General features: G+C 72.9%; 427 protein-coding genes, 5 tRNA genes, 1 other RNA gene and 4 pseudogenes (2 of these 437 only partly in view). 264 read left to right on the top strand and 173 right to left on the bottom strand.

The window, feature by feature from the left end:
- Together EBO35_RS12715 and EBO35_RS12710 are read right to left on the bottom strand one after the other, a co-directional pair.
- A protein-coding gene (locus EBO35_RS12715) for an acyltransferase domain-containing protein (protein ID WP_122818036.1) crosses the window boundary here: on the bottom strand, window positions 1–1,160 show its 5' portion. Its footprint begins 25 nt before the window's first position; 1,160 of the gene's 1,185 nt are visible here — the first part of the coding sequence; the start codon lies at window positions 1,158–1,160; its stop codon lies beyond the left edge, outside the window.
- An 80-nt stretch (window positions 1,161–1,240) separates the two neighbouring features.
- Window positions 1,241–2,440 carry a PucR family transcriptional regulator gene (locus EBO35_RS12710; protein ID WP_241153684.1) on the bottom strand — a complete coding sequence of 400 codons (1,200 nt, stop codon included), beginning with the start codon at window positions 2,438–2,440 and terminating at the stop codon, window positions 1,241–1,243.
- A gap of 134 nt (window positions 2,441–2,574) precedes the next feature.
- Between EBO35_RS12710 and EBO35_RS12705 the strand changes: the two genes are divergently transcribed.
- Window positions 2,575–3,519 carry an alpha/beta fold hydrolase gene (locus tag EBO35_RS12705; protein ID WP_122818035.1) on the top strand — a complete coding sequence of 315 codons (945 nt, stop codon included), beginning with the start codon at window positions 2,575–2,577 and terminating at the stop codon, window positions 3,517–3,519.
- A gap of 84 nt (window positions 3,520–3,603) precedes the next feature.
- Here the strand turns inward: EBO35_RS12705 and aceE are convergent, their stop codons facing one another.
- The gene (gene aceE, locus EBO35_RS12700) at window positions 3,604–6,342 is read right to left on the bottom strand and encodes a pyruvate dehydrogenase (acetyl-transferring), homodimeric type (protein WP_241153683.1); all 2,739 of its coding nucleotides are present in this window, start codon (window positions 6,340–6,342) and stop codon (window positions 3,604–3,606) included.
- A gap of 232 nt (window positions 6,343–6,574) precedes the next feature.
- On the opposite strand from aceE, the gene EBO35_RS12695 reads away from it, so the two are divergent.
- The 9 genes from EBO35_RS12695 (at window position 6,575) to EBO35_RS12655 (ending at window position 16,404) form a co-directional block, all read left to right on the top strand.
- Window positions 6,575–7,015: a DUF3052 domain-containing protein gene (locus EBO35_RS12695; RefSeq protein ID WP_122818033.1), complete on the top strand. Its 441-nt coding sequence runs from the start codon at window positions 6,575–6,577 to the stop codon at window positions 7,013–7,015.
- A 43-nt stretch (window positions 7,016–7,058) separates the two neighbouring features.
- On the top strand, window positions 7,059–8,684 hold the full coding sequence (locus EBO35_RS12690; RefSeq protein WP_241153682.1) for an AMP-binding protein: 1,626 nt from the start codon (window positions 7,059–7,061) through the stop codon (window positions 8,682–8,684).
- Window positions 8,685–8,689: 5 nt separating this feature from the next.
- On the top strand, window positions 8,690–9,172 hold the full coding sequence (locus EBO35_RS12685; protein WP_122818031.1) for a peroxiredoxin: 483 nt from the start codon (window positions 8,690–8,692) through the stop codon (window positions 9,170–9,172).
- A gap of 265 nt (window positions 9,173–9,437) precedes the next feature.
- Window positions 9,438–9,509 (top strand) — tRNA-Val (locus EBO35_RS12680).
- 42 nt (window positions 9,510–9,551) lie between these two features.
- On the top strand, window positions 9,552–10,250 hold the full coding sequence (locus tag EBO35_RS12675) for a potassium channel family protein (protein ID WP_206422557.1): 699 nt from the start codon (window positions 9,552–9,554) through the stop codon (window positions 10,248–10,250).
- A gap of 114 nt (window positions 10,251–10,364) precedes the next feature.
- A complete protein-coding gene (locus tag EBO35_RS12670; protein WP_122818030.1) occupies window positions 10,365–12,653 on the top strand; it encodes an HAD-IB family hydrolase in 2,289 nt (762 codons plus the stop codon).
- The gene (locus tag EBO35_RS12665) at window positions 12,653–13,873 is read left to right on the top strand and encodes a zinc-dependent alcohol dehydrogenase (protein ID WP_164477949.1); all 1,221 of its coding nucleotides are present in this window, start codon (window positions 12,653–12,655) and stop codon (window positions 13,871–13,873) included. Before EBO35_RS12670 ends, EBO35_RS12665 begins: the two co-directional genes overlap by 1 nt.
- A 9-nt stretch (window positions 13,874–13,882) precedes the next feature.
- A complete protein-coding gene (locus EBO35_RS12660; protein WP_122818028.1) occupies window positions 13,883–15,463 on the top strand; it encodes a lactate racemase domain-containing protein in 1,581 nt (526 codons plus the stop codon).
- An 8-nt stretch (window positions 15,464–15,471) separates the two neighbouring features.
- Window positions 15,472–16,404, top strand: coding sequence for a lysophospholipid acyltransferase family protein (locus EBO35_RS12655; RefSeq protein ID WP_122818027.1), 933 nt, complete (start codon window positions 15,472–15,474; stop codon window positions 16,402–16,404).
- 144 nt (window positions 16,405–16,548) lie between these two features.
- Here the strand turns inward: EBO35_RS12655 and EBO35_RS12650 are convergent, their stop codons facing one another.
- Window positions 16,549–17,037: a MarR family winged helix-turn-helix transcriptional regulator gene (locus tag EBO35_RS12650; protein ID WP_127481298.1), complete on the bottom strand. Its 489-nt coding sequence runs from the start codon at window positions 17,035–17,037 to the stop codon at window positions 16,549–16,551.
- A gap of 19 nt (window positions 17,038–17,056) precedes the next feature.
- Entirely contained in the window at window positions 17,057–18,730 is a 1,674-nt protein-coding gene (locus EBO35_RS12645) for an MDR family MFS transporter (RefSeq protein ID WP_122818025.1), read from the bottom strand.
- Between the two features lie 173 nt (window positions 18,731–18,903).
- On the opposite strand from EBO35_RS12645, the gene EBO35_RS12640 reads away from it, so the two are divergent.
- A complete protein-coding gene (locus tag EBO35_RS12640) occupies window positions 18,904–20,448 on the top strand; it encodes an AMP-binding protein (protein ID WP_122818024.1) in 1,545 nt (514 codons plus the stop codon).
- A 15-nt stretch (window positions 20,449–20,463) separates the two neighbouring features.
- Here EBO35_RS12640 and EBO35_RS12635 read toward each other — a convergent pair whose 3' ends face one another.
- The gene (locus EBO35_RS12635; protein WP_122818023.1) at window positions 20,464–20,772 is read right to left on the bottom strand and encodes an antibiotic biosynthesis monooxygenase family protein; all 309 of its coding nucleotides are present in this window, start codon (window positions 20,770–20,772) and stop codon (window positions 20,464–20,466) included.
- Window positions 20,773–20,812: 40 nt separating this feature from the next.
- Between EBO35_RS12635 and EBO35_RS12630 the strand changes: the two genes are divergently transcribed.
- From EBO35_RS12630 to EBO35_RS12620, 3 genes are read left to right on the top strand one after another with little or no spacing between them, the layout of a single operon-like run.
- A complete protein-coding gene (locus EBO35_RS12630; RefSeq protein WP_122818022.1) occupies window positions 20,813–21,976 on the top strand; it encodes a Nif3-like dinuclear metal center hexameric protein in 1,164 nt (387 codons plus the stop codon).
- Window positions 21,925–22,716: a zinc ribbon domain-containing protein gene (locus EBO35_RS12625; RefSeq protein ID WP_241153681.1), complete on the top strand. Its 792-nt coding sequence runs from the start codon at window positions 21,925–21,927 to the stop codon at window positions 22,714–22,716. The genes EBO35_RS12630 and EBO35_RS12625 overlap by 52 nt, the downstream gene beginning before the upstream one ends.
- A 22-nt stretch (window positions 22,717–22,738) precedes the next feature.
- Window positions 22,739–23,959 (top strand): bifunctional RNase H/acid phosphatase, encoded by a 1,221-nt coding sequence (locus EBO35_RS12620; RefSeq protein WP_122818021.1) that lies wholly within the window; start codon window positions 22,739–22,741, stop codon window positions 23,957–23,959.
- Between the two features lie 57 nt (window positions 23,960–24,016).
- Here EBO35_RS12620 and yaaA read toward each other — a convergent pair whose 3' ends face one another.
- Window positions 24,017–24,796, bottom strand: a complete 780-nt coding sequence (gene yaaA / locus EBO35_RS12615) for a peroxide stress protein YaaA (protein ID WP_122818020.1) — start codon at window positions 24,794–24,796, stop codon at window positions 24,017–24,019.
- An 18-nt stretch (window positions 24,797–24,814) separates the two neighbouring features.
- Between yaaA and EBO35_RS12610 the strand changes: the two genes are divergently transcribed.
- Window positions 24,815–26,263, top strand: a complete 1,449-nt coding sequence (locus EBO35_RS12610; RefSeq protein ID WP_122818019.1) for an RNB domain-containing ribonuclease — start codon at window positions 24,815–24,817, stop codon at window positions 26,261–26,263.
- A gap of 9 nt (window positions 26,264–26,272) precedes the next feature.
- Here EBO35_RS12610 and EBO35_RS12605 read toward each other — a convergent pair whose 3' ends face one another.
- A complete protein-coding gene (locus tag EBO35_RS12605) occupies window positions 26,273–28,741 on the bottom strand; it encodes a SpoIIE family protein phosphatase (RefSeq protein WP_122818018.1) in 2,469 nt (822 codons plus the stop codon).
- Between the two features lie 293 nt (window positions 28,742–29,034).
- Between EBO35_RS12605 and EBO35_RS20220 the strand changes: the two genes are divergently transcribed.
- Window positions 29,035–29,163 (top strand): hypothetical protein, encoded by a 129-nt coding sequence (locus EBO35_RS20220; protein WP_263457631.1) that lies wholly within the window; start codon window positions 29,035–29,037, stop codon window positions 29,161–29,163.
- Between the two features lie 20 nt (window positions 29,164–29,183).
- On the opposite strand, the gene EBO35_RS19500 is transcribed toward EBO35_RS20220, so the two are convergent.
- Complete coding sequence (locus EBO35_RS19500; protein WP_164477947.1) at window positions 29,184–29,360, bottom strand: hypothetical protein; 177 nt, start codon at window positions 29,358–29,360, stop codon at window positions 29,184–29,186.
- Between the two features lie 118 nt (window positions 29,361–29,478).
- On the bottom strand, window positions 29,479–30,363 hold the full coding sequence (locus EBO35_RS12600; RefSeq protein WP_241153679.1) for an ArgP/LysG family DNA-binding transcriptional regulator: 885 nt from the start codon (window positions 30,361–30,363) through the stop codon (window positions 29,479–29,481).
- A 79-nt stretch (window positions 30,364–30,442) separates the two neighbouring features.
- On the opposite strand from EBO35_RS12600, the gene EBO35_RS12595 reads away from it, so the two are divergent.
- The 4 genes from EBO35_RS12595 (at window position 30,443) to EBO35_RS12580 (ending at window position 34,325) form a co-directional block, all read left to right on the top strand.
- Complete coding sequence (locus tag EBO35_RS12595) at window positions 30,443–31,072, top strand: LysE/ArgO family amino acid transporter (RefSeq protein WP_122818016.1); 630 nt, start codon at window positions 30,443–30,445, stop codon at window positions 31,070–31,072.
- Window positions 31,073–31,178: 106 nt separating this feature from the next.
- Window positions 31,179–32,909, top strand: a complete 1,731-nt coding sequence (locus EBO35_RS12590) for an FAD-dependent oxidoreductase (protein ID WP_122818015.1) — start codon at window positions 31,179–31,181, stop codon at window positions 32,907–32,909.
- Between the two features lie 46 nt (window positions 32,910–32,955).
- Entirely contained in the window at window positions 32,956–33,762 is an 807-nt protein-coding gene (locus EBO35_RS12585) for a hypothetical protein (protein WP_122818014.1), read from the top strand.
- Between the two features lie 26 nt (window positions 33,763–33,788).
- Window positions 33,789–34,325, top strand: a complete 537-nt coding sequence (locus tag EBO35_RS12580; protein WP_122818013.1) for a dihydrofolate reductase family protein — start codon at window positions 33,789–33,791, stop codon at window positions 34,323–34,325.
- 40 nt (window positions 34,326–34,365) lie between these two features.
- Here the strand turns inward: EBO35_RS12580 and EBO35_RS12575 are convergent, their stop codons facing one another.
- From EBO35_RS12575 to EBO35_RS19755, 10 genes are all read right to left on the bottom strand, one after another.
- Window positions 34,366–35,631: a glutathionylspermidine synthase family protein gene (locus EBO35_RS12575; RefSeq protein ID WP_122818012.1), complete on the bottom strand. Its 1,266-nt coding sequence runs from the start codon at window positions 35,629–35,631 to the stop codon at window positions 34,366–34,368.
- Window positions 35,631–36,089: a DUF350 domain-containing protein gene (locus tag EBO35_RS12570; RefSeq protein ID WP_122818011.1), complete on the bottom strand. Its 459-nt coding sequence runs from the start codon at window positions 36,087–36,089 to the stop codon at window positions 35,631–35,633. The genes EBO35_RS12575 and EBO35_RS12570 overlap by 1 nt, the downstream gene beginning before the upstream one ends.
- Window positions 36,090–36,117: 28 nt before the next feature.
- Window positions 36,118–36,513 (bottom strand): hypothetical protein, encoded by a 396-nt coding sequence (locus EBO35_RS12565; protein WP_241153678.1) that lies wholly within the window; start codon window positions 36,511–36,513, stop codon window positions 36,118–36,120.
- Window positions 36,510–37,922: an APC family permease gene (locus EBO35_RS12560; protein ID WP_122818010.1), complete on the bottom strand. Its 1,413-nt coding sequence runs from the start codon at window positions 37,920–37,922 to the stop codon at window positions 36,510–36,512. Before EBO35_RS12560 ends, EBO35_RS12565 begins: the two co-directional genes overlap by 4 nt.
- A 117-nt stretch (window positions 37,923–38,039) precedes the next feature.
- Window positions 38,040–38,837 (bottom strand): ceramidase domain-containing protein, encoded by a 798-nt coding sequence (locus tag EBO35_RS12555; protein ID WP_241153677.1) that lies wholly within the window; start codon window positions 38,835–38,837, stop codon window positions 38,040–38,042.
- Window positions 38,838–38,901: 64 nt separating this feature from the next.
- On the bottom strand, window positions 38,902–40,011 hold the full coding sequence (locus EBO35_RS12550) for a beta propeller repeat protein (protein WP_122818008.1): 1,110 nt from the start codon (window positions 40,009–40,011) through the stop codon (window positions 38,902–38,904).
- A 44-nt stretch (window positions 40,012–40,055) separates the two neighbouring features.
- The gene (locus EBO35_RS12545; protein WP_241153676.1) at window positions 40,056–41,930 is read right to left on the bottom strand and encodes a RecQ family ATP-dependent DNA helicase; all 1,875 of its coding nucleotides are present in this window, start codon (window positions 41,928–41,930) and stop codon (window positions 40,056–40,058) included.
- Window positions 41,931–42,348: 418 nt separating this feature from the next.
- Complete coding sequence (locus EBO35_RS12535; protein ID WP_206422556.1) at window positions 42,349–42,639, bottom strand: hypothetical protein; 291 nt, start codon at window positions 42,637–42,639, stop codon at window positions 42,349–42,351.
- A gap of 301 nt (window positions 42,640–42,940) precedes the next feature.
- Window positions 42,941–44,506, bottom strand: a complete 1,566-nt coding sequence (locus EBO35_RS12530; RefSeq protein ID WP_122818006.1) for a peptide chain release factor 3 — start codon at window positions 44,504–44,506, stop codon at window positions 42,941–42,943.
- 60 nt (window positions 44,507–44,566) lie between these two features.
- Window positions 44,567–45,082, bottom strand: coding sequence for a hypothetical protein (locus tag EBO35_RS19755; protein ID WP_206422555.1), 516 nt, complete (start codon window positions 45,080–45,082; stop codon window positions 44,567–44,569).
- 98 nt (window positions 45,083–45,180) lie between these two features.
- Here EBO35_RS19755 and EBO35_RS12520 point away from each other — a divergent pair, with 98 nt between their 5' ends.
- Complete coding sequence (locus EBO35_RS12520; protein WP_122818005.1) at window positions 45,181–45,756, top strand: GrpB family protein; 576 nt, start codon at window positions 45,181–45,183, stop codon at window positions 45,754–45,756.
- A gap of 27 nt (window positions 45,757–45,783) precedes the next feature.
- Here the strand turns inward: EBO35_RS12520 and EBO35_RS12515 are convergent, their stop codons facing one another.
- A complete protein-coding gene (locus EBO35_RS12515; RefSeq protein ID WP_241153675.1) occupies window positions 45,784–46,098 on the bottom strand; it encodes a methyltransferase domain-containing protein in 315 nt (104 codons plus the stop codon).
- 209 nt (window positions 46,099–46,307) lie between these two features.
- Window positions 46,308–47,678, bottom strand: a complete 1,371-nt coding sequence (locus tag EBO35_RS12510) for an NAD(P)-binding domain-containing protein (protein ID WP_122818004.1) — start codon at window positions 47,676–47,678, stop codon at window positions 46,308–46,310.
- A 226-nt stretch (window positions 47,679–47,904) separates the two neighbouring features.
- On the opposite strand from EBO35_RS12510, the gene EBO35_RS12505 reads away from it, so the two are divergent.
- Genes EBO35_RS12505 through EBO35_RS12495 form a run of 3 tightly spaced genes read left to right on the top strand, consistent with a single transcriptional unit; the run spans window position 47,905 to window position 49,783 of the window.
- Window positions 47,905–48,261, top strand: a complete 357-nt coding sequence (locus EBO35_RS12505; protein ID WP_241153674.1) for an ArsR/SmtB family transcription factor — start codon at window positions 47,905–47,907, stop codon at window positions 48,259–48,261.
- The gene (arsB, locus tag EBO35_RS12500; RefSeq protein ID WP_122818003.1) at window positions 48,258–49,388 is read left to right on the top strand and encodes an ACR3 family arsenite efflux transporter; all 1,131 of its coding nucleotides are present in this window, start codon (window positions 48,258–48,260) and stop codon (window positions 49,386–49,388) included. Before EBO35_RS12505 ends, arsB begins: the two co-directional genes overlap by 4 nt.
- A complete protein-coding gene (locus tag EBO35_RS12495; protein WP_122818002.1) occupies window positions 49,385–49,783 on the top strand; it encodes an arsenate reductase ArsC in 399 nt (132 codons plus the stop codon). The genes arsB and EBO35_RS12495 overlap by 4 nt, the downstream gene beginning before the upstream one ends.
- On the opposite strand, the gene EBO35_RS12490 is transcribed toward EBO35_RS12495, so the two are convergent.
- From EBO35_RS12490 to rnpB, 3 genes are all read right to left on the bottom strand, one after another.
- Window positions 49,672–50,502, bottom strand: coding sequence for an alpha/beta hydrolase (locus tag EBO35_RS12490; RefSeq protein ID WP_122818001.1), 831 nt, complete (start codon window positions 50,500–50,502; stop codon window positions 49,672–49,674). The two genes, EBO35_RS12495 and EBO35_RS12490, sit on opposite strands and share 112 nt — an antisense overlap.
- 232 nt (window positions 50,503–50,734) lie before the next feature.
- The gene (locus EBO35_RS12485) at window positions 50,735–51,397 is read right to left on the bottom strand and encodes a hypothetical protein (protein WP_122818000.1); all 663 of its coding nucleotides are present in this window, start codon (window positions 51,395–51,397) and stop codon (window positions 50,735–50,737) included.
- Window positions 51,398–51,868: 471 nt separating this feature from the next.
- Window positions 51,869–52,268: RNase P RNA component class A (gene rnpB, locus EBO35_RS12475), an RNA gene on the bottom strand.
- Window positions 52,269–52,316: 48 nt separating this feature from the next.
- Here rnpB and EBO35_RS12470 point away from each other — a divergent pair.
- Window positions 52,317–52,757 carry a tetratricopeptide repeat protein gene (locus EBO35_RS12470; protein WP_122817999.1) on the top strand — a complete coding sequence of 147 codons (441 nt, stop codon included), beginning with the start codon at window positions 52,317–52,319 and terminating at the stop codon, window positions 52,755–52,757.
- A gap of 12 nt (window positions 52,758–52,769) precedes the next feature.
- Here the strand turns inward: EBO35_RS12470 and EBO35_RS12465 are convergent, their stop codons facing one another.
- A complete protein-coding gene (locus tag EBO35_RS12465; RefSeq protein WP_122817998.1) occupies window positions 52,770–54,707 on the bottom strand; it encodes a vWA domain-containing protein in 1,938 nt (645 codons plus the stop codon).
- Window positions 54,708–54,914: 207 nt separating this feature from the next.
- Window positions 54,915–55,763, bottom strand: coding sequence for a type I methionyl aminopeptidase (gene map / locus EBO35_RS12460; RefSeq protein ID WP_122817997.1), 849 nt, complete (start codon window positions 55,761–55,763; stop codon window positions 54,915–54,917).
- Window positions 55,764–55,787: 24 nt separating this feature from the next.
- Here map (EBO35_RS12460) and EBO35_RS12455 point away from each other — a divergent pair, with 24 nt between their 5' ends.
- Together EBO35_RS12455 and EBO35_RS12450 are read left to right on the top strand one after the other, a co-directional pair.
- Entirely contained in the window at window positions 55,788–55,985 is a 198-nt protein-coding gene (locus EBO35_RS12455; protein ID WP_122817996.1) for a hypothetical protein, read from the top strand.
- Window position 55,986: 1 nt separating this feature from the next.
- The gene (locus EBO35_RS12450) at window positions 55,987–56,268 is read left to right on the top strand and encodes a hypothetical protein (protein ID WP_122817995.1); all 282 of its coding nucleotides are present in this window, start codon (window positions 55,987–55,989) and stop codon (window positions 56,266–56,268) included.
- Between the two features lie 150 nt (window positions 56,269–56,418).
- On the opposite strand, the gene EBO35_RS12445 is transcribed toward EBO35_RS12450, so the two are convergent.
- From EBO35_RS12445 to EBO35_RS12435, 3 genes are all read right to left on the bottom strand, one after another.
- Complete coding sequence (locus EBO35_RS12445) at window positions 56,419–57,609, bottom strand: PQQ-dependent sugar dehydrogenase (protein WP_122817994.1); 1,191 nt, start codon at window positions 57,607–57,609, stop codon at window positions 56,419–56,421.
- A gap of 41 nt (window positions 57,610–57,650) precedes the next feature.
- Complete coding sequence (gene panB, locus EBO35_RS12440; RefSeq protein ID WP_122817993.1) at window positions 57,651–58,514, bottom strand: 3-methyl-2-oxobutanoate hydroxymethyltransferase; 864 nt, start codon at window positions 58,512–58,514, stop codon at window positions 57,651–57,653.
- Window positions 58,515–58,625: 111 nt separating this feature from the next.
- Window positions 58,626–59,126 carry a VOC family protein gene (locus tag EBO35_RS12435; RefSeq protein ID WP_122817992.1) on the bottom strand — a complete coding sequence of 167 codons (501 nt, stop codon included), beginning with the start codon at window positions 59,124–59,126 and terminating at the stop codon, window positions 58,626–58,628.
- A 146-nt stretch (window positions 59,127–59,272) separates the two neighbouring features.
- Between EBO35_RS12435 and EBO35_RS12430 the strand changes: the two genes are divergently transcribed.
- From EBO35_RS12430 to EBO35_RS12400, 7 genes are all read left to right on the top strand, one after another.
- Window positions 59,273–60,031 (top strand): class I SAM-dependent methyltransferase, encoded by a 759-nt coding sequence (locus EBO35_RS12430; RefSeq protein WP_122817991.1) that lies wholly within the window; start codon window positions 59,273–59,275, stop codon window positions 60,029–60,031.
- 26 nt (window positions 60,032–60,057) lie between these two features.
- Complete coding sequence (locus EBO35_RS12425) at window positions 60,058–62,133, top strand: NAD(+) synthase (protein WP_122817990.1); 2,076 nt, start codon at window positions 60,058–60,060, stop codon at window positions 62,131–62,133.
- A 56-nt stretch (window positions 62,134–62,189) separates the two neighbouring features.
- Entirely contained in the window at window positions 62,190–63,530 is a 1,341-nt protein-coding gene (glnA, locus tag EBO35_RS12420) for a type I glutamate--ammonia ligase (protein WP_122817989.1), read from the top strand.
- A gap of 4 nt (window positions 63,531–63,534) precedes the next feature.
- The gene (locus tag EBO35_RS12415; protein WP_122817988.1) at window positions 63,535–66,525 is read left to right on the top strand and encodes a bifunctional [glutamine synthetase] adenylyltransferase/[glutamine synthetase]-adenylyl-L-tyrosine phosphorylase; all 2,991 of its coding nucleotides are present in this window, start codon (window positions 63,535–63,537) and stop codon (window positions 66,523–66,525) included.
- Between the two features lie 155 nt (window positions 66,526–66,680).
- On the top strand, window positions 66,681–67,316 hold the full coding sequence (locus EBO35_RS12410; RefSeq protein ID WP_122817987.1) for a TasA family protein: 636 nt from the start codon (window positions 66,681–66,683) through the stop codon (window positions 67,314–67,316).
- A gap of 92 nt (window positions 67,317–67,408) precedes the next feature.
- Complete coding sequence (locus EBO35_RS12405) at window positions 67,409–68,092, top strand: signal peptidase I (protein WP_206422554.1); 684 nt, start codon at window positions 67,409–67,411, stop codon at window positions 68,090–68,092.
- The gene (locus EBO35_RS12400) at window positions 68,070–68,438 is read left to right on the top strand and encodes an Hpt domain-containing protein (protein WP_122817986.1); all 369 of its coding nucleotides are present in this window, start codon (window positions 68,070–68,072) and stop codon (window positions 68,436–68,438) included. The genes EBO35_RS12405 and EBO35_RS12400 overlap by 23 nt, the downstream gene beginning before the upstream one ends.
- Window positions 68,439–68,448: 10 nt before the next feature.
- On the opposite strand, the gene EBO35_RS12395 is transcribed toward EBO35_RS12400, so the two are convergent.
- A complete protein-coding gene (locus EBO35_RS12395; RefSeq protein WP_206422553.1) occupies window positions 68,449–69,183 on the bottom strand; it encodes a response regulator transcription factor in 735 nt (244 codons plus the stop codon).
- 114 nt (window positions 69,184–69,297) lie between these two features.
- On the opposite strand from EBO35_RS12395, the gene EBO35_RS12390 reads away from it, so the two are divergent.
- Window positions 69,298–69,768, top strand: coding sequence for a hypothetical protein (locus EBO35_RS12390; RefSeq protein ID WP_122817985.1), 471 nt, complete (start codon window positions 69,298–69,300; stop codon window positions 69,766–69,768).
- 123 nt (window positions 69,769–69,891) lie between these two features.
- On the opposite strand, the gene EBO35_RS12385 is transcribed toward EBO35_RS12390, so the two are convergent.
- Together EBO35_RS12385 and EBO35_RS12380 are read right to left on the bottom strand one after the other, a co-directional pair.
- Entirely contained in the window at window positions 69,892–70,893 is a 1,002-nt protein-coding gene (locus EBO35_RS12385; protein WP_122817984.1) for a 5'-3' exonuclease, read from the bottom strand.
- Between the two features lie 101 nt (window positions 70,894–70,994).
- Window positions 70,995–71,231, bottom strand: coding sequence for a PspC domain-containing protein (locus tag EBO35_RS12380; protein ID WP_122817983.1), 237 nt, complete (start codon window positions 71,229–71,231; stop codon window positions 70,995–70,997).
- A gap of 252 nt (window positions 71,232–71,483) precedes the next feature.
- On the opposite strand from EBO35_RS12380, the gene EBO35_RS12375 reads away from it, so the two are divergent.
- Window positions 71,484–72,371: a sigma-70 family RNA polymerase sigma factor gene (locus tag EBO35_RS12375; RefSeq protein ID WP_241153673.1), complete on the top strand. Its 888-nt coding sequence runs from the start codon at window positions 71,484–71,486 to the stop codon at window positions 72,369–72,371.
- A gap of 22 nt (window positions 72,372–72,393) precedes the next feature.
- Here the strand turns inward: EBO35_RS12375 and EBO35_RS12370 are convergent, their stop codons facing one another.
- Window positions 72,394–73,131, bottom strand: a complete 738-nt coding sequence (locus tag EBO35_RS12370; protein ID WP_122817982.1) for an AfsR/SARP family transcriptional regulator — start codon at window positions 73,129–73,131, stop codon at window positions 72,394–72,396.
- A gap of 278 nt (window positions 73,132–73,409) precedes the next feature.
- Between EBO35_RS12370 and EBO35_RS12365 the strand changes: the two genes are divergently transcribed.
- The 3 genes from EBO35_RS12365 to EBO35_RS19495 are packed head-to-tail and all read left to right on the top strand — an operon-like array spanning window position 73,410 to window position 75,718.
- Entirely contained in the window at window positions 73,410–74,333 is a 924-nt protein-coding gene (locus tag EBO35_RS12365) for a manganese catalase family protein (protein ID WP_122817981.1), read from the top strand.
- Window positions 74,334–74,373: 40 nt separating this feature from the next.
- Window positions 74,374–75,441, top strand: a complete 1,068-nt coding sequence (locus tag EBO35_RS12360; RefSeq protein ID WP_122817980.1) for a putative manganese transporter — start codon at window positions 74,374–74,376, stop codon at window positions 75,439–75,441.
- A 34-nt stretch (window positions 75,442–75,475) separates the two neighbouring features.
- The gene (locus EBO35_RS19495; RefSeq protein ID WP_127481313.1) at window positions 75,476–75,718 is read left to right on the top strand and encodes a hypothetical protein; all 243 of its coding nucleotides are present in this window, start codon (window positions 75,476–75,478) and stop codon (window positions 75,716–75,718) included.
- On the opposite strand, the gene EBO35_RS12355 is transcribed toward EBO35_RS19495, so the two are convergent.
- On the bottom strand, window positions 75,626–76,330 hold the full coding sequence (locus EBO35_RS12355) for a hemerythrin domain-containing protein (protein WP_122817979.1): 705 nt from the start codon (window positions 76,328–76,330) through the stop codon (window positions 75,626–75,628). The two genes, EBO35_RS19495 and EBO35_RS12355, sit on opposite strands and share 93 nt — an antisense overlap.
- Window positions 76,331–76,462: 132 nt before the next feature.
- Between EBO35_RS12355 and EBO35_RS12350 the strand changes: the two genes are divergently transcribed.
- Window positions 76,463–76,951: a DUF4383 domain-containing protein gene (locus tag EBO35_RS12350; protein WP_122817978.1), complete on the top strand. Its 489-nt coding sequence runs from the start codon at window positions 76,463–76,465 to the stop codon at window positions 76,949–76,951.
- Between the two features lie 44 nt (window positions 76,952–76,995).
- Here the strand turns inward: EBO35_RS12350 and EBO35_RS12345 are convergent, their stop codons facing one another.
- Entirely contained in the window at window positions 76,996–77,715 is a 720-nt protein-coding gene (locus tag EBO35_RS12345; RefSeq protein ID WP_122817977.1) for a helix-turn-helix transcriptional regulator, read from the bottom strand.
- Window positions 77,716–77,906: 191 nt separating this feature from the next.
- On the opposite strand from EBO35_RS12345, the gene EBO35_RS12340 reads away from it, so the two are divergent.
- The 3 genes from EBO35_RS12340 (at window position 77,907) to EBO35_RS12330 (ending at window position 81,869) form a co-directional block, all read left to right on the top strand.
- Window positions 77,907–79,481, top strand: a complete 1,575-nt coding sequence (locus EBO35_RS12340) for a malate:quinone oxidoreductase (RefSeq protein ID WP_122817976.1) — start codon at window positions 77,907–77,909, stop codon at window positions 79,479–79,481.
- A gap of 112 nt (window positions 79,482–79,593) precedes the next feature.
- Complete coding sequence (locus EBO35_RS12335; RefSeq protein ID WP_122817975.1) at window positions 79,594–81,090, top strand: ABC transporter substrate-binding protein/permease; 1,497 nt, start codon at window positions 79,594–79,596, stop codon at window positions 81,088–81,090.
- Window positions 81,087–81,869: an amino acid ABC transporter ATP-binding protein gene (locus tag EBO35_RS12330; protein ID WP_122817974.1), complete on the top strand. Its 783-nt coding sequence runs from the start codon at window positions 81,087–81,089 to the stop codon at window positions 81,867–81,869. The genes EBO35_RS12335 and EBO35_RS12330 overlap by 4 nt, the downstream gene beginning before the upstream one ends.
- Before the next feature lie 11 nt (window positions 81,870–81,880).
- Here EBO35_RS12330 and EBO35_RS12325 read toward each other — a convergent pair whose 3' ends face one another.
- From EBO35_RS12325 to EBO35_RS12310, 4 genes are all read right to left on the bottom strand, one after another.
- The gene (locus tag EBO35_RS12325; RefSeq protein ID WP_122817973.1) at window positions 81,881–82,546 is read right to left on the bottom strand and encodes a hypothetical protein; all 666 of its coding nucleotides are present in this window, start codon (window positions 82,544–82,546) and stop codon (window positions 81,881–81,883) included.
- Between the two features lie 59 nt (window positions 82,547–82,605).
- Window positions 82,606–84,528 carry an aa3-type cytochrome oxidase subunit I gene (gene ctaD / locus EBO35_RS12320; protein WP_122819714.1) on the bottom strand — a complete coding sequence of 641 codons (1,923 nt, stop codon included), beginning with the start codon at window positions 84,526–84,528 and terminating at the stop codon, window positions 82,606–82,608.
- Window positions 84,529–84,616: 88 nt separating this feature from the next.
- Complete coding sequence (locus EBO35_RS12315) at window positions 84,617–85,303, bottom strand: alpha/beta fold hydrolase (protein WP_122817972.1); 687 nt, start codon at window positions 85,301–85,303, stop codon at window positions 84,617–84,619.
- The gene (locus tag EBO35_RS12310) at window positions 85,293–86,033 is read right to left on the bottom strand and encodes a GAF domain-containing protein (protein ID WP_164477946.1); all 741 of its coding nucleotides are present in this window, start codon (window positions 86,031–86,033) and stop codon (window positions 85,293–85,295) included. Before EBO35_RS12310 ends, EBO35_RS12315 begins: the two co-directional genes overlap by 11 nt.
- A gap of 210 nt (window positions 86,034–86,243) precedes the next feature.
- On the opposite strand from EBO35_RS12310, the gene EBO35_RS12305 reads away from it, so the two are divergent.
- From EBO35_RS12305 to EBO35_RS12270, 8 genes are read left to right on the top strand one after another with little or no spacing between them, the layout of a single operon-like run.
- Window positions 86,244–87,035 carry an enoyl-CoA hydratase/isomerase family protein gene (locus tag EBO35_RS12305; protein WP_164477945.1) on the top strand — a complete coding sequence of 264 codons (792 nt, stop codon included), beginning with the start codon at window positions 86,244–86,246 and terminating at the stop codon, window positions 87,033–87,035.
- Window positions 87,032–88,102 (top strand): 2,3-butanediol dehydrogenase, encoded by a 1,071-nt coding sequence (locus tag EBO35_RS12300; protein WP_122817969.1) that lies wholly within the window; start codon window positions 87,032–87,034, stop codon window positions 88,100–88,102. The genes EBO35_RS12305 and EBO35_RS12300 overlap by 4 nt, the downstream gene beginning before the upstream one ends.
- Window positions 88,103–88,107: 5 nt before the next feature.
- Window positions 88,108–89,271, top strand: coding sequence for an acyl-CoA dehydrogenase family protein (locus tag EBO35_RS12295; RefSeq protein WP_122817968.1), 1,164 nt, complete (start codon window positions 88,108–88,110; stop codon window positions 89,269–89,271).
- Between the two features lie 14 nt (window positions 89,272–89,285).
- Complete coding sequence (locus EBO35_RS12290) at window positions 89,286–90,833, top strand: acyl-CoA synthetase (RefSeq protein ID WP_122817967.1); 1,548 nt, start codon at window positions 89,286–89,288, stop codon at window positions 90,831–90,833.
- Window positions 90,830–91,600 (top strand): SDR family NAD(P)-dependent oxidoreductase, encoded by a 771-nt coding sequence (locus EBO35_RS12285; RefSeq protein ID WP_122817966.1) that lies wholly within the window; start codon window positions 90,830–90,832, stop codon window positions 91,598–91,600. The genes EBO35_RS12290 and EBO35_RS12285 overlap by 4 nt, the downstream gene beginning before the upstream one ends.
- A complete protein-coding gene (locus tag EBO35_RS12280) occupies window positions 91,594–93,561 on the top strand; it encodes an alpha-ketoacid dehydrogenase subunit alpha/beta (protein ID WP_122819712.1) in 1,968 nt (655 codons plus the stop codon). The genes EBO35_RS12285 and EBO35_RS12280 overlap by 7 nt, the downstream gene beginning before the upstream one ends.
- Window positions 93,558–94,310, top strand: a complete 753-nt coding sequence (locus EBO35_RS12275) for a hypothetical protein (RefSeq protein ID WP_122817965.1) — start codon at window positions 93,558–93,560, stop codon at window positions 94,308–94,310. The genes EBO35_RS12280 and EBO35_RS12275 overlap by 4 nt, the downstream gene beginning before the upstream one ends.
- Window positions 94,311–94,349: 39 nt before the next feature.
- The gene (locus tag EBO35_RS12270; RefSeq protein ID WP_122817964.1) at window positions 94,350–95,042 is read left to right on the top strand and encodes a TetR/AcrR family transcriptional regulator; all 693 of its coding nucleotides are present in this window, start codon (window positions 94,350–94,352) and stop codon (window positions 95,040–95,042) included.
- A 39-nt stretch (window positions 95,043–95,081) separates the two neighbouring features.
- Here the strand turns inward: EBO35_RS12270 and EBO35_RS12265 are convergent, their stop codons facing one another.
- Window positions 95,082–97,160 carry an acyl-CoA dehydrogenase family protein gene (locus EBO35_RS12265; protein ID WP_122817963.1) on the bottom strand — a complete coding sequence of 693 codons (2,079 nt, stop codon included), beginning with the start codon at window positions 97,158–97,160 and terminating at the stop codon, window positions 95,082–95,084.
- A 258-nt stretch (window positions 97,161–97,418) separates the two neighbouring features.
- Between EBO35_RS12265 and EBO35_RS12260 the strand changes: the two genes are divergently transcribed.
- From EBO35_RS12260 to EBO35_RS12225, 8 genes are all read left to right on the top strand, one after another.
- On the top strand, window positions 97,419–98,573 hold the full coding sequence (locus EBO35_RS12260; protein ID WP_122819710.1) for a thiolase C-terminal domain-containing protein: 1,155 nt from the start codon (window positions 97,419–97,421) through the stop codon (window positions 98,571–98,573).
- On the top strand, window positions 98,570–98,962 hold the full coding sequence (locus EBO35_RS12255; RefSeq protein WP_122817962.1) for a Zn-ribbon domain-containing OB-fold protein: 393 nt from the start codon (window positions 98,570–98,572) through the stop codon (window positions 98,960–98,962). The genes EBO35_RS12260 and EBO35_RS12255 overlap by 4 nt, the downstream gene beginning before the upstream one ends.
- Window positions 98,959–99,444: an FAS1-like dehydratase domain-containing protein gene (locus EBO35_RS12250; protein WP_122817961.1), complete on the top strand. Its 486-nt coding sequence runs from the start codon at window positions 98,959–98,961 to the stop codon at window positions 99,442–99,444. The genes EBO35_RS12255 and EBO35_RS12250 overlap by 4 nt, the downstream gene beginning before the upstream one ends.
- A complete protein-coding gene (locus EBO35_RS12245) occupies window positions 99,441–99,848 on the top strand; it encodes a hotdog family protein (RefSeq protein ID WP_122817960.1) in 408 nt (135 codons plus the stop codon). The genes EBO35_RS12250 and EBO35_RS12245 overlap by 4 nt, the downstream gene beginning before the upstream one ends.
- Window positions 99,838–102,093 carry an acetate--CoA ligase family protein gene (locus tag EBO35_RS12240; RefSeq protein ID WP_164477944.1) on the top strand — a complete coding sequence of 752 codons (2,256 nt, stop codon included), beginning with the start codon at window positions 99,838–99,840 and terminating at the stop codon, window positions 102,091–102,093. Before EBO35_RS12245 ends, EBO35_RS12240 begins: the two co-directional genes overlap by 11 nt.
- Window positions 102,090–103,205, top strand: coding sequence for a TAXI family TRAP transporter solute-binding subunit (locus EBO35_RS12235; RefSeq protein WP_122817958.1), 1,116 nt, complete (start codon window positions 102,090–102,092; stop codon window positions 103,203–103,205). Before EBO35_RS12240 ends, EBO35_RS12235 begins: the two co-directional genes overlap by 4 nt.
- A 25-nt stretch (window positions 103,206–103,230) precedes the next feature.
- On the top strand, window positions 103,231–105,228 hold the full coding sequence (locus EBO35_RS12230; protein ID WP_206422552.1) for a TRAP transporter permease: 1,998 nt from the start codon (window positions 103,231–103,233) through the stop codon (window positions 105,226–105,228).
- 249 nt (window positions 105,229–105,477) lie between these two features.
- Window positions 105,478–106,005 carry a hypothetical protein gene (locus EBO35_RS12225; protein ID WP_122817957.1) on the top strand — a complete coding sequence of 176 codons (528 nt, stop codon included), beginning with the start codon at window positions 105,478–105,480 and terminating at the stop codon, window positions 106,003–106,005.
- A 13-nt stretch (window positions 106,006–106,018) separates the two neighbouring features.
- On the opposite strand, the gene EBO35_RS12220 is transcribed toward EBO35_RS12225, so the two are convergent.
- Window positions 106,019–106,369, bottom strand: a complete 351-nt coding sequence (locus EBO35_RS12220) for a nuclear transport factor 2 family protein (protein WP_122817956.1) — start codon at window positions 106,367–106,369, stop codon at window positions 106,019–106,021.
- A gap of 112 nt (window positions 106,370–106,481) precedes the next feature.
- On the opposite strand from EBO35_RS12220, the gene EBO35_RS12215 reads away from it, so the two are divergent.
- Both EBO35_RS12215 and EBO35_RS12210 read left to right on the top strand, forming a co-directional pair.
- Window positions 106,482–107,255, top strand: coding sequence for a helix-turn-helix domain-containing protein (locus EBO35_RS12215; protein WP_122817955.1), 774 nt, complete (start codon window positions 106,482–106,484; stop codon window positions 107,253–107,255).
- Between the two features lie 165 nt (window positions 107,256–107,420).
- On the top strand, window positions 107,421–109,043 hold the full coding sequence (locus tag EBO35_RS12210; protein WP_122817954.1) for an FAD-dependent oxidoreductase: 1,623 nt from the start codon (window positions 107,421–107,423) through the stop codon (window positions 109,041–109,043).
- Between the two features lie 24 nt (window positions 109,044–109,067).
- Here EBO35_RS12210 and EBO35_RS12205 read toward each other — a convergent pair whose 3' ends face one another.
- On the bottom strand, window positions 109,068–109,880 hold the full coding sequence (locus EBO35_RS12205; protein WP_122817953.1) for a hypothetical protein: 813 nt from the start codon (window positions 109,878–109,880) through the stop codon (window positions 109,068–109,070).
- 176 nt (window positions 109,881–110,056) lie between these two features.
- Here EBO35_RS12205 and EBO35_RS12200 point away from each other — a divergent pair, with 176 nt between their 5' ends.
- A complete protein-coding gene (locus EBO35_RS12200) occupies window positions 110,057–110,392 on the top strand; it encodes a hypothetical protein (RefSeq protein WP_122817952.1) in 336 nt (111 codons plus the stop codon).
- A gap of 16 nt (window positions 110,393–110,408) precedes the next feature.
- Here EBO35_RS12200 and EBO35_RS12195 read toward each other — a convergent pair whose 3' ends face one another.
- The 3 genes from EBO35_RS12195 to EBO35_RS12185 all read right to left on the bottom strand — a co-directional run bounded on the left by EBO35_RS12195 (window position 110,409) and on the right by EBO35_RS12185 (window position 112,538).
- Window positions 110,409–110,990, bottom strand: coding sequence for a class I SAM-dependent methyltransferase (locus EBO35_RS12195; protein ID WP_122817951.1), 582 nt, complete (start codon window positions 110,988–110,990; stop codon window positions 110,409–110,411).
- Between the two features lie 80 nt (window positions 110,991–111,070).
- Window positions 111,071–112,045 (bottom strand): class A beta-lactamase, encoded by a 975-nt coding sequence (bla, locus tag EBO35_RS12190; protein ID WP_206422551.1) that lies wholly within the window; start codon window positions 112,043–112,045, stop codon window positions 111,071–111,073.
- Between the two features lie 79 nt (window positions 112,046–112,124).
- Complete coding sequence (locus EBO35_RS12185; RefSeq protein ID WP_241153672.1) at window positions 112,125–112,538, bottom strand: winged helix-turn-helix transcriptional regulator; 414 nt, start codon at window positions 112,536–112,538, stop codon at window positions 112,125–112,127.
- Between the two features lie 115 nt (window positions 112,539–112,653).
- Between EBO35_RS12185 and EBO35_RS12180 the strand changes: the two genes are divergently transcribed.
- The gene (locus EBO35_RS12180) at window positions 112,654–114,066 is read left to right on the top strand and encodes an MFS transporter (RefSeq protein ID WP_241153671.1); all 1,413 of its coding nucleotides are present in this window, start codon (window positions 112,654–112,656) and stop codon (window positions 114,064–114,066) included.
- Between the two features lie 82 nt (window positions 114,067–114,148).
- Window positions 114,149–114,469, top strand: a complete 321-nt coding sequence (locus tag EBO35_RS12175; RefSeq protein ID WP_122817949.1) for a cupin domain-containing protein — start codon at window positions 114,149–114,151, stop codon at window positions 114,467–114,469.
- Between the two features lie 31 nt (window positions 114,470–114,500).
- Here EBO35_RS12175 and EBO35_RS12170 read toward each other — a convergent pair whose 3' ends face one another.
- The 3 genes from EBO35_RS12170 to EBO35_RS12160 form a co-directional block, all read right to left on the bottom strand.
- On the bottom strand, window positions 114,501–114,854 hold the full coding sequence (locus EBO35_RS12170; protein WP_122817948.1) for a hypothetical protein: 354 nt from the start codon (window positions 114,852–114,854) through the stop codon (window positions 114,501–114,503).
- A gap of 78 nt (window positions 114,855–114,932) precedes the next feature.
- Window positions 114,933–115,412 carry an aminoacyl-tRNA deacylase gene (locus EBO35_RS12165; protein ID WP_122817947.1) on the bottom strand — a complete coding sequence of 160 codons (480 nt, stop codon included), beginning with the start codon at window positions 115,410–115,412 and terminating at the stop codon, window positions 114,933–114,935.
- Between the two features lie 50 nt (window positions 115,413–115,462).
- Window positions 115,463–115,729, bottom strand: coding sequence for a metal-sensitive transcriptional regulator (locus tag EBO35_RS12160; RefSeq protein WP_122817946.1), 267 nt, complete (start codon window positions 115,727–115,729; stop codon window positions 115,463–115,465).
- A 137-nt stretch (window positions 115,730–115,866) separates the two neighbouring features.
- Between EBO35_RS12160 and EBO35_RS12155 the strand changes: the two genes are divergently transcribed.
- The 5 genes from EBO35_RS12155 to EBO35_RS19490 are packed head-to-tail and all read left to right on the top strand — an operon-like array spanning window position 115,867 to window position 120,785.
- The gene (locus EBO35_RS12155; RefSeq protein ID WP_122817945.1) at window positions 115,867–116,166 is read left to right on the top strand and encodes a rhodanese-like domain-containing protein; all 300 of its coding nucleotides are present in this window, start codon (window positions 115,867–115,869) and stop codon (window positions 116,164–116,166) included.
- 8 nt (window positions 116,167–116,174) lie between these two features.
- On the top strand, window positions 116,175–117,572 hold the full coding sequence (locus EBO35_RS12150; RefSeq protein ID WP_122817944.1) for an MBL fold metallo-hydrolase: 1,398 nt from the start codon (window positions 116,175–116,177) through the stop codon (window positions 117,570–117,572).
- A 1-nt stretch (window position 117,573) separates the two neighbouring features.
- Window positions 117,574–118,398: a sulfite exporter TauE/SafE family protein gene (locus tag EBO35_RS12145; protein WP_122817943.1), complete on the top strand. Its 825-nt coding sequence runs from the start codon at window positions 117,574–117,576 to the stop codon at window positions 118,396–118,398.
- Between the two features lie 26 nt (window positions 118,399–118,424).
- A complete protein-coding gene (locus EBO35_RS12140; RefSeq protein WP_122817942.1) occupies window positions 118,425–120,569 on the top strand; it encodes an MMPL family transporter in 2,145 nt (714 codons plus the stop codon).
- 51 nt (window positions 120,570–120,620) lie between these two features.
- On the top strand, window positions 120,621–120,785 hold the full coding sequence (locus EBO35_RS19490; protein ID WP_164477943.1) for a hypothetical protein: 165 nt from the start codon (window positions 120,621–120,623) through the stop codon (window positions 120,783–120,785).
- A gap of 7 nt (window positions 120,786–120,792) precedes the next feature.
- Here the strand turns inward: EBO35_RS19490 and EBO35_RS12135 are convergent, their stop codons facing one another.
- Together EBO35_RS12135 and EBO35_RS12130 are read right to left on the bottom strand one after the other, a co-directional pair.
- Window positions 120,793–121,935, bottom strand: coding sequence for a hypothetical protein (locus tag EBO35_RS12135; protein ID WP_122817941.1), 1,143 nt, complete (start codon window positions 121,933–121,935; stop codon window positions 120,793–120,795).
- Window positions 121,932–123,215 carry an MFS transporter gene (locus tag EBO35_RS12130; RefSeq protein ID WP_122817940.1) on the bottom strand — a complete coding sequence of 428 codons (1,284 nt, stop codon included), beginning with the start codon at window positions 123,213–123,215 and terminating at the stop codon, window positions 121,932–121,934. Before EBO35_RS12130 ends, EBO35_RS12135 begins: the two co-directional genes overlap by 4 nt.
- Before the next feature lie 23 nt (window positions 123,216–123,238).
- Here EBO35_RS12130 and EBO35_RS12125 point away from each other — a divergent pair, with 23 nt between their 5' ends.
- The 4 genes from EBO35_RS12125 to EBO35_RS19750 all read left to right on the top strand — a co-directional run bounded on the left by EBO35_RS12125 (window position 123,239) and on the right by EBO35_RS19750 (window position 126,118).
- Window positions 123,239–123,820, top strand: coding sequence for a TetR/AcrR family transcriptional regulator (locus tag EBO35_RS12125; RefSeq protein ID WP_206422550.1), 582 nt, complete (start codon window positions 123,239–123,241; stop codon window positions 123,818–123,820).
- A gap of 309 nt (window positions 123,821–124,129) precedes the next feature.
- Entirely contained in the window at window positions 124,130–124,678 is a 549-nt protein-coding gene (locus EBO35_RS12120; protein WP_122817939.1) for a hypothetical protein, read from the top strand.
- 3 nt (window positions 124,679–124,681) lie between these two features.
- Window positions 124,682–125,290 carry a signal peptidase I gene (locus EBO35_RS12115; protein ID WP_122817938.1) on the top strand — a complete coding sequence of 203 codons (609 nt, stop codon included), beginning with the start codon at window positions 124,682–124,684 and terminating at the stop codon, window positions 125,288–125,290.
- A gap of 90 nt (window positions 125,291–125,380) precedes the next feature.
- Window positions 125,381–126,118: a hypothetical protein gene (locus tag EBO35_RS19750; RefSeq protein WP_122817937.1), complete on the top strand. Its 738-nt coding sequence runs from the start codon at window positions 125,381–125,383 to the stop codon at window positions 126,116–126,118.
- A gap of 257 nt (window positions 126,119–126,375) precedes the next feature.
- Here the strand turns inward: EBO35_RS19750 and EBO35_RS12105 are convergent, their stop codons facing one another.
- The gene (locus EBO35_RS12105) at window positions 126,376–127,617 is read right to left on the bottom strand and encodes an HNH endonuclease signature motif containing protein (RefSeq protein ID WP_164477941.1); all 1,242 of its coding nucleotides are present in this window, start codon (window positions 127,615–127,617) and stop codon (window positions 126,376–126,378) included.
- A 383-nt stretch (window positions 127,618–128,000) separates the two neighbouring features.
- Between EBO35_RS12105 and EBO35_RS12100 the strand changes: the two genes are divergently transcribed.
- Window positions 128,001–128,270, top strand: a complete 270-nt coding sequence (locus tag EBO35_RS12100; RefSeq protein WP_122817935.1) for a hypothetical protein — start codon at window positions 128,001–128,003, stop codon at window positions 128,268–128,270.
- A gap of 97 nt (window positions 128,271–128,367) precedes the next feature.
- On the opposite strand, the gene EBO35_RS12095 is transcribed toward EBO35_RS12100, so the two are convergent.
- The gene (locus tag EBO35_RS12095; protein WP_206422549.1) at window positions 128,368–128,961 is read right to left on the bottom strand and encodes a TetR/AcrR family transcriptional regulator; all 594 of its coding nucleotides are present in this window, start codon (window positions 128,959–128,961) and stop codon (window positions 128,368–128,370) included.
- Window positions 128,962–129,035: 74 nt separating this feature from the next.
- Between EBO35_RS12095 and EBO35_RS12090 the strand changes: the two genes are divergently transcribed.
- The gene (locus EBO35_RS12090) at window positions 129,036–129,752 is read left to right on the top strand and encodes an SDR family oxidoreductase (protein ID WP_122817934.1); all 717 of its coding nucleotides are present in this window, start codon (window positions 129,036–129,038) and stop codon (window positions 129,750–129,752) included.
- A gap of 63 nt (window positions 129,753–129,815) precedes the next feature.
- Here the strand turns inward: EBO35_RS12090 and EBO35_RS12085 are convergent, their stop codons facing one another.
- The gene (locus EBO35_RS12085) at window positions 129,816–130,691 is read right to left on the bottom strand and encodes a hypothetical protein (RefSeq protein ID WP_122817933.1); all 876 of its coding nucleotides are present in this window, start codon (window positions 130,689–130,691) and stop codon (window positions 129,816–129,818) included.
- 56 nt (window positions 130,692–130,747) lie between these two features.
- Here EBO35_RS12085 and EBO35_RS12080 point away from each other — a divergent pair, with 56 nt between their 5' ends.
- Genes EBO35_RS12080 through EBO35_RS12065 form a run of 4 tightly spaced genes read left to right on the top strand, consistent with a single transcriptional unit; the run spans window position 130,748 to window position 137,627 of the window.
- Window positions 130,748–132,013 carry an LssY C-terminal domain-containing protein gene (locus tag EBO35_RS12080; protein WP_122817932.1) on the top strand — a complete coding sequence of 422 codons (1,266 nt, stop codon included), beginning with the start codon at window positions 130,748–130,750 and terminating at the stop codon, window positions 132,011–132,013.
- Window positions 132,010–132,741 carry a DUF998 domain-containing protein gene (locus EBO35_RS12075; protein WP_122817931.1) on the top strand — a complete coding sequence of 244 codons (732 nt, stop codon included), beginning with the start codon at window positions 132,010–132,012 and terminating at the stop codon, window positions 132,739–132,741. Before EBO35_RS12080 ends, EBO35_RS12075 begins: the two co-directional genes overlap by 4 nt.
- A 13-nt stretch (window positions 132,742–132,754) precedes the next feature.
- Window positions 132,755–136,156, top strand: coding sequence for a bifunctional lysylphosphatidylglycerol synthetase/lysine--tRNA ligase LysX (lysX, locus tag EBO35_RS12070; protein WP_122817930.1), 3,402 nt, complete (start codon window positions 132,755–132,757; stop codon window positions 136,154–136,156).
- Between the two features lie 4 nt (window positions 136,157–136,160).
- Complete coding sequence (locus EBO35_RS12065) at window positions 136,161–137,627, top strand: basic amino acid/polyamine antiporter (protein ID WP_122817929.1); 1,467 nt, start codon at window positions 136,161–136,163, stop codon at window positions 137,625–137,627.
- A gap of 76 nt (window positions 137,628–137,703) precedes the next feature.
- On the opposite strand, the gene EBO35_RS12060 is transcribed toward EBO35_RS12065, so the two are convergent.
- Window positions 137,704–137,907 carry a cold-shock protein gene (locus EBO35_RS12060; protein WP_122817928.1) on the bottom strand — a complete coding sequence of 68 codons (204 nt, stop codon included), beginning with the start codon at window positions 137,905–137,907 and terminating at the stop codon, window positions 137,704–137,706.
- Window positions 137,908–138,386: 479 nt separating this feature from the next.
- Between EBO35_RS12060 and EBO35_RS12055 the strand changes: the two genes are divergently transcribed.
- Entirely contained in the window at window positions 138,387–138,827 is a 441-nt protein-coding gene (locus EBO35_RS12055) for a DUF309 domain-containing protein (RefSeq protein ID WP_122817927.1), read from the top strand.
- A gap of 121 nt (window positions 138,828–138,948) precedes the next feature.
- On the top strand, window positions 138,949–139,917 hold the full coding sequence (locus EBO35_RS12050; RefSeq protein ID WP_122817926.1) for an MsnO8 family LLM class oxidoreductase: 969 nt from the start codon (window positions 138,949–138,951) through the stop codon (window positions 139,915–139,917).
- A 27-nt stretch (window positions 139,918–139,944) separates the two neighbouring features.
- Here the strand turns inward: EBO35_RS12050 and EBO35_RS12045 are convergent, their stop codons facing one another.
- Genes EBO35_RS12045 through EBO35_RS12035 form a run of 3 tightly spaced genes read right to left on the bottom strand, consistent with a single transcriptional unit; the run spans window position 139,945 to window position 142,077 of the window.
- A complete protein-coding gene (locus tag EBO35_RS12045; protein ID WP_122817925.1) occupies window positions 139,945–140,550 on the bottom strand; it encodes a response regulator transcription factor in 606 nt (201 codons plus the stop codon).
- Window positions 140,547–141,647 carry a sensor histidine kinase gene (locus EBO35_RS12040; protein ID WP_164477939.1) on the bottom strand — a complete coding sequence of 367 codons (1,101 nt, stop codon included), beginning with the start codon at window positions 141,645–141,647 and terminating at the stop codon, window positions 140,547–140,549. The genes EBO35_RS12045 and EBO35_RS12040 overlap by 4 nt, the downstream gene beginning before the upstream one ends.
- Window positions 141,648–141,657: 10 nt before the next feature.
- Window positions 141,658–142,077 (bottom strand): DUF6069 family protein, encoded by a 420-nt coding sequence (locus tag EBO35_RS12035; protein WP_206422548.1) that lies wholly within the window; start codon window positions 142,075–142,077, stop codon window positions 141,658–141,660.
- Between the two features lie 220 nt (window positions 142,078–142,297).
- Here EBO35_RS12035 and EBO35_RS20215 point away from each other — a divergent pair, with 220 nt between their 5' ends.
- Window positions 142,298–142,432, top strand: coding sequence for a hypothetical protein (locus EBO35_RS20215; protein ID WP_263457630.1), 135 nt, complete (start codon window positions 142,298–142,300; stop codon window positions 142,430–142,432).
- A gap of 12 nt (window positions 142,433–142,444) precedes the next feature.
- Here EBO35_RS20215 and EBO35_RS12030 read toward each other — a convergent pair whose 3' ends face one another.
- Window positions 142,445–143,377 (bottom strand): NAD(P)-dependent oxidoreductase, encoded by a 933-nt coding sequence (locus EBO35_RS12030; RefSeq protein ID WP_122817923.1) that lies wholly within the window; start codon window positions 143,375–143,377, stop codon window positions 142,445–142,447.
- Window positions 143,378–143,465: 88 nt separating this feature from the next.
- Between EBO35_RS12030 and EBO35_RS12025 the strand changes: the two genes are divergently transcribed.
- The gene (locus EBO35_RS12025) at window positions 143,466–143,789 is read left to right on the top strand and encodes a winged helix-turn-helix transcriptional regulator (protein WP_122817922.1); all 324 of its coding nucleotides are present in this window, start codon (window positions 143,466–143,468) and stop codon (window positions 143,787–143,789) included.
- Between the two features lie 25 nt (window positions 143,790–143,814).
- On the opposite strand, the gene EBO35_RS12020 is transcribed toward EBO35_RS12025, so the two are convergent.
- Window positions 143,815–144,366 carry an SRPBCC domain-containing protein gene (locus EBO35_RS12020; protein ID WP_122817921.1) on the bottom strand — a complete coding sequence of 184 codons (552 nt, stop codon included), beginning with the start codon at window positions 144,364–144,366 and terminating at the stop codon, window positions 143,815–143,817.
- Window positions 144,363–144,740 carry an ArsR/SmtB family transcription factor gene (locus tag EBO35_RS12015; protein WP_122817920.1) on the bottom strand — a complete coding sequence of 126 codons (378 nt, stop codon included), beginning with the start codon at window positions 144,738–144,740 and terminating at the stop codon, window positions 144,363–144,365. The genes EBO35_RS12020 and EBO35_RS12015 overlap by 4 nt, the downstream gene beginning before the upstream one ends.
- A gap of 193 nt (window positions 144,741–144,933) precedes the next feature.
- Between EBO35_RS12015 and EBO35_RS12010 the strand changes: the two genes are divergently transcribed.
- On the top strand, window positions 144,934–145,626 hold the full coding sequence (locus EBO35_RS12010; RefSeq protein WP_122817919.1) for a response regulator transcription factor: 693 nt from the start codon (window positions 144,934–144,936) through the stop codon (window positions 145,624–145,626).
- 291 nt (window positions 145,627–145,917) lie between these two features.
- On the opposite strand, the gene EBO35_RS12000 is transcribed toward EBO35_RS12010, so the two are convergent.
- On the bottom strand, window positions 145,918–146,658 hold the full coding sequence (locus tag EBO35_RS12000) for an alpha/beta fold hydrolase (RefSeq protein ID WP_122817918.1): 741 nt from the start codon (window positions 146,656–146,658) through the stop codon (window positions 145,918–145,920).
- Between the two features lie 91 nt (window positions 146,659–146,749).
- Here EBO35_RS12000 and EBO35_RS11995 point away from each other — a divergent pair, with 91 nt between their 5' ends.
- Window positions 146,750–147,763 carry a helix-turn-helix transcriptional regulator gene (locus EBO35_RS11995; RefSeq protein ID WP_122817917.1) on the top strand — a complete coding sequence of 338 codons (1,014 nt, stop codon included), beginning with the start codon at window positions 146,750–146,752 and terminating at the stop codon, window positions 147,761–147,763.
- Here the strand turns inward: EBO35_RS11995 and EBO35_RS11990 are convergent.
- From EBO35_RS11990 to EBO35_RS11970, 5 genes are all read right to left on the bottom strand, one after another.
- Window positions 147,714–148,109, bottom strand: coding sequence for an SRPBCC family protein (locus tag EBO35_RS11990; RefSeq protein WP_122817916.1), 396 nt, complete (start codon window positions 148,107–148,109; stop codon window positions 147,714–147,716). The two genes, EBO35_RS11995 and EBO35_RS11990, sit on opposite strands and share 50 nt — an antisense overlap.
- Before the next feature lie 40 nt (window positions 148,110–148,149).
- Window positions 148,150–148,692, bottom strand: coding sequence for a TOPRIM nucleotidyl transferase/hydrolase domain-containing protein (locus tag EBO35_RS11985; protein WP_122817915.1), 543 nt, complete (start codon window positions 148,690–148,692; stop codon window positions 148,150–148,152).
- An 87-nt stretch (window positions 148,693–148,779) separates the two neighbouring features.
- Complete coding sequence (locus EBO35_RS11980) at window positions 148,780–149,070, bottom strand: (4Fe-4S)-binding protein (RefSeq protein ID WP_122817914.1); 291 nt, start codon at window positions 149,068–149,070, stop codon at window positions 148,780–148,782.
- Between the two features lie 2 nt (window positions 149,071–149,072).
- On the bottom strand, window positions 149,073–149,384 hold the full coding sequence (locus EBO35_RS11975) for a GNAT family N-acetyltransferase (protein ID WP_122817913.1): 312 nt from the start codon (window positions 149,382–149,384) through the stop codon (window positions 149,073–149,075).
- 39 nt (window positions 149,385–149,423) lie between these two features.
- On the bottom strand, window positions 149,424–149,798 hold the full coding sequence (locus EBO35_RS11970; RefSeq protein WP_122817912.1) for a nuclear transport factor 2 family protein: 375 nt from the start codon (window positions 149,796–149,798) through the stop codon (window positions 149,424–149,426).
- A gap of 217 nt (window positions 149,799–150,015) precedes the next feature.
- Between EBO35_RS11970 and EBO35_RS11965 the strand changes: the two genes are divergently transcribed.
- A complete protein-coding gene (locus tag EBO35_RS11965; protein ID WP_122817911.1) occupies window positions 150,016–150,390 on the top strand; it encodes a hypothetical protein in 375 nt (124 codons plus the stop codon).
- Window positions 150,391–150,413: 23 nt separating this feature from the next.
- Here the strand turns inward: EBO35_RS11965 and EBO35_RS11960 are convergent, their stop codons facing one another.
- From EBO35_RS11960 to EBO35_RS11950, 3 genes are all read right to left on the bottom strand, one after another.
- Entirely contained in the window at window positions 150,414–151,169 is a 756-nt protein-coding gene (locus EBO35_RS11960; RefSeq protein ID WP_122817910.1) for a YqjF family protein, read from the bottom strand.
- Window positions 151,170–151,298: 129 nt separating this feature from the next.
- Complete coding sequence (locus EBO35_RS11955; RefSeq protein ID WP_164477938.1) at window positions 151,299–153,086, bottom strand: FtsX-like permease family protein; 1,788 nt, start codon at window positions 153,084–153,086, stop codon at window positions 151,299–151,301.
- Window positions 153,087–153,145: 59 nt separating this feature from the next.
- Entirely contained in the window at window positions 153,146–153,889 is a 744-nt protein-coding gene (locus tag EBO35_RS11950; protein WP_122817908.1) for an ABC transporter ATP-binding protein, read from the bottom strand.
- 107 nt (window positions 153,890–153,996) lie between these two features.
- On the opposite strand from EBO35_RS11950, the gene EBO35_RS11945 reads away from it, so the two are divergent.
- Complete coding sequence (locus tag EBO35_RS11945; RefSeq protein WP_122817907.1) at window positions 153,997–155,250, top strand: sensor domain-containing protein; 1,254 nt, start codon at window positions 153,997–153,999, stop codon at window positions 155,248–155,250.
- Window positions 155,235–155,888 carry a response regulator gene (locus EBO35_RS11940; RefSeq protein WP_122817906.1) on the top strand — a complete coding sequence of 218 codons (654 nt, stop codon included), beginning with the start codon at window positions 155,235–155,237 and terminating at the stop codon, window positions 155,886–155,888. Before EBO35_RS11945 ends, EBO35_RS11940 begins: the two co-directional genes overlap by 16 nt.
- A gap of 166 nt (window positions 155,889–156,054) precedes the next feature.
- On the opposite strand, the gene EBO35_RS11935 is transcribed toward EBO35_RS11940, so the two are convergent.
- On the bottom strand, window positions 156,055–156,315 hold the full coding sequence (locus EBO35_RS11935) for a helix-turn-helix domain-containing protein (RefSeq protein WP_164477937.1): 261 nt from the start codon (window positions 156,313–156,315) through the stop codon (window positions 156,055–156,057).
- Window positions 156,284–157,264, bottom strand: coding sequence for an AAA family ATPase (locus tag EBO35_RS11930; RefSeq protein ID WP_122817904.1), 981 nt, complete (start codon window positions 157,262–157,264; stop codon window positions 156,284–156,286). Before EBO35_RS11930 ends, EBO35_RS11935 begins: the two co-directional genes overlap by 32 nt.
- Window positions 157,265–157,490: 226 nt before the next feature.
- Between EBO35_RS11930 and EBO35_RS11925 the strand changes: the two genes are divergently transcribed.
- The gene (locus EBO35_RS11925; RefSeq protein WP_241153669.1) at window positions 157,491–157,934 is read left to right on the top strand and encodes a GNAT family N-acetyltransferase; all 444 of its coding nucleotides are present in this window, start codon (window positions 157,491–157,493) and stop codon (window positions 157,932–157,934) included.
- Between the two features lie 219 nt (window positions 157,935–158,153).
- A complete protein-coding gene (locus tag EBO35_RS11915; RefSeq protein WP_122819693.1) occupies window positions 158,154–159,125 on the top strand; it encodes a pirin family protein in 972 nt (323 codons plus the stop codon).
- Between the two features lie 526 nt (window positions 159,126–159,651).
- On the opposite strand, the gene glnA (EBO35_RS11910) is transcribed toward EBO35_RS11915, so the two are convergent.
- Window positions 159,652–161,070 carry a type I glutamate--ammonia ligase gene (gene glnA, locus EBO35_RS11910; RefSeq protein WP_122817903.1) on the bottom strand — a complete coding sequence of 473 codons (1,419 nt, stop codon included), beginning with the start codon at window positions 161,068–161,070 and terminating at the stop codon, window positions 159,652–159,654.
- A 185-nt stretch (window positions 161,071–161,255) separates the two neighbouring features.
- On the opposite strand from glnA (EBO35_RS11910), the gene EBO35_RS11905 reads away from it, so the two are divergent.
- Window positions 161,256–161,672 carry an RDD family protein gene (locus EBO35_RS11905; protein ID WP_241153668.1) on the top strand — a complete coding sequence of 139 codons (417 nt, stop codon included), beginning with the start codon at window positions 161,256–161,258 and terminating at the stop codon, window positions 161,670–161,672.
- A gap of 59 nt (window positions 161,673–161,731) precedes the next feature.
- Complete coding sequence (locus EBO35_RS11900; RefSeq protein ID WP_122817902.1) at window positions 161,732–162,652, top strand: DUF6612 family protein; 921 nt, start codon at window positions 161,732–161,734, stop codon at window positions 162,650–162,652.
- Window positions 162,653–162,765: 113 nt separating this feature from the next.
- Here the strand turns inward: EBO35_RS11900 and EBO35_RS11895 are convergent, their stop codons facing one another.
- The 6 genes from EBO35_RS11895 to EBO35_RS11870 all read right to left on the bottom strand — a co-directional run bounded on the left by EBO35_RS11895 (window position 162,766) and on the right by EBO35_RS11870 (window position 168,184).
- Window positions 162,766–163,515 carry a DUF4191 domain-containing protein gene (locus EBO35_RS11895; RefSeq protein WP_122817901.1) on the bottom strand — a complete coding sequence of 250 codons (750 nt, stop codon included), beginning with the start codon at window positions 163,513–163,515 and terminating at the stop codon, window positions 162,766–162,768.
- A 44-nt stretch (window positions 163,516–163,559) separates the two neighbouring features.
- On the bottom strand, window positions 163,560–164,501 hold the full coding sequence (lipA, locus tag EBO35_RS11890) for a lipoyl synthase (RefSeq protein WP_122817900.1): 942 nt from the start codon (window positions 164,499–164,501) through the stop codon (window positions 163,560–163,562).
- Between the two features lie 33 nt (window positions 164,502–164,534).
- Entirely contained in the window at window positions 164,535–165,542 is a 1,008-nt protein-coding gene (locus EBO35_RS11885) for a hypothetical protein (RefSeq protein ID WP_122817899.1), read from the bottom strand.
- Window positions 165,539–166,477 carry an ABC transporter ATP-binding protein gene (locus tag EBO35_RS11880; protein ID WP_122817898.1) on the bottom strand — a complete coding sequence of 313 codons (939 nt, stop codon included), beginning with the start codon at window positions 166,475–166,477 and terminating at the stop codon, window positions 165,539–165,541. Before EBO35_RS11880 ends, EBO35_RS11885 begins: the two co-directional genes overlap by 4 nt.
- A 97-nt stretch (window positions 166,478–166,574) precedes the next feature.
- Entirely contained in the window at window positions 166,575–167,300 is a 726-nt protein-coding gene (gene lipB, locus EBO35_RS11875) for a lipoyl(octanoyl) transferase LipB (protein ID WP_206422547.1), read from the bottom strand.
- The gene (locus EBO35_RS11870; protein ID WP_241153667.1) at window positions 167,297–168,184 is read right to left on the bottom strand and encodes an alpha/beta hydrolase-fold protein; all 888 of its coding nucleotides are present in this window, start codon (window positions 168,182–168,184) and stop codon (window positions 167,297–167,299) included. Before EBO35_RS11870 ends, lipB begins: the two co-directional genes overlap by 4 nt.
- Before the next feature lie 76 nt (window positions 168,185–168,260).
- On the opposite strand from EBO35_RS11870, the gene EBO35_RS11865 reads away from it, so the two are divergent.
- The gene (locus EBO35_RS11865; RefSeq protein WP_164477936.1) at window positions 168,261–168,797 is read left to right on the top strand and encodes a hypothetical protein; all 537 of its coding nucleotides are present in this window, start codon (window positions 168,261–168,263) and stop codon (window positions 168,795–168,797) included.
- Here EBO35_RS11865 and EBO35_RS11860 read toward each other — a convergent pair.
- The 4 genes from EBO35_RS11860 to lpdA form a co-directional block, all read right to left on the bottom strand.
- Window positions 168,739–169,662 carry an alpha/beta hydrolase family protein gene (locus EBO35_RS11860; RefSeq protein ID WP_122817896.1) on the bottom strand — a complete coding sequence of 308 codons (924 nt, stop codon included), beginning with the start codon at window positions 169,660–169,662 and terminating at the stop codon, window positions 168,739–168,741. The genes EBO35_RS11865 and EBO35_RS11860 overlap by 59 nt on opposite strands.
- Before the next feature lie 68 nt (window positions 169,663–169,730).
- Entirely contained in the window at window positions 169,731–170,624 is an 894-nt protein-coding gene (locus tag EBO35_RS11855) for a TIGR01777 family oxidoreductase (protein ID WP_122817895.1), read from the bottom strand.
- Between the two features lie 110 nt (window positions 170,625–170,734).
- Window positions 170,735–172,507, bottom strand: coding sequence for a 2-oxoglutarate dehydrogenase, E2 component, dihydrolipoamide succinyltransferase (gene sucB / locus EBO35_RS11850; RefSeq protein WP_122817894.1), 1,773 nt, complete (start codon window positions 172,505–172,507; stop codon window positions 170,735–170,737).
- Between the two features lie 38 nt (window positions 172,508–172,545).
- A complete protein-coding gene (gene lpdA, locus EBO35_RS11845; protein WP_241153666.1) occupies window positions 172,546–173,925 on the bottom strand; it encodes a dihydrolipoyl dehydrogenase in 1,380 nt (459 codons plus the stop codon).
- Window positions 173,926–174,080: 155 nt separating this feature from the next.
- On the opposite strand from lpdA, the gene EBO35_RS11840 reads away from it, so the two are divergent.
- Complete coding sequence (locus tag EBO35_RS11840; RefSeq protein WP_122817892.1) at window positions 174,081–174,458, top strand: hypothetical protein; 378 nt, start codon at window positions 174,081–174,083, stop codon at window positions 174,456–174,458.
- A 5-nt stretch (window positions 174,459–174,463) separates the two neighbouring features.
- On the opposite strand, the gene EBO35_RS11835 is transcribed toward EBO35_RS11840, so the two are convergent.
- The gene (locus tag EBO35_RS11835; RefSeq protein ID WP_122817891.1) at window positions 174,464–174,844 is read right to left on the bottom strand and encodes a VOC family protein; all 381 of its coding nucleotides are present in this window, start codon (window positions 174,842–174,844) and stop codon (window positions 174,464–174,466) included.
- On the bottom strand, window positions 174,844–176,346 hold the full coding sequence (locus EBO35_RS11830; protein WP_122817890.1) for a leucyl aminopeptidase: 1,503 nt from the start codon (window positions 176,344–176,346) through the stop codon (window positions 174,844–174,846). The genes EBO35_RS11835 and EBO35_RS11830 overlap by 1 nt, the downstream gene beginning before the upstream one ends.
- Window positions 176,347–176,391: 45 nt before the next feature.
- Here EBO35_RS11830 and gcvT point away from each other — a divergent pair, with 45 nt between their 5' ends.
- The 10 genes from gcvT (at window position 176,392) to EBO35_RS11780 (ending at window position 186,143) form a co-directional block, all read left to right on the top strand.
- On the top strand, window positions 176,392–177,504 hold the full coding sequence (gene gcvT, locus EBO35_RS11825) for a glycine cleavage system aminomethyltransferase GcvT (RefSeq protein WP_122817889.1): 1,113 nt from the start codon (window positions 176,392–176,394) through the stop codon (window positions 177,502–177,504).
- A 3-nt stretch (window positions 177,505–177,507) separates the two neighbouring features.
- Window positions 177,508–177,762 (top strand): hypothetical protein, encoded by a 255-nt coding sequence (locus EBO35_RS11820; RefSeq protein WP_122817888.1) that lies wholly within the window; start codon window positions 177,508–177,510, stop codon window positions 177,760–177,762.
- A gap of 62 nt (window positions 177,763–177,824) precedes the next feature.
- On the top strand, window positions 177,825–179,318 hold the full coding sequence (locus EBO35_RS11815; RefSeq protein ID WP_122817887.1) for a hypothetical protein: 1,494 nt from the start codon (window positions 177,825–177,827) through the stop codon (window positions 179,316–179,318).
- 52 nt (window positions 179,319–179,370) lie between these two features.
- Window positions 179,371–180,231 carry a PhzF family phenazine biosynthesis protein gene (locus tag EBO35_RS11810; RefSeq protein WP_122817886.1) on the top strand — a complete coding sequence of 287 codons (861 nt, stop codon included), beginning with the start codon at window positions 179,371–179,373 and terminating at the stop codon, window positions 180,229–180,231.
- A gap of 41 nt (window positions 180,232–180,272) precedes the next feature.
- Window positions 180,273–181,082: a thymidylate synthase gene (locus tag EBO35_RS11805; RefSeq protein WP_122817885.1), complete on the top strand. Its 810-nt coding sequence runs from the start codon at window positions 180,273–180,275 to the stop codon at window positions 181,080–181,082.
- Complete coding sequence (locus EBO35_RS11800; RefSeq protein WP_122817884.1) at window positions 181,079–181,567, top strand: dihydrofolate reductase; 489 nt, start codon at window positions 181,079–181,081, stop codon at window positions 181,565–181,567. Before EBO35_RS11805 ends, EBO35_RS11800 begins: the two co-directional genes overlap by 4 nt.
- Window positions 181,568–181,617: 50 nt before the next feature.
- Complete coding sequence (locus tag EBO35_RS11795; RefSeq protein WP_122817883.1) at window positions 181,618–182,550, top strand: LLM class F420-dependent oxidoreductase; 933 nt, start codon at window positions 181,618–181,620, stop codon at window positions 182,548–182,550.
- A 175-nt stretch (window positions 182,551–182,725) separates the two neighbouring features.
- A complete protein-coding gene (locus tag EBO35_RS11790; protein ID WP_122817882.1) occupies window positions 182,726–183,472 on the top strand; it encodes a hypothetical protein in 747 nt (248 codons plus the stop codon).
- A gap of 83 nt (window positions 183,473–183,555) precedes the next feature.
- The gene (gene dapA, locus EBO35_RS11785; protein ID WP_241153665.1) at window positions 183,556–184,404 is read left to right on the top strand and encodes a 4-hydroxy-tetrahydrodipicolinate synthase; all 849 of its coding nucleotides are present in this window, start codon (window positions 183,556–183,558) and stop codon (window positions 184,402–184,404) included.
- A 53-nt stretch (window positions 184,405–184,457) separates the two neighbouring features.
- On the top strand, window positions 184,458–186,143 hold the full coding sequence (locus EBO35_RS11780) for a ribonuclease J (protein ID WP_122817881.1): 1,686 nt from the start codon (window positions 184,458–184,460) through the stop codon (window positions 186,141–186,143).
- A 75-nt stretch (window positions 186,144–186,218) separates the two neighbouring features.
- Here EBO35_RS11780 and EBO35_RS20300 read toward each other — a convergent pair whose 3' ends face one another.
- On the bottom strand, window positions 186,219–189,398 hold the full coding sequence (locus EBO35_RS20300) for a M4 family metallopeptidase (protein WP_122817880.1): 3,180 nt from the start codon (window positions 189,396–189,398) through the stop codon (window positions 186,219–186,221).
- Window positions 189,399–189,827: 429 nt separating this feature from the next.
- On the opposite strand from EBO35_RS20300, the gene EBO35_RS11770 reads away from it, so the two are divergent.
- The gene (locus tag EBO35_RS11770) at window positions 189,828–192,464 is read left to right on the top strand and encodes an FtsK/SpoIIIE family DNA translocase (protein ID WP_206422546.1); all 2,637 of its coding nucleotides are present in this window, start codon (window positions 189,828–189,830) and stop codon (window positions 192,462–192,464) included.
- A complete protein-coding gene (locus tag EBO35_RS11765; protein WP_122817878.1) occupies window positions 192,461–194,269 on the top strand; it encodes a helix-turn-helix domain-containing protein in 1,809 nt (602 codons plus the stop codon). The genes EBO35_RS11770 and EBO35_RS11765 overlap by 4 nt, the downstream gene beginning before the upstream one ends.
- 28 nt (window positions 194,270–194,297) lie before the next feature.
- Here the strand turns inward: EBO35_RS11765 and mgtA are convergent, their stop codons facing one another.
- Complete coding sequence (mgtA, locus tag EBO35_RS11760) at window positions 194,298–197,009, bottom strand: magnesium-translocating P-type ATPase (protein ID WP_122819685.1); 2,712 nt, start codon at window positions 197,007–197,009, stop codon at window positions 194,298–194,300.
- Window positions 197,010–197,147: 138 nt separating this feature from the next.
- Here mgtA and rimO point away from each other — a divergent pair, with 138 nt between their 5' ends.
- The 6 genes from rimO (at window position 197,148) to EBO35_RS11730 (ending at window position 205,818) form a co-directional block, all read left to right on the top strand.
- Window positions 197,148–198,620 (top strand): 30S ribosomal protein S12 methylthiotransferase RimO, encoded by a 1,473-nt coding sequence (gene rimO, locus EBO35_RS11755; RefSeq protein ID WP_122817877.1) that lies wholly within the window; start codon window positions 197,148–197,150, stop codon window positions 198,618–198,620.
- Window positions 198,617–199,228 carry a CDP-diacylglycerol--glycerol-3-phosphate 3-phosphatidyltransferase gene (pgsA, locus tag EBO35_RS11750; RefSeq protein ID WP_122817876.1) on the top strand — a complete coding sequence of 204 codons (612 nt, stop codon included), beginning with the start codon at window positions 198,617–198,619 and terminating at the stop codon, window positions 199,226–199,228. Before rimO ends, pgsA (EBO35_RS11750) begins: the two co-directional genes overlap by 4 nt.
- 116 nt (window positions 199,229–199,344) lie before the next feature.
- Window positions 199,345–201,996 carry a 5'-nucleotidase C-terminal domain-containing protein gene (locus EBO35_RS11745; RefSeq protein WP_122817875.1) on the top strand — a complete coding sequence of 884 codons (2,652 nt, stop codon included), beginning with the start codon at window positions 199,345–199,347 and terminating at the stop codon, window positions 201,994–201,996.
- A gap of 16 nt (window positions 201,997–202,012) precedes the next feature.
- On the top strand, window positions 202,013–204,877 hold the full coding sequence (locus EBO35_RS11740; protein WP_122817874.1) for an ExeM/NucH family extracellular endonuclease: 2,865 nt from the start codon (window positions 202,013–202,015) through the stop codon (window positions 204,875–204,877).
- Between the two features lie 86 nt (window positions 204,878–204,963).
- Window positions 204,964–205,464: a CinA family protein gene (locus EBO35_RS11735; RefSeq protein WP_122817873.1), complete on the top strand. Its 501-nt coding sequence runs from the start codon at window positions 204,964–204,966 to the stop codon at window positions 205,462–205,464.
- A gap of 36 nt (window positions 205,465–205,500) precedes the next feature.
- Entirely contained in the window at window positions 205,501–205,818 is a 318-nt protein-coding gene (locus EBO35_RS11730; RefSeq protein ID WP_122817872.1) for a helix-turn-helix domain-containing protein, read from the top strand.
- A gap of 30 nt (window positions 205,819–205,848) precedes the next feature.
- Here the strand turns inward: EBO35_RS11730 and EBO35_RS11725 are convergent, their stop codons facing one another.
- Genes EBO35_RS11725 through EBO35_RS11715 form a run of 3 tightly spaced genes read right to left on the bottom strand, consistent with a single transcriptional unit; the run spans window position 205,849 to window position 212,090 of the window.
- The gene (locus EBO35_RS11725) at window positions 205,849–206,640 is read right to left on the bottom strand and encodes a DNA-formamidopyrimidine glycosylase family protein (protein ID WP_122817871.1); all 792 of its coding nucleotides are present in this window, start codon (window positions 206,638–206,640) and stop codon (window positions 205,849–205,851) included.
- Complete coding sequence (locus tag EBO35_RS11720) at window positions 206,633–211,213, bottom strand: ATP-dependent helicase (protein WP_122817870.1); 4,581 nt, start codon at window positions 211,211–211,213, stop codon at window positions 206,633–206,635. The genes EBO35_RS11725 and EBO35_RS11720 overlap by 8 nt, the downstream gene beginning before the upstream one ends.
- 31 nt (window positions 211,214–211,244) lie before the next feature.
- A complete protein-coding gene (locus tag EBO35_RS11715; RefSeq protein ID WP_122817869.1) occupies window positions 211,245–212,090 on the bottom strand; it encodes an EamA family transporter in 846 nt (281 codons plus the stop codon).
- Between the two features lie 83 nt (window positions 212,091–212,173).
- Between EBO35_RS11715 and EBO35_RS11710 the strand changes: the two genes are divergently transcribed.
- Genes EBO35_RS11710 through EBO35_RS11700 form a run of 3 tightly spaced genes read left to right on the top strand, consistent with a single transcriptional unit; the run spans window position 212,174 to window position 214,712 of the window.
- Window positions 212,174–213,118 (top strand): ABC transporter ATP-binding protein, encoded by a 945-nt coding sequence (locus EBO35_RS11710; RefSeq protein WP_241153664.1) that lies wholly within the window; start codon window positions 212,174–212,176, stop codon window positions 213,116–213,118.
- Window positions 213,118–213,912: an ABC transporter permease gene (locus EBO35_RS11705; RefSeq protein WP_122817867.1), complete on the top strand. Its 795-nt coding sequence runs from the start codon at window positions 213,118–213,120 to the stop codon at window positions 213,910–213,912. The genes EBO35_RS11710 and EBO35_RS11705 overlap by 1 nt, the downstream gene beginning before the upstream one ends.
- Window positions 213,909–214,712, top strand: coding sequence for an ABC transporter permease (locus EBO35_RS11700; protein ID WP_241153663.1), 804 nt, complete (start codon window positions 213,909–213,911; stop codon window positions 214,710–214,712). The genes EBO35_RS11705 and EBO35_RS11700 overlap by 4 nt, the downstream gene beginning before the upstream one ends.
- 31 nt (window positions 214,713–214,743) lie before the next feature.
- On the opposite strand, the gene EBO35_RS11695 is transcribed toward EBO35_RS11700, so the two are convergent.
- On the bottom strand, window positions 214,744–215,262 hold the full coding sequence (locus EBO35_RS11695; RefSeq protein ID WP_122817866.1) for a GNAT family N-acetyltransferase: 519 nt from the start codon (window positions 215,260–215,262) through the stop codon (window positions 214,744–214,746).
- 70 nt (window positions 215,263–215,332) lie between these two features.
- Here EBO35_RS11695 and EBO35_RS11690 point away from each other — a divergent pair, with 70 nt between their 5' ends.
- From EBO35_RS11690 to EBO35_RS11675, 4 genes are all read left to right on the top strand, one after another.
- The gene (locus tag EBO35_RS11690) at window positions 215,333–215,881 is read left to right on the top strand and encodes a DinB family protein (RefSeq protein WP_122817865.1); all 549 of its coding nucleotides are present in this window, start codon (window positions 215,333–215,335) and stop codon (window positions 215,879–215,881) included.
- A gap of 64 nt (window positions 215,882–215,945) precedes the next feature.
- A complete protein-coding gene (locus EBO35_RS11685) occupies window positions 215,946–216,140 on the top strand; it encodes a DUF3046 domain-containing protein (RefSeq protein ID WP_122817864.1) in 195 nt (64 codons plus the stop codon).
- Window positions 216,141–216,199: 59 nt separating this feature from the next.
- On the top strand, window positions 216,200–216,997 hold the full coding sequence (locus EBO35_RS11680; RefSeq protein WP_122817863.1) for an S-methyl-5'-thioadenosine phosphorylase: 798 nt from the start codon (window positions 216,200–216,202) through the stop codon (window positions 216,995–216,997).
- The gene (locus EBO35_RS11675; protein WP_122817862.1) at window positions 216,994–218,037 is read left to right on the top strand and encodes an NAD-dependent epimerase/dehydratase family protein; all 1,044 of its coding nucleotides are present in this window, start codon (window positions 216,994–216,996) and stop codon (window positions 218,035–218,037) included. Before EBO35_RS11680 ends, EBO35_RS11675 begins: the two co-directional genes overlap by 4 nt.
- Window positions 218,038–218,053: 16 nt before the next feature.
- On the opposite strand, the gene EBO35_RS11670 is transcribed toward EBO35_RS11675, so the two are convergent.
- Window positions 218,054–219,394 carry a hypothetical protein gene (locus tag EBO35_RS11670; RefSeq protein ID WP_122817861.1) on the bottom strand — a complete coding sequence of 447 codons (1,341 nt, stop codon included), beginning with the start codon at window positions 219,392–219,394 and terminating at the stop codon, window positions 218,054–218,056.
- Window positions 219,395–219,473: 79 nt separating this feature from the next.
- On the opposite strand from EBO35_RS11670, the gene EBO35_RS11665 reads away from it, so the two are divergent.
- From EBO35_RS11665 to EBO35_RS11625, 9 genes are all read left to right on the top strand, one after another.
- Window positions 219,474–220,130 (top strand): glycosyltransferase family 2 protein, encoded by a 657-nt coding sequence (locus EBO35_RS11665; RefSeq protein ID WP_122817860.1) that lies wholly within the window; start codon window positions 219,474–219,476, stop codon window positions 220,128–220,130.
- Window positions 220,131–220,171: 41 nt separating this feature from the next.
- The gene (locus EBO35_RS11660; protein ID WP_122817859.1) at window positions 220,172–220,825 is read left to right on the top strand and encodes a TIGR04282 family arsenosugar biosynthesis glycosyltransferase; all 654 of its coding nucleotides are present in this window, start codon (window positions 220,172–220,174) and stop codon (window positions 220,823–220,825) included.
- Window positions 220,822–221,478, top strand: coding sequence for a methyltransferase domain-containing protein (locus EBO35_RS11655; RefSeq protein WP_122817858.1), 657 nt, complete (start codon window positions 220,822–220,824; stop codon window positions 221,476–221,478). The genes EBO35_RS11660 and EBO35_RS11655 overlap by 4 nt, the downstream gene beginning before the upstream one ends.
- Entirely contained in the window at window positions 221,475–222,635 is a 1,161-nt protein-coding gene (locus EBO35_RS11650; protein WP_122817857.1) for a molybdopterin-dependent oxidoreductase, read from the top strand. The genes EBO35_RS11655 and EBO35_RS11650 overlap by 4 nt, the downstream gene beginning before the upstream one ends.
- Window positions 222,632–223,066, top strand: a complete 435-nt coding sequence (locus EBO35_RS11645; protein ID WP_122817856.1) for a hypothetical protein — start codon at window positions 222,632–222,634, stop codon at window positions 223,064–223,066. The genes EBO35_RS11650 and EBO35_RS11645 overlap by 4 nt, the downstream gene beginning before the upstream one ends.
- 152 nt (window positions 223,067–223,218) lie before the next feature.
- Window positions 223,219–224,268 (top strand): recombinase RecA, encoded by a 1,050-nt coding sequence (gene recA, locus EBO35_RS11640; RefSeq protein WP_122817855.1) that lies wholly within the window; start codon window positions 223,219–223,221, stop codon window positions 224,266–224,268.
- A gap of 49 nt (window positions 224,269–224,317) precedes the next feature.
- Window positions 224,318–225,052 carry a regulatory protein RecX gene (locus tag EBO35_RS11635; RefSeq protein ID WP_122817854.1) on the top strand — a complete coding sequence of 245 codons (735 nt, stop codon included), beginning with the start codon at window positions 224,318–224,320 and terminating at the stop codon, window positions 225,050–225,052.
- Window positions 225,053–225,101: 49 nt separating this feature from the next.
- The gene (locus tag EBO35_RS11630) at window positions 225,102–225,866 is read left to right on the top strand and encodes a HipA family kinase (protein ID WP_122817853.1); all 765 of its coding nucleotides are present in this window, start codon (window positions 225,102–225,104) and stop codon (window positions 225,864–225,866) included.
- Window positions 225,863–226,246 (top strand): DUF3037 domain-containing protein, encoded by a 384-nt coding sequence (locus tag EBO35_RS11625; RefSeq protein WP_122819681.1) that lies wholly within the window; start codon window positions 225,863–225,865, stop codon window positions 226,244–226,246. Before EBO35_RS11630 ends, EBO35_RS11625 begins: the two co-directional genes overlap by 4 nt.
- Window positions 226,247–226,418: 172 nt before the next feature.
- Here the strand turns inward: EBO35_RS11625 and EBO35_RS11620 are convergent, their stop codons facing one another.
- The 4 genes from EBO35_RS11620 to EBO35_RS11605 form a co-directional block, all read right to left on the bottom strand.
- Window positions 226,419–227,162, bottom strand: a complete 744-nt coding sequence (locus tag EBO35_RS11620; protein WP_122817852.1) for a sirohydrochlorin chelatase — start codon at window positions 227,160–227,162, stop codon at window positions 226,419–226,421.
- A 127-nt stretch (window positions 227,163–227,289) separates the two neighbouring features.
- Window positions 227,290–228,039, bottom strand: coding sequence for a phosphoadenylyl-sulfate reductase (locus EBO35_RS11615; protein WP_122817851.1), 750 nt, complete (start codon window positions 228,037–228,039; stop codon window positions 227,290–227,292).
- On the bottom strand, window positions 228,036–228,227 hold the full coding sequence (locus tag EBO35_RS11610) for a hypothetical protein (protein WP_122817850.1): 192 nt from the start codon (window positions 228,225–228,227) through the stop codon (window positions 228,036–228,038). The genes EBO35_RS11615 and EBO35_RS11610 overlap by 4 nt, the downstream gene beginning before the upstream one ends.
- Entirely contained in the window at window positions 228,224–229,945 is a 1,722-nt protein-coding gene (locus EBO35_RS11605) for a nitrite/sulfite reductase (RefSeq protein WP_122817849.1), read from the bottom strand. The genes EBO35_RS11610 and EBO35_RS11605 overlap by 4 nt, the downstream gene beginning before the upstream one ends.
- Window positions 229,946–230,286: 341 nt before the next feature.
- On the opposite strand from EBO35_RS11605, the gene EBO35_RS11600 reads away from it, so the two are divergent.
- Window positions 230,287–231,729 carry a glycine hydroxymethyltransferase gene (locus EBO35_RS11600; protein ID WP_122817848.1) on the top strand — a complete coding sequence of 481 codons (1,443 nt, stop codon included), beginning with the start codon at window positions 230,287–230,289 and terminating at the stop codon, window positions 231,727–231,729.
- Between the two features lie 18 nt (window positions 231,730–231,747).
- Here the strand turns inward: EBO35_RS11600 and EBO35_RS11595 are convergent, their stop codons facing one another.
- Complete coding sequence (locus EBO35_RS11595; RefSeq protein WP_122817847.1) at window positions 231,748–233,415, bottom strand: acyl-CoA dehydrogenase family protein; 1,668 nt, start codon at window positions 233,413–233,415, stop codon at window positions 231,748–231,750.
- Window positions 233,416–233,433: 18 nt separating this feature from the next.
- Between EBO35_RS11595 and EBO35_RS11590 the strand changes: the two genes are divergently transcribed.
- The 4 genes from EBO35_RS11590 to EBO35_RS11575 all read left to right on the top strand — a co-directional run bounded on the left by EBO35_RS11590 (window position 233,434) and on the right by EBO35_RS11575 (window position 236,393).
- Complete coding sequence (locus tag EBO35_RS11590) at window positions 233,434–234,441, top strand: YihY/virulence factor BrkB family protein (protein ID WP_122817846.1); 1,008 nt, start codon at window positions 233,434–233,436, stop codon at window positions 234,439–234,441.
- Between the two features lie 80 nt (window positions 234,442–234,521).
- On the top strand, window positions 234,522–235,577 hold the full coding sequence (locus tag EBO35_RS11585) for a potassium channel family protein (RefSeq protein ID WP_122819679.1): 1,056 nt from the start codon (window positions 234,522–234,524) through the stop codon (window positions 235,575–235,577).
- A gap of 83 nt (window positions 235,578–235,660) precedes the next feature.
- A complete protein-coding gene (locus EBO35_RS11580; protein ID WP_122817845.1) occupies window positions 235,661–235,882 on the top strand; it encodes a hypothetical protein in 222 nt (73 codons plus the stop codon).
- A gap of 286 nt (window positions 235,883–236,168) precedes the next feature.
- Window positions 236,169–236,393, top strand: a complete 225-nt coding sequence (locus EBO35_RS11575) for a hypothetical protein (protein WP_122817844.1) — start codon at window positions 236,169–236,171, stop codon at window positions 236,391–236,393.
- A 9-nt stretch (window positions 236,394–236,402) separates the two neighbouring features.
- Here the strand turns inward: EBO35_RS11575 and EBO35_RS19480 are convergent, their stop codons facing one another.
- Window positions 236,403–236,576 (bottom strand): hypothetical protein, encoded by a 174-nt coding sequence (locus EBO35_RS19480; protein ID WP_164477935.1) that lies wholly within the window; start codon window positions 236,574–236,576, stop codon window positions 236,403–236,405.
- A 301-nt stretch (window positions 236,577–236,877) separates the two neighbouring features.
- Between EBO35_RS19480 and EBO35_RS11570 the strand changes: the two genes are divergently transcribed.
- The gene (locus tag EBO35_RS11570; RefSeq protein ID WP_122817843.1) at window positions 236,878–237,390 is read left to right on the top strand and encodes a DUF1269 domain-containing protein; all 513 of its coding nucleotides are present in this window, start codon (window positions 236,878–236,880) and stop codon (window positions 237,388–237,390) included.
- 128 nt (window positions 237,391–237,518) lie between these two features.
- On the opposite strand, the gene EBO35_RS11565 is transcribed toward EBO35_RS11570, so the two are convergent.
- The 3 genes from EBO35_RS11565 to EBO35_RS11555 are packed head-to-tail and all read right to left on the bottom strand — an operon-like array spanning window position 237,519 to window position 241,826.
- Window positions 237,519–240,965: an FUSC family protein gene (locus EBO35_RS11565; RefSeq protein WP_122817842.1), complete on the bottom strand. Its 3,447-nt coding sequence runs from the start codon at window positions 240,963–240,965 to the stop codon at window positions 237,519–237,521.
- 52 nt (window positions 240,966–241,017) lie between these two features.
- Window positions 241,018–241,395 (bottom strand): fluoride efflux transporter FluC, encoded by a 378-nt coding sequence (locus EBO35_RS11560; RefSeq protein WP_122817841.1) that lies wholly within the window; start codon window positions 241,393–241,395, stop codon window positions 241,018–241,020.
- Entirely contained in the window at window positions 241,392–241,826 is a 435-nt protein-coding gene (locus tag EBO35_RS11555) for a fluoride efflux transporter FluC (RefSeq protein WP_206422545.1), read from the bottom strand. Before EBO35_RS11555 ends, EBO35_RS11560 begins: the two co-directional genes overlap by 4 nt.
- 170 nt (window positions 241,827–241,996) lie before the next feature.
- On the opposite strand from EBO35_RS11555, the gene EBO35_RS11550 reads away from it, so the two are divergent.
- The 11 genes from EBO35_RS11550 to lhgO are packed head-to-tail and all read left to right on the top strand — an operon-like array spanning window position 241,997 to window position 253,037.
- Window positions 241,997–242,302: an urease subunit gamma gene (locus EBO35_RS11550; protein ID WP_122817840.1), complete on the top strand. Its 306-nt coding sequence runs from the start codon at window positions 241,997–241,999 to the stop codon at window positions 242,300–242,302.
- A gap of 2 nt (window positions 242,303–242,304) precedes the next feature.
- Entirely contained in the window at window positions 242,305–243,177 is an 873-nt protein-coding gene (locus EBO35_RS11545; RefSeq protein ID WP_122817839.1) for a cobalamin biosynthesis protein CbiX, read from the top strand.
- Window positions 243,178–243,229: 52 nt separating this feature from the next.
- Window positions 243,230–243,664 carry an urease subunit beta gene (locus EBO35_RS11540; RefSeq protein ID WP_122817838.1) on the top strand — a complete coding sequence of 145 codons (435 nt, stop codon included), beginning with the start codon at window positions 243,230–243,232 and terminating at the stop codon, window positions 243,662–243,664.
- A complete protein-coding gene (gene ureC, locus EBO35_RS11535) occupies window positions 243,664–245,388 on the top strand; it encodes an urease subunit alpha (protein ID WP_122817837.1) in 1,725 nt (574 codons plus the stop codon). Before EBO35_RS11540 ends, ureC begins: the two co-directional genes overlap by 1 nt.
- A gap of 8 nt (window positions 245,389–245,396) precedes the next feature.
- Window positions 245,397–246,125, top strand: coding sequence for an urease accessory protein UreF (locus tag EBO35_RS11530; RefSeq protein ID WP_206422544.1), 729 nt, complete (start codon window positions 245,397–245,399; stop codon window positions 246,123–246,125).
- 53 nt (window positions 246,126–246,178) lie between these two features.
- On the top strand, window positions 246,179–246,814 hold the full coding sequence (ureG, locus tag EBO35_RS11525) for an urease accessory protein UreG (RefSeq protein ID WP_122817836.1): 636 nt from the start codon (window positions 246,179–246,181) through the stop codon (window positions 246,812–246,814).
- The gene (locus EBO35_RS11520; protein ID WP_122817835.1) at window positions 246,811–247,830 is read left to right on the top strand and encodes an urease accessory protein UreD; all 1,020 of its coding nucleotides are present in this window, start codon (window positions 246,811–246,813) and stop codon (window positions 247,828–247,830) included. Before ureG ends, EBO35_RS11520 begins: the two co-directional genes overlap by 4 nt.
- A 43-nt stretch (window positions 247,831–247,873) precedes the next feature.
- Window positions 247,874–248,809: an urea transporter gene (locus EBO35_RS11515; protein ID WP_122817834.1), complete on the top strand. Its 936-nt coding sequence runs from the start codon at window positions 247,874–247,876 to the stop codon at window positions 248,807–248,809.
- Window positions 248,810–248,849: 40 nt separating this feature from the next.
- Window positions 248,850–249,680, top strand: a complete 831-nt coding sequence (locus EBO35_RS11510) for an ATP-binding cassette domain-containing protein (RefSeq protein ID WP_206422543.1) — start codon at window positions 248,850–248,852, stop codon at window positions 249,678–249,680.
- Window positions 249,677–251,770, top strand: a complete 2,094-nt coding sequence (locus tag EBO35_RS11505) for a YhgE/Pip domain-containing protein (RefSeq protein ID WP_122817833.1) — start codon at window positions 249,677–249,679, stop codon at window positions 251,768–251,770. Before EBO35_RS11510 ends, EBO35_RS11505 begins: the two co-directional genes overlap by 4 nt.
- 40 nt (window positions 251,771–251,810) lie before the next feature.
- Entirely contained in the window at window positions 251,811–253,037 is a 1,227-nt protein-coding gene (lhgO, locus tag EBO35_RS11500; protein WP_122817832.1) for an L-2-hydroxyglutarate oxidase, read from the top strand.
- A gap of 27 nt (window positions 253,038–253,064) precedes the next feature.
- Here lhgO and EBO35_RS11495 read toward each other — a convergent pair whose 3' ends face one another.
- Both EBO35_RS11495 and EBO35_RS11490 read right to left on the bottom strand, forming a co-directional pair.
- Window positions 253,065–253,535, bottom strand: coding sequence for a PPOX class F420-dependent oxidoreductase (locus tag EBO35_RS11495; protein WP_122817831.1), 471 nt, complete (start codon window positions 253,533–253,535; stop codon window positions 253,065–253,067).
- Window positions 253,536–253,673: 138 nt separating this feature from the next.
- A complete protein-coding gene (locus EBO35_RS11490) occupies window positions 253,674–254,582 on the bottom strand; it encodes a hypothetical protein (RefSeq protein WP_122817830.1) in 909 nt (302 codons plus the stop codon).
- Window positions 254,583–255,114: 532 nt separating this feature from the next.
- Between EBO35_RS11490 and EBO35_RS11485 the strand changes: the two genes are divergently transcribed.
- Window positions 255,115–255,525 carry a hypothetical protein gene (locus EBO35_RS11485; protein ID WP_122817829.1) on the top strand — a complete coding sequence of 137 codons (411 nt, stop codon included), beginning with the start codon at window positions 255,115–255,117 and terminating at the stop codon, window positions 255,523–255,525.
- A gap of 406 nt (window positions 255,526–255,931) precedes the next feature.
- Here EBO35_RS11485 and EBO35_RS11480 read toward each other — a convergent pair whose 3' ends face one another.
- Both EBO35_RS11480 and EBO35_RS11475 read right to left on the bottom strand, forming a co-directional pair.
- On the bottom strand, window positions 255,932–257,122 hold the full coding sequence (locus EBO35_RS11480; protein ID WP_122817828.1) for an acyl-CoA dehydrogenase family protein: 1,191 nt from the start codon (window positions 257,120–257,122) through the stop codon (window positions 255,932–255,934).
- The gene (locus tag EBO35_RS11475) at window positions 257,115–258,314 is read right to left on the bottom strand and encodes an acyl-CoA dehydrogenase family protein (RefSeq protein ID WP_122817827.1); all 1,200 of its coding nucleotides are present in this window, start codon (window positions 258,312–258,314) and stop codon (window positions 257,115–257,117) included. Before EBO35_RS11475 ends, EBO35_RS11480 begins: the two co-directional genes overlap by 8 nt.
- 282 nt (window positions 258,315–258,596) lie before the next feature.
- Here EBO35_RS11475 and EBO35_RS11470 point away from each other — a divergent pair, with 282 nt between their 5' ends.
- The 4 genes from EBO35_RS11470 to EBO35_RS11455 are packed head-to-tail and all read left to right on the top strand — an operon-like array spanning window position 258,597 to window position 262,172.
- Window positions 258,597–259,685 carry an ABC transporter substrate-binding protein gene (locus tag EBO35_RS11470; RefSeq protein WP_164477934.1) on the top strand — a complete coding sequence of 363 codons (1,089 nt, stop codon included), beginning with the start codon at window positions 258,597–258,599 and terminating at the stop codon, window positions 259,683–259,685.
- 2 nt (window positions 259,686–259,687) lie between these two features.
- Entirely contained in the window at window positions 259,688–260,548 is an 861-nt protein-coding gene (locus EBO35_RS11465) for a MaoC/PaaZ C-terminal domain-containing protein (RefSeq protein WP_122817825.1), read from the top strand.
- Window positions 260,545–261,417: an IclR family transcriptional regulator gene (locus EBO35_RS11460; protein ID WP_122817824.1), complete on the top strand. Its 873-nt coding sequence runs from the start codon at window positions 260,545–260,547 to the stop codon at window positions 261,415–261,417. The genes EBO35_RS11465 and EBO35_RS11460 overlap by 4 nt, the downstream gene beginning before the upstream one ends.
- The gene (locus EBO35_RS11455) at window positions 261,414–262,172 is read left to right on the top strand and encodes a crotonase/enoyl-CoA hydratase family protein (RefSeq protein WP_122817823.1); all 759 of its coding nucleotides are present in this window, start codon (window positions 261,414–261,416) and stop codon (window positions 262,170–262,172) included. The genes EBO35_RS11460 and EBO35_RS11455 overlap by 4 nt, the downstream gene beginning before the upstream one ends.
- A 53-nt stretch (window positions 262,173–262,225) precedes the next feature.
- Here the strand turns inward: EBO35_RS11455 and EBO35_RS11450 are convergent, their stop codons facing one another.
- From EBO35_RS11450 to EBO35_RS11410, 9 genes are read right to left on the bottom strand one after another with little or no spacing between them, the layout of a single operon-like run.
- Complete coding sequence (locus tag EBO35_RS11450) at window positions 262,226–263,680, bottom strand: aldehyde dehydrogenase family protein (protein WP_122817822.1); 1,455 nt, start codon at window positions 263,678–263,680, stop codon at window positions 262,226–262,228.
- On the bottom strand, window positions 263,677–264,753 hold the full coding sequence (locus EBO35_RS11445; protein ID WP_164477933.1) for a zinc-binding dehydrogenase: 1,077 nt from the start codon (window positions 264,751–264,753) through the stop codon (window positions 263,677–263,679). The genes EBO35_RS11450 and EBO35_RS11445 overlap by 4 nt, the downstream gene beginning before the upstream one ends.
- Window positions 264,754–264,800: 47 nt before the next feature.
- Window positions 264,801–266,081 carry an MFS transporter gene (locus EBO35_RS11440; RefSeq protein ID WP_164477932.1) on the bottom strand — a complete coding sequence of 427 codons (1,281 nt, stop codon included), beginning with the start codon at window positions 266,079–266,081 and terminating at the stop codon, window positions 264,801–264,803.
- A complete protein-coding gene (locus tag EBO35_RS11435; RefSeq protein ID WP_164477931.1) occupies window positions 266,078–267,613 on the bottom strand; it encodes an AMP-binding protein in 1,536 nt (511 codons plus the stop codon). Before EBO35_RS11435 ends, EBO35_RS11440 begins: the two co-directional genes overlap by 4 nt.
- 23 nt (window positions 267,614–267,636) lie before the next feature.
- Window positions 267,637–268,764 (bottom strand): thiolase C-terminal domain-containing protein, encoded by a 1,128-nt coding sequence (locus tag EBO35_RS11430; protein WP_122817818.1) that lies wholly within the window; start codon window positions 268,762–268,764, stop codon window positions 267,637–267,639.
- The gene (locus tag EBO35_RS11425) at window positions 268,761–269,195 is read right to left on the bottom strand and encodes a Zn-ribbon domain-containing OB-fold protein (protein WP_122817817.1); all 435 of its coding nucleotides are present in this window, start codon (window positions 269,193–269,195) and stop codon (window positions 268,761–268,763) included. The genes EBO35_RS11430 and EBO35_RS11425 overlap by 4 nt, the downstream gene beginning before the upstream one ends.
- The gene (locus EBO35_RS11420; RefSeq protein ID WP_122817816.1) at window positions 269,192–270,049 is read right to left on the bottom strand and encodes a MaoC/PaaZ C-terminal domain-containing protein; all 858 of its coding nucleotides are present in this window, start codon (window positions 270,047–270,049) and stop codon (window positions 269,192–269,194) included. Before EBO35_RS11420 ends, EBO35_RS11425 begins: the two co-directional genes overlap by 4 nt.
- Before the next feature lies 1 nt (window position 270,050).
- On the bottom strand, window positions 270,051–270,950 hold the full coding sequence (locus EBO35_RS11415; RefSeq protein WP_122817815.1) for an SDR family NAD(P)-dependent oxidoreductase: 900 nt from the start codon (window positions 270,948–270,950) through the stop codon (window positions 270,051–270,053).
- The gene (locus tag EBO35_RS11410) at window positions 270,947–272,011 is read right to left on the bottom strand and encodes an MBL fold metallo-hydrolase (RefSeq protein ID WP_164477930.1); all 1,065 of its coding nucleotides are present in this window, start codon (window positions 272,009–272,011) and stop codon (window positions 270,947–270,949) included. The genes EBO35_RS11415 and EBO35_RS11410 overlap by 4 nt, the downstream gene beginning before the upstream one ends.
- Window positions 272,012–272,132: 121 nt before the next feature.
- Here EBO35_RS11410 and EBO35_RS11405 point away from each other — a divergent pair, with 121 nt between their 5' ends.
- Window positions 272,133–273,065, top strand: coding sequence for a LysR family transcriptional regulator (locus EBO35_RS11405; protein WP_164477929.1), 933 nt, complete (start codon window positions 272,133–272,135; stop codon window positions 273,063–273,065).
- A gap of 655 nt (window positions 273,066–273,720) precedes the next feature.
- On the opposite strand, the pseudogene EBO35_RS20010 reads toward EBO35_RS11405, so the two are convergent.
- From EBO35_RS20010 to EBO35_RS11385, 4 genes and pseudogenes are all read right to left on the bottom strand, one after another.
- Window positions 273,721–273,894, bottom strand: a pseudogene (locus tag EBO35_RS20010) (LysR family transcriptional regulator); the annotation flags it as partial.
- 41 nt (window positions 273,895–273,935) lie between these two features.
- Entirely contained in the window at window positions 273,936–275,084 is a 1,149-nt protein-coding gene (locus EBO35_RS11395; RefSeq protein WP_241153662.1) for an acyl-CoA dehydrogenase family protein, read from the bottom strand.
- Between the two features lie 30 nt (window positions 275,085–275,114).
- Window positions 275,115–275,906, bottom strand: coding sequence for an enoyl-CoA hydratase/isomerase family protein (locus EBO35_RS11390; protein ID WP_122817812.1), 792 nt, complete (start codon window positions 275,904–275,906; stop codon window positions 275,115–275,117).
- 70 nt (window positions 275,907–275,976) lie between these two features.
- Window positions 275,977–276,930, bottom strand: a complete 954-nt coding sequence (locus EBO35_RS11385; protein WP_122817811.1) for an LLM class flavin-dependent oxidoreductase — start codon at window positions 276,928–276,930, stop codon at window positions 275,977–275,979.
- Window positions 276,931–277,045: 115 nt separating this feature from the next.
- Between EBO35_RS11385 and EBO35_RS11380 the strand changes: the two genes are divergently transcribed.
- The 7 genes from EBO35_RS11380 to EBO35_RS11350 all read left to right on the top strand — a co-directional run bounded on the left by EBO35_RS11380 (window position 277,046) and on the right by EBO35_RS11350 (window position 284,582).
- On the top strand, window positions 277,046–277,900 hold the full coding sequence (locus EBO35_RS11380) for an ABC transporter ATP-binding protein (protein ID WP_241153987.1): 855 nt from the start codon (window positions 277,046–277,048) through the stop codon (window positions 277,898–277,900).
- Window positions 277,897–278,769, top strand: a complete 873-nt coding sequence (locus EBO35_RS11375; protein ID WP_122817809.1) for an ABC transporter permease — start codon at window positions 277,897–277,899, stop codon at window positions 278,767–278,769. The genes EBO35_RS11380 and EBO35_RS11375 overlap by 4 nt, the downstream gene beginning before the upstream one ends.
- A gap of 91 nt (window positions 278,770–278,860) precedes the next feature.
- Complete coding sequence (locus EBO35_RS11370; protein WP_122817808.1) at window positions 278,861–280,066, top strand: acyl-CoA dehydrogenase family protein; 1,206 nt, start codon at window positions 278,861–278,863, stop codon at window positions 280,064–280,066.
- A 1-nt stretch (window position 280,067) separates the two neighbouring features.
- Entirely contained in the window at window positions 280,068–281,255 is a 1,188-nt protein-coding gene (locus EBO35_RS11365) for a thiolase family protein (RefSeq protein WP_122817807.1), read from the top strand.
- A gap of 41 nt (window positions 281,256–281,296) precedes the next feature.
- Window positions 281,297–282,064, top strand: coding sequence for an SDR family NAD(P)-dependent oxidoreductase (locus EBO35_RS11360; protein ID WP_122817806.1), 768 nt, complete (start codon window positions 281,297–281,299; stop codon window positions 282,062–282,064).
- Between the two features lie 62 nt (window positions 282,065–282,126).
- Window positions 282,127–283,425: an acyl-CoA dehydrogenase family protein gene (locus EBO35_RS11355; RefSeq protein ID WP_206422541.1), complete on the top strand. Its 1,299-nt coding sequence runs from the start codon at window positions 282,127–282,129 to the stop codon at window positions 283,423–283,425.
- 2 nt (window positions 283,426–283,427) lie between these two features.
- A complete protein-coding gene (locus EBO35_RS11350) occupies window positions 283,428–284,582 on the top strand; it encodes an acyl-CoA dehydrogenase family protein (protein ID WP_241153661.1) in 1,155 nt (384 codons plus the stop codon).
- 82 nt (window positions 284,583–284,664) lie between these two features.
- On the opposite strand, the gene EBO35_RS11345 is transcribed toward EBO35_RS11350, so the two are convergent.
- The 5 genes from EBO35_RS11345 to EBO35_RS11325 all read right to left on the bottom strand — a co-directional run bounded on the left by EBO35_RS11345 (window position 284,665) and on the right by EBO35_RS11325 (window position 290,509).
- Window positions 284,665–285,414, bottom strand: coding sequence for an IclR family transcriptional regulator (locus tag EBO35_RS11345; RefSeq protein WP_164477928.1), 750 nt, complete (start codon window positions 285,412–285,414; stop codon window positions 284,665–284,667).
- 76 nt (window positions 285,415–285,490) lie between these two features.
- Entirely contained in the window at window positions 285,491–286,534 is a 1,044-nt protein-coding gene (locus EBO35_RS11340) for an acyl-CoA dehydrogenase family protein (RefSeq protein WP_122817803.1), read from the bottom strand.
- Entirely contained in the window at window positions 286,531–287,760 is a 1,230-nt protein-coding gene (locus EBO35_RS11335) for an acyl-CoA dehydrogenase family protein (protein ID WP_122817802.1), read from the bottom strand. Before EBO35_RS11335 ends, EBO35_RS11340 begins: the two co-directional genes overlap by 4 nt.
- Complete coding sequence (locus tag EBO35_RS11330) at window positions 287,757–289,694, bottom strand: acetate--CoA ligase family protein (protein ID WP_241153986.1); 1,938 nt, start codon at window positions 289,692–289,694, stop codon at window positions 287,757–287,759. Before EBO35_RS11330 ends, EBO35_RS11335 begins: the two co-directional genes overlap by 4 nt.
- An 8-nt stretch (window positions 289,695–289,702) precedes the next feature.
- Window positions 289,703–290,509, bottom strand: a complete 807-nt coding sequence (locus EBO35_RS11325) for an enoyl-CoA hydratase/isomerase family protein (RefSeq protein ID WP_164477927.1) — start codon at window positions 290,507–290,509, stop codon at window positions 289,703–289,705.
- A 125-nt stretch (window positions 290,510–290,634) separates the two neighbouring features.
- Here EBO35_RS11325 and EBO35_RS11320 point away from each other — a divergent pair, with 125 nt between their 5' ends.
- Window positions 290,635–291,525: a LysR family transcriptional regulator gene (locus tag EBO35_RS11320; protein ID WP_164477926.1), complete on the top strand. Its 891-nt coding sequence runs from the start codon at window positions 290,635–290,637 to the stop codon at window positions 291,523–291,525.
- Here EBO35_RS11320 and EBO35_RS11315 read toward each other — a convergent pair.
- The gene (locus tag EBO35_RS11315) at window positions 291,454–292,356 is read right to left on the bottom strand and encodes a LysR family transcriptional regulator (protein ID WP_122817798.1); all 903 of its coding nucleotides are present in this window, start codon (window positions 292,354–292,356) and stop codon (window positions 291,454–291,456) included. The two genes, EBO35_RS11320 and EBO35_RS11315, sit on opposite strands and share 72 nt — an antisense overlap.
- Window positions 292,357–292,375: 19 nt before the next feature.
- The gene (locus tag EBO35_RS11310; protein WP_122817797.1) at window positions 292,376–293,164 is read right to left on the bottom strand and encodes a crotonase/enoyl-CoA hydratase family protein; all 789 of its coding nucleotides are present in this window, start codon (window positions 293,162–293,164) and stop codon (window positions 292,376–292,378) included.
- Window positions 293,165–293,389: 225 nt separating this feature from the next.
- On the opposite strand from EBO35_RS11310, the gene EBO35_RS11305 reads away from it, so the two are divergent.
- The 3 genes from EBO35_RS11305 to EBO35_RS11295 are packed head-to-tail and all read left to right on the top strand — an operon-like array spanning window position 293,390 to window position 296,692.
- The gene (locus EBO35_RS11305) at window positions 293,390–294,487 is read left to right on the top strand and encodes an ABC transporter substrate-binding protein (RefSeq protein ID WP_122817796.1); all 1,098 of its coding nucleotides are present in this window, start codon (window positions 293,390–293,392) and stop codon (window positions 294,485–294,487) included.
- Between the two features lie 19 nt (window positions 294,488–294,506).
- Entirely contained in the window at window positions 294,507–295,619 is a 1,113-nt protein-coding gene (locus tag EBO35_RS11300) for a CaiB/BaiF CoA transferase family protein (RefSeq protein WP_122817795.1), read from the top strand.
- Window positions 295,616–296,692 (top strand): LLM class F420-dependent oxidoreductase, encoded by a 1,077-nt coding sequence (locus EBO35_RS11295; RefSeq protein WP_122817794.1) that lies wholly within the window; start codon window positions 295,616–295,618, stop codon window positions 296,690–296,692. The genes EBO35_RS11300 and EBO35_RS11295 overlap by 4 nt, the downstream gene beginning before the upstream one ends.
- Before the next feature lie 446 nt (window positions 296,693–297,138).
- Here EBO35_RS11295 and EBO35_RS11290 read toward each other — a convergent pair.
- The 3 genes from EBO35_RS11290 to EBO35_RS11280 all read right to left on the bottom strand — a co-directional run bounded on the left by EBO35_RS11290 (window position 297,139) and on the right by EBO35_RS11280 (window position 297,422).
- Window positions 297,139–297,213: transfer RNA gene (locus tag EBO35_RS11290), tRNA-Val, on the bottom strand.
- A gap of 21 nt (window positions 297,214–297,234) precedes the next feature.
- Window positions 297,235–297,305 (bottom strand) — tRNA-Cys (locus EBO35_RS11285).
- A 44-nt stretch (window positions 297,306–297,349) separates the two neighbouring features.
- Window positions 297,350–297,422, bottom strand: a tRNA-Gly gene (locus tag EBO35_RS11280).
- 119 nt (window positions 297,423–297,541) lie between these two features.
- On the opposite strand from EBO35_RS11280, the gene EBO35_RS11275 reads away from it, so the two are divergent.
- From EBO35_RS11275 to EBO35_RS11260, 3 genes are all read left to right on the top strand, one after another.
- Window positions 297,542–298,318 carry an aminotransferase class IV gene (locus tag EBO35_RS11275; protein WP_164477925.1) on the top strand — a complete coding sequence of 259 codons (777 nt, stop codon included), beginning with the start codon at window positions 297,542–297,544 and terminating at the stop codon, window positions 298,316–298,318.
- Between the two features lie 20 nt (window positions 298,319–298,338).
- Window positions 298,339–298,410: transfer RNA gene (locus EBO35_RS11270), tRNA-Val, on the top strand.
- Window positions 298,411–299,337: 927 nt separating this feature from the next.
- Complete coding sequence (locus EBO35_RS11260) at window positions 299,338–302,109, top strand: ATP-binding protein (protein WP_317983481.1); 2,772 nt, start codon at window positions 299,338–299,340, stop codon at window positions 302,107–302,109.
- A 322-nt stretch (window positions 302,110–302,431) separates the two neighbouring features.
- Here EBO35_RS11260 and EBO35_RS11255 read toward each other — a convergent pair whose 3' ends face one another.
- The 4 genes from EBO35_RS11255 to EBO35_RS11240 form a co-directional block, all read right to left on the bottom strand.
- A complete protein-coding gene (locus tag EBO35_RS11255) occupies window positions 302,432–303,517 on the bottom strand; it encodes an SDR family oxidoreductase (protein ID WP_122817792.1) in 1,086 nt (361 codons plus the stop codon).
- A 171-nt stretch (window positions 303,518–303,688) separates the two neighbouring features.
- A complete protein-coding gene (locus tag EBO35_RS11250) occupies window positions 303,689–303,994 on the bottom strand; it encodes a UBP-type zinc finger domain-containing protein (protein WP_122817791.1) in 306 nt (101 codons plus the stop codon).
- A 98-nt stretch (window positions 303,995–304,092) separates the two neighbouring features.
- The gene (locus tag EBO35_RS11245) at window positions 304,093–304,461 is read right to left on the bottom strand and encodes a PadR family transcriptional regulator (RefSeq protein WP_122817790.1); all 369 of its coding nucleotides are present in this window, start codon (window positions 304,459–304,461) and stop codon (window positions 304,093–304,095) included.
- Between the two features lie 2 nt (window positions 304,462–304,463).
- Window positions 304,464–304,925, bottom strand: a complete 462-nt coding sequence (locus tag EBO35_RS11240) for a hypothetical protein (protein WP_122817789.1) — start codon at window positions 304,923–304,925, stop codon at window positions 304,464–304,466.
- A 217-nt stretch (window positions 304,926–305,142) separates the two neighbouring features.
- Here EBO35_RS11240 and EBO35_RS11235 point away from each other — a divergent pair, with 217 nt between their 5' ends.
- The 4 genes from EBO35_RS11235 to EBO35_RS11220 are packed head-to-tail and all read left to right on the top strand — an operon-like array spanning window position 305,143 to window position 308,987.
- A complete protein-coding gene (locus EBO35_RS11235) occupies window positions 305,143–305,364 on the top strand; it encodes a hypothetical protein (protein WP_122817788.1) in 222 nt (73 codons plus the stop codon).
- Between the two features lie 31 nt (window positions 305,365–305,395).
- Window positions 305,396–307,432 (top strand): threonine--tRNA ligase, encoded by a 2,037-nt coding sequence (gene thrS, locus EBO35_RS11230; RefSeq protein ID WP_122817787.1) that lies wholly within the window; start codon window positions 305,396–305,398, stop codon window positions 307,430–307,432.
- 5 nt (window positions 307,433–307,437) lie between these two features.
- The gene (locus tag EBO35_RS11225; RefSeq protein WP_122817786.1) at window positions 307,438–308,406 is read left to right on the top strand and encodes a glycoside hydrolase family 25 domain-containing protein; all 969 of its coding nucleotides are present in this window, start codon (window positions 307,438–307,440) and stop codon (window positions 308,404–308,406) included.
- 32 nt (window positions 308,407–308,438) lie between these two features.
- The gene (locus EBO35_RS11220; RefSeq protein ID WP_122817785.1) at window positions 308,439–308,987 is read left to right on the top strand and encodes an HIT family protein; all 549 of its coding nucleotides are present in this window, start codon (window positions 308,439–308,441) and stop codon (window positions 308,985–308,987) included.
- Between the two features lie 53 nt (window positions 308,988–309,040).
- Here EBO35_RS11220 and EBO35_RS19475 read toward each other — a convergent pair whose 3' ends face one another.
- A complete protein-coding gene (locus tag EBO35_RS19475; RefSeq protein WP_164477924.1) occupies window positions 309,041–309,178 on the bottom strand; it encodes a hypothetical protein in 138 nt (45 codons plus the stop codon).
- Between the two features lie 109 nt (window positions 309,179–309,287).
- Between EBO35_RS19475 and EBO35_RS11215 the strand changes: the two genes are divergently transcribed.
- The 12 genes from EBO35_RS11215 (at window position 309,288) to EBO35_RS11160 (ending at window position 321,704) form a co-directional block, all read left to right on the top strand.
- Window positions 309,288–310,103 (top strand): inositol monophosphatase family protein, encoded by an 816-nt coding sequence (locus EBO35_RS11215; RefSeq protein WP_122817784.1) that lies wholly within the window; start codon window positions 309,288–309,290, stop codon window positions 310,101–310,103.
- Between the two features lie 12 nt (window positions 310,104–310,115).
- Window positions 310,116–310,742 (top strand): phosphatidylinositol phosphate synthase, encoded by a 627-nt coding sequence (gene pgsA / locus EBO35_RS11210; RefSeq protein WP_122817783.1) that lies wholly within the window; start codon window positions 310,116–310,118, stop codon window positions 310,740–310,742.
- Between the two features lie 94 nt (window positions 310,743–310,836).
- Window positions 310,837–311,979, top strand: coding sequence for a metallophosphoesterase (locus EBO35_RS11205; protein WP_206422539.1), 1,143 nt, complete (start codon window positions 310,837–310,839; stop codon window positions 311,977–311,979).
- Between the two features lie 129 nt (window positions 311,980–312,108).
- On the top strand, window positions 312,109–312,876 hold the full coding sequence (locus tag EBO35_RS11200; protein WP_122817782.1) for a YebC/PmpR family DNA-binding transcriptional regulator: 768 nt from the start codon (window positions 312,109–312,111) through the stop codon (window positions 312,874–312,876).
- Window positions 312,877–313,119: 243 nt separating this feature from the next.
- Entirely contained in the window at window positions 313,120–313,644 is a 525-nt protein-coding gene (gene ruvC, locus EBO35_RS11195) for a crossover junction endodeoxyribonuclease RuvC (protein ID WP_122817781.1), read from the top strand.
- The gene (ruvA, locus tag EBO35_RS11190; protein ID WP_122817780.1) at window positions 313,641–314,237 is read left to right on the top strand and encodes a Holliday junction branch migration protein RuvA; all 597 of its coding nucleotides are present in this window, start codon (window positions 313,641–313,643) and stop codon (window positions 314,235–314,237) included. The genes ruvC and ruvA overlap by 4 nt, the downstream gene beginning before the upstream one ends.
- A 4-nt stretch (window positions 314,238–314,241) precedes the next feature.
- Window positions 314,242–315,330 carry a Holliday junction branch migration DNA helicase RuvB gene (ruvB, locus tag EBO35_RS11185; protein ID WP_122817779.1) on the top strand — a complete coding sequence of 363 codons (1,089 nt, stop codon included), beginning with the start codon at window positions 314,242–314,244 and terminating at the stop codon, window positions 315,328–315,330.
- A 201-nt stretch (window positions 315,331–315,531) separates the two neighbouring features.
- Complete coding sequence (gene yajC, locus EBO35_RS11180) at window positions 315,532–315,822, top strand: preprotein translocase subunit YajC (RefSeq protein ID WP_241153660.1); 291 nt, start codon at window positions 315,532–315,534, stop codon at window positions 315,820–315,822.
- A 2-nt stretch (window positions 315,823–315,824) separates the two neighbouring features.
- Window positions 315,825–317,552 (top strand): protein translocase subunit SecD, encoded by a 1,728-nt coding sequence (gene secD, locus EBO35_RS11175; RefSeq protein WP_122817778.1) that lies wholly within the window; start codon window positions 315,825–315,827, stop codon window positions 317,550–317,552.
- Window positions 317,552–318,808, top strand: a complete 1,257-nt coding sequence (secF, locus tag EBO35_RS11170; protein ID WP_122817777.1) for a protein translocase subunit SecF — start codon at window positions 317,552–317,554, stop codon at window positions 318,806–318,808. The genes secD and secF overlap by 1 nt, the downstream gene beginning before the upstream one ends.
- Window positions 318,805–319,368, top strand: coding sequence for an adenine phosphoribosyltransferase (locus EBO35_RS11165; protein ID WP_122817776.1), 564 nt, complete (start codon window positions 318,805–318,807; stop codon window positions 319,366–319,368). The genes secF and EBO35_RS11165 overlap by 4 nt, the downstream gene beginning before the upstream one ends.
- A 104-nt stretch (window positions 319,369–319,472) precedes the next feature.
- Window positions 319,473–321,704, top strand: a complete 2,232-nt coding sequence (locus EBO35_RS11160) for a RelA/SpoT family protein (protein WP_122819661.1) — start codon at window positions 319,473–319,475, stop codon at window positions 321,702–321,704.
- Between the two features lie 232 nt (window positions 321,705–321,936).
- Here the strand turns inward: EBO35_RS11160 and EBO35_RS11155 are convergent, their stop codons facing one another.
- A complete protein-coding gene (locus tag EBO35_RS11155) occupies window positions 321,937–323,226 on the bottom strand; it encodes a DUF349 domain-containing protein (RefSeq protein ID WP_164477923.1) in 1,290 nt (429 codons plus the stop codon).
- Window positions 323,227–323,337: 111 nt separating this feature from the next.
- Here EBO35_RS11155 and EBO35_RS11150 point away from each other — a divergent pair, with 111 nt between their 5' ends.
- The 20 genes from EBO35_RS11150 (at window position 323,338) to EBO35_RS11055 (ending at window position 344,911) form a co-directional block, all read left to right on the top strand.
- Window positions 323,338–324,036 carry an MBL fold metallo-hydrolase gene (locus EBO35_RS11150; protein ID WP_122817774.1) on the top strand — a complete coding sequence of 233 codons (699 nt, stop codon included), beginning with the start codon at window positions 323,338–323,340 and terminating at the stop codon, window positions 324,034–324,036.
- Entirely contained in the window at window positions 324,029–325,318 is a 1,290-nt protein-coding gene (hisS, locus tag EBO35_RS11145; protein ID WP_122817773.1) for a histidine--tRNA ligase, read from the top strand. Before EBO35_RS11150 ends, hisS begins: the two co-directional genes overlap by 8 nt.
- Entirely contained in the window at window positions 325,315–327,108 is a 1,794-nt protein-coding gene (gene aspS / locus EBO35_RS11140; RefSeq protein WP_122817772.1) for an aspartate--tRNA ligase, read from the top strand. The genes hisS and aspS overlap by 4 nt, the downstream gene beginning before the upstream one ends.
- Window positions 327,109–327,292: 184 nt before the next feature.
- Window positions 327,293–328,279 carry an ABC transporter permease gene (locus EBO35_RS11135; RefSeq protein WP_164477922.1) on the top strand — a complete coding sequence of 329 codons (987 nt, stop codon included), beginning with the start codon at window positions 327,293–327,295 and terminating at the stop codon, window positions 328,277–328,279.
- Between the two features lie 66 nt (window positions 328,280–328,345).
- Window positions 328,346–330,085 carry an ABC transporter substrate-binding protein gene (locus EBO35_RS11130; RefSeq protein ID WP_122817770.1) on the top strand — a complete coding sequence of 580 codons (1,740 nt, stop codon included), beginning with the start codon at window positions 328,346–328,348 and terminating at the stop codon, window positions 330,083–330,085.
- Window positions 330,086–330,192: 107 nt separating this feature from the next.
- Window positions 330,193–331,200 carry an ABC transporter permease gene (locus EBO35_RS11125; RefSeq protein ID WP_122817769.1) on the top strand — a complete coding sequence of 336 codons (1,008 nt, stop codon included), beginning with the start codon at window positions 330,193–330,195 and terminating at the stop codon, window positions 331,198–331,200.
- Window positions 331,197–332,294, top strand: coding sequence for an ABC transporter ATP-binding protein (locus EBO35_RS11120; RefSeq protein ID WP_241153659.1), 1,098 nt, complete (start codon window positions 331,197–331,199; stop codon window positions 332,292–332,294). Before EBO35_RS11125 ends, EBO35_RS11120 begins: the two co-directional genes overlap by 4 nt.
- Window positions 332,291–333,535, top strand: a complete 1,245-nt coding sequence (locus EBO35_RS11115; protein ID WP_122817767.1) for an ABC transporter ATP-binding protein — start codon at window positions 332,291–332,293, stop codon at window positions 333,533–333,535. The genes EBO35_RS11120 and EBO35_RS11115 overlap by 4 nt, the downstream gene beginning before the upstream one ends.
- 46 nt (window positions 333,536–333,581) lie before the next feature.
- Window positions 333,582–334,964 (top strand): replication-associated recombination protein A, encoded by a 1,383-nt coding sequence (locus tag EBO35_RS11110; protein WP_241153658.1) that lies wholly within the window; start codon window positions 333,582–333,584, stop codon window positions 334,962–334,964.
- Between the two features lie 11 nt (window positions 334,965–334,975).
- Window positions 334,976–335,473: a hypothetical protein gene (locus EBO35_RS11105; protein WP_122817766.1), complete on the top strand. Its 498-nt coding sequence runs from the start codon at window positions 334,976–334,978 to the stop codon at window positions 335,471–335,473.
- A complete protein-coding gene (locus EBO35_RS19745; RefSeq protein ID WP_206422538.1) occupies window positions 335,470–335,790 on the top strand; it encodes a DUF6167 family protein in 321 nt (106 codons plus the stop codon). The genes EBO35_RS11105 and EBO35_RS19745 overlap by 4 nt, the downstream gene beginning before the upstream one ends.
- Entirely contained in the window at window positions 335,790–338,468 is a 2,679-nt protein-coding gene (gene alaS, locus EBO35_RS11095; RefSeq protein ID WP_122817765.1) for an alanine--tRNA ligase, read from the top strand. Before EBO35_RS19745 ends, alaS begins: the two co-directional genes overlap by 1 nt.
- Before the next feature lie 4 nt (window positions 338,469–338,472).
- On the top strand, window positions 338,473–338,943 hold the full coding sequence (gene ruvX, locus EBO35_RS11090) for a Holliday junction resolvase RuvX (protein WP_122817764.1): 471 nt from the start codon (window positions 338,473–338,475) through the stop codon (window positions 338,941–338,943).
- Entirely contained in the window at window positions 338,940–340,130 is a 1,191-nt protein-coding gene (gene mltG / locus EBO35_RS11085; protein ID WP_122817763.1) for an endolytic transglycosylase MltG, read from the top strand. The genes ruvX and mltG overlap by 4 nt, the downstream gene beginning before the upstream one ends.
- 5 nt (window positions 340,131–340,135) lie before the next feature.
- Entirely contained in the window at window positions 340,136–340,945 is an 810-nt protein-coding gene (locus EBO35_RS11080; protein ID WP_206422537.1) for a shikimate dehydrogenase, read from the top strand.
- The gene (locus EBO35_RS11075; RefSeq protein WP_122817762.1) at window positions 340,942–341,646 is read left to right on the top strand and encodes a prepilin peptidase; all 705 of its coding nucleotides are present in this window, start codon (window positions 340,942–340,944) and stop codon (window positions 341,644–341,646) included. The genes EBO35_RS11080 and EBO35_RS11075 overlap by 4 nt, the downstream gene beginning before the upstream one ends.
- A gap of 40 nt (window positions 341,647–341,686) precedes the next feature.
- Entirely contained in the window at window positions 341,687–342,874 is a 1,188-nt protein-coding gene (gene aroC, locus EBO35_RS11070) for a chorismate synthase (RefSeq protein ID WP_122817761.1), read from the top strand.
- Window positions 342,871–343,386: a shikimate kinase gene (locus EBO35_RS11065; protein WP_241153657.1), complete on the top strand. Its 516-nt coding sequence runs from the start codon at window positions 342,871–342,873 to the stop codon at window positions 343,384–343,386. Before aroC ends, EBO35_RS11065 begins: the two co-directional genes overlap by 4 nt.
- The gene (gene aroB / locus EBO35_RS11060) at window positions 343,383–344,486 is read left to right on the top strand and encodes a 3-dehydroquinate synthase (RefSeq protein ID WP_122817760.1); all 1,104 of its coding nucleotides are present in this window, start codon (window positions 343,383–343,385) and stop codon (window positions 344,484–344,486) included. The genes EBO35_RS11065 and aroB overlap by 4 nt, the downstream gene beginning before the upstream one ends.
- On the top strand, window positions 344,483–344,911 hold the full coding sequence (locus tag EBO35_RS11055) for a type II 3-dehydroquinate dehydratase (protein WP_122817759.1): 429 nt from the start codon (window positions 344,483–344,485) through the stop codon (window positions 344,909–344,911). Before aroB ends, EBO35_RS11055 begins: the two co-directional genes overlap by 4 nt.
- 116 nt (window positions 344,912–345,027) lie before the next feature.
- Here the strand turns inward: EBO35_RS11055 and EBO35_RS11050 are convergent, their stop codons facing one another.
- A complete protein-coding gene (locus tag EBO35_RS11050) occupies window positions 345,028–345,252 on the bottom strand; it encodes a DUF7455 domain-containing protein (protein ID WP_122817758.1) in 225 nt (74 codons plus the stop codon).
- Window positions 345,253–345,661: 409 nt separating this feature from the next.
- Here EBO35_RS11050 and EBO35_RS11045 point away from each other — a divergent pair.
- From EBO35_RS11045 to EBO35_RS11030, 4 genes and pseudogenes are all read left to right on the top strand, one after another.
- Window positions 345,662–347,649, top strand: a pseudogene (locus tag EBO35_RS11045) (DNA gyrase/topoisomerase IV subunit B).
- Between the two features lie 32 nt (window positions 347,650–347,681).
- On the top strand, window positions 347,682–348,023 hold the full coding sequence (locus tag EBO35_RS11040) for a GNAT family N-acetyltransferase (protein ID WP_122817757.1): 342 nt from the start codon (window positions 347,682–347,684) through the stop codon (window positions 348,021–348,023).
- Between the two features lie 96 nt (window positions 348,024–348,119).
- Entirely contained in the window at window positions 348,120–348,770 is a 651-nt protein-coding gene (locus EBO35_RS19470) for an AMIN-like domain-containing (lipo)protein (RefSeq protein ID WP_164477921.1), read from the top strand.
- A gap of 71 nt (window positions 348,771–348,841) precedes the next feature.
- Window positions 348,842–349,567, top strand: coding sequence for a PASTA domain-containing protein (locus EBO35_RS11030; RefSeq protein ID WP_122817755.1), 726 nt, complete (start codon window positions 348,842–348,844; stop codon window positions 349,565–349,567).
- A 146-nt stretch (window positions 349,568–349,713) separates the two neighbouring features.
- Here the strand turns inward: EBO35_RS11030 and EBO35_RS11025 are convergent, their stop codons facing one another.
- The 4 genes from EBO35_RS11025 to EBO35_RS11010 are packed head-to-tail and all read right to left on the bottom strand — an operon-like array spanning window position 349,714 to window position 355,213.
- Window positions 349,714–350,208, bottom strand: coding sequence for a beta-class carbonic anhydrase (locus tag EBO35_RS11025; RefSeq protein WP_122817754.1), 495 nt, complete (start codon window positions 350,206–350,208; stop codon window positions 349,714–349,716).
- Window positions 350,209–350,229: 21 nt separating this feature from the next.
- Window positions 350,230–351,999, bottom strand: coding sequence for an MFS transporter (locus EBO35_RS11020; RefSeq protein ID WP_122817753.1), 1,770 nt, complete (start codon window positions 351,997–351,999; stop codon window positions 350,230–350,232).
- Window positions 351,996–352,721 carry an LppX_LprAFG lipoprotein gene (locus tag EBO35_RS11015; RefSeq protein ID WP_122817752.1) on the bottom strand — a complete coding sequence of 242 codons (726 nt, stop codon included), beginning with the start codon at window positions 352,719–352,721 and terminating at the stop codon, window positions 351,996–351,998. The genes EBO35_RS11020 and EBO35_RS11015 overlap by 4 nt, the downstream gene beginning before the upstream one ends.
- Window positions 352,722–352,726: 5 nt before the next feature.
- Complete coding sequence (locus tag EBO35_RS11010) at window positions 352,727–355,213, bottom strand: DNA gyrase/topoisomerase IV subunit A (RefSeq protein ID WP_122817751.1); 2,487 nt, start codon at window positions 355,211–355,213, stop codon at window positions 352,727–352,729.
- 87 nt (window positions 355,214–355,300) lie between these two features.
- On the opposite strand from EBO35_RS11010, the gene EBO35_RS11005 reads away from it, so the two are divergent.
- Genes EBO35_RS11005 through EBO35_RS10995 form a run of 3 tightly spaced genes read left to right on the top strand, consistent with a single transcriptional unit; the run spans window position 355,301 to window position 359,727 of the window.
- Entirely contained in the window at window positions 355,301–358,006 is a 2,706-nt protein-coding gene (locus EBO35_RS11005) for a bifunctional acetate--CoA ligase family protein/GNAT family N-acetyltransferase (protein ID WP_122817750.1), read from the top strand.
- Window positions 358,007–358,027: 21 nt separating this feature from the next.
- The gene (locus EBO35_RS11000; protein ID WP_122817749.1) at window positions 358,028–358,612 is read left to right on the top strand and encodes a DUF5998 family protein; all 585 of its coding nucleotides are present in this window, start codon (window positions 358,028–358,030) and stop codon (window positions 358,610–358,612) included.
- Window positions 358,609–359,727: an alkaline phosphatase family protein gene (locus EBO35_RS10995; RefSeq protein ID WP_122817748.1), complete on the top strand. Its 1,119-nt coding sequence runs from the start codon at window positions 358,609–358,611 to the stop codon at window positions 359,725–359,727. The genes EBO35_RS11000 and EBO35_RS10995 overlap by 4 nt, the downstream gene beginning before the upstream one ends.
- A gap of 182 nt (window positions 359,728–359,909) precedes the next feature.
- On the opposite strand, the gene EBO35_RS10990 is transcribed toward EBO35_RS10995, so the two are convergent.
- The gene (locus tag EBO35_RS10990; protein ID WP_122817747.1) at window positions 359,910–360,572 is read right to left on the bottom strand and encodes a thymidine kinase; all 663 of its coding nucleotides are present in this window, start codon (window positions 360,570–360,572) and stop codon (window positions 359,910–359,912) included.
- A gap of 43 nt (window positions 360,573–360,615) precedes the next feature.
- On the opposite strand from EBO35_RS10990, the gene EBO35_RS10985 reads away from it, so the two are divergent.
- Window positions 360,616–361,434, top strand: coding sequence for a sulfurtransferase (locus tag EBO35_RS10985; protein ID WP_122817746.1), 819 nt, complete (start codon window positions 360,616–360,618; stop codon window positions 361,432–361,434).
- A gap of 25 nt (window positions 361,435–361,459) precedes the next feature.
- Here EBO35_RS10985 and sepH read toward each other — a convergent pair whose 3' ends face one another.
- Window positions 361,460–362,404, bottom strand: a complete 945-nt coding sequence (sepH, locus tag EBO35_RS10980; RefSeq protein WP_122817745.1) for a septation protein SepH — start codon at window positions 362,402–362,404, stop codon at window positions 361,460–361,462.
- An 87-nt stretch (window positions 362,405–362,491) separates the two neighbouring features.
- On the opposite strand from sepH, the gene EBO35_RS10975 reads away from it, so the two are divergent.
- The 3 genes from EBO35_RS10975 (at window position 362,492) to EBO35_RS10965 (ending at window position 365,093) form a co-directional block, all read left to right on the top strand.
- Complete coding sequence (locus tag EBO35_RS10975; protein WP_241153656.1) at window positions 362,492–363,136, top strand: trimeric intracellular cation channel family protein; 645 nt, start codon at window positions 362,492–362,494, stop codon at window positions 363,134–363,136.
- A gap of 143 nt (window positions 363,137–363,279) precedes the next feature.
- Entirely contained in the window at window positions 363,280–364,254 is a 975-nt protein-coding gene (locus tag EBO35_RS10970; RefSeq protein ID WP_241153655.1) for an ATP-binding cassette domain-containing protein, read from the top strand.
- On the top strand, window positions 364,251–365,093 hold the full coding sequence (locus EBO35_RS10965; protein WP_122817742.1) for an ABC transporter permease: 843 nt from the start codon (window positions 364,251–364,253) through the stop codon (window positions 365,091–365,093). Before EBO35_RS10970 ends, EBO35_RS10965 begins: the two co-directional genes overlap by 4 nt.
- A 39-nt stretch (window positions 365,094–365,132) precedes the next feature.
- On the opposite strand, the gene EBO35_RS10960 is transcribed toward EBO35_RS10965, so the two are convergent.
- Together EBO35_RS10960 and EBO35_RS10955 are read right to left on the bottom strand one after the other, a co-directional pair.
- Entirely contained in the window at window positions 365,133–366,437 is a 1,305-nt protein-coding gene (locus EBO35_RS10960; protein WP_122817741.1) for a D-arabinono-1,4-lactone oxidase, read from the bottom strand.
- A 10-nt stretch (window positions 366,438–366,447) separates the two neighbouring features.
- Entirely contained in the window at window positions 366,448–367,662 is a 1,215-nt protein-coding gene (locus EBO35_RS10955) for an MFS transporter (RefSeq protein ID WP_122817740.1), read from the bottom strand.
- A gap of 65 nt (window positions 367,663–367,727) precedes the next feature.
- Between EBO35_RS10955 and EBO35_RS10950 the strand changes: the two genes are divergently transcribed.
- The 3 genes from EBO35_RS10950 to EBO35_RS10940 all read left to right on the top strand — a co-directional run bounded on the left by EBO35_RS10950 (window position 367,728) and on the right by EBO35_RS10940 (window position 370,158).
- Window positions 367,728–368,828 (top strand): ferrochelatase, encoded by a 1,101-nt coding sequence (locus EBO35_RS10950; protein WP_122817739.1) that lies wholly within the window; start codon window positions 367,728–367,730, stop codon window positions 368,826–368,828.
- A gap of 4 nt (window positions 368,829–368,832) precedes the next feature.
- Window positions 368,833–369,696, top strand: coding sequence for an inositol monophosphatase family protein (locus EBO35_RS10945; RefSeq protein WP_164477920.1), 864 nt, complete (start codon window positions 368,833–368,835; stop codon window positions 369,694–369,696).
- 171 nt (window positions 369,697–369,867) lie between these two features.
- Window positions 369,868–370,158, top strand: a complete 291-nt coding sequence (locus EBO35_RS10940; RefSeq protein WP_122817737.1) for a DUF4193 domain-containing protein — start codon at window positions 369,868–369,870, stop codon at window positions 370,156–370,158.
- Between the two features lie 120 nt (window positions 370,159–370,278).
- On the opposite strand, the gene EBO35_RS10935 is transcribed toward EBO35_RS10940, so the two are convergent.
- The gene (locus tag EBO35_RS10935; protein ID WP_122817736.1) at window positions 370,279–370,569 is read right to left on the bottom strand and encodes a DUF4235 domain-containing protein; all 291 of its coding nucleotides are present in this window, start codon (window positions 370,567–370,569) and stop codon (window positions 370,279–370,281) included.
- A gap of 9 nt (window positions 370,570–370,578) precedes the next feature.
- Window positions 370,579–371,079, bottom strand: coding sequence for a DUF3093 domain-containing protein (locus EBO35_RS10930; protein ID WP_241153654.1), 501 nt, complete (start codon window positions 371,077–371,079; stop codon window positions 370,579–370,581).
- A 37-nt stretch (window positions 371,080–371,116) separates the two neighbouring features.
- Between EBO35_RS10930 and dut the strand changes: the two genes are divergently transcribed.
- The 4 genes from dut to EBO35_RS10910 are packed head-to-tail and all read left to right on the top strand — an operon-like array spanning window position 371,117 to window position 373,347.
- Window positions 371,117–371,602, top strand: coding sequence for a dUTP diphosphatase (gene dut, locus EBO35_RS10925; protein WP_263457629.1), 486 nt, complete (start codon window positions 371,117–371,119; stop codon window positions 371,600–371,602).
- A 34-nt stretch (window positions 371,603–371,636) separates the two neighbouring features.
- Complete coding sequence (locus EBO35_RS10920) at window positions 371,637–372,263, top strand: DUF3710 domain-containing protein (RefSeq protein WP_122817734.1); 627 nt, start codon at window positions 371,637–371,639, stop codon at window positions 372,261–372,263.
- Window positions 372,260–372,613: an OB-fold nucleic acid binding domain-containing protein gene (locus tag EBO35_RS10915; protein WP_122817733.1), complete on the top strand. Its 354-nt coding sequence runs from the start codon at window positions 372,260–372,262 to the stop codon at window positions 372,611–372,613. Before EBO35_RS10920 ends, EBO35_RS10915 begins: the two co-directional genes overlap by 4 nt.
- Before the next feature lie 23 nt (window positions 372,614–372,636).
- Window positions 372,637–373,347, top strand: a complete 711-nt coding sequence (locus tag EBO35_RS10910; protein ID WP_122817732.1) for a DUF3159 domain-containing protein — start codon at window positions 372,637–372,639, stop codon at window positions 373,345–373,347.
- Between the two features lie 24 nt (window positions 373,348–373,371).
- Here the strand turns inward: EBO35_RS10910 and EBO35_RS10905 are convergent, their stop codons facing one another.
- Window positions 373,372–374,043, bottom strand: coding sequence for a potassium channel family protein (locus tag EBO35_RS10905; RefSeq protein WP_122817731.1), 672 nt, complete (start codon window positions 374,041–374,043; stop codon window positions 373,372–373,374).
- Window positions 374,044–374,048: 5 nt separating this feature from the next.
- Window positions 374,049–374,696, bottom strand: coding sequence for a potassium channel family protein (locus EBO35_RS10900; RefSeq protein ID WP_396954398.1), 648 nt, complete (start codon window positions 374,694–374,696; stop codon window positions 374,049–374,051).
- Between the two features lie 62 nt (window positions 374,697–374,758).
- Here EBO35_RS10900 and EBO35_RS10895 point away from each other — a divergent pair, with 62 nt between their 5' ends.
- Both EBO35_RS10895 and EBO35_RS10890 read left to right on the top strand, forming a co-directional pair.
- Complete coding sequence (locus EBO35_RS10895; protein WP_164477919.1) at window positions 374,759–376,804, top strand: APC family permease; 2,046 nt, start codon at window positions 374,759–374,761, stop codon at window positions 376,802–376,804.
- Window positions 376,801–377,973 carry a class I SAM-dependent RNA methyltransferase gene (locus EBO35_RS10890; RefSeq protein ID WP_122817728.1) on the top strand — a complete coding sequence of 391 codons (1,173 nt, stop codon included), beginning with the start codon at window positions 376,801–376,803 and terminating at the stop codon, window positions 377,971–377,973. The genes EBO35_RS10895 and EBO35_RS10890 overlap by 4 nt, the downstream gene beginning before the upstream one ends.
- 251 nt (window positions 377,974–378,224) lie before the next feature.
- Here the strand turns inward: EBO35_RS10890 and EBO35_RS10885 are convergent, their stop codons facing one another.
- Both EBO35_RS10885 and EBO35_RS20005 read right to left on the bottom strand, forming a co-directional pair.
- A complete protein-coding gene (locus tag EBO35_RS10885) occupies window positions 378,225–378,629 on the bottom strand; it encodes a hypothetical protein (protein ID WP_164477918.1) in 405 nt (134 codons plus the stop codon).
- Between the two features lie 146 nt (window positions 378,630–378,775).
- Entirely contained in the window at window positions 378,776–379,267 is a 492-nt protein-coding gene (locus EBO35_RS20005) for a DUF6174 domain-containing protein (RefSeq protein ID WP_241153653.1), read from the bottom strand.
- A 64-nt stretch (window positions 379,268–379,331) separates the two neighbouring features.
- Between EBO35_RS20005 and EBO35_RS10875 the strand changes: the two genes are divergently transcribed.
- Window positions 379,332–379,859, top strand: coding sequence for a hypothetical protein (locus EBO35_RS10875; protein ID WP_164477916.1), 528 nt, complete (start codon window positions 379,332–379,334; stop codon window positions 379,857–379,859).
- 357 nt (window positions 379,860–380,216) lie between these two features.
- Here the strand turns inward: EBO35_RS10875 and EBO35_RS10870 are convergent, their stop codons facing one another.
- The 3 genes from EBO35_RS10870 to EBO35_RS10860 form a co-directional block, all read right to left on the bottom strand.
- The gene (locus tag EBO35_RS10870) at window positions 380,217–380,768 is read right to left on the bottom strand and encodes a hypothetical protein (RefSeq protein WP_122817724.1); all 552 of its coding nucleotides are present in this window, start codon (window positions 380,766–380,768) and stop codon (window positions 380,217–380,219) included.
- A gap of 7 nt (window positions 380,769–380,775) precedes the next feature.
- On the bottom strand, window positions 380,776–381,207 hold the full coding sequence (locus tag EBO35_RS10865) for a hypothetical protein (RefSeq protein WP_122817723.1): 432 nt from the start codon (window positions 381,205–381,207) through the stop codon (window positions 380,776–380,778).
- A 92-nt stretch (window positions 381,208–381,299) separates the two neighbouring features.
- Entirely contained in the window at window positions 381,300–381,863 is a 564-nt protein-coding gene (locus EBO35_RS10860) for a dihydrofolate reductase family protein (RefSeq protein WP_122817722.1), read from the bottom strand.
- Window positions 381,864–382,091: 228 nt separating this feature from the next.
- On the opposite strand from EBO35_RS10860, the gene EBO35_RS10855 reads away from it, so the two are divergent.
- The 5 genes from EBO35_RS10855 (at window position 382,092) to EBO35_RS10835 (ending at window position 386,590) form a co-directional block, all read left to right on the top strand.
- Entirely contained in the window at window positions 382,092–384,908 is a 2,817-nt protein-coding gene (locus EBO35_RS10855; protein ID WP_122817721.1) for an aconitate hydratase, read from the top strand.
- Between the two features lie 63 nt (window positions 384,909–384,971).
- Window positions 384,972–385,151: a hypothetical protein gene (locus EBO35_RS10850; RefSeq protein ID WP_122817720.1), complete on the top strand. Its 180-nt coding sequence runs from the start codon at window positions 384,972–384,974 to the stop codon at window positions 385,149–385,151.
- A 19-nt stretch (window positions 385,152–385,170) separates the two neighbouring features.
- On the top strand, window positions 385,171–385,473 hold the full coding sequence (locus tag EBO35_RS10845; RefSeq protein ID WP_122817719.1) for a thiamine-binding protein: 303 nt from the start codon (window positions 385,171–385,173) through the stop codon (window positions 385,471–385,473).
- Between the two features lie 155 nt (window positions 385,474–385,628).
- The gene (locus EBO35_RS10840) at window positions 385,629–386,162 is read left to right on the top strand and encodes a DUF3105 domain-containing protein (protein WP_206422536.1); all 534 of its coding nucleotides are present in this window, start codon (window positions 385,629–385,631) and stop codon (window positions 386,160–386,162) included.
- Window positions 386,163–386,185: 23 nt separating this feature from the next.
- Window positions 386,186–386,590, top strand: coding sequence for a YjbQ family protein (locus EBO35_RS10835; protein ID WP_206422535.1), 405 nt, complete (start codon window positions 386,186–386,188; stop codon window positions 386,588–386,590).
- Window positions 386,591–386,606: 16 nt separating this feature from the next.
- Here EBO35_RS10835 and EBO35_RS10830 read toward each other — a convergent pair whose 3' ends face one another.
- A complete protein-coding gene (locus tag EBO35_RS10830; RefSeq protein WP_122817717.1) occupies window positions 386,607–387,629 on the bottom strand; it encodes a glycosyl hydrolase family 18 protein in 1,023 nt (340 codons plus the stop codon).
- Between the two features lie 32 nt (window positions 387,630–387,661).
- Here EBO35_RS10830 and EBO35_RS10825 point away from each other — a divergent pair, with 32 nt between their 5' ends.
- Genes EBO35_RS10825 through EBO35_RS10805 form a run of 5 tightly spaced genes read left to right on the top strand, consistent with a single transcriptional unit; the run spans window position 387,662 to window position 393,787 of the window.
- Window positions 387,662–388,090: an NUDIX domain-containing protein gene (locus EBO35_RS10825; RefSeq protein WP_122817716.1), complete on the top strand. Its 429-nt coding sequence runs from the start codon at window positions 387,662–387,664 to the stop codon at window positions 388,088–388,090.
- On the top strand, window positions 388,087–389,013 hold the full coding sequence (locus tag EBO35_RS10820; RefSeq protein ID WP_122817715.1) for an SMP-30/gluconolactonase/LRE family protein: 927 nt from the start codon (window positions 388,087–388,089) through the stop codon (window positions 389,011–389,013). The genes EBO35_RS10825 and EBO35_RS10820 overlap by 4 nt, the downstream gene beginning before the upstream one ends.
- A gap of 17 nt (window positions 389,014–389,030) precedes the next feature.
- Window positions 389,031–390,956 carry a 1-deoxy-D-xylulose-5-phosphate synthase gene (dxs, locus tag EBO35_RS10815; RefSeq protein WP_122817714.1) on the top strand — a complete coding sequence of 642 codons (1,926 nt, stop codon included), beginning with the start codon at window positions 389,031–389,033 and terminating at the stop codon, window positions 390,954–390,956.
- Window positions 390,937–392,241: a hypothetical protein gene (locus tag EBO35_RS10810; protein WP_122817713.1), complete on the top strand. Its 1,305-nt coding sequence runs from the start codon at window positions 390,937–390,939 to the stop codon at window positions 392,239–392,241. The genes dxs and EBO35_RS10810 overlap by 20 nt, the downstream gene beginning before the upstream one ends.
- 49 nt (window positions 392,242–392,290) lie before the next feature.
- Window positions 392,291–393,787, top strand: a complete 1,497-nt coding sequence (locus EBO35_RS10805; RefSeq protein WP_122817712.1) for an amino acid permease — start codon at window positions 392,291–392,293, stop codon at window positions 393,785–393,787.
- Between the two features lie 115 nt (window positions 393,788–393,902).
- On the opposite strand, the gene EBO35_RS10800 is transcribed toward EBO35_RS10805, so the two are convergent.
- Together EBO35_RS10800 and EBO35_RS10795 are read right to left on the bottom strand one after the other, a co-directional pair.
- Window positions 393,903–395,990, bottom strand: a complete 2,088-nt coding sequence (locus tag EBO35_RS10800; protein ID WP_122817711.1) for a 3-hydroxyacyl-CoA dehydrogenase NAD-binding domain-containing protein — start codon at window positions 395,988–395,990, stop codon at window positions 393,903–393,905.
- 1 nt (window position 395,991) lies between these two features.
- Entirely contained in the window at window positions 395,992–397,191 is a 1,200-nt protein-coding gene (locus EBO35_RS10795) for a thiolase family protein (protein ID WP_122817710.1), read from the bottom strand.
- 150 nt (window positions 397,192–397,341) lie between these two features.
- Here EBO35_RS10795 and EBO35_RS10790 point away from each other — a divergent pair, with 150 nt between their 5' ends.
- The 3 genes from EBO35_RS10790 to EBO35_RS10780 are packed head-to-tail and all read left to right on the top strand — an operon-like array spanning window position 397,342 to window position 400,027.
- Window positions 397,342–398,298 carry a PAC2 family protein gene (locus EBO35_RS10790; protein WP_241153652.1) on the top strand — a complete coding sequence of 319 codons (957 nt, stop codon included), beginning with the start codon at window positions 397,342–397,344 and terminating at the stop codon, window positions 398,296–398,298.
- Window positions 398,298–399,164: an acyl-CoA thioesterase gene (locus tag EBO35_RS10785; RefSeq protein ID WP_122817709.1), complete on the top strand. Its 867-nt coding sequence runs from the start codon at window positions 398,298–398,300 to the stop codon at window positions 399,162–399,164. Before EBO35_RS10790 ends, EBO35_RS10785 begins: the two co-directional genes overlap by 1 nt.
- Entirely contained in the window at window positions 399,161–400,027 is an 867-nt protein-coding gene (locus EBO35_RS10780; RefSeq protein ID WP_122817708.1) for an acyl-CoA thioesterase, read from the top strand. The genes EBO35_RS10785 and EBO35_RS10780 overlap by 4 nt, the downstream gene beginning before the upstream one ends.
- A 39-nt stretch (window positions 400,028–400,066) precedes the next feature.
- On the opposite strand, the gene EBO35_RS10775 is transcribed toward EBO35_RS10780, so the two are convergent.
- Both EBO35_RS10775 and EBO35_RS10770 read right to left on the bottom strand, forming a co-directional pair.
- Window positions 400,067–400,963 (bottom strand): MaoC family dehydratase, encoded by an 897-nt coding sequence (locus EBO35_RS10775; RefSeq protein ID WP_241153651.1) that lies wholly within the window; start codon window positions 400,961–400,963, stop codon window positions 400,067–400,069.
- Complete coding sequence (locus EBO35_RS10770) at window positions 400,956–402,290, bottom strand: 3-oxoacyl-ACP reductase (protein ID WP_122817707.1); 1,335 nt, start codon at window positions 402,288–402,290, stop codon at window positions 400,956–400,958. Before EBO35_RS10770 ends, EBO35_RS10775 begins: the two co-directional genes overlap by 8 nt.
- A 99-nt stretch (window positions 402,291–402,389) precedes the next feature.
- On the opposite strand from EBO35_RS10770, the gene EBO35_RS10765 reads away from it, so the two are divergent.
- Together EBO35_RS10765 and EBO35_RS10760 are read left to right on the top strand one after the other, a co-directional pair.
- Window positions 402,390–403,688: an acetyl-CoA C-acetyltransferase gene (locus EBO35_RS10765; RefSeq protein ID WP_122817706.1), complete on the top strand. Its 1,299-nt coding sequence runs from the start codon at window positions 402,390–402,392 to the stop codon at window positions 403,686–403,688.
- A gap of 31 nt (window positions 403,689–403,719) precedes the next feature.
- On the top strand, window positions 403,720–404,964 hold the full coding sequence (locus EBO35_RS10760) for a serine/threonine-protein kinase (protein ID WP_122817705.1): 1,245 nt from the start codon (window positions 403,720–403,722) through the stop codon (window positions 404,962–404,964).
- A gap of 33 nt (window positions 404,965–404,997) precedes the next feature.
- Here EBO35_RS10760 and EBO35_RS10755 read toward each other — a convergent pair whose 3' ends face one another.
- The 3 genes from EBO35_RS10755 to EBO35_RS10745 all read right to left on the bottom strand — a co-directional run bounded on the left by EBO35_RS10755 (window position 404,998) and on the right by EBO35_RS10745 (window position 407,903).
- Entirely contained in the window at window positions 404,998–405,678 is a 681-nt protein-coding gene (locus EBO35_RS10755; protein ID WP_122817704.1) for a TetR/AcrR family transcriptional regulator, read from the bottom strand.
- 398 nt (window positions 405,679–406,076) lie between these two features.
- Entirely contained in the window at window positions 406,077–407,579 is a 1,503-nt protein-coding gene (locus tag EBO35_RS10750) for an ATP-dependent DNA ligase (protein WP_122817703.1), read from the bottom strand.
- A 36-nt stretch (window positions 407,580–407,615) separates the two neighbouring features.
- Window positions 407,616–407,903 (bottom strand): DUF1905 domain-containing protein, encoded by a 288-nt coding sequence (locus EBO35_RS10745; RefSeq protein WP_122817702.1) that lies wholly within the window; start codon window positions 407,901–407,903, stop codon window positions 407,616–407,618.
- A 58-nt stretch (window positions 407,904–407,961) separates the two neighbouring features.
- Here EBO35_RS10745 and EBO35_RS10740 point away from each other — a divergent pair, with 58 nt between their 5' ends.
- The gene (locus tag EBO35_RS10740; RefSeq protein WP_241153650.1) at window positions 407,962–408,900 is read left to right on the top strand and encodes a DNA-3-methyladenine glycosylase family protein; all 939 of its coding nucleotides are present in this window, start codon (window positions 407,962–407,964) and stop codon (window positions 408,898–408,900) included.
- Window positions 408,901–408,921: 21 nt separating this feature from the next.
- Here EBO35_RS10740 and EBO35_RS10735 read toward each other — a convergent pair whose 3' ends face one another.
- Entirely contained in the window at window positions 408,922–410,184 is a 1,263-nt protein-coding gene (locus EBO35_RS10735; protein ID WP_241153649.1) for a phospholipase D-like domain-containing protein, read from the bottom strand.
- 90 nt (window positions 410,185–410,274) lie between these two features.
- On the opposite strand from EBO35_RS10735, the gene uvrB reads away from it, so the two are divergent.
- Window positions 410,275–412,401, top strand: coding sequence for an excinuclease ABC subunit UvrB (gene uvrB, locus EBO35_RS10730; protein WP_122817701.1), 2,127 nt, complete (start codon window positions 410,275–410,277; stop codon window positions 412,399–412,401).
- A 59-nt stretch (window positions 412,402–412,460) separates the two neighbouring features.
- On the top strand, window positions 412,461–413,192 hold the full coding sequence (locus EBO35_RS10725; protein WP_122817700.1) for a DinB family protein: 732 nt from the start codon (window positions 412,461–412,463) through the stop codon (window positions 413,190–413,192).
- Window positions 413,193–413,271: 79 nt separating this feature from the next.
- On the opposite strand, the gene EBO35_RS10720 is transcribed toward EBO35_RS10725, so the two are convergent.
- Window positions 413,272–413,853, bottom strand: a complete 582-nt coding sequence (locus EBO35_RS10720; protein WP_164477915.1) for a DUF1707 SHOCT-like domain-containing protein — start codon at window positions 413,851–413,853, stop codon at window positions 413,272–413,274.
- 50 nt (window positions 413,854–413,903) lie between these two features.
- Here EBO35_RS10720 and EBO35_RS10715 point away from each other — a divergent pair, with 50 nt between their 5' ends.
- Genes EBO35_RS10715 through EBO35_RS10705 form a run of 3 tightly spaced genes read left to right on the top strand, consistent with a single transcriptional unit; the run spans window position 413,904 to window position 416,080 of the window.
- Window positions 413,904–414,341 (top strand): VOC family protein, encoded by a 438-nt coding sequence (locus EBO35_RS10715; RefSeq protein ID WP_122817698.1) that lies wholly within the window; start codon window positions 413,904–413,906, stop codon window positions 414,339–414,341.
- Window positions 414,342–414,360: 19 nt separating this feature from the next.
- Window positions 414,361–415,647: an MFS transporter gene (locus EBO35_RS10710; protein ID WP_122817697.1), complete on the top strand. Its 1,287-nt coding sequence runs from the start codon at window positions 414,361–414,363 to the stop codon at window positions 415,645–415,647.
- 52 nt (window positions 415,648–415,699) lie between these two features.
- Window positions 415,700–416,080 carry an MmcQ/YjbR family DNA-binding protein gene (locus tag EBO35_RS10705; protein ID WP_241153648.1) on the top strand — a complete coding sequence of 127 codons (381 nt, stop codon included), beginning with the start codon at window positions 415,700–415,702 and terminating at the stop codon, window positions 416,078–416,080.
- A 13-nt stretch (window positions 416,081–416,093) separates the two neighbouring features.
- On the opposite strand, the gene EBO35_RS10700 is transcribed toward EBO35_RS10705, so the two are convergent.
- Window positions 416,094–416,783: an ion channel gene (locus tag EBO35_RS10700; RefSeq protein ID WP_241153647.1), complete on the bottom strand. Its 690-nt coding sequence runs from the start codon at window positions 416,781–416,783 to the stop codon at window positions 416,094–416,096.
- Between the two features lie 121 nt (window positions 416,784–416,904).
- On the opposite strand from EBO35_RS10700, the gene EBO35_RS10695 reads away from it, so the two are divergent.
- The 5 genes from EBO35_RS10695 (at window position 416,905) to EBO35_RS10675 (ending at window position 421,710) form a co-directional block, all read left to right on the top strand.
- The gene (locus tag EBO35_RS10695) at window positions 416,905–417,870 is read left to right on the top strand and encodes an NAD(P)/FAD-dependent oxidoreductase (RefSeq protein ID WP_241153646.1); all 966 of its coding nucleotides are present in this window, start codon (window positions 416,905–416,907) and stop codon (window positions 417,868–417,870) included.
- 125 nt (window positions 417,871–417,995) lie between these two features.
- Window positions 417,996–418,493 carry a pyridoxamine 5'-phosphate oxidase family protein gene (locus EBO35_RS10690; protein WP_122817694.1) on the top strand — a complete coding sequence of 166 codons (498 nt, stop codon included), beginning with the start codon at window positions 417,996–417,998 and terminating at the stop codon, window positions 418,491–418,493.
- 119 nt (window positions 418,494–418,612) lie between these two features.
- On the top strand, window positions 418,613–419,878 hold the full coding sequence (locus EBO35_RS10685; protein ID WP_122817693.1) for a glycosyltransferase family 4 protein: 1,266 nt from the start codon (window positions 418,613–418,615) through the stop codon (window positions 419,876–419,878).
- Window positions 419,865–420,593 carry a class I SAM-dependent methyltransferase gene (locus EBO35_RS10680; RefSeq protein ID WP_122817692.1) on the top strand — a complete coding sequence of 243 codons (729 nt, stop codon included), beginning with the start codon at window positions 419,865–419,867 and terminating at the stop codon, window positions 420,591–420,593. The genes EBO35_RS10685 and EBO35_RS10680 overlap by 14 nt, the downstream gene beginning before the upstream one ends.
- Window positions 420,586–421,710, top strand: a complete 1,125-nt coding sequence (locus EBO35_RS10675; RefSeq protein ID WP_122819640.1) for a prenyltransferase/squalene oxidase repeat-containing protein — start codon at window positions 420,586–420,588, stop codon at window positions 421,708–421,710. The genes EBO35_RS10680 and EBO35_RS10675 overlap by 8 nt, the downstream gene beginning before the upstream one ends.
- Here EBO35_RS10675 and EBO35_RS10670 read toward each other — a convergent pair.
- Complete coding sequence (locus EBO35_RS10670; RefSeq protein WP_122819638.1) at window positions 421,669–422,319, bottom strand: class I SAM-dependent methyltransferase; 651 nt, start codon at window positions 422,317–422,319, stop codon at window positions 421,669–421,671. The two genes, EBO35_RS10675 and EBO35_RS10670, sit on opposite strands and share 42 nt — an antisense overlap.
- 197 nt (window positions 422,320–422,516) lie before the next feature.
- Here EBO35_RS10670 and EBO35_RS10665 point away from each other — a divergent pair, with 197 nt between their 5' ends.
- Complete coding sequence (locus EBO35_RS10665; RefSeq protein WP_122817691.1) at window positions 422,517–423,020, top strand: hypothetical protein; 504 nt, start codon at window positions 422,517–422,519, stop codon at window positions 423,018–423,020.
- A gap of 9 nt (window positions 423,021–423,029) precedes the next feature.
- On the opposite strand, the gene EBO35_RS10660 is transcribed toward EBO35_RS10665, so the two are convergent.
- On the bottom strand, window positions 423,030–424,049 hold the full coding sequence (locus EBO35_RS10660) for an LLM class flavin-dependent oxidoreductase (protein ID WP_122817690.1): 1,020 nt from the start codon (window positions 424,047–424,049) through the stop codon (window positions 423,030–423,032).
- 84 nt (window positions 424,050–424,133) lie between these two features.
- Between EBO35_RS10660 and EBO35_RS10655 the strand changes: the two genes are divergently transcribed.
- On the top strand, window positions 424,134–424,703 hold the full coding sequence (locus tag EBO35_RS10655) for a flavin reductase family protein (protein WP_122817689.1): 570 nt from the start codon (window positions 424,134–424,136) through the stop codon (window positions 424,701–424,703).
- Between the two features lie 175 nt (window positions 424,704–424,878).
- On the opposite strand, the gene EBO35_RS10650 is transcribed toward EBO35_RS10655, so the two are convergent.
- Window positions 424,879–425,235, bottom strand: coding sequence for a DUF2537 domain-containing protein (locus EBO35_RS10650; RefSeq protein ID WP_122819636.1), 357 nt, complete (start codon window positions 425,233–425,235; stop codon window positions 424,879–424,881).
- Between the two features lie 104 nt (window positions 425,236–425,339).
- On the opposite strand from EBO35_RS10650, the gene EBO35_RS10645 reads away from it, so the two are divergent.
- Window positions 425,340–426,515 (top strand): hypothetical protein, encoded by a 1,176-nt coding sequence (locus EBO35_RS10645; protein ID WP_122817688.1) that lies wholly within the window; start codon window positions 425,340–425,342, stop codon window positions 426,513–426,515.
- A gap of 2 nt (window positions 426,516–426,517) precedes the next feature.
- Window positions 426,518–427,732, top strand: a complete 1,215-nt coding sequence (locus EBO35_RS10640) for a hypothetical protein (protein WP_122817687.1) — start codon at window positions 426,518–426,520, stop codon at window positions 427,730–427,732.
- 12 nt (window positions 427,733–427,744) lie between these two features.
- Here EBO35_RS10640 and map (EBO35_RS10635) read toward each other — a convergent pair whose 3' ends face one another.
- The 3 genes from map (EBO35_RS10635) to EBO35_RS10625 all read right to left on the bottom strand — a co-directional run bounded on the left by map (EBO35_RS10635) (window position 427,745) and on the right by EBO35_RS10625 (window position 430,595).
- Window positions 427,745–428,512 (bottom strand): type I methionyl aminopeptidase, encoded by a 768-nt coding sequence (gene map / locus EBO35_RS10635; protein WP_122817686.1) that lies wholly within the window; start codon window positions 428,510–428,512, stop codon window positions 427,745–427,747.
- The gene (locus EBO35_RS10630; RefSeq protein ID WP_122817685.1) at window positions 428,509–429,825 is read right to left on the bottom strand and encodes a sensor histidine kinase; all 1,317 of its coding nucleotides are present in this window, start codon (window positions 429,823–429,825) and stop codon (window positions 428,509–428,511) included. Before EBO35_RS10630 ends, map (EBO35_RS10635) begins: the two co-directional genes overlap by 4 nt.
- 92 nt (window positions 429,826–429,917) lie before the next feature.
- Window positions 429,918–430,595: an MBL fold metallo-hydrolase gene (locus tag EBO35_RS10625; RefSeq protein WP_206422799.1), complete on the bottom strand. Its 678-nt coding sequence runs from the start codon at window positions 430,593–430,595 to the stop codon at window positions 429,918–429,920.
- 190 nt (window positions 430,596–430,785) lie between these two features.
- Between EBO35_RS10625 and uvrA the strand changes: the two genes are divergently transcribed.
- From uvrA to EBO35_RS10565, 12 genes and pseudogenes are all read left to right on the top strand, one after another.
- The gene (gene uvrA, locus EBO35_RS10620) at window positions 430,786–433,755 is read left to right on the top strand and encodes an excinuclease ABC subunit UvrA (protein WP_122817684.1); all 2,970 of its coding nucleotides are present in this window, start codon (window positions 430,786–430,788) and stop codon (window positions 433,753–433,755) included.
- Window positions 433,756–433,801: 46 nt separating this feature from the next.
- The gene (locus EBO35_RS10615) at window positions 433,802–434,290 is read left to right on the top strand and encodes a Rieske (2Fe-2S) protein (RefSeq protein ID WP_122817683.1); all 489 of its coding nucleotides are present in this window, start codon (window positions 433,802–433,804) and stop codon (window positions 434,288–434,290) included.
- A 47-nt stretch (window positions 434,291–434,337) separates the two neighbouring features.
- Window positions 434,338–436,368 (top strand): excinuclease ABC subunit UvrC, encoded by a 2,031-nt coding sequence (uvrC, locus tag EBO35_RS10610; protein WP_122817682.1) that lies wholly within the window; start codon window positions 434,338–434,340, stop codon window positions 436,366–436,368.
- Complete coding sequence (gene rapZ, locus EBO35_RS10605) at window positions 436,368–437,237, top strand: RNase adapter RapZ (protein WP_396954325.1); 870 nt, start codon at window positions 436,368–436,370, stop codon at window positions 437,235–437,237. The genes uvrC and rapZ overlap by 1 nt, the downstream gene beginning before the upstream one ends.
- Window positions 437,238–438,206: a gluconeogenesis factor YvcK family protein gene (locus EBO35_RS10600; protein WP_122817681.1), complete on the top strand. Its 969-nt coding sequence runs from the start codon at window positions 437,238–437,240 to the stop codon at window positions 438,204–438,206.
- A gap of 93 nt (window positions 438,207–438,299) precedes the next feature.
- On the top strand, window positions 438,300–439,286 hold the full coding sequence (gene whiA, locus EBO35_RS10595) for a DNA-binding protein WhiA (RefSeq protein ID WP_122817680.1): 987 nt from the start codon (window positions 438,300–438,302) through the stop codon (window positions 439,284–439,286).
- A 112-nt stretch (window positions 439,287–439,398) separates the two neighbouring features.
- A complete protein-coding gene (gap, locus tag EBO35_RS10590) occupies window positions 439,399–440,394 on the top strand; it encodes a type I glyceraldehyde-3-phosphate dehydrogenase (protein WP_122817679.1) in 996 nt (331 codons plus the stop codon).
- A 2-nt stretch (window positions 440,395–440,396) separates the two neighbouring features.
- A complete protein-coding gene (locus tag EBO35_RS10585; RefSeq protein ID WP_122817678.1) occupies window positions 440,397–441,608 on the top strand; it encodes a phosphoglycerate kinase in 1,212 nt (403 codons plus the stop codon).
- 35 nt (window positions 441,609–441,643) lie between these two features.
- Window positions 441,644–442,418, top strand: a pseudogene (gene tpiA / locus EBO35_RS10580) (triose-phosphate isomerase).
- Window positions 442,419–442,494: 76 nt separating this feature from the next.
- Window positions 442,495–442,687, top strand: a pseudogene (gene secG / locus EBO35_RS10575) (preprotein translocase subunit SecG).
- A gap of 33 nt (window positions 442,688–442,720) precedes the next feature.
- Window positions 442,721–443,080, top strand: a complete 360-nt coding sequence (locus EBO35_RS10570) for an RNA polymerase-binding protein RbpA (protein ID WP_122817677.1) — start codon at window positions 442,721–442,723, stop codon at window positions 443,078–443,080.
- A 133-nt stretch (window positions 443,081–443,213) separates the two neighbouring features.
- Window positions 443,214–444,191, top strand: a complete 978-nt coding sequence (locus EBO35_RS10565) for a type IV toxin-antitoxin system AbiEi family antitoxin domain-containing protein (RefSeq protein WP_122817676.1) — start codon at window positions 443,214–443,216, stop codon at window positions 444,189–444,191.
- A 53-nt stretch (window positions 444,192–444,244) separates the two neighbouring features.
- Here EBO35_RS10565 and pgl read toward each other — a convergent pair whose 3' ends face one another.
- The 4 genes in view from pgl to EBO35_RS10545 are tightly spaced (each overlapping or abutting the next) and all read right to left on the bottom strand, a layout consistent with a single transcriptional unit that may run on beyond the window.
- The gene (gene pgl / locus EBO35_RS10560) at window positions 444,245–444,979 is read right to left on the bottom strand and encodes a 6-phosphogluconolactonase (protein WP_122817675.1); all 735 of its coding nucleotides are present in this window, start codon (window positions 444,977–444,979) and stop codon (window positions 444,245–444,247) included.
- The gene (locus EBO35_RS10555; protein ID WP_241153644.1) at window positions 444,976–445,887 is read right to left on the bottom strand and encodes a glucose-6-phosphate dehydrogenase assembly protein OpcA; all 912 of its coding nucleotides are present in this window, start codon (window positions 445,885–445,887) and stop codon (window positions 444,976–444,978) included. The genes pgl and EBO35_RS10555 overlap by 4 nt, the downstream gene beginning before the upstream one ends.
- A complete protein-coding gene (gene zwf / locus EBO35_RS10550; protein ID WP_122817673.1) occupies window positions 445,884–447,407 on the bottom strand; it encodes a glucose-6-phosphate dehydrogenase in 1,524 nt (507 codons plus the stop codon). Before zwf ends, EBO35_RS10555 begins: the two co-directional genes overlap by 4 nt.
- Window positions 447,404–448,107: the final stretch of a glucose-6-phosphate isomerase gene (locus EBO35_RS10545; protein ID WP_122817672.1), read on the bottom strand. The gene runs 946 nt beyond the window's last position; 704 of the gene's 1,650 nt are visible here — the last part of the coding sequence; its start codon lies beyond the right edge, outside the window; the stop codon is at window positions 447,404–447,406. Before EBO35_RS10545 ends, zwf begins: the two co-directional genes overlap by 4 nt.

The following is a 448,107-nucleotide window of genomic DNA, read 5'->3' as shown; positions in this document are numbered from 1 at the left end:
CGCAGCAGGGGCTGGCCGGGGGAGACCAGGTCGCCGTCCTCGACGAGCCACTCCACGACCTGCCCGCCGTGGGCGGCGGTGACGTGGATCCGGTCGCGCAGGCTGGCGACGTCCCCGACCGGGGCGCCGGCGCCGAGGGAGCCGGCGTCCGCGGCGTCCGCCGCGATGTGGAAGGTCCCCTTCGCGGGCGAGACCACCATCCGCCAGGTCGGGTTGGTGCCCATGTCGGACTCCTCGCCGTGCTTGTCGCAGAACGCGCGAGCGTCGTCGAGCTGGTCGGGGGTCTTCAGGGCGAAGGTCTCCACGCCCTTCAGGACGCGCTTGGCGATGCCGGTGAGAGTGCCGGCGGGCGGCATCTCGAGGATGCCGGTCACGCCGAGGTCGGCCATCGTCTCCAGGCACAGGTCCCAGCGGACCGGGCTGGCGATCTGGCCGACGATGCGGCGCAGCACGTCGCGGCCGTCGTGGACCAGGGTGCCGTCCCGGTTGGAGATCAGCCGGGTCCTCGGGTCGTGCACCGAGACCGAGCGCGCGAGCATGCCGAGGTGGTCGACCGCCGGCGCCATGTGGTGGGTGTGGAACGCGCCGGCGACGCTGAGCGGCACCAGCCGGGCCCGGGCCGGCGGCGCGGCCGCGAACGCCTCGAGCTGCTCGGCGGTGCCGGCGGCGACGACCTGGCCGGGACCGTTGTCGTTGGCAGCGGTCAGCCCGTGCTCCTCGAGGGCGGCGCGGACCTCGTCGCGGTCGCCGCCCAGGACGGCGGTCATCCCGGTCGGCGTGCGAGCCGCGGCAGTGGCCATCGCCTTGCCGCGCTCGCGGACCAGCACCATCGCCTGCTCGGCGGTGATGACGCGCGCTCCGGCGGCGGCGGCGAGCTCGCCGACGCTGTGGCCCGCGACGGCGCCGATCCGGGAGAACCCGTCGGTGGGGTGCGGGAAGAGCTCGAGCGCGGCCACCAGGGCGGTGGCGACCAGCAGCGGCTGGGCGACCTGGGTGTCGCGGATGGTCTCGGCGTCCGCCTCGGTGCCGTAGCCGGCCAGGTCCATGTCGGCGACCGTGGACAGCCAGGCGAAGCGGGTGGCGAAGGTGGGGTCCTCGAGCCAGGGCGTGAGGAAGCCGGGTGTCTGGGCACCCTGGCCGGGGGCGACGATGACGAGCACGGGCCCCACTCTGCCGGGACCGGACCCCGGTTCTCGCCTCCGCCGCGCACGAATCTCGGGCGGTGGTTGTTGTGGGAACCCTACAAATTCCGGGTGGAGCGCCCCGACTGGCGGCCGAGCACCAGCGCGATCTGGAGGATGAGGGCGTCCCGCGCCGCGGTGGGGGAGTATCCGGTCAGGTCGGCCACCTGGCGCAGCCGGTAGCGGACCGTGTTCGGATGCACGAACAGCACCCGGGCGGTGGCCTCGATCGACGACCCGGAGGCGAAGTACCCCGCCAGGGTCTCGATCAACGTGCCGCGGGCCTGGACGAGCGGCAGGTAGATCTCCTCGACGACGTGTCGGCGCGCGTGCCCGTCGCCGGCCAGGACCCGCTCGGGCAGCAGCTCGTCGCTGAGCACCGGGCGCGGGGCCTCGGGCCAGCCGGCCGCCGCGCGGTGCGCGGAGACCGCGCCGCGGGCCGAGAGATGGGCGGTGCCGAGGTCCGGCTCGACCGGTCCCACCACCACCGGCCCGTCGGCGAACAGGTCGGCGACGGCCAGTGCCGCCGAGCGGGCTTCGCCCACGCCGCCGAGAACCACGACCAGCCGGTCGCCCTGGACCGCGCACAGCGCGTCCATCCCGAGGCCCTGCGCACGGCGGCGTACCTCGTCGAACAGGTCGGTCTCGGTACGCCGGGCCGGTACGCCGCCGAGCACGACCGCGACGTCCCCGCGGGCGCTCCACCCCAGCGCGCTCGCCCGGGACAGCACCGCCTCGTCGGCCTCGGCGCGGAGCACGGCGTCGACGACCAGCGCCTCCAGCCGGGCGTCCCAGGCGCCGCGCTGCTCGGCGGCCCGGGCGTAGACCTCGGCGGTCGCGAAGGCGACCTCCCGGGCGTACCGGGAGACCGAGTCTCGTGCGTGCGGTGCGTCGGCGGTGTCGAGGAGCTGGTCGAGGCTGCCCTCGACCACGTCGATCGAGAGCCGGATCAGGTCGACGGTCTGCCCCAGCGTGATCGCGCCGGTGAGCGTGCGCGGCGCGGCCCCGAAGACCGAGGTGGCCAGGGCGCTGCCGTCCGGCTGGGCGCCGTCGGGGGTGATGCGGTACCAGTCCACGAAGCCCTTGATGCCCGCCTGGACGATCATCCCGACCCAGGAGCGCTCCTGGGCGCTGAGGTCGCGGAACCAGCCGAAGTCGGTCTCCATCCGGGCCATCGCGGTGGTGCTGAGCGCACCGGTGGCCCGCTGCAGCGCATCGGCGTTGCGGATCCGGGGCACTGCACTCGCGCGGGACGACACGGTCTGAGGTTAGACCGGTCCGGCTCGTGGCGCGGACCCTGACCGGCAGCGACCGGGACCGGACTCGCCAAGTCGCCCGGCGAACGCGCCGTCGTCTGGTTCAATCGCCCCACCACCGGCACAGGAGGCCCCAGGTGTCCGAGCAGTCCCACGAGGTCCGGTTCGCGACCGTCCACGGCCACCGGCGCGCGTACGTCCAGGTGGGCAGCGGGCCCGCGCTGCTCCTGCTGCACGGCCTCGGGTGCGACCACACCACCTGGTCCCCGGTGATCGAGGCCCTGGCCGAGCACCACACGGTGATCGCCCCCGACCTGCTCGGGCACGGGCAGTCGGACAAGCCCCGGGCGGACTACACGCTGGGCGGCTACGCCAACGGCATGCGCGACCTGCTGACCGTGCTGGGCATCGAGCAGGCCACGGTCGTGGGCCATAGCTTCGGCGGCGGCGTCGCCATGCAGTTCGCCTACCAGTACCCCGAGCGCACCGAGCGGCTGGCGCTCGTCGCGAGCGGCGGGCTGGGCCCCGAGGTGAGCCCGATCATCCGGGCGATCACGACTCCGGGCTTCCACCAGGCGATAGGGCTGCTGACGCTGCCCGGGCTGCGCCACCTCGGGACCACCGGGCTGCGGCTGCTGGCGGCCACCGGGGTCAAGCACATCCGCGACCTCGACGAGGTCGCCACGATCTACGACTCGCTCAAGGACCCCGCGGCCCGCACCGCGATGCGCCACGTGGTCCGGGGGGTGGTCGACTGGCAGGGCCAGGTGGTCACGATGGCGGACCGCGCCTATCTCACCGACGCGATGCCGATGGCGGTGATCTGGGGCCGCGACGACATGGTGCTTCCCGTCCAGCACGCCCACCAGGCCGCGACGCTGGCGCCCACCGCCCGGGTCGAGGTGATGGCGGACGCCGGGCACTTCCCGCACAAGGACCACCCGCAGCGCTTCGCCCGGATCCTCACCGACTTCATCCGGACCACCGAGCCCGCGTCGTACTCGCGGGCCCGCTGGCGCCGGCTGCTGGAGCAGGGCGCGGCCGGGACCCTCGCGCCGGTGCCGGCGGCCACCCCCGCCTGACCCTGGCGGGCCCGCAGGCCCCCTCACGCGACACTGCCCGGCTCCGACGATGCGTCGGAGCCGGGCAGTGTCGTGGTGGAGCCGTCAGGCGTCGCCGCCCTCCTGCTTGCGGTCGGCGACCGCTGTCGGGTCGTCGATGCGGTACGTCGCGAACGCCTTCTCGACCTGGGAGCGGTCGATCTGGCCGGCGTCGGCGAGCGCCTGCAGCGCCTGGACCACGACCGACTCGGCGTCGATGTGGAAGAACCGCCGCGCGGCGGGCCGGGTGTCGGCGAAGCCGAAGCCGTCCGCGCCCAGGACCCGGTAGTCACCGGGGACCCAGCGGGCGATCTGCAGCGGCACGGCCCGCATGAAGTCCGAGACCGCCACGACCGGTCCCTCGACGTCGATCAGCCGCTCCTCGACGTACGCCGTGCGCGGCTCCTCGGCCGGGTGGAGCAGGTTCCACTCCTCCGCGGAGATCGCGTCGCGAGCCAGCTCGTTCCACGACGTGACCGACCAGGTGTCGGCCTGGACGCCCCAGTCCTCGGCGAGCATCCGGGCGGCGTCCTGCACCCACGGCAGACCGACGCCGGAGGCCATCAGCGTCACCTTCGGGCCCTCGCCCGCCGCTGTCGACACCTGGTGCATGCCCCGCAGGATGCCCTCGACGTCGACGTCCTCGGGCTCGGCCGGCTGGGCGATCGGCTCGTTGTAGACGGTCAGGTAGAAGATCACGTTCTCGCCGTGACCCTCAGGCCCGCCCTGGCCGTACATCCGCTCCAGACCGCTGCGCATGATGTGGCTGATCTCGTAGGCGAACGCCGGGTCGTAGTGCACGACCGCGGGGTTGGTCGCAGCCAGCAGCGGGGAGTGCCCGTCGGCGTGCTGGAGACCCTCGCCGGTCAGCGTGGTGCGCCCGGCCGTGGCTCCGATCAGGAAGCCGCGGGAGAGCTGGTCGGCCATCGCCCAGATCGAGTCGCCGGTGCGCTGGAAGCCGAACATCGAGTAGAAGATGTAGAACGGGATCATGTACTCGCCGTGCGTGGAGTACGCCGAGCCCGCGGCGGTCGCCGAGGCCATCGCGCCGGCCTCGGAGATGCCCTCGTGCAGCATCTGCCCCTGCTTGGACTCCTTGTAGGAGAGCAACATGTTGCGGTCGACCGACTCGTACTGCTGACCGGCCGGGTTGTAGACCTTCGCGCTCGGGAACATCGCGTCCATGCCGAAGGTGCGGTACTCGTCCGGGGCGATCGGGACCAGCCGCTGGCCGATCTCCGGGTCCTTCATCCAGTCCTTGAGCAGCCGGACCACGGCCATGGTGGTCGCGACCGAGTGCTTGCCCGAGCCCTGCTTGAGCTCGGAGTAGACAGCGTCGCCGGGGAGCTTCAGCGGCTTGGCGCGCACGACCCGCTTGGGCAGCGACCCGCCGAGCTGGCGGCGGCGCTCGAGCATGTACTCGATCTCCGGGGCGTCGGCGCCGGGGTGGAAGAACGGCGCCCCGCCGGTCTCCTCGTAGGAGCGCTCCAGGTCGCGGTCGGAGATCGGCAGGTAGAGCCGGTCCCGGAACCGCTTGAGATCCGCGGGGGTCAGCTTCTTCATCTGGTGGGTGGCGTTCTTGCCCTCCAGCGCGTCGATCGTCCAGCCCTTGACGGTCTTCGCCAGGATCACGGTCGGCTGGCCGACGTGCTTGGTGGCGGAGTCGAACGCGGCGTACACCTTGCGGTAGTCGTGCCCGCCGCGCGGCAGCTTCTGGATCTGGGTGTCGCTCATGTGCTCGACCATCGCCCGCAGCCGGGGGTCACCGCCGAAGAAGCTCTCGCGCACGTAGGCGCCGTCCTCGACGGAGTAGGTCTGGAACGCGCCGTCGGGCGTGCTGTTCATCGAGTTGACCAGCACGCCGTCGACGTCGCGGGCGAGCAGGTCGTCCCATTCGCGTCCCCACACGACCTTGATCACGTTCCAGCCGGCGCCGCGGAATGTCGACTCCAGCTCCTGGATGATCTTTCCGTTGCCGCGCACCGGGCCGTCGAGCTGCTGGAGGTTGCAGTTGATCACCCAGGTGAGGTTGTCGAGCTCCTCTCGGGCCGCGACGCCGATGGCGCCGAGCGACTCGGGCTCGGCCATCTCGCCGTCGCCGAGGAAGGCCCACACCCGCTGGTCGCTGGTGTCCTTGATGCCACGGTTCTGCAGGTAGCGGTTGAACCGCGCCTGGTAGATCGAGTTGATGCCGGTCAGCCCCATCGAGACCGTCGGGAACTCCCAGAAGTCCGACATCAGCCGCGGGTGCGGGTACGACGGAAGGCCGGCGCCGGGCCCGTGCTGGACCTCCTGGCGGAACCGGTAGAGCTGCTCCTCGGAGAGCCGGCCCTCGAGGAACGCCCGGGAGTAGACACCGGGGGAGGCGTGGCCCTGGATGTAGATCTGGTCGCCACCGCCCGGGTGGTCCTTGCCGCGGAAGAAGTGGTTGAAGCCGACCTCGTAGAGGCTGGCGGAGGACTGGTAGGTGGCGATGTGCCCGCCGACCTCGAGGCCCTTGCGGTTGGCGCTGGAGACCATGACCGCCGCGTTCCAGCGGATGAAGGCCCGGATCCGGCGCTCGACGTCCTCGTCGCCCGGGAACCAGGGCTCGCGCTCCGGGGGGATCGTGTTGATGTAGTCCGTGGAGCGCAGGGCGGGGACGCCGACCTGCATCTGCCGGGCCCGCTCGAGCAGGCGCAGCATGATGTAGCGGGCCCGTTCGCGGCCGCGCTCCTCGGTCAACGCGTCGAAGGACGCGAGCCAGTCGTTGGTCTCGTCGGGGTCGATGTCCGGCAGCTGGGTCGGCAGGCCCTCGTGGATCACAGAAGGAACGCTGCCGGTGCGGGTGCCTGAAGGTGTGGGTGTTTCTTCGGTCACCCACTCATCGTTGCACGCGCCTCGGGTGGGGAAAATCTACCCGTCGGTAGTCCCATCTAGCGTGCGCGTGAGGTAATGGCTGTTGGACAGAGGTTGCGCCTCGCGCCCGACTCCGCTGAACTATCCCCACCGACCACCCGGACCTCGGGGGTCGACATCGAAGTGTCTGGAGGCCTCAGTGAGCTCGACCGCGGGTGGCGGGTCCACCCAGACAGGCGCCACCGAAAGTCCCGCTGCGAGGCTGGGCTTCAAGGCCGGCATGGTCATCCAGGAGCTCGGCTGGGACAACGACACCGACGACGGCTTGCGGGTCTCGATCGAGGACACGATCGACGCCGACATGGTCGACGGCGGCTACGGCAACGTGGTCGACGCGGTCCTGCTCTGGTGGCGCAAGGACGACGGTGACCTGGTCGACGGTCTCGTCGACGCCCTCACCGACCTCGTCGGCGGCGGCGCCATCTGGCTGCTGACCCCCAAGGTCGGCCGGGCCGGCGCCGTGGACCCCGCCGACGTGACGGAGGCGGCGCCCATCGCGGGCCTGTCGCAGACCACGACCGCGGCGGTCAGCAAGGACTGGGCCGCGACCCGACTCGTCGCTCCGAAGACTCCCGCCTGAGCGCACGCGCTCGTACTGCCCTCGACTGGACAGGATGGTCGCTGTGCTCACCACGCTCCGCTCACGGGCGTCCTCGGGCGCCACGGCCGTCCGGGTGCTGGCCGGCTCCGGGATCGTCCGTCCGTACTCGCCCCGGGTGCTGGCCGGCGTGCTCGGCACGCTTCGGGCGTGGGGCACCGGGCCGGCCGGCGGGTTCGCCACGGTCGCGCTGCGTGAGCCGGACCGGCCCGCGATCGTCGACGAGCTCGGCACGCTGACGTACGGCGAGCTGCACCGGCGGGCCAACGCGCTGGCCCGGGGCCTGGCCGACCTCGGCGTCGAGGCCGGGGACGCGGTGGCGCTGATGTGCCGCAACCACCGCGGCTTCGTCGAGACCAGCATCGCGGCGGCGCGGCTCGGGGCGGACCTGCTCTACCTCAACACCGCCTTCGCCGGCCCGCAGCTGGTCGAGGTGCTCGAGCGCGAGAAGCCGCGGGTCGTCGTCCACGACGAGGAGTTCACCGGGCTGCTCGCCGGGGCGGACAGCGGCCGGCGGGTGCTCGGCTGGGTCGACAGCGCCGCCGAGGACCTCGGCGAGGTCCCGAGCCTGGAGCGCCTCATCGACGCCCACGACGGCACCGACCTGGACCCCCCTGGACGACACAGTCGGATCGTGATCCTCACCTCCGGCACGACCGGCACGCCCAAGGGCGCGCCGCGCAAGGAGCCCGGCGTCGAGGCGGCGATCTCGCTGCTCTCCCGGATGCCGCTGCGCTTCGGCTGGCGCACCCACATCGCCGCACCGCTCTTCCACACCTGGGGCTTCGCGCACTTCGCGCTGGCGATGCTGCTCGGCTCGACGATGGTGCTGCGCCGCCGCTTCGACCCGGAGGAGGCGCTGCGGGTCGTCGAGGCGGAGCGGTGCGAGTCGCTCGTGGTGATCCCGGTGATGCTGCAGCGGATCCTGGACCTGCCCGAGGACGTCCTGCGCCGCCACCCGCTGCCGACCCTGAAGGTGGTCGCGGCGTCCGGCTCGGCGCTGCCGGGGGACCTCGCGCTGGACTGGATGAACCACTTCGGCGACCACCTGTACAACATCTACGGCTCCACCGAGGTCGCCTACGCCTCGATCGCCACGCCCGCCGACCTGCGGGCGGCGCCCTCATCGGCCGGACAGCCGCCGTGGGGGACCCGGGTGCGGATCTACGACGAGCAGGGCCGGCCGGTGCCGGCGGACACCTCGGGCCGGATCTTCGTCGCGAACACGATCCTCTTCGAGGGCTACACCGGCGGCGGCAACAAGGACATGATCGACGGCCTGATGGCGACCGGCGACGTCGGCCGCTTCGGGACCGACGGCCGTCTCTACGTCGAGGGCCGCGACGACGAGATGATCGTCTCCGGCGGCGAGAACGTCTTCCCCCAGGAGGTCGAGGACTGCCTGGCTCGCCACGACGCCGTCCTCGAGGTCGCCGCCGTGGGCGTCGACGACGAGCAGTTCGGCAAGCGGCTGCGCGCCTTCGTGGTCGTCAAGGACGGTCGGGAGGTGACCGAGGACGACCTCAAGGACTGGGTCCGGCAGAATCTGGCGCGATTCAAGGTGCCGCGCGAGGTGCTGCTGCTCGACGAGCTGCCGCGCAACGCCACGGGCAAGGTGCTCAAGCGCGAGCTCGCGCAGCGGGAGGAGTAGACGTCGTGCCGGACCGACCTGGCCTGTCCCTCGGGGGACCGGCCCCGGACTTCACCCTGCGCGACCAGTTCGGACAGGACGTCACGCTCTCGTCCTTCCGCGGCCGCAAGGCCGTCGCGATCCTGTTCTACCCCTACGCCTTCTCCGGCGTCTGCGCAGGCGAGATGGCGGGGATCCGCGACCGGCTCGACGAGTTCCTCACCTTCGACACCGAGGTCGTCGCGGTCTCCTGCGACTCGGTGTTCGCACTGCGCGCCTTCGCCGACACCGAGGGCCTGAACTTCCCGCTGCTCTCCGACTTCTGGCCGCACGGTGAGGTGGCGCGCGCCTACGACGTCCTCGACGAGATCAGCGGCAGTGCCCGCCGCTCGTCGTACGTCGTGGACCGCGCGGGCAACCTGCGCTGGTCGGTGCACAACGCGATGCCCGAGGGACGCGACCTCGACGAGCACCTGCGCCAGCTCGCCGCGGCCGCGGCCGCGGGCTGAGGCCCGCCCGCTGGCCTGTTGCCGCGGCGGCGGACTAGACCGATCGGGCACTCCTCGCCTGAATTCGACAGAAGCTCCTCGACGGCGCGCGGGGGCGTCCTAGTCTTCTCGCGTTGAACCGCCGGCGACCCGAGACGCCGGCGGTTCAACGTCCATTTTCGGACCTCTCGTCGGCCCGCCGGGAGCCCCGTCCGGGGCCGTTGCTCGCAGCCGGCCAGCGCCTCGTCTAGTCTGTGGGCCGCCCCGATCGAGCACGGTCGGGCCAGGGCGTATAGCTCAGCGGTAGAGCTCCTCGCTTACAACGAGGCGGTCGGGGGTTCGATCCCCTCTGCGCCCACCCCTGCACGCCGACCGGCGGCGCGTGCGTAGCATCCCGCCGGTGACGACGAACCCGACCCGCGTGGCGCGCTGGGAGCGCCGCGCCGAGGTGCCCCTCCTGCTGCTGGCGGTGGCCTTCCTGGTCGCCTACGCCTGGCCGGTCCTGGACCCCCGCCTCGACCCGGACCTGCGCTCCTTCCTGGACCTGGTCTCGTGGACGGTCTGGGCCGCCTTCGTCGTGGACTTCGTCGCACGCATCACGCTGGCCGAGGAGCGCGGGCCGTACGTGTTGCGGCACTGGTACGACGTGGCGCTGATCGCCCTGCCGATGCTGCGGCCGCTGCGACTGCTCCGGCTCCTGGCGTTCGCGCGCATCCTGCACCGGGCGGCGGTGAGCTCGCTGGTCGGGCGGGTCGGGGTGTACGTCGGCGGGACGGCCGTGGTCGCCATCGCGCTGGGCGCGATCGCGGTCCTCGACGCCGAACGCGCCGATCCCGGCGCCAACATCACGACGTTCGGCGACGCGCTGTGGTGGGCGACCACCACCGTGACGACAGTGGGCTACGGCGACTTCTTCCCGGTGACCTTCAGTGGTCGCGTGGTGGGGGTGACGCTGATGCTCGTCGGCATCTCGGTGGTCGGCACGGTGACGGCGTCGGTGGCGACCTGGCTGATCTCGAGCGTCGAGACCAAGAACCGGGCGGAGGCGGAGGCCCGGGCAGTCGAGGAGGGCGAGAGGGCCGGCACCCCGGGCGGGTGACTGGACCGGTGCCGGCTCGATGACCGGGCGCTGGACCCCGGGAGGCGCCGAGTGGACCGAGGGTGCACAATCGCCCACCAGGGGTGACCTGGAACACCCCCCGGAGGAGGAAGCATGGGTGGGGCGACGGTCGCCGAGCGGCTCGCTGGCCAGCACGTCCTGGTCACGGGTGTCACGGGGTTCGTGGGCGAGGCGCTGCTGCACCTGATGCTCACCGAGGTGCCCGGGTGCCGGGTCAGCGTGCTGGTGCGCCCCAAGCGCACGACCACGGGTGCCGCCCGGGTCGCCAAGCTCCTCGCCAAGCCGATCTTCGCCGCGCCGGTCGCCGACGCCGGCGGAGTCGAGGAGCTGATGGCCGCGCGGGTCGCCGTCGTCGAGGGCGACCTCGCCGACCCCCCGCCGCTGCCGCCGGGCCTGGACGCGGTCGTGCACTGCGCCGGTGACGTGTCCTTCGATCCGCCGGTCGACCAGGGGTTCCGCACCAACGTCGTCGGGACCCGGCAGCTGCTGGCCCGCGTCGACGAGGCCGCGGCGGCCGAGGGCGGCCGCGACATCCACTACGTCCACATCTCCACCGCCTACGTCGCCGGGCGGCGCCGCGGGCACGTGCCCGAGGCGCCGGTCGACCACGACGTCGACCTCGAGGCCGAGCTCGCCTGGGGGCTGGGCCAGCGGACCGCCGTCGAGCACCGCTCCCGCGGGGCCGACGAACTGACCCGCGAGCGCCGGCGGGCCGAGCGCGAGCACAGCCGGGCCGGGATGCTCACCGCGGCCGCCGCGACCGAGGAGGCCCGGCGGACCTGGGTCAAGAACGAGCTGGTGCGGATCGGCACCGAGCGGGCCCGCAGCCTGGGCTGGACCGACTGCTACACGTTCACCAAGGCCCTCGGCGAGCGGGTCGTCGAGTCCTGGGCGGCCACCCACCGCGCCTCGATCGTGCGGCCCAGCATCATCGAGTCCGCCCTGGAGCGCCCGTACGCCGGGTGGATCGAGGGCTTCAAGATGGCCGAGCCGCTGATCCTGGCCTACGGCCGCGGTGAGCTCCCCGAGTTCCCCGCCTCCGCCGACACCATCGTCGACATCGTCCCGGTCGACCACGTGGTGGCCGCGATCGTGGCCGTCCTGGCCCACCCGCCGCAGGCCGGCGCCCCGGCGTACTTCCACGTGGCCAGCGGCGACCGCAACCCGCTCACGTTCCGGGCCCTCTACGAGAACGTCCGCGGCTACTTCGACGCGCACCCGTTCAGCGCCGGCGACCGCGGTGCGGTCCGGCTGCCGGACTGGCGCTTCCCCGGCGCGCAGGCGGTCGAGCGGCTGCTGACCACCAGCGAGAAGGCGTATCGGGCCGCCGACTACGTCCTGGGCCACGCCCCCCGCAGCGACCGGGCCCGCGACCTCGCCCGCAAGCTGGACCAGCAGGGCCGCCGGCTGGCGTTCCTGCGCCGCTACCTCGACCTCTACCACGAGTACGCCCAGGCGGAGCTGCGCTTCTCCGACGCTCGCACCATGGAGCTCTACCGCTCCCTCTCGCCAGCGGACCAGGCGAGCTTCGGCTTCGACACCTCGGTCGTCGACTGGCAGGTCTACCTCCAGGACATCCACTGCCCGGCCGTCACCCGGCCGGTCCGCGAGCTCGACGAGCTGCGCGCCGCGCGGCGGCGGGCGAACCGCACCGGGCCCCGGGCCGTGGGGGAGAACCCGCGCACCGCGGCGTTCTTCGACATGGACGGCACGCTGCTCTCGTCGAACGTCATCGAGACCTACCTGTGGATGCGGCTGCGCGAGCTGTCGGGGACCGAGCGGTTCGCCGAGCTCGGGCGGATCGCCGCGCGGGTCCCGGCCCTGGTCCAGGCCGAGCGCCGCCAGCGCAGCGACTTCCTGCGCACGGTCTACCGCGAGTACGCCGGGGCGCGGCTGGCCGACCTCGACGCGATCGCCGACGAGCACCTCGCCAGCCACGTGCTCTCGCGGCTCTCCCCGGAGGCGGTCCGCCGGATCCGGCAGCACCGCGCGGCCGGCCAGCCCACCGTGCTGATCACCGGCGCCATCCGGCCGCTCACCCGCCCCCTCGCCCCGCTGTTCGACCACATCGAGGCCGCCGAGCTCGCCGTCGACGCCGACGGCATCTGCACCGGCCACCTCGCCAGCTCGCCGCTGGTCGGGGAGTCCCGGGCCGCGTTCATGCAGGGCTGGGCGGCCGAGCACGACGTCGACCTCGCCGGGTCCTTCGCCTACGCCGACAGCCACTCCGACCTGCCGCTGCTGGCGGCCGTCGGAAACCCGGTGGCGGTCCGGCCCGACGTCTCGCTCTACCGCCACGCCCGGCGCCAGCACTGGACGATCGTGGACTGGGCCAGCCCGTCCGGCTCGGCCCGCGTCCTCAACCCCGCCGGGAGCCGCTGATGATGCTCGCGCTGGAGATGTTCCGCTCGCTGCCGCGCACGGTGGCGGGCAAGGCCGTGGGGCGCCGGCTGCCCGGCATCCTCTCCGGGTACGCCGCGCCGCTGCGGCTGGTGACCCTGGACCCCCCGAAGGTCGACCGGCCCGGCTGGGCCCGGCTGCGCACCCGGCTCTCCGGCATCTGCGGCTCGGACCTCGGCGCCCTGTCCGGCCAGACCAGCCTGTACTTCTCAGCTGTCGTCTCGCTGCCGTTCGTGCCCGGCCACGAGGTGGTCGCCGAGCTGGTGGAGGACTGCGAGGACCTGCCCGCCGGCACCCGCGTCGTCGTCGACCCGGTGCTGACCTGCGCCGCCCGCGGTGTGGAGCCGTGCGAGGGGTGCGCGAGCGGGGCCACGAACCGCTGCTCGCGGATCACCGTCGGTCACCTCTCGCCCGGCCTGCAGACCGGCTTCTGCAAGGACACCGGCGGAGGCTGGGGCCAGCAGCTGGCCGCGCACCGCAGCCAGCTGCACCCGGTGCCGGAGGGCTACAGCGACGAGCAGGCGATCCTGATCGAGCCGATGGCCTGCGCGGTGCACACCGCGCTGCGAGCCGGAGTCCGGGAGAACGACCGGGTGCTGGTGAGCGGGGCCGGCTCGGTCGGCCTGTTCGCGACGTTCGCCCTGCGCCGGCTGACCGCCGCCGGCGAGATCGTCGTGGTGGCCAAGCACGCCCACCAGCGCGAGTTCGCCCAGGAGTTCGGGGCCACCGAGGTCGTCGCCCCCGGCGAGGTGCTGCGGCGGGTCCGGCGCAGCACCGGGGCGTTCCAGGTCCAGCCGGAGTTCTCCTCGCCGTACCTCCTCGGCGGGGTCGACGTCGCCGTCGACGCCGTCGGCAGCAGCCAGTCGCTGGAGACGGCGCTGCAGGCGACCCGCGCGGGCGGTCGCGTGGTGCTCTCGGGGATGCCCGCGCCCGCCGACCTCTCCGCCGCGTGGTTCCGCGAGCTCGAGGTCGTCGGCACCTACGCCTCGGCGCGCCACGAGCCGCTGCTGAGCGGACCGTACGCCGGGCGCAGCGCCTTCGACGTGGCCACCGAGCTGGTCGGTCACGACGCGGTGGCGCGACTGGCCAAGTCCGTGGCCGCCTATCCGCTGCACCGCTGGCGCGAGGCCCTCGACCATGCCCATTCCGCAGGCCGTCTCGGCACCGTCAAGGTGGCCTTCGACCCCCGCTCGTCCCAGTAGGAGATCCCCATGACCCGCCCTGGTTTCGTCCTCGAGGTCGACGACCGCACCCCGCCGCTGGTCGTCCACGAGGGTCTCGGCTTCCGGCTGGAGAGCTTCCCGCTCGGCACCCGGGTGGTCTACCCGCCGGAGTCCCTGCCGACGGTGCCCGACGTCGAGGCCGCGATCCGGGACGCGCTGCTGCACCCCGAGGACTCCGCGCCGCTGCCGGAGCTGCTCTTCGCCGGCATGCGGCTCACGATCGCCTTCGACGACCTCTCGCTGCCGCTGCCGAGCATGAAGGCCCCCGACATCCGGGGCCGGATCATCGAGCAGGTGCTGACCCTGGCGGCCGAGGCGGGCGTCGACGACGTCGAGATCGTCGCCGCGAACGCGCTGCACCGGCGGATGACCGCCGCGGAGCTGCGCCACATCGTGGGGGAGCGGGTGTTCCGCTCGTTCTACCCCCAGGGGCTGCTCTACAACTTCGACGCCGAGGACCGTGACAACCTGGCCCACCTCGGGACCACCGACCACGGTGAGGACATCGAGATCAGCAAGCGGGCCGCGGAGTCCGACCTGCTGGTCTACGTCAACGTGAACCTGGTCGCGATGGACGGCGGGCACAAGTCCGTCGGGATCGGGCTGGCGTCGTACAAGTCGCTGCGCCACCACCACAACCCCAAGACGATGGTGCAGTCGCGCTCGTTCATGGACCACAAGAAGTCCGCGATGCACCACTCGGCCTGGCGGATCGGCCGGGTCATCAAGGACCACGTGAAGGTCTTCCAGATCGAGACCACGCTGGACAACGACGTCTTCCCCAAGCCCTTCGACTTCTTCCAGAAGCGCGAGTGGGAGTGGGGGGTGCGCGACCAGGGCTCGATGCTCGCGGCGAAGCGCGGCCTCGCGGTCGCGCCGCAGAAGCTGCGGCACAAGCTCTTCCACGACATGCGCAGCGCCTACGGGCTGACCGGCATCAGCGCGGGCGAGGTCGAGGCCGTGCACGAGAAGACCCTGGAGCGGGTGCACCGCCAGCAGGTCGTGGAGGTCCAGGGCCAGTCCGACGTGCTGGTCCTCGGCGTGCCCTACCTGGGCCCCTACAACGTCAACAGCTCGATGAACCCGATCCTGGCCACCTGCATGGGGCTCGGCTACTACTTCAACTCCTACCGCCACCAGCCCGTCGTACGCCGCGGCGGCGCGGTGATCCTCTACCACCCGCTCAACGAGGGCTTCAACCAGCTGCACCACCCCTCCTACGTGGACTTCTACGAGGAGGTGCTGGCCGAGTCGACCGACCCGGCGGTGATCGGGGAGAAGTACGAGCAGCAGTTCGCCGAGGACGAGTGGTACCGCCACCTCTACCGGACCTCGCACGCCTACCACGGGGTGCACCCGTTCTACATGTGGTACTGGGCGGCGCACGCGATGGACCACGTCGACGAGGTGATCTGGGTGGGGGCGGACCGCAAGGTTGCGGCGCGGCTCGGCTTCCGCGCCGCCTCGACGCTGGCCGACGCGCTGGAGATGGCCTCGGGCACCGTCGGCACCAGTCCCTCGATCACCTACCTCCACAACCCGCCGCAGCTGCTCGCGGACGTGCGCTGAGGCCGGCCATGGGCAACTTCCTCAAGGACACCGCGGACGACGTCCGCACCGTCGCGCGCGGCTGGCGCTGGGGCCGGCGACCGCAGGTGCCGCGCTCGGCCGAGGCCTACGTCCCCGCCCAGCGCTCGACGGTCTTCCCGTCCGACTGGTCCCGGCGCCGGCCGGCGGTCGCGGCCCGGGAGGTCGCCCAGCGCGGGGCCCTGGAGCCGCTGTTCCGCTCCCAGGTGCGCACCCACGTCGAGGGGCTGGACATCCTGGACCAGCTCGAGGGGCCGGTCATCTTCGCCGCCAACCACGCCTCGCACCTCGACACCCCGCTGGTGCTGCTCTCGCTGCCCGACCGGTGGCGGCGGCGTACGGCGGTGGCGGCGGCGGCCGACTACTTCTTCGACACCTGGTGGCGCGCGGTCGGCTCCTCGCTGGTCTTCAACACCTTCCCGATCGACCGCCGCGGCGGGGCGATGGCCACGACTCCGGGGGAGGTGCTGGCCGACGGCTGGAGCCTGGTGATCTTCCCGGAGGGGACCCGCTCGCGCGACGGCTGGACCGGGACCTTCCGGATGGGGGCGGCCTACCTCGCCCACGAGCACGGCGTGCCGGTGGTCCCGGTCGCCCACCGCGGCACGTTTGCGGCGATGCCGCGCGGCCAGGGCTGGCCGAGCCCGGGCCGGCGCCAGCTGACGATCCGCTTCGGCGAGCCGCTGCGGCCCGCGGAGGGGGAGTCGGTGCGCGACTTCGCCCCGCGGATCAAGGACGCGATCGCGCAGCTGCTCGACGAGGACACCTCCACGTGGTGGGAGGCCAAGCGCCGGGCCGCGGCCGGGCGCACCCCCGACCCCGCTGGTCCGCAGGTCGCCCAGTGGCGGCGGGTGTGGGCCCAGTCGGAGTCGCCCGAGGTCGAGCGGCCGGAGACCGGGCCGCTGCGGGCCTGGCGGCGCTGAGGCTCCTGGGGCTGGTGAGGCTGGTGGGGTGCCGCCCCCGCTTGTAACGCGACGTTCGCTGCACTAGGCGCCCGTTGCAGCAGGCTCCTAGTGGAGCGAACGTCGCGTTACATGGGCCGGGGCGGCCCGGGCGGCGGCCGCCCTTCAGCCCGCGGGCGGCACCGGGGGGAACTCGTTGAGCCGGGCCAGCAGGTCGCCGAGCTGGCGCACCTCCGCCACGCGCCAGGCGGACACCCGGTCGTGCAGCAGCCCCCGCTGGCGCTCGGTGATGCCGACCAGCGACTGACGGGCGGCCTCGGTGAGCGCGACGAGCGCCACCCGCCGGTCGTCCGGGGCCGGGGTCCGGGTGACCAGCCCGAGATCCTCCAGCTGGGTCACGCTGCGGCTGACCGCGCCCTTGTCGGCGTGCAGCTGCTGGGCCAGCTCGCTCTGCGGCAGTGGCGCGCACTGCCGCAGCAGCACCAGGATCGTGAACCCCAGCGGGGTCAGGTCCGGGTGCACCAGCGCTGCATAGTCGCGCATCCGCCGGCGCGCCCCGGACATCAGCGTCGCGAACTGGCGCTCGACCTCGTCGACGGCGTCCTCCAGGCCACCGGCCGGTGACCGGGGCCCCACCCGCTCGGCGGGATCCACGGGGGTGCCCCGGTCGCGCTCAGTCCCGGAGGCGGCCGTCACCGGGGTGCTCCGGTCCGTTCTGCCCGGCGGCGGCCTCGGCGGTCGCCGCCACCGCCACGGCGGCGTCCTCGTCGCGGAGCTTCTCGTGGCGGGTCTGGGTGCCGAGCGGCAGGTTCGGCAGCAGTGCGACGGCGAGCACGGTGAGCAGGGCCATCGGCGTGGCGACCATGAAGATGTCGGCCACCGAGGCGCCGTACACGGACTCGACGATGACGCGGACCGGCTCGGGCAGGCTGCTGACCGCGGGGATGGTGCCGTTCTGGAGGGTGGCCGCCACCTCCTTGCCCTGGGCGCCGAGGGAGCCGAGGGCGGTCTGCAGGTCGCCGGCGCGCTCGGCCATGTGGGAGGTGACCTTGTTGCCGAGCACCGCGCCGAGGACGGCGACGCCGATGGTGCCGCCGACGGTACGGAAGAAGTTCACGCCCGAGCTCGCGACGCCGAGGTCGCGCGACGGCACGGCGTTCTGCACGACCAGCACGAGGTTCTGCATCACCAGGCCGACGCCCGAGCCGAGGACGAACATGTAGACCGAGACCAGCACGAAGTTCGTGTCGTACTCGATGGTGCCCATCAGGGCCATGCCGATCGTGAGCAGGACCGCGCCGCCGAGGACGTACGGCTTCCAGACACCGGTCTTGCTGATCTGGCGGCCCGCCAGCGAGGAGACCAGGAACAGCCCGGCCATCATCGGCAGGGTCATCAGGCCGGACGCGGTCGCGGAGGCGCCCCGGGCCAGCTGCATGTACTGGGAGAGGAAGACAGTGGTGCCGAACATCGCGACGCCCACGGCGAGGCTGCCGACGACCGCCCAGGTGAAGGTCCGGTTGCGGAACAGGGTCAGCGGGATCAGCGGCTCGGTGGCCCGCAGCTCGGCGGCCACGAAGCCGGCCAGGCCGAGCACTGTGCCGCCGACCATCCAGGCGGTGGTGGCGCTGCCCCAGGCGAAGGAGCTGCCGACCAGCGAGATCCAGATGAGCAGCGTGGACACCGAGGCGGAGAGCAGCACGATGCCGGCGTAGTCGATGCTGACCCGGCGCTTCGGCAGCGGGTGCAGGTGCAGGGTCTTCTGGATCATCACCAGCGCGACCGCGGCCACCGGGACCGCGACGTAGAAGTTGTAGCGCCAGCTCGCCGCGTCGGTGATCGCGCCGCCGATCAACGGGCCGCCGACGGTCGCGAGCGCCATCACGCCACCGAAGAGCCCCATGTACTTCCCGCGCTCGCGCGGGGAGATGATGTCGGCCATCACGATCTGGGTCAGCGCGCCCAGGCCGCCCGCGCCGATGCCCTGGACGGCGCGGCAGGCGATCAGCCACTCGCTGTCCTGGGCGAAGCCGGCGGCGGCGCTGGCCAGGATGAAGACCACCAGCGCCAGCTGGAGCAGCAGCTTGCGGTCGAAGAGGTCGGCCAGCTTGCCCCAGATCGGGGTGGAGACGGCCGTGGTGAGCAGGGTGGCGGTGACGACCCAGGTGTACGCCGTCTGCCCGCCGCCGAGATCCGCGAGGATCACCGGCAGCGAGGTGCTCACCACGGTGGTGGCGAGCATCGAGACGAACATGCCGAGCAGCAGCCCGATCAGCGGCTTGAGGGGATTCGTCGGCGTGGTGGCGCCGGCGTCCGCTGCGTCCGGTGCGGCAGCGAGGGTGGTCATGGTCCTCCGAGCAGGTGGTTGCGTTCCTACAATGGTTGTCGGACAACAACTTTAAGTTCGGCGGTGTTCCGCCGCTGCATCCGCGACGCTGTGAGTCCGCTCACCGGGCGACCGGCGTTCATTACAGTGACCCGGGTCACTTCGACCGCCGCCGTCCTCACGCAGGAGCTCCCGTGATCGTTCCGTTCAGCGTCGCCGACTTCATCGACCGAGCCGCGACCGTGTACGCCGATCGGGTCGGGGTCGTCGACGAGCCCGACCAGCCAGCGCCGTCCCTGGGGCGGCTGACCTACGCCGAGCTGGCCTCGCTGGCGCGCCGGCAGGCGGCGCGTCTCGACGAGCTCGGGATCGGGCCGGGGGAACGGGTGGCGTTCGTCAGCCACAACAGCGCCCGGCTGCTGGCGGCGTTCTTCGGCGTCTCCGGCTTCGGGCGGGTGCTGGTCCCGGTCAACTTCCGGCTGCGCCCCGACGAGGTGCGCTACATCGTGGAGCACTCCGGGGCCCGGGTGCTGCTGGTCGACCCCGAGCTCGACGAGGAGCTGGCGGGCGTCACGGCCGAGCACCGGTTCGTGCTCGGCGACGACGCGGCGCTCTACGCGCCCGAGGGAAGCGTGCCGGAGCCGTGGGAGCCGGACGAGAACGCCACCGCCTGCATCAACTACACCTCCGGCACCACCGCCCGCCCCAAGGGCGTCCAGATCACGCACCGCAACATCTGGGTCAACGCGGTCACGTTCGCGCTGCACGCCGGCGTCACCGACCGCGACGTCTACCTGCACACGTTGCCGATGTTCCACGCGAACGGCTGGGGGATGCCGTTCGCGATGACCGGGCTGGGCGTCAAGCAGGTAGTGATCCGCAAGATCGACGGCGCCGAGATCCTGCGCCGGGTCCGCGACCACGGCGTGACGGTGATGTGCGCCGCGCCCGCCGTCGTCGCGGCGGTGCTGGACGCCGCGCAGGCGTGGGAGGGCGAGATCCCCGGCCGCGACCGGGTCCGGATCATCGTCGCCGGCGCCCCGCCGCCCACCCGCACGGTGGCCCGGGTCGCCGAGGAGCTGGGCTGGGAGTTCATCCAGATCTACGGCCTCACCGAGACCTCGCCGCTGCTCACCGTCAACCGGTCCCGGGAGGAGTGGGACGACCTCACCCACGAGGAGCGGGCCGCGAAGCTGGTGCGCGCCGGCGCGCCCGCCCTCGGCGTACGTCTGGCGGTCTCGACCCAGGAGGAGAACGCCGGGGAGGTGCTGGCCCGCTCCAACGTGGTGCTCGAGGGCTACTGGGAGCAGCCCGACGAGTCGGCGCGGGCCCTCGCCGACGGCTGGTTCCACACCGGCGACGGCGGAGCCATCGGCGAGGACGGCTACCTGACGATCAGCGACCGCCGCAAGGACGTGATCATCACCGGCGGCGAGAACGTCTCCTCGATCGAGGTCGAGGACGTGCTCTTCTCCCACCCCGCCGTCGCCGAGGTCGCGGTGATCGGGGTGCCGAGCGAGCGGTGGGGGGAGACGATCAAGGCGCTGGTGGTGCTCGCCGAGGGCGCCAGCGCCACCGAGACCGAGCTGATCGCCTGGTGCAAGGACCAGGCGGCCGGCTACAAGGCCCCGACCTCGGTGGAGTTCCGTGACGAGCTGGCCCGCACCGCCACCGGCAAGCTGCAGAAGTTCAAGCTGCGGGCGCCGTACTGGGAGGACCGGGAGCGGCAGGTGAACTGAGCACCGGTACGGCGCTCAGGCGGTGGGCTTCACGTCGATGACGACGTCGAACTCCAGCAGCTGGGCGCCGGAGGCGACCGGCTTGCCGTGCTCACCGGAGTGGGCGGCGCGGGCGTCGCCGTCGCGCCAGGCGGCGAACGACTCCTCGTCGGCCCACTGGGTCACGACGAAGTAGCGCTCCTCGCCGGCGGTCGGGCGCAGCAGCTGGAAGCCGAGGAAGCCCGGGGCCGAGTCGACGGTGTGGGCGCGGGCGGCGAAGCGCCGCTCCAGCTCCTCGGCGGCCTGGGGCGGGACCGAGATGGCGTTGATCTTCACGACGGGCATGCTCCGAGCCTAGTCGCGCCCCGGCGCTAGCCTGACGCCCATGCCCACCCCCGAGCGCACCCTCCAGGACGTCGTCGACCTGCTGCACGGGTGGTATCCGCCCGCCACCGCGGAGGACTGGGACGCCGTCGGGCTGGTCCTCGGGGACCCGTCGGCGCGGGTCGGCAAGGTGATGTTCGCGGTCGACCCGACCGAGGCCGTCGCCGCCGAGGCGGCCGCCTGGGGCGCGGACCTCCTCGTGGTCCACCACCCGCTGTTCCTCAAGCCCGTGCACGGGGTCGCGGCGACCACCCCCAAGGGCCGCACCCTCGCGACCCTGGCCCGCGCCGGCTGCGCGCTGCTGACCGCCCACACCAACGCCGACCAGGCCGCCGGCGGCGTCTCCGAGGCGATGGCGCACGCCCTGGGCCTCAGCGACCTGGCGCCGATCCTGCCGACGCCGGCCACGCCGCTGGACAAGCTCACGGTCTTCGTCCCCGCCGACGCCGCCCAGGTCGTGCGGGCCACCCTCGCCGAGGCCGGCGCCGGCCGGATCGGCGACTACGACCACGCCTCGTTCTCCACCCCGGGTCACGGCCGGTTCCGGCCGCAGCCCGGCGCCCACCCCGCGATCGGCGAGGTCGGCGTCCCCGAGGTGGTCGAGGAGGAGCGGGTCGAGGTCGTGCTCGAGCGCCGGCTGCGGTCCCGGGTGGTCGCGGCGATGCTGCGCGCCCACCCCTACGAGGAGCCGGCGTACGACGTCCTCGAGCTCGCCGACCCCGGCCTCGCGTCCGGCGGGACCGGTCGGATCGGCACGGTGCCCCGCACCACGCTGGGCGAGTTCGCCGACACGGTCGCCGCGGCGCTGCCCCGGACCGCGCACGGCGTGCGGGTCGCGGGTGACCCGGACCGGCCGGTGCGCCGGGTCGCGCTGTGCGGCGGCGCCGGCGACTTCCTGCTCGACACCGTGGCCGGCACCGACGCCGATGTCTACGTCACCAGCGACCTGCGTCACCACCCGGCCGCCGAGTTCACCGAGCGCGGCGGGCCCGCGCTGGTCGACGTCGCGCACTGGGCCGCGGAGTGGACCTGGCTCCCCGTGGTGGAGGGTCGGCTGAAGGAGGCCTGGGGCGATACGGTGGGCACCAAGGTCAGCACGACGTGCACCGACCCGTGGACGTTCCGTCCATCCGAACAGAACAACGAGCCCAGGAGCCCGCGCTGAAAGCCGACCCGTTCGCCCAGCTCAAGCTGCTCGACGTCCAGGCGCTGGACGCCCGTGCCGACCAGCTGCGGCACCAGCGCAACCGCCTGCCCGAGATCGCCGAGATCGCGAGCCTCGAGCAGGAGCGCGCGCGGCTCGAGGACCAGGTGCGCGATGCCCGGATCGTCGTCGACGACCTGACCGCCGAGCAGACCAAGGTCGAGGCCGACGTCGAGGCCGTCCGCACCCGCCGCACCCGCGACCGCGACCGGATGGACTCCGGCGCGATCAGCAACCCCAAGGACCTGGAGCGGATGAGCCAGGAGCTGGTCTCGCTCGAGCGCCGGATCGGCACCCTCGAGGACGAGGAGCTGGAGGTCATGGCCCGCCTGGAGGACGCCGAGCGCGCCCTGCGCGAGCTCCGCGAGCGGGTGGCCGCCATCGACGAGCGGCTGGCCGAGCTGCTGGCCTCGCGCGACGAGAAGGCCGCCGCGATCGACACCCAGCTGCTCGACGTCGAGGCCGAGCGCGGCCCGTCGGTCGAGGCGGTCCCGGCGGACCTGCTGGCGCTCTACGACAAGCTGCGCACCGCCAAGGGCGGCGTCGGCGCCGCCGAGCTGCGCCAGCGCCGGTGCACCGGCTGCCAGCTGGGCATCGACCACGCCGAGCTGGCCGTGATCAAGGCCAAGCCCAGCGACGAGGTGGTGCGCTGCGAGGAGTGCTCGCGGATCCTGGTGCGCACCCCCGAGTCGGGTCTGTGAGCGCAGCGGACGGTCGGCTCCGATGACGTCCGGCCCCTCCCGGGTCGTCGTCGAGGCCGACGGCGGCTCGCGCGGCAACCCCGGCCCGGCGGCGTACGGCGCGGTGCTGCGCGACGCCGACACCGGCGAGGTGATCGCCGAGGACGGCGCGACGATCGGGGTCGCCAGCAACAACGTGGCCGAGTACTCCGGGCTGGTCGCGGGCCTGCGCCTCGCCGCCGAGCACGCGCCCGAGGCCGAGATCGAGGTCCGCATGGACTCCAAGCTCGTCGTCGAGCAGATGTCGGGCCGCTGGAAGATCAAGCACCCCGACATGGCCGCCCTCGCCGCGCAGGCCAACGCCCTGGCGCCGTTCGGCACGACGTACACCTGGGTGCCGCGCGAGCGCAACGGGTACGCCGACCGGCTCGTCAACCAGGCACTCGACGGCAAGCGGTCGGGCGTGACGGTCCTCGCCGACACCACCGACGAGGACTCGCTGATCGAGGAGATCGAGAGCCCGGCCGCCGCCGTCGAGGGCGAGCCGCCCGCCGCGGCGCAGTCCCGCGCCCGCGGCTGGTCGGCCAGCAGCAGCGAGCCGACCACGCTGGTGCTGGTGCGCCACGGGGTGACCGCCCACACCATCGAGAAGCGCTTCTCCGGCGGCCTGGCGAGCGCCAACCCCGGCCTGAGCGACGAGGGCCGTGACCAGGTCCGGGCCACCGCCCAGTGGATCGCGCCGATCGCCGAGCAGGTCGACGCCGTGGTCGCCTCGCCGGTACGGCGGACCCAGGAGTCGGCCGAGATCGTCGCGGAGGTGCTCGGCGCGAAGCTGCTCCTCGAGCCCGGCTTCGCCGAGATGGAGTTCGGCCACTGGGACGGGCTGACCTTCGGCGAGGTCGCCGAGCGGCACCCCGAGGAGCTCGACGCCTGGCTCGGGTCGCTGGACGCGGCGCCGCCGGGCGGCGAGTCGTTCCGGGTGGTCGAGGAGCGGGTGCTCGGCGGGCTCCAGCGGGTCCTCGACGAGCATGCCGGCCGGACCGTGGTGGTCGTCAGCCACGTCACCCCGATCAAGACACTGGTCGCGCACGCCGTGGACGCGCCGCTGGACGCGGTGTTCCGCATGGAGCTCTCGCCGGCGTCGGTCACCGTGGTGTCGTTCTTCAGCGGGGGCGTCGACGGCACCGAGCCGCGCACCTCGATGCGCCTCTACAACGCGCTGCCGCCCGGGAACGACGCGTTCGCGAACCCCGGCGCCTGGTAGCGACCACCGGTGGTCGAGCCGTGACGGCGCCCTGGCGCCTGAGCGGGTCGAGACCCGCTACAGCGCGGTGACGACCACGTCGAGCTGGGTGCCCTTCGGGGTGGCCGGGCCGGTCTCGACGTGCCAGCCCAGGTCGGTCAGCGCCGTGGCGAGGGCGGCCGGGGTGCGCGGGTCGGCGCCGGCCTCGAGCAGGGCCCGCACGATCCTGCCCTTGGTGGCCTTGTTGAAGTGGCTGACGACCTTGCGGACCCCGTCGGCCTCGTGCAGCACCCGGACCGTCGCGACCCGCGGCGCGAGCTCCGTCGGGGGCCGCCAGAACGCGGCGTACGTGCTCGAGCGCAGGTCGACCAGCAGCCCGCCACCGAGCTGCTCGGCCACCGCCGGCCCGAGGTGCCCGCGCCAGTGCGCGGCGACCGGGCCGAGTCCCGGCAGGGTGGTGCCGCCGGAGAGGCGGTACGCCGGGATCCGGTCGGCGGGGCGGACCAGCCCGAACAGGCTCGAGGTGATCGCGACCCGCGCGCCGAGCCGGCGCCGGGCGGCGGGGGAGAGCGACGCCGCGTCGAGCGCGTCGTAGAGCACTCCGGTGTACACCGCGTCGGCGCGGGCCGTCGGTGCCTCGCGCAGCCCGGCGTTGGCGAGGACCAGGTCGAGCTGGGTGGAGCCCACCCCCAGCACGTCGGCGGCCTTGGCCGGGTCGCCGGCGCACAGGTCGACCAGGGCGTCGAGGACGGCGCCGCGGGCGTCGGTCAGCACCGGCAGGCCGAGGGTGTCGAGGTCGAGGGGCTTGCCGCGCCGCGGAGCGGCCTTGCCCTCGCTGGGGGGAAGCAGGATCAGCACGGTCGCTATGGTGCCGGTATGCCCTCACACCGCGTGGTCCGGGTCCGTTGGATCGAGGACGGGGTGGCCGCGGCCACCCTGCGCGCCGGGGTCGCGCGGATTCAGGAGGAGCTCGGGGTGAGCCCCGACTTCCCGCCCGAGGTGGAGGAGGCGGCCGCCCGGGCGGCGAAGGAGCCGCGGCTGCCGGACCTGGACCGCACCGACCTGCCCTTCCTCACCATCGACCCGCCCGGCGCCCGGGACCTGGACCAGGCGCTGCACATCGAGCGCGCGGGCAGCGGCTACGTCGTCCACTACGCGATCGCCGACGTGGCGGCGTTCGTGCGGCCCGGCGACCCCGTCGACCTCGAGGCCGGGCGCCGCGGGGAGACGCTCTACGGCGCGGACTCGCAGGTGCCGCTGCACCCGCCGGTGCTCTCCCAGGACGCGGCCTCGCTGCTGCCCGGGCAGGTGCGTCCGGCCCTGCTGTGGACGATCACCCTGGACGCCGAGGGCGCCCGCACCGACGTCGTCGTCGAACGGGCCCGGATCCGCTCGACCGCGCAGCTGAGCTACGCGCAGGCGCAGGCCGCGATCGAGGACGGCTCGGCCGCGGAGACCCTGCGGCTGCTGGCCGAGGTCGGCCCGCTGCGCCTGGCCCGCGAGGCCGACCGGGGCGGGGTGTCGCTGCCGCTGCCGGACCAGGAGGTCGAGGTGGTGGGGGAGCAGTGGCGCCTGGACTTCCGCCGCCAGCTGCCCGTCGAGGAGTGGAACGCCCAGATCTCGCTGCTCACCGGCTTCAGCGCCGCCGCGCTGATGCTGCACGCCGAGGTGGGGCTGCTTCGCACGCTGCCGGCGCCGGACCCGCGTGACGTACGCCGGCTGCACCGCACCGCCCACGCGCTGGAGGTGGCGTGGCCCGCGGAGCTGGTCTTCCCCGACTTCGTGCGCACGCTGGACCCGGAGCGGCCGACCCACGCGGCGATGCTGGTGGCCTGCACCCGGCTGCTGCGCGGCGCCGGGTACGCCGCGTTCGACGGCGTGCTGCCCGCCGAGCCGCAGCACGCGGCCCTGGCCTCGGAGTACGCGCACGTGACCGCACCGCTGCGCAGGCTCGGGGACCGGTACGCCGGGGAGGTGTGCGTCGCGCTGTGCGCCGGGACCCCGGTGCCGGACTGGGTGCGCACGGCGCTGCCCGGACTCCCGGGCATCCTGCAGCGCTCCGCGCAGCGGGCCGCCCAGTACGAGCGGGCCGTGTTCGACCTGGTCGAGGCCGGGGTGCTGCACACCCGGGTCGGCGAGGAGTTCCTGGCCGTCGTCATCGACGTCGACGACCGGGACCCGCGTCGTGGCGAGGTCACGGTCGAGGACCCCGCGATCGAGGCGCGGGTCAGCGCCGAGACGGACCTGACGCTGGGTGCCGAGGTCCGGGTCCGCCTGGCGGTCGCGGACCCGGACCGGCGCGCCGTCGAGTTCGTGCTGGCCTGACCGGCCCGCTCAGACGACGCGGACCGCGACCAGCGCGACGTCGTCCTCGCGGCGGTCCGGCACCAGCCGGCGCAGCAGCTCGGCGCAGAGCGGGTCCGGGTCCTGCTCGTGGGCGCGCAACTCGACGAGCTGGTCCTGCAGCTGCAGCAGGCCGTCGTCGATGTCCTGGCCACGCCGCTCGACCAGGCCGTCGGTGAACAAGACCACGGTCGAGCCGCTGGGCAGCCCGATGAAGGTCTCGTCGCGCTGGGCGCCCGGGTCCAGCCCGAGCAGCAGGTCCGGCTCCTGGGACTGCAGGACGGTCACGGTGCCGTCGGGGTCGACCAGCATGGGGGGCGGGTGCCCGGCGTTCGACCAGCGCAGCATGGTGAGCCCGTCGGTGGGCTCGGCGTCGAAGCGGGCCACCACCGCGGTGGCCGTGGTGCCGAGCGCCAGCGTCTCCATGGCCTGGTCGACCCCGCGCAGCACCTCCGCGGGCGGCTCGCCCGCGTGCACGGCGATGCCGCGCAGCACGCTGCGGATCTGGCCCATCGCGGCGGCCGCGGCGACGTCGTGGCCCACGACGTCGCCGATCACCACGACCGTGCCGCCGTCGCGCTGCACGAACGCGTCGTACCAGTCCCCGCCCACCTGGGCGGCCTGGCCGGCGGACTCGTAGCGCACCGCGATGTCCAGGGACCGGGTCTGCGGCGGCTCGGTGAGCAGGCTGCGCTGGAGCCCCTCGGCGAGGTCCCGCTGCTCCCCGTAGAGCCGGGCGTTGTCGATGGCCAGGCCCGCGCGGCTCGCGATCTCGCGCAGGGTGCGCTGGTCGTCGTCGGAGAACGGGCCGCGCTCGGGACCGCGGAAGGCGCTGACCAGGCCCACGGTGCGCCGGCGTCCCGGCAGTCGGACGACCACCAGCGAGTCCGGGGCCAGCTCCTGTAGCAGGTCGCTGGCGGGCCCGGGCCGCAGGACGCCGCTGACGGCCTCGGCGGCTCCGGCATCGACGACGACCGGGTCCGGCGAGGCGAGGGCGCGGGCGATGAACGAGCCCTCGGTCAGTGCCGGGAGCCGGCGGGAGGCGTACTGGTCGACCAGCTGGCGCTGCTCCGGGTCGGCGTGCCACCAGCCCACGTCGCGCAGCTGCTGCTGCCAGTCGCCGGGGCGGTCCTCGACCAGCGTCACCACGCACCAGTCGGCCAGCTCCGGCACGACCACGCGGGCCAGCCGCGCGACGGCCTCCTCGGCGTCCAGGGTGTCGGTCAGGGTCGCGCTGACACCGGCCAGCAGCTCGCTGCGGCGCAGGGTCTGGTCGAGCAGCTGGTCGGAGAGACGGCGCGAGGTGATGTCGTTGAAGTAGACGCTCAGCCCGTCCGGGTGCGGCCAGGCGCGCACCTCGTACCAGGCGTCCAGCGGCGGCGGGTAGTAGGCGTCGAACGTCGCCGGCCGACCCGAGCTCATCGCATCGCGGTAGTGCGTCTCGAAGGTGCTTCCGACGGCCTCGGGGAACAGCTCCCAGATCACGCCGCCCACCATCTCCTCGCGGGGGGTGTCGAGCATCCGGCCGGCCTCCGCGTTGGCGTAGCTGAACCGCCAGTCCGGGCTGAGCTGGAAGAACGCCGTCGGCATGGTCTCCAGCACCCGGGCGAGGCGGGCCTCGCCGTCCTGGACCGCCGTGGTGTCGTACGCCGCGCCGAGCACCCGGACGGCGACGCCCTCCGGCCCGGCCAGGGCCCGGCCGCGGGCGGTGACCCAGCGCACGGCGCCGCCGGGGTGGATGGTCCGGTACTCGGCGGCGTACTGGCCGCAGCTCGCGATGGCCTCCTGGAACGCCTGCTGCACCCCGGCCCGGTCCTCGGGGTGGATGAGCTGCTCGAACTCCTCGACGGTGCCCCGGAAGGAGCCGCGCTCCCGGCCGAAGATCTCGACCAGACGCTCGTCCAGGTTCAGGACGCCCGTGCCCAGGTCCCAGTCGAAGATGCCGACGCCGGCGGCCTCGACGGCGAGCTCGCGCACGAGCCGGTCGTCCTCGTGGTCGGCGGAGGCCGCAGCGAGGTCGAGGTCGGCGACGATGATCGCGGCGAGATGGACGAGGACGGCGACCTCGTGCTCGCTCCAGGCGCGCGCCTCGCGGTCGAGCACGCACAGCGCGCCCAGCGGGGCCGTCCCCTCACGCAGGAGGGGTACGGCGAGGCAGGCACCCACGTCGCGGGAGACCACGGCGGGCTGGTCGGCGACGCGCGAGTCGGCAGCGGCGTCGGCGATCACGACCGGTGCGGCGGTCCGGGTCGCCAGGTCCGCCAGCGCGGCGGGAACCGGGGGAACCTGGGCGGGGCCGGTGAGCTCGCTCGCGGTCCCGGGACGTCGGACCGCCGGGTCGAGCACGGCGCAGGCCGAGGAGGCACCGAGCACTCGGACGGCGAGTCCGGTGACGCGGTCCAGCCACCCGTGGTCCGAACCTGCGGCTCGCGTTGGCGCCGCCGGGGGTCCTGCTTGCAACGTCGTCCTGCTCTCATCGGCCGTGCTGGATGGTCAGCAACGCCGACAGGTGGGGGCCAGGGGGTGGTGCCGTGGCTCCCAGCCTCCCACAGGTCTGGTTGGGCGCAGGGGCGGATCGCCCGATCGTCCCGCCGGCGAGGTGACGCAGGCCTCCGCATGCAATGACGCGGGCCTGGGGACTGGGGGCTCGCCGAAGCTGGAACCAGCTCCGGAGCGAGCATCGTGACTCGGCTGCGACATCAGCTCGTGACCACGCCTGACATGCCCCGACATCTGCGAGGAGCAGCCTGCGCATGACCGCCCCCACCCTCGAGCACAGTGCCGCCGGCGGGACCGGCCGGGAGGCCGACCTGCTGGCGTCGGTGCTGCTGTGGACGATCCCCCTGCTCGGCTTCGTTCTGGCGTTGCTCGGTCTGGGCTGACCCGCGGCTGGCGGCGGCCATCATCCCGTGGGCGCGCCCTGGTCCGGACGGACGGCGCCCTGTCCAGGGCTCGGTCGCAGGGCGGCGTGCACGATGATGAGCACCGCGATGACGAAGGTCAGCCCGGAGCCGCACAGCAGCAGCGCCAGCGCGATGACGAGGTCGACGCGGGGTGGAGCGAAGTAGGCGGCGATCATGGTGCCGGGTACCCCGCTCGCGCGCCGGAAACGCCGCCGATTTCAGCGCTCGCCGTCGGCGAGTGCCTCGGCGATGCGGCGCAGGCTGTCGCCGGCCCCGATACGGGGGACGCCTCGCTCAGGCGCGGCGGTGGGCCCGCAGGGAGCCGGTCGCGGCCCGGCGTACGGCGTCGCTGAGGTCGTCGAGCGCGGGCGTCGCCAGCCGCCAGCGCTGCCAGTGCAGGGCGACGTCGAGGGCGCTGGTCCCGGGGAGCCGGGCCAGGTCCCCGGCGCCCGCGGCCGAGGCGAACTGCGGCTCGGGGAGCAGGCCCCACCCCAGGCCGCTGCGGACGGCCTCCAGGAAGTCCGCAGTGCTGGGGACCCGGTGCACGACGGGAGGACGACCCACGCGGTGCGCGGCGAGCACCTGGTCCTGCAGCTGGTCCTTCTCGTTGAACACCACCAGCGGGATCGTGGACCAGTCGACGCCGCGGCCCCGGCGGTGCCGGTCCAGGAGGCGCGGCGCCGCCGCCGGGATGTACCGCAGCGCGCCGAGCGGCTCCACCGAGCAACCCTGCACCGGTCGCGGCTCCCGGGTGACCGCCGCCAGCACCTCGCCCCGGCGGAGCAGGTCGTGGGAGAACGCCTCGTCCTCGACGTGCAGGCGCACTGCCGTCCCGGCCCGTTCGGCGACGGCCGCCAGGACCGGGCGGAACCAGGTGGCCAGCGAGTCCGCGTTCACCGCGACAGCCAGGTCGACCACGTCGGCGTCCCCCAGGGCGGCGCCGGCCTCGGCGGCGAGCAGCCGCATCTGGCGGGCCAGCCGGACCAGCGGCGCCCCGGCCTCGGTGACCTCCACGGGAGCGGTGCGCCGCAGCACCACCTGGCCCGCGGACTGCTCGAGACCGCGCACCCGCTGGCTCACCGCGCTCGGGGTCACGTGCAGGCGCCGGGCCGCGGCCTCGAAGGAACCCTCCTCGGCGATGGTCAGGACGGTGTCGAGCTGGACCGGGTCGAAGCGCACCGTGTCAGTGAAGCAGAACTTCACCATCTGAAGGAACAGTTGCTGGCCTTCATCGACGCTCGCCCCTACGGTCGGAGGCGTGCTCTCGACCCTCGCCGCCGGCTTCCTGACCGGCGGCTCGCTCATCGTCGCCATCGGCGCCCAGAACGCCTATGTGCTCCGTCAGGGGCTGCTGCGCCACCACGTCGGGGCGGTGGTGCTCGTGTGCGCGGCCTCTGACGCCGTGCTCATCGTGGCCGGCGTCGCCGGGATCGGGGTGGTCGTCGAGCGCGCGGGGTGGGTCATCGACGTGGTGCGGTGGCTCGGGGTGGCGTTCCTGCTCTGGTACGCCGCAGCGTCGCTGCGCCGCGCCCTGGCGCCGGAGTCGCTGGACGCCGGAGCCGTCGGGGCGGCACGCGCCGAGCCGGCGCGCACGGTGGTGGGCCGGGCGGTCGCCCTGACCTGGCTCAACCCGCACGTGTACCTCGACACCGTCCTGCTCATCGGATCCATCGCGGCGACGCACGGGAGCGCCGGGAGCGGGCTGCTGGACGGGCGCTGGCAGTTCGCGGTCGGGGCCGTGCTCGCGAGCATGGCCTGGTTCAGCGGACTCGGCTTCGGAGCCCGGCTCCTGGCTCCGCTGCTCGCCCGGCCTCGGTCCTGGCAGGTCCTCGAGCTGCTGATCGCGGCGACGATGCTCCTGGTGGCCGCGAAGCTGGCGCTCGGGTAGCCGCCGGGCGGTTCCGCCGGCGTCGGTCCGAATTACCCCTCGCCGGGGGCAGGCCCCGGGAGTAGCGTGCTGAGCACCGACGAGGCTCTGCCGAGGAGGGGCGGCCATGGAGCACATCGACCCGGTCCTGCTGCTGGCCACCACCGACCCGGTGTCGCGCGAGGTGATGGGCGCCGAGCTGCGCCGCCGGTACGGCGGCGACTACGAGGTCGTCGTGTGCGCCGACTACGCGCACGCTCGCGCGATCCTCGAGGGACTGCGCCGGTGGGGACGACCCGTCGCCCTCGTGATCGGCTACTACGGCCCCGACGACCGGGACGGCCTGGACTTCCTGCGCCGCGCGTACGCCCTGAGCCCCTCGGCCAAACGGGCGGTGGCGGTCACCTGGGGCGACTTCGCCAGCGCCGCGCCGGTCTTCGCCGCGATCGCCCAGGGCCACGCGGAGCTCTCGCTGGTGCGGCCCGAACGGCGCCGCGACGAGGAGTTCCACGGTGCCGTCACAGACGCCCTCGACGACTGGCACCTCGCGCAGGGGCTCGGCTTCGAGGCGGTCCGGCTCATCGGCGAGGCGCGCGACGAGCGCACCCACTCGCTGCGCGACGCGTTCGGGCGCAACCACATCCCGGTCGGGTTCCACCCGACCGGCACCAGCTCCGCCCAGCGGATGCTCGAGGCGCTCGACCTCCACGACCCGGAGCTGCCCGTGGTCGTCCTGGCCTTCACCACCCCGCCGACGACACTGGTCAACCCGACCGACCTCGAGATCGCCGACGCCTTCGGGCTGATGGCGCCGCTCGCGCCCGACCGGATCTTCGACGTGGTCATCGTCGGCGCCGGCCCCTCCGGCCTCGCGGCGGCGGTGTACGCGTCCTCGGAGGGCCTCTCGACCCTGGTGATCGAGGAGCAGGCCGTCGGCGGGCAGGCGGGGACCAGCTCGCTGATCCGCAACTATCCGGGCTTCTCCCGCGGGGTGAGCGGGGCGCACCTGGCGTACCGGTCCTTCCAGCAGGCCTGGGCGTTCGGCACCGAGTACTCGTTCATGCGCGTGGTCGAGGGCCTGGACGCCGACGGGGCGCTGCACCGGGTGCGGATGTCGGACGGCAGCGTCGTCCGGGCCCGCAGCGTGATCGTGGCGACCGGGGTCGACTACCGCCGGCTCGGCGTCCCCGAGCTGGAGGACCTGCTCGGGCGCGGGGTCTTCTACGGCGCCGCGGTCTCCGAGGCGCCGTCGATGACCGGCCAGCAGGTGTGCGTGGTGGGCGGCGGCAACTCCGCGGGGCAGGCCGCCCTCCACCTGGCCCGCTACGCCCGGCACGTGACGCTGCTGGTGCGGGGCCCCAGCTTGGCCGCCAGCATGTCGGAGTACCTGATCGGCCAGCTCAAGGCGACGCGCAACCTCACGATCCGCTACCACCGGGGAGTCGTGGGGGGACGCGCGGCCGGCGGCTGCCTGGAGGCGGTCACGGTCGCCGACACCCGACCGACCGGCCCGGGGCCGGGGGCCCCGCCCACGGTCACCGAGGACATCGAGGCGTCGGGCCTCTTCGTGCTCATCGGGTCGACGCCGCGCACGGCGTGGCTGCCCGAGGCGGTGCAGCGTGACGCGTCCGGGTTCGTGCGCACCGACACGGGTCGGCCGGACGGCGGTCGCAGCCTGCCGCTGGAGACCAGCGTGCCCGGCGTCTTCGCGATCGGCGACGTGCGGGCCGGCTCGATCAAGCGGGTCGCGACCGCCGTCGGCGACGGGGCGACCGTGATCTCGGTGCTGCACGACTACCTGGCCGACGACGGGGTCCCGGTCACCCTGGGGGCGAGCGGTGACGCCGCCGTCGACTGACCGGGCGCCGGCGCCGGCGCCGCCCACGCCTGCGACGTCTCGGGCGTTGCGGCGCCTGCTGCTCCTGGCCGCCTTCCTGGTATTCCTCGCCGGCCTCCAGCTCTTCGTCTTCCCCGAGCGCACGGCCGACTGGTTCGCCTGGACCATCGCGCCCCCGATGACGGCGGTGTTCCTCGGCGCCGCGTACTGGTCCAGCGCGGTGCTGGAGGTCGCCGGCGCCCGCGCCGCGGACTGGCACCGGGCACGGGTGGCGGTGGGCAGCGTGCTGGTGTTCACGACCCTCACGCTGGTCGTGACGCTGGTGCACCTCGACAGGTTCCACCTCGGCGCCGAGCACCCGGCCGGCGCGCGGGCCATCACCTGGGGCTGGCTGGCGATCTACCTGCTGGTCCCGGTGGCGCTGTCGGTGGTCGGGGTGGTCGAGCTGAGGCGGGCCCGGACCGGGGCCGGGGCCGCGCCGGGACGTCGGCTGCCGGTGCCGCTGCGGTCCCTCCTGCTCGTTCTCGGGGTGGTCCTGGTCGGGACCGGGGTGGTGCTCCTGGTGGCGCCCGACACCGCCTCGACACTGTGGTCGTGGCCGCTCACCCCGCTCACCGCGCGCGCTGTCGGAGCCTGGCTGGTCGGGCTCGGCTGGGCGGCCGGGCACGCCGGGCTCATCGACGATGTCCTCGCCGTCCGTCCGGTCGGCTTCACGGGCGTGACCTTCGTGGTCCTCCAGGCGGTGGCGCTGGCCCGGTACGGCGAGGACCTCTCCTCGGGACCCGCTGCGGCGGCGTACGGCGTCGGGCTGGCCGCCATCGGCGTCGCGGCCGTCTGGATCCTGGCCCTCGGAACCGCGCGGCGCGGGCCCTAGGTCCGCGACGGAGAAGGAGGCCCACCGTGCGCGAGGTCGTGCTCTACACGCTGTTGTCCCTGGACGGCGTCGCCGAGGAGCCCGGGAACTGGATGTTCGAGGCGGACGACGGGGTCTTCGAGAACCTCGCCGGCGTGATCGCCACCCAGGACGACGTCCTGCTCGGTCGCGGGACCTACGACTACTGGGCCGGCTACTGGCCCACCGCCCAGGTCCAGCCGTTCGCCGACTTCATCAACGGCACGACCAAGCACGTCTTCACCTCCAGTCGGCCGGACCGGCCCTGGTCCACAAGCGTGGTGGCGGACGCCCCGCTCGTCCCGTACGTGGAGCGGCTCAGGCACGGTGCGGGACGTGACATCGGCGTCCACGGCAGCATCGGGCTCGCCCAGGACCTCCTCGCGGCCGACCTCGTCGACCGGCTCGAGCTGGTCGTCGTGCCCACGGTCGCCGGCTCGGGGCGGCGGCTGTTCACGGACACCGCCGACCTGCGTCGCCTCCACCTGGTCAAGACGGCGCGCTCCAGCACCGGCTGCGTCCTCCTCGGCTACGGACGCCGCTGACCGGCTCGCGCCCGGGCCCTCGGCGTCCCGCCGGTGACCGCTACCGGACCGACGGCGCGTTCGGGCCGACCCGCTCGGCCAGCCACGCCAGCCGCTGCGCGTCGTCGGGCGAGAGCGCGTCGGAGATGACGTGCGGGCAGACCCGGCCGTAGTAGTCGGTCACGGGTCCGTCGGACTCGCGCACCAGCATCCCGGCGGCCTCGTTGTCGATGACCCACGAGCCCAGCACGACGTGGTTGCCGTCGAAGACCGGCAGCTCGGTGTAGGCCTGGTAGACGAACCCCTCGGTGCCGTACGCCCCGGGCATGACCAGGTCCTCGAGGGCGTCGGCGAGGTGGATGCGGATGTTGTCGCCCTCGCGGCCGTGCAGCGGCTTGGCGACCCAGTTCTCCAGGTCGCCGGGGGAGTCGAAGTACGCCGGCAGCAGCAGCGGGTGGCCGGGGTTGCGCTCCCACAGCACCGGCAGCAGCGCCTTGGTGGAGAGCATCGCCTTCCAGGCCGGCTCGAACCAGTTCACCGGGCGCGCCTCGCGCTGCTCGACGAGGTGCCGTCCGAAGGCCTCGCCGAGCATCTCCTCCCAGGCGTAGAGCTTGAAGGCGTTGCGGACGGGGTAGTCGTTGACGTCGCGGAACTCGCGGGCGTCGGGGTTCCAGCCGACCTCGGCCATCGGGTGCGCCATCGTGGCGAACCCCGCCTGGACCGCGGTGTCCATCAGGTAGTGCGCGGTCATCTCCATCTCGCCGTCGTCGTAGCTCTCGCCCTCGCCGAGGTCGTAGAAGAAGTGCAGCTCGTTGCCGGTGGTGGCCCCGGAGGTGCGCAGCCGTTGCCAGCCGGCGACGAGCCGCTCGTGGACGCTGTTCCACTGGTCGAGCTCGGGCAGCCGGTCCTCGAGCCAGCGCCACTGGACGACGCCGGCCTCGACGAGCCCGGTCGGGGTGTCGCCGTTGATCTCGAGCATCTTGATCGTCCCGTCGGCGCCGTAGACGAGGTCGAAGCGGGAGTAGAGCGAGGGGTCCTGGCGGCCGATGGACCGCTGAACGACCTCCATCGTGCCCGCCGGGAGGCCCAGGCGCTGGTCGGTCATCGTGGCCGCCATGTGGCCGGCCGCGTCGAGGCACATCGCCCACAGCTCCTCGGTGGCGGCCTCCAGCGTGTTGACCTCGTCGCCGGTGAACTCATACCAGGCCGACTCGTTCCAGTACGGCCGCTTGGTCCCGTCGGGCAGCTCGGTGACGGGGAAGACGAGCCCCTGCTCGGTGACGATCCGCTCCCAGTCAGGACGCGGCTTGATCCGGTGGCGCCACATCAGGCGATGCTGGCGCAGACGATGGCCGCGACCGAGAGCGCGGTCGCGGAGGCGAGGTAGGCCAGCGGGCGGACCGGGCCGGGCTCGCACACGATCTGGCGCAGGTTCCCGGGCGTGACCGCGTCGATGGCGAAGAGCATGGCGGCGTTGAGCGCCACGCCGAGGATCCCGAAGGAGACCGTCCAGGCCAGCGCCCAGCCGAGGTCGGTGGCGCCGTTGGTCCAGATGGCGGTGAAGAGCACCAGCGCGTTGGAGACCATCCAGGCTGCGGCGACCAGGGCGGCGGAGCGCGACTGGAGGTGGACCGATGCCTTGCCGGAGTCGTCGGTGCCGTGCAGGTGGCTGCCGAGGTGGCCGGGGGTCACCAGGTCCAGGACGTAGTAGGCGACGATGAGGATGAGGCCGGAGACCAGCGCGTAGACGATGGCGTGCAGCAGGGCGTTGAGCAGGTCGTTCACTGGTTCTCCTGGTCGAGGTTCAAGGGGGTCAGGACGAGAAGCCGCGGCTGGAGCCGCCGAACCCGCCCTTGGTGGTCGTGGACTTCACGCTGGAGCCGCCGGTCGTGGGGAGCCCGCCGCGCTGGACGGTGCCGTTGAGCCCGGAGCCCCGCCAGGTCCCGCCGCTGGCCAGCCCACCCACGGCCGGGACCCGGGAGCTGGCGCCGAGGTAGTACCAGAAGAAGCCGGAGCCGACGCTGGAGCCGTTGTACTCGGAGTCGTCGTCGCACTCCTTGTCCTCGACCCGCTCCTGGGTCTCGGGGTCCACGCAGACCGCTGCGTAGTCGGCCGAGGACGCGCAGCCGGTCAGGCCGGAGGCCGCGAGGGCGGTGATGCCGATCGCGACGCTGGCAGAGCGCATGCGCCGGCGGGGCGTGGTGGTCATCGGTCCTGCTTTCGGATTGAGCGGTGGGTCAGGGTGAGGTACGCGAGGCCGGATCCCAGGACCACGGCGACGGCGGCCAGGGAGGTCGTCGAGCTGTCGCGCACGCTCAGGACGAGCGCTGTGGTGAAGGTACCCGCCGCGGTCAGCGGTAGGACCACCCGGCGCGCGGGGCGCTCGGCGCGGCCCCGCCGGCCGAAGTAGAACGGGACCGCCGCGCAGGTGAGCGCGTAGTAGGAGGAGACCAGCATCGCGGTGGCGGCGACCGAGTCGGCCAGGACCGCCTCGCTGGTCAGGACCAGGACGGCGTAGACGAACGCGGCCAGCGCGGTGAAGACCCAGGTCGCCACGGCGGGGGAGCCGTGGGAGCTGACGCGGGAGAGTGCGGGCGGCAGGTCGCCGCGCCGCGACATCGAGAACATGCTCCGCGCCGAGGGCAGGATGGTGGTCTGGGCGCTGGCCAGGGCGGAGACCAGGACAGCGCCGGCGAGCACCGTGCCCCCGGCCGACCCCATCAGGCTGGTCGCGAACACCGCGAGCACGTCGTCCTCACCGACCGCGGCCAGGCGGTCGACGCCGGCGTACGACGTCACGGCCCAGGCGAACCCGGCGTACAGCACGACCAGGACCGCCATCGCGGCCAGCGCGGCGCGGACCGGGGTGCCGGCGGGGTCGTGGGACTCCTCGTTGACCGAGAAGGAGGAGTCCCAGCCCCAGTAGAGGAACACCGCCACGAGGAAGGCCGCGACCACGCCCGAGGTGGTCAGGTCGACGCCCGCCGCCGGGGACCCCGCCGGAGACGCCGGGGCCAGCGGGTCGACCGCGGCGGCCCGGACGGCGAAGCCGACCAGCAGCACCGCCTCGACGGTGAAGAGGACCACCTGGGTGCGGGCGGCCAGCGTGATGCCGCGGCTGGCCAGTCCGGCCATCACCACGAGCAGGACGATGCCGGCGGCCGCCTGGGCGAGCCGGGAGTCGGCGAGGGCGTCCAGGCCGACCACTGTGTAGAGGTAGATGGCGGCGGCCTGCATCAGGTTGGTCATCACCAGCACGCAGGCGGCGATCACGACCCAGCCGCCGAGGAACCCGACCCGGCGCCCGAACGGCTTCGAGGTCCAGGCGTAGCAGGTCCCGCAGTCGGGCTCGGCGGCGTTGAGCTCGCCGAAGGCGAGCACGACCAGGACGACGGGCACCGCGGAGAGCGCCAGCAGCAGCGGGGTCGCCTCCGCGACCAGGGAGGCCAGGAGGCCGACCGTGACGGCCAGCGAGTACGCCGGCGCGGTGGAGGCGAGCGAGAAGACCGTCGAGACGGCGAGCCCGACCGACCGCGGGGCCAGCCTGCCGGGCTGCGGTGCCGCCCCGGGGAGGCGCTGCCCCGGGTGCGCCGGAGCCGCGGGCCTGGGCTCGGGCATCGGCGGTTCCTCGGGGTGAGTGGGCTGCGGCCGGCTCGTCGACGTCGGCTCGGCAGGCACCGCCCAGCCTAGTTGACGCCCGACGCGGCTGCGGGAGGGTTGGGGACGAAAGACCGCTCAGCCGTCCGCCGGCGACGGGGTGCTCGCCGGGCGGCGCTCGCTGGCCCACAGCCGGAACAGCAGGTACGCCGAGACGGCGCAGAGCAGGTGCCAGACAGCGTGCCCCTGCAGGATCGAGTGCGGGTCGCACCAGGCCCGCTTCGTGACGTTCCAGATCCCGAACGCCACCAGGATCGCGCCGAGCGCTCCGGCCCCCCAGCGCAGGTCCGTGCGCAGGTCGTCCGCGCTGCGTCGCCACAGCCGGACCTCGAGCACGACCGCCGCCAGCAGCAGCGCCGCGAACGCGACGTTGCCGGCGTGCTCGACGACCGGGACCTCGCCGGCGTACCGCCCGATGAGCTCGCAGAGCCCGACCAGGGCCACGAAGAGGGTGCCGAAGAACGACCGGCCGCGACCCGTCCACCGCATCAGGGCGTAGGCCGCGGCGAACGACGCGACCAGATACATGCTCAGCATGTCCAGGTCGCCGCCCGCCTCCGCCTGGGTGGCGTGCATGGCGGCGCTGGCGGGGCCGAGCAGCACCACGACGCAGGCGTACGCCGTGGCCAGGCCCCGGCTGTTCGGGCCCCGGCTGCTCAGGCCCCGGCGGGGGAGGACGTCGCCGAGCAGGTCGGCCCGGCCCGCGCGCCAGGCGACCAGGAGCCCGGCGACGACGAACCCGAGGTTGGAGAAGGTGTTGGCGGGCTGCTTCACGAACCCGTCGCGGGCCGCCTCGCAGAACCCGTCGCCGCGGCCCACGTCGGGTCCGAGCCAGCCCTGCCCGACCGCGAGCACGAGGAGGCCGGTCGAGACCACCGCCACGGCACCGGCGAGGGCGAGCGGGACCAGGGACCGGCGCGGCCGCCCCGGGCGGCGTCCGTCAGTGGGCGAGGCGGGCCACCCGGCCGCCGCCGCCGGCGGCCCAGCAGGAGCCGTCGGCGGTGCAGTCCAGGGCGTGGTAGCCGGTGCCGGTGACCCGGGTCCAGCTGCGGCCCTCATCGGTGCTGATGCTGGTGCCCCGCACCTCGCCGGACTCGCCGGTGACCAGCAGCGGGCGTCCGCGCAGCGGGAGGTACGCCGCGTCCTCGGCCAGGTGGGTCAGGTCGCCGGCGCTGCGCCAGACGGTGCCACGGCGGGTGGTCGCGACGGCGTCGACACCGTCGGCGGGGTCGGCGAAGTCCCCGCCCACGGCGACGCCCTGCCACGGCGTACGGAACGCCAGCGCGAACACGCCGGCGGACTCGCCCGCCGGGATCGTGGACTCGGTAGCGGTCCAGGTCCGGCCGAAGTCGGTGGAGCGGAAGACCCGGGCGGCGCCGCCGCCGGTCCCGAAGTACGCCGCGTGGCCGGCGGTGACCAGGCAGTCGCCGCTGGCGGCGAAGCCGAACTCGGTCGGGGCCTCGGGCATCCCCTCGTCGGGGAGCACCGACCAGGACCGGCCGAAGTCGCGGGTGGCGAGGATCCGGAACTTCCCGTCGACCGGGTCGCTCATCGCCAGGCCCCGGCGGCCGCCGGGATAGAAGGCCATGCAGTCGTAGAACGCGGCGGGGTCGTCGTTGACGAAGGACGTTCGCCAGCTGGCGCCGCCGTTGGTGGTCCGGTAGATCCGGGACGCCTCGCCCGGGCCGATCGCGAGGATCACCGCCTCCTTGGCGCTGCGGGCCTCGACGTCGCGGAACATCAGGCCCTCGGTGCCGGGCGGGCTCACGTCCTCCCAGTCCCGGCCGCCGTCGGTGGTCCGGAACACCCGCCCGGGGCCGCCCTCGGTGACGCTGCCGCCGCTCACCCAGGCCGTGCGGCGGTTCACCGCGTCCAGGCCGCGGAAGCCCTGGTCGGCGTCGAGCACGCTCTCGCGCCAGGACAGGCGGGGCTCCGCCCCGTGGCCGGGCGGGCTGTGCTGGCCCGCGGCGCCTCCGGCGTACGCCGTGCCGCCGAGGAGGGAGGAGCCCAGGAGGGCGGTGGACAGGAGGAGTGCTCCGAGTCGGGCCATGTCGGCACCCTTCCGCAGGGCGGGGGTCCTGTCCAGGGTCCCGGTCAGGCGCTTGGCGGCCGGCCGCCGGCCAGGACCGCGAGGACGGGGTCGCCCCAGCGGGCCAGGGTCTTCGGCCCGATGCCGGGGACGTCGACGAGCTGGTCGCGCCCGGTCGGGTTCTGCTGGGCGAGCGCCACCAGGGTCCGGTCGGGGAGCACGAAGAACGGCCGCAGGCCGAGCTCGCCCGCCCGGTCGCGGCGCCAGGCGTCGAGCGCGTCGTAGCGTCCGCGTGCGGCCGGATCGAGGTCGCCGAGGGTGGGGGCAGGGCTGGCGGTGCTGGTCCGGGTCCGGGCGCCGCGGCGGCCGGGCCGCTTCCTGCTGGTACGCCGGCGCCGGGCGGCGCGGGCGGGCCTGGGCTTCGGCGGCGCCGCGACCGGCCGGTCCCGGCGCAGCTCCACGCGGACCTCGCCGTCGAGCACCAGCGCCGCGCTCTCGGTGACCCGCAGTCCCTGGCGACCCAGCACGTCGCGGGTCAGGTGCCGCTCGGCCACCAGCTGCCGGGCCACGGCCGCCCAGCCCGGCTCCGGCGGCTCGGTCCCCGCCTCCTCGAGTACCTGGAGAACCTGCTCGAGGTCGGCCTGCTGCCGGCGCCGGCCGAGGTCGGCGACGACCGCGAGCAGCTGTCGGGCGGCGGGTGTGGCGTCGTACACCGCGGGCGGGTCCGTGCAGGCGTCGCAGCGCCCGCACCGCTCGGGTACCGGCTGGCCGAAGTAGCCGAGCAGGCGGGCCCGCCGGCAGCGCACCGTCTCGCAGAGCGCGAGCATCGAGTCCAGGTTCGCGCCCTGGACCCGGCGCTGGACGACCCCGCCGGGGGAGCGGGCGATGAACCGGCGCAGCTGTGCGACGTCGGCCGTCCCGTAGGCGAGCCAGGCCGTCGCTGGAAGTCCGTCCCGGCCGGCGCGGCCGGTCTCCTGGTAGTAGCCCTCCACCGACTTCGGCAGGTCCAGGTGGGTCACGAACCGGACATCGGGCTTGTCGATGCCCATCCCGAACGCGATCGTCGCGACCACGACCAGCGGCGACTCGTGCAGGAACCGGCGCTGGTTCGTGGTGCGGACCGCCGCGGGCAGGCCGGCGTGGTAGGGCAGCGCCGCCACCCCGTGGGCGGTGAGGAACCTCGCGGTCTCCTCGACGGAGCGGCGGGTGAGGCAGTAGACGATGCCGGAGTCGCCGGCGTGCTCGCGGGTGAGCAGGCCGAGGAGCTGCTGGTGGGGGTCGTTCTTCGCGACGATCCGGTACTCGATGTTCGGCCGGTCGAACGACGCGACGAACCGCCCGGCCCCGTCGGCGCCGAGGCGGAGCCCGAGCCGCTCGGCGATCTCCGCGGCAGTCGCCGTGGTCGCAGTCGCGGTCAGCGCGACCCGGGGCACCTCGGGGAAGCGCTCGGTCAGCCGCGCGATGGTCAGGTAGTCGGGCCGGAAGTCGTGGCCCCAGGAGGCGACGCAGTGCGCCTCGTCGATCGCGATCACGCTGATCGGGGCGCGACCGAGGAGCTCCAGGGTGCCGGGGGCGGCCAGCCGCTCGGGAGAGAGGTAGAGCAGGTCGAGCTCGCCGGAGGCGTACGCGCGGGCCACCTCGCGGCGCTCGTCGGGCTCCAGCGAGGAGTTCCAGGACGCCGCCCGCACGCCGCGCGCGGCCAGCGCGGAGACCTGGTCGTGCATCAGCGCGATCAGCGGGGAGACCACGATCCCGGTGCCGGGGCGGACCAGCGCGGGGACCTGGTAGCACAGCGACTTGCCGGCGCCCGTCGGCATCAGCACCAGCGCGTCCCGGCCGGCGACGACGGCCTCGACGACCTCGGCCTGCTGGCCGCGGAACTCCGGGAAGCCGAACGTGGTCCGCAGGACCTGCAGCGGGGTCAGGTCGGGGCGGTGCACGGGCCTACGGTCTCCTACCGCCGGTCGGTGACCGTCGCCGCCCCGCCTGGCCGGGTCCCGGAGACCACGAGCATCGAGCATGGCCCGACGAACCCGTCCGCCTGCCGGGGATCTCCTGCTCGCTGCTTCAGCAGCGCCTGGACCACCTGGACCACCTGGACCACCTGGAACGCAGCGTGGTGACCCGGGTCGAGCCGAGGCACGGTGTCGCCATGAGTACCGGCTGACACACCGGCCGGTCGTGACCTCGAGGGTGTGATCATGGCGGTCCGGGAGTGGGCCGTGTGCTGGATGTTCACCGAGCCGGAGCCCCGTGAGGTCGACCCCGTGCCGCTCACCTGGTGGATGTCGCGCCGGGTCGTGACCGCAGTCGGCTCGAGGCCGGGTCGGGCTGAGTCGTCCGGCTCTCGTACGTCGCCTACCAGCCGCGCCAGTCGAGGTCCGGCCACGGGCCGCGCTGCGGCCCGAACTTGTTGCGGCCCATGATCTCGGCGCCGATGTTGTGCTCGAAGTTCCGGGTCAGGTAGTCGTCCAGGCCCCGGCTCCCGCCGGGCTCCGTGCGCCGCGGCCAGCTGGCCGTCGCGCCGGCCCAGGCGAAGAGCCGCTCCGGCGCCGGCAGCCCGAACGGCTGCTCGAGGGTCTGGCCCTCGCCGGCGCCGATGCCGTCACTCGAGACGTTGAAGTTCTGAACTCGCAGGAGCTGGGTCACGCGTCCCCCTTCGTCGGGCTCGACGGTCGTCCGACTCCGGGTGCCGCGGGAACTCATCGGTGGTCTCGGCGCCGAGGTCGTCGAGAACCTCGCGGACGTGGGCACTCGGGGCGACGTGCTCCTGGGGGCGGCACCGTCGACTACGGGCCGGCTACTGGCCCAGCGCCCGGCTGCTGCGACAACAGCTGGTGGGGTCGGGGGGATTTCGGCGCTCGAATTCGTCCCGACCCCACCTGTTTCTCGGATCGGCCGACCTACCCCACCTGTTTTTTCGGCAGACGGGACGGGAGCGCGCAGCGGGTCAGCTGCCGCCGGCGGGCAGGGCCTCGAGCAGGATCTCCGGGTTGTCGCGGGCGGTGACGTTGGCGCGCCACTGGTCCACGAAGAGCGCGAGGTGGGTGCCGTCGGTGCGCTGGAGCACCTCGACGCCGCGCTTGCCCTTCAGGGCCGTGGCGCCGTCCGCGTCGGTACGGCGCGCGACCTGGTAGTCCAGGCGCGAGAACTTGATGGGGGAGTTGAACTCGTTCTTCATCCGCTCCTCGACCACCTCGAACTGCAGCGGGCCGACCGCGGCGAGCACCGGGCTCTGGTCGCCGCGCAGGTCGGAGCGGAGCACCTGGACGACGCCCTCCTGGTCGAGCTGCTCGATGCCGCGGCGGAACTGCTTGTAGCGGCCGATGTCGCCGGCGGTGGCCGACCGGAAGTGCTCGGGGGCGAAGCTCGGCACCGGCGGGTACTCGATCGGCGCCCCGTCGTACACGGTGTCGCCGACGCGCAGGGCCTGGGCGTTGACGAAGCCGATGATGTCGCCCGGCGACGCGTGGTCGACCGAGGCGGTGTCGCGGCCGAAGACCGACTGGGCGTACTTGGTGGCGAACGGGCGGCCGGTGGCGGCGTGGGTGAGCACCATGCCGCGCTCGAACTGGCCGGAGACCACCCGGGCATAGGCGAGCCGGTCGCGGTGGGCGTTGTTCATGCCCGACTGCACCTTGAAGATGAACGCGCTGAAGTCGTCGTCGACGTCGCGGACCGAGCCGTCGACGCCGGCGGTCGCGCTCGGGCCGGGCGCCAGCTCGAGCAGCAGGTCGAGCAGCTGGGCGACACCGAAGTTCTGCAGCGCCGAGGCGAACATCACCGGGGTGGACTCGCCGGCCAGGAAGCGCTTCTGGTCGTGGTCGGCGTCGTCGAGGGTGAGCAGCTCGTGGCCCTCCACGGCCTCGGCCCAGACCTCGGCGTCGGCGGCGTCGACCTCGGCGGCCGGCATTCGGCGCTCGGGGGCGATCGTGGCGCCGCCGGCGGTGCGGGTGTACTTGATGAACTCGCCGGTACGCCGGTCGAGCACGCCGCGGAAGTCGCCGGCCTCGCCGACCGGCCAGGTCAGCGGCGTCGGGCGCAGCTTGATCTGGCGCTCGATCTCGTCGAGCAGCCCCAGCGGCGACAGGCCGGGGCGGTCCCACTTGTTGATCACGGTGATCACCGGGATGCCGCGCAGCGCGCAGACCTGGAACAGCTTGAGGGTCTGCGGCTCCAGCCCCTTTCCGGCGTCGACCAGCATCACTGCCGAGTCGACGGCCGACAGCACCCGGTAGGTGTCCTCGGAGAAGTCGCTGTGGCCGGGGGTGTCGACCAGGTTCACCACGTGGTCGCGGTAGGTGAACTGCAGCGCGGCGGAGGTGATCGAGATGCCGCGGGCCTTCTCCATCGCCATCCAGTCGGAGACGGTCGCGCGCCGGTCGCCCTTGCCGTGCACGGCACCGGCCTCGGTGATCACGCGGGCGTGCAGCGCGAGGGCCTCGGTCAGGGTGGACTTGCCGGCGTCCGGGTGGCTGATGACAGCGAAGGTGCGGCGGGGGCGGGTATCGGCCACCCGCGCAACCTACCCGCTGGCCGGGCCGCGGACGTAATGCTGATGACGCGGTCCCGTGGGTCAGGAGCCTCGGCACCCCGGGTCAGCTCGAGCTTGAACAGGATCGCGGGCCTCGGGATGGTGCGGGTGCATGCGCGAGGTCGACGGGGCCCGCTCGCCTGCATCGGCGAGCCGCTGGCGCTGCTCGACGTGACGGGTCAGCCAGCCACGCCCCACGAGCACTTCGGCCTCCGCCGTCAGGTCGTCCTCCGGGCGGAGGTAGGACAACGTGGCCTCCCGCATCTCGGGCACGGTCATCGCCGCGCCGTCGGGGGAGATGTCGTTCGCCGAGAGATGGCGCAGCGACCAGAGCCGGGGCTGGTTTTCCCCCTTCTCGGCTCGGCGTCGGGCCCCTGCTCTCCCGTCATGGCGTATCCCTTCCTGGTGTCTCAGCGCCGGTGCCGGCGCGATCGGCAGGCGTTGCGACGACGGTAGGACCTCAAGTCTTGTTGAGGTCAAGCACTCGACGGCGAAGGCAAGCGCAAGGCCCTCGCCGACGGCGTCCTGCTCTGCTCCCGGCACCACCATCTGATCCACGACGACCGCTACCTCCACGCCCGGATGCCGAACGGCGACATCCGCTTCGCCGGGCGGCGTGAGTTGACCTGCACGCGGCGGATTCGTACGTTGCCCCGATGCCTCCCCGCCGTGATCCCACTCCCAGGCGACCCGACGTCACGGGGATCGAGATCGTCGGCGGGGTCGAGAAGCGCGACCTCGTCATCGCGGAGTACGACGCGAGCTGGCCGGTCAGCTATCGGGAGCACGCGTCACGAATCCGCGCGGCCCTGGGCGCGACGGCTCGGCAGCTCGAGCACATCGGGTCGACCTCGGTGCCTGGCCTGGCCGCGAAGCCGATCATCGACATCCTCGTCACCGTCGGTGACATCACCGCCGAGGAGGACTACCTCGACCCGTTGATCGCCGCCGGGTACGTCCTGCGGGTGCGCGAGCCTGGCCACCGGCTGGTCCGCACCCCCGAGCTGGACGTCCACGTCCACATCCTCCAGACGGGCGACAGTGCAGCGGAGGACTATCTGGTCTTTCGGGACCGCCTGCGCCGCGACGAGGGAGACCGCGGGTTGTACGAGCGGACCAAGCGCGCCCTGGTCGAGCGGGACTGGCCCGACATGAACGCGTACGCCGACGCCAAGACGGACGTGATCGCCGAGATCAGGGGCCGCGCCGGCCGCGCGTCTGAGCGCCCCTAGGGGCTGGCCTCGGTGCCGGGCCCGGGCTCAGCGCGGATCGGCCTCGTCCCGCTCGTGGTCCGCCCGATCCGGCTTGCGCCAGACCGAGACGAACCTCCCGGCAGGTGCCAGGTGGCGGGCTGCATTGCGGAAGCAGGCGACCTGCTCGGGCTGGGTCCGGAGGTTCCCGATGGTGTTCCAGACCAGGTAGACGAGCGAGAACCGCCCCGGGACCGCGGTCGTGGCCATGTCGCCGACCACGACCGGGATGTCGGTCCGCTTCGTGCGGAGCTCGTCGGCCATCGGCTGCGAGAGCTCGATGCCGCTCACCGCTACGCCCCGCTCGGCCAGCGGCACGGCCACCCGTCCCGTGCCGATCGCGAATTCCAGGGCCGGGCCGTCGCCGGCCAGATCGGCCAGAAGCGGAGTGCCGGCTCCAGGACGTCCGGGGCGAACATGAAGGCCGAGCTCTCGTCGTACGCCTGGGCCGTCTCGGCGTCCCACAGATCGCTGCTGGTCATGGTGGCAGCCTGCTCGGCGAGACGGGCTGTGCCCACCGAATTAGTCGGCGCCTAGGACGGAGCGCCGGAGGTGCCGAGCGTGATCAGCTGCGGCTCGGCCGGCCCGCAGCAGCCACCGCCGCTCCCGTCCGCCGCGTCGGCCGGCTGCTCGTCGAAGCTGCCGGACCCGCCGCAGACACCGGACTCCGGCAGCACGAGCTCGACGCGTGCCGCGGCCTCGTGGTCTCCGGCGATGGCCGCGACGACGCTGCGGGTCTGCTCGAAGCCGGTCAGTGCCAGGAACGAGGGCGCTCGTCCGTAGGACTTCATCCCGACCAGGTAGAGGCCCGGCTCGGGCTGGGCGAGCTCGCCGGCGCCGTGCGGGTAGACAGTGCCGCAGGAGTGGACGTTCGGGTCGATGAGGGGCGCCAGCCGGGTCGGGGCGGACAGGACCGGGTCCAGGTCGAGACGCACCTCGGAGAGGAACGACAGGTCGGGCCGGAATCCGGTGACGACGATGACCTCGTCGACGGCGTCGAGGGCCGTGCCGTCGACGCTGGTGAGGACGAGCGTGCCGTCCTGGGCCGGGGCGTCGGTGACGTCCGCGGTGCGGAAGGACGTGACGACCTCGACGTGGCCGGACTCGACGGCGGACCGGGCTCGGTCGCCGAGGGCGCCGCGGGCCTCCAGCTGGTCGTTGTCGCCGCCGCCGAACGCGTCGCCGGTCGCGGCGCGGCGTACCAGCCAGGAGATGCGGGTGCCGGGGTGGTCCTCGGCCAGGGCGGCGAGCCCGACGAGGGTGTTCTGCGCCGACGCGCCGGTGCCCGCGACCGCGACGTGCTTGCCGGCGTACCGCGCGGCGGTCGCGGGGTCGGTGAGGTCGGGGATGCCGTAGCGGATCCGGTAGGCGTGGGTGTCCTCGCCGATGGCCGGAAGGCCGTCCCCGCCCAGCGGGCTCGGGGTGCCCCAGGTGCCGGAGGCGTCGATGACCGCCGCCGCCTCCATCCGGATCCGGCCCCGGGCCGTCTGCACGTGGACGGCGAACGGGCTGTCCTCCCGGCCGGAGTCGACCATCCGGTCCCGGCCGCGCTTCGCCAGACCCACCACGCGGTGCCCGTACCGGATCTCGACCTCGTCGGTCGCGGCGAGCGCCTCGGCGAGCGGAGCGAGGTACTGCTCGGCCCAGGCCCGACCGGTCGGGTAGGACTGCGGGTCGGGCGCCGTCCAGCCGGCGGCGGCGAGGAGCTCGGCCGCGGCGGGGTCGACGAGCTCGGACCAGGCGGAGAACAGCCGGACGTGGCCCCACTCGCGCACGGCGGCGCCGGCGGTCGGCCCGGCCTCCAGGACGATGCTGGTCAGGCCGCGGGACCGGGCGTGGGCGGCGGCGGCGAGCCCGATGGGCCCGGCTCCGACGATCACGAGGGGCAGGTTGTCGCTCGGCATGGTGGCCTCTTTCGAACGCAGGACGGGGCTCGCGGACATCGAGGAGCGAGCCCTACTCATCGACAGTCGTCGATGTGCTGACCATAACCAAGAGATCGACGTGTGTCACTATTGACGCATGTCGATGTCTGGAACCGTTCGTGGTTCGTCCGACGCTCCCGAGGCCGTTTCCGAAGCCGTTTCCGAGAGCGCGCTGGCGTGCTGTACGCCGCTGTCGCGCGAGCCGATGACGGCCGAGCAGGCAGCCCAGGTGGCGCCGCTGCTCAAGGCGCTCGCCGACCCGGTGCGGCTGCGGCTGATGTCGATGGTGCTCTCGCACGAGGACGCCGAGGCGTGCGTGTGCGATCTGCTGCCTGCGTTCGACCTGTCCCAGCCGACGATCAGCCACCACCTCAAGGTCCTGCACGAGGCCGGGCTGCTGGACCGGGAGAAGCGCGGCATCTGGGTCTACTACCAGGCCCGGCCGGCGGCGATGCAGGCGATGGCCACGCTGTTCACGACCGCCGGGTTCACGACCGCCGGGTTCACGACCGCCGGCCTCGCGCTGCCCCCGAGCGCGCAGCCCGTGGGCGCCGGAGCATGAGCGACCTCTCCCAGGAGCGCGCTGGCACCCCTGAGTCGGCAGTGGCGGGGGAGGACGCCGCCGTACTCCAGCGGCTCTCGGTGCTGGACCGGTTCCTCCCGGTCTGGATCCTCGCGGCGATGGTGGCCGGCCTGGTGCTCGGCCGGACCGTCGAGGGGCTCGACGACGCGCTGTCGAAGGTCGAGGTCGGGTCCGTCTCGCTGCCGATCGCGATCGGGCTGCTGGTGATGATGTACCCGGTCCTGGCCAAGGTCCGCTACGACGAGCTCGGCCACGTCACCGGCGACCGCAGGCTCTTGGTCTCCTCGATCGTCCTGAACTGGATCCTCGGCCCGGCGCTGATGTTCGCGCTGGCCTGGCTGCTGCTGCCGGACCTGCCCGAGTACCGCACCGGGCTGATCATCGTCGGGCTCGCCCGCTGCATCGCGATGGTGCTGATCTGGAACGACCTCGCCTGCGGGGACGGCGAGGCGGCCGCGATCCTGGTCGCGCTCAACGCGGTCTTCCAGATCGTCGCGTTCGCGGGGCTCGGCTACTTCTACCTCGAGCTGCTCCCCGGCTGGCTCGGCCTCGACCAGACCGGGCTCGAGGTCTCGGTGTGGAGCATCGCCGCGAGCGTCCTGGTCTTCCTGGGCATCCCGCTGCTCGCGGGCTTCCTCACCCGCACGCTCGGGGAGCGGGCGCGGGGTCGGGAGTGGTACGAGTCCCGCTTCCTGCCGCGGATCGGCCCGACGGCGCTGTACGGGCTGCTGTTCACGATCGTCATCCTGTTCGCGCTCCAGGGCGACACGATCACCAGCAAGCCACTCGACGTCGCCCGGATCGCCCTGCCACTGCTCGCCTACTTCGCGATCATGTGGGGCGGGTCGTTCCTCCTCGGCTACCGGCTGCGGATGACGTACCGGCGGACGACCGCGCTCGCCTTCACCGCCGCCGGCAACAACTTCGAGCTCGCGATCGCGGTCGCGATCGGCGTCTTCGGGGTCACCTCCGGCGAGGCGCTCGCCGGAGTCGTGGGCCCCCTCATCGAGGTCCCGGTCCTGGTCGGCCTGGTGTACGTCGCGCTCTGGGCCCGGCGCCGCTTCTATCCGTCGGCCTCGCCCTCGCACGCCGGGGCCTCCCGATGACCGGCACCCCCGAGGTCCTCTTCGTCTGCGTCCACAACCAGGGCCGCTCCCAGATGGCCGCCGCGCTCCTGGACCATCACGCCGCGGGTCGGGTCCGCGTCCGCTCGGCCGGCTCCGAACCCGCCGACTCGGTCAACCGGGCGGTCGTCGCGGTGATGGCCGAGCTCGGCATCGACATCTCCCGAGAGCTCCCCAGGAAGCTCCTGACCGAGGACGTGGCGGCCTCGGACGTCGTCGTCACCATGGGCTGCGGCGATGCCTGCCCCATCTTTCCCGGGAAGCGCTACGAGGACTGGGCACTGCCCGACCCCTCGGGCCAGGGGCCGGACGCCGTCCGCGAGATCCGTGACGAGATCGATCGGCGGGTGCGGGAGCTTCTCGCCAGCCTGGTCTGACTCGGGCCGGTGCTCCGGGGGGTGGCAGGCGGTGAGGTCTCCTCGGCCAGCCGGACGAGGTATCCGGCCACGTCGTCGGGACGGCTCAGGTTGACGCAGTGCCCGCTGGCGATCTCGTCGGGCGCCACGAGGCCGAGACGCTCGGCGGCGACTCGCCGCTGGACCTCGGGAGGGATGAAGCGGTCGTGGCTCGTCACCAGGTACCGCACCTCGCCGGTCGGCCGCGCCGCTGGGGGACTGGGGGTGCTCCCGAGCCTCTCGCTGGTGGGTCGCTCCCGCGCCATCGCCTGGGTCGCGAGGTCGACGGGGACGTCGTGGTAGAAGGCGACCATCGGATCGGGACTGCCGGTGAGGCCGTCGTCGCGCCCGGCCGCTTCCTCCACCGCTGCGGACCACCCGACGTTCTCGAACCAGTCCGCCGGGGTCTCGCCAGGCTCGGGCACCATCGCCGCCACGAAGACCTGCAGCACCGGGGCCACCCGCTCGGCCGCGAGTGGCAGGACGAAACCGCCTGAGGAGTGCCCCACCAGCACCACGTCGCGGCCGCTTCCGACCGCGCGCACGATGGCCTCGGCGCAGTCCTCCCAGGTCGCGTCCTCGCGGTCCGTCGGCAGGTCCGGCGCGACCGCGTCATGGCCGCGCTCCCTGAGCGCCTGCTGGACGAGGTGCCAGGCCCAGCCGCCATCGCCCGAGCCGTGCACGAGTGCGAACGTCGCCATGTCGGTGAGACCCCGAGGTGCCGGGGGATTCATCGGCGGACAGGCCGGAAGTGGGCACCGGGCGGGGCGCAGAGTCCCCGGCCCTGGAGGACATCTGCACTACGCTCCGCGGGTGGCGACCAAGGCGTACGACGGACGATGGGTCGCCCGGGCCGTGGCACCCCGGCCCTCGGGTGCGGGGTCTTCCCGTTGCTGAACTCGTCGGCGTACTTCCTGGGTGCTGCCATGACTCTCATCCTTCGGTGGAATGAGCGCCTCCATCAGACCCGGCACGCGGCAGCTCGATGGTGATCTCGTCGCCGAGCCGGGCGTCATCGCACAGGTCGAGGTGGTCGCCGGACCAGAACTTGCCCGGGTCGTAGTAGTTCGACGGCCGGCTGCCGTCCAGCAGACCCATCGCGGTGTAGGTCGCTGCCACGACCTCGGCGCAGTAGGTCTCCTCGATGCCGGCAGGTCGCCGCAATCGGCCGCGCAGCCACCGGGCAGCCAGCGACGCCGTGGCCGGGAACGGGGTGCCCGCCATCTGGGCAACGGTCCGCAGGGCGGCGTCCTCCTGCGCACGGGTGACGGGGGAGTGGAGCTGTCGCAGCCACGCGTGCTGTTGGTACCGGCCCGTCCACTGCAGCACTGCCTGGCTGGCGTCGTGCAGCTGCGCCCCGCGGTGGTGGGTCCCTGTCCACACGTCCACGAGTCCCTGTCCGAGCTCGGCATGCCACATGAGCGGCGGCAGGTCGTCGAGAACAATCGTCATCCCCACGTGGTTGACAGGGGCGTTGGTGAGCGCCCGGATGGTCTGGTCAGCCGGGGACGTGCCGCGGAACAACCACAGGTCTCCGGTCCGAGTGGTGTCCAGTGCCTCGTCCAGGGCAAGGCTGTGGTTGCCTGTGCTGGCCAAGATGGAGGTGCTCCTGCCGTGTCGAAGATCTGGAAACTGGTCGGGTTGGCTGGGTTGGTCGGCGTCGCCGCCACCGGTGCGGCCGTCGCTCGCGACTCGCGTACCCGATCCCAGTTGAGCGCTGAGGAGGTGCGCGACCGGCTCCACGCCCGCTATGAGGACGTTGTGGCTGCGGGCGCAGACACTGAGGCACCCACCCCGGTGGGAGGCGCTGACCGCGAGCGTAGGCACTGGCTCCGAGGTGCGTGGAGCCGCCACGCCGGTCATTGGCGGGCAGGTCCGACACGGCGTGGACGCCGAGCGCCACGCTGACTGCGAAGCTCGCACCACGGCGTTCGAAGTAGCCGGCGAGCAGCAGCTGGACCACGACGGACGCCGATCCAGCGACAACCGACGGCCACGCATCCCGGTATCACCGCGCCTGCTCAGCCAACGACGGCATGCGCCTTGGCAGGTCAGAGGGGTGAAGTGCGGACGGGCTGGCCTGTAGGCCGGGTTCTGTCCCCGGGGCCCTTGCGGGCGTCCGGGGGGCGACCATCCATCTACGGCTGCCGTTGCCGGCAGCCTCCAGCGGTCTACCCGCGCACTCGGGCGGGCCGCCCTCGAACGTGCGCGCGTCGCGGCCGGAACCGCGACTTCTTGACCTTGCTCCGGGTGGGGTTTGCCTAGCCGATCCGGTCACCCGGATCGCTGGTGGGCTCTTGCCCCACCGTTTCACCCTTACCGCCCGGCAAGCCGGGAGGCGGTTTGTTTTCTGTGGCACTGTCCCGCGGGTCACCCCGGGTGGGTGTTACCCACCACCCTGCCCTGTGGAGCCCGGACCTTCCTCGGCGTACCCCGAAGGGTGCGACGCGGTCGCCCGGCCAGCCCATCCGCAGGGCAAGGATGACACACCGCGGCCCCGGCTAGGTTGGGCGCCATGGACGAGTTCGAGGAGCTGAAGGCCCCGCCGATCGTGTTCCCCGGCCAGCGGGGCCACGAGGCGGCGTACCGCACCGCCCACGACCTGCTCGCGCGCCGCGCGCCCGTGGAGGCGTTGGAAGTCATCGAGCCGGCGCTGGCCGAGGAGCCCGGCAACAGCGGGCTGCGCTCGCTGCGTGCCTGGGCCTACCTGATCCGCGCCCAGCTCGGGCGGGCCGAGGCGGAGCTGCGTGCCCTCGCCGAGGAGCGGCCGGACGACGACTGGGTGCACCACGCGCTGGGCCGGGCGCTGGAGCGCCAGTCGGAGTACGCCGCGGCGCTGCCGCACCTGCGCCTGGCCGCCGCGATGACCGGCGATCCCGAGCACGAGGTCGCCGTGCTCCGGGTCGAGCGGCGGCTGGCCGAGACCGGCGAGCGCTCCTTCGACGACCTCGCCTGACGGCGGCGCCGGTCAGCTCGCCGCGCGGCGGTGCCACAGGATGGCGGCCCCCGCCAGCGCGGCCAGCACCAGGACCCCGACACCGATCGCCACGGCAGCCCCGGGCCCGCCCTCGTCGCTGCCGCCGGCCGCGGCTTCGGCGCCGCCGTCCGCGTCCGCGTCGTCCGACTCATTGTCGGACGGGCTCGCCGAGTCGCCGGTCGCGGTGCCCTCGCCGTCGGCCTCGCCAGCACCGTCCGTGATGCTCCAGGTCGCCCCGTCGGCGTACGTCGGGCCCGCGGCGGGCTCGCCGATGACCTCCACGTTGAGGGTGAACGGGATCTCGAGGGTGTGGTCCTGCTTCTGCACGCTCACGCTGACGTAGTAGTCGCCCGCCGCGGTCACGTCCGCGCCACCGTTGAACTTCGCGCTGCGGATCTCCGACGGCGCGCGGCTGACTGCCGGGATCGCCGTCTGCAGGGTCGTGCCGTCGGCGGAGCCCAGCCACTCGGAGCCGTCGACGTAACCCAGCTGCGCCTGCAGCGGGTTGAACAGCGTCAGGTTGGCGCTCGGCGGGAACCGGCCGAACTGCTCGGCGAGCTCGCCGCCGGCCTCCGGGAACTCCACGCTGACCTGCGCCGCCTGCCCGAAGTCGAGCGGAACCTTGTAGAACAGCACCTCGCCGGGCACGACGGTGCTCGACCAGCTGCCCGTCTCGATCTCGGGGGCAGCGTCGAACGACGCTGCGCCCTCGACCTTCTGGACCGGCCCGCTCACGTGAGGGGCGGCGACCGACAGGTTGGCGAGCGCCGGGTCGCTGAAGCCGACCTCCTCGACCGGGGGCTCCTCGGTCACGACCAGGCCGAACGGCACCTCCTCGGTCCCGCCGCGCGCCCGGGAGACGGTCAGGACGTACTCGCCGGGCTCGTGGCAGCCCTCGACGTTCGACGAGCCGAGGTCCGCTCCGGCGGTCAGCTGGACGCCCATCACCTCACGCACGTCGATGGCGGTCCGGTTGGCGCTGGCGTAGTCGCAGCGCCCGGCGGGCCCGGTGACCTCGGCGATCACCCCGTCGAGGAACCCCGTCTCGCCCTGGGAGAGCGCCGCGACGCGCAGGGTGGTCCCGGCCGTCTCGCGGGTGAACACGTAGCTCTTCGAGTCACCCGACGCTCCGAGGGAGTCGACGTACTCGCCGACCGCGATCGGGGTCGGCGAGCTCTCGGGACCGCCGACGATCGGCTCGCCGGTCAGCGTGAAGGGCTGCACCGCGCGAGCCGCGACGCGGGTCAGGCGGCTCTCGATGTCCGCGGCGCTGTCGGCGTCGTAGTAGGTGCCGTTGCCCTGCTCGGCGATGCACTGCAGCTGCTGGCGGGCCTTGCCGGAGACCGACAGCCCGACCACGTCGATGCGCAGGTCGATGCCGGTCTTCTGCAGCTCTGCGGCCACCCGGCACGGGTCCGGGTCGCAGGTCGACTCGCCGTCGGAGACCAGCACGATCGACCGGGCGCCCTCGTCGCCGAGATCCTTGGCGGCCTCGGTGAGCGCGTGCGGGATCGGGGTCTCGCCGTACGGCTCGTAGGCGCCGACCGCGGCGCGCAGGGCGTCGCGGTTGCCGGTGCCGGGCTCGACCACGACCTGGCTGTCGGTGCACGAGCCCGGGTCGGTGCGCGAGAACACCTTCGCGCCGAAGACCCGGAGCCCCACCTGGGCCTCGTCCGGGAGGCCCTCGACCACCGTCGTGAGCGCCCTGCGGGCCGCCGCGATCTTGGTCTGGCCGCCGCCGGCCGGCTCGGCCATGGAGCCCGAGGCGTCCAGGAGCAGCATCATCCGGCCGTACCCGTCGTCCTCGGCGACCGCAGCGGCTGCGGCCGGGCCGGGTGCCGGGGCGGCGGCCGCGCCGACCGTCCCGGAGGTCACGGCGATCAGGAGTACGGCGAGGCCGGCCAGATGATGTCGGGGCTCGAGGCGCATGGCCTCGTCCTGCCCACAAGTCGATGCGGCGACACCTGGCGCCGGGGGACACGCCGGGGTCTGGCTCTGGCGTTCTGGTCTGACCCGCTCGTGGCAGCGGTGAGCCTGCCACCGTTCTCGTCGTGGAAACGGTGGCAGGCTCACCGCCAGGGGCCGGACGGCGTTCGAAACGGTGGCAGGCTCACCGCTGGGGTCAGGACGGCCGGCTCACGCCTCGGTGAGCACCTCGGCGCCGGTGGGGGTGACGACCAGCATGTGCTCGAACTGGGCGCTGGGACGCCGGTCGCGGGTGACGACCGTCCAGCCGTCGTCCCACATCTCCCACTCGTGGGTGCCGAGGTTCAGCATCGGCTCGATCGTGAACGTCATGCCGACCTCGATCAGGTCGTCGTGCTCCGGGTCGTCGTAGTGCGGCACGACCAGGCCGGAGTGGAACGACGTCCCGATGCCGTGACCGGTGAACTCGCGGACCACGCCGTAGCCGAACCGCTTCGCGTAGGACTCGATGACCCGCCCGATCACGTTGATCCGCCGGCCGGGCTTCACCGCGTTGATGCCCCGGCGCAGCGCCTCCCGGGTGTGCTCGACGAGCTGGCGGGTCTCCTCGTCGACGTCGCCGGCCAGGAAGGTGGCGTTGGTGTCGCCGTGCACGCCGTCGAGGTAGGCGGTGACGTCGATGTTGACGATGTCGCCGTCCTCGACGACCCGGCCGTCCGGGATGCCGTGGCAGACCACCTCGTTGACGCTCGAGCACAGCGACTTCGGGAAGCCGCGGTAGCCCAGCGTCGAGGGGTAGGCGCCGTGGTCGCAGAGGAACTCGTGGCCGATCCGGTCCAGCTCGTCGGTCGTGACGCCCGGGACCACGTGGGACCCCACCAGGTCGCGGCACTGGGCGGCCAGCCGACCCGCGACCCGCATCCGCTCGATGGTCCCGGTGTCCTGCACGTGGCTGCCGGTGTACGGCGTCGGCGCCGGGCGGTCGACGTACTCCGGGCGCGCGATGTGCGCGGGAACCGGTCGACGCGGCGAGATGGACGCGGGAGCCACGGGAGTCACGGTGCGGAAGTGTAGTTTCGGGCCATGAGTGACGGCGAGTTCTGGTTCTGCCTCAAGCACCACACGGTCGAGGGACGCGACGGGTGCCGCAACGCGGACCGGCTGGGTCCCTACACCACCGAGCTCGAGGCGAGCCGCGCCCTGGAGAACGTCGAGGCACGCAACGAGGCCTGGGACAACGACCCGGACTGGAACGACGACGCCGACGCTCCCCGCGACTGAGGTGGCGAAGTACCGCCCCTACAACCCCAACGCCACCTCGCCGTGGCCGTTCGTGGGCATGGCCGGGATGGCCGCGGTCTTCTTCCTGTACGCCGCCAGCTGGCTCGTCGCGCCCTGGTGGGGCGTGGCCGGGCTGCTGGCGCTGTGGCTGGTGCTGTTCGTCCAGGCCTGTCGCTGGTGGACGCCGCGGCCCACCTGGGTGCTCGCGGTGCCGGTGGTCGCGGGGGTGGCGTGGTTCGTCGTCATCCTCGCCGGTGCGGTCTGGGGTGGCTGGGGCGCCTGAGCGGGGGGCTCGACACGCTCGCTGCGCTCGCGGCTCGACCACCGGTTCGACCGCCGCGGCTCGCTGCGTTCGCGGCTCGACCACCGGTCGACCACCGGCTCGACCACCGCGGCTCGCCGCCGCCGGGGCACCTCGTCGCCCATCCGCGGCTCAGCGCGGGCTGACCCGCAGCACCTGGTCGCGGCCCTCGCCGTTGGCGGTCGTCACCAGCAGGTCGCCGTTCGGCGCGCTGGTCACCGACCGGAGCCGGCCGTACCGGCGCAGCGCCTGCGGGGCCCGCGCCGAGCGGAACCGGCCGCGCCGGTCGAACTTCAGGAACACCAGTCGCTGCCCCGCGAGCGCGGCCACCGCCAGGGTGCCGCGCAGGGAGCCCCACGCGCGACCGCGGACGAAGGTGCCGCCGCTGGTGGCGATCGTCGGGCGCCCCGAGCGCCAGCGCGCGCCCCGCTGCCGGCCGGGCAGGCGCTGGTCGGTCATCGGCACCGACTCGTTGTAGCCGGGGACCGGGTGCCACCCGTAGTCGCCGCCCTTGACCAGCAGGTTCACCTCGTCGTCGCGGAAGCTGCCGTGCTCGATCGACCACACCGAGCCGTCGCTGCGCTGGGCCAGGCCCTGGACGTTGCGGTGGCCGTAGGTCAGCACCAGGCGCTTGCGGCGCGAGGCCGAGCGCGCGTATGGGTTGCTCGGCCAGGCGCGTCCGGTGGTGCGGTCCACGCGCAGCGTCTTGCCGCCCAGCGAGCGCAGGTTGCGGGGGTTGCGGCCGACCGCGGCGTCGCCGGTGCCGATCACCAGGGCGCCGCTGCGCAGGATCAGCAGCCGGCAGCCGCCGTGCCGGCCGTTCCTGGTGGGGAGACCCTTGACCAGGGTCCGGAACCGGGCGGCGCGCCGGAGGTCGGCGTCCAGGCGCCAGGCGACCACCCGGATGTCGTGACGCCCGCCGCTGCGGCGGGCGCCCTGGCAGGTGTAGATGCGTCGGTTGGCGGCGAAGCCGGGGTCGACCGCCAGCGACATCAGCCCGGTCTCGTCCGAGCGCCACACCGAGCCGCTGGGGAAGTCGACGGCGCGCTGGCCGCCGTCGGCGTCGATCAGCAGCAGCCGGGCCCGGTCCCGCTCGGTGACCAGCAGCCGGCCGTCCCCGACCGGCTGGACGTCCCAGGGGATGTCCAGACCGCCGGCCACTCGACGTACGTCGAGGCCGGGGGCCCGGCGCACCTCGGGAGCCGGCGCCGACGTGGCTCGGTGCTCCGCGACCGGCGCCGCGGCCGACGAGCCGGAGGTTGGCGCGGCGACGAGCAGCCCGAGCGGAAGGACCAGGACCGAGGCGACCGCGAGCCTGCGCATCTCGCGACTCTAGTTCCGGGACGCACCCGGGGAAAGGGCCCTCAGAAGGTGTGCTCGGGCCCGGGGAAGGTGCCGGCGCGGACGTCGGCGGCGTACTCGCGGGCGCCCTCGAGGAGGACCGCATGCACGTCGGCGTACTGCTTGACGAAGCGCGCCATCCGCCCGGTGCGCAGCCCGAAGGCGTCCTGCCAGACCAGCACCTGGCCGTCGCACTGGTTGCCGGCGCCGATGCCGATCGTGGGGATCGCGAGCTCGCGGGTGACCTCGCCGGCGACGTCGCCGGGGACCATCTCCATCACGACCGCGAACGCGCCGGCCGCCTGGACCGCCTTGGCGTCGTCGAGGATCCGCTGGGCGCTCTCGCCGCGGCCCTGGACCCGGTAGCCGCCGAGGGTGTGCTCGCTCTGAGGGGTGAAGCCGATGTGGGCCATGACCGGTACGCCGCCGCGGGTGAGCCGCTCGATCTGGGGCGCCATCTCGGTGCCGCCCTCGAGCTTCACGCAGTGCGCGCCGCCCTCCTTCATGAAGCGCACCGCGGTGTCGTAGGCCTGCTCCGGCGAGCCCTGGTAGGACCCGAAGGGCAGGTCGCCGACGACCAGGGCCCGGTGCGCCGAGCGAGCGACCGCGCGGGTGAGCGGGAGCAGCTCGTCGACAGTGACCGGGAGCGAGGTCTCGTTGCCGAGGACGTTGTTGGAGGCGCTGTCACCGACGAGCAGCACCTCGATGCCGGCCTCGTCGAAGGTCTGCGCGGTGTACTGGTCGTAGGCGGTGAGCATCGCGAACCGCTCGCCGCGCTCCTTCATCTCCCGCAGGTGGTGGGTCCGGACCCGCTTCGCCGGGGACGCGGGCTTCGCCGCGCCGGTTCCGTACGGCGCGGTCTCCTCCGGGCTGGGCTGTGCGCTCATGTCGAGCTCTCCTCGGGTGTCATCTCGCAGCTCCCTGACGGAGTCCACGGACTCCGGTCAGGCTAGCCCCGGACAACCGGGAGAGCTGCTGTGAGGGTCCTCACCAGCGGCTCAGGCCCGGGTCGAGCTCCCGGCGGCGTCGGCCGCGGCCTCGAGGTCGGCCACCACGATCCGGCGCATCCCCAGCATCGCCTCCATCGCCGCGTTGGCGCGGGCCGGGTCGGGGTCCTGGAGCAGCGAGTACAGCCGGGTCGGCACGATCTGCCAGGAGAGCCCGAACCGGTCCTTGAGCCAGCCGCACATCGACTCCTCGCCGCCGTCCACGAGGCTGTCCCAGTAGTAGTCGACCTCGGTCTGGTCGGCGCAGTCGACCTGGAAGGAGACCGCCTCGCTGAACGTGAACTGCGGGCCGCCGTTGATCCCGTGGAACCGCAACCCGTCGAGGTCGAAGTCGGCGGCCACGACGGTGCCGGTCTCCCCGCGGCTGGCCTCGGTGTTGCGCAGGACGTTGCCGACGGAGGATCTCGGGAAGATCCGGGTGTAGAACGCCATCGCGGCCTCGAGATCGTCGTCGAACCACAGGCAGGGGCTGATCGTGCTGGTCGTGCTCATCGCGGTGCTCCTCGGTCCGGCCGGGCTGGTGCGCCGGCATGCACAGGGCCAGACTCCGATACGGACGAGAACTCATCGTCAACCCGGAACAGCCCGCCCTGCCCGCCCGATCCAGCCCGTCCTGGTCCAGTCTTGAGGAGGCCTGCATGTGGTGCGACGTCGCCGCGGAGAGCTACGACCGCTTCATGGGCCGGTACGCCGGCCCGCTGGCCGACCGGTTCCTGGACCTGGCCCGGGTGCGGCCGGGGCAGCGGGTGCTCGATGTCGGCTGCGGCCCCGGCACGCTGACGACCCGGCTGGTGGACCGGCTCGGCGCCGCCGCCGTCGCCGCGGTGGATCCCTCGCCGCCGTTCCTCGAGGCGGTCCGGGAGCGCTGCCCGGGGGTGGTCGCGCGCGAGGCTGCCGCGGAGGACCTGCCGTTCGCGGACGGCTCCTTCGACGTGGCCCTGGCCAGCCTGGTCGTGCACTTCATGGCCGACCCCGTCGCCGGGCTGCGGGAGATGGGCCGCGTCGTCGGCACGGGCGGCCTGATCGGCGCCAGCGTGTGGGACCACGCCAGTGAGACCGGCCCGCTCGCGACGTTCTGGTCGACGGTGCGCGAGCTCGACCCCGGGGCGACGACCGAGGCCGGCCTGGCAGGCGTCGCCGAGGGCGCGCTGGCGGAGCTGTGCGACGACGCGGGGCTGCGGGTGGTCGACGTCGACCGGCTCACGGTCACCGTCGGCTACGAGTCCTTCGCGCAGTGGTGGGAGCCCTTCACGCTCGGGGTCGGTCCGGCCGGCGCGCGGGTCCAGGCGCTGTCGGCCGACCACCGGGAGGCGCTGCGGGGCACGCTGGAACGGCGGCTCGGGACCGGGGCGTTCGAGGTCCGGGCCTCGGCCTGGACGGTGCTGGCCCGACCGTGAGCGGGCCCCGGCGTCCGGGCGTCCGCATGCGGAGGTCGGCGTCTGGGAAACTGCCCGCCGTGGACTTCTACAGCGCCTACGCCCACGGGTTCGCGCGGGTCGCCGCCTGCACGATGCCGATCGCGATCGCGGACCCGGCGACCAACGCCCGCACGGTGCTCGAGCTGGCCCGGGCCTGCCACGAGGACGCCGTGGCGGTGGCCGTCTTCCCGGAGCTGTGCCTCAGTGGCTACGCCCTCGACGACCTGTTCCTCCAGGACCCGCTGCTCGACGCGGTTCGGGACGCGGTCGCGGAGGTGGTCGCGGCCTCGGCCGACCTGACGCCGGTGCTGGTCGTCGGCGCGCCCCTGGCCCACGGCAACCGGGTGCTCAACACCGCCGTCGTCATCCACGGCGGCCGGATCCTCGGCGTCGCGCCGAAGTCCTACCTGCCCACCTACCGGGAGTTCTACGAGCGCCGCTGGTTCGCTCCCGGCGACGACATCACCGGCACCATCGTGCTGGCCGGTCAGGAGGTCCCGATCGGGTCCGACCTGCTCTTCGCGGCCACCGACGTGCGCGGCCTGGTGCTGCACGCCGAGGTCTGCGAGGACATGTGGGTGCCGGTGCCGCCCAGCGCGGAGGCGGCGCTGGCCGGCGCCACCGTGCTCGCCAACCTCTCCGGCAGCCCGATCACCGTCGGCCGCGCCGAGGACCGCCGGCTGATGGTCCGCTCGGCGTCCTCGCGCTGCCTGGCCGCCTACGTGTACGCCGCGGCGGGGCAGGGGGAGTCCACGACCGACCTGTCCTGGGACGGCCAGACGATGGTCTACGAGCACGGCGAGCTGCTGGGGGAGACCGAGCGGTTCCCCGACGGCCCCCGGCGTACGGTCGTCGACGTCGACCTGGACCGGATCCGCCTGGAGCGGCTGCGCACCGGCACCTTCGACGACAACCGGCGGGGCCTCGAGGCTCGCTCGACGGGCCGCGGCTTCCGCACCGTCGAGTTCCAGCTCGCCCCGCCCGGCGGGGATGTGGGCCTGCGCCGCAAGGTGGACCGGTTCCCGTTCGTCCCGGACGACGCCGAGCGGCTGGCGCAGGACTGCTACGAGGCCTACAACATCCAGGTCTCCGGACTGGAGCAGCGGCTGCGCTCGATCGGCCAGCCCAAGATCGTGATCGGCATCAGCGGCGGCCTGGACTCCACGCACGCGCTGATCGTGGCCGCGAAGGCCATGGACCGCCTCGGCCGGCCCCGCACCGACATCCACGGGTTCACGCTTCCGGGCTTCGCCACCGGCGAGACCACCAAGGGCAACGCGTGGCGGCTGGCCGAGTCGCTCGGCATCACGATGGAGGAGCTGGACATCAAGCCGGCCGCCGGCCAGATGCTCGCCGACCTCGGGCACCCGTACGCCGCCGGGGAGGAGGTCTACGACGTCACGTTCGAGAACGTCCAGGCCGGCCTGCGCACCGACTACCTCTTCCGACTCGCCAACCACCGCGGCGGCATCGTGCTCGGCACCGGAGACCTCTCCGAGCTGGCGCTGGGCTGGTGCACCTACGGCGTGGGCGACCAGATGTCGCACTACACGGTGAACTCGGGGATCCCCAAGACGCTGATCCAGCACCTGATCCGCTGGGTGATCAGCACCTCCCAGTTCGAGGCGGAGACCGACAAGGTTCTCGAGGAGATCGTGGACCAGGAGATCACCCCCGAGCTGATCCCGACCCGGGAGGACCAGCTGCCGCAGTCCACGGAGTCCTCGGTGGGCCCGTACTCGCTGCAGGACTTCACGCTCTTCCACGTCCTGCGCTACGGGCACCGCCCCGCGCGGATCGCGTTCCTCGCCTGGCACGCCTGGCGCGACGCAGAGGCGGGCAGCTGGCCGCCGAACTTCCCCGAGGACCGCCGCGTCGCCTTCGACCTCGGGGAGGTCCGCGGCTGGCTGGACGTGTTCATCCGCCGGTTCTTCGCCAGCCAGTTCAAGCGCTCCGCGCTGCCGAACGGACCCAAGGTCAGCGCCGGCGGCACCCTGTCCCCGCGCGGGGACTGGCGGATGCCGTCCGACGCCAGCCCGGCCGCCTGGCTCGCCGACCTGGAGCGGGTGCCGCAGCGCTGATCCTGCGCCCGCGGGCGCGGCCGCGGGGCCGCGGGGCTGTGCCCTAGGCTGCCGCCATGGGCAAGCAGGAAGACTTCGTTCTCCGGGCGCTCGAGGAGCGTGACGTCCGGTTCGTCCGGCTCTGGTTCACCGACGTCCTCGGGTTCCTCAAGTCCGTGGCGGTCGCGCCGGCCGAGCTCGAGGGCGCGTTCGCGGAGGGCATCGGCTTCGACGGCTCCGCGATCGAGGGCTTCGCGCGGGTCTTCGAGTCCGACATGCTCGCGATGCCCGACCCCTCGACGTTCCAGATCCTGCCCTGGCGCAGCGGCGACGGCCCGTCGACGGCGCGGATGTTCTGCGACATCTTCATGCCCGACGGCTCCCCGTCGTACGCCGACCCGCGCTACGTCCTCAAGCGCACCCTGGGCCGGGCCGCCGACAAGGGGTTCACCTTCTACACCCACCCCGAGATCGAGTTCTACCTGTTCAAGGACGTCCCGGTCGCCGGGGCGGAGCCGGTGCCGGTCGACCGCAGCGGCTACTTCGACCACACCGCCCAGACCCACGGCGCCGACTTCCGCCGCGAGGCGATCACGATGCTCGAGGCGATGGGCATCTCGGTGGAGTTCAGCCACCACGAGGGCGGCCCGGGCCAGCAGGAGATCGACCTGCGGTACGCCGACGCGCTGAGCACCGCCGACAACATCATGACCTTCCGCACCGTGGTGCGGGAGGTGGCGCTGAGTCAGGGCGTGTGGGCCTCGTTCATGCCCAAGCCGTTCACCACCCATCCCGGCTCCGGCATGCACACCCACGTCTCGCTGTTCGAGGGCGACCAGAACGCCTTCCACGAGCCGGGCGCGGAGTACCAGCTCTCCAAGGTCGGGCGGCAGTTCATCGCCGGCCTGCTGCGCCACGCCAACGAGATCAGCGTGGTCACCAACCAGTGGGTGAACAGCTACAAGCGGATGATGTTCGGCGGTGAGGCGCCCTCCTACATCTGCTGGGGCCACAACAACCGCTCCGCGATGGTCCGCATCCCCATGTACAAGCCCACCAAGGGTCAGTCCACCCGGGTCGAGGTGCGCAGCCTGGACGCCGCCAGCAACCCCTACCTGGCGTTCGCGGTCGTGCTGGCCGCCGGCATGAAGGGCATCGAGGAGGGCTACGAGCTGCCCCGCGAGGCCGAGGACGACGTCTGGTCGCTGACCGAGCGGGAGCGCAAGGCACTCGGCATCCAGCCGCTGCCGCGCAGCCTGTCCGAGGCGATCAGCGTCGCCGAGGACTCCGAGCTGCTGGCCGAGACCCTCGGCGAGCACGTCTTCGACTTCTTCCTGCGCAACAAGCGCGCCGAGTGGGACGAGTACCGCGGCCAGGTCTCCGCCTTCGAGCGCGACCGGATGCTGCCGGTGCTCTGATCCGGTGACCAGGCGCACCGCGAAGAGCACACTGGCCCGGCTGGGGTTCGTCGACCCCGACACGGCCGCCGACACGCTGCAGCGCCTCGGCGCCCACGTCGACCCGCTGCTGGAGTTCCTGGCGCTGACCGCGGACCCCGACGAGGCGCTGCACGGCCTGGCTGCCCTGGCCGAGCAGGTCGAGGACCCGGACGCGATGCTCGCCGAGCTCGCCGACGACGAGGGCACCGCGATGCGGCTGCTGGGCGTGCTCGGCGCCAGCCCCGGCCTGGCCGAGCACCTGTGCCGCCACCCCGAGCACCGCCACGAGCTGGCCGACCCCACCCTGGGCTGCACCCGCCCGCCGGCGTTCGCCGTGCGCGAGGACCTGCTGCGCGCGGTCGGCGCCGACCCGCACGACCCCGAGCCGACGGCCACCCACCCGGACGCCGAGGCCGTCGACGCGCTGCGGGTGGAGTACCGCCGCCTGCTGCTGCGCCTCGCGGCCCGCGACCTGGCCCACGGTGTCGGCGTCGACGACGTCGCCGCCGAGCTCTCCGACCTGGCCGCCGGCACCCTCGAGGCCGCGCTCGCCATCGCGCGGCAGCGGGTCGGCGAGCCGGCCCGGCAGGTCCGCCTGGCGGTGGTCGCGATGGGCAAGTGCGGCGGGCACGAGCTGAACTACGTCTCGGACGTCGACGTGATCTTCGTGCACGAGCCGGTGCCGGGCCCGGACGGCGAGGTCGACGAGGCCGCCGTGCTGCGGGCCGCGACCCAGCTGGCCAGCCACCTGATGCGGATCTGCTCGGAGAACACCGGCGAGGGCACGATCTGGCCGGTGGACGCCGCGCTGCGTCCTGAGGGCAAGGCCGGACCGCTGACCCGGACCCTGGCCAGCCACCGCGGCTACTACGAGCGCTGGGCCAAGGCCTGGGAGTTCCAGGCCCTGCTCAAGGCGCGCCCGGTCGCCGGCGACCGCGAGCTCGGCGCGGCGTACGTCGAGATGGTCGCCCCGATGGTCTGGAGCGCGGCCGAGCGTGACGGGTTCGTCGAGCAGACCCAGGCGATGCGCCGCCGGGTCGTCGACCACATCCCCGCCAAGGAGGCCCAGCGCCAGCTCAAGCTCGGCTCCGGGGGGCTGCGCGACGTGGAGTTCGCCGTCCAGCTCCTCCAGCTGGTGCACGGCCGCGCCGACGAGCGGATCCGGGAGCCGGCCACGCTCAGCGCGCTCGCCGCGCTCACCCGCGGCGGATACGTCGGGCGCGAGGACGGCGAGGCGCTGCACGAGGCGTACGCGTTCCTGCGCACCCTCGAGCACCGCATCCAGCTGCACCGGCTGCGGCGTACCCACGTGGTGCCGCCCGACGAGGCCTCGCTGCGCCGCCTGGGCCGGAGCATGGGCATGCTGCGCAGCCCGGTGGAGAACCTGCAGAAGACCTGGGAGCACCACCGCCGCGAGGTCCGCCGGCTGCACGAGAAGCTGTTCTACCGGCCGCTGCTCTCGGCGGTCGCCGCCATCCCCGGCCACGAGATCCGGCTCTCGACCGAGGCGGCCAGCAAGCGGCTGGCGGCGCTCGGCTACCTGGACCCGGCCGGCGCGCTGCGCCACCTCGAGGCGCTGACGAGCGGCGTGTCCCGCCGGGCGAACATCCAGCGGGCCCTGCTCCCGGCGATGCTGGCCTGGTTCGCCGAGGGGCCGGACCCCGACGCCGGGCTGTTCGGGTTCCGCCGGCTCAGCGAGTCGCTCGGCGACAGCCCGTGGTACCTCGCGACCCTGCGGGACGAGGGCGAGGTCGCCCAGCGCCTGGCGCACGTGCTGGCCACCTCCCGCTACGCCACCAGCCTGCTCGAGCGCGAGCCGCAGGGGGTGCGGATGCTGGGGGAGGACCTGGTCCCGCCCCGGGCCGACGCGGTGGTCGAGGAGATGCTGGCCTCCGCCCGGCGCCACGACGAGACCGACAAGGCGGTGCGCTCGATCCGCGCCATCCGCCGTCGCGAGCTGTTCCGGATCGCCGCGGGGGACGTGCTCGGCCTGATCGACGTCGCGGACGTCGGGCTGGGGCTCACCCGGCTCACCGACGCCACGCTGGAGGCGACCCTGCGCATCGCCGGGAGCGCGGTGCGGGCGGCCCGCGGCCTGGATGCGGCGCCCACCCGGATGGCGATCGTGGCGATGGGTCGCTACGGCGGCTTCGAGCTGTCCTACGGCAGCGACGCCGACGTGCTGTTCGTGCACGAACCGATGCCCGGGGCCGACCCGGCCGCGGCCGCGACGTACGCCCAGGCGGTCGCGAACGAGGTGCGCCGGCTGCTGGCGGCGCCCGGGCCCGACCCGGCGCTCGTGGTCGACGCCGACCTGCGCCCCGAGGGCAAGCAGGGGCCGCTGGCGCGCACCCTGGACTCCTACGCGGCCTACTACGCGAAGTGGTCGAAGGTCTGGGAGGCCCAGGCCCTGCTGCGCGCCGACGCCGTCGTGGGCGACCCGGACCTGCGTCGGCGCTTCGAGGAGCTCATCGACCCGCTGCGCTTCCCGGCCGGCGGGATCTCCGCCGACGAGGTCATGGAGGTGCGCCGGATCAAGGCGCGCGTCGACCGCGAGCGGCTGCCCCGAGGCGCCGACCCGCAGACCCACCTCAAGCTCGGACCCGGGGGACTGGCCGACATCGAGTGGACCGTCCAGCTGCTGCAGATGCGCCACGCGGGCCAGGTCCCGGGGCTGCGCACCCCGCAGACCCTGCCGGCGCTCGCCGCGGCCCGCGAGGCCGGGCTGGTCGCGGACGAGGACGCCGACGTCCTCGAGCAGACCTGGCGCCGGGTCAGCAGGACCCGCAACGCGGCCACGCTGGTGCGCGGCAAGCCCAGTGACCAGGTGCCCCGCGACCCGCGCGAGCGCGCGGCGGTGGCCCGGATCCTCGGCTATCCGGCGGGCGAGTCCGAGGCGATGGTCAACGACCACCTGCGCCACACCAGGCTCGCCCGAGCCGTCGTCGAGCGGGTCTTCTGGGAGGACCAGTGAGCGCCTGAGGGTCTTGTGGAACCCCTTGGGAATTCCTTGAGGAAACGTCGGGCATTCGCGGCCGCTGCTCTTGATGTGCGACCGGCAATGTTCGGGTCATCAAGGAAGCAACCCGCCGGGGACAACGGCGGGACACCCCCCGAAAGGTCCCCCTCATGCGCAACGTCGCCCGCTCCGCCACCACCACCAAGATCGCCGCCTCCGTCGCCCTCGTGGCCGGCACCGCAGCGGTCGCCGGGCTCGGGACCTTCGGTGCCTTCACCTCCACGACCACCGCGACCCAGGCCGTCGGCTCCGGCAAGGTCGTCATGAACATGTCCGCCCAGGCCGGTCAGGGCTTCGAGGTCGCCACCACCAACCTGGTCCCCGGCGACACCGTGCAGCGTGCGGTCACGCTGACCCGCGAGGCCGGCAGCGAGAAGTTCGGCTCGGTCAAGCTGACCACCACCGCCGGCGCCAACGCGACCAAGCTCGTCACCGACGAGACCGCGGGCCTGCAGCTCTCGGTCGACCAGTGCACGACCCCCTGGACCAAGGCCGCCAACTCCAAGGTCCTGACTTGCACCGGTGCCCCCGCCAACGTGACCTCGGTGCTCGCCAAGCGGACCGTCCTGGGCCAGAACGTCGACCTGAACGGCGTCCTCGCCAAGCTGAACGCCGACGCGACGCCGTCCGCGAACCTGCGCGTGACCCTGGAGCTCCCGACCGCTGCCGACAACACCTTCCAGAACCTCTCGGACACCGTCACCTTCACCGTCGACGCCACCCAGCGCGCGGGCGAGGCCCGCTGAACCTGCTCCACCCCGCCTGACCCGATCGGCCCGCACCACAGCACCTGCGCGACCACATCCCCCCGCCCCCGCCCCTGACCTGGAGGTACGCCGTGAGCGTGCTCGCCCCCACCCTCGTCGGACGCCACCGCGCCGCCGAGCCGGTCCGCGCCCCGCGCGCGATCCGGCCCGCCGCGGCCGGGCACGCGCCGTCGCGCCGGGCGCCGGGCGGACCGGGCCGGGGGGCCCGCCGCATCGCGCGGGTCGCCACGAACGTCGCGGTCGGGCTCGCGCTGCTGGCCTTCCTCGGGCTGGCCCTGGGGCCGCACGTGTTCGGCTACCGGACCGCCACGATGCTCACCGGCAGCATGGAGCCGATGATCTCCCCGGGCGACGTCGTGGTCACCGCGCCCAAGCCCGCTGCCGACCTGGCCGTCGGCGACGTGGTCACCTACCAGATCCCGATCGAGGACCGCCGCGTCGAGACCCACCGGGTCACCGAGGTGGCCCGCGACGCAGCGGGGGTCGTCAGCTTCCGCACCCAGGGCGACGCGAACGCGAACGTCGACCCGTGGACCGCCGTCGTCGACGGTGACACGGTCTGGGAGGTTCAGGCGGTCGTGCCCCGGGTCGGCCTCGTGATCCAGGCCATGCGCGCCCCGGTCGTGCAGCACGGCGTGCTGTGGATCGCGCTGGTCGCGTGCCTGCTGCTCGGGCTCCAGCGGATCTGGGGGATCAGCCCCGGCTCCGAGGAGCAGGACGACGAGACCTCAGGTGCCTCGCGGACCCGGGCCTGACGTCGTGCTCGACACCGACGTCCTGACCCGCCTGGCCGTCGACGTCGACGACCAGGCGTTCGTGGTCGGCTTCGTCGCCAAGTACCGCGGCCTCCTCGACACCCGCATCCGGCGGATCACCGACGCCCTCGCCGCCGCGGACATCGCTGCCGCCATGGAGGCCGTGCTCAGCCTCAAGGTCTCCTCGACCACCGTCGGGGCGCACGAGCTGGCCGAGCTGGCCGCGACCCTCGAGCGCGAGGTCCGTGCCGGCGAGATGGCGGTGGCGCGGCTGCGGTCCACCGCGCTGCCCGCCGCCGCGGCGCGCGCCGACCGAGCGCTCGCGGCGTACCTGCCCGGCGCCTGAGCGCCCCGGCTCAGGCCGGGGACTCCATGCGGTAGCCGACGCCGCGGACGGTGCGGACGAACTTCGTCACCTTGTCCTCGCCGAGCTTGCGGCGCAGGTTGCCGACGTGGACCTCGACGAGATGGGTGTCGGAGGCCCACTCGGTCTCCCACACCGAGCGCAGCAGCGCCTCCCGGCTCCACACCCGCGTCGGCGTGCGCATCAGCTCGGTGAGCAGGTCGAACTCCGTGCGGGTCAGCGACACCTCGGTCTCGCCCTTGAACACCCGCCGCCCGTCGACGTCGACGCGCAGCGGGCCGTGCTCGAGCACCTCGTTCGCCTCGTCGGCCGCGATCGTCGCCGCGGCCACCGGGGCCGGGCCCCGGCGCGGCCGGCGGAACATCGCGTTGACCCGGGCCTTGAGCTCGTGGACGTCGAAGGGCTTGGAGATGAAGTCGTCGGCGCCGGTCTCGAGCCCGATCAGCCGGTCGATCTGGTCGTCGCGCGCGGTGATCATCACGACGTAGGCGTCGCTGAACTCCCGGATCCGCCGGCAGGTCTCCATGCCGTCGATGCCGGGCAGGCCGAGGTCGAGCGTGACCAGGTCGGGGTCGGTGCTGCGGACCAGGTCGACGGCGACCGTCCCCGAGTCGACGGAGGCGACCGTGAAGCCCTGCGTCGCAAGCGTGAACTCGATCAGGTCCCGAATGTCCTCATCGTCCTCGACCACCAGCGCCCGGCGCTCCGGACCTACCGCATTCCCCATGGCTGCATCGTGCCAGACCTTGCCAGGTTCTTGAGGTTCCCCCGGGGTGGGCTTGAGACCCGGCGACCAGACTGGGACACCTGACCCCCTCCGGCCCCCCCACCAGGAGAACCGATGTCCCCCCGCACCGACAGCTGGCGCCGTGCCGTGACGCTCGCCCTGGTGGCGACGCTGCTCGTGCTCGTGCCCGCCGTGGCGTCGGCCCGGTTCGGCTCCAGCGACGCGGACGGCCTGCGGGTCGGCACTGCCACGATGGTCGCGCCCGCCGGGGTCACGGGGACCTACAAGTGCGGCGTGTCCGGCCTCGTCACCGAGACCCTCGACATCGAGGTCGACGGCTTCACCGACGCCGGCCCGGCCGGCGCGACCTACCAGTACACGCTGCGATCGCGCGGGGCGACCCTCCACTCGAGGACCTCGGCATCCAAGGAGCAGGAGCTCGAGGGTCGCCAGACCAACGACGTGATCGCCACCCAGTGGGAATTGGACGTCGTCGCGAAGGTCGGGAACTGGACCAGCCCGCCGGCGACGGTGACCATCGACTGCCCGTGGACCGGCATCACGCTGAGGCGGATCGCCTTCTGACGTCTCGGCACCCAGGCAGCCCGCCTCCGATGCCGCGGGCTGCGTGAGTCCGGGATCAGAGGCGGGACGCTGAGTGCCTGGCGACGTTCTTCCCGGTTCCGCGCGTGCGCAAACCTGGTCCGGTCAGGGGCGGCCGGACCCGGCCGGCTCGGTCAGCACCCGCATGGCGAGGTGAGTCGTGGCGCCGACGCCCAGGAAGTCCACGACCCGGGCAACCCGCTCGGGGTCCAGCGGCAGCAGGCCGGGGGAGCCCGGCACGTCGGGGGTCAGGCCGAGCTCGAGGTCGGTGCGCCCGGACATGATCGAGAGGTTGAAGTCGTAGCGCTCCCGGGCGCCGGGGGCGGTGAGCCGCTTGAGCATCGCGGCCGCCATCCGCCGGGCGCCGGTCTCCGCGCACCACGAGTCCAGGGTCGCGACCAGGTTCTCCCCGCCGCAGTGCTCGATGTCGGCCCAGACCGCCCGCATCGACCCCATCTCCCGCAGCAGGATCGGCGCGGTCTTCTCGCCGATGCCGGCGACGCCGGGCAGGTTGTCGCTGGCGTCCCCGCGCAGGGCGGCGAACTCCAGGTACTGGTGCGGGTCGACGCCGTACAGGCGGTGCAGGCGGGCGGGATCGAGCAGCGGTGAGCCGCTGATGCCACCGTCGATGACCCGCAGCACCTTGGTGTGCGCGCTGATGTTGGCGAAGGAGTCCCGGTCGGAGGTGACGAGCACGCAGTCCCAGCCGTTCTCACCGGCCCACGCCGCTGCGCTGGCGTTGACGTCGTCGGCCTCGAGCCCCGGTGGGGTGACCGTGCGGAAGCCGAGGGCGTTCAGCAGGGCGTCGGCCCGCTCGAGCTGCTCGACGAGGGTGGCGTCCTTGACGGCCCGACCGGCCTTGTACGCCGGGTAGAGACCCTCGCGCACCGAGGTGCTCCGGTCGTCGAGGCCGAAGATCAGCGCGTCCGGGGCGAACTGGTCGATCGCCTCCAGGATCTGGCGCAGCATCCCGTGCAGGGCCCAGGCCGGCCGGCCCTGGCGGTCGCGCAGGTCGGTGTGCGCGCGGGCGTGGTGGTTGCGGTGCAGCAGCGAGGGTGCGTCGACGGCGAGCAGGAGGCGGCGCTCGCGGGGAGGTGGGGTCTGCATGGCCGGGCCCATCCTAGGGCCGGGCCGGGCCCGGCCGGGCGCCCCTGGGTCGGTACCGGGTCAGTACCGGGTCAGTACCGGGGTCAGTACCGGGGTCAGAGTCAGTACCGGGCACTCCAGCCCAGCGAGTCCTCGGACGGCATCAGGATCCACAGGATCGGATAGACCAGGATCTGGCTGCCCGGCACGACCATCAGCACCAGGACGAACAGCAGCCGGGCCACCCACGGGCTCAGCCCGAGCCGGCGGCCCAGGCCCGAGCACACCCCGGCGATGACCCTCTCCTCGCGCGGGCGGACCAGGCCCCGCCTGCCGATGCTGGCGCGGATGTCGTTCATCGTGGGTCCTTCCGTGGTGGGGAGCCGGGACCACCCCGGCACCTCCAGTCTGCGTCCCGAGCGGGCCGGCGGCCATCCGGGACGCCCCCGGTCCGACCCGGACCCCGAGGGCAACCGGTTCAGACCACTGCGGCCGGCATAGCCCATCTGGGCTATGCGAAATGGAGGACACACCACCCACGCGGCTCATTTGCGTGAGGAGTCCGACCGAACGCCTTCCCAGCGCACCCGGATCGATGGCGCAATCGTCGGGTGATTCCCCCCATCGCCCCCCTGCCGTCCCCCGCGGCCTCGGCCGCTGCCGACCGGTTGGCGGTCGACCATGTCCCGCTGGTGGCTCATCTGGTCCGCGAGACGATGAGTCGGGTTCCCTCGCATGTGGATCGTGATGATCTGCGTTCGGCGGGGTTGGCGGCGCTGGTGTTGGCGGCGCGGGCGTTCGAGGCGGAGCGGGGGGTGCCGTTCGCGCGGTATGCGAGCACCCGGATCCGGGGCGCGATCATGGATGAGCTGCGGTCGGTGGACTGGGCCTCGCGGTCGGTGCGGCGTCGTGGTCGTGAGGTCGAGGAGGCCCGGAACCGGTTGGCGGTGACGATCGGGCAGCTGCCGGACAATGCGGCGGTCGCGGCGGCGTTGGGGATCGAGGCCGAGGAGGTCACGGCCTCGGACGAGGACCTGACGCGGGCGAGCGTGTTGTCGTTGCAGGCCACGGTCGAGGGGCCGGAGGGTGCCGCGGGGTCGCTGGCCGAGGCGCTGGTCTCGGCGGGTCCGACGCCGGAGGCGTTGGTGTTGCACCGGGAGCGGTTGCAGTATCTGGGTGAGGCGATCGCGGAGCTGCCGGCGCGGCAGCGGGCGGTGGTCGAGGGGTACTTCCTGGCGGAGCAGCCGATGGCGGAGATCGCCGAGGAGCTGGGGGTCAGCGAGTCGCGGGTCTCCCAGATCCGGGCCGAGGCGATGGTGATGCTGCGCGACGCGTTGAACGCGGCGTTGGATCCCGAGCAGCTGGCGCCGGTGGCGAAGCCGGGTGGGTGTGTGGCGCGTCGTCGTGATGCCTACATCACCGCGGTCGCGGAGCGGCACGCTGCCGCGCGGCCGGTCGCCGTCCCCGACGCCTCCCGGCCGGCACCCCGCACGGCCTGATCCGTGCGAGCCCGCCGGGAGCTCAGGCGTCGATCGGCCGGCCGAGCAGGGGCGCGAGCAGGCGGCGGATCGCCGGGGAGGGGGAGATGCCCAGCTCGCGGGCGAGCAGTCGTCGGTAGCTGTCGTACTGGCGCAGCGCCTCGGCGTGGTTGCCCTCCGCGAGGTGGACCTCGATGACGCGCCGGTGCGCACTCTCCCGCAGCGGCTCGGAGCGAACGGCGCCGAGGCCGGCCGCGAGGGCGTCGTTGAACCGCTCCCGCTCCAGGAGGGCATGGGCGCAGCGTTCCAGCGCGTGCAACCGCTGCTGCCGGTAGCTCTCCTGCTCCACCGGCAGCCACTCCTCGTGCCACGAGGGCAGCAGGTCCCGGGTCAGCGGTCCCAGGTCCGCGAGCAGCTCGACCGAGGGGGTCTCCGGACCGCACAGCTGACCGGCGAGCTCCTCGCCGTCCCACACGTCGACCCGCAGGTCCGGCGACAGCCGGACCTGGGTCGCGGTCCCGATCACCAGGACCCGCCCCCGTGGTCGGGGCAGGCGCCACAGCACCGAGCGCAGCGTCGAGGTGGCGCGCCCCGGTGCGGCGTCGGGCCACAGCCGTTCGGCCAGGGCAGCCCGTCCGACCGGTCGCTCGCGGTGGCACACGGCGAGCAGCGCGAGCAGGCGCTGGGCCGGGGCGGCGACCGGCAGCTCCTCGCCGGCGAAGGTCAGCGCGAAGTCGCCCAGCAGGCCGAGCCGCGCGGCCGGGGCAGAGGTGTGCTCCATGACTCCTCCGGAGCGGTGGGGTGGTTGAGGGCTGACCGTTGCTGGTTCCCTCGACGGAGGCGCCCATGCACCCGGGCGCGACGACGCCGTGACGCCCCGGGGACGGCCACGCGACGGGGCGGTCACGCCGCCGGTGCGCCGTCCAGCACAGCGAGGCGACGTGCGCGACCACGCACCGGCGCACACCGCAGCCCACGGCCCGGCGACGCCCGGACGGAAGGGTCATCGCCGTCCACACCAACCGGGGCACGCAGCCACCGGACGACGGAAGGCGAGTCATGTTTCGACACAGCGAGCAGCTGCAGTACAACGTCCGGCCCGAGCGCCCCGACGCGCTCTTCGCGGCCAAGCTCCAGGAGCTGGTCGGCGGCCAGTTCGGCGAGATGACAGTGATGATGCAGTACCTGTGGCAGGGCTGGAACTGCCGGATCCCCGGCAAGTACAAGGACATGATCCTCGACATCGGCACCGAGGAGATCGGCCACGTCGAGATGCTCGTGACGATGATGGCCCGCCTGCTCGAGGGTGCGCCCGCGGAGACCCAGGCCCAGGCTGCCGCCGCGAACCCCGCCCTCGCGGCGGTCCTCGGCGGCCAGAACGTGCAGCACGCGATCGTCACCGGCGGTGCGGCGATGCCCACCAACAGCCAGGGCGTGCCCTGGAACGGCGGCTACATCGTGGCCAGCGGCAACCTGCTCGCGGACTTCCGCTCCAACGTGGCGGCGGAGGCACAGAGCCGGCTGCAGACCGCTCGGGTCTACCAGATGACCGACGACCCGGGCGTCAAGGACACCCTGCAGTTCAACCTGGCCAGGGACACCTTCCACCAGCAGCAGTGGCTGCTGGGCATCGAGCAGCTGATCGAGGACGGGTACACCGACGGGATCGAGGACTCGCTCGCCGCGGAGGAGAAGACCGAGCCCGGTCGGACCTTCTACAGCTTCCACGAGGGCAGCACCGCCGGCGAGGGCCGCTGGGCCCAGGGGTCGACGCTCATCGGCGGCCACGAGATCTCCTTCGAGCAGGGCCGGCCCCTGTCCGACGACATCAACGACGTCCCGGCCCCCGACCCGCTGCTGTTCGCCACCTATGACGGCAGCAAGGGCCCGGGCAAGCCCGGGACCGCGGGCGGCGCGTTCGTCCAGGGCGCGGAGAACCTGATGAGCAAGGCCAAGGAGAAGCTCACCGGCGGCGACAGCTGAGCGCCGGAACCGTCCGTGGACCGCACTCCGGGAGGGCATCGTGACCGAGCTGATCCTTCGTCCGCTCGCCGACGCGTTCATGCAGGTCGGCGTCTTCGTCGCCCTGCTGGTCGCGCCGTTCGGGTGGGCGAGGTATCGCTGGGGCCACCGGCTCGACGACGCGTTGCTGCGGCATCGCCGGCTCGGGCCGCTGGTCGCCGCGGCGCTCACGATGCCTCCCGGGTGCGGCGGCGCCATCATCGTGATGGCGCTCTACTCCCGCGGCGCGGTCTCCTACGGCGCGGCCATCGCCGCCCTCGTCGCCACCATGGGCGACGCGTCCTGGGTGCTGCTGGCGGCGGACCCGGTCCTCACGATCCAGCTCAAGCTGCTCCTGCTCGGCACCGGCGCGGCGGCTGGGTACGTCGTCGACGCGCTGGGGATCACGCCGGCCCGGCGTGCGGACTCCCGAGACCGGACCCCGCAGCCGGTGCCGGCGCCCGTCCTCGGGTCAGCGGTGCTGGCCCGCCCGGCCACCCGGCTCCACGAGCTGGGGGCACTTCCCGCCCTGCTGTGGCTGCTGCTCGGCACCGGCGCCACGGTCAGCGTGCCGGTGACCTTCCAGCTCAGCGATCCTGCGCACCTCTACCTCGCGCTGGGCCTGCTCGGCACGGGGGTGGCCGTGGTCGCGTTCGTGCGCGGCCGCTGCCGGCTCGCCGACGACGACACCGGCACCGCTCACCCGACCTCGATGGCGCAGGTGCTGCGCCACGGAGGGAACGAGATCGCGTTCGTGACCGTATGGGTCGCGGTCGCCTACGTCGGGTTCTCGCTCTTCACCCACGTGACCGGGTTCGACGGCTCCCAGCTGCCCCTGCACGGGCTGGTCGGGGTGCTCGTCGGCGCCACGGTCGGGCTGATCCCCGGCTGCGGGGTCCAGATCGTGTTCACCGGCATCTTCCTCGCCGGCGGCATGCCGTTGCCGACGCTGGTCGCCAACACCATCAGCCAGGACGGCGACGCGCTGCTGCCGCTGCTGGCCCTCGAGCACCGCGCCGCGCTGCTGGCCACGGTGCTCACCACCATCCCGGCGATGGCCGTCGGGTCCGCGCTGCTGCTGCTGACCTGACCCGGCCCCACCGCGTCCCTGGAAGGAAGCCACCATGCATCTCCCCGGACTCACCACCACCCGGCTGCACCTGCTGATCGCGCTGGCCGCGCTGCTCACCGGCACGACGTACGGCGTGCTGGCCGCGGTGACCGTGCTCGCCGTCACCGGCCTGCGGCACCACGCCCAGTCCCACCTCGAGACGTCAGTCCCGGGAGGTGCTCGGGTCCTCCCCGCGACGCAGCACGCCCCAGTGCTCGACGCGACCGGCCGCTCCCGCGAGCGTCTGGCTGGTTGAGGACAGTCGCGGACGCCACTGCTCCGGAGCCCGCCGGGAGGTCGACTCGACCGCGTCGCGGCTGCGGTCCAGCACGGTCAGCGGCAGTGCCGCCAGCGCATTGCCCGGCGGACGGCGGGAGACGACCGGGTGCGGGCGGGTGGGGGCGGTGCGTCGCACCGCCTCCCAGGCGACTCCGAGCTGGCGCAGGCGGCGTACGTCGAGCCGGTCCTGCAGCCGGGGGAGGAGCTCGTCCTCCTCGTCGCGCACGTCCTCGCGCAGCACCGTCACGAGCCGCTGGATCAGCTGCGCGCGGTGCTGCGGATCGGTCTCGGTCTCCAGGTCGGTCCACAGGTCGTTGACCTCCTGGTGCTCCTGCTCCACCTGCAGGGTCAGCTGCTCGCCGTCGGGCAGCCGCCGCCGCAGCGTCGGCCAGATCACCGACTCCTCCGCGAACGCGTGCGGGAACACCAGCCGGGCGATGCTGTGCAGGACCCGCTCCTGCTCCTCGCCGGTCGTGTCGAGGAGCTGCTGGAGCAGCTCCTCGAGCCGTACGTGGTCCCGCTTCTGACGGTGCAGGATGCTCCAGGTCCCGCCGAGCTCGTCGACGGTCTGGTCTGCCAGAGATCGCATGGCGCCGCGGTACCCCGGTCCGGACCGGGCATGTTCGACCGCCGGACGAGGGCAGGGATTGGCCGGGCACCGCCTGGATACCGGGCCGCCCCTCCACCACCCCCGACCACCCCCGACCATGAGGAGCCGGCGATGACGAGCAGCGCAGAGAGCCCGCACCAGGGTGAGGCGGGCCTCACCGCGGGAGAGAAGCTGGCCCGGAACCTGGCAGCGGGGACCGGCGCGGTCTTCCTGCTGGTGGGCATCCTCGGCTTCGTGCCCGGCATCACCACCAACTACGACTCCCTCGACTTCGCCGGGCACCACAGCCGGGCCGAGCTGCTCGGGATCTTCCAGGTCTCGGGGCTGCACAACCTGCTCCACCTCGCCTTCGGGATCGCCGGTCTGGCCCTGGCGCGCAAGGCGACGGCGGCGATCGGCTACCTGGTCGTCGGCGGCGTCCTGTACCTGGGCCTGTGGATCTACGGCCTGGTGGTCGGGCACGACAGCTCGGCGAACTTCGTGCCGGTGAACTCCGCCGACAACTGGCTGCACCTGGTCCTCGGCGTCGCGATGGTCGCGATGGGGCTGTGGGCCCAGCGCACGCTGCGTGGCGGCGTCGGGAGCCAGACGGCCATGTGAGGGCCAGATGAAGGTCCTATGAGGGCAGGAGGCGCCGAGCCGGCCTACCTCGTGGGGGACTGGTCGGTGTCGAAACCGTGGCGCATGCCCCAGGCGACCGCCTGGGCGCGGCTGGTGACCCCGATCTTGCGGTACGCCGTGCGGATGTAGGTCTTCACGGTGTTCACGCTCAGGTACGCCTGCCGGGTGATCTCCTCGTTGGTGAGGCCGCGGGTGATGAACGTGAGCATCTCGGCCTCGCGGGCGCTGAGCCCGTGGTCCTGGCCCGGCCAGGACCTCATCGCTCCTTCGTTATCGGCCCCGTCGGCCCCGTCGGCCCCCTCAGCCGCTGCTGGCCAGGGCGCCGGTGGCCGGCCCTCGTACACCGCGACGATGCCGGCGACGAGCTCGTCGGCGGTCATCCCCTTGCTGAGGTAGCCGGCCGCCCCCCGTCGGCGAGCCTCCTCGGCGGAGTACGCCCGCCAGCTGTAGACGATGACCAACGCGTCGTTGTTCACCACGATCTGTCGAAGCTTGTCGTCGTGCTCCGGCAACCGGCCGAAGGTGTCGTAGAGGACCACGTCGACGTCGTCGGCGACCTCGCGCGCGGTCGTGAGCTGCACGACCTCGACCTCCTCGTGGCCGGCCAGCATCGCCGCGATCCCGTGCAGGACCAGCTCGTAGTCGTTGGAGAGCGCCACCCGGATCGGGCGGGTCCGCCCACCGGAGGATCCGCCTGCGGATGGGGCGGGTCGGTCGGTGGCGGTGTTGTCGGACTCGAGCATCGGGATCCCTCCTGGTCCGAGCGTGTGGCCAATATCGCACTTCTCGAGGGCAGGTGTCGGCCGCCGACGGAGCTACTGATGACATGTGATTGTCCCCTGCGCGCCGGCAGGCGCGGGGGGAGGGGCTCGACCCCGACGAATTCAGGCCGGTTCGCACCACGACCGGACACTGCGACAGAGGAGATCGTCTCGTGAACCGGACCGCCACCAAGAAGGCTACCCAGCGCGGCGACGCGGCGGCCGGTCAGTTCGACTACGACGTGCTCCTCGTGGGCGGCGGCATCATGTCGGCCACGATGGCCACGCTGCTCAACCAGGTCGAGCCGGCCTGGAAGGTCGGCATCGTCGAGCGTCTCGACGACCTCGCCCAGGAGTCGTCCGGGCCGTGGAACAACGCCGGCACCGGCCACGCGGCGCTGTGCGAGCTGAACTACACCCCACAGCGCCCCGACGGCAGCGTCGACGTCACCAAGGCGATCAGCATCAACGAGCAGTTCCAGCTGACCCGCCAGGTGTGGGCCTTCCTCGTCGAGAACGGCCAGCTGCCCGACCCGTCCTCGTTCGTGCACCCGGCCCCGCACCTGAGCTTCGTGTGGGGCGCCGAGAACGTCACCTACCTGCGCAACCGCTACGACGGCCTGCGCGAGAACCCGCTCTTCGCGGGGATGGAGTTCACCGAGGACCCCGAGGTCCTGGCGGACTGGGCCCCGCTGCTCATGGCCGGCCGCGACCGCACCGAGCCGGTCGCCGCGACCCGCTCCCTGGGCGGCACCGACGTCGACTTCGGGTCGCTGACCCGGCAGCTGATCGCGGGGCTGCGCGACCGTGGCGCCCTGGAGCTCGAGGTCGGGGTGGAGGTGCGCCGGCTCACCCGCGTCGACGGCGGATGGCGGGTGCGCGGCAAGAACCTCGACGGCTCCGGCCACTTCGACGCGACCGCCCGCTTCGTCTTCGTCGGCGCCGGCGGCCAGGCGCTCACCCTGCTCCAGCGCTCCGGCATCCCGGAGATCCGTGGCTTCGGCGGGTTCCCGGTCAGCGGCGAGTTCTGGCGCACCACGAACCCCGAGCTCGTGGCCCGCCACCAGGCCAAGGTCTACGGCAAGGCCGCCGTGGGCGCCCCGCCGATGTCGGTGCCGCACCTCGACACCCGCGTCGTCGACGGCCGGCCCAGCCTGATGTTCGGGCCGTACGCCGGGTTCAGCCCGCGGTTCCTCAAGAACGGCTCGCTGTTCGACCTGCTGCGCTCGGTGCGCCTGCACAACCTGGTGCCGATGCTGCAGGTGGGCGTGCGCAACCTGAGCCTGGTCGTCTACCTCGTCCAGCAGCTGCTGGCCAGCAAGAAGACCCAGCTCGCCGAGCTCCAGGCGTTCTATCCCGACGCCGACGCCAAGGACTGGGAGAAGATCACGGCCGGCCAGCGGGTCCAGGTGATCAAGCGAGTGCCCGGCAAGGGCGGCGTGCTCCAGTTCGGCACCGAGGTGATCGCGGCCTCCGACGGCTCCATCGCGGGGCTGCTCGGCGCCTCGCCGGGGGCCTCGACCGCCGTTCCGATCATGCTCGACGTCATGGCGCGCTGCTTCCCCGACCGCTTCGAGGACTGGCGTCCCGCGCTGGAGAAGATGATCCCCAGCTACGGCACCGAGCTGTCCGCCGACCCGGCCCTCGCAGCCGAGGTCCTGGGGCGGACAGCGCGCGTCCTCGGTCTCGACGACACCCCGGTGCTCGGCTCGCTGACCGGCCCGGGCGCGGCGCCGGCCGCCTCCTAGTCCACAACCTCGACCCGGACGGTGCCTTCGGCACCAACCCCGACCCGGACGGTGCCTGCGGCACCCGCCGGGGTACCGGGCTGCGCCCCAACCCCCCGACCGTGAGTGACCCATGAGACCCGGACCCCGATCACCACGGCTGCTGTGGGCGTTCCTGCTGCTGGTGGGCGTCGTCGGGATGCTGCTCGCATCCGGGTCGCCGGTGGCCGCGCAGGAGCAGGACGAGCGCCGGGTGGTCCGGGTCGGGACCGAGGGCACGTACCCGCCCTTCAGCTTCGTCGACCCGCGCACCGGGGAGCTCACCGGCTACGACATCGAGGTCATCGAGGCGGTCGCGGACCGCGCCGGATGGGACCTGGAGTTCGTCCGGGCCCGGTTCGACGCGCTGTTCCCCGCGCTGGACGCCGAGCGCATCGACGTGATCGCCAACCAGGTCACCGTCAACCCCGAGCGGGAGGCGCGCTACCTCCTCAGCCGCCCGTACACGTACTCGCGCGGCGTGATCGTCACGGCCGCGGACACCGACGACATCACCTCGCTGGAGGACCTCGAGGGCCGCACCACCGCCCAGACCGAGACCAGCAACTGGGCGCAGGTGGCTCGCGACGCGGGCGCCCGGGTGCAGTCGGTCGAGGGGTTCGCCCAGACCGCTGAGCTGCTCGCGCAGGGTCGGGTCGACGCCACCGTCAACGACAACATCGCCGTCCTCGACTACCTCGCCTCGACCGGGTCGGACGAGATCAAGATCGCCGGCGAGATCGAGGGCGAGCAGGGCGAGCAGGCGCTGGTGTTCCGCCAGTCCGAGACCGCGCTGCACGCGGAGGCGAACCGCGCCCTGGAGGAGCTCGCCGACGACGGAACACTCGCGGAGATCTCCGAGGAGTACTTCGGCGCGGACGTCTCGGTCCCCGATGGCGGCGACGTGGACCTCGGGGGGTCCGACACCGGCCGCAGCCGCTGGGACGTGGTCCAGGACGCCGCCTGGCCGATGCTGCGCGGCACCATCAAGGGCACGATCCCGCTCACGATCGTGAGCTTCGTGCTCGGGCTGGCCATCGCCCTGGCGGTGGCCCTGGCGCGGCTCTCGCCGTCCCGGCTGCTGACCCTGCCCGCCCGGTTCTACGTCTCGGTGATCCGCGGCACCCCGCTGCTCGTGCAGCTGTTCATCGTCTTCTACGGGCTGCCGCAGGTCGGGGTCAAGATGCCCAGCTACGTGGCCGCCTGCCTGGCGCTCAGCCTCAACGTGGGCGGCTACGGCGCCGAGATCATCCGCTCCTCGATCCTCGCGGTGCCCCGCGGCCAGCTCGAGGCGGCACGCACGATCGGCATGGAGTACTGGCAGGCGCTGCGGCGCATCATCCTGCCGCAGGCGGCGCGGATCGCGGTCCCGCCGCTGTCGAACACCCTGCTCTCCCTGGTCAAGGACACCTCGCTGGCCTCGCTGGTGCTGGTCCCCGAGCTGTTCCTGGAGGCCCAGGTCGCCGCGGCGCTCAGCACCGAGTACCTGCCGCTGTACGCGCTGGCGGCCCTGTACTACTGGGTCGTCTGCTACGTCGTCTCGCTCGGCCAGGGCCGGCTCGAGCGCCGGCTGGGGAGGTACGCCGTATGACCACGCCCGGGACCGACCGCGCGCTCGTCGACGTGCAGGGCCTGACCAAGTCCTTCGGTGGCCAGCCGGTGCTCCGCGGGGTCGACTTCACGACCGCTGCGGGAACCGCCACTGTCATCCTCGGCCCGTCGGGGTCGGGCAAGACCACCGTGCTGCGCTCGCTCAACGCCTTGGAGCTCCCGGACGCCGGGCGGGTCCGGATCGGGGAGGCGTCGGTCGACTTCGGGGCGCTGCCCTCGGGCCGCGCCGACCAGCGCCGGGTGCTGCGAACGCTGCGGGCCCGCAGCGGCATGGTCTTCCAGTCCCACCACCTGTTCCCGCACCGGACCGTGCTGGGCAACATCATCGAGGGGCCCGTCCAGGTGCAGGGCCGCCCGCTCGAGGAGGCGGTGGCGGACGCGCGCGCGCTGCTGGCTCAGGTCGGCCTGGCCGGGCGTGAGGACGCCTATCCGGCCGAGCTCTCCGGCGGACAGCAGCAGCGGGTCGGCATCGCCCGCGCCCTCGCGCTGCGCCCCGACGTACTGCTGCTCGACGAGCCGACCTCGGCGCTGGACCCCGAGCTGGTGGGGGAGGTGCTCGGCGTGATCCGGGACCTCGCGGAGCAGGGCTGGACGCTGGTGATCGTCACCCACGAGGTCCGCTTCGCCCGCGACGTCGCCGACCAGGTGCTGTTCCTCGACGGCGGCGTCGTGGCCGAGCGCGGCGGCGCGGAGGTCCTCACCGATCCGCAGGTGGAGCGGACCCAGCAGTTCCTGCGGCGGGTGCTCGAGGCCCGCTGAGCCGGACCGGCTCAGGCCCGGGCGCGGACCCGCTCGGAGAGCCGGACGGCGGCGTGCAGCACCAGGTCGGCGGTCTCCGGGTCTGCCACGGCCCGCTCCGGGACCAGGCCGCCGAGCAGGGCCGCGGGCTGGGTCAGCCAGGTCCAGGCGTGCCAGGGGTCCATTCGGGCCGCGAGCAGCGGGTCGAGCACCGGCACCAGGTCGGGGCGCGGCTCACCGTCCGCGGTGAGCTGGAAGGCGGGGACGAGCGTGCGCTCGTCCGCGGCGACGACGAGCAGGCGGCGCTCGGCGTTGGTCTTGTGGACCCAGAAGCGGGTGGCCTCGACCGAGGTGCCGCGCAGCCCGGCCAGCGTCTCGTAGGTCAGCCACGGGCTGGCGAGCAGCACCTCGCGCACCCGCGCCCGGCGCGCGATCTGCACCAGCGGGACGGGTACGGCGTGCCGCGGGTCGGAGCCCTCGTGGTGCAGGAGCCGGTCGAGCTGCTCGAGCTGGTCGCGGGTCAGCGGCTTGCGGGTGCCGGGGTCGGTCCACACCGCGCGGCCCTGCGGGTCCCGGTCCAGCGTCGGCAGCCCGGCCTCGGCCAGCGCGGAGGCCAGCCCCAGCTCCTGGAGCCAGTCGGCGAGCCGCTCGCCCAGGTCGGCCGGGTGCTCGTCGTGTGCGCCGTCCCCCGAGGTCATGGTCCCAGCCTGCCGCACCGACGCGCGGGGACCGACTGCGGGTCCTCGGGCGCGGGTCCTCAGCCTCGGGACATCCAGATGCCGACGACGAGCATGGCGAGCAGGCCCACCACGACGGCGCCGAGCACGTAGAGCGCAGTGGAGAACCGCTTCCACGGCCCCTGGCGGCTGGTGGGCCCGTCGCCGGACTCGTCCCCGGTGGCGGTTCCCGTCTGCTCACCGGTTCCGGGGACGGCCGGGGCGCCGCCCACCTCCTCGGTGAGGTACTCGCGCCGGCCGGCCTGCTCCGGGGCGTCGGCGACGCCCTCGCCGCCGTCCGCCTCCTCGGCGGGGTTCTCGTCGAGCTCCAGCAGCGCGACTCCCGGGTGGTGGAGGTCGAAGGCGGGCGACTCCGAGCGGATCCGCGGCAGGTTGTGGAAGTTGTGCCGCGGCGGCGGGCTGCTGGTGGCCCACTCCAGGGAGCGGCCCCAGCCCCAGGGGTCGTCGACCCCCACCTGGGGGTGACGCTGGGAGACGTAGAGGTTGTAGAAGAACGGCAGCATCGAGAGGCTGAGCAGGAACGCGCCGACGGTGGAGATCTGGTTCAGCAACGTGAAGCCGTCCTGGGGCAGGTAGTCGGCGTAGCGACGCGGCATGCCCTCGACACCGAGCCAGTGCTGGACCATGAACGTGGTGTGGAAGCCGACGAAGAGCAGCCAGAAGTGGATCTTTCCGAGCCGCTCGTCGAGCATCCGGCCGGTGAACTTCGGCCACCAGAAGTAGAACCCGGCGAACATCGCGAAGACGACGGTGCCGAAGACGACGTAGTGGAAGTGCGCGACCACGAAGTAGGAGTCGGTGACGTGGAAGTCCAGCGGCGGGCTGGCCAGGATGACTCCGGTGAGACCACCGAACAGGAACGAGACCAGGAAGCCGATCGACCACAGCATCGGGGTGTCGAAGGACAGAGATCCCCCCCACATCGTGGCGATCCAGTTGAAGAACTTCACGCCGGTGGGCACCGCGATGATGAAGGTCATGCCGGAGAAGAACGGCAGGTTCACCGCGCCGGTGACGAACATGTGGTGGGCCCAGACAGCCACCGAGTACAGCGCGATCGCCAGCGTGGCGCCGACCAGGCCGACGTAGCCGAAGATCGGCTTGCGGCTGAAGACCGGCAGGATCTCGGAGACGATGCCGAAGAACGGCAGCGCGATGATGTAGACCTCCGGGTGCCCGAAGAACCAGAACAGGTGCTGCCACAGCAGCGGCCCGCCGTTCGAGGTGTCGAAGACGTGCGCCCCGAGCTGGCGGTCGGCCTCCAGGGAGAGCAGCGCGCCGCCGAGGATCGGGAAGGCGATCAGCACCAGCAGGCTGGTGATCAGCGTGTTCCAGGTGAAGATCGGCATCCGGAACATCGTCATTCCGGGGGCCCGCATGCAGATGATCGTGGTGACGAAGTTGACGGCACCCAGGATCGTGCCGAGGCCGGCCAGGTAGAGGCCCATGATCCACAGGTCGCCGCCCACCCCGGGCGAGCGCACCGCGTCGGAGAGCGGGGTGTACGCCGTCCAGCCGAAGTCGGCGGCGCCCTGCGGGGTGAGGAAGCCGGAGGCCGCGATCAGTCCGCCGAAGAGGTAGAACCAGTAGCTGAGCATGTTCATCCGCGGGAACGCCACGTCCGGCGCCCCGATCTGCAGCGGCATGATCACGTTGGCGAAGCCGAAGAACAGCGGCGTCGCGAACAGCAGCAGCATGATCGCGCCGTGCATGGTGAACAGCTGGTTGTAGACCTCGTCGTTGACGACCTGGTTGCCCGGGAAGGCCAGCTCGCTGCGGATCACCAGCGCCAGCAGCCCGCCGACCAGGAACCAGATGAACGCGGTGCTGAGGTAGAGCTTGCCGATCAGCTTGTGATCGGTCGTCGTCATGATCCGGACGAGCGTCGTCCCCAGCGGGCGCCGAGGAGCGGTGGTCGAGCGGTAGGTGGTGGTGGCGACCATCAGCACTCCATCGCGATCGGCAAGCCGGGAACGTGAGCGGAAACACATGCGGGTATCCCTGCTCAGGCGCTCCAAACCTGGGGTGCGGTCACCAGGCCTCGGTCAGCGCCGCCGCCAGGCGCGCACCGTGCGTCAGCGGCACCATGTGCGCGCCGGCGTCCAGGGTGACCGACCGCGCCCGGCCGGGGGCCGCCGCGACGAGCTCGTCGGCCCAGTCCTGCGGACAGATCCGGTCGTGGCGGCCGCGGACCACCAGGACCGGGGCGTGGACCTGGCGGACGACCGTGCGCAGGTCCTCGCGACGGGCGTGGTCCATGGTGCGTGCGATCCAGGCCGGCCCGGTGGTCGCGTAGGTGCGCGCCAGCACCGGGACCTGGCTCGGACGCTCCCAGCCTGCGGTGCGCAGCCAGCGTCCGGCCATCCTGGGCCAGGTCCCGGCGCGCGGGTCGGTCATCGGGCCGACCAGCACCAGGGCCGAGACCAGCTCGGGCGCCTGGAGGACCGCGTGGGCGACGATCCCGCAGCTGGCTGAGTGCGCGGCCAGGACGGTCGGGCGCGCGGGCCTGCGGCGCAGCGCGTCGACCAGGACCGCGGCGAGCGCCTCGGGTCGCAGGTCGGCGCCCCGTGCGGGACGCACGCCGTACCCGGGCAGCTCGAGCACCGCCTGCTCCCGGCGCGAGCCGGCGGCCCGCAGCGCCTGGAGGGTCGGTCGCCAGCTGGCCTCGTTGAGCCCCAGCCCCGGGACGCAGACGAGCCGAGCGCCCTCAGCCGTCATCGCCGCGCTGCTGCCCGGTCTCGGTCTCGGTGTCGGTCTCAACGACGATCCGCGCCAGCGCGGCGACGCTGACCCCGGCGTGCTCGGCCGCGATCGCCAGCCGGCGGCGCGCGACGGCGTCGCTCACGCCCGTCTGGCGGGCGATGACCTGCACCGCCGCCTCGACGACGTCCTGGTCGTGCAGGTGCCCGGCGGTGGCCTCGGCGGCGCGCCGGGTCGTGAAGGCCAGGTCGGCGTTGGTGACGGCGCCGGCCGCCACCGCCCCGAAGATCGCGGCCAGCTCCTCGTGGTGGCCGTCGAAGGCGGTCGGTGAGGAGGCATAGAGGTTGACGCTGCCCGCGACCCGGCCCCGGACGACCTGGGGAAGGCTCAGGGTGCTGCGGATCCCCTCGGCAGCGGTCGCCTGGGCGAACAGCCGCCACCGCTGCTCGTCGAGCACGTCGTCGGCCCGGGCGTGCTGGGGTGACGCCAAGGTCGCCGTGTCCAGGCACGGGCCGCCCGCGGCGTACTGGACGGCGTCGAGCAACGCGGCCGGGCCGTCGGTGGCGACGACCGTGAAGCTGACCTCCTCGGCGTGCCGGGTGATGCTCACGCTGACCAGGTCGGGCACCACCGCCCGGGCCTCCTCGGCGAGCTCGGTGAGCGCCTCGAGGAGGCCGCCGGCCTGGCCGCGCGCCTCCAGGTGGCGGGCTGCCTGGACCGTCTCCGGAATGGGCTCCATCGGCGTCATGTCTGCGTCTCCTCGGGCGGGCTCGGCGGCAAGTACCCAACGGGTGGCCCGGGGCAACCTCGCCGCGGCTCCACGGCCCGCGTCCGACCGACTGGTCGGCAGAACGCGGGGGCTTAAGAAATGCAATCGCCAACCCTTGTGGTGGGAGCGGACCATTTAATAGACTGATCGGACCAATTAATCGAAAGTGCCGCTCTCGAGGAGGATGTTGTGACCCCAATCCCCACCCGAGCCGCGGCGGTGACCTACGCGGCCGCCGACGACGTCGGCACCGTGACACTCGGCGAACCTGGCCGCGTCTTCGTCCTCGACGGGGCCGCCGTGGACGCCCTGGAGTCGGCCGTCGACCAGGTCGAGCGGGATCGGCCGTGCTGTCTGGTCGTGGTCGGCGGCGGCCGGGTCTTCTGTGCCGGTGCGGACCTCGAGGAGCTCGCCCGCCTGGATCCGCCCGCGTTCGGGTCCTGGAACGAGCGACTGGCCCGCGTGGCGACCCGGCTCGCCGAGCTCCCGATGCCGGTCGTCGCCGCACTGAACGGTGCCGCCCTGGGTGGTGGCCTGGAGCTAGCCCTGGCCGCCGACCACCGGATCGCTGATCCGGCCGCCAGCGTCGGCCTGCCGGAGGTAGGTCTGGGGTTCATGCCAGGCGCCGGGGGAGTGCGGCGCCTGACTCGCCTGCTGGGCCCGCACCGGGCCCGGTGGCTGATCCTGCGCGGAACCCGGCTGTCGGCCGCTGAGGCGCTCGAGGCCGGGCTTGTCGACGAGATCCACGCCGACCCACCGGCCCGGGCCCACGAGTTCGCCGAGGAGTTCCGCGGCACGTCCGCAGCCGCTCTCGCGGCGGTCAAGCGAGCCGTCGACACGGCGTACTCGCCCGACGCCCACGCCATCGAGCAGGAGCTGATCGGGGCCCTGTTCGACACCGACGCCTGCCGGCAGGCGATCGCCGGTTTCGTGGCCGCCCGCAGCCGCAGGCGGGCCACCGCCGCGACGGGCACCCGATGAGGGCGCTGCGCTGGCACGGGCCGCGGGACCTGCGCCTGGAGGACGTCGCGCAGCCCACGGCCGAGCCCGGCCGGCTGGTGGTCGAGGTGGCCCTGTGCGGACTGTGCGGCACCGACCTGCACGAGTACGCGCACGGACCCTCGATGATCCCGCGCGGGCCGCACCGGCTGACCGGCCAGGAGCCTCCGGTCACCCTCGGCCACGAGTTCGTCGGTCGGGTCGGGGAGATCGACGAGAGCGACCGCGTCGCGGCCGAGGCGGCCGGGCTCCGCGTCGGCACCCGTGTCGTCGTGGATCCCACGGTCCGGTGCGGGGCCTGCCGGTGGTGCCGGGTGGGCCAGTACCAGCAGTGCCCGGCCAGCGGCTCGATCGGGCTGGCCGTGGACGGCGGGTTCGCCTCGCATGTGCGAGCGCCGCTCGGCAACGTCCACGTCGTGCCGGATGCGGTGCCCGACGAGCTCGCCGCCGTCGCCGAGCCGCTGGCCGTGGGCCTGCACGCGGTCACCCGCGGAGGGGTCCGGCCGGGGGACAACGTGCTGGTTCAGGGCGCCGGGCCGATCGGCTTGGCCTGCGTGCTGTCTGCCCGCGCCGCGGGCGCAGGTCAGGTTTTCGTGTCCGAGCCGAGCCCGGCACGGGGGCGGTTGGCCACCGAACTCGGCGCCGACGTCGTACTGGACCCCACGGCGAGCGACGTACGCCGCGAGGTCTTCCTCGCGACCGGCCGCGTGGGCCCGGACGTCGTCCTCGAAGCCACCGGGGTGAACGCCGTCGCGGTGGCCTCGGTGGACACGGTGCGCCGCGGCGGCACGGTGGTGATGGCGGGCATCGGCGGTGCCGACCTGACCCTCGACGCCCGCAAGATCGTGCTCTACGAGCGCACCGTGCGCGGCTCCCTTGGCTACAGCTACGACATCCCCCGCGTGCTGGCGCTGATGGCGGCCGGCCGCCTCGACCCCCGTCCGATGATCTCCGGCGTGGTTCCCCTCGCCGACGGGATCGCCGCCTTCGACGCGCTCCTCGCGGACCGAAGCTCCGGAGCCAAGGTGCTCCTCCAGCCCGAAAGGTGACCCAGATGGACCACGAGCTCGATCCCGAACTGCGCGCGCTGCGCGAGATGTGCACCGCCTTCGCCCAGAAGGAGATCGCCCCGCACGCCGCCGAGTGGTCGCGCGTCGGGGAGGTGCCGCCGCAGTTGTTCCACGCGATGGGCGACCTGGGCCTGATGGGCATGCTGATCGACCCCGAGCACGGCGGGTCCGGCGCGGGCTACCTGGCCTACGTCACCGCCATGGAGGAGATCGGCCGCGCCGACCAGTCCGTCGCCGCGGCGTGGAACGCCCACTCGACGATCGGCTCGCTGCCACTGGCGTCCTTCGGCTCCCCGGAGCAGAAGGAGCGCTGGCTGCGCCCGCTGGCCGAGGGACGCGCGCTGGCGGCGTTCGGGCTCACCGAGCCCGGCGCGGGCTCCGATGCCGCCGGCATCACCACCCGGGCGCAGCGCACCGCCGAGGGGTGGGTGATCAACGGGACCAAGATGTTCATCAGCAACGCGGGCACGCCGATCAGCCAGGGCGTCACGCTGCTGGCGCGCACGGGCGAGCCGGGCAGCCGCGAGTTCGGCGTGTTCTACGTCCCCACCGGGACCCCGGGCTACCGGCAGGGCCGCAAGCTCGAGAAGCTCGGGTGGCACGCGCTCGACACCCGGGAGCTGGTCTTCGAGGACTGCGTCGTCGCCGAGGACCACCTGATCGGGGACGCCGGCGCCGGACTCCAGCAGTTCCTCGCCGTCCTCGACGGCGGCCGGATCAGCGTGGCGGCGCTGTCGCTCTCGCTCGCCCAGGCCGCCCTGGACCTCGCCCTGGCGCACGCCGCCGGCCGCCGCCAGTTCGGGCGGCCGATCGCGGACTTCCAGGCCGTACGCCACCACCTGGCCACGATGGCGACCGAGGTCGCCGCCGCCCGCGGCCTCGTCTACCGCGCCGCCTGGCTGGCGGACCAGGGACTCTCGTTCTCCCAGGAGGCGGCCATGGCGAAGCTGTACGCCTCGGAGGTCGCCAACCGCGCCGCCAGCACCAGCGTGCAGATCCACGGGGGCTACGGCTACATCCTCGAGTCCGAGATCTCCCGGTTCTTCGCCGACGCCAAGATCCTCGAGATCGGCGAGGGGACCAACGAGATCCAGCGCGACGTCATCGCCCGAGACCTGCTGCGCAGCGCCGGCCCGCGCTCCGCCTGACCGAGGAGCCAGCCGTGGAGAACCTTGCCTTCACCCTCGACCACCACGCCGCGACCCGCCCGGACAAGGTGGTGCTGACGCACGGCGCCACCACCCGCACCAACGCCGAGCTGCTCGACCGCGTGCACGCCCTGGCGGCCGGACTGGCCGACCTCGGCGTCGGCGTCGGCGACGTCGTCGCGATCCTGCTGCCCAACCGGGTGGAGTTCTTCGAGACCATCTACGCGACGAACCGGCTGGGGGCGGCGTTCCTGCCCCTGAACCTGCGGCTCTCGCCGGCCGAGTGGTCCTACATCCTCGGCCACGCGGGCGCCCGGGTGGTGGTGTGCGACGCGGAGCTCGCTCCGCACCTGGACCTGCTGGCCCTGGAGCTCGACACCCTCGAGCACGTGCTGGTCGTCGAGGGCGGCGCGGGGGAGCGGACGCAGGTCGGCGAGGAGGCCAGCTACGAGCGGCTGGTCGAGCGCCGGGCCGGCGCCCGGGTGCCGGTCGTGGACCTGCCCGGCGACGCCCTGCAGCGGCTGATGTACACCTCGGGGACGACGTCACGGCCCAAGGGCGTGATGATCAGCCACCGCAACTTCATGTACAAGAGCCTGGGCATGCTGATCCTGCTCGGCTGGAGCGAGCGGGACATCGCGCTCGTGAGCGGCCCGCTCTACCACGTCGGCGCCTTGGACATGGGCGGCCTCACGGCCCTGCACGCCGGAGGCTCGCTGGTGTTGCAGACCAGGTTCGAGGCCGGAGAGACCCTCGACCTCGTCGAGAGGCACCGGCCCACCACGGTCTGGCTCGCCCCCGCGATGGTCAACGCGCTGCTCCAGCACGAGCGGGTGGCGACCTCCGACCTGGGATCGCTGGAGACCATCCTGAGCGGCGGGGAGAAGATGCCCGAGGCCCGGCTCGCCCAGATCCTCGACCTGATGCCCGACGTCTGGTTCGCCGACGCTTACGGGCTCACCGAGACGGTCTCGGGCGACACCTACATGACCCGCGACCACATGCGCGGCAAGCTCGGGTCGGTCGGCCGGCCGGTCCCGCACCTGCAGCTCCGCGTCGTCGACGAGGACCGGGACGTGGCGCCCGGCGAGGTGGGCGAGGTGGTGCTGCGCGGACCCAAGGTCTTCGGCGGCTACTGGCGCGACCCGGAGGCCACCGCGGCCGCGCTGCGCGGGGGCTGGTTCCACACCGGTGACCTCGGCCGTCTCGACGCCGACGGCTTCCTCTACATCGAGGACCGGATGAAGGACATGATCGTCTCCGGAGGAGAGAACATCGCCTCCCCCGAGGTCGAGCGCGTGCTCTACGAGCACCCCGACGTGGTCGAGGCCGCCGTGGTGGCCATGGCCCACGAGCGCTGGGGGCAGGTCCCGCGGGCGTTCGTCGTGGTCCGCGACGGGGCCGGTGTCGGGGCCGACCAGCTCCGGGAGTTCTGCCTGGAGCGCCTGGCCAGGTTCAAGGTTCCACAGCGCTTCGACATCCTCTCCTCGCTGCCCCGGACCCCCAGCGGCAAGGTGCTCAAGCGCGAGCTCCGCGACGCCACGACCGGGAGCCAGCGATGAGCGCGGCGGGACAGGCGCCCGCCGTGCGCCTCGACGGCAAGGTCGTCTGGGTGACCGGCGCCAGCCGCGGGCTGGGTCGCTCGGTCGCGACCGGCCTGGTGGCGGCGGGGGCGCAGGTAGTGCTCAGCGCGCGCAGCGCCGAGGACCTCGACCGGCTGGTCGCCGAGCTGCCGCGGGACTCGTGCTCGCCGATCGCGCTCACGGTGGACGACGAGCCGGCCGTGGACGCGGCGGTCGAGCAGATCGTGGCCCGGCACGGACGCCTGGACGGACTGGTGAACGGCGCCGGCATCAGCCCGACGTTCACGCCGGCGGTGGACGTGGCCGCCGCCGACTGGCGCCAGGTGCTTGGGGTGAACCTGACCGGCACCTTCCTGTGTGCCCGTGCCGCGGGCCGGCAGATGCTCGCCCAGGGCTCCGGCTCGGTCGTCAACGTCACCTCGGTGCACGCCCGGCAGGGCTTCGAGCGCATCGCGGCGTACGCCGCCAGCAAGGGCGGGGTGGAGGCGCTGACCCGGGTGCTCTCGCTGGAGTGGGCCACGGCGGGGGTGAGGGTCAACAACCTCGCCCCGGGCTACTACGACACCGACCTGAGTCACGGGCTGCTGGAGAGCCGGTGGGGGGATCGGATCCGGTCCCGGACGCCGATGGGCAGGACCGGCCTGCCCCACGAGCTGGTGGGAGCCGCGGTGTTCCTGCTCTCGGACGCCGCCTCCTTCGTCACCGGCAGCACGCTGACCGTGGACGGGGGGTGGTCGGCATGGTGAGCCTTGCCGCCGAGGACCTGGTCGAGATGTACCGCCGGATGGTCCGCATCCGCCGCTTTGAGGAGCAGACCTCGGCGCTGTACCGCGACACCGAGGTGCCCGGCTTCGTGCACCTCTCGATCGGGCAGGAGGCCTCCGCGGTGGGCGCCTGCTGGCCGTTGCGGCGTACCGACGGCATCACCTCGACCCACCGCGGCCACGGGCACTGCATCGCCAAGGGCCTGGACGTGCAGGGGATGTTCGCGGAGCTGATGGGCAAGTCCACCGGCACCTGCGGGGGCCGGGGCGGATCGATGCACATCGCCGACCCGGGCCTCGGCATCTACGGGGCCAACGGCATCGTCGGCGCCGGCCTGCCCATCGCCACCGGCGCCGCCCAGGCCGCGCGTCTGGACGGCGACGGGGTCGTGGTCGCGTTCTTCGGCGACGGCGCCGTCGCGCAGGGCATGTTCCACGAGGCCCTGAACCTGGCCGGGGTGTGGAACCTCCCGGTGCTCTTCCTGTGCGAGAACAACCACTACTCGGAGTTCTCACCCGAGGCCAGCCAGCACCGGGCGCCGCTCGCGGCGCGGGCCGCCGGCTATGGGATGGAGCACCACCTCGTCGACGGCAACGACGTGGTGGCGGTCGCGGAGGCCACGTCCCGCCTCATCGAGGCGATGCGCGCGGGCAGCGGGCCGTGCATCCTCGAGGCCGACACCTACCGGTGGCACGGCCACTACGAGGGGGACCCGCAGCGCTACCGCACGCCCGAGGAGCTCACCACCTGGCAGGGGCGTGACCCGCTCGTGGTCGCCCGCCGGCGGCTCGCCGAGGCCGGCGTCGAGGAGGCGACGGTCCGCGGCGTCGAGGATGAGGTCGAGACCGAGATCGAGGCCGCGGTCGCGCAGGCGCGGCTGGACCCCGAGCCCGAGCCGCTCAGCCTGACCGACTTCGTCTACGCCGAGCGGGCCGCGGTGGCCGAGCCGGCGGAGGTCTCTGCCGACGCCCCGGTCTTCAAGACCATGGCGGCCGTGCGCCAGGCGATCGAGCACGAGATGCTCGCCGACCCCTCGGTCTACGTCGCCGGAGTTGACGTCGCGGCCGGCGGCAACGTCTTCGGGCTGTTCCGGGGGCTGGCCGAGGCGTTCCCCGGCCGGGTCCTGGACACCCCGATCTCCGAGAGCGCGGTGCTCGGCTCGGCGGTCGGCGCGGCGATGGCGGGCAAGAAGCCCGTGGTCGAGCTGATGTACATGGACTTCATCGGGGTCTGTTTCGACGCGCTGCTCAACCAGGCGGCCAAGCTGCGGTTCATGACCGGAGGGCGGGCGCCCATGTCGCTCGTCGTGCGCACCCAGTTCGGCGCCGGCCGGTCCTCGGGCAGCCAGCACTCGCAGAGCCTGGAGGCGCTGCTAGCCCATGTGCCGGGACTGACCGTGGTGATGCCCTCGAACCCCACCGAGGCCTACGGGCTGCTGCGCTCGGCGATCCAGGACCCGAACCCGGTGGTGTTCGTGGAGAACCGGCTGCAGTACGGCATGAAGGGACCGCAGCCGCCCGAGGACTACCGCGTGCCGCTCGGCAAGGCCAGGGTGCGCCGCCCCGGCACCGACGTGACGGTGGTGTCCTACTCCCGACTCGCGGTGGAGGCCGAGGCGGCCGCCGACGAGCTGGCCGCCGAGGGCATCTCGGCCGAGGTCATCGACCTGCGCACGGTGATGCCGCTGGACCGGGAGACCATCCTGGAGTCCGTGCGCCACACGCACCGCCTGGTGATCGTGCACGAGGGCGTCATGGACTTCGGGGTCGGCGCCGAGATCGCGGCGATGGCGGCCAACGAGGGATTCTGGTACCTCGACGCCCCCGTGGTGCGGGTCGCCCCGCCGGCGATGCCCGCGCCGTACGCCCCGGCGCTGGAGAAGCTGTGGCTCCCGGACCGCGCGGTGATCGCCGACGCGATCCGGCGGGCGGTGCAGGTGTGAGCGCTGTCCAGCAGGCGCCGCTGGCCGCCCGGCAGCCGCAGCAGCCGCCGACCGAGGGCGACCAGCGCCCGGTGACGCCCTGGGTGCGGGCCCGGGCACGGGCGTTGGGGGTGGCCCTGGACCCGCTGCGGGCACGTGGCGCGGGCCGGGTCACGGTGGCCGAGGTGGAGGCCGCCGCCGCGGCCTCCACCTCGGCGACGTCGGACGTCACCGGGGACCACCGGCACCCGGAGGACGTGTCCTGCGGCGCCACGATGGCCGAGCTGACCCTCGACGCGGCGGCCGGCGCGGGGGAGGTCGCGCACGCTCTGCTGCGCGCGCTGAAGGAGCTCGGGACGCCGCACGCCGTCCGGCTCCGGCACGCCGACGGTGCGGCCTCGCGGTGGCTCGACGCGGCGGAGGCGGGAGACCTCAGCCCGGAGGGGCTGGCCTCTCGACTGCCGGTCTCCACCTGCCCGGCCGGCTCAGCAGCCGAAGGCCGGAACGGCCTGGTGCTCCACGACCTGGCCGGCACCGGCATCCGCCGGGCCGCGCCCGCCGTGGAGCCCGGGAACGTGGTCGCCGTCCTCGGTGATGCCGAGACGGCGGTGCGGCCGGTGTCGGTCGACGGCCATCTGGCGCTGGTGCCGGTGACGACCCGCACCCTTGTTCTCTTCGCCAGCCCCGGCGGGGTCGACGCATTACGCTGGGCCCGGGTGTTCTCGGCCTCGGGTGACCACCTGATCGCTGGAGCGCCGGCCCGGTCCTGACGGCTGGTGGACGGGTTGGACGGACGAGGGGGACGGGACATGGGTCGACCGCCGGGCCACGGCGTCGGTTTCGAGGCGCGTCGCGAGGAGATCATCGACCTGGCCGCCCAGCTCTTCGCCGAGCAGGGGTACGCCGCGACCGGCACCGCCGAGCTCGGCCGTCGGGTCGGGCTCGCCAAGGGCGCGCTCTACCACTACATCGGGTCCAAGGAGGACCTGCTGGTCGCGATCCAGGAGCGGGTGCTCACCCCGCTGGTCGAGTCCGCCCGCGCCGTCTCCGGGCTGGGCCTGGACCCGGTCCTGCGGCTGCGGTTCATCTCCGACGTCCTGATGGAGACGATCCTCGGCCGGCTTGACTACATCTGGGTCTACGAGCACGACTACCGGCACCTGGGGTCGGCGAACAAGGAGCGGTTCCGGGGTCGGCGGCGCGAGTTCGAGTCGATCATCCAGACCTGCATCGCCGAGGCGGTCGAGGCCGGGACCTTCCGTCGGAACATCGACCCGCGGCTGGCGACGCTGCAGTTCCTCAACCTGCACAACCACACCTACCAGTGGATCAAGCCCGGCGGCACCTGGTCGGCGGCGGACCTGTCCGCGGCGTACTGCGAGACCCTGTTCCGGGGCTGGGGCGCCGACGTCGACACCGAGGCGATGGGGGAGCAGGTCGACCGGCTGCGGCACCTGTCCCAGTGGCACCGGGGCCCAGCGAACCAGCGCCCGTCCGCCTGACCCGCACCGCCTGGACGGTTCGGGTCAGGCGGCCGGGGCTCAGCGGGGCAGGCCCAGCCCCCGGGCCACCAGGCCGCGCAGGATGTCGTTGGTGCCACCGCCGATGACCGACTTGCTGGCCATCAACAGGTGGTGACTGAAGGCGCCGTGGCTGACCGGCTGCTCCGCGGACTCCCCGAGCAGGCCGGTCGGGCCGAGCAGGCGTTGGGTGGTGACCGCGAAGTCGACCGCCAGCTCCCCGGCGCACACCGCGGCCGCGGGCGCCTCCAGCCGACTGCCGCCGTTCGCGGCGATCGCGTCGACCGCCTGGCGGACCAGGACGCGCGCCCCCTGGAGCCGGGTGGCCATCCGGGAGAGGTCGGCGCGCGCTGCGGAGCCGGCCGCACCCAGCAGCCGCTCGTCCGAGCGCGCCAGTGCGAGGAGGTCGTCGAGCTGGCGGTGCATGGACGCCGTCACCGCGGCCATCGAGGTCCGCTCGCCGGCCAGGGCGGTGTTGATCACCGCCCAGCCGCCGCCGACCTCCCCGACCCGCAGGTCGTCGCTGACCCGGACGTCGTCGAGGAAGACCGAGCAGGAGATCTCCCCGGCCTGGGACCGGTGTTCCTGCACGGTCACGCCCGGCGAGTCCATCGGGAGCAGGAAGATGGTGATGCCGCGGTGCCGCAGGCTCGGGTCCGGGTCGGTGCGCGCGGCCAGCCACATCCAGTCCGAGCGGTGCGCGCGGGTGGTCCACAGCTTCTGGCCGTTGACCACCCACTCGTCACCGTCGCGCTCGGCCCGGGTGCGCAGCGCCGCGAGGTCCGAGCCGGTCTCCGGCTCGGAGTAGCCCAGGCAGAACCGCAGCTCGCCGTCACGCATCATCGGCAGGAAGCGCGCGCGCTGGGCGGGCGTGCCGTGGTCGGCGACCGCCTTGCCGAGGAAAAGCACGGCGTTGAGCGAGACGTACGCCGAGACCCGGTGGTAGCCCATCTCCTCGATGAACACGGCCTGGTCGTGGGCGCCGCGGCCCTGGCCGCCGTGCTCCTCGGGCAGCGTGAGGCCGAGGAAGCCGGCCGCGGCGATGCTGCGCACGGCCCGCGGGTCGTCGACATGGGCCTGCCGGGTCCGGCCGATGATCCCCTTGCGGGCGAAGTGCTCGCGCACCTGCTCCCGGAACGCGGCCGCCTCCGGGGTCCGGTCCAGCGCCGGCAGCGAGCCGCCGGCGAGCAGCCGGTCGGCGGCGGAGTCCCCGACCGGGGTGGCGAGGACGGCGAGGTCGGCCAGCACCCGGCGGAACAGCCAGGGGGCTGCGGACTCTTCGAAGTAGCCGATCGCGCCGAGTGTGTGCTGGGCGCCGAACTGGATCTGCGGCGCGGAGAGCACGACGTGCTCCTCGGCGAGCCGGGCGCCCAGGCGCCATCCGGGATCGCCGGACTGGTAGAGCCGCACCGCCTCCTCGACCAGCAGTCGGGCCGCCGTCGCCTCGATGTGCAGGGTCGCCAGCCGCTGCTGCACGGCGCCGAAGGTGCCGACCGGGCGACCGAACTGCTCACGGTGGCAGGCGTGGTGCACGGCCATGGCCAGGGCGGCCTCGGCGGCCGCGAGCGCGCGGGCGGCGAGGCCGAGCCGGACCACGTCGCGGGCCCAACCGGCCTGGGTCGGGTCGCAGGGGTGGGCCTCGTCGAGGGCCAAGGAGGCCTCGGACCAGGCCGGGGCGGCGACGCCGTCCTGGGGGCGCGCCTCGCACAGCGGCACCAGCCGGGGCGCGTCGTCGAGCAGCAGGACGTGGGTCGCGGCGCTGCCGGCCTCGACGAGCACCCGGTCGGCGCCCAAGGCCACGACCGGGCGCACCTCGCCCTCGGCGATGGCGGCCGCCAGCAACTCGTCGGCCACGAGTCGCCGCGCCACGAAGGCGTCGACCAGGGGCAGCGGGACGGCGACCTGCCCGCAGGCGCGGGCGGCCCGCAGCACCGCGTCCAGGGCGTCGAACTCCTCGAGGGCCAGCCAGCCCTCCTCGGCGGCGACCCGCCACAGGGCATCCAGGTCGCGCCCCTGCGGATCCCCGGCGTCGGGCCACAGACGGCCCAGGTGTCCCCGGACCCCGGCTTCGAACGCGTCGATGTCTTCGGCGGACAGCATGGGGCTCCTCTGGGTATGAATAGACCGGTCGGGCTAATTAACGCCGAGGCGACTCGTCGGCGTCAAGGAAGGTGACGACCTCTCGAGGCGGCTCGCGCCCGTCGCGCCTGCTCTCTGGGCAGTCGGCGGTGGGCTGCTGATGCTGTGCAACTGTGGAGAATTCTGGACCGCGGCATTGACATGACGCATTTCACACAGCAGATTACTCCCGTAATAGACCGATCGGTCGGAACAAGATACGTGCCGAAGGAGGTGCCCGTGCTCGCTCGCAGCGCCTGTCTCGCCGGAGTGGGACGCACCGAGTTCAGCTCGGACAGTGGTCGGTCCACCGGCCGGCTCGCCCTCGAGGCCACCGTGGCCGCGGCCACGGACGCCGGGATCGACGTGGCCGAGATCGACGGTGTGGTGCCGTACCCGATGGGGCCCAGCTGCGAGGACCTGATGGGGCTGCTCGGGCTCACCGGGGTCCGGTTCACCGCCGTGGCCCAGATGGGCGGCGCCAGCGCCCTGGCCGGCCTGCGGCTGGCCGCGATGGCCGTCGAGGCGGGGGCCGCCGAGAACGTCGTAGTCTTCGTCGCCCGCAACGGTCGTTCCGGAACCGGCATCGCCCAACGGGTCAAGCAGCTCGCCGGGCAGGAGTTCCGGCTGGGGTTGGAGTACCCGCACGGGCTGAGCACCCCGGCCCAGTGGTACGCGCTGCTGTGCCGGCGCTACCTCCACGAGTTCGGCCTCTCCCGTGAGGTGCTCGGCACCGTCGCGACCACGATGCGCGCCCACGCGCAGTTGAACCCGCACGCCCAGATGTACGGTCGCCCGCTCACGATGGCGGACTACCTGGCGGCCCCGATGATCGCGGACCCCTACCTGAAGTTCGACTGCTGTCTGGAGACCGACGGCGCCGCCGCGGTCCTGGTGACCACCGCCGAGCGGGCCGCCGACGCACCGCACCCGATGGTCCGCGTGCTCGCGGCCACCGAGGGGCGTCCCGCGCCCGCCGACGACCTGGCGAACCGCGAGGACCCGTTCTCGGTCGGCCTGACCAGCGCCGCTCCGGAGGCGTACGCGCGAGCCGGTGTCGGCCCGCACGACGTCGACGTGGCGATGATCTACGACTGCTTCACCTTCGAGGTCGTCCAGCAGTTGGAGGAGGCCGGGTTCTGCGAACGCGGCACCGCCGGCGACTTCGTCCTCGGCGGCAACATCGCCCTCGGCGGCTCGCTCCCGGTGAACCCGCACGGGGGGCTGCTCTCGGAAGGTCACGTCGCCGGGCTCAACCATGTCGTGGAGGCCGTCACCCAGTTGCGCGGCACCGCCGGGGAGCGGCAGGTGGTCGGTGCGGAGATCGCCGCGGTCACCGGGTGGGGCGACCTCGGCGACGGCGCCTTCGCCCTGCTGGCCGGGGACGCCCGATGAGCGCGCTGGCGCCGTACACCGCGGGCCTGGCCGACGGCCGGCTGCTGGTGCCGACGTGCGCGGCATGCGCGCGGTCCTGCTGGCCGCCGCGCGACGTGTGCCCCCGCTGCCACGGCGACGCCCTCGCCTGGGACGTCGCTCCGCCGACCGCGACCCTCTTCACCTGGACCGTCGTCCACCGCACCCCGCTGCCGGCCTTCGCCGACCTCACGCCGTACGCCGTCGGCGTGCTCGCCCCGGAGGGCCTCGGCATCCGGCTGATCGGCCGACTCGCCGCCGACCCCGAGAAGCTGGGGATCGATTCCCGCTGGCGCTGGCAGGTCGAGACGGGCCCGGACGGGTCCCCGGTTCCGCTGTGGCACCCCACGAGCACGAAGGAGGACCGATGAGCCTGCTCGCCCCCGAGGCGGCGGCGGAGCTGGGCCGCTCCCAGACCTACCGCCCCTACCTCGTCACCGACGTGGACATCGCCAAGTACTGCCACGTGATGGGCATCGAGGACCCCGTCCACCTGGACCCCGAGGTCGCCAGGCGCCGGGGCCACCGCGACGTGGTCGCCCCGATCGGCTACCACATGGTGATCCGGCACGCGCTGCCCAACATCGTGCCGATCGGCGAGCTCGCGGCCGACGGCGGCAGTCCGGACATGACCCCGCCCAGCTCGGCGACCCGTCGGATGGCGGGGGAGACCACCGTCGAGTTCCTCGACGACCTCGTGGCCGGGGACGGCGTCGTCGTCACCAAGACCCTCTCCGGGCTGCGGGAGAAGGAGGGCCGCTCCGGTCCGCTCGCCTTCGTCACCTACGACCTCGAGTACGCCGTCGCGGGCACCCCCAAGGTCCGGGAGACCTACGTGCGGATCCTGCGATGAGCGCCGTCGCGCCCCAGGTGGGCGACACGCTGACCCCGATCTCGTTCCTCGCCGACGAGGTTCGGCTCTTCTGCTACTCCGCGGTGACCTGGAACCCCCACCGCGTGCACTACGACGCGCCGTACACGACCGGCGCGGAGGGCTATCCCGGGCTGCTGGCCCAGGGCCCGATGCTCGGCGGCCTGCTGCTGCGCTGCGCCCAGGAGTGGATCGCCGGGCGGGGCCGCATCGTCGCCACCCGCTACCGGTCCTCCGCGCCGACGTACGCCGGGGCGCAGCTGACCTGTACCGGCACCGTCTCGGCCCGGGATGGCCGGCGCGTCGTGGCCGACCTGGCCGTCACCACCGCCGACGGCACCACCACCTGCTCAGGAATCGTGGAGTTCGAGATCGATGACCACTGACCTCCATCCGCAACGGGACCACAGCCGGGACATCGGTGAGGACGCCGGGCGCGACGTCGGCGTGGCCGCCCTGCTGGACCCCCGGTCCATAGCGGTCGTCGGTGCCTCGGCCGACCCGGCGAAGCTGTCCGGGCGCCCGGTGGCCTACCTGAAGAAGTTCGGCTACGCCGGCCGGATCATCCCGATCAACCCCGGCCGCGAGGAGATCCAGGGGCTGCCCTGCTTCCCCTCGCTCGAAGAGGTCGACGGCGAGATCGACCTGGCGCTGCTGATGACCCCGGCCGCGCTGGTGCCGGAGACCGTCCGGGCGGCGGGCCGAAAGGGCGTGCGCTGCGTGATCGTCGCCGGCTCGGGGTTCGCCGAGGTGGGCGAGAGCGGCGCGGCGCTGCAGCGCGACCTCGAGGCCGCCATCGCGGAGAGCGGCGTGCGGGTCCTCGGCCCCAACTGCCTCGGCGTCATCGGCTTCGGCAACGGCGTGGTGCCGACCTTCACCCCGATGCTCGCCGAGCGCGAGGACTTCCCGGTGGGACCGGTCGGCTTCGTCAGCCAGAGCGGCGCCGTGGGCACGTTCCTCATGGACGAGGTGCACACCCAGCGCATCGGCATGTCCTACTACGTCGCCACCGGGAACGAGACCGACCTCTCGGTCGCCGAGGTGCTCGGCGGCCTCCTCGACGAGGGCTCCTCGAAGGTGCTGCTGGCCTACCTGGAGGGCTCCGCGGACGGGGCACGGCTGATGGACGTCGCCCACCGCGCGCACCGCGGCGACGTCCCGCTCGTGGTGCTGAAGTCCGGAAGGTCCGCCGCCGGCTCGCGCGCCGCCGGCTCGCACACGGCCGCCCTCAGCGGCGACGACGCAGTCTTCGACGCGTTGGTACGCCGCGCCGGCGTGGTGCGCGTGGACTCCCAGGAGGAGCTGCTCGAGGCCGCGCAGGTCTTCAGCACCGGACGTCGGGCCCGGGGTCGCCGGCTGACGGTGATGTCGGAGTCCGGAGGTGCCGGGGTGCTGATGACCGACGCGGCCGTCGCCCGCGGCCTGGTCGTCGACCCGTGGGAGGAGCCGTGGCTCTCGCGGCTGGACGCCCTGCTCCCGTCGTACGGCTCGGCCACCAACCCGGTGGACCTCACCGCGGCCCTGATCACCGACCAGTCCTCGCTCAGCGAGGCGCTCGACCTGGCCGCCGAGCACCCAGACACCGACCTGATCTGCGTGCTCGTCGGGAACGCGGACTCCTTCGCCGAGCCGCTCATCGCCCAGATCCAGCGGGTCTTCCAGAGCACCGACAAGCCGATGGCCGTCGTGTGGTCCGGCGGCGGCGGAGAGCCGCGGCGGCGGCTGCGGGAGCTCGGCATCCCGTGCTTCACCGACCCCAGTCGGGCCGCCCGGGCGCTGAGCTGGGTGGCCGACCACTCCCTGCGTGCGCCGCTGCCGACCCCCCGGCGCCCCTCGGACGTGCGCGCCGGGCAGGTGCGCGAGGTCCTGGCCGCGGCGCGGGCCCGCGGGTCGCTCACGCTCAGCGAGGCCGAGTCCTCGGCCGTGCTCGCGGCGTACGGCGTCCCGATGGCGACCGCGGTCGTCGCGGCCACCCCGGACGAAGCGGTCGCCGCGGCCGCCGGGATCCCGGGTCCGTGCGTGCTCAAGGTGCTCAGCGACCAGGTCGCGCACAAGAGCGAGCTCGGCGGGGTCCGGCTCGGCCTGGAGCCCGCCGCGGACGTGCGGGCCGCCGCCGAGGACCTGCTGCGGATCGGTCGCGCCGTGGCGGACGACGCCCGGCTCCTGGTCCAGCCGATGGAGTCCGGTGAGGCAGAGCTGATCGTCGGCGGCCGCGTCGACGACGGCTTCGGCCCCGTGGTCCTGGCGGGGCTTGGTGGCATCCTCGTCGAGGTCCTCCAGGATGTGCGGCTCGGGCAGGCGCCCCTGGACCGGGCCTCGGCCGAGCAGCTGCTGCGCTCCCTGGCCGGCGCGGCGCTGCTCGACGGCGTCCGCGGCCGGGCCCCGGTGGACGTCGCCGCGGTCGCCGAGGTCATCGAGCGGCTGTCCTGGTTCCTCGCCGACTTCGCCGACGAGCTCGCCGAGGTCGACGTCAACCCGCTGCTGGTCCGCGAGGCCGGCAGCGGCGCCGTGGCCGTGGACGCGCTCGTCCTGCTGCGCCCGCCATCTCTTCCCGACCCGGCCACCCCAGCCGAGCCAGCCAAGCCAGCCAAGCCAGCCAAGCCAGCCAAGCCAGAAGGAGACAGGTCATGAAGAAGCGCTCGGCCCTGATCGGAGTCGGTGCAGCGCTCGCGCTCGCCGTGACCGGCTGCGGCTCCTCATCCTCCGCAGGCGGGGGATCCGGCCAGGTGATCATCTCCACCTACGGCACCGGCACCGCGACGTACGCCGACATGGCAGCCGTGGCGAACGCGATGACCGAGGTGAGCGGCACCAAGACCCGCATCATCACCTCCGACACCAGCACCGGGCGGATGATGCCGCTGGTCAAGGGCACCGCGCAGTTCGCGCGGACCGGCGACGAGTACATCTTCGCCTTCGAGGGCGACCACGAGTTCGCGACCGAGGCATGGGGCCCGCAGCCGATGCGCGTCGTGTGGGCGCCGACCCTTCCCGCGTCGTTCGTCGTGCGCTCGGACTCGGGGATCACCACGCCGGCCGACCTCGCGGGCAAGAAGATCCCCGAGTTCACCTCCAACCCGTCGGTGAACAGCAAGGTGGACTCGTTGCTCGCGGCCGGCGGACTGACCCGCGACGACGTGAAGGTCGTCAACGTCGAGTACAGCGCGCAGGCCGAGGCCCTCAAGGCCGGCAAGGCCGACGTGATGTTCTCCTCAGTCGCCGCGTCCACGCTCTTCGAGCTCGAGGGCCAGACCGACATCCGGTGGATCGAGCTGGATGCCGAGGACGAGGAGATGGTCGCGGCGGTGCAGGAGAAGTCGCCCTCGGTGGAGCTGGCCGAGTTCACCGACGGCGCCGCACAGCAGGACGGCCAGTCCGATGTCGGGTTCTACTACCCGATGCCGGTCGTCGCCACCTCCGAGACCTCCGCCGAGGCGGTCCAGGACGTCGTGAGCGGCATCGTGGACTCCTTCGACAAGTACGAGGACTCCACCTCCACGACCCCGCTGTGGAGCATCGACGAGGCGAGCCTGGTCCCGGCGCAGGTCCCGTTCCACGAGGGGCTGGTCGAGTTCCTGACCGAGAAGGACGTCTGGACCGAGGAGGCCCAGGCCCGGCAGGACGAGCTGCTGGCGCGGGAGAAGGAGCTGGCCGCGGGCTGGGACGAGGTCTCCGAGGACGCCTCGGAGTCCGAGCTCGCTGAAGCGTGGGCCGAGTGGAAGTCCGAGAACCTCGCGGGCTGACGCCCGCGAGCGAGGAGTGGTGGCGATGATGCACAGGTTCTGGCAGGGCGTCGCCTTGGTGCTCACCGTGGCGGGCGTGCTGCTGGTGCTGTGCTGGGCGTTCGTCTGGAGCCCCTTCGGGCACAGCCTCCAGCGCAACGAGTACCTGTTCCTGGTGCTCGCGGCGTTCCTGCCGATGGTGTTCATCTTCCGGCGGGTCCGCAAGGTGGCGCCGGAGACGGCGCCCGCCCCGGACGGGTCGGCCCCGCCGGAGGTGGCCCTGCACGAGGCGCCGCCGCCGCTCCTCGCAGTTCCGTGGTACGACGCGGTGCTCGCCGTGCTGACCTTCGGCATCAGCATCTACCTCGCGGTGCACGCCCAGGAGATCGCCGAGACGGGCTGGGACTACTCGGCCCCGACGCTCGGCCTGGTCGTGGCGTACGTGCTGTGGGTGCTGGTCCTGGAGGTGCTGCGGCGTACCGCCGGCCTGGTCGTCACGGTGATCGCCGGGCTCTTCTCGATCTATCCGATGTTCGCGGCGAACATCCCGATCGGCTTCCTCTCGGGCATCCAGTTCGATTCCGACGGCGCTGCGCTGATGCACGTCTACGGCTCCGAGAGCATCTTCGGGCTGCCGCTGCAGGCCGGGGCCACGGTGCTGGTGGGCTTCATCCTGTTCGGGATCACGTTGCAGCGCACCGGCGGCGCCGACTTCTTCATCGACATCTCCCGCGCGATCTTCGGATCCTCGCGCGGCGGAACCGCCAAGGTCGCGGTGAGCAGCTCCGCGGCCATGGGGATGATGAGCGGCAGCGCGGTGTCCAACGTGCTGACGACCGGCCCGATGACGATCCCGGCGATGAAGAAGGCCGGCTATCCGGCCCTCTACGCCGGCGGCATCGAGGCGACGGCCGCGTCCGGCGGCTCGATCACCCCGCCGATCATGGGCACGGCCGCGTTCATCATGGTCTCGTTCGTCGGGGTGCCGTACTCCGAGATCGCGCTGGCCGCCGCGATCCCCGCGCTGCTGTTCTACCTGGGCATCTTCGTCCAGGTCGACGGGTACGCCGCGCGGAACCGGATGCGCGGCGAGCCGCGGGACAGCCGGCCCCGGATGGGCGCGACGCTGCTGGCCGGATGGCCCTACGTGCTGGCCCTGGTGGTGCTGACCCTGCTGCTGGTCGTCCGCCAGGAGGAGACCCAGGCGCCGTTCCTCACGGTGCTGGTGCTGCTGGTTATCGCCGCGCTGCGGCGTACCAACCGGCTGACACTGGCCCGGGTGCGGGACCTGGTCCTGGAGTCGGGCCGCTCGATCGCCGACATCATCGGCATCATCGCCGGGGTCGGGCTGATCGTCGGCGGTCTCTCGATGTCCGGCGTCTCGCTCTCGCTGTCCCGCGAGCTGGTCGCCGCAGCGGGGGACAACCTCTACATCATCCTGGTGGCGGGCGCCATCACCAGCCTGATCCTGGGCATGGGCATGACGATCTCGGCGGTCTACGTCTTCCTCGCCATCGTCATGGTGCCCGCCCTGGTCACCCTCGGCGTCAACGAGATGGCGGCGCACCTGTTCGTCATCTACTGGGCGGCGGCGTCCTACATCACCCCGCCGGTGGCCCTGGCCGCGTTCGCGGCGGCCGGGATAGCCCGGACCGCACCCATGGCGACCGGCTTCATGGCGATGCGCCTCGGCATGGTCAAGTATGTCGTGCCATTCGCGTTCGCGCTGAACCCGGCACTGGTGGCGCAGGGCTCGGCCCGCGAGGTCCTGACCGCACTGGGGCTGGCGATCGTCGGCATCGCGGTCCTGGCCGCCGCGTTCGAGGGCTGGATGCCGCTGATCGAGAGAGCGATGTCGATCCCCGAGCGGATCGTCGCCGGCGCGGCCGGCATCCTGATGCTCTCCCACGACGGCCGGATCGCCGGCGCGGCCGCGGGCGCCGCGGTCCTGCTCGCGCTCTGGCTGCGAATTTATCGCGACGCCCACACAGGCGAGGGCATCGTGCCCGAGGACCAGCCTGATCCCGTCGGCAGGCCGACATAGAGGCCGGCGTTCCGGCGCCTATCGAGCCGCGCGGCTGCCAAGTCGGGACGGACGCCGCGCACGAGGATCACGGACAGGAGGAGCGCCACCAGCCGGCCGGGCGGTGGACGTGGACAGGCACACGCCTGGGGGAGACGGCCCAAGAGATCTCGGCGACCTGCCCAGGGCGGCCCGCTGGCCCCTTCAGGGTGGTTCTCCTCCTGGCGAGCGGGGCGGGCTCTGGACGGGGCGTCTGGGTACCGACAGCCCATGTGGCGACGAGTGATCTGGCAGGGACTGGTGTCCGGCGCCATCGGGGTGAGCGTGATGACTGTCGGCGAGAAGGTGGAGCAGCGGCTCACGGGGAGGCCGGACTCGCACGTGCCGGGGCGGGTGCTGGAGCGCCTGGCCGGTCTGCCCGAGCGGCCCGGCCGCCAGCCGCGTGCGATGAACCTCGCGATGCACTACGGGCAGGGCATCGTGCTGGGGGTGGTCCGCTCGCTGATGGCCCAGGTCGGACTGCGCGGGCCGCTGGCGTCGGCGAAGTTCACGGTGGTGCGGCTGACGAACGACCAGATCCTCGAGAATGCCACCGGCGTCGGCGCGCCCCCGCAGACCTGGCCCCGGGCCGAGCTGGTCGTGGACGTCCTGCACAAGGGCGTGTACGGGTTCGTGACCGGCCTGGTCGCCGACGCCCTCGCCGCGCGCAACGGCCCCGGCCCGGGCCAGCGGCACGCCGCGATGGTCCCGGGCCGGCACGCCGACGTCGGCCCGCTGCCGCGGGACGACCGGGCCTAGCCGCGCGAGGTCCTCACGCCGGCACCCGGTCCAGGAAGCCACGGACGTCCTCGATCCGCCCGTCCTCGTCCAGGACGACGACGTCGAAGCCGATCACCACCGGCTCCTGACCCGCCGGGCCCAGGCCCCAGGAGAACCGGAGCTGGCGGTGGTGGGCGTCGACCGCGGAGAGGCGGGTCAGGACACCGCCGGGGAACTGGGCGCGGACCCCGTCGATGAGGCCGCTCAGGGCGGCATGTCCGCGCACCTCGGCCAGCGGGTCGACGTACGTCACGTCGGGTGACCAGTGGGCGGCCAGCAGGCGGTCCCGCTCGGGCCCCTCGGCGTTCCAGGTGGCGACGTACTGCTCGACGATGTCACTCATGTTGGGCTCCTTCGCACTCGGTTGGGGCCACCGAGCCTTCCGCCGGCCGGGTCCGGCGGTCCATGACCTCACAGGTCATGGCGGGTCGGCCGGGCGGACCTAGGCTGCTGGCATGACCGCGACCCTGGAGGCGACCGACGTCGGTGCCCTGCTGCGGATCTGGCGCGAGCGCCGCCGGTACAGCCAGCAGGAGCTCTCGAACCGGTCGCGGGTCAGCACCCGCCACCTGAGCCGGGTCGAGACGGGCCGGGCCCGCCCGACCCCCGCCATGGTCCTGCACCTGGCCGACCATCTCGACGTGCCGCTGCGCGAGCGCAACCGGCTGCTCCTCTCGGCGGGGTACGCGCCGCGCTACCAGGACCACCGGCTCGAGGACCGGTCAGTCGCCGCGGTCCTCGAGGGGCTGCGGCACCTGCTGGACGCGCACCTGCCCTATCCGGCCCTGCTGCTGGACACCTACTGGGACATCGTCGACGCGAACGCGGCCGTCGACGCGCTGCTGGCGGGCTGCGACCCGGCACTGCTGGAGCCGCCCGTGAACGTGCTGGAGGTCTGCCTGGCCCCGGGTGGCCTCGCGGCGCGGATGCGCAACCACGCCGAGTGGGCGGCGCACCTGTACCGGCAGGCGGTGCACCGCGCCGAGCACACCCACGACCCGCGCCATCGGGAGCTCGTGGCACAGGTCGAGTCCTACCTGGGCCGGACGCCAGGTCTGCCGGAGTCGACCGGCCCGGTCCTCGCCCTGGAGCTGGACACCGCCGCCGGGCCGCTGCGGTTCTTCAGCACCTCGGCGCGGCTGGACACCGCGACCGACGCCACCCTGGAGGGCCTGCACCTGGAGACCTTCCTCCCGGCGGACGCCGCGACCCGGGAGGCGCTCGGCTGACCTGGCGGAGCCCCATAAGGCCGCGAGACAGAGAAAGAGAGAGGGGCCCTGCCCCTCTCCCTCTTCAACGTATAGACCAGCGGGGGGCTTGCCGCAAGCCCCCCATGCGGCCGCAGAATCGCCGGCCGTGGCGCTGCACGGGTGCCGCGGAAGGGAGTCACAGGGATGGATGCGGACGTGATCGTGGTGGGCGCTGGGCCCACCGGGCTGCTGCTGGCGGTGGAGCTGCGGCGGGCGGGAGTGGGCGTGCTCGTGCTGGAACGGCACCGGCGGATCCGCCAGGTGGCGAAGGCCGGCGGCCTGAGCGGCCAGATCCTGGACCTGCTGCGGCTGCGGGGCGACCTGGCGCGGTTCGAGGCGGCCAGCACCGCGCCCCGGCCGGCGCCGATCTTCCCGTGGGGCGGCATGCACGTGGACCTCACCCGGCTGCCGGACCCACCGATGGCGGCGCTGCCGCTGCCGCAGCCCCTGCTCGAGGGGGTGCTCGACGGATTCGCCCGGGAGCTCGGCGCCGAGGTCCGCCGCGGGCACGAGGTGGTGGGGCTGAGCCAGGACGCCGAGGGAGTGACGGTCGAGGTCAGCGGCCCCGACGGCCCGGCCCGGATGCGCGCGGCGTACGTCGTCGGCTGCGACGGGTCCCGCAGCCGGGTGCGGGACCTGGTCGGGATCGCGTTCCCCGGGACGACGTACCCGGAGGTCCAGCGGCTGGCCGCGACCACGATGCCGGAGTCGGTGACCCAGGCGGAGGACGGCGGGCTGGAGGTGGCCGGCGTGGGCTCGATCGGCTTCGGCTTCACCCGCACCGAGCGCGGGGAGTTCGCCACGGGGTCGGCCGACCCCGCCGTGCTGGGTGTGTACACCAGCGAGGAGGAGTCCACCGACTACGACGACGACGAGCCGATGACCGTGGCGGAGGTGCGCGCCAGCGTGCGCCGCGTGCGCGGGATCGACCTGCCGATGGGGGACCCGATCCGGCTGACCCGCTTCACCTTCCACGCGCGCCAGGTCGAGCGGCACCGGGTTGGGAGGGTGCTGCTGGCCGGCGACGCCGCCCACCTCTTCCCGTCCCCGGGCGCGGCGCTCAACGTCGACCTGCTCGACGCCGTCAACCTGGGCTGGAAGCTGGGGGCCGTGGTCGGCGGCTGGGCGCCGGAGGGCCTGCTGGACAGCTACGACGAGGAACGCCGCCTCGCGGCCGCGCGGACGATGCTGCACACCCAGGCGCAGATCGCCCTGCGCCGCGGCCACGACGCCGCCGCCCAGGCGCTGCGGGAGCTGGTCGGCGGGCTGCTCGTCGACGAGCAGCCGCTGCGCCGGCTCGGGTCGATGATGGCCGGCTCCGACGTCCGCTATCCCCTCCCGGGGCACGAGCGGCACCCGCTGGTGGGGACCTTCGCGCCCGACCTGGCCCTGGTCGGTGATCCGGGGCCGGGAGGTCTCGCGGGGCTCGACCTGCGGGCCCGGCCCGTCCTCCTCGACCTCGCCGACCGCGCGGACCTGCGCGACGTGGCCCGGGAGTGGGAGCACCGGGTCGACCTGCACAGTGTCGACCTGCACAGTGTCGACCTGCACAACGTCGACCTGCACAACGTCGACCTGCACAGCGTCGTGGCCCAGGACCGCCCGGCCGACGCCCTGCTGGTCCGCCCGGACGCCCACGTCGCCTGGGCGGCGGGCGTCGACGAGCCGACCGGAACGGCCGTGGACGCGCTGCGCGAGGCGCTCGCCCGGTGGTTCGGGGCCGGCCGCACCGAGGGGGCCCCGCGCGAGCGGGTGGTGGCGGAGTGACGGTCGGCGGCGCCGCCGCGGCACTCACCCGCAACCGAGGGGCTCGACCAGGCGCGGCAGCAGCTCGACAGCGTCGGGGCCCGCGCCGAGGTAGGCGCGCGAGCGGTCCGCCGCGAGCCAGAGCCGGTCCCGGCCGCGGCGGAAGCCGGAGTCGACGGCGTCGGCGGGCAACGTGGTGCGGGTCAGGTACGGCTCGGCGACGAGGTCGCGCAGGGCCGGCTCCCGGACCGGGCCGCGAATGAAGGTCGGCCCCTCGGGATAGCGCCCCAGGCTGACGAAGGTCAGGTGCTGCCAGCCGCAGTGCTCGGCGCCGCGGAACACCTGGAGCCGTCGGGTCGGCACGATCCGCCCGCCGGCGTCGGTCCACACCTCGCGACCGAGCCGCTCGACGATGTCGGCGGGCAGCTCGACGATGTCGCACGTCGCCCAGGACTCGGCGTACCAGCCGTTCCCGCCGGTCCCCTCGGCCCCGAGCCCGTCGCGCACGATCAGCGCCGCCTTGGGGACCCCGGCCACCTCCACGACGTAGAGCACCCGGTCCTCGGACTCGGCCGCGACGACGACGTCGTCGGCCTCCAGCGGCCACAGGCCCTCGCTGGCCGCGGTCCGGACCGCCCCGGCGGCGGTGTCGGCGGTGGCTCCCTCGACGTACACGTCCCCGCGGAAGGAACTCCCGGTGCCCCAGGCCTCGCAGTCCACGACGTCGCCGGCGGCGCCGGCCCGCGGATGGCGGCCCTCGCCCTCGGGCAGGTGCAGCGGACCGTCGTACGACGTGGAGGCCGGCGGGTCCGGCTGGTCCGGCTGGCCGCAGGCGGCAAGCACCAGCAGCGGGAGCATTATCGACACCAGCAGCGGGGGAGTGCGCATGGACCTGGGACGCTGCGACCTGCGGACCGGTTCCTCGACAGCGTCGCCGGCGCAGCGCTCGGTGGCGCCAAACGGCGTGGCTCGCACCCGTGCGCGCGCCATACGGTGACCCGACCACCGGGAAGGAACCGACGGGGAGGTACGCGATGATCCTGCGTCGCTGGCGAGGAGCCGTCCGGGCGGAGGACGCCGAGGCGTACCTCGCGCACCAGGACGAGACCGGTGTGCGTGCCTACCGGGAGACGCCGGGCAACCTCGGCGTGCTGGTGCTGCGCCGGCCGGTGGGCGACCTCGTCGAGGTGGTCACGCTGTCGCTGTGGAACTCCATGGACGCCGTGCGCCGGTTCGCCGGGGACCAGCCGGAGGTGGCCGTCTTCTATCCGGGCGACGACGACCTGCTGGTCGAGAAGGACCTGCACGTGGACCACCACGAGGTGGTGGACGCCGACCTGGACCGGGCCCTGCAGCTCCGGGCGGAGTGAGCCGCGAACGAGCAGGTCAGGCGAGGATCGACTGGTAGTAGGCGAAGCGCTGTCCGCCGATGACGCCTTCGTCGGTGACCTTCAGCCAGTCGTGGCGCTCGAAGGTCTCGCGCTGCACCTCGCTGAGGTGGAGGAACACGCACCGGAACGGCGCGTCGGCCCGGTCCGCGCGGATCTTCGCGAGCACCCGGTCCAGCACGAAGTGCTCGAAGGGGTTGAACAGATAGGCGCAGGTGACGTCGCGGTAGTCGTAGGTCACCGCGTCGGCGACCACCGCCTCCACGGGGGACCGGGCGCCGCGGAGGCGCCGGACGTTGGCGGCGGCGACCCGGATGATCTCGGGGCTCAGGTCGAGGCCGATCACCCGGCCCACCTGCCGGCGGGCGGCCAGGCAGATGACCCGGCCCTTGCCGCACCCGATGTCGACCAGCACGTCGTCGGGGCTCAGGTCGAGACCGTCCAGCATCGTGGCGACGGTCGGGTAGTCGGCGGACGCGGCATGGCATCCGTCCGGGATGTTCGTCTGAACGATCCCTTTCGTGTCGACACGCAGCAGCGCGTCGTAGCTCATGTTGCGAAGGCGCCCGCCGAGACTCATGGATCGACGGTGATCGACCACGGCTGCTCAGGCCAGGGCCCGGTGCCCTCTTTCCCCAGTGTGCGGTACGGGAGTGGCGCTCAGCGGAGCGCTCCGATCACGGCTCGCGCCGCATCCGCGATCAGGTCGTCGTCGTAGTCGGCCTCGGGCTGACCCCGGTCGGAGAAGACGGCCACCACGATCGGGGAGCGGCCGGGCGGGTGGACGACGGCGATGTCGTTGCGGGTGCCGTAGCCGCCGGCACCCGACTTGTCAGCGACCCGCCAGCCGTCCGGGACACCCGCCTCCACCAGGGTGTCGCCGGTCGCGTTGCCTCGCATCCAGCGCAGCAGGGTGCGCCGGTCCGCGGTGTCGAGGGCGTCGTCGACGGCGTACGCGCGCAGGACCTGCGCGAACGCGCGCGGGGTGGTGGTGTCGCGGGGATCGCCCGGCGTGGCCTCGTTGAGCGCGGTCTCCCTCCGGGCGGCGACCGTGACGTCGTCGCCGAGCGCCTCCAGGGTCCGCTCGAAGCCCGCCGGGCCACCCAGCTCCTCGAGGAGCAGGTTGCCAGCGGTGTTGTCGCTCTCGCGGACCGCCGCCTCCGCGATCCGCCTCAGGGAAAGCCCGGTGCCGACGTGCTGCTCGGTCACCGGCGAGTGCGCGACGAGCTCGGAGGCGTCGTACCGGACGACGTCGTCCAGCCGGTCCGGCCCGGACCCGGCCAGGACGGCGGCCGCGCTCAGGGCCTTGTGGGTCGAGGCGTAGGCGAAGCGCTCGTCGGCCCGGTGCTCGACGGTCGCGCCGCTGCCGGTGTCGACGGCGAAGACCCCGAGCCGCGCGGCGTACCGCTCCTCGAGCGCGTCGAGCTCGGCGGCCGGGTCCCCGGACGGGGGAGCGGTCTCGGTCGACGGCGCCGCGCTGTCGGAGGTGGCGCGGTCCGGCGTGCCCGCACGATCCTGGGACGGCTGGTCCGTCGAGCACGCGCCGGCCGCCGCCACGAGTACGCCGGACGCCAACGCGGCCAGGTGGAGGCGGGTCCGTGCCCGCCGGTGGTCGGTCGGGTTGCGGCGAAACACGGCGCTCCTCGGGATCGGTCGACACGGTTCTCGGGGCTGACAGTGTGGCCGAGCCGGACCCGGCTGCCGGAACTGCCCCTCAGCGACCGGTGCGCTCGTCGAACTCGGCGCGGGCGTGGGCGATCTGGTGCTGGTGCTCCTCGGTCCAGTGCACCAGGGGCTGGATGATGTCGAGCAGCGTGCAACCCAGCGCGGTCAGCTGGTACTCCACCCGGGGCGGCACCTCCGGGTGCACGGTGCGGCTGATCAACCCGTCGCGCTCGAGGTGGCGCAGGGTGACCGTGAGCATCCGCTGGCTGATCCCGTCGATCTCCCGACGCAGCTCGTTGAACCGCATCGTGTGCCGCTCCAGCAGCGCGATGACGAGCAGCGACCACTTGTCCGCGATCCGATCGAGGATCTGACGCACCTCGCAGCCCTCGCGGACGTCCCACTGGAAGGCGTCCGGGCAGCCGCACTCGGCGTGCTCGGCGCGCTCGGCGACGTGGGTCACCTTCCGGGAACCGGGTGACTTCGAAGTGCCTACTTCCGCCATCGCTCCATCGTCCTCACGATGGAGGGCAGTTACAAGCGGTAACTGAGAAACGAACCAGAACTGGGAGGGCGCCGTGGCGAACCGGTCAGTGGAGACAGCTGTCGATCGGGCGAGCACGCCCCGGGCCTGGGGTCTGCTGATGGTGGTCTGCGGGGCACTGTTCCTCGAGGGCATCGACATCGCCATGCTCAATGTCGCCGTGCCGGTGATCGCGGCCGACGTCGGCCTGAGCGCCGGCGCGGCGCACTGGGTGATCAGCGCCTACGTGCTCGGCTACGCCGGGTTCATGCTGCTCGGGGGACGGACCGCCGACCTGGTCGGCCGGCGCCGGGTGTTCCTGGTCGCGCTGAGCGTCTTCGTCGTGTTCTCCGCACTCGGAGGACTGGCGGACGTGGACTGGGTGCTGGTCCTGGCTCGGTTCGCGACCGGGGTCTCGGCCGGGTTCCTGACGCCGGCCGGGTTCAGCCTCGTGGCCACCACCTTCCCCGAGGGGCCGCTGCGCGACCGGGCGCTGGTCGTCTACGGCTCGGTCGGGGCGGCGGGCTTCGTGCTCGGCACGGTCGCGGGCGGCGTGCTCGCGTCGGCGAGCTGGCGGCTGGTGTTCTTCGGCCCCGCCGTTCTCGGGCTGCTCCTGCTGGGAGCCGGCGCTGCCCTGATCAGGCCGGACGAGCAGAGCCCCACACCCGGCGGCTTCGACGTCGGGGGCGCCGTCACCGCGACGGCCGGGATGGTGGCGGTCGTCTACGCGGTGATCGCGGTCGGCGAGGGGGGCGGGCTCGGCCCGGCTGGCCTCGCCGTCGCAGCGGCCATCGTGCTGCTCGGGGCCTTCGTCGCGATCGAGTCCCGGCACCGCTCGCCGCTGTTGCGCCTGGGCATGCTGCGCGAGGGCCTGCTCCTGCACGTGAGCATCGCCGGGCTGCTCTTCATGGGCGCCTTCTTCGGGTTCCAGTTCGCTGTCACGCTCTACCTCCAGGACCTGCGCGGCTGGAGCCCGCTCGAAGCCGGCCTCACGTTCGCGATCATGGGACTCGACCTGGTGGCCGCGCCGCTGCTGACACCGCCGCTGGTCAGGTGGTTCGGTGCCGCCCGGGTGATGACCGTCGGTTTCGTGGCGGCCGCCGTCGCGTTCGGGCGCCTCGTCCCGCTCGGGGACGACTGGTCCTACGTCGACTTCCTGCCCAGCCTGCTGCTGGTGGCCGCGGCGTTCGCCCTCGTGTACGGGCCGCTCACCTCACTGGCCGCCGAAGGGGTGCCGGAGTCCGAGCAGGGTGCCGCCGGCGGCGTCGTCTACACGGCGTTCCAGTTCGGCGGGGCGCTCGGACTCGCGGGCGTGACGGTCGCGCTGAACGCCGGGCACGCCGACGGTGCCGTCCTCGGCGACTACCAGCGCGCGCTCATCGTGCCGACGCTCGCGGCGGTCGCAGCGGTGGTCGTCGGGGTGCTGGCTGTCGTCCGGCGCCGGCAGGACGGGACGACCGGGGGGTGACCGGGGTGAGGTGGCCGGAAATCGTCCCGAGGTGTCCGGAAGTCGTCTGGTTCCCGGCAGCACCCTCGGTGAAGGTGGCTGCATGGACCCCTTGCTCAGCGCCCAGCTGCTAGCCGATCTGCCTCCGGTGGAAGTTGCCCCGGGGGTGGTGCGGCGCTCGCTGTTCTCCTCCGATCGCCTGACGGCATGGGTGATCGACTTCGAGCCGGGCTCCCGCTGGCCGGAGGTGGACCACCACGGCGAGGAGGAGCGGTACTTCGTGCTGTCCGGCGAGCTGATCGAGGACGGGCAGCGCATCCCGGCGGGCAGCTACGTCAGATGGGCGGCGGGCTCCAGCCATCAGCCCTCCTCGGAGGTGGGGGCCCGGATCCTCGGTCACAACGTCGTCGGACATCCCGCCTAGGGCGCCGTCCGGTCGGCCCGGACGCCCCGCCTCAGCGACCGGTGACCGCGTCGCGCAGCTCGGCTGCCTGGTCCTGGGGGTGCTCGACGGCGACCAGCACCTCGCCGTACCGCTGCCCGTCGAGGGTGAGCCGGAGCGCGGGCCGCCCGGACCGCACCGAGACGAGGGTCTTCCGTCGGCCGCGCCAGGTCCCGATGGCCCGGTGCCGGGGCAGGGCGTAGCCGGGCGCCCGGATCCCGCGCAGCGCCGCGAACCCGTCGGGCACCACCTCGACCGACGTGACCGCCGAGAGCGGCACCTCCAGGTCGCGCAGGAGGCCGAGGACCTTCTCCGTCCGGGTGAGGGTGAGGCGGAGGGACTGGTCGTTCACCGAGAGCGTGGGCACGCCGTGAACGTTCGCGGCCCCGACCAGAGGTGTCAACTCGCCGCGGGGCCGGAACCGAGGCGGTAGGTCAGCACCCGTTCAGGCCGGGTCGGTCACGTCCGCGACCTGCGCGTGCAGGTGGGCGATCACGTCGTCGGCAGCCACGGTCGCGGCGACGCCGTGGGCTCCGGCACCGATCGAGATCGTGCGGCCCACGATCCGCTCGTCGGCGACCACCGGCAGCGCGGTCGCGGAGCCGAACGGCGTGATGGTGCCGCGCTCGTAGCCGGTCACCTCCCGCGCGGCCTCGGCGTCGGGCATCGACATCCGGTTGACGCCCAGGAGCGCGCGGAGCTTCGGCCAGGAGATCTCCCGGTCGCCGGGCACGAGGACGAACAGGTGGTCGCCCGCCCCGCGGCGTACGACCATCGTCTTGACGATCGCCCGGGGAGGGACGCCTCGTCGCTCCGCCGCCTCGGCGAGGGACCGGACCCTGCCGTGCCGGGTGACAGTGTGCTCGATGCCGGCCGCGGCCAGGGCCCGCAGGGCGGGGGTGTCGTCCGACGGCTCGCGGTCCATGGAGCGACCCTACGGGCCGCGGTGTCGCAGGGGCCGAGCGGCGGATTCCATTAGGCGAGCGCCAGGAAGAGCTTCTCCATCTTCTTCACGTCCACGCCGTCCAGGCCCTCGTCGCTCGTCGCCAGGCACTGCTGCAGACCGGTGGCCACGATGGCGTAGCCGGCGCGGGAGAGCGCCTTGTTCACGGCGGCCAGCTGGGTCAGCACCGACTCGCAGTCCGAGCCCTCCTCCATCATCCGGATCACGCTGGCCAGGTGCCCGTTCGCGCGCTTCATGCGGGTGATGATCGCCTTGATCTCGGTGGGCTCGAGCTCCATCGGGGTTCCCTTCCAAGCTGCGTGGGTCGTGCGGGGGCGGTGCCTCTTCCGTCGATGCTACAACCCCCTGGGGGGATATGCTTCACTGGAGCATGTAACCCCCTGGGGGGATATGTGGAGCCGATGAGGAGAAGCACATGAGAGAGATCGACATCGACCAGCTCGCCACAAAGATCGACCGGGCGGCCGTGGTCGACGTGCGGGAGCCCGCGGAGTACGCCGAGGGTCACGTCCCCGGCGCGGTGAACATCCCGATGGGCCGGCTGACCGACCGGCTGGGCGAGCTGGACCGGGACCGCCCGGTGTACGTCGTGTGCGCCTCGGGCAACCGCAGCAGCGCCATGGTCGACGTCCTGACCGCCGCCGGCTTCGACGCCGTCAACGTCGCCGGCGGCACCAGCGCCTGGGTCCGCTCCGGGCGCCCGGTCGAGAGGTGAGGCGCGCGATGGCCGACCGCACCCTCACCGTGCGCACGATCGAGACCCCGTCGCTGGGCGACCGGACCTACGTGGTCCACGACGGCGACGTGGCGTTCGTGATCGATCCCCAGCGCGACATCGACCGCGTCCTGGAGATCCTCGAGGCCGACGGCGTCCGGCTGAGAGACGTCTTCGAGACGCACATCCACAACGACTACGTGACCGGCGGGCTCGCCCTGGCCCGGGCCACCGGCGCGACGTACCACGTCAACGCCGCGGACGAGGTCGGCTTCGACCGCACCCCGATCGAGGACGGCGAGGTCGTCGACGTCGGGTCCCGGATGGCGGTGCGAGCGATCGCCACGCCCGGGCACACCTTCACCCACCTCTCCTACGCGCTGACCGACCGCGCGGAGCCCTACGCGGTCTTCACCGGCGGCTCGCTGCTGTACGGCGCGACCGGGCGCCCCGACCTGCTCGGGGCCGAGCACGCCGACGCCCTGGCGCGCCACCAGCACGCCTCCGCCACCCTGCTCGCCGAGGAGCTCCCCGACGACACCGAGGTGTTCCCGACCCACGGGTTCGGGTCGTTCTGCGCGGCCAGCCAGTCCGCGTCGACCTCCTCGACCATCGGCCGGGAGAAGCTGTCGAACCCGGTGCTGACCCAGGACGAGGAGACCTACGTCCGCGACCTCCTCGATGGCCTGGGCGCCTGGCCGGCGTACTACGCGCACATGGGCCCGGCCAACGCCGCGGGGCCCGACGCACCCGACCTGTCGCTGGTCCAGGAGGCCGACGCCGAGGAGCTGCGCCGGCGGATCGAGGCGGGGGAGTGGGTCGTCGACCTGCGCCACCGCACCGCGTTCGCAGCCGGGCACGCGCCGGGCACTCTCAACTTCGGCCTCGACGGCGGCTTCGCGACCTACCTGGGCTGGCTCATCGACTGGGGTACGCCGGTGACGCTGCTCGGGGAGAGCGCCGAGGACGTCGCGACCGCGCAGCGGGAGCTGGCCCGGATCGGCATCGACCGGCCCGCCGCGCAGGCGACCGGCGGACCGCGGAACTGGACGAGCGGAGAGCTCGCCCGCTTCCCCACCGGCACCTTCGCCGAGCTGGCCCAGGTGCTCCACCACCGCGACGTGGTGGTCCTCGACGTCCGCCGCGCCGACGAGCATCGGGACGCCGCCCTCGAGGGGGCACTCAACATCCCGATCCACGAGCTGCCCCGGCGGTTGGCCGAGGTGCCGGCGGGCGAGGTGTGGGTGCACTGCGCCAGCGGCTACCGCGCCGCGGTCGCCGCGTCGTTCCTCGCCGCCGCGGACCGGACACTGGTCGCGGTCGACGACGCCTTCGAGAACGCCGCGGCGGTCGGCCTGCGCCTGGTCCGCCGCGCGGACCGAGCCGAGAACGGCTCGCAGCGCTGAGATGACGCTCGTCCTCGCCGTAGCGGCCGGCGCGCTGATCGGACTGTCCCTCGGCGCCCTCGGCGGTGGTGGCTCGATCCTCGCCGTGCCGGTGCTGGTCCACCTGCTCGGCCAGTCGCCGGCGCAGGCGACGACCGGCTCGCTGGTCGTCGTCGGCGTGACCTCCCTGACTGGCGCGGTCGCCGCCCACCGGGCCGGGCACGTGCTGCTCGGCCGGGGCGTCGCGTTCGGGGCCGTCGCGATCGGCGGCGCAGCGGTCGGGGCCCGCGCCTCGGCGTACGTCGCGCCGGACCTGCTGCTCGCGGCGTTCGCCGTCCTGATGCTCCTCGTGGGCGGCCTGATGGCCGGCCGGCTGCTGCGGCACCGCCGCGGCCGGAGGCCCCAGCACGCCGCGCGACCCCGGCTCGACGACCCGATCCTCACGTTCCGCCCGACCTTCACCTGCCAGTGCCCGCGGGCGCTCCAGGTGCTCATCACCGCCACCGTCGTCGGACTGCTGACCGGCTTCCTGGGCGTCGGCGGCGGCTTCCTCGTCGTCCCGGCGCTGCTGCTCGCTCTCGCCCTCCCGCTGGAGTACGCCGCCGGCACCTCGCTGGTGGTCATCACGATCACCAGCGCCGCCGCGCTCGCCGTCCGCGCCGAGGCCGGCGCAGCTCCCGCCTGGGCGCCGGTGCTCGTGCTGACAGCGGTCTCGGCGCTGGCCGCGGTGGTGGGGGCGCGCCTGGCCGACCGGCTCGACACCGACCGGCTGCAGGCGGCCTTCACGGTCCTCGTGCTCGGCGTCGCGATCTACACAGCTGGCCGAGCGCTGCCCGCGCTCCTCTGATCACCTACTCAACGAAACGGAACACGATGAGCACCACCCCCACGGGACCACTCGGCCGCCTCGGCGTCTGGGTCACCGATCACGCCAAGCTGGTCACGATCGTGTGGCTGCTGGCCATCGTCGGCCTCGGCGCCTTCGCCCCGCAGGTCGAGCAGAAGCTCTCCGGGGCCGGCTGGCAGGCCAACGGATCCCCGTCCGTGCAGGCCCGGGAGCTGGCCCGCGAGCACTTCGGCGGCAATGCGTCCTCCGCGATCCAGGTCGTCGTACGCGCCGACGAGGGTCCCGTCACCGAGGGTGACGGCAAGGAGGTGCTGGCGTCGGTCACGCGCATCCTCGAGGAGGAGCCGCGGATCGCCGACGTGATCGCACCGATGCCGGGCGCGACGCTGTCGCAGGACGGCTCCACGGGCATCGTGCTGGCTGGCGCCGGCGCCGACACCAACGAGATGGTCCGGGTCGCGACCGACCTCAAGGGCGAGCTCCAGGGGCTCTCGACCGACACGGTCGAGGTCAACCCGACCGGTTCCTCCCTGCTGTGGAGCGACTTCAACGAGGCCAACCTCGACGCCATGCTGAAGTCCGAGCTGATGTCCTGGCCGGTGACGCTGGCCATCCTGGTGCTCGCGTTCGGGGCCCTCGTCGCTGCGGGCCTGCCGCTGCTCCTCACCCTCGCTGGCCTCGTCGCCTCCGCGGGCTCCCTGGTCCTGATCAACGAGCTGGTGCCGGTCTCGATCTGGGCGATGAACTTCGCGATGATGTTCGCGCTGGCGCTCGGCATCGACTACGCCCTGTTCCTGGTCGTCCGCTACCGCGCTGCCCGGGCGGCGCGGCACGCGAGCTCCGCGGTCGAGGAGCGGGCGGAGCGCCAGCGGGCGATCGCGCAGACGATGGACACCGCTGGCAAGGCGGTGCTCTTGTCCGGCCTGACGGTGCTCATCTCCCTCTCGGCGGTGATGATCGTGCCGTCGCCGTCGTTCCGCTCGATGGCGGGCGGCATCATGCTCTCGGTCGTCTTCGTGCTGGCCGCGACCCTCACGCTGCTGCCGTTGGTCCTGTTCCGGCTCGACGACCGGATCAACAAGCTGGCCCTGCCGTGGGCGCGTTCGGGCGAGCACCGCTCCGCGCGGTTCGCGGCCTGGGGCGAGCGCCTGTGGAAGCGACCCCTGGTCTGGGGTCTCGCCTCGGTGGTGATCCTGCTCGCGCTCGCTGCGCCGGTCCTGGGACTCAAGACCGCCATGCCCTCGATCAAGGTGCTCCCCGAGGACGCCTCCGCCCGGATCGGCTACGACCAGGTCCAGCTGGCCTTCGGCGAGGGTGCCCCCGGGACGCTCCAAGTGGTCGTGGACGCCGACGAGGCGGACACGACCCGACAGACACTCGGAGCCGACTCCGGGATCGCCGCCGTGATGGCGCCGATGCCGGCTGCCGACGACAGCGGACTGGTGCTGGTCCAGGCCGTCCCGACCGTCGACCCCTCGGACCCGGAGCTCGCAGAGACGGTCGAGCGGCTGCGGGCCGACCTGCCCGGGTCCGCGCTCCTGGGCGGTGCGCCGGTGGAGAACCTCGATCTGAAGACCCAGCTCGACGAGTCGACCCCGGTGGTCGTCGCCGTCGTGCTCGTCCTGGGGTTCCTGCTGCTCCTGGTGGCACTGCAGGCGCCGCTGATCTCGCTGCTGGGCACGCTCGCGAGCCTGTTGTCGACCGCGGCGGCCTTCGGCGTCGCCCGGCTGATCTTCCAGGAGGGTCACGGCTCCAGCCTCCTCGGCTTCGAGTCGCAGGGGTTCCTGGACGCCTGGGCCCCGGTGTTCTTCTTCGCGATGATCTTCGCCATTGCGATGGACTACACGGTCTTCCTCCTGGCCTCGGCGAAGGAGCACTTCGAGCGGTCCGGGGACCCCAAGGACGCCATGGTCGGGTCGCTGGCCCACTCCGGGCGGGTGATCTTCGCCGCCGGTGCCGTCATGGTCGCCGTCTTCTTCACTTTCGCCCTGTCCGGTCCGATCCCGCCCAAGGAGATGGGAGTCGTCCTCGGGGTCGCGGTGCTACTGGACGCGTTCCTCGTGCGGTTGGTGCTGCTGCCCGTCCTCCTGCGACTCACCGGCAAGGCGGCGTGGTACTGCCCCGCCTGGCTGCGGAGGCTGCTCCCCACCATCACCTTCGCCCACGACTGAGCCCTGCACTCCCGCCGATCCCGACCATCCACATCCACGAGGAGATCCACCATGTGTCGACCCACCACCTGCCGCACCTGCGCGAAGACCACCTGGGCCGGCTGCGGCCAGCACGTCGCCCAGGTCAGGGCGATGGTCCCGGCGAGCCAGTGGTGCCCCGGGCACCCCCGGGAGGAGGGGCGGGGCGGCTGGCTGCGTCGGCTCCTGGGCCGCTGAGCCGGACTCAGCCGCGCCGGAACGGCGTGTCGTGCCTCAGCAGCATCTGCTCCAGGATCGCGGGCGGGTGGTCCCCGGCCATCGTCAACGCCACGGTGGCCACGGGGCCGTCCACGGTGACGTCCTCGACCGAGACCAGGTCGCTCAGCGGCTGCTTGGTCGTCGAGGTGCCGTCGCGGAACAGCTCCTCCAGGTCGCCGGCGGCGGCGTCGGCCGCGTCGTCGGACTCGAAGTGGTAGGCCACGCTCACGAGCGCCTCGTCGTCCTCGACGCCCCAGCCGATGCCGAAGGTGTCGAACGGTACGCCGGGGGCCTCGGAATCGGTGTCGGTGTCCGGCGACGAGGTCTCCTCGGCACCCAGCGTGATGAGGATGGCCGAGACCACCTCGGCCTCGTCGAGGGCCTCGGCGACGCTCAGGAGCGTCTCGTCGTCGGCGAGCGACTCCTCGGGGCCGGCGAGCCAGTCCTCGACGAAGGACGTCTGCGGCGAGGCGACGAGCCGGTCGCCGTCCACCGCCATCCGCAGGGGCAGGCCCAGCGGGCGGGCGACCGTCCCCTGGCCGGGGTCCAGCTCCAGGTCGTCGCCGTCCCCGGCGCTCACGATGCCGTCGGAGACCTCGGTGAGGTCGTCGGCCAGGCTGTCCTGCCCGAGCTCTCCCGAGGCCATCAGGAAGGTCGCAGGCGGCGTGGACTGCTCGACGAAGACGTCCACGTCCAGGATCGACCACCCCAGCTCGGCGTCGAAGTCCTCGATCACCGAGAGTCCCGAGGAGTGCAGGGTCTCGGGCATGGGCACGTGGACGACGGCAGGGTCGTCCCCGTCGATCCGACCGCCGGTGAGCGGCAGGAGCCACGCAATCGCCGCCTTGTCGTCGAGCCGGTCGGGACGCTCCAGGCCGGCCAGCTCCGTGGCGGCCGCGAGGTCGCCGGTCCGCACGATCGTCCGGTGGTCCTCGTCGGCCCCAGCGGCGGCCGGCACCTCGGCGAGCGCCTTCGCCACCGAGTAGTCGTCGCCGGCCCAGCCGCCGGCGCCGGTCCCGGAGCCGTCGCCGGTCCCGGAGCCGTCGCCGTCCCCGCCGCATCCCGCGGCGGCCAGGCCGGCGAGCGTGATCAGTGCCGTCAGTGACGCCGCCCGACGCAGGCCGCTCATCCGCGCCCACCGCCCTCGCCGGCGCCGCCCTGCTCGTCGTACGTTGCGGTCGGTTCGGCCATCGCGGGGTGCCTCCAGGGCGTCGGGGTCGACTGACGCCGGGATCCTAGCCACGTCCCGGCCGCCCCACCGGCGAACGCGCCCAGCCCCCGAGAGCGCCGCCCGCAGGCGGCCGCGAGGACCGTGACCAGCGCCGCGAGGAGGAACGTGGTCGGCAGGCCGACCCGATCGGAGAGGCTCCCCGCCGCCGAGGACCCGGCGGCCTGGCCGAGGACCAGGGCGATGAACGCGACCGACGTGCCCGAGGCCGCCCGGTCCGGGACCAGCTGAGCGGTCCACGCGATCAGCGCGGAGCTCGCCGCGACGAAGCCCCAGCCGAAGAGGCCGCAGGCGAGGACCACGACCGCGAGGGGCCCGGGTGCGAGGAGTCCCGCGGTGGCGACGGCGGCCGCGGCGGTGGTCAGCAGCCAGGCCCGCTGCGCCGGGAGCGCGCCGAGCGCCCGCGCCGTCAGGACGGTCACGGTGCCGCCGACGCCGAGGGCCATCCAGGCGAGGATGGAGCCGGTGTCGCTGGCCCCGGACGAGATCAGGTGGGCCCGCCCGTAGGTCCACACCGTGGCCGACGCCGCGCCGAGCAGGAACGCCCCGGCGACCGGTTGAGCCAGGGCGGGCAGCCAGCGCAGGCTCCGCGGCGTCGGACCGCCTCGCGGCGCCTCGGCCCCGGGGCGGTCGAGGAGCAGGACGCACAGGCCGGCCGCGGCGGTGAACGCCGCGCTGATCGCGAACCCAACTCGCCAGTCGGGCAGGAGGAGCGCGAGCAGTCCCGCGGCCACGAGTCCGGGGCCGGTGCCGGCGTTCACCGTCGCCTGAGCGCGATCGCCGCGGGGGCCGGCGACGTTGCGTGCGACGACCGCCACCAGGCCGGGCGAGGCGAACCCGGCGCCCGCCGAGGCCAGGACGGCGGCCGGCACGAAGAGCGCCAGGCCCTCGGAGCTCGCCATCCCGAGGGACCCGAGGGTCGCGGTCGCCACCGCCCCGACGACGAGCAGGCGGGGTCGGCCGGGCGCCGCCAGCCCGGCGAGCGCGCCGACGCAGTACGCGGCCGAGGCGCCCGATGAGACGTAGCCCGCCACCGCGGAGCTCATGGACACCGAGGCCTGGATGTCGGGAAGGAACAGGCCGTAGGCCAGCCGCACCAGGCCGTAGGTGCCGGCGATCAGGCAGGTGCCGGCCACCACGAGCACGACGTTGCGGTCCAGTCGCGATAACGAGCGTTTCACTTTGCCACTCTATAGTCCGGGGCGTGGGCACCCGTGAATCCACCCGAAGCCGGCTCCTCGACGCCACCGACGAGCTGGTCTTCGCCGGTGGCGACACCACCACACCGGTCGACCGGATCCTCGAGCGCGCCGGAGTCTCACCGGCGACGCTGTACCGGGCCTACGGCAGCAAGGAGGCGCTGGTCGCCGCGGCGCTCGACCGTCGCCACCGCGAGTGGCTGGAGGTCTGGGACGCGGCCGTGGCGCGCGCCGACACCGACCGGGAGCGGCTGCTCGCGCTCTTCGATGCGCTCGAGGAGTTCCAGGGACGGGCCACCGGCGCGCGGTGGTGCGCCTTCCTCGGCGCCGCCGCCGGGTACGCCGACCCGCCGCCGGCCCTGGCCGAGGCGGTCCGGCAGGAGACCGAGACCCTCCGGCGCCGGCTGCTGGCGCTCGCCGAGCCCGTGGCCGGACCCCGGGCGGCCGCGCTGGTCGATGCACTGGCGCTCATCTACTCCGGTCAGCTCGCCATGCGCCTGCGGCCGGGTTCGCCCGGCGTCCCCGCGGGCGTCGCCCGTGAGCTCGCCGCCCTGGTCGTGGAGCACCCGGAGCGGCTCGGGGCGTAGCGCTCAGGACTTGCGTGTTGGGCGACGATCCCGGGAACGGCCGCTCCGGGATGACCGACGTCACGTCCGGCGACATTGGCCGGAGGGCCGGGTTCCGTCAAAATATGTTATGTCGCGCGAGCGTCCATGACGGCCGTCGGGTCGCGGCTTCGCCGCCCCGGTCGTGCAGCGACCTCCGCCCGCCGGGCATGCCCGGCGGCACAACCGCCTGCGAACCCGGGCGGACGGTCGGTAGGTCATGCCCGGAGGTCCTGGCGCGCGCCGACCGTGTCCGGCATACGCCGAAGAAGAAGAAGAAAGGAGTAGCACATGACTACGACCGACGTCGTAGCCGTTGACCAGGAGCGCGACGACAAGCGCCGTCGCCGTGGGGCGATCGTCCGTTTCGGCCTCGCCACCGTCGCGGTGCTGGGTGTCGGAGCGGCCCTGACCAGTGCGACGTGGACCGACGACGCATGGTTCGCGGGCAGCGCGAGCGCCGTCGAGAACGTCGAGCTGCAGGCCAGCGTCGACGGTGGCAACACCTGGTACGACGCGGACACCGTCGACAACGCCGTGGCGATCCCCGCGGACGCGTTCAAGAACCTCAACCAGGGTGCCAACGAGACCGTCAGGCTGGAGCTGAAGAACGCCAGCAGCGTGCCCCTGAACCTCGGTAAGGGCGTGCTGACCACGGACGGTGACCTGTTCGCAGGCGCCGCGCCGGCGAACGCCACGGTCCACGACCCGGCGAACGTCCAGCTCGCCCCCGGTGAGACCGACGCGGTGATCCTGCACGTCACGACCCCGGACGACTGGCCCGCGGACTACCAGGGCGCCGAGGGGACGATGACCGTGCAGTTCACCGGAGAGTCCTGACAGATGGCGGGCCGCGCTGTGGCCGTGCGCACTCTGCGCACGGCTGCTGACGTCCTGGTCTGGGTCCTCGCGGTCATCGGGGTCCTCAGTCTGGCGGTGTGGGGCGCGACCACCCTGGGTGTGATCAAGCCGCTCATCGTCGTCTCCGGGTCCATGGAGCCGGAGATCATGACCGGCGACCTGGTGGTCGCGACGCCCGTCCCGATCGAGGAGGTCGAGGTCGGGGACGTGCTGTCCCTGCACAACGACGTCTCGGACCGGCTCGTCACGCACCGCGTCATCGAGGTGGCGCAGCACGACGACGGCTCGTGGCACGTCCGCATGCAGGGCGACGCCAACGACAGCCCGGACGCCGGTGAGTACGTCGTCACCGACGACACGGTGCTGGCCCCGCGCTGGCAGTTCGCAGGCGTGGGCAAGGCCCTGACGCGGCTGACGGACCCGAGCGTTGCCGTACCGCTCCTGATCGGGGTCGCAGCGATCCTCGCGCTGAGCCTGATGCGCCGCCCCGACTCCGTCCCGGCGGGCAGGCAGCAGGACGTGGCGCGCGACCCGCACGATGAGGACGCGGCCCGCGACCTGGTTGGAGCCTCGTCAAGTCGGGCCCCGTGAGGGCCCTCCTGGGCGCGGCCGTGCGGCGCACGGCCGCGCCCAGCCTGCACACCCACCAATGACAACGTGAGAAGAGAAAGGAGCCAACGCATGACCTGGCCCGCCACGGGCCGGCGCCTGCTCGCCGCGATCGGCGCGCTCGGCGCGGTCGTCCTCGTGGTTGCGACTACCGCGACCCCGACGGTCGCGGGCTGGACCGACGGGGCCGTGTTCGCCGCAAAGGCGACGTCCGGCACCTGGGCCACCGAGGGCGGCGACAGCTGCGAGGTGCTGGACACCACCACCGGCGAGGTGGTCGGGACCTGCACCGTCGACGGGGTGACCTTCAGTGACGGGTGGGCGCAGGGCACCAGGTTCAGTGTGGCCGTCAGCGGGTTCCAGCCGAGCAACGACCGGGTGGCCAGGGTGAGCGTCGACCTGTCGCAGTACAGCTCCGCCTGGGACTGGGCCGCCGGCTCCGTACAGATGGACAGCGCGCAGGACGTCGAGTGGTCCGCGCCCGTCGTGACCTTCACGACCTACCCGTGGGGCTTCTCCCCGTTCACCGGCACCTACATCCAGCCCGAGACCCGGACCGGGTCGGCACCGGCGGAGGAGCCTCAGGACTCGGCGCCGGCGGAGGAGCCTCAGGACTCGGCGCCGGCGGAGGAGCCTGGGGACTCGGCGCCGGCGGAGGAGCCTGGGGACTCGGCGCCGGTGGAGGAGCCTGGGGACTCGGCACCGGCGGAGGAGCCTCAGGACTCGGCGCCGGCGGAGGAGCCTCAGGACTCGGCAGACAGTTCGGCGTCGCAGTCCGCACGACGAGGTGACGCAGCATCCCGGCCTTGATCGGGCGCCGGCCCGGCCCGCCCGCGATCTCGAGTTCGCCCTTCTAGGCAGACGGTGGACGGCCCGCGCCTGCGCGGCGGCGGCGCTGGCGCTCATCACCCTGGTCGGCACTCTGCCCGTCACTCGTCGGCTGGGCGGCTCCGTGAACCCGTGGTCTCCGGCGACGCCCTGATGGTGGCGAGCTCCTACGTCCTCGTGCAGGCGCCGAACTCCGCAGTCGGGCAGGTACAGGTGGATGTCACGGGCTTCTGTGCCGGTTATGTCCGCCGGTGGAAGCGGAGGTCGCCGTTGGCGAGCCGGTCGGTGGAGTACCGGTCGTCGTGGGCCCGGTGATGGTGGTGGGAGCACAGCAGCATCCCGTCGGCGAGGTCGGTGCGGCCGCCGGTGGACCAGGGATCGCGGTGATGGGCCTCGCACCAGGCGGCGGGGATCTGGCAGCCCTCTGCGCGGCACTCCCGGTCCCGCAGCGCGAGGGCGCGACGCTGGGCCCGGGTGAAGAACCGGCGCCCCCGCCCCAGGTCGAGGACCTCGCTGTCGCCGCCGAGCACGGCGGGCACGATCTGGGCGGTGCACGCCAGCCGGCGGGCCTCGGCCGCGGTGATCCGGTCATGGGACTCACCCGGCGCCGGGTTCCCCAGCGTCGCCGTCCCGAGCCGCTCGCGCAGCGATGTCAGCGAGATCGTGACCACCAGTGTGGTGGCATCGCCGCCGTGGATCGGCAGCCGGGCCGGGTCCAGGGCCTCGAGCAGGTCGCAGAACGCCTGCGCCGTCTTCCGCCCGTACGGCACTGCCCGCACCGGCTCAGCCGGGGCCGGCGCGTTGTCGCGGCGGGGGTTGGTGAACGCGTGCAGGTAGGTGGCCAGCCGGGCCGCCGAGGCGTCCGGGATCAGGCCGCTGATCCGCGTCGTGCCGTCCCCCAGGGCGTGGATCCGCAGCCGCATCCGCTCGTGTGCGGACGCCTCCAGGGCGGCCAGCTTCCGGGCCTCCGCAGCCTCCGCGACCTCGGGGGCCACCAGGTCCAGGATCCGCCGGCCCAGCCGGCGCAGCTCGATCGGGCCGTACGTCGCGGCGTACGCCACGAGCGCCGCCTCGGCCTCGTCGACCACCGCCTCGTCCACCCCGGACGGCAGGTCGGCCAGGGACGCCGCGATCGCCCGTGCCTGGTCCAGGTTCACCCGCCCCTCGCGGACCCCGGCCGCGAGCACCGGCCGGTCCGCCAACGCCAACGCCAACCGCAGCTCGCAGGCGCACTCACCCCGACGCCGCCGGGTCTCGGCCGCGGCCCACACCCCCACATCGCGCGTGCCCGCCGCCTCGGCCACGTCACCCGCGTCCGCACAGACCCGCAACCGCAGCTCGGCCACCCGCGACTCGACCGCGGCCAGCTCGACCAACGCTGCCGCCTTGTCGGCGGTGTCCATGAACGCTGGGTTCACGTCCACGACCGACTTCAGCACATCGCCGAGCTCGCGGGCGGCGACCCGGATCGGATGGTCCATGCGAGCCTCCAGCAGCTCCACAGGCGATGTCGTGACCCCATTCTATTCGAATACATGTTCGAACGCAAGGTTTGCGGACCACTAGATGGCCTCGACTTCGTGGTGGCAGTTCTGGCCTGAGGCTTCGGCGTTGGCTGCCAAAGAACCGATCGATCCCCGCGTCCGTCTCGCGATCTCGCAGTGGCCCGACGATGCCCGCGCGCTGTATCGACGTTCTGCGCCGAGCGCGGCATCTCTCGCAAGAGGTCGAGTCCCTCGAAGCTGACCGAGGAGGTTAGAAGCGGCCCAACGCCGACCGGAGCTGGCTCGAGCGCCCCGTCGTCGCCCGGCATTAGCAGCCGCGCCAGCAGCCCCCTACCGACCTGCCCGCCGACATCCGCGTCATGAAGTTGAACTCGGCAGGCGTCATCCATGTCGACAAGGTCTTCTACAAGCTGCACGTCGACCACGCCTTCAAACAGGTCCTCGCCGTCACCGACGGCGATCACTTCACCGTCACCGACTTCGGCGGCGAGATCCTCGCCGAGCCCACCCGCGCAGCGCCTGGCGTCACCTACGCCGGCAACGGCCGACCCCGCGGACCCCGCCCAAGAACGAGCGTTCGTCCCGAAGTCCTGAGGTATCAGCATCACATGGTCTGTTCGTGTGCCTGAGAGCGCTGCAGGTCGCGTCCTCAGGCCCACGACTCGGGTTGGATGCCCGCGCACTCGGCTGAGCAATTGGCGACGAGCGGATCGACACGTCTGGGGCTCAGTGGGGGGTCCCCGTCGCACGCGCAGGCGCGGGAGCGGGCAAGGCCGCCATCGCCGTCTCGGCGATGCCCACGAGGTCCTCGGAGGTCCCTCCGTCGCGAGCGCAGCCGGACATGCCGCGCATGACGGCCACGAGGAACGACGCTAGGTGATCGGTGTTCGCCGTGGCGGGGAGATCGCCGTCCCGCACCCCTTGGTCAAGGCGGTCCTTGAGACGCCGATGGATGATCTTGCGCTGGGGTTCGAGCCGCGGCTCGGTCAGCATCAGACACCCCGCGGGCGTTGTCGGGTCCGTGTGCGCGTGTGCGGTGTCCGTCAAGATCGCGGCGATGGCCTCGTGCGTGGTCGGCAGCTCCGCAGCGCGGTCGACCGCCTCGCACGTGCGCTCGAAGTACATCGCCGAGGCCTCCTCGAACAGGCGGCGCTTGTCGCCGAACGCCGCGTAGAGGCTGGGCGGTGTCACGCCCATCGCCGAGGTCAGCATCGCGACGGAGGTCTCCTCGTAGCCCGTGCGCCAGAACTGCTCGAGAGCTGCGAGGAGCGCGGCATCGCGATCGAAGCTCCGCGGTCGGCCGGCCATGACGACCAGCATAACGTATCGATCGTTATGGAACGTGCTACGGTTCCTGACGTCAAACAATAGCGATCGCTACAGAATGGATGGTCATGGACGTCAAAGGAGCGGTGGTGCTCGTCACCGGAGCAAATCGAGGCATCGGTGCCGCGTTCGTCGAGCAGCTGAGGAATCGCGGCGCGGCCAAGATCTACGCCGCCGCTCGCGATGTGGACGCGGTCGACGTCGACGGCGTGCACCGGCTTCAGCTCGACATCACGAGCGCAAGTCAGATCGAAGCAGCGGCCGCCGCGGCGGGTGATGTCCAGGTGCTCATCAACAATGCCGGCATCTCCACCGGAACTGCGCTCGTGACCGGGGACGAGGCGACGATCCGGCGCGAGATGGATACCAACTTCTACGGCCCGCTGCGCATGATCCGCGCGTTCGCCCCCGTCCTGGGATCGAACGGAGGCGGCGCGATCCTCAACGTCATCTCGGCACTGTCGTGGTTCACCCTCCCGACCGCCGGCGCGTACGCCGCGTCGAAAGCCGCTGCCTGGGCGCTCACCGACAGCGCGCGGCTGGAGCTCGCGCCGCAAGGCACGCAGGTGGTCGCCGTCCACATGGGGATGGTCGACACCGACATGGTCTCAGGGATCGAGGCACCGAAGATCGCACCGTCGGACCTGGCGAGTGCCGCCCTCGACGCCATCGAGACAGGTGCGGACGAGGTGCTGGGCGACGACTGGGCGAAGTTCGTCAAGTCCGGGCTGACCCTCGACCCGAAGACGCGGTACGAGCAGATCCTCGCCGCCCTGGGGGCCTGAGAGAGCTGCTCCAGGCGTCGCGGTCCACCCCGCGAGGTCGATGTCGTCGCCCGAGCTCGCCGCTCAGGCCACGTCCGCGTGCGGGGCCTCGACCGGCTCTACCTCGCCGTGGCGCGCCAGGCTGACCGCGCCGGCCACGGACAGCACGAATCCCAGGCAGGCCACGGCGCCCCAGCCCGGACGGGTCTGGTCGCCGAGGAGCAGCAGGCCCACCAGCGCCGGGGCGACGGTCTCGCCGACGACCAGCGGTGCGGTGGCCTCGGTGACGCTGCCGCGCTGGAGCGCGATGGAGTAGGTCAGCATCGCCACGACGCCGGCGACCGCGAGCGCGTAGGTCGCCGGGCTCTCCAGGAGGGGACCGACCTCGTCGAGCAGGTGGTCGGGGGACAGGTCGCCGGGCAGCATCCGGGAGGCGACCGCGGTGGCTCCGAAGGCCAGGCCGGCGACGGCCCCCAGGGCCCGGGCCCCGGCGGCGCCCGGCAGCCGCGCGAGCGGGATCGCGGCGACGGCCAGCAGCAGGGTCGCCGCCAGGACGCCCCACTGCTCGGCGTCGCTGACCTCGACGCTGCGGTCCTCGGTGGCCGACATCCCGACCAGCACCAGCCCGCCGACCACGACCGTGATCCCGAGCCGGTCCGCCCGGCTCAGCGGCATCCGCAGGAACAGGGCGCCCAGGATGGCGGTGATCGCGAGGAAGCTGGCGACCACCGACTGCACCACGAACAGCGGCAGACTGCGGACCGCGACCAGGCTGAGGAGGAATCCGAGCCCGTCGAGGCAGACCCCGGCGACGTACGCCCAGGAGCGGAACAGGCGGACCAGCAGTCGGGGGTCGAGGCCCTGCACCGCCTGGGTACGGCGGGCCGCGACGGCCTCGAGGACCGAGCTCACGCCGTAGCAGAGGGCGGCCCCCGCGGCAGCCAGCAGCCCGACGAGCATCGAGCCACGCTAACCGAGCCCGCGGCCTCGGCGCCGGGTGCGTGCACACTGGCTGCATGCGGCGCAGTCGCCCGCGGGATCTCGGACGCTCGTGGAGCGATGTGCTCGACGGCTGGTTCTTCGCGCTCTCGGGCGTGACCGGCGTCTGGTTCGCCTACGTGCTGCTGCGCGACGGGGTCCGGCCCGGGTGGCCGACGCTGCTGCTGCTCGTCTTCTGGCTGTTCTTCAGCTACCTGGTGCTGCCGCGCCTGCACCGGATCCTCACCTCGATCTACCTGCCCGGCTACTTCGTCGGCCGTACCCGGACCAGCGACGGGCTGCTCGGGGACCCGGTGAACCTCGGATTCCTCGGCAGCGAGGCCCATGTGCACGGCGCGATGACCGTCGCCGGGTGGACGCTGGCCGACGAGCTCGACGTCCGGAGCGCGGTCCGCATCGTGCGCAGCGTGCTGCGCAGGCGCAGCTACGCCGGCGCGCCGGTGAGCCCGCTGCACCTCTTCGACCGCAGGCAGGACTTCGCCTACGAGCAGGAGGTCGCGGGCACCCCGTCGCAGCGCCACCACATCCGGTTCTGGCGCTGCCCGGACGGCTGGCTGCTGCCGGGCGGCTTCCGTGCCGACTGGCTGGCCGCGGCCACCTTCGACCGTGGCGTCGGGCTGTCCTGGTTCACCCTGCAGTTCACCCATCGCATCGACGAGGACACCGATGTCGAGCGCGACTTCGTCGTCGAGACCGTGTGTGCGGCGGTGCCCGGGGCACAGGTCAGCGTGATCGAGAACTTCTCCTCGGGCTACCACCACCGCAACGGCGGCGGCGACCGGATCCGCACCGACGGTGACCTGCCGATCCTGGACGTGCGCTGCGCGCGCGCCGCGGCCGTCGTGGACGCGCCCGCGTCGAGGCCTGCCCCGGTGGTGGCCTCGCGCCTCCCGGACGTTCCCCAGGCGGTGCTGGTCGGGGCCGGGATCGCCCTCGCCCGCGCCACGACGTACGGCCTCGGTGCGGTCCTGTACGCCGTCCGGGAGTCCGCCACGACGCTGGCGGTGGCGGTCGTGGTCCTCGCCGTCTGCGAGGCCGTGCTAGCCCTCGCCGTCCTGGCGGGATGGAACTGGGCTCGGCTGCTGCTCGTCGCGGGCTGCTCGGTCACCGCGGTGGCCGCGATGACGATCTCCTTCCTCGGCCACCAGCCGCCGGTCGGGCTGGGCCAGCTGCTCACCGTGGGCGGCAGCATCCTGGTGCTGCTGGCGCTGTCCAGCCAGGAGGCCCGGGACTTCGCGACCGGCAGGAGCGCCGTCCCGGTCCGAGCGGGGACGCCGACATGACCGGGAACCTGACCGGGCCCTGGTGGCGCAGCCCCGCCGTACCGGCCGCCCTCGGTGTCGGTGCCGGCACCCTCTACGCCAACTTCGTGGTCGACTGGGCGCGGCGCGGCTCCGCCAGCCTGGGCCACGTCGTGAGCGAGCTGGCGGCCCCGGGGGAGCCGCAGGCGTGGATCTACCGGGCCGGCGAGGTCGGCTGCGCGGCCCTGGTCCTCCCGCTGCTGCCGACGGTGCGCGCCGGCCTGCCGGCCGGTCTGGGACGCGAGGTCGTCGCGGTCGCCACTGCCGTCTTCGCCGCCGGGGCCACGGCAGCGGCCGTCGTCCCCACGCCCTGCGGTCCGGGCGTGGTCCGCGAGGAGGTCGACCGGCGCCCGCGCAGCAATCTGCACGACGGCGCCAGCATCGTCTCCGACGTGGCCCTCTACCTCGGCGTGGCCGCCGCCTGGGCGACCACCCGACGTCGCGGACCGGGCTGGTTCCACCGCGCCGCGGGGTGGGTCCTCTGGCTCGGGACGGGCAGCAACCTGGCGGCCGGCTACGCGCGACCCGTCGCCGGGCGGCGCTGGCTGGGCGGCGTCAGCCAGCGCGTCAACATCCTCACGATCAGCGCCTGGCTCTGCTGCCTGGGGCTGATCGGGGCCCAGGCCGTGCGCGACCGGTCCGCGCCGCCGCGAGAGGCGGGCCTCTCGCCGGCGACCCCCGCTCCCTTCCCCGCCGCGCCCACCCCGTGAAGGGACGACCCGGATGACGGAGACCACCGCCCGACACCCTGCTGAGCCACCTGTCGAACTCCCTGACGAGGCCACCGCAGAGGCCACCCCCGAGCGTCGGCTGCGTCGCCACCGGCCCCTGGACGACCGGTGGCCGGACCGGTTCGCCGGCGCGATGTTCCTCTTCGCCGCGCTGGCCGCGGTGGTGGCGCTGGTGCCGCCCTGGCACCGCTACTTCGCGCAGTCCGCCGACCCCATCTCGCTGCTGACCGTCCCGGTGGTGCCGAGCCTGGTCTACGCCGCGCTCCTGCTGGTCACGGCCGTCGCGCTGCGCCGCCGGCTGCTCGCGGCGTGGTGGGTCGTCGTGCTGTGGTGGCTCGGCGTCCCCGAGATCGGGCGGCTGCTCTCGATCGCCGAGGGTGCGGACGTGGCGCTGTCCGCGATCGGCCTGGTGGTCGTCGGCGCGGCGATCGTCCTCGCGGTCCGGGTGCGCCACCAGTTCGTCGCCCGCCGCGCGCCGGGAAGCCTGTGGACGGCGCTGGCGATCTTCCTCGGCGGCGGGCTGCTGACCGTCGTGGTCGGGGGCGCGCTCGTCAGTGCCTTCGGGCGCTCCGCGAGCTACTCCGGCTCGCTCGGCTACGTCCTCGACGCGATCCTCATCGACCTCGGGCGGATCGGCTCCCAGCCCGAGGCCAGCGCGCCGTGGTGGGTACGCCTGCTCATCGGGGTGCTCGGCGCCGTGGTCGTGCTCGGCGCCGCGCTGATCCTGTTCCGGGCGCCGCGCGACACCCGCACCCTCGGAGTCGCCGATGAGGCCCGGGTGCGGGGGCTGCTGCGCGACTTCGGCGACCACGACTCGCTCGGCTACTTCGCCACCCGGCGCGACAAGGCGGTGGTGTGGGACAGCGGCAGCCCCGAGACCGCGCGGGCCGGGGTCTCCTACCGCACGGTCGGCTCGGTGAGCCTGGCCAGCGGGAACCCGGTCGGCGACCCGGCGTACTGGCCCGAGGCGATCGGGCGCTGGCGCGCGGAGGCCCGGGCGAAGGGCTGGTCGCTGGCGGTGATGGGCGCCGGCCACGAAGGCGCGCTGGCGTACGCCGACGCCGGGCTGTCGCTGCTCGACATCGGTGACGAGGCGGTCGTCGACATGGCCGACTTCTCGCTCAACGCACCCGGCATGAAGTCGGTGCGCCGGTCGGTCTCCCGTCTCCATCGCCGCGGCTACACCACCCGGGTGCAGCGGCACGCGAGCCTGACCGAGGCCGACTTCGCCGCGCTGGACGCCGCGGCCGGGTCGTGGCGCGGCGACGGCGGCGACGAGCGGGGGTTCTCGATGGCGCTCGGCCGGCTCGGGGACCCGCTGGACGGCGCCTGCGTCCTGGTCGCGGCGTACGACGCCGAGGGCGCCCTGCGCGGGTTCCTGAGCTTCGTGCCGTGGGGCCACACGGGGCTGTCGCTGGACCTGATGCGCCGCGACCCGACGTCCGACAACGGTCTGGTCGAGCTGATGATCGCCAGCCTCGCCGAGCAGGCCCCGACGTTCGGGATCGGGCCGGTCTCGCTGAACTTCGCGATGTTCCGCGAGGCCTTCGAGCGCGGCGCCGAGATCGGCGCCGGCCCGGTCGCCCGGCTGTGGCGCCAGGGCCTGCTGCTGGCCAGCCGGAACTGGCAGCTGGAGTCGCTCTACCGCTCGAACGCCAAGTACCTGCCGCAGTGGCAGCCGCGCTACCTCGGCTACGAGTACACCTCCGACCTGCCCCGGGTCGGGATGGCGGCGGGCAACGCCGAGGGGTTCCTGACCGCGCCGTCGATCACGATGCTGCGCCGCCAGGGGCGCGCGCACGACGGGGGGGACGGCCTGGAGACCGGCGGTGCCGACCACGCCGCTGCCGTCCGCGCCCTGATCCCGCCGGCCCCCGACGTCGTCGCCGAGGCCGTCTCGCCCGACCACCTGCCCGAGCAGATGCGGGTCCGCCGCGTCAAGCTCGACAGGATCCGGGCGGCCGGGATCGACCCGTACCCGGTCTCGGCACCCCGGACCCACACGCTCGCCGAGGTCCGCGGCCTGGTCGCCGGCGACCTCGCGCCCGGCACCGAGACCGGGACCACTGTCAGCGTCGTCGGCCGGGTGCTGCTCAAGCGGGACATGGGGCGCCTCGGCTTCGCCACCCTGCGCGACGGCAGCGGCGACCTGCAGGTGATGGTGGACGCGGCGCACGTCTCCGAGGCAGACCTGGCGTTCTGGGAGCACGCGATCGACCTCGGCGACCACGTGAGCGTCACCGGGCGGGTGATCACCACGAAGAAGGGCGAGCTCACGGTCCGTGCCGAGTCGGTGCTGCTCGCGAGCAAGGCGCTGCGCCCGCTGCCGGACAAGCACCAGGGGCTCACCGACCCCGACGCCCGGGTCCGGATGCGGTACGTCGACCTGATCGTGCGCCCCGAGTCGCGCACGATCGCCTACCAGCGGGCGGCGGTGGTCCGCAGCGTGCGGGACTCGTTGCAGGCCCGGGGCTTCACCGAGGTCGAGACCCCGGTCCTGCAGACCGTCCACGGCGGTGCCAACGCCCGCCCGTTCGAGACCCACATCAACGCCTACGACCTCGACCTCTACCTGCGGATCGCGACCGAGCTGCACCTCAAGCGGCTGCTGGTCGGGGGCATGGAGAAGGTCTTCGAGGTCGGCCGCCAGTTCCGCAACGAGGGCGCCGACTTCAAGCACAACCCCGAGTTCACCTCGCTGGAGGTCTACGAGACCTACGGCGACTACGCGACCATGCGGGTGCTGACCCAGGAGCTCATCCAGGAGGCGGCCACCGCTGTGTACGGCGCACCGGTGGCCCGCCGCCCGGGCCCGGACGGGAGGGTCGTCGAGTACGACCTGTCGGGGGAGTGGCCGGTGAAGACGATCTGCCAGGCGGTCTCGGAGGCGCTCGGCGAGGAGGTCACCACCGACACCCCGCTGCGGACCCTGCTCGGCCACGCGGAGCGGATCGGCCTCGAGCTCGACCTCGACCCGTCCTGGGGGTTCGTGCTCGAGGAGATCTACGGCGAGCTGTGCGAGGGCCGGACCACCACTCCGGTCTTCTACACCGACTTCCCCAAGGAGAACGCGCCGCTGACCCGGCCGCACCGGCACGACCCGCGGCTGACCGAGAAGTGGGACCTGGTGATCTTCGGCGCCGAGCAGGGCACTGCGTACTCGGAGCTGATCGATCCCGTCGACCAGCGGGAGCGGCTGGTCGCGCAGTCCCTGCTGGCGGCCGCGGGGGACGCCGAGGCGATGCAGGTCGACGAGGACTTCCTCCAGGCGCTGGAGTACGGGATGCCGCCGACCGGCGGCATGGGGCTGGGCATCGACCGGCTGGTCATGAACCTCACCGGCCTCAGCATCCGGGACACGATCCTGTTTCCGCTGGTGAAGCCGCAGCGCTGAGCCGATGGCCGACGCGACACGGGAGACGGCCGCCCCGGCGGCGGACGGCCGGGTCCAGACCGTCTCGGTGCTGACCCTGGCCGCCATGGTGGTCGGCTCGATGGTCGGCGGCGGGGTGTTCACGCTGCCCGCGAACTTCGGCGCGGCCACCGGGGTGCTCGGCGCGGTGATCGCCTGGATCCTCGCGGGCCTGGGCATGCTGATGCTGGCCTTCGTCTTCCAGTCCCTCGCGGTCCGCCGTCCCGACCTCGACAACGGCATCTACATCTACGCCCAGGCCGGGTTCGGCAACTACGCCGGCTTCAACGCCGCCTGGGGCTACTGGGCCAGCAACGTGGTCGGCAACGTCTTCTTCCTGACCTTCGCGATGGCCGGCCTGGGCGCGTTCCTCCCGGGCCTCGGGCAGGGCAACACCGTGCTGGCCGTGCTGCTCGCCTCGGCAGTGGTCTGGGTGCTGCACGTGCTGATCGCGCGCGGCGTACGCCAGGCCGCCGTGGTCAACCGGATCGTCACCCTCGCCAAGGTGGTGCCGATCCTGATCTTCGTGGTGATCGCGGTGGTCTCGTTCCAGGCGGACCAGTTCGACGACAACCTCTGGGGCGGCCGGCCCCACACGGCCGGGTCGCTCTTCGACGAGGTGACCGACACGATGCTGGTCACGACGTTCGTGTTCCTGGGCGTCGAGGGCGCGAGCATCTACTCCCGGATGGCGCGCCGCCGGGCGGACGTCGGGCGGGCGACCGTGCTGGGCTTCGTCAGCACCCTGGCCCTGTTCTCGTCGGTCACGCTGGTCTCCTACGGCGTCCTCCCGCAGCGGGACCTGGCCGCGGCGAAGCAGCCGTCGATGGGGGCGGTCCTGGAGTCGATCGTGGGGGACTGGGGCGCCACGCTCATCGACCTCGGCGTGATCGTGTCGGTCCTGGGTGCCTACCTGGCCTGGACCCTGCTCAACGCGGAGGTGATGTTCAGCCCGGCCCGCACCGAGGTGATGCCCCGGCTGCTGGCCCGGGAGAACCGCCACGGCGCGCCCATCGCCGCCCTGGTCACCACGAACATCGCCGTGCAGCTGTTCCTGCTGCTCGTCCTCGTCGTCGACGACGCGCTGGAGTTCATGCTCAAGCTGGACACCTCCCTCGCCCTGGTGCCCTACCTGCTGGTGGGCGCCTACGCGCTGAAGCTCACGATCACCGGCCAGACCTACGACGCCGAGAGCGCCGCCACCCGCCGTCGGGACCGGCTGGTCGCGCTGCTGGCCGTCGCCTACTCGCTGCTCCTGCTCTACGCCGCCGGATCGCGCTACCTCCTCCTCGGCTGCCTGGTCTACGCCCCCGGCACGCTGGTGTACCTGCGGGCTCGCCGCGAGCGCGGCCAGCGGGCCTTCACCCGGCCCGAGCTCGGCGTCTGCCTGGTGCTGTGGGCGCTGGCGATCCTGGCGGGGGTGCTGCTGGCGGTGGGGGTGCTGGAGCTGTGAGCCGCCAGGGACGGGAGCCTGAGGAAATGCACGAAGGGCCCCGACCGCAGTGCGGTCGGGGCCCTTCGTCAGGAGATCAGGAGACGCGAACGTTCTCAGCCTGCGGGCCCTTGGGGCCGGCGGCGAGGTCGAACTCAACCTTCTGGTTCTCTTCGAGCGACTTGTAGCCGCTGGACTGGATCGCGGAGAAGTGGACGAACACGTCCTCGCCGCCACCGTCCTGGGCGATGAAGCCGAAGCCCTTGTCAGCGTTGAACCACTTGACAGTTCCCTGAGCCATGATCTGTTCCTTTGTTCGGTGTCGAGGGCAATGTGCCACTCGAATAGCTGAAGACATCCAAACCGTGCTGATGTCCAGCGAACCGAAAACCAGGTAGTACGAGATACGAGCCGCGATCAGGTCCGCGGCAAGGACGACCAGAGGCCATCCCTTCAACACGACCGACACTAGCGCACCGGTGCCGGCTTCCGGCATTCGGCGACGCTCCGCCCGATCCCACCAGCATTCTCGTGGCGGGCGGAGATGCGCTGCTCCTACACTCGGGCCCTCGCCTCACCCCTGGGGCGGACGGGCTACGGCAGGTTCCGATCCTGTGTGGCGACCGTGATCCGTAAACAGTGGTCCGACCACATCGGCAGGGGTTGCCTGGTGGGCCCGGCCGCAGCGCCGGCCGGGCCCACCACGGTCCGGGTCCGTACGGTGGGGACCGGATGCCGCGGAGCCCTGTGGGCTGCCCGTGTCCTGACGGAGGGGGAACGATGCAGCAGGAGCCACCGGCCGATCGCGACCGGAACGAGCACGGACGAGCCCAGCAGGCCCGGCCACGTGACCCGCTCGGACGCCCCCTGCCGTACGGCGCGAGCGGCGTCGAGCCGATCTCCGAGGAGCCGCGCTCGCCGGCGGACACCCTGGCGTACGCCCGGGCCCTGCTGGACGAGGGTCGCCCCTTCGCGGCGCACGAGGCCCTGGAGGTCCGGTGGAAGTCGTGCCCGGACGAGGAGCGCGAGCTGTGGCAGGGGCTGGCCCAGCTGTGCGTGGGCCTGACCCACGAGGCGCGGGGGAACACCGTGGGGGCCGCGAGGCTGTTCGAGCGTGCAGCGGGCCGGCTGGCGGCGTACCAGCAGGGTTCCGGTCCGACGTACGGCCTCGACCTCCCAGCGCTCATCGAATGTGCGCGCGGCCGGGTTCCGAGCACCTGACCGGCCACGCTCGGAGTCGTGTGCCCGAGCACGCGCCCCGATGCGTCCTCGGGCACACGACTCCGGTCGGCGACCCCGGGGCACGGGGAAGCGGAGGGCGTCGCGCCGCGTTGAGGCCGGCGTGAATCTCTCGCTGCTCGACCGATCCCGGACCCGCGTCGGCTCTCCCGACGCCGACGCGCTGCCAGCGACGGTGGCGCGCGCCGGGCACGCGGAGGCGGTCGGCTACGAGCGGTTCTGGGTGGCTGAGCACCACGGCGTCCCCGGCATCGGGTCCGGTACGCCGGCGGTCCTGCTGGCCGCCATCGGTGCCCGCACCTCGCGGATCCGGATCGGATCGGGCGGCGTGATGCTGCCGCTGCACCAGCCGCTGGTGGTGGCCGAGCAGTTCCTGGTCCTCGACGCGCTGCATCCCGATCGGGTCGACCTCGGGCTGGGCCGCTCGCTCGGCTTCACCGCACCGGTGCGCCGCGCGCTGCGCCGCGACCTCGACGCCCCCGACTCCTTCGAGGACGACCTGGCCGAGCTGCGCAGCTACCTCGCGGGTGAGGCCGAGGTGACGGCCCGTCCGGCCACCCGTCGGTCGGTGCCGATGTACCTGCTCGCCACCGGACGCGGGATCGACCTCGCCGCGCGTCTGGGGCTGCCGGTCGTGGTCGGGGGACCCATCCTCGACTCCGAGGAGCTGCCCGGTGCCCTGAACCGCTACCGGCGGCAGTTCCGACCGCACCTCGGCAGCGAGCCGTGGGTGACGATCTCCCTGGACGTCCTGCTCGCCGACGACGACGCGACCGCACGGGAGCTCGCGCTCCCGGAGGCGTGGGCGATGGCGCGGTCGCGGCGCGAGGGCGAGTTCCCGCCGCTGGAGCCGGTGGCCGCGATCCGCGGGGCCACCTGGCCGGCCCAGGTGCAGAGCCGGGTCGAGGCCTCGCTGGACCGCACCGTGGCCGGGAGCCCCGCGACGGTAAGGCGGCGCCTGGGCCCGCTCATCGAGCGCACCGAGGCTGACGAGCTGATGTCGAGCGCCTCGACGTACGACCGCGACGCGCTGCTGGCCTCGGACCGGATGCTGCGCGACCTCGTGGACTGACCGCGGCTGCGACGGTCCCGCGTGGGCTCAGAGCCAGCCGTTGCGCCGGGCGAGCAGCGCCGCCTCGGTCTTGTTGCGGGTGCCGGTCTTGCCGATGGCGTCGGAGAGGTAGTTGCGCACCGTGCTCGGCGAGAGGTGCAGCAGCCCGGCGATGTCGGCGACGGTGGATCCGCTCTCGGCGGCCGCCAGCACGTCCCGCTCGCGGTGGGTGAGGGGGCTCGGCGGGGTCCGCAGCGCGGCGCCCGCGAGCTCGGGGTCGATCACGGTCCGGCCGGCGACTACCTGCCGGATCGCCTCCGCCAGCCCCTCGACCGGCCCGTCCTTGACCAGGAAGCCGACCGCCCCCGCCGCCATCGCCCGCTGCAGGTAGCCGGGCCGGCCGAAGGTCGTCACGATGACCACCCGGCACTGCGGCACCTGCGCCGCCAGGTCCGCGGCGGCGTCCAGGCCGGAGACGCCCGGCAGCTCGATGTCGAGCAGCGCGACGTCCGGCCGCAGCGCGAGCGCGGTGGGCACGATCGAGGTCCCGTGCGAGACCTGCGCCACGACCTCGATGTCGTCCTCGAGATCGAGGAGCACGGCGATCGCCCCGCGCATCATCGCCTGGTCCTCGGCCAGCAGCACGCGGATCACGCCCGGCCGCCCGGCACCGTGGCCACCAGCCGGAAGCCGTCGTCCCCGGGCTCGACGACGAGGTCCCCGCCCACCGCGGCCAGTCGCTCCCGCAGGCCCGCCAGCCCGCCCACGCGCGGGGCCGATGTCGGCGGTGCGCCCATGCCGTCGTCCGCGATCGTCAGGGCCACCCGGCCGTCGACGTCGGACAGCGAGATCCGGCAGGTGGAGGCGCCGGAGTGCCGCAGTACGTTGGTCGCTCCCTCGCGCACCACCCAGGCCAGCAGCTCGTCCGCGGTCCCGCTGGCCACGACCGGGGAGCCGTCGACCCTGGTGGCGATCCCAGCGGCGTCGAGGGCGTGGCAGGCCCCGGCCACCTCCTCGGCCAGGGTGGGTGAGCGCATCGCGTCGACCGCCTGGCGTACGTCGACCAGCGCCCGCCGCCCGATCTGCTCGATGTCCACCGCGTGCGCGACGGCCGCCGCGGGGTCCGCCGCGACGAGCCGGCGTACGGCCTGCGCCTTGACGACCATGACCGACAGCGTGTGCCCGAGCAGGTCGTGCAGGTCGCGGGAGAAGCGGTCCCGCTCCTCGGCCACCGCGACCCGCGCCAGCTCCTGGCGAGTCCGCCGCAGCTCGGAGACGGTGTCGATGAGGGCGGTGAAGGCGGCGTTCGCCAGCCCGGCGAGCACGACCACGAAGCCCTGGGTGAGCACCCGGGTGCCGTCGTGAGGCGCAACCATCCAGGCGGCCCCCATGGATCCTGCCGTCGTGGCCGGTATCGCCAGCAGCAGCCAGCGACCCCGGATCGCGCTCGGCAGGGCGTTGGCCAGCAGCACCCAGGTGGGCAGCCACTGGGCACTCTCCAGCGTGCTGCCGGCGACCGTCGCCGCGATCAGTGTCGACAGGGCGAGGGGCGCTCGCGCGTCGTGCCACGGGGGTCCGCCGGCCAGCGCCGCGGTGACGGCCGAGGCTGCGATGACCACGATGATCGCGACCTGGAGGACGATCGACCCGGTAGACCCTCGGACGTCGAGGACCGGGCCGAGCAGGAGCACCGGAGTCCACACGAGCACCGAGACGTTGCGCCTCCAGGCTCCCGGGGGACAGCTCGTCACGGCGCTCACGCTAGCGGCCCGGGTGCCGGGCCCGCAGCCCGACGATCACGACCCCGCCCACGAGCAGGTGGAGCGCCACCAGGGTCACCCCGGCCGCCGGGCTCGTTGCCGCCAGGGGGCCGGGCAACGACATCGCTAGGACCGTGAGCGCGACCCAGGTCCAGATCGCCAGGCCGCGACGGGTACGACGATCGAGCACCTGCAGCAGCCCGGCGCCGGCCAGGGTCACGACGATCGAGGTGACGATCACCGACACCACGTTCACCGGCTGGCTCCCAGAGCCGGTGCGCACGGTCAGGTCCACCGAGGCCACCAGGGTGGCCAGGCACCAGACCAGCGCCGCGGCTGCGGCGGCGACGACCGCCACCGGCCAGGCGTCCCGGACCCGGCCCCGCGGGGCGCAGGCCCGCTTCTCCTCCAGCACGCTCATCGCCGTCCCTCCGTTCGCGCCCACCATGGGCGACACCTCGACGCTAGGGACGCGCTCGGCGGCCGCGCAGGGGCGAAGGTGGTCGACCGGCCGGGACAAATGTGGACAGCGCCGTCGGCGTCCGCCGTCCTAGTGGGCCGAGCGGGGAGGGACCCTGACATGGCACTGATCCTGGTCACCGGCGCCCGACGCGTTGTCGCATGCCGTCGACCCCGGGCGGGTGCCGACCCGGACCGGCGGCTACTGGTTCCACCGGTCGGCCCGGGCGCCGCACCCGGCCACGCGCGACCCGGTGTTCCAGCAGGCGATCATCGAGCGCCTCGAGACCCGGATCGGCATCGCGCCTGCTGCGTGACCGGCCGCGGGGTCACGCCCTGTCGCCGGGACCGCGGAGCACCTCCACCACCCGCGACCAGCCGTCGGCGCCGTGGCCCGCGTCGACGGCCTGCCGGGCGAGGTCGTGCATCAGCTCGGGCAGGCGGCTGTCGACGCGCGCGCCCCGGCTGGTGGTCACCATGTGGGTGAGCGCCGCCAGCTCCATGGCGAGGTTGTCCTCGGTGCCCGGATAGCTGCCGGCGTCCACGTCCGCGGCGAGGCCGTCGAACGTGTCCGGCAGGATGGCCAGCATCTCCTTCGCCCACGGCAGGAACGCCGCGGCCTCCAGCCCGTGCGCGGTCACCATCGCGCTGGCGTGCAGGAACGCGGTCATCCCGGCGAAGAAGACCTCGAGCATCGCGGTGTCGAGCAGCGGCGCCAGCCCCGGGTCGTCGCCGACGTACGCCGAGTTCGGCGCGATCACCTCGAGCGTCGCGCGGCTCCGGTCGAGGACGTCGCGGCGCCCGGCGTACAGGATCAGCGACTGCGGCGTGCCGATCAGCGGCGTCGGCACCATGATCGCCCCGAGGAGCGCACGGATTCCTCGCTGGTCGGCCCACGCCTGGGTCTCGCGGGCCTCGGCGGGGGTGGACGAGGCGAGGACGACGACGGTCCGGCCGGCGAAGGCCTCGGCGGGCAGCGCGCCGAGCAGCTCGCGGGTGGCCTGGTGATCGCGCAGGCAGGTCACGACCACGGTGCCCGCCTCGACCGCCGCAGCGAGGTCCGGGGCGAGGTCGGCACCCTCGGCCGCGAGTGCCTCGGCCCGCGCGGTGGTGCGGTTCCAGACAGTGGTGGGCGTCCCGGCGCCGAGGAAGGCCCGGGCCAGGGCCGCACCCATCGACCCCAGGCCGATGACGGCGACCGGGGCAGTGTCAGTGATAGGGCCAGTGGTTGCTGGCGTGGGGGAGGAGTCGGTGGAGGTCATGCCACCACGATGCGGAGTCCAGCGCGGACGCGGAAGTACCCACTATTTTGTGGGATACGTACCCGGGGGTCAGTGAAGGAGGGCTGGCATGGAGTTCATCTGCGGACTGGACGCCGCCGTCGCGGTGGTCGACGGCAAGTGGAAGCCACTGATCCTGTGGGCGCTCAGCGTCGAGCCGCGACGCACCGGCGAGCTCCGGCGGGAGCTGCCCGGGGTCTCGGAGAAGGTGCTGATCCAGCAGCTGCGGGAGCTCGAGCGGGACGGAGTCGTCCACCGCGAGGTGCACCAGCAGGTGCCGCCGAAGGTCGTGTACTCGCTCACGGCCAAGGGCCGCGCGCTCGACGAGGCCCTGCAGCCGCTCGGGTCGTGGGGCGAGCAGCACATGGCCGAGATCTCCGCGGCCCGAGCCTGACGGCCGGCACCCGGGTGCGCCCCGGCTACAGGACGCTCTCCGCGACCAGCCGGTCGAGCTTGGCGTACCCGTCGTTGACGCCGACCTCCATGCCGCTGGCCAGCCACTGGTCGCGGCCCTCGAAGGAGTCGCACAGCGAGAAGGCGTGCAGCCTCGTACGCCCGTCGCCGAGGTCCTCGAACATCATCGTCTCCAGCGAGACGACGTCCGGCATGCCCTCCCAGGTGAAGGTCTGCACGATGCGGTCCTCGCGGACGGTGTGGAAGCAGCCGCGGAAGGCGGTCTCGAAGCCCTGGTGCCGCGTGGTGTAGCGCCAGGCGCCACCGTCGCGGGCGTCCCACTCGACGACCTCGTTCTCGACGTCCTGGGGGCCGACCCAGCGGACGAAGAGCTCGGGGTCGGTGTGGGCACGGAGGAGCTGGGCCGGGGTGGCCCGGAAGTCGCGCCAGATGTGGATGGCGGGCACCGACGCGTCGGCCTCGATCGCCGCCTGGTCGTAGCGCCGCGCGCTGGGGGATGCCGGGTCGCCCTGCTGGTCGCCCTGCTGGTGGCCCTGCTGGTGGGTAGTGGTGTTCATGATGCGGTTCCTTCCCGGGTGATGGGGGTGCTGGTGTCGTCGTCCATCTGGTCCATCTGGTCCATCTCGGCCAGTACGCCGTCGAGGCGGCTGAACCGCTCCTCGGCCTGCCGGCGGTAGCGCTCGATCCACTTCGTCATCAGGTCGAAGACCTCGGCTTCGAGGTGGACCGGTCGGCGCTGCGCGTCCTTGCTGCGGCTGACCAGGCCGGCGTCCTCGAGCACCTTGAGGTGCTTGGAGACGGCCTGGACGCTCACGTCGTACGGCTCGGCGAGCGCCCCGACGGTGGCATCGCCGACGGCGAGGCGGGCGACGATGTCGCGTCGGGTCGGGTCGGCGAGCGCCGAGAAGACGCGCGAGAGCTGATCGGTCATCGGAAATCCTTTTCAACCAATGGGTTGAATAAAGTAGGCCATGGTGGCCGCACGTTGTCAACCGTGAGGTTGCGGAGGTCGAGCGGCGGCCGCTCGTATCCGCCCTGACCGACCCGCTGGCACCTGGACGCCGTGCCCGGCCCCGGGCCGCCGCGAGCCGGGGACAGGGCGAGTGCCGAGTTAGGGTGAGGCCGTGAGTGCCGACTCGAAGCGCCCGTTGCGGCTGGCCATCGTCGACGACTATGCGGTGGTGGTGGCAGGGGTCGCGGCGTTCCTGGCCGACGAGGGCATCGACGTCGTGGAGACCGGCGCGTCGACACCCGTTCTCTCGGACGTGGACGTTGTTCTCTACGACACGTTCGCCCAGGTGCAGGGCACGGGGATCGACCTCGAGGACTTCGTGCGCGACAGCGGCGCCATGGTGGTGGTCTACAGCTGGAACCTCGACCTCCGGCTGATCGAGCAGGTGATCGCCGCGGGCGCCCGGGGCTACCTGTCCAAGGTGCTGTCCGGGCCGCAGATCGTCGCGGCGTTGGAGCGGGTCGTCCGGGGGGAGATCGTCATCCTCCCCGGCGACGAGGAGTCGAGCGTCGGCGGCGAGGGTGACTGGCCGGGACGCTCGGCCGGGCTGTCCCCGCGCGAGGCGGAGGTCCTTGCGCTGATCACCCAAGGGCTGAGCAACCAGGAGATCGCAGCGAGGGTGTTCCTGAGCCTCAACACGGTGAAGACCTACATCCGCACGGCCTACCAGAAGATCGGCGCAACCCGACGATCGCAGGCTGTTCTGTGGGGCATGCAGAACGGGTTCCAGCCCGACACCCTGCGTACCGTCGATGCCGAACTCGTCCTGCGCACCAGCCCCCGCTTCCGCGGCAGGGACCGCTAGACCCCGCAAGACCCGCCAAGGCCTCGGCCACGTGAGGTACCCCTGGGTCGAGATCGGGCGCGCAGCGGCGAGGGCTGGGAGCCGGCCTCGGGCACGGCGAGACAGCGGAGTCCGGGCACATCAGTGCGGTTGGGCCGGTCCGGGTGGACTCACCGGTTGAACAGCGCGACCTTCAGGGCGCCGGTCTCCTGGGGGCGGGAGAACACGTCGTACGCCTCCTGGATCTCGTCCAGGCCGAACCGGTGGGTGATCAGCCCCTCGATGTCGATCCGTCCGTCCCTGGTGCCCCGCCTAGCGAGCGACCGACCCCAGCGCCTGGGCGAGCTCCGCCGGTCGGCTCACCATCGGCCAGTGCCAGGTCGGCAGCTCGAGGTAGGTCCAGTCACCGTCGATCATGTGCGCGAAGACCGGCGCGTGCGGTGCCATCTGCTGCAGCTGCTCGAGACTGAAGCTGCACAGCACGCCGGTGCGCGGCAGCCGCTCCCAGGCGCCGGTGAGTGCCACCGGCTGGGTCGCGGTCAGCCAGGGCTGTGGGCGTGAGCCTTCGACCAGTGCGGCCACCGCGGCATCGTCGACCTCGGGCACCTCGGCGGCGAGTGCTGCCCAGTCCGGCGGCGGGAGCTGCCAGCCCTCGCCGTGTGTCACGACCGCATCCTGGTTGGCCGCGCGCGCCTCGGGGCCTTCGAAGTCGGCCTGGGCGATGCCGTTGGGCAGGGGGCCTGAGTCGATGTAGACCAGGTGCGCCACGCGGTCGGGCATCCGGTCGGCCACACCGGTCGCGACGAGGGCGCCGTAGCTGTGGCCGACGAGGACGACCTCGTGCAGGTCCTGCTGCTCGATCAGGTCCACGACGTCGTCGACATGGGTCGTCAGGTCGGTCTCGGGCGCGGCGAGGTGGGCGCGCTCGCCCATCCCGGCGAGGTCGACGGCGTGCACGAGGTGACCGCGCCGTCGCAGCGCGTCGGCGACCGGGCGCCAGACCTCGGCGCCGAGCCAGAAGCCGGGGATGAGGACGTAGGTGGTGGTGGTCATGGCGGCCACGCTAGGCTGGATTGCGGGCACTTTCCGCCCGGTATTACGCCCGATTTCACTCCGCAGTTCTTCGAGCCCACCGAGGAGGGCCGTGACTCGCCCCACCGCTCGGGTGCTCGCCATGCTGGAGCTGCTCCAGGCGGGCGGCCAGCGCACGGTCGGCGAGCTCGCTGCTCGGCTCGGGGTCGACGAGCGCACGGTCCGTCGCTATGCCGAGCACCTCGCCGACCTCGGGATCCCGATTCAGTCGCAGCGGGGCAGGTACGGCGGCTACCGGCTCTCCCCGGGTTACAAGCTGCCGCCGCTGATGCTCACCGATGACGAGGCCATCGCCGTCGTCCTGGGGCTCACGGCCGCGGAGCGCACGGGGCTCGCCACGACCGACAACGCGGCCACGGCGAGCGCGCTGGCCAAGGTCTCCCGCGTCCTGCCGCGGGGCCTGGGGGAGCGGCTCGACAGCCTGCTGTCGACAGCACAGTTCACGACCCCGGTGCGCGCCCCCGCGCCCGCCGGCGCCGACACCCTGCTCGGTCTCGCCTCGGCCGCGCAGGCGCGGCGCACCGTCGTGATCGCGTACACCGACTGGGCCGGGCGGGAGTCGCAGCGTGAGCTCGACGTGTACGGCCTGGTCTTCCACTCCGGCCGGTGGTACGTCAGCGGACACGATCACTCCCGGGACGACGTGCGGACCTTCCGCTTGGACCGCATCGTCTCGCTCGAACAGGGAGCCGGCTGCTACGTCGTGCCTGCCGACTTCGACGCCACGACCCAGGTCACCTCGGGCATCGCGGCGGTCAGGTGGTCGCACGAGGTCTCCGTCGTCCTGCGGACCACCCTCGCGGAGGCCGGCGAGCGGCTCCCGCGGAGCGCGGGACGGCTCAGCGAGCACGCCGACGGAGTGCTCCTCGAGACGCGCGCCGAGCACCTGGACGGCATGGCCCGGATGCTGGCCGGGCTCGGCTGGGACTTCGAGGTGATCACCCCGGCGGCCTTGCGTGAGGAGGTCCTCGCCGTGGCAGACCGCCTCCGGGCCAGTGCCGCGCGCGGCACGCGATCTAGAGGCTCGACTCCGCCCGCCGCCGGATCCTGGTCAGCGCCAGCCTGACCACGCCGAGGTACGCCGGGGCCCACCACGGGACGGCCATCTCGACCCGGCACGCGTCCGGGCCGGTCCTCGTCACGGCGTGCTCGGTCGCGGGCACGCCGGCCACCCGCCACGACCAGGCGTGGCGCGGCCCGTCGTCGTGCCAGTGCTCGACCCGGAACGGCAGCCACACCCCGAACGGTGTCTGCACCGCCCCGGTCGCGCCGGCCGACAGCCACGCGGTGCCGTCGTCGAGTCGCGCCGCCCGCACGGTCGGACCCCAGTGCGGCCAGCATCGGACGTCAACCAGCTCGCGCCAGGCGACGTCGTGCGGTGCCGCCACGTCGATCCTGAGTGTGGGCCCCATGGGTCGACGCTACGCCGCGGGGCGACGCGCGTCGGGCCGCTCAGCGGCTCCAGATCCAGCCGAGCAGGCCCTCCAGCGGCTCCGGGACGGACTCGAACGGGACGGTCTCCGCCATCAGCGCGGCGTACCTGGCCTTCCGGGCGCCGGAGGCGGACACGAAGCGGCGCACCTGGTCGAGCGCCTCGTGGTCGCGGTGCGCGGGCTGGTCCTGGAAGTCGCGGAACGTCTTCAGGTCGCCGTTCGCCTCCAACAGCGACGTCATCTCGGGGACCCCGATCGCGCGAGCCAGCTCCAGCTCCAGGTCGGGGCGGCAGGCGAAGAACCCCTGCCGGGTGAGGTCCTCGCCGTCCTGACGGTTGAGCGCGCCGGCGACGAAGCGCTCCTCGGCCTCGTCGTACAACCCACCTACCCGGTGCCCCTGCGCGGTGGCCTCCGCGATCGCACGGCCGAAGTTGCCGGCCCCTCCGATGACGGTGACGGTGATCTGCTCGGCATCGAGGTCGACGCCGAAGCGCGGAGCGAGGGTGACGAGGGCGGCCCGGTCGGACTCGCCCTCGACCAGGAGCGTGATGGGTCGAGGCACGCCGCGATTCTCGCCGAGGCCCGGCGGGCGCCGTGCATCAGGGCGCCCGCACCGGCACCCGGGCACGCGACCCACGGCGTCCCCGGCTCACCCCCGCTCGGAACGCCTGCTGGACTCGGCAGGGGCGGAGCTCGAGGGCACGGCCTCGTCGGTCCGGTCATGCTCGACCACACTCAGCGCGCCGGAGGGGCATCGCGCGATGACGGCGCGCAGCATCTCGGCGGCTGCCTCGGTGTCGGCCTGCCCGGGATCGATCCAGGGGCGTCGGCCAGGGTCGAAGACGGCGGGCATGCCACGCACACACTCGGCGGCGTGCTGACAGATCTCGCCGTCGAAGGACACGTCGATGACGGGACCCGTGTAGATCTTGCGCACCATCGTCAGTCTCCCGTGGTCGTTGCGGGTACGCCGTACACGATTGGTTCGTACTCGCGGTGGCGCCGGATCCAGCCCTTGATGAAGGGACACACCGGCAGCACCTTGCGCTCCCCGGCGGCGCGCACGTCGTCGAGGGCGAATCGTGCGATAGCGGATCCGACGCCGTGTCCCTCGAAGCGGGGGGAGACCTCGGTGTGGGTGAAGACGATCAGCTCGTCGGTGAGCATGTACTCCGTGAACCCGGCGACCTCACCGGCGAGGCGTGCTTCGTAGCGCTTGCGCCGGGGGTCATTGGCGACGTCGATCTCTGGCATCGGTGGTCCTCCTCGTTGTTGTTCGTGCTGGCAGGCCAGTCACGGCGTGTCCATGACGACGTACACGCTGGCGATCCGGCCGTCGCGGACGATCAGCACGTCACGGCCCGCGGCGTTCGGCGACCGTCCCGGAGGGCCAAGGGTCCAGCGGTAGGTCACCAGGTCCTGCACGACCTGGATCGGGTCGGAACGTGTGATCGAGGTGCCGGGCAGCTGGGCCTGCAGGCGGGAGATGGCATGTCCCATGCCGTCGTGTCCTTGAAGCACGCCGCTCGGTTCTGCGATGGAGACGTCTGCTGCATAGATCCGCTCGACCGCCTGGTCTCGCCCGGGCCCTGCCGGTGCGTTCCATGCGTCGAGGTGGGCGGCGACGAGCGGCTCGATCGGGCCGGCGACGGGGGGACTCTCGGACATGGGTGCTCCCTGGGCGATAGGTGCCGCGGGGCTTCCGTGAGGCGAAGCTGCGACGTCCTCAGACTCGCGCAGTGGGCCCTGCGCTCGCGTCAGGGAGAATTGCCTAACCGGGCCCTGATCAGGGCAGCGGCAGCGCTCTGAGCTGCCGGCGGGGAGGTGATGTCCGCCGCCGGGCACCGGGCGCGGGACTGTCGGTGCTCCCTGCGATCCTGCCTCGGTGAGTCCCCAGATCCGTCCCAGCTATCCGGTCGTCCTGCTCGTCGGACGGGAGGACTTCACACCGCCCGGCTCGTTCGGTGACGCGAACGTCGCCGCGACGCACGACTGTCTCGCGGTCGGCCTGCGCGCCACCACCGAGGGGCCCGTCCAGGTACAGATCGTCCCGTCGACCGAGGTCGCCGTCGTGGACGGCCCCCAGCTCGACCATCTCGGCGACTTCGAGGTGGAGTCCGAGGGCCAGCTGAGCGTGCGCGACGTCCACGGCCGCGAGTACGACGCGATGGGCGTCGCGCCGGGCACCCACCGGGTCACCGTGCTCGGCACCGACCTGTCCGAGCCGGACGAGGTGGTCTTCGTGGTGGCCGTCGGGTGAGCGAGCGGCCCGCCGTCACGGGTTCAAGCCACGACAGCAGGTCGGCCCAGCCGCACCTTCCGGACTCCGTCGGAGTAGTGCACGAGTGCTGGCTCGCCCAGGCCGGGCAGACCGACGGAGTCGGTGAGGTTCTGGTCCAGTGATCGCACGGCCGCCTGTCGCAGCGGCCAGGGCTCGTGCTCGACGGGCGTGACCAGGAGGCGGCCGAGGTGACGGGTGTAGGCGCGCCAACGACTGGTGACCCAGATGTCGAGCTCCGAGGGCACGATGGCCTCTCCTGGCTCGATCTCGAGCCGGTAGCCCTCGCGTGAGCCTCTCCTCGAGCCGACGTAGGTGACCGCGCGCCCGTCGTGCTCGACCGACATCGTCGCGCGGTGGTACGGCGCCCCGACCGCCGCTCTGATGGCGGCCGCGAGCGCAGCACTGCCGGCGTCGATGGTCAGGAACCACAAGCCATCACGCCCGTCGGGTCCCCGCACGTACGTCCTGAGGTTGGTCTCCGGAGTGCTCGACACGTCGGCCAGGCGGGGGAGTCTCCTCGACCCCGGGACGCGGAGGCCACCGGGGAGATCGGGAAGGCCCAGAGGACGCATGTTGCCCATCACGAACGGGGTCAGGCCCACCCACGCTGAGCCGTCGTACACGTCGACCTCCAGTCCGGAAGGAAGCAGCGCCTGGACCCGCTCCGGCGCGACGCGCCAGTGGACGAACGTCAGCGTGTCCCACGACGCCCGCAACAGGGGAGCCGAGACGTGGTGTTCGGCCGTGGGACTGACCATGGCGCGACTCCTTCTCGACGGCGTCAGCGTCGGGTGGTGCGGGGGCAGTTCCGTGGCAGCTGGTCGGGCCCGGCCGACGGGTGCGGTCTGTGTCACGTTAGTCGGTGCTGTGCACCTACGTGCTCTTCGTCAGCCGCTTCCCGGAGATCTCGCTGCCAGACGCGCCCCCGCCAGCGCGGCGACGACGGCCAGGCCGAGGCACGTCGCGACGATCGCGGTGAGCGGGAGCCACGGCATCGTCATGGGGACGTCGGCCAGGTCGCGCGTGATCGCGTACCGGATGAGCGCGCCCACGAACCCCGTGACCAGACCGCCGAGCAGCAGTGCCGCCGCACTCACGAAGCCCGCCTCCCAGGTCGCCATCCGGCGCAGCTGGTCGTCGGTCGCGCCGAGCAGCGCGACGGTGCGCAGCTGGCGCCGACGCTGCGAGACGCCGACCAGCACCGAGTTGACGATGGCGATACCGGCGTAGAGGCCCGCCGGTCCGAGCAGCACCCACAGTCCGAGCTGGTTGCCGGCCCGAGTCTCTGCGTCGGTCTGCGCGATCCACGCGTCCTTGCTGAGCACCGTCGCCGAGGTGTCGGCGAGGAGGGCGTCCAGATCGGCGGACCCGGGGTCGACGAAGACCACGTCGGGCACCACCCGGTCGGCTCGGGCACCGCCCAGGGCGGGTGGCACCAGGACCTCCGCGAAGAGGTCCGGCGCGTCGCGGACGACTGCGGCGACCCGCGCCCGCACCGGCTCTCCGTCCACGCGGAAGCGGACCTGCTCTCCGAGCCCCGCCCCGGAGTCCGAGGCGTAGGTCTCCGTCACCGCGACGCGGTCGTCCCCGAGGTCGTCGAGGCTGCCGCGGACAGCGGTGAGCCCCCGGGTCTGCTCGACGAGATGGACGTCGATCACCTCGTGCTCGCCGATGACCCGGCGCGGATCGGCGAGCCGGACATCCGGGTCCGAGGTCAGCCGGCCTGCGACGTCGCGGTCGCCGTTGGTCTCGACGACCGCCGGCACCTGCAGGTGCTCGCGGTCGAGCGCGGTGGACCAGTCGGCGGCGAAGCTGAGCGTGACGATCATCGAGCCCGCGATCGCGGCGATCGCCAGGATCGGAGCGCCGAGGGCCGCAGGCGTGCGGGCGCCGGTGTGCACGTGGTCCCGAGCGAGCCGAGCGGCGACGTCGCGCCGGGCGAAGGGCCGGGCCATCAGCCCTCCGAGCCACGGGAAGAGCAGGCGTCCGAAGCAGACCAGGCCGACCACGACCAGCTCGGGCACCAGGATCCCCACGATCATCGCGACGAGCGGACTGATCTCGTCCGCGAGCACGAAGATGGAGGCCGGTCCCGCCAGGCAGAGCGTGCCGATGACGATCTGGGCGACGGACGGGCGGCGCCGCTCGAGACCGGCCTCGCGCAGTGCCGCGACAGGGGCGACCCTGGCGGCGCGCTTCGACGCCCGCCAGGAGCCGAGCAGCGCGACACCGACGCCCCCACCGGTGCACACCGTCCAGGCGACCCACGGTGGCGGCATCGTCAGCTCGACGGTGAGGAGCCCCTTGGCCTCGAGCAGCTCGAGGAGGGCCCAGGTGGCCGGCACCGCGAGCACCAACCCCGCGGCCGTGGCGACCACTGCCACCACCGCCGACTCGCCCAGCACCAGCCGGCGGACCTGCCGGGGCGTGGCGCCGACCAGGCGGAGCAGGCCGAGCTCGCGCTGCCGCGCAGCGATCACGAATCCGAACGTGCTCGACACGACGAAGACGGCCATGAAGAGCGCGACGCCGGACATGATCCCGACCATCGCCGCGAGGTCCTCGAGCTGCAGGCGCTCGGCGGCGCTCAGACCCTCGCGGCGGGTGCTGACGTCCACGGCGCCGACCAGGGTCGTGGCCACCGCGATCAGGACCACACCACACGAGAGGGCCACGAAGGCTCCGAGGTACAGCGGCCAAGACTGTCGGACGGTCTGCCGACTCAGCGACAGCATCATCGTTCGAGCTCGCTCATGAAGGCGGCGATGCCGGTGGCGTCGGCGCGATCGAGCCGGCCGACCACGAGGCCGTCGGCGAGGAAGAGCGCGGTGTGCGCGTACGAAGCGGCCAGCGGGTCGTGGGTGACCATGACGACGGTCTGGCCCTCCTGGTTGGAGGCCGCGCGGAGCAGTTCGAGCACCTGGCGCCCGGAGCTCCGGTCGAGTGCTCCGGTCGGCTCGTCCGCGAACAGGACGTCGGGGCTGCTGTGCAGCGCCCGGGCGATCGCGACGCGTTGCTGCTGTCCGCCCGAGAGCTCCGGGGGGCGGCGCTTGGCCAGGCCGTCGAGTCCGACCTGGGAGAGGGCTGCGAGCACCGCGGTGCGCTCGACCCGCCGGCCCGCGAGCCGGGACGGCAGGGCGACGTTGTCGTACGCCGTGAGTGCGTCGAGCAGGTTGTAGGACTGGAAGACGAAGCCCATCGCCGTACGCCGCAGTTTCGTGAGCGCTGTCTGGCCGAGCCGGCCGATCGGGCGGCCGCCGACCACCACCTCGCCGCGCGTGGGCCGGTCGAGGCCGGCCGCGACCTGCAGCAGCGTCGACTTGCCGGAGCCCGAGGGACCCATGATCGCGGTGAAGCTGCCGCGCGCGAAGGCGTGGGTGACGCCGCGCAGCGCATGGACCTCACCGGCCCGGGACTTGTAGGTGCGGGTGATGCCGTCGAGCGCGACGGCGACGGTGTCGAGCTGGGTCGTGGTCATGTCCCCATCCCACGGCGGATCCCGCCTCGGAGCGCTGGCCTGTGCGCGACACCTGGGGTAGCGCGCACGCTACCCCGCGTGGTCTCGTCGCCCCCTAGGGTCGGGGCATGACCCGGACGCCGGACGCGTGGGCGGCCCTGCGCGCGCACCCCTGGCGCTACCTGGGGTCCCGGTGGCCGTGGGGCGCGCTCGCCTACCTCCTCACGACGGTCCCGATCGGCATCGTCATGCTGGTCGTCCTGCTGGGCATCCTCTTCGTCGGGGCCCTCACGGCCGTCGTGGTCGTCGGACTGGTCGTGCTGGCCGGGATCCCCGTGCTGGCTGGGGTCCTGGGCGTCCTCGAGCGGGCCCGGCTCCGGCTCGTGCAGGGCGCACCGGCGTCCGGGATGTCGCTGCGCGAGCGGCTCCGTGCCGGCCGGCGACTGCCGGTCTCGTGGCCGGAGGTGGGATACGCGTTCCTGGTCGCGGTCGTGCTGTGGCCGCTCGACGCCCTGGTCGTGCTGGCCGTCTTCGTGTCCGTGACGCTGATCCTCGCCCCGTTGCTCGCCACCGTCGACACGTTCGTGATGCTCGGCTGGGAGGTCGAGCCGGGACCCGAGGCATGGCTCGCCGCAGCGATCGCAGTCCCGGCGCTCCCGCTGGCGGCGTACGTCGTGGGCGTGCTCGCGGTCGCCCAGGCAGCGCTCGCGCGCCAGCTGCTCAGCCCCCGCGACGCCGAGCTGGCCCAGGCGGTGGCCGACCTGCGTCGATCGCGCGTCGACCTGGTCGACGCGTTCGAGACCGAACGGCGCCGTATCGAGCGCGACCTGCACGACGGCGTGCAGCAGCGGCTCGTGGCGCTGACGATGACACTCGGCAGCGCGGAGCTCGACGTGCCCGAGGGCCCCGGCCTGAACTTGGTGCGACAGGCGCACCGCCAGGCCGAGGAGGCGCTCGAGGAGCTGCGCACCACGGTGCGCGGCATCCACCCACGGGTGCTTGCCGACCACGGGCTCGCCGCGGCGGTGCACGAGATCGCCGACCGCTCCCTCGTGCCGGTGACGGTGGAGATCCGGCTCGACGAGCGCCTGCCCGCGCCGGTGGAGACGGCGGCGTACTTCGTCGTCAGCGAGGCACTCACCAACGTCGCCCGGCACTCCGGGGCCCGGCGCGCGCAGGTGCACGGCTGGCGGCGTGCCGGCAGCTTCATCCTGGCGGTCGTCGACGACGGGCAAGGTGGCGCGGTCGTCGACCGCGCGAGCGGCAGCGGCCTGGCGGGCCTCGCCGTACGCCTCGACGCCCTGGGCGGCGACCTGCGGGTGACGAGCCCGACCGGCGGGCCGACCGAGGTGCGGATGGAGGCGCCGTGCGCAGGCAACTGAGCGTCGTGCTGGCCGAGGACGCCGCGCTGCTGCGCGAGGGGCTGGTCGGCATTCTCGAGCGCGCAGGGCACGAGGTCGTCGCGGCGGTCTCGGATGCCGAGGCGCTGCTGGCCTACGTCGCCCGCGAGCTGCCCGACGTCGTCGTGACCGACATCCGGATGCCGCCCACCCACACCGACGAGGGGCTGCGCGCCGCCGCCCGCATCCGTGCTGAACATCCCGGGATCGCGGTCATGGTGCTCTCGGCGTACGTCGCCGAGGCGTACGTGCCGGAGCTCCTCGACTCGGCGCCGCACGGAGGGGTCGGCTACCTCCTCAAGGACCGGGTGGGGCACGTGCGCGAGTTCCTTGAGAGCCTCGACCGGGTCGCTGCCGGCGAGACGGTGGTCGACCCGCAGGTGGTGCGGCAACTGCTCGGCCGGCGCCGCGACGACGGCCCGCTCGCCCGCCTGACCGAGCGCGAGCGTGAGGTGCTGGCGCTGATGGCCGAGGGCCGCACCAACGGGTCCATCGCCCAGGAGCTCGTCGTCAGCGAGGCTGCCGTGCGCAAGCACGTCGGCAACATCTTCATCAAGCTGCGCCTCGACGCCGGCTCCGACCGCCGGGTGTCCGCGGTGCTGGCCTACCTGCGCGGGTAGGCGGCGCCTCGGCGGCCGCCGGTGCGGGTGCGGGGGAGCACGGCTCTGCAGGTCAGAGGGGACGTGCACGATCCCGATCCATGGGGCACGTCAACCTGTCACCCGTGCAGCAGTCCCCAGCTTCGCAGGTCCCGGGATCTCGAATTCGGGTGGTCTGCCTGTCTTGTCAGGAAGGCGGCAGCTCCCTGAGCTGTCGGCGGGAGGTGATGCCCAGCTTGCGGAAGATGCTGCGGAGGTGTGCCTCGATCGTGCGGGGGCTCAGGAACAGTTGCGCAGCGACCTCCCGGGTGGTCGCTCCGGTGGCCACCAGTCGCGCGATGTGCAGCTCTTGGGCGGTGAGGCCGTCGGTCGGCTGGGCGGTCCGCTTGCGGGGATGCTCACCCGTGGCGCGCAGCTCACGGGCGGCGCGCTCGGCGAACGCCTCCATACCTATGTCCGACAGTTGCTGGTGGGCGGTGCGTAGTTGTTCCCGGGCGTCTTGGCGACGGCCCTCGCGGCGTAGCCACTCGCCGTAGACGAGGTGTGCGCGGGCGGTCTCGCCGGTCATCTGCTGCGGCGACCAGCAGCAACAGCTGGGTCTCGGCGGGGAGGCTCGCGGAGCGGCGTCGGAAGCCGTCCTCGACCCGGCGAGGGACGCTCAGCGCGTCGGGCGGCTCGAACCCGCCGGCCAGGTGCACGGCTCGCGTGCTGCGGGGCAGCTCGAGCAGGGCCAGGGGGTTGCCGCGCGCCTCGGCGACGATCCGGTCCCGTACGGCGTCATCGAGCCGCGTGGGCACGGCGGCAGCCAGCAGCCCCTGCGCATCGGCCTCGCCGAGCCCTTCGAGGCGCAGCTCGGGCAACCCGGGGAACGGGGAGTTGTCGGCTTCGCCGGAGTCGCGCAGCGCGAACAGCAGCGCAACCCGCTCGGCCGACAACCGTCGCGCCACGAATGCCAGGACCTTGGCGGACGCTTCGTCCAGCCATTGCGCATCGTCGACGAGACACAACAGCGGCCGCTCCTCGGCGACCTCGGCCAGCAAGCTGAGGGTCGCCAACCCGACCAGGAAGCGATCGGGCGGGGGACCGGATCGCGACCCGAAGGCGACGCCCAGGGCGGCCTGCTGCGGATCGGGCAGCGCATCGAGGCGACTCAGAAGCGGACCGCACAGCTGGTGCAGGCCCGCGAACGCGAACAGCGACTCGGCCGCCACCCCCACCGCGGACTCGACCCGGAAGCCCGACGAGGCCGCTGTGTCGCAGGCCTGCTCCACGAGGGCCGTCTTGCCGATGCCGGCTTCCCCCCGCACCACCAGAGCGCCGCAGCGCCCGGCTCGTGCCTGCGTGAGCAGCTGGTCGATCGACTCGCGCTCCGCGCGGCGGCCTAGGAGGTGGCTCAGCGTTCGCTCTTCTCTGGGTTGGCGGCGAGTTAGGTGGGTCTCACCGATGCGAACCCGACCCTGCCAGACCCGACCGGTCCTGACGACGGAATGGTCGGCGAGGACATCGGGGATTCCGCCGACGCGAAGGCAGGCCGCTCAACGCCAGTCTGGTGGCACGCCACCAGCCTGCGCGGGACCGCACCGGACCAGCCGGACCTGGCTCGTGGAGATGAGAGGAACCACCATGGCCACCCCGGCTGACATGCGCGAAGAGAACCTGAGACAGGACGACCACATGAGCAAGACGCTGACGGACAAGTCCGGTGCGACCGTGAAGGTCGAGCTCGAGATCGGCAGCCCCATCGGTTCGTACACAGTGAGCCTCGACGATGGATCAACCGTTGGCCGAGCCGACTTCGTCGATCCTCCTGGGCCAGGCCACGAGCGGATCTTCTTCCATACCGAGGTGGACGAGGACTTCGGTGGGCGGGGTCTGGCGGGGTTGCTGGTCCGCGAGGCGCTCGACGACAGCATCCGCAGGAAACTCACCGTCGTACCGTTGTGTCCAGTGTTCGCCCGGCACCTGGAGGGCCATGGCAGTGAGTTCACCGCTCGAGGCGGCGTGTTCCGCCGGCCGACCCCCGCGGACTTCGCCCTCGTCACACGGGCTGCACGAGGTGGAGCATGAAGGAGGCGGATCGATGCGATCAGTCATCGCTGACTACGTGACCGAGGTGCTTGGAGATGTCGAGTCGGATGTCTCCGGAGAGCCGGCGGGTACATCCCCGAGCTCGCGGCAGCCGATCCCGATCGTCTCGGTGCGGTCTTCGCGCGGCGGGTTCCTCGGCCACCCCAGAAGCCAGGAGCCGGGTTCCGGCTCGACGTCGACGAGAACGGAGAGGTCAGCGTGAGCAACGTCGAGCAGCACCCTGAGGAAGCGGTGAGCGTGACCGAGCCTGGCGTTGGTCCTGAGCTACTCGAGCCGCGTGAGGTTCCGTTGGGCGGTCAGCGAGCGTTGCTGGTCCGGCGCACGCTGCCGCAACGCGCGCGCAGCCTCATCGGCGCCTGGTGCTTCGCGGACTCCTTCGGTCCGACACCGGCATCCACAGCGCGGACCATGGACACACGTCCGCATCCGCACACCGGGCTGCAGACCGTCAGCTGGCTGTACGCCGGCAAGGTCGAGCACCGCGATTCCCTAGGCAACCTGGCCTACGTCGTTCCTGGCCAGGTGAACCTGATGACCGCAGGGCGGGGCATCCAGCACTCAGAGGTCTCGACCGAGGACGCCCGAGGCCTGCGCGGTGTGCAGCTGTGGGTTGCTCTGCCTGAGGCACACCGCTGGACGGAACCGCTGTTCGAGCACTGGGTGCCGCATCCGGTCACGCACGGTGCCGCCACGGTGCGCGTCTTCCTCGGTGAGCTCCTCGGACAGTCGGCCCCCCTGACGACGTTCAGTCCCCTAGTAGCAGCGCAGATCGACCTGCCTGCCGGCGGCGAGGTCCGCCTCCCGGCGAACCCGGCCTTCGAGCACGGTCTGCTCGTCGACACGGGGGAGCCAGCGCTGAACGGGATCGAGGTCGGGGTCGGACAGCTCTGCTACGTCCCTCCGGGATCCGAAGAGCTCGTCATCCGCGCGGGCCACGCCGCCGTACGCGGGGTGCTCATCGGCGGGGAGCCGCTGGGCGAGGAGATCGTCATGTGGTGGAACTTCGTCGGCCGTAGCCACGACGAGATCGTCACCTTCCGTCAGGAGTGGCAGTCCGAGGTCATCGGAGGGCCCGACCCGGCTGGGCGGTTCGGCGTCGTCAGCGGGTACGACGGCGACCCCCTGCCTGCGCCAGTCCTCCCGAAGGCGACGATTCAGCCCCGACGCTGAAGCGCCTCGGCACTGGCGTCGTCGCGTCCGACGATCTCGACGCGCAGCAGTCCCGTAGTCGCGATTGAGGGCCGACCGTTCACGCGTCGTCAGGATGAGCCCTGCGCTGGACTCTTGTCAGCCTCGAGAGTGGCCCACGGGAGCGTGGCGCTTCGTCGTGGGTACTCAAGCCTTCTCCGCGGCGTTGACGAACGTTTGGTCTAGGGGCACCTAAGTCCGACGACCGCGCGGGAGCGATCGCGTTGGCCGAAACGATCTGGTAGCACGCTGGCCGAGGCTCCGCGGCGTCGGTTGCCGGCCCATGCACTGCGACGGCGATGATCTGGGCGATCGAGTTGAGCCGAGACCGCCAGGGCCGAGAGCGGCGGCCGACGGCTCTCCCGAACTTGTACCGGATTGGTAACTGACGAGCGGCCAACAACGGCAAACGCCGCCGAGCGACCACAGGGTCGCTCGGCGGCGTTTCTGCTGATCAGGGTCTCGACACGCCCTCGCCTAGCGGCTCGGGCGGCTCGACCACCGAGGATCAGATGTCGTAGTACAGCTCGAACTCGTGCGGGTGCGGCCGCAGCTGCACGGGCGCGATCTCGTGGGTGCGCTTGTAGTCGATCCAGGTCTCGATCAGGTCGGGCGTGAAGACGTTGCCCTGGACCAGGTACTCGTGGTCGGCCTCGAGCGCGTCGAGGACGGCGCCGAGCGACGTGGGGACCTGGTCGATGTCGGCCATCTCGTCCGGCGGCAGCTCGTAGATGTCCTTGTCAATCGGCGCGGCGGGCTCGATCTTGTTCTTGATGCCGTCCACGCCGGCGAGCATCAGGGCCGAGAACGCGAGGTACGGGTTCGCCGACGGGTCGGGGAACCGGGTCTCGATGCGCTTGGCCTTCGGGTTCGACCCGGTGATCGGGATCCGGACCGAGGCGGAGCGGTTGCGCGAGGAGTACACCAGCGAGATCGGCGCCTCGAAGCCCGGCACCAGGCGGTGGTAGGAGTTCACAGTCGGGTTGGTGAAGGCCAGCAGCGACGGCGCGTGCTTGAGGATGCCGCCGATGTACCAGCGCGCCATGTCCGAGAGCCCGCCGTAGCCGGTCTCGTCGTAGAACAGCGGCTCGCCGTTCTTCCACAGCGACTGGTGCACGTGCATGCCCGAGCCGTTGTCGCCGAAGATCGGCTTCGGCATGAAGGTGACCGACTTGCCGGCCTCCCAGGCGGTGTTCTTGATGATGTACTTGAACTTCATCACGTCGTCGGCTGCCTTGAGCAGCGTGTCGAAGCGGTAGTTGATCTCCGCCTGGCCGGCGGTGCCGACCTCGTGGTGGGCGCGCTCGACCTGGAGGCCGGAGGCCTCGAGGTGCTTGACCATGTCGTCGCGCAGGTCGGTGTAGTGGTCGTACGGCGCAACCGGGAAGTACCCGCCCTTGAGGCGAGTCTTGTAGCCCAGGTTGTCGCCCTCCTTGCCGGAGTTCCACCAGCCCTCGACCGAGTCGATGTGGTAGTAGCTCTCGTTCACGCCGGTCGAGTAGCGGACCGAGTCGAAGATGTAGAACTCCGCCTCGGGCGCGAAGAACGCGGTGTCCGCGATGCCGGTCGTGTCGAGGTAGGCCAGCGCCTTGCGCGCGATGTTGCGCGGGTCGCGGGAGTAGGCCTCGCCGGTGATCGGGTCGTGGATGAAGAAGTTCACCACGAGCGTCTTGCTGGTCCGGAACGGGTCGAGGTACGCCGTCGTCGGGTCCGGGAACAGCGACATGTCGGACTCGTTGATCGCCTGGAATCCGCGGATCGAGGAACCGTCGAAGCCGAGACCGTCATCGAAGACCGACTGGTCGAACGAGGAGACCGGGACGGTGAAGTGCTGCATGATGCCGGGCAGGTCGCAGAAGCGGACGTCGATCATCTCGACGCCCTCGTCCTTGATGTACTTGAGCAGCTCGTCGCTGTTCTGGAACATTCATCCTCCTTGACTGCCGGGTTCGCGCAGTCTCGAGTGGGAGCTGGTGGCACGGGGCGACTCTGCTCCGGCCGATGCCGACCAATCTCTCGTCGGCCAGTTTCCAGACCGTACCCGTTGTGTTTCGGGGATGTAACAGGTGGTCCGGTCCCTCCTCCCATGGTGCCTCGCCCTAGCCTGAAGGCGTGAACCAACCGACCCTTCCCACGACCAGCTGGGCCCGTCGGGCCCTCGCCCTGATGGTGGACTGGGTCGCCTCCACCCTCGTCGTCATCGCCGTGGTCGGCCGCGACGCGTACCTCGAGACCGGCTCCAGCGCCCCGTTCGCGGTCCTCGGCGTGTACGTCGTGGAGTCGGCGCTGCTCACCGCGCTGGCCGGCGGCTCCTTCGGCAAGCTGGTCACCCGCCTGCGGGTCGTCCGGGTCGACGGCGACCCCCGGCCCATCGGACTGCTCCAGGCGCTGCTGCGCTCGGTGCTGATCGCCCTGGTCATCCCTCCGCTCGTCTTCCGCCCCGACGGCCGCGGCCTGCACGACATGGCAGCGGGCTCCGCGACCGTAGACCTCCAGACCTGGCGTGCCCTGACGGGTCGAACGGGCTGATGATGGGTAGGACCCGCTCAGCGTTCGCTCCCCAGATCCCCTCAGAAAGGTCGTTCCCCATGTCCCGCCGCACCCACGTCGTCCGCAGCGCGGCCGTCGCCGCCCTCATTCCCCTGGCCCTGGGCTCGCTGGCGGCCTGCGGCGAGGACGGAGACTCCTCGGGCGGTTCGACCAGCCTGGCCAAGAACGCGAAGTCCAGCGAGGACTCCGAGCCGTCCGGCGTCGAGGAGCCCACCGAGGAGCCGACCGACGAGCCGAGTCCGGAGGAGTCCACCGCCGCCCTGGAGCCCGGGCAGCCGCTCGACAAGGACGAGTTCGTCGAGATCTACAGCGCCGCGCTCGAGGGCGCCACCACGGCCGAGATCTCCATGCTCGTGAAGAGCCAGGGCCAGAACGTCGAGGCCGAGGGCGAGGTCGACCTGTCCACGACCCCGCCCGCGATGGACGTCGAGATGTCGATGGGCGCCCAGGGGAAGATGGAGATGCGCATGGTCGGACAGACCATGTACATGACCATCCCCGGCGTGGCCGAGGGCAAGTTCCTCAAGATCGACCTGAACGACCCGAACAACCCGTTCGGCTCGATGGGCGGCCAGATGGACCCGCGCGACCAGATCGACACCTTCGCCAAGGGCCTCACGGCCGCGACGTACGACGGCGCGGAGGACGTCGACGGCGAGGAGATGGACACCTACACCGTCTCCGTCGACAGCAAGGAGATGATGAAGGCGAGCGGGATGGACAAGGAGCTGCTCGACCTCGCGCTCCAGGAGGCGCCGCCGAGCATGGAGTACCAGATCCGCATCGACGAGGACGGCATGTTCCGCGCCATGGAGTACGACATGGGCGGCGCGCTCGGCTCGATGTCGATGAGCTTCGACGAGTGGGGCACCGACGTCGACATCAAGGCGCCCGGCCCCGGCGAGGTCACCGAGCAGTCGCTCGCCGACCTGATGGGCGGGGCCGGCGGCGGCGCCTGAGCGCACCCCGCCCCGCGGACCGGGGACGAGAAAGGGGCCCGGCGAGCAGCAGCTCGCCGGGCCCCTTCTCTGTGTCCGCGGTTCCGCGGTGTCTGTGTCCGGGAGGGGGAGGGTCAGCGTCCCCGCATGTTGCCGCGCATGCCCTTCATGCTGGTCGGCACCGGGCCCTTCGGCAGCGGGATGGCGGAGCGGTTCGCGTCCATGGCCTTGAGCCGGTTCCGCACGTCGGTGAGCTCGGCGCCCTTGATGTTGCGGCCGAGCTTCTGGACGTGGCGCACCAGCTTCGGCAGCGGGACCTCGCCCTCGCCGCGGCCGCACACGACCTCGAAGACCGGCGTCTCGCGGGCGACCCGCTCGTGCTTGCGGCGCTCGGAGGCCAGCAGCTGGCGGACCCGGGTCGGGTTGCCCTCGCCGATCAGCACGATGCCGGGCGGGCCGACGACTCGGTGCACGACGTCCTGCTGGCGGTTGAACGCGATCGCGGGCTCGGTGATCCAGCCCCGCTTGAGCATCCGCAGCGCCGCGGCCGCGGCGCCCGGCTGGCCCTCCATCTGGCCGTACGCCGCGTTCTGGGCGCGGCGCCCGAAGATGATCATCGCCGCGAGCGTGCCGAACAGCAGCCCGCCGACCACGGCGAGGATCCACTCGATGACGCCGGACCCGGGCAGCACCTTGAAGATCACGAAGCCGAGGACGCCGAAGACCAGGAACGCGCCGAGCAGCCACAGCCCGATGCGCGGGTCGGTCTTCTTCGTCATCCGGTAGGTCTCGACGAGCTGTCGACGACGCGACATCTTCGCCGGGTCCACCGGGGTCTGGGCCGCCTTGGCGGCCTTCTTGTCGAGCTTGGCTTGCTTGGCCATCGCGGTGCGTGCTGCCTATCTGGTCGGGCGCGAGCCGTCCGGGCTCAGGCGGAGACGTCCTGACGGGCGTCCATGGCCTGACGGTACAGCCGTCCGGCGCGGTAGGACGAACGGACCAGGGGGCCGGACAGCACGCCGGAGAAGCCGATCTCGTCGGCCTCGTCGCGCAGCTCGACGAACTCCTCGGGCTTGACCCAGCGCTCCACGGGGTGGTGGCGCACCGAGGGCCGCAGGTACTGGGTGATCGTGATCAGCTCGCAGCCGGCGGCGTGCAGGTCCTTGAGGGCCTGGGTGACCTCCTCGCGGGTCTCGCCCATGCCGAGGATGAGGTTGGACTTCGTGACCAGGCCGAACTCGCGGGCCTGGGTGATGACGTCGAGGGAGCGCTCGTAGCGGAACGCCGGACGGATCCGCTTGAAGATCCGCGGGACTGTCTCGACGTTGTGGGCCAGGACCTCGGGGCGGGACTCGAAGACCTCGGTCAGCAGGTCGGGCTTGCCGTTGAAGTCGGGGATCAGGTTCTCGACACCGGTGCCGGGGTTGAGCTCGTGGATGGCGCGGACGGTCTCGGCGTACAGCCAGGCGCCGCCGTCGGGGAGGTCGTCGCGGGCGACGCCGGTGATGGTGGCGTAGCGCAGCTCCATCTTCTGCACCGACTCCGCGACCCGGCGGGGCTCGTCGCGGTCGAGGGGCTGGGGCTTGCCGGTGTCGATCTGGCAGAAGTCGCAGCGCCGCGTGCACTGGTCGCCGCCGATGAGGAAGGTGGCCTCGCGGTCCTCCCAGCACTCGAAGATGTTGGGACAGCCGGCTTCCTGGCACACGGTGTGGAGTCCCTCGGACTTCACCAGCCCCATGAGCTCCTTGTACTCCGGGCCCATCTTGGCCCGGGTCTTGATCCACTCCGGCTTGCGCTCGATCGGCGTCTCCGCGTTGCGGACCTCGAGTCGGAGGAGCTTGCGGCCTTCGGGAGCGGGAGCCTGGGTCACGTGAAGCAACTGTACGCCGTGACCCACGGCCCGCTACGGCACGTCGCGCCGGCGGAACGAGGCCAGCGAGAGGGCGGCCGTGGCGAGCGCCAGCACGCCGTAGTACGTCAACCCGCGGGCCGCGCTGAGGTCCCGGATGTCGTCGCAGCCGGGCGCGATCCCCGGCCCGGTCCCGGGGTTCCCGGAGTAGCAGGACTCGGGGACCTCGACGTACACCTCAGTGCCGTTGCGCACGATCGCTGCGAGGTTGGCCCCCGGCTGCCACTGCTCGGGGGTGGGGATGCCGAGCAGGGCGATCAGCATGCCGCCGAGGAGGGCGACGCCGATCAGGACGCCGAGCGTCGCGATCGTGCTGCGAAAGAGCATCGTGAGCAGGTATCCGGCCAGCGCGGCGCCCGCGACGACGACCGCACCGCGCAGCACCTGCTCGTAGCCGTCGCCCACCACCGCGCCGGAGACGGGCAGGTCGCGCCACCTGGCCAGGCCGTACAGGAAGGTCCAGTACGCCGCGCCCACGACCGCCCCGACCAGCGCGGCGGTCGCGGTCACCGCGATCGCCTTCGCGGCCCAGACCCGGCCGCGCCGCGGCTGGACGAGCAGCTGGTTGCTCATCGACCCGCTGGTCCAGTCGTGGCCGGCGAAGGTGGCGCCGACCAGCATCATCAGCAGCGCAACCACCATCACGACCGCCACCACTGTCTCGTCGAGCTGGGTGCGGAGGTCGAGCTCCTGGCGGACGGCGTACCAGTCCAGCTGGGGGAGCATCATCTCCTCGCACTCCTGCCGCAGCGCCGGGCCGTCGGCAGACATGCCCCAGTCCTCCGGGGCCGCCACGCAGTCCTCGACCTCGGCCCGCGCCGTCTCGGTGTCGCGCTCGAGCTGCTGCTGGGCGCTCGCCAGGTCGGCCTCGGAAAGGGGTCGCGTGTCCCACGCGGTGACCGCCGCGATCAGCAGCGGCACCACCACGGCGGCCAGGACCAGCAGCACCACGGCGCGCCGCCAGCGCAGCCGGGTCAGCTCGACGCGGAGCAGGCGGATCATCGGGCCGCCTCCAGCTCGTCGCGGCCGAGCGCGTCGGCGGCGGTGAGGTCGAGGAAGAACGTCTCCAGGTCCGGGCGCAGGTGGGCGAGCTCGGTCAGCCAGATCCCTGCCTCCGCGAGCGTCCGGGTGATCTGCGCCGGGTCCGCGGCCTCAACGCGGAGCGTCCCGCCGGGCTCGGGGGCGACCGCCAGCCCGGCGGCGGCCAGGACCCGGGCCGCGGCGGCGGGGTCCGGCACGGCCACGCGGTACGCCGTACCGGTGCCGAGCAGCTCCTCGACGGTCCCCGACGCCAGCAGCCGGCCGTTGCCGATGATCGTCGCCGACGTGCAGACCTGCTGGACCTCCGCGAGGATGTGCGAGCTCAGCAGCACGGTCACCCCGGCGGCGCCGAGGTCGCGGATCGTGTCGCGGATCTCGCGGATGCCGGCCGGGTCCAGGCCGTTGGTCGGCTCGTCGAGGATCAGCAGCTCCGGCTCCTTGAGCAGCGTCGCGGCGATGGCCAGGCGCTGCTTCATGCCGAGGCTGTAGCCCTTGTACCGGTCCTCCTCGCGGCCGGAGAGCCCCACCGTCTCGACAGCAGCCTCCACCCGGGCGTCGGGCACGCCGATCGAGCGGGAGAGCAGCAGCAGGTTCTGCCGGCCGGTGAGGTTGGGGGAGAACTTCGGGGACTCCACGACCGCGCCGACCCGGTCGGAGACAGCCGGCAGCAGGTCGGGGACCGGCTCGCCGAGCAGCCGCATCGACCCGCTGGTGGCCCGGGCCAGGCCGAGCAGCATCCGGATCGTCGTGGTCTTGCCCGACCCGTTGGGGCCCAGGAAGCCGTGCACCCCGCCGGCGGGCACCGCCAGGTCGAGACCCTGGACGGCGACGTGGCGGCCCCGGCGGTTGCGGAACTCCTTGCGCAGGCCGCGCGTCTCGATCACCAGACTGCTCACGCGCTGCCTCTCGTCCGCCCGGGGAGGGTCGGACGTGATCAAACCAGCCGGCGTCCGCCCGGGGCACGAGACGCGCTCTGGCGGGGGACTGGTCCAGTCAGGGGGTGAGCAGCTCGATGCGCGGGGTCCGGCCGGGCTCGGGGCGCGGCTCGTAGTCGGGCGTCGGCGTGTACGGCGCCCAGGCCAGCAGGTCGCTCAGGTGCCGGCGGACCGCGGGCAGCACCTCGGTGACCGGCACGTCGCGGCCCAGCTCGCGCGAGAGCGAGGTGACCCCGGCGTCGGCGATGCCGCACGGCACGAAGCGGGCGTACCAGTCCAGGTCGACGTCGCAGTTGAGGCTGAAGCCGTGCATGGTCACGCCCCGGCTGACCCGGATCCCGATCGCAGCGATCTTGCGCTCCGGGCCGCGGTCGTCGGCCCGCAACCAGACGCCGCTGCGGCCGGGGACCCGGGCGGTGACGACGCCGAGGTCCGCGCAGGTCGCGATCAGCGCCTCCTCGACGCGGCGCACGTAGTCGACGACCTTGACGTGGTCGGGGAGCCGGACGATCGGGTAGCCGACCAGCTGGCCCGGTCCGTGGAAGGTGATCTTGCCGCCGCGGTCGACGTCGATGACCGGGGCGCCCCCGGGGTCGGCGGGGCGCTCGTGGGGGTCGGTGCGCTTGCCGGCGGTGAAGACCGGCGGGTGCTCCAGCAGCAGCACCGTGGCCGGCTGGGTGCCCTCGCTGACCCGGGCGTGCACGTCGCGCTGCAGCTCCCAGGCGGCGAGGTACTCGATGGCGTCGGCGCCCAGCCCGGCCTCGTCGAACCTCAGCTCACTCACGTCTGGAGACTACGCCCGAGGAAGGTGAGCTGGGCCGGCAGCATCCGGCGCCAGTAGCCGGTGTCGTGGCCGCCCGCCTCGAAGACCGCCCTGACCCCGGCGTCGGCGGGGAACCCCTCGGCGTACTCCTTGGCAGCGCGGTGGAACGGGTCGCCGGTGCCGCAGTCCAGCCGGACCGGGATGTCGGCCAGCTCGTGGTGCCGGTCCATCACCGAGTACGCCGAGTACTCCGCCGCGTCCGCGAACCCGGCCGGGGAGGCGTCGTCGGGGTCGGTCCACAGCGCCGGGCTGACCGCGGCGATGCCCGCGACCCGGTCCGCGCCGAGCAGGCCGCCGAGGCGCAGCGCGCCGTACCCGCCCATCGACCAGCCGAGCAGGCCGATCCGGTCCGTGGGCAGGCCACGCTCGGCCAGCAGCGGGAGCAGCTCCTCGGTCACCATCGCGCCGGCGTCCTCGCCGTCGGGCCGGGGATGCCAGTAGCTGCGCCCGCCGTCGGCCGCCGCGACCGCGAACGGTGCCCCGCCCCGGGCGACGTGGTCGGTGAGGAACTCCGGGAGCCCGAAGGCCGGGCCGAGCAGCGTGGCGTGGTCGGCGCCGAGCCCGTGCAGGGCGACCACGAGCGGCAGTACCGCCGGGGTCGCCGCGGCGCCGGCGGGCCGGACCACCGCCCAGCCGGTCGGACCGCGACGCCGCGAGACGAACGACCCGCGCTCCACCGGGCCGGGGGCGACGTCGGGGACGACGCCGTCCTCGCCGTTGAGCCCCAGGCGCTCCTGGACCCACGGCCGGCCCGGCAGCACGCCCTGGTGGACCCCGGCCGCCCCGGCCAGCCCGGCCAGGGCCGCGGCGGCCCCGCCTGCGAGGACCGATCGCCGGCTCAGCACGGGCTCAGTCTGCCAGGGGCGGGGTGCCTGTGGAGGAGTACCGACGCGGCGGTGCGGATCGCGGTAGGCAGGGACCGTGCACCGAGCCGCGACCGGCCTGCTGGCCGCCATCGTCACGACGGCGCTCGCCGTGGGCGCCGGCGTGCTGCTGCCCGGGCTTCGAGACGCCGAGCGAGCCGTCCCCGCCGTACCACCCGCGTCGGCGCGCGCCGCCGCGGTCGCCGACTCCGGGGCCGAGCGCCAGGCCCGCACGGTGCTCGCCACCTGGGACCTGCGGCGCGCGGACGCGTGGGCGCACGGGGACGCCCGGGCCCTGGGCCGGCTCTACGCCGCGGGCTCGGTCGCCGGCCGCCGGGACGCCGCGATGCTGGAGCGCTGGTCGGCGCGCGGGCTGCGGGTGGACGGTCTCGCAACGCAGCTGCTGGACCTGGCGGTGGTCGAGCAGGGGCCGACCCGGCTGGTGCTGGACGTGACCGACCGGGTCGGCGGCGGGGAGGCGGTGGGCGACGGGGTCCGGGTGGACCTGCCGAGCGACCGTCCCACGCGCCGCCGGATCAACCTGCGGGTGGTGGCGGGGGAGTGGCGGGTGGCGTCGGTGCGCCCGCTCGGGTGAGCCAGCCGGTCAGCACCGGCAGCACCAGCCCGGGCTGCCGGGCCCAGCGCAGGTGGTCGGCCTCCGGGAACCCCTGCGCCTCCGGGTCGAGGTGGACCCGCTCGACGCAGGCCGGCGGGAACCGGCCGGCGAGGTCGTCGACCGAGCCACGCGGCGCGAGGGAGTCGCCCTCCAGCGAGACCGCCAGCACCGGCAGCGCGGTGCTCGCCATGGCCGCGCCGTGGTCGCGGCGCGGCGTGCCGTACAGGAACCGGCCGGTGCGGGCCAGCCGGGCCCAGTCGACCATCTGGGTGCGGGCCTCCCGCCCGGCGAAGCGGAACCGCTCGCCCGGGAAGTGGCCGAGCACCCGGGAGATCACGCCGACGGTCTGGGTCATCACCAGCATCCGCGGCGACCAGTGCCGCCAGTACGGCGTCCCGGCGGCGACCAGGACCAGTCCCGCCAGCCGCTCGGGCGCCCGGGCGGCGAGCAGCGCCGCGACCTGGCCGCCGAGGCTGTGCCCGAGCAGGTGCAGCGGCGCCTGCGGCAGGTGCGCCGCCAGCGCCGCGAGGGCCAGGTCGAGGTCGTCGACGAGCTCCGCGTAGCCGAAGTCCCGACCGCGAGGAGGGCGGCCGGCCGGCTGGCCACCCTCCTCGTGGCCGCGCAGCTCGGTGACCGCGCCGGTGCAGCCGGCCTCGGCGAGCGCGTCGAGCAGGCGCAGGTAGTAGCGCGAGCCCAGGCCCATCGCCGGCACCACGAGCACCGCGGGGGCGCCCGGCTGAGCGACCCGGACCGTGACCTGGAAGGCGCTGCCGTCGGAGCGGCGGATCGTGAGGACCCCGGAGGACTGGTCTGCGGACGGCTCGGGGGACGGCTCGGACGACATGGGGACAGTTCTCCCACACGCCCGGGACGCGGACCCGCCCGGCCCCCGGGTCAACCGGGTCAACCGCGTCAGCTGGACAGCGCGCTGGCCAGCACCGCGGTGACGTCGGGATCGCGCACGACGTACCCGCTCGCCTCGAGGGCGGCCGGCCGGACGTTGAGGCTGCCGAGGAGCTCCGGCGCCATCGGGCCGGCGGCGAGCCGGAGCAGCGGCGCCGGGACCGCGAACGGCGCCCGCCGGCCCAGCCGACGGGCCAGGGCCTCGGTGAACTCGGCGTTCGTGGGGGTCCGCGAGCAGCACAGGTTGACCGGGCCGGAGACGGAGTCGTCCTCGACGAGGTGCGCCACCGCGCCCACCCAGTCGCGCAGCGAGATCATCGCCATGTGCTGGCGACCGCTGCCGAGCCGGCCGCCGAGTCCGGCGCGGAACAGGGTCCGGAGCTGGCGGAGCGGGGCGCTGCGCTGGTCCTGCACCGGCGCGGTGCGCAGCACGCAGACCCGGGCGCCGGCCTCGACCGCCGGCAGGGTGGCGGCCTGCCACTCCCGGGTGACCCGGGTCAGCAGGGCGTGGCCCCGGCTGTCGGAGTGCTCGGTGAGCTCGGCCGCGCCGTGGTCGCCGTACCAGGAGATGCCGTTGCCGGCCAGGAGCGCCGGTCGGCGAGCGGACTGCGCCACGGCCCCGGCCAGGACGTCGGTGCTGCGCACCCGGCTCTCCCGCAGGGTGCGGGCCCACGCCGCGGAGTGCGGGTTGCCGAGGGTCGGCGACCCGGCCAGGTTCACCACGGCGTCCGCGGACTCCACGACGTCCCGGTCGTAGCGCCCCGCCGCCGGGTCCCAGGAGGACTCGGCCGGGCCGGCGGCCGCGCGGCGGACCAGGGCGGTGACCCGGTGCCCGCGGCGCACCAGCTCCTCGGTCAGCGAGGTGCCCAGGAAGCCGGACGCGCCGGCGATGACGACGTGCATGGGCTCAGCCTGTCACCGACCCGGCTGCCTGGGGGGCGGGAGCGCCCCGAACGCAGATCGGCGCCACCCCCGGACGAGTCCCGGGGTGGCGCCGACCTGGTGGCGCTGGCTCAGACGTCGAAGACGCCGGCCTCCAGGCGCTTCTTGACGTCCTGCAGGAAGCGGCCGGCGTCCGCGCCGTCCACGATCCGGTGGTCGTAGGTCAGCGCGAGGTAGACCATGTGGCGCACCGCGATCGTCTCGCCGAGGTTCGGGTCGTCGATGACGACCGGGCGCTTGACGACAGTGCCCGGGCCGAGGATCGCGACCTGGGGCTGGTTGATGATCGGGGTGTCCCAGAGCGCACCGACGCTGCCGAGGTTGGTGATCGTGAAGGTGCCGCCGCCGAGCTCGTCGGGGCCGATCTTGTTGGTGCGGGTCCGCTCGGCGACGTCCGCGATCTTCTTGGCCAGCCCGGCGATCGACAGGTCGCCGGCGTCCTTGACGACCGGGGTCAGCAGGCCCTTCTCGGTGTCCACCGCGAACGCGACGTTCTCGCGGTCGTAGTAGGTGATCTCGCCGGCCTCGGTGTCGAGCGTCGCGTTGAGCTTCGGGTGCTGCTTGAGCGCGTCGACCGCCGCCTTGGCGAAGAACGGCAGGTACGAGAGCTTCACGCCCTCCCGGGCAAGGAAGTCGCCCTTGACCTGGTCGCGCAGCCGGGCGACGTTCGTGACGTCGACCTCGACGACCTGGGTCAGCTGGGCCGACGTGTGCAGCGAGGTCGTCATCCGCTCGGCGATGATCTTGCGCAGCCGGGTGACCTTCTCGGTCGTGCCCCGCAGCGGCGACGGGCTGACCGACGGGGCGGCGGGGGCCGACTGGCCGGACGGCGCGGCGGCGGGTGCAGCGGCCGGGGCCTTCTGCGCCTGGGCGGCCTCGAGGACGTCCTGCTTGCGGATCCGGCCACCGACGCCGGTGCCGGTCACCGAGGACAGGTCGACGCCGTTCTGCTGGGCCAGCTTGCGCACCAGCGGCGTGACGTAGCCGTGGCCCTCACCGGCGGGCTCGGACGCGGCCTGCGGCGCGGGCTCCGACTTCGGCTCGGGCTTCGGCTCCGCCTTGGCGGCCGGGGCAGCAGGCTCGGGCTTCGACTCGGGCTTCGACTCGGGCTTCGACTCGGGCTCCGGCTCCGGCTCCGGCTCGGGCTCCGGCTCGGGCTCGGGCTCGGGCTCCGGCTCGGCCGGCTTCTCGGCCGGCGCGGCGTCGGCGTCGCCGATGATGGCCAGCTCGGCGCCGACCTCGACGGTCTCGTCCTCCTCGGCCTTGATCTCCAGCAGGGTGCCGGCGACCGGCGAGGGGATCTCGGTGTCGACCTTGTCGGTGGAGACCTCCAGCAGCGGCTCGTCGACGGCGACCTCGTCGCCGACCGACTTCAGCCAGCGGGTGACCGTGCCCTCGGTGACGGACTCGCCCAGCGCGGGGAGCGTGACGGCGGTGCCGGAGCCGCTTGTCGGCTTGGTCTCGGCGGCGGGCTTCTCGACCTCCTCGGCGGCCGGGGCCGGCTCGGCGGCCGCCTCGGGCTCCTCGGCCTTCTCCTCGGCGGGGGCCTCGGGCTCCGGCTCGGGCTCAGCCGAGGCCTCGCCGGAGGAGTCCCCGGAGGACTCGCCCTCGTCGCCGATCACCGCGAGCACCGCGCCTACCTCGACGGTGTCGTCCTCGTTCGCCTTGATCTCCAGCAGGGTGCCGGCGACCGGCGAGGGGATCTCCGTGTCGACCTTGTCGGTGGAGACCTCCAGCAGCGGCTCGTCGACGGCGATCGTGTCGCCGACCTGCTTGAGCCAGCGGGTGACGGTGCCTTCGGTGACGGACTCCCCGAGTGCCGGGAGGTTGACTTCGGTGGCCAATGGAGTTCCTTCGCTCGCGATCTGATCGATGATGTTGGTCAAGCGTGGGCGTGCAGGGGCTTGCCGGCGAGAGCCAGGTGAGCCTCGCCCAGTGCTTCGTTCTGGGTGGGGTGGGCATGGATGAGCGGCGCCACGTCCTCGGGGTACCCCTCCCATGCGTAGATGAGCTGGGCCTCGCCGATGAGCTCGCCGACCCGGTCTCCCACCAGGTGGACTCCGACGACCGGGCCGTCCTTGCGGCGGACCAGCTTCACGAACCCCTGGGTCTTGAGGATCTGGCTCTTGCCGTTGCCGCCCAGGTCGTAGGTGAGGGACTCGATGCCCTCGGCACCCCAGGTCCGCGCTGCGGTGGCCTCGTCGAGGCCCACCGAGGCGATCTCGGGGTGGGAGTAGGTGACGCGGGGGATCGCGGACTCGTCGACCGGACGCGGGTCGAGGCCCGCGATGTCCTCGGCGACGAAGATCCCCTGCGCGAAGCCGCGGTGCGCCACCTGCAGGCCCGCGACGATGTCGCCGACGGCGTACACGCCCTCGACGCTGGTGCGGCAGCGCTCGTCGGCGGTGACGAACCCGCGCTCGGTCGCGATGCCCTGCTCCTCGTAGCCGAGTCCCTCGGTGCGGGGGCCGCGGCCCACCGCGACCAGCATCAGCTCGGCCTCGATCACCTCGCCGCCCTCGACCGTGACGGCGACGCCGGAACCGGTGTCCTTGACGCTTTCGAAGCGGGTGCCGGTGCGCAGGGCGATGCCCCGCTTGCGGAAGGCGCGCTCGAGGGCCTTCGACGACGCCTCGTCCTCGCCGGCCACCAGCCGGGGGAGCGCCTCGACGATCGTGACCTCGGCGCCGAAGCTGCGCCACACGCTGGCGAACTCGCAGCCGATCACGCCGCCTCCGAGCACCACCACCGAGGCCGGGACGCGGTCCAGGCGCAGCGCGTGCTCGGAGGTGAGCACCCGCTCGCCGTCGACCTCGAGGCCGGGGAGGGTGCGGGAGTAGGAGCCGGAGGCGAGCACCACGTGCCGACCGGTGTACGCCGTGCCGTCGACGCTGATCTCGGCGGGACCGGTCAGCCGGCCCTCGCCCTCGATGAGGGTGATCCCGCGCGAGCGGACCAGCCCGGTGAGGCCCTTGAAGAGCCTGGTCACCACGCCGTCCTTGTAGGCGTTCACGCCAGCCATGTCGATCCCCTCCAGGCTGGCCTTTACCCCGAACTGCTCGGAGTCACGGGCCGAGTCGGCGACCTCAGCGGCATGCAGCAGCGCCTTGGTCGGCACGCACCCGACATGCAGGCAGGTGCCGCCGACCTTGTCCTTCTCGACGATCCCCACGGTGAGCCCGAGCTGGGCCGCGCGCAGAGCGCAGGCATACCCGCCCGAGCCTGCGCCGAGGATGAGTACGTCGAAGGAGGTGTCGGCCACCGTCGTCCTTCCGTGAGCCGTGCCGTGAGCCTGGGGAACCGCGCCCATCCTTGCACCTTCGGCGTGATCCGGCCGACACCGGGTGCTGCGGCGACACGGTGCCCGGATCGGCGGAACGGCGGGCCGAATCACCGGCGACGCGGCACACTGACGCCATGGGTTTGATCGACCGGTTCCGACGCGGCTCCTCCGGGCGCACCAGCAAGCCGGCCCGCGGCGGCGCGCGCACCGGCTCCACCCGGGTCCGGGCCGCGGACCGGGTCGACGAGCAGCACCTGCACGCGTGGGTGACGGCGCGGCGCGGGGTGGAGGGGTTCGTCGAGCCACGTACAGCGGTCAGCGACGTGACGCTGCTGCTCGTCGCGCACGACGGGGAGTGGACCCGGCGCCGGGTCCCGTCGGTGGAGTGGGCCCACCAGTTCTGCAACAACTACCAGGTGCCGTCCTACGACGCCGCCGTGGTCGGCATCCCGCAGCGGATGCGGGACTGGAACCGGCGCCACAAGGAGCAGGAGCGCCGCCAGGACGGCTGAGCCCGTCAGCTCCGCGGCTCCAGGAACTCCAGCCGGTTCCCGAACGGGTCCGCCGCGTAGAAGCGGTCGTGACCGGGGAACTCCCCGTCCCACGTCACCTCCACCCCGGCCGCGGCGAACGTGTCCGCCAGCCCGCGCAGGTCGCTCACCAGGATCCCCGGGTGCGCCTTGCGGGCCGGGGTGAAGTCCTGCTCCACGCCCAGGTGGACCTCGACGCCGCCGCCCCGGAACCAGCACCCTCCGCGCGCGGCCAGCGCCGGCGGCTTCTCGAGCTCGTCCATCCCCAGCACCCCGCCCCAGAACGACCGGCACGCCTCCTCGCCGCCCGGCGGGATGGCGAGCTGGACGTGGTGGAGGCGCGTGAAGGCGAAGGTGGGGGTCCTCATCAGGCCTCGGCGGAGACGGCCCGCGCCCAGTCGACCAGGGTGGCCACCGAGAAGCCGGTGCCGCCCGCGGTGACGTGGCCGTGCGGTCCGCCGGTGTTGTAGCCCGGTCCGGCGATGTCCACGTGCGCCCAGGGCAGGCCGGCCGTGAACTCGCGCAGGAACGCGCCCGCGAACAGCCCGCCGCCCCAGCGGATCCAGTCGTGCTGGGCCAGGTCCGCGATCCGGCTGCTGTGGATGCGCTCGTCCATGATCTCGGGGATCGGCATCGGCCAGTGCTCCTCGCCGGCGGTGCGGGAGGCGGCGAGGACCTGCTCGACGACCTCGGTGCTGCCCATCACCCCCGCGATCCGGTCGCCCAGCGCGACGACCATGTGACCGGTCAGCGTCGCCACGTCGACGATGACGTCGGGCTTGACCTCGGTCGCCCGGGTCAGCGCGTCGGCCAGCACCAGGCGGCCCTCGGCGTCGGTGTTGAGGACCTCGACCGTGGTGCCGGAGTACGTCGTGAGCACGTCGCCGGGCCGCATCGCGGACCCGGAGACCATGTTCTCGGCCATCGGGGCGAAGGTGCTGACCTTCACCGGCAGCCCGAGCGCGGCGATCGCGAACGTCGCCTGCACCACCGCCGCCGCGCCGGCCATGTCCTCCTTCATGTCCTTCATGCTGGCGGCGGGCTTGATGGTCAGCCCGCCCGAGTCGTAGGTGATGCCCTTGCCGACCAGCGCGACGTGGACCTTGGCGCCCCGCGGGGCGTAGCTGAGCTCGACCAGGCGCGGCGGGGCGGCCGACCCGCCGCCGACGCCGAGGATGCCGCCGCAGCCGAGCTCGGCGAGCGCCACCTCGTCGTGCACGGTGACCTTGACCTTGGGGGCGCCACGGCCCTTCCCCAGGTCCTTGGCCGCGGCGACGACCGCGTCCGCGAAGAGCGGCGGGGTCAGGTCGGCGGCCGGCGTGTTCACCCAGTCCCGGGTGGTGCGCACCGCCGCGGCGACGATCTGTGCCTGCTCGAAGGCCTCCGCCATGCCCGAACGCCGCGCGGCCGGGCTGAGCACCGCCACCTCGCCGGGGGCGCTGTCGCCGGAGCCCTTCTTGTACGTCGTGAACGTGTAGCCGCCGAGCGCCCAGCCCTCGGTCGTCGCCCGCACGAGCGCCGGGGTGTCGGCGGGCAGCGCGAGCGCCACCGAGGCGGCGTTCGGCACCGACCGGGCCGCGGCGCCGGCGGCCCGGCGCACGGTCGCGGGGCTGACCTCGGGGCCGATGCCGACCAGGACCAGCAGCGGCGAGGCGATCGCCCCGGAGGTCGGGATCCGGGTAGCCTCGCCCGGCTTGCCGGTCACGCCGAGGGTCGCCAGCAGCGGGCGCAGCTTGCGGCCGTAGGCCTTGGCGACCTCCTCCGCGCCGGGCGCGAGCTCGGCGCCGTCGGTGGTCTGCACGACCCCGACCACGACGGCGTCGCTGCGGGTCTTGGCGGGGCTGGCGTTGCGCAGGCTGTACGAGGTCACCCGAGCAGGCTAGCCCGCGGCCCGGGGACCGGTAGGTTGACCGTCATGCCCGAGCGGTCCTCCCTGTTGACCTCACCCCTGCACGAGCGGCACGTCGCGCTCGGCGCCAAGTTCGCCGAGTTCGGTGGCTGGACGATGCCGCTGGAGTACTCCACCGGCATCGTCAAGGAGCACGCCGCGGTGCGCGAGGGGGTCGGCATCTTCGACGTCAGCCACCTCGGCAAGGCGTCCGTGACCGGTCCGGGCGCCGCGGCGTACGTCAACGCCACGCTGACCAACGACCTCGCCCGGATCCGGCCCGGCAAGGCGCAGTACACGCTGTGCTGCGAGGACGCGACCGGCGGGATCATCGACGACCTGATCGCCTACTGGTTCGACGACCTGCGGGTGCTGCTGGTCCCCAACGCCGCGAACGCGGCGGAGGTCGTGCGCCGGCTGACGGAGCAGGCGCCGACGGGAGTCGTGGTCACCGACGAGCACGAGGATCACGTCGTGCTCGCGGTCCAGGGGCCGCTGGCCGACGAGGTGCTCACCGACCTCGGGATCCCCGTCGGTCACGAGTACATGTCGTTCGCGACCGCCACCTTCCGCGGCGAGCAGGTCGTGGTGTGCCGCACCGGCTACACCGGCGAGCGCGGCTACGAGCTGATCGCCCCGAACGCCGTCTCGGTCCCGCTGTGGGACGCGATCCTCGACGCCGGTCAGCGCTACGGCATTGTCCCCTGCGGCCTCGGCGCCCGGGACACGCTGCGCACCGAGATGGGCTATCCGCTGCACGGGCAGGACATCACCCCCGACGTCACGCCGGTCCAGGCCCGCCTGGGCTGGGCGGTCGGCTGGTCGAAGCCGTCGTTCTGGGGCCGCGAGGCGATGCTGGCCGAGAAGGAGGCCGGCCCCCGGCGCTCCCTGCGCGGCCTGGTCGCCACCGGGCGCGGCATCCCGCGCCCGCACATGACCGTGTCGCTGACCCCCGACGTGCCGCTCGGCGAGGTCACCTCGGGCACCTTCTCGCCGACCCTGCGCAAGGGCATCGGGCTGGCACTGCTCCCGCCGTTCGTGGAGGACGGCGCGGAGGTCGGTGTCGACGTGCGCGGCCGGCGTGAGATCTTCACGGTCACCAAGCCCCCGTTCGTCGACCCGTCCGTGCGAGAGGTGTGACCCGTGAGCGTCCCCGACCAGCCCCTGACCTTCCGACCGGCGCCCCCGGAGCACCCGTGGTGGTGGCGCCTCGAGGACGGTGCCGGCACCGAGGTGACGATCTCCGGTGAGCTCGCCGGACAGCGCTTCGCCTCCCAGGCGGACGCGGAGTCGTGGGTGGGGGAGACCTGGTCGGAGCTGGCGGCGCAGGGCGTCGACGCGGTGACGCTCTTCGACGTCGACCGCGAGATCTACGGCCCGATGTCGCTGCACCCGTAGGCCGCCCCTCGCGCCCGCGCCGTCGCGGCGTACGCCGTGGACAGCGGGCGCAGAATGGACGGATGCGGACCGACGAGGACTTCGACGCCTACGTGGCCGCCCGGTGGCCGGAGCTGGTCCGGACGGTGGCGCTGCTCGGCTGCCCCGATCCGCTCGCACCGGACATCGCCGCCGACGCGCTCGCCCGCTGCCGCGGGCCCTGGGCGCGGATCTGCCGCGATGACGACGTCGAGGTCGCCGTGCACACCGAGCTGCTCGCCGCCTGGGCGCGGCGTCGGCGTACCGCCTGGTGGGTCGGCCTGCCCGGTCCCGAGGACCCCGAGGACCCCGAGGATGACGACCCCCGGCGCGCCGAGGCCGAGGCGGTGCTGGACACCCTGGATCCCGCGGCGCGCGCGGCGGTCGTGCTCGCCGCGGTGGGCGGGCTGGCCGAGCACCAGGTGGCCGAGGTCGTCGGCGACCCGGACCGGCCCGGGACGTCGGTGTCCTCGGGCCTGGTGCAGGAGGCGGCGGCGACGGTCGAGGTGCCCCCGGCGCCGCTCGCCGGGCTGTCCGCGCGCGCGGGGGCGGTGACGCGGCGCCGCCGGGTGGCCGCCGCCGGCAGCGCCGTCGCGGTGCTGGCGGCGGGCCTGGTGGTCTGGGCGGTGGTCCCGAGCGGCACGCCCGTTCCCTCCTCGTCCTCGGATCCCGCGGACGAGGGGCAGGTGCGGGCGGCGGAGAACCCCGCGGCGCTCCCGTGGTACGCCGACGGCGTGCTCCACCTGGACGAGGTGGAGGTCGAGATGCCCCCGCTGCGCGACCTGGTCCGGGCCGGCGACGGTGTCGTCGCCAGCGACCTCGCCGGGCGGGTGTGGTCCGTCGACGGGACGGGTCGCCGGCGGGAGCTCGGCCAGACCTATCCCAACCTCGACCTGGTGGCCTCGGCGGTCGACGACCGGGTCGCCTGGGCCGACACCCGGCGCCGCCAGCTGGTGGTCGTCGACGCCCGGACCGGCCGCACGACAGCGACGGTCTCGGGGATGGTCCGGGTCCCGGTGGCCCTGGACGGGACGACGCTGGTGGCGCGCGGACCGGAAGGCACCACGGCGCTGCACCGGCGCACCGGCGCGGAGGAGCCGGTCGACGACGTCGTGGACACCCGGTCCGGCACCTGGGTGGTCCGCCGCGACGGCCACACCGTGGAGGTGACCCGCCCGGACGGGTCGAGCCGGGTCGTCCCGGCCGACACGGCGCGGCTCTCGCTCGGCGGGGAGTTCCTGCTCACCCGCACCGGCTTGGAGCGCGCGGTCGCCGTCCACGACCTCCGCGCCGGCCGGGAGCGCGACAGCGGCATCGGACCCGACGAGATCTCGCTCGACTCCGAGCTCGGGCCGGGCGGCACCGTGGTGCACCTGGTGGCCCGGGCCGTGGACCGTGGGGAGGGCCCGGAGGCGGGGTACGCGCGGCTCTCCGAGGCCGGCACCGTGACCCTGCGGACCTGCGAGCTGCTGACCGGCCGGTGCCGGACCGACGCCACCGTCGCCGGCTCCGGGCCGTCGCCGCTGGTGGCCCACTGACCCAGCCTGGCCGTCCTGGCGCCCGGTCCGCGCGGTGACCTAGCGTCGTCCCATGCGCAGCTTCCGCCAGGTCGACGTCTTCTCCACCGAGCCGCTGCTCGGCAACCCGGTCGCGGTGGTCCATGACGCCGACGGCATCCCCGACGAGGCGATGGCCGCCTTCGCCCGCTGGACGAACCTCTCCGAGACCACGTTCCTGCTGGCGCCCACCGAGCCGGGCGCCGACTACCGGCTGCGGATCTGGACGCCCGGCGGGGAGCTGCCCTTCGCCGGGCACCCCACGCTCGGCAGCGCGCACGCCTGGCTGGAGGCGGGCGGCGTCCCGGCCGGCGCCGACGTCGTCCAGGAGTGCGGTGCGGGGCTGGTCCGGCTCCGGCGCGGCGACGTGCTGTCCTTCCAGGCGCCGCCGCTGCGGCGGTCGGGGCCGGTCGACGCCGCGGACCGGGAGCGGATCGCCGGGGTGCTCCGCCTCGACCCGTCGGACCTGCTGGACGCGGCGTGGATCGACAACGGGCCCGGCTGGGTCGGGGTACTGCTGCGCGACGCCGATGCGGTGCTGGCCCTGGAGCCGGACTTCGCGGCGTTCGGCGACCTCAAGATCGGCGTCGTCGGCCGCTATGACGGGGCCGGAGCCGCGGACGGGGGCGGGGACGGGGGAGCGGACGGCGCGGTGGCGGTCGAGGTGCGGGCGTTCTGCCCGGGCTACGGCATGCCCGAGGACCCGGTCACCGGCAGCCTGAACGCCGGGGTCGGCCAGTGGCTGGCCGGCTCGGTGCTGCCCGCGTCGTACGTCGCCTCGCAGGGGACCGCGCTGGGACGACGGGGCCGGGTGCACGTGCAGACCGACGGTGACGGCTCGATCTGGGTGGGCGGCGCCACCCTCACCACGATCCTCGGCACCGTCGCGCTCTGACCGCCGCGGGCACGGGGGTGCCGGGGGCTAGGCTGCGTGCCGTGCAGGCCTACCTCGACCTCGTCCGACGCGTGCTCGACGACGGCGTGGAGAAGTCCGACCGCACCGGCACCGGCACCCGCTCGGTCTTCGGCCACCAGCTGCGCTTCGACCTGGCGGCCGGGTTCCCGCTGGTCACGACGAAGAAGGTGCACACCCGCTCGGTCTTCGGCGAGCTGCTGTGGTTCCTGCGCGGCGACACCAACGTGCGCTGGCTCCAGGAGCGGGGCATCACGATCTGGGACGAGTGGGCCGACGAGCACGGCGACCTCGGGCCGGTCTACGGCGCCCAGTGGCGCTCCTGGCCGACCCCCGACGGCCGCCACGTCGACCAGATCGCCCAGGTGGTCGAGCAGATCCGCACCAACCCCGACTCGCGACGCCACGTCGTCAGCGCCTGGAACGTCGCCGACATCCCGGACATGGCCCTCGCGCCGTGCCACACGATGTTCCAGTTCTACGTCGCGCCGCAGCCCGACGGGCCGGGCCGGCTCAGCTGCCAGCTCTACCAGCGCAGCGCCGACGTGTTCCTCGGCGTCCCGTTCAACATCGCCTCCTACGCGCTGCTCACCCACATGGTCGCCCAGGTCACCGGACTGGCGGTGGGAGACTTCGTGCACACCTTCGGCGACGCCCACCTCTACCTCAACCACCTCGACCAGGCCCGGCTGCAGCTGACCCGGGACCCGCGCCCGCTGCCGACGCTGCACCTGGACCCCTCCGTCACCGAGCTAGACGCCTTCGAGCTCGAGCACATCCGGGTCGAGGGCTACGACCCGCACCCCGGCATCAAGGCGCCGATCGCCGTATGACCCCCGCAGGCAAGCGGATCGTGCTGGTGGCCGCCGTCGCCCGCAACGGCGTGATCGGCAACGGCCCGGACATCCCGTGGCGGCTGCCGGGGGAGCAGCGGCTCTTCAAGGAGCTGACAGTGGGCAACACCCTGCTGCTGGGCCGCACCACCCACGAGAGCATCGGCCGGCCGCTGCCCGGCCGCACGACAGTCGTGCTGACCCGCTCGCCGGACTGGACGGCCGAGGGGGTGCTCGTCGCCCACGACCTCGACGAGGCGCTGGCCCTGGCCGAGACCCTGCCGGGCGACGTGATGGTCGCCGGCGGCGGCGAGGTGTACGCCGCGGCGCTGCCGCTCGCCGACGAGCAGGTGATCAGCGAGGTCGACCTCGAGCCCGAGGGTGACGCGTTCTACCCGGCCTACGACCCCGCCGAGTGGACCGAGACCCGCCGCGAGCCGCACGAGGGCTACCAGCGGGTCTGGCTCGAGCGCCGCGCGACCTGACGCCCGGGGCCGACCCCGCGCCGCAGCCGACCGGCTGGCAGGGTGGGGGCATGGAGCTGCGCATCTTCACCGAGCCCCAGCAGGGGGCAACCTACGACGACCTGCTGGCCGTGGCGCTGGAGGCCGAGGAGCTGGGCTTCGGGGCCTTCTTCCGCTCCGACCACTACCTCGCCATGGGCGGCGACGGCCTGCCCGGGCCCACCGACGCCTGGACCACGCTGGCCGGCCTGGCCCGCGAGACCAGCACGATCCGGCTCGGCACGCTGATGACCAGCGCGACCTTCCGGCACCCCGGCCCGCTGGCCATCCAGGTCGCTCAGGTCGACCAGATGAGCGGCGGCCGGGTCGAGCTCGGTCTCGGCGCCGGCTGGTTCGAGGCCGAGCACACGGCGTACGCGATCCCGTTCCCGCCGACCCGGGAGCGCTTCGACCGGTTCGAGGAGCAGCTCGCGATCGTCACCGGACTGTGGTCCACCCCGGGCGGCTTCACCCACGAGGGCGAGCACTACCGGGTCGTCGACTCGCCCGGGCTCCCCAAGCCCACCCAGACCGACGGCCGCCGCGGCGGTCCGCCCGTGCTCATCGGCGGCCTCGGCAAGCGGCGCACCCCCGCGCTCGCCGCGGCGTACGCCGACGAGTTCAACCTGCCGTTCGTCGACGAGGAGACCACCGCTACCCAGTTCGGCCGGGTCCGCGCCGCCTGCGAGGAGGCCGGGCGCGACCCCGGCACCATGACCTGGTCCAACGCGCTGGTGCTGTGCGTGGGCGAGAACGAGGCCGACATCGACCGGCGGGCGGCGGCCATCGGCCGGGAGAAGGCCGAGCTGCGCGAGAACGGCCTGGCCGGCACCCCGGCCGAGGTCGTCGACAAGATCGGCCGGTACGCCGAGCTCGGCGCCGAGCGGGTCTACCTCCAGGTCCTGGACCTCGCCGACCTCGACCACCTGCGCCTGGTCGCCGCGGAGGTCATGCCGCAGGTCTGAGTCTGAGGCGGCCCGCGCCGGTGGTCCGGATGAGGTGGCGCCCCGCTTTCGGGCAAACCGCCACATCCGCGGCCGCCGGGTCCTAGGTTCGTCGGGCGCTGGCCGTCCGGGCTCTCGCGTCCGGCGGCGGGGGTGCCTGCCCGCCCGGCTGTTCGCAGGGGTGGAGACGGTGTTGATGAGGCGTCTGGTCCTCGCGGTCCTGGTCGGCGTGCTGATCGGCACGATCCAGCCGGGGCCGGTCGCGCACGCGGAGCAGCCGCCCACGGTCAGCGTCGACAGCCCGTGGGTGCGTGCCCGGGCCGTGTCGGGCGAGGCGGAGCCGGTCGTCCTCACGGTGGCGATCGAGGGCACCGGCCCCTTCACCTGGTCCGGCCGCGCCTCCGTGATGAATCGCGACGTGGGGAGGGTTCTCGAGCTGGCGCCCGCGCCGGGCGCCCCCGCGCTCACGACCGGCGTCCAGCAGGTGGCGGTCAGCACCACCGGGGCCTTCAACGTCCCCGGGGCCCACCCGGTGAGCTTCACGGTCGTGGACGGCCTCGGCGCCGAGACCACCGTCGAGACGCAGGTCCGCGTCGTGGGCAGGACCATCCGACCCCGGGTCGCGGGTGTCAGCCGTTTCGTGGCCCCGGGCCGGAAGCGGGTCGTCCGGGCCCGGGGAGACATGATGATCGAGCGGCTCGCCTACCGCGTCCACTTCCGTGCCGCCGGCACCCGGGGGTTCCGGGTCGTCGGCTCGACGCGGCGCTTCGGCCCCGACGGCGTGTGGACGATCCGGGTACGTCGGGTGCGGCAGGGCGCGATGTACGTCCGGGCCGTCTCGCCGTACGTCGTCCCGACGAGGTCCAGGACGGTGCGGATCACCCGCCGGGCCTTCGGCGCCGCGCCGCCGATGAGGGCCGCACCGGCACCGAGCACGCGCTGAGCTCGGGCGCCCGGCGGCGGCCGGGGGCTGGGACGACACGCCCGAGATCGGCGGTGTGGGTGCGGGGGCGATAACCTGCACTCATGACCTCGGCTGCACCGTTCGGTACCGTCCTGACCGCGATGGCCACGGCTTTCCATCCCGACAGCTCGCTGGATCTCGACGGCACCGCCCGGATCGCGCGGCACCTGGTCGACCACGGGCACGACGGCCTCGTCGTCTCGGGCACGACCGGCGAGTCGCCGACCACCACGCCGGACGAGGACGGGGAGATCCTGGCCGCCGTCCGCGACGCCGTCGGGCCCGGCATCCCGCTGGTGGCCGGGGTCGGCACCAACGACACCCGGACCTCCGTGGGCCTGGCCCGCCAGGCCAAGAAGTACGGCGCCGACGGCGTGCTGCTCGTGACGCCGTACTACAGCAAGCCCGGCCAGCGCGGCATCCTGCGGCACTTCCGCGAGGTCGTCGACGCCGCCGAGCTGCCGGTGATGCTCTACGACATCCCGGGCCGCACCGCCACCCAGGTCGCCATGGAGACCTACCAGGAGATGGCGGACTGGGATGCCGTCGTCGCGGTCAAGGACGCCGTCGGTGACTTCGCCCGCGGCGTGCGGATCATGCAGCTCGGGTTCGCGCTCTACTCCGGCGACGACGTCGCCAACCTCGGCTGGCTGGCGCACGGCGCCGCCGGCTTCGTCTCCGTGTGCGGTCACGTGGTGGGCGACGACCTGCGCGCGATGCACGACGCCCACACCGCCGGCGACCCCGCCGGCGCCCTGAAGATCTTCACCAGGATGCTCCCCGCGATCGAGGCCGTCATGGGCGTCCCGAACTACGGAGCCACCACCGCCAAGGCAGCACTCCAGCTCCTCGGCGTCCTCGACAACCGGACCGTCCGCTCCCCCTGGTGGAGCTGGACGAGGACGAGGTGACCGCGCTGCGCACGGTCCTCGCCGCTTCCGGGCTACTGCAGTAAGGACCACTCTTGAGTCACTCCCACCCCGAGCTCTCCGCACCGGCCGATCTGCCGAAGGGAGGGCTGCGGGTCACGCCGCTCGGCGGGCTGGGCGACGTCGGTCGCAACATGACAGTCTTCGAGTACGACGGCCGGCTGCTGATCGTCGACTGCGGCGTGCTCTTCCCCGAGGACCACCACCCCGGCGTCGACCTGATCCTGCCCGACTGGAGCTCGATCCGGGACCGCCTCGACGCCGTCGAGGCGCTCGTCCTGACCCACGGGCACGAGGACCACATCGGCGCCACGCCGTACCTGCTCCGCGAGCGCCAGGACATCCCGCTGGTCGGCTCCGAGCTGACCCTGGCGCTGCTGGACAGCAAGCTGCGCGAGCACCGCCTCAAGCAGACCGTGCACCACAAGGTGAGCGAGGGCGACCGGCTCACGTTCGGGCCCTTCGAGCTCGAGTTCGTCGCTGTCAACCACTCGATCCCCGACGCGCTGGCCGTGGCCATCCGCACCGGCGCCGGCATGGTGCTGCACACCGGCGACTTCAAGATGGACCAGCTGCCGCTGGACGGCCGGATCACCGACCTGCGCGCGTTCGCGCGGCTGGGGGAGGAGGGCGTCGATCTCTTCCTCACCGACTCCACGAACGCCGAGACGCCCGGCTTCACGCCCGGCGAGCGGAAGATCACCCCGGTCATCGACCAGGTCTTCCGGGAGTCCCAGCAGCGGGTCATCGTCGCCTGCTTCGCCTCCCACGTGCACCGGGTCCAGCAGGTCCTGGACGCGGCCGTGGCGCACAACCGGAAGGTCGCCTACGTCGGCCGGTCGATGGTGCGCAACATGGCGATCGCCAAGGAGCTCGGCTACCTCACCGTCCCGCCCGGCGTGCTGATCGACGCCAAGGACCTCTCCAGCCTCCCGCCGGAGCGCCAAGTCCTGGTCTCCACTGGGTCCCAGGGCGAGCCGATGAGCGCGCTGAGCCGGATCGCGCAGCGCAACCACAACTTCGTGCACATCGAGGAGGGCGACACCGTCCTGCTCGCCTCGAGCCTGATCCCCGGCAACGAGAACGCCGTCTACCGCGTCATCAACGGCCTCGCGCGCTGGGGCGCCCGGGTCGTGCACAAGGGCAACGCGATGGTGCACGTCTCCGGGCACGCCAGCGCCGGTGAGCTGCTCTACTGCTACAACATCGTCCAGCCCGGCAACGTGATGCCGGTGCACGGTGAGATCCGGCACCTGCTGGCCAACGGCCAGCTCGCGCGGGACACCGGCGTCGAGAACGTCGTGATCGCCGAGGACGGCGTCGTGGTCGACCTCGTCGACGGGGTCGCCAGCATCGCCGGCAAGGTCGACTGCGGCTATGTCTTCGTCGACGGCTCCTCGGTCGGCGACGTCACCGAGTCCGACCTCAAGGACCGCCTGATCCTCGGCGAGGAGGGCTTCATCTCGGTCATCGTCGTCATCGACTCGGTCACCGGGAAGGTCGCGGCCGGCCCGGAGATCCACGCCCGCGGCAACGCGCTGGACAACGCCTCCTTCGACCAGGTCCGCCAGCCGATCTGCGACGCGCTGGACCGCGCCATCGCGGAGGGCAACACCGACTCCTACCAGCTGCAGCAGACCGTGCGCCGGGTGATCGGGCGCTGGGTGAGCAACACCCACCGCCGCAAGCCGATGATCATCCCGGTCGTCATCCAGTCCTGAGCAGCACACCGAGAAGGCCCCGCCGGATTCCTCCGGCGGGGCCTTCTGGGTTCTGCGGAACCGATCAGCCCGGTCTCAGCGCCGGGCGCGGACCACCCGGACCCGGAAGGTGTCCTGGCTGGCCTTCACCGCCCTCGACCCCAGGTACTGGGCGACGAGCGTGCGCTTGCCGGTGCCCCAGCTCTTCTTGGCGGTGAGCCGGATCGTGACCTTGCCGCTCGAGCCCAGCGTCGCCCGGCCCACGCTCCGGCCCCGGTCGAGGATCCGCACGGTGCCGGACGGCTGCGCGCCGGTGGCCCGGACCTTGACGACCGCCGTGAACCGCTTGCCCGCCTTGACAGTGCCGGGCTTGGCGTCGGCGGACGTGCTGGACGAGACCTGCCCGGGCTGGCCGGGCTCCCCGGGCGGCACCTCGGTGCCGTCGGAGCAGTAGACGACCTTGATGTCGTCGACGTACCAGCCGTCGAGCCCGCCGCAGCCGTCCCGACCGATGTCGAAGCGGAACTGCAGCTGGTCGCCGGCCTTCCCGAGCTGGCTCAGGTCGACCTGGGTCTGGCCCCAGCTGCCGGTCGGCTCGCCACCGTCGGTGCCGGTCCAGCCCCGCTCGCCGGCCAGCGGGTTGGTGTTGCCCGCGGCCGCCGTGATAATCGTGGCGTTCGGGCCGTTGAAGACGTACGCCGCGGCCGGCACGACGGCGAAGGCGCCGCCGTTCACGCTGACCTTGACGTTGCCGCCGTCGTAGCCGACCTCGGTGGCGACGTAGTGGTCGAACAGCAGCTTCGGCGCCTGGCCGGTCGGGTAGGTCACCGTCGGGCTGGTGATCGAGTCCCGGCTGGAGAAGTCACCGGGCCCGTTGACGCACTGGCCCTCGTCCGGCGCGGGACCGTAGGCCACCCCGTCGGCGTGGCCGGCGGGCGCGTCGGTGGACGCCTTCCACGGGTCGTTGATGCCGCCCTCGAAGACCACCTGGCTGGAGGGGGTCCAGCCGGTCAGCCCGTCCTCGAAGTCCTCCGACCAGGCCACCTCGGTGGACAGGCCGTCCCCGCACACCGACGGGGCGTTGGGGTCGAGGATCGGCTTGAAGTTGCACTGCACCGGGTCGGTGCGCAGCTCGACGGCCTGGCTGACCGCCGTGACGGCCGCGCAGTCCGCGGCCGTGACCGGCTCGGCGTACGCCGTCTGGTCGCGCTCGGCGACCGAGAGGTTGTTGACGCGCTTCCCGGTCAGGTCTGTGCACGACTGGGCGAGGCCGTCGGCGAGGTCGGTGAAGTCCGAGGTCGGGGTGAGGTAGTTGGCCTGGGTGCGCCAGAAGATGTGCGCGGCCTTGGTCAGCCCGATCCCGGGGACCTGGACCCCGTTGTAGGTGCCGCCGTCCACGAGCAGGGCGTAGGCGTGGTTGGGAACCCCCGAGTTGCTGTGCACGCCGCCGCTGTCGTCGGCGCTGCAGAAGTACTGGGCGTCGGTCACCTTGCCCGGGTCGCCGTAGCAGGTCGGGTTCCACATGTCGCGGATCGCGCCGCCGAAGGCGGGGTCGCCCTCGCCGGAGAGCCAGCGGTAGGAGTTGTCGGTCGGCTCCTCGCCCGCAGCCGAGACGGTCACGTTGACGGTGCCGGTCGCGGCGGCCGCCTTGATCCTCTGGCCGTCCTCGTAGCCGACCATCACGCCGTAGATGTCGGCGTCACCGGTCATCGACACCGGGTCCGCGGCCGGGTCGTTCTGGCCGACCACGATGCCCGTGGCCCCCGCCGCCTCGGCGTTGCGGGCCTTGGTGGCGAAGGTGCAGGTGCCCCGGTCGGCGTACGCGAACCGGCCGGCCACCGCTGCCGCGTTGGTGAACGGTGAGCAGGCGTCGGTGGTGGTGCCGCCGTCGGCGGTGCCGTCCTGGGCGACGACGACGTCAGAGGTCACGCCAGCGTCGTCGAAGACCGGGCCGAACGACGCGGCGACCGCCTCGCACGGGCCGGCGATGGAGGCCGGCGCGTTGATAGTCATCTCGACGTCGCCGCGGGTGAACGCCGAGCACTGCCCGACCGTGCGCGGACTGTTCGGGGTCTCGTTGTAGCGCGCGTTGATCTGGTCGACGGTCTCGCCCCAGATGTCGGAGAACGACTCGTTCATGGCGCCGGACTGCCACTGGTAGACCAGCCCGGAGGTGTACTCGGTGTAGGCGTGGCCCCACTCGTGCGCGACGGTGTCGTCGGAGGTCACCCCGTTGCAGTAGTTCGTGGTCACGCCGTTCCAGTTGGCGTTGGGGCAGCTGATCCGCGGGTCGTTGTTGACAGTGCGCATCGTCGCCCCCTCGCCGTCGTAGGAGTCGCGGCCGAAGGAGTTGCGGAAGAACCAGTAGGAGTCGCCGGTGCCGTCGACCAGGTCGAGCTGGGACTGGCTGAGCCCGGTGCGGGGGTTGCCCTCGCGCCAGACCCGGTCCAGGGCGACGCTGTCGTCGGCCGGGTCGTCGGGGGTGCCGCCGTTGTTGACCGAGGCCTCGTAGAGCTCGCGGTCGAGGTAGTCGTGGACCAGCGAATAGCGGTTGACCGGCTTCCCGGTGTCGGCGTCGAGGATGACCATGTCGCGCACGTCGTGGCCGTTGGAGACCTCAATGGCGTAGGCGAGGATCGCCTTGCCGGCCTCGCCCTTGGTGGAGCCGAGGCGGTAGACGATCAGGTCGTTCTCGGCCGCCTCGAGGTTGCCGACGGCGGCGCCGTCGAACGGCGGGTCGGCCCGGACCGTCCGGACCGCGCGGGCCGCGGCGTCGCTCTCGGAGAAGGTGGGGGTGACGTCGAGCTCCAGGTTCGGGGCGGCGTAGCCGTTCACCGATGTCAGGTCGCCCTGCTTGTCGACGTGGGCGCGCAGGCGGGCCCCGAAGACCTCGAGCCCCCGGTAGCGCTGGGTGTAGTCGACGGTCCAGCCGAGGTCGTCGGCCGTCACGCCGCTCTGCTCGAGCTGGGTGGCGCTGGCGCCGAACGCCGCGGCGTACTCCTCGAGGTAGGCGGTGGACTTCGCCGCGGCCGTGTCGGCGGTGCTGGCGCCGACCGACGGCAGCAGGTCGGTGGCCTGGGCGAAGCCGACCTTGCCGGTGGCGGGCTCGGTGGTGATGCGGGCGGTGCCCTGCGCCTCGGCCTTCAGCCGCGAGACGAGGGAGTCACCGGCCGCAGCCTGGGAGGCGGGCCCCGCGGCCGAGGCGGAGAGCCCCGGTACGGCCGCGAGGCCGGCTGCTACGAGAGCAAGACAGAGACCCTGCTGGGAGATCTTCACGAATTGGTTCCCCTCCGAGAGTGGATGAGGTGGCCGCCACCCGGCTGGCCATCCTTTGGGACCTTAGGGACCGTTCTCAGGAATGGTCCAGAGCCCGGCTGGAAAATGTTTTGCTTTCTCGGCCGAAGTCCGCATGCCTTACGGCAGGGAACTGGTGAGTCACCCCACCCTTTCGGGCGGGGCGGTGAGTCGGCCACCGTTCGCCTGCGGGAGCGGTGAGTGAGCCACCGTTCTCGTGGGGGAGCGGTGAGTCAGCCACCGTTCGGGCGCGTGGAACGGTGGTCAGCTCACCGCTGGTCCGATGCGGGCGCGTGGAACGGTGGCTGGCTCACCGCTGGTCCGATGTGGGCACGGAGCGGCCGCGACACGCTCCCCGGCTCCGGCCTGTGGTCCCTGTGACTGGAGTGACGGTGGCCTAGGGTCGACGCCATGGCGACCCGTACGTCTTCCCCGCCGGGGTCGCGGAGCAAGAGCACGTCCACGTCCGGGTCCCGCAACGGGTCCGCACGGAGCGGTTCGAGCACCCGATCCCGGAGTACCACCAGCCGCAGTCCCGCCCGACGCCCGCCGGCGAGCCGGGCGCGCTCGTCGCGCCCTGCGCCCCGCGCCGTGCGCAACGGGCCGGGGCCGGTCGCCCGTGTCGGGACCTCGCTGGCGCGTGGCCTGGTCGCCCTCTGGCTCGGCATCGCCCACGGCGTGGGCGCGGTCGCCCGGGGCATCGGCCGCAGCGCCCGCGACCTCGAGCCCGAGCACCGTCGCGACGGTGCCGGGCTGCTGCTGTTCGGCCTCTCGCTCGTCGTGGCCGCCGCTGTCTGGTTCCAGGTCGCCGGCTCCGCCATGGAGCTGACCCGGACCATGGTCGCCGGCTCGGTCGGCAAGATCGGCTGGCTGGTGCCCCTCGGTCTGGTGTGGATGGGTTGGCGGACCATGCGCGACCCGGTCCGCAACGGCCCGCTCGGGCGCCAGGTCGTCGGCTGGGCGGCGCTCGCCTTCGGCGTGCTCGGCATCGTGCACATCGCCAACGGCAGCCCCGAGCCGATCCGCGGCGACGCGAGCAACCTCCAGGACGCCGGGGGAGCGATCGGCTTCGTGGTCTCCTCGCTGCTGCTGGACCTGCTGCGCACGCCGTACGTCGTGGTGCCGCTGCTGGCGCTGCTCGCGTTCTTCGGCGTGCTGGTGATCACCGCGACGCCGGTCTACCAGGTGCCCGAGCGGCTGCGTGCCCTCGGCGACCGCCTCCTAGGCCGGGCGCCGCTGGAGGAGCCCGAGCCCGCCGCGGGTCGCCGCCGGTCCCCGCTCGACGACATCGACCCCGAGCGCGGCGACCCGGCGTACGACACCCCGGTCGTCGACGAGCCCGAGCCGCGCAGGAAGCGAAGCCGCAAGGACCGCGACGCGCTCGACGTGGCCCTCGAGCAGGACGCCGACCGCGAGGTCGGCGTCGACCTGTTCGCCGCCCCGCCGAGCGATGCCCCCACCGTCGCCAGGCCGGTGCTCCCGCCGGTCGAGGCCGAGGAGGACGACGAGCAGGTCGAGCTCCAGCCGCCGCCGCACTCGCCGCTGCCCGCCCGCGTGGAGCAGCTCGCGCTCTCCGGCGACGTGGTCTACTCGCTGCCCGCCGACGGGGTGCTCAAGCCCGGGTCGGTGCACAAGGCGCGCTCGAAGGCCAGCGACGAGGTGGTCGCGCGGCTCCAGGGCGTGCTCGACGAGTTCAGCATCGACGCCCAGGTCACCGGCTACACCCGGGGCCCGACCGTCACGCGCTACGAGGTCGAGCTCGGCCCCGGTGTGAAGGTCGAGAAGATCATGAACATCCAGAAGAACATCGCCTACGCGGTGGCCTCCGCGGACGTGCGGATCCTCTCGCCGATCCCCGGGAAGTCCGCGGTCGGCGTGGAGATCCCCAACGTCGACAAGGAGATCGTCTCGCTGGGTGACGTGCTGCGCTCCAACGCGGCCCGCTCGGCGCACCACCCGATGGTCGCCGGGCTCGGCAAGGACGTCGAGGGCGGCTTCGTGGTCGCGAACCTCGCCAAGATGCCGCACCTGCTGGTGGCCGGCGCCACCGGCTCCGGCAAGTCGTCGTTCATCAACTCGATGATCACCTCGGTGCTGATGCGCGCCACCCCCGACGAGGTCCGGATGATCATGGTCGACCCCAAGCGGGTCGAGCTGAACGCCTACGAGGGCGTCCCGCACCTGATCACCCCGATCATCACGAACCCGAAGAAGGCCGCCGAGGCGCTGGCCTGGGTCGTGCGCGAGATGGACCTGCGCTACGACGACCTGGCCAACTTCGGCTTCCGCCACATCGACGACTTCAACAAGGCGGTCCGGGCCGGCACCGTGGAGCTGCCGCCCGGCTCCGAGCGCGAGCTGGCGCCGTACCCGTACCTGCTGGTGATCGTCGACGAGCTCGCGGACCTGATGATGGTCGCCCCGCGCGACGTCGAGGACGCGGTCGTGCGGATCACCCAGCTCGCCCGGGCGGCCGGCATCCACCTGGTCCTGGCGACCCAGCGGCCCTCGGTCGACGTGGTCACCGGCCTGATCAAGGCAAACGTGCCCTCGCGGCTGGCCTTCGCCACCTCCTCGGTCACCGACAGCCGGGTCATCCTCGACCAGCCGGGTGCGGAGAAGCTGGTCGGCCAGGGCGACGGGCTGTTCCTGCCGATGGGCGCCTCGAAGCCGGTGCGCGTCCAGGGGTCCTGGGTCACCGAGGCGGAGATCGCCCAGGTGGTCAAGCACTGCAAGGGCCAGCTGGAGCCCAGCTACCGCGAGGACGTGACGGCGCCCGCCGCGTCCAAGCGCGAGCTGGACGACGACATCGGCGACGACCTCGACCTGGTCATCCAGGCGGTCGAGCTGGTCGTCTCGACGCAGTTCGGCTCGACCTCGATGCTGCAGCGCAAGCTCCGCGTGGGCTTCGCCAAGGCCGGGCGCCTGATGGACATCATGGAGAGCCGTGGCGTGGTCGGACCGAGCGAGGGCTCCAAGGCCCGGGACGTGCTCGTCAAGCCCGACGAGATCGACGGCGTGATCGCAACCCTGCAGGGGGAGATGTGAGCGAGCTGATGCACGACCAGTCCACCGTCCAGGAGCCGTCGGTCGTGGAGGTCCGCCGCAACGCCGGCCTCGCCGGGGCCGTCGGCGGCGTCGCGTCGATCGTGGCGATCCTCTACCTCTCCCGGGCCGCCGCCTCCGGCGCCTGGCTGGACTGGGCGCTGTGCCTGGTCATGGGCGCCGTGGCCGCGGCGTACCTCCAGGCGTTCGTCGACGCCCGCACTCCGCTGCTGGTCGCCGACGCGCTCGGCGTCCGGGTGCGGCAGGGGCGCGCCTGGCACGGCATGCCGTGGGCCGACGTCGAGGCCGTCGAGACCCGGGCCCGCCATGGGTTCACCGACGGCTGGCTCGAGGTCTTCCCGCGCGACGGCGAGCCGGTCTCGGTGCCGCTGTCGCTGTCCACCCGTGTGGTCGGGGACGAGGGGGACCTGACCGGAGCGCTGCTGGACCTCGCCGGGGACACCGTCGAGGTCGTGGAGATCGTCGACGAGGTCGAGGACGCCCCGGACAGCCCGGACAGTGTGGCCGGCGTGAACGGGGATTCCGACGACGACCCTGCTCCCGACGCCCTCGACCCGCTGGCCGTGACCGCCCCGGAGGCGCCCCAGGTCTCCCAGGTCTCTCCGGCTTCGGCCGACGACCACCCGGACGTCGACCGCGAGCGGCTGTGGGACCCGCGCCCCTCGCTCGCCCGGGGGATCACCGCGCTGTCGGCGCGGCTGCGGCGTACGCCGGCGGACACCTCGGCCGACTCGGCCGACTCACCGGCCGTCGAGGACGCCCCGGACGTGCGGACCCGCGCCTCCGAGCCCGCCCTGCCGGTCGCCAGCGCGACCCCGAGCCCCCTGCGCGACCCGGTGCCGGCTGCCCGGGTGGAGATCCGCAGCGACCTGACCCTGGGCGCCAACGCGCTGCGCCTGGACCCCGCCGAGACCGAGGACGGCTCCGGCCGCGGGGAGCTGCCCGAGGCGCGCGAGCTGCGCCGTCCCGGCAGCGTGAGCCTGTTCGAGGACACGGTCGCCTGGGGTCCGACGGTCAGCCCGATCGCCCGCGCCGGCGAGCCGGTCGAGCCGATCGTGATCGAGGACTTCCCCGTGGAGCCGGCCGTCGACCCGGTCATCGGTCCCGAGCTCGCGGCGGCCCGCACCCGGCTCGGCCTGAGCGTCGACCAGCTGGCCGACCGCACCCGGATCCGCCCGCACGTGATCGAGTCGATCGAGGTCGACGACTTCGCCCCGTGCGGCGGCGACTTCTACGCCCGCGGCCACCTGCGCACACTCGCCCGGGTGCTCGGGGCCGACGTCGCCCCGCTGCTGGCCGCCTACGACGAGCGGTACGCCGACGCGCCGATCAACCCGCGCCGGGTCTTCGAGGCCGAGCTGGCGACGGGCCCGAACGGAGGCATCCGCGGCACCCGCGGCGGCCCGAACTGGTCGGTCCTGGTGGCCGCCGTGATGGTGCTGGTCCTGGCCTGGTCGGTCGCCCGCCTGGTGATGGACGGCCCGACCGCGCTCAACGACGCGCCACCCCTGAACGGCTCCGGCGGGATCGTCGCGGCCGGGGACCCGGTGCCGGTGGTCCTGGACGCCGCCGGTGGCGGCGCGGCCGTCAAGGTCGTCGACGGCACCGGGCGGACCGTGTTCGACGGTGACCTGGCCTTCGGCCAGACCCGGGTCCTGCGCAAGGTCGTCACGCCGGTGCGCGTCACCAGCTCGGACGGCTCGCTCAAGATCACCCTGGCCGACGGCAAGCCCGTCGAGGTCGGCAAGACCGGCAGCCGGTCGAGCCGGACCTTCGACACGCCCTGAGGCATCCGGGTCCGCGCGAGGTCGGCCACTAGTCCAGGAGCGAGCGGCGGCCCGCCGACCACCCGGAGCCCCGCCCGCGCCGCCCGCCGCCGTGCTCGCGGGCCGCTTGCCGGAGGCGCCGGTGGCGCAGGCGGGCGGCCTCGGGCGGCGGGCGGTCGCCGTGGTGCGCGGCCGCACGGTAGAAGGACCGTTTGACGGCCTCCGCGGCGACGACGTACGCCAGCGTGATCAGCAGCAGCGAGCCGAGCACCGCGGCGGGCAGCGCTCGCAGGCCGAGCAGCTCGGCACCGGGTGAGTAGGGGATGGCGATCGTGACGGCCGCGATCGCCAGCGAGGCGATCAGCAGGCCCGTGCCCGGGCGACTGTGGAACGCCGGCCGCCGGGTGCGCAGCACGAGCAGCACGGCGAGCTCGGTGAGCGTGGAGCCGACGAACCACGCGGATCGGAACACTGTCGAGCCGGCGTCGAAGACCTGCAGCAGGACCGCGAAGGTGAGCAGGTCGAACGCCGTGCTGAGCAGGCCGAAGAGCAGCATGAAGTCCCGGATGAACCGGATGTCCCACTGCTGCGGGTGCTGCCGTTGCTCGGGGTCGACGTTGTCGGCCGCGATCGTGGTGCTCGGGATGTCGGAGAGGAAGTTCAGCAGCAGGATCTGGCGGGGCAGGAGCGGCAGGAACGGGAGGAACGCGGACGCGGCGACCATGCTCATGACGTTGCCGAAGTTCGCGCTGACCGTCGTGGTGATGTACTTCAGGGTGTTGACGAAGGTCTGTCGACCCAGCCGCACCCCGTGCTCCAGGACCGCCAGGTCCTTGTCCATCAGCACGATGGCGGCGGCGCTCTTGGCCACGTCCACCGCGGTGTCGACGGAGATGCCGACGTCGGCGAGGTGCAGGGCCCCGGCGTCGTTGATCCCGTCGCCGAGGTAGCCGACCGTGGCGCCGCCGGCCCGCAACGCCCGGATGATGCGCTCCTTCTGCCCGGGGTCGACCTCGGCGAACACCCCGGTCCGACCTGCCCGGCTGACGAGCTGCTCGTCGTCCAGGGCGTCGATGGCCGTGCCGGTCAGGAGCCCCGTGGGGTCCAGGCCGACCTCGGTGGCGACGTGGGCGGCCACCCGCTGGTTGTCGCCGGTGATCATGCGGACGCCGATCTCCGCTGCCGCCAGCTCGCCCAGGACCCGTGCCGCATCCGGCTTGGGTGGGTCGGCGAACACCAGGAAGCCGACGAAGTCGAGCTCCCGCTCGTCCTCGACCGTGACGGCCCCGACGCCCGGCAGCGCGCGCTCGGCGATCGCGAGCACCCGGTAGCCGGCGTCGCTGAGCTCGCGGAACCTGGCGTCCAGCTCGCTGCGCCGGGTCGGCGCCGTGGCGCAGACGCCGACCACCGAGTCGTAGGCGCCCTTGCAGATCAGCACGCGCCCGTCCGGGCCGTCGACCAGCATGCTGAGCCGCTTGCGCGTGAAGTCGTAGGGCACCTCGTCGACGGCGGCGTACGCCGGGTCCGGCGCGCGGGCGTCGAGGAGGGCGACGTCGATCGGGTTGGAGAACCCGCTCTGCAGCCCGGCGTTGAGCGCCGCCCGCGCGAGCACCGACTCGCTCGCGGCGCCGGTGGCGTCCACGGCGGCGTGCAGCCGCACGGTCCCCTCGGTGAGGGTGCCGGTCTTGTCGGTGCACAGGACGTCCATCGCGCCGAAGTCCTCGATCGCGTCCAGGCGCCTGACGATCACGCGCCTCGCCGCCATCCGTCGCGCCCCCAGGGCCAGGCTCACGGCGACGATCGCCGGCAGCATCTGCGGGGTCAGCCCGACCGCGAGGGAGAGCGAGAAGAGGAGGGACTCGGCGAACGGCCGGTCCAGCGTCACGTTCAGGCCCAGGATCACCAGGGCCAGCACGAACGTGACGCGGGCCAGCAGCAGTCCGAAGCGCCGGATCCCGCGCTCGAACCCGGTCGACGGCGCCGTCTCCTCCAGGCGCCCGGAGAGCCGGCCCAGCTCCGTGCTCGCTCCGGTCGCCACGACCACGGCGAGCCCGCGCCCGCTCACGACGTGCGAGCCGAGGAACAGCGCGTCCACGCGGTCGGCCAGTGCCGTGTCCGCAGGCACCTGGTCGGGACGCTTGTGCTGGGGGAAGGTCTCGCCGGTCAGCGCCGCCTGGTCCACCTGGAGGGCGTCGGCGCTCACCAGCCGGCAGTCGCCGGGTACGACGTCGCCGGCGTTGAGGACGACCAGGTCGCCCGGCACCACCTCCGCCACGGCCACCTCGACGTCGGTGCCGTCGCGCCGCAGGTCCGCGTGCACCTGGACCAGTGCCATCAGCCGCTGCATCTCCAGGGAGGCGCGGCGCTCCTGCCAGAAGCTGAGCAGCCCGCTCAGGCAGACGATCGTGAGGATGATCGCGGCGTCGGTGACGTCCTGGAGCAGCAGCGAGACGATGCTCGCGAACACCAGGATCACGATCACCGGGTCGGCGAACTGCCGCAGCAGGATGACCGCCCAGCCGCCCCGCCGGGGCGGGGCGAGCCGGTTCGGTCCGGCGGCCTCCAGGCGGCGTGCGGCCTCCTCGGCGGACAGGCCGGTCTCGGTCGCGCCCAGCGCGCCCAGGACCACGTCGGCGGGCTGGGCCCAGTAGTCCGCCTCGGCGGCCTGTGCCCAGTAGTCCGCCTCCGCGGCCCGGGCCCAGTCGTCCGCCTCCGCGGCCCGGGCCCAGGGGGTGTCGAGGTCGCGCGGCTGCGGACTCATGGCCTCGATCATGCGGCGCGGCGAGTGCCCTGGTCCACCGTCGCGGGGAGAGCGACAGCTGCCGAGCGTGACGCCGATCACGGGCGGGTGTTGCGAAAACGGGTTCGCGAGCGGGAAGGCGTCATACTCGGTGGTGACATGTCGACCAACTCCACGCTGCCCCCGTCCGCTGAGCACCTGACCTCGGTCGCCCTGGTGACCCTGGGCTGCGCCCGCAACGAGGTCGACTCCGAGGAGCTGGCCGGCCGGCTCGAGGCCGGCGGCTTCCTCCTGGTCGACGAGCCCGCGGACGCTGACACGGTCGTCGTCAACACCTGCGGCTTCGTCGAGGCGGCCAAGAAGGACTCCGTCGACACGCTGCTCGAGGCCGCGGACCTCAAGCTCTCCGGGCGCCCCCAGGCCGTCGTCGCGGTCGGCTGCATGGCCGAGCGGTACGGCAAGGACCTGGCCGACTCGCTGCCCGAGGCCGACGCCGTGCTCGGCTTCGACGACTACCCCGACATCGCCGCCAAGCTGCGTTCGATCATCGCGGGGGAGCAGCACCAGCCGCACACCCCGCAGGACCGCCGCCGGCTGCTCCCGATCTCCCCGGCCGCTCGCGACGCCTCGGCGCTCAGCGTCCCCGGCCACGCGGTCGCCACCAGCGGCGAGGTCGGCGTCGGCGGGCCGGCCACCGGCCCGCGCGGCCTGCGCCGGCGCCTCGACGGTGGCCCGATGGCCCCGCTGAAGCTGGCCAGCGGCTGCGACCGCCGCTGCACGTTCTGCGCGATCCCCGCATTCCGCGGCTCCTTCGTCAGCCGCCGCCCCGCCGACGTGCTCGCCGAGGCGCACTGGCTGGCCGAGCAGGGCGTCAAGGAGCTCTTCCTGGTCAGCGAGAACTCCACGTCGTACGGCAAGGACCTCGGCGACCTGCGCCTGCTCGAGAACATGCTGCCGGGGCTCACCGCCATCGCCGGCGTCGAGCGGGTCCGGGTCTCCTACCTCCAGCCCGCGGAGACCCGCCCGGGCCTGGTCGAGGCGATCGCCACGACGCCCGGCGTCGTGCCGTACTTCGACCTCTCCTTCCAGCACGCCAGCGCCACCGTGCTGCGCCGGATGCGCCGCTTCGGCGACCCGGACAGCTTCCTGGGGCTGCTCGACCAGATCCGCGCGCTCGCGCCCCGGGCCGGCGTCCGCTCGAACGTCATCGTGGGCTTCCCCGGCGAGACCGAGGAGGAGCTGCAGACCCTGTGCGACTTCCTGGTCGCGGCTCGCATGGACGTCACCGGCGTCTTCGGCTACTCCGACGAGGACGGCACCGAGGCCGCCACCCACGGCGGCAAGCTCGACGAGGACGAGGTCCGCGCCCGCACCGAGCACGTCACCGCCCTGGTCGAGGAGCTCAACGCCCAGCGGGCCGAGGAGCGCCTCGGCGAGACCGTCGAGGTCCTCGTGGAGTCCGTCGAGGACGGCGAGATCGCCGGCCGCGCTGCGCACCAGGGCCCCGAGGTGGACGGTACGACGTACCTGACCGGCCTCGAGGCGACCGGCGGGGCAGCGGTGGGCGACCTGGTCTCCGCCGTCGTGGTCGCCACCGACGGCGTCGACCTGATCGCGGAGGTCCGCCGATGACCGACACCACACCCCGGGTCAGCAACGTCAACCTGCCCAACGCGCTCACCACGCTGCGCATCCTCATGGTGCCGTTCTTCGGCTGGGCGCTGCTGGTCGACGGCGGCGACTCGGTGCTGTGGCGCACCGTCGCCTTCGGGCTGTTCGCGGTCGCGATGATCACCGACAAGATCGACGGCGACATCGCCCGCTCCCGCAACCTGGTCACCGACTTCGGAAAGATCGCCGACCCCATCGCCGACAAGGCGATCACCGGCATGGCCTTCATCGGCCTCTCGGTCGTCGGCGACATCTGGTGGTGGGTCACGATCGTGGTCCTGCTGCGCGAGTGGAGCGTGACGCTGCTGCGGCTCTCGGTGCTCAAGAGGGTGGTGATCGCGGCCGCCGACCTCGGCAAGATCAAGACCACCTTCCAGGCCGTGGCGCTCGGCGCGCTGACGCTGCCGCTGCGCGACCCGGACCTGCCGGACTGGCTGCACACGCCCGGCGACGTGGTCTTCTACGTCGCCCAGGCCTCGCTGGTCGTCGCGGTGGCCCTCACCCTGTGGTCCGGCTGGGAGTTCTTCCGCGGCGTGTGGCGCCAGCGCGCCGAGCTCCGCACGCGGTAGCGCGGGGCTCCGCACCCGTTAACGGGGAGTTTCCCTGCGGGCGGTAGGAACCGGGCCGGTCCCGGGTTAGTGTGCGCTCGATCACGCACACGCACCTCCCCGCGAAAGGTCCTTCCGTGACTCCTCCGACCCGCACGCGGCCCGGCTCCCGCGTCGTCGCCGCCGTCCTCGGCCTCGGGCTGGCCACCAGCGCGCTCACCGCCCTGGTGCCCGGCACCGCGCACGCGGCGCCCGTCGACATCACGCTGCTCGACATCAACGACTACCACGGGCGGATCCAATCCGACGGCGGCACCGGCTCGGGCGACGCGACGACGTACAGCACCGTGGAGCTCGCGACGACCGTGCAGGGCATCCGGGCCGAGCGCGGGGCCGGGAACGTGCTGTTCCTCTCGGCCGGCGACAACATCGGCGCCTCGCTGTTCAACTCGGCGCACACCGAGGACGAGCCCACGATCGAGGTGCTCAACGCCCTCGGGCTCGCCACAACCGCGGTCGGCAACCACGAGTTCGACAAGGGCATCGACTGGCTGCGGACCAACGTCGTCGCCGGGACGCCCACCTACACCAAGGCGGACTTCCCGCTCCTTGGCGCGAACGTCTACGCCAAGGGCACCACCACGCCGGCGCCCGGCATCCAGGAGTACTCCACGCACTCGGTCGCGGGGGTCGACGTCTGCGTGATCGGCGCGGTCACCCAGGAGACCGCCAGCCTGGTCTCGCCGGCTGGCATCGCCAGCCTGGACTTCGGCGACCCGGTGGTCGCTGTCAACCGGGTGGCCGGCCAGCTCGAGACCGCCGGCACCTGCGACGTGACAGTCGCCAGCTACCACGAGGGCGCCGGCGCCGGCACCCCCGACGGGTCGACGCTGGAGCAGGAGATCGCCGCCGGCGGGGCGTTCGCCGAGATCGTCACCGGCACCGACCCCGCGGTCGACGTGATCTTCACCGGACACACCCACAAGGAGTACGCCTGGACCGCGCCCAAGCCGGGCGGCGGCACCCGGCCGGTCATCCAGACCGGGTCGTACGGCGCGAAGCTCGGCCGGGTCGACCTGTCCTACGACACCGAGACCGACGCGGTGACGGTCTCCACCGCCGCGCTGACCGCGGTGGGCACGGCCGAGAACCTCGCCGACCCGGTCGTGGCCCGGGTGGACGCCATCACCTCCGCCGCGGTCGCCGCGGCCAACGTGGTCGGCGACGTCGCCAAGGGCACGGTCACCGACGACATCACCACGGCGTTCTCGGGCGGCAGCTACGTCGACGGCGAGTACACCCAGCCCGACCTCACCAAGCGCGACGACCGCGCCTCGGAGTCCACGCTCGGCAACCTGGTCGCCGACGCGCTGCGCGACACCCCGATCACCGACACCCCCGGCCTGCCGAAGCCGGACCTCGGCATCGTCAACCCCGGCGGCCTGCGCGCCGAGCTCTTCCACCGCGGGGACCGGGCCGCCAGCCCCCAGAACGCCGACGGGGTGGTCACCTTCGAGGAGGCGAACGCCGTGCTGCCGTTCGCCAACAACATCTCCTACGTCACCCTCACCGGCGCCCAGCTCGAGCAGGTCCTCGAGCAGCAGTGGCAGACCACCGCGACCGGCAGCCGGCCCTCGCGGCCCTTCCTGCACCTGGGTCTCTCCGACAACGTCCGCGTGGTGGCCAAGCCCGACACGTCGGCGACCTCCCCGGTCGGGGACAACGTCGACGCCGTCTGGATCGACGGCGCGCCGCTCGACCCGGCCCGGCAGTACGTCGTGTCCACGTTCTCGTTCCTGGCCAGCGGCGGCGACAACTTCCGGGCCTTCCAGCAGGGCACGAACCGCGACACCGGCAAGGTCGACCGCGACCTGTGGATCGACGGCTACCTCGCGAACGGCCAGGCGAAGTCGCCGAGCTACGACCGCCGTCAGGTCTTCGCCACCGGGCTGCCCGCGACCCTCACCGCTGGGACCAGCGTCAGCGCCGACCTGAGCCGGCTCAACCTCACCTCGCTCGGCAGCCCGGCCAACACCTCGGTCACGGCGTTCGCGGTCCAGGGCACCTCCTACCGCGAGCTCGGGTCGTTCCCGGTCGACGCCTCCGGCGCGGCAGCGGTCGACCTCACCGCCCCGGCGGACCTGGCCGGCCAGTGGGGCCTGTCGCTGGTCGCCGAGCCGAGCCGCACGATCGTCGGGGCGCCGCTGCCGCGGCTGACCTCCCGGGTGAAGGCGACAGTGCCGAAGCCTCGCTACGGCCAGCGCACCACGCTCTCGGTGCAGGTCGACGCGCCGCTGACCGCGACCGGCAAGGTCACGGTCACCAGCGGCGGCCGCACGCTGCGCAGCGCCCGGCTGAAGGCCGGCGCCGCCAAGGTCACCCTGCGGGCCCGGGACCTGCGCCCGGGCGCTCGCAACCTCCGGGTCACCTACGGGGGCGACGAGCTGATCGCGGCGGACCGGACCAAGCTCCGGGTGGACGTCCGGCGCGCGAGCGCGCAGGTCGCCGTCCGGACCGCGCCGAAGCGGGTCACGGCCCGCAGGACCCGGGCCGTCGTCGTCACGCGCGTGGCCGCCTCGGGTGCCTCGGCCGCAGGCCGGGTCGTGGTCCGGGTCGCCGGCCGCACCTACGCCAGCAAGGTCCGCAACGGCCGCGCCGTCGTGAAGCTGCGGGAGTTCCGGCGCCCCGGTCGCTACCGGGTGCGGGTCCGCTACGCCGGGTCCGACCTGGTCCGGCCCGCCGCGACGACCGCGACGATCAAGGTCACCCGGCGCGGCGCCCGCCGCTGAGGATCGAGGAACCAGCATGAGCCTCCACCCCCGCCAGTGCCTCGCCACCGTCCTCGGCGCCGCGGTCGCCGGCCTCGCGCTGGTCCCCGGACCGGCCCAGGCCGACCCGGCCGGCTCCGGGCTGGTCATCTCCGAGGTGTACGGCGGGGGTGGCGCGACCACCGGCTCCCCGGCGTACGCCGCGGACTTCGTCGAGCTCTACAACCCCACCGACGCGGCGGTGCCGCTGGCCGGGCTCAGCCTGCAGTACCGCTCCGCGGCCTTCTCCAGCACCGGAAGCCCGTCGGTGGCGGCGCTGACCGGCACCGTCCCGGCCGGGCGGCACTACCTGGTCCAGGTCAGCACCGGCGCGCTCGGCCCCGCCCTGAGCGGGGTCGACGAGACCACTGCCACGCCGCTGTCGATGGCCGCGGGCAGCGGCCAGGTGCTGCTCGCCGAGGGCACCGTGCCGGTCCGGGCCCTCGGCGACCTCGCCGGGGCGCCGGGGCTGGTGGACATGGTCGGGTACGGCACCGCTACCAGCTTCGAGACCGCGCCCACCGGGGCGGCCCTGAGCTCGGCGACCTCGGCACAGCGCGCCGCCGGCGGTGCCGACACCGACGACAACGGTGCCGACTTCACCCGCGCCGCGCCCACCCCGACCGGGTCCGGGTCCGACGGCGGCGGGCCGGACCCCGAGCCGGTCGAGGTCACGATCGCCGAGCTCCAGGGGACCGGGGAGGTGACGCCGTACCGCGACCGGCCGGTGGTCATCGAGGGCGTCGTCACCGCCGCCTACCCCACAGGCGGGTTCTTCGGGTTCTACCTGCAGACCCCCGGCACCGGCGGCCCGACCGACCCGGCGAGCCGCACCTCCTCCGACGGCGTCTTCGTCTACCAGCCCCGCGCGGCGGGGCCGGTGACGGTCGGCCCCGGCGACCGGGTGCGGGTCAGCGGCACCGCGGGGGAGTACGCCGGGGCGACCCAGGTCAGCGTCGCGACCGCGGCCGGCATCGAGGTCCTCGACAGCGGGTCCGCCCTGCCCGAGCCGGTGACCGGCCCGTGGCCGGCGACCGCCGCGCAGAAGGAGTCCCTGGAGGGGATGCTCGTGCTTCCCACCGGGGAGTTCACGGTCACCGACACCTACGCCACCAACACCTACGGCGAGGTCGGCCTCGCGGTCGGCGACCGGCCGCTGGTCACGCCCACCCAGGTCGCCGACGCCCAGGACGAGACGGCGATCGCCGCGGTCGAGGCCGACAACGCGGCGCGGGCGATCGTGCTCGACGACGGGTCCTCGACCAGCTTCGCGGACTCCTTCGAGTCCAACGACTACACGCCCACCCGCGGCGACCTGACCCCGCCGTACGTCTCGAACGCGGAGCCGGTGCGGGTCGGCGCCGCGGCCCGCTTCGAGGAGCCGGTGGTGCTCACCCAGGGCGGCAGCCCGTCGGCCCCGACGTACCGCCTCCAGCCGACGCGGACCGTGGTCGGGCCCGAGAACAGCACCTCGCCGGTGTCGTTCGAGAACACCCGGACCGCGGCCCCCGACGAGGCGCTGCTGAACGCGGACGGCCGGGCGGACGTCAAGGTCGCCTCGTTCAACGTCCTCAACTACTTCACGACGCTGGGCGACGCCGACGACGACAACCGGGGCGACAACGTGGGGGACGGGGGCTGCCTGGCCTACCACGACGCGGACGGCGACGGGAACACCGTGCGCACCGGCTGCGACCAGCGCGGGGCCTGGGACCCGCAGGATCTCGCACGGCAGCAGCAGAAGATCGTCGCCGCCATCAAAGGCCTGGACGCCGACGTGGTCGGGCTGATGGAGATCGAGAACTCCGCGGTCGTCGACGGCACCACCGACGAGGCCACCCGGTCGCTGGTCGCGGCGCTCAACCAGGCGGCCGGCGGCACCGTGTGGGCCGCCAACCCGTCCTCGACGGACCTGCCGGCGACGGCCGAGATGGACGTGATCACCAACGCGATCATCTACCGCGTCGACGCGGTGCAGCGGGTGGGCGCCGCCCGCGCGCTGGGCACGCTCAGCGGCCCGGGCGAGGCGTTCGACAACGCCCGGGAGCCGATCGCGCAGGCCTTCCGGCCGGTCCGCGGCGGCGCGCCGGTGCTCGTCGTGGTCAACCACTTCAAGTCCAAGGGCTCCGGCGTCGACGACGGCACCGGCCAGGGCAACGCGAACCCGGACCGGATCGCCCAGGCCGAGGCGCTGGCCGGCTGGGTGCCGACAGTCCAGGCCGACCTCGGCGTCGACCCGACCCTGCTGATCGGGGACTTCAACGCCTACGCGATGGAGGACCCGCTCCAGGTGCTCTCCGGGGCGGGCTACACCAACGTCGAGCTCGCCTCCGGCAACGAGGAGTACTCCTACTCCTTCGACGGCATGGTCGGCTCCCTGGACCACGCGCTCGCGAACGCCGCGGCGCTGGACCTGGTCACCGGGGTCGACGTGTGGAACATCAACTCCCCGGAGTCGATCGCCCTGGAGTACAGCCGCTGGAACTACCACGCCACCGACTTCCACCAGCCGACGCCGTACCGCTCCTCCGACCACGACCCGGTGCTGGTCGGGCTCGACCTGGTCGACGACCGCCGTGCCTCGACCACCGCGGCCGTCGCGATCCCGCCGATCGCCCGGGTGGGCCGCACCCGCGTCCAGGTCCTGGTCGCGGTCGCCGCCCGCGGCCGCGCCCCGGCGACGGGCACGGTGACGGCCACCGGCCCGGACGGGAGCGCCACGGCCCCGCTGCGCAACGGCCTGGCCCGGATCGACCTGCCGCGGTTCACCACCCCCGGGCTGCACCAGGTGGAGGTGTCCTACTCCGGCGACGACGCCACGGCACCGAGCACCCAGCGGGTGAGCGTCTGGGTGCTGCGCTGACCGATCGGAGCCACCCGTTCTCGGTCTGCCTCGGGCGGTCGGCCCCCGGGGCGGATCGGTTGGCGGCGGTCCTTACGATGCGGGGCATGGCCGACGACGACCTCACCCTCTCCCAGCGCGTCCACCTGCTCCTGCGCGCCGGCGGGCACACGGTCGCGACCGCCGAGTCGCTGACCGGGGGCCAACTGGCGGTCCGGTTCACCGAGACGCCGGGCGCCTCGGAGACCTACCTCGGCGGGGTCGTCACCTACGCCACCGAGCTGAAGAAGACGGTCCTCGACGTCGACCAGGAGATCGTCGACCGGTACGGCGTGGTCTCCGCCGAGTGCGCCCGGGCCATGGCCTCGGGGGTCAAGGCGCTGACCGGGGCGTCCTTCGGCGTCGCGACCACCGGGGTCGCGGGCCCCGCCGAGCAGGAGGGCAAGGAGCCCGGCACGGTCTTCGTCGGCATCGCCGGCCCCGGCCTGATCGAGGCGGTCGAGCTCGACCTCGACGGCGAGCGCGGCGAGATCACCGCGGCCACCTGTGACGAGGCGCTGTCGGCGCTGGCCGGCATCCTCGCGAGGGAAGAAACCGCCCTCGGGTAGCGTTGGCCCACACACAGACCGGAAAGGGGATCGCGCATGGTGCTGTTCCGTCGGCTCCTCGGCGACGTGCTGCGTGAGCAGCGGATGCAGCGCGGCATGACGCTGCGCGAGGTCTCCGCGGAGGCCCGGGTCAGCCTCGGCTACATCTCCGAGATCGAGCGCGGTCAGAAGGAAGCCTCCTCCGAGCTGCTCGCCTCCCTGTGCACGGCCCTCGAGCTGCCGCTCTCCGCGGTGCTGCGCGAGGTCTCCCACGCGGTCGCCATCGAGGAGAGCATCCTCGAGCAGGCGAGCCTCGCGGCCACCCCGATCGCGGTCGGTCGGCCCGCCGGCGACGTGGTCGCCTCCGCCGCCTGAGCCGCGCTTCCTGAGCCGACGCCTGACGACCTACGCCGGCTGGCAGTGCGGGCACCAGTACGTCGCCCGCTCCCGCCCGGCGGGTCCGGCCATGTCCACCGCGACCGGCGTGCCGCACCGCCGGCACGGCGACCGGTCCCGGCGATAGACCCACATCCGGTCCCCGGTGCGCAGGCTGCCGGTGGTCGACTGGGTGCCACGCTCGGCGTTGAGGGCCAGCACCTGCTGTGAGCGGCGCACCAGCCGGGGCAGGGCGGCGATCTCGCCGACCGGCGTCCGGGGGTGCACGCCGGCGAGGAAGCACAGCTCCGCGGCGTACATGTTGCCGATCCCGGCCAGGTTGCGCTGGTCCAGCAGCGCCTCGGTGATCGGCCGGCCGGGGTCCGCGCGGAGCCGGCGCAGCGCCTCCTCCTCGTCCCAGTCCGGACCGAGCAGGTCCGGGCCGAGGTGGCCGACCACCGTGCCCTCCTGGGCCGTCGGCAACAGCTCGACGACGCCCAGCGAGAAGCCCACGGCCACGCTCGACGCGGTGCGCAGCACCACCCGGGCCTGGTGGGCCGGCCGCCGCCAGGGCTGGCCGGGCCGCAGCACCCGCCAAGCGCCCTCCATCTTCAGGTGGGTGTGCAGGGTCAGCTCCGCGCCCTCGTGGGAGATCCGGGTGAGCAGGTGCTTGCCGCGCGCGACCGTCGTGGTCACGGTGCCCCCGGTGAGGTCGCTCGTCGCCAGCTGGGGGACCCGGAAGTCGGTGGCGGTGAGCACGTGGCCGGTCAGGGACCGGTCCAGCAGCCCCGCGGCCCGGTGCACGGTGTCGCCCTCAGGCACCGGGGCCCCGTCCGGCGCGGGAGTCCAGCCGCAGCCCCTTCGGGGTCGAGACGAACCCCGCGTCCTGGAGCGCGGTGCGCAGCGGGGTGGTCGCGCCGAGGAGCTGCTCGCCGTCGGCCCGCTCCACAGTCAGCCGGCCCAGCGAGCCGCGCCGCGCGGCGTCGGCCAGCGCCTGGGCCGCCGGGCCGAGCAGGTCCGGGTCCTCGGACCAGGTGAGGAGGGTCCGGCCACCGCGCTCGACGTAGAGGACCAGGCGGCCGTCGACCAGCACGACCAGCGCGCCGGCCTTGCGGCCGGGGCGGTGCCCGCTGCCCGCCGCCTCCGGCCAGGCCAGCGCCGCGCCGTAGGGGTTCGCGGGGTCGGTGGCCGCGAGCGCCGCCACGACCGGCTTCTCGGCATGAACCTCGCGCGCGGACCCGGCGTACGTGCGCAGCCGGTCCACGGCCCCGGCCGTGCCGAACTGGGCGGCGCCGAGGCCGTCGACGAAGTAGCCGCGGCGGCACCGGCCGGACTCCTCGAACGCCGAGAGCACCTTGTACGCCGCGGCGAACCCGCCCGGCAGCCGCTCGCTGACCACCGCGCCGCGGATCACCACGCCGTGGCGGTCCAGGAGGTGCTCGGCCGCGGCGTGGGCGCGCCGGGTCGGGTCGGGGTCGATCTCGGGCAGCAGCGCCCAGCGGCCGGCGGTCTCGGGCGGGCCGGTGCGCACCGGCATCCGGCCGCGGGTGGTCGAGGTCATCCGCAGCCGGGGCGGCGGCCGGCGGGACCGGTGGCTGGGGGTGCCGGAGCGGGTCAGCGCCCGCAGCGGGGTGAGCGTGTCGTTGCTGATCCGGCCCGCCCAGACCAGGTCCCACAGGGCGGCGGAGAGCGCGGCGTCGTCGGCGGCGCCCACCGTCTGCGCCAGCTGGCGGAAGAACCACGCCCCTCCCGGCGCCAGCGCGTCGAGGACTGCCTGCTGGAGCTCGGTGACCGGGTGGTCGGCCCCGGTCTGCGGGTCCGGCAGCGTGAGCGGAGCCTGGTCGGCGAGGTGCAGGGAGACCCAGCCGTCGGCCCCGGGCAAGGCACCGTGGCCGGCCCAGAGGACCTCGCCGGCGGCGGTCAGCTCGTCGAGGAAGGACGGCTCGTAGTCGATCACCCGGGAGGCCAGCACCAGCGGCTCCAGGGCGCTGGCCGGCACCGGACAGCCGGCCAGCTGGTCGAGCACCAGCAGCACCCCGTCGATGCCGCGCGGGCCGCCGCGACCGGAGCCGGCGGCGGTGACGTGCTGCCACGCGGGCAGGAACCGGCCCAGCGCCTCGGGCTCGACCGGCTCCACCTCCTGGCGCAGCCGCGCGAGCGAGCGGCGGCGCAGCCGGCGCAGCACCTCGGCGTCACACCACTCCGGTCCCGCGCCGGACGGCCGGAACTCGCCGTCGACGACCCGGCCCTGCCCGGCGAGGCGCTGCAGGGTGTGGCGGACCACCGCGCCGCCCAGGCCGAGCCGCTCGGCGACCTGCTCGGTCGTGAACGGCCCGTGGGTGCGCGCGTAGCGCGCCACCAGGTCGGCCAGTGGGTCCTCCACCGGCTCGGCGAAGGCCTCGGGGGTCCCGGGCGGGACCGGGACGCCGAGGCCGTCGCGGAGCCGGCCGACGTCCTCGACCACCGCCCAGCGCTCCTGGCCGGCGACCCGGACCGCGACAACCCGGCGCGCCTCGGCCAGCGCCGCCAGCCAGTCGTCGACGTCCGCGCCGTCGGTGGACCGGTCGCGGACCTCCTCGGTCGACTGCGGCCCGAGCAGCCGCAGCAGGTCGACCACGCCCTCGGCGTCACGGGCCCGGCGGTCCGGCGCCAGCCGCTGGAGCTGGGCCTCGACCTCGGCCAGCACGTCGGGGTCGAGCAGCTCGCGCAGCTCGGCGCGGCCCAGCAGCTCGGCGAGCAGCCCCTGGTCCAGGGAGAGGGCCGCCGCCCGGCGCTCGGCGATGGGGGAGTCGCCCTCGTACATGAACTGGGCGACGTAGCCGAACAGCAGGCTGCGCGCGTACGGCGAGGGCGCCTGGGTCGCGACGTCGACGACCTGGATCTCGCGGCGCTCCACGCCGCCCATCAGCGCGACCAGGGCCGGCAGGTCGTAGACGTCCTGGAGGCACTCGCGCACCGCCTCCAGGACGATCGGGAACGACGGGTAGCGCACGGCGACCTCGAGCAGCGCCGCCGCGCGCTGGCGCTGCTGCCAGAGTGGGGAGCGGCGGCCCGGGTCGCGCCGGGGCAGCAGCAGGGCCCGGGCCGCGCACTCCCGGAACCGGGCCGCGAAGAGCGCGGACCCGCCGACCTCGGCGGTCACCAGCTGGTCGATCTCCTCGGGGTCGAAGACCACCAGGTCGCCGCCCGGCGGCTCGGCGTCGGTGTCGGGGATCCGGATCACGATCCCGTCGTCGGAGGCGACGGCCTGGCCGTCGACGCCGTACCGCTCGCGCAGCCGGGCGTTGATGGCCAGCGCCCAGGGCGCGTGCACCGGGGTGCCGTAGGGGGAGTGCACGACCAGGCGCCAGTCGCCGAGCTCGTCGCGGAACCGCTCGACCAGCAGGGTGCGGTCGCTGGGCAGCACGTTGGTGGCCTCGAGCTGCTCGTGGAGGTAGGCGACGAGGTTGCCGGCGGCCCACTCGTCGAGGCCGTCGGCCTGGGCGCGCTTGCGGGCCGCGGCCGGCGGCAGCGCGCCCAGCTCCCGGGTGAACGCCCCGACCGCCGCGCCGAGCTCCGCGGGCCGGCCCGGCGAGTCGCCCTTCCAGAAGGGCAGCCTCCCGGGGATCCCCGGCGCCGGGGTGACCAGGACCCGGTCGTGGGTGATGTCCTCGATGCGCCAGCTGGTGGCGCCGAGGGCGAAGACGTCGCCGACGCGGGACTCGTAGACCATCTCCTCGTCGAGCTCGCCGACCCGGCGGCCGGGGCCCTCGCCGCCGACCAGGAAGACCCCGAACAGGCCCCGGTCGGGGATGGTGCCGCCGCTGGTGACCGCGAGCCGCTGGGCGCCGGGGCGCCCGGTGATGGTGCCGGCGACGCGGTCCCAGACGATCCGGGGACGCAGCTCGGCGAACTCGTCGGAGGGATAGCGACCGGCCAGCAGGTCGAGCGTGGCGTCGTACGCCGAGCGCGGCAGCGCAGTGAACGGCGCGCTGCGGCGCACCAGTGCGAAGAGCTCCTCGACGTCCCACGCCTCCAGCGCCGTGGTCGCGACCACCTGCTGGGCCAGCACGTCGAGCGGGTTCGCCGGGACCCGCAGCGCCTCGATGGCGCCGGTGGTCATCCGCTCCACCGCGACGGCGGTCTGGGCCAGGTCGCCGCGGTGCTTGGGGAAGAGCACCCCGCGGGAGATCTCCCCGACCTGGTGGCCGGCGCGGCCGACCCGCTGTAGCGCGCTGGCCACCGACGGGGGCGACTCGATCTGGACGACGAGGTCGACGGCACCCATGTCGATGCCGAGCTCGAGGCTGCTGGTGGCGACCACCGCCGGCAGCCGGCCGCGCTTGAGGTCGTCCTCGATGAGCGCGCGCTGCTCCTTGGAGACCGAGCCGTGGTGGGCCTTGGCGATCACCTGGGTGGCGCCGCCGCCGGACCCCGACTGGGCCATCACCTGGGCCGGCGGGGCCCCGTCCGGGGTCGGCTCTCCGGTGGCGCGCTCGGTGGCGATCTCGTTGAGCCGGGCGGTGAGCCGCTCGGCCAGGCGCCGGGAGTTGGCGAAGACGATCGTGGAGCGGTGCGCCTCGATGAGGTCGACGACGCGCTCCTCGACGTGCGGCCAGATCGACTGGGCCCGGGCCGGGTCCGCCCCGTCCTCGCCTCCATCGCGGTAGGCGTCCGGCGCGGTCATGTCCTCGACCGGCACCACGACCTTGAGGTCCCACTGCTTGGCCGCGGGAGGCGCGACGATCTCGACCGGCGCCGCGCCGCCGAGGAAGCGCGCGACCTCCTCCAGCGGGCGGACCGTGGCGGAGAGCCCGATCCGCTGGGCCGGCCGCTCCAGCAGCGCGTCGAGCCGCTCCAGGCTGATCGCGAGGTGGGCGCCGCGCTTGGTGCCGGCCACTGCGTGCACCTCGTCGAGGATCACGGTCTCCACCCCGCGCAGCGACTCGCGGGCCTGGGAGGTGAGCATCAGGAACAGCGACTCCGGGGTCGTGATCATGATGTCCGGCGGCGCCGTGACCAGCCGGCGCCGCTCGGCCGCGGGCGTGTCGCCGGAGCGCACCCCGACGCTCAGCTCGGGGACTGTGGTCCCGAGCCGCTCGGCGGTGTGCCGGATGCCGGTCAGCGGCGCGCGGAGGTTGCGCTCGACGTCGACGGCGAGCGCCTTGAGCGGGGAGATGTAGAGGACCCGGCAGCGCCGAGCCCGGTCCTCGGGCCGGGGCGTGGTCAGCAGCCGGTCCAGCGACCACAGGAACGCGGAGAGGGTCTTGCCGGAGCCGGTCGGGGCGACGACCAGCGCGTGCCGACCGGCGCCGATCGCCTCCCAGGCGCCGGCCTGGGCCGGGGTCGGGGCCGCGAACGCCGCGCCGAACCACGCGCGGGTCGGCTCGCTGAACCGGGAGAGGACGTCGGCCACCTCCTCATCCTGCCCGACGGCACCGACAGGCTCAGGCCACGACCAGCGCGACGCCCGCGGCGACCAGGACCGCGCCGGCCAGCCGGACCCGGGTGACCCGCTCCTGACCGGTGGCGGCGAGCAGCAGCACCGCCACCGCGACGCTGGTCTCGCGCACCGCCGAGACCGGTCCTGCCGGGGCCATCGTCAATGCCACCAGCACCAGGCCGTAGGCGAGGTAGATCCCCAGCCCCGTGGCCACCGTCCGCCAGGCGTCGCGGCCCCGGAGGGTTCCCGCCAGCGCCCGCCGACCCCCGGACGTCCTCGCCAGGGCAGCGGTCCGGGCGACGGCGGACACCCCGTGGACGACCACCAGCAGCGCGATCGGCGAGGCGTGCCCCAGGGCCACGGCGTCCAGCAGCGTGTAGCCGGCGATGCAGGTCCCGACGCCGAGCGCGAGCAGCAGCTGGGCGGGCCGGACCCCGGGCCCGATCCCGCGGACCAGCAGGATGCCGGCCACGACCACCAGCACCCCCGCCGCGGCGTACCACCCGACGTCCTGGTCGAGGGCGAGCCACCCGCCGAGGAGCACCAGCACCGGGGCGCTGCCGCGTGCGACCGGGTAGATCACGCCCATCGGTGCGCGCCGGTACGCCGCGGCGAGGCCGACGAAGTAGCCGACCGAGCAGGCGACCGAGCCCGCGACCCAGGGCCAGGCGGCCGCCTCCCAGCGCAGGTCCACCAGCGCGAGCGGCGCGACGACGACCGCCCCGACGAGCAGGCCGACGGCCGAGCTGGCGGCGGGGTCGCGGGACCCGGCGAGCAGCTGGTTCCACAGCGCGTGGACCACGGCCGCGGCCAGGGTCACCAGCAGCGCCGCGGTCGTCACATCGGGCATTGTCACGAAGATGCCGCGGTCCGGGGCGGGGTTGGGCGCAAACTCCTGCGGCGTTGTCGGCCGATCGACGTAAAGTGCCGCCCGTGGCAGACGGTGACTCGATGATCTCGGCGCGGGGCCTGCGCAAGAGCTTCGGCGGCTTCGAGGCGGTGCGCGGCATCGACGTCGACGTCCGCCGGGGCGAGGCGTTTGGGTTCCTCGGGCCGAACGGCGCCGGCAAGTCCTCCACGATGCGGATGGTGGCGGCGGTCTCGCCGGTGAGCGGCGGCGAGCTGCGCATCCTCGGCATGGACCCGGCCACCCACGGCCCGCAGATCCGGGCCCGGCTCGGGGTCTGCCCCCAGGAGGACACGCTCGACGGCGAGCTCAACGTCCGCGAGAACCTCTACATCTACGGCCGCTACTTCGGGATCCCCAAGGCGGAGGTCCGCGAGCGCGTCGACGAGCTGCTGGAGTTCGTGCAGCTGACCGAGAGGGCCGGCGCCAAGGTCGAGGACCTCTCCGGCGGGATGAAGCGGCGCCTCACCATCGCCCGCTCGCTGGTCAACCGCCCCGACCTGCTGCTCCTCGACGAGCCCACGACCGGCCTGGACCCGCAGGCCCGCCACGTCCTGTGGGACCGGCTCTTCCGGCTCAAGCAGGCCGGGGTGACGCTGGTGATCACCACGCACTACATGGACGAGGCCGAGCAGCTGTGCGACCGGCTGGTCGTCATGGACAAGGGCGTCATCGTCGCCGAGGGCTCCCCGCTGACCCTGATCCGCGAGCACTCCACCCGCGAGGTCGCCGAGCTCCGCTTCGGCGTCGCGGCCGAGGGGGAGTCCCACGACGCGCTGGCCGACAAGGTCGCCGACCTCGGCGACCGGGTCGAGGTGCTGCCCGACCGGCTGCTGGTCTACAGCGACGACGGCGAGGAGGTGCTCGCCAAGGTCCACGAGCGCGGCCTGGAGCCGGTCGCCACGCTGGTGCGGCGCTCCTCGCTGGAGGACGTCTTCCTGCGGCTCACCGGCCGCACCCTGGTCGACTGATGACGGCCGCACTCCCGCTGCGCGAGGGCGTCGGACGCCAGGTGGACTACTGGCTCACGGTCGCCCGCCGGACCTGGCGGGGCTCGGTCGTCTCCTCGTTCCTCTCCCCGCTGCTCTATGTGGTCGCGATGGGCGTCGTGCTCGGCGGGTTCATCGACGGCGACCCCGACCAGCTCGAGGGCGCCCCGTCGTACCTCGCGTTCGTGGTCCCGGGCCTGATCGCCTCCCACGCGATGCAGACGGCGGTGGGGGAGACCACCCACCCGGTGATGAGCATGATCAAGTGGCAGCGGGTCTACGACTCGATGCTCGCCACGCCGCTGCAGGTGCCGCACGTGGTCGCCGCCCACCTCGGCTTCGTGCTGTTCCGGCTGGTCGCGACCTGCGCGGTCTTCACGCTGGTGCTGGCGCCGTTCGGGGTCTTCGAGACCTGGTGGGGCGCGGTCCTGGCGCTGCTCGCGCAGGTGCTGGTCGGCTTCTGCTTCGCGACCCTCGTGTACGGCGTGAGCGCGCGGCTGCGCAACGAGGAGGGCTTCGGGGTGATCTTCCGGCTCGGGGTGTTCCCGCTGTTCCTCTTCTCCGGCGCGTTCTTCCCGGTCACGAACCTCGGCGAGGTCGGCGCCTGGGTGGCCCGGCTGACCCCGCTGTGGCACGGCGTGAACCTGTCCCGGATGTTCGCGCTGGACCACATCACCTGGTGGGTGGCGGGCGTCAACGTCCTGGTGCTGGTGGTGCTCACGGTCCTCGGCTGGTTCTGGTCGGTCTCCGGCCTGGCGAAGCGGATGGCGTCGTGAGCGCCGTCGACGCGCCCGGCCGCGCCGAGCCGCTGGGCCCGCTCGCGGCCATGCGGATGCTGATGCTGCGCAACTACCTCAGCTACCGCGCCGCGTGGAAGCTCTACCTGACCGGCTTCCTGGAGCCGTTCTTCTACCTGCTCTCGATCGGCATCGGCGTCGGCCAGCTGATCGAGACCTTCGAGTTCAACGGCCAGGCGATCCCGTACGCCGAGTTCGTCGCCCCCGGCATGCTCGCCGCGTCCGCGATGAACGGCGCCCTGCTCGACAGCACGTTCAACGTGTTCTTCAAGATGAAGTACGAGAAGCTCTACGACCAGATCCTGGCCACGCCGATGACCACCGGTGACGTCGCGCGCGGCGAGATCGCCTGGGGCCAGCTGCGCGGCGGCAGCTACTCGGCCGCGTTCCTGGTCGTGATGGTGGCGATGGGCCTGGTGCACTCGTGGTGGGCGCTGCTCGCGCTGCCCGCGACGCTGCTGATCGGGTTCGCCTTCAGCGCGGTGTGCATGGCGGTGACGACGTGGATGAAGTCCTGGCAGGACTTCGAGAAGGTCACGCTCGTGCAGCTGCCGCTGTTCCTGTTCTCGGCGACGTTCTTCCCGATCACCGCGCTGGACGGCTGGGCGCGGGGGATCGTCGAGGTGACCCCGCTCTACCGCGGCGTCGTGCTGTGCCGGGAGCTCACCACGGGCTCGCTGACCTGGGCCTCGGCGATCTCGGTGGTCTACCTCGTGCTGATGGGCATCGCCGGGCTGCTCGTCGTACGGCGCCGGCTCGGCACGCTGCTGCTCACCTGACCGGAGCCCGGCCCGACCTGCCGCGGCGCCGTCAATCCAGCAGGAGCTGGAAGAACTCGGTGTCGACCCAGGTGTCGAGCTTGTGCCCCACCTCGCGCAGCACCCCGGCGGAGGCGAACCCGCACGCCAGGTGCAGCGCCCGGCTGGCCGGGTTCGGCAGGGCGACGACCGCGAGGACCACGTGCGCCCCGTCGGCCCGCAGCCGGGCCAGCAGCTCGTCGTACAGCAGCCGGCCCAGGCCGCGGCCGCGGGCCCGCGGCGCCAGGTGGATCGAGGTCTCGCGGGTGGCGGCGTAGGCCGGCCGGGGCCGGTACGCCGAGGAGTAGGCGTAGCCCTGCACGCCGTCGTCGTCGATCGCGACCAGGAAGTGGTGCGGCCGGAGCGTGGCGGCCAGCTTCCCCGCCCAGTCCTCCAGCGAGGGCGGCAGCACGTCGAAGGTGGACGTCGAGGTCCGCACCTGCTCGGCGTAGATCGCCTGCACCGCCGCCAGGTCCTCGACCCTCGCGGCGCGCACGCCCGGTGCGCCCGCCGGTCCCGGAGGTGGAGTCATGGCGCCATCTTGGCCGACGTTGGCAGGATCGGCGGCTGCGACGCCCCCGGGCAGGCACGAGGATGGGCGGGTGACGACAGACACCGGGCGGCCGACCGCCCCGCCCGCCATCGCGCCCGACACCAAGGACTGGACCTGGGTGTTGGAGCGCCCGTGCCCCGAGTGCGGATACCGCGCCGTGGCGGTGGACCGCGGCCGGATCGGGGCAGCGCTGCGGGCGGACGCCGACGGCTGGCTCCCGGTGCTCGCCCGTCCGGACGCCGGCCGGCGCCCCGCGGCGACGACCTGGTCGCCCCTCGAGTACGCCTGCCATGTGCGCGATGCCCATGTGCTCTTCGGCGAGCGGGTCGTGCGGATGCTCACCGAGGACGACCCGCACTTCGATAACTGGGACCAGGACGAGGCGGCGCTGCGTGGCGGCTACGCCCGGCAGGACCCGGCGGTCGTGGGCCGCCAGCTGGTCGAGGCGGCAGCTGCGGTCGCGGTGCTGTACGACGCCGTGCCCGAGGAGTCGTGGCAGCGCCCGGGCCGGCGCAGCAACGGCAGCCGGTTCACGATCGAGACCCTCGCCCGCTACCACCTCCACGACGCCGTCCACCACACCCACGACGTCGGCTGAACCGCCGGCCGCGGCGCCAGCGCCGGTGCCGGCGCGTGCGGTGGCCTCGTCTACCGTGAGAGCCGTGAGGCACACGGAGTTCTGGAGCCGGATGGAGCAGGCGCTGGGCGCCGGCTACGCCCGCAGCTGGGCCGACCAGTTCGTGATGAGCGACCTCGGCGGCCGGACCGCCAGCGAGGCGCTGGACGCCGGGGTGCCGCCCAAGCAGGTCTGGGCATCGGTCTGGCGGGCCCTGGAGCTGCCGGCCCGCGAGCGCTGACCCGCCCGCAGCGGCGATGGTCCCGCCCGGGCGTGGCGCGGGCTGACACAGTGGCGGCCATGAACGCGATCGCGGACGTGGCAGTCATCGGCGGCACCGGCTTCTACTCCTTTCTCGACGACTACACCGAGCACGCCGTCCGGACGCCGTACGGCGACCCCTCGGCGCCGATCGCGGTGGGCTCCGTCGGCGGGCGCCGGGTGGCGTTCCTGCCCCGGCACGGCCGGCACCACGAGTTCCCGCCGCACGCGATCCCGTACCGCGCGAACCTGTGGGCGCTGCGCTCCCTCGGCGTACGCCAGGTGCTCGCGCCGTGCGCGGTCGGCGGCCTGCGCCCGGAGGTGGCCCCCGGCGACCTGGTCGTCCCCGACCAGCTGGTCGACCGCACCTTCCGCCGGGTCGGCTCCTACGTCGAGACCGGTGCTGTGCACCTGCCGTTCGCTGACCCCTACTGCGCGCGGCTGTCCGGGGCGCTGAGCGACGCCGACCCGCAGGTCCGGCGGGGCGGCACGATGGTGATCATCGAGGGCCCCCGGTTCTCCACCCGCGCCGAGTCGCAGCAGTACGCCGCCGCCGGCTGGTCGCTGATCAACATGACCGGCGCCCCCGAGGCGGCGCTGGCCCGCGAGCTGGGCCAGTGCTACGTCGCGCTGGCCCTGGTCACCGACATGGACGCCGGGGTCGAGGCCGGTGGCGGCGTGGACCAGGAGGAGGTCTTCGCGCTGTTCCGCAAGAACCTGGACCGCCTCCAGGGGCTGCTGCGCACGGTGGTCGCCGACCTGCCGGACCCCGACGGCTGCACCTGCTCGACCTGGTCCGACGGCGTGGAGCTGACCTTCGAGGTGCCCGGCCCGTGAGGGTGCTGCTCACCGGCTCCGCCGGGTTCATCGGCACGGCGATCGGGGCGGCGCTCGAGGCGGCCGGCCACGAGGTGGTCCGCGTCGACATGATGCTGGACAAGGCGCACGGCGCGACGCAGGCGCCGGCGGGCACGCACCGCCTCGACGTGCGCGACGCCGCATCCTGGACCTCGCTGCTCACCGGCGTCGACGCGGTCTGCCACCAGGCGGCAGTGGTCGGAGCCGGGGTGGCCGTCGCCGACCTCCCGGACTACGCCGGGCACAACGACCTCGGCACCGCCGCGCTGCTGGCGGCCATGCACGTGGCCGGCGTCGACCGGCTGGTGCTGGCCTCCTCGATGGTCGTCTACGGCGAGGGCCGCTACACCTGCGCCGAGCACGGCGACCAGGCGCCGCCCCCGCGGGAGCGCGCCGCGCTGGACGCCGGCGACTTCGAGAACCACTGCCCGGTCTGCGGAGCGGACCTGGCCTGGGCGCTGGTCGACGAGGACGCCCGGCTGGACCCGCGCAGCTCCTACGCGGTCAGCAAGCTCGCCCAGGAGCACTACGCGTCGGCGTGGGTCCGCCAGGCCGACGCGAGCGCGGTGGCGCTGCGCTACCACAACGTCTACGGGCCGGGCATGCCCCGCGACACGCCGTACTCCGGGGTGGCGGCGATGTTCCGCTCCTCCCTGGAGCGCGGCGAGCGGCCGCAGGTCTTCGAGGACGGCGGCCAGATGCGCGACTTCGTGCACGTCGACGATGTCGCCCGCGCCAACCTGGCCGCGCTGCAGTCCGTCGTCGCCGACGACCCCGGCCGGTACGCCGCCTACAACGTCGCCTCCGGGCACCCGGTCGCGATCCGGGAGGTCGCCGAGCTGGTCGGGGCGGGCGTCGGCGGCGGGGTCCGGCCCGAGGTGACCGGCGGCTACCGGCTCGGCGACGTCCGGCACGTGGTCGCCTCGCCCGAGCTGGCCCGGACCGGGCTCGGGTTCGCCGCCGAGGTGCTGCCCCGCGACGGGCTGCGCGCGTTCGCGACGGCGCCGCTGCGCGCCTGATCGCTGCCGACCGCCCTCACCAGCTGGTGTAGAGGAGGTGCTGGACGACCAGCGCGCCGGCGACCTGGAGGCCCAGCCCCCAGCGTCGCCAGGCCGGGGGCAGCAGCCCCAGCGAGACGGTCAGCCACGGCACGAACAGCAGCCAGATCCGCTCGGTCTCCGCCTTGCTCATCCGGGACAGGTCCGCCGCCGCCATCGCGACCGCGGCGGCGGCCACCAGCAGCACGGCCGGCCGGGAGAGCCGGCGGGCGCCGGCCGCGGCGTACGCCAGCCCCGCGCCGAGCAGCGGGCCCGCGCAGACCAGGAGGGCGCCGAGGTTGGCCCACAGCCAGTACGACGCGGGCCGGTCTGCGGCGATGCCGTCCCAGTAGCGCTCGCTCAGCACCGGGTAGGCCTCCCACCAGGCGAACCCGGCGGCGGCGAAACCGAGCACCACCGCGAGCGCCGTGCCCGCGGCCAGCGGCAGCGGCCACCAGGACCGGGCGGCGAGGAGCACCGCGAGCGCGACCACCCCGAGCAGCGGCAGGCCGTAGGACATCAGCGACCCGTAGCCCAGCAGCAGGCCGGCCAGCAGCGACCAGGCCACCAGGGCCCCGCGGCCCGGCGCCGTGGCGGCCAGGGCGAGCGCCGCCAAGCCCCAGGCGGCGACCGCCGCGAACAGGGCGTCGGCCGAGACCGCCATGAAGACGGCGGCCGGGGTCAGCACCAGGAACGGCGCGGCCCGGCGGGCGACGTCCTCGGCGTCGAGCGCGCGCAGCGTGGTCAGCACCGCCAGCGCGGTGGTCGCGGCGAGCGCGACCACGACGAGCGCCGCCGCCAGGTCGCCGCCGAGGCCGACCCGGACCAGCAGCACGAAGAACAGCAGCGCGCCGGGCGGGTGGCCGGCCACGTGGGTCGGCCAGTTGTCCTCGTGGGCGTACGGGATCCGGTCCACGTACCCGCGCAGCAGCGCGCCGACGTCGTCGACCTCGCGCGCGGTCGGGAGGTACTCGTAGTCGTTGCCGAGCACCCGGGTCAGCCCGCTGGTGCCGTCGACCAGCGCCAGCGCGAGCAGCCACGCCAGCCCGGCGGCGTACGACGCGAGGAGCAGGCGACGCCAGGGCAGCCGCTCGGCGAGACCGGGGCCGTAGCGCCAGCCCAGCAGCGCGAGCAGCAGCGCCGGCACCGTGCCGGGACCGAGCAGCTGGGGGTGCCACAGGCCGTGCAGCGGCGGCACCTCGAGGTCCGAGGCGTTGCGCGGCGCCCGGGAGGCGACCTCCCACTCCAGCCACCGCGGCAGCCCGAAGGCGAGTCCGACCAGGACCAGAGCCAGGACCAGGCCCAGCCAGGGCGCCAGGCGCGCGCGGGTCGAGGTCACGGCCCCGACCCTAGGGCGTGCGGCCACGTCGGCCGGGGAGGCGGGGTTTCGACATGGCGCTCGCAGAGCACCTGTTCCCATGGCTGTCTGTGACCTCGTGCTCCCGTGCCGGGACGAAGCCCCGGCGCTCGAGGCGCTGCTGCCCCGGATGCCCCCCGAGCTGGCGGTCGTGGTGGTCGACAACGGCTCGGTCGACGACACCGCGGAGGTCGCGCGGCGGCTCGGCGCGCGGGTGGTGCACGAGGCGCGGCCCGGGTACGGCGCCGCCGTGCACGCCGGCATCCTGGCCGCCACCCACGACCTGGTAGGCGTCATGGACGGCGACGGCTCCTTCGATCCCGCGCAGCTGCTGCCGCTCGTGGCCGACGTCGAGTCCGGGCGCGCCGACCTGGCCATCGGCCGCCGCCGCCCGGTCGCCCGCGGCGTCTGGCCCTGGCACGCCCGGGCCGGCAACGCGCTGCTGGTCGCCTGGCTGCGCCGGCGCATCGACCTCGACGCCCACGACATCGCGCCGATGCGGGTGTGCCGGCGCGCCGACCTGCTCGCGCTCGACGTCCGGGACCGGCGCTTCGGCTACCCGCTCGAGCTGATGCAGAAGGCCACGCTGGCGGGCTGGCGGGTCAGCGAGCGGGACGTGGACTACCACCCGCGGGCCGCCGGCACCCGGTCCAAGGTCTCCGGCTCGGTCCGCGGCACGCTGCGCACCGCCCGGGACTTCTGGGGCGTGATCTCGTGACGCCGCCGGGGACGCGTGGCACAGGGGGCGAGGCGCCCCGGATGCTGCCCCGGATGCTCGTGGTGGCCAAGGCGCCGGTGCCCGGACAGGTGAAGACCCGCCTGGGCGAGGTCGTGGGGATGGCCGCCGCGGCCGAGGTCGCCGCCGCGGCGCTGCTGGACACCCTGGCCGTGTGCCGACGCGCGGTCGGGGCCGAGCGCTGCCACCTGAGCCTCGCCGGCCACCTCGCCGACGCCGTCCGCGCCGACGAGCTGGCCCGCGAGCTGGTCGGGTGGAGCGTGGTGCCGCAGCGCGGCCGGGACTTCGGCGACCGTCTCGCACACGCCCACCGAGGCGTCCCGGGGCCGGTCGTGCAGGTCGGCATGGACACCCCGCAGGTGACCGAGGACCTGCTGCTGACGGTCGCGGCCGGGCTGGCGGAGCACGACGCGGTGCTCGGGCCCGCCGAGGACGGGGGCTGGTGGGTGCTGGCGCTGCGCGACCCGGCCCGCGCCGCGGTGCTCTCCGGGGTCGCGATGTCCACGCCCACGACGTACGCCGACACCCGCGCCGCGCTCGTCGCCGACGGATGCCGGGTCGGCACGGCGTCCGCGCTGCGCGACGTCGACGAGGTCGCCGACGGCCACCTGGTCGCCGCGCAGGCCCCCGGCAGCCGGTTCGCGCGGGCCTGGTCCGGAGTGGGGGCCCTCGGATGACCCTGCGCGAGGAGTCGTTCACGAGCGTGTTCGCCCAGGCCCTGCGCGGCGAGCCGTGCCGGGTGCACGGCCTCGCCGCCGAGCCCGAGCGGCTCCCGGTCACCGTCTGGTCGCAGGAGGCGGGACCGGTCGACCGCGAGATGCTCAGCCACTGCGTGGGCCCGACCCTCGACGTCGGCTGCGGGCCGGGGCGGATGGCGGCCCAGCTCCTCGGCGCCGGGCACGTCGTGCTCGGCATCGACGTGGTCCCCGAGGCCGTCTGGCAGACCCGCGGGCGCGGGGTCGTGGCGCTGCACCGCGACGTCTTCGACCCGGTGCCGGGGGAGGGCCGCTGGCAGACCGCGCTGCTCGCCGACGGCAACGTCGGGATCGGCGGCGACCCCGTCGCGCTGCTGAGCCGGGTGCGCGAGCTGCTCGGCCCGCGGGGGCGGGTCGTCGCGGAGCTCGCCGGCCCCGGCGTACCCATGTCCAGCCGGACGGTGCGGCTGGAGTGCGCCGGCGCCCACAGCCGTCCGTTCAGCTGGGCCGTCGTCGGCACCGACGACGCCGCGCCGGTCGCCGCCGCGGCCGGCCTCGCCGTCCGCGGCACCCACGGCCGGGCCGGCCGGTGGTGGGCGGTCCTCGAGCGCGAAGGAGACAGGAGCGTGGCATGAGACGCCCGCGGGTGCCGGCGCCCGAGGACTTCGGGTCCCGGCTGCACAGCGCCGCCGTCGCGGCGCGGGTGGGGCTGTGGCTCGGCATCTGCTTCGGCGTCGCGTTCCTCACCGGGCTGCTCAGCCACTACGCCCAGAACCCCTCCCAGCCGGTGCCGTTCCCGACCAGCCCGGCCTGGGGCTACCGGCTGACCCAGGGCCTGCACGTGGTCGCCGGCACGGCCGCCGTGCCGCTGCTGCTGGTCAAGCTCTGGACCGTCTATCCGCGGTTCCTGCGGCGCCCGGCGCGCGGCGTACGACGGCTGGTGCTGGACGTGCTGGAACGCCTCTCGATCGGCGTGCTGGTGGCCGCGGCGGTCTTCCAGCTCGCCACCGGGCTGGCGAACTCCTCGCAGTGGTATCCGTGGGCCTTCTCGTTCCGGGCCACCCACTACGCGGTCGCGTGGGTCGCCGTCGGTGCCCTGGCGCTGCACGTCGCGGTCAAGCTCCCGGTGATCCGCACGGCCCTGACCCGCGATGTCGAGGACCCGGCGCTGGACCCGCCCACCGCGACCCGCGGCGGGGCGCTCTCGCGCCGGGGCCTGCTGCGCGCCACCTGGGCGGCCGCCGGCGTCGCGGTGCTGGCGACCGCCGGGAGCACGCTGCCGGTCCTGCGCCGGGTCTCGGTGCTCGGCGTGCGCAGCGGGGACGGGCCGCAGGGGGTGCCGATCAACACCTCGGCCGAGGCCGCCGGGGTCCTGGACCGGGCCGCGGACCCCGGCTGGCGGCTGACGGTGACGTCCGGGGAGCGGGTGGTGGAGCTGAGCCTCGACGACCTGCGGGCGCTGCCCCAGCGGACCGAGTCGCTGCCGATCGCGTGCGTCGAGGGCTGGAGCGCCGGCGGCGAGTGGACCGGCGTACGGCTGCGCGACCTGCTCGACCTCGTCGACGCGCCGGCCGGGCGGGACGTGCGGGTGGCATCGCTCCAGGAGTCCGGGCCGTTCCGGATCACGCTGCTCCAGGACGGCTTCGCCGACGACGACCGGACCCTGGTGGCGCTGGCCCTGGCCGGGGAGCCGCTCGTCCTCGACCACGGCTTCCCGGCCCGGTTGATCGCCCCGAACCGGCCCGGCGTGCTGCAGACCAAGTGGCTCGCGCGGCTCGAGGTGCTGGCGTGATCGGGCGGGTCCTCCTGGGGGCCGCCGGCGCGAGCGTCGCGGCGTACGGCGGGTGGTTGCTGCTCTCCCGCCAGGAGCCCGACCAGCTCGTGGGCGCCGGCACCTGGCTGGTCCTCGGCGTGCTGCTGCACGACCTGGTGCTGGTGCCGCTGACAGTGCTCGTGGCCTGGCTCGGCACCCGGCTGCTGCCTCGGGGCGCCCGCGGCCCGGCGGCCGTGGTGCTGGTCGTGCTGGGATCGATGACCCTGGTGGCGGTGCCGGTGCTGGGCCGGTTCGGCCGGCGACCGGACAACCCCACGCTGCTGGACCGCGACTACACCACGGGCTGGCTGGTGACTGCCGGCCTGGTCCTGGGCGTCGCGGGAGCCGTCGGCCTGCTCGGGCGGCTGCGGAGCCGCCCGGCCGACACGCCGGGGGACCACCACCCATGATCGAACACGTGTTCGGGCTAGTGTGGGTGCACAGGTACGACGCGGGACGAGGTTGTCCACAGCAGCGACCGGGCTGATCAGGCTCTGTCGGTGGCTCGCCCTAGCGTCGACGACGTACCTGGGACACCGACGATCGAATGGGATGTGCGCACATGGCTGGTGGAGACCGCGACAAGGCACTCGATGTGGCCCTCGCGAACATCGAGAAGCAGTTCGGCAAGGGCTCGGTCATGCGACTGGGCGACGAGACCCGCGCTCCGCTGGAGGTGATCCCGACCGGCTCGATCGCGCTCGACATCGCCCTCGGCCTCGGCGGGCTGCCCCGCGGCCGCGTGGTGGAGATCTACGGCCCGGAGTCCTCCGGCAAGACCACTGTCGCCCTGCACGCGGTGGCCAGCGCCCAGGCCGGCGGCGGGCTGGTGGCGTTCATCGACGCCGAGCACGCCCTGGACCCGGAGTACGCGAAGAACCTCGGCGTCGACACCGACGCGCTGCTGGTCTCCCAGCCCGACTCCGGTGAGCAGGCGCTGGAGATCGCCGACATGCTGGTCCGCTCCGGCGCGCTCGACCTGATCGTCATCGACTCCGTGGCGGCGCTGGTGCCCCGCGCGGAGATCGAGGGCGAGATGGGCGACAGCCACGTCGGCCTCCAGGCGCGGCTGATGAGCCAGGCGCTGCGCAAGATGACCGGTGCCCTCAACAACTCCGGCACGACCGCGATCTTCATCAACCAGCTGCGCGAGAAGATCGGCGTCATGTTCGGGTCCCCGGAGACCACGACCGGTGGCCGGGCGCTGAAGTTCTACTCCTCGGTGCGCCTCGACGTGCGCCGCATCGAGACGCTCAAGGACGGCACCGACATGGTCGGCAACCGGACCCGCGTCAAGGTCGTCAAGAACAAGGTCGCGCCGCCGTTCAAGCAGGCCGAGTTCGACATCATGTACGGCAAGGGCATCAGCCGCGAGGGCAGCCTGATCGACGTCGGCGTCGAGGCGGGCATCGTCCGCAAGGCCGGCGCCTGGTACACCTACGACGGCGACCAGCTCGGCCAGGGCAAGGAGAACTCCCGCAAGTTCCTCAAGGACAACCCGGACCTCGCCAACGAGCTGGAGAAGAAGATCCTCGAGAAGCTCGGGATCGGCGCGACCGTCGACGCCGCTGCCGACCTGCCGGCCGACCCGATCGGCGTCGACGACTTCTGAGACCGGGTCTCGACAGGCTCGATCAGCGGATCTCGAGGGGGGACGGGCTGTGCTGCCGGAGGATGACCGGCCGCCGCCGGCGTGGCTGGGCGACGTCTCGGTGGGCGTGGACGCCTGGACGCAGCGGGCGGCTCCCGCGTCGGACCAGGGCGAGTCGCGGGGTCCCGGGGACGGGGCTCCGCGGTCCGGGCGGCGTTCGTCCGGACGCCGCCAGTCCGGACGCCGCCAGTCCGAACGACGTCGTCCGGGCACCCCTCCGCCGCCCGACGCGGTGGCCGAGGGGCCGCCCGCCGATCCCGAGGCGGTCGCGCGCAAGATCCTGCTCGACCAGCTGACCGGCCAGGCGCGCAGCCGCAAGGAGCTCAGCGACAAGCTCGCCGCCAAGGCCGTGCCCGAGGACGTCGCGACCCGGCTGCTGGACCGCTTCGAGGAGGTCGGTCTCGTCGATGACGAGGCCTTCGCCCGATCCTGGATCGCCAGCCGGCAGCCCGGCAAGGGCCTGGCCCGCCGGGCGCTGGCCCAAGAGCTGCGGCGCAAGGGGATCGAGGACACGGTGGCCCGCGAGGTCCTCGACGAGATCGACCCCGCCGACGAGGAGACCGCGGCGCGCGCGCTGGTCCGCAAGAAACTGCGCACGCTGACCCGGGTCGACGACGCCACCGCCACCCGGCGCCTGGTCGGCATGCTCGGACGCAAGGGCTACCCGCCCGGGATGGCGTTCTCGGTCGTCCGCGACGAGCTCGCGGCGGCCGGTCGCGAGGAGCCGGACCCCGGGTTCGACTGACCCGACCCGCCCGCCGCGGCAGCGGGGCCGGGGTCGCTAGGGTGTGCCGGTGATCCCGACCGTGGCCGTGACCCGCTACGTGACGCCGCTGCGCGAGGGCGGGTCGCTGCCGGGGCTGGTCGAGGCCGAGGACCTCGGCATCTACGTCTGCAAGTTCCGGGGCGCCGGTCAGGGAGTGCGGGTCCTGGTCGCGGAGGTCATCGCCGCGGAGCTGGCCCGCCGGATCGGGCTGCGCACCCCGCGGCTGGTCGGGCTCGACCTGGACGCCGAGCTCGCGCGCTACGAGGCGGACGAGGAGGTCCAGGACCTGCTCGTGGCCAGTGTCGGCCTGAACCTCGGCGTCGACTTCCTCCCCGGGTCCTTCGGCTACGACGCGGAGGTCCGCACCGACGCGGCCGAGGCCGCGAAGGTGCTCTGGCTCGACGCGTTCTGCGCCAACGTGGACCGCAGCTGGCGCAACCCCAACCTCCTGGTCTGGCACGGCGACCTGTGGGTGATCGACCACGGGGCCTCGCTGTACTTCCACCACGCCTGGTCCGGAGGCATCACCGACCCGGCCCGCTTCGCCGCGCAGCCGTGGTCCCTGGACGACCACGTGCTCGCCGGGTACGCCGAGGGCCTGCCGGCGGCCGATGCCGACGTCCGCACGCGGCTGGGCGACATCGACTTCGTCGAGATCCTCTCCCTGGTGCCGGACGCCTGGCTGGAGCCGGTCCCGGGCGCCGAGACCCCGCAGGCGGTGCGCGCGGCGTACGTCGACTTCCTCACCGCGCGCTTCGCGACCCGTCAGTGGCTGCCGGGGGCGGCCCGATGACCGCCCGGCTGCCCTACCAGTACGTCGTCCTGCGCTGCGTGCCGCGCGTGGACCGCGGGGAGTTCCTCAACGTCGGCGTGGTCCTCTATTGCCAGGAGACGGACTTCCTCGGTGCGGCGTGGGACGTCGACCACGACCGTCTCCGCGCGGTCTTTCCCGCCCTGGACACCGACCAGGTCTGCGAGGCGTTGGCCTTCGTCGAGGGAGTCTGTGCCGGGGACCAGCGCGGCGGCGCTGCGGCCGGCCGTCCGACCAGCCAGCGCTTCGGGTTCCTCAAGGCCCCCCGCAGCACGGTCCTCCAGCCCGGCCCCGTCCACGGCGGCGTCACCACCGACCCGCCCGCCCAGCTCGACCGCCTCCTCACCCAGCTCGTCCGCTGACGCGGTAGCAGCGCGACCCGGCAGTTCTGGTCGCCCAGGGCAGCGCGACCCGGCAGTTCTGGTCGCTGGAAACACGCCGACCCGGCACTTCTGGTCGCGCGGTGGCGACCAGAAGTGCCGGGTCAGGGGCAGTACGGCGACCAAAGGTGCCGGGTCGGCGGTCAGGTCCGGCTCAGACCGGGACCAGCTCGACGGCGCCGACGGCGTAGCGGGCCAGGATCGTGCGGGCGACCTCGGGGTGGGCGCCGAGCGGGGCGGAGACCGCGACCGCGCCGGCCTCCAGGGCGAGCTCGGCGGCCCGGTCCGGGAGGAGGCCCGGGGCGAGGAAGAGCGAGGCGACAGCGATGTGGCGTCGACCCTCCGCGCGGAAGGCCCGGACGGCCTCGCCGGCGGCCGGCGGGGCGGCCGAGGCGAACGCTGCGGTCACCGGCAGCTTGTGGTGGGCGCCCCAGAGCCGGCCGAGCCGGGCGACTGCCTGGTTCGCGAGCGGGTCGCTGGACCCGGCAGCGGCCAGGACGAGCGCGTCGAGCTCGCGGACCCGCGCCTCGGTGAGTGCCTGGCGCAGCCGGACGTCGAGGACCTCCAGGAACCGGGCCTCGAGCCCGAGCACCGAGGTCGCCCGGATCTTCAGCGCCGGGTGCCGCTCGGTCGCCGCCGCGACGGCGGAGGGCACGTCGACCTTGGCGTGGTAGGCCTCGGTGAGCAGCAGCGGCACGACCACGATCTCCTCGTGGCCGGCCTTGACGAGCCGGTCGACGACCGTCTGGAACGACGGCCGGGACAGCTCCAGGAAGGCCTGCTCGATGCGCAGGTCGGGGCGCATCGAGCGGACCTCGTTGACCAGGGCGGTGATGGTCTGGGCGGACCGGGGATCACGGCTTCCGTGAGCCAGGGCCACGAGTGCGGGAGCAGCCATCAGTGCGGCCTCCTCGAGTGTGGTGCGCGGGCGGGGAACGGGCCGACTGCGCTGTCGGTCCGGAGACGGGGCGAGGCGAGACGGGACGACTCGGGGCGAGACGGCGCGGGCCGCGACGAGGTGGCCATCACGTGTGGATCCCGCACTCGGTCTTGGCGGTGCCGGCCCAGCGGCCCGAGCGCGGGTCCTCGCCGGGGGCGACGCGTCGGGTGCAGGTCGAGCAGCCGATGGAGGGGTAGCCGTCGTAGACGAGCGGGTTCACCAGCACGCCGTTCTCGGCGATGTAGCGCTCCATCTGCTCATCGGACCACCGCGCCAGCGGCGAGACCTTGACCTTGCCCTTCTTGGCGTCCCAGCCGATGACCGGCGCGATGACGCGGTTGCGCGTCTCGGCCCGGCGCAGGCCGGTGGCCCAGGCGTCGTAGTCGGACAGCATTCGGCTCAGCGGCTCGACCTTGCGCAGCTTGCAGCACAGGTCGGGGTCGGTCTTGTACAGGTCCTTGCCGTACGTCGCGTCCTGCTCGGCCACGCTCTGCACGGGCGTGATCGAGAGCAGGTTGACGTCCATCGTCGCCGCGACGGCGTCGCGGGTCCCGATGGTCTCCACGAAGTGGTAGCCGGTGTCGAGGAACAGCACGTCGATGCCGGGCACGACCTTGGAGACCAGGTGCGCCAGCGCGGCGTCGCCCATCGAGGAGGTCACGCAGAACCGCTCGCCGAAGGTGGCGGCGGCCCACTCCACGATGACCTCGGCCGGCGCCAGCTCGAGCTCGGCGCCCCAGTGCGAGACGATCTCGCGCAGCTCCTCGGGGCTGCGGCCCTCGGTCTGGGCGCCGCGGGCGGCGCGCGCCAAGACGGTCGCGGACACGGCGGTCATCGGCTCACCCCCGGGCTCCCCGGGCGGATGATCCCCAGCATCTTCAGCGAGAACGCACGCAGGCAGCCGCGGCACTCCCAGGTGCCGTGGGGGGAGCTGATCTCGCCGGACTCCGAGACCACCTCGTGGGGACGGAGGTCCTCCTCCCCGCAGAACGGGCAGTGGAACGGAACGGCGCGCTCGCTCATCGGTCCGCCGGTTCGAGGGTCTTCTCGCCGCGCAGCAGGTCCTCGTCGGCGCGCGCCACCCAGTCCGCGAAGGACTCCTGGGGCTCGCGGTTGGTGAGGTAGTTGGTGACCACGGAGGTGATGTAGTCGTCCAGCCCGGCGCTGGTGACCTTGTGGGCGCGCAGCTTGCGGCCGAAGTTCGCCTTCAGCCCCAGCGCGCCGCCGAGGTGCACCTGGAAGCCCTCGACCTGCTCGCCGTCGGCGACGACCAGCTGGCCCTTGAGGCCGATGTCGGCGACCTGGGTGCGGGCGCAGGCGTTGGGGCAGCCGTTGACGTTGACAGTGATCGGGGTGTCGAGCTCGGGGAAGCGGCGCTCGAGCTCGGCGACCAGCCGGCGGGCGCGCTCCTTGGTGTCGACGATCGCGAGCTTGCAGAACTCGATGCCGGTGCAGGCCATCGTGTTGCGCCGCCAGTTCGAGGGGCGCGCTGAGAGCCCGATCGCGTCGAGGCGGACGATCAGCTCCTCGACGACGGCCGGCTCGACGCCGATCAGCACGATCTTCTGGTACGGCGTGAGGCGCGCGCCGGCGACGGCGTACTCCTCCATCAGCTCGGCCAGCTGCAGCAGCAGGCTGCCGGAGACCCGGCCGACGGTCGGGGCGATGCCGATGTACTTCTTGCCGTCCTGCTGCTCGTGCACGCCGATGTGGTCGCGGTGGCCGACCGGCTGCTCGGGAGAGGGGTTGGAGACCAGGGTCCGGCCCAGGTACTCCTTCTCGAGCACCTCGCGGAACTTCTCGACGCCCCAGTCGGCGACGAGGAACTTCAGGCGGGCACGCGAGCGGAGCCGGCGGTAGCCGTAGTCGCGGAAGATCGACGCGACGCCCTCCCAGGCGTCGGCGACCTCGTCGAGCGGGATCCAGACGCCGAGCTTCTGGGCCAGCATCGGGTTGGTGGACAGGCCGCCGCCGACCCACAGGTCGAAGCCGGGTCCGTGCTCGGGGTGCACGGTGCCGACGAACGAGATGTCGTTGACCTCGGGGGCCACGTCGTGGCTGGGGTGGCCGGTCAGGGCGGTCTTGAACTTGCGCGGGAAGTTCGAGAAGGCCGGGTTGCCGATGTAGCGGCGGTAGATCTCCTCCAGCGCCGGGGTCCCGTCGATGAGCTCGTCGGCAGCGACGCCGGCGACGGGGGAGCCGAGGAAGGGGCGCGGCGAGTCGCCGCAGGCCTCGAGGCTGCTCAGTCCGGCGTCGTCGAGGATGCCCCAGATCGTGGGGACGTCCTCGATGCGGATCCAGTGGTACTGGATGTTCTCGCGGTCGGTCACGTCGGCGGTGTCCCGGCCGTAGTCGCGCCCGATGGTGCCGAGCGCCCGGACGGCGGCCGGCGTGAGCAGCCGGCCGTCGGAGCGGACCCGCATCATGAAGTAGCGGTCGTCGAGCTCCTCCTCGGGCACGGTCGCGGTCTTGCCGCCGTCGAAGCCCGGGGCGCGCTGGGTGTAGAGGCCCATCCACCGGAACCGGCCGCGCAGGTCGGCGGGGTCGATGGAGTCGAAGCCGCGCTTGGAGTAGGTGTAGAGGATCCGGTCGCGGACGTTGAGCGGGTCATCGTCCTTCTTCGACTGCTCGTTCTTGTTCAGCGGCTCGGTGAAGCCGAACGCCCACTGGCCCTCGCCACGCTTGGGGCGGGGGACCTCGGTGTGGGCAGGAGCAGCGGCGGTGTAGCGCAGGTCAGGCATGGGGGAGTGGATCCTTCGCTGGAGGTCCCGCGCGACGGCGCGGAGAGAGATGACCGGAGAAGCTCAGCGAGGCGGACACATCATGCTGCGGGTGCGCCCGAAGTCCACGTGGCGACGGACCACGAGATGGGCGTGGGTAGCAGCGGAGACCATGTCAAGGAGTCTCAGTCTCCGGACCCCCTCCCCACAACCACCGGTCTCGTCTGGCGAGACGCGTCTCCAGCATATGAGACGAGTGTCGTGGGCCACGCCTGGGGATCGACGCCGATGCGACGCAGGTCACGTCGGTCGCCTCGGGATCGGCGGGGGACCCCCGTGGTCGCGGGCCTAGGGTGGGGACCATGAGCGACCTCGACGCCCTCACCAGCAGCGCCTACTCCCAAGCCCTCGAGGTCATCGCCTCGGTCGAGCCCCGGGTCGCCGAGGCCACCCGCCAGGAGCTGGCCGACCAGCGCGGATCGCTCAAGCTGATCGCGAGCGAGAACTACGCCTCGCCCGCCGTGCTGCTCACCATGGGCACCTGGCTCAGCGACAAGTACGCCGAGGGCACGGTCGGCCACCGGTTCTACGCCGGCTGCCAGAACATCGACACCGTCGAGGCGCTGGCGGCCGAGCACGCTCGCGAGCTGTTCGGCGCGGAGTACGCCTACGCCCAGCCGCACTCCGGCATCGACGCCAACCTGGTGGCGTTCTGGTCGATCCTGGCGCACCGGGTCGAGGGTCCCTGGCTGGAGAAGGCCGGCAGCAAGAACGTCAACGAGCTCACCGAGGCCGACTGGGAGAAGCTGCGCCACGAGCTCGGCAACCAGCGCCTGCTCGGCATGAGCCTGGACGCCGGCGGCCACCTCACCCACGGCTTCCGCCCCAACATCAGCGGCAAGATGTTCCACCAGCAGCAGTACGGCACCGACCCCGAGACCGGGCTGCTCGACTACGACGCGGTCGCCGCCAAGGCACGCGAGTTCAAGCCGCTGGTCCTGGTGGCCGGCTACTCCGCCTACCCGCGCCGGGTGAACTTCGCGAAGATGCGCGAGATCGCCGACGAGGTCGGCGCCACGCTGATGGTCGACATGGCGCACTTCGCCGGGCTGGTCGCCGGCAAGGTCTTCACCGGCGACGAGGACCCGGTCCCGCACGCGCACATCGTGACCACCACGACGCACAAGTCGCTGCGCGGCCCGCGCGGCGGCATGGTGCTGGCCACCGAGGAGTACGCCCCCAGCGTGGACCGCGGCTGCCCGATGGTGCTCGGCGGCCCGCTGGGCCACGTGATGGCCGCGAAGGCCGTCGCGCTCGCCGAGGCCCGCCAGCCCGCCTTCCAGACCTACGCCCAGCGGGTGGCCGACAACGCCCAGTCGCTGGCCGAGGGCTTCACCAAGCGCGGCGCCACGCTGGTCACCGGCGGCACCGACAACCACCTGGTGCTGCTCGACGTCTCCGGCTTCGGGCTCACCGGCCGCCAGGCCGAGTCCGCGCTGCTCGACGCCGGCGTCGTCACCAACCGCAACTCGGTGCCGGCCGACCCGAACGGCGCCTGGTACACCTCCGGCATCCGGCTGGGCACCCCCGCGCTCACGACCCGCGGCTTCGGCCACGACGAGTTCGACCGGACCGCGGAGCTGATCGTCGAGGTGCTGCGCAACACCGAGGCCGGCACCACCAAGGCCGGCGGCCCGTCCAAGGCGTCCTACGCCCTGGCCGACGGGGTGGCCGCGAAGGTCCGCGACGCCTCCGCCGAGATGCTCGACAAGCACCCGCTCTACCCGGGCCTCGACCTGGCCTGAGCCCGGGCCCGGCCGGCCTCAGCCGGTCGGCAGGGCCCGGTCCACGATCGCCCGCAGGTCCCCGCCGGCCAGCGCGCCGAACGTCCCGTCGTACGACGTGCCGAGCCGGGAGGCGCAGAAGACGTCCGCCACCTCGGCCGGGGCGAACCGGACCAGCAGCGAGCCCTGGAGGACCGCCGCCATCCGGCCGGCGAGCCGGCGGGCCTGCGCCTCGAGCTGGCCGGGCTCGCCGAGCAGCGAGCCCAGCATCGCCAGCACGTCGTCGACGGCCCGGTCCAGGCGGGCGTCGCCGCCGCGGGCCCGGCCCACCTCGGTGATCCAGGCGTCCAGGGCCGCGGGCTCGCGGCCCAGCGCGCGCAGCACGTCGAGGGCGTTGACGTTGCCGGACCCCTCCCAGACCGAGCTCAGCGGCGCCTCGCGGTAGAGCAGCGGCAGCCCGGACTCCTCCACGTAGCCGTTGCCGCCCAGGCACTCCAGCGCCTCGGCGACCATCGCGGGGGTGCGCTTGCAGATCCAGAACTTCGCCAGCGGCAGCGCGATCCGGCGCAACGCGGCCTCGTGCGGGTCCTCGGGCGCGTCCACGGCCGCGGCGAGCCGCATCGCCAGCGCGGTGGCGGCCTCGGTCTCGACGGCGAGGTCGGCGAGCACGTTCTGCATCAGCGGCTTGTCGAGGAGGAGACCGCCGAAGGCGGAGCGGTGCGCGGCGTGCCAGGACGCCTCCGAGGCCGCCCGGCGCATCAGCGAGGTCGAGCCGAGCACGCAGTCCAGCCGGGTCGCGGCGACCATCTCGATGATCGTGCGCACCCCCCGGCCCTCGTCGCCGAGTCGGAGCGCGAGGGTGCCGTCCAGCTCCAGCTCGCCGGAGGCGTTGGAGCGGTTGCCGAGCTTGTCCTTGAGCCGGACCACGTCGAGCTGGTTGCGGGCGCCGTCGGGGAGCACCCGCGGCACCACGAAGCAGGTGAGCCCGCCGTCCGCCTGGGCCAGCACCAGGAAGACGTCGTTCATCGGGGCGGAGGTGAACCACTTGTGGCCGTGCAGGGTGTACTCGCCCTCGGCCGAGGTCGGCCGCGCCGACGTCACGTTGGTGCGGACGTCGGAGCCGCCCTGCTTCTCGGTCATGCCCATCCCGGCGAGCGCCCCGACCTTCTCGCGCAGCGGCCGCAGGCCGGGGTCGTAGCGACGGGAGGCGAGCAGCGGGGTCCACTCCTTGGCGATCGCCTCGTCGGCGGCCAGGGCCGGCACCGCGGCGTACGTCATCGCGATCGGGCAGCCGTGCCCGGGCTCGGTCTGGGACCACGCCACGACGCCGGCGGCCCGGCGCAGGTGGGCGTGCGCGGCGCCGTCGGCCTGCTGCTCCCAGGGCGTCGCGGCCAGCCCGTGCCCGACGGCGCGCTCCATCAGCCAGTGCCAGGAGGGGTGGAACCGGACCTCGTCGACGCGCTGGCCGTAGCGGTCGTACGGCGTGAGCCGCGGCGGGAACTCGTTGGCGAGCAGCCCGTGCTCGCGGGCCTCGGCGGTCCCGGCGTCGGCGCCGAGGATCACCAGGTCGTCGAGGACCTCGGCCGACCCGTGCCGCAGCACGGCCTCGCTGAGCGCCCGGTCGGCGGTGACCACGTTGTGGCCGGCCAGCGGGGGTGCCTGGTTGGTGACGACCCGGCTCGCGGCGCGCGGCTGACGGGGCTCCATGTGACCTACGGTAGGGCCATGGCCGTGCAGACCCCCCAGGACGCGGCCGGGTCGGCGGGGCCGGCGGATCCGGGCCCCCTGGCCCGGGCTCGGGGGCGGCTCCTGGCATCGGGTCGGCGCCGCGGCCACACGCTGTGGCGCCTGGTGGTCGCCACCGTCGCGTCCTGCCTGCGCTACCGGGTCACCGGGCTGGCCGCCGAGGCGGCGTTCTTCGCGGTGCTCTCGGTGCCGCCGCTGATCTTCGCGATGACCGGCGCCGTCGGCTACGTCACCGACCGGTTCACCCCCGGCCAGGTCGAGGAGGTCCGGCAGGCGGTGCTGGACCTGTCCTCCCGGCTGCTCACCGACAGCGCGGTCGACCGGGTGATCGCGCCGACCATGGACGAGGTGCTGCGCGGCGGGCGCTTCGACGTGATCTCGCTGGGCTTCGTGCTCGCGCTGTGGTCGGGGTCGCGAGCCCTCAACGTCTTCGTCGACACGATCACGATCATGCACGGCCTCGGCGGGCACCGCGGGATCATCGCGACCCGGGCCCTCTCGTTCGTCCTCTACGTGCTGGCGCTGGTCACCGGCGTGGTGGCGGTGCCGCTGATCGTGGTGGGGCCGACCCTGGTCGCCCGGTGGCTGCCCGACGACCTCGGCTTCGTGCTCGGGTTCTACTGGCCGGTCGTGATCGCGGTCTGCATCTGCTTCCTGGCCACGCTCTACCACGTCTCGGTGCCGGCCCGAACGAGCTGGACCTTCAACCTGCCGGGCGCGACGTTCTCGCTGTTCGCCTGGGTCGCCGGCTCCTACCTGCTGCGCTGGGTGCTGACCGTGACCGCTGCGGACTCCCGCTCGATCTACGGCCCGCTGGCCGCGCCGATCGCGGTGCTGCTGTGGCTCTACCTGGTGGCGATCGCCGTGCTGATCGGGGCTGCCGTCAACGCCGCCTTCGACACAGTCTTCCCGCAGAAGGCGACCACCCGGGCCCGCCTGCAGCGGGGGCCGCGGCCGCGCCACGATGGGTCGAAGGGCCGGCCCTGAGCAGGTCCGCGCCCCCGGTCCACTAGATTCGCTTCGTGCCCGTCCTCCGCTCCGACTCCACACCGGCCGCGGGGCGCACGATGATCGCCCTGCCGGAGCGGGTCCGCTCGCCGTGGTGGGAGCTCGGCCGCCGGCTGCTGGCCGCGCTGGGCATCCTGGTCGGCACCACGCTGCTGGTCTGGTTCGACCGGGACGGCTATCGCGACGGCAACGACCCCACCAACACGATCAGCCTCATCGACGCGATCTACTACACGACCGTCACGCTCAGCACCACCGGCTACGGCGACATCGCGCCGGTCACCGACGGCGCGCGCCTGATCAACGCGTTCGTCATCACCCCCGCCCGCATCGCCTTCCTGGTCCTCCTGATCGGGACCACCCTCGAGGTTCTCGCCTCGCAGGGCCGGGAGATGTTCCGCGTCGCCCGATGGAGGAAGCACATGGGACACCACGTCGTCGTCATCGGCTACGGCACCAAGGGCCGTAGCGCCGTCGAGACCCTGGTCGGCAACGGCCTGAACCGGGAGGCGGTCGTGGTCGTCGACCCGAGCGCCACCGCGCTCCAGGACGCCCACGCCGACGGGCTGGCGGTCGTCACCGGCGACGCCACCCGCCGCGACGTACTGCGCCGCGCCGGGGTCGCCGAGGCCGACCAGGTCGTCATCACCACCGACAGCGACGCCGCGAACGTGCTGGCCACGCTGACCGTGCGCCAGCAGAACCCGGACGCCCGGATCGTCGCCTCGGTGCGGGAGCAGGAGAACGCGCCGCTGATGCGGCAGTCCGGCGCCAACTCGGTGATCACCTCCTCCGACGCGGTCGGGCGGCTGCTCGGCCTCTCCTCGCTCTCCCCGACCCTGGGCTCGGTGATGGAGGACCTGCTGACGTACGGCGAGGGGCTCGAGGTCGCCGAGCGCGAGCTGCTGGTCACCGAGGTCGGCAAGGCCCCGCAGTCGCTGCCCGACCAGGTGATCGCGGTGGTGCGCGACGAGAAGGTCTACCGCTACTTCGACCCGGTGGTCACACTGCTCGCCCGCGGCGACCGGCTGGTCGTCGTCCGCCCCGCCCGGGAGCTGCCGTGGGCGCCGCGGCCCGGGACCCACGACGAGGACTTCGCGACCGACGAGGACTGAGCTCGCCGCGGCCCGGCCGCCGGCCGGGGTGTCGAGCGGGCGCCCGTCGGGTAACGGGCCGGTCCCCGACGAGAGGAGCCCCCATGGCCTCGTACGACTCCGATCTCCAAGCCGCCGTCGACGCGACCTCCATCGCGAAGGCCTCCGGCGAGACCGACCTGGCGACCTACCTGCGTGCGCAGCTGGCCGATCGCGACATCGAGACCACCGACGATGCGTGGGTGGAGCGGATGGTCCAGGGCATCGAGAACGACCGCAACTTCATGATCGACAGCGAGCCCTCGGACTACGACTCCGGCAGCTGACGGTTTGGGCGGGCCCGTCCCCGGGCATGGAGGGGAACCTATCCGGCCCGAAGGAGTGCCCTGTGAACACTCGCACCATTGCCATTCTCGCCCTGGTCATCGCCGTCATCGTGGTCCTGATCCTGGTCCTCTGATCGTCGGCCGCACCGAACGGCACCCGAAGAACCCGCTGGCGACACCTCGCCAGCGGGTTCTTCGCCGTACGGCGGCTCCCGACCCGGGTGGCTGGCCGGCTCGACCCGGCACCACCGGCCAGGCGTTCGAACAGGTGTTCTATCGTGGGCGGATGCACGATCAGGTCACCGGCTCCCGCGGGCACGCCGTGCCGCGCCACGTCTGGGTCTGCCAGACCGGTCGCTGGCACGAGCGCTGCCCGGGGCTGATCCTGGAGTGGCGGCGCACCGCCGACCGGTGGGAGGCGCTGGTGGTGTGGGCGTCCGGTGGCGGGGTCCGCAGCTGGGAACTGGCCCACGGGTGGGTGCGTGCGGAGCACGTGCGGCCGCGGGACTGACGGGCCGGCTCAGGCCGCGACCTGGAGCAGGATCAGGGCGCCGCCGAGGTCGTTGATCAGCTCGTGCACCTCGTCGTAGGCGGCCCGCTCGCGGGGGTCGCCCGAGTTCCGCATCCGGTCCATCTCCAGCAGGGCGCGCGCCGCGTGCTGGCCCGCGTCGCGCAGGCAGCGGTCCATCCTCATCCTGAGCTCGTCCGACATGGTGGCCCTCCTGGCGCTCTCGCTCGGGCTATGAGTCAGGCACGCCCCGGCGCCGGGCGCGAGCGACGTACCGAACCCTTACCGGCCGGTGGGCGAGGCGTGGCCGCGACGTGGCGGAGTGCGGCCCGCGCGTGCCCGGGTCTTTACGTCCCGGGCACTACGGAGTGTCTGCCGATCGGCGCTGGCGCCTGATGGTGACGGGGGTCACTGGCGGAAAACGGGGGACCGGATACGAGCATGCGTCGGTTTCGGGGCATGCCTGTCCGGACCAAAGGAGCACGACGTGGCAACTCTGACCGTGTGGAAGTTCGACACCCCCGACGGCGCGCAGCGGGCCGAGGAGGCGCTCTCCAAGCTCCAGAAGCAGGAGCTCGTGCAGATCCTCGACGCGGCGACCGTCTCGTGGGAGGAGGGCAAGAAGAAGCCCAAGACCCGGCAGGCGACCAACATGCTGGCGAACGGCGTGCTCGGCGGCATGTTCTGGGGGCTGCTGTTCGGAGTCATCTTCTTCATTCCGCTGATCGGCCTCGTGGTCGGTGCCGCCGGCGGCGCCCTGGCCGGCTCGATGATTGATGTCGGCATCGACGACGACTTCATCGGCTCCGTGCGCGAGAAGGTCACCCCCGGCACCTCGGCGCTGTTCGTGCTCACCACCGGGGTCGTGCTCGACCGGGTCCACGAGTCGTTGCGCGAGCAGGGCATCCGCGGCGAGCTGATCGAGACCAACCTGAGCTCGGACCAGGAGGCGAACCTGCGCCGGATGCTCGAGGAGGAGGACTCGGCCGCCCCGGCCTGACCGGTCCGCGCTGCGAGGCGCCCGCACCGTCCCGCCCGGCCCGCCCAGGAGCCACGCGCTCCTGTCAGCCGGTCGGACCGACGGGGCGGGCGCTCGCCCGTGGCAGGGCTGCTCAGGGGCTGGGCCGCTCAGGGCGTGGCGGCCGGCTCGGCGTCCCGGTTCACGGCGCCGGGGGAGATGTCGCCGAGCAGCAGCACGACCGTCTGGTTGATCCGCTCGAGCTCACGGAGTACGGCGTCCTCGGGTCGCGTCGGCCGGCCGCTGGGGTCGTAGTCCCGGCTGGCCGGCAGGGAGTCGTGGACCGGGCCGGGCAGCTGGTCCGCGAGGGCCGCGGTCAGCGCGGTGAGGTTGTCGCTGGTGGCGCGCCGCAGCTGCCCCCAGTCCTCGCCGCCCGGGTCCACCCCGGCGGCGAGCGCGTGCTCGACGGCCTCGATCAGGCGGCGGGTGTAGTAGGTCAGTGACCACACGGCGGTGAGCCGGCCCTCGACCCCGCCGGCCTCCAGAGCCCCCGCCGCCCGGCGCAGCGGCGCCGAGGTCACCGTGAGCTGCCGGGCGGCCTGGTTGATCGCGAGCAGGCGTCGACGGATCGCCGCCGCCGAGACCGTGTCGTTGCCGCTGAGCCGCTCCAGGCCGGCCGTGATCACCACGCGCAGGTCGTCGAGCAGGCTGGTCAGGTCCTGGTTGAGCTTGGTCCGGGTGTGGGTGGGGAAGACCCACCAGGCGACCAGCAGTGCCACCACCGCGCCGAAGAGGGTCTCCAGGACCCGCAGCTCCAGCGCGACGGGGCTGAGCCGGCCGAGGGTCTCGTAGATCATCGCGAAGATCATCGTGACCCAGAACGTCGAGACCGCCGGCGACACCGGGCGGTAGTACGTCGAGGCGAAGACCGCCACGGCCAGCAGCGGCACCACGACCGCCGGCTCTGCGTCGGTGCCGATCGCGATCGCGAACCCGACGGCGGCGCCCACGACGGTTCCGGCGATCCGCTTGGCGCCCTTGACGAAGGTCTCCCCGTCGGTGCCGCCGAGGACCTGGTAGGCCGAGAGGGTGGCCCAGTACTGGTGGGTGGAGGAGACGGCCTCGCCCACCAGGAGCGCCGCCCCGGTGGCGGCGGCGGCCTGGACCGCCTGCTTGGTGTTGCCCGACAGGGACCTGGGCGCGGGGGTCTCCGGATCGGCCTGCGCCACTCCCTCGAGCTCCTCGATCTCCGCCAGGCTGCCGTCGTCCGCCGTCACGCCGGGGTCGGCGAGCGGCGGGGCGGCGGGATCGAGGCTGGCGGCCTCGGCCCGCTGCAGGGCGTCGGCAGCCAGGTAGACCTCGTCGGCGGCATGGTGCAGGGCGCGCGCCGCCAGCGGCCAGCCGGTGGGTGCCGGCTCGCTGCTCCACGGGGCGAGGGCCGAGGGTGTCGGCGTGGTGGGCCGGGCGTCGTCCTCGACCGGGCGCGCGGCGATCTCCTGCAGGTGGGCCTGCAGCAGCTCCAGGCGGCCCGCGAGCCGAGCCCGCAGCTCCAGCGAGATGGCGGTGCCCGTGACGTCGCGGACCGCGCCGGTGAGGTTCCCGGAGGTGAGCTCGAGGTCGAAGAGCCGCAGCCGCAGCACCGCGGCGCTCGCCGGGTCGATCCCGGTCGCAGCGGGCTCGCCGCTCAGCTGGCCGCCGATGAACGCCGCGGCGCCGTGCAGCTGGCGCAGGTCGGCCGAGACCCGCTTGCGGATGTCGGGATCCCAGCGGGCCCACGACACCGCGTCGATCAGCGGGTCCATCGAGTCCACGAGGCGCCGCCCGAGCCCGTCGATCCCGCCGCGCAGGACCCGACGGGGGCGGTCGGGCAGGACCAAGTGGTTCAGCACGTACGCCCACGCGACCCCGACCACGGCGGCCGCGATGTAGAACACCACGTCGGCGAGCTCCAGGCGCATGATCAGCGCGAAGTAGTACGCCATGAACGAGACCCGGCCCAGCGCGGCCCAGCGCGGGCCGAGCCGCCCCGCGCCGACCCCGACCAGCGCGATGACGACGAGCAGGACCCCGCTCCACAGGGCCGACCCGGAGGCGAGCGCACCGACGAGCACGACCGCCGACACCGGGAGCACGACCAGGACGCTCGTGACCTGGCGCCCGCGCACGGTCCGGTCGACCGCGACCCCGGCGCTGAGCATCGCGACGAAGCCGCCGAAGATCGCGGGGGGCAAGGCGGTCTCGTCCAGGGCGTCGAAGAGCGGGTGCAGGGTGACGACGGCAGCGACCGCCCCGAGGACCGCGCGTGCCGCCGAGCGGAGCCGGGCGTGGCCGGGGTCGACCAGGGAGAGGTGCTCGTCGAGGAAGGTCCGCAGCCGTCCGGCCCGGCTCCGTTCGGTGTCCGGCACCGGGTCTGTCGTGACGCTCACCGGCCCGGGGATCTCCTCGATGCTCTGCAGCGCGACGGCGTCGCGGGCCTCCAGGATCGAGACCGGGGTGTCGCTGACGATGACCGGCTGGTAGTCGAGGTCCGCGCTGGTGGCCAGCACGATCTGCTGGGCGCGGTAGGCGAACGGCAGCCAGGCGCTGTAGCGGCGGTGGGCATCGTCGAGATCCGAGAGCGGCTCCAGCCCGGCGAGCCCGGCCATCTCACGCTCGAGCTGGACGAAGCGCGCCACCCAGGAGTCCTCCCGAGCGCGGCGCTCGTCCTTGGCGAGCCGCGCGAAGACCTCGGGGGTGACGACCTCGGGCACCGCGACGCTGCGCCAGCGCAGCTGCGTGTGCAGGTAGTCGCCGAACTCCAGGAACTGGAAGGTGAGGCCGACCAGCGCGGGCTGGGTCGTGGCGGGATGCCCGGTGGGCAGCCCCCAGCGCAGCGCGCCGAGCGTCCCGCCGGTCATCCGCAGCGCGTACGGGAGCGCGAACTGGTCCCGCCCGCTCTGGAAGTAGTACGCGGCGTGGTGCAGGCGGAGCCCGTCGGTGTAGGAGGCGAACGAGTCGGCGATGCCGTCGACGTGGCCGTCGAGGCCGTTCGGCTCACCCTGCTGGAAGTACGGCGCGAGGCTGGCCACGGGGGAGCCGGCGCCGCGCTCGGCGCTGAAGAAGTGCCGACACAGCGAGTGCAGGCTCCCGATCACGTCGTACACGCCGAGCAGGAAGGTGAGGATCAGCGACACCAGGATCACGCCGGTGAGGGTCTCGGCGATGCTGAGGAAGCGCAGCAGGTCGGTCTCGGCGGTGAGCACCGAGCCGCCGACCGTGGACAGCTGGGCGGCGCTGAAGTACATCGCGTCGAAGAAGTCCCGCTCCGCGCCGGTGCCGCTGACCGAGAACGAGGTCGGCGACATCAGGCCCCGGTAGATCAGCCCGTAGCCGAGGATGACGCCGAAGAGCCAGACGGCCACGATCACGATGATCTGCAGGCCGGTGACCTGGCGCAGCGCCACCGGCCGCCAGCGCCGGGGCAGCCGGCGGGTGACGCGGCGCACCGTGTGCCACTGCAGGCGGGCGACCGGACCGGCGAGGAAGCCGGCCTCGTCGTAGTTCAGCGCGGTGAGGAACACGTCCAGCAAGGTGGCGAGAAGGACGACGATCCCGAGGACCAGCCAGACGGAGTCCATCCCTCAACCTGACCACGGGGTGAGAAGCACGTCGCTTGTCTCGTTTCCGGCCTCAGGCCTGGGCGCCCCAGCGGTAGCCGGCGAACGCCAGCGCGATGCAGACCGCCAGCACCCCGAATCCGTAGGCGAACGCCATGCCGTACTTCTGCTCCCGGACCAGGTGCACCGCCTCGTAGCTGGCGGTGCTGAAGGTCGTGTAGCCGCCCAGGAAGCCGGTGCCGAGGATGGCGCTGGTCTCGGTGGAGGCGAGGTCGCCGGCGACCAGGCCGGTGAGGATGCCGAGCAGCAGCGAGCCGGACATGTTGATCAGCGCGGTCGGCCACGGGAAGGCGGAGCTCACCCGGGAGCGGATCAGGCCGTCGACGACGAAGCGGGTGCCGGCGCCGAGCCCGCCGGCACCGACCAGGAGGAGGAATTCGGGGACGCTCACGCGGTGCCTCCCGCGTCCTGCCGGGCGGCGTGCAGCCGCGCGGCGGCCACGATCCCGGCGAACGTCGCGAGCCCGCCGACCAGCACCGTGCCGAGCACGTAGAGCGCACCGACGCCGAACCGGGAGTCGTCGAGGAGGACGGCGGTGTCGGTGGCCAGCGAGCTGTACGTCGTGAGGCCGCCGCAGAACCCGGTGCCGATCAGCAGCTTGAGCCGGGAGGTCGTGGTCTCGCCGGGCGCGAGCCGGGTCAGCGCCTCGTAGAGGTAGCCGAGTGCGAACGCACCGAGGACGTTGACCACCGGGACGACCACGGGCACCCCGTCGAGGTTCGGGATCCACAGGGAGAGTCCCTCACGGGCACCGACGCCGACCACTCCACCGAGGAGGACCAGGGCGATCGACGAAGTGCGCAGATAGCTCGGCCGGGTCACCTCTCGACCATAGGCCCCGGCCGCCCGCACCCCGGTCCGCCGTTTCGGGGGATGGGTGCGCCGTCGGACGCGGCTAGCGTGCTGGATGACGCCGCCGGTGCCTCCGGCGTGCGTGCACCGCTCTCTCGGCCACTGTCTCGGAAGCACTGTCTCGGAAGGTCGTCGCCGCCATGGATCTCACTCCCCGCGAAATCGACAAGCTGTTCATCTACCAGGTGGCCGACCTGGCCCGCCGCCGTCGTGACCGCGGCACGAAGCTCAACGTCAGCGAGGCGCAGGCGCTGATCGCGGAGGCGATCATCGAGGCTGCTCGCGACGGCAAGTCCGTCGCGGAGTGCATGGAGCTGGGCAAGCAGGTGGTCTCGGAGGCCGACTGCATGCCCGGGGTGCGCGAGCGCCTCGCGCTCCTCCAGGTGGAGGCGACGTTCGTCGACGGAAGCAAGCTGGTCTCCTGCCACGATCCCGTGGCGGCCTAGCCATGACGCCAGCCGAGCGCGAGTCCGTTCGACTGGTGCTCGTCGGCGGTCACGAGAGCGCGGGGACCGCTGACCTGGAGTCGCTCGCGGACGCGCTGCCGGGTGCGATCCTGACCCGTCCCGGGCGTCCGCTGCACAACCGGGTCAGCACGCTCCTCGCCGACCACGCCGACCACGACACGACAGTGGCCGTGCTTCCGGTGACCTGGGGCCGCGACCCGGTGCTGGTGGCCGACACGGCCAAGACGTTGAGCTGGCTGCGAGCCGGCTCCGGCCCCGGGCGGCTGGTGCTGTGCGATGCCCTGGGGGCGATCGACCACCTGGTCGCACTGGTGCGGCGGGCGGCGACCGAGACCGTGAAGCGCCGCCCCGGCGCCGCACTGGTGCTGGCCGCCCCGTCCGCGGGGCCCTTCGACGACGCCGAGCTGCACCGGGTGGCGCACCTGGTCCGGGCCCACGGCACCGGCACCGAGGTCGAGGTCGCATGCGGGTCCGACGAGGCGGCCCTGCGCCGCGCCGTACGCCGGGCCCGGCTGCTGGGGGCCGAGGAGGTCGTCGTGGTGCCGGCCGGATTCGCCCGCACCTGCCCGGCCCTCGACGCTGCGGCCGACCCGATGCTCGCCGACCCGGTGCTCGCCGGCACGGTGTTCTACGGCCCGCTGCTCTCCGAGCAGGCGACGCTGCGGATCGTCGGCCAGCGCCTGGCCGACGCCCGGCACCGGCTCGGGCACGGGGACGACGGCATCGACGCCGGCCTGCTCGCCGACCACGGGCACGGCTACGCCCACTCCCACGCCGTGGAGGGGCACCCCCACTCCCATGCCCATCCCCACTCGCACCCCCCGGTGGCGCGCCAGCCCGACCCGGTGCGCTGAGCCGACCCGAACCCCCGAGCTCCATCCAACCCAGGACGTGGAGGAAGAACCGATGCTAGGTAGCCCCCAGTACCACCACAACGACGACGAGATCGAGATCAACGCCGGTCGACCGACGGTGACCCTCGCCGTGACCAACACCGGCGACCGTGGCGTGCAGATCGGCTCGCACTTCCACTTCTTCGAGGTCAACCGGGCGCTGCTCTTCGATCGCGAGCAGGCCTACGGCATGCACCTCGACATCCCCGCCGGCACCGGGGTGCGCATCGAGCCGGGGGACACCCGGGAGGTGACGCTGACGGCGTACGCCGGATCGCGGCGGGTGATCGGGTTCAACCGCCTGGTCGACGGCGGCCTCGACGCCCACCAGACCCGCGCCGACGCGATGGTGCGGATGGCCGAGGGCGGATTCAAGAACGGGCGTCCGGACGCCACGAGCAGCGGGTCGGCCCAGAAGTCGTCGGCCCAGAAGAAGGGGAAGAACTGATGGCCGTCATCTCGCGCAAGCAGTACACCGACCTGTTCGGCCCGACCGTCGGCGACCGGGTGCACCTGGCCGACACCAACCTCGTGATCGAGATCGAGAAGGACTTCAGCGAGGGGAGCTACGGCGATGAGGTCGTCTACGGCGGCGGCAAGACCGCCCGCGACGGCATGGCGGCGGACCCGCAGACCACCAGCGCCCGGGGCGGCCTGGACCTCGTGATCACGAACGCGATCGTCCTGGACCCGATCCTCGGGGTGGTCAAGGGCGACATCGGGGTCAAGGACGGCAAGATCGCCGGAGTCGGGAAATCCGGGAACCCGCACCTGCAGAAGGGCGTCGACCCGCGGCTCGTGGTCGGCACGGTCACCGAGATCATCGCGGGCGAGCACCTGATCGCCACCGCCGGCGCGATCGACAGCCACGTCCACTACATCTCCCCGCAGCAGGCGGTCGCGGCCCTGTCCAACGGCATCACCACGCTCTTCGGCGGCGGCACCGGGCCGACCGACGCCACCAACGGCGTCACCACCACCCCGGGCGTGTGGTACCTGCACCGGATGCTCCAGGCGGCCGAGGACGTGCCGGTGAACATGGGCTTCCACGGCAAGGGCAACGGCTCGCTGCCGGACGCCCTCAGGGAGCAGCTCGAGGCCGGCGCCTCGTCGCTGAAGGTCCACGAGGACTTCGGCTCGACCCCGGCCGCCATCGACACCGCCCTGTCGGTGGCCGACGAGTACGACATCCAGGTCTCGATCCACACCGACAGCCTCAACGAGTCCGGGTTCGTCGAGGACACCATGTCGGCCATCGACGGCCGGACCATCCACACCTACCACACCGAGGGTGCGGGCGGCGGGCACGCGCCGGACATCATGAAGGCGGCCAGCTACCCCAACGTGCTGCCGTCCTCGACCAACCCGACGCTGCCGTACACCGTGAACTCCGTCGACGAGCTGCTCGACATGGTCATGGTCTGCCACCACCTCTCCCACGACATCCCCGAGGACGTGGCGTTCGCGGACTCCCGGGTGCGCGCCGAGACGATCTCCGCGGAGACCGTGCTCCACGACGAGGGCGTGCTCTCGATGTTCTCCTCCGACTCCCAGGCGATGGGTCGGATCGGGGAGTCGGTGACCCGCGCGTTCCAGACCGCGCACCACAACAAGGACAAGCGCGGAAAGCTGCCCGAGGACGCCGAGGAGAACGACAACTTCCGGGTGCTGCGCTACCTGGCCAAGGTGACCATCAACCCGGCCATCGCTCAGGGTGTCTCGGACTACATCGGGTCCCTGGAGGCCGGCAAGATCGCCGACATCGTGCTCTGGCCGGTGAGCGGCTTCGCCGCCAAGCCCAAGATGGTGATCAAGGGCGGGCTGATCAACTGGGCGCTGATGGGCGACCCGAACGCCTCCCTGCCCACCCCGCAGCCGGTCACGTTCCGACCGATGTTCGGCAACTACGGGCGCGCCCAGCAGCAGACCCGGGTGACGTTCATGTCGCAGGCGGCCATCGACGCCGGCGTCCCGGAGAAGCTGGGCCTGGAGAGCCAGGTGCTCCCGGTGCGTCGCTGCCGCGGGATCGGCAAGGAGCACATGGTGCGCAACGACCGCACGCCGCTGATCGACGTGGACCCGGAGACCTACAAGGTCACCTACGACGGGAAGCCCGCGCACATCGAGCCCGCGCAGTCGCTGCCGCTGACCCAGCTGTTCTTCCTGGCCTGAGGAGCGCCGTGACCTTCCCCGCGACCACGCCCCTGGGGGCCACCGCAGGTGTCGACCTGGCCGGTCTGCTGGTCAGCCTGCAGCTCTCGGACTCGGCGTTCCCGAGCGGCTTCTACACGATGTCGCACGGGCTGGAGGGGTTCAGCCAGGCCCGGCTGGTGGAGCGGGACGGCGTCGAGGACCTGCTGCGCGGGCTGCTGCTGCACTCGGTCGGGCCCGGCGACGCCACCGGGCTCGCCCGGGCCCACGAGGCGGCCGCGGCCGGCGACTGGGACCGGGTGCGCCTGGTGGACCAGCTGCTGTTCGCCTCCAAGCTGAACGCCGAGATGCGGCGGGCCTCGGTCCGCAGCGGGCACCAGCTCACCGACATCACCCGGGAGTCGATCGGCGGTCCGGCGCTGGATGAGTGGGCCCGGTCGGTGGCGGCCAAGGAGACACCGGGCTGCCAGCCCGTCGCCACCGCGGTGGCCTACGTCGCGGCCGGCGTCGGCACCGAGCAGGCGGTGGCCTCGGACCTGTCGGCGTTCTCGGCCAGCTTCCTCGGTGCGGCCCTGCGGCTGCGGCTGACCGACCACCGGCACCTCCAGGTGATGCTGCACGCGCTCGGGCCGACCATCGCGCAGGCGGCGGACCAGGCGACCCGCCGCGGGCTGGAGGACCTGGGGGGCTGCGTCCCGATGGCGGACGTGATGTCGGCCCAGCACGAACGCGCGGAGGCGCGGCTCTTCGCGAGCTGAGGGGCCGACGCGACGCACCTGCAGAGAACGACCGACGAGCAACGGGGGAGACCATGACCGAGAACGTCCTGAGGATCGGCATCGGCGGGCCGGTGGGGTCGGGCAAGACCGCGCTGGTCGAGGCGCTGGTGCCCCGGCTGCTGGCCGCGGGTCGCCAGCCGGCCGTCATCACCAACGACATCTACACCCAGGAGGACGCCCAGCACGTGCGGCGCGAGCTCTCGGGGCTGCTCGACCCGGAGCGGGTGGTGGGGGTGGAGACCGGGGCCTGCCCGCACACGGCCGTGCGCGACGACCCCACGATGAACCTCGCGGCGGGGGCGGAGATGCTCGAGCGGTTCCCCGACGTCGACACGCTGCTCTACGAGTCCGGCGGCGACAACCTCACGCTGACCTACTCGCCGGCGCTCGCGGACGTGTTCGTCTTCGTCCTCGACACCTCCGAGGGCGAGAAGATGCCGCGCAAGCGCGGCCCGGGGATCACGGACTCCGACATCCTCGTCATCAACAAGATCGACATCGCCCAGTACGTCCGGACCAACCTGGACGTGATGGAGTCCGACGCGCTGCGGGTGCGTGACGACAAGCCGGTGGTGCTGACCAACTCGCTCAGCGGCGAGGGGCTGGACCGGCTCCAGGACCAGATCCTCGCCCACTGGAACGGCCGCGCCGGCGCGCTGGTGACATGAGCACCGACGTCGTCGCCCCGCCGGTCCCCCCGGACCTCGGCGTCGTACCGGCCGGGGTCGTGCCGGACGCGGCCTACGGAGGACGCCGGCTCCAGCCCGCGCACTACGAGCCGGACCGGGTGCCGCAGGAGGTCGCCCGGTACGGCGGCGTGCCGGACACGCTGCCGACCGGCAGCCCGGGGAAGGTCGGGGTGCTCGAGCTCGAGTTCGCCCGGCGCGGCGGGGTGACCCAGCTGGTCGGGCACTACCAGAAGTCGCCGCTGCAGATCATGCACCCGCTCTACTACGAGTCCGCCCGACCGGACCTGCCCTACACCTACCTGATGTCCACCGGCGCGGGCATCATCCAGGGCGACCGGCTGCGCACGGACCTGGTCTTCGGACCCGGCACCTCGGCGTACGTCACGACCTCGGCGTACACGAAGGTGCTCAAGATGGAGCACGACTACGCGGTCGCGCAGATGAACCTCGACGTGCAGGACGACGCCTACGTGGAGTACCTGCCTGACCCGGTGATCCCGTTCGCGAACTCCCGGCTCTTCCAGCGCACCCGGGTCACGCTCGCGGGGTCGGCGACGCTGATCGCCGGCGAGACAGTGGTCGCGGGCCGGCTGGGGCGCGACGAGCGGCACCGGTACGCCGTCCTCGCCTCGGACTTCGAGGTCCGCCGACCGGGCGGCGCCATGGTCGCGCTGGACCGGGTCCGGCTCACCCCCGACGACGGGGCCACCGGCGGCCTGGCGGTGATGGACGACCGCGACGTGCTCTCGATGCTCTACGTCCTCACCCCGCGGGCCCCGGCCGACGAGCTCGCCGACCTGCTGCACGGGGTGCTGGCGCCGGCGTACGGCGGGGTGCTCGCGCTCGGGGTCAGCGTGCTGCCGGGCGACGCCGGTGTCTGGGTGCGGATGGTCGGCGACGACACGCGGGTGGTGACCGGGGCGACCACCACGGCGTGGGCGGCGCTGCGCCGACGGCTCACCGGCAGGGATGCCCCGACCATCCGGAAGACCTGATTGCAACGGCTCGGCGCACTAGGGCCACGAGGGAGAACACGACATGTCATCGACCAACGCCTCGGCGACCTCGTCACCGAGCAACCCCGCGACGGTGACCGGCGCCTCGCTCGCCCACGGGCTCTCGCAGATCTTCTTCCAGAAGAACGTGTGGACCGGACTGCTGATCCTGGCGGCCTTCGTGGTCGCCGACTGGCAGATGGCGCTGCTGGTGGCGATCGGGACAGTCGTCTCGACGACCGTCGGCTACCTGATGCGCGCCGGCAGCGACAACGTCGCCCTCGGCATGCAGGGCTTCAACGGCGCCCTGCTCGGCGCCGCGGTGTTCACCGCGATGGGCGGCCAGGGCTGGTCCTACCTGGCGACGGTCGTCGGTGCGGCCCTGTGCGGCCCGGTGACCTGGTTCTTCGGCTGGCTCTTCGCCCGGCCCGCGCTGGCGCGCTTCAGCCTGCCCTCCACCACGGCGCCGTTCTGCACGGTCGCGGGGATCGTGTACGCCGCCACCACGAGCCTGCACGAGAGCGGCTCGGACCAGCACTTCACCGACGGCACCGGCGAGTCGGTGCTGCGCTCGCTGCTCACGAACGTCTCCGAGGTGGTGCTGGTCAACAGCGTCTGGGCCGGTGGCCTGATCCTGCTGGGCCTCTTCATCGCGTCCTGGCAGGTCGGGCTCGCCGCCGCGATGGGCAGCGTGATCGGAAGTCTCTGCGCGCTGGCGCTGGGGGAGAGCTCGGAGACCATCGCCGAGGGCCTCGCCGGCTACTCGGGGGTGCTGACCGCCATCGCGCTGGCGGTGGTCTTTCTGAGGAGCAGCACCGCGTCCTGGATCTACGGCGCGGTCGGCGCCGCGGTCACGGCCGTGGTGACCCTGCTGATGAACGACGCCACCAGCTTCCCGCACTACACCTGGCCCTACATCCTCACCACCTGGGTGCTGCTGGTCGTGGCGGCCTACGTCCCGGTGCTGCGGCGCCCATGACACCTGCCGGGGCGGGCGCCTGGACCGAGGAGGTGCCGGCATGCGCATCACCCTGGACGACGTCCGGGTAGCCGGTCGGCGCTCGACCCTGCTGGGGCTGGACAGCCTCGCGCTGGACAGCGGCGAGTGCGTGCTGCTCGCCGGTGAGCCGGGGCAGGGGCTCACCGCCCTGGCCCTGGTCGCGACCGGCCGGCTGGCGCCGTACTCCGGGACCGTGACGCTCGTCGACGACGAGGAGGGCACGGCCACGACCTCGGCCGCGGTGCTCCGCCGGGTGACCGCGGTCGTGGACCTGCCCGGCGTCTCGGAGCCCGACGACGTGACACCGGTCGGCACTGTCGTCGCGGAGGACCTGGCGCTGGCTCGCCGGAGCAGCCGGCCGGGGGCCGCGCGCCGCTGGCTCGAGGCGCACGAGCTGGCGCAGCGGCACGCCGACCGGGTCGACGAGCTGCACGGAGACGTGCGCACCCAGCTGCTCGCCTCGCTGGCCATCGAGCGGGCCGCCGTCCGGTTCCTGGTGCTGACGCTGCCGGACCGGCACGGTGGCGAGCCCGCGGGCTGGTGGTCGCTCGCGCAGGGGCTCGCCTCGCTCGGGTACGGCGTGCTGGTCCAGTGCTCGCGCTCCGCGGCCCGGGACCTCGGCGCCACGATCCCGCCGGCCCGGGGCCCGACCCAGCGGGCCACCCCGGTGGAGGCGCTGCGGACCAGGCCGGTGCCGGCGTCGCCGCCGGCCCACCGGGGGTCCGGAGATCCCGCCGATCCGACGGCTGACACCGCCGTGCTCGACCCCGGCCCGCCGACCAGCCCGCCGACCAGCCCGCCGACCAGCCCGCCGACCAGCCCGCCGACCAGCAAGGAGACCGACCGGTGATCGCGATCCGCCTGGCCAGCACGGAGCTGCGCCGTCTCAGCGCCGGAAAGCTGCCGAAGCTGGCGATCCTGGCGCTCATCCTCATCCCCTCGCTGTACTCGGGCCTCTACCTGTTCGCCAACGAGGACCCCTACGGCCGGCTGGGCGAGGTGCCAGCCGCACTCGTCGTCCAGGACCGCGGCGCCACGCTGACCGACGCGGTGAACGGCGGCACCCGCGAGGAGGACTACGGCGGGCAGGTGGCCCAGCGGCTCGTCGACGGCAACGGGGGCTTCGACTGGGTGCGGACCTCCCAGTCCGACGCCGAGGCCGGCGTCCGCTCGGGACGCTTCGACTCCGCGCTGCTCATCGGCCCGGCGTTCTCCGAGGACCTGGTCTCCTCGGCCGACTTCCGGCCCCGCCAGGCCAGCCTCACGCTGGTCACCAACGATGCGAACAGCTACCTGTCCGCGACGATCGCCGACACGATCGTCGGCGAGGTCCGCGACGCGATCGCGACGCAGGTCGGCACCCAGGCGGCGGACACCTTCCTCAAGGGCTTCGCCTCGATCCACACCAACCTCGCCTCCGGGGTGCAGGGGGCGGAGAAGCTGGTCACGGGCACCGCTCGGCTCTCCCGCGGAGCCGGGGAGCTCGTCGGCGGCACCGCTCGCCTGGCCTCCGGCGCGGACCAGGTGGCCAGCGGCGCGTCCCGGCTCTCCGCCGGGACCGGGGAGCTGACCAGCGGCGTGGACCGGCTCGCCTCGGGTGCCGCCACGCTCTCCAGCGGGCTGGGCACGCTGCGCAGCCGGACCGCCGCCCTGCCGGCCCAGACCCGGAAGCTCGCCTCGGGCGCGCAGCGGGTGGCCCGGGGCAACGCCGAGGTCGCCGCCGTCGGCCGGGACGCCGCCGCGGCGGTGCGCCTGATCGACCGGCGCCTGGACGCCGCGAACCGGGCCCTGGACCGGCGGGTGGCGGCGCTGGTGCGGCAGGGCCGGCTGACCCGGGCCCAGGCGGCGGCGATCCGGACCGTGCTCGACGACGCCCGCGCCCCCGTGGACGCCGTGGCGGCGCGGGTCCAGCGCGCGTCGCGCCAGCTGGACCGGCTCGGCAGCGGCTCCGCGGAGCTCGCGAACGGGGCCCAGCGCCTGGCCAGCGCGACGCCGGAGCTCACCAGCGGCATCGCCCGGGCGGCATCCGGCGGCACCGAGCTGGCGTCGGGGACCGCGCGGCTCCAGTCGGGAGCGGGCACCTTCGCCAGCGACACGGCGCGGCTGGCGTCGGGGGCGGCGGAGGTCTCCTCGGGCGCGGACCGGCTGGCCCGGTCGACCCCCACGCTGCGCCGCGGGACCGAGCGGCTGGAGTCCGGCGTGGCCAAGCTGCGCAACGGGCTGCGGCAGGGGCTCGGCAAGATCCCGGACCTCGACGAGTCCACCGAGGAGGAGACCGCCCGGACCATCGGCGACCCGGTCAAGGTCGTCGACGACACGATCGCCCGGGCCGGCAGCTACGGCGCGGGCCTCGCGCCGTTCTTCATGTCGCTGGCGACCTGGATCGGGGCGTACGTGCTGTTCCTGCTGGTCCGGCCGCTGTCCTCGCGGTCGCTGGCCTCGGACGCCCCGGCCTGGCAGACCGCGCTGGGCGGCTGGATCCCGGGCGCGGTGCTGGGGGTCGGCCAGGTCGCGGTGATGTTCGCGGTCGTGAAGTTCGCCCTCGACATCGACGTCGTCCACGCGGTGGCCACGGCGGTGCTCCTGCTGCTCGCCTCGGCGGCGTTCGTGGCGATCCTGCAGGCGCTCAACGTGTGGCTGGGGGCAACCGGGCAGTTCCTCGGGCTGGTGCTGATGCTGGTCCAGCTGGTCACCGCCGGCGGGACGTTCCCGTGGCAGACGATTCCCGAGCCGCTGCGCTCCCTGCACCGGGTGCTGCCGATGTCCTACGTCGTGGACGGGCTGCGCCAGACGCTCTACGGCGGCGACCTGGACCTCGTGGCCCTCGACATCGGGCTGCTGGCGGCCGTCTTCGTCGTGGCGCTGCTCGCCACGACGTACGCCGCGCGGCGGCAGCGGGTCTGGAGCCCGCAGCGGCTGGAGCCGGAGCTGGTGCTCTGAGGGCTGGTCTCCGGCGCCTGGACTCAGCATCATGCCCGGTATGCCGACTTCCAGTGCTCCGCGCCGCGTCGGGGTCGTCGGCGCCGGGATCCTCGGGCTGGCCACCGCCCGCCGGCTGCGCGAGCTGCTGCCGGACGCCGAGATCACGGTGCTGGAGAAGGAGGACGCGGTCGCGCGGCACCAGACCGGGCGCAACAGCGGGGTGGTGCACGCGGGGCTGTACTACCCGCCGGGGTCGCTGAAGGCCACGCTGTGCCGCCGGGGGGTCGCGCTGCTGCGGGAGTACTGCGCCGAGAAGGGCCTGGCCTACGACGAGTACGGCAAGGTGGTGGTCGCGGTGCGGGACGCCGAGGTGCCGGCGCTGCGGGAGATCGAGCGCCGGGCCGGACTCAACGGGGTGCCGGACCTGCGCTGGCTGGACGGCGCCGGGCTGCGGGAGCTGGAGCCGCACGCGGCCGGCGTGGCGGCGGTGCACTCCCCGCGGACGGCGATCACGGACTTCGCGGCGGTCTGCCGCGCTCTGGCCGACGACGTGACGCGGGCGGGCGGGCAGGTGCTGCTGGGCGTGGCGGTGACGGGGATCGAGCCGGCGGCCGACCGGGTGACGGTCACCGCCGCCGGCCGCGAGCCGCTGACCTTCGACCTGGTGGTGCTGTGCGCCGGGCTGCAGGCCGACCTGCTGGCCCGGCGCGCGGGGGACGCGGCGGGACCGGCGATCCTCCCGTTCCGGGGTGAGTACCTGCGGCTGCGCCCCGAGCGGGCCGGCCTGGTCCGGGGGCTGATCTACCCGGTGCCGGACCCGGCGTACCCGTTCCTGGGGGTGCACTTCACCCGGCGGGTGGACGGGTCGGTGGACGTGGGGCCGAACGCGGTGCTGGCGCTGGCGCGGGAGGGCTACCGGCGCCGGGACCTGGACCGCGCCGACCTCGCCGAGACGCTGCGCTGGCCGGGGTTCTGGCGGCTGGCGCGCCGGCACTGGCGGGCGGGGGCGCGGGAGGTCGCGGGGTCCGCGAGCCGCCGGCTGTTCGTGGCCCGGGCGCGGCGCTACGTCCCGGAGCTCTCGGTGCGCGACGTCGTTCCCGCGCCGGCGGGGGTGCGGGCGCAGGCGGTGGAGCGGGACGGCAGCCTCGTGGACGACTTCCGGATCAGCACCCTGGGCCGCGTGAGCGCCGTACGCAACGCCCCGTCGCCGGCGGCCACCTCGGCGCTGGCCATCGCGGAGCTGATCTGCGACCGGGTGCTCGGGCGGGATCCGTCGGTGCCGTAGCCGAGGTCGTTGCTGGCTTGCCGCGACTCAGGCCAGGTGCGCGGGGAACCCGCCGGTGGCGACCGGACCCCAGCTGGTGGGCGTGATCCGCAGCAGCGACTTGTCCTGGTCGACCATCGCCTGGCGGTACTCGGCCCAGTCGGAGTGCTCGCCGGAGATGTTGCGGAAGTACTCGACGAAGGCGTCCAGCGCCTCCTCGCCGGAGGCGGCGTCGAGGACCTCGCAGGTCCCGGTGACCTGGACCCAGGCGCCGTTCCAGTCGTCGGAGAGGACGACGACGCTGACCTCGGGCCGGCGTCGTGCGTTGCGGGTCTTGACCCGCTCCCGGTAGCTGGAGATCACGACCCGCCCGGAGTCGTCGACGCCGCCGGTCACCGGGGAGGCCTGCGGGCTGCCGTCCGCGCGCTGGGTGATCAGCAGCATCCGGTGCCGCGGGCGGACGAACTCGAGGAGCCCGTCCAGGTCGACGGTGGTGTTGGTGGCGATCGTGCGGGCCATGGGGGCTCCGTTCCGGGGCGGTACGACGGGACGGAGTCAGGTAACCGTCGTGCCGGTGGTTCATCGCGGCTCCCGTGCAGCGCGAGAGGGGTGCGCCCACCTGCGGGGGGACGGCGGTGGGCGCACCCCGGCTTCTCGCTAGGAGACCAGCGGTCCCCAGAAGCTCAGGCAGGAACCCTCGTCGATGCTCCCGCCGAGGCTCGGCGGACGCGCCACGATGGACGCCGACCCGGCGCTCGAGCCGTAGACCGCGATGGCACAGGAGTCCGCCCCGTTGGTGTTCCACTCGCTCCAGGCGCCGACGTGTCGAACGGACCCGGCCTCGCGCGCCTGCTGCATGGATCCGGCGACGTGCTTGAGCAACGAGCCGACCGCGGCGCACGGGTTCTTGAAGGCCTTCTTGTCCATGTACTTGATGGCGTAGACGACCGAGTACGCGGCGGCGGCGTAGGGGTTCTTCGACTTCCGCGCGGCCTTGCTGGTCATCTTCTTCAGCTTGGAGAGGGCCGCGGAGACCGTCGCGTCCTTGAGACAGGACTTCGCGTGCTTCTTGAAGGCCACAGTCACGGTCTTGACGATGCTGGCCGCCTGAGCCGCAGACCCGTTGACCTTGATGTCTTGAGAAGTCCCGGTCTTCGAATCCAGCTCGTCGACGACGACGGCCACAGGCTTGCTGAGGTTCTTCTTGCCCTTGCCCTTGGCCTGGATCGTCCAGGCGTCGTGGAAGCCGGACGGAATGTCCACGTAGCACCCGCTCGAGCCCGAGCCGTTCTTCATCGACGCGGGAGTACAGGTCTTGACGAGTTCGGGCGACGCTTCGCTGGTCCGGATGACGTACTTGGTGACGCCCGCCACGGGGTGCGTCAGGACGATGCGCACCCGACCGGAGCCGTCGTCGAGGTTCGCGATCTCCACGATCGGCGCCGGCTGCGCCGGCTTCGCCTTGGCGGCGGGGGCGACGGCAGCGCTGGATGCGACCGGGGACAAGAGCGCCACACAGCCGGTGAGTAGGCCGACGGCCAGCGAGATCGATCTCTTGGGACGCATGGGAGCCCTCTCCTGGATCAGTTTCCAGCCAACGCCGACGGCGACGGTCGCGCAGAGTAAAGCGCTTCGGCTGCTGTTCTGGATCCGTGGTCCAGACCGTCGGCGCGGGCCCGGGTCCGAGACGTTTGGCACGCCCGGGCAGGAGCAGACTGCCGCCGCGCGGGCGGGCGCGCGTCTCGACGCAGCGGAGGCAGCCGCCGCAAAAACCGGTTGGCCTGGCTCCGGGCGTCGCTGAGGGTGGAAGTCCAAGGACACGCACCAGGCCGTCGGATGTCGGCCGAGGGGAGTACTCATGAGCATCACCCGTGCAGACCGGGGCCTGAAGGCGGCTCGGACGTACCTCGTGGCGATGGCCGCCACGTTGCTCGCGATGGCGCTGGTCGCCAGCGTCGGGACCGGGCCGGCGAAGGCCGCCACGGCGCAGCAAGCCGCCGACGCACAGGTCCGCATCGCAGCTCCACAGGCATTTCCAGCGCCCATCGACAAACCGGGGGGCGTGAGAAGCCCGCTGGCGACGTGTGGGACCGATGGCATGGAGCCCACGACCACGTGGACGCTGCGCAACCGCAAGGCCGGCTGGGCCCAGAGCTGGCAGTGGACCGGGAGCCTGCCGGGGCGGTACTTCCCGCGCGTGGAGGCCGGCCGCTACGAGTCCACGACGGTCGCCACCTGCGGTGACGTCACCCTGGAGGCGACCCACGAGCTGAGGGTCAAGGAGAAGACCCGCGCCGGCACCGTGTCGAAGGGTGAGTGGAAGAAGATCCGCAAGGGGATGACCCGCGCCAAGGTCAAGGCGATCGTCGGCAGCAACGGACGGGACGCCTCGACGGTGGGCAAGAAGACCACCGTCACCTACGACATGATGCCGTTCTACCGCTGGTCGCACGTCGTCTACCGCAACGGCAAGGTCGTCGACAAGGAGTGGAACGTCGCCCACGACTGAGCGCCGTTCACCTCACTGAGCACCCGACGCCCGCGCGTCGCCTGGCACCAGGCGGCGTGCGGGCGTTCGGCGTCCTCCCCATACGTCTCGTGGCGAGCGGACGCGACCGACCTCCAGCCGGAGAGGTCGACCCAGTACGACTCCGACGCGATGGCCAGAGCGTCAGGCGTCCTGGATGCCGGCAGGTGCACCGAGGCGTAGTCGTGAGTCGTTCACGATGTCGCGAACGGTGAGAAGACCGACCACCATGCCTCGTCAATCAAGGCGGTTTCTGGCTGTCGGCTCGCGGTCGTCGCCCGTAGCGCATCCCCGGCTTCCGTCGCTGGCTCGCCTGAGGGCGTCTCGTCGGTGCTCGGCGTCACCGAACCGCCGGTGCTGGCCGGGTGAAGCCGGGCGGCCGTCGACGTCATGGCCGAACAGCTGCATGTGGCAGGCCGTCGGCGATGGGGGGCGCTCCGTCGGCCGAAGCCAGGTCGAGAGCGACGCGGGCGACACGGTCCCGGTGTGCCTCGGTGGTGCCGAGGAGCGCGGCATCCGCGGCGGCGCGCTTGAAGTACAGGTGGGCCTGGTGCTCCCAGGTGAAGCCGATGCCTCCATGTAGCTGGATGGTGTCCGCGGCTACGCGGGACAGGGCGGGGGAGCAGGTCGCCTGCGCGATGCTGACCGCGAGTGCGGGATCGTCCGACCCTGTGGCGAGGGCCCACGCGGCGTGGTACGCCGTCGACCTCGCGTGCTCGACGGCGACGAGCATGTCGGCAAGCCGGTGCTTCACCGCCTGGAAGGACCCGATCTGGCGGCCGAACTGCCGACGCGTCCGGGCGTGGTCGACGGTCAGGTCGAGGAGGTGCTGGCCGGCGCCGACCTGCTCGGCGGCGAGCAGCATGCCGGCGGTGTGCAGTGCGGACCGAGCAGCTGCGTCGGCATGGGGAGGCTCGACGATCGTGTGGGCGAACACGTCGGTCAGTCGGACTCTCGCCTGCGGGCGAGTGAGGTCCAACGTGACGAGCGGGGTGCGCTCGACGCCGGGCTGGTCGGTGTCGATCGCGACGACCGCGGTGCCCTCGGGCGTCGGGACGGCGACCAGGAGGACGTCCGCGGCGCCGGCGTCGGGGACGGCCCCGAGGGCGGCCGACAGGGTCCAGCCGTCCTCGTCGGGGGCAACGATCGCGTCGACCGGCGTCGACTCGAGACCGCCCGGGCTCCCGGTCAGGACGGTCGCGGCGGTCGCCTCGCCGCTGCACAGCCGGGCCAGGAGCTGGTCGCGGGCCGGGTGCGGCGGCGCGGCGGCGAGCAGCGGGATCGCCAGGAGGACGGTCCCCACCACGGGACCGGCGGCGAGGGCGGCGCCGAGCTCCTCGACCGCGATGGCCTGGTCGATCAGGGTCCCGCCGCCGCCCCCCGAGGGCTCCGGGACAGCGAGTCCCAGGACGCCGAGCTCAGAGGAGAGGCGCCGCCACACGCGTGCGTCGTAGCCGCCGTCGAGCTCGACGGGGCCGCGCACCCGGTGCGCGCCGCAGAACCGGCGTACGGCGGTGCGCAGGGCCCGGTGCTCGTCGGTGAAGACGAACTCCTCCTCGTCGGTTCCGGGCTCAGCCACGGGGGATCTCCTTCCAGGGGATGCCGGCGTCCGCGCGGAGGTCGCGCGGCAGGCCGAGGACCCTCTCGCCGAGGATGTTGCGCAGCACCTCGGAGGTGCCGCCCTCGATGGTGTTCGCGCGGCTCCTGAGATATCGCCGCTGGATCGGGCCGAGCCGGTCGGCGCCGGGGCGGAGGGTGTCGCGTGGCGAGTAGTCGTCGTACAGCACGCCCTCGGGCCCGAGCAGGTCCATGCAGAACTCGTAGATCGCCTGGTTGAGTTCGGCACCGACCAGCTTGCCGATCGAGGCCTCTGGCCCGGGGCCCGAGGTGGTGGCCAGGGCACGGGAGCGCTCGGCGGTGAGCCGCTGAGCCTCGGCCCGAAGCCACAACCGGGTCAGCCGGTTCCGCAGGATCGGTGTGTGCAGGTCGGGGCGGCTGGCCCACAGGGACACCGCGTCGGCGATCTTGCCGGCGCCGCGGCGGCTGTCGCTCTTCCCGATCGCGCTGCGCTCGTTCATCAGCGTCGTCCTCGCCACCTGCCAGCCCCCGCCGACCTTCCCCAGGCGGTGCCGGTCGGGGATCCGTACGTCGCTCAGGTGCACCTCGTTGAACTCCGCCTGTCCGGTCAGCTGGCGGAGCGGCCGGACCTCGACGCCGGGGGAGTGCATGTCGACGACGAAGTAGGTGAGCCCGAGGTGCTTCGGGGCGTCGGGATCGGTGCGCGCCAGGAGTAGTCCCCACCGGGCCTTGTGCCCGACGCTCGTCCAGACCTTCTGCCCGGTCACCGCCCAGTCCTCGCCCCGGCGCACGGCGGAGGTGCTGAGGCCGGCGAGGTCCGAGCCGGCGCCCGGCTCGGAGAACAGCTGGCACCAGATGTGGTGCGTCCCGGCCAACGGACGGAGCCACTCCCGCTTCAGGTCGTCGTCCTGCGCGTGCTCGACCAGCGTGGGCGCCGCCATCCCGAAGCCGATGCCGTTGAGGGAGCGGACGTCGGCTGGTCCACCGGCCTCGCGGAGTACGGCGTCCACCTCCGGCTGCAGCCCTCGCGAGACGCCGAGCCCGCCGAGCCCGACCGGGAAGTGCACCCAGGTCAGGCCGGCGTCGTACCACGTGGTCAGCAGGTCGGGGGTCGGCGTCGAGCGGGGATCGTGCTCCTCGACGACCCGCTCGGCGACTGCTCGCAGCTGGGTGGCGTCGTTCGGGTCGGTCATGGCGAGTGACCCTAGGCGCGGGTCGGTGCGGGGTGAACCGATCCGGCCCATAATTCGACTCACTCGAATGGGTTGTCATTCACTCGAAGCTTGGTCTAGCGTGGCGCTCGTCACATCCAGGGTCGGAGCGGCTGCGAGACAGGCGGTTCCACCCGGGACGAGGACTGGCTGCGACGGCCGACGAGCTGCGCCAGGAGCGCAGGGGATCGGGGCCTCAGCGGCACTGACCGCTTGAGCTCGGGAGCCCGGTGAACACCGCCACGCACGCCCAAGGAGATAACCATGTCCAATCGACTTCGCAGCCTCGTCGGTGTGACCGCCGCGCTCGCTCTCGCGTCCGTGGCCGCTGCCTGTGGCGGTGACTCGTCCAGCGCCGACGAGGCCGACACCAAGTCGGCCGCCGATATTTGCCCCACGTCCGACACCTCGGGCAGCGTGACCATCGGGATGGGTCAGCCGCTCCCGGTGTTCGCGCCGATGTTGCTCGCGCATGTCACCGACGCGTTCTCGGAGGCCGGTCTCGAGGTCAAGATCGAGCCGATCCCGACCGCGGACGGTCTCCCGCTCCTGGCCCAGGGCAAGCTCGACGGCCAGCTCACCTCCTACACCTCCGGCAACTTCAACGTCGTGAACGAAGGCGTGAACCTCAAGTTCATCGCCCCGCTGGATCGGCAGGCGGAGACGCCCCCGGGCGCCCCGGTGCCCGGCTTCTGGGCGCGCAAGGACGTCGTCGGCGACGCCGACGACCTCGACCTCACGAAGATCAAGGACGGCCTGGTGGTCGGCCCGACCGGCACCCGCGGCATCAGCGCGATGATCCTGCAAAACGCGCTGGAGCCGTTCGACATGACGCTCGACGACGTGCAGACCGGGGAGGTCATGCAGGCCCCTGACGGCCTCGTCGCGCTCGACAACGGCGCCGTCGACCTGGCCTGGATCAGCGCGCCCCTCGAGGTGGAGGCGGCCAAGAATCCCGACCTGGTCCCGGTCGCCGGCTACGCGCCCGGCATCACGGGGACGACGCTCCTCGCCGGCCCGTCGCTGCTCGACCGACCCGAGGTGGCGGTCCGGGTGCTGCAGGTCCTCAGCGACGTGAGCGAGGAGTACCTCGAGGGCGACTACCGGGAGAACCCGGAGACGGTCGCGCTGCTGGCCAAGGCCCAGGACCTGCCGGAGGCGACCGTCGAGGCCTCGCTGCCGCTCGACTTCGACCCGACCTTCTCGATGGACGGGGTGGGTGACTTCCTCGAGGGTCTGCAGGAGTTCCTGACGGCCCAGGGCGACCTGGAGTACGACGAGCCGCTGTCGGTGGACCAGATCCTCGACACCCGGTTCGTGGAGGCGCTGAACAGCTGCGAGCGCCCCTCCTAGCGATGGTGCCGAACCTCGATGCGGTGGGCTTCGTCTCGCCCCGCTGGACGCGGACGTGGACCTCGACGGACAGCCTGCTGTACGCCGTGGCGCTCGGCGCCGGTCCGGACGAGCTGTCGCTGACGACCGAGAACTGCATCGGGGTCCGGCAGCGGGCCGTCCCGTCGTACGCCGCCCTGATCGGGAGGACGGGTGCGGCGGTCCGGGAGGCGGTCGGCCCGGCCTGGGACCCGGTGCGGCTGGTGTACGCCGGGCAGCGGGTCGTCTGGCACCGCGAGCTGGCGCCGGAGGGCGCGGCCGAGCTGGAGTCGACGGTGGTCGCGATCGCCGACAAGGGCTCGGGCGCCTTGGTGACCGTCGACACGACGGCGACCGAGCCCGGATCGGGGGAGCCGCTGTTCACGGCCCGGCGGCAGGTCTTCCTCCGGGGCGCGGGCGGGTTCGACCCGTCCCGCTCCCCGGAGCCGGCTCCGGAGGTGAGCGACGAGAGCGACGAGACGGTGCTGCGGCACCGGCTGCCTGAGAACCAGGCGCTGCTCTACCGGCTCTGCGGTGACCGGCACCCGCTGCACTCGGACCCCGCGTTCGCGCGTCGCGCTGGCTTCGACCGGCCGATCCTGCACGGGCTGTGCACCTACGGCGTGACCGCGCGGCTGCTGCTGCGCGAGGTGCTCAGGGGAGACCCCGGTCGAATGACCTCACTGGAGGCGCGCTTCCGGGCCACCGTCTGGCCGGGGGACGATCTGGAGCTGCGCTATCGGACGACCGGCCCCGGCAGCGTGCACTTCCAGGTCCGGCGGCTGGGGTCGGCACGTCCGGCCCTTGACGCGGGAGTGCTCACCTTCAAGGAAGAGGCCCGATGACCGTCTCCGAGGCCGTCCCGACGTCCGCGGCACCGGGATCGCCACCGGCGGCGGGCTCGATCAACCGGACGCTCCGGGTGCTGGCCGCGGTCTGCGAGTACGGTCCGGCCTCGCTCGGTGACCTGGCGACGGTGACCGGGCTGACCCCCTCCACGCTCCTGCGGACCCTGCGACTGATCCGGGACCAGGGCTTCGCCCGCCAGGACGACGACAAGCGGTGGCGCGCCACCCTGCGGCCCTGGCAGCTCGGATGTGCGGTGAACGACTCGATCGGCACGCCCGCCCAGACCGATCGGGTGCTGCGCGACCTCGTCCAGCGCGTCGACGAGACGGCCGTCTACGCCGCCTACGAGGACGGCTGGCTCACCTACTCCGGCCGGGCCGTGCCGGACAAGCGGGCCCGTGCCCAGGTCCCCCTCGGCGGCCGGTACAGCGCGCTGGAGACGAGGACCGGGCACGCGGTGCTGGCCTTCCTCCCGCGCGGCGAGGTCGACCGGGTGCTCGCCACCCAGGCGGCCGCGCTGCACCCGCTGCCGGCGCGCCGGGCGTGGTACGACCAGTTGGGGGTCGGCGCGCGGCGCGGGTTCGCGGTGGGGGCGGGGCGGCACTGGCCCGGCGTCTGGGCCGCGGCGGCACCGGTGTTCGACCAGCGAGGTCGCCCGGTGGGCGCGATCGGTGTCGCGGTACCGATCGCTGGGCCGGTCGCGGGTCCCGGCAAGGTGGCCGGCGCAGGCCGGCCCGCGCGGGGGCCCGCCATTGTCCGCGAGGTCGTCGCGGCGGCCCATCGCCTCACGCTCTCGATCGGCGGACCCACGCGGCCGCCGCCCGCGCCGCTGCGCGGCCAACTCGACAGGAGAGACCCACGGTGACGGTCCGGACCGAGACCGCAGGACGCACCTTCGTGATCACGATCGACCGGCCCGCGGTGCGCAACGCGGTCGATGCTGTCACCTCCGAGCTGCTCGCCGCGGCCTTCGACGAGCTCGACGCGCGCCCCGACGTCACCGTCGGCGTCCTCGCCGGCGCGCACGGCCACTTCTGCGCCGGGCTCGACCTGCGCGCGTTCCTGGCCGGTCAGCGGCCCTCGATCCCGGAGCGCGGCTTCGCCGGCCTGGTCCGGCGACCGCCGCAGAAGCCGCTCATCGCCGCCGTCGAGGGTGCCGCCCTGGGCGGCGGGTTCGAGATGGTGCTCGCGTGCGACCTGGTGGTGGCGGCCCAGGACGCGTTCTTCGGTCAGCTCGAGGTCACCCGGGGACTGGTGGCCTCGGGCGGCGGGCTGATGCGCCTGCCCCGCAAGATCCCGCGCAACATCGCCCTGGAGTGGATCCTCACTGGGGCCAGGATTTCGGCGTCCCGCGCCCATGAGGTGCACCTGGTCAACCGGCTGGTGCCGTCGGGGGAGGCCCTCGCCCGCGCCCTGGAGCTGGCCGAGGAGGTCGGGCGCAACGGGCCGCTGGCCGTGCGGGCGAGCAAGCAGATCGTCGTGGAGTCCCAGGACTGGACGGACGCCGAGTTCTTCCAGCGGCAGGCGGAGATCAGCGACCCGGTCCGGGCCTCGGCCGACGCGCAGGAGGGCGCCCGGGCGTTCGTCGAGGGTCGACGCCCGGAGTGGACCGGCCGCTGACGGGCGGCTTCCCTGTCAGCGGCCCGTCGGCGACGCCCGCGATCCGGTCGACCTCAGTCGGTGCTCGGCCAGACCACGGCCCGCAGCTCGGTGTAGGAGTCGAGCGCATAGGTCCCACCGCTGCGACCGAGGCCGCTGGCCTTGCTGCCGCCGAACGGGAGGTCCATCCGGCGCGCACAGGTGTTGATCCCGACCTGGGCGGCACGGAGCCGTCCGGCGACGGCCTCGGCCGCGGCCAGGTCCCGGGAGTAGACCTGGTCCGTGAGGCCGTAGCGGGTCGCGTTCGCGATCGTGACGGCCTCGTCGTCGGAGTCCGACGCCGTCACGCAGATGACCGGCCCGAAGGCCTCCTCCTGCATCACGGTCAGGTCCGGCGTCGCGTCGAGGACCAGGGTCGCGGGGTGGAACCAGCCCCGCTCGGGGATGCCGGTGGCGGTCTCGACCCGGGCTCCCTCGGCGCGGGCCGACGCGACGAGGTCCGCGACCCGGTCGCGTTGCACGGGCGAGATCAGCGGCACGGTCGTCGTGGCCGGGTCTCGGGGGTCCCCGTGCACGAGGCTCGCGAGGACGCCGCGGAGGCGCCGGACCAGCTCGTCGTGGATGCTCCGGTCGACAATGATCCGAGCGGGGGTGACGCAGATCTGGCCGGCGTGCACCGTCCAGGCCCGGGTGGCGGCGGCCACCACGTCGTCCAGGTCCGCGTCGGCGCGTGCGACGAGCGCGCCCTTGCCGCCGAGCTCCATCAGCAGCCGCTTCATGCCCGGCGCCGCCGAGCGGTAAATCTCGGTGCCGACGGTGGTGCTCCCGGTGAAGCTGACTGCGCCGACGGCGGGATGGTCGACCAGGGCGGCGCCGGACTCCGCGCCGGCGCCGACCACCAGGTTGACCGCTCCCGGCGGGGCGGACTCGGCGGCCAGGGCCTCGTTGAGCGCCTCGGTCAGGGCGACCACGAGCAGCGGGTCCTGCGGCGCCGGCTTCATCACCACGGCGTTGCCGGCGAAGAGTGCCGGCGCGATCTTGCCGACCATCGCGAGCAGCGGGAAGTTGTAGGGGCTGATGCAGGCCACGACCCCGACCGGCAGCCTGGTCACCCGGCCCGCCAGGCCGTTGACAGTGGGGTCGACCGGCACCTCGAGTAGGTCCGCCGACTTCGTCGACCACTGCCGCAGCCGGAGCAGGGCGGCATCGACCTGGGTCTGCTCGGCGACGTCCCGGCGGGCGCCGGCGTCGGCCATGGCCAGCTCGACGAGCTCGTCGCGGCGTTGCTCGAGGAGCTCGCCGGCGCGGCCGAGCACCCGACGGCGTACGGCGACCGGGGTGGCCGCCCACTCCGCGCTGGCCGCGGCCGCCGCGTCGGCCGCGGCGTCCGCCACGGCACGGACCGCGTCGGCCACGTGGGCGATGACCTGCTCGGTGTACGGGTCGTGCACGGCGTACGTCGTCGGCGTCTCGACCGGCTGGCCGGCGATCCAGCACGGGTGCGTCGGCACCGAGACCGTGACACTCATGACCGGGCCCCGAAGTCGATGAAGCCGCGGTCGATCCGACCGTTGCGCAGGTCCTCGACGAGGTCGGCGGCGCCCTCCATGGGCACGATCGTCGAGATCAGCGGATCCAGGTCGATCTCGCCGGCCAGCACCCGCTCGGCGAGGAGCGGCAGCACGGTCTGGGGATCGACCGATCCCATCCGGCAGCCCAGCAGCGACTTGTCGTGGAAGAGCGCGCGCACCTGGAGGTCCAGGGTCGTGCCGGTCGGGGGCAGTCCGAGGATCACGGCCCGCCCGCCCCAGGCGAGGCTGGTGATGGCCGCCTCGAGGAGGGCGGTGTTGCCCGCGCACTCGAACGCGGTGTCCACGCCGCCGGGCACCAGATCGAGCACTGCGGGAGCGATCGCGGCCGGGCCGGAGGGCACCAGGAAGTCGGTGGCGCCGCACTTCCTGGCGATCTGCTCCTTGGCGGGGTTGCGGTCCACCACGACGATGCGGGAGGCGCCCGCCGCCCGAGCGGCGAGGACGACGTTGAGGCCGATGCCGCCGGCACCGGTCACCAGGGCGGTCTCTCCGGCCTGCAGTCGAGCACGTTGCTCGACGGCGCCGAAGGCGGTGATCGTGGCGCAGCCCAGCATCGCCGCGACCGGGTCGGAGAGGGCGTCGGGGACCGCGATCACCTGGTCGCGGGTCACCACGATCCGCTCCGCGAACGCGCCCAGCCGCACGAACTGGTGGATCGTCTCCCCGTGCCGGGAGAACGGGCTCGGGACCGGCTCCCCGGATGCGGTGCACAGCGTCGGCCGCCCCGCCAGGCAGTGCCGACAGCTGCCGCAGCGGCGCAGTACGGTCATCACCACCCGCTGGCCGATGGGGACGTCGCTGCCCGCGCCGGCCTCGACGACGACACCGACCGCCTCGTGGCCGAGGATGACCGGCGTCGGCTGGGGGATCCGCCCCTCCATGGGGCTGAGATCGCTGTGGCAGAGCCCAGCCATCCTGATCTCGACGGCGACCTCGCCCGGACCGGGTCGGCGTACGTCGACATCCTCCTCGACGGCGAGCCGGTCCCCGTCCCACACCAGTGCACGCACGACACCCTCACTTCCATTCGATTCAAATGACATGAACTCGACTCTGCTCAGTGGAATCTAGTCGGAGGTGACCGGCGCCACAAGGCGAGGCCCAGGAGTCCGGCACAGACCGCCAGCGCCGCGCTCGAGACGGCGAACGCCGCGCGGACCGACAGCAGGTCGGTGATCAGTCCGGTCGTGGACGCGGACAGCGGCCGGAAGCCGAGGAACGCGACGAGCCACCAGGCCATCACCCGGCCGCGGAACCCTCGGTCGGTCTCGGACTGGAGCAGCGAGCTGAACCCCGCCATCCCCCAGGAGAACCCCGCCCCGGCCACGCCGAAGCAGGCGAACGCCCAGGCGGGCGAGTTCAGCGCCGCCACCAGTCCCATGCCGACGATCATCGTCAGCAGCCCGATCCAGGCGGCCTGGCCGACCGTGGCCCACCGCCGCAGCACGGGGGTGCCGAGCAGGCCGGCCAGCGAGCCGATGCCGAAGGACAGCGTGAGCGGGCCGGCCAGCAGCACGTTGCCGTGCAGGGACTCCGAGAGCGCCGGAGCCAGCGTGAGGGACGGCTCGGTGCCGATGCCGAGCAGCGCGGTCGCCCCGAGCATCACCCACAGGCGCGGGTGGGCCCGCAGGTAGGTCAGCCCGGCGCGCATCGACACCGCGGTGCCTCGGTCGCCCTCGGACCGGTGCGGGATCCGTGCCACCAGGACGAGGAGGAGCACGAACACCGCGTGGGTGGCGGCACTGACCGCGAAGGAGGCAGCGGGCCCGGCCCAGCCGAGGACGAAGGCGCCGAGCGCCGGCCCGGCGATCCGGGCCGTGGTCAGCGGGGCCGTGTTGAGGGTCATCGCGGTGTGCAGCTCGCTGGGTCGGACCAGGTCGGGGATGATCGACTGCATCGCCGGACCGCCGATCACGAAGCCGGTGCCGACCAGGAGCGAGCAGGCGAAGACCACGCCGACCAGCAGGAGCGGGCCGGGATCCACGGTCGCGAAAAACGCGGCGAGCAGCCCCGAGCCGAGGACGCAGAGCATCCGGCCGAGCACGATCTGGCGCGCGGGGTGCCTGCGGTCGGCGAGCACGCCCGACCACGGCCCCAGGACCAGCTGGGGGAGCGCCTGCGCCAGGGTGATCAGGCTGACGGCGGTGGCCGAGCCGGTGCCCTCGTAGACGACGATCGCGGCCGTCACGCCCTGCATCCAGACGCCGGCCGACGACAGGAGCTTGCCCCAGAAGAGGGTGCCGAAGGTGCGGTCGAGGACCAGGGCGCGCGCCCCGCGGGACGCGTCGTCCCTGGACTCCTCGAGCGCGGCCGGTCGCCCCCCGCCCGGCACGGTCACGCCCGCGGCGCCGCCGCGCCCTTCCGCACCTCGCGCCGCAGTAGCTTGCCCGCCGCGGAGCGGGGCAGCGCGTCGACGAAGTCCCAGCTCCGCGGGATCTTGTAGCCCGCGATCTTGACGCGCAGCTCGGCCGTGAGCGACGCGGCCAGGTCCTCGGCGGTGCCGGGGCGGTCGAGTACGACGACGGCGTGGACGCTCTCGCCCCACCGGTCGTCCGGGCGGCCGACGACGCAGGCGTCGCTCACCCCCGGCAGCTCGACCAGGGCGTGCTCGACCTCGGCGGGGTAGATGTTCACCCCGCCGCTGATGATCAGGTCGGCGGCCCGGTCGGAGAGGTAGAGGTAGCCGTCCTCGTCGAACCGGCCGAGGTCGCCGAGCGTGACGTGCCCGTCGAGGCGCGAGGCCGCAGTCTTCTCGGGGTCGCCCAGGTAGACGAACGCGAGCTCGTCGTTCCTGAAGTACACGGTCCCGACCTGCCCGGTCGGCACCTCGTTGCGGGCCTCGTCCAGGATCCGCACGCTGACGTGGGGCAGCGGCCTGCCGACGCTGCCGACGTGGGTCAGCCACTCCGGGGAGGTGATCACGGTGGCGCTGCCCTCGGTGCCGCCGTACACCTCGACCAGGATCGGGCCCAGCCAGTCGATCATCGCCCGCTTCACGTGCGGCGGGCACGGCGCCGCGGTGTGCACGATCGAGCGCAGGGAGCGGACCCGTGCGGCGTCCCGCTCGGCCTCGGGGAGAGTCAGCAGCTCCTGCATCATGAGCGGCACCAGGTAGAGCCAGGTCACGCCGTGCTCGGCGATCGCCGCCAGGGCGCCGTCCCGGGTCCAGCGCTCGAGCAGCACCACCCGGTGGCCCACGTCGAGCGCCTGGTCGGCGTACGCGAGCGGCGAGGCGTGGTACATCGGGGCGACGCCGAGGAACACGCCGTCCTCGTGGTCCGCGCCGTACCGCTCGGCCCGGGCCAGCGCCGAGCCGGCGGCCTCGACTGGGCTGATGCCGCGCAGCGGGCGCCGCACCGCCTTCGGACGTCCGGTGGTTCCGGAGGTGTAGAGCATCCGGTTGCCGGCGCCCTGGTTCGGCGGTGTGGTGGCGGCGGCCGCACGCACCGGGCCGCTCAGCCGGGAGCCGGCTCCGGGAGGTACGACGTCCACCGCGACGACCGTCTCCGGGGGAAGGCCCGCCTCGGCGACCGCGGTCCTGGCCAGCTCCATGAACGGCTCGGCGGTGAACAGGACGCGGGCGCCGGAGTCGGTCAGCACGTAGGAGATCTCGGCCGCGGTGAGATGCCAGTTGACCGGGGTGAGGTACAGCGGGATCTGGGTGGCGCCGCGGACGACCGCCATCAGCTGGTAGGAGTTCGGCAGCAGGGTCGCGACGGTCTGCTCGGGCTTCAGGCCACGCGACCAGAGGAAGTTGCTGACCCGGTTGGCGTCGTCGCGCATCTCGCCGTAGCTGATGCTCTGACCGTCGGTGTGGACGACGGCGACCCGGTCGGGGTCCTGCTCGGCGTAGCCGAAGAAGTTGCGCACGGTGGAGCCTCTCGTTGTGATGGTCAGTCCCGTCCGAGCAGGAGGACGGCGGCGGCGGTGAACATCCCGCCGAAGCCGAGTACGGCGCTGGTGCGGGCGCCGGGCACCTGGGCGGGCGCCTCGTGGCGCAGCTGGCGCACCGCCTCCTGGATCGCGAACATGCCGTACATGCCGGTGTGGGTGTAGGCGAGCCCGCCGCCGTTGGTGTTGAGCGGCAGCGAGCCGCCCGGCGAGGTCTCGCCCGCCCCGACTAGCTCCGCGGCCTTGCCGGGCGGTGCGAGGCCGAGGTTCTCCAGCCCGATCAGCGGCAGGTGGGCGAATGCGTCGTAGACCATCACGTGGTCGACCTCGGCGCGCGTCAGCCCGGACTCGGCGAACGCGTCGTCGGCCGCCCGCCGCGCGGCCGAGGAGCCGGCCGGGTCAGGCACCTGCGCGACGAGCAGCGGGTCGGCGCCCTCGCCGGTGCCGAGGACGTGGACGGCGCGGGCGCGCTGCGCGGCGGGGGCGTGCTCGGCCGAGGTGACCACCAGCCCGCCGCCGCCGTCGGTCAGCATGCACACCATCGGGACCCGGAACGGCCAGGCGAGGCTGGGTGCCGCCAGCACCTCCTCGACGCTCAGCAGGTCGCGTCGGCCGGCCCGCGGGACCCGGGCGGACCAGCGTCGCTGCGCGACGACCACCTCGGCGAGGGCGACCTCGTCCAGCCCGTGGTCGTGGAGGTAGCGCATCGCGGGCAGGGTGAACCGGGTGTACGGCGGCTTCGCGCCGTACGGCTCCTCGAACTGGCCGGTCCACGACTGCGGGTCGCGGGGCCGCGGCACCGTCCCGATCCGGGACCGCCCCGACTCGCCGTGGGTGATCAGCACCCGGGTCGCGTGGCCCGCGGCGATGGCGGCGGCGGCATGGCGGACGTGCATGAGGAAGGAGCAGCCACCGACGTTGGTGGTGTCCACCCAGCGCGGGGTGATGCCGAGCGCGTGGGCGACCCCGTGCGGGGAGTACGCGCCGGCGACGCCGTCGATCTGACCGGGCTCGAGCCCGGCGTCCGCCAGGGCACGCAGGCCGCCCTCGACGTTCAGTCCCAGCACGGACTGGTCGGGGTTGCGGCCGAGCGCGTCGGTCTCCGCCGCCCCGACGATCAGGGCGCTCATGCGGCCGGCTCCGGGCTCGGGGCGAACACCGGGAGGCTGACCGACCCGCGCTCCAGCCAGCGCAGCTCGACCGGCATGTCCAGGCGCAGGGCCTCGGGCACCGGGTCCACCTCGACGATCCGGGTCGTCATCCGCACGCCCTCGTCGAGCTCGACCACGGCCAGCACGAAGGGCGCCTCCGCGGCGAAGACCGGCTCCGGGCGGTGCACGATGACGTAGGAGTGCAGGCGGCCGCGCCCCGAGCACAGCGCCCAGCTGAGCGCGGTGGACCCGCACCCGCAGATCGCGCGGGGGTGCTGGGTGCCGGACCCGCAGGAGGCACAGCGGTGGTGCACGAGCTCGTGACGCGCTGTCGCGTCCCAGTAGGGCCGGGTCTCTGGGGTCGGCCGGGGGACGGGGTAGGGCTCGGTGGCCGTCGCAGTGGTCGTCATAGGGCCTCCGGGTGCAGGGTGAGCTCGCCGCGGTCCACGACCGTGCGGTCGCCGACCGAGGTGGTGTGGGCCCAGGTGCCGGGCCCGGTGTGCCAGGCGCGGATCGTGAGGGTCTCGCCGGGCGTCACGGGGGCGCGGAACCGGCCGGCGTACGCCGCGACCCGGCCGAGCGGGTCCGGCTCGCCGAGCCGCGCGAGCTCCCCGAGGAGGGCGCGCGCGGTGAGGCCCCAGGTGCACAGGCCGTGCAGGATCGGCTGCTCGAAGCCCGCGCGTCGGGCGAAGACCGGGTCGCTGTGCAGCGGGTTGCGGTCTCCGCACAGTCGGTAGAGCAGCGCCTGGCTCTCGGTGGTGCCGGCCTCGACTTCGAGGTCCGGGGCCCGGTCGGGGACCGGGTCGGGGTCGGAGCCGCTCTCGGGCTCCCCCCAGCCCTGGCCGCGCAGGAAGAGGGTCGTCACGGCGGTGAACACCGCGGACCCGTCCTTCGGGTCGCGGCCGGTGGCCTCGACCTCCAGCAGCGCGCCGGAGCCCTTGTCGGCGATCCGGGTCACCGTCGAGACGACCTCCACCTCGCCCGCGACCGGGAGCGGGGCGGGGAGGCGGACCCGCTGGGCGCCGTGCACGGTGGCCTGCGGCGGCCAGTCGCCGAGTCGGTCCCGCAGCGGCTTGGTGCCCCCCGCGAGCAGGGCGGCGTACGTCGGCAGGAGGCGCTGCTCGACTCCCTGGGAGTTCTCGGTCACGAGGTCCAGCTGGTCCGGCCCGGCGCCGAGGGCGAGGGCGTAGAGGAGTGCGTCGTCGGCGGTCCAGGTGCGGGCGACCGGAGCGGAGACGGCGCCGACGCTGGTGCGATCGAGCATCTCAGCCCCGCATGTCGGCGTTCGGGCGGGCGCCTGCCAACAGGTCCCGCAGGGTGGCGTCCAGCTCGCCGGGGTCGGTGCTCGGGGTCGCCGGAGCGCCGTGCTCCCAGCCGTTCGCGACCGAGACCCGCTTGCCCGACGTCAGGAAGACCCGGCCGGTCACGTCCCGTGCGCGGTCGGAGGCGAGCCACTCGACGACCGCAGCCGGGAACTCGGGGGAGCGGGTTGGGTCGTCGGGGTCGCGGCCGGCGAGGGTCGCCGTCATCCGGGTGGCCGCACCGGGCGAGACGCAGTTCGCCGTCACGCCGTACCGCGCCAGCTCCAGGGAGGCGACGATCGTCATCGCGGCGATCCCGGCCTTGGCCGCGGCGTAGTTGGCCTGACCGACGTTGCCGAACAGGCCGGAGACGGAGGTCGTGTTGATCAGCCGACCGGCCCGCTCCGGCTCCGCGGCGTACCGCTCGCGCCAGTGGTTCGCCGCGTGGTGGGTCGTCGCGAAGCTGCCCTTCAGGTGCACCTGGATGACCGAGTCCCACTCGGCCTCCGTCATCCGGGTGATGGTCCGGTCGCGCAGCACGCCGGCGTTGTTGACCAGGACGTCGAGGCCGCCGAAGGTGTCGACGGCGAGCCCGATCAGCTGCCCGGCCTCCTTCCAGGAGGAGACATCGTGGCCGCTGGCGACGGCGCGGCCGCCGGCGGCGTTGATCTCGGCCGCGACCTCCTCGGCGGGCGTCGTCCCGTCCGTCTCGCCGTCCAGGCCCACGCCGAGGTCGTTGACGACGACGGCCGCTCCGGCCGCGGCGAGCCGGCGCGCGTACGCGGCGCCGAGACCGCGCCCGGCTCCGGTGACGACGGCGACGCGTCCGGCACAGGTGCCGTCCGGGCTGACGGTGATGCTCATGGCAGGTCCTCTCCGCCGCCGAACCACGAGGTGGCCGGGGCGGTGTCGTGGGCGGTGACCCGGCCGGCGAGGCGCAGGTGGGTCAGGTGGGCGAGGGTCTCCCGGGCCGCCATCGCCCGGTCGCGGCGCGAGAGCGCGCCGAAGTCGGAGGTGCTCCAGCGCAGCTGCTGGGTCAGGTCGTAGCAGGAGGCACCCGGCTGGCCCGCGACGGCGGACTCGAGCTCGGTCAGCCGGCGCCGATGGTGGTCGACCATCGCGTCGACCCGGTCGGCGAGGCCTCGGAAGCGGTACTGGTGCCCCGGCAGCACCTCGTCCGCCGGGAGGTCCCGCACCCGGAGCAGGGAGCGCAGGAAGTCGCCGAGGATGTCGTGCTCGGCGTCGGCCTGCTGGCTGACCGCGGGGGTCACCGTGGGCAGGATGTGGTCGCCGGAGATGAGCAGCCGGTGCCGGCGCTCCAGCAGCACCAGGCTGCCGCGGGTGTGGCCGGGGGTCCACACCGTTTCCAGGTCCCAGTCCCCGTGGCGGAGGTGCTCGCCGTCGCCGAGGGCCCGGGCCCGGTCGGCCTGCGCCGCGGTCAGCGGTGGCATCACGAGGGCGCGGGTCCCGATCGCCAGCGCCTCCGGCGCGCCGACCGTGGCCATGTACGCCGACCAGACCCGGTCGGTCTCCGTGCGACGCTGCTGGCCCTGGGGGAGCAGCCGGTCCAGGTCTTCGGGGTGCATGGCCAGGCTGGCGTCCGGTGCGCGGTCGAGAAGCCAGCCGGCGAGGCCGGCGTGATCGGGGTGCAGGTGGGTGACCACGACGTCGGTGACGTCCGCAGGCGTGGCGCCGAGCGCACGCAGACCCGCGACCAGCCCGTCCCGGGACGCGTCGTCGGGCCAGCCGGGGTCGATGACCAGCAGGCCGTGATCGGCCACGAGCACATAGCAGAGCGTGTAGACGATCGGCGTGGGCACCGGGACCGCGAGGGCCCACAGCCCGGGGCGGACCTCCTCGGGTGCGGGCAGGGTGCGGGTGCGCCAGGCCGTCGCCTGGGCCGCGCTGCTGGGTACGACGCTCACGTGCGGAACTGTGTCGGCCCTCACCCGTCGCCGACAAAGACCTGATCCCGGCAGCGGGGATCGACGCTGCCTATGGGTCGACCTCCGATGCCGGCCGGCGGCGTCGACTACCGTGCGCGGCGTGGACCTCCGGCTGCTGCGCTACTTCCTCGCGGTCATCGACCATGGTGGCGTGACGCGGGCGGCCGAGGCGCTCTTCGTGGCGCAGCCGTCGGTCTCGCAGTCGCTGCGGACCCTGGAGCTGCGCCTCGGGGTCGGCCTCTTCGAGCGCGCCGGACGGCAGCTGGTGCTCACCGACGCCGGCCGGGAGCTGGAGGGCCGGGCGCGAACGGTGCTTGCGGAGGTCGAGGGCGCCCGCGAGCGGATCGAGCGGGTGACCCGGGTCGATGCCGGCCGGCTGAGTGTCGCGGCCGTGTCGACGTTGGCGGTGCATCCGCTGGCCAGCTGGGTCCGCACCCTCCTCGAGGAGCACCCGGACCTCCAGGTTCACGTCTCGGAGCCGGGCAGCGTGGGGGGTGTCCTCGCGGAGCTGCGCGACGGGATCTCGGAGGTCGGCCTGGTCGAGCTCCCGGTGCACGAGGCCTCGCTCGAGACCGTGGAGATCGGCGAGGAGGAGCTCGTGCTCGCGGCCGGCCCGCTGACGGGGGCCGGGCTCCCGGACCCGTTGCCGCGGAGCCAGGTCGCCGACCTACCGACGGGGGTGATGGCGCGCGAGCACGGCGTGTCGACCGAGAGCGAGCGGACCATGGCCGCGCTGATCGGTCGTCCGCAGCTCCGGTGCGCTCAGCGGCAGCTGCTGTGGGACCTGGTGCAGCAGGACGTGGTGGTGACCTTCGTGCCGCGTGCCGTGGCCGAGCGGCTCCTGCCCGGCGCGGTGCTCAGGTCGCTGGAGCCGCCGTTGTCTCGCCGGGTCGGACTGGCGCACCGGCCGGGGCCGCTGTCCCCGGCCGCCAGCGCGCTCCTGCGGATCGCGCTGCCGCCCCGGACGCCTCCGCCACGAACTGGCGACCGACCGGCGACACCGTCTGCGGATCCCAGGCCAGACCGACCGTGAACCCGGAGGCGCCGCTGAGCGGCACCAGGCGGGCTCCCTGACGTTCGGCGGACGACGCCGGCCGCGACCCCAGCAGGGTCGCGGCGATGCCCTCCAGCATCCACGCCATCCGCGTCTCGCGTTGCCCGACGACCGCCCGACGGCGCAGGTGCGGCTCGTTCTCGTCGATCATCGCCTCCATCCCGGCCGACAGGATCGGCCGCGGCGGCATCAGGACGAGGGGCACGTCGTGCAGGTCGGACAGCGTGGTGGACCGGTGCGAGACCGGGACGATCGGCGGGTCCGAGAGGGACCGGTCGGCCGGCGGATAGGCGACGAACACGTCGTAGGAGCCGAGCGGCAGGGTGGCGAGCTGGTCCCCGGCCCGGCCGATGTCGAGCGGGAGGCGGGTGGCGACCACCTCGGCGGTGCCGGCGGCCAGGACCTCGGCTGCCTCCTGCTCCGAGCCCAGCTCGTGGACGTGCACCACCGTCTCGGGATGCGCCCGGAGGAACGATGCGAGGATCTCGCCGAACCCCCCGTTCAGGGCCGGCGCCAGGGCCGCGAGGTCCAGGCGCGGCAGCCGGCGCCGAGGGTCGGCCGACACGGCGGCCTCGGCCTGACGGATCTCACGCAGGATCCGGCGGGTGGGGCCGAGCAGCGTGTGACCTGCCGAGGTGAGGGTCATGCCGCGGGCGGTGCGGTGGAACAGGGGAGTGCCCAGCTCGCGCTCGAGGGAGTGGACCGACTGCGAGATCGTCGACTGGTTGAGGCCAAGCACGGTTCCGGCGCCGCTGATGCTCTCGGCCTCGGCCACCGCGAGGAAGTAGCGCAGCTGCTGCAGCTCCATGACGTGCTCCCTCCCGGGCTGGGGGCCGTGGGTCGGCCGGCTCAGAGGCCCAGCGACTTGGCGATGATGACCCGCTGGACCTCGTTGGTCCCACCGTAGATGCGGGAGATGCGGGCATCGGTGTACATCCGGGCGATCGCGAACTCGCGCATGAATCCGTAGCCGCCGTGCAGCTGCAGGCACCGGTCGATGACGCGGTTCTGCATCTCGGTGCAGTAGACCTTCACGGTCGAGGCCTCGGGGGCGGTGAGCTCTCCGGCCTCGTGGGCGCGCATGGCCTGGTCGAGCAGTGCCCGTCCGGCAGTCAGGTCGACGTGACAGCCGGCCAGCTCGAACTTGGTGTTCTGGAAGGAGGACACCGGCTGGCCGAACGCCTTGCGGTCCTTGACGTACCCGATCGTGATCCGCAGCGCTTTCTCGGCCGACACCTGGGAGCCGAGGGCGATGCCGAGCCGCTCCTGGACCAGGTTGTGGGCCAGGTAGCGGAAGGCCTGCCCCTCCTCGCCGAGGAGGTGGTCGGCCGGGACCATGACGTCGTCGAAGAAGAGCTCCGCGGTGTCGGTCGCGCGGAGGCCGATCTTCTCCAGGTTGCGACCCCGGCTGAAGCCGGCGCTGGTCGTGTCGACGACGAACAGCGACAGCCCGATGCGGCGGTTGTCGTGCTCGCTGGTCCGGGCGACGACGACGACGAGGTCGGCGTTGATGCCCCCGGTGATGAAGGTCTTGCTGCCCGACAGGCGCCAGTGCTCGCCCTCGCGCCGGGCGTGGGTGCGGATGCCGGCCAGGTCCGAGCCGGTGCCCGGCTCGGTCATCGCGATCGAGCCCATCCGCGTCCCGGCGGCCATGTCCGGCAGCCAGCGTTGCTTCTGCTCCTCGGTGCCGAGCCGGACGACGTAGGGGATGACGAGGTTCATGTGGGTCGCGGCGCCGCCCAGGGAGACGCCGGCGCGTGCGCACTCCTCCGACCACACCGAGGAGTACAGGAAGCTGTCGGTCCCGCCCCCGCCGTACTCGCTCGGGACCCGGAGACCGAGCATGCCGAGGTCGCCGAGCTTGCGGAACAGCTCGTGCGGGACCCGGCCCGCGACCTCCCAGTCCGGGAAGTGCGGCACGACCTCCTTGTCCAGGAAGGTGCGCACGGACTGGCGGAACGCCTCGTGCTCGTCGGCGTAGATCGATGACTGGATCACAGGTCCTCCGGGGCGTTGGGAAGGTGGGGGTCAGCCGCGCCAGCGGCCGGTGAACTCGGGACGGCGTCCGGCGGCGAGCGCCTCCCGGGCGGTGGGGGAGTCGGTGCCGATGTTGACTACCTGGGCGGTGTTCTCGGCCTGGATCGCCTCCTGGAACGAGCGGCCGTAGGAGTGCTCGAGCAGCTGCTTGTCCAGGCGCAGGGCGATCGGCGGGGCGTCGGCCAGGCGGGTCGCGAGGTCGTGGGTGAAGGGATCGAGCTGGTCCTCCTCCACGAGCCAGGTGACGAGCCCCAGCCGGTGCGCCTCGGGTGCGTCGATCACCTCGGCGAGGTAGGCGAGCCGTTTGGCGGTCTGCAGCCCGACCGCGCGGGGGAGCAACCAGGACGCGCCGGTGTCCAGGGAGAGCCCCCGCTTGGCGAAGACCGTCCCGAACCGCGAGCGCGCGGTGGCGACGACGAGGTCGGCGCAGAGCGCCAGGCTGAACCCGGCTCCGACCGCCGCGCCGTCGACCTTGGCGATCACGGGGATCGGCAGCTCGTGCAGGGCGAGGAGCGGCCGGGTGACGTCGCCCAGCCGGTCGAGGGGATGCAGCTCGGTGCGCCGGCGTGCCGAGGTGTCGGCGCCGGCGCAGAACTCGCCGCCGCCTCCGGTCAGGACCAGCGCGCGGGCGCCGGCCCGGACGACGTCGTGCAGGTGCTGGGCGAGTACCGCCCAGGACGCCGCGTCCAGGGCGTTCTTCACCGCCGGGCGGTCGATGGTGATGGTCGCGATCGGCCCATCGAACTCCAGGCGGACCTCGTCCGGCGCGTGCTGCTCGTCCATGACGCTGATTGAACGGGCCCGGCCCAGGCCGCCACAAAGTCCGATTCCGGAAGGCACCGTGGGGCACTCCCTATGGAGTTCCGAGCATCTCGCCGATCCGCGTGAGCTGTTCGAAGGCGTCCTCGAACAGCAGCGAGAGGTAGATCCCGTCGACGTGCTGGGAGATCTCCTCGAGCCGTTGCCGGCACTGCTCCCGGGTGCCGACGACCGCGAACCGGTTGACGAGGTAGTCCTCGATGTCGGGGCGGTCGGCGAACATCGTCGCGTTGCTGGTCTTGCCGGACCGTCCGTGCGACCCGTAGTCGTAGCCGGCGTAGCGCTCGGCCAGCACCGGCGCGAGCTCAGCGGGGACGTTCTTGCCCTCGAAGGTCGACGCGAACGCGAAGTGCGAGGCGCTGACGGCTCGGGGGACGAGCCGTCGTCGCAGCTGCTCGACCTCGCTCGCATCGCGACCGATCGCGAGCCGCACGGACGCCCAGACCTCCACGGTCGGCCGACCGGCGGCCCGGGTGGAGGCCGCGGAGTCCCGGACCATCGACAGGGCGACCGGGTCGGCGCCCACGCCGGCGATCACCCCGTCGGCGACCCGCCCGGCCACGCGGGAGGTCGCCGGACCGCTGGCCGCCAGGAGCACGAACGGTTCGGCGCCCGAGCTCGTGACCTCGTCGGAGACCTGGACGGCGAAGGCCTCGAGGTCACGCAGAGGCGCGGGCCGGAGCCCGAAGGTGTGCACCGCCGAGTCGCCTCGCCCGACGCCGAGCCGGAAGCGACCCGGGTGGGCCTGCAGCAGGGACCGCGTGGCACTGGCGTGCACCGACCAGTGCCGGGTGACGGGATTGGTGACGCTCGTGCTCACGACCAGCGACGAGGTGGCGGCGAGCGCCGTCGTGCAGGCGGAGTAGAGCTCGCCGTAGTGCGGCGAGTCGCCGATGCCGAGGCCCCATAGGCCGGCGGCCTCGCCTCGGATCGCGACCTCGCGGGTCATCTCGGTGCTGAGTGGCAGCCAGTTGGCGCACAGGCGCATGGGGACCTCGTTCTCGGTGGATTGTGACGCTTGACATACGACGCCAGGTCGGATGATGATTCATACCAGTTGAATCAGATTCCGTTCAATCGAATCGAGAGTCGAAAACGTGACGATGCCGAGAGGGGCCGACGTGACCGAGGCCTTGCCCGCCGAGACGACTCGGCCGAGCAGAGACGACGTACCGCGGCCGGACAAGATCGCGATGGAGTCGGTGTCGTACAGCTACCGGCGCAAGGGGCGCGAGGACGTCGTCGCCCTCGACCAGGTCGACCTGACGGTCGGCAAGGGGGAGTTCCTCTCGGTCGTCGGCCCGTCGGGCTGCGGCAAGTCCACGCTGCTGCGGGTGATCGCTGGTCTCCAGCAGCCCACCGGCGGCGCCGTGCGGATCCAGCACGACGACCCGAGCCGTCCGCTGGTGGCGCCGGTCTTCCAGGAGTACTCGATCTTCCCGTGGCGGACCGTGGAGGCCAATGTCCGACTCGGGCTCGACGCTGCCGGCGTGAACCGCGGCGAGGCCCGGTCCCGGTCCCAGGAGTGGATCGAGCGGGTCGGGCTCGCCGGGTTCGAGAAGTCGCTGCCGGGCAACCTCTCCGGCGGCATGAAGCAGCGCGTCGCCCTGGCCCGGGCGTTCGTCGTCGAGCCGGAGATCCTGCTGATGGACGAGCCGTTCGCCGCGCTCGACGCCCAGCTGCGGAAGGTGCTCCAGGAGGAGCTGCTGGCGATCGTCCGCGAGCGCAACTACACGGTCTTCTTCGTCACGCACAACCTCGACGAGGCCATCTTGCTGTCGAACCGGATCGCGCTGATGTCGGCCCGTCCGGGCAAGGTGAAGCGGGTCATCGACGTCCCCTTCGGCCAGCCCCGTACGGCGGAGCTACGCAAGGCGCCCGAGTTCACCCAGCTCGAGGAGGACCTGTGGGCCGACCTTCGCGGCGAGGTCGTCGAGACGACGAGAGGCACGCGATGACGATGCAAGCAGACCGGTCCACCCCGGCCGCCAACGGCACCTGGGTCGAGCGTCGGCCGGATCCCAGGCAGCGCTCGACGGTGAAGCAGGCGCGGCGGGACACCCGTCTCCGGATCGTCCTGGCCCTGCTGATCCCCGTCGGCATGCTGGTCTCCTGGGAGCTCTCGGCGCGAGCCGGCTGGATCGACGCGAGGTTCTTCAGCCAGCCGTCGGCGGTCGCCGACAAGGCGGGGGAGGACATCCGCAGCGGACTCCTCTGGGGCGAGATGCAGATCACGATCTTCCGGCTGCTGACCGGCTACCTGGTCGGCTCCGTGGCCGGCATCCTGGCCGGGCTCATGATGAGCCAGATCCGGTTGCTGCGGTGGCTGTTCGAGCCCATCATCCGGGCCCTGTACGTCATCCCGAAGCTGGCCCTGCTGCCGCTCTTCCTGCTGATCTTCGGGCTCGGCGAGGTGCCCAAGCTGGTGTTCATCTCGCTCGGCACCTTCTACATCGTCGCCTTCACCACGCTCTCCGCCGCCCTGATGATCCCGACTGCGTACCACGAGGTCGCGCGGTCCTACGGCCTGTCGAGCGGGCAGCGCTTCCGCTGGATGGTCCTGCCGGCGATCACGCCGCAGATCGTCGCCAGCCTCAAGCTGGCGTCGGGCACCGCCATGCTGCTCGTCATTGCGGTCGAGTTCGTGAACGCCCACGAGGGCCTCGGCTACTACACCTGGCACGCGTGGCAGATCTTCGTGCCCGACCGGATGTACGTCGGAGTCGTGACCGTCTCCATCGTCGGGGTCGTCTTCAGCTCCCTGGTGGGCCTGCTCGGCTCCCGACTCGTCCGCTGGGCCGACAACGAGTACGGCCAGACCCGCTGACCCAGCCCTCCCCCCCGTCCCGCGGTGAACTCGCGCCTCCTGGGCGCCGAGGCAGACCGTGCACTCCAGAAATGAGAAGGCAACCGACTCGATGACAACCATGCAGACGCCGGCAGCGCCGGCCCAGGTCGACGCAGCCGCGCTCGAGGAGCTGCGCTCGGTCGCCCGTCAGGTCGCCGAGAAGCGCTACGCCCCGAACGTCGAGAAGTGGGACCGCGAGCGCACCGTGATCACCCATGAGGAGCGGCGCTACCTGGCCTCCCTCGGCTGGCTCGGCATCGCCCTGCCCGAGGAGTACGGCGGCTCCGGCGGCACGTTCGCCGAGGCGCTGACCGTCGTCGAGGAGCTCGCCAAGATCTGGCCGCCCGTGGCCTTCCAGGTCTTCGAGGCCAACGTCGGCCCCGCCCAGCACCTCGCCCGCCTCGGCACGGCCGAGCAGAAGCAGCGCTTCCTGCCCGGCGTGATCACCGGGGAGAACGCCATGGCGGTCGGGATCTCCGAGCCCGACGCCGGCTCGGCGGCCACCGACATGGTGACCCGCGCCGAGATCCGGGGCGACACGGTGGTGGTCCGCGGCCTCAAACGCTGGATCTCCAACGGCGGCGACGCCGACCGCTACCTCGTCTACTGCCGGATGAACGACACCCCGGGTGCTCGCGGCATCGGCGCGGTGATCGTCGAGGCGGACCGCAAGGGCGTCTCCTTCGGCGCCCGCGAGCGGCTGATGGGCTTCCGCGGGCTGCCGTCGGCGGACGTCATCCTCGACGACGTCGAGGTCCCGGTCGAGAACATCGTGGTCCGCCCGCCGGACGGGTTCCGTCAGCTGTTCTCGATGTTCTCCATCGAGCGGCTCGGGAACACGACCATGAGCCTGGCCCTCGGCCAGGCCGCCCTCGACAAGTCCGTCGCCTACGTCCAGGAGCGCGAGCAGTTCGGGCGACCGATCGCGGAGTTCCAGGCCGTGCAGCTGAGCCTCGCCGACATGCTGATGCAGATCGACTCCGCGCGGATGCTGCGCGACCGGGCGGTCGCGGAGCTCGACGCGGGCGAGCCGAACACCCTGCACGTCTCGCTCGCGAAGTGCGCAGCCAACGAGATGGCCAAGCGGGTCACCGACCTCGCCATGATGCTGCACGGCGCGAACGGCTACACCGAGGAGTACGGCCTCGAGCGGATGCACCGCGACGCCCACGGCTGGGCCCTGGCCGGCGGCACGCCCAACATCCAGCGCACCCGGATCGCCTCGGAGATGCTCGGCCGCTCCTTCGACCAGCGCCCGGCGCGGAAGGGAGCCTGACATGGCGGAGCTCCGCAACGTCGTCATCGTCGACGGCTGCCGCACGCCGATGGGCAAGGGGAAGCCGGGCGGCGCGCTCAGCTCCCTGCATCCCGTCGAGCTGCTCGCGCAGACCCTGACCCACCTCGTGTCCCGCACCTCGATCGACCCCGGCATCGTCGGCGACGTCATCGTCGGCTGTGTCAGCCAGGCCGGCGAGCAGTCCGCGACCCCCGGTCGGATGGCGTGGCTGTCGGCCGGCTTCCCCGTGCACGTCCCGTCGACGACGGTGGAGCGCAAGTGCGGATCGGGGCAGCAGGCCATCGAGTTCGCCGCCCAGGGCATCGCCACCGGGCTCCACGACGTCGTGATCGCGGCGGGGGTGGAGTCGATGAGCCGGGTCCCGATGGGGATCGCCCGCATCGAGCAGGACCCGTGGGGTCCGGGGATCGCCAAGCGGTTCCGCCTCGTACCCCAGGGAGTGGCGGCCGAGCGCGTGGCGCACACCTGGGGGATCACCCGTGAGGAGCAGGACGGCTTCAGCGTGGACTCGCACCAGCGGGCCCTCCGGGCGGCCGAGTCCGGCGCCTTCGACTCCGAGATCGTCGCGGTGACCCTGCCGGACGGCACCAAGGTCACGCGGGACGAGACCATCCGGGCGAACACCTCGATGGCGGGGCTGGCCGGCCTCCGGGCGGTCTTCGAGTCCCAGGAGTACGCCGACCTGCTGCCCGGGCACGCCTGGTCGGTGACGGCTGGCAACAGCTCGCAGCTCACCGACGGGGCGGCCGCTGTGCTCCTGATGAGCGAGGAGCGCGCCGAGCAGCTCGGCCTGACCCCGCGGGCCCGGATCACCGGCTCCGCGGTCGTCGGCGAGGACCCCGAGATGATGCTGACCGGCCCCATCCCGGCCACCCGCAGGATCCTCGAGCGGACCGGCCTCGGCCTCGACGACTTCGACGCGTTCGAGGTCAACGAGGCGTTCGCGTCGGTCCCGTTGGCCTGGGCCAAGGAGTTCGGCGTCGACTTCACCCGGATCAACCCGCGCGGCGGGGCGATCGCCCTGGGCCACCCCCTCGGCGCCTCCGGGTGCCGGATCTTCGTCACCCTGCTCAACCACCTCGAGCAGACCGGTGGCACCCGCGGCCTGCAGACCATGTGCGAGGCCGGCGGCCTCGCCAACGCAACGGTGCTGGAGCGGATCGCCTGACGGCGGTCGGCTCCACATCTCGGAACTAGAAGGGCACACAGATGGATATCCGCGGCAAAGCGGCACTGGTCACCGGAGCGGCGTCGGGACTCGGTCGCGCCACCGCCGAGCGGTTGATCGAGGACGGCGCGCACGTCGTGCTGGTGGACCTCCCGACCAGCGACGGTGAGCTGGTCGCCAAGCAGCTGGGCGACCGCGCGCGGTTCGTCGCAGCCGACGTGACCGACAGCGAGCAGGTGGCGGCGGCCGTCAGCGCCGCGACGGAGCTGGGCGAGCTGCGCGCGCTGGTGCACTGCGCCGGCCGCGGCGGTCCGGTCCGCGTCGTCGAGAGGGATGGCACGCCCGGCTCGCTCGAGGCGTTCGAGGGCGTCATCCGCACCAACCTGATCGGCACCTTCAACGTGCTCCGGCACGCGGCAGCGGCGATGGTCGCGCTGCCGGACCTCCCGGACGGCGAGCGCGGGGCCTGTGTCCTGACCGCGTCGGTCGCCGCGTGGGAGGGCCAGATCGGCCAGCTCCCGTACGCCGCATCCAAGGCCGGCGTCGTGGGGATGACCATCGTCGCGGCGCGCGACCTGGCCCGGAACCACGTCCGGGTGTGCACGATCGCCCCGGGGCTCTTCGACACCCCGATCCTGGCCCGGGTGCCCGAGGACGTCCGCGACCGGCTGGCCGCCTCCGTCCCGCACCCGGCCCGGCTGGGCGAGGCGGGCGAGTTCGCCTCGCTGGCGGCCCACGTCCTGTCCAACCCAATGCTGAACGGCGAGACGATCCGCCTCGACGGCGCCATCCGCATGGCCCCGCGATGACCCGCGGACCCGAGCTGAACGGCACCCCCGCCACCCCCCTCCACCCTGCTGAAAGGGACCAGATGAGCGTCGACGCCTCTCTTCCGACGACCGATGCCGGTGACCTCACCGAGGAGCCGATGTTCGACATCGCTCGGGACGTGTGGGACCCCGCTGGTCTCGATCCCGAGATCAGCTGGGACGGCCTGTGGGCCGAGCTGACCCCGCGCCAGCGCGAGATCCGGGAGCTCGCCCGGGAGGTCGCCGTCACCGAGCTGCGCCCGATGGCCAGCCACTGGGACGAGTCCGAGGAGTTCCCCCGGCGTACCTTCGACGCGGTCCTGGAGACCGGGCTGGTCGGGCTCACGATCCCGCGGGAGTACGGCGGCCAGGGTGAGTCGCTCCTGGAGGGCTGCATCGTCGTCGAGGAGCTGGCTCGGGCGTGCCTGAGCACCGCGATGACGGTCCAGCCGTTCCTCAACGGCCCGTGGCGCGCGATCCACGTCCTCGGCACCGAGGAGATGAAGCAGCGGCTGCTGCCCGGCGTCGCCGCGGGCACCAACCACTTCGCGATCGCGATGAGCGAGCCGGCCGCCGGCAGCGCCGGCACCGACCTCCGCGCCACCCTGACGCCCGACGGCGACGGGTTCCGGCTGACCGGCACGAAGTGCTGGATCACCGGCGGCCGCGAGGCCGACACGATCATCGTCTTCGCCCGCCTGGCCGGGACCACCGGCCCGTACGGCATCGGCGCGGTCATCATCACCGGCCATCCCGAGGGGATGGGGGAGTTCCACGTCGACCCGAAGATGGGCATCCGCGGCGTGGGCGAGTCGATGGTGCACTTCGAGGACGTCCGGATCGCGGCCGAGGACGTCCTGATCCTCCCCGAGGTCGGCTCCAAGCGCGGGACCAGCATCCTGGTCAACCAGTTCAACCCCGAGCGCTGCGGCAACGCCGCGATGTGCACCGGGCTGGCCCAGGCCGCCCTGGACGCGAGCATCGGCCACCTCAACGCCCGCCAGCAGTTCGGCCGACCGCTCGCCGAGTACCAGGGTCTGCAGTGGAAGATCGCCGACATGGCGATGGACGTCCACATCTCGCGGATGCTGCTGTGGCGTGCGGCCCGCTCCAGCGCCGACGGGTTCCCGGACCAGGGCGACACCCTGCGGGCCAAGCTGTTCAGCAGCGAGGCCGTCCAGCGGGTCACCAACGAGGCCATCCAGATCCACGGCGCCCGCGGCTACTCGCGGCGGTGGCCGGTGGAGCGGTACTTCCGCGACGGTCGCGGCCTGGCCATGGGCGGCGGCACCGCCGAGGTGATGCGCAACATGCTCGGCTCCCAGCTCCTGGGCGTCAGTGGCAGCCAGCGGCGGCGATGACGGTGGACCTCGGACGAGAGGTCTACGAGCCCGAGCACCAGGACTTCGCCGCGACCGTCGGCGCCTTCCTCCGCACGGAGGTGGCGCCGCGGGTCGCCGAGTTCGAGGCGGCCGGGATGGTGGACCGCGAGGTCTACCGGGCCGCCGGCGAGCTCGGCCTGGTCGGGCTCCAGATCCCCGAGGAGTACGGCGGCGGCGGCCAGGACGGCTTCCTGTTCAACTGCGTGGTGACCGAGCAGGTCGCCTACGAGCGGGTCACGATGGGCTCGCTGCGGGTGCACACCGACGTCGTCACGCCGTACGTGCTCTCGCTGGCGACCGAGGAGCAGCGCCGGCGGTGGCTGCCGGGCATGGCCTCCGGCGAGCTGATGACGTCGATCGCGATGACCGAGCCCGGCGCCGGGTCGGACCTGGCGGGGATGCGCAGCACGCTGCGCCGCGACGGCACCGACTGGATCCTCAACGGGGCCAAGACCTTCATCACCGGCGGTGCCCAGAGCGACCTGATGTTGGTGGTGGCCCGGTCCGCGACGTCGGAGAACCGGCGCAGTGGGCTCACGATCGTGGTCGTCGAGGCCACGATGCCGGGCTTCACCCGGGGCGCCAAGCTGGAGAAGCTCGGACTGAGGGCGCAGGACACCACGGAGCTGTTCTTCGACGACGTCCGGATCCCCGCGGAGAACGTGCTCGGCGTCGAGGGCGAGGCGTTCGGCTACCTCTCCTCGCACCTGGCCCAGGAGCGGCTCTCGATCGCCGTCAACTCGCAGGCCCAGGCGGTCGCGGCCCTGGACCTGACCTGTGGCTACGTCCGGGACCGGACCGTGTTCGGCCAGCAGCTCGGCGGGTTCCAGAACACCAAGTTCGTGCTCGCCGAGCAGGCCACCCAGATCGCGGCCGGCCAGGCGCTTGTCGACCAGGCCATGTCCCGCCACGAGCGCGGGGAGCTGAGCCCGGTGGCCGCGGCCCAGGTGAAGCTGTTCTGCACCGAGCTGCACGGCCGGGTGGCGGACGCCTGCCTGCAGCTCCACGGCGGCTACGGCTACGTCTGGGAGCAGGACATCTGCCGGATGTACGCCGACGCGCGGGTGGCCCGGATCTACGGCGGCACCAGCGAGGTGATGAAGGGCATCGTCGCCCGGTCGCTGTCGCTGACCTGAGCGACGTACGACGGGGCGCCGTCGCCGACTTCCCCCGGGGAGCGGCGGCGGCGCCAACTTGTCGTGCCTGTGCTCGTGAGGCTCAGGCCTCGCGGATCGGCGCCGGCCGTCCCAGCCGCTGGCTCATCAGCTCGGCCTCGGCCAGCACGGCCTCGATCACGCCGTCGCGGATGTTGTCGATGCGCGCGGTCGGGATGGACACGCCGAGCGCCCCGACGACGACACCGGTGGCGTCGAAGACCGGTGCCGCACAGCCCCACAGCTCCGGCCACCGGACTCCGGGACCGGAGGCGTAGCCGTTCGCCCGGATGTCGGCCAGCTTCTGTGCGACCTGGCTGGGGTCGCGCTTGTCGTCGGCCGCGGCCTGCTCCTCGATGGCCCGCTCGGCGTAGGACCAGTCGAGCTGGGCCAGCACCGCCTGGCCGGTGCTGACCGCGAGCAGGCCGTAGCGCTGCCCGAGACGGACATGGGCGCGGACCGGCTTGATGGGCTCGGAGTGGGCGGCGTAGGTGACGGCGCCCTGCTCGTAGACCGCGTAGACCGCCGTCTCGTCGAGCTTGGCGGTGAGGCGGTCGGTGTGCTCGCGGGCGACGCCGAAGATGCCCACCGAGGCGTTGACCGCGCACCCCAGGCGCCACACGAGCATGGTGCCGCGCCAGGTCCGGTCGGCCTCCTGGGCGACGTACCCCTCGTCGGCCATCAGCCGGAGGATCCGGAGCAGGGTGGGTGGCGCGAGCGCGGTGCGTTCGCTCAGTGCCTTCAGCGTCTGTGGACCGTGGTCGCACACGGCCTCGAGCACCCGCAGCGTCCGCGCTATCGATCCCTCAGCCACAGGACCCACTCCCTCCGTCACGGCCGGTGCCGCAAAGAAGAGAACACTAGCACCGATTCCGGTGAGTCGAACTAGATTACGACCTCGTCGTACCGGCCAGTAGTGAGGCGAGCGCCTGGCGGTGGTGGGCAGCGGTGCCCAGGAGACGCGACGCCATCGTGCACCGCTTGAAGTAGTGGTGCAGATCGTGCTCCCAGGTGAAGCCGATGCCGCCGTGCAGCTGGAGCGCGGTGGCCGCGATCTCCTCGGCGGCCTCCGCGGTCCAGGCCTTGGTCGTCGCGACGGCGCTCGCCCGGGCCACCGGATCGGAGTCGTTCTCGAGGACGTCGGCCAGCTCGAGGACCATCGACCGGATCGACTCCACCTTCATCAGCATCGTGGCGCAGTGGTGCTTCACGGCCTGGCGGGCCGCGATGGGCATGCCGAACTGCACCCGCTGTCCGGCGTACTCGACGGTCGTGTCGAGGAGCCAGCCGACCAGGCCCAGGACGGTCGCGCTGTGCAGCGCGACCGCCAGCTCGCCGGTGGCCGCCACCGCGGCGGTCACCGTGGCGGCGTCGGCGGGCAGCAACTCGGCCGGCCGGTCGGTGAGGCGCACCCGAGCCAGCGGCTGGGTCCCGTCGAGGGTTTCCAGCACCGTCACCTCGGCGCCGGGGAGCGGGATCAGGACAGCCCGCGGGCCGGCGGGCTGCTCGACCAGGGCGACCACCGCAGCGGCGGCGTCGGCGTCGGGGACGAACGGCAGCACGCCGCTCACCCGGCCCTCGACCAGCGAGAGCGGAGCCGCCGACCAGAGCCCGTCGGCGCCCAGCAGGCCGATGGTGACGAGGCCGTCGGGCGTCCCGCCGGCGCCGGCGACCAGGGAAGCGCCGAGGGACGCGGCCAGGTAGGGGAGCGGGGCGGCCCGGCGACCGAGCGCCTCGGCGACCAGGCAGGCGGTGAGCAGGTCGCCCGCCTCGGCCGGCTCGAGCACCCCGGCGGCGGTGAGCTCCGACCAGAGGTCGCGGTCGTGGGTGCGGCGACCGACGGCGTGCCGCATCGGGGCCAACGGGTCGCGCTTCTCGAGCAGGGCCGCCACGGTGTCGGCGAAGTCCTGCTGCTCGGACGACGGCAGCTTCATGAGGTCCCTCCTCGGGAGTCGAGGAACTCGCGCCAGGCCACCTTGCGGCTGGGGTCGGCGCCCCGTGGCATCCCGAGCCCGCGTTCAGCGATCTGGTCGCGCAGCACCTCGGAGGTGCCACCGGCGATGGTCTTGGGCTGCACCCGCAGGAACGCCCAGGCGTCGTAGGCGCGGGCCCGGTCACCCGGGTCGTGGGCGAGGGTCGACAGCGCGCCGCCCTCGAGGATCGCCCGCTGCAGCCGCTTGGTGTGCTCGGCCTGGAGCACCTTGTTGTACGGCGTCCCGCCGGCGACGGGGGGCAGCCCGGTGGCCCGGTGGATCGCGTTGCGGCGGTTGTTGAGGGCGATCGCCTGCGACTCGACGTACAGCCGGACGATCGCGTCGGCGCGCACGGGGTCGGCGCCGGGCAGCTGCTCGGTGACCAGCTCGTCGATGGTGCGGCCGACGACCGAGCCGGGAGTCGCCGCCCCGGCCCCGGAGCCGGCGATCCGCTCGAGGGCGAGCACGGCCCGGACGACCTCCCAGCCCTGGCCGGGGTCGCCGAGCCGGTAGCGGTCGGGGACGACGACGTCGTCCAGCGTGACCTCGAAGAACTCCGCGTCGCCGGTCATCTGCAGGATGGGCCGGACCAGGATCCCCGGCGAGGAGAGGTCGACCAGGAAGCAGGTCAGGCCGGCGTGCTTCGGCACCGAGGCGTCCGTGCGGGCGACCGCGAGGCCCCAGCCCGCCCGGTCGGCGCGGCTGGTCCAGACCTTGCGGCCGTCCAGGTGCCACTGGTCGCCGTCGCGGCGGCCCCGGGTGCGGACCGAGGCCAGGTCGGAGCCGGCCTCGGGCTCGCTGAACAGCTGACACCACAGCACCTCGTTGCGGGCGATGCCGGGCAGCAGCTCACCGGCGACGGGTCCGTCGGCGAACCTCAGGATCGCCGGACCCACCCAGCCGGTGCCGATCGCACTCTCGACGGTGCCGACCCGCCAGCGGGCCAGGGTCCGTCGTACGTCGACCGCCTCGTCGGCGCCGAGCGCGCGACCGCCGAGCTCGTGGGGCCACTCGGGCACCAGCCAGCCGTCGGCAGCCACGGTCCGGACCAGGACGGCGACGGTCCCCGGCGCCAGGTCGGCCAGGTAGTCGCCCAGCGCGTCCCGGTCCTCGGCGTCGACCAGGTCGACCCAGGCCGCGGGGAGGACGGTGCGCAGCAGCTCCTCGAGCTGTGCCGCCGCGCTCACCGGACCACCCGGGCGTCCAGCGCGACGATCCCGCCGTCGACGACGCCCAGCGGGTTGCACTCGACCAGTGCGGCCCCGGTGCGGCCGGCGAGCGTCACGAGCGCGAAGGCGGCATCGGCCAGGCCGGCCGCGAGGTCGTCGTACCGATCCGGGACCCGGGCGAAGAGGTCGGCGCGGAGCCGGGCGGCAAAATGGTCCCGGCCGAGGGCAGCCGGCATCGCGACCGTGCGGTCGAGCAGCTCCACGTGCGCGCCACCGAGTCCCGCCGACACGACGAGCCCCCACTGGGGGTCGCGCCGGACGCCGGCGAAGAGCTCCAGGGAGGCGCGGAGCTGGCGGGCCACGATCAGCGTCGGTCCGGCGGCCAGCAGCTGGTCGGCGGTCGCCGCGGCGGTGGCCGCGGTGACGTCGAGCCGGACGCCGCCCGCGCGGGCCTTGTGCACCCCCGCGCCGACATCCGACTTGAGCACGACCGGCCAGCCCAGCTGCTCGCCCCGGGCGACGACCTCGGCCACCGTCGCCGCGGCCGCCCAGGGGGCCACCTCGACGCCGGCGTCCGCGACCAGGGTGAGGCTCTCCGAGGCCGTGGGGTCGCCGGCCAGGAGCCGGTCCAGCGTGTCGGCATCCGGCGCCACGGCGGCCAGGGAGGGGTGAGCGGACGGTGCGCAGGCGGCCAGCACCCGGCACGCGGAGTCCAGATCGGGCAGGACCACCTGACCGGCCTCGATCCGCGGCCGGACCGTGCCCGGCTCGCGGTCGAGCGTCGCCACGACGGTCGGGAGGTGCGCGGTCGTCGTGGCGCCGGCGGCCAGCGCCTGGGTCTCGCGGCCGATGACCACGAGCAGGTCGATCTCGCCGCTGTCGCGCAGCGTGGTGCAGACCTTCTCCAGGGTGGCGTCGTCGCCGATCGTCTGGGCGGTCACGTCGACCGGGTTGCGCGGCGACGCGATCGGGGGCAGGTGGGCCATCAGCTGCTGCTGCAGCTCGCTGCTCAGGACGGGGACGTAGAGGCCGGCGTTGCTCAGCAGGTCCGCGGCCACGACGCCGGCGCCGCCCGAGCCGGTGACGATGCCGGCGCGCCGCCCTTCGCCCCGGCCCATCAGGGACAGCCCGAGGCCGGCCAGGACGAGCTCGCGGTCGGAGCCGACCAGGACGGCGCCGTACGCCTCGAACAGGGCGCGGGTCACGGCGGTGTCGGTGCTCACCGCCGCGGTGTGCGAGGCCGCGGCTGTCGAGCCCGCCTCGGACAGGCCGCCGAGCAGGCAGACCACGGGGACCTCGCGCTGCTGGGCGTCGGCGAGGAGGGCGTGCAGGTTGGCGGCGTCGCGGATGCCCTCCAGGTAGAGCAGCAGCACGCGGGGGGTTGCGGCGGCGAGCACGCCGCGGGCGAGGGTGCAGGCGTCGAGCTGCGCCTCGTTGCCGGTGCCGATGAAGCCGTCGAGGTGGAAGCCGTAGCGGGCGGCCGCGGTGACGACCCGGGCGCCGAAGGCCCCGCTCTGCGAGACCAGGAACGCGCCGCTGCCGCCCCGGCACTCGGTGAGGCTGTCGAACGCCTGGGCGAAGGTCAGCAGCGCGCGGTCCGGGGCGTGGTAGAGACCGACGGTGTTCGGGCCGAGGAGGATCGTGCCCTTCGTGGTGGTCAGGGCCGTGCCCCCGGTCTCCTCGAAGCCCGAGGCGAACACGATCGCGTACTTCGCTCGTCCGTCGATCCGGTCGAGCACGACCTGGGTCGCGGCCGCTGGGACGCCGAGCAGCGCCACGTCCACGTCGCGGTCGAGGCCCGCACGCGGCTCCGGGGTCAGGATCTCCCCGGCGTACCCCGCGTCGGCGAGGTGGCGGAGCGTCCGGCTGCCCAGCCCGTTCTCGCGTGAGGTGCCGCCGATGACGGCGACGCTTGTCGGCGAGAGCAGCGGACCCAGGTCGGGGACGGTCATCGTCACGGTCAGCGCAGCTCGGCCGGAAGCTGCTGGTGCTTGGTGGTGGCCCACTCCGGCGGCCGCTTCTCCTTGAACGCGGCGATGCCGCGCAGCGTCTCGCCGAGGGTCCGGATCCAGGTCAGGGTCCGGCGCTCGCGGTTGTACGCCGCCACGCGGTCGTGGGTCTCGAGGAATTCATACATCAGCCGCTTGGTCGCCACCATCGACGCCGGTGCGCACTTCTCGGCCATGTCGGCGGCCAGGTCCACGGCCACCTTCAGGACCTCCTCGGGGGCGACCACGTGGGTGGCCAGGCCGAGCCGCTCGAACTCGGTGCCGTCGATGGTCCGACCGGTCAGCAGCAGGTCCATGGCCACGCCGAAGCCGACCAGGCGGGGGAGCAGCCAGGTCGAGCCGCGGTCGGGCATGATCCCGACCCGGTTGAACGAGAACGCCAGGCGCGCCGAGTCGGCGACCACCCGGATGTCGGCCTGCATGGCCCAGGTGAGGCTGACCCCGATGGCGTCGCCGTTGATGGCGGCGACGATCGGGGTGTTCAGGTTCCACGGAGCCTTCTCGGGCTCGCTGAGGGTCTCGACGCCGTGCGTGCGCTCGTCGCGCCAGTTCATGTCGAGGTCCGCACCGACGCCGAAGTGCTTCCCGCGACCGGTGACGACGATGACCGCGACCGACTCATCGGCGTCGAACGCGACCAGCTCCTCCTGCAGCTGCAGCGCCATCAGCGGGGTGTAGGAGTTGCGGCGGTCCGGGCGGTCCAGGAAGACCAGGCCGACCCGGCCCTGCTTCTCGGCGGTGACGTGACGCTCAGTCATGAAGGCTCCGTAGGACGTGCGGGGGAGGTCGGAGTGACCACTCTCACTGCTGGCGACCCCCCAGCGCAAAGACATGGTTCACGCACCATCCATCGATGGTTCCTATGGGACGTATCCTCCCGGGCATGGACCTCCGGTCGCTGCGCTACTTCGCCGCCGTGGTCGCCGAGGGCGGGATCACCCAGGCGGCCGAGGCGCTCTACGTCAGCCAACCCTCGCTCTCCCAGGCCATGCGTCAGCTGGAGGAGAGCCTCGGCGTCCCGCTGCTGGACCGGAGTGGCCGGCGAGCGGTGCCGACCGCCGAGGGCCTTCGGCTGCACGCGCTGGCCCGGCAGGTCCTGGCCGAGGCGGACGCGGCCGCGGAGCGGGTGCGCCAGGTGGCCGCGGTCGAGGTCGGGCGGCTGGTGCTCGCGACCTCCTCGACGCTTTCGGTCCACCCGCTGACCGAGCTGGTCGCGGAGCTGCGACGGCGCCACCACGGGCTGGAGGTGCAGATCCAGGACGGCGCGACGCCCGCCGGGGTGCTGGACCTGCTGCGTGCGGGGGATGCGGAGGTGGGCGTCGTCGACGGCCCGGCGCCGGAAGCGGAGTGGTCGACCCAGGAGCTCACCCCGGAGGAGGTCGTCCTGGCGGTGATGCCGCGCGAGGGCGCACCACTGCCCGACCCGGTTCCGCGCGGTGGGGTTGCAGCCCTCGACCTCGGGGTCGCCGTACCGGACCTCGAGGCTGCCGGCCCGGTCGCCGAGGCCGTCTCGGCGATGGGCGGACGGGTGCGGGCGCGGTGCGCCCATCGGGCGATGCTCTGGGAGCTGGTCCGGCACGCGAGCGTGGCGGCGTTCATCGGACGACGTACGGCGGAGCTGGTCCTGCCCGGGGTGCCGCTGCACTCCCTGGAGCCTCCGCTGTGGCGGCACCCGGTCCTGGTCTGGCGTCCGGAGGCCCTCTCATCCGCGGGCAGTGCGCTCCTGGCCGTGGTCGGCGAGCGCGGCATCGACGAACGAGCGCGCGAGGGGTGAGAGCGCTTCGGCGTCGTACACGAGGCCGACGCGCTGGTCGTACGACGGGGAGAGGTCACGGACCGGGGCGCCGGCGTCCCTCGCCTCGGCGGCCAGCCGCGGCCCGACGATCGTGGCGCCGACTCCGGCGAGCATGAGCGAGGTGCGGGCCTCGCGCTGGTCGGCGACCACGGCCACGGTGAGCGGGGTGCGGGTCGTGGCGCGCTCCAGGGCCGAGTGCCGGCCGGGTGCGACGAGCAGCATCGGGACACCGGCCAGCTCGCCCATGCTGACCGATTCCTGGGCCGATTCCTGTGTGGGGGGCTCGGTGCCCGGGGGAAACGCGACCTGCCACCCCCAGGCGCCGATCTCGATCTGCTCGAGCCGCTCGTCGGTCGGCACCGCCAGGGGCAGCCGGGTGCAGACGACCTCGGCCGTGCCGTTGAGCAGCACCTCGACGGCCGACTCCTCCCGGGCGAGGTCGTGGACCTGGACGGTGCGGCCCGGGGCGCTGTCCAGCCATCGGGCCACCTGATCGGAGAGCGGGCCGCTGACCACGGTGGAGAGGGCGGCCAGCTCCAGGCGTCCGCGCTGCCCCGTCGAGGAGAGCAGCTCGGCCGCCTGGTCGCAGTCACGCAGGATGCGGCGCGCCGAGCCGACCAGGGCGCGGCCGGCCGGCGTCGGCGTCATGCCGCGGCCGACCCGGTGGAACAGCTGCGCGCCCAGGTCGTGCTCGAGGCTGCGGATCGCGGCGGAGACCGTCGACTGTCGCACGCCCAGCCGGGCCGCCGCGGCGGTGGCGCTGCCGGTGTCGCGGACGGTCAGGAACGCCCGAAGCTGGTGCACCTCCATGGGTCGACCCTAGAGGGGGTCAGCGACCTGACCAGCGCGCCGGGCGCTTCTCGGCGAACGCCCGGGCGCCCTCCTGGGCGTCCTCCGAGGCGAACACCTCGTCGACCAGGGGGCGCTGGCTGTCGAACCGGTCCGCGGGTGCCCAGCCACGGGACTCGACCAGGATCCGCTTGCTGGCCGCCACCGCGAGCGGGCCGTTGACCGCGATCCGCTCGGCGAGCTGGAGGGCGGCGTCGAGGGTCTCCCCGTCGTCGGTGAGCTGGCTGACGAGACCGAGCTGGTGCAGGCGCTCGGCGCCGATGGGGTCGCCGGTCAGGGCGAGCTCCATCGCCACCGCCTCGGGGAGGCGATCGGGCAGCCGGAACAGCCCGCCCGCAGCGGCCACCAGCCCGCGCTTCACCTCCGGGATGCCGAAGCGCGCGGTGCGCGAGGCCACCACGAGGTCACACGCGAGCACGAGCTCGAAGCCGCCGGCGAGGGCCCAGCCCTCGACGGCGGCGATCAGCGGCTTGCGGGGCGGCCGCTGGGTGATCCCGCCGAAGCCTCGCCCCGGGACGCTCGGCCGTTCACCGCGGAGGAACCCCTTCAGGTCCATGCCGGCGCAGAAGCTGCCGCCGGTGCCGGTGAGCACGGCTGCGGCCAGGTCGTCGCTGCCGTCGAGCCGGTCGAGGGCGGCGGCGAGAAGCTCTGACATCGTGCGGGTCATCGCGTTCTTGGCCTGGGGTCGGTTCAGGGTCAGCACCAGGACGGAGCCGCGCTGTTCCACGAGCACCTCAGGCGCGGTCTCGGGGGCGGGGGAGTCGGTCATGGAAGTCCTCCAAGCGAGTGGGACCGCGGGGTGGCGGAGATCAGCGCGACGCTAGCACTGGTTTCGGTGAACGGAACTTGGTTCGGCTCAACTGAATCTTGAGTCTGGAAAGGCTTGACAGTCGGGTGACTGCCATCACACAGTTGCACTCAACGGAATTCGATTCCGCTCCAGGTAAAGCCGCACTGTGGCTTTCACTCACTCTCCCGAGGAGATCCCGACCGCATGAACCGACAGTTTGCCCGGCCGCTCGGCGGCCTCCTCGCCGTGCTCGCCATCACCTCAGCTCTGACGGCCTGTAACTCTGACGCGGGCGGGGGCGACAGCGACGCCGGCTCCAAGGCGGCCGACGAGATCTGCCCCACCGCCGAGACCAAGGGCACGATCAAGATCGGGATGAGCGCACCCCTGGCGGTGTTCGCGCCCCTGCTCGTCGGGATCGAGACCGGAGCGTTCGAGGACGCCGGCATCGACGTCCAGATCGAGCCGCTCCCGAGCGCCGAGTCGCTCCCGCTGGTCGCTCGGGGCCAGCTCGACGCGCAGATGACGTCGCTGTCCTCGTCGCACTTCAACACCCTCGCCGACGAGGTCGACGTGAAGTGGATCCTCCCGATGGACAACCAGGCGGAGCTGCCCGCGGGCACGCCGGTGCCGGGCTACTGGTCCCACGTCGACGTGGTCGGTGACGGCGACGAGCCGGACCTGGCCGCCCTCAAGGGCGCCGAGGTCAGCACCCCCACGGGTGGCTCCGGGATCAGCGGGCTGATCCTGGACAACGCCCTGGCCGAGGTCGACCTCGGTCTGGGCGACGTGAACCTCACCGCGCCGCTCGTCGGCCCCGACGCCCTCAACGCCCTCGCCAACGGCGCCGTGTCGGCGGCCTGGATCTCTGCCCCGCTCGAGGTGGAGGCCGCGAAGAACCCCGACCTCGTCCCGATCGCCGGCTACGAGCCGGGGGTGACCGGCACCGCGATCATGGCCGGCCGCACGCTGCTGGACCAGCCGGAGCTGGCGGTCAAGTTCGCTGCGGTGCTGAGCAAGGTCACCGAGGAGCACCTGGCGGGTGACTACCGGAAGAACCCCGAGACGGTGGCGCTGCTCGCGAAGGCGGAGGAGGTCGAGGAGTCGGTCATCGAGAACTCCGCGCTGCTGGTCTTCAGCCCGGAGTTCTCGATGGAGGGCACCGAGGACTTCGCCTCCGCGCTGCAGGAGTTCGCCATGGAGCGCGGCGAGCTGGAGTACGACGAGGCGCTCGACCCGGCCGGCCTGATGGACACCCGCATCACCGAGGCGCTCGCCACCTGTGACGACGTCCTCAGCTGACCGAGCCCGGTCCGCCAGCGTGCCTGACTCCGGTCTGCTCGCTGGCGTCCGGGTCGTCGAGGTCGGCGGGATCGGCCCGGTCCCGCACGCCGGGATGCTCCTGGCCTCGCTCGGGGCGGACGTCGTCCGTGTCGAGCGGGCCGGGGACCCGGACGCGCTGCGATCCTGGGACGCCACTCGCCGGGGCCGCACCGTGGTCCAGGCCGACCTCAAGGACCCGGCCCAGGTCGAGCAGGTGCGCAGCCTCGCCGACCAGGCTGACGTCCTGGTCGAGGGGTTCCGGCCGGGCGTCGCCGAGCGGCTCGGGCTCGGCCCCGACGTGCTGCGCGGCCGCAACCCGGGCCTGGTCTACGCCCGGATGACGGGCTGGGGCCAGGACGGTCCGTGGGCCGACCGGGCCGGCCACGACATCAACTACCTGGGGCTCACGGGCGCCCTGCACGCCATCGGCGAGGAGCGGCCGGTCCCGCCGCTCAACCTGGTCGGCGACTTCGGGGGCGGGTCGCTGTACCTGGCGCTGGGCATCGCGGCCGCGCTCACCCGGCGGGCCCGGACCGGCGTCGGCTGCGAGCTCGACACGGCGATCGTCGACGGCGCCAGCAGCCTGATGCAGCTGATCTGGTCGCTGCGGGCCGAGGGCCGATGGCAGGACCAGCGGAGCAGCAACCTGCTGGACGGCGGCACGCCGTACTACCGCACGTACCGCTGCGCCGACGGCGGCTGGATGGCAGTAGGGGCGCTGGAGCCGGCCTTCTACGCCCAGCTGCTCGCCGGCCTGGGACTGGATCCCGCAGCAGTGCCCGACCGCGACGACACGACGCAATGGGCGCGCCTGACCAAGGTGCTCGAGGATGCCTTCTCGGCCGAGTCGCGCACGCACTGGGAGCAGGTCTTCGAGGGCACCGACGCCTGCACGACCCCGGTGCTGTCGATGGCCGAGGCGCCGCACCATCCCCACCTCGCCGCTCGCGGCGTGCTGCGCGAGGACCCGGACGGGGTGCTCGTAGGCGTCGCGCCGCGGGAGGGACGTCGACCCGCGACCCACCTGGACCGCTCCACCGGCTCCACGCTCGAAGGAGCGGCGCAGCGGTGGACCACACCGATTGCACCTGACGGAGGAGACGGCTCATGAGGTTCGGAATGCCCATCGGCTACGCGGGCGGGTTCAAGGAGTCGGTCGACGGCCTGCGGGCTCTCGAGGACGCCGGACTCGACGTCGTCACGATGCCGGAGGCCTACACCTTCGATGCGGTCAGCCAGCTCGGCTACATCGCTGCCCGTACCTCGCGCATCGGGCTGGCCACGTCGATCCTCAACGTCTACTCGCGAACCCCGGCGCTGCTGGCGATGACCGCGGCCGGCCTGGACTACGTCTCGGACGGCCGGTTCTCGCTCGGCATCGGCTCGAGCGGCCCGCAGGTCGTCGAGGGGTTCCACGGGGTCCCGTTCGATGCCCCGCTCGGCCGCACCCGGGAGATCGTCGACATCTGCCGGCAGGCCTGGCGGCGCGAGAAGATCGAGCACCACGGTCGCTACTTCGACGTACCGCTCACGCAGGCTCGCGGAGGCAGCGGCCTGGGCAAGGCGCTGAAGCTGATCAACCCGCCGGTCCGCGGGTCGATCCCGCTGACCCTGGCCGCGCTGGGGCCCAAGAACGTCGCGCTCGCCGCCGAGCTCTTCGAGTCCTGGCAGCCGATCTTCTTTCTGCCGGAGCTGGCGCAGGAGGCGTTCGGCGACTCCCTGGCCGAGGGCCGCGCCAAGCGCGACCCGGCACTTCCAGACCTCCAGGTCATCGCCGACTCGCGGCTGTTCCTCAGCACGGACGAGGAGGAACTGGAGAGGGCACGCGACAGCGCCCGTAGCTCACTCGCGCTGTACATCGGCGGCATGGGCGCCCGCGGCCGCAACTTCTACCACCAGCTCGCCGGGCGCCTCGGCTTCGCCGAGGAGGCCGACCGAATCCAGGACCTGTTCCTCTCCGGTGCCAAGGACGAGGCGGCGCGAGCCGTCCCGGACGCCCTGGTCAACGGCATCTCCCTGATCGGCACGCCTGACCATGTGGCGGATCGGCTGACGGCGTTCGCGGCCGCCGGAGTCTCGCAGCTGAACCTGTCGCCGGTCTCGCGCGACAACGATGTACGGCTGAAGCACTTCACCGAGCTGCGGGTGATCGCCGACCAGGTGGCGCCCGCGCTCGGGACCTGACCGGCCGCCATCGTGCCTGAGCCCGGGGGCGTGGGTCGGTTGGCTCGTCACCCTTGAGGCTCCGCGGCTGCGCAGTGTCGAGACCGGAGCGACCAGGAGCCAGCCAGTCTTGGGGCCCAACGAACTCTGACGGCATCGCGTGTGGGAGCTCCCAGGTGATGGCCGTGGCGCCCACCGACATGGCTGCGGGACCGTCCGGGCCCGAGGAGCACGGACAGCCCTGTGCCGCACTCGCCGCCTAGGCGTCGGTGGAGCAGGGCAGTAGGACGGGTGCTGCTGCCTTTGAGGAAGCGCTGCTCGGGCATGGACCGCGGTCTGTGCGAGGGGCCAGTGCTGACATCAAGAGCCGCCTCCGATACGTCGATTACGAGGTGCTCATGAAGCGGTCGTGAATGTGGCCCTCGAAACAGAAAAAGGCCCCCGAGGGGCCTATTTTCAATCGAACCTGGTGGGCGATACTGGGTTTGAACCAGTGACCTCTTCCGTGTCAAGGAAGCGCGCTACCGCTGCGCCAATCGCCCGGGTCTTAAATTTTGGTTCAGAGGTGGGTACGGGATTTGAACCCGTGTAGACGGATTTGCAGTCCGTTGCCTCGCCTCTCGGCCAACCCACCGTGCAGGCCCTCCATGGAAGGACCCCGGTGGAAAGACCTCTGCGAGCGGACGACGAGGCTCGAACTCGCGACCTCAACCTTGGCAAGGTTGCGCTCTACCAACTGAGCTACGTCCGCTTGCGCTCCTCGGGCCAGGCCCTCGGTGCGAAAGGAACATTAGCCCATGCCTGGGGGGCTGCAAAATCAGGGTCCGGACGGCGCGGCGCGCGGGGTGCTGCGGACCTAGGGTTGGCCCTGTGCCGACGTACGTGTCACCCGGCGAGGGGCTCTTCGAGTCGGTCCGGGTCGTGGCGGGCCGGACGTTCGCGCTCGAGCGGCACCTGGAGCGGATGCGCCGCAGCGCCGCGGCGCTCGGGATGCCGCCCGTCCCCGCCTCCGAGGTACGCCGTGCGGCGGCCGCCGCGCTGGCCGCGCGGCCCGGGCTCCCGCACGGGCGGCTGCGGCTCACCTGGGCCGGCTCGGGAACGCCGGGGGAGTGCGACCTCGGCGTCCGGCTGGACCCGGTGGCGCCCCGGGAGGGCCCGGAGACCGTCGTGACCCTGGACGTGCCCGTCGACGAGCGGCACCCCCTCGCGGGCCACAAGGCCACGGCGTACCTCGACCACGTGCTGGCGCTCGCCGCCGCCCGGGAGCGCGGCGCAGGGGAGGGCATTCGGGGCAACACCTCCGGCGACCTGTGCGAGGCGACCGCCGCCAACGTCTTCCACGTCCTCGACGGGCGCCTGTGCACGCCCACGCTCGCCAGCGGCGCCCTGCCGGGCGTCACCCGCTCGCTGGTCCTGGACTGGTGCGAGGTGGTCGAGGTCGACGTCGCGCTGCGTGAGGTCGCCGAGCGCGCCAGTGAGGTGTTCCTGACCTCCGCCACCCGCGGGGTGCAGCCCGTCTCGCGCTGGGACGACCGGACCCTTCCGGCCCCGGGGCCGCTGACCCGACAGGTCCAGGAGAAGTGGGAACGGCGGGTCCCAGAGCTGCTGTGGCCTGCCGAGTGTGAGTCGCCGCGAGAGATGCGCTAGAGTCTCCGACCGCACCACAAGGGCGATTGGCGCAGTGGTAGCGCGCTTCGTTCACACCGAAGAGGTCACTGGTTCGAACCCAGTATCGCCCACCCCGTTTCCGCAGGTCAGAGGCCTGTATTTATCCGCTTCTCCGCGGGGAATAACTAGGGAACAGTGCCGATCCGTCTTGCGAGCGCCGCTTCGAGGGGTCCGGCTGTCCCTGCGGTGTGAGCGCCTCTGGCAGCGCACCGTTGGTGCGCGCACAGAGGTCGTGCGCCGCGACCGAGATCGACGAGGTGTACGACGCCGCGGCGGCCAAAATCTGCTGGGCCACACCGCGCAACTGGGTGTGATCCTATTGCCGTCCAAGGCAGCGTGGCGGTTTACCGGATCTGGCGCCCCTCTGTGTCAAGGGCTGCTTGGTGCGAGGGTCTTCCGGCGATCTGGTTGGCGGCGTAGCGTCGGTTTCGCGGGTCCGGGAAGTGGCTAATCCGAAGTGTCGATTCGCGGGGGTAGGTCGGCCGCGCCGGATTCTTGAGTCGCCCCGCTGTGCCCTCCCGGGCCCGCCCCAGCCACTGGCCTCGCGGCGGCAGTGTCGGCCACGAGCTGGCGGTAGACGACGTCGGACAGACGCCGCTTGAGACACCGCAGGGGCGCATCTCCGGTTGGTCGGGGAAGTCGAGTTTGAGTCTGCCAGCGATCTGTTCGGGACTCTCGCGTCGCTGCAGTCGAGTCGCGACCTCGCGCCGTAGCGCCAGGTTGGTGGCCAGCTTCGAGCTCCGTCGCGCGCGTCGACCCCGGTCCGCCGAGGATTGGGCAACCGAGGCCTTGTAGCCCCTGGTGCCGGTGCCGCGCTTGAGATCGCGGCTGACCGTGGATGGATCCCGCCCGACGTCGACACGCCCAAACCCGGCACGTCACCGCGACGGCGAACCCGTCGGCGGCAAGCTCACGAACGAGCCGGAACCCTATTTTGGGAGCACGTTCTCCCGCGCGACCGTTAGTCTGCGCACCAGAAAGATCTGGAGCGCGAGCCGGTGGACGCCCGCCCACGGACGGAGACGGTGATCCTGAAACAGCTGCTGGGTAGACGTCGAGAGTACGAGGCGGTGAGGCTGCTCCTCGACTGCGCTCACGGCCAGAGCGGTGTTCTCGTGCTGCGCGGGGAGGCCGGCATCGGCAAGACGGCGATCCTCGAGCTGGCCCGCGATCTCGGTGCTGAGCAGTTCCAGGTGGTGTCCGCGAGCGGGGTGGAGTCCGAGACCGAGTTCGCGTTCGCGGGGTTGCACCAGTTGTGTGCTCCACTGCTGCGCCACGCGGACATCCTCTCCGATCCGCAGCGCGAGGCGCTCCTCGTGGCCCTCGGGCGGCAGACCGGCCCCGCCCCCGACCTGTTCCTGGTCGGTCTCGCCGTCCTCAACCTCTGGTCCGATGCCGCGGACGAGCAGCCGCTGCTGTGCGTCGTCGACGACGTGCAGTGGTTCGACCAGGCCTCGGCCCAGGTCCTGGCCTTCGTGGCGCGTCGGTTGTCCGCCGAGCGAGTGGCGTTGCTGTTCGGCCGCCGCGAGACCGAAGGGGACAATCACGATCTTTTCCGGGGTCTGGCGGAGATCCACGTGGGACGGCTCTCCGATGCGGAGTCGCGCCAGCTCCTGGAGACGGTCACCAACGTGACGATGGACAAGAGCGTGCGCGATCAGATCATCGCGGAGGCGCGCGGCAATCCGCTGGCCCTGCTGGAGCTGCCCCGCAGCGCGCGACCCGAGCGGCTGGCCGGAGGCTATGCCTTGCCGTACGTCGCGGGTGTCCCGCGGCGCATCGAGGACAGCTTCCGGAGACGCTCCCGGGACCTTCCTCCCGACACGCAGGAGCTGCTGCTGATCGCGGCGGCCGAGCCCACCGGCGATCCGGCGCTGCTGGAGCGCGCCGCGGCCCGGTTGGATCTCGACGTCCAGGCAGCGGTGGCAGCCGAATCGGCCGGACTGTTGGAGATCGGCCCGGCCCGGGTGCGATTCGCCCATCCGCTCGTTCGATCGGCCGTGTACCAGGCGGCGAACCCCCAGGACCATCGACGGGTGCATCGCGCGTTGGCCGAGGCCACCGTAGCGTCCGATCCCGATCGCCGCGCCTGGCACCGTGCGCAGGCGGTGCAGGGGGTCGACGAGCAGGTCGCGGCCGAGCTCGAGGCGTCGGCCGTTCGCGCTCGATCCCGGGGTGGCTTGGCGGCGGCCGCGGCGTTCTTGCAGGGCGCGGCCGAGCTGACGCCGGATCCTGTGCTGCGCGCGAAGCGTTCGCTCGCCGCGGCACTCGCCAAGTACGAGGCCGGATCGTTCGACGAGGCCCGGCGACTGATCGGGGTTGCCGTCGACGTCAACCTGGAACCTCTCGACCGCGCTCGCGCCGTTCTTCTGCGCACCCGGATGGACTACCAGGAGGCCCGGCACAGCAGCCCGCCCAAGGCGTTGTTGGCGGTCGCCGCGGGGCTGGCTCCTCTCGACCCGGTGCTCTCCCGTGAGACGTACCTCGACGCGTTGGACGGAGCGATCGTCACCGGTGGTGTGGAACCGGGATGGGGCCCGCGGGTCGCGGCCGAGGCGGCGTTGAATGCTCCACCTGCGCCGACGCCACCGCAGCTGGCGGACCTGCTGCTCGACGGGCTGACGACCATGTACACGCAAGGCTACGAAGCCAGCGTCCCCGAGCTCCGCAGGGCACTGGATGCGATGGTCGCGCTCGAGCCGAGTGCCGATCTGGACGGCAGCCGCCGCTGGCTGGGGTTGGCCAGCCGGACGGCCATCGCGTTGTTCGACGACGACCTCGTCAACGCGCTGGCCGACCGGCACGTGGCGCTCGCCCGCGAGGCGGGCGCGCTGGCGACGTTGCCGACTGCCCTGCTCATCCAGTCGCTCATGGCGGTGCTCTCCGGTGATCTGGCCCGCGCCGAACTGGTGGCGGGCCAGACCTCGATCCTGGCGCCGTCGCGAGCCCTGCCGCAGCTGCACGCCCATCTGATCCTCGCCGCGTGGCGCGGGGCCACCGAGGAGGCGTCCGAGCTCCGAGCGAGCTTGGAGCGAGGGTCCGAAGGCCCCGCTCAGCGCACCGAGCGCCTCATGACCACGTACGCCATGTCGGTACTGCACAACGGCCACCGAGACTATGCGGCGGCACTCGAGGTGGCATTGCAGTCCTTCCAGGCCTCCGAGCTGTCCCACGGCAGTCTGCCCCACACCGAGCTCGTCGAGGCCGCGTGCCGCCAGGGCCGGCCAGAGCTCGCCGCCGAGGCGCTGGCTGAGCTCACCGCGCGCGCTCAGGCCAGCGGCACCTCGTGGGGCCTGGGGTTGGCGGCTCGCTCGCGGGCGCTCGTCAGCAGCGGATCGGAGGCCGAGGCGCTCTATCGAGAGGCGATCGAGCACCTGGCCAAGCCGCGGACGGCCGGCCACCTCGCTCGCGCCCATCTGCTCTACGGGGAGTGGCTGCGTCGGGAGGGTCGCCGTCAGGACGCGCGCGAGCAGCTGCGCACGGCTCACAGGATGCTCGCGGAGATGGGTGCCGCGGGGTTTGCCGAGCGGGCCGCGCGCGAGTTGCGGGCCACGGGCGAGCACCCGCGCCGGCGCGACGCCCAGGCGGCGGATGCGCTCACCGAGCAGGAGCTTCAGGTCGCCCGACTCGTGGCCACGGGTGCGACCTCGAAGGAGGTCGGTGCGGCGCTGTTCCTCAGCCCGCGCACGATCGAGGCCCACCTGCGCAACATCTTCCGCAAGCTCGGCATCACGTCGCGCCGCCAGCTCGCCGAGGTGAAGCTGAGCTGACCCGTGGCGCCGGTGCGGCCCCGTGAGGACCTCGGCACTACGTAGGGGGTTACCTAGGCCGACGATGGCCTAGGTAACTAGGACAGGGACTTCTGAACCGCCCCGGAGATTCCGGAGGCTGAATTTTGTGGCTCAGCCGGTTGGCGTGAGCTCGTTTCTTGCAGCGTAGTGAAGTTCCTCGGCGGCAGTATCGCCCACCTCGAGAACAGGCTCCGAACTGCAGAAAGTGCAGCTCGGAGGCTGTTTCGATTTCGCCTCACGCCCGCCCTCATGCCCTGCTCAGGGGCGGCGACAGCCGCGAGCGTTCCTCAGTCGTCGCGGCTCACGGCATGACCCGGGCGTCGCGGTACTGCTGGGCGTACTCGAAGAACGTCGCCCGGCTGTCGCGGGTCGCGGAGAACCCGGCGGCGCGGCTCTTGTTCATGTCGGTGACGACCTCGATCTCGCGGCCGAGGTCGGCGTCGGAGTGCCACCAGGACGCGACACGGGACAGGTCGGGCTCGACGAGGTCGTGCTTGGCCGCCAGCTCCCGCCACACCGGCTCCATGCCTGCCATCGAGGCCTCCAGCGTGCGCGGCGCGCCGGCGTACCCCTCCCACTCCAGGTCGAACCAGGCAGCGATCTGGGGCCACAGCCAGCGCCACCGGAAGACGTCGCCGTTGACGGTGTTGAACGCTTGGTTCCGACCCGCCGGCGTCCGCGCCGCCCAGGTCATCTGCTCGGCGAGGAGTCCCGCGTCGGTGACGTCGGTCAGCCCGTTCCACTGCTTCTCCGAGCCGGGGAAGACGAAGGGCAGGTTCTTCTCGCGGCACAGTGAGGCGTAGGCGCACAGCGTGGCCACCATGTTCATGGCGTTGCCGGTGGCGAACCCGAACACCGTGTGGGAGCGGTGCACGCTCCAGGTGAATCCGTCGCGCTCGGCGGCCGCGAAGAGCTCGTCCTCCTGCGCGTAGTAGAAGTTGGGGTAGGGCAGCCGCTCCTCGTCCTCGTGGAAGGGCGTGTCGGGCATGTCGCCCTGGCCGTAGGCCTCGAAGGGCCCGAGGTAGTGCTTGAGTCCCGTCATCAGCGCGACGTGCTTCAGCGATCGGGCCGGGGACAGTGCTGCGAGGAGGTCACGTACGGCGCCGCCGTTCACGCGGATGTTCTCCGCCTCGGTCTCCATCCGGGTCCACGCCGTGATGGCCACGAACTCCGGCGCCACGTCCGCCAGCGCCTCGGCCAGCCCTGCGGGGTCGCCGAGGTCGGCGCGGACGGGGCGTACGTCGGGATGGGGCTTGGCCCCGCTGCGGGAGAGGCCGTAGGTCTCCCAGCCGTCCTCGACGAGTCGCCGAGCGACGGACTGCCCCACGATTCCGGTGGCTCCGACGACCAGGGCGCGGCCGGGGGAGACGGGCGATGACTCGGACATGGATGTCCTCTCGGTGTTCGAAACTGCTGGATTGCGGGGAGGTGGCGTGACACTCCGTGTCGCGCCACTCCACGCCAGAACGCGGCGGGCATCCGCCGGATTCCGTGACACCCGACTCGCCCTGGGCGCTGCCATCGCGCCGCGGCGGAACGACCTCGTGACCCTCGTCGGTCACGTCCCCCCGTCGTCGTACGACGGGGCGGGGTCCGCTCCGGGCACCGTGAAGAGGCGGTCGTCGGCGTAGCACCACCACCAGTCCTCGCCGGGCTCGAAGGACCGGACCAGGGGATGCTCCGTGCCGTGCCAGTGCGCGGTGGCGTGCCGGTTCGGGGAGCTGTCGCAGCACCCGACGTGGCCGCACACCATGCACAGGCGCAGGTGCACCCAGTCGCCGCCGATGCGCAGGCAGTCCTCGCAGCCGTTCGCCGAGGGCATCACGGCCCTCGCCTGGTCCAGGTGCTCGCACGGTGTGCTCACGGTGCCTCCTCCGCCCGGCCGCTGTCCCCGACAGCCGGCCCTTCCTCAGTGTGGGCGCGGGTTCGTCGGTCGTCCAGGCAGAACGCCCCGGAAGCGGGTCAGGGGCTGTTTTGCTCTCCGGGCAGGTCCACGAGGCTCCCGCTCACGCCCGCCAGGAAGTCCGCCCCGAGGGGCGTGAGGGAGAGCTCCTTGCGCTTCGCGCCGGTGCGCGGCGCGTCGACGTCGGCACTGGTGAGCAGCCCGGAGTCCTGGAGTCGCTTGAGGGTGCGGTAGAGGCCGCGCTCGGTGATCTGCCAGCCGGTGGCCGCCGCGACGCCCTCGGCGACCTGCGCGACGCTCACCGGCTGGTGTGCGTCGACGAGCGCGAGGACGACGGGCGTCAGCATCGACTTCTTGTACGTCTCCACCCACGACTCGATCCGGTCGGCCACCCACTCCTGGCTCTCGTCCGGACGATCGGCGGGCACGCTCAGTGCTCCCAGCCCCGGCCCAGGACCGAGCCGGTGAGGTGGACGAGCAGCCCGAGGCCCCAGGTCGCACTCATCACCAGGGTCGCACCGAACCAGGAGGTGGCCAGGAGCTCCTGGGCCGCCGCCTCGAGGCCGCCTTCACCCGAGCCCAGTGCCATCGCGCGGAGGACGGCGTGGGCGTTGAACGAGGTCGTCACGGTGGCGAAGGCGATGGCGTGCGCGACCGCCACGCCGAACCGCACGTGCGTCAGGGAGCGGTAGCTGCGCCAGAGCCAGATCGCGATGCCAAGACCGACGAGCGCGGTCAGGGCGCCGGCGAGGACCGTGACCTCGCCGCCCGTCAGGGCGATGACAGCCTGGACGACCGCCATGGCCGCGATCAGGGTGAGGGCGTAGGGCAGTAGCAGGGACCGCGCGTTGACGGCGGTGGAGGCCGGGGGGACCTCGGACAGAGTCGACATGGCGGCACTGTACCAAAGGGACAGTACCGTTGGCCGAGAACTGAGATTGGGTGCGTCGGCTCCCGGGTCAGCGGTGAGCTGGCCACTGAAACCCCGGCCGAAACGGTGGCAGGCTCACCGCCAGCCCGGCCGATCGGCTGCGCCAGCTCGGAGCCGCCAACGTGCTGATCGACGACGGGCACCTCGCGAGGACGTCCACTCGATCGTCCCGGGAGGGATGGATGCCGTGCTCGGCGTCCGGGATTCTCTCGAACCAGTGGACGCGGTCGGACTTCTACCGACCGGTGGCATCCCCAGCGGAGTCCGGCTGGCGGGCTACACCGGCGATGACACCGACCTGCCGCCCGCCGTGCTGCAGCAGTTCCGCGATGCCGCCGCGCTGACCCGCACGGGCAAACCGCCACGTGACGCGGACGGACGCACCGATACGATTGTCTGATCCGTTCGTCCGTCCCACCGAGGGAGCACCTGTGTCCGACATCAAGGTCGTCATCGTCCACGCCGACGCGCGCGAGGACCGGACGACCACGACCGGCACCAAGGCGTGGGAGCTGTTCGCCGAGAACCCCGACGTCATCGCGGCGCGGGTCTCGACGGGCTCGACCGGCTCGACGGGCTCGACCGGCGAAGCCTCGCTCAAGGACCTCTCCTACGTCCTGCAGGACGGCGACGAGGTCGAGGGCGTCGACATCGCCAGCAAGGACGGGCGCGACATCCTGCGCCACTCCACCGCCCACGTGCTCGCCCAGGCCGTCCAGGACCTGTTCCCGCAGGCCCGGCTCGGCATCGGCCCGCCGGTCCAGGACGGCTTCTACTACGACTTCGACGTCGAGACCCCGTTCGTGCCCGAGGACCTGGTCAAGATCGAGTCGCGGATGCGCAAGATCATCAAGGAGGGCCAGAAGTTCTCCCGCCGGGTCACCACCGACGCCGAGGCGCTCACCGAGCTGCAGGACGAGCCCTACAAGGTCGAGCTGATCGGCCTCAAGGGCTCCGGCAGGGTCGAGGACCCCGAGTCGATCGGCGAGGGTGCCAGCGTCGAGGTCGGCGCCGGCGAGCTGACGATCTACGACAACATCCGCCGCAACGGCGAGGTCGCCTGGAGCGACCTGTGCCGCGGCCCGCACCTGCCGACGACCAAGCGGATCCCCGCCTTCAAGCTGATGCGCAGCGCCGCGGCGTACTGGCGCGGCGACGAGAAGAACAAGCAGCTCCAGCGCATCTACGGCACCGCCTGGGAGTCCAAGGAGGCCCTCGAGGAGCACCTGCACCGGATCGAGGAGGCCGAGCGGCGCGACCACCGCAAGCTCGGCCGCGAGCTGGACCTGTTCAGCTTCCCCGACGAGATCGGCTCCGGCCTGCCCGTCTTCCACCCCAAGGGCGGGGTGATCAAGCGGGCGATGGAGGACTACGTCCGCGAGCGGCACATCGCCGAGGGCTTCGAGTACGTCGGCACGCCGCACCTCGCCAAGGAGGGGCTCTTCTACACCTCCGGCCACCTGCCCTACTACGGCGAGGGCATGTTCCCGGCGCTCGACGTGGACGGCATGGACTACCGCCTCAAGGCGATGAACTGCCCGATGCACAACCTGATCTACCGTTCCCGGCAGCGCTCCTACCGCGAGCTGCCGCTGCGGCTCTTCGAGTTCGGCCACGTCTACCGGCACGAGAAGTCCGGCGTGATCCACGGCCTGACGCGAGTCCGCGGCTTCGCCCAGGACGACTCGCACTCCTACTGCACCCCCGAGCAGGCCCCGGCGGAGGTCGAGCACCTGCTCAACTTCATGCTCAGCCTGCTGCGCGACTTCGGCATCGACGACTTCTACCTCGAGCTGTCGACCCGGGACGCCGCGAAGGACAAGTTCATCGGCTCCGACGAGGACTGGGCGGCCGCCACCCAGGTGCTCGAGGACGTCGCGCGGGCCACCGGCCTCGAGCTGGTCCCGGACCCGGGCGGCGCGGCGTACTACGGCCCGAAGATCTCGGTGCAGGCCCGCGACGCGATCGGCCGGACCTGGCAGATGGGCACCGTCCAGTACGACTTCAACCAGCCCTCCCCGGACCGGTTCAACCTCGAGTACAACGGCGCCGACGGGGCCAAGCACCAGCCGGTGATGATCCACTCGGCGAAGTTCGGCTCGATCGAGCGGTTCATGGGCGTGCTGGTCGAGCACTACGCCGGCGCGTTCCCGCCCTGGCTCGCGCCGGTCCAGGTGCAGGCGATCCCGGTCGCCGACACCTTCAGTGACTACCTGCACGACGTCGCGCGGCAGATGCGGGCCCAGGGGATCCGGGTCGAGGTCGACGACTCCGACGACCGGATGCAGAAGAAGATCCGCAACGCCCAGCTGCAGAAGGTGCCGTTCATGATGATCGCCGGCGCTGACGACGTGGAGGCCGGCGCGGTCTCGTTCCGCTACCGCGACGGGCGCCAGGACAACGGCGTGCCGCTGGCCGAGGCGATCGCCCGGGTCGTCGCCGCCGTCGAGTCGCGCGAGCAGGTGTAGCCCCGGTGCGGCCGCTGCTGCCGGCGCTGCTGCTGTCCCTGGTCTGCCTCGCGGCGGGCTGCGGGGGCGACGGCGCCGGCACGGCGGACCCCACCGACTCCACACCGTCCAGCAGCGCCAGCGCCACCCCGTCGGGCGCCGCGCCGGCCGACCCGGGCACCGACCCCAGCGCCGAGGACCTCCCCAGCTCCGAGCTCTCGGAGCTCGCCTCGCTCGCCGAGGAGCAGGCCACCAAGCCTCCGGTGATCTCCGAGGCCGTGCTCGGGGCCGACATCAGCTGGCCGCAGTGCCCCGTGGGGATGGGCATCCCGCTGCGGCCCACCCAGGGCATGCCGATGCCGATCCCGGCCGCCGAGTACGTGATCATCGGGCTCACCAACGGCCCCGGGTTCACCCCCAACCCGTGCCTCGCGGACCAGGTCGCGTGGGTGCGCGAACGCGGCCTGCTCGTCGCGGCGTACGCAGTGGTCAGCTATCCGCGGCCCGCGCAGCTGCGCCGGTACGGCGCGAAGGGGCCCTACGACGGGTCCACCCGGCTCGGGGCGCTGCGCAACGCCGGCTACCAGCAGGCCCGCTACAGCCGCGGCGTCATGGAGACCGCGGGGCTGCCCTCGCCGAGCCTGTGGATCGACGTGGAGCCGGTCACCGCGCCGTACGCCTGGAGCGGCGACCTGCGGGCCAACGCCGCCGTGGTCCGGGGCGCGGCCCGTGGCTGGTCCGAGGCGGGCCTACGGATCGGCGTCTACTCGACCCCGCACCTGTGGTCCACGGTCGTCGGCGACCTGCGCCTCGGCCTTCCCGAGTGGCGCGCGGCCGGCGAGACCTCGCGAAAGGAGGCGCTGGAGCGCTGCGGCGACGAGTGGAGCATCCAGGGCGGCGAGGCGGTGCTCGCCCAGTGGGTCGAGCGGCGGCGCGACCAGAACGTCACCTGCCCGGACGTCGAGGACCTGGCCGGCTGGTTCCACCAGTTCTGAGGCCGCGGCGGCCGGGTCCTAGGATTCCTGCCATGAGCCAGCCCGAGGAGACCCTGCACCAGGACGGGATCGGCCGGGCCGACGCCCTGGACCGGCTCTGGACGCCGCACCGGATGGCCTACATCCGCGGCGAGAACAAGCCCGCCGACTCCTCGTCCGGGGAGTGCCCGTTCTGCCGGGTGCCGAAGCTCCCGGACGCCGACGGTCTGGTCGTGCACCGCGGCGAGCTGGCCTACGCGGTGCTGAACCTCTACCCCTACGCGCCGGGGCACCTGATGGTCTGCCCCTACCGCCACCTCGCCGACTACACCGAGACCACCGACGAGGAGGCCGCGGAGATCGCCGACCTGACCCGCACCGCGATGCGGGTCATCCGGGCCACCTCTGGCGCGGGCGGCTTCAACATCGGCATGAACCAGGGCCACATCGCCGGCGCCGGCATCGCGGCGCACCTGCACCAGCACGTGGTCCCGCGCTGGCCCGGCGACCAGAACTTCATGCCGATCATCGGCCGGACCAAGACCCTGCCCGAGCTGCTCGGCGAGACCCGCCAGCTGTTCGCCGACGCCTGGCCGCGCTGACGCGCGGGGCGCGGACCCGGCCCGGCTCCGGCCCGAGCCCCAGCCGGGACGGCTCAGTGCTTCTTGCCGGTCGGCTTCTCCGCCGCGGCGGCGATCGCGCCGGCTGCCTTGTCCCGCTTGTCGCCGCGCTTCTCCTTCAGCGACTTCGTGGACTTCTTGGACATTCCCTGACGCGGCGACTTGTCGCTCATGTGGATCCTCTGAGAGGAAGCCTGAATGGCTCCGTCCGTCGACAGTACGCCTAGTCGCGGCCGGTCCCCGCCCGTCTCGGGCCCGCGGGGTATCGCCTAGCCTCGGGGCGTGACGCCGAGCGACGCCGCCCCCCGCCCCGACGAGCACGACGAGCACGACGAGGACGCGCGGCTGGCCGCGCGGCTGGCGGCCGAAGCGGCCCGGCTCGCGCACCGGATGCGCGCCGAGGGCCTGGAGACCCGCCACAAGACGTCGGTCTCGGACGTCGTCACCGCCGCCGACCACGCCGCCGAGGACCTGGTCCGCGACCGGCTGCGTGCGGAGCGTCCCGACGACGCGATCCTCGGCGAGGAGCACGGCACGGTGGCCGGGAGCAGCGGTCGGACCTGGCTGGTGGACCCGGTCGACGGCACCTACAACTTCGTCTCCGGCCTGCCCTGGTGGTGCTCGGCGGTCGCGCTGCGCGACGGCGAGGACCTGGTGCTCGGCGCCGTCCACGACCCGGTCGCCGACGCGACGTACGTCGGCGGGCCCGGGCTGACCCCGACGCGCGACGGCGTACCGCTGGAGCCGCTGGTCGACCGCGCCCTGGCCTCGACCTGCGCCGCGACGTACCTGCACCCGCCGCTCCACGACACCGAGGTCGGCGCCGCCTGGCGCCGCGCCGTGGGCGGCCTGGCGACGGTGCGGGTGCTGGGCTCGATGAGCATGGACTCCCTGGCGGTGGCGACGGGCCGGGTCGGCGTGCTCTTCGGGCACTCGGTCGCGCCGTGGGACGAGCTGCCCGGCGCGGCGATCATCCGCGGAGTGGGCGGCGTGACCCGGCACGTGGAGGCCGGCGGCGTCGACTGGTACGTCGCCGGCGCCCCGACCGCGGTGGCCGAGGTGTGCGCCGCCCTCCGCGGCGAGCCTCGGGACCGGTAGCCTGCTCCCGCCATGCTCGAACGCTTCCGCGCCTTCTGGACCGCCGTCCTCCGACCCGTCGCCAACCTGCTGATCCGGCTCGGGGTGAGCCCGGACGCCGTCACGCTGGTCGGGACCCTCGGGGTGTGCGCGGGTGCGCTGGTCTTCTACCCCCAGGGCAAGCTGCTGACCGGCACCCTGGTCATCACCGCCTTCGTCTTCAGCGATCTCATCGACGGCTACATGGCCCGCACCACCGGCCGGGTCAGCAAGTTCGGGGCGTTCTGGGACTCCACGCTGGACCGGATCGCCGACGGCGCCATCTTCATCGGCCTCGCGCTCTACTTCGCCTGGGACGAGCCCTCGCGGCTCTACCTGGTGCTCACGCTGGTCTGCCTGCTGATGGGCGCGGTGACCTCCTACGCCCGATCCCGTGGCGAGACGCTCGGCTTCTCGGTCAAGGTCGGCATCGCTGAGCGGGCCGACCGGCTCGTCGCGATCCTCGTGATGACCGGGCTCAGCGCGATCTTCGACCTCCCGGTGCTGCTCTACATCGCGCTGTGGGCGCTGGCGCTCGCCAGCACGGTCACCGTCGGCCAACGGGTCTGGGTGGTGCGCAAGCAGGCGCTCGCCGAGGCCGCGGCCGGCCCCGCCGCGTAGGCGGTCGCCGGGGGAGTCCCCCCTACGATCGGCCCATGGCAGCGAACCCGCCCGGGAGCGACCGGGTCGCGCACGACCCGGCCGGGCTCGGCTGGTGACGCCGGCGCGCGTCGTACTGGCGTGGCTCGCGCTCGGGGTGCTGCTCGGCTGGCTGGCCTGGCTCTATCGCCGCCTGGCCGTCGCGCCGGGCTACGGGCGTCGCGCCCGGTGGGCCGCGCTGGCGTTCGTCGTCGTCGGTGCGGTCGGCTACGGCGCCGCGAACGTCGTCTACCGCTACCTGGACCCGGCCCCGGTCCGGTCGCTGGTCTGGCTGGGCCTGGCCTGGCTCGCGGTGGCCTGGTACCTCACGCTCGGCCTGGCCGTCCTCGGCCTGGCCGGGCTGGTGCTGCGCCTGGCCAGGCGTCCCGCTGCGCAGGCACGACTGCTGCGGGTCGGCACGGCGGTGGTCCTCGTCGCCGCCCTCGGGCTCACGGCGTACGGCGCGGCGGCGGCGACCCGTCCGCAGGTCACCGACATCGAGGTCGTCGACCCCGAGGTGCCCCCCGGCTGGGACGGCGCCCGGATCGCGCTGATCACCGACCTGCACGTCGGGCCCGTCCACGGCGAGGAGTGGACCCGGCGCGTCGTCGACCTGGTCGACGAGCAGGATCCCGACCTGGTGCTGCTCGGCGGCGACCTGGTCGACGGCCGGGAGAAGTACACCCGCGAGACGCTGGCGCCGCTGGCAGACCTGGACCCGCCGCTGGGGGTGTTCGCGGTCACCGGCAACCACGAGTTCGAGACCGGCGACGCCGCGGCGTACCTCGCCGACTACGAGCGGCTCGGCATCCAGGTGCTGCGCAACCAGCAGGTGGTCCTCGAGCGCGACGGCGACCCGTTGGTGCTGGCCGGGGTGCACGACCGCACCGGCACCGGGGACGGGGAGCCGGACCCGGACGCGGCGCTGGCGGGGGTCACTCCCGAGGCGTACTGCCTGCTGCTGGTGCACCAGCCCCGCCAGCTCGAGGACGTCGACGACCCCGCCGTCGTCGACCTCCAGCTCTCCGGCCACACCCACGGCGGTCAGCTGTGGCCCACCGAGCTGCTGGTGCGCGCCGAGCAGCCGACCGTGGCCGGCCTCGACGTGGTCGACGGCGTGCAGGTGGTCACCGGTCGCGGCATCGGCACCTCCGGCACGCCGGTCCGGGTCGGGTCCCCGCCCGAGGTCGTGGTCGTGACCCTGGACCGTGACCCATGACCGGCCCGCACCGGCGTGTCGCCGACCACGAGTAGGATCGGCCGCCGACGCAGGCAGCACCGCGCGACCCACGGGACCAGCACCACCGGCCAGCACCACCGCATCGGCACAGCGACAGAAGAGGGACTCATGTCCGGGCACTCCAAATGGGCGACCACCAAGCACAAGAAGGCGGTCATCGACGCCAAGCGCGGCAAGATGTTCGCCAAGCTGATCAAGAACATCGAGGTCGCGGCCCGGATGGGCGGCGGTGACCCCGGCGGCAACCCGACGCTCTACGACGCCATCCAGAAGGCGAAGAAGTCCTCGGTCCCCAACGACAACATCGACCGCGCGGTCAAGCGCGGCTCGGGCGCGGAGACCGGCGGCGCCGAGTACTCCACGATCATGTACGAGGGCTACGGCCCCGGTGGCGTCGCGATGCTCATCGAGTGCCTGACCGACAACAAGAACCGCGCCGCGATGGAGGTCCGCACCGCGATGACCCGCAACGGCGGCTCGCTCGCCGACCCGGGCTCGGTCTCGTTCCTCTTCCACCGCAAGGGCGTCGTCGTGGTCCCGGCCGAGCAGGAGGGCCGCACCGTCACCGAGGACGACGTTCTGGAGGCCACGCTCGAGGCCGGCGCCGACGCGGTCAACGACCTGGGGGAGGCCTTCGAGGTGATCTCGGAGTCCTCCGACCTGGTCGCGGTCCGCACCGCCCTGCAGGCGGCGGGCATCGACTACGACTCCGCCGACGCCAACTTCGTGCCCGACAGCACCGTTGCGCTCGACGCGGACTCCGCGGCCAAGGTGTTCCGGCTCGTCGACGTGCTCGAGGACCTCGACGACGTGCAGAACATCTTCGCGAACTTCGACGTCCCCGACGAGGTCATGGCCGAGCTCGAGGACGCCTGACCCTGCGGGCCGCCCGCAGCCCCCGGGCGTCCCGCGGGCGTCCCGTCTCTTGTAACGCGACGTTCGCCTCACTAGGCGCCTGCTGCAGCGGGCGCCTAGTGGAGCGAACGTCGCGTTACAAGCCGGGCCGGCGGACTGGGCGGGCGCGGTCACAGCCCGCCCCCGCGTGTCCTGCGCCGTACGCCGTCCGGCGCGGGCTAGCGTGGTCTCCGAACACCTGTTCGGACCACGGAAGGCGACGACGTGCGCGTGCTCGGGATCGACCCCGGCCTGACCCGCTGCGGGATGGGCGTGGTCGACGGCGACGTCGGCCGCCCGCTGACGCTGATCGACGTCAACGTGCTGCGGACCTCTGCGCAGCTGCCGGTGCCGGAGCGACTGGTGACCATCGAGAAGGGCGTGGACGCCTGGCTCGACGAGTACGCCCCGGACTCGGTGGCGGTGGAGCGGGTCTTCGCCCGCTCCGACGTCAGCACGATCATGGGCACCGCCCAGGCCAGCGGCGTCGTGATGGTCTGCGCCGCCCGGCGCGGGCTGCCGGTCGCCCTGCACACCCCCAGCGAGGTCAAGGCGGCCGTCTCCGGCAACGGCCGGGCCGACAAGGCGCAGGTGGGCGCGATGGTGACCCGGATCCTGCGGCTGGACGCGATGCCGAAGCCGGCCGACGCCGCCGACGCGCTGGCGCTGGCCATCACCCACATCTGGCGCGGCGGCGCCCAGTCCCGGATCGAGGCGGCGGTCGCAGCCGCCGGCAGGAGGAGCAGATGATCGCCTACGTGCGCGGCGAGGTCGCCGCGGTGACCCTGTCCAGCACCGTCGTCGACGTCGGAGGTGTCGGGCTGGAGCTGCTGTGCACGCCCGGCACCCTGGCCACGCTGCGGCCGGGCCACCAGGCGACGCTGCCCACCAGCATGGTGGTGCGCGAGGACTCGCTCACGCTGTTCGGCTTCGCCGACGAGGACGAGAAGACTGTCTTCGAGCTGGTGCAGACCGCCTCGGGCGTCGGCCCCAAGCTCGCCCAGGCGGTGCTCGCGGTGCTCGCTCCCGACGACCTGCGCCGCGCGGTCGCCGCCGACGACGTCAAGACCCTGACCCGGGTTCCCGGCATCGGCCAGAAGGGCGCCCAACGGATCATCCTCGAGCTCAAGGACCGGCTCGGTGCCCCCGTCGGCGGCCGGGTCGCCGCGCAGCCCGTGCCGGCCGAGCCGTGGCGCGATCAGGTGCACCAGGGCCTGGTCGGCCTGGGCTGGTCGGCCAAGGACGCCGACGCGGCCGTCGAGGCGGTCGCCCCGGACGCCGGGGCCACCCCGGACGTCGCCGCCCTGCTGCGCGCGGCCCTGCGCACCCTGAGCAAGGCCTGAGCCGATGCCCTTCCACGAGGACGAGCTCGACGAGGTCGAGACGAGCCACCTGCGCTCGCTGACCGCCGCCGACGCGGACGGCGACGAGCGCGCCGTCGAGGCCGCGCTGCGCCCGCGCAGCCTGGAGGAGGTGGTCGGGCAGACCCGGGTCCGCGACCAGCTCGGCCTGGTCCTCGAGGCGGCCCGGCGCCGCGGCCGCGCCCCCGACCACGTGCTGCTCTCCGGGCCCCCCGGACTCGGCAAGACCACGCTGGCGATGATCATCGCCGCCGAGATGTCCACCCCGCTGCGGCTCACCAGCGGCCCCGCCATCACCCACGCCGGCGACCTGGCCGCGATCTTGTCGGGGATGAATGAGGGCGACGTCCTCTTCGTCGACGAGATCCACCGGATGTCCCGCCCGGCCGAGGAGATGCTCTACATGGCGATGGAGGACTTCCGGGTCGACGTCGTCATCGGCAAGGGCCCCGGCGCCACCGCGATCCCGCTGGAGATCCCGCCGTTCACGCTGGTCGGCGCCACCACCCGCGCCGGGCTGCTGCCCGGCCCGCTGCGCGACCGGTTCGGCTTCACCGCCCACCTGGAATTCTACGAGCCGCACGAGCTGGACCGGATCGTGCACCGCTCCGCCGGCCTGCTCGGCGTGGAGCTGACGCCCGAGGGCTCGGCCGAGATCGCGTCGCGCTCGCGCGGTACGCCGCGGATCGCGAACCGGCTGCTGCGCCGGGTCCGCGACTTCGCCCAGGTGCGCGCCGAGGGCGTCGTCACGCTGCCGGTCGCCGAGGCTGCGCTGGACCTCTACGAGGTCGACGCGCTCGGGCTGGACCGGCTCGACCGCGCCGTGATCGACGTGCTGTGCCGCCGCTTCGGTGGGGGACCGGTCGGCGTCTCGACGCTCGCCGTGGCCGTGGGGGAGGAGCGCGAGACCGTCGAGGAGGTGGCCGAGCCGTTCCTGGTGCGGCTGGGCTTCCTGGCCCGGACCCCCCGGGGCCGGGTCGCCACGCCGGCGGCCTGGGAGCACCTCGGGCTCGCCGCCCCGGCTGCGGCCCCGTTGACCCCGGCCGCGGGGGACGGGCTGTTGTTCGGGGACTGAGTCCCGGCGCGGAGGCTCCCGGCGCGGGGGCGCGCGGCGTACTCTGGGCGGACACTCCACCGCGTGCAGCGGTCGGCGACAGTGATCCCGAGCACGTCCGGAATGCCTCGGCGGGACCGTGGCACCGTTATGCTTGCCCGTCGGTCGTCCTGCCTGCCGCTCGTGGCGCGGGGGCCATCAACTCGTTCGAGAGGTCTTGTCTTGGCGGAGCTCGCCTCCTTCCTGCCCATCGTCGCGATCGCGGCGCTGTTCTGGCTCCTGATCATCCGGCCGGCCAGTCGGCGACAGAAGGAACTCTCCCGGATGCAGTCCTCGTTGTCCGTCGGTGACGAGGTGATGCTCACGTCGGGCATCTTCGCCACCGTCGAGGACATCGAGGACGACCACGTGCGGGTCCGCGTGGCCGACGGTGTCGTCCTCAAGGTGGCCCGGGGTGCGATCGGCACGATCGTCCGGCCCGAGGTCGTCTCCGCCGAGCCCGAGGAGGCCTGAGCATGGCTCGCAAGACCGGTCCCGGGCGCATGCTGCTGGTGTTCCTCGCCGGCGTCGTGCTGCTCTACGGGCTGACCGCGCTGGCCGGGGAGTGGAAGCCGCAGCTCGGCCTCGACCTCCAGGGCGGCACCCGGATCACCCTGAAGGCCCAGGGCGACGCCAGCGACGAGAGCCTCGAGGAGGCGCGCAAGATCATCGACCAGCGCGTCAACGGCTCCGGTGTCGCGGAGGCGGACGTCACCACGCAGAGCGGCGAGTTCATCGTCGTCGAGATCCCCGGCGAGAACGCCCGCGACCTCGTCGACACGGTGAAGCGCCAGGCGCAGATGCGGTTCCGGCTGGTCGCCTGCACCGAGGCCGACGGCCGCTGCGGCCCCGCGCCCGGCACCGGCGGCCCGGTCCCCGGGGCGCCGTCCGAGAGCGTGCTGCCGGAGGCTCCCCAGGAGCAGCCGGCGCCCTCGGGCACCGCGAACCGGCCCCGCGTCGGCTTCGCCGACGAGACCCCGGCCACGCCGGCCCCCTCGGACGCGGCCACCCCCGAGAGTGGCGCGGACTCCACCGCCGACCCGATCCCGACCGAGACCGCCGAGGGCACGCCCGCCCCGGCCGGCCCGGACCAGTCCACCGACCTGGACGCGCTGCTCGCCTTCCAGAACAACCCGGACCAGGCCTCGGTCCAGGCGTTCAACGAGTTCGAGTGCCCGACCGACGGCTCCGCCGCGGTCGTGGTCGACGACCCCGACAAGCCGCTGGTCACCTGTGAGTTCGACCCGGAGACCGGCACCAGCCAGAAGTACCTCCTCTCCGCCGCCGCGATCGAGGGCACCGACCTGAAGTCGGCCTCCGCCGGCATCCCGCAGGGCGACGTCAACTGGGTCGTCAACCTGGACATCGGCGGCAAGGGCGAGGACGTCTTCGAGGAGATCTCCCGCGCGCTGGTCGGCACCGAGAACCAGTTCGCGATCGTGCTCGACGGCCAGGTCATCTCCGCGCCCACCATGCAGGGCGTGATCCCGAACGGCGAGGCGCAGATCAGCGGCAACTTCACCGAGGAGACCGCCAACAGCCTCGCCACCAGCCTGAAGTTCGGCGCGCTGCCGATCACGTTCGAGGACGACGCCACCACCGAGAACATCGGCCCCTCGCTCGCCGGCAACCAGCTCACCGCAGGCCTGTGGGCGGGCGCCCTCGGCCTCGGCCTGGTGATGCTCTACTGCCTGCTCTACTACCGCGGCCTCGGCATCGTGGTGCTGGCCTCGCTGGCGGTCGCCGCGGCGATCACCTACGCGCTGGTGCTGCTGCTCGCCAAGACCGCGGGCTTCACGCTCACCCTGCCCGGTATCGCCGGGCTGATCATCGCGGTGGGTGTCACCGCCGACTCCTTCATCCTGTTCTTCGAACGCATCCGTGACGAGATGCGCGAGGGCCGCTCGATGCGGGTCGCGGTGGAGACCGGGTGGAAGCGCGCCAAGGTCACCCGCCTGGCCGCCAACACGGTCTCGCTGCTCTCCGCGGCGATCCTCTACATCTTCGCCACCGGCGCGGTGAAGGGCTTTGGGTTCGCCCTGGGCCTCTCGACGCTGATCGACCTCGCGGTGCTGTTCTGGTTCACCAAGCCGTTCGTGTCCTGGCTGGCCCAGTTCAAGTTCTTCAACGGCGGCGGCAAGCTCTCCGGGCTCAGCCCGGAGACCCTCGGCATCGACGCCGTTCCGGCAGGAGGCAAGGCCTGATGGGCAAGGCATCGCGGTACGGCAACGCGCTCTACAACGGTCAGCGCTCGATCGACTTCGTCGGGCACCGACGCCTCTGGTACGCCATCAGCCTGCTGCTGGTGGCGCTCGCCCTGGTCTCGATCTTCGGCAAGGGCCTGAACTTCGGCATCGAGTTCACCGGCGGCACCCAGTACAAAGTGCCGCTCGCGAGCAGCGACGTCACCCAGGACACCGCCGACGAGCTGCGCGAGGCGATCGCCGAGGCGGAGGTCGAGGGCGCCGAGTCCCCGGTCGTCACCACCGCCGGCAGCGAGTCCGTCTCGATCCAGGTCGGCGAGCTGGACCAGGAGCGCACCAACGAGATCCTGGACGTGATCTCTGAGACCGTCGAACCCACCGGCGACATCTCGACCGACGAGATCGGCGCCAGCTGGGGCGAGGAGGTCGCCGAGCGCGCGCTGCTCGGCGTCGCTGTGTTCCTGGTCCTGGTGATGATCTTCATCTGGATCTACTTCCGCGAGTGGAAGATGTCGATCGCGGCGATGGTCGCGCTCTTCCACGACATCGTCATCACCGTCGGCATCTACGCCCTCTCCGGCTTCCCGGTCACCCCGTCGGCGGTCACCGGTCTGCTCGCGGTGCTCGGCTTCTCGCTCTACGACACGGTCGTGGTCTTCGACAAGGTCCGGGAGAACACCCACGAGCTGCGCAAGCCCGGACAGACGTACGCCGACGCGGCCAACCTCGCGGTCAACCAGACGCTGGTCCGCTCGATCAACACCGGCATCGTCGCGCTGATCCCGATCGGCGCGATCCTCTGGGTCAGCGTGGTCCAGCTCGGCGGCGGGTCCCTGCAGGACCTCGCGCTCTCCCAGTTCGTCGGCATGGCCGTCGGCATCTACTCCTCGGTGCTGCTCGCGCCACGGATCCTGGTGCAGCTCAAGGGCCGCGAGGCGGGCGTGCAGTTCGAGGACCGCCGGGCCAAGGCCCGTGCCAAGCGCGCCAGCGTGGACCCGTACGCCAACGTGCCGGCGTTCACCGAGGACATGCCCGTCGCCGACGAGCCCGGCGACAGCGACGAGCTCGATGACCTCGAGGAGCCCGACGGCGAGCGCCCGGCCCCGGTGGGCCGGGTCACCGCCCCGCCGCGGGCGGAGGAGGCGACCGGTCGCGGCCGGGTCGCCCCGCCGGCGAAGGGATCGCTCTCCGAGCGCAACGCGGCGGGACGCACCCAGCCGACCCGGCAGCCGCGCTCCAAGCGGGGCCGGAAGTGAGCGCGGCCCCGGCGACCCAGGTCGCCGCGGCGCGCGAGGTCCTCGAGCGGCTCGTCATCGACGTGCCGGACTTCCCCGAGCCGGGTGTCGTCTTCAAGGACATCACGCCGGTCCTGGCCGACCACACCGGTCTGACGACGGTGGTCGAGGCCGTCGCCGCTGCCGGCCGGGACGAGCAGGGCCGGGTCGTCGTCGACAAGGTGCTCGGCATGGAGGCCCGCGGGTTCATCCTGGCCGCGCCGGCGGCGCTCGCCCTCGGCACCGGCTTCGTGCCGGTCCGCAAGGCCGGCAAGCTGCCGCGGCCCACCCACGCGGTCTCCTACGACCTCGAGTACGGCGCCGCCACCCTGGAGATCCACGTCGACGCGATCGCCCCCGGTGACCGGGTGCTGCTCGTCGACGACGTGCTGGCCACCGGCGGCACGATGCGCGCCACCCGGGACCTGGTCGAGCGCAGCGGCGGCGTCGTCGTCGCGGTGAGCGTGCTGCTGGAGCTGGGCGCTCTCGGCGGGCGCGCCGGGCTCGGTGAGCTGCCCGTCAGCACCGTCCTGACGGTCTGACCGCGGCCGACGCCTAGACTGGTGGAGTGAGCGAGAACCGCGCCGACGCGACGCCCCGGGAGCGAGTGCCCGAGCGCTCCGAGGGCGCGCCCACGGCCCGCAGCATGCGGACCCGGCTGGCCCGGATGGGCAACCGTCACCAGAGCGCGAACCCGGTCCTGGAGCCGTTGTTCCGCGCGGTGCGGACCAACCACCCGAAGGCCGATCTGGCGCTGCTGGAGCGCGCGTACCTCACTGCCGAGCGGCTGCACGGCACCCAGATGCGCAAGAGCGGTGATCCCTACATCACCCATCCGCTCGCGGTCACCACGATCCTCGCCGAGCTCGGCATGACCGAGCCGACGCTGGTCGCCTCGCTGCTCCACGACACGGTCGAGGACACGCCGTACACGCTGGAGCAGGTGAAGGAGGAGTTCGGCGAGGAGGTCGCCCGGCTCGTCGACGGCGTCACCAAGCTCGACAAGGTCCGCTACGGCGAGACCGCCGAGGCCGAGACGATCCGCAAGATGATCGTGGCGATGTCGCGCGACATCCGGGTGCTGGTCATCAAACTCGCCGACCGGCTGCACAACATGCGGACGCTGCGCTACGTCAAGCAGGAGACGCAGGAGCGCAAGGCCCGCGAGACCCTCGACATCTACGCCCCGCTGGCCCACCGGCTCGGCATGAACACGCTGAAGTGGGAGCTGGAGGACCTGGCGTTCGCCACCCTGCACCCCAAGATCTACGACGAGATCGTGCGGATGGTCGCCGAGCGGGCGCCCTCGCGCGACCAGTTCCTCGCCGAGGTCATCGACCGGGTGCAGAGCGACCTGCGCGAGGCCAAGATCAAGGCCAAGGTCACCGGGCGGCCCAAGCACTACTACTCGATCTACCAGAAGATGATCGTCGGCGGCCGCGACTTCTCCGACATCTACGACCTGGTCGGGATCCGGATCCTGGTCGACGACGACCGCGACTGCTACAGCGTCCTCGGCGTGCTCCACTCGCGCTGGAACCCGGTCCTGGGCCGGTTCAAGGACTACGTCGCGATGCCGAAGTTCAACATGTACCAGTCGCTGCACACCACGGTGATCGGCCCGCAGGGCAAGCCGGTGGAGCTGCAGATCCGGACCTTCGCGATGCACCGCCGCGCCGAGTACGGCGTCGCCGCGCACTGGAAGTACAAGGAGGACACCCGCTCGGGTGTCGACACCGACCGGCGCGGCGACATGGACGACATGACCTGGGTCCGCCAGCTCGTGGACTGGCAGAGCGAGGTCGAGGACCCGGGGGAGTTCCTGGAGTCGCTGCGCTTCGAGATGAACCGTGCGCAGACCTACGTCTTCACCCCGCGCGGCGACGTCATCGCGCTGCCCGCCGGCGCCACCCCGGTGGACTTCGCCTACGCCGTGCACACCGAGGTCGGCCACCACACCATCGGTGCCCGGGTCAACGGGCGGCTGGTGCCGCTGGAGTCGACACTGGACAACGGCGACGTGGTCGAGGTCTTCACCTCCAAGTCCGCGAACGCCGGCCCCTCGCGGGACTGGCTGACGTTCGTGAAGTCCCCCCGCGCGCGTTCGAAGATCCGGCAGTGGTTCACCAAGGAGCGCCGCGAGGAGGCCATCGAGCGCGGCAAGGAGCAGATCGCCAAGCTGATGCGCAAGGAGGGGCTGCCGCTCAAGCGGCTGATGTCCCACGAGTCGCTGACGCTGGCGGCCCGGCACTTCAACATCGCCGACGTCTCCGCGCTGTATGCAGCGGTCGGTGAGAACAACCTGTCCGCGCAGGCCGTCGTACGCCGCGTCATCGAGGAGCACGGCGGCAGCGAGAGCGCCCAGGAGGACCTCGCCGAGGCCGTGACGATCACCGGTCGCCGCAGCCACTCGAAGGTGCGCGCGGACGGCGACGGCGGCGTCATCGTCAAGGGCGCCAGCGACGTGTGGGCCAAGCTGGCCAAGTGCTGCACGCCGGTTCCGCCCGACGACATCCTCGGCTTCGTCACCAAGGGCGGCGGGGTCTCGGTGCACCGGCGCGACTGCACCAACGCCGCCGCGCTGCTGAGCCAGCCCGAGAAACTGCTCGAGGTCGAGTGGGCGCCCACCGGCGCCTCGAGCTTCCTGGTCAACATCCAGGTCGAGGCGCTGGACCGCGCCCGGCTGCTCTCCGACATCACGATGGTGCTCTCCGACGAGCACGTGAACATCCTCAGCGCCAACCTCTCCACGACCCGCGACCGGGTGGCGAAGACCCGCTTCACCTTCGAGATGGCCGAGGCCAAGCACCTCGACACCGTGCTCAAGGCGGTCCGGACCGTGCCCGGCGTCTTCGACGCCTACCGGGTCACGCAGTAGGCAGCGCCCTGCCGGAGGCGGCTGCGGGCGGCTGCCCGGGACCAGCGGTGAGCCTGCCACCGTTTCAGGACACGATTCGGTGGCTAGGTCACCGCTGATCCGGCCGCCCGGGACCGGCGGTGAGCCTGCCACCGTTTCCGCGTGGATTTCGGTGGCCAGCTCACCGCTGACCGGGAGCCGACGCTGACCGGGAGCCGACGCCGGCCGGGCCAGGCCCGACCGACCCGGCGGGTCAGCCCGAGTAGTCGGCCGAGGCCTGGCGGGCGGCCTCGAGGAACTGCTCGCGGGAGGCGAGGTTCTCCTCCAGGTCGCGGACCTTCTTCTCCTCGCCGGCGGCACGGGCCTTCCCGAGGTCGGCGCGGACCTTGTCGATGGCTGCCTCGAGCTTGCTGACCATGTCCGAGGCCCGGGCGGACTTCTCCGGGTCGGTGCGGCGCCACTGCTCGTCCTCGACGCCCCGGATCGCCTGCTCGACGGCGCGGATGCGGCCCTCGAGCTCCTTCATCCGGTCGCGGGGGACCTTGCCGGCGGCGTCCCAGCGGTCGGCGATATCGCGGAAGGTGCGCTTGGCGGCGTCGAGGTCGCGGACCGGCACCAGTGCCTCCGCCTCGACCAGCAGCTGCTCCTTGACCTCGGCGTTCGCGGCGAACTCCTGGTCCTGGGCCGCGTTGGCGGCGTCGCGCGCGCCGAAGAACGCGTCCTGGGCGGCGCGGAACCGCTTCCACAGCGCGTCGTCGACGTCCTTGGGGGCCGGGCCTGCGGCCTTCCAGTCCCGCATCAGGTCGCGGTAGCGGCCGGCGGTGAGACCCCAGTCGGTGGAGTCGGACACCGCCTCGGCCTCCTTGACCAGCCGCTCCTTGACGACCCGGGCGGAGTCGCGCTTCTCGTTCTGCTCGGCGAAGTGCGCCTTGCGTCGCCGCGTGTACGCCGTGCGCGCGGTGGAGAAGCGCCGCCACAGCGAGTCGTCGGAGCCGCGGTCGATGCGGGGGAGCGCCTTCCACTTGTCGAGCAGCTCGCGCAGCCGGTTGGCGCCGTTGCGCCAGTCGGAGCCCTCGGCGATCTTCTCGGCCTCGGCGACCAGCTTCTCCTTGGCGGTCTTCGCCTCGGCGGTCTTCTGGGCCTTCTCGGCGCGGCGGGTCTCGCGGTGCGCGGCGATCACGGGGCCGAGCGCGTCGAGCCGGCCGGCGAGCGCGGCGAGGTCGCCCACAGCGTTCGCGTCGGTGACCTGGGCCCGCACCTTCTTCACCGACTCGGTGGCCTCCTCGGGGGAGAGCACGCCCGACTGGACCCGCTTCTCCAGCAGCTCGACCTCGAACGCGAGCGCGGCGTACCGCTCGGTGAAGAAGGCCAGGGCCTCCTCCGGCGTGCCCTCGGGGTACTGCCCGACCGACCGCTCGCCGTCGGCGGTCCTGACGTAGACGGTGCCGTCGTCGTCGACGCGGCCCCACTCATGGCTCGTCACTGGGTTTCCTCTTCGATGCTGGCGTTCCGATGGCTGGCACACACGCGCGCAGGCGCCCATGGTAGTCACCGCAGGCGTCCGGCGTGCACGGCTGCCCCGCAGTGCGCCGCGGCGGGACGCGGCCGTGCGGCCGGTGCGGCGGGCGGGCCGGTCGCTCGGTAGTGTGACCGGGTGTTGATCGCCGGCTTCCCCGCGGGTCCGTGGGGCACGAACTGCTACGTCGCCGCCACCGGTCCTGGGTCGGAGTGCGTGGTCATCGATCCCGGCAAGGACGCCGCCGACGGCGTCGCCGAGCTGGTCCGCGAGCACCGGCTCAAGCCGGTCGCGGTGCTGGTCACCCACGGCCACGTCGACCACATGTGGTGCGTGGCCCCGGTCGCCGGCAGCTACGACGCGACCGCGTGGATCCATCCCGAGGACCGGCACCTGCTCGCCGACCCGATGGCCGGCATGTCGCCGGAGACCACCGCGATGCTGCTCGGCGGCAACCACACCTTCGCCGAGCCGGACGACGTCCAGGAGCTGGCCGACGGCCAGGACCTGGAGCTGGCCGGGCTGCGCTTCGTCGTGGACCACACCCCCGGGCACACCCGGGGGTCGGTCACGTTCCGCACGCCGTACGGCGAGGCGGCAGGGCAGCCCGAGATCTCCGAGGTCATGTTCTCCGGCGACCTGCTCTTCGCCGGCTCGATCGGGCGCACCGACCTGCCCGGCGGGGACCATCCGACGATCCTGCGCAGCCTGGCCAGCAAGGTGCTCACCCTGCCCGACGACGTGGTGGTGCTGCCCGGCCACGGCGAGCAGACCTCGATCGGGCGCGAGCGCGCCACCAACCCCTTCCTCCTCGACCTGCAGGACGCCGATGTCTGAGAAGCTGGCCGCCCCCAAGGGCGTGCCCGAGTACCTCCCGCCCGAGTCCGGCGCCTGGCTCGCCGTCAAGGACGCGCTGGCGCGGCCCGCGGTGCTGGCCGGCTACGGCTACGTCGAGCTGCCGATCTTCGAGGACACCGCGCTCTACGTGCGCGGCGTCGGCGAGTCCACCGACGTGGTCTCCAAGGAGATGTACACCTTCACCGACCGCGGCGACCGCTCGCTCACGCTGCGTCCGGAGGGCACCGCCGGCGTGATGCGCAGCGTCATCGAGCACTCGCTGGACCGTGGGCCGCTGCCGGTCAAGGTCTGGTACGCCGGCCCGTTCTTCCGTGCCGAGCGGCCCCAGCACGGCCGCTACCGCCAGCTCCAGCAGTTCGGCGTCGAGGCGATCGGCTCCGACGACCCGGCGCTGGACGCCGAGGTGGTCACGCTCGCCGACCAGGGGTACCGCTCCCTGGGGCTGACCGGCTACCGCCTCGAGCTGACCTCGCTGGGCTGCCGCGAGTGCCGGCCGCCGTACCGCGAGGCGCTGGTCGCGTTCCTCGACGGGCTCGACCTCGACGACGCGACCCGGGAGCGCGCCCGGATCAACCCGCTGCGGGTCCTGGACGACAAGCGCCCCGAGGTCGTCGCCCAGCTGTCCGACGCGCCGCTGATGCTCGACCACCTCTGCGGCGACTGCGCCGAGCACTTCGCCGCCGTCCGGCGGCTGCTGGACGCGCACGGCACGGCGTACGTCGTGAACCCGCGGATGGTGCGCGGCCTGGACTACTACACCCGCACCACGTTCGAGTTCGTCCACGACGGCCTCGGCGCGCAGTCCGGCATCGGGGGCGGCGGCCGCTACGACGGCCTGATGGCCGACCTCGGTGGCCAGGAGCTCTCCGGCATCGGCTTCGGCCTCGGCCTGGACCGCACCTACCTGGCCTGCCAGGCCGAGGGCCTGCAGGTCGGCCCCGCCACCCCGCTCGACGTGTACGTCGTGCCGCTCGGCGCCGGGCGCGCGCAGACCCCGCTGCTGGTCGCCCGGCTCCGGGCCGCCGGGCTGCGCACCGACCAGGTCTTCGGCGAGCGCGGCCTCAAGGGCGCGATGAAGGCCGCCGACCGCTCCGGGGCGCCGTACGTCGTCGTCCTGGGGGAGCGCGACCTGGAGGCCGGCGTCGCCCAGGTCAAGTCGATGGCCACCGGTGACCAGCAGGCCGTCCCGCTCGACGACCTCGTTCAGCACCTGACTCAGCTCACCACCCAGCACGTTCCCACCAAGGAGACCCTCTCGTGATCCGCACCCATGACGCCGGCGCCCTGCGCGCCGAGCACGTCGGCCAGACCGTCACCCTCACCGGGTGGGTGGCCCGCCGGCGCGATCACGGCGGCGTGGCCTTCCTCGACCTGCGCGAGGCCAGCGGCGTGGTCCAGGTCGTCGTGCGCGACGAGGAGGTCGCCGGCGCGCTGCGCAGCGAGTACTGCATCAAGGTCACCGGCGAGGTGAGCCTGCGCCCCGAGGGCAACGCGAACCCGAGCCTGCCCACCGGCGAGATCGAGGTCATCACCAGCGACCTCGAGGTGCTCAGCGCCGCCGCGCCGCTGCCCTTCCCGATCGACGACGCCGCGTCCACCAAGGGCGGCGACGTGGGCGAGGAGGTGCGCCTGAAGTACCGCTACCTCGACCTGCGCCGCAGCGGCCCCAACCACGCCCTGCGCCTGCGCAGCAAGATGAACAAGGCCGCGCGCGACGTCCTCGACCGCCACGACTTCGTCGAGATCGAGACGCCCACCCTCACCCGCTCCACTCCCGAGGGCGCCCGCGACTTCCTGGTGCCCGCCCGGCTGCACCCGGGCAGCTGGTACGCCCTGCCGCAGAGCCCGCAGCTGTTCAAGCAGCTGCTGATGGTGGCCGGCATGGAGCGCTACTACCAGATCGCCCGCTGCTACCGCGACGAGGACTTCCGCGCCGACCGGCAGCCGGAGTTCACCCAGCTCGACATCGAGATGAGCTTCGTCGAGCAGGAGGACGTCATCGAGCTGATGGAGGAGGTCCTCGCGGCGATGTGGCGCCTCATCGACGTGGAGATCCCGCGCCCGATCCCGCGGATGACCTACGCCGAGGCGATGGCGCGGTTCGGCTCCGACAAGCCCGACCTGCGGATGGGCCTGGAGCTCGTCGAGTGCACCGACTACTTCAAGAACACCCCGTTCCGGGTCTTCCAGGCCGAGTACGTCGGCGCGGTCGTGATGCCCGGTGGTGCCAGCCAGCCGCGCAAGCAGCTGGACGCCTGGCAGGAGTGGGCCAAGCAGCGCGGCGCCAAGGGGCTGGCCTACGTGCTGGTCCAGGAGGACGGCTCGCTGACCGGTCCGGTCGCCAAGAACATCACCGACGAGGAGAAGGCCGGTCTGGCCGCGCACGTCGGCGCCCAGCCGGGGGACTGCATCTTCTTCGGAGCCGGCGCCACCAAGTCCAGCCGCGCCCTCCTGGGTGCCGCTCGCCTGGAGATCGGCCGTCGCGGCGGCCTGATCGACGAGAGCGCGTTCGCGTTCACCTGGGTCGTGGACGCGCCGCTGTTCGAGCCGAGCTCCGAGGCAGTCGCCAGCGGCGACGTGGCGGTCGGCGCGGGGTCCTGGACGGCCGTCCACCACGCGTTCACCAGCCCCAAGCCCGAGTTCCTGGACTCCTTCGACAGCGAGCCCGGCTCCGCGCTCGCCTACGCCTACGACATCGTCTGCAACGGCAGCGAGCTCGGCGGCGGCTCGATCCGGATCCACCGCGAGGACGTCCAGAAGCGGGTCTTCGCGGTCATGGGCATCTCCGAGGAGGAGGCCCAGGAGAAGTTCGGATTCCTGCTCGACGCGCTCAAGTACGGCGCCCCGCCGCACGGCGGCATCGCGATCGGCATGGACCGGATCGCCGCGATCCTGGCCGGGGCGGAGTCGATCCGCGACGTGATCGCGTTCCCGAAATCCGGTGGCGGCTACGACCCGCTCACCGCCGCCCCTGCGCCGATCACGCCCCAGCAGCGCAAGGAGGCCGGGGTCGACGCCGTCGCGGCGAAGGACGTCCCGGCCGAGGCCTAGTTCACAGGACGGACCCCGCACGGGGGTCCGAGATCAGATTGTTACTCACGAGTGATCGCCGCCCGGGCCGGACTGACGTAAGGTCGCGGGCGGCGCGCCGAGGCGTGGCCGCTTGTTTCGGGCCCGTACATCAGATGGGGAGAGCATGTCGCTGCCGCCGGTTTCCGCCGAGACGCTCGGGCATTTGAGCGATGAGGCCACCGAGGTCCCGGAGGAGAACCAGGGCCGCGGACCCGTCAAGAGCCAGTCGCCACTGCGCATCGCAGCCAACCGCCTGCGTCACGACAAGGTCGCGATGTTCTGCCTCGCGATCGTGTTCGTATACGTGCTGATCGCGATCTTCGCCGGCGTGATCGCCAAGGCGATCGGTGTCGACACCGGGCCGGGCAACCCGGCCCAGCAGCTGAACTACCTCGCCGGCGGGATGCCGTTCGAGGGGCCGCCGAACGGTGGCTTCGACCCGGACCACCCGTTCGGCGTCGCGCCGAAGACGGCCGAGGACAACCTGGCGGTGTGGCTCTACGGCTGCCGGACCTCGCTGATGATCGCCACGATCTCCACGGTGGTCGCCGCGGTGCTCGGCATCGTGCTGGGCCTGCTGGCCGGCTTCGTCGGCGGCATCGTGGACAAGGTCATCTCGTTCCTCATCGACGTCTTCCTGACCCTGCCCTACGTGCTGATCGGCCTGATCGTGGCGCCGATCCTCAACGAGCGCTTCGCGCTGCGGCCCGACATCTACGGCGACATGCAGATCCTGTCGCTGGTGATCGTGCTGGCCGGCTTCGGCTGGATGTCGATGGCCCGGCTGGTCCGTGGCGAGGTCCTCTCGCTGCGGGAGCGTGAGTTCATCCAGTCCGCCCAGGTGATCGGCATGCCGGTCGGGCGGATCATGTTCAAGGAGCTGCTGCCCAACCTGGTGGCCCCGATCGTGGTCGCGATCTCGCTGATGCTGCCGGCCTTCATCGCCGCGGAGGCCGCGCTGGCCTTCCTCGGCGTCGGCATCACCCAGGGCGAGTCCTGGGGCCAGACGATCAACCTGGCGGTGCAGTACTTCGAGCTGTACCCGCTCTACCTGTGGCAGCCGCTGCTCGGCATCGTGGTGCTGGTTGTGGCGCTCAACCTGCTCGGGGACGCCATCCGGGATGCGGTGGACCCCAAGACCCGTCGCTGACGGGACCCAACTGTGGTCGCGGGCTTCGGGTTCGTGGCACGTCATGAAGAGGAAAGGCACAACACGATGAAGCGAACCAAGTCGCTGGCAGCGGTTGCTTGTGTTGCTCTGGTCTCGACGCTCGCCGCTTGCGGTGGCAGCAGCGACGACGACTCAGGCGGCAACACCAACACCCGGGAGTTCCAGGAGGCCGGCTCCGGCTTCGAGAAGGTCGCCGACGCCCAGGGCCCGGCCCCCGAGGTCAAGGGCGCCACCACCGGTGGGGACATCACCGTCCTCATCCCCTCGGACCCCGGTCCGGAGGACCTCGACCCGGCCAACGGCTGGTCGGTGCTCGGCAACTCGATCCAGCAGGCGCTCTCGCAGCGCTCCCTGACGCAGTACCGCCGCAACGCGGACGGCGAGATGGAGCTGGTCCCGGACCTCGCCACCGACCTCGGCACCCCGAACGAGGACTTCACGGAGTGGACCTTCACCCTCAAGGACGGTGTGAAGTGGGAGACCGGCGCCCCGGTCACCGCGGAGGAGATCAAGTACGGCATCGAGCGGACCTTCGACACCGAGACCTTCACCTCGGGCCCCGGCCAGGTCTACTCGGTCGAGAACATCGACTGCGGCGAGGGCTACGCCGGCCCGCAGGACGGTGACTGCCCCGGCATCACCGTGTCCGGCCAGGACATCACCATCAAGATGAAGGTCCCGTTCCCGGACATGGACTTCTGGGGCGCCTTCATGGCGATCGGCCCGGTCCCGCTGGAGAACTCCGAGTTCCCGGCGTACGGCCGCAAGCCGCTCTCGACCGGCCCGTACAAGATCCAGGAGTTCCGCGTCAACGAGTCGCTGACCCTGGTGAAGAACCCCGAGTGGGACCCGGCGACCGACCCGGCCCGCCACCAGTACGCCGACACCTTCACCTTCAAGTTCGACCAGGACCAGGAGAAGGCCGACCAGATCCTGCTGAGCGACAACGCATCGTCGGCGACCACGATCTCCAACAACCTCGGTGCGACCAACGTGGCCGCGCTCGAGCAGGCGCTCGGCGACAACTTCGTCCAGCAGACCGGTCAGTGCGTGAGCTACAAGAACCCTGACTACACCAAGATCACCGACATCAACATCCGCAAGGCGATCGCGCTCGCCTACGACTTCGACAACATCATGCTCGCCCAGGGTGAGGTTCCGAGCGTCACCCGGATCCCGGCCAGCACGATCATGCCCCCCGGCATGTCGGGTCGTAACGAGTACGGCGACACGATCAGCTACCAGCCCGACAAGGCCCGCGAGCTGCTCAAGGAGGCCGGCGCCGAGGGCTACAAGCTCACGATGATCTACGACGACTCGGCCGCCGAGCTCAAGGCCGCCGCGGAGCAGGAGAAGAAGGGCTACGAGGCCGCCGGCTTCACGGTCGAGATGATCCCGTTCCAGGAGGACTACTACGCCCTCTACGACGACCAGGACAGCCCGATCAACAAGAAGCTGAACCTGCGCAACTCCAACTGGTGCTCGGACTGGCCCTCGGCCTCGACGATGATCCCGCCGCTGGTGCTGACCGGTCAGCCGTACAACACCTCGTACTTCTCCGAGGAGTCGGTCGACGACCGGATCAAGGAGATCGCGACGCTGCCCATCGAGGAGCAGCCCGCCGCGTGGGGTGAGCTCGACGAGACGATCGCGACCGAGTACTTTCCGCTGATCCCGCTGGCCTACCGCAACGACCTGTTCGGTGCGGGCGCCAAGATCGGTGGCTTCTCCGGCGACGCCGCGATGAGCGCGATCAACTACAAGGACCTCTTCGTCATCCAGTGACGACGTTGTTCCTGCACTGAACCGCAGGCAGGATGGGGGCCGGGCTCGCCCGGCCCCCATCTCCTGCCCGACTGACTTCTTCCTCGTCCTGAGAGGTACTGGGCTCGATGTTCGCCTACATCATCAAGCGACTGCTCGCCGGAGTGGTCGTCATCATTCTCGTCTCGATGGCGATCTTCGCCCTGTTCTGGTACGGCCCCTCGAGCCCGGCCCGCCCGATCTGCCTGCAGGAGACCTCGAACCGCTGCACCCCCGAGCGCCTGGAGCGCTACGAGGAGCAGATGGGCTACAACAACAACATCGCCGCGGAGTACGGCGCCTACGTCAAGGGCGTCTTCACCGGCCGGGAGATGAATGTCGGCGGCACCACCATCGACTGCCCGGCCCCGTGCCTGGGCTTCTCGTTCCGCTCCCGTGGCCTGATCTGGGACGAGATGACCGAGCGACTGCCGGCCACCATCTCGCTCGCCGTCGGCGGCGCGGCGCTGTACCTCATCATCGGCATCCCCGTCGGCGTCGCCGCCGCCCGGCGGCGTGGAACCCTCGGCGACAAGATGCTGGTGACGAGCTTCCTGTTCATCAGCTCGGTGCCCTACTACCTGCTCGCCCTGCTCGCGTGGCTCTACGTCACGCTGATCTGGGACATCCCGATCCTCGGCTCCAGCGGCTACACGCCACTGCTGGAGAACCCGGCCAAGTGGTTCACCGGGCTCCTGCTGCCATGGCTGTGTCTGGGCATCTGGGGCAGTACGCAGTACACCCGCTACACCCGCGGTGCGATGGTCGAGACCCTGGGCGAGGACTACATCCGCACCGCCAAGGCCAAGGGGCTCAAGCCCAACACGGTCATCTACAAGCACGGCCTGCGCAGCGCGCTGGTGCCGGTCGTCACGATCTTCGGCATCGACCTCGGTCTGCTGCTGGCCGGCACCCTCTTCACCGAGCGGATCTTCGAGATCCAGGGCATCGGGCTGTGGGGTCTGCGTGGCGTCTACGCCCTCGACCTCCCGGTGGTGTCCGCCACCGCCTTGTTCACGGCGATCATCATGGTCAGCGCCAACCTCATCGTGGACATCGTCTACAGCGTGCTCGATCCGCGGGTGCGACTCTCGTGACCACCACCTCCGTCGAAAGGTCAGGCACCACCGTGTCCGACAGCGACCCGTTCCTCGTCGTCGAGGACCTCTCGGTCGAGTTCCCCACCCCCGCCGGTCCGCTGCGTGCGGTTAACGGCATCAGCTACTCGGTGTCGCTCGGTAAGACCCTCGGCATCGTCGGGGAGTCCGGCTCGGGCAAGTCCGTCTCGAGCATGGCAGTCCTCGGCCTGCACGACCCGGACCGCTCCACGATCGAGGGCTCAATCCGGGTGGGCGGCCAGGAGGTCGTCGGTCTCAACGAGCCGCAGATGCGCAAGCTGCGCGGCAACTCGGTGTCGATGATCTTCCAGGACGCCCTGGCCGCGCTGCACCCGTTCTACCGGGTCGGCGCCCAGCTCGCCGAGGCCTACCTGGTGCACCACCCGGACGCCTCCAAGCGCGACGCCCGCCGCAAGGCGATCTCGATGCTGGACCGGGTCGGGATCCCGCAGCCCGACCGCCGCGTCGACGACTACCCGCACCAGTTCTCCGGCGGCATGCGCCAGCGCGCGATGATCGCGATGGGCCTGATCAACGACCCCTCGCTGCTGATCGCCGACGAGCCCACCACGGCCCTCGACGTCACGGTCCAGGCACAAATCCTGGACCTGCTCCAGGACCTGCAGTCGGAGTTCAACTCGGCGGTCGTGCTGATCACCCACGACCTCGGCGTGATCGCCGAGATGGCGGACGACGTGCTGGTGATGTACGCCGGCCGCGCTGTCGAGTACGGCACCACCAAGCAGATCCTCACCCACCCGGCCATGCCCTACACCTGGGGCCTGCTCTCCAGCGTGCCCGACGTCGCCGGGGACACCACCGGGCGGCTGATCCCGATCCCGGGCAACCCGCCGAGCCTGCTCAGCCCGCCCTCGGGCTGCTCGTTCAACCCGCGCTGCGCCCACCAGGACAAGGTCCCCGGCGACCTGTGCACGACAGTCCTGCCGGACCTGCTGCCGGTGCGCCCGGGCGAGAGCCACCTCAAGCGCTGCCACCTGGCCGACCCCGAGGCGATCTACCGCAGCGAGGTGCTGCCCGAGATCGCCCCCAACCTCGTCGAGGAGACCCGATGACCGACGAGCCCGCAGCTCCGCTGCAGACGCCCCCCGCCGGCGAGGACCTGTTCCTCCAGGAGGCGCACGAGGCGCACCTGCCGACCCCGCTCGACCCCTCCGCCAAGCCGGTGCTGGAGATCGAGAACCTGCGCATGTACTTCCCGGTGAAGTCGGCCGGACTGGTCCGGCGCACCGTCGGCCACGTGCAGGCCGTCGACGGCCTGTCCTTCCAGGTCCCCGAGGGCGGCTCGCTGGGCCTGGTGGGGGAGTCCGGCTGCGGCAAGTCGACCACCGGTCGGCTGATCACCCGGCTCTACAAGCCCACCTCCGGCGCCATCCGGTTCCAGGGCAACGACATCTCCCAGCTCTCCAAGCGCCAGCTCAAGCCGGTGCGCCGAGACGTGCAGATGATCTTCCAGGACCCCTACACCTCGCTGAACCCTCGCCACACGGTCGGGTCGATCATCGCGGCGCCGCTGCTGGTCCACGGCGTGGTGCCGAAGAACCAGGTGCTGGGGCGGGTCCAGGAGCTGCTCGAGGTCGTCGGCCTGAACCCCGAGCACTACAACCGCTACCCGAACGAGTTCTCCGGCGGCCAGCGCCAGCGCGTCGGCATCGCCCGGGCGCTGACCCTGAACCCGAAGCTGCTGGTGGCCGACGAGCCGGTATCGGCGCTGGACGTCTCGATCCAGGCGCAGGTCATCAACCTGCTCCAGGACCTCCAGAAGGAGTTCGGGATCGCGTTCCTCTTCATCGCTCACGACCTGGCGGTGGTCCGGCACTTCTGCCCGGAGATCGCGGTGATGTACCTCGGCAAGATCGTCGAGATCGCCGACCGCGACACGCTCTACAACCGGCCCTACCACCCCTACAGCCAGGCGCTGCTCTCCGCGGTGCCCGACGTCAAGCAGGCAGCTGTCGGCGGACGCCGGGAGCGGATCAAGCTCGAGGGCGACGTGCCCTCGCCGGTCAACCCGCCCGCCGGGTGCCGGTTCAGTACCCGCTGCCCGTTCGCCCAGGAGATCTGCACCAAGGCGGAGCCGCCGCTGCTCCAGGTCGGTCCGCGCCACAAGGTCGCCTGCCACTTCCCGGGCGTCCTCGGCGACCACCCGGACCAGCCGGTCACCACCGGCCTGCTCGGCGTCGACGACCAGGGCAACCCCGACCCCGGCGCGAGCCCGGTCGAGGACCTCGGCACCGGCCCCGGCTACAACGACCACTGGTTCGACGTCGCGAGCAGGACCATGGTGCACGCCTGAGTGGGCCCTCGGCCGCCCGTCGGTAGACCTCAGTAGGCTGGGGACCGTGGACGGACTCTTCGAGGTGGGCCCGCCCACCGGGGGCGGGTCGCTGGCGGCGAACACGCACGCGTCGGCGCCGCTGGCCGTGCGGATGCGGCCGCGCACGCTCGACGAGCTGGTCGGCCAGGAGCAGCTGCGCGCCCCCGGTGCGCCGCTGCGCCAGCTGATCGAGAACGACCAGTCGATGTCGCTGCTGCTGTGGGGCCCGCCGGGCACCGGCAAGACCACGATCGCCTCGATCGTGAGCCAGCAGACCGACCGGCGCTTCGTCGAGGTCTCCGCGGTCTCGGCCGGGGTCAAGGAGGTCCGGGCCGCGATCGACGCGGCGCGGGCCCAGCTGGTGGCCACCGGCCGCGAGACAGTGCTCTTCGTCGACGAGGTGCACCGGTTCAGCAAGGCCCAGCAGGACGCGCTGCTCCCCGGGGTGGAGAACCGGTGGGTCACGCTGGTGGCCGCGACCACCGAGAACCCGTTCTTCTCGGTGATCTCCCCGCTGCTGTCCCGCAGCCTGCTGCTGCGCCTGGAGTCGCTGACCGACGACGGCGTCCGTGCGGTGATGGCGCAGGCGCTGGTCGACGAGCGCGGCCTCGGCGGCCGGTTCACCGTCGACGAGGACGCGCTGGAGCACCTGGTGCGGCTGGCCGGCGGTGACGCCCGGCGCTCGCTGACCTACCTGGAGGCCGCGACCGGCGCCGCGTCGAGCCGCGGCTCGGACGTGGTCGACCTGGCGACGGCCGAGACCGCTGTCGACCAGGCCGCAGTGCGCTACGACCGCCAGGGCGACCAGCACTACGACGTGACCAGCGCCTTCATCAAGTCCGTGCGCGGCTCCGACGCCGACGCGGCCCTGCACTACCTGGCCCGGATGATGGAGGCAGGGGAGGACCCCCGCTTCATCGCCCGGCGGCTGCTGATCCTGGCGTCGGAGGACATCGGCCTGGCTGACCCCGGCGCCCTGCAGACGGCAGTGGCCGCGGCCCAGACCGTCGCGCTGATCGGGATGCCCGAGGCCCAGCTCACGCTGGCCCACGCGACGATCGCGCTCGCGGTCGCCCCGAAGTCGAACGCCGTGACGACAGCGGTCGGCGCCGCCGTCGCCGACGTGCGAGCCGGCAAGATCGGGCCGGTGCCCGCCCACCTGCGCGACGCCCACTACGGCGGCGCGAAGAAGCTGGCCCACGGCAAGGGCTACAAGTACAGCCACGACGAGCCCTACGGGATCGCCGAGCAGCAGTACGCCCCGGACGTGGTCGCGGACGCCGAGTACTACCAGCCCACCGCGCTCGGCGCCGAGGCTGCCATCAAGGAGCGGTGGGAGCGGGTGCGCCGGATGATCCGCGGCACAGCCGGGGGCCGGGCCCGCGGCGGCGCCGGTCGCCCGCGATAGGGTCGGCCACCATGAACGAGCAGTGGACCGTGCCGATGTGGGCTGCCCTCGTGGCCCTCGCGGCGGTGGTCCTGCTGGCGGTGCTCCTGGCCGTCGTGCTGGCCCGCACCGCGGCCCGGTCGCGTGCGGAGACAACCGCCCTGCGCGAGCGCGTCGACGAGCTGGTGCGCGACCTCGCCGCGCGGCCGAGCGGGTCGCCGGCGGCAGCCGAGGCCCAGGAGTTCGTGATCACCGACCTCGCGGCGGACGGCTCGTCCCCGTCCAGCGACCCGGCACCGGTGCCGATGGTCGAGGGCCGGCTCTTCGCCGACCTGGTGCTGCGCGAGACGGTCCTGCGGACCGCCGCCACCGCCGCCGGCGTACGCCGGGCGCTCTCGCCGCAGGCCCGCAACCGGATCCGCTTCGAGATGCGCCGCGAGGTCAAGCGCTCGCGCAAGGCCCGCCGCGCCGAGGTCCGCGAGGCCCTCCAGTACTGGCGGTCCCGGCAGCGCACCGAGGACGCCGCGTGAGCCGGGGGCTGTGGTTCGTCGCGGGGGCCGGCGCCGGCGTCTACGCGATGATCCGCGGCCGCCGCGCCGCCGAGGTCCTGACCGTCGACGGGCTGCGGGACCGGGCGCACGGCCTGGCCGCGGGCGCCCGCGCCTTCCGCGAGGAGGTCGCCCAGGGCGCCGCCGAGGCGGAGGTCGACCTGCGGGCCCGGATGGGCCTGGTCCCACACGGCCGCCCGGAGCTGGCCGCGCCGCCTTCCCAGACCACCACCGAGAACCCCGGCATCGAGACCACCATCGAGACGGCCGCAGCAGAGCTAGAGAGAGGCACCACCTGATGGAGACCGCGGAGATCCGCCGGAGGTTCGTCGCCCACTTCGAGCGGCACGGCCACACCCCGGTCCCGTCGGCATCGCTGCTGCTCGACGACCCGAACCTGCTGTTCGTCAACGCCGGCATGGTGCCGTTCAAGCCTTACTTCCTGGGCCAGGAGACCGCGCCGTACTCGCGGGCGGTGAGCGTGCAGAAGTGCGTGCGCACCCTCGACATCGAGGAGGTCGGCAAGACCACCCGGCACGGCACGTTCTTCCAGATGTGCGGCAACTTCTCCTTCGGCGACTACTTCAAGGAGGGAGCGATCCGCTTCGCCTGGGAGCTGATCACCGGCTCGGTGGACGACGGCGGCCTCGGCTTCGACCCGGAGAAGATCTGGGTCACGGTGCTGCCCTCCGACACCGAGGCGCGCTCGCTGTGGAAGAGCATCGCCGGCCTGCCCGACGAGCGGATCCAGGACCGCGGGCTCAAGGACAACTACTGGAACATGGGCGTCCCCGGCCCCGGCGGCCCGTGCAGCGAGATCTACGTCGACCGCGGCCCGGAGTTCGGCCCCGATGGCGGCCCGGACGCCGACGAGGACCGCTACCTGGAGATCTGGAACCTGGTCTTCATGCAGGAGTCCCTCAGCGCGGTCCGCGCCAAGGACGACTTCGACGTCGAGGGTCCGCTGCCGGCGAAGAACATCGACACCGGCCTCGGCCTGGAGCGGGTCGCGTACCTGCTCCAGGGCAAGCAGAACATGTACGAAATCGACGAGGTCTTCCCGGTCATCGAGCGCGCCAGCGAGCTCACCGGCAAGACCTACGGCGCGAACGCCGAGGACGACGTGCGCTTCCGCGTGGTCGCCGACCACGTGCGCAGCGCGCTGATGCTGATCGGCGACGGCGTCACCCCCGGCAACGAGGGCCGCGGCTACGTGCTGCGCCGGCTGCTGCGCCGCGCGGTGCGCTCGATGCGTCTGCTGGGCTTCGAGGACCGGGCGCTGCCGGAGCTGCTGCCGGTGAGCATGAGCCGGATGAAGGTCTCCTACCCCGAGCTCGAGACCGGCTTCGGGCGGATCTCGCAGGTCGCGTACGCCGAGGAGGACGCGTTCCGCAAGACCCTGGCGGCCGGCACCCAGATCTTCGAGCAGGCCGCGAGCGAGGTCCGCTCCAGCGGGGCCGCCCGGCTCTCCGGCGCGAAGGCGTTCGCGCTGCACGACACCTACGGCTTCCCGATCGACCTGACCCTGGAGATGGCCTCCGAGGCCGGCCTCAGCGTCGACGAGGAGGGCTTCCGGGGCCTGATGGCCGAGCAGCGCGAGCGCGCCAAGGCCGACGCCCGGGCGAAGAAGGGCCAGCACGCCGACACCGGCGTCTACAAGGGCGTCCTCGACGAGCACGGGCCCACCGAGTGGCTGGCCTACGAGACCCTCGAGACCGAGTCCCGCGCCATCGCCCTGCTCAGCGGCGGCGCCCCGGCTCGGGCGCTCGCCGCCGGCGAGGTGGGCGAGCTGGTCCTCGACCGGACCCCGTTCTACGCCGAGTCCGGCGGCCAGGCCGCCGACGCCGGCACCATCGAGTTCGACGGCGGCCGGCTGGAGGTGCTCGACGTCCAGCGCCCGGTGCGCGGGCTGGTCGTGCACCAGGTGCGGGTCGTCGACGGCGAGTTCACCCCCGGCGCGGGCCTGCACGCCCGGGTCGACCCCGAGTGGCGCCTCGGCGCCCGCCAGGCGCACTCCGGCACCCACGTCGTGCACGCCGCGCTGCGCGAGGTGCTCGGCCCGAACGCCCTGCAGTCGGGCTCCTACAACCGGCCCGGCTACCTGCGCCTGGACTTCGGGTGGACCCAGGGCCTGGCGCCCGCGCAGCTGCACGACATCGAGCAGGTCTCCAACCAGGCGCTGCGCGCCGACCTGCCGGTCGGGTGGCAGTACATGACCCTGGCCGAGGCCAAGGAGTGGGGCGCGATCGCGCTGTTCGGGGAGACCTACGACGACTCGAAGGTGCGGGTCGTGGAGATCGGCGGCCCCTGGTCGCGCGAGCTCTGCGGCGGCACGCACGTCGACCACTCCTCCCAGATCGGCACCATCGTCGTCACCGGCGAGTCCTCGGTCGGCTCGGGCAACCGCCGCATCGAGGCCCTCACCGGCCTCGAGGGCTTCGCCTACCTGGCCCGGGAGCGCGACGTCGTCGGCCAGCTCACCGGCCTGCTGAAGACCCGGTCCGACGACCTCGTCGGCCGGGTCGGCGAGCTGGTCGAGCGGCTGCGCGGCGCGGAGAAGGAGATCGAGAAGGTCCGGCTCGCCCAGCTGCTCGCCGCCGGCGGCGGACTCGCCGCGGCGGCCGAGGACGTCGCCGGGGTCGCGCTGGTGGCGCACCGGGCCGACGGGGCGGCGGGCGGCGACGCCCGCACCCTCGCGATGGACGTCCGCGGCCGGCTGACCGGCGACCGCCCCGGGGTGGTCGTGGTGATCGGCGTGGCCGACGGCAAGGTCTCGGTCGTGGCGGCCGTCAACGACGCCGCCCGGGCCCGGGGCCTGAGCGCGAACGACCTGGTCCGCGCGGTCGGGCCGCTCGTGGGCGGCAAGGGCGGCGGCAAGGCCGACGTCGCGCAGGGCGGCGGCACCGACGCCTCCCGCGTCGACGAGGCCCTGGCGCTGGTCCGGGCCGAGGTCGGCCGCGTCGCCGGACAGGGCTGAGACGTTGCGGCCCGGCGTACGGCTCGGCATCGACCCCGGGGACGCCCGGATCGGGGTCGCGCGCAGCGACCCGTCCGGCTTCCTCGCGACGCCGGTGGAGACCGTGCGCCGCGGCCGGGGCGACCTGGCCCGGATCGGCCGGATCCTCGCGGAGATCGCGGAGAGCTCCGAGGTGGTCGAGGTCGTCGTCGGGCTGCCCCGCTCGCTCTCCGGCGGAGAGGGGCCGGCGGCGTCGAAGGTCCGCGAGTTCGCGGCAGCGCTGGCCCGCCGGGTGGCTCCGGTCCCGGTGCGCCTGGTCGACGAGCGGCTCAGCACCGTGTCCGCGGAGGCTATGCTGCGCGATCGTGGCCGCAAGGGGACCGCACGGCGCGCCGTGGTGGACCAGGCCGCGGCGGTGCTGATCCTTCAGCACGCACTGGACACCGAGCGCGCGACCGGAACCGCGCCCGGTGAGACTGTCGAGGAGACGGCATGACCGAGTCGCAGCAGAACGACCGGCTCGAGGAGCCGCCGGCGGACGAGCCGGAACCCGACGAGGGTCCGGCGTACGTGCCGGGCGGACGGCGCCGTCGGCGCCGCAGCCGCCTGCCGGGCTGCCTGGTGGCGCTGCTGGTGCTGGCCGTCGTGGCCGGCGGCCTCTACTGGGGCGTGAACCGGGGCATCGACGCGATCCAGGACCAGTTCGGCGAGCCCGAGGACTACCCGGGTCCCGGCTCCGGCAGCGTGGCCTTCGAGGTCGTGCCCGGCGACAGCGTCACCCAGATGGGCCGCAACCTCAAGGAGGCCGGCGTCGTCGCCTCGGTCGACGCCTTCACCGCCGCGGCGGCCGACAACCCCGAGTCCACCGCGATCCAGGCCGGCTTCTTCACGCTGCGCAAGAAGATGGCCGCCGCCGAGGTCGTCGAGGTGCTCGTCGACCCCGCGAACGTGATGACCACGTCCGTCACCGTCCCCGAGGGCCTGCGCCTCAGCGACGTCGTGGGCGTGCTCGCCGAGAGCACCGACTTCAGCCGAGCGGCCTTCGAGAAGGCGCTCGCCAAGCCCGAGGAGCTCGGGCTGCCCGACTATGCCGGCGGCAACGCCGAGGGCTACCTGTTCCCCGCGACGTACGCGTTCGGCCCGAACGAGAAGCCGCTGGGCATGCTCCAGCAGATGGTGAGCCGCTGGCGGCAGGCCGCGGACAGCGCCGACCTCGAGGGCGCCGCGAAGCGGCTGGGCTACACCCCGCACGAGCTGATGACCATCGCCAGCCTCGTGGAGGCGGAGGGCCGCGGCGACGACATGCCGAAGATCGCCCGGGTCATCTACAACCGGCTGGAGAACCCCGGCACCGCCGGGACCATCGGCAAGCTGCAGATCGACGCGACAGTCAACTACGCCGCCGGCAACAAGCTCGGCGCGGTCCCGACCCTCGACGACCTCGAGCTGGACTCGCCGTACAACACCTACCTCAACGCCGGGCTCCCGCCCGGCCCGATCGAGGCACCCGGCGACGCGGCGATCGCGGCGGCGGCGGCTCCGGCCGCGGGGGACTGGTACTACTACGTGACAGTCAACCTGGCCACCGGCGAGACCAAGTTCGCCGAGACCCCGGAGCAGTTCACGACGTACAAGAACGAGCTGCGGGAGTACTGCGCCACCGAGTCCGAGGGCGCCTGCTGATCGCGATGCGCTGCGCCGTCCTGGGGGACCCGGTCGCCCACTCCCTCTCCCCGGTGCTGCACCGGGCCGGGTACGACGCGGCCGGGCTGGACTGGTCCTACGAGGCGCGCCGGGTGCCGGCCGGCGGCCTCGCGGCCTTCGTCGGCGGCCTGGACGGGCAGTGGCGCGGCCTCTCGGTCACCGCGCCGCTCAAGCGCGAGGTCCTCGAGGTGGCCGGCACGGTCACCGACCGGGCCCGGCTCGCGGGCGCCGCGAACACGCTGGTCCTCGGGGGTGCGGAGATCCTGGCCGACAACACCGACCTGCCCGGCGCCGTCGCGGCGGTCCGCGAGCGGTACGACGGCCCGGTGAGCGCGGCGACCGTGCTCGGCGCCGGGGCGACCGCAGCCTCGACCGGGCTGGCGCTGGTCGAGCTCGGCGCCCGGACGGTGCGGGTCCTGGCCCGCTCGGCGGCGCGCGCCGCCGAGACCGTCGCCGCGATCGAGCGGCACCCCGCCGCGCCGCGCGTCGTGGTCGGCGACCTCGCCAGCGACCAGGTGGTCGGCGAGGTCGTGGTCTCGACGATCCCGGCGTCCGCCCAGGGCTCCGACCTGGTCGCCCGGTGCGCGCCGGCGGCGGTGCTCTTCGAGGTGCTCTACGAGCCGTGGCCCACGCCGTTCGCGCGGTCCGCGGGGTCGCGGCCGCTGGTCGGCGGCCTGGACCTGCTGGTCCACCAGGCCGCCCTGCAGTTCGAGCTGTTCACCGGCCAGGCGGCGCCGCTGGCGACGATGCGGGCCGCGGGGGAGCAGGCGCTGGTGGAGCGGGCCGGGGGATGAGCCCGGCCGCGGTCATCGCTGCTGTGGTCTGTGCCCAGCTGTGTTGCGCCGCGGGGCTGCTGCTGCCGGCCCTGGTCGCCCGGATCCCGGAGCCCGGTGACGCGGGGCCGGACAAGGAGCCGTACGCCGTGGTCGCGGCCGGTCCGCTGCGCCGGTGGGGGCCCGACTGGTGCGCGGGCGCCGGCGCGGTGGTGGGGTTCTCGATCGGCTGGGACCCGGTGCTGGTCGGCCTGGTCCCGCTGGTGCCGATCGGGGTGGCCCTGGCCGTGGTGGACTGGCGCACCCGGCTGCTGCCGCGGGCGCTGGTGCTGCCCGCGACCGCGGTGGCGCTCGCGCTGGCCGTCCTCGACGCCGTGCTCACCGGGAACCCCGACGACCTGGTCCGCGGCCTGGCCGGGTTGGTCCTGGCGCGCACGTCGTTCTGGCTGCTGTGGTGGGTGCACTCGGCCGGCCTCGGCTTCGGCGACGTCCGGCTGGCCGCGTTGCTCGGGCTGGTGCTCGGATACCTCGGCTGGGCCGAGCTCCTCGTCGGCCTGTACGCCGGCTTCGTGCTGCTCGGCGTCCCGGGTCTGGTCCTCGCCGTGGTGCGCCGCGACCGCGGCCTGCTGCGCACGGCGTACCCGTTCGGGCCGTTCCTGCTGCTCGGCGCCCTGGTCGGCATCGCCGTCGGTCCGGCCCTCGCGGGTCTCGCGACGGGGTGACCCCGCCGGCGGCCCGACCGGCTCGTGGGAGACTGCCGCCATGCTGCGTTGGCTCACTGCGGGCGAGTCCCATGGCCCGTCCCTGGTCGCTGTCCTCGAAGGGCTTCCGGCCCATGTCGCGATCACCACCGAGGAGGTCGCGGAGTCCCTGGCCCGCCGCCGGCTCGGCTACGGCCGCGGCGCCCGGATGAAGTTCGAGCAGGACGAGGTCACCTTCACCGGCGGCGTGCGGCACGGCCGCACCCAGGGCGGCCCGGTGGCGGTGATCGTCGGCAACACCGAGTGGCCCAAGTGGGACAAGGTGATGGCGGCCGACCCCGTCGACCCGGTGGAGCTGGAGGGGGCCGCGCGCAACGCCCCGCTGACCCGGCCCCGGCCCGGCCACGCCGACCTCGCCGGCATGCAGAAGTACGCCTTCGACGACGCCCGGCCGATCCTGGAGCGGGCCTCCGCCCGGGAGACCGCCGCCCGCGTGGCGCTGGGCCGGGTGGCGAGCAACTTCCTGGAGCAGGCAGTCGGCGCCCGGGTGATGTCCCACGTCGTGGAGCTCGGCGGCGTGCCCGCCCCGGCCGGCCTGTGGCCCGAGGCCGACGACGAGGGCGTCGTCGAGCGCCTCGACGCCGACCCGGTGCGCTGCCTGGACCCGGAGGCCAGCGCCGCGATGGTCGCCCGCATCGACCAGGCCCACAAGGACGGCGACACCCTCGGCGGCGTCGTCGAGGTCGTCGTGCACGGCCTGCCGCCGGGCCTCGGCTCGCACGTGCACTGGGACCGGCGCCTGGACTCCCGGCTGGCCGGGGCCCTGATGGGCATCCAGGCCATCAAGGGCGTCGAGGTCGGCGACGGCTTCGCGCTCGCCGCGACGCCCGGCTCCCTGGCCCACGACGAGATCCTCCCGACCGGTGCCGGGCTGCGCCGCGCCAGCGGCCGGGCCGGCGGCACCGAGGGCGGCATGACCACCGGCGAGGTGCTGCGGGTCCGGGCCGCGATGAAGCCGATCGCGACAGTCCCGCGCGCCCTGCGCACCGTCGACCTCGCCACCGGCGAGGAGACCGTCGCCCACCACCAGCGCTCGGACGTGTGCGCGGTGCCCGCCGCCGGCATCGTCGCCGAGGCGATGGTGGCCCTGGTCGTGGCCGACGCCGTGCTGGAGAAGTTCGGCGGCGACTCGCTGAGCGAGACCCGGCGCAACGTCGAGTCCTACCTCGACACGCTGCGCTACCGGTGACCGGCGCGGCGGTGGGCCCCCGGGTGGTCCTGGTCGGTCCGATGGGGGCCGGCAAGACCACTGTCGCCGAGGTGCTGGCCAGCCGGTGGGGAGTGACGGCGCGGGACACCGACGCCGACATCGAGGCCGCCGAGGGCCGCCCGATCAGCGACATCTTCGTCGACTCCGGCGAGGCGCACTTCCGCGAGCTCGAGCGGGCCGCGGTCGCGGACGCGCTTGCCGGCCACGACGGCGTCCTCGCCCTGGGTGGGGGAGCGGTGCTCGACCCGGGCACCCGCGAGCTGCTCGCCGGGCACCCGGTGGTGTTCCTGCGGGTCGGGCTGTCCGAGGCGGTCAAGCGGGTCGGGCTCGGCGCCTCGCGGCCGCTGCTGCTCGGCAACGTCCGCGGCCGGGTCAAGCAGCTGCTCGACGAGCGCACGCCGGTCTACGAGTCCGTCGCCACGCTCGTCGTCGACACCGACGGCCGGTCCCCCGAGGACGTGGCCGAGGAGATCAGGAAGGCCCTGCCATGAGTGAGTCCGAGACCATCCTCCACGTCGGCGGCGCCGCGCCGTACGACGTCGTCGTCGGCCACGACCTGGTCGGCCGGCTGCCCGCGATCCTGGGCCCGGACGTCCAGCGGGTCGCGCTGCTGTACGCCGGCCAGCTCGGGTCGCTCGCCGAGCGGGTCGTCGACGCGCTGATCGACGACTACGAGGTGCTCGCCCTGGGGCTGCCCGAGGGCGAGGCGGCCAAGACCGCCGCGGTCGCCGACGACTGCTGGGAGGCGCTGGGGGAGAAGAGCTTCACCCGCTCCGACGTCGTCATCACCTTCGGCGGCGGCGCGACCACCGACCTGGGCGGCTTCGTGGCCGCCTGCTGGCTGCGCGGGGTCCGGGTCGTGCACGTCCCGACCACGCTGCTGGCGATGGTCGACGCCGCGGTCGGCGGCAAGACCGGGATCAACACCGGCGCCGGGAAGAACCTGGTCGGGGCCTTCCACGAGCCCGCCGCCGTGCTGTGCGACCTGGCCACGCTGCGGACCCTGCCGCGCGCGGAGCTGGTCGCCGGGCTGGGCGAGGTCGTCAAGTGCGGCTTCATCGCCGACCCGGTGATCCTGGACCTCGTGGAGTCCGTCGACCCGGCCACGCTCGACGCCGACTCGCCGGTGCTGCGCGAGCTGGTCGAGCGCGCGATCCGGGTCAAGATCGACGTCGTCGTCGACGACCTGCGCGAGACCGGGGGCCGTGACGGCCACCCCGGTCGCGAGGCGCTCAACTACGGGCACACGCTGGCGCACGCGATCGAGCGCGCGTCGGGCTACGAGATCCGGCACGGCGAGGCCGTGGCGATCGGGTGCGTCTACGTCGCGGAGCTCGCGCACCGCGCCGGCCGGATCCCCGCGGAGCTCGTCGAGCGGCACCGGACGGCCTTCGGGCGGGTCGGGCTGCCGACGACGTACGACGCGGCGCCGTTCGAGGAGCTGCACGCGACGATGAGGGTCGACAAGAAGGCCCGCGGCTCGCAGCTGCGGTTCGTGGTCCTCGATGGCGTCGGGCAGCCGTCGATCCTCTCCGGGCCGTCGGAGGCGGACCTGCGCGCGGCGTACGCCGCGATCGGGGGCGCGGCATGAGGGTCCTGGTCCTCAACGGCCCGAACCTCGGCCGGCTCGGCCGCCGGCAGCCGGAGATCTACGGCACCACGACCCACGGCGAGCTCGCCGAGCTGTGCGTCGGCTGGGGCCGCGACCTCGGCCTCGAGGTCGAGGTCCGCCAGACCAACCACGAGGGCGAGCTGCTGGACTGGCTCAACGCTGCCGCCGACGACGCGACGCCGGTGGTGCTGAACGCCGCTGCCTGGACGCACTACTCGTGGGCGATCTACGACGCCTGCGCCCAGCTCACCGCCCCGCTGGTCGAGGTGCACCTCTCCGACCCGCGCCAGCGCCCGGAGGAGTTCCGCCACACCTCCGTCGTCACGCCGTACGCCGTCGAGGTGATCGCCGGCCTCGGCGTGGACGGCTACCGCCGGGCACTCGAGGTCCTCGCCCGCGGCTGAGGCCGGTCCGCCGGGCCGTTGCAGTGGCCGTTGTCGTGGGCCCGCCCCGGCCCCGCCCACGACAACGGCCCCGGACCATCAGGTCCGGGGCCGTACGAAGTCGTCGGGGTGGTTGGTCAGCGATCCTCGGGCGCACCGGCCGTCGGCGACAGCTTGTGCGTCTCGTCGATCACGTTGACGGCGATCTCCTTCAGCTTCTCACCGTGCTCGCGAGCGTGGTGGGCGCAGAAGAGGAGCTCACCGCCGGTCTGGAGCTCCACACGGAGGTAGGCCTGGGCTCCGCAACGGTCGCAGCGGTCCGCTGCGGTGAGCGGAGAGCTCGGGGCAACTGCAGTGGTCACATCGGCCTCATTTCTTCTCAGTCGGTGTCTTCCTCAACGTAGCGGCGGGGTTCAAGATTCCCGACGGCACGTGGTGCCCGACACGTCTCCATCCAACCATGGTGGGCCCGTCCGCGGAGACGGATGGTCCAGACCCCGAACACCCGGTGCTCGGAGCCGGGACGTTCCGGCCGGTTTCGGACTACTGCGTTCGTGCGGTTGCTGCTGGGGAAGAGGTTCCCAACCTAGTCCGGCGCCATGCCTGCTCGCTGCAGCGTGCCTGCCTCGGCGACCGGCGTGTCGCGGGTAGATTCGGAGGCGTTCCATCCATGCAGCTGGCACCGGGAGCCCCACGATCGCCGACAACACCTACAACGCCGCCCACCTGCTGGTCCTCGAGGGCCTCGAGGCGGTCCGCAAGCGACCGGGGATGTACATCGGCTCGACCGACACCCGCGGTCTCATGCACTGCCTGTGGGAGATCATCGACAACGGCGTCGACGAGGCCCTCGGCGGGCACGCCGGGCGCGTCGAGGTCACGCTGCACCCGGACGGCTCGGCCGAGGTCCACGACGACGGCCGCGGCATCCCCACCGACAAGGAGCCCAAGACCGGGCTCCCCGGCGTCGAGGTGGTGGCCACCAAGCTGCACGCCGGCGGCAAGTTCGGTGGCGGCTCCTACGTCGCCACCGGCGGCCTGCACGGCGTGGGCCTCTCGGTGGTCAACGCGCTCTCGACCCGGATGGACATCGACGTGGAGCGCTCCCCGGCGGTCCAGGGGATCTCGTTTCGCCGCGGCACCCCCGGCGTGTTCGGCACCGACGGCCCCGACGCCGACTTCGAGCCCCGCTCCGGGCTGACCCGCAAGGGCGGCCGGGTGGCCAAGGGCCGCGCCGGCACCCGGATCCGGTTCTGGCCGGACCGGCAGATCTTCACCCGCGAGGCCGCCTTCGTCTACGACGAGCTGGTCACCCGCGCCCGCCAGACGTCGTTCATCGTGCCGGGCCTGGAGTTGGTCATCCGCGACCTGCGCGGCCCGGAGCTGGTCGAGGAGAAGTTCCGCCACGACGGCGGCATCAGCGAGTTCACCGAGTTCCTCGCCAGCGACGAGCCGGTCACCGAGGTGCTGCGCCTGCAGGGCATGGACACCTTCACCGAGACCGTGCCGCTGCTCGACGACAAGGGGCACATGACCCCCAGGAGGTCGAGCGCGAGCTGCACGTGGACGTGGCGGTGCGCTGGGGGACCGGGTACGACACCGAGGTCCGCTCGTTCGTCAACGTGATCGCCACCCCCAAGGGCGGCACCCACGTCAGCGGCTTCGAGCAGGCGGTGACCCGCACCTTCAACGACGCGATGAAGGCGGCCAAGGTGCTCAAGGCCAACGACGACGACGTCCTCAAGGACGACGTCCTCGAGGGCATGACGGCTGTCGTCACGGTCCGGCTCGCCGAGCCCCAGTTCGAGGGCCAGACCAAGGAGATCCTCGGCACCCCCGCCGCGCGGACCGTCGTACGCCGGATCGTGGCGCGCGAGCTCAAGGAGTTCCTGACCTCGACCAAGCGCGCCGAGAAGGCCCAGGCCAAGCTGGTCATGGAGAAGGTCGTCGGCGCGGCCAAGACGCGCATTGCCGCCCGCCAGCACAAGGAGACCCAGCGCCGCAAGAACGCGCTGGAGTCCTCGGCGCTGCCGGCGAAGCTCAACGACTGCCGCTCCACCGACAACGAGCGCACCGAGCTGTTCATCGTGGAGGGCGACTCCGCGCTCGGCACCGCCAAGTTCGCCCGCAACTCCGAGTTCCAGGCGCTGCTGCCGATCCGCGGCAAGATCCTCAACGTGCAGAAGGCCTCGGTCGGCGACATGCTGAAGAACGCCGAGTGCGCCTCGATCATCCAGGTCGTCGGCGCCGGGTCGGGACGGACCTTCGACCTGGACGCGCGTCGCTACGGCCGGATCATCTTCATGGCCGACGCCGACTCCGACGGCGCCCACATCCGCTGCCTGCTCGCGACGCTGTTCTTCAAGTACATGCCCGAGCTGGTCGCGGACGGCCGGGTCTACTCCGCGGTCCCGCCGCTGCACCGCATCGAGCTGTCCAACCCCAAGAAGGGGATGGACAAGTACATCTACACCTACTCCGACGACGAGCTGCAGCGCAAGCTCGCCGAGCTGAAGAAGAAGAACGTGCGCTGGAAGGACCCGGTGCAGCGCTACAAGGGCCTCGGCGAGATGGACGCCGACCAGCTGGCCGAGACGACGATGGACCCCCGCCGCCGCACGCTGCGCCGGATCACCGTGGACGACGCGGACGCAGCCACCCGGGTCTTCGAGCTGCTGATGGGCTCCGAGGTCGCCCCGCGCAAGGAGTTCATCGTCCAGGGCGCCTACGAGGTCGACGTGGAGGCGCTGGACGCCTGACCGGGGTCGGTGGTGGGGCCGGGTCGCGTTACATGGCCACGCCGGGGCTGGCGCCCGCGCAGGAGCTGACCGTGCGGGTGCTCGACGACGCGGGCGAGCTCGCAGCGGGGCTCAGCGGCTGGACCTGGGGGATCGCGGCCGGCATCGCGATGACCTGGGTACGCGAGGAGAGCCGGGGTGCCGGCGTCGGCGCGCGGCTGCTGGCGGACTTCGAGGACGAGGCACGCCGTCGGGGCTGCACCCACGTGTTCGTCACGTCGTTCACGTTCCAGGCGCCGGGCTTCTACGAGCGGCACGGCTACCGCGAGCTGTTCCGGTGGGACGGCGTGCCGAGCGCCGGCGCCGCCGACGTGCACCTGCGCAAGGAGCTGTGAGGCACCACCCGGTCCTGCGGCACTCCTCTAGGTTTGATCCGTCGTCCCCGTCCAACCACAGGCGGGCCCGTTCCTCGATGCCGCGGAGGTGTCCGGATGTCGCGTCTGGAGATCGAGACAGGGGACGCGACGCGCGCCCGCAATGTCGGTGTGCGGGCAGCGCCCGGCCGGGCCCGCAGCGGGTCCTCTGCGCTCCTGGCGAGCGGGGTCCTCGTGCTCGCGCTCACGACGTCGTGCGGCGGCCACTCCGGCGACGAGACCGGCGCCGGGAACTCACCCGGCCCGTCGGCGACGCAGGAGCCACTGCCTTCTCGGTCGCCGTCGCCATCCTCGACGACGCCCGGTGCTGCTGATCAGCAGACGCACAAGCGATCCGGCCCGTACGACCTGGTGCTCGAGGCCGCCTCGGTGGTGGAGCACGAGGGTCATGACCGGATCGTGCTGAGGTTCGCGGGCGCCGGCAGCCCCGGCTGGGCCGCACGGTTCGTCGACGAGGCGGTGCAGGACGGAAGCGGCGAGGTGGTCGAGCTCGACGGCGACGCGGTCCTCCAGCTCGACATCTCCGGAACTCCGACGAGACGCAACGGTCCGGTTCGCAAGGAGCTCGGAGGGGGCGTTGCCGATCTGCACACAGCCGGCGTGTTCGAAGGCATGACCCAGGTCTTCATCGGGCTCCGGGGCGGCCGCACTCCGTTCCGGGTCTCTGCACTCAGCTCGCCGTCGCGCCTGGTCGTCGACCTCGGGTGACCGCGCAGCGGCGGGCCGGGAACCGCTCGCCCGCGCGCGGCGTCCAACGGGGCGACAGTCCGGGAGGACCCATGAGACGCCCGTTCGCAGCGCTCGCGCTGCTGCTCACCGTCGCGGCCTGCTCGCCTGCCGCCGGACCCGGCGAGGGACGGCCCGCCGAGGCGGAGGGCACCCCCGTCGGTCGGGCCGCACCGCCTCGAGCCGCGGAGGGCCTGCGCCTCGTCGGCGTCGGCCGGGTCGCGGTCTCGGTGCCCGAGCGATGGGTGCTGGCGCCCTCCCGCTATGGGAGCGGGGCCGCCGCGCTCCGCCTGCAGGAGCCTGGACGCGCACCGGCTGCGTCCTGTGGCACGGTCGCCTCGCTGACCGTCCTCGACAGCGACTCCGCGCTGGGTCGTGCGCTGAGCGGCTATCCGCTCGCCGACCGGGTCATCGGCGGCGTGCAGGTCCGCGTCGGCGACTCCTGCCTTCCCACCGCCGCGTGCATCCACCCCCGCGGGCTGGTCGTGGCGATCCCGGCGGAGCGGACCGCGCTGCTGGTCTCCGCCGGCGACGGCTCGCACCGCCGGGCTATGCGGGTCGCAGGCTCGCTGCGCCGGCTGCCCGAGGGCTACACCGCGGTGCCCTTCGTCGAGTACGGCGCGTCCGTGCGGGCGGCGACGAGGACGCTGAGCCGGGCCGGCCTGGTGGCCACCTCGCCAGACGTCGACTTCCCGCACTACGCCATCGGCACCGACCCGGCTGCCGGCACCGTCGTCGGCGTCGGGGAGCAGGTGGCGGTCCGGATCGGCGACGGGTGAGCCCACCGGCCGGGCTTGTAACGCGACGTTCGCACCTCTAGGCGCCCGCTGCAGCAGGCGCCTAGAACTGCGAACGTCGCGTTACAAGGCCCCGGGAGCCCGCAGCCTGCGAGCCCCGCAGCGAGCCGGCGCCCCGCCCTCCGGGCTCAGACCAGCTGGTCGAGCAGGCCGCTGTCGACGTCGTAGAGGAACCCGCCGACCTTGACGCTCTCGGGCACCAGCGGGTGGCTCAGCACCCGGCGCACGTCCATCTCCAGCGCCTTGCGCTGGTCGGAGACGACGTGGAAGTGGTGCCAACTGGCGTCGGTGCCGGCGAGCTCGGAGATCTTGGCGGCGATCTCGGCCTCGGTGTTCGACGCCACCGCGCAGCGGGTGTGGGGGACCACGAGGACCCGCTGGACGTTGAGCAGGTGCACCGCGAGCACGATGGCCTCGAGGGCCGCCTCGGTGATCCGGCCGCCGGGGTTGCGGAAGATCTTGGCGTCGCCGGGCTTCAGCCCCAGCATCCCCAGCGGGTCGATCCGGGAGTCCATGCAGGTCACGATCGCGACGCCCGCCTGGGCGATGCCGTCGAACCCGCCGTAGCGGAAGTCCCGGGCGAAGTCGGCGTTGGCAGCGAGGAGATCGTCGAAGTCAGCCACGACGGGGACGGTAGCGGATCCTCACCCGGCGGCGCGGAGCAGGTCGCCGGTCGAGAGGGCCCGGGTCTCGGCGCCGCGGAAGAGCACCAGCGCCAGACCGGCCGCGACCACCGCGCACAGGGCCGCGCCGAGGAAGACGGTCTGCTCCTGGGCGACCCCGGCGTCGCGCAGCAGGTCGGAGAACGCCGGGCACCGGCTCTTGCCGTCGCAGACCTCGCGCACCGACGGCAGGTCGTCCTGCTCGGCGTAGTAGGCCCGCAGGCCGATCGTGGTGAGCACCGAGATCCCGACCAGCATCCCGACCATCCGTGCCACCACGACCAGCGCGCTGGCCACGCCGTGGACGACGTGCTCGGTGCTGGCCAGCACGGCGGCGTTGACCGGGGCGAGTGCGAGCCCGAAGCCCAGGCCGGTCAGCACCAGCGGCAGGTTCGAGGACAGGTGCTCGAGCGCGTCGGCCTCCCACGTGCTCATCCATCCGAATCCGACGGCCGCCAGCACCATGCCGCCGGCGGTGATCAGGCCGGCGCTGTAGCGCCGGGTCAGGTAGCCGCCCACGACCGCGCCGATCGGGAGCGCGACGAGGAACCGCACCAGCACCAGCGCCGCCAGCAGCTGGGAGTCGCGGTGCACGGTGGACCGGGCGAACAGCGGGATGTCGATCAGGGCGGCGATCAGGCAGGCGCCGACGAAGAAGCTCACCAGCACCCCGCCCCACGCCGGCGTACGCCGCAGCGCGCCGCGCGGCACGATCGGGGACTCGGACCGGCGCACGTGGATGACGAACGCCGCGGTCGCGAGCGCGGCGCCCAGGAGGTACCAGCCGCCCTGGTCGGAGAAGACCTCGACCTCCGGGTCGGCGGTCGCGAACGCCAGGATCACCCCGCCCAGGGCGGCGGCCAGGAACAGTGCGCCGACCAGGTCGGCCTCGCGGGAGCTGCGCGCCCAGCCGCGGACGTCGACCAGCGGACGGGCGGCGGTGAGCCAGCGCAGCAGCAGCAGCGCTGCCGCGCCGAGGGCGACCAGCCCGACCGGGGTGAGCCAGCGGCCCTGGGCCACGACCGGGATGAACAGCTGGCCCCAGGTGAGGTCGCGCATCAGCTGCGCGGGCTGGAGGAAGACCAGGGCGCTGGCCGCGGTGAGGACCAGGAGCAGCAGGATCCCGGGCCAGTCCAGGCCGGCCATCCGACCGCGGCCGGGGTCCGGCGGGTCGCCGTCCGCGGGGGCGGTGCGGGCCAGGGCCCGGACCGCCAGCGCCAGCACGACGCCCACCACCAGGTTGACGGCGAAGATGACCCGCCAGTCGTCGGCGAGCGCCATCACGACCGCCCCGAACAGCGGGCCCAGGACGCTGCCGATCTCCTGGACCGCCGAGACCACGCCCAGCGGCACGCCGCGGCGGTCGGCGGGGTAGAGGTCCGCGACCAGCGCGAGCGTCGCGGGGACCAGCCCGCCGCCGCCCACGCCCTGCAGGAACCGGCCGCCGACCATGCTGGTCATGTCGTAGGACAGCGTCGTGACCAGCGAGCCGACCGCGAACAGCACGAGCGCGGCCACCAGCACCGGCACCCGCCCGCGCAGGTCCGCGATCCGCCCGATCAGCGGCAGCATCGCGATGTACCCGAGCAGGAAGCCCGAGACGATCGGCGCGGCCCGCTGGAGCTCCTCGGGGGAGACGCCGACCGACGTGCTCATCTCCGGCAGCACCAGGACGACGACGTAGGTGTCGGCGGCGGCGAAGGCGACCGCGACCGAGGCGAGCGCCAGCAGCAGCCGCGGGCTGGCGCTCACGGGGCGGTGATCTCCTGCGCCGTGCCGTAGTCGTCGAAGCCGATCGTGTAGGTCATCTCCTCGCTGTCGGGGTAGAAGACCCCGGTCAGCACGACCTCACGCAGCTCCTCCCCGTCGGCGACGGTGTAGACGACGTCGAAGTCGCCGCTGGCGGTGGGAATGACGTTCTTGACCGTGTCGCCGGCGACGGTGCCGGTGTACTCGGTGAGCACCTCGCGGTTGTCGGCGCCACCGCGGACCTGCTCGCCCTGCTCGAGGTCGTCGGTGGCGGGCAGCAGCGAGGTGAAGCCGTCCTCGGGGCTCATCAGCGTCGCGGGGTCCGGGGCGCCGTACTCCTGCGGGTCGATGTCGTCCCAGCCGGGCACCAGCGGCAGCTGGGCGTAGACCTTGCCGTCGACCGCGACGACGGGGACCTGCGGCTCCATCCCGGCGTAGGAGACCTTGATGGTGCCCTCGAAGGCAGGCGCGTGGGTGCCGACGCCGTCGGCGGAGAGCAGGCCCGTGACGCCGTCCGGCAGCTCGTCGGTGCTCAGCGAGATCTGCACGCCCTCGGTGTCGTCGAAGGTCTGCTTGGCCTGCTCCAGCACCGCGGCGGGGTCCTGGTCACCCTCGCCGTCCCCCGAGCCCTCGTCGTCGCTGCAGGCGCCGAGCGCGAGCGTGGTGGCCACGGCGAGCGCGAGCGCGGTGGTACGGCGGACCTGGGTGCGGGTGCGGCTGGGCATGAGCGTCAGCCTTCCACACCGCCGGTGTCGCCGACCGGGGAACCCAGCCGCGCCGAGACCGGGCCGGCGCAGGCCACGATCGGCTGGCTGCCGGGCACCCCGGACCCGTCCCGGCGCCCGGTCGGGGCGGGCAGCTCGACCGGCGCGCCGCTCGCCGCGGCGGCCCGGGCGGGGCCGGGACCGGCCCAGGCGAAGACCAGCGCGTCCTCGCCCTTGAGGAAGCGGTGGCAGCGCACGCCGCCGGTCGCGCGGCCCTTGGCGGGGTACTCCGAGAACGGTGCGACCTTCACCGCGCCCGGCTCGGTGCCGGGCAGCGCGGTCGAGGAGCCCGAGGCGGTGACCACGACCGCGTCGTCGGGGTCGAAGGCGCCGAAGAAGACGACCCGGTCCTTGGCGCCGAGGCGGATGCCGGCGATGCCGCCGCCGGAGCGGCCCTGCGGACGGACGGCGTCGGCGGAGAAGTGCAGCAGCTGGCTCTCGGCGCTGACGAAGCAGAGCGTCTCGGTGCCGGTGACCAGCTCGCAGGCGCCCACGACCTCGTCGCCGTCGGCCAGCCGCACGACCTCCCACTCGTCGCGGTTGAGGACCTCGGGGTTGACCCGCTTCACCACGCCCTGGCGGGTGCCGAGCGCGAGGCCCGGCCCGTCGGCGGCGAGCGTGCACAGCGCCAGGGCGCGCTCGCCCGGCTCCAGCGTGAGCATCTCCGCGACCGGAAGGCCGCCCTGGAGGTTCGGGTCGTTGGCCGACGCCGGCAGCGCGGGCAGGTCCAGGACCCCGAGCCGCAGCAGCCGGCCGCGGGAGGTGAGCACGCCGATCTCGCCGCGCACGGTGGTGCGGACCGCGGAGACGACCACGTCGTGGTTGGTGCGGCCGCCGCCGGACCCGACCGGCTCGTCGCTGCCGGTGCGGGCCAGCAGCCCCCCGGAGGACAGGAACGCGAAGCACGGGTCGTCGGCGACCTCCAGCGGCACCGCGGACGCCGTGACCGCCGTACCGGCCGACTCCAGCAGCACCGTGCGGCGCGGGGTGCCGTAGGTCTTGGCGACCTCGGCGAGCTCGTCGGAGACCACCGTGCGCAGCAGCGAGTCGTCGCCGAGGATCGCGTCGAGCTCCTCGATGGTGCGGCGCAGCTCCTCGGCCTCCTTGTCCAGCTCGATGCGGGAGAACTTCGTGAGCCGGCGCAGCTGCATGTCGAGGATGTAGGTCGCCTGGGCCTCGGAGAGGTCGAAGACCGTCATCAGCCGCTCGCGGGCGATCTCGGAGTTCTCACTCGAGCGGATCAGCGCGATCACCTCGTCGATGTCGAGGATCGCGACCAGCAGGCCCTCGACCAGGTGCAGGCGGTCGGCGGCCTTGGCGCGCCGGAACGTGGAGCGCCGCCGGACCACGTCGTAGCGGTGGTCGAGGAAGACCTGGAGCAGCTCCTTGAGCCCCATCGTGCGCGGCTGGCCGTCGACGAGCGCCACGTTGTTGATGCCGAAGGAGTCCTCCAGCGGCGTCTGCCGGTACAGCTGCTCGAGCAGCGCCTCGGGATGGAAGCCGTTCTTCACCTCGATCACCAGCCGCAGCCCGTTCTCGCGGTCGGTGAGGTCCTTGAGGTCGGAGATGCCCTGGAGCTTCTTGCCCTGCACCAGTGTCTTGATCCGCTCCACGATCTTCTCGGTGCCCACGCCGTAGGGCAGCTCGGTGATCACGATGCCCTTGCGGCGCCCGATCGTCTCGACCCGGGCGGTCGCCCGCATCTTGAAGCTGCCGCGGCCGGTCTCGTAGGCGTCCCGGATCCCGTCGAGCCCGACGATCTTGCCGCCGGTGGGCAGGTCCGGGCCCGGGATGAACCGCATCAGGTCCTCCAGGGTGGCCGCCGGCTTCTTGATCAGGTGCCGCAGCGCCTGGACCACCTCGACCAGGTTGTGCGGAGCCATGTTGGTGGCCATGCCGACCGCGATGCCGGTGGTGCCGTTGACCACGAGGTTGGGGATCGCGGCGGGCAGCACCGCCGGCTCGTACTCCCGGCTGTCGTAGTTGGGCTTGAAGTCGACGGTGTCCTCGTCGATGGAGGCAGTCATCGCCGCCGCCGCGGGCGCCATCCGGGCCTCGGTGTAGCGCATGGCGGCGGGGGAGTCGTCGGGCGAGCCGAAGTTGCCGTGCCCGTCGATCATCGGCAGCCGCATCGTCCAGGTCTGCGCCATCCGGACCATCGCGTCGTAGATCGCGCTGTCGCCGTGCGGGTGCAGCCGGCCCATCACCTCGCCGACGACGCGGGCGCTCTTGACGTGGCCGCGGTCGGGGCGCAGCCCCATCTCGTTCATCGTGTAGAGGATCCGCCGCTGCACCGGCTTCAGGCCGTCGCGGGCGTCGGGCAGGGCCCGGGAGTAGATGACCGAGTAGGCGTACTCCAGGAACGAGGTCTCCATCTCGTTCTTGATGTCGGTGTCGAGGATGTGCTCCTCGAAGTCGTCCGGGAGCTCAGGGGTCTTGGTACGCCGGGCCATGCCCTCATTGTCTCCGGCCACCGAGACGATCGGCACGGGGCACGCCGAGCGGCGCGCGCCGGGCCCGCGGACCTGTAGATTCCTCGCGTGACCGAGGAGGAGGGCGCCGCGACCGCGCCCGCGCACTGGGAGGCCGACGTCCTGCTCCGTGACGGGCGGACGGCGCACATCCGACCGATCGGGCCGGAGGACGCCGACCTGCTCGTCGACTTCTACGACAAGCGGGTCTCCGACCAGTCGAAGTACTACCGGTTCTTCTCCCCGATGCCGCACCTCTCCGAGCGCGACGTGCGCCGCTTCACCCACGTCGACCACGTGGACCGGGTGGCGTTCGTGCTGACGCTGTCGGGCCAGATGATCGCGGTGGGCCGCTACGACGTGGTCAAGCCGGGGGAGGCCGAGGTCGCGTTCCTGGTCGAGGACCGCCACCAGGGCCGGGGCATCGCCCAGGTGCTGCTCGAGCACCTCGCCCAGGCCGGCCGGGAGCGCGGCGTGGAGAAGTTCGTCGCCGAGGTGCTCCCCGACAACAGCCGGATGATCCAGACGTTCCGCGACGCCGGCTACCACGTGGCCAGCGAGTACGAGGACGGCGTGATCGCGCTGGAGTTCCCGATCGAGTCCACCGACACCGCGATCGGGATCATGCTCGACCGCGAGCACCAGGCCGAGGCCGCCTCGATCCACAAGTTCTTCAACCCCCGCTCGGTCGCGGTGATCGGCGCCAGCCGGCGCCAGGAGACGATCGGCCAGGCGCTGGTGCGCAACCTGGTGACCGGCGACTTCACCGGCCGCGTGTACGCCGTGAACCCCAACTCCTCCGCGGTCTCCGGGCTCCCGGCGTACTCCTCGGTCAGCGAGATCCCCGACGAGGTCGACCTCGCGATCGTCGCGGTCCCGGCGGAGGCGGTCGAGGACGTCGTCCTGGACTGCGCCGCCAAGGGCGTGCACGGGCTGGTCGTGATCTCCTCGGGCTTCGCCGAGACCGGCGAGGAGGGCCGCCAGCGGCAGCGCCGGCTGGTCGGGCTCTCGCGCTCCTACGGGCTGCGGCTGATCGGCCCGAACGCGCTGGGCATCATCAACACCGGTGCCGGGGTCTCCCTCAACGCCTCGCTCTCGCCGCTGATGCCGCCGCGCGGCCGGGCCGGGTTCTTCTGCCAGTCCGGTGCGCTGGGCTCGGCGATCCTGGAGAAGGTCAACAACCGGGGCCTGGGCCTCTCGACGTTCGTCAGCGCCGGCAACCGGGCCGACGTCTCCGGCAACGACCTGCTCCAGTACTGGGAGGAGGACGACAGCACCGAGGTGGTCCTGCTCTACCTGGAGTCGATCGGCAACCCGCGCAAGTTCTCCCGGATCACCCGCCGGGTCTCCCAGCGCAAGCCGATCATCGCGGTCCGCTCCGGCCGGACCACCCAGGGCGTGCCGATGGGGCACGCCGTACGCCGGATCGCGGCGCCGCCGCAGGCCCTGGACGCGATGTTCCGCCAGTCCGGGGTGATCCAGGTCGGGTCGCTGGAGGAGATGTTCGACGTCGCCCAGCTCCTCGCCCACCAGCCGCTGCCGCGCGGGCGCCGGGTCGCGATCGTCGGCAACTCCGACGCGCTCGGGCTGCTGGCCGCCGACGCCGCGGCGTCGGTCGGGCTCGTGGTCAACAAGTCGATCGCGCTGAGCGCGGAGCCGTCCGCCGAGGACTTCGAGGACGCGCTGGACACCGCCATCGACGACCCCGAGATCGACGCGGTGGTCGCGGTCTACATCCCGCCGCTCAACGTCTCCGGCGAGGACGTCGCGAACGTCCTGGCAGCCGTCGGCGAGCAGTCCGACAAGCCCCTGGTCTCCTCCTTCCTCGGCGCCGAGGGCGTGCCGGAGCTGCTCCGCGTCCCCGACGTCGCCGGCTCCACCGCCGGACGCGGCTCGGTGCCGTCCTACCCCGCCGTCGAGGCCGCGGTGCGGGCGCTGGCCCACGTCGTCGACTACGCGATGTGGCTGCGCACCCCCGACGGCCCGGTGCCCGAGCCGGCCGAGGTCGACCGGGTCGCCGCCCAGCGCCTCATCGACGCCGCGCTGGCGCGCGCGCCGCAGGGCACCGACCTCGACCACGCCGAGCTCACCGAGCTGCTCGCGGCGTACGGCGTCGAGCTGTGGTCGACCACCCACGTCGCCAGCGCCGAGGAGGCCGTGGCGGCCGGCGAGACGCTCGGGTGGGACGTGGTGCTCAAGGCGACCGCCGAGCACCTCCTGGAGCGTCCCGACCTGGCCCACGTGTGGCGCAACATCGACGGCGCCGCCGAGATGCGGGTGGCGTGGGAGTCGCTCGAGGAGAGCATCGGCGCCCCGGAGACGGCCGGGTACGTCGTGCAGAAGAACGCCCGCCCGGGTGTCCCGATCGCGATCCGCAGCATCGAGGACCCGCTGTTCGGGCCGGTGATGTCCTTTGGGATCTCCGGCCCGCTGACCGAGCTGGTGGCCGACAAGTCCTACCGGATCCCGCCGCTGACCCCGCGCGATGCCTCGCAGATGGTGCGCGAGATCAAGGCGGCCCCGATGCTCTTCGGCTACCGCGGCAGCGACGTGGCCGACGTGGCGGAGGTCGAGCGGCTGATCCGCCAGGTCGCCCAGCTCCAGAACGACTTCCCGCAGATCCGCTCCCTCGAGCTCTCGCTGGTGCTCGCCGGCCCGACCGGCTGCTCGGTGCTCACCGCGTCGGCGCGGGTGGAGCCGGTCACCGACCCCCGCTCGGACTGGTTCGTGCGCCGGCTCTCCGCGCTCCCGGGGGACACGCTGTCCCCGGCCTGACCCCGTGACAGACTGGACAACATGCGCAGCAGGACCGACGACCGCGACCATGCCCTCGACCTGAGGGATGCCATCCACCGCACCGGCTACTACCCGGAGGTCGTGGCCGCCGGCGTCGAGTCCGCGGTGGCGGGGGAGCAGGTGGTCTCGTTCTTCGTGCACCACGAGCCGACCTTCGAGCACGACGAGGTGCGCCGCCACCTCAGCGTCGTCGTCCTGACCCCGTCCCGGCTGGTGCTGGCCCACACCGACGAGCACACCGGTGACGACCTGCTCCCCGAGCCGTACACGTCCACCTCGACCGAGGCGATCAGCCTCTCGGCGGTGAAGTCGGTGGTGGTGACCCGGATGGTCGCCAACCCGACCTCGGGCCCGTCCTTCCCGGCGGAGGCCGTGGTGACGATCGGCTGGGGCGGCGTCGCCCGGGTCGACCTGGAACCGGCCGGCTGCAACGACCCCAACTGCGACGCCGACCACGGGTACACCGGCGTCCTGGCCTCCGACGACTTCTCGCTGCGGGTCTCCGCGGCCGCGGACGGCGGCGACGCGGTCGCCGGCCTGCTCGCCTTCGCCGAGTCGCTCTCGGCGCGCACCCAGACCACATGAGCGAGGCCGGCTTCGTCGCGCCGGCGTACGGGGAGCGCTCGCTGGGTGACGTGGTGCCGGCGGTCGCCGCGGCCCTCGGGCTGCCCCTGGGCCCGGCGCCCACGGACCTGGTGCTGCCGGACGCCCCGGCGTACGTCGTGTTCCTCGTCGACGGCCTCGGGGCCCGCCAGCTGGAGCGCTACGCCCACGCGGCGCCGTACCTGTCCTCGCTGATGACCGCGCCCGGCACCGCCGGGGTGCCCTCGACGACGGCGACCAGCCTCACCTCGCTCGGCACCGGGCTGGTTCCCGGCGCCCACGGCGTCGTCGGCTTCACCTCGCGGGTGCCCGGCACCGACCGGCTGCTCAACGCGCTGATGTGGAGCAAGGACGTCGACCCCGAGCAGTGGCAGCCGCACCCGACCGCGTTCACCCGGCTGCAGCGCGCCGGTGCGCAGGTGACGGTCGTGAACAAGAGCAGCTTCGCCGACAGCGGGCTGACCCGGGCGGCCCACCGCGGCGGCGCCTTCGTCCCCGCCGACACGATCGGCGAGCGGATCGCGGCGGCCCTGGAGGCGACGGCCACCGGCCCGTCGCTGACCTACCTCTACGACAGCGACCTGGACTCGACCGGGCACCGGCACGGCGTGGCATCCATGGACTGGCTCCAGCAGCTCTCCAGCATCGACGCGGAGGCCGAGCAGCTGCGTGAGGCGCTGGCGCCCTCCACCCGGCTGGTCGTGGTCGCCGACCACGGCATGGTCGACTCCCCGGCGGCGAGCCGCACCGACGTCGACGAGCGGCTCGAGCTGCGCGACGGGGTGGTCCTGCTCGGCGGCGAGGCCCGCTTCCGGCACCTCTACTGCGCCCGCGGTGCGGTCGACGACGTCCTGGCGACCTGGCGCTCGGTGCTCGGGGACCACGCCGAGGTGCTGACCCGCGAGGACGCGATCGCCCGCGGCTGGTTCGGGGCCGTCGACCCGACAGTGCTGCCTCGGCTCGGGGACGTCCTGGTCGCCAGCCGCGGCGACCACGGGGTCTTCTCCAGCGTCGACTTTGGCTACGAGACCACGCTCGTGGGCCTGCACGGCTCGCTGACGCCCGAGGAGATGCTGATCCCGATCCTGGTGGACTGAGCGCGGGCTGGGCGGGGCTCAGCCGGTCGGCGGTGACTCAGCGGTGAGTCAGCCACGGTTTGATCCGTGGAAAGCGTGGCAGGCTCACCGCCGGGCGGTCTGGGCGGGGCTCAGCGGTGAGCTGGCCACCGTTCCGGGCGTGGGATCGGTGGCAGGCTCACCGCTCAGCCGGCCGGCCGGGCTCAGCCGAACGGCAGCGGCTCGGGCGCCATGCTGACCGCCTGGGCCCGGGCGGCGGTGAGGTGGCGGCGGTGGTGCTGGCGGCACAGCACCTCGTACGCGACGTGCTCGTCCCCGGCCGGGCCGGCGTTGCGCTCCTCGACGTCGCCGACGACGATCACGTCGCCCTCGGTCACCATCACCCCGTGCTCGGTGCGGGCGTTGTGGGTGGCGCGCTTGCCGCACCAGCACAGCGCCTCGACCTGCAGCACGTGCATCCGGTCGGCCAGCTCGACCAGCCGCTGGCTGCCCTCGAACAGCGCGGTGCGGAAGTCGGTGAGGATGCCGAAGGCGAAGACGTCGATCTGGAGCTCGTCGACCAGCTTGGCCAGCTGGTCGACCTGGGCGCGGGTGTAGAACTGCGCCTCGTCGCAGACCAGGTAGTCGATCCGCCCGCCCTGGGTGAGCGAGTCCACGACGTAGCGCCAGAAGTCGAAGTCCGCGTCGACCTCGAGCGCCTCGTGGGTCAGTCCCAGCCGGCTGGACACGACGGCGTCACCCGACCGGTCGTGCGCGGTGAAGATCCGCCCCGCGCGGCCGCGGGCGGCGTGGTTGTGGTTGGTCTGGAGTGCCAGCGTGCTCTTGCCGGAGTCCATGGTCCCGGTGAAGAACTGCAGTTCGGCCACGGCCGAATCCAATCACGACCGCCTCGCGCGGCAGGATGGGGGCATGACCGGACCGCTGATCTCCACCCGCGAGCTGCGTGACCTCCTCGACGCGGGCACGCCCGTGACCGTGCTCGACGTGCGCTACCGGCTGGGCGGCCCGCCCGGGGCGCAGGAGTACGCCGCTGGCCACGTACCGGGCGCGGCGTACGTCGACCTCGACGCGGACCTGGCTGCGCCTGCGGGTGCTGGCGGCCGGCACCCGCTGCCGGACCCGGCGGACTTCGAGGCCGCCATGCGCCGGGTCGGCGTGCGCGACGACCGGCCGGTCGTGGTCTACGACGACTGGTCCGGCCATGCGGCGGCCCGCTGCTGGTGGCTGCTGCGCCACCACGGCCACGGCGACGTGCGGGTGCTGAACGGCGCCTGGGCGGCGTGGGTGGCCGATGGCGGCCCGGTCGAGGTCGCGCCGGCGCAGCCCGAGGCCGGCGACTTCACCGCCCGGCCGGGAGCGATGCCGGTGGTGGGCCCCGAGGAGGTGCCGGACGTCGCGGTCCTGGTCGACGCCCGTGCGCCGGAGCGCTACCGCGGCGAGTCCGAGCCGGTGGACCCGGTCGCGGGGCACATCCCCGGTGCGGTCAACGTCCCGACGATCACGAACCTGGGCGCCGACGGCCGGTTCCGGCCGGCCGACCAGCTGCGGGCGCTGTACGCCGCGGCCGGGGTCACCGGGGACGAGCCGGTGGCGGCGTACTGCGGTTCCGGGGTGACCGCTGCGCACGACGTGCTGGCCCTGGAGCTGGCCGGGATCCGCGCCGCGCTCTACCCGGGCAGCTGGAGCGGGTGGATCACCGACCCAACCCGGCCGGTCGAGCGCGGCTGAGCCGCGCCCGGGGCCGCGGCCGGCCTCACTCCTGCTTGCCGCCGCCGAACATGATCTCGTCCCAGCTCGGGACCGAGGCGCGCCCGCCGCGCTTGCGCACCGACCGTCGCACCGGCGGGGCCGGCTCGGGCTCGGGCTCGGGGGCGACCTCGGGCTCGGGGTCCTCGTCCTGGGCGGCCGCGTCGGCGGCCTCCTCGACGAGCGCTGTCTCGTCCAGGCCGGGCTGCTCCTCGAGGAAGGCCTCGACCGGCGCCTCGGGGGAGCCGGACTCGTCGCGCACCAGCTCGATGGCGTCCACGCCGAGCGGCAGCTCGTCGTCGTCGCCGCGCACGGCCGAGAGCCGTCGCTGGCGGGCCCGCCCGAGGTCGTCGTGGACGGGCGCCGGCTCGGGGGAGCCGACCAGGTCGCCGACTAGCCAGCGGGCGTCGTCGTCGTCGAGGACGACGTAGCTGCCGGGCATGTCGAAGGTGAAGTGCGCGGTGCCGGAGCGCTCGGCGGCGGCGTACCCGGCGGCCAGCGTCCAGCGGTTGTCCTCGCGGCGCCAGGCGTCCCACTCGACCGTGTCCGGGTCGACGTTGACCGAGCGCAGCTGCGCGGTGACGGCCTCGCCGAGGGTGCGGGCGGTGCCCGAGCCCTCGCTGCGCCGGCGTACGGTCGAGCGCTGGGCGCGCTGGGCGACGTGCTCGCGCTCGGCGAGCACGGGCGCGGCGAACGCCATGATCCGGTCCACCGTGGTCTGGGCCGCCTCCGCGACCGCCTCGGGCGTCTCCCCGGCGCGGATGCGCGCCTGGATGTCCCGGGGTCGCAAGGTGCTCTCCATCGGTGTCTCCCCTCGTCGTGCACGGCTGTGGTCGCGCACCGCGTCCCGGATGCGGCCGTCGATCTCCAGGTCGTGCTCCTGGCCCGTCTCGTCGGTCAGCAGGAGCCGCTTGCCGTCCCCGCTCACGCCGCTGAGCCTGAGGTGCGCCATCGCCTGCCCTGCTCCTGCCACGAGTCGTGCCGTCCCCGGGTGCTGAGCCTACGCCAGCGAACCCCTGCGGGCCGGTAACCTCAAAGCGTGCCGACGGAACCAGTGGGCGATCCCAGCACGACGGTCCTGCTGCTCGACCTGGTGGGTATCTTCGTCTTCGCGATCTCGGGCGCGCTCGTCGGGGTGCGCAAGGGCCTCGACGTGTTCGGGGTCCTGGTCCTGGCCGGCACCACCGGCCTGGGCGGTGGTTTCCTGCGCGACGTGCTCATCGGCGCGGTCCCGCCTGCGGCGCTCGCCGACTGGCGCTACCTGATGGTGCCGATCGGGGCCGGCCTGGTGACCTTCGTGTTCCACCCGACGCTGGGCCGGATGGAGCGCACCGTGAACGTGTTCGACGCGTTCGGGCTCGCGCTGTTCTGCGTCACCGGCGCGGTCAAGGCGCTCGAGTACGGGCTCGGTCCGGTCCCGGCGGCGCTGATGGGGATGGTCACCGGCATCGGGGGCGGGATGCTGCGCGACCTGCTGGCCGGCCGGGTCCCGGTGATCTTCCGCGGCGAGCTCTACGCGACGCCGGCGCTGGCCGGATCCATCGTGGCGGTCCTCGGCACCAGGGCCGACCTGCCCGAGGTCGCCGTCACCCTGGTGGGGGCCGCCGTGTGCCTGGTGTGGCGGCTGCTGGCGCTGTGGCGCAACTGGCAGGCGCCGCTGCCGACGGGGCCCGCCAGCGTCTGAGCTGGCCTGCCTGGGCGGGCCTCTGCGCGGACCGGCCGCGATGAGTCTGCGGCCCGGGCCCGGTCTGCACCGGCCATGCGGAGAACGAGACTGAGCAAGAACTGCGGTGCGCGCTGTCGGTGCGGAGGTGCAGCATGGCAGGCATGAGCGAGCTGGCGATCGAGACCCACGCCCTGGTGAAGACCTTCGGTGACAACCGGGCCGTCGACGGGGTCGACCTGGCCATCCGGACCGGCGGCGTGTACGGCGTGCTGGGTCCCAATGGTGCGGGCAAGACCACGACGATCCGGATGCTGGCGACGCTGCTGGAGCCCACCGACGGCACGGCGATCGTGCTGGGTCACGACGTGGTCCGGGAGGCGGCGCAGGTGCGCGCCAAGGTGGCGCTGACCGGTCAGTTCGCCTCCCTGGACGAGGACCTCACCGGCCTCGAGAACCTCACCCTCCTGGCCCGGATGTACGGCTACCGAGCCGCCGCCGCCCGGCGCCGGGCGGCCGAGCTGCTGGAGGCGTTCGACCTCGCCGACGCCGCGAAGCGGCAGGTGAAGGCGTACTCCGGCGGCATGCGTCGGCGCATCGACGTCGCCGGCTCGCTGGTGGTGCGCCCCGACCTGATCTTCCTCGACGAGCCGACCACCGGGCTGGACCCGCGCAGCCGCAACCAGGTCTGGGAGATCGTGCGGGCGCTCGTCGGCGCCGGCACGACGGTGCTGCTCACCACGCAGTACCTCGAGGAGGCCGACCAGCTCGCGGACCGGATCGCGGTCATCGACCACGGCCGCGTCATCGCCGAGGGCACCAGCGGCGAGCTCAAGGCATCGGTCGGCTCCGGGGCGCTCCACGTCCGCGTGGCCGACCCGGCCACCCGCGACGAGGTGGCGCGGCTGCTCGGAACCGCGCTGGCTGCCGAGGCGGTGCTGGAGTCCGACCCCGCCGCGGTGAGCCTGCGGGTCAGCGAGCCCGAGGGGGTCGCCGCCGCGCTGCACCGGGTCGGCGAGCAGGGCTACCGGATCAGCGAGTACGCGCTGGGCCAGCCATCCCTGGACGAGGTGTTCCTCGCCCTGACCGGCCGTCCGGCCGAGGAAGCCAGCATCCCGACCGAGGAGGTCCCGGCATGACCACCGAGCTGACCCGTCCCGTCGAGCGCACCGCCGACGAGCAGATCCGGGCCGCCATCGGCTCCGCCGAGCGTCCGGAGCTGCCCGGAGCGGCGAGCTCCTCGATCAGCTTCGCCTGGCGGGCGATGCTGAAGATCAAGCACGTCCCCGAGCAGCTCTTCGACGTGACGATGTTCCCGATCATGTTCACGCTGATGTTCACGTTCGTCTTCGGCGGCGCCATCGCCGGGTCGCCGGGCGACTACCTCCAGTACGCCCTGCCGGGCATCCTGACCCAGACGGTCGTCTTCATCACGATGTACACCGCCCTGACCATCAACACCGACATCGAGAAGGGCGTCTTCGACCGGTTCCGGGCGCTGCCGGTGTGGCGGCCCTCGATGCTCGTCGGCGCGCTGCTCGGCGACACGGTCCGCTACGCCATCGCCTCGTTCATGGTGCTGGTGGTCGGCCTGATCATCGGCTACCGGCCGCCCGGCGGCGTGCTCGGCGTCCTGGCGGCGGTCGGGCTGCTGCTGGTGTTCTGCTTCTCGCTGAGCTGGCTGTGGCTGATCGTGGGCTTCAAGGTCCGCACCCCCCAGGCGGTGATGGGGGTCTCGATGATGGTGCTGTTCCCGCTCACCTTCGTCAGCTCGGTCTTCGCGCCGCCCGACACCATGCCGGACTGGCTGGAGGCGTTCGTCGACGTCAACCCGGTCACGCTGCTCAACGAGGCGGCCCGCGGCCTGATGGACGACGCTCCCGACGGAGGCGACATCCTGCTGATCCTGGTGCTCTCCGCGGCGATCACCGCCGTGTTCGCCCCGATCGCGCTGCGGCTCTACAACCACAAGAGCTGACCACCCGCCGACCCGGCAGGTCTGGTCGCCGGGCTGCGCTCAGGTGCCGAGCACCCGGCGCAGGTAGTCGTTGGCGAAGACCCGGTCGGGGTCGAGGCGGTCGCGCATCGCGAGGAACTCGCCGAAGCGGGGATACGCCGGGGCGAGGTCGGCCGCGGTGCGGGTGTGCAGCTTGCCCCAGTGCGGCCGGCCGTCGTGGTCGCGCATCACCGCCTCCATCAGCGCGAAGTAGTCGCGGTGCTCGGCGTCGCGGTGGGTGTGGAAGGCCAGGTAGCAGGTGTCGCGGCCCGACGCGGTCGAGAGCGGGATGTCGTCGGCGGGCGCGGTGCGGATCTCCACCGGGAAGCTCACCGGCAGCCCGGAGGCCTCCAGCACCCGGCGGGCCTCGCGCAGCGCCGGCAGGCCGGCGGCGCGCGGTACGGCGTACTCCATCTCGCGGAAGACGACGTCGCGCCGGGTCGTGAAGACCCGGTGCGGGACGTCGCTGTAGGTGCGGGCGCCGAGGGCCCGGGCGGACACCTTGTTCAGGGTGGGGATCGCCCGCGGCATCCGGTTGGCGCCGCGGCAGAGCAGGCCGAAGAGGCGGTTGGAGAGCAGGTCGTCGTCGAGCCGGGCCCGCCAGCGGGGGAGCGGCTCGGCCTGGGAGAGGTCCACGTCGAGCCGGTCGTTGCGCTTGGCCAGGACCCGGTCGGTGTGCGGGAACCAGTACATGTCGACGTGGTGGCTGCCGGCGCTCATCTCGTCGAACGAGCCGAGCGCCCGGTCCCACGTCATCGGCTGCTCGTGGGCCTCGAGGACGAACATCGGCTCGACCCGGAACGTGATCGTGGTCAGCACGCCCAGCGCGCCGAGGCCCACCCGGGCGACCTCGAGGACGTCGGGGTTCTCCTCGGCGTTCGCCCGCAGCACCTCGCCGGTGCCGGTGACCAGCTCCAGGCCCGCGACCTGGGCGGCCAGGCCGGCGGCGAGGCCGCCAGTCCCGTGGGTGCCCGTGGAGATCGCGCCGGCGAGGGTCTGCTCGGCGATGTCGCCCATGTTGTGCAGGCTCAGGCCGAGCCGCTCCAGGCAGGCGTTGAGCTCCTTCAGCGGCGTCCCGGCGTACGCCGTGACCGTGAGCGCGTCCCGGTCGACCGAGACGACCCCGCTGAGACCTTGCGGGCTCAGCATCGTGTGCTCGGGTGCGGCGATCGCGGTGAAGCTGTGCCCGGTGCCGACCATCTTCACGGTGGTCCCGGTCTCGCGGGCCCGCTCGACCTCGGCCACCACCGCGGCGGTGTCGGCCGGCTGCACGACGCGTCGCGGCCGGACGCTCTCCTGGCCGGACCAGTTCCTCCACTCCCTCATGGGGCGGAGCCTAGGTGGTCGACGTGACCCGGGGCCGGGCCGCCGGCTGGTTGCGGGGGATGAGCTGGGCGGAGACCGCCGCGACCAGGCCGGCGCCCAGGCAGACGAGGTAGGCGGCCGAGGCTCCGTGGTGGTCGACGACCACGCCGCTGAACGCGGCGCCCGGGGCCACCCCGGCGACGATGCCGGTCTGCACGATCGCCATCCCCTCGGTGAGGCGGGCCGGGGGGACGACGCGCTGGACGACGGAGAGCGCGGCCACCAGCGTCGGCGCGATCGCGATGCCGCCGATGACCAGCACCGCTCCCATGACCACCATCGAGTCGACGAAGAACAGCGGCGCCATCGCGCAGCCCATCGCGAGTGCGCCGCGGCGCACCCGCGCCTCGGGGCTGATCCGCCAGGAGACGGCGCCGGTGACGACGCCGGCCAGCAGGCTCCCCAGTGCCCACAGCGCCAGCAGGCCGCCGGCCCAGCCCTTGGCGTCCTGCTCCTCGGCGAACGCCACAGTGGTCACCTCGGCGGCGCCGAAGAGCACACCGAGCCCGGCGGCGACGACGGCCACCGGGACCAGGGTGCGCCAGGGCATCGCGGGTCGCGGGCCGGTGGCGTGGTCGTGCACGTGGGCCGGCGGCTCGGTGCCGCGCTGGGCGGCGAACGCCAGGCTGCCGCCCACGCCGGAGACGAGCGCGACCACGAGGCCGAGGACCGGGTCCACGGAGGTCGCCAGCACCGTCGCCAGGATCGGGCCGCAGATGAAGACGACCTCGTCCAGGACGGCCTCGAGCGCGAACGCGGTCTGTACGTCGGCGGGGCGGTCGAGCACGTGCGACCAGCGGGCCCGCACGCAGGAGCCGATCTGCGGCAGCGAGGCGCCGGCGCCGGCGGCCGCGACGTACGTCACCAGCAGCGGCAGGTCCGCCTCGACCGACCAGATCAGCCCGACCATGGCGATGCCGAAGGCGACGCTGGCGACGGTCAGGACTGCCGCCTGGCCGAGCCGGTCCAGCAGCCGGCCCTGGACGACCGCGAGGATCGCGTTGGCGATCGTGTAGACCGCCGAGACCGCCCCGGCCACGCCGTAGGAGCCCTGGCTGGACTCCACCAGCAGCACGATGCCGAGCCCGGCCATCGAGATCGGCAGGCGTGCGACCAGCCCGGTCAGGCTGAACAGCAGCGCGCCGGGGGTGTCGAGAAGCCGCCGGTAGGGGCCGAGGACGGACATGGCCCGCCCAAGGTAGGGCTCGGCCGGGCGGCGCAGCCAATTGGCGTCCTCCCTACGATGGCGACATGTCTTCCCAGCCCGACGTTGCGCCGTACGACGCCCTGCTCCTCGTCTCCTTCGGTGGCCCCGAGGGACCCGACGACGTGGTCCCCTTCCTCGAGAACGTCACCCGCGGACGCGGCATCCCGCGCGAGCGGCTCGAGGAGGTCGGCGAGCACTACTTCCTCTTCGGCGGCCGCTCGCCGATCAACGACCAGAACCGGACCTTCCTCGCCGCGCTGCGGGCCGACCTGGCCGAGGCGGGCATCGACCTGCCCGTCTACTGGGGCAACCGCAACTGGGACCCGTACCTCACCGACACGCTCGCGCAGATGACCGCCGACGGCGTGACCCGCGCCGCGTGCTTCACGACCAGTGCCTACTCGTCGTGGTCGAGCTGCCGGCAGTACCGCGAGAACCTCTTCGACGCCGCCTCGGCCGTGCCCGGCGGCCTGGAGAAGGCGCCGCGGCTGGACAAGCTGCGCCACTACTTCAACCACCCCGGCTTCGTCGAGCCCGTCGTCGACGGCGTCCTGGCCGCCCTCGCGGACCTGCCCGACGACGTGCGCGACGGGGCGCACCTGGCCTTCGTGACCCACTCGATCCCGACCACGATGGCGGAGACCAGCGGCCCGGAGGGCGGGGCGTACGTCGCCCAGCACCTCGACGTGGCAGCGACCGTCGTGTCCCGGCTGCGCGAGGAGACCGGCGCTGATCACCCGCACGAGCTCGTCTACTGCTCGCGCTCCGGAGCCCCCCACGTGCCGTGGCTGGAGCCGGACGTCAACGACCACCTGCGCGCCCTCAAGGACGCCGGGGCGCCGGCGGTGGTGATGGTGCCGGTCGGGTTCGTCTCCGACCACATGGAGGTCATCTACGACCTCGACACCGAGGCCATGGCCACCGCCGAGGAGGTCGGCCTGCCCGCGCGTCGCTCCGCGACCGCCGGCGCCGACCAGCGGTTCGTGGCGGCCGTGCGCGACCTGCTGCTGGAGCGGGCGGCCGTCGAGCGCGGCGAGGACGTCGTCCGCGCCAGCACCGGCGAGCTGGGCCCGTTGTGGGACGCGTGCCCGGTCGGGTGCTGCCCGAACGCGCGCGGCGACCGGCCGGCCCTCTGTGGTGCCTGAGCCGGTGCCTGAGCCCGCGCCCGAGCCGGGGACCGCGGACCTGGCCGAGGAGCTGGCCGGGCTGGCCCTCGAGGTCGCCCGCGCGGCGGCGGCGCTGGTCCGCGACCGGGCCACCCGGCACATCGAGGTGGCCGCCACCAAGAGCAGCGACATCGACGTCGTCACCGAGGCGGACCGGGCCAGCGAGGAGCTGATCCGCGGGCTGCTGCTCCAGCGGCGGCCCGACGACGCCGTGCTGGGCGAGGAGGGCGAGGACCATCCGGGCACCTCGGGGGTGCGCTGGGTCGTCGACCCCATCGACGGCACCGTCAACTTCCTCTACGGCATCCCCGAGTACGCCGTCTCGATCGCCGCGGAGGTCCGGGGCGAGGTGGTCGCGGGCGTCGTCCTCGACGTCGCCGCCGGCACCGAGTACGTCGCGCACCTGCGGCCCGGGGGAGCAGTGGCCACCCGGGACGGCCAGCCGATCGGCGTGCGGGGCCCGGCCCCGCTGTCCCAGAAGCTGGTCGCGACCGGCTTCTCGTACTCCTCCGCGGTCCGCGCGGCGCAGGGCCGCGCGCTGCTGGCGCTGCTGCCTCGGATCCGCGACATCCGGCGCCGCGGCTCCTGCGCCCTGGACCTGTGCCACCTCGCCGAGGGCACCGTGGACGCGTACGTCGAGGAGGGCGTGAACCACTGGGACCACGCCGCCGGGGGCCTGGTGGCCCGGGCCGCCGGCGCGCGGACCGAGCTGCTGCCCGGCGCCGGGGGGCTGGAGCTGCTGGTGTGCGCCCCGGAGCACGGGTTCGAGGAGTTCCGCACCGCCGTGCTCGACGCCGGGTTCGCCGCGGCCGATGTCGCCCGGGGGCGCGAGAGCGCGCGGGAATAGCACGTCCGGGGCCGATGTTGTGGGGGCAGTCCACGGCGAGGCCTTGCGGCCGGTGTGCGCGGCGAGGCCGCGATGGTGCACAATCTGGCGCCGATGGACGCAGCGGAACCCAGGACGGGGTACCGCTGCAGAACGAGCCACGGGCAGCAGGCAACGAAGGGACAGCGACGCATGGCGACGGACTACGACGCACCGCGCAAGAACGAGGAAGAGCAGTCCGAGGAGAGCATCGAAGAGCTCAAGGCGCGTCGCCACGACAAGAACTCCGGCAAGGTCGACGAGGACGAGGCCGAAGCGGCCGAGTCCTTCGAGCTTCCCGGAGCGGACCTCTCCCACGAGGAGCTGGCCGTCGAGGTCAAGCCGAAGCAGGACGACGAGTTCACCTGCATGAGCTGCTTCCTGGTGCACCACCGCTCGCAGCTGGCGGACGAGAAGAAGATGATCTGCCGCGACTGCGCCTGAGCCAGCAGGCTCCGCACGACACCAGGCCGTGACCGGCATCGGTCACGGCCTGCTCTGTGTCCGGGACCGCCCGCGGGCGGCCGATAGCGGCCAGGCCCGGCGCGCCGGGCCGGTGGTGGCCTACTCGCCGTCCTTCTGCAGCTCAGGCGGCAGGTGCCCGGTGGACCGGGCGTAGTAGCTCGCCGCCTTGCGCTGCGCGAACATCCGCGCGAGGCCGACGGCCACGCCGCTGACCACGGCCCACGCCACGGCCTCCCAGATGTCCACGTCCGGGTCCGCCGGGTTCTCCGGCGGCTTCTTGCCGGTCGCGACCTTCCACGTCTGGTCGGCCCCCTTCTTCGCCATCGCGGCGGCGCCGACTGCGGCGACCAACGAGAAGATGGACCAGACCTTCGAGCCTCCAGATGCCATGCTCGAACATTACCCAGCCTGGGACGCACCATTCAGGCCGGTCAGTGCGGACAGCGCGCTGGCCAGCTGGTCGGGGTGCCGCGTGCTCAGCAGCCAGTACGGCGTCGGGTCGGCCGGGTCGACGACCTCGACCTTGACCGAGCGCTTGAGGTAGGGGCGCAGCAGCAGGTAGGCGCGCACATCGGCGTGCCGGCCCGCGGTGAGCCGGGTCTCCTCCGCGTCGAGCGCGGTGACCCGGCCCAGGTGGCGGGCCTCGATCCGGGCGCGGCCGGCGGTGAGGGTCCCGTCGGCCACGGTGATCTGCGGAGCGCCGTAGGCGATGAAGGCGCCCACGACGAGCAGCGCGACCACCGCGGTGATGCCCCACGCCAGGGCGCCGGGGAGCGCGACGACGACCGCGAGCCAGAGGCTGGCGGTGAACATGAATCCCTGGACCCACCAGCGCAGGGGCACGCCGAGGCGCTCGGAGTAGGCCGGGGGCCCGGGCGGAGTGTCGACAGGGTGGTGCACACGAGGAGTTTCCCATCCCGGTGGATACAGTCCGCGAGTGCCCTCGCTCCCCGACGCCGACGCCACCGCCGGCACCGACCTGGACATCCAGGTGCTGCGCCTGGACGCCGACCTGCCGCTGCCGGCGTACGCCCACCCCGGCGACGCCGGCGCCGACCTGCTGACCACCGTCGACCTCACCCTGCGCCCGGGGGAGCGGGCCCTGGTCCCGACGGGGATCGCGCTCGCGCTCCCCACGGGGTACGTCGCGCTCGTGCACCCGCGCTCGGGGCTCGCCGCCCGGCACGGCCTGTCGATCGTGAACAGCCCGGGCACCGTCGACGCCGGCTACCGCGGCGAGATCAAGGTGCTGCTGATCAACCACGACCCCGCCGAGCCCATCGAGCTGCGCCGCGGCGACCGGGTCGCGCAGCTGGTCGTGCAGCGCTTCGAGCGGGCCCGGTTCGTGCCCGTGGAGCGGCTTCCCGACTCGGTGCGTGGCGAGGGCGGTTACGGTTCTACCGGAGGTTTCGGTCGGTCCTGACCGTCGGCCGACCCACGATCGAGGAGCACCAGCTGTGAAGTTCCGTCGCAAGTCCGACGCCACCGACGAGGGGGCCCCGACCGAGCCGGCCCCGTCGGAGCCCGCGGTCGGGCCCTTCGACGTCGAGGACCTGCCCGCCGACGACGTCGAGCGGGTGGACCTGGGCTCGCTGCTGGTCGCGCCGCTGCCCGATCGCGAGCTGCGGCTGCAGGTCAACGAGCAGACCGGTGCCGTGCAGGCGGTGCTGCTGGCCGGCCCGGACGGTGCGCTGGAGGTGCGCGCGTTCGCCGCGCCCCGCAACGGCGACCTGTGGGCGGAGGTGCGCCCGCAGATCGCGGCCGACATGGCGCAGCGCGGCGGCACCGCCACCGAGCGGGAGGGCCGCTTCGGCCCCGAGCTGGTCTGCCAGATGCCGGTGCGCACCGAGGACGGCAAGTCCGCGATCCAGCCCTCGCGGATCGTCGGCGTCAACGGGCCGCGCTGGCTGCTGCGCGCCACGCTGATGGGCCGGCCCGCCCTGGAGGAGGAGCTGCCCGAGGCGTGGGCGGAGACCATCGCCTCGCTCGCGGTCCGGCGTGGCACCAACCCGATGCCGGTCGGTGAGTCGCTGCCGATCGTGATGCCCGAGAACGCGCGGCGCGTGCCGCCTCCCGCCCCGTGAGCAAGCTGCGCCAGGCCATCAGTCGCTGGGCGAGCAGCAGCGACCAGGAGGCGCGCGACCTGCGCCAGACCTACGGCGAGAGCGGCCTGGACACGATCGCCGAGGCCCCCGACCGCGAGATCGTGCGGCTGCGGGGCGTGCTGCGGACCGTGACGCTGCGCCCGCGCGGCGGCGTACCGGCGCTCGAGGCGGAGCTGTTCGACGGCTCCGGGTCGATCGTCGTGGTCTGGCTCGGCCGGCGGCGCATCGCCGGCATCGGTCCGGGCCGCTCGGTGCAGGTGCAGGGCCGCATCGGCGTCCAGGACGGCGCCCGGATCATGTTCAACCCCCGCTACGAGCTGATCCCGTGACCGGGGAGGCGAGGGGGACGACCATGCCGGGGAACGTGCCGACCGTCGCCACCGTCGAGGCCCTGGTGCGCGCGCAGATGGCCAGCGCGCTCGGTGGCCGGCGCGGCATGCTCGAGGCCGGCATCCCGGGCATCCTGTTCACGCTGCTGTGGCTGACGACCAAGGAGCTGCAGATCGCGCTGGTCGCGAGCCTGGTCGTCACCGGCCTGTGCCTGGCCGCTCGGCTGGTGCAGCGCAGCACCGTGCAGTACTGCCTCAACGCGCTGTTCGCGGTCGGCCTCGGCTGGGTCTTCGTCCGGATCGCGGCCAGCTCGGGCGGCTCGGAGTCCGACCAGGCGCTGGCGTTCTTCCTGCCCGGGATCCTGATCAGCCTCGGCTACACGATCGTGATGGCCGGCTCCTGCCTGGTCGGCTGGCCGTTCATCGGGTTCATGCTGGGCAGCGTCACCGGCGACCCGACGGCCTGGCACTCCGACCGCCAGATCGTCCGACTGTGCAGCCGGCTGACCTGGGTCTTCCTGACCCCCGGCGCGGTCGGGGCCCTGCTGCAGGGCCCGATCTGGGTGCTGGGCTACACCGGCGTGCTCGACGTCGACCTGGCGGTGCTGCTGGTCGGCACCCTGCGTCTCGGGCTCGGCTGGCCGCTGCGGATCGCGTCGTGGAGCGTGATGGTCTGGCTGCTGGCCCGCGACGCCACCCCGATCGAGGAGCAGGGCGAGGTCGACCCGGCCTGAGCGGCCGGGCGCCCCGGGCTGAGGTCAGCCGCCGTGCGCGACCGGCGCCAGCAGCCGCTCGAGGACGTCCTCGCCCTCCGAGGGCAGCACGAACAGCAGCTCGTCGCCGGCCTCGACCGGCTGCTCCGCGTCGGGCAGGTAGACCTGGCCGTCGCGCAGGATCGTCACCAGCGCGCAGTTCTCGGGCAGCGGGATCAGGCCCGCCGGCTTCCCGACGTACGGCGAGTCCGCGGGCAGCGTCATCTCGACGAGGTTGGCGTTGCCCTGCCGGAACGTGAACAGCCGCACCAGGTCGCCGACGGTGACGGCCTCCTCGACCAGCGCGGACATGATCCGCGGCGTCGAGACGTTGACGTCGACGCCCCACGCCTCGGTGAAGAGCCATTCGTTGTTGGGGTGGTTGACCCGGCCCACGGTCCGGGGCACGCCGAACTCGGTCTTCGCCAGCAGCGAGGTGACCAGGTTGGCCTTGTCGTCGCCGGTCGCGGCGATCACGACGTCGCACTTGTCCAGGCGCGCCTCCTCCAGCGAGGACAGCTCGCAGGAGTCGGCCAGCAGCCACTCCGCGTCCGGGACCCGCTCGGGCTTGATCGACTCCGACTTCTTGTCGATCAGCAGCACCTCGTGGCCGTTTCCGATCAGCTCGCGGGCGATCGACCGGCCGACCGCACCTGCTCCGGCGATGGCAACGCGCATGACGCTCAGCTCTCCTCGGGTCCGCGCTCGATGATCTTGAAGGTCTGGTCGGCACGGTCCTCGCGCATCACCAGGTGCAGGAGGTCGCCCTCCTGGATGACGCTCTCGCGGACCGGCAGCACGCCCTCGCCGAGCCGGTCGATCCAGGCGATCCGGCAGTGCGCCTGCTCCTGCAGGACGATCGTGCGCTGACCGACCCACACCTCGGGGACGGGGACCTGGTCCAGACGGATCGTGCCGGAGGGGTCGCGGAAGTTCGGCTCCGCCCCGGCGGGCAGCAGCCGGCGCAGCACCTGGTCCGCTGTCCACTTCACCGTGGCCACGGTGGTGATGCCCAGGCGCTGGTAGACCTCGGCGCGCCCCGGGTCGTAGATGCGGGCCACGACCTGCTGGATGCCGAACGTCTCGCGCGCGACACGCGCGGCGATGATGTTGGAGTTGTCGCCCGAGGAGACCGCCGCGAAGGCGTCGGCGCGGCGGATGCCGGCCTTCTCCAGGACTGCCTGGTCGAAGCCGTAGCCGGTGATCTTGTCACCGTTGAAACCCGGCCCGAGGCGGCGGAACGCATCCGGCTCGCTGTCGATGACCGAGACGGTGTGGTTGCGGTCCTCGAGGCTGCGGGCGAGCGTCGAGCCGACGCGGCCGCAGCCCATGATCACGACGTGCACATCCCGAACCGTAGCCCCAAAGCGAGTTTGTCGTAGCCTTGCCGCTCGTGGGAGTGGGCGACGTCTCGAAACGGATCCTGTTGGGGCGCAAGCTGAGGAGCTCCCAGCTGGGTGAGACGCTGCTGCCCAAACGGATCGCGCTGCCGGTCTTCGCCAGCGACGCGCTCTCCTCGGTGGCCTACGCCCCCGACGAGGTCTTCATCATGCTCTCGCTCGCCGGGGCCTCGGCGTACGTGTGGTCGTGGAAGGTCGCGATCGCGGTCGCGCTGGTGATGGCGGCGGTCATCGCGTCGTACCGCCAGACCGTGCACGCCTATCCCAGCGGCGGCGGCGACTACGAGGTGGCGACTGTCAACCTCGGGCGCACGGCCGGCACGACAGTGGCGAGCGCGCTGCTGGTCGACTACGTGCTCACGGTCGCGGTGTCGATCTCCTCGGGAGCGCAGTACGCCGCCTCGGCGATCCCCGCGCTCAGCGGGCACGAGCCGATCTTCGCGTGCGCGCTGGTGCTGCTGCTGATGGCCATCAACCTGCGCGGCATCCGGGAGTCCGGCGGGCTCTTCGCGGTCCCGACGTACCTGTTCATGGTCGCGGTCCTCGGCATGTGCGCCGTCGGGCTGATCCGGCTCGCGATGGGCGACCTGCCCGAGGTCGAGAGCGCGGACCTCACCGTCGCGCCGGAGCCGGGCTGGGACGAGCCGCTGACGACGATCGGGCTGCTGACGCTGCTGGCCCGCGCGTTCTCCTCGGGCTGCGCCGCGCTGACCGGTGTCGAGGCGATCTCCAACGGGGTTCCCGCCTTCCGCCGGCCCAAGTCGCGCAACGCGGCGACCACGCTGCTGCTGCTCGGGATGATCGCGATCACGATGATGATCAGCGTCATCGTGCTGGCCCGCCAGATGGGCCTCAAGCTGGTCGACCCGCACGACCTGGACCGGCTCACCCGCGACGGCGAGCCGCTGCCCGAGGGCTACGACCAGCACACGGTCATCGCGCAGATCGCGGACGCGGTCTTCAGCGGCTTCCCGCCGGGGTTCTACCTGGTGGTCACGGTCACCGGCGTGATCCTGGTGCTCGCCGCCAACACCGCGTTCAACGGGTTCCCGGTGCTGGGCTCGATCCTGGCCCGCGACGGCTTCGCGCCCCGGGCGCTCGGCTCCCGCGGCGACCGGCTGGCCTACAGCAACGGCATCGTCGCGCTGGCGGTGCTGGCGATCGTGCTGATCTGGGCCTTCGACGCCCAGACCACCCGGCTGATCCAGCTCTACATCGTCGGCGTCTTCTTCTCGTTCACGCTCAGCCAGCTCGGCATGCTCCGGCACTGGACCCGGCACCTCGCCACCGAGACCGACCCGGGGGCGCGGGCCCGGATGGTGCGCTCGCGGGCCATCAACGCCATCGGCCTCGCGTTCACCTCGGTCGTCCTCGTGATCGTGCTGATCACCAAGTTCACCGAGGGTGCCTGGATCACGATCCTGGCGATGGTCTTCTTCTTCGTGGTGATGCGCGCGATCCGCCGCCACTACGAGAACGTCGAGGAGGAGCTGGCCGCCGACGAGAACGACAAGCTGATGCCCACCCGGGTCCACGCGATCGTGCTGGTCTCCAAGCTGCACAAGCCGACCCTGCGGGCGCTCGCCTTCGCCAAGGCGACCCGGCCCAACGTCCTCGAGGGCGTCTACGTCGCCACCGACCCCGACGCCACCGGCCGGCTGCTGGAGGACTGGGACGACCGGAACATCGACGTGCCGCTGAAGGTGCTGCACTCGCCCTACCGCGAGCTGATCCGCCCGATCGTCGAGTACGCCAACGAGATCCGGCGCGCGAACCCGCGCGGCGTGGTCGCGGTCTTCATCCCGGAGTACGTCGTGGGCCGCTGGTGGGAGCAGCTCCTGCACAACCAGACGGCGCTGCGGCTCAAGGGCCGGCTGCTGTTCAGCCCGGGCGTCATGGTGATCTCGGTGCCGTTCCAGCTGCGGTCCTCGGAGATCGCCCGGGAGCGCGAGCTGCGCGACGACACCCGGGTCCGCGCCGGCGACCTGCGCCGTGGCCGGGTGGCCCAGCGGGACAAGGCGCGCCAGGTGCAGAAGTGACGCGCTCCCCGCGGCAGCGCCGGCCGCGCGGACGCTCGCGCGTCGGTGAGCGCTTCGAGGTCGAGGTCGGTCCGGTCGCGCACGGCGGGCACTGCGTGGCCCGGGTCCCGGTCGGCGGCGAGGACCCCGACGCGACCCGGGTGGTCTTCGTCCGGCACGCGATCCCGGGGGAGCGGGTGGTCCTGGAGATCACCGAGGGCACCGACGGCGACCGGTTCTGGCGCGCCGACGCGGTCGAGGTGCTCGCTTCCTCCCCGGACCGGGTCGAGCCGCCCTGCCCGTTCGCGGGCCCGGGACGGTGCGGCGGCTGCGACTTCCAGCACGTGGACCTCGCCGCCCAGCGGGCGCTCAAGGCCGACGTGGTGCGCGAGCAGCTGCGCCGCCTGGCCGGCCTCGACCTGCCGGTCGTCGTCGAGCACGTCCCCGGCGACCGGCCCGAGAACGACGCCGGGCTGCGCTGGCGCACCCGGGTCCAGTACGTCGACCTGGGGGAGGGTCGGCGCGGGATGCGCCGACACCGCTCCCGGTCGGTCATCGAGGTCGACGACTGCCGGATCGCCCACCCCGAGGCCCGCGAGCCGCGCTCCGGCGTCCTCACCGAGCGGGTCGGCCCGCACGAGTTCGAGGTCGCGGCCGACGGCTTCTGGCAGGTGCACCCGGGCGCGCCGGGGGTGCTGGTCGAGACGGTGCTGTCGATGCTCGAGCCCGCACCGGGGGAGTCGGTCCTCGACCTGTACGCCGGCGTCGGGCTCTTCGCCCGGTTCCTCGGCGACGCCGTGGGGCCCACCGGGCGCGTCATCGCGGTCGAGGGCGACCGCGCGGCCACCGACCACGCGCAGGCGAACCTGGCGGACCTGCCCGGGGTGGAGGTCGCCTGCGGCGCCGTCGCCGACGTGCTCGCCGCGGCGTACCCGGACCCGGTGGACCTCGTCGTCCTCGACCCGCCCCGGGAGGGTGCCCGGCGCCCGGTCGTGGAGCAGGTCGTCGCCCGCCGTCCCCGGGCGGTGGCGTACGTCGCCTGCGACCCCTCGGCGCTGGCCCGGGACGTCGCGTTCTTCGCCGAGCACGGCTACCGGCTCGAGGCGCTGCGCGCCTTCGACCTGTTCCCGATGACGCACCACGTCGAGTGCGTCGCGCTGCTGGTGAGAACCGACTCTGACCTGCGGTGACGTGATTCGCGGTGACGTCGCTGACGTTCGAGAATCGGCCTTAGGGCGCACTTTGCGCGCAGAGCCCCCGGTTCTGCGCCTGGGGAGCCGCGCACATCAGGCGTAGCGAGGCGTGAGTGGGAGCAGAATCGCCGTAGACGGGTGCGGAGCGCGCCGGCGGGCTTCCGGGCCGGCGTGACCTTGGAGGGCGCTCAGTGCGGCTTGTAGGGCAGCAGGTCCGAGTCGCCTGTAGTCGGCCATGAGCGGTCGGATCAGCGGTTTTCAGTCCCGTCGTTGTAGGGGTCGGGCACACCGGGAGGCATTTGATCCGCCGATGGCACGCCAACGGGCTCACGCCGGCGCGCCACCATCCGGTGCATTGCCTGAGTGTCCTCGGGATCAATCGCGTTGTTGTTGCCGTCGATCCCGACAAGCCAGACCAGTCCGCGCGCACATCCCGGGTTGAGTTGCTCGTATGCCCGGTCGTCGTAGACGAGAGCCACCGCGTACGTGAGGGACTCGCCAGCCTGGCGCTGAGCCCAATCGATCACCTGCAGAACATCTGCGCCCGTGATGTCGTACGTGTCGGTCCAGCCGTGGGTCGTCGTCTCACCGCTGCCGTGGAGGTACACCCGGAAGCGTGGGTGGCTGTCCTCCCAGTTTGTTGTCGCGCTCATCCACCTGCACGATCTCGACCTCATTCATCACGGAAGTCTCCCAGTCGCCAGCGCGGATTTACCGCTCATCGGCACGCCCGAGCGGATCGCAGCAGATGAGTGCGTTCAGCATGGATCGCGAGGGCGGCGGAATTCGCACTGTTTGCTTAAGTCAGTGGCAGGAGGTTGACGACCTCGTAGCATTCCTCGTCGTCGATGCCGTTGGGAACGGGGTCGAGGCTGAGCGATGCAGGCACTCCCGTCTCGTTCACCACGTACTTGACGAGCTGGTCGGGTCGGGCGGACTCAGCCATGGAAACAAGGTCTTGCAGGGTTGGAACCTCAGCCAGCCTGGGCTCATACGGGTAGTCCTCGTTGAGGCTGTCGACGTCGCTCACTTGTCCGTCGCGCACGGTGACCCGGTAGTCCCCGATCAGGCCGCATTCGCCGCACGAGGATGTCAGAGTGAACGCGTATGACCTTAGGAGGGTCGTGGCACGTCGTCTGGTCACGACTGGAAGACGCGCCCGGACGGGGACCGGTTCCTGATCACCTGCCCGGTACTTGAAGCGACGATGTTTCCGGATCTCGGTACGACAGTACGTTTCTGAACTCGCGCCGAAGGCGTCGGTGCGTGAGATCCGCGGGGCGATGTGCATAACTCGCCTATGCTCCTCGCGTCTCGAACGGGGGAAGCCGATGCGCGAAAATCCAATGGTCGCGGTGTCCCGGCTGCGTGTGGCGAGTGTGGGGCTCTCGGTTGCCGCTATCGCATCCTTCGCGATGGGGATGCTCCTGTCCTGGTCGCGGATGGCCGTGCTGATCGTGCCCGTGGTACTCGGTGTGGTCGCGCTCGTTCTTGCCATCAGGGCGCGGGGACCCGCGCCCGCTCGCCCCGGCCGCGTCGTCGCCTTCGTGATGTCCGCGTTGGCGATCATCGCTCCCGCCCTCACCATCGTCGCGGTGATCCGCCCGGGAGTCCTGGCCCCGTCCGCGGTCTACACGATCACGGTCGACTCACCGGAACCCGTCGACGTGATCATTAGGGAAGGCGCCGAGCACACGAGCAAGGCGTGGGCCTCGGGAGACACCATCACTCTCGACTCGAACGCGACGGTTATCGGGACCGCAGCGCACACGTCGACCCCCACCACGGTGATCTCGTGCGAGATCCGCCGCGACGGCGTCATCGTGGCTACTGAAGAGCGCGCCGGATCAGTCAACTGCAGCTTTATCGAGGGCGACGAGTAGCGAAGCAGTCCCGAGCCGGACTGGCGGGCAGCCGCTCGCTCGAGCCAGGCGAATGCGAGGAGCGGCATGTCGCCCTCGGTGCCCGTTGGTGGGCTTCCGGCCTTCGCTTCGTTGGCGGCGGCCCTCGCGGCGCGCTTGGTCTCGCGCAGTGGCTGCGGCGATGAGTCCTCCTTGGAAGCCGGGCGGGAGGTTCGCTGGTAGGTCGCCGGCGGGCCGCGTGCACCCCAGGTCGCTGGTGAGTGAGACCCCGCTGAGAGTGCTCAGGACCTTCTCGGCGATGGGTTGGTTGACGGCGTACCGATTCGGATAGGCGGAGATCTGTACTGCCTGTGCTGCCGCGCCGGGGTCCATGGACTGTCAGCCGTCGAGATCCAGGAGCCCGCGGGGTGATCCGTGGTTCGGCCCGTTCGGACCGCCGTAGAACGCGCGGGACGACCATTCCGGGTCCATCAGGTTCTCGACCGTCCCCCAGCCAGTGGCAGGTCTCTGTTGGAAGAGGCCGACCGAGTCGTGGTCGCTGCCGTCGCCGTCACTGGGGATGTCCGCGGAGTGGGGATATGCGCTCGCGTTCGACAGCACTCGCAGGGACGACTCCGTCAGAGCCGTCACGATCGCGATCAGCTGACCCTGCGTCGGGATCCTCTCGTTGTTGCCGACAGCGATGATCGCGGCGGCCCGCGTGAGCTGCTGCTTGTTGAGGGTGACTGTCTCGCCGTGGGTGTTGGTCGCGGAGAGCCCCTCAGGGACGGGGCCAGCAACCCCGAGGCTCGAGGTCGCTTCGTCGTCCCGCGGGCAAGTTCCTGATCCAGCGGCTGCCGGGCTGACGAGCGTCGATACGCCGAGAACGACGGCTCCCGGAGCAAGCAGTACGGCCGCTGCGGCACCGACGGCGAGAATCTTCATGCTCACCCGCGACTCACCTCAGCGGGTTGTCGAGCTGGGAGCGGCGCAGGACATGACAACGCTCGAAAGCCGGCTGGCAGGCGACGAAGACAGTGAAGGAGATGGGGTGGGATGCCTCGGCCGCCTCGCCGTTCCACACTCCGCTGCGATAGTGGGAGCCGGTGATCGTGACTGCGGTCGTGCCGGGGCGGACATGCCCGTGGGCCTGCTCGACGGCAGCCGCCCAGGAACCGGGCACGTTGGCGTCGTCGATCTCGATCGACTGCTCGACTTCCATCGCGCCGAGGTCGAGCCACTGCTCGACCGTCGGCAGGTACGTCGCGACGTCGTGAAGCAGTCCGGGAGTCTCCTCGCCAGACGGATCGGTGTCAGCCAGGACGGCCGCGGCGTAGTCCGTGGGCAGCCACCCCGTGCTCGTGTCCCAGTGGAACAGCAATACGGCCACAGCTCGTGCGTAGGCGACGGGATCGGTCGATGGATGCGAAGGATCCGTACGCCGTCCTAATCTCGTCGCCCCGCTCGCGCCCGCCTCGCGCTTCAGTGCACGACCTCGAGGACCTGCTTCTGGATCCCGTTCGGGTAGCTCGTGCTGTCGACCAGGCGCAGCATGGTCTTGTCCCGGTCGGTCTCGCTGAACAGGCGCTTGCCGGCGCCGAGCAGGACCGGGAAGACCAGCAGGTGGTAGCGGTCCACGAGGTCGGCGTCGGCGAGGCTGCGGGCCAGGCTCGCGCTGCCGTGCACCGCGATCGGGCCGCCCTCGGTCCGCTTGAGCGCGGCGACGTCGTCGAGCGAGCGCAGCACGGTGGCCGGCCAGCGCGGGTCGTCGCCCTCGAGGGTCGTCGACACGACGTAGCGGGGCATCGCGTTGTACTCGGCGAACTCAGCCATCGTCGGCCACACCGGCGCGAAGGCCTCGTAACTGGTGCGGCCCAGCAGCAGCGCCGTCGTCTCCTCCTGCTCGCTGGCCTTGAGCTCGTAGGAGTCGGGGTCGAACTCGATGTCCTTGAGCGTCCACCCGGCGCTGCGGTGGCCGGGCTCGCCGCCCGGTGCCTCCACCACGCCGTCGATGGAGATGAACTCGGTGACGATCAACTGGCGCATCGTTCCTCCATCGGTGGGTTCCTTGTCCCCTTCCACGATCGGAGCAGGCCGGATCCGACACGGGAACCGAGTTTCCGCGCCGGAACTCGGAACTCGCCTTGATGTCGTGTATCTTGACGTCAAGACATTTGCTCAGCGCTGCAGGACGCAGGTAAGGGGAACCTTCCTATCCGGGCGGCCGCGCGCGGCGGCAAGATGACAGTGCGAATTCGACGTCACGACGAGGAGATGTTGGCTGTGGCCAGTCAGGACAGCTTCGGTGCCAAGGGCACCCTGGACGTGGACGGGAAGTCCTACGAGATCTTCCGTCTCGGCGCGGTGGAGGGCGAGGGTCTCGACGTCGAGTCGCTGCCCTTCAGCCTCAAGGTGCTGCTGGAGAACCTGCTCCGCACCGAGGACGGCGCGGACATCACCGCCGAGGACATCAAGGCGATCGCCGGCTGGGACGCGAGCGCCCACCCGAGCGAGGAGATCCAGTTCACGCCCGCCCGCGTGATCATGCAGGACTTCACCGGCGTCCCGTGCGTCGTCGACCTCGCCACGATGCGCGAGGCGATGGCCGAGCTCGGCGGCGACCCGGCCAAGATCAACCCGCTCGCCCCGGCCGAGATGGTCATCGACCACTCGGTCATCGCCGACGTCTTCGGGACCCCCGAGGCGTTCGAGCGCAACGTGGAGATCGAGTACGAGCGCAACCGCGAGCGCTACCAGTTCCTGCGCTGGGGCCAGGGCGCCTTCGACGACTTCAAGGTCGTCCCCCCGGGCACCGGCATCGTGCACCAGGTCAACATCGAGCACCTGGCCCGCACCGTCTTCACCCGTGAGGTCGACGGCGTGCTGCAGGCCTACCCCGACACCTGCGTCGGCACCGACTCCCACACCACGATGGTCAACGGCATCGGCGTGGTCGGCTGGGGCGTCGGCGGCATCGAGGCCGAGGCCGCGATGCTCGGCCAGCCGGTCTCGATGCTCATCCCGCGGGTCGTGGGCTTCAAGCTCTCGGGCGACCTGCCCGAGGGCTCGACCGCGACCGACCTGGTGCTCACGATCACCGAGATGCTGCGCAAGCACGGCGTCGTCGGCAAGTTCGTGGAGTTCTACGGCCCCGGTGTCTCCGTGCTGCCGCTGGCCAACCGCGCCACGATCGGCAACATGAGCCCGGAGTTCGGCTCCACGATCGCCGTCTTCCCGATCGACGAGGAGACCGTCAACTACCTGCGGCTCACCGGTCGCTCCGAGGAGCAGCTCGCGCTCGTCGAGGCGTACGCCAAGGAGCAGGGCCTCTGGCACGACCCGTCGGCCGAGCCGCGCTACTCCGAGAAGCTCGAGCTGGACCTGGCCACGGTCGTCCCCTCGATCGCCGGCCCGAAGCGTCCGCAGGACCGCATCGAGGTCACCGACGCCAAGGCGTCCTTCCGCGCGTCCCTCAAGGACTACGTGGTGGGCGAGGAGGAGAACGGCTACGACGAGTCCGTCGCCGAGACCTTCCCGGCCTCCGACCCGGCCACGAGCAACGGCAGCGGCACCGCCGCGCCGCCGACCGACCACCTCTCCGCCGCCTCCAGCGACGGCGGCCGGCCGAGCAGCCCGGTCGAGGTCACCCTCGAGGACGGCACCAAGTTCACCCTGGACCACGGTGCGGTCGCGATCGCGGCGATCACGTCGTGCACCAACACCTCCAACCCGTCGGTGATGATCGGCGCGGCGCTGCTGGCCAAGAAGGCAGTCGAGAAGGGCCTGTCCCGCAAGCCGTGGGTCAAGACCACGCTCGCCCCCGGCTCGAAGGTCGTCTCGGACTACTACGAGAAGGCCGGCCTCACGCCGTACCTCGACAAGCTCGGGTTCAACCTCGTGGGCTACGGCTGCACCACCTGCATCGGCAACTCCGGCCCGCTGATCCCCGAGGTCTCCGCCGCTGTCAACGAGAAGGACCTCTCGGTCGTCTCGGTGCTCTCGGGCAACCGGAACTTCGAGGGCCGGATCAACCCCGACGTGAAGATGAACTACCTCGCGTCCCCGCCGCTGGTCGTCGCCTACGCGCTGGCCGGTTCCATGGACGTCGACCTGTTCACCGACCCGCTGGGCCAGGACACCGACGGCAACGACGTCTTCCTCAAGGACATCTGGCCCTCGCCGCGCGAGGTCGAGGAGACCATCGCCGGGGCGCTGACCTCCGAGATGTTCGGGGACAGCTACGCCGACGTGTTCGCCGGTGACGAGCAGTGGCGCTCGCTGCCGACCCCCGAGGGCAAGACCTTCGAGTGGGAGGCGGAGTCCACCTACGTCCGCAAGCCCCCGTACTTCGACGGCATGCCCGCCGAGCCGGAGCCGGTCGCGGACATCGCCGGCGCCCGGGTGCTGCTCAAGCTGGGCGACTCGGTCACCACCGACCACATCAGCCCGGCCGGTGCGATCAAGAAGGACAGCCCGGCCGGCCGCTACCTCGCCGAGCACGGCGTGCAGCAGCGCGACTTCAACTCCTACGGCTCGCGCCGCGGCAACCACGAGGTGATGATCCGCGGCACGTTCGCGAACATCCGCCTGCGCAACCAGCTCGCGCCGGGCACCGAGGGCGGCGTCACCCGCGACTTCACCAACGGTGGCGAGGTCACCTCGGTCTTCGAGGCGTCCGAGAACTACCTGGCCGCGGGCACCCCGCTGGTGGTCCTGGCCGGCAAGGAGTACGGCTCCGGCTCCTCGCGCGACTGGGCCGCCAAGGGCACCTCGCTGCTGGGCGTCAAGGCCGTCATCGCCGAGTCCTACGAGCGCATCCACCGCTCGAACCTGATCGGCATGGGCGTCATCCCGCTGCAGTTCCCCGAGGGCCAGAGCGCCGAGAGCCTCGGCCTGACCGGTGAGGAGGAGTTCTCCATCACCGGCATCACCGAGCTCAACGAGGGCCGCACGCCGAAGACCGTCAAGGTCAAGGCCGGCGACGTGGAGTTCGACGCGGTCGTCCGCATCGACACCCCGGGTGAGGCGAACTACTACCGCAACGGCGGCATCATGCAGTACGTGCTGCGCAGCCTGCGCAACAAGGGCTGAGCCAGCCCGCGTCGTACGACGGCCCGTCACCCGCGAGGGTGGCGGGCCGTCGGGCATTTCTGGGTGTCGGACCTGGACGGCGCCGCGCTGCTCCCGCCGCCCTTCCTGGCGGTCCTGACCGGGCTCGGTGAGCGCCGGCGGGGAGCGGCCGCCTGGCTGTCGGTCGTTGCTGGCATGCTCTTCCCGATCACCTGGATCGCTTGGTACCTGAAGGATGAGCGGCCGGCCCGTCGCGCCGCCTGACCCCGCTGGGAGACCTGCCGTGCTTGTTGCCTTCTCCGTCGCGCCCACCGTCTCCGACCGCGAGGACGGCTCGGTCGCCGATGCGGTGGCCGCCGCCGTCCGCGTCGTCCGGGACTCCGGGCTGCCGAACCGCACCGACGCCATGTTCACGACGCTCGAGGGGGAGTGGGACGAGGTGATGGCAGTCGTCAAGCGGGCCGTCGAGGTCGTCGCCGAGGTCTCGCCCCGGGTCGGCCTGGTCCTCAAGGCCGACATCCGACCCGGGTACACCGGCCAGCTGACCGCCAAGGTCGAGCGGGTCGAGCGCGCCCTGGAGGGCTGATGGCGTACCCGCCGCCGCCCGGGCCACCGTCCGGGCCGCCGTCCTGGGGTCCAACGGGCCCGCCCCCGCCCGGCCCGCCCGCGGCCACGCGGCCGCCCGTGGGCCGGCGGGACCGGTCCGCGTGGCTCTCGGCTGCCATCGCTGCGGCTGTCGCGGTGGTCGGTGCCGCCGTGCTGGTGCCGGTGCTGCTCAGCAGCGAGGAGCCCGCTAAGGCCGAGGACGACGGGACGGCGCCCGACCTCAGCGAGGTCGGGAGCTGGGACGACCTCTCGGTGCTGCACACCGAGGACGACGTCGACTACCCGCAGGTGCCGCCGGCCGGTGGCCCGCACGACCCCCGCTGGCTGGAGTGCGGCGTCTACGACGCGCCGGTGCGCGACGAGCACGCGGTCCACTCGCTGGAGCATGGGACGGTCTGGCTGACCCACGACGCCGACCTGCCCGACGAGCAGGTCGAGGCGCTCGCGGAGCTGCTCCCCGACAACGGGATCCTCTCGCCGTACGACGGGCTGCCGTCGCCGGTGGTGGTGACGGTCTGGGGCCGCCAGCTCGCCCTCGACGACGCCGACGACCCGCGGCTGGCGCTGTTCCTGGAGGAGTACGGCAACGGCGAGACCGCCCCGGAGCCGTTCGCCTCCTGCGCCGGCGGGGTCACCGATCCCGGCGGCGAGCCGGGGCGGCCGGTCTGAGGGCCAGGCCTAGCATCGGGGCCATGGACTCGGAGACCAGGAGCTACCGGACCGGTGGCCGTGATGTCGTGCTGGACCTCACCGACGACTGCGCGTCGTGGGTGGCGGGCCGCGGCGACGGCCTGCTGAACCTGTTCGTGCCGCACGCGACGGCCGGCCTGGCGATCCTGGAGACCGGGAGCGGCAGCGACGACGACCTGCTGGCCGCCCTGGCCGACCTGCTGCCCGCGGACGAGCGCTGGCGCCACCGGCACGGCGCCCCGGGACACGGTCGGTCGCACGTGATGCCGGCCCTGGTCCCGCCGTACGCCACCGTGCCGGTGCTCGACGGGCGTCTCGCCCTCGGCACCTGGCAGAGCATCTGCCTGGTCGACCTCAACGTCGACAACCCCGACCGCGAGGTCCGCTTCAGCTTCCTTCCCGGCTGACGCCGTTTCTGCCGGGTCAGCGGAGGGGGTCGGCGGAGCCGAGGCGCCAGAGGGCGAGGCCGTGCAGGCCGCGGTCCCGGGCGAGCCGGGTGCGGAGGCGCCACGAGCGGCGGTCCGACCACCACAGCCGGGTGCCGTCGGAGAGGCGGGCGGTCCACTCGCCGCTGCGCGCGTCCCATCGGGGTCGTACGCCGTCGCGGCGCGCGAGGCGACGGGCCTGGGCCACGTCGATGCTGCGCCCGACCCGCCGGGTGCCGCGGCGGGGCCAGGTGTAGCCGTAGCCCGCGACTCCCAGGTCCACCCGGTCCGCCGGCACCCGGGAGAGCAGGGCTCCGAGGACCCGCCGCTGCCACCGCAGCGGGCCGATCGGGCCGGGGCCCGACCAGCTCGGGCCGTGCAGGTCGTAGGCCATCAGCTGGACCACGTCCGCCGCTCGGCCCAGCGGTCCGAGCCGGTAGCCCGCGCGGCGGTAGCCGGAGACCGACGTCCGCGCCGAGACGTCGACGGAGACCGTCAGCCGCTCGGGCATCCGGCGCTGGAGCTCGGTGGCGAGGAGCACCAGGCCGTCGGCGTCGCGACGGCCCAGGAGCTCCAGGTCCAGGTTCACCCCGTCCCAGCCCTGGCCGGTCGCGAACCGGGCCAGCCGGCCCGCGACCGCCCGCACCCGGTCGGGGTGGCGCAGCAGCCGCCGCGCGGCGATCCGGTCGAAGCCGCCGAGCCGGTTGCTGTAGTTGTTCACCAGCAGCTCCGCGCGCAGCCCGTGCCGGTGGGCGGCGCGCACCAGTCGCACCGGCCCGGCCCCCGGCCGGCTCACCCCGCGCCCGTCGCGGCGCAGCGCGCTGGCGACGACGGTCAGCGTCTGGAGGCCCGCGGCGTCCCGGCGTACGACGGCCCCGGGGGTGTCGCCCAGGGCGTAGCCGGTGACGGCGGGCTCCGGCTGGGCAGCAGCGGCCCGGGCAGGCGCAGGCGTCAGGGCCGGGAGGGCGGCCGTCAGCAGCGAGGCGGTCACGAGAGCGCCGACGGCGAGGCGGAAGGGCACCGCGCCACCCTGCCACGGGCTAGGTTCGCAGCGTGCCCCGTTTCGCCTGCGTGTTCCTCGTCAACCCCGCCGGGGGGATCCTGCTCCAGGAGCGCGACGAGCACGCGCTGATCGACCCCGAGCGGTGGGGCCTGGTCGGCGGCCACGTCGACGACGGCGAGGACTTCACCGACGCCGCCTACCGCGAGCTCGCCGAGGAGACCGGGATCCGGCTCGCGCCGCCCGCCCTGGAGCTGTGGCGTGAGCTGAGCGTCTTCCACGAGGCGTACGGCACCACCGACCCGGTGCGCGTGTACGTCGGGGCGACCGACCTGACCGACGCCGACATCGCCGTGGGCGAGGGCCGCCAGATCGTCTTCGTCGAGCCGGACCGGGCCCGCGTCCTGGAGCTGACCGCCTCGGCCGCCCAGGTCGTGCCGGACTTCCTCGCCTCCGCGACCTACGCGCGGTTGCGGCGGTGAGCGACCCCGGGTTCCACGTCCACCGGGTCCCCGGCGACGGGGCGGAGGACGTCGTCGTGGCGACCCGGGGCCGCGACGAGGGGGCGGTCTTCACCGGCACGGCCGACGGCAGCATCTGGCGGGTGTCCCACGACGGCCGACGGGTGGACCTGGTCGCCCACACCGGCGGCCGCCCGCTGGGCATCGAGATCGACGCCGACGACCGGCTCGTGGTCTGCGACGCCCGCCGCGGCCTGCTCCGCGTCGACCCGCGCTCCGGGGACGTTGAGACAGTGGTCACGCGCGTCGAGGGGCGCCCGCTGGTGTTCTGCAACAACGCGGCGATCGACGACGACGGCACCGTGTGGTTCTCCGACTCCAGCCGGCGCTTCGACATCGACGGCTGGAAGGACGAGATGGTCCAGGACACCCGCACCGGGCGGCTGCTCCGGCTCGGTGGCGACGGGGACGTGGACGTCGTCGAGGAGGGCCTGTCGTTCGCGAACGGCGTCGCACTCGGCGCCGGGTACGTCGCGGTCGCGGAGACCGCCGCCCGTACCGTGGTGCGGCACTGGACCAGCGGCCCCCGGGCCGGCACCCGCGACCACCTGGTCACGGACCTGCCCGGCTATCCCGACAACATCGCCCGCGGCAGCGACGGGCTGGTCTGGGTGACGATCGCCAGCCCCACCGACGCCCTGGTGGAGCGGCTCCAGCGCGGCCCGCGCTGGCTGCGCCGCCAGGTGACCCGGATCCCCGACCGGCTGCAGCCGGCGCCCCGGCGCACCGTGCGGGTGCAGGCCTACGACGACACCGGTCGGCTGGTCCACGACCACACCGTCGACACGCCGGACTTCCACATGGTCACCGGGGTGCGCGAGCACGACGGGCGGGTGTGGATGGGCAGCCTGCACGAGCCTGCGATCGCGGTGCTCACCCCGTGACCAACTACAGTGAGCCCATGGGTCTCCTCCAGTCGATCACGGGCCCGCGCGACCTGCGCGACCTCACCGACGACCAGCTCTCCACCCTGGCGAGCGAGATCCGGGACCTCCTCGTCAACGCCACCTCCCGCACCGGCGGCCACCTCGGACCCAACCTCGGCGTCGTCGAGCTGACCCTCGCGATCCACCGGGTCTTCGAGTCCCCGCGCGACCGGGTGGTCTTCGACACCGGTCACCAGTCCTACGTCCACAAGGTCCTCACCGGCCGCGCCGGCGACTTCGACGCCCTGCGCCAGGAGGGCGGGCTCTCGGGCTATCCCAGCCAGGCCGAGTCCGACCACGACATCGTCGAGAACTCCCACGCGTCCACCGCGCTCAGCTACGCCGACGGCCTGGCCAAGGCCTACGCGATCCGCGGCGAGGACCGGCACACGGTGGCCGTCATCGGGGACGGCGCGCTGACCGGCGGCATGGCCTGGGAGGCGCTGAACAACATCGCGATCGCCCGCGACAGCCGCCTGGTGATCGTCGTCAACGACAACGGCCGCTCCTACACACCGACGATCGGCGGCCTCGCGAACGCGCTGACCAGCCTGCGCACCAACCCCCGCTACGAGCAGGTCCTCGACCTGGTCAAGAAGCGGCTCAACGCCGTGCCGGGCGTCGGCGCCGCGGCGTACGACGCCCTGCACGCGATGAAGAAGGGCCTCAAGGACGCGATCGCGCCCCAGGGCCTCTTCGAGGACCTCGGCCTGAAGTACGTCGGCCCGGTCGACGGCCACGACCTGCCCGCGATGGAGCACGCCCTGGGCCAGGCGAAGCGGTTCGGCGGCCCGGTGATCGTGCACGCGATCACCCGCAAGGGCTTCGGGTACGACGCCGCGGAGCGGCACGAGGCCGACCAGTTCCACAGCCCGCAGCCCTTCGACGTGGAGACCGGCGAGGAGCGCGCCCGCGGGCGGATCTGGACCGACGTGTTCGCCGACGAGCTGGTCCACGTCGGCCAGCGCCGCCAGGACGTCGTCGCGGTCACCGCGGCGATGATGCACCCGGTGGGGCTGGACAAGTTCCAGGCCCGGTTCCCCGAGCGCACCTTCGACGTCGGCATCGCCGAGCAGCACGCCGCCACCTCGGCGGCCGGCCTGGCGATGGGTGGCCTGCACCCGGTCGTCGCGGTCTACGCCACCTTCCTCAACCGGGCCTTCGACCAGGTCCTGATGGACGTCGCGCTGCACCGCTGCGGCGTCACGTTCGTGCTCGACCGGGCCGGGGTCACCGGCGACGACGGGGCGAGCCACAACGGCATGTGGGACATGTCCTACCTCCAGCTGGTCCCGGGGCTGCGGCTGGCAGCGCCCCGCGACGCCGCCCGGCTGCGCGAGCTGCTCAACGAGGCCGTCGAGGTCGAGGACGCCCCGACCGTGGTCCGGTTCCCGAAGGGCCCGCCGCCGGCCGACATCGAGGCCGTCGGCACCGCCGGCGGCGCCGACGTGCTGGTGCGCAACGGTCGGCGGGACGTGCTGGTCGTGGCCGTCGGCGCGATGGCCGAGGTGGGCGTGGACGTCGCGCAGCGGCTGGTCGCCCAGGGGATCGGCGTCACGGTCGTCGACCCGCGCTGGGTCAAGCCGGTCGACCCCGCCATCGTCGAGCTCGCCCGCGAGCACCGCCTCGTGGTGACCATCGAGGACAACGGCCGGATCGGCGGCTGCGGCGCGGTGCTGCTCCAGGCGCTCAACGACGCGGGCGTCACCACGCCGGTGCGCCTGCACGGCATCCCGCAGGAGTTCCTGGGCCATGCCAAGCGCGCCGCGATCCTGGAGCGGATCGGCCTGACCGCGCAGGCGATCGCGCTCGGCGTCGTCGAGGAGATCTCCACCGGCCCCGAGGACGTCACCTCGGGTGACGACGGTCGTTCACCCGTCGATGCCGAACGACCGCGCTGAACCGTCCCGCACCCCCGGGGCCGCGCCTGCAGCGCCGCTCCCGGTCCTGAGCCGTGCCGTGCTGGCGCTGGTCCTGGCGTCCCTGGTCTCCTCCTGCGCCCTCCTCGGCGGCGACGACGACGAGGCGGACGCCCGACCGGCCCCGGCGAGCGCCGGCGCCCCGGACGTCGCGGGAGCCGTCACCCGGACCCTGGACCGGCGCGCGTCGGCGGTGCTGGCGGGCGACCGGGCCCGGTTCCGGGCCGGCCTGGCCCGCGGGCCCCGGTTCCGGGCCGCCCAGGACACCTACCTCGCGAACCTGGCCCAGCTCCCGCTGGCCGACCTGCGCTACCGGGTCGACCCGGCGAGCCTGGTCCGCGACGGCGACGCGTACTGGGCAGTCGTCGAGGTGCACCTCCAGCTCGAGGGGTACGACGCGGTGCCGGTGGTCAGCCGGGACCGGTACCTGTTCCGGCCCGACCCGCGGCGGCCGACGCGGCTGCGCCTCGCGTCGGTGACCGACGCCGGCTGGGAGGCGGCCCACGGGGTGCGGGAGCAGCCCTGGGATCGCGGGCGGATCGTGGTCCGCGCCGGCACCGGCGTGCTCGGGATCTTCGACGAGGGGAGCCAGCCCGCCGCCGCCGCGCTGCTGGGATCGGTCGAGCGCGGCATCGCCGCGGTCGCGGCGCGGGTGCCCTACCCGTGGTCGCGCTCGGTCGTGGTCTACGCGCTCTCCGACCCCGGGTTCCTGCGCAGCCTGCCGGACCTCCCCGGCGGCGACGCCGACGGGGTGGACGGCGTCGCGTTCCCGGTCCTGGCCAGCCCCGGAGACCCCACCCTCGCCGCCACCCGGCTGGCGCTGCACCCGCGGCTGCTGGACCGGTCCGGCGCCGCGCGGGACCGGCTGCTGCGCCACGAGCTCACCCACGTGGCGCTGGGCGCGCGGGACGACGGGGCGCCGGTCTGGCTCAGCGAGGGCATCGCGGAGTACGTCTCCGTGCAGCCGATGCCGCCCGAGGAGCGGTGGCTCGCCGGGCCCGCGATCGACGCCGCGCGCGCCGGGGTGACCCGGCTGCCCGCCGATGAGTCCTTCAACGGCCCCGGGTCGGCCGCCAACTACGGCCTGTCGTGGTGGGCGTGCGAGTACCTCGCGCGCACCTTCGACGCGTCGGTGCTCTTCGGGCTGCTCGACGCGACCGCGGCCCGGCAGACGGCCCCGGGCGAGGTGCTCGAGGGCCTGCTCGGAATCACCGAGGGCCAGGTCGCCCGCCGTACCGCCCGGCTGATCCGCACAACCTACGGCTGACCGGACCCGAACACGCGTGGGGCGGGCCATCGCGGGGTAGAGGCGAAGAATGAGCCTGTTCCGCACCAAGTCCGTCGAGCAGTCCATGGCCGACACCGACGACCCGGACCACCAGCTGCGCAAGGAGCTGGGCGCCCTCGACCTGATCGTCTTCGGCATCGGCGTGCTGATCGGTGCGGGGATCTTCGTGCTCACCGGAACCGTCGCGGCCACGAACTCGGGCCCGGCGCTGGCGCTGTCGTTCCTGATCGCGGCGGTCGCCTGCGCCCTGGCGGGGCTGTGCTACGCCGAGTTCGCCTCGACGGTCCCCGCGGCCGGCAGCGCCTACACGTTCAGCTATGCGACGTTCGGCGAGTTCATCGCCTGGATCATCGGGTGGGACCTGGCCCTGGAGTTCACGATCGGGTCCTCCGCGCTGTCGGTCAGCTTCTCCGGCTACCTCCAGGAGCTGCTCGCCGGCACCCCGCTCGAGGTCCCGACGGAGCTGGGCTCGGCCGCCAACGGGTGGGTGGACCTGCCGGCGATGATCATCGCGCTGCTGATCATGGGGCTGCTGATCCGCGGCACCAAGCTCTCCAGCCGGTTCAACCAGGTCATCGTCGCGATCAAGCTGGCCGTCGTGGCGACCGTGATCGTGGTCGGCATCAGCGTCGTCGACCCCTCCAACTGGGTGCCGTTCATCCCCGAGTCCCGGCCCACCTCCGGCTCCGAGGGCGGGTTCCTGGAGCTGCCGCTGATCACCAGCCTGCTCGGCATCGAGCCGGCGGTCTTCGGGGTGGCCGGCGTGATCGCCGGCGCCGCGGTGGTGTTCTTCGCCTTCATCGGGTTCGACGTCGTCGCCACCACCGCCGAGGAGGCCAAGAACCCCCAGCGCGACGTGCCGATCGGCATCCTCGGCTCTCTGCTCGTGGTCACCCTGCTGTACGCCGCGGTGAGCCTGGTCGTCACCGGCGTGCAGGACTACCGCGACATCGACCCCGACGACGCGGCGCCGCTCGCGTCGGCCTTCGACGCCGCCGGTATCGAGTGGATGGGCAACCTGATCTCGCTGGGCGCCTGCATCGGACTGGTCGCGGTCGCGATGATCCTGATGATGGGGCAGAGCCGCGTCGCGTTCGCGATGGCGCGCGACGGGTTGCTGCCGCGCGGGCTGTCCCGCGTGCACCCGCGCTTCGGGACGCCGTACCGGATCACCGCGATCACCGGCGTCGTCGTCGCCGGGATCGCCGGCTTCGTCGACCTCGAGACGCTCGCGAGCCTGGTCAACATCGGCACGCTGTTCGCGTTCATCCTGGTCAGCATCGGGGTGGCGATCCTGCGGCGTACCCGCCCGGACCTGCCCCGGGCCTTCCGCACCCCGCTCGTCTACGTGGTCGCGGTGCTGTCCACGCTGATGTGCCTCTACCTGATGCTCAACCTGCCGGGCGAGACCTGGGTGCGGTTCGGGATCTGGATGGCGGTCGGCGTGGTCGTGTACTTCGCCTACGGCCGCCGGCACAGCCGGCTGGGCCAGGAAGCGGCGCCGGAGGTGTCGCGCTCCGGCTGAGGTCGCCTGTGCGGGTGGTCGAGCCGCGAGGAGCGCCAGCGACGAGCGTGTCGAGACCTGGGTGGGGTCTCGACACGCTCGCTTCGCTCGCGGCTCGACCAGCGGGCCGCACCGATCAGTGGAAGGTGCCGAGCCCCTCGCGCTCGAGGAGCATCGTGAGGCCGCCGTTCCAGAACGAGAACCCGGCCCCGGTGATCATCGCGAGGTCGAGGTCCTCGGCCGCGGCGACGACGCCCTCGTCGAGCATGATCCGGACCTCCTCGGCCAGCCCGGTGAGCACCTCGGTGCGCACCTCGGCGGCCGTGCGGACCACCGGCGCGGCCGGCTTCTCCAGCAGCGCCTCGACCTCGGGGTCGAGCGTGCCGTCGGCGCCGAAGTACGCCGCCTTGCGGGCCTCCACCACGCGCCGCAGCGCCGGCGAGACGTAGAACCGGTCGGGGAAGGCCCCGGCCAGCGTCTCGGTGTTGTGCAGCGCGATGGCGGGGCCGACCAGCGCGATCAGCGTGAACGGCGACATCGGGGTGACGCCGGCGAACGCGCCGTCGACGACCTGGACCGGGGTGCCCTCGTCGACGATCCGGCTGACCTCGCTCATGAAGCGGCCCAGCAGGCGGTTGACGATGAACGACGGGCTGTCCTGGACCAGGATCGTGGTCTTCTTCAGCGCCTTGCCGGTGGCGAACGCGGTGGCCAGCGCCGCGTCGGAGGTCTGCTCGCCGCGGATGATCTCCAGCAGCGGCATCACCGCGACCGGGTTGAAGAAGTGGAAGCCCACGACCCGCTCGGGGTGCTCGAGCTCGGCGGCCATCTCGGTGATCGAGAGCGAGGAGGTGTTGGTCGCCAGGATGCAGTCGGGGGAGACGACCTTCTCGACGTCGGCGAAGACGGACTTCTTGACCGACATCTCCTCGAAGACCGCCTCGATGACGAAGTCGGCGTCCGCGAACGCGGTGGACTTGTCGACCACGCCCGAGACCAGCGCCTTGTGGCGGTTCGCCTTGTCGGCGTTGATCCGGCCCTTGGCGAGCAGCTTGTCGACCTCGGCGTGGACGTAGGCGACGCCCTTGTCGACCCGCTCCTGGTCGAGGTCGCTGAGCACGACCGGGACCTCCAGGCGGCGTACGAACAGCAGCGCGAGCTGGCTGGCCATCAGGCCGGCGCCGACGATGCCGACCTTGGTGACCGGCCGCGCGAGCTTCCGGTCCGGCGCACCCGCGGGCCGCTTGGCCCGCTTCTGCACCAGGTCGAAGGCGTAGAGCGAGGCGAGCAGCTCCGGCGTGCGCGACATGGCCTCGAGGGCCTCGTCCTCGGCGGCGAAGCCCTCGTCGCGGGTCGCGGTCCGGGCGCCGGCGATCAGCTCGAGCGCCTTGGCGGCGGCCGGGCTGGCGCCGCCGGTCCGGGCCTGGGCGATCGCCGCACCCTTGGCGACGGCGGCGTCCCAGGCCTCCCCGCGGTCCAGCTCGGGACGCTCGACGACTGTCGCGCCGGTGAGCACCCGCGCGGCCCAGAGCAGGGACTGCTCGAGGTAGTCGGCGCCGCCGAAGCAGGCGTCGGCGAGGCCGAGCTCGAAGGCGGCCTTCCCGCCCAGGGTCTTGCCGTTGTTGAGCGGGTTCTCGAGGATCACCTTGACGGCCTTCTCGGGCCCGATCAGGTTCGGCACCAGGTAGGCGCCGCCCCAGCCGGGGACCAGCCCGAGCATGACCTCGGGCAGGCCCAGGGCCGGCGCGGAGTCCATGACCGTGCGGTAGTCGCAGTGCAGCGCGACCTCGAGGCCGCCGCCCAGCGCGAGGCCGTTGATGAACCCGAACGAGGTCTTGCCGCCGTCGCGGAGCTTGCGGAAGACCGCGTGGCCGAGCTCGGCGACGGTGCGGACGGCGTCCGGCCCGCCGCCGGCGATCGAGGTCAGGTCGGCGCCGGCGGCCAGGATGAACGGCTTGCCGGTGACGCCGATCGAGGTGATCTCGTCGTCGGCGAGGGCCGCGTCGATCGCGGTGTTCAGCGCCAGGAGCGAGCGCGGGCCGAACGTGTTCGGCTTGGTGTGGTCCTCGCCGTTGTCGAGGGTGATCAGGCCCATCACGCCGGCGGGGCGGCCGTCGACGGGCGGGAGCGCGACCGTGCGCAGGTGGGCGGCGGTGACGCGCTCGGCGTCGGAGGAGATCGCCTCGGCGCGGGCCAGCAGGTCGGTCAGGTCAGGGGTCGCCATCTCAGGCCGCCTCTCCGTTGTAGTGCGGGTTCTCCCAGATCACGGTGCCGCCCATGCCGATGCCGATGCACATGGTGGTCAGGCCGTAGCGCACCTCGGGGTGCTCCTCGAACTGGCGGGCCAGCTGGGTCATCAGGCGCACGCCGGAGGACGCGAGGGGGTGACCCATCGCGATCGCGCCGCCGTAGGGGTTGACCCGGGCGTCGTCGTCGGCGATGCCGAAGTGCTCGAGGAAGGCCAGCACCTGCACGGCGAAGGCCTCGTTGACCTCGAAGGCCCCGATGTCGTCGATGGTGAGACCGGCCTGGCGCAGCGCCTTCTCGGTCGCCGGGATCGGGCCGGCGCCCATGACCTCGGGCTCGACACCCACGAACGAGTAGGACACCAGGCGCATCCGGATCGGCAGCCCGAGCTCGCGGGCGGTCTCCTCGTCGGCGAGCAGCGCCGCGGTCGCGCCGTCGTTGATGCCCGCCGCGTTGCCGGCGGTCACCTTGCCGGCGGCCCGGAACGGCGTCTTCAGGGCGGCCAGCGACTCCACGGTGGTGCCGGGGCGCATCGGCTCGTCGCTGGTGGCCAGGCCCCAGCCCTGCTCACCGGAGCGGGTGGCCACCGGCACCAGGTCCTGCTGGATCTTGCCGGCGTCGTACGCCGCGGCGGTCTTCTGCTGCGAGCGCACGGCGTAGGCGTCGACGCGCTCCTTGGTGATCGTCGGGTAGCGGTCGTGGAGGTTCTCCGCGGTCTTGCCCATCACCAGCGCGTCGGGGTCCACGATCCGCTCGGAGAGGATCCGCGGGTTCGGGTCGACGCCCTCGCCCATCGGGTGCCGGCCCATGTGCTCGACGCCGCCAGCGATCGCGACGTCGTAGGAGCCGAAGGCGATGCCGGAGGCGGTCGTGGTCACCGCGGTCATGGCCCCCGCGCACATCCGGTCGATCGCGAAGCCGGGAACGCTCTGGGGCAGCCCGGAGAGCAGGGCCGCGGTGCGGCCGATGGTCAGGCCCTGGTCGCCGATCTGGGTCGTCGCGGCCACGGCGACCTCGTCGACCCGCTCCGGGGGCAGCGAGGGGTTGCGGCGCATGAGCTCGCGGATGCACTTGATGACGAGGTCGTCGGCACGGGTCTCGGCGTACTGGCCCTTGGCCTTGCCGAACGGGGTGCGTACGCCGTCGACGAAGACGACCTCTCGCAGCTGTCGGGGCACCTGTTCTCCTGATCTGGTGGGGCTGGACTCCGCCAGATTACCCGCGAGTAACCAAAGTGCGGCGGCGGGGAGGTGTGGTCGTGGTCACCACGCGGTCCGCGGGGGACCCGCTCCCGGCCGTCGCGCCACCCGGGGCCCTATCGTGGGACCGTGACGTCAGAATCCAGGCTCGTGCACATCGTCGATCAGGTGCCCGAGCTCGACGAGCGCGAGGACACCGGCCTGACCATGGTCGTGGCCCTCGACGGCTTCCTCGACGCCGGCAACGCGGCCGCCCGCGCGGCCCAGCATCTCGTCGACCTCGACGACGGCGGGTCGGTGGTCGCGACCTTCGACGTCGACCAGCTGCACGACTACCGCGCCCGCCGGCCCCCGGTGACGTTCGCGCAGGACCACTACGAGTCCTACGACGCCCCGCGGCTGGTCGTGCGGCTGCTGCGCGACACCGGCGGCACGCCGTACCTGCTGCTGCGCGGCCCCGAGCCGGACACTCGCTGGGAGGCGTTCGCCCGGGCGGTGCGCAAGGTCGTGGAGCGCTTCGAGGTCACGCTCGTGGTCGCGATGGGCTCGGTGCCGATGGCGGTGCCGCACACCCGCCCGATCACGATGACCCCGCACGCCAACGACCCCGCCCTGGTGGTGACGCCGAGCGCCTGGCGCGGCGAGCTGCGGGTGCCCAGCAGTGCCCAGACCCTGGTCGAGATGCGCCTGGGGGAGTGGGGACACGACGCGATGGGGTTCGTCGCGCACGTGCCGCACTACCTGGCCCAGCTCGAGTACCCCCAGGCCGCCGCCGCCCTGCTGGAGCAGGTCGAGATCGCCGGCCGGCTGACCGTCGACCTCTCCGGCCTGCGCGCGGAGGCCGCCGACCGGGAGGCCGAGATCGAGAGCCAGCTCCTCGGGAACACCGAGGTGGCCGACGTCGTCGCGGCCCTGGAGCAGCAGTACGACACGTTCATCCGCGCGGAGGAGTCCGGCGCGAGCCTGCTCGCCGAGAACCAGCCGCTGCCGACCGGCGAGGAGATCGGCCGGCAGTTCGAGCAGTTCCTGGCCGGGCTCGACGACGGCGACGGGCCCGCCGACCCGCGCAACGGCAAGCAGCACTGATGCCGCGGAACGCCGCCGAGCTGATCGCCCTGCTGGACCTGGAGACCATCGACGACAACCTGTTCCGCGGCGCGGTCGCCCCCACGGGCCTGCCCCGGGTCTTCGGCGGGCAGGTCGCCGCCCAGGCCCTGGTCGCCGCCACCCGTACCGTGGACCCGGCGTACGTCGTCCACTCGCTGCACTCCTACTTCCTGCAGCCCGGGGACACGGCCGCGCCGATCATCTACGACGTGGAGAACCTGCGCGACGGGCGCTCCTTCGCCACCCGCCGGGTGCTGGCCCGCCAGCACGGGCGCCCGATCTTCGCGCTGACCGCGAACTACCAGCGGCCCGAGGAGGGCTTCGAGCACCAGGACGCGATGCCGCAGGTCCCGGCTCCCGAGGACGCCCTCGACCCGCGGCAGTTCCAGTCCGAGCTCACCGGCCCGCACACCGGCGAGTGGGACGTCGCCGAGATCCGCTACGTCGGCAGCTCGGCGGACGGCCTGATCGCCCCGGACCCCGAGCACCCGGGACGCCAGCGCTGCTGGCTGCGGATCTCCTCGGCGCTGCCCGAGGACCCGCTTCAGCACGCGGCTGCCTTCACCTACCTCTCCGACCTCACGCTCCAGGCGGCCACGCTGGCGCCGCACGGGCTCCGCATGGGTGACCCCGGCGTGATGATGGCCTCGCTGGACCACGCGGTGTGGTTCCACCGGCCGTTCCGGGCCGACGAGTGGTGGCTCTACGACCAGGTCTCCCCGGTCACGGTCGGCGCCCGCGGACTCGTCACCGGCAACGTCTTCACCCGCGACGGCGTGCTGGTCGCCACCGTCGCCCAGGAGCTGCTGCTGCGCCGCCTCGACCCCGCCCGGAGGCGCTCGTGAACGGCTCCTCCGACCCGGTCCGGGAGCTCGTCGAGCTGCTCGACCTCGAGCGGCTCGACGTCGACCTGTTCCGCGGCTCGCAGCCGAACTCCGAGCGCGCCCGCGTGTACGGCGGCCAGGTGGCCGCCCAGGCCCTGATCGCCGGCACCCGGACCGTCGACCCGGCGTACTCGGTGCACTCGCTGCACTCCTACTTCCTGCGGGGCGGCGACTACGGCGTCCCGATCGTCTACGACGTGGAGCGGCTGCGTGAGGGCCGCTCGTTCCAGACCCGCCGGGTCGTGGCCCGCCAGCACGGCCGGCCGATCTACTACCAGACCCTGGACCTCCAGGTGCACGAGGACGGCCTCGAGCACCAGGACACGATGCCCGAGGTCCCGGCGCCCGAGGCCGGTGTCGACCTCGGCGCGCTGATGCGCGCCGGTGGCAGCCAGGAGGCGGAGGCCCTGGCCCGCGAGTGGGCCGCCGTCGAGGCCCGGCACCTCGGCACCAGCCTCACCGGGCTGCCCGAGGACCCCGCGCACCCGTCGCGGGCGCGGATCTGGGCCCGGCTCCGGGAGGGGCTGCCCGACGACCCCACGATCCACCTGGCGGCGTTCACCTACGCCAGCGACATCACCCTGCTCGGCGCCAGCCTGGCGGCCCACGTCATCGAGCAGCACGACGTGCAGATGGCCTCGCTGGACCACACGCTGTGGTTCCACCGGCCGTTCCGGGCCGACCAGTGGTGGCTCTACGACCAGGTCTCGCCGTCCGCCCAGGGCGGGCGCGGCCTCTCCCTGGGCCGGGTGTTCACCCAGGACGGGATCCTGGTCGCCACCGCTGCCCAGGAGGGGCTGATCCGGCCGAAGCGGCCCCGCTGAGCCGACCCTGCCGATCCGGTTCCGCCCATCCGGGCCCGGTCAGAGCCGGGTGGTCCGGCCGGCCAGGTGCGGGGCGCCGCTGCGCGGGTTGCTCAGCGAGAACGCGTAGCCGTCGTCGAGCGGGGTCGACCCGAACGCGACGGTGCCCGGCAGCAGGATCGGCTTCTTGAAGGCCACGTCGACCCGGGTCCGGCCGGGCAACCGGTTCTCCAGGGTCGCCACGCAGCGGGCCATGCTCCACATCCCGTGCGCGATCTGGCGCGGGAACCCCAGCGCCCGGGCGCTCAGCGGGTGCAGGTGGATCGGGTTGTGGTCGCCCGAGACGGCCGCGTAGCGCCGGCCCAGGTCGCCGGGGAGTCGCCAGGTCGTCCCGGTCGGCGGGGCGTCGGGGAACCCGGTCGCGCTGCCGGACCCGGCCCCCTCCTCGCCGCCGCCCCGGCGCAGGAACGTCGAGGTCTCCTCCCAGACCAGCTCGCCGCGGGAGTGCACGGTCGTGACCAGGTCGAAGACCCGTCCCTTGGCGTGGCCGCGCAGGTTCTCGGCGCGCGCGGCCACCTGGAGCCGCTCGGTCACCGCGATCGGGCGGTGGCTGGTGATCGAGTTCTCCAGGTGCACGGTCCCGATGGCGGGGAACGGGAACGCGCGGTCGGTCATGATCGCCATGTGCAGTCCGAAGGCCAGCAGGTGCGGGTAGGGCAGCGGCACCGTGTCCTTGCGCGGGAACCCGCACACGTCGGCGTACGCCGCGACGTGGGCTGGGTCGATCGGGACGTCGTGGCGGACCAGCGTCAGGTCGGGCAGATCGCGGGCGGTCCGGCGTACGCCGGGGAGGCTGCCGACGCCGGGCAGTGCCGGCAGCGCCGCCTTGAGCATCAGCGGCAGGCCGACGGGGTCGTCGGCCAGCACCCGGGTCTCCGCTCCGGTCACCTCAGGCACCCAGCATCATCTGGCCGCAGACCCGGACCACGTTGCCGTTGACGGCGGTCGAGGCGGGGCTGGCGTACCAGGCGATGGTCTCGGCCACGTCGACCGGCAGGCCGCCCTGGGCCATCGCGTTGAGCCGCTGGCCGACCTCGCGGGTAGCGAAGGGCACGGCCGCGGTCATCTGGGTGACGATGAAGCCGGGCGCGACCGCGTTGACAGTGATGCCACGCTCGAGGTCGTCGGCGAGGGAGTCCACGAAGCCGATGACGCCGGCCTTGGACGCCGCGTAGTTGGTCTGCCCGACGTTGCCGGCGATCCCGGCGATCGAGGCCACCCCGATGATCGAGCCGTTGTCGTGGATGACGCCCTGGTCGAGCAGCTCGCGGGTGATCCGCTCGGGAGCGGTGAGGTTGACCGCGATCACGGAGTCCCACCGGTCCTCGGCCATGTTCGCGAGCTTCTTGTCCCGGGTGATGCCGGCGTTGTGGACGACGACGTCGACCCCGCCGTGCTTCTCCTGGAGGTGGTGGGCGATGCGCTGCGGGGCGTCCTTGGCAGTGATGTCCAGGGCGAGCCAGTCGCCGTCGATCTCCTTCATCACCGACTGCAGGTCGCTGGCCGCCTGCGGCACGTCGACGCCGACCACCGTGGCGCCGTCGCGGTGCAGCACCCGGGCGATCTGCTCGCCGATGCCGCGGCTCGCCCCGGTGACCAGGGCGATCCGGCCGGCCAGCGGCCGGGTCCAGTCGGCGACCTCGCCGGCGACCGTGGCGCCGTGGGCGCCGATCCGGACGACCTGGCCCGAGACATAGGCCGACTTGGGGGAGAGCAGGAACCCCAGGGTCGAGGTGGTCGCGCCCTCGGCGCCCTCGGCGACGTAGACCAGCTGCACGGTGCCGCCGCGGCCGATCTCCTTGCCGAGGCTGCGGGTGAAGCCCTCCAGCGCGCGCTGGGCCACCCGCTCGGAGCCCTTGAGCTGCTCGGGCGGGGTGCCGAGCACGACCACGCGCGGGTTGGTCTCCAGGCTGCGCAGCAGCGGGGTGAAGAAGTCGCGCAGCGCGACCAGCTGGTCGGAGGACGTGAGGCCGGTGGCGTCGAAGACCAGGCCCTTGTAGGTCTGGTCGGGGTCCGGGTCCGCGGCGGTCTGGATCCCGAGCACGCCGAGGACGTCGGGCAGCGCGTCGACGAGCCGCCCCTGCCCTCCGACGGCGACCGTCCCGCTGACCAGCGGCGCGCCCTCGTCGTACCGCTCCAGACGGGCGGGGTTGGGCAACCCCATGTTCTTGACCAGGACCCGGCCGACGGGAGTGGAGGTGAAGTCTCGGTAACGGTCGCTCATGACACTCCATGCAACTAGACGTGTAACTCGGTGTCCACATTTCGTGATGTGGCACTCACAGACTTCTCTGTACCCGACTGGCACGGAAGACTGTGGACCATGACTGGTCTAGAGCCCACCACCACCGTCCGCCGGGTCGCGATCGTCGGCGGCAACCGGATCCCGTTCGCCCGCTCCAACACCGTCTACTCCGACGTCTCGAACCAGGACATGCTCACGGCGGCCATCGACGGCCTCGTGGAGCGCTTCGGCCTGGAGGGGGAGCAGGTGGGCGAGGTCGTCGCCGGCGCCGTCCTGAAGCACACCCGCGACTTCAACCTGGCCCGCGAGTCGGTGCTGGGGTCCCGGCTCGCGCCGCAGACGCCGGCGACCGACATCCAGCAGGCCTGCGGCACCGGCCTACAGGCGGCCATCCAGGTGGCGAACAAGATCGCGCTGGGCCAGATCGAGGTCGGGATCGCCGGCGGCACCGACACCACCTCCGACGCGCCGATCGCGGTCGGCGAGCGGCTGCGGGTCGCGCTGCTCGCGGCCAACCGGGCCAAGGACCTCAAGGGCCGGCTCGCCGCGCTCGCGAAGGTCCGGCCGGCCGACATCCTGCCGACCATCCCGCAGAACACCGAGCCGCGCACCCGGATGTCGATGGGGGAGCACGCCGCGCTGACCGCGCTGGAGTGGCAGGTCACCCGCGAGGAGCAGGACGAGCTCGCGGCCACGTCCCACCAGCGGCTCGCCGCGGCGTACGAGCGGGGGTTCCTCGACGACCAGGTCACGCCGTTCCGCGGCCTGGAGCGCGACCAGAACCTGCGCCCGGACTCCAGCGTGGAGAAGCTGGCCAAGCTCAAGCCGGTCTTCGGCAAGGGCGAGGCCGCCACGATGACCGCCGGCAACTCCACGCCGCTCACCGACGGCGCGTCGGTCGTGCTGCTCGCCTCCGAGGAGTGGGCCCAGGAGCGTGGCCTGCCCGTGCTGGCCTACCTGACCGACTACGAGACCGCCGCGGTCGACTACGTGCACGGCAACGAGGGCCTGCTGATGGCTCCGGCGTACGCGATGCCGCGGATGCTGGAGCGCAACGGGCTCGGGCTGCAGGACTTCGACTTCTACGAGATCCACGAGGCGTTCGCCTCCCAGGTGCTCTCGACGCTCAAGGCTTGGGAGGACCCGGTGTTCTGCAAGGAGCGGCTGGGGCTCGACGCCCCGCTCGGCTCGATCGACCGCGCGAAGCTCAACGTCAACGGCTCCTCGCTCGCGGCCGGCCACCCGTTCGCCGCCACCGGCGGCCGGATCCTCACGGTGCTGGCCAAGCTGCTGGCCGAGAAGGGCTCCGGCAGGGGCGTCATCTCCGTGTGCGCCGCCGGCGGGCAGGGGATCACCGCGATCCTCGAGCGACCCTGACTGCCCGGCCGGTCACCGGGTACCCACCCTTATGGGTGAGGATCAACTCGGTGGCCGGTACCGGCTCGGCGACCTGTTGGGGGCCGGCGGCACCGGCTCGGTGCGCGAGGCGCACGACACGGTCCTCGGCCGCGCGGTCGCGGTGAAGCGGCTGCGGCCCGGTCAGGACGAGCAGGTCCGCGCGCGGCTGCGCTCCGAGGCGCGGCTGGCCGGGGCGCTGCACCACCCGGGGATCGCCGAGGTCTACGACTACGGCGAGGAGCCCGACGGCGAGGGCGGCGTCCGCCCGTACATGGTCATGCAGCACGTCGAGGGCGCCTCGCTGCGCCAGCTGCTCCGCGAGCGGCGCACCCTGCGCCCGGGCGAGGTGATCCGCCTGGTGGGCCAGATCGCGGCCGCCCTCGAGGTGGCACACCGGGCCGGGATCGTGCACCGCGACCTCAAGCCCGGCAACGTCCTGATCACGCCCGACGGGCGGGCGGTGCTCGTGGACTTCGGGATCGCGCGCACGCTGGACGCCGAGCCGCTCACCTCCACCGGGACCATCGTCGGCACCGCCGACTACATCAGCCCCGAGCAGAGCGCGGGGGAGTCGGCGACGCCGCGGTCCGACCTGTACGCACTCGGCATGGTCGCCTATGAGTGCCTCACCGGGCACAAGCCGTTCCGCCGCGAGTCCGCGGTGGCGACCGCGCTGGCGCACCTGCGCGACGAGGCACCGCCGCTGGGCGCCGAGGTCCCGGGCGGCCTGCGCGCCCTCGTGGTCTCGCTGACCGCCAAGCGTCCCGAGGACCGACCCCGCGACGCCGGAACCGTGGCCCGGATGGCCGCGGAGCTCGACGCCGACCCGTGGACCCCGCCGCCCGGCGCCGGGGCGGGTGACTCTCGCCTGCGCCGGCTGGGCCGGGCCCTCGCGTGGGCTGTGCCGCGCCGGTCGCGGCTCTCCGGCCTGACCGCGGCGGCGGCCCTGGTCCTCCTGGTCGCCACCGTCGCCATGGTCCTGCGTCCCGAGGTGGTCAACACCCCGGAGGCCGTCGCCGAGAACACCGACGCGCGGACCCGGCCGGCCGCCCCGTCCGCGGTGGTGCCGGTCGACGACCTGCTCGGTGCGTCGTACGCCCGGGCGGCCCGTCGGCTGCGCGGCCTGGACCTGGTGCCGGTCCGCGACAGGGTCGTGGCGCAGGGACGCCCCGGCTCGGTGGTGGGCGTCGACGGCCCGCGGCGCCGCGCGGAGGGCTCCGTGGTGCGGCTGCTGGTGGCGTCCGCCGCTCCGTAGGCCCCTCGCAGCGCCGCCGGGTCGGGTCGTGGCTCAGCGGCCGACGAGGGCGAGCGCGGAGGTGACGAGGTAGTCGCGGACCTGGTCCGCGGAGATCGTGCCGACGGTCGGCACACCGGGGGACTCCTCCATGACGAGGATGCCGACCCGGGCCAGCTGGAGCGCGCCGAGGCCGCTGGCGTAGAGCGTGTTCGCGAGCAGGGTGGGGTTCGCGACCCGGAAGTCCCCCCGGGCGACACCCTCCTCCAGCACCCCGATGAGCACCGCGAGGCACGAGGAGATGGCGCGGCCCAGGCGGAACAGCGCGCTCTCGGAGATCTCGTCGAGCAGCTCGGGGCCGGAGCGCCGCATCAGGGTTTGGGCGCAGTCCACGAACGCCGGGTGCGTGCCGCCGTACTCGACGAAGGCGCCGATGATGGCGGTCAGCCGCTCCGTGGGCGGCGCGCCGGGCGCGGCGGCCTCGAGGGCCTCGCGCAGCTCGTCGAGGTACTCCACCAGCGTCAGCGCGAAGAGCTCCTCCTTGCCGCTGAAGTGCCGATAGACGATCGCCCGGTTGATCCCGACCGCGCGCGCGATGTCGTCGATCTGGGCGTCGCGGACCCCGCGCTGGTCGAAGAGCGCCCGGGTCGCGGCGATGATCTCCTGCTCGCGCACGCGGCGCCGGGCTGCCGCTGCAGTACGCCGGCCGTCGGTCGCAGGTGCTCGCGTGGCCATGGGCTCCATCCTAACGACCGTGCAACCCGCAGTTGCACGGCTGTGACGGGTGGTGGTCGGGGTCTCGTTGGTCGAGCCGGGAGCCGCGCTGGCGCCGAGCGTGTCGAGACCGGCTTGGGAGTCCGGTCGGGTGCGGGGATCTCGACACGCCCTCGCCGGGGGCTCGGGCGGCTCGATCGGCGGCGCTGGGGTGGTCGAGCCGGGAGGCGCGCTGGCGCCGAGCGTGTCGAGACCGGCTTGGGAGTCCGGTCGGGTGCGGGGATCTCGACACGCCCTCGCCGGGGGCTCGGGCGGCTCGATCGGCGGCGCTGGGGTGGTCGAGCCGGGAGGCGCGTCAGCGCCGACCGTGTCGAGACCCGGTCGGCGCGTCAGCGCCGACCGTGTCGAGACCCGGTCGATCAGGCGAGCGCGCGGACGGTCTCGATCGTGTCGGCGTCGGCGGTGGTCTTGTCTTCGCGGTAGCGCAGCACCCGGGCGAAGCGGAGCGCGAGCCCGCCGGGGTAGCGCGTGGAGCGCTGGAGGCCGTCGAAGGCGATCTCGACGACCTGCTCGGGGCGGACGTGGACGACGTGGCCGTCGCGGTGCGTCTCCAGCTCGAGGAAGCGCTCGGTCTGCCAGGCGAGCATCTCGTCGGTCATGCCCTTGAACGTCTTGCCGAGCATCACGAAGCCGTCCCCGTCGCGGGCGCCGAGGTGGATGTTGGACAGGAAGCCGCGGCGCCGCCCGGAACCCCACTCGACGGCCAGCACGACCAGGTCGAGGGTGTGGACCGGCTTGACCTTGACCCATCCGGCGCCACGGCGCCCGGCGTCGTACGCCGCGGCGAGGTTCTTCACCACGACGCCCTCGTGGCCGGCGGCGAGGGCGGACTCGACGAACTCCTCCGCCGCGGCGAGGTCGTCGGTCACCAGTCGCGGCACCCGCCACTGCGGCGGCACCAGCGTCTCCAGCGCGGCGAGCCGCTGGGCGCCGGTCTCGTCGAGGAGGTCGTCGCCGTCGAGGTGCAGCAGGTCGAAGAAGTACGGCGTGACCTGCACGTCGCTCGCCTCGCGCCGGGCGGTGCGGGACGCGGTCTCCTGGAACGGCCGGGGCCGCCCGGTGGCGTCCAGCGCGATCGCCTCGCCGTCGAGCACGAACGTCTCGCCCGGCAGCGACCGGGCCACCTCCACCACCTCGGGAAGGCGGGTGGTGATGTCCTCCAGGGTCCGGGTGGCGATCCGGACCTCGTCGCCGGAGCGGTGCACCTGGATCCGGATCCCGTCGAGCTTGGTGTCGATCGCGACGACCCCGCCGCCGGCCTTGGCGACCGCCTCGGACAGCGACTTCGCCGAGGACGCCAGCATCGGCAGCACCGGGCGACCCACCTCGAGCCCGAACCCGGCCAGTGCCTCCTCGCCGCCCTCGAACGCCGCCACCGCGACCGCGACGGTCGACCCGGCCAGCATCGCGGCACGCCGCACCGCGCCCAGGGGTACGCCGGAGGCGGCGGCCACCGCCTCCTGGACCGGCGCGTCCAGAGCGCCCTGCCGCACCTCCCCGGTCACCACGCCGCGCAGCCAGCCCTGCTCGGCGGCGGTGGCCCGGGTGAAGAGGGCCGTGACGGCGGCGGCGCGGGCCGCCTGCGACCCGGGACCGGCCAGTGCGGAGAGCGTCTCGAACGCGGCGTCGACCTCGCCGACCGTGAGCGCGGCCTGCTCCGCGGGCGAGGGCAGCTCGGTCAGGCTGCGCCAGCCGAGCCCGGTGCGACGCTGGCGCAGCGAGCCGGCGACGTAGGAGGTGACGACCTCGAGCTCCTCGGCGGGCACGGCCGTCAGCAGCTCGGCGATCGCGGCGACCTTGGCCTTGCGGGACCGGGTCGCGGCGACGGCGGTGGAGGTGGCGACGACGTCGGCGAGCAGCACATCACCATCGTGGCAGGCACCGCCCCAGGCCAGCCCTCAGGTTGAGACGACCAGCCGGACCGTGACCGTGTCGCCGACCTCGACGCCCTCGGCGCGGCGCACGGCGGCCTTGAGCGGGACGACGTACCCGCCGTCCTTGGGCCACAGCGACGTCGGCCAGGTCGTGGCGCCGATCGTGACGGTCACCGGGACCATGCCCCAGCCGTAGCTCACCAGCGGCGCGACCGCGTCCAGGTCCGCGCACTCCTCGGGCGGCACCGTGACGAAGTGGTGCGGTGCCGGGCCGCGCCAGGACCAGACCTCGCCGCGAAGCTCCAGCTCCATGACCCGACCCTAGCCCCGGAAAATCGGTCCCGGGGGAGGTCGGGGCTACCGTCGGAGGGTGAGCATCTCGACCGGCCGGCGGCGCCAGTGGCGCCCGGACTGGCCGGCGTCGCTCGCGACGATGCGCATCCACCGTCGCGGTCCCGGCGACCCGACGTACCGGATCGACGACGCCGGCCGGCACTGGCGGGCCCTGCTGACCCCCGAGGGGCCGGCGACCCTGGTGCTGGACCTGCGCGCCGGCGACGCCACCGTGGACGCCGAGGCCTGGGGCCCCGGCGCCGACTGGGCGCTGTCGGCGGTGCCCGACCTGCTCGGCGCGGCCGACGACTGGTCCGGCTTCGAGCCGCGCCACCCGGTGCTCGTCGAGGCCCGCCGCCGCCACCCGCACCTCCGGCTCGGCCGCACCGGCCTGGTCATGGAGGCGCTGCTGCCGGCGGTCCTGGAGCAGCGGGTCACCGGCCAGGAGGCGTTCGCGGGCTTCCGGATGCTGATGCGCCGCCACGGCGAGCCGGCTCCCGGGCCGGGCGCCGACCGCGGGCTGCGGCTGCAGCCACCGGCGGCCGAGCTGCGCCGGATCCCGTCGTGGGAGTGGCTGCAGCTGCACGTCGACCCGGCCCGCTCGCGGGCGGTCGTCACCGCCGCGCGGGTCGCGGAGTCCCTGGAGCGCACGATCGGGCTGTCCGGCCCCGAGGTCGAGCGGCGGCTGTGCTCCTTGCCCGGCATCGGCGTGTGGACCGCCGCCGAGGTGCGCCAGCGCGCCCACGGCGACCCCGACGCGGTCTCGTTCGGTGACTACCACGTCGCCAAGGACGTCGGCTGGGCCCTCACCGGCGCCGAGGTCGACGACGCCGGCCTGGCCGAGCTCCTCGAGCCGTGGCGCCCGCAGCGCGGCCGGGTGCCGGCGCTCGTGTACGCCGCGGGCCTGCGCCGTCCGCGCCACGGCGCCCGGATGGCGCCGCGCACCCACCTGCCGGCCCCGGGTCGGCGTACCTGACCGGGCCGTCTGACCGGGCCGTCAGAGCAGCGGGCGCAGCGGTGCGAGCACCGACTCGGTGAACTTGCGGTGCAGGTCGCGGGCCTCCCACTCGCCGCTGGTCAGCTCCAGCGAGTTGGACTGGTCGGTCTCGAAGACCTCCTCGAGCGCCTGCGCGAAGCCGGAGTCGATCACCTCGACGTTGATCTCGTAGTTGCCCTGCAGGCTGAGCCGGTCGATGTTGGCGGTGCCGACAGTGCTCCACGACCCGTCGACGGTCATCGTCTTGGCGTGCATCATCGCGTCGCGGTAGCGCAGGATCCGCACGCCGGCGTCGAGCAGCTGGCTGTAGTGACCGCGCGAGATCCAGTCGGCGACGATGTGGTTGGACTTCAGCGGGACCAGGACCCGCACGTCCACCCCGCGCCGCGCGGCGGTCTTCAGCGCGTCGACGAAGTCCTCGTCGGGCAGGAAGTACGCAGTGGTGAGCCAGACCCGGCGGCTGGCCCGGTTGATCGCCTCGATGTAGGTGTTGCGGATCGGGAACATCCACAGCCGCGGCACGTTGCGGTGGATCCGGATCCGCGGCTCCCAGGTGGAGGCGGTCTCCAGCAGCAGCGGCCGCTCGCTGGCGCGCAGCCGGTGGCGCCGGTTGAGGTTCCAGAAGTCCGCGAAGGCCCGCTTCAGGTCCCACACTCCCGGACCGGTGATCCGCACGTGGGTGTCGCGCCACTCGGTCTCGTAGGCCGAGCCGATGTTGTAGCCGCCGACGAACGCCTCGGTCTCGTCGACGACCAGGATCTTGCGGTGGTCGCGGCCGTAGCGGGTGACGTCGAAGAACCGCCACCCCGCGGCGTACGTCGGGAAGCGCAGCACCTTCAGCGACGACGGGAAGTGCTTGAAGCGGGGCGAGACCACGAGGTTCGCGAACCCGTCGTAGATGCAGTACACCTCGACTCCGCGGTCCGCGGCCGCGGCGAGCGCGGCCTTGAACCGCTCGCCGACCTCGTCGCCCTTCCAGATGTAGGTCTCGAAGAGGACCTGGCGCTGCGCGCCCTCGATCGCCGCGATCATGTCGGCGTAGAGGTCGCGGCCGTAGGTGTAGGTGGTGATCTCGCCGTCGCCGACCGGCACCGTGCGCGGTGCGGTGACCGGGAACGGCTTCGGCTTCTTGCCGCGGCGGCGGTAGGAGTCGACCAGGGACATGCCGACGGCCAGCGCGAACTGCACTCCCAGGACCGTCAGCAGCGTCCGCCGCAGGACCAGCAGGACGCGGTCGGCGGTGGCCGGGGCGGGAAGTCTCACGACTCCAACATATCGGCGTGCGGTGTGGCCTCGCTCCCGCGGCCTCTCGGGCCCCTCGGGACTGTCGGTGCCGCGGTCTAGGCTCGACACATGCGTCCCGTCACCGATCTCGAGCGCCGCGTGGCCCCGTTCCAGGTCGTCTCCGACTATCAGCCCGCCGGCGACCAGCCCGCGGCGATCGCCGAGATCACCAAGCGGATCAAGGCCGGCCAGGAGGACGTCGTCCTGCTGGGCGCCACCGGCACCGGCAAGACCGCCACCGTCGCCTGGGTCGCCGAGCAGGTGCAGCGCCCGCTGCTGGTCATGCAGCCGAACAAGACACTGGCCGCGCAGTTCGCCAACGAGCTGCGGATGCTGTTCCCCGACAACGCCGTCGAGTACTTCGTCAGCTACTACGACTACTACCAGCCCGAGGCGTACGTCCCCCAGACCGACACCTACATCGAGAAGGACTCCTCGATCAACGAGGAGGTCGAGCGGCTGCGGCACAGCGCGACCAACTCGCTGCTGACCCGCCGCGACGTGATCGTGGTCTCGACCGTCTCCTGCATCTACGGCCTCGGGACCCCGCAGGAGTACGTCGACCGGATGCTGCGGCTGCGGGTGGGCGAGGAGCACGACCGCGACTCGATCCTGCGCCAGCTCGTCGAGATCCAGTACACCCGCAACGACATGACCTTCACCCGCGGCACGTTCCGGGTCCGCGGCGACACCCTCGAGATCTTCCCGGTCTACGAGGAGCACGCCGTGCGGATCGAGTTCTTCGGCGACGAGATCGAGCGGCTGATGACGCTGCACGCGGTCACCGGGGAGGTGCTCACCGAGGACGAGGAGCTCTACGTGTTCCCCGCGACGCACTACGTCGCGGGCCCCGAGCGGATGGAGCGGGCGATCCGGGGGATCGAGCTGGAGCTGGAGGACCAGCTGGCGAAGTTCGAGCGCGAGGGCAAGCTGCTGGAGGCCCAGCGGCTGCGGATGCGCACGACGTACGACATCGAGATGATGCGCCAGATCGGATCCTGCTCGGGCATCGAGAACTACTCGCTGCACATCGACGGCCGCCCGCGCGGCTCGGCGCCGAACTGCCTGATCGACTACTTCCCCGAGGACTTCCTGCTGGTGGTCGACGAGTCGCACGTCGCCGTGCCGCAGATCGGCGGCATGTACGAGGGCGACATGTCCCGCAAGCGCAACCTGGTCGAGCACGGCTTCCGGCTGCCCAGCGCGATGGACAACCGGCCGCTGCGCTGGGAGGAGTTCCTGGAGCGGATCGGGCAGACCATCTACCTCTCCGCGACGCCCGGCGACTACGAGCTCGACAAGGTCGGCGGCGACGTCGTCGAGCAGATCATCCGGCCCACCGGCCTGGTCGACCCGGAGGTCGTGGTCAAGCCGACCAAGGGCCAGATCGACGACCTGATCCACGAGATCAAGGAGCGCTCCGCCAAGAACGAGCGGGTCCTGGTCACGACGCTGACCAAGAAGATGTCCGAGGACCTCACCGACTACCTCCTCGACGCCGGCATCCGCACCCGCTACCTCCACTCCGAGGTCGACACCCTCAAGCGCATCGAGCTGCTGCGCGACCTGCGGCTGGGGGAGTACGACGTGCTGGTCGGCATCAACCTGCTGCGCGAGGGCCTGGACCTGCCGGAGGTGTCGCTGGTCTCGATCCTCGACGCCGACAAGGAGGGCTTCCTGCGCTCGGACAAGTCCTTGATCCAGACGATCGGCCGCGCCGCGCGGAACGTGTCCGGCCAGGTCCACATGTACGCCGACAAGATCACCCCGTCGATGGAGTCCGCGATCGACGAGACCAACCGGCGCCGCGCCAAGCAGGTCGCCTACAACGTCGCCCACGGCGTCGACCCGCAGCCGCTGCGCAAGAAGATCGCGGACATCACCGAGATGCTCGCCCGCGAGGACGAGAACACCCAGGCGCTGCTGGAGACCTGGGCCGGCACCGAGGCCAAGGGCCGCGCCGGCGGCGCCAAGGTGCGCCAGCCGGTGCCCGGACTGTCGACGGAGGCCGCCGGCAAGCACGCCGCCGACCTGGCCGGCATGCCCAGCTCCGACCTCGCCCAGCTGATCCAGGAGCTCACCGACCAAATGCGCACCGCGGCCGCCGAGCTGCAGTTCGAGCTGGCCGCCCGGCTGCGCGACGAGATCTCGGAGCTGAAGAAGGAGCTGCGCCAGATGATGGAGGCCACCAAGTAGCGCACTCGCTGCGCCCGAACGCCCTCGCGCCCGTCCCCGACCGGGGTCATGATGGAGCGATGGCGACGTTCTCCGGCACTGACGACCTCGAGGGCGCGAGTTTCGTCCGGGCGAGCCTCAAGGGCGCCACGGTGCGGTTCTGCGATGTCAGCGGCGTGACGATGCGCGGCGTGGACGTGGACGGGCTCGACATCGACAGCCACGACCTCTCCTTCGGCAGCCTGTACGTGAACGGCGTCGACGTGGTGCCGCTCGTGGAGGCCGAGCTCGACCGGCGGTTCCCGGGCCGCGCGCTGCAGAGGGCGCAGACGCCCGAGGGCCTGCGCGAGGGCTGGAACGCCCTACAGGCCGCGTGGCAGGCGACCGTGGCCGGTACGCCGCCGGAGCTCGTGGACGCCCACGTCGAGGACGAGTGGTCCCTGGCCCAGACCCTGCGCCACCTGGTCCTGGCGACCGACGCCTGGCTCCGGGGCGGGATCCTGGGGATGGCGCAGCCGTTCCACGAGATCGGCCAGGTCTTCACCGGTGCCGCCGAGATGGGCTTCGACATGTCCGTCTTCCGCGACGAGCCGCCGAGCTACGACGAGGTCCTCGCGGTGCGGGCCGAGCGCCAGGGCCAGGTGACCGACTTCCTGACCACGGCCACGCCGGAGTTGCTCGGGGAGGAGCGGACGGACCCGTGGGGCAACCCGGCCTGGCATCCCACCGTCGGCGACTGCCTGCGCGTGATCCTCGAGGAGGAGTGGGCGCACCTGCGCTACATCCGGCGGGATCTCGCTCTGTGGGGCTAGCCGGATCGTGTGCCTGAGGACGCGCCATCGCGCGTCCTCAGGCGCACGACCTCGTGGTGGCCGGGCCGTGGACCGGCGTTCAGATCGGGAACTGGCCGCGGCGCGGGCGGCGCAGGGCCTTGGCCTGCTGCTTCTCGATGGCGCGCAGGTGGTGCTGGATGCGCTCGCGGCGCTGCACCAGCACCTGCACCAGGTGGAACAGGGTGGCGGCCATGACGATCAGCGGCCACGGAAATGACATCTCGAAGCCGTCGGGGCCCAACGAGATCGCCGTCCAGATCGTCCAGCAGATCAGCGTCGGGCCGAGGAACGTGAGCACGGCGCTGCGTCGCTCCGTGTCGTAGCGGCGCCGCGCCTCGGCGGCGACCTCCCGGGGTCCCCAGCGGGTCAGGTCCGCTGGACCGGCCGCCGGCCCCACCTGGGGGATCAGGTCGTGCACCAGCGGAGCGATCTGCCCGTAGGTCTTCAGCGTCTGCGCGGCGCTGGTCCGCTCGTCGAGCTCCTCGCGGTCCAGGCGACCCTCGGCGTACGCCGAGGAGAGCAGCGCGAGGACGGCCGACCGGTCGCGGTCGGTCGCCCGCAGCACGGCGTGCTGGGGCAGCCGCGGGTCCAGGGTGAACCCGGCCCAGGGGTCGTCGGCCCGGGGATCGTCGCGCGTCACCTCCTCATCGTAGGTGCGGGGTGTCGGAGGTCTCACCTAGGTTCGATCGCATGAGCGAGATCCGTGAGGTCCAGATCACCTTCGACTGCGCCGATCCCCGGGCGCTCTCCACCTTCTGGAACGCCGTGCTCGGCTACGACTTCCCGCCAGCGCCGCCGGGGTTCGCGTCCTGGGACGAGTTCGCGGCGACGCTGCCGCCCGAGCAGCGCAACAGCGCGTCCGCGTCGGTGGACCCGTCCGGGGCCGGGCCCCGGCTGTTCTTCCAGCGGGTCCCGGAGGGCAAGGTGGTGAAGAACCGGGTCCACCTCGACGTCCGCGCCGCGCCCGGGCTCCAGGGCGAGGAGCGGATGGCCGCGCTGGAGGCCGAGGGCGAGCGCCTGGTGGCCCTCGGCGCGCGCCGGCTGCTGAGGCACGAGCCGTCGCCCCCGATGGGCGCCGGCCACCTGCTGATGGCCGACCCGGAGGGCAACGAGTTCTGCCTCGACTGAGGCTCCTAGACTCCGCGGCGTGAGCGCGCGCCCCGATCCCCGGCTCGGGAAGGCTCTCGCGGTCTGGGTCACGGGCCTGCTGGTCTACGTGCTCGCGGTCTTCCACCGCTCCTCCCTGGCCGTCGCCGGGCTCGCGGCCAGCGAGCGGTTCGACATCTCCGCCTCGCAGCTCGCGACGTTCACGATGCTGCAGCTGCTGGTCTACGCGCTGATGCAGATCCCGGTCGGGCTGGCGGTCGACCGGATCGGGCCGCGCCGGGTGCTGCTCACCGGGCTGAGCGTGATGACGCTGGGCCAGCTGCTGTTCGCGTTCGCCGGAAGCTACCCGCTGGCGGTCCTGGCGCGGGTGCTGGTCGGGTGCGGGGACGCGATGGTCTTCATCTGCGTGCTGCGGCTGGTCGCGACCTGGTTCCCGGCCCGGCGGGTCCCGCTGTTCACCCAGCTCACCGGCATGCTCGGCCAGCTCGGCGCGATCGTCGCCGCCGCCCCGATGACCTGGGCCCTCAGCACCCTGGGCTGGACCCGGGCGTACGCCGTGGCCGCGGCGCTCGGGCTGGCCGTCGGCGTTGCGGCGTTCCTGCTGGTCCGCGACTCCCCGGAGGGCCGGCCGGCGCCCGCGGGCCGGCTGGACCTGCGCGACCTGGGCCGCGGGCTGGCCGAGTCCTGGCGGCATCCCGGCACCCGGCTGGGGTTCTGGATCCACTTCAGCACCCCGTTCAGCGCCAACGTGCTGAGCATGCTGTGGGGCTACCCGTTCTTCGTCCGCGGCGAGGGCCGCTCCTCCGCCGAGGCCGGCCTGCTGCTCACGATCATGGTCGTCGCGGTGATCGCGGCCGGTCCGGTCCTGGGCTGGCTGGTCGGCCGGCACCCCTGGCACCGCTCGACGATGGTGCTGGCGATCCTGGCGGCGATCGTGAGCGTGTGGACGGTCGTCCTGCTCTGGCCCGGGGAGGCGCCGTTCGGGGTGCTGGTGCTGCTGGTGGTGGTCGCCGGGGTCGGTGGGCCCGCCTCGGTGATCGGGTTCGACGTCGGACGCACCTCGAACCCGCCGCACCGGCAGAGCAGCGCGACCGGGGTGATCAACCAGGCCGGCTTCTACGCCACCCTGCTGCTGGTCGTGGTGATCGGCCTGGTGCTGGACTGGCGGACCCCCGAGGGATCCGGCTACACCCAGGAGGCCTTCCGCTGGGCGATGGCCACCCAGTACGTCCTGTGGGGCATCGGGATCGTGCAGATCGTGCGCTACCGGGTCCGGACCCGGCGGGTCGTGGACCGCGCCGCGCTCCAGTCCGGCGTCACTGCCTGAGGGGTCCCAGCTTCGGCTGTCGGCTCTCGGGCTCCGGTGCGACGATGCTGCGGTGACCGTGACGAGGCTGGACGCGCAGACGATGACGGCGTACTGCCTCGCCCGGCCCGGGGCCTGGGCCGACGACCCGTGGGGCCACGAGCACCCGGTGATCAAGGTCGGTCCGGCCGGGCGGGGCAAGATCTTCGCCTTCCTGAGCGCCGACAGCGTCGGCGTGAAGTGCGGGGCCGGTCGCGACCTCGCCGACGAGTGGCTGCACCGGTTCCCGGGCGAGGCGACGGTGCTGCCCCACCTCGGTCGCGGTGGCTGGAACGCGCTGCGCTTCGGTGGGGCGATCGCGGACGAGGAGCTGCTCGAGGCCGTGGACGAGTCCTACCGCCTGGTCGTCGGGGGACTGCCGGCGCGGGCGCGGCCCCCGGGCTGGGACGGCTGAGCCACGACCGGGCTCAGCGCACGTGGCGGCTGACCGTGAGCCCGACCAGGCGGGCCACCACGAGCGCGACGTACAGGACGCCCGCGACCATCTCGACCATCACCAGCGAGCGCGCGTGGGCGAGGACCGGCGTGACGTCGGAGAGCCCGACGCTGGTGAGCACCGAGAACGACAGGTAGAGCAGCTCGAACCACTCCCGCTCGCCGGTGCCGCTCGCCGCGATGAAGGAGCCCGGCCACACGACCTGGGCGGCGGCGTACAGGTAGGCGAAGCCCCAGGCCACGACCGTGAACGCCGCACCGGTGGCGTAGAGCTCGTCGCGGGTCACCCGGTCGTCGTGGAAGAGGTACTTGATCATCCCGTAGGAGATGTAGAAGTAGAACGTCGTGTGCAGGAGCGCCGAGACCAGCACCACCCAGTCGGCGTCCGGCACCAGCGCCTCGAGGACCGTGAACACGATCGCCGGCGCGCCGAAGATCACCGCGATCCAGCTCAGGGCCGGCGTACGCCGCACGGCCCACAGCGCGATCAGCACGACGGCCAGCTGGAGGACCCCGAGCAGCGCCCGGCCCGGGGCGGAGTCGTCGAGGAACGGATAGGCGAGGACCGCCACCAGCTGGGCGGCGAGGAGCACCCCGGAGGGGTGCTGGCCGAACACGCTGTGCATGTGCTGGCTCTCGCGCGGCGTGGAGGTCGGGCTCACGGCCGCATCCTACGGAGGAGCGCCCGGCAGGGACCCAGGACGCGCGGGCCCGTCCGGCAGCCGGACCGTACCGGCCGCGTGGCCCCTTGAGCCCGGAGCCGGAGGAGGGAAGGATCGCGGCGTGACCGTCGACACAGACCTCCTCATCGTCGGCGCAGGCCCCACCGGCCTGTTCGCCGCCTACTACGCAGGCTTCCGCGGACTCCGGGTGGCGGTGGTCGACTCGCTGCCCGAGCTCGGCGGCCAGATCACCGCGATGTATCCGGAGAAGCAGATCCTGGACGTGGCGGGGTTCCCGTCGATCAAGGGACGGGACCTGGTCGAGGGGCTGGTCGCCCAGGCCGCCACCGCGGACCCGACCTACCTGCTCGGCCGGACCGCGACCTCGCTCACCCACGACGAGGACGGCGTCAGCGTCCACCTCGACGACGACACCCTGGTGCGGGCGCGGGCGGTGCTGGTCACCGCCGGGATCGGCAAGTTCAGCCCCCGCCCGCTCCCGGCGGGGGAGGGCTGGCTGGGCCGCGGCCTGGAGTTCTTCGTGCCGAGCTTCGCGCCGTACGCCGGCAAGGACGTGGTCATCGTCGGCGGGGGCGACAGTGCCTTCGACTGGGCGCTGCACCTCGAGCCGGTGGCCCGCTCGGTGACGCTGGTGCACCGCCGGGAGGCGTTCCGTGCGCACGAGCGCACCGTGCAGCAGGTCCGCGACTCCTCGGTGCGCCTGGTCACCAGTGCCGAGATCAGCTCGATCAGCGGCAACGGCACCGTCGAGTCGGTCGAGGTGCGGGTCGGGGAGGAGACCACGTCGTACCCCGCCCAGGCGGTCGTCGCCGCTCTCGGGTTCATCGCCGACCTGGGCCCGCTGCAGCAGTGGGGCCTGGAGGTGCACAAGCGGCACTTGGTCGTCGACCCCGCCATGCGCACCAACCTGCCGCGGGTCTTCGCGGCCGGCGACATCACCGAGTATGCCGGCAAGGTACGGCTGATCGCCGTCGGGTTCGGGGAGGCCGCCACCGCCGTCAACAACGCCGCCGTCGCGATCGACCCGGCCGCCAAGGTGTTCCCCGGGCACTCCAGCGAGGCCTGAGCGGTCTCGACACGCTCGCTGCGCTCGCGGCTCGACCACCGGCCGGTGGTCGAGCCGCGAGGAGCGTCAGCGACGAGCGTGTCGAGACCCGGTCCGGGCATCGGCGGGCCGCTAGGGTCCGGCGCATGGTCAACCAGCGCGCCCAGATCGTCATGTCGCCCGCCGAGGTGGACACCTTCCTCACCCAGCAGCGCAGCGCCACGGTCTCGACGATCGGCCCGCGGGGGGACGTCCACCTCGTCGCCATGTGGTACGCCCACCTCGACGGGCACGTGTGGCTGGAGACCAAGGCCAAGTCGCAGAAGGTCGTCAACCTGCGCCGCGACCCGCGGATGAGCTTCCTGGTCGAGGCGGGGCACACCTACGACCAGCTGCGCGGGGTGTCCCTGGAGGGCGCCGGTGTGGTCGTGGAGGACCCCGACGAGGTCTGGCGGGTCTGCGTCAACGTCTTCGAGCGCTACCACGCGCCGTACACCGAGGACCTGCGGCCGCTCGTCGAGGCGATGGCGCGCAACCGGGTGGTGGTTCGCCTCGACGCGACCCGCACCCGCAGCTGGGACCACCGCAAGCTGGGCCTGGACCCCGGCGAGCTCGGCGGGTCGACCGCGGCGTACGTCGAGTAGAGCCCCGTCACATAGGCTACCGAGGGGTAAGGACGTGGCCGACCACGTCCACCCGGTCCGGCCGGCGTGTGAGTGCATCCGCCGAGATCCGGATCGACGCCGTACAGAGAGGGCCACGAATGCGGGTCGCGTTGCTGTCCTACCGCAGCCATCCCCACACGGGCGGTCAGGGCATCTACCTGCGCCACCTGAGCCGGGAGCTGGCGAACCTCGGTCACACCGTGGAGGTGTTCTCCGGACAGCCCTACCCGGAGCTGGACCACCCCGAGGTGAAGCTGACCAAGGTGCCGAGCCTGGACCTCTATCGGCAGCCCGACCCGTTCCGGGTGCCGAAGCTCAAGGAGTTCCGCGACCGGATCGACGTCGAGGAGTTCGCGACCATGTGCGTCGCGGGGTTCCCCGAGCCGAAGACGTTCAGCCTCCGCGTCGCCCGGGTGCTGCGCGACCGGGTCGACGACTTCGACATCGTCCACGACAACCAGGTGCTCGGCACCGGGCTGCTCCAGATCGAGAAGATGGGGCTGCCGCTGATCACGACGCTGCACCACCCGATCACCTTCGACCGGCGCATCGACATCGCGCAGACCCGCAACCCGTGGCGCAAGCTGACGCTGTCGCGCTGGTACGGCTTCCTGCGGATGCAGGGCCGCGTCGCCCGCAAGGCGCGGAAGATCCTCACCCCGTCGGAGGCGTCCAAGCGCGACATCGCCACCGACTTCCGGGTGGACCCCGCGCGCATGCAGGTCATCCTGCTCGGCGTCGACGACCACTTCGTGCCGCCGACCGCACCGCGGGTGCCGGGCCGGATCCTGGCCATGGCCAGCGCCGACGCCCCGATGAAGGGCATCTCGACGCTGCTGGAGTCGTTCGCGAAGCTGCGCACCGAGCGCGAGCTCGAGCTGGTGCTGGTCACCAAGCCGCGCCCCGGCGGGCGCACCGAGAAGCTCATCGAGAAGCTGTCGATCGGGGACTCGGTCCGGTTCGTGCACGGCGTCAGCGACGCCGAGCTGGTCGAGCTGATGGGCTCCGCGGAGATCGCCTGCGTCCCGTCGCTCTACGAGGGGTTCTCGCTGCCCACAGCCGAGCTGATGGCCTGTGCCACGCCGCTCGTGGTCTCGCGGGCCGGCGCGATCCCGGAGGTGGTCGGACCCGACGGCGAGTGCGCCGACCTGGTCCCGCCCGGCGACGCGGAGGCGCTGACAACGGCGCTCGCCGCGCTGCTCGACGACCCCGAACGGCGCGAGCGGATGGGGCAGGCGGGCCGCCGCCGCGTCCAGGAGCTGTTCAGCTGGCGCGCCGTCGCGGCGAAGGTCGCCACGGCGTACGAGGAAGTGATCGCCGACTACCGGCGCGAGCAGGAGGAGCACAGCGTTGCTGACAGTTGATTTCGACCGCCTGGGGCTGCAGCCGGGGGACCGGGTGCTCGACATGGGCTGCGGTGCCGGACGGCACGCGTTCGAGATGTACCGCCGCGGCGCCGACGTCGTCGCCTTCGACATGGACGCCGAGGAGCTGGCGAAGGTGCGCGACCTGTTCGTCGCGATGAAGGAGGCCGGGGAGGTGCCGGCCGGCGCCGAGGCAGACGTCAAGGAGGGCGACGCACTCGCGCTGCCGTTCGGCGACGGCGAGTTCGACCGGATCGTCGCCGCGGAGGTCCTCGAGCACATCCCCGCCGACATCCAGGCCATCGACGAGCTGGTGCGGGTGCTGCGGCCCGGCGGCACGCTCGCCGTCTCGGTCCCGCGGTGGTTCCCCGAGGTCGTCAACTGGAAGCTCTCCGACGACTACCACAACGTGCCCGGCGGCCACATCCGGATCTACACCGACAAGGAGCTCACCGACAAGGTGAGCAAGGCCGGGCTGGCGTTCGAGGGCAAGGACTACGCCCACGGCCTGCACACGCCGTACTGGTGGATCAAGTGCGCGGTGGGCGTCACCAACGACGAGCACCCGCTGGCGAAGGCCTACCACCGGCTGCTGGTCTGGGAGATCATGAAGCAGCCCAAGGCGCTGCAGCTGGCCGGGCGGGTCCTCGACCCGATCATCGGCAAGAGCATGGTGCTGTACTTCCGCAAGCCCGAGTCCGGTGCCGATGGCTGAGTCCGGCCAGGTCCCCTGGGTGCCGGGCGTCCTGACCGCGGGGCAGGTCGCCGAGACCGCCGCCGCGATCGCGTCGATGCAGGAGCCCAGCGGTGCGGTTCCGTGGACCACCGGCGAGCACGTCGACGTCTGGAACCACGTCGAGGCCGCGATGGCGATGCTGGTCGGGGGCGAGGTGGAGGCCGCGGAGCGCGCCTACGCCTGGGTGCCGACGATGCAGCGCCCGGACGGCTCGTGGCCGATGAAGATCGTGGACGGGGCGGTCGAGGACGACCGCGCGGAGGCCAACATGTCGGCGTACTTCGCCGTCGGCCTGTGGCACCACTGGCTGGTGCGGCGCGACCTCCGGTTCGTGCACGACCACTGGCCCTCGGTCCGTGCCGGCCTGGACTGGGTGGTCTCCCAGCAGCTTCCGTTCGGCGGCATCACCTGGACGCCCACCGAGCAGGGCGCGCTGCTGGCCGGCTCCTCGAGCATCTACCAGTCGCTGCGCGCCGGCGTCGCGCTCGCCGAGCTGCTCGCCGACCCGCAGCCGGAGTGGGAGCTGGCCGGTGGGCGGCTGGGCCACGCCCTGCGCGAGCACCGCGACCTGTTCCTCGACAAGTCCACCTACTCGATGGACTGGTACTACCCGGTCCTCGGCGGCGCCGTGCGCGGTGCCGCCGGCCACGAGCGGCTGGCCGCCCGGTGGGACGACTTCGTCCGTCCCGGTCTGGGGATCCTCTGCGTCGACACCAACCCGTGGGTGACCGGCGCCGAGACCTGCGAGCTGGCGATGGCGCTCGACGCCCTCGGTGACCACCGGCGGGCCCGGACCCTGCTCGGCGACATGCAGCACCTGCGCGGCGAGGGCGGGCGGTACTGGACCGGATGGGTGTACGCCGGGGAGAACCCGGACGTGTACTGGCCGGTCGAGCACACGACGTACACGGCCGCGGCGGTGCTGCTCGCCGTCGACGCGCTGGGGGAGACCTACGGCCACGGCACCCCGGGATCGGGCATCATGCGCGGCACCTCGCTGGCCCCCCACTTCGGCGAGCTGGCGCTGGAGTGTGGCTGCCCGTCGGGCGTCGGCTCAGCCGACGGACTCCCCGGCGTCCCCGGACGTCCGGCGTAGCACCCGCATCGACCCCAGCGCCTCCACCTCGGTGAAGGCGCCGCCCGCCAGCGCGCGCAGGAAGACGTGGTACGGCGGCTGGCCGCCGTCGGCGGGGTCGGGGAACACGTCGTGGATGACCAGCAGGCCGCCCGGCATCAGCCAGTGCGCCCAGCCGGTGTAGTCGTTCTGGGCGTGCTCCTCGGCGTGGCCGCCGTCGATGAACAGCAGCGCGAGCGGCGTGCGCCAGTGCGCGCTGACGGTGGTGCTGCGTCCGACCACCGCGACCACCTGGTCCTCCAGACCGGCCCGGGCGATCGTGTGCCGGAAGACCGGGAGCGTGTCCATCAGGCCGGTCTCGGGGTCCACGAGCGAGGCGTCGTGGTGCTCCCAGCCCGCCTGGTTCTCCTCGGAGCCGCGGTGGTGGTCGACCGTGAAGACGACTGCCTGCGGGCCCACCTCGCGCGCCGCGGCGCCGAGGTAGATCGCGGACTTGCCGCAGTAGCTGCCGACCTCCAGCGCGGGCCCGTGCGGCAGCTGCTCGCGGGCGGCCCGGTGCAGGAGCAGACCCTCGTCGGGGGGCATGAACCCCTTCGCGTCCCGGGCGTGGTCGAGCAGGTCGGCAGGCATGGCGGTCACGGCCGGAGCCTATCCAGCACGGCGGGGCAGCTCCCGGGCGCTGGCGCCGGCGGCGTACTTCTGGGGCAGTGCTCGCGCCTCTGGGGCAGTGCAGACCCCGAGAACCCCGGCGATCCCCGGTCCACCGGGGATCCTCGGCCGGGGCTCCCGCCCCCCGATCCAGCAGCCCGTTCCAGCAGGATGGCCCCATGACGTCACACGCGCTGGAGCTGGTCCCGGACGCCGCCGGACAGGAGGCGGTACGCCGGGACTGGCAGGCGCTGCGGGATGCGGGGCTGCCCTCTCAGCTCGACCACCCGGGGGCGACGAACCTGCCGCACCTGACGGTGGTCTCCGCGCCGGAGCTTCCGGACGCCGCGCTCGACGTCGCGCGAGCCCGGCTGGGGTCGCTGCTGCCGGTGCGGGCCCGGGCGGCCGGCCTGCTGCTCCTGGGCGGGCAGCGCCTCACGCTGGCCCGGGCCGTGGACCTCGACGACGACGTGGTGCGGCGGGTCCTCGCGGTGCGCGTGCAGGTGCCCGACCGGCGCCACGTCGGCTGGCTCCCGCACGTGACCGTGGCCCGGCGGCTGGACCGGTCCGACGCCCAGCGGGCGCTGGACGTGCTGGGGCACGAGGACGTCGTGCTCGACCTCACGGTGCTGCGGCACTGGAACCCGGACCGCGGCACCGCGACCCGGGTAGCCGGGATCTGACCCGGCTGCTCAGCGCCAGCCGAGCGCGGGTGCCAGGTCGCGGAGCACCGACTCCAGGACGTGCAGGTTGTAGTCCACGCCCAGCTGGTTGGGGATCGTGAGCAGCAGCGTGTCCGCCGCCGCGACCGCCTCGTCCCGGGCGAGCTCCTCGACCAGCCGCTCCGGCTCCCCGGCGTAGCTCTTGCCGAATCGCGCGGGGCCGTCCTCGAGGATCCCGACCTGGTCCCGGCTGTCGGTCTCGCCGCCGAAGTAGCGCCGGTCCTCGTCGCTGACGACCGGGAAGATGCTGCGGCTCACCGAGACCCGGGGCTCGCGGTCGTGGCCTGCCGCCCGCCAGGCGTCCCGGAAGCGCTGGATCTGCTCGGCCTGGAGCTGGTGGAACGGCACGCCGGTGTCCTCGGTGAGCAGCGTCGAGCTCATCAGGTTCAGGCCGAGCTCGGCGGTCCACTCGGCCGTGGCGCGCGACCCGGCGCCCCACCAGAGGCGCTCGCGCAGTCCGGGGGAGTGCGGCTCGACGCGCAGCAGGCCCGGCGGGTTGGGAAACATCGGCCGCGGGTTCGGCTGAGCGAAGCCCTTGCCCTCCAGGACCTGCAGCAGCACCTCGGTGTGCTCGCGGGCCATCTGAGCTGCGTCGGATCCCTCCGCGGGGACGTGTCCGAAGTAGCGGAAGCCGTCGACCACCTGCTCCGGTGATCCCCGGCTGATGCCGAGCTGGAGCCGGCCCCCGGCGATCAGGTCGGCCGCCCCGGCGTCCTCCGCCATGTACAGCGGGTTCTCGTAGCGCATGTCGATCACGCCGGTCCCGATCTCGATCCGGCTGGTGCGCGCGCCGATGGCGGCGAGGAGCGGGAACGGGGAGGCCAGCTGGCGGGCGAAGTGGTGCACGCGGAAGTACGCCCCGTCGGCGCCCAGCTCCTCGGCGGCGACCGCGAGGTCGATGGACTGCAGCAGAGCGTCCGCGGCCGAGCGGGTCTGCGAGTGCGGCGAGGGCGTCCAGTGGCCGAAGGACAGGAAGCCGATGTTCTTCATGCCGGTGCAACCGCCACCGGTCCGCCGCTCTTCCCGGGCCGGGCCCGGCGCACCGCACGCGGTCGTCGTGGTTAGGGTCGGGGGGTGAGTTCCGACGCGATCCCCGGGGGCGGAAGCCCGGACTTCGAGCTTCGGCCCGGCGAGGAGGTGGAGCTCGCGGAGGACCCGCAGGCCCTCTCCGCCGCCCGGCGCTTCCGTGACGTGCTCGGCCGGTTCGCGTCGGGAGTCACGGTTGTGACCGCGCTCAGCGACGGGGTCCCCGTCGGGATGACCTGCCAGTCGTTCTCGAGCGTCTCGCTCGACCCGCCGCTGGTCCTGTTCGTGCCCGCGCTGACCTCGCGGGCCTGGCCCCGGATCCGGCGGGCCGGGCAGTTCTGCGTGAGCATCCTCGCCGCCGACCAGACAGCGCTCTCGCAGCGGATGGCGAGCCGGGACGCCGAGAAGTTCGCCGGAGTCGGGTGGGTCCCGTCACCGGTGTCGGGCTCGCCGGCGCTGGAGGGCGCCCTGGCGCACGTGGACTGCGCGGTCCACGCCGTACACGCGGCGGGGGACCACGACGTCGTGATCGGTCGGGTGCTGGCCCTCGACGCGGTCGACGGCGACCCGCGGCCGCTGCTGTTCTACCGCGGGACCTACCGGACCACCACGGACTGAGCCGCCAGGGACGACTCGCGGGGGTCCGTCAGATGCGGGTGCGGACCGGGTTCGCGACCATGCCCACCGGGAAGTCGGCGTCCCCGGACTCGACCTGCTCCACGCTCTCCGTCGTCTCCCCGATGTCCATGACCGCATTGTAGGAAGGTCCGGCGGGCCGTCCGGCGGCGGGGCCTCAGCGCAGGCAGAGCCAGATGCCGAGCGCTCCGGGCAGCAGGCCGAGAGCCAGCCACGGGGTGAGCGGGGACCGGCGGTGGATCATGAACCCCGAGGCGACCCCGAGCACCCCGAAGACTCCGGCGATGATGTTGAGCCCGATCTGCGAGGCCCGGTGCTCGTCGTCGAAGGAGAGCGCGAAGATCATCAGGCCGAAGGCGAGGTGCAGGATCGTGGTGACCGCCAACGCGGACATCACCCACTTCTGGACGCCCTCGAGTCCCATGCCCTCCTTGCCCGCCCGAGTAGCCCGGACCGGCGGCGGATTGTCGAGGTCCATGAGGTGCCGACTGCGGCGGGGCTGGGGGGCGGTCATGACCCCGACGGTACCGAGCCGGCCCCCCGGCCGGAGCATCCGGCCCGTGTAGGGTGCGGCCTGCGAGCGATGTCCGAGCCGGCTACGACAGAGGGTGCCTTTCGATGACCGTGACGGCCCTGCCCCCGGGCGCGCGGCTGCTACACGTCGGTCCGCCGAAGACCGGCACCACCGCGGTCCAGAAGGCGATGCACCACGGTCGCGCGACGCTGGCCGAGCACGGGGTGCTCTACCCCGGCAGGACCAGCCGACCCCGGGACGCCTCGCTCGAGCTGCTGCGGCCCGCCGAGCGGCGTGCCGGCGCCTGGGACACCCTGGTCGCCGAGGTCGCCGCCACCGGCGCCGAGCGGGTCTGCATCAGCAGCGAGTCGCTCTCGCTCCTCAACGACGCCCAGGCCGCGGAGGCGGTCGCGGGCCTCGGCGGCGACAGCGTGCACGTCGTGATCACCGCTCGCCCGGTCGACGCCCTGCTGCCCTCGGTGTGGCAGCAGCACGTCCGCAACGTCGTCGGCGCCCCGTCGTACGAGGACTGGCTGCGCTCGGTGCTGCTGGGCGCCCCGGGAGACGCCGTCCACGACCGGTTCTGGCGGCTCCACGACCTCGCCGACCAGGTGCGGCGCTGGTCCGCCGCGGCCGCCCCCGAGCGGGTCGTGGTGCTGGTGGCCCAGGAGGGCGACCGCTCGTTCCTGCTGCACACCTTCGAGGACCTGCTCGACCTGCCCCGCGGCACCCTGGTCCCCCGGGTGGACGTGTCCAACCCCTCGCTGACCCGGTTCTCCGGCGAGCTGCTGCTCGCCCTGGACCGCGAGGCCCAGGAGCGCGGCTGGTCGCCGGCGGAGTACGCCGAGAAGGTCCGCACCGACGTCGCCTACCACCTGCGCTCCCGCCCGCGGGAGCCCCAGGACCTCAAGTCGCTGCCGGCGTGGGCCGCCGAGCGTGCCGCGGAGGTCAACGCGGCCCGGGCCGACCTGCTCAGCGCCGACCCGCCGTTCCGTGTCATCGGCGACCCGGAGACGCTGCGTCCCGAGGCCCGCCCGATCGCCGTGGATCCCGGCGGCGACGGTGCGGCGGTGCGTCCGCTGCTCTCGGTGCAGCTGGCCGCCGGCGTGGCCGCGGCGGCCGTCGAGGGCGAGCGTGGTCGGCTGCGCGCCGCCGAGGACCGGATCGCCGGGCTGCAGGCCGAGCTCGCGCGGCTCCGCGAGCGCCCGCCGACGGCCGGTGCCCGGGTGCGCCGGGCCGCCGGCCGGCTGCGCGGCGCCGTACTCGACCGGAGAACCTGACCATGTCGACCGCGCACCTGCCGAGGACCCCGGCGCTGCCGGTCGGTTCCCGCCTGCTGCACGTCGGTCCTCCGAAGACCGGCACGACGGCTGTCCAGCGGTCCATGCACCAGCGTCGGGAGGCGCTGGCCGTACACCGGGTGCACTACGCGGGGTCGGGGCCCCGGCCGCGCGATGCCACCCTCGAGCTGCGCTGGAGCCCGGGATCGCGGCGGGGCGCCTGGGACGCGCTGGTCGCCGAGGTCGCGGGCAGCGACGCTGACCGGGTCTGTGTCAGCAGCGAGTCCCTCTCCCTGCTCACGCCACCGCAGGCGGTGGAGGCGGTGACGGGGCTGGGCGGCGAGGACGTGCACGTCGTGCTGACCGTGCGGCCGATCGACGCGCTGCTCCCGTCGATGTGGCAGCAGCGGGTGCGCCGCCTGGTGGGGACCAGCTCCTACGAGGACTGGCTGCGGGCCGTCCTGACCGGCACGCCGGACGACCAGGACCACGCCCAGTTCTGGCAGCTGCACGACCTGGCCGCCCAGCTCGACGCCTGGAGCGGCGCCGCCGCGCCCGAGCGCGTCGTGGCGATCGTCGCCGAGGAGGGCAACCACTCCTTCCTCCCTGACACGTTCGAGGACCTGCTCGGCCTGCCCCGCGGGCTCCTGGCCCCCACCGAGGAGACCACGAACCCGTCCCTGACCCGGAGCGCCGCCGAGCTGGTGCTGGAGCTCGACCGGTTGGCCCACGAGCAGGGCTGGGACGTCCAGCGGTACGTCGCCACGGTCCGCCGCGACGTCGTGAACTACCTGCGCTCCCCGGACCAGGGGATGCGCGAGCCGAAGGTTCTGCCGGCCTGGGCCGAGGAGCCGGTTCGCGAGCTCAACGAGGCGCGCGCCGCGTTGCTCGCGGAGACGGCCGCCCGGGTGATCGGCGACCACCGGTCGCTGGCCTCGGAGGGACGGCCGATCACCTTCGGAGAAGTTCCCGCCCGGCCGCACCTCTCCCTGCCTCTGGCGGCGGGGGTCGCCGCGACCGCGGCGCGGTCCACGGACCGCGCGCTGGCCGCGGAGGTACGGCGGGCCACCCGACGCATCGAGCGCCTCGAGGCCGAGGTGGAGGCCGCCTCCGCGAGTGCGCGCGCCCGGGGCCGCAGGCTCCGCGCGCGGGCCGGCCGGGCGGCGCGAGCCGTTCTCCGAACGGCCCGCGGCGGGCGGCGCAGCCGGGAGCAGTAGCGCCGGCGGCGGTCAGTCCCGAGCGGTGAGGATCAGCGGCCCGGCGTCGGTGATCGCGACGGTGTGCTCGGCGTGCGCGCCGCGCGACCCGTCGGCGCTGCGCAGCGTCCAGCCGTCGGCGTCCGTGACGATCTCGTCGGTGGTGTGCAGGAACCACGGCTCGATGGCGATCACGAGGCCGGCCTTCAGCTTCAGCCCGCGGCCGGCCCGGCCGTCGTTGGGGATGTGCGGGTCGCCGTGCATGGTCCGTCCCACACCGTGGCCGCCGAACTGGGTGTTGACGCTCAGCCCGGCCCCGTGCGCGACGGCGGCGATCGCCGCCGAGATGTCGCCGATCCGGTTCCCGACCCGGGCCGCGTCGATACCGGCCGCCAGCGCCCGCTCGGTGGTCGCGATCAGGGTCAGGTCCTCCTCGCGCGGGGTGCCGACCACCACGCTGAGGGCGGAGTCGGCGACCCACCCGTCGACGGAGGCGGCGAAGTCGACGCTGAGCAGGTCGCCGTCGCGCAGGACGTAGTCGTGGGGGAGACCGTGCAGGACCGCGTCGTTGACCGAGGTGCACAGCACCTTGCCGAACGGCGAGGCGCCGAAGGACGGGTGGTAGTCGATGTAGCAGGACTCCGCCCCGTGCTCGCGGATCATCTCGTGAGCCACCGCGTCGAGCTCGAGCAGGTTCATCCCGACGTCGGCGACCTCGGCGAGCCGCGTGAGTACGGCGGCGACGAAGCGTCCCGCCGGACGCATCTGCTCGATCTGGGTGGGGGTGCGCAACTCGATCACGGGACCGAGCCTACGGCCCGTGCCGGCGGGTCCTCGGCTCCGGGCCCGCGACCCGGCAGCTCGACCCACAGCGCGGCGCCGTCGGGCCCGCTGGCTGCCCCGACCGCGCCACCGTCGCGCTCGGCGAAGGTCCGCGAGAGCGACAGACCGAGCCCCGCACCCGGTAACGCGGACGGGACGCGGGTGGTGGGGCGGAAGAGCCGGTCCTGCTCCTCGAGCGACAACGGGGGACCGCTGTCGTACACGGTGACCCGGACCCGGGGCTGGGGCAGGTCGCCGACTGCTGGGGCCGCGACCAGCCGAACCGACCCGCCGCCGGGCGCCCGCGAGATCGCGTTGTCGAGCAGGTTGACCAGGATCTGGCGCAGGGCCTCCCCGGTGGTGCACACCTCCAGTGTCTCGTCGACCTCGACGTCGAGTTCGACGCCCCGCAGCCCGGCGGCCGCGCGGACCCAGTGCACGGCGTCCCCGACCGCGGCCGCGACCGAGATCCAGTCGCGGTCGGTCCGGGTCAGCTCCCTGCGGACCAGGAGGACATCGTCGACCACGGCCAGGGTGTGGTCGATGGCGCTGGCGACCGCGTCCCCGAGGTCGTCGCTCGCGCGCAGGTCGACCAGCGGCGGGCGCAGGTCGTGCTCGACGACCGAGAAGAACTGGAGCTGGCTCTCCAGGGCCTGGTCACCGCGAGCGAGCGCGTCGGTAAGCGCGTCCCGGGCCCGCTCGGTGGCGATCCGTCCGGTGATCGCGGCCCGGAGCAGCAGGCCGTCCGCGACCGCCTCGGCGGGCCACGCCGTGGGTCTGGTGCTCATCAGCGCGACGCTGCCGAGCATGGCCTCGTCCCCGATGAGGGAAAGACTGATCGTCGCTCCCAACCCGTACGCACGGGCCTCCCGCTTGTCGACGGCGGCAGCCGACGGCAGCTGCTCGACATCCTCGATCACCATGACCCCCAGTCGTCTGGCTCGCTGGGAGGTCCACGGCATGCTCAGCGCCGAGGACGCCTCCGCGAGCCGCGGTCCGGCGGCGTATCCGGTCTTCGGCCGCACCCACTCCCGGATCCAGGCCCGCTCGCCGATGCGGGACCAGCCGTGCGTCGGTTTCGGCGGCACCAGCGTGAGCACCACGACCACACCCTCGACTTGAGGGACCGTGGTCAGGAAGTGCTGGGCGGTCCGCTCGAGCGCCTCGGTCCCGGTGAGCGCGCCGGCCATCACCTCGGCGGCGAGCAGGGATGCCGCCAGGCTCGGCGCGGCCTCGGGACGGACCGGGGCCTCGGGGATGGCGAAGTAGTCGGGGTCCTCGTCGGTGCTCACTGGGTGATCGTCCTCGCCCGGGATGGTGCCCGGACCGAGCCGGGCAGGCAGCGGGTCACGCCGCCACCGCGATCATAGATCGCGGCTGGCGGTCACCACCCGCGCTCGCGCCACCCGGGGAGGTGCGGGCGCTCGGTGCCGAGCGTCGAGTCGTTGCCGTGACCGGGGTAGAACCAGGTGGCGTCGGGAAGCCGGTCGAAGATCCGCTGCTCGACGTCCCCGATGAGCTGGGCGAAGGCCTCGTCGTCCCCGAAGGTGTTGCCGACCCCGCCCGGGAACAGGGAGTCACCCGTGAACAGGTGCGGGTGCCCGTCCGAGCCCGGGTCGTGGAGCAGGGCGATCGACCCCGGGGTGTGGCCCGCGATCGCGATCACCTCCAGCGCGCCGGCGCCGAAAGGCACCTTGGCGCCGTGCCCGACGGGGCGGGTGACGCCCACGCCGGTCTGGGCGGTGATGGCCTCGGCGTCCGGGGCGCCGGCCACGACCTCGGCCCCGGTGGCGGCGACCACCTCGGCCAGCGCGCGGTGGTGGTCCCAGTGCTGGTGGGTGGTGACCACAGCGGTCAGGCCGTCCGGCCCGATCAGGGACAGCAGGGTCGCGGCGTCCGCGGCGGCGTCGATCAGCACCTGGTCGCCGGTCGCCCGGCAGCGCAGCAGGTAGCAGTTGTTCGACATCTTCTCGTCCACCGCGATCTTCGTGATCCGCAGCGCGTCCAGCTCACGGACGTCGACGGGCCCACCGGGCCGGACCTCTCCTGTGTAGCCCACCATGCTCCCCACCGCGGCAGCCTGCCGCTCTGCACGCCAGTGTGCCCGGCGGCCCCCGAGCGGTGGGCCACCGGGGACTGTCGGTGCGTCGTGAGAAGGTCGAGTGTGGGGCCGGTGGCTTGCCGCTGCCCCGTAGAATCGCGAACACCTGTTCGAAGCAGGCGACTCTCCCACATCATCCGAGGACACATCCGTGGCTGACCAGCTCATCATCCGGGGCGCGCGCGAGCACAACCTCAAAGACGTCTCCGTCGACCTGCCCCGCGACTCCCTGATCGTGTTCACCGGTCTCTCCGGCTCCGGCAAGTCCTCGCTGGCGTTCGACACGATCTTCGCGGAGGGGCAGCGCCGCTACGTCGAGTCGCTCTCGGCGTACGCCCGTCAGTTCCTGGGCCAGATGGACAAGCCCGACGTCGACTTCATCGAGGGTCTGTCCCCGGCGGTCTCGATCGACCAGAAGTCGACCTCGCGCAACCCGCGCTCGACGGTCGGCACGATCACCGAGGTCTACGACTACCTGCGGCTGCTGTACGCGCGGGCGGGCCGTCCGCACTGCCCCACCTGCGGGGCGCCGATCGAGCGGCAGACCCCCCAGCAGATCGTGGACCGCGTCCTGGCCCTCGAGGAGGGCCGGCGCTTCCAGGTGCTCGCGCCGGTGATCCGGGGGCGCAAGGGCGAGTACGTCGAGCTCTTCAAGGAGCTCCAGGCCCAGGGGTTCTCCCGCGTCCGCGTCGACGGCGAGACCCATCAGCTCGACGCCCCGCCGACCCTGGAGAAGCAGAAGAAGCACACGATCGAGGTCGTCGTCGACCGACTCGCGGTCAAGGAGTCCGCGAAGCGCCGGCTGACCGACTCGGTCGAGACCGCCCTGAAGCTCGCCAGCGGTCTGCTCGTCCTGGACTTCGTCGACCTCGACGCCGCCGACCACGGCCGCGAGATGAAGTTCAGCGAGAAGATGGCCTGTCCCAACGACCACCCGATCGAGACCGACGATCTCGAGCCCCGGTCGTTCTCGTTCAACTCGCCATTCGGTGCGTGCCCCGCCTGCCACGGCCTCGGCACCCGGATGGAGGTCGACCCGGACCTGGTGGTCCCGGACCACCGCGCGACCCTGGGCGAGGGTGCGATCCAGCCCTGGAGCGGCGCGCACGTCGCGGACTACTTCCTGCGACTCCTCGGTGCCCTCGGCGACGAGCTGGGGTTCGACCTGAACACGCCCTGGGGCGACCTGTCCGCCAAGGCCCGCAAGGCGGTCCTGGACGGGCACCCCACGAAGGTGCACGTGGTCACCCGCAACCGGTACGGCCGGCAGCGGGCGTACTACGCCGAGTTCGAGGGCGTACGCCCCTACGTCGAGCGCCGGCACCGCGAGGCCGAGTCCGACACGAGCCGGGACCGCTACGAGGGGTTCATGCGCGAGGTCCCCTGCCCGGTGTGCCGCGGCAGCCGCCTCAAGCCGGTCTCGATGGCGGTCACCCTCGGTGGCAAGAACATCGCGGAGGTGTGCGCGCTCTCCCTGGAGGACGCCGCGGCGTTCCTGAGCGACCTGGAGCTCTCCACCCGGGAGCGGCAGATCGCCGAGGTGGTCCTGCGCGAGATCGAGCAGCGCCTGCAGTTCCTCCTCGACGTCGGCCTCGAGTACCTCTCGCTGGACCGCGCCTCGGGCTCGCTCTCCGGCGGCGAGGCCCAGCGGATCCGGCTCGCGACCCAGATCGGCGCCGGGCTGGTCGGCGTCCTCTACGTGCTCGACGAGCCGTCGATCGGCCTGCACCAGCGCGACAACCAGAAGCTCATCGAGACGCTGGTGCGGCTGCGCGACCTCGGCAACACGCTGATCGTCGTCGAGCACGACGAGGACACCATCCGGGTCGCCGACTGGGCAGTGGACGTCGGTCCCGGGGCGGGGGAGCACGGCGGCCAGATCGTGCACAGCGGCAGCGTCGCCGGCCTGCTGGAGCACCCCGACTCGATCACCGGGCAGTACCTCTCCGGCCGGCGGGAGATCGCCGTACCCGAGGTGCGCCGCCCGCGCACGACCGGGCGTGAGCTCACGGTCGTCGGCGCCCGGGAGAACAACCTGCGCGGCATCGACGTCACCTTCCCGCTCGGCCTGTTCGTCGCCGTCACGGGCGTGTCCGGCTCGGGCAAGTCGACGCTGGTCAACGACATCCTCTACACGTCGCTGGCCAAGCAGCTCTACAACGCCCGCGCCATCCCCGGCCGGCACACCCGGATCACCGGGCTCGAGCACGTCGACAAGGTCATCCACGTCGACCAGTCGCCGATCGGCCGGACCCCGCGCTCCAACCCCGCCACCTACACCGGGGTCTTCGACCGGGTCCGCAAGCTGTTCGCCGACACCCCGGAGGCGAAGATGCGCGGCTACCTCCAGGGGCGCTTCTCGTTCAACGTCAAGGGCGGTCGCTGCGAGGCGTGCCAGGGCGACGGCACTATCAAGATCGAGATGAACTTCCTGCCGGACGTCTACGTCCCCTGCGAGGTGTGCCACGGCGCGCGCTACAACCGGGAGACGCTCGAGGTCCACTACAAGGGCAAGACCATCGCCGAGGTCCTCGACATGCCCATCGAGGAGGCCGTGGACTTCTTCGCGGCCGTCCCCGTCATCTCGCGCTACCTCAAGACCCTGGTCGAGGTCGGGCTCGGCTACGTGCGTCTCGGTCAGCCGGCCACCACGCTGTCCGGCGGCGAGGCGCAGCGGGTGAAGCTCGCCACGGAGCTGCAGCGGCGCTCGACCGGCCGCACCCTCTACGTCCTCGACGAGCCGACCACCGGACTGCACTTCGAGGACATCCGCAAGCTGCTCGGCGTCCTCAACCGCCTCGTCGACGCGGGCAACACCGTGCTGGTCATCGAGCACAACCTCGATGTGGTCAAGACCGCCGACTGGCTCATCGACATGGGTCCCGAGGGTGGCTCGGGTGGCGGCACGGTCGTCGCCCAGGGCACCCCGGAGCAGGTCGTCGCGGTCCCGGAGAGCTATACCGGCAAGTTCCTGGCGCCGCTGCTGGAGGGTCGTGAGGCGCGCCAGCCCACGCGCAAGCTCCCGGCGTCGTCCGCTCCGGAGCCCCGCGGCCGGACCGCAGCGTCGGCATCGAAGCGCGGCGAGCGGCTGCAACGGACCAACGCGGGCGAGGGCCGCTAGTAGTGTCGGTTTCAACGAGTTTCCGCCCGCGGAGAGGAACCGGCCGATGACCGACAGCCACGAGACCCCCTGCCGACCCTGCATCAGCCGTCGACACGCCCTCACCGGCGCGGCGACGGTCGGCCTCGGAGTGCCGTTCCTCGCCGCGTGCGGCGGGGACGACACGAGCACCGCCACCAACGGCGGGGGCGGCGGCTCCGCCGGCGCCGGAGGGGGTACGACGAGCTCGGGTGCGCCGCAGCCGGGAGCCGGCGGGCTCACCTCGGCGGCGGACATCCCGGTCGGCGGCGGCCGGGTCTTCCCCGACGAGAACGTCGTGATCGTCCAGCCGAGCGCCGGCGAGTTCCGGGGCTGGTCGGCCATGTGCACCCACCAGGGCTGCGCGGTCTCGGACGTCGAGGACGGCGACATCGTGTGCCGCTGCCACAACAGCACGTTCTCGATCGAGGACGGCGAGCCGACCGGCGGGCCGGCGGAGAAGGCGCTCGACGAGGTGGCGCTGACCGTGTCGGGCGACTCGATCAGCCTGGCCTGACCACCCGTCCCGGTCCCGCTGTCGGGGCCGGACCGTAGGGTTGCCACGTGCCTCCAGCTCGACCGTCCCGCTCCTCGCGAGGCCCGTTGTCCTACCGCCCCGAGCCGGGGTCGATCCCGACCCAGCCGGGGGTCTACCGGTTCCGCGACGCCAAGCGGCGGGTGATCTACGTCGGCAAGGCGAAGAACCTCCGCGCCCGCCTGTCGTCGTACTTCCAGGACATCGGGAACCTGCACCAGCGCACCGCCACGATGGTGACGACCGCGGCGAGCGTCGAGTGGACGGTCGTCAACACCGAGGTCGAGGCGCTCCAGCTGGAGTACTCCTGGATCAAGGAGTTCGACCCACGCTTCAACGTCAAGTACCGCGACGACAAGTCCTACCCCTGGCTGGCGGTGACCGTCGGCGAGGAGTTCCCCCGGGTGATGGTGGGCCGCGGTGCGAAGAAGAAGGGCACCCGCTACTTCGGTCCCTACAGCCACGCCTGGGCGATCCGGGAGACCGTCGACGTGCTGCTGCGGGTCTTCCCGATGCGCTCGTGCAGCAACGGCGTCTTCAAGCGCTCCGCCCAGATCGGCCGGCCCTGCCTGCTCGGTTACATCGACAAGTGCTCCGCGCCGTGCGTGGGGAACGTGACGCCCGAGGAGCACCGGGCGATCGTCGACGACTTCTGCGACTTCATGGGTGGCCGCACCCGGCCGTTCATGCGGCGCATCGAGCAGGAGATGTACGCCGCCTCCGAGGCGCTCGACTTCGAGAAGGCGGCGCGGCTGCGCGACGACCTGGGCGCGATGGAGCGGGCGCTGGAGAAGCAGGCCGTCGTGCTCGGGGACGGCGCCGACGCGGACGTCATCGCGCTCGCGGAAGACCCCCTCGAGGTGGCGGTCCAGATCTTCTACGTCCGCGGCGGCCGGATCCGCGGTCAGCGCGGCTGGGTCGCGGACCGCGTCGACGAGGGCGGCACCGACAAGCTGATCGAGGACTTCCTGCTCCAGCTCTACGCCGGGGACGCCGACACGATCCCCCGGGAGATCCTGGTGCCGGCGCTGCCGCCGGACGTCGAGACGTTCGAGCAGCTGCTCAGCGACCTGCGGGGGAGCCGGGTCGCGATCCGGGTCCCGCAGCGCGGGGACAAGAAGACCCTCCAGGAGACCGTGGCCCGCAACGCCGGCCAGGCGCTGGTGCTGCACAAGACCAAGCGCGCCAGCGACCTGACCACCCGCAACCGGGCGCTGGAGGAGATCCAGGAGGCGCTCGACCTGGGCGAGGTGCCGCTGCGCATCGAGTGCTACGACATCTCCAACCTCCAGGGCACCGAGGTCGTGGCGTCGATGGTCGTCTTCGAGGACGGGCTGGCCCGCAAGAGCGAGTACCGCCGCTTCGTGATCCGCGACGTCGACGGGCAGAACGACGTCGCGTCGATGCACGAGGTGATCACCCGCCGCTTCCGCCGGCTGCTCGACGAGCAGGCGCGCTCCGCCGAGGTCGAGGGCGACAACGGCCCGATGCTCGTCGACCCCGAGACCGGCAGGCCACGCAAGTTCGCCTACGCCCCCGGGCTGGTCGTCGTGGACGGCGGGCCCCCCCAGGTCGCGGCGGCCCAGCGGGCGCTCGACGAGCTCGGCATCGATGACGTGCCCGTGTGCGGGCTGGCGAAGCGCCTCGAGGAGGTCTGGCTGCCCGGCCAGGAGGACCCGGTCATCCTGGCCCGTTCGTCGGAGGGGCTCTACCTGCTGCAGCGGCTGCGCGACGAGGCCCACCGGTTCGCGATCAACCACCACCGCTCGCGCCGGTCGAAGTCGATGGTCGAGAGCGTCCTGGACGACGTCCCGGGCCTCGGCGAGGTGCGCCGCAAGACCCTGCTCAAGCACTTCGGCTCGCTGCGCAAGCTGCGGGCCGCGACGGTCGAGGAGCTCGCCGAGGTCCCGGGGATCGGCGTCCACACCGCCAACGCGATCAAGGCCGCGGTCACCGACGGCGGCGTTGCGGCGGGCGGACCGGACATGATGTCGGTCAACACCGCGACCGGCGAGATCATCGACACCGGCTCGCCGGACCTCGACAGCAAGGAGCACTAGTGGGTCAGGAACACGTGGGCGAGCTCGTCGTCGTCACCGGCATGACCGGGGCGGGGCGGAGCACGGTGGCCAAGGAGCTGGAGGACCTCGGCTACTACGTCGTCGACAACCTCCCACCGGCCCTGCTGCGCGACGTGGTGCGCCTCGTCGACGAGAGCCGCGGGACCAGCCAACCGGTCGGCGTCGTCGTGGACGTCCGCTCCGGGTCGTTCTTCGAGTCCCTCGAGGCCAACCTGGCCCAGGGCACCACCGGCCGGAGCACGACGTTGGTCTTCCTCGATGCCAGCGACGAGGTGCTGGTGCGCCGCCAGGAGGCGGTACGCCGCCCGCACCCCCTCCAGGGCTCGGGCCGGCTCCTGGACGGCCTGGAGCGCGAGCGCAAGGTCCTCGCCGACCTGCGCAGCAACGCCGACCTGGTCATCGACACCAGCGCCCTCAACGTGCACCAGCTCACCGACCGGATCGCCGAGGCGTTCGGCACCCCCGACACCACGGGGTTGCGGGTCTCGGTCATCAGCTTCGGCTTCAAGTACGGCATCCCCGTGGACGCCGACTTCGTGGCCGACATGCGCTTCCTGCCGAACCCGCACTGGGTGCCGGAGCTGCGGCCCAGCACCGGGCGCGACCCCAAGGTCGCCGAGTACGTCCACAGCCGACCGGGGGCGGCGGAGTTCATCGACGCCTACGTGCCGGTGCTCGCCGGGGTGGCCGGCGGCTACCTGCGCGAGGGCAAGCGGTTCATGCGGGTCGCGATCGGCTGCACCGGCGGCAAGCACCGCAGCGTCGCGATGACCGAGGAGATCACCGGCCGCCTGGTCGAGCTCGGCTTCGAGGCCCGGTCCTTCCACCGCGACCTGGGGCGCGAGTAGATGTCCCAGCGTGCCCAGTCCGTCGTCGCGTTCGGCGGTGGCCACGGCCTCCACGCCTCGCTGCAGGCCCTGCGCCGGCTCGTGGACGACCTCACCATCGACGAGCTCACCGCGGTGGTCACGGTCGCCGACAACGGCGGCTCGTCGGGGCGGCTGCGGGGCGAGTTCGGGGTGCTGCCGCCCGGCGATCTGCGGATGGCGCTGGCCGCGCTGTGCGGGGACGACGAGTGGGGCACGACCTGGGCGGAGGTCCTCCAGCACCGCTTCGCCGGGGACGGCGACATGCGCGGCCACGTGGTCGGCAACCTGCTCATCGTCGGGCTCTGGGAGCTCCTCGGTGACCCCGTCGACGCGCTGGACCGGGTCGGCCGCCTGCTCGGGGCGAAGGGACGGGTGCTGCCGATGGCCCTCACCCCCATGGACATCACCGCGGAGGTGCGGGGCCTGGTGCCCGAGGCACCCGACGCCCTGGTCGCGGTCCGGGGCCAGGTGGAGGTGGCGACCACCGAGGGTGTGATCAGCTCCATCGCGCTCGACCCGCCGGACCCGCAGGCCTGCCCCGAGGCCGTCCGCGCCGTCGAGGAGGCCGACTGGGCGGTGCTCGGTCCGGGCTCGTGGTTCACCTCGGTGATCCCGCACCTGATGGTCCCGGCGATGCGCGCGGCGCTGGTCGGCACCGACGCCCGGGTGATCGTCGTGCTGAACCTCGGCGAGCAGCTGGGGGAGACCGGCGGGTTCGGCCCCGCCGACCATCTCGCCGTGCTGGCCGAGCACGCCCCGCAGCTCAAGGTGCACGCGGTCCTCGCGGACCGGCAGAGCGTGGGCGACGACCTGGCCGACCTCCAGCACGTCGTGGCGGCGTCCGGGGCCGAGCTGGTCCTCGACGACATCGCCGAGGACGGCGGTGCCCCCCGCCACGATCCCGCCCGCCTCGCCGCGGCGTACGCCCGGATCATCGACCCGCAGTGACGGCCGGGCCGGGCCCCGAGCTCGGCCCGGGACTCGTCGGCGGACGCCCACCTCCTGCCCCGGGTGATTGACTTGCGTGCGAGGATTCCCCCCATGGCGATGACGGCACAGGTGAAGTCGGAGCTGTCGAACACCCAGATCACCAAGACCTGCTGCCGCAAGGCCGAGGTGGCCTCCACGGTCCGGTTCGCCGGCGGTCTGCACATCGTGAACGGCCGTATCGTCGTCGAGGCGGAGCTGGACACGGGCGCCGCCGCGCGGCGGCTTCGCAAGGACATCCTCGAGGTCTACGGGCACCAGTCCGACGTGGTCATGGTCCAGGGCAACGGCATCCGCAAGGGCAGCCGCTACCTGGTCCGCGTCGACAAGGACGGCGAGTCGCTGGCCCGCCAGACCGGACTGCTCGACCAGCGCGGGCGCCCGGTGCGGGGCCTGCCCCCGGCCGTGGTCTCCGGCGGCGGCTGCGACGCCGTGGCCGCCTGGCGCGGCGCGTTCCTGGCCCACGGCTCGCTCACCGAGCCGGGCCGCTCGTCCTCCCTCGAGGTCACCTGTCCGGGGCCGGAGGCGGCCCTGGCGCTCGTCGGCGTGGCCCGGCGGCTGGGGATCCAGGCCAAGGCCCGCGAGGTCCGAGGTGTGGACCGGGTCGTGATCCGCGACGGCGACGCCATCGGCCAGCTGCTCACCCGCCTCGGCGCCCACGAGGCGCTGATGGCCTGGGAGGAGCGCCGGATGCGCCGTGAGGTGCGGGCGACAGCCAACCGGCTGGCCAACTTCGACGACGCCAACCTGCGCCGCTCGGCCCGCGCGGCGGTCGCCGCCGGCGCCCGGGTCGAGCGCGCGATGGAGATCCTCGGCGCCGACGTCCCCGACCACCTGAAGCTCGCCGGCGAGCTGCGCCTGGAGCACAAGCAGGCCTCGCTGGAGGAGCTCGGGCAGCTCCACGAGCCGGTCCTCACCAAGGACGCGATCGCGGGCCGGATCCGCCGGCTGCTGGCGATGGCGGACAAGCGCGCGGAGGAGCTGGGCATCCCCGACACCGAGGCGTCGCTCAGCCCGGAGATGCTCGCCGACGAGGGCTGAGCACCCCTGCGGGACCGACGGCCCGACCGGCTAGGCTCGGGGGAACCGCGGTGCGGAGCCCTCGCCCGCGGTGTGCAGTCCACCTGACCCCGCGTCCCGAGGAGCATTCGCAGTGACCGTTCGTGTAGGCATCAACGGGTTCGGCCGGATCGGCCGCAACTTCTTCCGCGCCGTGCGTGCGTCCGGCCTCGACATCGAGATCGTGGGCGTCAACGACCTCACCGACAACGCCTCGCTCGCCCACCTCCTGAAGTTCGACTCGATCCTGGGTCGTCTCGACGCCGAGGTGTCCTCGACCGAGGACGCGATCGTGGTCGACGGCAAGGAGATCAAGGCCTTCGCCGAGCGCAACCCGGCGGACCTGAAGTGGGGCGAGCTCGGGGTCGACGTCGTCGTCGAGTCCACCGGCTTCTTCACCGACGCCACGAAGGCCCGCGCGCACCTCGACGCCGGCGCGAAGAAGGTCATCATCTCGGCTCCGGCCAAGAACGAGGACATCACGGTCGTCATGGGTGTGAACCACACCAACTACGACCCGGCCAACCACCACATCATCTCGAACGCCTCGTGCACCACGAACTGCCTCGGCCCGATGGCCAAGGCGCTCAACGACGGTCTCGGCATCGTCAAGGGCCTGATGACCACCGTGCACGCCTACACCGCGGACCAGAACCTCCAGGACAATATCCACAAGGACCCGCGCCGCGCCCGCGCCGCCGCCCTCAACGTCGTCCCGACCTCGACCGGCGCCGCGAAGGCGATCGGCCTGGTCATGCCCGAGCTCAAGGGCAAGCTCGACGGCTACGCGCTGCGCGTCCCGGTCCCGACCGGCTCCGCCACCGACCTCACCTTCGAGGCCGGCCGCGAGACCACCGTCGAGGAGGTCAACGAGATCGTGAAGGCGGCCGCCGACGGCCGGTTCCTGCGCTACTCGACCGACCCGATCGTCTCCTCCGACATCGTCACCGACCCGGCGTCCTGCATCTTCGACGCGCCGCTGACCAAGGTCATCGGCAACCAGGTCAAGGTCGTCGGCTGGTACGACAACGAGTGGGGCTACTCCAACCGCCTCGCCGACCTGATCGACTACATCGGCAAGTCGCTCTGACCGTGGGGGACTACTCCTCGCTGGGTGACGTCGCCGGGAAGCGGGTGCTGGTCCGCTCGGACCTGAACGTGCCGCTCGACGGCACGCCGCCCGCCATGCGGATCACCGACGACGGCCGGATCCGGGCCAGCGTCCCGACCATCCGTGCGCTGGCCGAGGCCGGCGCCCGGGTGGTCGTGGTCGCCCACCTCGGCCGGCCCAAGGGTGCCCCCGACGAGCGCTACTCGCTGCGCCCGGTCGCGGCTCGCCTCGGCGAGCTCCTCGGGCAGGACGTCGCCTTCGCGTCGGACACCGTCGGGGAGTCTGCGCAGTCCGTGGTCGCCGGCCTGGCCGACGGCCAGGTCGCGGTGCTGGAGAACGTCCGGTTCAACCCGGGCGAGACCAGCAAGGACGATCGCGAGCGGGCGGCGTTCGCCGACCAGCTGGCCTCGCTCGCGGACGCGTTCGTCTCCGACGGGTTCGGGGTGGTGCACCGCAAGCAGGCCAGCGTGTACGACGTCGCGCAGCGGCTCCCGCACGCCATGGGTGCCCTCGTGGCCACCGAGGTCGACGTCCTGCGTCGGCTGACCGAGGACCCGGCGCGACCCTACGTCGTGGTGCTGGGCGGCTCGAAGGTCTCCGACAAGCTCGGGGTCATCGACAACCTGCTCGGCAAGGCCGACCGGCTCCTCATCGGTGGCGGCATGGTCTTCACGTTCCTGGCGGCTCAGGGGCACGAGGTCGGCAAGAGCCTGCTCGAGCAGGACCAGCTCGACATCTGCCGCTCCTACCTGGCGCGAGCGGCCAGCACCGGGGTCGAGATCCTGCTTCCGACCGACATCGTGGTCGACACGACGTTCCCCTCCGGTGAGGCCACCCCGCACCCGCGGGTGGTGCCCGCCACGCAGATCCCCGCCGACAGCCTGGGCCTGGACATCGGGCCCGAGTCCGCGGCGGCGTTCGCGGCCGCGCTGGCGGATGCGAGGACCGTCTTCTGGAACGGCCCGATGGGCGTGTTCGAGGTCGACGCGTTCGCCGACGGCACCCGCGCGGTGGCCGAGGCGCTGACCAAGGTCGACGGGCTCTCGGTCGTGGGCGGAGGGGACTCCGCCGCGGCGGTGCGCACCCTCGGCTTCGACGAGGCCGCGTTCGGCCACATCTCCACCGGCGGCGGCGCCAGCCTCGAGTACCTCGAGGGCAAGCAGCTGCCCGGCATCCAGGTCCTGGAGGACTGACACACATGGCGAAGGCTGCGGCCCGCGTCCCGCTGATGGCGGGCAACTGGAAGATGAACCTCAACCACCAGGAAGCGGTGGTGCTCGTCCAGAAGCTCGCCTGGACCCTGGCGGACAAGCGTCACGACTACGGCAAGGTCGAGGTGGTCGTCGTACCCCCGTTCACCGACCTGCGCTCGGTCCAGACGCTCGTCGACGGGGACCGGCTGTCGGTGAAGTACGGCGCCCAGGACGTCTCGGCCCACGACTCCGGGGCATACACCGGCGAGATCTCCGCCGGAATGCTGGCCAAGCTCGGCTGCTCCTACGTGGTGGTCGGCCACTCCGAGCGCCGCGAGCACCACGGCGAGTCGGACGCGCTCGTCAGCGCGAAGGCCGGCAAGGGCGCTCGCGGCGGGGATGACCCCGATCGTGTGCGTCGGCGAGGGCCTCGAGGTGCGTCAGGCGGGCCGAGCACGTCGGGTACACCGTCGCGCAGGTCGACGGCTCGCTGGCGGGCTTCACCGCCGAGCAGGTCGCGGGGCTCGTGGTCGCCTACGAGCCGGTCTGGGCCATCGGGACCGGCGAGGTGGCCAGCCCCGAGGACGCGCAGGAGGTGTGCGCGGCGATCCGGGCCCGGATCCGGGGAGGTCCACGGCGACGGCCGCGGCCGACGGCGTCCGGGTGCTGTACGGCGGTTCGGTCAAGGCCGCGAACGTCGGCGCGATCATGGTCAAGGACGACGTGGACGGGTGTCTGGTCGGCGGCGCGAGCCTCCAGGCGGACGAGTTCGGCGGAATCTGTCGCTTCTACGACATGCCGGTCCTGTGACCGAGCCGTCGGTGCCGTAGGATTTCGCCTCGTGACTACCGTCTTCACGATCCTGCTTGTGATCACGAGCGCCCTGATGATCCTCATGGTGCTGCTCCACAAGGGACGCGGCGGGGGCCTCTCCGACATGTTCGGAGGCGGCGTCTCCAGCTCCCTCGGTGGCTCGTCGGTCGCCGAGCGCAACCTGGACCGGATCACCGTCGGCGTCGGCGTGATCTGGTTTCGCCTGTGTGATCGCGCTGGGCCTGCTGCTCGCGTACCCGAACTGACCCCACCGAGATCACGCAGAGAGGACGCATTTCGTGGCTGGAGCTGGAAACGCGATTCGAGGGAGCCGGGTCGGTGCTGGCCCGATGGGCGAGGCCGAGCGCGGCGACGCCGCCCCGCGCCAGGCGGTGACCTACTTCTGCGCCAACGAGCACCGCTCGGTGATCACGTTCTCGATCGAGGCCGTGGCGCCGGAGTCCTGGGACTGCCCCAAGTGCGGCCTGCCCGGGAGCCTGGACTCCGAGAACCCGCCCCCGGCGCCGAAGAACGAGCCGTACAAGACCCATCTGGCCTACGTGAAGGAACGGCGCTCCGACAAGGAGGCCGCCGACATCCTCGACGAGGCCCTCACGCTCCTGCGCTCCCGCCGGAAGTCCGGCGACCTGATCTTCTGACGCCGACCCGGCAGCTCTGGTCGCGAGGTTTCCGCCGACCCGGCAGTTCTGGTCGCGAGGTTGCCGCCGACCCGGCAGAGATGGTCCTGTGGACAACGGTCCGGTACCCCTCGGGGTACCGGACCGTTGTCGTATGACGGCCTGGCTCAGCTCCGACCTCGCGCTCCTCGACGCCCGGTGCCCCCTGCCCCTCGCGCTGCCGTTCACCGCCGCCCAGGCCGAGGCGCTCGGAGTCAGCCGCCGCCGGCTGCGGACCCTGCTCGCCCGCGGGCTCGTGCGCCGCGTCCTGCAGGGTGTGTACGCCGTGGCGCAGGCGCCCGACGACATCGCGTTCCGCGCGCAGGCGCTGCACCTGGTCGTCTCCCCGAGCGCGGTCGTGACCGACCGGACCGCCGCTTGGCTGCACGGGGTCATGCTGCTGCCTCGCTCCGAGGCGAGCCGACGGGCACCCATCTCGGCGTACCAGCGCCCCGGGACGCGGGCGCGCCGCGACGGCGTACTCAGCGGGGAGCGGACGCTGCGCGCCGATGACGTGGTCGACGTGCACGGACTGCGGGTGACGTCGCCGCTGCGGACCGCGCTGGACCTGGGGCGCATGCTGTGGCGCCCCGACGCGCTCGCCGCGCTCGACCAGTTCCTGGCGCTGGGCGTGAGCCGGGGCGAGCTGCTGGCGGGAGTCGGCCGCTTCCGCGGCTACCGGGGCGTGGTGCAGCTGCGCGGCCTGATCGGCCTCGCTGACCCGCGGGCGGAGTCCGTCGCGGAGTCGGTGCTGCGCCTGCACTGGTACGACGCGGGGCTGCCGGCGCCGGAGCTGCAGTGGTGGGTGGCGGACTCCGACGGGGTGGCGGTCTACCGGCTGGACCTGGCCCTGCCGGAGCTGCGCTACGCGGCCGAGTACGACGGCGAGGCCTTCCACGGCCCGGACCGCACGGCGTACGACGCGGCGCGGCGGGGCTGGCTGGCAGACCGGGGCTGGGTGGTCGACGTCTTCGCCAAGGCCGACGTGTTCGTGCCCCGAGCCGATCCCGGGCGTCGGTTGCAGGACGGCGTGCTCCGGGCGCGACGCGCGTTGGCGCGCCCCACGGCGTACCCGACGCGCGACCAGACCTGACGGGTCGGTGCCACGACCGCGACCAGAAGTGCCGGGTCGGCAAAGACGGGGAGTCAGAGGCGGGCGGCGGCGGGGCGGTCCAGGAACCAGGTGGTCACCTCGCGGCCGTGGACGCCGGCCGCGGGTGCGTCCTCGCGCGGGGGAGCAGGCTCGGCGAGGACGCGGGCGACGGCGTCGGCCTTGCCGTCGCCGCTGACCAGGAACCACACTGCCCGGGCGCGGTTCAGGGCCTCGAAGGTCAGGCTGACCCGCTCCGGCGGGGGCTTGGGAGACTCACGGACGGCGACAGCGAGCCGGTCGGGCGCGGCGTCCAGAGCGGGATGGCCCGGGAACAGCGACGCCACGTGGGCGTCGGGGCCGAGGCCGAGCATCACCACCTCGAGCTCGGCGGCGCCGTGCTCGCGGAGCAGTGCGTCGTACGCCGCGGCCGCCGCGTCGACCGAGTCGGTGTCGGCGGTCGACGGGACCTCGAAGACCCGGTCCGGGGCGGCGCCGACGGCGTCCAGGAAGTCCTCCCGCGCCTGGGCGCAGTTGCGCTCCGGGTCGTCCGCGGCGACGAACCGCTCGTCGCCCCACCAGACCACCACCCGGGACCAGTCCACCGTCGAGCCCGCGGAGAGGCGGGCGACCTCGCGGTGCACGACGCGGGAGACGGTGCCGCCGGTGAGCGCGATCTGGGGGGTCCGGCCGTCGGCCTGGGCGGCGGCCAGCCGGGCGAGCAGCTCGCCGGCGACCGCGGTGGCGAGGGCGTCGGCGTCCTCGTGGACCTCGATGAGCGGAGCGGTCACGGCTTCTCCTTCGCGAGACGGCGGGCGGTCGCGGCGTACACCTCGTCCTCGTCGAGGCGGCGCAGCTCCTCGGCCAGCAGCTCGGGGAGCTCGCGGCGCTTGAGCGCGACCGGCCGGTCGGGTGCGCCGGGGGAGGACAGGGTCGCCAGCCGCCCGTCGGGGCGGGCGATGCGGATCGGACCGTCCCGAGTCACCATCACGGCCTCGGTGATGCCGGGACCGTCGGAGACGCGGCGCTCGACGGGCACCTTGAGCCGGTCGGCCAGCCAGGCCGCGAGCAGGTCGGCGCTCGGGCTGACCTTCTCGGCCTCGACCTCGGCGGCGGTGATCCGCCGGGCCTGCTGGTCCAGGGTGGAGGCGAGCAGCGCACGCCAGGGCGTGGTGCGGGTCCAGGCGAGGTCGGTGTTGCCGGGGACGTAGCGCGCGCACTGGCCGTGCAGGGCGCGGCTGCGCCCGCTGGTCGCGGCCGCAGCGTCGGTGATGCGCCGCTGGGCGAGGGCACCGAGCGGATCGGCCGCGGGATCGGCCGGTGCGTCGGTGGGCCACCAGACGACCACGGGGGAGTCGGGGAGCAGCAGGGGGAGCACCACGGACGCGGGATGCTTGGTCACCTCGCCGGTGAGCCGGATCAGGGCGGTCTCTCCGGTCGCGCCCGAGCCGGTGCGGACCTGGGCGTGGATGGAGCCGTGCCCGCGGCCGTCGCCGAGGACCACGCCGAGCACCCGCGCGGGGTGCTCGTGCGAGGCCTGTCGGGCCGCGGCCATGGCGTGCTCCGCGTCCTCGTCCGGGACCACGATGACCAGCGTCATCACCATCCCCATCGCGGGGCTGCCCGCCCGGCGCCTGGCGCGCACGAACTCCGCGGCGATCCCGGCGGAGTTGGTGTCGGTGAGCTCGATCATGCTCATGGCCGCCTCCAGGTGCGGCCGTCGCGGGCCAGCATCTTCTCGGCAGACTCGGGACCCCAGGTGCCAGCGGGGTACGGCTCCGGCTTGCCCTTGCGCTCCCAGGCGGCAAGGACCGGGTCGAGGATCTGCCAGGACAGCTCGACCTCCTCGCTGCGCGGGAACAGCGGCGGCTCACCGAGCAGCACGTCGAGGATGAGCCGCTCGTAGGCCTCCGGGGAGGTCTCGGTGAACGAGCCGCCGTAGACGAAGTCCATGTTCACGTCGCGGATCTCCATCGCGGTCCCGGGCACCTTGGACCCGAAGCGCACGGTCATGCCCTCGTCGGGCTGGACCCGGATCACGATCGCGTTCTGTCCCAGTTCCTCGGTGGAGGCCGCGCTGAACGGCTGGTGCGGGGCCCGCTTGAGCACGACGGCGACCTCGGTGACCCGCCGACCGAGCCGCTTGCCGGTGCGCAGGTAGAACGGGACGCCGGCCCAGCGCCGGTTCGCCACGTGCAGCGTGATGGCCGCGAACGTCTCGGTCCGGGAGGTACGCCGGATGCCCTCCTCCTCCAGGAAGCCGGCCACCTTCTCGCCGCCGGCCCACCCGGCGGCGTACTGGCCGCGGGCGGTGGTGAGGTCCAGTCGGCGCGGCAGCACGATCGAGGAGAGCAGCTTCTGCTTCTCCTGGCGCAGGCTGTGGGCGTCGAACGCGGTCGGCTCCTCCATCGCGACCAGCGCCATCAGCTGGAGGAGGTGGTTCTGGATGACGTCGCGGGCGGCGCCGATGCCGTCGTAGTAGCCGGCCCGGCCGCCGATCCCGACGTCCTCGGCCATCGTGATCTGTACGTGGTCGACGTAGTTGGCGTTCCACAGCGGCTCGAACATCGCGTTGGCGAACCGGATCGCCAGGATGCTCTGGACCGTCTCCTTGCCGAGGTAGTGGTCGATGCGGAAGACGGAGTCCTCGCTGAACACCCCCGCCAGGACCTCGTCGAGCTCGCGGGCGGAGGCGAGGTCGTGGCCGAACGGCTTCTCCACCACGACTCGGCGCCAGGAGCCCTCCTTGGCCTCCGCCAAGCCGTGCCGCTCGAGCTGGGTGACGACGTCCCCGAAGAACCCGGGCGGGATCGCCAGGTAGAACGCGTGGTTGCCGTCGGTGCCCCGGCTCTCGTCGAGCTCCTCGATCGTGCGCCGCAGGGTCTCGAACGCCGCGGGGTCGTCGAAGTTGCCGGGTACGAACCGGATGCCCTCGAGCAGCTGTTGCCAGACCTCCTCGCGGAACTCGGTGCGGGCGTGCTCCTTGACCGAGTCGTGCACGATCTGGGCGAAGTCCTGGTCGGCCCAGTCGCGCCGGGCGAACCCGACCAGGCTGAAGCCGGGCGGGAGCAGACCCCGGTTGGCGAGGTCGTACACCGCCGGCATCAGCTTCTTGCGCGACAGGTCGCCGGTGACGCCGAAGAGCACCAGCCCGCACGGGCCCGCGACGCGGGGGAGCCGCCGGTCGGCTGGGTCCCGGAGCGGGTTCGTCCAGCTCATCGCAGCGCGTCGCGGACGACGGCGAGATCGGCCGGGGAGCTGACGTGCAGGCGCAGCACGGGCCGTCCGTGGTCGGCGAGCACCTGGCCGTCACCGACCGCCTGGGCGGTCAGGAACTCGTGGAACGTGAAGGGTCGGTCGGGCACCGCGAGGTCAGCCTCGGGCTGGCCGGTGACCTGCAGGTAGACCCCGGTCGCGGGGCCGCCCTTGTGGTACTGCCCGGTCGAGTGCAGGAAGCGGGGCCCCCAGCCGAACGTGACCGGGCGCCCGGTGCGCTGCGCGAGCAGGTCGCGCACGTCCGCGAGCCCGGCGTCCCGGTGCCGGTCCAGGTAGGCCTGGACGGCGACGTAGCCGCGTTCCTCGTCGAGCCGCGCGAGCAGGGCTGCCACCGCGTCCGGGACGGTGCTGACCCCGTCGGGGAGCCAGCCGCCCACGTCGTAGACGGTCACCGGACCGTCCACGAACGCCGGCTTGGGGCTCTCGCCGCCTCCGTCGAGGAGCTCGCGGGCGGCGGCCTTGGCGCTCTCGACGTCGGGCTGGTCGAAGGGGTTGATGCCGAGCACGGCGCCGGCCACGGCGGTGGCGTACTCCCAGAGCAGGAGCTGACCGCCCAGGTCCGCCTCCACCGAGGCCCACCAGCCCGAGGCCGGGCGCACGCGCTCCCCGAGCAGGTCGCCGGGACCGTAGGTGACCAGTACCT

Source organism: Nocardioides pantholopis (genome assembly GCF_003710085.1).
GTDB classification, from domain to species: Bacteria; Actinomycetota; Actinomycetes; order Propionibacteriales; family Nocardioidaceae; genus Nocardioides; species Nocardioides pantholopis.
Note: the sequence above shows the minus strand (reverse complement) of the source record. Positions and strands in the feature narration are given on the sequence as shown.

What these genes read in the sequence shown, in the direction of transcription:
- EBO35_RS12670 (WP_122818030.1), top strand. Translation starts at nt 10,365, where the DNA reads ATGGGTGGGGCGACGGTCGCCGAGCGGCTCGCTGGCCAGCACGTCCTG.
- EBO35_RS12665 (WP_164477949.1), top strand. Translation starts at nt 12,653, where the DNA reads ATGATGCTCGCGCTGGAGATGTTCCGCTCGCTGCCGCGCACGGTGGCG.
- EBO35_RS12660 (WP_122818028.1), top strand. Translation starts at nt 13,883, where the DNA reads ATGACCCGCCCTGGTTTCGTCCTCGAGGTCGACGACCGCACCCCGCCG.
- EBO35_RS12655 (WP_122818027.1), top strand. Translation starts at nt 15,472, where the DNA reads ATGGGCAACTTCCTCAAGGACACCGCGGACGACGTCCGCACCGTCGCG.
- EBO35_RS12645 (WP_122818025.1), bottom strand. Translation starts at nt 18,730, where the DNA reads ATGACCACCCTCGCTGCCGCACCGGACGCAGCGGACGCCGGCGCCACC.
- EBO35_RS12635 (WP_122818023.1), bottom strand. Translation starts at nt 20,772, where the DNA reads ATGCCCGTCGTGAAGATCAACGCCATCTCGGTCCCGCCCCAGGCCGCC.
- EBO35_RS12630 (WP_122818022.1), top strand. Translation starts at nt 20,813, where the DNA reads ATGCCCACCCCCGAGCGCACCCTCCAGGACGTCGTCGACCTGCTGCAC.
- EBO35_RS12620 (WP_122818021.1), top strand. Translation starts at nt 22,739, where the DNA reads ATGACGTCCGGCCCCTCCCGGGTCGTCGTCGAGGCCGACGGCGGCTCG.
- EBO35_RS12610 (WP_122818019.1), top strand. Translation starts at nt 24,815, where the DNA reads ATGCCCTCACACCGCGTGGTCCGGGTCCGTTGGATCGAGGACGGGGTG.
- EBO35_RS20220 (WP_263457631.1), top strand. Translation starts at nt 29,035, where the DNA reads ATGACCGCCCCCACCCTCGAGCACAGTGCCGCCGGCGGGACCGGCCGG.
- EBO35_RS19500 (WP_164477947.1), bottom strand. Translation starts at nt 29,360, where the DNA reads ATGATCGCCGCCTACTTCGCTCCACCCCGCGTCGACCTCGTCATCGCG.
- EBO35_RS12590 (WP_122818015.1), top strand. Translation starts at nt 31,179, where the DNA reads ATGGAGCACATCGACCCGGTCCTGCTGCTGGCCACCACCGACCCGGTG.
- EBO35_RS12575 (WP_122818012.1), bottom strand. Translation starts at nt 35,631, where the DNA reads ATGTGGCGCCACCGGATCAAGCCGCGTCCTGACTGGGAGCGGATCGTC.
- EBO35_RS12565 (WP_241153678.1), bottom strand. Translation starts at nt 36,513, where the DNA reads ATGACCACCACGCCCCGCCGGCGCATGCGCTCTGCCAGCGTCGCGATC.
- EBO35_RS12560 (WP_122818010.1), bottom strand. Translation starts at nt 37,922, where the DNA reads ATGCCCGAGCCCAGGCCCGCGGCTCCGGCGCACCCGGGGCAGCGCCTC.
- EBO35_RS12550 (WP_122818008.1), bottom strand. Translation starts at nt 40,011, where the DNA reads ATGGCCCGACTCGGAGCACTCCTCCTGTCCACCGCCCTCCTGGGCTCC.
- EBO35_RS12520 (WP_122818005.1), top strand. Translation starts at nt 45,181, where the DNA reads ATGCCTCCCCGCCGTGATCCCACTCCCAGGCGACCCGACGTCACGGGG.
- EBO35_RS12510 (WP_122818004.1), bottom strand. Translation starts at nt 47,678, where the DNA reads ATGCCGAGCGACAACCTGCCCCTCGTGATCGTCGGAGCCGGGCCCATC.
- EBO35_RS12505 (WP_241153674.1), top strand. Translation starts at nt 47,905, where the DNA reads ATGACGGCCGAGCAGGCAGCCCAGGTGGCGCCGCTGCTCAAGGCGCTC.
- arsB (WP_122818003.1), top strand. Translation starts at nt 48,258, where the DNA reads ATGAGCGACCTCTCCCAGGAGCGCGCTGGCACCCCTGAGTCGGCAGTG.
- EBO35_RS12495 (WP_122818002.1), top strand. Translation starts at nt 49,385, where the DNA reads ATGACCGGCACCCCCGAGGTCCTCTTCGTCTGCGTCCACAACCAGGGC.
- EBO35_RS12490 (WP_122818001.1), bottom strand. Translation starts at nt 50,502, where the DNA reads ATGGCGACGTTCGCACTCGTGCACGGCTCGGGCGATGGCGGCTGGGCC.
- EBO35_RS12470 (WP_122817999.1), top strand. Translation starts at nt 52,317, where the DNA reads ATGGACGAGTTCGAGGAGCTGAAGGCCCCGCCGATCGTGTTCCCCGGC.
- EBO35_RS12465 (WP_122817998.1), bottom strand. Translation starts at nt 54,707, where the DNA reads ATGCGCCTCGAGCCCCGACATCATCTGGCCGGCCTCGCCGTACTCCTG.
- EBO35_RS12455 (WP_122817996.1), top strand. Translation starts at nt 55,788, where the DNA reads ATGAGTGACGGCGAGTTCTGGTTCTGCCTCAAGCACCACACGGTCGAG.
- EBO35_RS12445 (WP_122817994.1), bottom strand. Translation starts at nt 57,609, where the DNA reads ATGCGCAGGCTCGCGGTCGCCTCGGTCCTGGTCCTTCCGCTCGGGCTG.
- panB (WP_122817993.1), bottom strand. Translation starts at nt 58,514, where the DNA reads ATGAGCGCACAGCCCAGCCCGGAGGAGACCGCGCCGTACGGAACCGGC.
- EBO35_RS12435 (WP_122817992.1), bottom strand. Translation starts at nt 59,126, where the DNA reads ATGAGCACGACCAGCACGATCAGCCCCTGCCTGTGGTTCGACGACGAT.
- EBO35_RS12430 (WP_122817991.1), top strand. Translation starts at nt 59,273, where the DNA reads ATGTGGTGCGACGTCGCCGCGGAGAGCTACGACCGCTTCATGGGCCGG.
- EBO35_RS12425 (WP_122817990.1), top strand. Translation starts at nt 60,058, where the DNA reads ATGCGGAGGTCGGCGTCTGGGAAACTGCCCGCCGTGGACTTCTACAGC.
- glnA (WP_122817989.1), top strand. Translation starts at nt 62,190, where the DNA reads ATGGGCAAGCAGGAAGACTTCGTTCTCCGGGCGCTCGAGGAGCGTGAC.
- EBO35_RS12410 (WP_122817987.1), top strand. Translation starts at nt 66,681, where the DNA reads ATGCGCAACGTCGCCCGCTCCGCCACCACCACCAAGATCGCCGCCTCC.
- EBO35_RS12395 (WP_206422553.1), bottom strand. Translation starts at nt 69,183, where the DNA reads ATGGGGAATGCGGTAGGTCCGGAGCGCCGGGCGCTGGTGGTCGAGGAC.
- EBO35_RS12390 (WP_122817985.1), top strand. Translation starts at nt 69,298, where the DNA reads ATGTCCCCCCGCACCGACAGCTGGCGCCGTGCCGTGACGCTCGCCCTG.
- EBO35_RS12385 (WP_122817984.1), bottom strand. Translation starts at nt 70,893, where the DNA reads ATGCAGACCCCACCTCCCCGCGAGCGCCGCCTCCTGCTCGCCGTCGAC.
- EBO35_RS12380 (WP_122817983.1), bottom strand. Translation starts at nt 71,231, where the DNA reads ATGAACGACATCCGCGCCAGCATCGGCAGGCGGGGCCTGGTCCGCCCG.
- EBO35_RS12370 (WP_122817982.1), bottom strand. Translation starts at nt 73,131, where the DNA reads ATGGAGCACACCTCTGCCCCGGCCGCGCGGCTCGGCCTGCTGGGCGAC.
- EBO35_RS12365 (WP_122817981.1), top strand. Translation starts at nt 73,410, where the DNA reads ATGTTTCGACACAGCGAGCAGCTGCAGTACAACGTCCGGCCCGAGCGC.
- EBO35_RS19495 (WP_127481313.1), top strand. Translation starts at nt 75,476, where the DNA reads ATGCATCTCCCCGGACTCACCACCACCCGGCTGCACCTGCTGATCGCG.
- EBO35_RS12355 (WP_122817979.1), bottom strand. Translation starts at nt 76,330, where the DNA reads ATGCGATCTCTGGCAGACCAGACCGTCGACGAGCTCGGCGGGACCTGG.
- EBO35_RS12350 (WP_122817978.1), top strand. Translation starts at nt 76,463, where the DNA reads ATGACGAGCAGCGCAGAGAGCCCGCACCAGGGTGAGGCGGGCCTCACC.
- EBO35_RS12345 (WP_122817977.1), bottom strand. Translation starts at nt 77,715, where the DNA reads ATGCTCGAGTCCGACAACACCGCCACCGACCGACCCGCCCCATCCGCA.
- EBO35_RS12335 (WP_122817975.1), top strand. Translation starts at nt 79,594, where the DNA reads ATGAGACCCGGACCCCGATCACCACGGCTGCTGTGGGCGTTCCTGCTG.
- EBO35_RS12330 (WP_122817974.1), top strand. Translation starts at nt 81,087, where the DNA reads ATGACCACGCCCGGGACCGACCGCGCGCTCGTCGACGTGCAGGGCCTG.
- EBO35_RS12325 (WP_122817973.1), bottom strand. Translation starts at nt 82,546, where the DNA reads ATGACCTCGGGGGACGGCGCACACGACGAGCACCCGGCCGACCTGGGC.
- ctaD (WP_122819714.1), bottom strand. Translation starts at nt 84,528, where the DNA reads ATGGTCGCCACCACCACCTACCGCTCGACCACCGCTCCTCGGCGCCCG.
- EBO35_RS12315 (WP_122817972.1), bottom strand. Translation starts at nt 85,303, where the DNA reads ATGACGGCTGAGGGCGCTCGGCTCGTCTGCGTCCCGGGGCTGGGGCTC.
- EBO35_RS12310 (WP_164477946.1), bottom strand. Translation starts at nt 86,033, where the DNA reads ATGACGCCGATGGAGCCCATTCCGGAGACGGTCCAGGCAGCCCGCCAC.
- EBO35_RS12300 (WP_122817969.1), top strand. Translation starts at nt 87,032, where the DNA reads ATGAGGGCGCTGCGCTGGCACGGGCCGCGGGACCTGCGCCTGGAGGAC.
- EBO35_RS12295 (WP_122817968.1), top strand. Translation starts at nt 88,108, where the DNA reads ATGGACCACGAGCTCGATCCCGAACTGCGCGCGCTGCGCGAGATGTGC.
- EBO35_RS12285 (WP_122817966.1), top strand. Translation starts at nt 90,830, where the DNA reads ATGAGCGCGGCGGGACAGGCGCCCGCCGTGCGCCTCGACGGCAAGGTC.
- EBO35_RS12280 (WP_122819712.1), top strand. Translation starts at nt 91,594, where the DNA reads ATGGTGAGCCTTGCCGCCGAGGACCTGGTCGAGATGTACCGCCGGATG.
- EBO35_RS12270 (WP_122817964.1), top strand. Translation starts at nt 94,350, where the DNA reads ATGGGTCGACCGCCGGGCCACGGCGTCGGTTTCGAGGCGCGTCGCGAG.
- EBO35_RS12265 (WP_122817963.1), bottom strand. Translation starts at nt 97,160, where the DNA reads ATGCTGTCCGCCGAAGACATCGACGCGTTCGAAGCCGGGGTCCGGGGA.
- EBO35_RS12255 (WP_122817962.1), top strand. Translation starts at nt 98,570, where the DNA reads ATGAGCGCGCTGGCGCCGTACACCGCGGGCCTGGCCGACGGCCGGCTG.
- EBO35_RS12250 (WP_122817961.1), top strand. Translation starts at nt 98,959, where the DNA reads ATGAGCCTGCTCGCCCCCGAGGCGGCGGCGGAGCTGGGCCGCTCCCAG.
- EBO35_RS12245 (WP_122817960.1), top strand. Translation starts at nt 99,441, where the DNA reads ATGAGCGCCGTCGCGCCCCAGGTGGGCGACACGCTGACCCCGATCTCG.
- EBO35_RS12240 (WP_164477944.1), top strand. Translation starts at nt 99,838, where the DNA reads ATGACCACTGACCTCCATCCGCAACGGGACCACAGCCGGGACATCGGT.
- EBO35_RS12235 (WP_122817958.1), top strand. Translation starts at nt 102,090, where the DNA reads ATGAAGAAGCGCTCGGCCCTGATCGGAGTCGGTGCAGCGCTCGCGCTC.
- EBO35_RS12230 (WP_206422552.1), top strand. Translation starts at nt 103,231, where the DNA reads ATGATGCACAGGTTCTGGCAGGGCGTCGCCTTGGTGCTCACCGTGGCG.
- EBO35_RS12225 (WP_122817957.1), top strand. Translation starts at nt 105,478, where the DNA reads ATGTGGCGACGAGTGATCTGGCAGGGACTGGTGTCCGGCGCCATCGGG.
- EBO35_RS12220 (WP_122817956.1), bottom strand. Translation starts at nt 106,369, where the DNA reads ATGAGTGACATCGTCGAGCAGTACGTCGCCACCTGGAACGCCGAGGGG.
- EBO35_RS12215 (WP_122817955.1), top strand. Translation starts at nt 106,482, where the DNA reads ATGACCGCGACCCTGGAGGCGACCGACGTCGGTGCCCTGCTGCGGATC.
- EBO35_RS12210 (WP_122817954.1), top strand. Translation starts at nt 107,421, where the DNA reads ATGGATGCGGACGTGATCGTGGTGGGCGCTGGGCCCACCGGGCTGCTG.
- EBO35_RS12205 (WP_122817953.1), bottom strand. Translation starts at nt 109,880, where the DNA reads ATGCTCCCGCTGCTGGTGCTTGCCGCCTGCGGCCAGCCGGACCAGCCG.
- EBO35_RS12200 (WP_122817952.1), top strand. Translation starts at nt 110,057, where the DNA reads ATGATCCTGCGTCGCTGGCGAGGAGCCGTCCGGGCGGAGGACGCCGAG.
- EBO35_RS12195 (WP_122817951.1), bottom strand. Translation starts at nt 110,990, where the DNA reads ATGAGTCTCGGCGGGCGCCTTCGCAACATGAGCTACGACGCGCTGCTG.
- EBO35_RS12175 (WP_122817949.1), top strand. Translation starts at nt 114,149, where the DNA reads ATGGACCCCTTGCTCAGCGCCCAGCTGCTAGCCGATCTGCCTCCGGTG.
- EBO35_RS12165 (WP_122817947.1), bottom strand. Translation starts at nt 115,412, where the DNA reads ATGGACCGCGAGCCGTCGGACGACACCCCCGCCCTGCGGGCCCTGGCC.
- EBO35_RS12160 (WP_122817946.1), bottom strand. Translation starts at nt 115,729, where the DNA reads ATGGAGCTCGAGCCCACCGAGATCAAGGCGATCATCACCCGCATGAAG.
- EBO35_RS12155 (WP_122817945.1), top strand. Translation starts at nt 115,867, where the DNA reads ATGAGAGAGATCGACATCGACCAGCTCGCCACAAAGATCGACCGGGCG.
- EBO35_RS12150 (WP_122817944.1), top strand. Translation starts at nt 116,175, where the DNA reads ATGGCCGACCGCACCCTCACCGTGCGCACGATCGAGACCCCGTCGCTG.
- EBO35_RS12145 (WP_122817943.1), top strand. Translation starts at nt 117,574, where the DNA reads ATGACGCTCGTCCTCGCCGTAGCGGCCGGCGCGCTGATCGGACTGTCC.
- EBO35_RS12140 (WP_122817942.1), top strand. Translation starts at nt 118,425, where the DNA reads ATGAGCACCACCCCCACGGGACCACTCGGCCGCCTCGGCGTCTGGGTC.
- EBO35_RS19490 (WP_164477943.1), top strand. Translation starts at nt 120,621, where the DNA reads ATGTGTCGACCCACCACCTGCCGCACCTGCGCGAAGACCACCTGGGCC.
- EBO35_RS12135 (WP_122817941.1), bottom strand. Translation starts at nt 121,935, where the DNA reads ATGAGCGGCCTGCGTCGGGCGGCGTCACTGACGGCACTGATCACGCTC.
- EBO35_RS12120 (WP_122817939.1), top strand. Translation starts at nt 124,130, where the DNA reads ATGACTACGACCGACGTCGTAGCCGTTGACCAGGAGCGCGACGACAAG.
- EBO35_RS12115 (WP_122817938.1), top strand. Translation starts at nt 124,682, where the DNA reads ATGGCGGGCCGCGCTGTGGCCGTGCGCACTCTGCGCACGGCTGCTGAC.
- EBO35_RS19750 (WP_122817937.1), top strand. Translation starts at nt 125,381, where the DNA reads ATGACCTGGCCCGCCACGGGCCGGCGCCTGCTCGCCGCGATCGGCGCG.
- EBO35_RS12105 (WP_164477941.1), bottom strand. Translation starts at nt 127,617, where the DNA reads ATGGACCATCCGATCCGGGTCGCCGCCCGCGAGCTCGGCGATGTGCTG.
- EBO35_RS12100 (WP_122817935.1), top strand. Translation starts at nt 128,001, where the DNA reads ATGAAGTTGAACTCGGCAGGCGTCATCCATGTCGACAAGGTCTTCTAC.
- EBO35_RS12095 (WP_206422549.1), bottom strand. Translation starts at nt 128,961, where the DNA reads ATGCTGGTCGTCATGGCCGGCCGACCGCGGAGCTTCGATCGCGATGCC.
- EBO35_RS12090 (WP_122817934.1), top strand. Translation starts at nt 129,036, where the DNA reads ATGGACGTCAAAGGAGCGGTGGTGCTCGTCACCGGAGCAAATCGAGGC.
- EBO35_RS12085 (WP_122817933.1), bottom strand. Translation starts at nt 130,691, where the DNA reads ATGCTCGTCGGGCTGCTGGCTGCCGCGGGGGCCGCCCTCTGCTACGGC.
- EBO35_RS12080 (WP_122817932.1), top strand. Translation starts at nt 130,748, where the DNA reads ATGCGGCGCAGTCGCCCGCGGGATCTCGGACGCTCGTGGAGCGATGTG.
- EBO35_RS12075 (WP_122817931.1), top strand. Translation starts at nt 132,010, where the DNA reads ATGACCGGGAACCTGACCGGGCCCTGGTGGCGCAGCCCCGCCGTACCG.
- lysX (WP_122817930.1), top strand. Translation starts at nt 132,755, where the DNA reads ATGACGGAGACCACCGCCCGACACCCTGCTGAGCCACCTGTCGAACTC.
- EBO35_RS12065 (WP_122817929.1), top strand. Translation starts at nt 136,161, where the DNA reads ATGGCCGACGCGACACGGGAGACGGCCGCCCCGGCGGCGGACGGCCGG.
- EBO35_RS12060 (WP_122817928.1), bottom strand. Translation starts at nt 137,907, where the DNA reads ATGGCTCAGGGAACTGTCAAGTGGTTCAACGCTGACAAGGGCTTCGGC.
- EBO35_RS12055 (WP_122817927.1), top strand. Translation starts at nt 138,387, where the DNA reads ATGCAGCAGGAGCCACCGGCCGATCGCGACCGGAACGAGCACGGACGA.
- EBO35_RS12035 (WP_206422548.1), bottom strand. Translation starts at nt 142,077, where the DNA reads ATGAGCGTGCTGGAGGAGAAGCGGGCCTGCGCCCCGCGGGGCCGGGTC.
- EBO35_RS12030 (WP_122817923.1), bottom strand. Translation starts at nt 143,377, where the DNA reads ATGACCTCCACCGACTCCTCCCCCACGCCAGCAACCACTGGCCCTATC.
- EBO35_RS12025 (WP_122817922.1), top strand. Translation starts at nt 143,466, where the DNA reads ATGGAGTTCATCTGCGGACTGGACGCCGCCGTCGCGGTGGTCGACGGC.
- EBO35_RS12020 (WP_122817921.1), bottom strand. Translation starts at nt 144,366, where the DNA reads ATGAACACCACTACCCACCAGCAGGGCCACCAGCAGGGCGACCAGCAG.
- EBO35_RS12015 (WP_122817920.1), bottom strand. Translation starts at nt 144,740, where the DNA reads ATGACCGATCAGCTCTCGCGCGTCTTCTCGGCGCTCGCCGACCCGACC.
- EBO35_RS12000 (WP_122817918.1), bottom strand. Translation starts at nt 146,658, where the DNA reads ATGACCACCACCACCTACGTCCTCATCCCCGGCTTCTGGCTCGGCGCC.
- EBO35_RS11990 (WP_122817916.1), bottom strand. Translation starts at nt 148,109, where the DNA reads ATGGGGCCCACACTCAGGATCGACGTGGCGGCACCGCACGACGTCGCC.
- EBO35_RS11980 (WP_122817914.1), bottom strand. Translation starts at nt 149,070, where the DNA reads ATGGTGCGCAAGATCTACACGGGTCCCGTCATCGACGTGTCCTTCGAC.
- EBO35_RS11975 (WP_122817913.1), bottom strand. Translation starts at nt 149,384, where the DNA reads ATGCCAGAGATCGACGTCGCCAATGACCCCCGGCGCAAGCGCTACGAA.
- EBO35_RS11970 (WP_122817912.1), bottom strand. Translation starts at nt 149,798, where the DNA reads ATGTCCGAGAGTCCCCCCGTCGCCGGCCCGATCGAGCCGCTCGTCGCC.
- EBO35_RS11960 (WP_122817910.1), bottom strand. Translation starts at nt 151,169, where the DNA reads ATGGTCAGTCCCACGGCCGAACACCACGTCTCGGCTCCCCTGTTGCGG.
- EBO35_RS11950 (WP_122817908.1), bottom strand. Translation starts at nt 153,889, where the DNA reads ATGACCACGACCCAGCTCGACACCGTCGCCGTCGCGCTCGACGGCATC.
- EBO35_RS11945 (WP_122817907.1), top strand. Translation starts at nt 153,997, where the DNA reads ATGACCCGGACGCCGGACGCGTGGGCGGCCCTGCGCGCGCACCCCTGG.
- EBO35_RS11935 (WP_164477937.1), bottom strand. Translation starts at nt 156,315, where the DNA reads ATGGAGGCGTTCGCCGAGCGCGCCGCCCGTGAGCTGCGCGCCACGGGT.
- EBO35_RS11925 (WP_241153669.1), top strand. Translation starts at nt 157,491, where the DNA reads ATGGCCACCCCGGCTGACATGCGCGAAGAGAACCTGAGACAGGACGAC.
- glnA (WP_122817903.1), bottom strand. Translation starts at nt 161,070, where the DNA reads ATGTTCCAGAACAGCGACGAGCTGCTCAAGTACATCAAGGACGAGGGC.
- EBO35_RS11900 (WP_122817902.1), top strand. Translation starts at nt 161,732, where the DNA reads ATGTCCCGCCGCACCCACGTCGTCCGCAGCGCGGCCGTCGCCGCCCTC.
- EBO35_RS11895 (WP_122817901.1), bottom strand. Translation starts at nt 163,515, where the DNA reads ATGGCCAAGCAAGCCAAGCTCGACAAGAAGGCCGCCAAGGCGGCCCAG.
- EBO35_RS11885 (WP_122817899.1), bottom strand. Translation starts at nt 165,542, where the DNA reads ATGATCCGCCTGCTCCGCGTCGAGCTGACCCGGCTGCGCTGGCGGCGC.
- EBO35_RS11860 (WP_122817896.1), bottom strand. Translation starts at nt 169,662, where the DNA reads ATGTCGTCCGAGCCGTCCCCCGAGCCGTCCGCAGACCAGTCCTCCGGG.
- EBO35_RS11855 (WP_122817895.1), bottom strand. Translation starts at nt 170,624, where the DNA reads ATGCACGTCGTCATCGCCGGCGCGTCCGGCTTCCTGGGCACCTCGCTG.
- EBO35_RS11840 (WP_122817892.1), top strand. Translation starts at nt 174,081, where the DNA reads ATGGGTTTGATCGACCGGTTCCGACGCGGCTCCTCCGGGCGCACCAGC.
- EBO35_RS11835 (WP_122817891.1), bottom strand. Translation starts at nt 174,844, where the DNA reads ATGAGGACCCCCACCTTCGCCTTCACGCGCCTCCACCACGTCCAGCTC.
- gcvT (WP_122817889.1), top strand. Translation starts at nt 176,392, where the DNA reads ATGCCCGAGCGGTCCTCCCTGTTGACCTCACCCCTGCACGAGCGGCAC.
- EBO35_RS11815 (WP_122817887.1), top strand. Translation starts at nt 177,825, where the DNA reads ATGCGGACCGACGAGGACTTCGACGCCTACGTGGCCGCCCGGTGGCCG.
- EBO35_RS11810 (WP_122817886.1), top strand. Translation starts at nt 179,371, where the DNA reads ATGCGCAGCTTCCGCCAGGTCGACGTCTTCTCCACCGAGCCGCTGCTC.
- EBO35_RS11800 (WP_122817884.1), top strand. Translation starts at nt 181,079, where the DNA reads ATGACCCCCGCAGGCAAGCGGATCGTGCTGGTGGCCGCCGTCGCCCGC.
- EBO35_RS11795 (WP_122817883.1), top strand. Translation starts at nt 181,618, where the DNA reads ATGGAGCTGCGCATCTTCACCGAGCCCCAGCAGGGGGCAACCTACGAC.
- EBO35_RS11790 (WP_122817882.1), top strand. Translation starts at nt 182,726, where the DNA reads ATGAGGCGTCTGGTCCTCGCGGTCCTGGTCGGCGTGCTGATCGGCACG.
- dapA (WP_241153665.1), top strand. Translation starts at nt 183,556, where the DNA reads ATGACCTCGGCTGCACCGTTCGGTACCGTCCTGACCGCGATGGCCACG.
- EBO35_RS11770 (WP_206422546.1), top strand. Translation starts at nt 189,828, where the DNA reads ATGGCGACCCGTACGTCTTCCCCGCCGGGGTCGCGGAGCAAGAGCACG.
- mgtA (WP_122819685.1), bottom strand. Translation starts at nt 197,009, where the DNA reads ATGAGTCCGCAGCCGCGCGACCTCGACACCCCCTGGGCCCGGGCCGCG.
- rimO (WP_122817877.1), top strand. Translation starts at nt 197,148, where the DNA reads ATGTCGACCAACTCCACGCTGCCCCCGTCCGCTGAGCACCTGACCTCG.
- pgsA (WP_122817876.1), top strand. Translation starts at nt 198,617, where the DNA reads ATGACCGACACCACACCCCGGGTCAGCAACGTCAACCTGCCCAACGCG.
- EBO35_RS11740 (WP_122817874.1), top strand. Translation starts at nt 202,013, where the DNA reads ATGAGCCTCCACCCCCGCCAGTGCCTCGCCACCGTCCTCGGCGCCGCG.
- EBO35_RS11735 (WP_122817873.1), top strand. Translation starts at nt 204,964, where the DNA reads ATGGCCGACGACGACCTCACCCTCTCCCAGCGCGTCCACCTGCTCCTG.
- EBO35_RS11730 (WP_122817872.1), top strand. Translation starts at nt 205,501, where the DNA reads ATGGTGCTGTTCCGTCGGCTCCTCGGCGACGTGCTGCGTGAGCAGCGG.
- EBO35_RS11715 (WP_122817869.1), bottom strand. Translation starts at nt 212,090, where the DNA reads ATGCCCGATGTGACGACCGCGGCGCTGCTGGTGACCCTGGCCGCGGCC.
- EBO35_RS11705 (WP_122817867.1), top strand. Translation starts at nt 213,118, where the DNA reads ATGACGGCCGCACTCCCGCTGCGCGAGGGCGTCGGACGCCAGGTGGAC.
- EBO35_RS11695 (WP_122817866.1), bottom strand. Translation starts at nt 215,262, where the DNA reads ATGACTCCACCTCCGGGACCGGCGGGCGCACCGGGCGTGCGCGCCGCG.
- EBO35_RS11680 (WP_122817863.1), top strand. Translation starts at nt 216,200, where the DNA reads ATGAACGCGATCGCGGACGTGGCAGTCATCGGCGGCACCGGCTTCTAC.
- EBO35_RS11665 (WP_122817860.1), top strand. Translation starts at nt 219,474, where the DNA reads ATGGCTGTCTGTGACCTCGTGCTCCCGTGCCGGGACGAAGCCCCGGCG.
- EBO35_RS11660 (WP_122817859.1), top strand. Translation starts at nt 220,172, where the DNA reads ATGCTGCCCCGGATGCTCGTGGTGGCCAAGGCGCCGGTGCCCGGACAG.
- EBO35_RS11655 (WP_122817858.1), top strand. Translation starts at nt 220,822, where the DNA reads ATGACCCTGCGCGAGGAGTCGTTCACGAGCGTGTTCGCCCAGGCCCTG.
- EBO35_RS11650 (WP_122817857.1), top strand. Translation starts at nt 221,475, where the DNA reads ATGAGACGCCCGCGGGTGCCGGCGCCCGAGGACTTCGGGTCCCGGCTG.
- recA (WP_122817855.1), top strand. Translation starts at nt 223,219, where the DNA reads ATGGCTGGTGGAGACCGCGACAAGGCACTCGATGTGGCCCTCGCGAAC.
- EBO35_RS11625 (WP_122819681.1), top strand. Translation starts at nt 225,863, where the DNA reads ATGACCGCCCGGCTGCCCTACCAGTACGTCGTCCTGCGCTGCGTGCCG.
- EBO35_RS11620 (WP_122817852.1), bottom strand. Translation starts at nt 227,162, where the DNA reads ATGGCTGCTCCCGCACTCGTGGCCCTGGCTCACGGAAGCCGTGATCCC.
- EBO35_RS11615 (WP_122817851.1), bottom strand. Translation starts at nt 228,039, where the DNA reads ATGACCGCCGTGTCCGCGACCGTCTTGGCGCGCGCCGCCCGCGGCGCC.
- EBO35_RS11610 (WP_122817850.1), bottom strand. Translation starts at nt 228,227, where the DNA reads ATGAGCGAGCGCGCCGTTCCGTTCCACTGCCCGTTCTGCGGGGAGGAG.
- EBO35_RS11605 (WP_122817849.1), bottom strand. Translation starts at nt 229,945, where the DNA reads ATGCCTGACCTGCGCTACACCGCCGCTGCTCCTGCCCACACCGAGGTC.
- EBO35_RS11600 (WP_122817848.1), top strand. Translation starts at nt 230,287, where the DNA reads ATGAGCGACCTCGACGCCCTCACCAGCAGCGCCTACTCCCAAGCCCTC.
- EBO35_RS11595 (WP_122817847.1), bottom strand. Translation starts at nt 233,415, where the DNA reads ATGGAGCCCCGTCAGCCGCGCGCCGCGAGCCGGGTCGTCACCAACCAG.
- EBO35_RS11590 (WP_122817846.1), top strand. Translation starts at nt 233,434, where the DNA reads ATGGCCGTGCAGACCCCCCAGGACGCGGCCGGGTCGGCGGGGCCGGCG.
- EBO35_RS11585 (WP_122819679.1), top strand. Translation starts at nt 234,522, where the DNA reads ATGATCGCCCTGCCGGAGCGGGTCCGCTCGCCGTGGTGGGAGCTCGGC.
- EBO35_RS11580 (WP_122817845.1), top strand. Translation starts at nt 235,661, where the DNA reads ATGGCCTCGTACGACTCCGATCTCCAAGCCGCCGTCGACGCGACCTCC.
- EBO35_RS11575 (WP_122817844.1), top strand. Translation starts at nt 236,169, where the DNA reads ATGCACGATCAGGTCACCGGCTCCCGCGGGCACGCCGTGCCGCGCCAC.
- EBO35_RS19480 (WP_164477935.1), bottom strand. Translation starts at nt 236,576, where the DNA reads ATGAGGATGGACCGCTGCCTGCGCGACGCGGGCCAGCACGCGGCGCGC.
- EBO35_RS11565 (WP_122817842.1), bottom strand. Translation starts at nt 240,965, where the DNA reads ATGGACTCCGTCTGGCTGGTCCTCGGGATCGTCGTCCTTCTCGCCACC.
- EBO35_RS11550 (WP_122817840.1), top strand. Translation starts at nt 241,997, where the DNA reads ATGGATCTCACTCCCCGCGAAATCGACAAGCTGTTCATCTACCAGGTG.
- EBO35_RS11545 (WP_122817839.1), top strand. Translation starts at nt 242,305, where the DNA reads ATGACGCCAGCCGAGCGCGAGTCCGTTCGACTGGTGCTCGTCGGCGGT.
- EBO35_RS11540 (WP_122817838.1), top strand. Translation starts at nt 243,230, where the DNA reads ATGCTAGGTAGCCCCCAGTACCACCACAACGACGACGAGATCGAGATC.
- ureC (WP_122817837.1), top strand. Translation starts at nt 243,664, where the DNA reads ATGGCCGTCATCTCGCGCAAGCAGTACACCGACCTGTTCGGCCCGACC.
- ureG (WP_122817836.1), top strand. Translation starts at nt 246,179, where the DNA reads ATGACCGAGAACGTCCTGAGGATCGGCATCGGCGGGCCGGTGGGGTCG.
- EBO35_RS11520 (WP_122817835.1), top strand. Translation starts at nt 246,811, where the DNA reads ATGAGCACCGACGTCGTCGCCCCGCCGGTCCCCCCGGACCTCGGCGTC.
- EBO35_RS11515 (WP_122817834.1), top strand. Translation starts at nt 247,874, where the DNA reads ATGTCATCGACCAACGCCTCGGCGACCTCGTCACCGAGCAACCCCGCG.
- EBO35_RS11510 (WP_206422543.1), top strand. Translation starts at nt 248,850, where the DNA reads ATGCGCATCACCCTGGACGACGTCCGGGTAGCCGGTCGGCGCTCGACC.
- lhgO (WP_122817832.1), top strand. Translation starts at nt 251,811, where the DNA reads ATGCCGACTTCCAGTGCTCCGCGCCGCGTCGGGGTCGTCGGCGCCGGG.
- EBO35_RS11495 (WP_122817831.1), bottom strand. Translation starts at nt 253,535, where the DNA reads ATGGCCCGCACGATCGCCACCAACACCACCGTCGACCTGGACGGGCTC.
- EBO35_RS11490 (WP_122817830.1), bottom strand. Translation starts at nt 254,582, where the DNA reads ATGCGTCCCAAGAGATCGATCTCGCTGGCCGTCGGCCTACTCACCGGC.
- EBO35_RS11485 (WP_122817829.1), top strand. Translation starts at nt 255,115, where the DNA reads ATGGAGCCCACGACCACGTGGACGCTGCGCAACCGCAAGGCCGGCTGG.
- EBO35_RS11475 (WP_122817827.1), bottom strand. Translation starts at nt 258,314, where the DNA reads ATGACCGACCCGAACGACGCCACCCAGCTGCGAGCAGTCGCCGAGCGG.
- EBO35_RS11470 (WP_164477934.1), top strand. Translation starts at nt 258,597, where the DNA reads ATGTCCAATCGACTTCGCAGCCTCGTCGGTGTGACCGCCGCGCTCGCT.
- EBO35_RS11465 (WP_122817825.1), top strand. Translation starts at nt 259,688, where the DNA reads ATGGTGCCGAACCTCGATGCGGTGGGCTTCGTCTCGCCCCGCTGGACG.
- EBO35_RS11460 (WP_122817824.1), top strand. Translation starts at nt 260,545, where the DNA reads ATGACCGTCTCCGAGGCCGTCCCGACGTCCGCGGCACCGGGATCGCCA.
- EBO35_RS11450 (WP_122817822.1), bottom strand. Translation starts at nt 263,680, where the DNA reads ATGAGTGTCACGGTCTCGGTGCCGACGCACCCGTGCTGGATCGCCGGC.
- EBO35_RS11430 (WP_122817818.1), bottom strand. Translation starts at nt 268,764, where the DNA reads ATGAGCGCCCTGATCGTCGGGGCGGCGGAGACCGACGCGCTCGGCCGC.
- EBO35_RS11425 (WP_122817817.1), bottom strand. Translation starts at nt 269,195, where the DNA reads ATGACGACCACTGCGACGGCCACCGAGCCCTACCCCGTCCCCCGGCCG.
- EBO35_RS11420 (WP_122817816.1), bottom strand. Translation starts at nt 270,049, where the DNA reads ATGCTCGATCGCACCAGCGTCGGCGCCGTCTCCGCTCCGGTCGCCCGC.
- EBO35_RS11415 (WP_122817815.1), bottom strand. Translation starts at nt 270,950, where the DNA reads ATGAGCATCACCGTCAGCCCGGACGGCACCTGTGCCGGACGCGTCGCC.
- EBO35_RS11390 (WP_122817812.1), bottom strand. Translation starts at nt 275,906, where the DNA reads ATGGACGAGCAGCACGCGCCGGACGAGGTCCGCCTGGAGTTCGATGGG.
- EBO35_RS11385 (WP_122817811.1), bottom strand. Translation starts at nt 276,930, where the DNA reads ATGCGCCTGTGCGCCAACTGGCTGCCACTCAGCACCGAGATGACCCGC.
- EBO35_RS11380 (WP_241153987.1), top strand. Translation starts at nt 277,046, where the DNA reads ATGCCGAGAGGGGCCGACGTGACCGAGGCCTTGCCCGCCGAGACGACT.
- EBO35_RS11375 (WP_122817809.1), top strand. Translation starts at nt 277,897, where the DNA reads ATGACGATGCAAGCAGACCGGTCCACCCCGGCCGCCAACGGCACCTGG.
- EBO35_RS11370 (WP_122817808.1), top strand. Translation starts at nt 278,861, where the DNA reads ATGACAACCATGCAGACGCCGGCAGCGCCGGCCCAGGTCGACGCAGCC.
- EBO35_RS11365 (WP_122817807.1), top strand. Translation starts at nt 280,068, where the DNA reads ATGGCGGAGCTCCGCAACGTCGTCATCGTCGACGGCTGCCGCACGCCG.
- EBO35_RS11360 (WP_122817806.1), top strand. Translation starts at nt 281,297, where the DNA reads ATGGATATCCGCGGCAAAGCGGCACTGGTCACCGGAGCGGCGTCGGGA.
- EBO35_RS11355 (WP_206422541.1), top strand. Translation starts at nt 282,127, where the DNA reads ATGAGCGTCGACGCCTCTCTTCCGACGACCGATGCCGGTGACCTCACC.
- EBO35_RS11340 (WP_122817803.1), bottom strand. Translation starts at nt 286,534, where the DNA reads ATGAAGCTGCCGTCGTCCGAGCAGCAGGACTTCGCCGACACCGTGGCG.
- EBO35_RS11330 (WP_241153986.1), bottom strand. Translation starts at nt 289,694, where the DNA reads ATGACCGTCCCCGACCTGGGTCCGCTGCTCTCGCCGACAAGCGTCGCC.
- EBO35_RS11325 (WP_164477927.1), bottom strand. Translation starts at nt 290,509, where the DNA reads ATGACTGAGCGTCACGTCACCGCCGAGAAGCAGGGCCGGGTCGGCCTG.
- EBO35_RS11320 (WP_164477926.1), top strand. Translation starts at nt 290,635, where the DNA reads ATGGACCTCCGGTCGCTGCGCTACTTCGCCGCCGTGGTCGCCGAGGGC.
- EBO35_RS11315 (WP_122817798.1), bottom strand. Translation starts at nt 292,356, where the DNA reads ATGGAGGTGCACCAGCTTCGGGCGTTCCTGACCGTCCGCGACACCGGC.
- EBO35_RS11310 (WP_122817797.1), bottom strand. Translation starts at nt 293,164, where the DNA reads ATGACCGACTCCCCCGCCCCCGAGACCGCGCCTGAGGTGCTCGTGGAA.
- EBO35_RS11305 (WP_122817796.1), top strand. Translation starts at nt 293,390, where the DNA reads ATGAACCGACAGTTTGCCCGGCCGCTCGGCGGCCTCCTCGCCGTGCTC.
- EBO35_RS11295 (WP_122817794.1), top strand. Translation starts at nt 295,616, where the DNA reads ATGAGGTTCGGAATGCCCATCGGCTACGCGGGCGGGTTCAAGGAGTCG.
- EBO35_RS11255 (WP_122817792.1), bottom strand. Translation starts at nt 303,517, where the DNA reads ATGTCCGAGTCATCGCCCGTCTCCCCCGGCCGCGCCCTGGTCGTCGGA.
- EBO35_RS11240 (WP_122817789.1), bottom strand. Translation starts at nt 304,925, where the DNA reads ATGTCGACTCTGTCCGAGGTCCCCCCGGCCTCCACCGCCGTCAACGCG.
- EBO35_RS11235 (WP_122817788.1), top strand. Translation starts at nt 305,143, where the DNA reads ATGGATGCCGTGCTCGGCGTCCGGGATTCTCTCGAACCAGTGGACGCG.
- EBO35_RS11220 (WP_122817785.1), top strand. Translation starts at nt 308,439, where the DNA reads ATGAGCCAGCCCGAGGAGACCCTGCACCAGGACGGGATCGGCCGGGCC.
- EBO35_RS19475 (WP_164477924.1), bottom strand. Translation starts at nt 309,178, where the DNA reads ATGAGCGACAAGTCGCCGCGTCAGGGAATGTCCAAGAAGTCCACGAAG.
- pgsA (WP_122817783.1), top strand. Translation starts at nt 310,116, where the DNA reads ATGCTCGAACGCTTCCGCGCCTTCTGGACCGCCGTCCTCCGACCCGTC.
- EBO35_RS11200 (WP_122817782.1), top strand. Translation starts at nt 312,109, where the DNA reads ATGTCCGGGCACTCCAAATGGGCGACCACCAAGCACAAGAAGGCGGTC.
- ruvA (WP_122817780.1), top strand. Translation starts at nt 313,641, where the DNA reads ATGATCGCCTACGTGCGCGGCGAGGTCGCCGCGGTGACCCTGTCCAGC.
- ruvB (WP_122817779.1), top strand. Translation starts at nt 314,242, where the DNA reads ATGCCCTTCCACGAGGACGAGCTCGACGAGGTCGAGACGAGCCACCTG.
- secD (WP_122817778.1), top strand. Translation starts at nt 315,825, where the DNA reads ATGGCTCGCAAGACCGGTCCCGGGCGCATGCTGCTGGTGTTCCTCGCC.
- secF (WP_122817777.1), top strand. Translation starts at nt 317,552, where the DNA reads ATGGGCAAGGCATCGCGGTACGGCAACGCGCTCTACAACGGTCAGCGC.
- EBO35_RS11160 (WP_122819661.1), top strand. Translation starts at nt 319,473, where the DNA reads ATGCGGACCCGGCTGGCCCGGATGGGCAACCGTCACCAGAGCGCGAAC.
- EBO35_RS11155 (WP_164477923.1), bottom strand. Translation starts at nt 323,226, where the DNA reads ATGGGCGCCTGCGCGCGTGTGTGCCAGCCATCGGAACGCCAGCATCGA.
- hisS (WP_122817773.1), top strand. Translation starts at nt 324,029, where the DNA reads ATGTCTGAGAAGCTGGCCGCCCCCAAGGGCGTGCCCGAGTACCTCCCG.
- EBO35_RS11130 (WP_122817770.1), top strand. Translation starts at nt 328,346, where the DNA reads ATGAAGCGAACCAAGTCGCTGGCAGCGGTTGCTTGTGTTGCTCTGGTC.
- EBO35_RS11125 (WP_122817769.1), top strand. Translation starts at nt 330,193, where the DNA reads ATGTTCGCCTACATCATCAAGCGACTGCTCGCCGGAGTGGTCGTCATC.
- EBO35_RS11115 (WP_122817767.1), top strand. Translation starts at nt 332,291, where the DNA reads ATGACCGACGAGCCCGCAGCTCCGCTGCAGACGCCCCCCGCCGGCGAG.
- EBO35_RS11105 (WP_122817766.1), top strand. Translation starts at nt 334,976, where the DNA reads ATGAACGAGCAGTGGACCGTGCCGATGTGGGCTGCCCTCGTGGCCCTC.
- alaS (WP_122817765.1), top strand. Translation starts at nt 335,790, where the DNA reads ATGGAGACCGCGGAGATCCGCCGGAGGTTCGTCGCCCACTTCGAGCGG.
- mltG (WP_122817763.1), top strand. Translation starts at nt 338,940, where the DNA reads ATGACCGAGTCGCAGCAGAACGACCGGCTCGAGGAGCCGCCGGCGGAC.
- EBO35_RS11080 (WP_206422537.1), top strand. Translation starts at nt 340,136, where the DNA reads ATGCGCTGCGCCGTCCTGGGGGACCCGGTCGCCCACTCCCTCTCCCCG.
- EBO35_RS11075 (WP_122817762.1), top strand. Translation starts at nt 340,942, where the DNA reads ATGAGCCCGGCCGCGGTCATCGCTGCTGTGGTCTGTGCCCAGCTGTGT.
- aroC (WP_122817761.1), top strand. Translation starts at nt 341,687, where the DNA reads ATGCTGCGTTGGCTCACTGCGGGCGAGTCCCATGGCCCGTCCCTGGTC.
- aroB (WP_122817760.1), top strand. Translation starts at nt 343,383, where the DNA reads ATGAGTGAGTCCGAGACCATCCTCCACGTCGGCGGCGCCGCGCCGTAC.
- EBO35_RS11055 (WP_122817759.1), top strand. Translation starts at nt 344,483, where the DNA reads ATGAGGGTCCTGGTCCTCAACGGCCCGAACCTCGGCCGGCTCGGCCGC.
- EBO35_RS11040 (WP_122817757.1), top strand. Translation starts at nt 347,682, where the DNA reads ATGGCCACGCCGGGGCTGGCGCCCGCGCAGGAGCTGACCGTGCGGGTG.
- EBO35_RS19470 (WP_164477921.1), top strand. Translation starts at nt 348,120, where the DNA reads ATGTCGCGTCTGGAGATCGAGACAGGGGACGCGACGCGCGCCCGCAAT.
- EBO35_RS11030 (WP_122817755.1), top strand. Translation starts at nt 348,842, where the DNA reads ATGAGACGCCCGTTCGCAGCGCTCGCGCTGCTGCTCACCGTCGCGGCC.
- EBO35_RS11015 (WP_122817752.1), bottom strand. Translation starts at nt 352,721, where the DNA reads ATGCCCAGCCGCACCCGCACCCAGGTCCGCCGTACCACCGCGCTCGCG.
- EBO35_RS11010 (WP_122817751.1), bottom strand. Translation starts at nt 355,213, where the DNA reads ATGGCCCGGCGTACCAAGACCCCTGAGCTCCCGGACGACTTCGAGGAG.
- EBO35_RS11000 (WP_122817749.1), top strand. Translation starts at nt 358,028, where the DNA reads ATGCGCAGCAGGACCGACGACCGCGACCATGCCCTCGACCTGAGGGAT.
- EBO35_RS10995 (WP_122817748.1), top strand. Translation starts at nt 358,609, where the DNA reads ATGAGCGAGGCCGGCTTCGTCGCGCCGGCGTACGGGGAGCGCTCGCTG.
- EBO35_RS10985 (WP_122817746.1), top strand. Translation starts at nt 360,616, where the DNA reads ATGACCGGACCGCTGATCTCCACCCGCGAGCTGCGTGACCTCCTCGAC.
- sepH (WP_122817745.1), bottom strand. Translation starts at nt 362,404, where the DNA reads ATGGCGCACCTCAGGCTCAGCGGCGTGAGCGGGGACGGCAAGCGGCTC.
- EBO35_RS10970 (WP_241153655.1), top strand. Translation starts at nt 363,280, where the DNA reads ATGAGCGAGCTGGCGATCGAGACCCACGCCCTGGTGAAGACCTTCGGT.
- EBO35_RS10965 (WP_122817742.1), top strand. Translation starts at nt 364,251, where the DNA reads ATGACCACCGAGCTGACCCGTCCCGTCGAGCGCACCGCCGACGAGCAG.
- EBO35_RS10960 (WP_122817741.1), bottom strand. Translation starts at nt 366,437, where the DNA reads ATGAGGGAGTGGAGGAACTGGTCCGGCCAGGAGAGCGTCCGGCCGCGA.
- EBO35_RS10955 (WP_122817740.1), bottom strand. Translation starts at nt 367,662, where the DNA reads ATGTCCGTCCTCGGCCCCTACCGGCGGCTTCTCGACACCCCCGGCGCG.
- EBO35_RS10950 (WP_122817739.1), top strand. Translation starts at nt 367,728, where the DNA reads ATGTCTTCCCAGCCCGACGTTGCGCCGTACGACGCCCTGCTCCTCGTC.
- EBO35_RS10940 (WP_122817737.1), top strand. Translation starts at nt 369,868, where the DNA reads ATGGCGACGGACTACGACGCACCGCGCAAGAACGAGGAAGAGCAGTCC.
- EBO35_RS10935 (WP_122817736.1), bottom strand. Translation starts at nt 370,569, where the DNA reads ATGGCATCTGGAGGCTCGAAGGTCTGGTCCATCTTCTCGTTGGTCGCC.
- EBO35_RS10910 (WP_122817732.1), top strand. Translation starts at nt 372,637, where the DNA reads ATGCCGGGGAACGTGCCGACCGTCGCCACCGTCGAGGCCCTGGTGCGC.
- EBO35_RS10905 (WP_122817731.1), bottom strand. Translation starts at nt 374,043, where the DNA reads ATGCGCGTTGCCATCGCCGGAGCAGGTGCGGTCGGCCGGTCGATCGCC.
- EBO35_RS10900 (WP_396954398.1), bottom strand. Translation starts at nt 374,696, where the DNA reads ATGGGCTGCGGCCGCGTCGGCTCGACGCTCGCCCGCAGCCTCGAGGAC.
- EBO35_RS10885 (WP_164477918.1), bottom strand. Translation starts at nt 378,629, where the DNA reads ATGAGCGCGACAACAAACTGGGAGGACAGCCACCCACGCTTCCGGGTG.
- EBO35_RS20005 (WP_241153653.1), bottom strand. Translation starts at nt 379,267, where the DNA reads ATGCACATCGCCCCGCGGATCTCACGCACCGACGCCTTCGGCGCGAGT.
- EBO35_RS10860 (WP_122817722.1), bottom strand. Translation starts at nt 381,863, where the DNA reads ATGCGCCAGTTGATCGTCACCGAGTTCATCTCCATCGACGGCGTGGTG.
- EBO35_RS10855 (WP_122817721.1), top strand. Translation starts at nt 382,092, where the DNA reads ATGTTGGCTGTGGCCAGTCAGGACAGCTTCGGTGCCAAGGGCACCCTG.
- EBO35_RS10835 (WP_206422535.1), top strand. Translation starts at nt 386,186, where the DNA reads ATGGACTCGGAGACCAGGAGCTACCGGACCGGTGGCCGTGATGTCGTG.
- dxs (WP_122817714.1), top strand. Translation starts at nt 389,031, where the DNA reads ATGGGTCTCCTCCAGTCGATCACGGGCCCGCGCGACCTGCGCGACCTC.
- EBO35_RS10810 (WP_122817713.1), top strand. Translation starts at nt 390,937, where the DNA reads ATGCCGAACGACCGCGCTGAACCGTCCCGCACCCCCGGGGCCGCGCCT.
- EBO35_RS10805 (WP_122817712.1), top strand. Translation starts at nt 392,291, where the DNA reads ATGAGCCTGTTCCGCACCAAGTCCGTCGAGCAGTCCATGGCCGACACC.
- EBO35_RS10800 (WP_122817711.1), bottom strand. Translation starts at nt 395,990, where the DNA reads ATGGCGACCCCTGACCTGACCGACCTGCTGGCCCGCGCCGAGGCGATC.
- EBO35_RS10785 (WP_122817709.1), top strand. Translation starts at nt 398,298, where the DNA reads ATGCCGCGGAACGCCGCCGAGCTGATCGCCCTGCTGGACCTGGAGACC.
- EBO35_RS10770 (WP_122817707.1), bottom strand. Translation starts at nt 402,290, where the DNA reads ATGAGCGACCGTTACCGAGACTTCACCTCCACTCCCGTCGGCCGGGTC.
- EBO35_RS10765 (WP_122817706.1), top strand. Translation starts at nt 402,390, where the DNA reads ATGACTGGTCTAGAGCCCACCACCACCGTCCGCCGGGTCGCGATCGTC.
- EBO35_RS10760 (WP_122817705.1), top strand. Translation starts at nt 403,720, where the DNA reads ATGGGTGAGGATCAACTCGGTGGCCGGTACCGGCTCGGCGACCTGTTG.
- EBO35_RS10755 (WP_122817704.1), bottom strand. Translation starts at nt 405,678, where the DNA reads ATGGCCACGCGAGCACCTGCGACCGACGGCCGGCGTACTGCAGCGGCA.
- EBO35_RS10745 (WP_122817702.1), bottom strand. Translation starts at nt 407,903, where the DNA reads ATGGAGCTGGAGCTTCGCGGCGAGGTCTGGTCCTGGCGCGGCCCGGCA.
- uvrB (WP_122817701.1), top strand. Translation starts at nt 410,275, where the DNA reads ATGCGTCCCGTCACCGATCTCGAGCGCCGCGTGGCCCCGTTCCAGGTC.
- EBO35_RS10725 (WP_122817700.1), top strand. Translation starts at nt 412,461, where the DNA reads ATGGCGACGTTCTCCGGCACTGACGACCTCGAGGGCGCGAGTTTCGTC.
- EBO35_RS10715 (WP_122817698.1), top strand. Translation starts at nt 413,904, where the DNA reads ATGAGCGAGATCCGTGAGGTCCAGATCACCTTCGACTGCGCCGATCCC.
- EBO35_RS10690 (WP_122817694.1), top strand. Translation starts at nt 417,996, where the DNA reads ATGGTCAACCAGCGCGCCCAGATCGTCATGTCGCCCGCCGAGGTGGAC.
- EBO35_RS10685 (WP_122817693.1), top strand. Translation starts at nt 418,613, where the DNA reads ATGCGGGTCGCGTTGCTGTCCTACCGCAGCCATCCCCACACGGGCGGT.
- EBO35_RS10675 (WP_122819640.1), top strand. Translation starts at nt 420,586, where the DNA reads ATGGCTGAGTCCGGCCAGGTCCCCTGGGTGCCGGGCGTCCTGACCGCG.
- EBO35_RS10670 (WP_122819638.1), bottom strand. Translation starts at nt 422,319, where the DNA reads ATGCCTGCCGACCTGCTCGACCACGCCCGGGACGCGAAGGGGTTCATG.
- EBO35_RS10665 (WP_122817691.1), top strand. Translation starts at nt 422,517, where the DNA reads ATGACGTCACACGCGCTGGAGCTGGTCCCGGACGCCGCCGGACAGGAG.
- EBO35_RS10660 (WP_122817690.1), bottom strand. Translation starts at nt 424,049, where the DNA reads ATGAAGAACATCGGCTTCCTGTCCTTCGGCCACTGGACGCCCTCGCCG.
- EBO35_RS10650 (WP_122819636.1), bottom strand. Translation starts at nt 425,235, where the DNA reads ATGACCGCCCCCCAGCCCCGCCGCAGTCGGCACCTCATGGACCTCGAC.
- EBO35_RS10645 (WP_122817688.1), top strand. Translation starts at nt 425,340, where the DNA reads ATGACCGTGACGGCCCTGCCCCCGGGCGCGCGGCTGCTACACGTCGGT.
- EBO35_RS10640 (WP_122817687.1), top strand. Translation starts at nt 426,518, where the DNA reads ATGTCGACCGCGCACCTGCCGAGGACCCCGGCGCTGCCGGTCGGTTCC.
- EBO35_RS10625 (WP_206422799.1), bottom strand. Translation starts at nt 430,595, where the DNA reads ATGGTGGGCTACACAGGAGAGGTCCGGCCCGGTGGGCCCGTCGACGTC.
- EBO35_RS10615 (WP_122817683.1), top strand. Translation starts at nt 433,802, where the DNA reads ATGACCGACAGCCACGAGACCCCCTGCCGACCCTGCATCAGCCGTCGA.
- EBO35_RS10600 (WP_122817681.1), top strand. Translation starts at nt 437,238, where the DNA reads ATGTCCCAGCGTGCCCAGTCCGTCGTCGCGTTCGGCGGTGGCCACGGC.
- whiA (WP_122817680.1), top strand. Translation starts at nt 438,300, where the DNA reads ATGGCGATGACGGCACAGGTGAAGTCGGAGCTGTCGAACACCCAGATC.
- EBO35_RS10565 (WP_122817676.1), top strand. Translation starts at nt 443,214, where the DNA reads ATGACGGCCTGGCTCAGCTCCGACCTCGCGCTCCTCGACGCCCGGTGC.
- EBO35_RS10555 (WP_241153644.1), bottom strand. Translation starts at nt 445,887, where the DNA reads ATGAGCATGATCGAGCTCACCGACACCAACTCCGCCGGGATCGCCGCG.
- zwf (WP_122817673.1), bottom strand. Translation starts at nt 447,407, where the DNA reads ATGAGCTGGACGAACCCGCTCCGGGACCCAGCCGACCGGCGGCTCCCC.